At 43.5% G+C, this 461,373-nt stretch carries 390 protein-coding genes, 5 tRNA genes and 1 other RNA gene (1 of these 396 only partly in view); 293 read left to right on the plus strand and 103 right to left on the minus strand.

Annotated elements, in window-relative coordinates:
• From ACN6KS_RS09290 to ACN6KS_RS09310, 5 genes are all read left to right on the plus strand, one after another.
• A protein-coding gene (locus ACN6KS_RS09290) for a citrate/2-methylcitrate synthase (RefSeq protein WP_094878343.1) crosses the window boundary here: on the plus strand, window positions 1–8 show its 3' end. 1,105 nt of this gene lie to the left of the window's left edge; only the last 8 of its 1,113 coding nucleotides appear in the window; its start codon lies beyond the left edge, outside the window; its stop codon occupies window positions 6–8.
• A gap of 151 nt (window positions 9–159) precedes the next feature.
• A complete protein-coding gene (gene icd / locus ACN6KS_RS09295) occupies window positions 160–1,455 on the plus strand; it encodes an NADP-dependent isocitrate dehydrogenase (protein ID WP_094874018.1) in 1,296 nt (431 codons plus the stop codon).
• A gap of 56 nt (window positions 1,456–1,511) precedes the next feature.
• Complete coding sequence (gene mdh / locus ACN6KS_RS09300; RefSeq protein ID WP_094874019.1) at window positions 1,512–2,453, plus strand: malate dehydrogenase; 942 nt, start codon at window positions 1,512–1,514, stop codon at window positions 2,451–2,453.
• A 172-nt stretch (window positions 2,454–2,625) separates the two neighbouring features.
• A complete protein-coding gene (locus ACN6KS_RS09305; protein WP_042125989.1) occupies window positions 2,626–3,054 on the plus strand; it encodes a hypothetical protein in 429 nt (142 codons plus the stop codon).
• A gap of 213 nt (window positions 3,055–3,267) precedes the next feature.
• On the plus strand, window positions 3,268–4,137 hold the full coding sequence (locus ACN6KS_RS09310) for an SDR family oxidoreductase (RefSeq protein ID WP_094874020.1): 870 nt from the start codon (window positions 3,268–3,270) through the stop codon (window positions 4,135–4,137).
• A gap of 89 nt (window positions 4,138–4,226) precedes the next feature.
• Here ACN6KS_RS09310 and yfbR read toward each other — a convergent pair whose 3' ends face one another.
• Window positions 4,227–4,832 (minus strand): 5'-deoxynucleotidase, encoded by a 606-nt coding sequence (yfbR, locus tag ACN6KS_RS09315; protein ID WP_094874021.1) that lies wholly within the window; start codon window positions 4,830–4,832, stop codon window positions 4,227–4,229.
• Window positions 4,833–4,934: 102 nt separating this feature from the next.
• Between yfbR and ACN6KS_RS09320 the strand changes: the two genes are divergently transcribed.
• From ACN6KS_RS09320 to ACN6KS_RS09370, 11 genes are all read left to right on the plus strand, one after another.
• Window positions 4,935–6,497 (plus strand): fumarate hydratase, encoded by a 1,563-nt coding sequence (locus tag ACN6KS_RS09320; RefSeq protein WP_094878347.1) that lies wholly within the window; start codon window positions 4,935–4,937, stop codon window positions 6,495–6,497.
• A 195-nt stretch (window positions 6,498–6,692) separates the two neighbouring features.
• On the plus strand, window positions 6,693–7,079 hold the full coding sequence (locus ACN6KS_RS09325) for a VOC family protein (RefSeq protein WP_094874022.1): 387 nt from the start codon (window positions 6,693–6,695) through the stop codon (window positions 7,077–7,079).
• A 180-nt stretch (window positions 7,080–7,259) separates the two neighbouring features.
• A complete protein-coding gene (gene pnpS / locus ACN6KS_RS09330) occupies window positions 7,260–9,056 on the plus strand; it encodes a two-component system histidine kinase PnpS (RefSeq protein ID WP_094878342.1) in 1,797 nt (598 codons plus the stop codon).
• A 109-nt stretch (window positions 9,057–9,165) separates the two neighbouring features.
• Window positions 9,166–9,894, plus strand: coding sequence for a response regulator transcription factor (locus ACN6KS_RS09335; RefSeq protein WP_042125998.1), 729 nt, complete (start codon window positions 9,166–9,168; stop codon window positions 9,892–9,894).
• A 199-nt stretch (window positions 9,895–10,093) separates the two neighbouring features.
• The gene (pstB, locus tag ACN6KS_RS09340; protein WP_042186541.1) at window positions 10,094–10,849 is read left to right on the plus strand and encodes a phosphate ABC transporter ATP-binding protein PstB; all 756 of its coding nucleotides are present in this window, start codon (window positions 10,094–10,096) and stop codon (window positions 10,847–10,849) included.
• 73 nt (window positions 10,850–10,922) lie between these two features.
• Complete coding sequence (phoU, locus tag ACN6KS_RS09345; protein ID WP_094874024.1) at window positions 10,923–11,582, plus strand: phosphate signaling complex protein PhoU; 660 nt, start codon at window positions 10,923–10,925, stop codon at window positions 11,580–11,582.
• Window positions 11,583–11,819: 237 nt separating this feature from the next.
• The gene (polA, locus tag ACN6KS_RS09350; protein ID WP_094874025.1) at window positions 11,820–14,489 is read left to right on the plus strand and encodes a DNA polymerase I; all 2,670 of its coding nucleotides are present in this window, start codon (window positions 11,820–11,822) and stop codon (window positions 14,487–14,489) included.
• 52 nt (window positions 14,490–14,541) lie between these two features.
• Window positions 14,542–15,378 (plus strand): DNA-formamidopyrimidine glycosylase, encoded by an 837-nt coding sequence (gene mutM, locus ACN6KS_RS09355; protein ID WP_440961853.1) that lies wholly within the window; start codon window positions 14,542–14,544, stop codon window positions 15,376–15,378.
• Window positions 15,379–15,505: 127 nt separating this feature from the next.
• On the plus strand, window positions 15,506–16,252 hold the full coding sequence (locus tag ACN6KS_RS09360) for an MntP/YtaF family protein (protein WP_094874027.1): 747 nt from the start codon (window positions 15,506–15,508) through the stop codon (window positions 16,250–16,252).
• Between the two features lie 9 nt (window positions 16,253–16,261).
• On the plus strand, window positions 16,262–16,858 hold the full coding sequence (gene coaE / locus ACN6KS_RS09365) for a dephospho-CoA kinase (RefSeq protein WP_440961854.1): 597 nt from the start codon (window positions 16,262–16,264) through the stop codon (window positions 16,856–16,858).
• Window positions 16,855–17,418 (plus strand): lytic transglycosylase domain-containing protein, encoded by a 564-nt coding sequence (locus ACN6KS_RS09370; RefSeq protein ID WP_094874029.1) that lies wholly within the window; start codon window positions 16,855–16,857, stop codon window positions 17,416–17,418. Before coaE ends, ACN6KS_RS09370 begins: the two co-directional genes overlap by 4 nt.
• A gap of 78 nt (window positions 17,419–17,496) precedes the next feature.
• Here ACN6KS_RS09370 and ACN6KS_RS09375 read toward each other — a convergent pair whose 3' ends face one another.
• On the minus strand, window positions 17,497–17,715 hold the full coding sequence (locus tag ACN6KS_RS09375) for an alpha/beta-type small acid-soluble spore protein (protein WP_042126012.1): 219 nt from the start codon (window positions 17,713–17,715) through the stop codon (window positions 17,497–17,499).
• Between the two features lie 165 nt (window positions 17,716–17,880).
• Here ACN6KS_RS09375 and nrdR point away from each other — a divergent pair, with 165 nt between their 5' ends.
• The 3 genes from nrdR to ACN6KS_RS09390 all read left to right on the plus strand — a co-directional run bounded on the left by nrdR (window position 17,881) and on the right by ACN6KS_RS09390 (window position 18,676).
• On the plus strand, window positions 17,881–18,357 hold the full coding sequence (gene nrdR / locus ACN6KS_RS09380) for a transcriptional regulator NrdR (protein ID WP_341134224.1): 477 nt from the start codon (window positions 17,881–17,883) through the stop codon (window positions 18,355–18,357).
• Window positions 18,358–18,517: 160 nt separating this feature from the next.
• Window positions 18,518–18,593 (plus strand) — tRNA-Ala (locus tag ACN6KS_RS09385).
• Between the two features lie 10 nt (window positions 18,594–18,603).
• Window positions 18,604–18,676 (plus strand) — tRNA-Lys (locus ACN6KS_RS09390).
• 217 nt (window positions 18,677–18,893) lie between these two features.
• On the opposite strand, the gene ACN6KS_RS09395 is transcribed toward ACN6KS_RS09390, so the two are convergent.
• Window positions 18,894–19,049 (minus strand): putative holin-like toxin, encoded by a 156-nt coding sequence (locus ACN6KS_RS09395; protein WP_419886734.1) that lies wholly within the window; start codon window positions 19,047–19,049, stop codon window positions 18,894–18,896.
• Between the two features lie 183 nt (window positions 19,050–19,232).
• Between ACN6KS_RS09395 and ACN6KS_RS09400 the strand changes: the two genes are divergently transcribed.
• The 14 genes from ACN6KS_RS09400 (at window position 19,233) to ACN6KS_RS09465 (ending at window position 34,191) form a co-directional block, all read left to right on the plus strand.
• Window positions 19,233–19,586, plus strand: a complete 354-nt coding sequence (locus ACN6KS_RS09400; protein ID WP_440962384.1) for a recombinase family protein — start codon at window positions 19,233–19,235, stop codon at window positions 19,584–19,586.
• Complete coding sequence (locus ACN6KS_RS09405; RefSeq protein WP_440961855.1) at window positions 19,544–19,996, plus strand: zinc ribbon domain-containing protein; 453 nt, start codon at window positions 19,544–19,546, stop codon at window positions 19,994–19,996. Before ACN6KS_RS09400 ends, ACN6KS_RS09405 begins: the two co-directional genes overlap by 43 nt.
• 557 nt (window positions 19,997–20,553) lie before the next feature.
• Window positions 20,554–21,243, plus strand: a complete 690-nt coding sequence (locus tag ACN6KS_RS09410) for a restriction endonuclease (RefSeq protein WP_440961856.1) — start codon at window positions 20,554–20,556, stop codon at window positions 21,241–21,243.
• A gap of 409 nt (window positions 21,244–21,652) precedes the next feature.
• Window positions 21,653–22,447: a hypothetical protein gene (locus ACN6KS_RS09415; protein WP_440961857.1), complete on the plus strand. Its 795-nt coding sequence runs from the start codon at window positions 21,653–21,655 to the stop codon at window positions 22,445–22,447.
• The gene (locus ACN6KS_RS09420) at window positions 22,444–23,076 is read left to right on the plus strand and encodes a ribonuclease D (RefSeq protein WP_440961858.1); all 633 of its coding nucleotides are present in this window, start codon (window positions 22,444–22,446) and stop codon (window positions 23,074–23,076) included. The genes ACN6KS_RS09415 and ACN6KS_RS09420 overlap by 4 nt, the downstream gene beginning before the upstream one ends.
• Before the next feature lie 155 nt (window positions 23,077–23,231).
• Window positions 23,232–23,304 (plus strand) — tRNA-Lys (locus tag ACN6KS_RS09425).
• Window positions 23,305–23,627: 323 nt separating this feature from the next.
• A complete protein-coding gene (locus ACN6KS_RS09430; protein ID WP_440961859.1) occupies window positions 23,628–25,409 on the plus strand; it encodes a sensor histidine kinase in 1,782 nt (593 codons plus the stop codon).
• A gap of 36 nt (window positions 25,410–25,445) precedes the next feature.
• Window positions 25,446–26,990, plus strand: coding sequence for a response regulator transcription factor (locus ACN6KS_RS09435; RefSeq protein ID WP_440961860.1), 1,545 nt, complete (start codon window positions 25,446–25,448; stop codon window positions 26,988–26,990).
• Window positions 26,991–27,095: 105 nt separating this feature from the next.
• Window positions 27,096–28,427 (plus strand): extracellular solute-binding protein, encoded by a 1,332-nt coding sequence (locus tag ACN6KS_RS09440; RefSeq protein WP_094876995.1) that lies wholly within the window; start codon window positions 27,096–27,098, stop codon window positions 28,425–28,427.
• Between the two features lie 32 nt (window positions 28,428–28,459).
• On the plus strand, window positions 28,460–29,332 hold the full coding sequence (locus ACN6KS_RS09445) for a carbohydrate ABC transporter permease (protein ID WP_440961861.1): 873 nt from the start codon (window positions 28,460–28,462) through the stop codon (window positions 29,330–29,332).
• Between the two features lie 56 nt (window positions 29,333–29,388).
• On the plus strand, window positions 29,389–30,249 hold the full coding sequence (locus ACN6KS_RS09450) for a carbohydrate ABC transporter permease (protein ID WP_373455888.1): 861 nt from the start codon (window positions 29,389–29,391) through the stop codon (window positions 30,247–30,249).
• 62 nt (window positions 30,250–30,311) lie between these two features.
• Window positions 30,312–32,222, plus strand: coding sequence for a beta-N-acetylhexosaminidase (locus ACN6KS_RS09455; protein WP_440961862.1), 1,911 nt, complete (start codon window positions 30,312–30,314; stop codon window positions 32,220–32,222).
• 404 nt (window positions 32,223–32,626) lie between these two features.
• The gene (locus tag ACN6KS_RS09460) at window positions 32,627–33,316 is read left to right on the plus strand and encodes a helix-turn-helix domain-containing protein (protein ID WP_440960103.1); all 690 of its coding nucleotides are present in this window, start codon (window positions 32,627–32,629) and stop codon (window positions 33,314–33,316) included.
• A gap of 20 nt (window positions 33,317–33,336) precedes the next feature.
• Complete coding sequence (locus ACN6KS_RS09465; RefSeq protein ID WP_440960104.1) at window positions 33,337–34,191, plus strand: IS3 family transposase; 855 nt, start codon at window positions 33,337–33,339, stop codon at window positions 34,189–34,191.
• Between the two features lie 182 nt (window positions 34,192–34,373).
• On the opposite strand, the gene ACN6KS_RS09470 is transcribed toward ACN6KS_RS09465, so the two are convergent.
• The 3 genes from ACN6KS_RS09470 to ACN6KS_RS09480 all read right to left on the minus strand — a co-directional run bounded on the left by ACN6KS_RS09470 (window position 34,374) and on the right by ACN6KS_RS09480 (window position 36,730).
• Entirely contained in the window at window positions 34,374–35,576 is a 1,203-nt protein-coding gene (locus ACN6KS_RS09470) for an MFS transporter (protein WP_341134321.1), read from the minus strand.
• 25 nt (window positions 35,577–35,601) lie between these two features.
• A complete protein-coding gene (locus tag ACN6KS_RS09475) occupies window positions 35,602–36,183 on the minus strand; it encodes a TetR/AcrR family transcriptional regulator (RefSeq protein ID WP_440961863.1) in 582 nt (193 codons plus the stop codon).
• Window positions 36,184–36,280: 97 nt separating this feature from the next.
• Window positions 36,281–36,730: a MarR family winged helix-turn-helix transcriptional regulator gene (locus ACN6KS_RS09480; protein ID WP_094871491.1), complete on the minus strand. Its 450-nt coding sequence runs from the start codon at window positions 36,728–36,730 to the stop codon at window positions 36,281–36,283.
• A gap of 168 nt (window positions 36,731–36,898) precedes the next feature.
• Here ACN6KS_RS09480 and ACN6KS_RS09485 point away from each other — a divergent pair, with 168 nt between their 5' ends.
• The 14 genes from ACN6KS_RS09485 (at window position 36,899) to ACN6KS_RS09550 (ending at window position 69,715) form a co-directional block, all read left to right on the plus strand.
• Window positions 36,899–37,768, plus strand: a complete 870-nt coding sequence (locus ACN6KS_RS09485; protein ID WP_094871490.1) for an SDR family NAD(P)-dependent oxidoreductase — start codon at window positions 36,899–36,901, stop codon at window positions 37,766–37,768.
• Between the two features lie 255 nt (window positions 37,769–38,023).
• Entirely contained in the window at window positions 38,024–39,823 is a 1,800-nt protein-coding gene (locus ACN6KS_RS09490) for a cache domain-containing sensor histidine kinase (protein WP_440961864.1), read from the plus strand.
• A gap of 116 nt (window positions 39,824–39,939) precedes the next feature.
• Window positions 39,940–41,235 (plus strand): ABC transporter substrate-binding protein, encoded by a 1,296-nt coding sequence (locus tag ACN6KS_RS09495; protein ID WP_143812414.1) that lies wholly within the window; start codon window positions 39,940–39,942, stop codon window positions 41,233–41,235.
• 27 nt (window positions 41,236–41,262) lie between these two features.
• Window positions 41,263–42,894, plus strand: coding sequence for a response regulator transcription factor (locus ACN6KS_RS09500; RefSeq protein WP_440961865.1), 1,632 nt, complete (start codon window positions 41,263–41,265; stop codon window positions 42,892–42,894).
• Between the two features lie 99 nt (window positions 42,895–42,993).
• The gene (locus tag ACN6KS_RS09505; protein ID WP_440961866.1) at window positions 42,994–44,007 is read left to right on the plus strand and encodes an S-layer homology domain-containing protein; all 1,014 of its coding nucleotides are present in this window, start codon (window positions 42,994–42,996) and stop codon (window positions 44,005–44,007) included.
• Between the two features lie 142 nt (window positions 44,008–44,149).
• Window positions 44,150–49,306 carry an endo-alpha-N-acetylgalactosaminidase family protein gene (locus ACN6KS_RS09510; protein WP_440961867.1) on the plus strand — a complete coding sequence of 1,719 codons (5,157 nt, stop codon included), beginning with the start codon at window positions 44,150–44,152 and terminating at the stop codon, window positions 49,304–49,306.
• 130 nt (window positions 49,307–49,436) lie between these two features.
• On the plus strand, window positions 49,437–54,317 hold the full coding sequence (locus ACN6KS_RS09515; RefSeq protein WP_440961868.1) for a discoidin domain-containing protein: 4,881 nt from the start codon (window positions 49,437–49,439) through the stop codon (window positions 54,315–54,317).
• 48 nt (window positions 54,318–54,365) lie between these two features.
• On the plus strand, window positions 54,366–55,091 hold the full coding sequence (locus ACN6KS_RS09520) for a cohesin domain-containing protein (protein WP_440961869.1): 726 nt from the start codon (window positions 54,366–54,368) through the stop codon (window positions 55,089–55,091).
• A gap of 49 nt (window positions 55,092–55,140) precedes the next feature.
• Entirely contained in the window at window positions 55,141–58,146 is a 3,006-nt protein-coding gene (locus ACN6KS_RS09525; RefSeq protein ID WP_440961870.1) for a sialidase domain-containing protein, read from the plus strand.
• A 54-nt stretch (window positions 58,147–58,200) separates the two neighbouring features.
• Window positions 58,201–62,112, plus strand: a complete 3,912-nt coding sequence (locus ACN6KS_RS09530; protein ID WP_440961871.1) for a glycosyl hydrolase family 95 catalytic domain-containing protein — start codon at window positions 58,201–58,203, stop codon at window positions 62,110–62,112.
• 212 nt (window positions 62,113–62,324) lie between these two features.
• Window positions 62,325–63,701, plus strand: coding sequence for an extracellular solute-binding protein (locus ACN6KS_RS09535; protein WP_094877011.1), 1,377 nt, complete (start codon window positions 62,325–62,327; stop codon window positions 63,699–63,701).
• Between the two features lie 86 nt (window positions 63,702–63,787).
• Entirely contained in the window at window positions 63,788–64,684 is an 897-nt protein-coding gene (locus tag ACN6KS_RS09540) for a carbohydrate ABC transporter permease (protein WP_042186594.1), read from the plus strand.
• 13 nt (window positions 64,685–64,697) lie between these two features.
• The gene (locus tag ACN6KS_RS09545; protein ID WP_042186596.1) at window positions 64,698–65,564 is read left to right on the plus strand and encodes a carbohydrate ABC transporter permease; all 867 of its coding nucleotides are present in this window, start codon (window positions 64,698–64,700) and stop codon (window positions 65,562–65,564) included.
• Window positions 65,565–65,593: 29 nt separating this feature from the next.
• Entirely contained in the window at window positions 65,594–69,715 is a 4,122-nt protein-coding gene (locus tag ACN6KS_RS09550; RefSeq protein WP_440961872.1) for a beta-N-acetylglucosaminidase domain-containing protein, read from the plus strand.
• A gap of 179 nt (window positions 69,716–69,894) precedes the next feature.
• Here the strand turns inward: ACN6KS_RS09550 and ACN6KS_RS09555 are convergent, their stop codons facing one another.
• The gene (locus ACN6KS_RS09555) at window positions 69,895–70,260 is read right to left on the minus strand and encodes a VOC family protein (RefSeq protein WP_440961873.1); all 366 of its coding nucleotides are present in this window, start codon (window positions 70,258–70,260) and stop codon (window positions 69,895–69,897) included.
• 204 nt (window positions 70,261–70,464) lie between these two features.
• Between ACN6KS_RS09555 and ACN6KS_RS09560 the strand changes: the two genes are divergently transcribed.
• The 9 genes from ACN6KS_RS09560 to ACN6KS_RS09600 all read left to right on the plus strand — a co-directional run bounded on the left by ACN6KS_RS09560 (window position 70,465) and on the right by ACN6KS_RS09600 (window position 85,784).
• Window positions 70,465–72,549 (plus strand): alpha/beta hydrolase fold domain-containing protein, encoded by a 2,085-nt coding sequence (locus ACN6KS_RS09560; protein WP_440961874.1) that lies wholly within the window; start codon window positions 70,465–70,467, stop codon window positions 72,547–72,549.
• A 180-nt stretch (window positions 72,550–72,729) separates the two neighbouring features.
• The gene (locus tag ACN6KS_RS09565; protein ID WP_440961875.1) at window positions 72,730–73,311 is read left to right on the plus strand and encodes a TetR/AcrR family transcriptional regulator; all 582 of its coding nucleotides are present in this window, start codon (window positions 72,730–72,732) and stop codon (window positions 73,309–73,311) included.
• Window positions 73,312–73,429: 118 nt separating this feature from the next.
• Entirely contained in the window at window positions 73,430–73,852 is a 423-nt protein-coding gene (locus ACN6KS_RS09570) for an FMN-binding protein (protein ID WP_440961876.1), read from the plus strand.
• A gap of 20 nt (window positions 73,853–73,872) precedes the next feature.
• A complete protein-coding gene (locus tag ACN6KS_RS09575) occupies window positions 73,873–74,394 on the plus strand; it encodes a flavodoxin family protein (protein ID WP_440961877.1) in 522 nt (173 codons plus the stop codon).
• A 133-nt stretch (window positions 74,395–74,527) separates the two neighbouring features.
• Window positions 74,528–75,175, plus strand: a complete 648-nt coding sequence (locus ACN6KS_RS09580; RefSeq protein WP_094877017.1) for a hypothetical protein — start codon at window positions 74,528–74,530, stop codon at window positions 75,173–75,175.
• A gap of 150 nt (window positions 75,176–75,325) precedes the next feature.
• A complete protein-coding gene (locus tag ACN6KS_RS09585; RefSeq protein WP_440961878.1) occupies window positions 75,326–76,135 on the plus strand; it encodes an acyltransferase domain-containing protein in 810 nt (269 codons plus the stop codon).
• Window positions 76,136–76,399: 264 nt separating this feature from the next.
• Window positions 76,400–77,638 (plus strand): RICIN domain-containing protein, encoded by a 1,239-nt coding sequence (locus ACN6KS_RS09590; protein WP_094871470.1) that lies wholly within the window; start codon window positions 76,400–76,402, stop codon window positions 77,636–77,638.
• Between the two features lie 222 nt (window positions 77,639–77,860).
• Entirely contained in the window at window positions 77,861–80,407 is a 2,547-nt protein-coding gene (locus ACN6KS_RS09595) for a LuxR C-terminal-related transcriptional regulator (RefSeq protein ID WP_440961879.1), read from the plus strand.
• A gap of 232 nt (window positions 80,408–80,639) precedes the next feature.
• Window positions 80,640–85,784: a cadherin-like beta sandwich domain-containing protein gene (locus ACN6KS_RS09600; protein WP_440961880.1), complete on the plus strand. Its 5,145-nt coding sequence runs from the start codon at window positions 80,640–80,642 to the stop codon at window positions 85,782–85,784.
• Window positions 85,785–85,974: 190 nt separating this feature from the next.
• Here ACN6KS_RS09600 and ACN6KS_RS09605 read toward each other — a convergent pair whose 3' ends face one another.
• Both ACN6KS_RS09605 and coaA read right to left on the minus strand, forming a co-directional pair.
• Complete coding sequence (locus tag ACN6KS_RS09605; protein WP_440961881.1) at window positions 85,975–87,000, minus strand: glycosyltransferase family 8 protein; 1,026 nt, start codon at window positions 86,998–87,000, stop codon at window positions 85,975–85,977.
• Between the two features lie 162 nt (window positions 87,001–87,162).
• The gene (coaA, locus tag ACN6KS_RS09610; protein WP_094870969.1) at window positions 87,163–88,098 is read right to left on the minus strand and encodes a type I pantothenate kinase; all 936 of its coding nucleotides are present in this window, start codon (window positions 88,096–88,098) and stop codon (window positions 87,163–87,165) included.
• A 276-nt stretch (window positions 88,099–88,374) separates the two neighbouring features.
• On the opposite strand from coaA, the gene ACN6KS_RS09615 reads away from it, so the two are divergent.
• Both ACN6KS_RS09615 and ACN6KS_RS09620 read left to right on the plus strand, forming a co-directional pair.
• The gene (locus tag ACN6KS_RS09615; protein ID WP_440961882.1) at window positions 88,375–89,460 is read left to right on the plus strand and encodes an alpha/beta hydrolase family protein; all 1,086 of its coding nucleotides are present in this window, start codon (window positions 88,375–88,377) and stop codon (window positions 89,458–89,460) included.
• A gap of 51 nt (window positions 89,461–89,511) precedes the next feature.
• Window positions 89,512–90,162, plus strand: coding sequence for a suppressor of fused domain protein (locus tag ACN6KS_RS09620; RefSeq protein ID WP_094870966.1), 651 nt, complete (start codon window positions 89,512–89,514; stop codon window positions 90,160–90,162).
• Window positions 90,163–90,195: 33 nt separating this feature from the next.
• Here the strand turns inward: ACN6KS_RS09620 and ACN6KS_RS09625 are convergent, their stop codons facing one another.
• Window positions 90,196–90,576 carry a VOC family protein gene (locus ACN6KS_RS09625; protein WP_218832783.1) on the minus strand — a complete coding sequence of 127 codons (381 nt, stop codon included), beginning with the start codon at window positions 90,574–90,576 and terminating at the stop codon, window positions 90,196–90,198.
• A gap of 221 nt (window positions 90,577–90,797) precedes the next feature.
• Here ACN6KS_RS09625 and ACN6KS_RS09630 point away from each other — a divergent pair, with 221 nt between their 5' ends.
• Window positions 90,798–91,835: an NADH:flavin oxidoreductase/NADH oxidase gene (locus ACN6KS_RS09630; RefSeq protein WP_440961883.1), complete on the plus strand. Its 1,038-nt coding sequence runs from the start codon at window positions 90,798–90,800 to the stop codon at window positions 91,833–91,835.
• 164 nt (window positions 91,836–91,999) lie between these two features.
• On the plus strand, window positions 92,000–92,437 hold the full coding sequence (locus tag ACN6KS_RS09635) for a MarR family winged helix-turn-helix transcriptional regulator (protein WP_440961884.1): 438 nt from the start codon (window positions 92,000–92,002) through the stop codon (window positions 92,435–92,437).
• An 89-nt stretch (window positions 92,438–92,526) separates the two neighbouring features.
• Here the strand turns inward: ACN6KS_RS09635 and ACN6KS_RS09640 are convergent, their stop codons facing one another.
• Window positions 92,527–93,684, minus strand: a complete 1,158-nt coding sequence (locus ACN6KS_RS09640; protein ID WP_440961885.1) for a HupE/UreJ family protein — start codon at window positions 93,682–93,684, stop codon at window positions 92,527–92,529.
• A gap of 255 nt (window positions 93,685–93,939) precedes the next feature.
• Between ACN6KS_RS09640 and ACN6KS_RS09645 the strand changes: the two genes are divergently transcribed.
• Window positions 93,940–100,686, plus strand: coding sequence for an S-layer homology domain-containing protein (locus ACN6KS_RS09645; protein WP_440961886.1), 6,747 nt, complete (start codon window positions 93,940–93,942; stop codon window positions 100,684–100,686).
• Between the two features lie 55 nt (window positions 100,687–100,741).
• Here ACN6KS_RS09645 and ACN6KS_RS09650 read toward each other — a convergent pair whose 3' ends face one another.
• The gene (locus tag ACN6KS_RS09650) at window positions 100,742–101,326 is read right to left on the minus strand and encodes a GNAT family N-acetyltransferase (protein ID WP_440961887.1); all 585 of its coding nucleotides are present in this window, start codon (window positions 101,324–101,326) and stop codon (window positions 100,742–100,744) included.
• 257 nt (window positions 101,327–101,583) lie between these two features.
• On the opposite strand from ACN6KS_RS09650, the gene ACN6KS_RS09655 reads away from it, so the two are divergent.
• The 5 genes from ACN6KS_RS09655 (at window position 101,584) to ACN6KS_RS09675 (ending at window position 115,286) form a co-directional block, all read left to right on the plus strand.
• Complete coding sequence (locus ACN6KS_RS09655; protein ID WP_440961888.1) at window positions 101,584–105,342, plus strand: alpha-L-arabinofuranosidase C-terminal domain-containing protein; 3,759 nt, start codon at window positions 101,584–101,586, stop codon at window positions 105,340–105,342.
• Between the two features lie 258 nt (window positions 105,343–105,600).
• Window positions 105,601–106,122: a serine O-acetyltransferase gene (locus tag ACN6KS_RS09660; protein WP_440961889.1), complete on the plus strand. Its 522-nt coding sequence runs from the start codon at window positions 105,601–105,603 to the stop codon at window positions 106,120–106,122.
• A 110-nt stretch (window positions 106,123–106,232) separates the two neighbouring features.
• Complete coding sequence (locus tag ACN6KS_RS09665) at window positions 106,233–108,065, plus strand: UbiD family decarboxylase (protein WP_440961890.1); 1,833 nt, start codon at window positions 106,233–106,235, stop codon at window positions 108,063–108,065.
• Window positions 108,066–108,483: 418 nt separating this feature from the next.
• On the plus strand, window positions 108,484–114,672 hold the full coding sequence (locus tag ACN6KS_RS09670) for an SGNH/GDSL hydrolase family protein (protein ID WP_440961891.1): 6,189 nt from the start codon (window positions 108,484–108,486) through the stop codon (window positions 114,670–114,672).
• A 149-nt stretch (window positions 114,673–114,821) separates the two neighbouring features.
• Window positions 114,822–115,286, plus strand: a complete 465-nt coding sequence (locus ACN6KS_RS09675) for a DUF2269 family protein (RefSeq protein ID WP_179283714.1) — start codon at window positions 114,822–114,824, stop codon at window positions 115,284–115,286.
• Here the strand turns inward: ACN6KS_RS09675 and ACN6KS_RS09680 are convergent.
• The 4 genes from ACN6KS_RS09680 to ACN6KS_RS09695 all read right to left on the minus strand — a co-directional run bounded on the left by ACN6KS_RS09680 (window position 115,258) and on the right by ACN6KS_RS09695 (window position 120,566).
• Window positions 115,258–116,454 carry a glycosyltransferase family 4 protein gene (locus tag ACN6KS_RS09680; protein ID WP_440961892.1) on the minus strand — a complete coding sequence of 399 codons (1,197 nt, stop codon included), beginning with the start codon at window positions 116,452–116,454 and terminating at the stop codon, window positions 115,258–115,260. The two genes, ACN6KS_RS09675 and ACN6KS_RS09680, sit on opposite strands and share 29 nt — an antisense overlap.
• Window positions 116,455–116,563: 109 nt before the next feature.
• On the minus strand, window positions 116,564–117,406 hold the full coding sequence (locus tag ACN6KS_RS09685) for a sugar phosphate isomerase/epimerase family protein (RefSeq protein ID WP_440961893.1): 843 nt from the start codon (window positions 117,404–117,406) through the stop codon (window positions 116,564–116,566).
• Window positions 117,369–118,112 carry a rhamnogalacturonan acetylesterase gene (locus tag ACN6KS_RS09690; RefSeq protein ID WP_094877574.1) on the minus strand — a complete coding sequence of 248 codons (744 nt, stop codon included), beginning with the start codon at window positions 118,110–118,112 and terminating at the stop codon, window positions 117,369–117,371. Before ACN6KS_RS09690 ends, ACN6KS_RS09685 begins: the two co-directional genes overlap by 38 nt.
• Before the next feature lie 108 nt (window positions 118,113–118,220).
• Entirely contained in the window at window positions 118,221–120,566 is a 2,346-nt protein-coding gene (locus ACN6KS_RS09695) for a helix-turn-helix domain-containing protein (RefSeq protein WP_440961894.1), read from the minus strand.
• A gap of 179 nt (window positions 120,567–120,745) precedes the next feature.
• Here ACN6KS_RS09695 and ACN6KS_RS09700 point away from each other — a divergent pair, with 179 nt between their 5' ends.
• From ACN6KS_RS09700 to ACN6KS_RS09745, 10 genes are all read left to right on the plus strand, one after another.
• A complete protein-coding gene (locus tag ACN6KS_RS09700) occupies window positions 120,746–122,263 on the plus strand; it encodes an extracellular solute-binding protein (protein ID WP_440961895.1) in 1,518 nt (505 codons plus the stop codon).
• Window positions 122,264–122,440: 177 nt separating this feature from the next.
• Complete coding sequence (locus ACN6KS_RS09705) at window positions 122,441–124,000, plus strand: extracellular solute-binding protein (protein WP_341134346.1); 1,560 nt, start codon at window positions 122,441–122,443, stop codon at window positions 123,998–124,000.
• Between the two features lie 100 nt (window positions 124,001–124,100).
• On the plus strand, window positions 124,101–125,060 hold the full coding sequence (locus ACN6KS_RS09710) for an ABC transporter permease (RefSeq protein WP_440961896.1): 960 nt from the start codon (window positions 124,101–124,103) through the stop codon (window positions 125,058–125,060).
• 21 nt (window positions 125,061–125,081) lie between these two features.
• A complete protein-coding gene (locus tag ACN6KS_RS09715) occupies window positions 125,082–125,957 on the plus strand; it encodes a carbohydrate ABC transporter permease (RefSeq protein ID WP_094870936.1) in 876 nt (291 codons plus the stop codon).
• A 41-nt stretch (window positions 125,958–125,998) separates the two neighbouring features.
• The gene (locus ACN6KS_RS09720; protein WP_440961897.1) at window positions 125,999–127,102 is read left to right on the plus strand and encodes a glycoside hydrolase family 88/105 protein; all 1,104 of its coding nucleotides are present in this window, start codon (window positions 125,999–126,001) and stop codon (window positions 127,100–127,102) included.
• Between the two features lie 42 nt (window positions 127,103–127,144).
• Window positions 127,145–128,266: a glycoside hydrolase family 88/105 protein gene (locus ACN6KS_RS09725; RefSeq protein ID WP_440961898.1), complete on the plus strand. Its 1,122-nt coding sequence runs from the start codon at window positions 127,145–127,147 to the stop codon at window positions 128,264–128,266.
• Between the two features lie 22 nt (window positions 128,267–128,288).
• Entirely contained in the window at window positions 128,289–129,650 is a 1,362-nt protein-coding gene (locus ACN6KS_RS09730; RefSeq protein WP_440961899.1) for a glycoside hydrolase family 28 protein, read from the plus strand.
• A gap of 11 nt (window positions 129,651–129,661) precedes the next feature.
• Entirely contained in the window at window positions 129,662–130,552 is an 891-nt protein-coding gene (locus ACN6KS_RS09735; protein ID WP_440961900.1) for a dienelactone hydrolase family protein, read from the plus strand.
• A gap of 27 nt (window positions 130,553–130,579) precedes the next feature.
• Window positions 130,580–131,536 carry a pectinesterase family protein gene (locus tag ACN6KS_RS09740; protein ID WP_440961901.1) on the plus strand — a complete coding sequence of 319 codons (957 nt, stop codon included), beginning with the start codon at window positions 130,580–130,582 and terminating at the stop codon, window positions 131,534–131,536.
• A 434-nt stretch (window positions 131,537–131,970) separates the two neighbouring features.
• Window positions 131,971–133,476 carry an alpha/beta hydrolase family protein gene (locus tag ACN6KS_RS09745; protein WP_440961902.1) on the plus strand — a complete coding sequence of 502 codons (1,506 nt, stop codon included), beginning with the start codon at window positions 131,971–131,973 and terminating at the stop codon, window positions 133,474–133,476.
• 133 nt (window positions 133,477–133,609) lie between these two features.
• Here the strand turns inward: ACN6KS_RS09745 and ACN6KS_RS09750 are convergent, their stop codons facing one another.
• Window positions 133,610–134,503, minus strand: a complete 894-nt coding sequence (locus ACN6KS_RS09750) for an AraC family transcriptional regulator (RefSeq protein WP_440961903.1) — start codon at window positions 134,501–134,503, stop codon at window positions 133,610–133,612.
• Between the two features lie 197 nt (window positions 134,504–134,700).
• Here ACN6KS_RS09750 and ACN6KS_RS09755 point away from each other — a divergent pair, with 197 nt between their 5' ends.
• The 3 genes from ACN6KS_RS09755 (at window position 134,701) to ACN6KS_RS09765 (ending at window position 138,898) form a co-directional block, all read left to right on the plus strand.
• Window positions 134,701–135,552, plus strand: a complete 852-nt coding sequence (locus ACN6KS_RS09755) for an aldo/keto reductase (RefSeq protein ID WP_440961904.1) — start codon at window positions 134,701–134,703, stop codon at window positions 135,550–135,552.
• Between the two features lie 91 nt (window positions 135,553–135,643).
• The gene (locus ACN6KS_RS09760) at window positions 135,644–137,623 is read left to right on the plus strand and encodes an ATP-dependent DNA helicase (RefSeq protein ID WP_440961905.1); all 1,980 of its coding nucleotides are present in this window, start codon (window positions 135,644–135,646) and stop codon (window positions 137,621–137,623) included.
• Window positions 137,624–137,854: 231 nt separating this feature from the next.
• On the plus strand, window positions 137,855–138,898 hold the full coding sequence (locus tag ACN6KS_RS09765; RefSeq protein ID WP_440961906.1) for a YeiH family protein: 1,044 nt from the start codon (window positions 137,855–137,857) through the stop codon (window positions 138,896–138,898).
• Window positions 138,899–139,234: 336 nt separating this feature from the next.
• Here the strand turns inward: ACN6KS_RS09765 and ACN6KS_RS09770 are convergent, their stop codons facing one another.
• Entirely contained in the window at window positions 139,235–139,651 is a 417-nt protein-coding gene (locus ACN6KS_RS09770) for a MarR family winged helix-turn-helix transcriptional regulator (protein WP_440961907.1), read from the minus strand.
• Between the two features lie 152 nt (window positions 139,652–139,803).
• On the opposite strand from ACN6KS_RS09770, the gene ACN6KS_RS09775 reads away from it, so the two are divergent.
• Window positions 139,804–140,262 carry a DUF2798 domain-containing protein gene (locus ACN6KS_RS09775; RefSeq protein WP_094870919.1) on the plus strand — a complete coding sequence of 153 codons (459 nt, stop codon included), beginning with the start codon at window positions 139,804–139,806 and terminating at the stop codon, window positions 140,260–140,262.
• 247 nt (window positions 140,263–140,509) lie between these two features.
• On the opposite strand, the gene ACN6KS_RS09780 is transcribed toward ACN6KS_RS09775, so the two are convergent.
• Window positions 140,510–140,683: a hypothetical protein gene (locus ACN6KS_RS09780; protein ID WP_179281627.1), complete on the minus strand. Its 174-nt coding sequence runs from the start codon at window positions 140,681–140,683 to the stop codon at window positions 140,510–140,512.
• Between the two features lie 346 nt (window positions 140,684–141,029).
• Between ACN6KS_RS09780 and ACN6KS_RS09785 the strand changes: the two genes are divergently transcribed.
• The gene (locus ACN6KS_RS09785; protein WP_440961908.1) at window positions 141,030–142,712 is read left to right on the plus strand and encodes a methyl-accepting chemotaxis protein; all 1,683 of its coding nucleotides are present in this window, start codon (window positions 141,030–141,032) and stop codon (window positions 142,710–142,712) included.
• A 424-nt stretch (window positions 142,713–143,136) separates the two neighbouring features.
• Here the strand turns inward: ACN6KS_RS09785 and ACN6KS_RS09790 are convergent, their stop codons facing one another.
• Together ACN6KS_RS09790 and ACN6KS_RS09795 are read right to left on the minus strand one after the other, a co-directional pair.
• Window positions 143,137–144,027, minus strand: coding sequence for an NAD-dependent epimerase/dehydratase family protein (locus ACN6KS_RS09790; RefSeq protein ID WP_440961909.1), 891 nt, complete (start codon window positions 144,025–144,027; stop codon window positions 143,137–143,139).
• A gap of 557 nt (window positions 144,028–144,584) precedes the next feature.
• On the minus strand, window positions 144,585–145,520 hold the full coding sequence (locus ACN6KS_RS09795) for an RNA polymerase sigma factor (protein WP_440961910.1): 936 nt from the start codon (window positions 145,518–145,520) through the stop codon (window positions 144,585–144,587).
• Window positions 145,521–145,619: 99 nt separating this feature from the next.
• Here ACN6KS_RS09795 and clpP point away from each other — a divergent pair, with 99 nt between their 5' ends.
• Together clpP and ACN6KS_RS09805 are read left to right on the plus strand one after the other, a co-directional pair.
• Window positions 145,620–146,201: an ATP-dependent Clp endopeptidase proteolytic subunit ClpP gene (clpP, locus tag ACN6KS_RS09800; RefSeq protein ID WP_094870914.1), complete on the plus strand. Its 582-nt coding sequence runs from the start codon at window positions 145,620–145,622 to the stop codon at window positions 146,199–146,201.
• A gap of 21 nt (window positions 146,202–146,222) precedes the next feature.
• Window positions 146,223–146,429: a hypothetical protein gene (locus ACN6KS_RS09805; protein WP_042193575.1), complete on the plus strand. Its 207-nt coding sequence runs from the start codon at window positions 146,223–146,225 to the stop codon at window positions 146,427–146,429.
• A gap of 39 nt (window positions 146,430–146,468) precedes the next feature.
• Here ACN6KS_RS09805 and ACN6KS_RS09810 read toward each other — a convergent pair whose 3' ends face one another.
• Window positions 146,469–147,464, minus strand: coding sequence for a LacI family DNA-binding transcriptional regulator (locus ACN6KS_RS09810; protein ID WP_440961911.1), 996 nt, complete (start codon window positions 147,462–147,464; stop codon window positions 146,469–146,471).
• Window positions 147,465–147,736: 272 nt separating this feature from the next.
• Here ACN6KS_RS09810 and ACN6KS_RS09815 point away from each other — a divergent pair, with 272 nt between their 5' ends.
• Window positions 147,737–149,458, plus strand: a complete 1,722-nt coding sequence (locus ACN6KS_RS09815; RefSeq protein WP_094870973.1) for a glycoside hydrolase family 13 protein — start codon at window positions 147,737–147,739, stop codon at window positions 149,456–149,458.
• Window positions 149,459–149,524: 66 nt separating this feature from the next.
• On the opposite strand, the gene ACN6KS_RS09820 is transcribed toward ACN6KS_RS09815, so the two are convergent.
• Window positions 149,525–151,411: an LTA synthase family protein gene (locus ACN6KS_RS09820; protein ID WP_440961912.1), complete on the minus strand. Its 1,887-nt coding sequence runs from the start codon at window positions 151,409–151,411 to the stop codon at window positions 149,525–149,527.
• 351 nt (window positions 151,412–151,762) lie between these two features.
• On the opposite strand from ACN6KS_RS09820, the gene ACN6KS_RS09825 reads away from it, so the two are divergent.
• The 5 genes from ACN6KS_RS09825 (at window position 151,763) to nspC (ending at window position 157,744) form a co-directional block, all read left to right on the plus strand.
• A complete protein-coding gene (locus ACN6KS_RS09825; protein WP_440961913.1) occupies window positions 151,763–153,250 on the plus strand; it encodes an RCC1 domain-containing protein in 1,488 nt (495 codons plus the stop codon).
• An 80-nt stretch (window positions 153,251–153,330) separates the two neighbouring features.
• The gene (locus ACN6KS_RS09830) at window positions 153,331–153,726 is read left to right on the plus strand and encodes a GntR family transcriptional regulator (protein WP_440961914.1); all 396 of its coding nucleotides are present in this window, start codon (window positions 153,331–153,333) and stop codon (window positions 153,724–153,726) included.
• Window positions 153,727–153,738: 12 nt separating this feature from the next.
• A complete protein-coding gene (locus tag ACN6KS_RS09835) occupies window positions 153,739–155,115 on the plus strand; it encodes a DUF5808 domain-containing protein (protein WP_440961915.1) in 1,377 nt (458 codons plus the stop codon).
• 283 nt (window positions 155,116–155,398) lie between these two features.
• Window positions 155,399–156,598 carry a saccharopine dehydrogenase family protein gene (locus ACN6KS_RS09840; RefSeq protein ID WP_060624451.1) on the plus strand — a complete coding sequence of 400 codons (1,200 nt, stop codon included), beginning with the start codon at window positions 155,399–155,401 and terminating at the stop codon, window positions 156,596–156,598.
• A 9-nt stretch (window positions 156,599–156,607) separates the two neighbouring features.
• A complete protein-coding gene (gene nspC, locus ACN6KS_RS09845) occupies window positions 156,608–157,744 on the plus strand; it encodes a carboxynorspermidine decarboxylase (RefSeq protein WP_440961916.1) in 1,137 nt (378 codons plus the stop codon).
• A gap of 48 nt (window positions 157,745–157,792) precedes the next feature.
• On the opposite strand, the gene ACN6KS_RS09850 is transcribed toward nspC, so the two are convergent.
• Window positions 157,793–159,310, minus strand: a complete 1,518-nt coding sequence (locus tag ACN6KS_RS09850; protein WP_094878318.1) for a stalk domain-containing protein — start codon at window positions 159,308–159,310, stop codon at window positions 157,793–157,795.
• Window positions 159,311–159,610: 300 nt separating this feature from the next.
• Between ACN6KS_RS09850 and ACN6KS_RS09855 the strand changes: the two genes are divergently transcribed.
• The 27 genes from ACN6KS_RS09855 (at window position 159,611) to ACN6KS_RS09985 (ending at window position 189,154) form a co-directional block, all read left to right on the plus strand.
• Window positions 159,611–160,234 carry a deoxynucleoside kinase gene (locus tag ACN6KS_RS09855; protein ID WP_094870903.1) on the plus strand — a complete coding sequence of 208 codons (624 nt, stop codon included), beginning with the start codon at window positions 159,611–159,613 and terminating at the stop codon, window positions 160,232–160,234.
• Window positions 160,231–160,884, plus strand: a complete 654-nt coding sequence (locus ACN6KS_RS09860; protein WP_094870901.1) for a deoxynucleoside kinase — start codon at window positions 160,231–160,233, stop codon at window positions 160,882–160,884. Before ACN6KS_RS09855 ends, ACN6KS_RS09860 begins: the two co-directional genes overlap by 4 nt.
• 330 nt (window positions 160,885–161,214) lie before the next feature.
• Window positions 161,215–162,219, plus strand: coding sequence for a collagen-like protein (locus ACN6KS_RS09865; protein WP_440962385.1), 1,005 nt, complete (start codon window positions 161,215–161,217; stop codon window positions 162,217–162,219).
• A gap of 253 nt (window positions 162,220–162,472) precedes the next feature.
• Window positions 162,473–163,882, plus strand: a complete 1,410-nt coding sequence (locus ACN6KS_RS09870) for an extracellular solute-binding protein (protein ID WP_094873400.1) — start codon at window positions 162,473–162,475, stop codon at window positions 163,880–163,882.
• A 567-nt stretch (window positions 163,883–164,449) separates the two neighbouring features.
• On the plus strand, window positions 164,450–166,105 hold the full coding sequence (locus ACN6KS_RS09875) for an extracellular solute-binding protein (RefSeq protein WP_440961917.1): 1,656 nt from the start codon (window positions 164,450–164,452) through the stop codon (window positions 166,103–166,105).
• A 108-nt stretch (window positions 166,106–166,213) separates the two neighbouring features.
• Complete coding sequence (locus ACN6KS_RS09880; protein ID WP_094873396.1) at window positions 166,214–167,179, plus strand: ABC transporter permease; 966 nt, start codon at window positions 166,214–166,216, stop codon at window positions 167,177–167,179.
• Between the two features lie 77 nt (window positions 167,180–167,256).
• Complete coding sequence (locus ACN6KS_RS09885; protein WP_094873395.1) at window positions 167,257–168,135, plus strand: carbohydrate ABC transporter permease; 879 nt, start codon at window positions 167,257–167,259, stop codon at window positions 168,133–168,135.
• Window positions 168,136–168,197: 62 nt separating this feature from the next.
• A complete protein-coding gene (locus tag ACN6KS_RS09890) occupies window positions 168,198–169,262 on the plus strand; it encodes a zinc-dependent alcohol dehydrogenase (RefSeq protein ID WP_440961918.1) in 1,065 nt (354 codons plus the stop codon).
• Window positions 169,259–171,124, plus strand: a complete 1,866-nt coding sequence (locus tag ACN6KS_RS09895; RefSeq protein ID WP_094873393.1) for a hypothetical protein — start codon at window positions 169,259–169,261, stop codon at window positions 171,122–171,124. Before ACN6KS_RS09890 ends, ACN6KS_RS09895 begins: the two co-directional genes overlap by 4 nt.
• 34 nt (window positions 171,125–171,158) lie before the next feature.
• Window positions 171,159–172,226: a glycosyltransferase family 4 protein gene (locus tag ACN6KS_RS09900; RefSeq protein ID WP_094873392.1), complete on the plus strand. Its 1,068-nt coding sequence runs from the start codon at window positions 171,159–171,161 to the stop codon at window positions 172,224–172,226.
• Between the two features lie 47 nt (window positions 172,227–172,273).
• Window positions 172,274–173,179: a Gfo/Idh/MocA family protein gene (locus ACN6KS_RS09905; protein WP_094873390.1), complete on the plus strand. Its 906-nt coding sequence runs from the start codon at window positions 172,274–172,276 to the stop codon at window positions 173,177–173,179.
• A gap of 32 nt (window positions 173,180–173,211) precedes the next feature.
• Window positions 173,212–174,213 (plus strand): Gfo/Idh/MocA family protein, encoded by a 1,002-nt coding sequence (locus ACN6KS_RS09910; protein ID WP_440961919.1) that lies wholly within the window; start codon window positions 173,212–173,214, stop codon window positions 174,211–174,213.
• Window positions 174,210–175,214 (plus strand): Gfo/Idh/MocA family protein, encoded by a 1,005-nt coding sequence (locus ACN6KS_RS09915; RefSeq protein WP_440961920.1) that lies wholly within the window; start codon window positions 174,210–174,212, stop codon window positions 175,212–175,214. Before ACN6KS_RS09910 ends, ACN6KS_RS09915 begins: the two co-directional genes overlap by 4 nt.
• A 40-nt stretch (window positions 175,215–175,254) precedes the next feature.
• Complete coding sequence (locus ACN6KS_RS09920; RefSeq protein WP_218832794.1) at window positions 175,255–175,911, plus strand: RraA family protein; 657 nt, start codon at window positions 175,255–175,257, stop codon at window positions 175,909–175,911.
• A gap of 24 nt (window positions 175,912–175,935) precedes the next feature.
• Window positions 175,936–176,697, plus strand: coding sequence for an SDR family NAD(P)-dependent oxidoreductase (locus tag ACN6KS_RS09925; protein WP_440961921.1), 762 nt, complete (start codon window positions 175,936–175,938; stop codon window positions 176,695–176,697).
• A gap of 21 nt (window positions 176,698–176,718) precedes the next feature.
• Window positions 176,719–177,609 (plus strand): SMP-30/gluconolactonase/LRE family protein, encoded by an 891-nt coding sequence (locus tag ACN6KS_RS09930; RefSeq protein ID WP_440961922.1) that lies wholly within the window; start codon window positions 176,719–176,721, stop codon window positions 177,607–177,609.
• Between the two features lie 17 nt (window positions 177,610–177,626).
• Complete coding sequence (locus ACN6KS_RS09935) at window positions 177,627–178,403, plus strand: SDR family NAD(P)-dependent oxidoreductase (RefSeq protein WP_440961923.1); 777 nt, start codon at window positions 177,627–177,629, stop codon at window positions 178,401–178,403.
• A 20-nt stretch (window positions 178,404–178,423) separates the two neighbouring features.
• Window positions 178,424–179,323 (plus strand): fumarylacetoacetate hydrolase family protein, encoded by a 900-nt coding sequence (locus tag ACN6KS_RS09940; protein WP_440961924.1) that lies wholly within the window; start codon window positions 178,424–178,426, stop codon window positions 179,321–179,323.
• A gap of 9 nt (window positions 179,324–179,332) precedes the next feature.
• A complete protein-coding gene (locus ACN6KS_RS09945) occupies window positions 179,333–180,175 on the plus strand; it encodes an amidohydrolase family protein (RefSeq protein WP_440961925.1) in 843 nt (280 codons plus the stop codon).
• A gap of 49 nt (window positions 180,176–180,224) precedes the next feature.
• A complete protein-coding gene (locus tag ACN6KS_RS09950) occupies window positions 180,225–181,994 on the plus strand; it encodes an IlvD/Edd family dehydratase (protein WP_440961926.1) in 1,770 nt (589 codons plus the stop codon).
• Between the two features lie 207 nt (window positions 181,995–182,201).
• Window positions 182,202–182,471, plus strand: coding sequence for a hypothetical protein (locus tag ACN6KS_RS09955; RefSeq protein WP_440961927.1), 270 nt, complete (start codon window positions 182,202–182,204; stop codon window positions 182,469–182,471).
• A gap of 457 nt (window positions 182,472–182,928) precedes the next feature.
• Window positions 182,929–183,945, plus strand: a complete 1,017-nt coding sequence (locus tag ACN6KS_RS09960) for an NAD-dependent epimerase/dehydratase family protein (RefSeq protein ID WP_094873376.1) — start codon at window positions 182,929–182,931, stop codon at window positions 183,943–183,945.
• Complete coding sequence (locus tag ACN6KS_RS09965) at window positions 183,945–185,015, plus strand: dihydrodipicolinate synthase family protein (RefSeq protein WP_094873374.1); 1,071 nt, start codon at window positions 183,945–183,947, stop codon at window positions 185,013–185,015. Before ACN6KS_RS09960 ends, ACN6KS_RS09965 begins: the two co-directional genes overlap by 1 nt.
• Before the next feature lie 126 nt (window positions 185,016–185,141).
• Entirely contained in the window at window positions 185,142–186,323 is a 1,182-nt protein-coding gene (locus ACN6KS_RS09970; protein WP_094873372.1) for a MalY/PatB family protein, read from the plus strand.
• Between the two features lie 117 nt (window positions 186,324–186,440).
• Window positions 186,441–186,749, plus strand: a complete 309-nt coding sequence (locus tag ACN6KS_RS09975) for a hypothetical protein (RefSeq protein WP_094873370.1) — start codon at window positions 186,441–186,443, stop codon at window positions 186,747–186,749.
• Between the two features lie 42 nt (window positions 186,750–186,791).
• Window positions 186,792–187,742, plus strand: coding sequence for a nucleoside hydrolase (locus ACN6KS_RS09980; protein ID WP_440961928.1), 951 nt, complete (start codon window positions 186,792–186,794; stop codon window positions 187,740–187,742).
• A gap of 158 nt (window positions 187,743–187,900) precedes the next feature.
• Window positions 187,901–189,154, plus strand: coding sequence for a stalk domain-containing protein (locus ACN6KS_RS09985; RefSeq protein WP_440961929.1), 1,254 nt, complete (start codon window positions 187,901–187,903; stop codon window positions 189,152–189,154).
• 467 nt (window positions 189,155–189,621) lie between these two features.
• Here ACN6KS_RS09985 and ACN6KS_RS09990 read toward each other — a convergent pair whose 3' ends face one another.
• Window positions 189,622–190,170 carry a hypothetical protein gene (locus ACN6KS_RS09990; RefSeq protein ID WP_280786922.1) on the minus strand — a complete coding sequence of 183 codons (549 nt, stop codon included), beginning with the start codon at window positions 190,168–190,170 and terminating at the stop codon, window positions 189,622–189,624.
• A 725-nt stretch (window positions 190,171–190,895) separates the two neighbouring features.
• Here ACN6KS_RS09990 and ACN6KS_RS09995 point away from each other — a divergent pair.
• The 3 genes from ACN6KS_RS09995 to ACN6KS_RS10005 all read left to right on the plus strand — a co-directional run bounded on the left by ACN6KS_RS09995 (window position 190,896) and on the right by ACN6KS_RS10005 (window position 195,293).
• On the plus strand, window positions 190,896–191,843 hold the full coding sequence (locus ACN6KS_RS09995; protein ID WP_440961930.1) for a radical SAM protein: 948 nt from the start codon (window positions 190,896–190,898) through the stop codon (window positions 191,841–191,843).
• A gap of 175 nt (window positions 191,844–192,018) precedes the next feature.
• The gene (locus ACN6KS_RS10000) at window positions 192,019–193,044 is read left to right on the plus strand and encodes a bile acid:sodium symporter family protein (RefSeq protein WP_440961931.1); all 1,026 of its coding nucleotides are present in this window, start codon (window positions 192,019–192,021) and stop codon (window positions 193,042–193,044) included.
• A gap of 215 nt (window positions 193,045–193,259) precedes the next feature.
• Window positions 193,260–195,293, plus strand: coding sequence for a methyl-accepting chemotaxis protein (locus ACN6KS_RS10005; protein WP_094873359.1), 2,034 nt, complete (start codon window positions 193,260–193,262; stop codon window positions 195,291–195,293).
• 151 nt (window positions 195,294–195,444) lie between these two features.
• On the opposite strand, the gene ACN6KS_RS10010 is transcribed toward ACN6KS_RS10005, so the two are convergent.
• Window positions 195,445–196,725 (minus strand): histidine--tRNA ligase, encoded by a 1,281-nt coding sequence (locus tag ACN6KS_RS10010; protein ID WP_440961932.1) that lies wholly within the window; start codon window positions 196,723–196,725, stop codon window positions 195,445–195,447.
• A 350-nt stretch (window positions 196,726–197,075) separates the two neighbouring features.
• Here ACN6KS_RS10010 and ACN6KS_RS10015 point away from each other — a divergent pair, with 350 nt between their 5' ends.
• Both ACN6KS_RS10015 and ACN6KS_RS10020 read left to right on the plus strand, forming a co-directional pair.
• Complete coding sequence (locus tag ACN6KS_RS10015) at window positions 197,076–197,729, plus strand: HD domain-containing protein (protein ID WP_094878869.1); 654 nt, start codon at window positions 197,076–197,078, stop codon at window positions 197,727–197,729.
• An 85-nt stretch (window positions 197,730–197,814) separates the two neighbouring features.
• Window positions 197,815–199,260, plus strand: a complete 1,446-nt coding sequence (locus ACN6KS_RS10020; protein WP_440961933.1) for a DEAD/DEAH box helicase — start codon at window positions 197,815–197,817, stop codon at window positions 199,258–199,260.
• Window positions 199,261–200,411: 1,151 nt separating this feature from the next.
• Here ACN6KS_RS10020 and ACN6KS_RS10025 read toward each other — a convergent pair.
• Window positions 200,412–202,127 (minus strand): ABC transporter ATP-binding protein, encoded by a 1,716-nt coding sequence (locus ACN6KS_RS10025; RefSeq protein ID WP_440961934.1) that lies wholly within the window; start codon window positions 202,125–202,127, stop codon window positions 200,412–200,414.
• Between the two features lie 267 nt (window positions 202,128–202,394).
• On the opposite strand from ACN6KS_RS10025, the gene ACN6KS_RS10030 reads away from it, so the two are divergent.
• Window positions 202,395–203,618 (plus strand): CynX/NimT family MFS transporter, encoded by a 1,224-nt coding sequence (locus ACN6KS_RS10030; protein WP_094873349.1) that lies wholly within the window; start codon window positions 202,395–202,397, stop codon window positions 203,616–203,618.
• Between the two features lie 90 nt (window positions 203,619–203,708).
• On the opposite strand, the gene ACN6KS_RS10035 is transcribed toward ACN6KS_RS10030, so the two are convergent.
• The gene (locus ACN6KS_RS10035) at window positions 203,709–204,470 is read right to left on the minus strand and encodes a methyltransferase domain-containing protein (protein ID WP_440961935.1); all 762 of its coding nucleotides are present in this window, start codon (window positions 204,468–204,470) and stop codon (window positions 203,709–203,711) included.
• Between the two features lie 270 nt (window positions 204,471–204,740).
• Between ACN6KS_RS10035 and ACN6KS_RS10040 the strand changes: the two genes are divergently transcribed.
• The 5 genes from ACN6KS_RS10040 (at window position 204,741) to ACN6KS_RS10060 (ending at window position 209,735) form a co-directional block, all read left to right on the plus strand.
• Window positions 204,741–204,824 (plus strand) — tRNA-Leu (locus ACN6KS_RS10040).
• A gap of 222 nt (window positions 204,825–205,046) precedes the next feature.
• On the plus strand, window positions 205,047–205,376 hold the full coding sequence (locus tag ACN6KS_RS10045) for a PadR family transcriptional regulator (protein WP_094874645.1): 330 nt from the start codon (window positions 205,047–205,049) through the stop codon (window positions 205,374–205,376).
• Window positions 205,373–205,930, plus strand: a complete 558-nt coding sequence (locus ACN6KS_RS10050) for a DUF2812 domain-containing protein (protein WP_094874646.1) — start codon at window positions 205,373–205,375, stop codon at window positions 205,928–205,930. The genes ACN6KS_RS10045 and ACN6KS_RS10050 overlap by 4 nt, the downstream gene beginning before the upstream one ends.
• A gap of 221 nt (window positions 205,931–206,151) precedes the next feature.
• Complete coding sequence (locus ACN6KS_RS10055; RefSeq protein WP_440961936.1) at window positions 206,152–209,241, plus strand: PAS domain S-box protein; 3,090 nt, start codon at window positions 206,152–206,154, stop codon at window positions 209,239–209,241.
• 101 nt (window positions 209,242–209,342) lie between these two features.
• Window positions 209,343–209,735 carry a NusG domain II-containing protein gene (locus ACN6KS_RS10060; protein ID WP_440962386.1) on the plus strand — a complete coding sequence of 131 codons (393 nt, stop codon included), beginning with the start codon at window positions 209,343–209,345 and terminating at the stop codon, window positions 209,733–209,735.
• Here the strand turns inward: ACN6KS_RS10060 and ACN6KS_RS10065 are convergent.
• The 3 genes from ACN6KS_RS10065 to ACN6KS_RS10075 form a co-directional block, all read right to left on the minus strand.
• Window positions 209,728–210,603: a TIGR03943 family putative permease subunit gene (locus ACN6KS_RS10065; protein ID WP_094874649.1), complete on the minus strand. Its 876-nt coding sequence runs from the start codon at window positions 210,601–210,603 to the stop codon at window positions 209,728–209,730. The two genes, ACN6KS_RS10060 and ACN6KS_RS10065, sit on opposite strands and share 8 nt — an antisense overlap.
• Before the next feature lie 48 nt (window positions 210,604–210,651).
• Window positions 210,652–211,569, minus strand: coding sequence for a permease (locus ACN6KS_RS10070; RefSeq protein ID WP_373455812.1), 918 nt, complete (start codon window positions 211,567–211,569; stop codon window positions 210,652–210,654).
• A gap of 68 nt (window positions 211,570–211,637) precedes the next feature.
• Window positions 211,638–212,666 (minus strand): CobW family GTP-binding protein, encoded by a 1,029-nt coding sequence (locus tag ACN6KS_RS10075; protein WP_440961937.1) that lies wholly within the window; start codon window positions 212,664–212,666, stop codon window positions 211,638–211,640.
• Window positions 212,667–212,869: 203 nt separating this feature from the next.
• Here ACN6KS_RS10075 and rpmG point away from each other — a divergent pair, with 203 nt between their 5' ends.
• The 10 genes from rpmG (at window position 212,870) to ACN6KS_RS10125 (ending at window position 219,287) form a co-directional block, all read left to right on the plus strand.
• On the plus strand, window positions 212,870–213,019 hold the full coding sequence (gene rpmG, locus ACN6KS_RS10080; protein WP_094874652.1) for a 50S ribosomal protein L33: 150 nt from the start codon (window positions 212,870–212,872) through the stop codon (window positions 213,017–213,019).
• A gap of 50 nt (window positions 213,020–213,069) precedes the next feature.
• Window positions 213,070–214,278 carry a GTP-binding protein gene (locus ACN6KS_RS10085; protein WP_094876166.1) on the plus strand — a complete coding sequence of 403 codons (1,209 nt, stop codon included), beginning with the start codon at window positions 213,070–213,072 and terminating at the stop codon, window positions 214,276–214,278.
• A gap of 214 nt (window positions 214,279–214,492) precedes the next feature.
• Entirely contained in the window at window positions 214,493–215,200 is a 708-nt protein-coding gene (locus ACN6KS_RS10090) for a metal ABC transporter ATP-binding protein (protein ID WP_094874654.1), read from the plus strand.
• The gene (locus ACN6KS_RS10095; RefSeq protein ID WP_094874655.1) at window positions 215,146–216,012 is read left to right on the plus strand and encodes a metal ABC transporter permease; all 867 of its coding nucleotides are present in this window, start codon (window positions 215,146–215,148) and stop codon (window positions 216,010–216,012) included. The genes ACN6KS_RS10090 and ACN6KS_RS10095 overlap by 55 nt, the downstream gene beginning before the upstream one ends.
• Window positions 216,002–217,075, plus strand: a complete 1,074-nt coding sequence (locus tag ACN6KS_RS10100; RefSeq protein WP_440961938.1) for a metal ABC transporter substrate-binding protein — start codon at window positions 216,002–216,004, stop codon at window positions 217,073–217,075. The genes ACN6KS_RS10095 and ACN6KS_RS10100 overlap by 11 nt, the downstream gene beginning before the upstream one ends.
• Window positions 217,076–217,103: 28 nt before the next feature.
• Window positions 217,104–217,373, plus strand: a complete 270-nt coding sequence (gene rpsN / locus ACN6KS_RS10105) for a 30S ribosomal protein S14 (RefSeq protein WP_440961939.1) — start codon at window positions 217,104–217,106, stop codon at window positions 217,371–217,373.
• Window positions 217,374–217,559: 186 nt separating this feature from the next.
• Window positions 217,560–217,997, plus strand: a complete 438-nt coding sequence (locus tag ACN6KS_RS10110; protein ID WP_440961940.1) for a DUF6157 family protein — start codon at window positions 217,560–217,562, stop codon at window positions 217,995–217,997.
• Window positions 217,975–218,748 carry a GNAT family N-acetyltransferase gene (locus tag ACN6KS_RS10115; RefSeq protein ID WP_440961941.1) on the plus strand — a complete coding sequence of 258 codons (774 nt, stop codon included), beginning with the start codon at window positions 217,975–217,977 and terminating at the stop codon, window positions 218,746–218,748. Before ACN6KS_RS10110 ends, ACN6KS_RS10115 begins: the two co-directional genes overlap by 23 nt.
• 22 nt (window positions 218,749–218,770) lie before the next feature.
• Complete coding sequence (locus ACN6KS_RS10120; protein WP_440962467.1) at window positions 218,771–219,073, plus strand: hypothetical protein; 303 nt, start codon at window positions 218,771–218,773, stop codon at window positions 219,071–219,073.
• A gap of 1 nt (window position 219,074) precedes the next feature.
• Window positions 219,075–219,287, plus strand: coding sequence for a hypothetical protein (locus tag ACN6KS_RS10125; protein WP_341134378.1), 213 nt, complete (start codon window positions 219,075–219,077; stop codon window positions 219,285–219,287).
• 269 nt (window positions 219,288–219,556) lie between these two features.
• Here ACN6KS_RS10125 and ACN6KS_RS10130 read toward each other — a convergent pair whose 3' ends face one another.
• Window positions 219,557–220,360 (minus strand): MBL fold metallo-hydrolase, encoded by an 804-nt coding sequence (locus ACN6KS_RS10130; protein ID WP_094874386.1) that lies wholly within the window; start codon window positions 220,358–220,360, stop codon window positions 219,557–219,559.
• Between the two features lie 146 nt (window positions 220,361–220,506).
• Window positions 220,507–221,091, minus strand: coding sequence for a helix-turn-helix domain-containing protein (locus tag ACN6KS_RS10135; protein ID WP_094874387.1), 585 nt, complete (start codon window positions 221,089–221,091; stop codon window positions 220,507–220,509).
• A gap of 164 nt (window positions 221,092–221,255) precedes the next feature.
• Here ACN6KS_RS10135 and ACN6KS_RS10140 point away from each other — a divergent pair, with 164 nt between their 5' ends.
• The 9 genes from ACN6KS_RS10140 (at window position 221,256) to ACN6KS_RS10180 (ending at window position 227,020) form a co-directional block, all read left to right on the plus strand.
• Window positions 221,256–221,543: a Dabb family protein gene (locus ACN6KS_RS10140; protein ID WP_042126253.1), complete on the plus strand. Its 288-nt coding sequence runs from the start codon at window positions 221,256–221,258 to the stop codon at window positions 221,541–221,543.
• Window positions 221,544–221,753: 210 nt separating this feature from the next.
• Entirely contained in the window at window positions 221,754–222,194 is a 441-nt protein-coding gene (locus tag ACN6KS_RS10145) for a DUF86 domain-containing protein (RefSeq protein WP_042186787.1), read from the plus strand.
• A 59-nt stretch (window positions 222,195–222,253) separates the two neighbouring features.
• Window positions 222,254–222,919, plus strand: coding sequence for a helix-turn-helix transcriptional regulator (locus tag ACN6KS_RS10150; protein WP_094874388.1), 666 nt, complete (start codon window positions 222,254–222,256; stop codon window positions 222,917–222,919).
• Window positions 222,920–223,019: 100 nt separating this feature from the next.
• Complete coding sequence (locus ACN6KS_RS10155) at window positions 223,020–223,472, plus strand: YtxH domain-containing protein (protein ID WP_440961942.1); 453 nt, start codon at window positions 223,020–223,022, stop codon at window positions 223,470–223,472.
• 254 nt (window positions 223,473–223,726) lie between these two features.
• Window positions 223,727–224,533 carry a glutamate racemase gene (gene racE / locus ACN6KS_RS10160; protein ID WP_042193608.1) on the plus strand — a complete coding sequence of 269 codons (807 nt, stop codon included), beginning with the start codon at window positions 223,727–223,729 and terminating at the stop codon, window positions 224,531–224,533.
• A 207-nt stretch (window positions 224,534–224,740) separates the two neighbouring features.
• The gene (locus ACN6KS_RS10165) at window positions 224,741–225,955 is read left to right on the plus strand and encodes a M14 family zinc carboxypeptidase (protein WP_341134379.1); all 1,215 of its coding nucleotides are present in this window, start codon (window positions 224,741–224,743) and stop codon (window positions 225,953–225,955) included.
• A 104-nt stretch (window positions 225,956–226,059) separates the two neighbouring features.
• Window positions 226,060–226,311 carry a hypothetical protein gene (locus tag ACN6KS_RS10170; protein ID WP_094876156.1) on the plus strand — a complete coding sequence of 84 codons (252 nt, stop codon included), beginning with the start codon at window positions 226,060–226,062 and terminating at the stop codon, window positions 226,309–226,311.
• A 125-nt stretch (window positions 226,312–226,436) separates the two neighbouring features.
• Window positions 226,437–226,739, plus strand: a complete 303-nt coding sequence (locus tag ACN6KS_RS10175; protein ID WP_042126263.1) for a HesB/IscA family protein — start codon at window positions 226,437–226,439, stop codon at window positions 226,737–226,739.
• Between the two features lie 41 nt (window positions 226,740–226,780).
• Window positions 226,781–227,020, plus strand: a complete 240-nt coding sequence (locus ACN6KS_RS10180) for a DUF1450 domain-containing protein (protein WP_042126265.1) — start codon at window positions 226,781–226,783, stop codon at window positions 227,018–227,020.
• Between the two features lie 86 nt (window positions 227,021–227,106).
• Here ACN6KS_RS10180 and ACN6KS_RS10185 read toward each other — a convergent pair whose 3' ends face one another.
• A complete protein-coding gene (locus ACN6KS_RS10185) occupies window positions 227,107–229,077 on the minus strand; it encodes an LTA synthase family protein (RefSeq protein WP_440962387.1) in 1,971 nt (656 codons plus the stop codon).
• Window positions 229,078–229,280: 203 nt separating this feature from the next.
• Window positions 229,281–230,420 carry a THUMP domain-containing class I SAM-dependent RNA methyltransferase gene (locus ACN6KS_RS10190; protein WP_076283187.1) on the minus strand — a complete coding sequence of 380 codons (1,140 nt, stop codon included), beginning with the start codon at window positions 230,418–230,420 and terminating at the stop codon, window positions 229,281–229,283.
• Window positions 230,421–230,618: 198 nt separating this feature from the next.
• Between ACN6KS_RS10190 and ACN6KS_RS10195 the strand changes: the two genes are divergently transcribed.
• The gene (locus ACN6KS_RS10195) at window positions 230,619–231,248 is read left to right on the plus strand and encodes an O-methyltransferase (protein ID WP_440961943.1); all 630 of its coding nucleotides are present in this window, start codon (window positions 230,619–230,621) and stop codon (window positions 231,246–231,248) included.
• 7 nt (window positions 231,249–231,255) lie between these two features.
• On the opposite strand, the gene ACN6KS_RS10200 is transcribed toward ACN6KS_RS10195, so the two are convergent.
• Entirely contained in the window at window positions 231,256–232,476 is a 1,221-nt protein-coding gene (locus ACN6KS_RS10200) for an MFS transporter (protein ID WP_440961944.1), read from the minus strand.
• A gap of 278 nt (window positions 232,477–232,754) precedes the next feature.
• On the opposite strand from ACN6KS_RS10200, the gene hemE reads away from it, so the two are divergent.
• From hemE to ACN6KS_RS10250, 10 genes are all read left to right on the plus strand, one after another.
• A complete protein-coding gene (gene hemE / locus ACN6KS_RS10205; protein ID WP_440961945.1) occupies window positions 232,755–233,816 on the plus strand; it encodes a uroporphyrinogen decarboxylase in 1,062 nt (353 codons plus the stop codon).
• 35 nt (window positions 233,817–233,851) lie between these two features.
• Entirely contained in the window at window positions 233,852–234,808 is a 957-nt protein-coding gene (gene hemH / locus ACN6KS_RS10210) for a ferrochelatase (RefSeq protein WP_440961946.1), read from the plus strand.
• Entirely contained in the window at window positions 234,805–236,226 is a 1,422-nt protein-coding gene (gene hemG / locus ACN6KS_RS10215; protein WP_440961947.1) for a protoporphyrinogen oxidase, read from the plus strand. Before hemH ends, hemG begins: the two co-directional genes overlap by 4 nt.
• 279 nt (window positions 236,227–236,505) lie before the next feature.
• The gene (locus ACN6KS_RS10220) at window positions 236,506–237,894 is read left to right on the plus strand and encodes a CapA family protein (RefSeq protein WP_440961948.1); all 1,389 of its coding nucleotides are present in this window, start codon (window positions 236,506–236,508) and stop codon (window positions 237,892–237,894) included.
• Between the two features lie 21 nt (window positions 237,895–237,915).
• A complete protein-coding gene (locus ACN6KS_RS10225; protein ID WP_094872257.1) occupies window positions 237,916–238,647 on the plus strand; it encodes a glycerophosphodiester phosphodiesterase in 732 nt (243 codons plus the stop codon).
• 36 nt (window positions 238,648–238,683) lie between these two features.
• Window positions 238,684–239,307, plus strand: coding sequence for a fumarylacetoacetate hydrolase family protein (locus tag ACN6KS_RS10230; protein WP_440962388.1), 624 nt, complete (start codon window positions 238,684–238,686; stop codon window positions 239,305–239,307).
• Window positions 239,308–239,330: 23 nt separating this feature from the next.
• Complete coding sequence (locus tag ACN6KS_RS10235; RefSeq protein ID WP_094872260.1) at window positions 239,331–240,134, plus strand: DUF92 domain-containing protein; 804 nt, start codon at window positions 239,331–239,333, stop codon at window positions 240,132–240,134.
• Window positions 240,135–240,145: 11 nt separating this feature from the next.
• Entirely contained in the window at window positions 240,146–240,748 is a 603-nt protein-coding gene (locus tag ACN6KS_RS10240) for a TetR/AcrR family transcriptional regulator (RefSeq protein ID WP_094872262.1), read from the plus strand.
• 54 nt (window positions 240,749–240,802) lie between these two features.
• Window positions 240,803–242,740 (plus strand): ABC-F family ATP-binding cassette domain-containing protein, encoded by a 1,938-nt coding sequence (locus ACN6KS_RS10245; protein WP_094872263.1) that lies wholly within the window; start codon window positions 240,803–240,805, stop codon window positions 242,738–242,740.
• A gap of 54 nt (window positions 242,741–242,794) precedes the next feature.
• A complete protein-coding gene (locus ACN6KS_RS10250; protein WP_094876177.1) occupies window positions 242,795–243,265 on the plus strand; it encodes a tetratricopeptide repeat protein in 471 nt (156 codons plus the stop codon).
• 106 nt (window positions 243,266–243,371) lie between these two features.
• On the opposite strand, the gene ACN6KS_RS10255 is transcribed toward ACN6KS_RS10250, so the two are convergent.
• The 6 genes from ACN6KS_RS10255 to ACN6KS_RS10280 all read right to left on the minus strand — a co-directional run bounded on the left by ACN6KS_RS10255 (window position 243,372) and on the right by ACN6KS_RS10280 (window position 248,049).
• Entirely contained in the window at window positions 243,372–244,202 is an 831-nt protein-coding gene (locus ACN6KS_RS10255; protein ID WP_094872265.1) for a hypothetical protein, read from the minus strand.
• On the minus strand, window positions 244,186–245,226 hold the full coding sequence (locus ACN6KS_RS10260; RefSeq protein ID WP_094876176.1) for a M42 family metallopeptidase: 1,041 nt from the start codon (window positions 245,224–245,226) through the stop codon (window positions 244,186–244,188). The genes ACN6KS_RS10255 and ACN6KS_RS10260 overlap by 17 nt, the downstream gene beginning before the upstream one ends.
• Window positions 245,227–245,228: 2 nt before the next feature.
• Window positions 245,229–245,540 (minus strand): LapA family protein, encoded by a 312-nt coding sequence (locus ACN6KS_RS10265; protein WP_042186819.1) that lies wholly within the window; start codon window positions 245,538–245,540, stop codon window positions 245,229–245,231.
• A gap of 87 nt (window positions 245,541–245,627) precedes the next feature.
• Entirely contained in the window at window positions 245,628–247,418 is a 1,791-nt protein-coding gene (gene pepF, locus ACN6KS_RS10270) for an oligoendopeptidase F (RefSeq protein WP_094872267.1), read from the minus strand.
• A gap of 220 nt (window positions 247,419–247,638) precedes the next feature.
• A complete protein-coding gene (locus tag ACN6KS_RS10275) occupies window positions 247,639–247,809 on the minus strand; it encodes a hypothetical protein (RefSeq protein ID WP_167348490.1) in 171 nt (56 codons plus the stop codon).
• Between the two features lie 6 nt (window positions 247,810–247,815).
• Window positions 247,816–248,049, minus strand: a complete 234-nt coding sequence (locus ACN6KS_RS10280; RefSeq protein WP_036689271.1) for a hypothetical protein — start codon at window positions 248,047–248,049, stop codon at window positions 247,816–247,818.
• 175 nt (window positions 248,050–248,224) lie between these two features.
• Here ACN6KS_RS10280 and ACN6KS_RS10285 point away from each other — a divergent pair, with 175 nt between their 5' ends.
• Window positions 248,225–248,422 carry a cold shock domain-containing protein gene (locus ACN6KS_RS10285; RefSeq protein ID WP_042126303.1) on the plus strand — a complete coding sequence of 66 codons (198 nt, stop codon included), beginning with the start codon at window positions 248,225–248,227 and terminating at the stop codon, window positions 248,420–248,422.
• Between the two features lie 213 nt (window positions 248,423–248,635).
• Here ACN6KS_RS10285 and ACN6KS_RS10290 read toward each other — a convergent pair whose 3' ends face one another.
• Window positions 248,636–249,883, minus strand: coding sequence for an MFS transporter (locus ACN6KS_RS10290; RefSeq protein ID WP_440961949.1), 1,248 nt, complete (start codon window positions 249,881–249,883; stop codon window positions 248,636–248,638).
• Window positions 249,884–250,084: 201 nt separating this feature from the next.
• On the opposite strand from ACN6KS_RS10290, the gene ACN6KS_RS10295 reads away from it, so the two are divergent.
• Both ACN6KS_RS10295 and pfkA read left to right on the plus strand, forming a co-directional pair.
• Entirely contained in the window at window positions 250,085–251,167 is a 1,083-nt protein-coding gene (locus ACN6KS_RS10295; protein ID WP_179281672.1) for a tetraprenyl-beta-curcumene synthase family protein, read from the plus strand.
• 66 nt (window positions 251,168–251,233) lie between these two features.
• Window positions 251,234–252,205: a 6-phosphofructokinase gene (pfkA, locus tag ACN6KS_RS10300; protein WP_094872270.1), complete on the plus strand. Its 972-nt coding sequence runs from the start codon at window positions 251,234–251,236 to the stop codon at window positions 252,203–252,205.
• Window positions 252,206–252,269: 64 nt separating this feature from the next.
• On the opposite strand, the gene ACN6KS_RS10305 is transcribed toward pfkA, so the two are convergent.
• The 4 genes from ACN6KS_RS10305 to ACN6KS_RS10320 all read right to left on the minus strand — a co-directional run bounded on the left by ACN6KS_RS10305 (window position 252,270) and on the right by ACN6KS_RS10320 (window position 256,397).
• Entirely contained in the window at window positions 252,270–253,643 is a 1,374-nt protein-coding gene (locus ACN6KS_RS10305) for an MATE family efflux transporter (protein ID WP_440961950.1), read from the minus strand.
• A gap of 109 nt (window positions 253,644–253,752) precedes the next feature.
• Window positions 253,753–254,961, minus strand: a complete 1,209-nt coding sequence (locus ACN6KS_RS10310) for a putative glycoside hydrolase (RefSeq protein WP_440961951.1) — start codon at window positions 254,959–254,961, stop codon at window positions 253,753–253,755.
• A gap of 233 nt (window positions 254,962–255,194) precedes the next feature.
• Window positions 255,195–255,383 (minus strand): hypothetical protein, encoded by a 189-nt coding sequence (locus tag ACN6KS_RS10315; protein ID WP_036689649.1) that lies wholly within the window; start codon window positions 255,381–255,383, stop codon window positions 255,195–255,197.
• Window positions 255,384–255,575: 192 nt separating this feature from the next.
• Window positions 255,576–256,397, minus strand: a complete 822-nt coding sequence (locus ACN6KS_RS10320; RefSeq protein ID WP_094872274.1) for a YitT family protein — start codon at window positions 256,395–256,397, stop codon at window positions 255,576–255,578.
• A gap of 332 nt (window positions 256,398–256,729) precedes the next feature.
• Between ACN6KS_RS10320 and ACN6KS_RS10325 the strand changes: the two genes are divergently transcribed.
• Window positions 256,730–258,376 carry a DEAD/DEAH box helicase gene (locus ACN6KS_RS10325; RefSeq protein ID WP_094872276.1) on the plus strand — a complete coding sequence of 549 codons (1,647 nt, stop codon included), beginning with the start codon at window positions 256,730–256,732 and terminating at the stop codon, window positions 258,374–258,376.
• A 119-nt stretch (window positions 258,377–258,495) separates the two neighbouring features.
• Here the strand turns inward: ACN6KS_RS10325 and ACN6KS_RS10330 are convergent, their stop codons facing one another.
• A complete protein-coding gene (locus tag ACN6KS_RS10330) occupies window positions 258,496–258,591 on the minus strand; it encodes a hypothetical protein (RefSeq protein ID WP_042186834.1) in 96 nt (31 codons plus the stop codon).
• Window positions 258,592–258,777: 186 nt separating this feature from the next.
• Between ACN6KS_RS10330 and ACN6KS_RS10335 the strand changes: the two genes are divergently transcribed.
• The 3 genes from ACN6KS_RS10335 to ACN6KS_RS10345 all read left to right on the plus strand — a co-directional run bounded on the left by ACN6KS_RS10335 (window position 258,778) and on the right by ACN6KS_RS10345 (window position 260,448).
• Window positions 258,778–259,602 (plus strand): YesL family protein, encoded by an 825-nt coding sequence (locus ACN6KS_RS10335; RefSeq protein ID WP_094872277.1) that lies wholly within the window; start codon window positions 258,778–258,780, stop codon window positions 259,600–259,602.
• Window positions 259,603–259,706: 104 nt separating this feature from the next.
• Window positions 259,707–259,898: non-coding RNA, 6S RNA (gene ssrS, locus ACN6KS_RS10340), on the plus strand.
• Window positions 259,899–260,058: 160 nt separating this feature from the next.
• Window positions 260,059–260,448, plus strand: a complete 390-nt coding sequence (locus ACN6KS_RS10345; protein WP_036689295.1) for a DUF1499 domain-containing protein — start codon at window positions 260,059–260,061, stop codon at window positions 260,446–260,448.
• A gap of 294 nt (window positions 260,449–260,742) precedes the next feature.
• On the opposite strand, the gene tpx is transcribed toward ACN6KS_RS10345, so the two are convergent.
• Window positions 260,743–261,261 (minus strand): thiol peroxidase, encoded by a 519-nt coding sequence (gene tpx, locus ACN6KS_RS10350; RefSeq protein ID WP_042186841.1) that lies wholly within the window; start codon window positions 261,259–261,261, stop codon window positions 260,743–260,745.
• A 116-nt stretch (window positions 261,262–261,377) separates the two neighbouring features.
• Here tpx and ACN6KS_RS10355 point away from each other — a divergent pair, with 116 nt between their 5' ends.
• Together ACN6KS_RS10355 and ACN6KS_RS10360 are read left to right on the plus strand one after the other, a co-directional pair.
• Window positions 261,378–262,001 carry a rhomboid family intramembrane serine protease gene (locus ACN6KS_RS10355; RefSeq protein ID WP_440961952.1) on the plus strand — a complete coding sequence of 208 codons (624 nt, stop codon included), beginning with the start codon at window positions 261,378–261,380 and terminating at the stop codon, window positions 261,999–262,001.
• A gap of 4 nt (window positions 262,002–262,005) precedes the next feature.
• Window positions 262,006–262,920 (plus strand): LysR family transcriptional regulator, encoded by a 915-nt coding sequence (locus tag ACN6KS_RS10360; protein ID WP_042186843.1) that lies wholly within the window; start codon window positions 262,006–262,008, stop codon window positions 262,918–262,920.
• Window positions 262,921–262,954: 34 nt separating this feature from the next.
• Here the strand turns inward: ACN6KS_RS10360 and ACN6KS_RS10365 are convergent, their stop codons facing one another.
• Both ACN6KS_RS10365 and ACN6KS_RS10370 read right to left on the minus strand, forming a co-directional pair.
• Entirely contained in the window at window positions 262,955–263,626 is a 672-nt protein-coding gene (locus ACN6KS_RS10365; protein ID WP_042186846.1) for a zinc metallopeptidase, read from the minus strand.
• Between the two features lie 35 nt (window positions 263,627–263,661).
• On the minus strand, window positions 263,662–264,096 hold the full coding sequence (locus tag ACN6KS_RS10370) for a MerR family transcriptional regulator (RefSeq protein WP_042186848.1): 435 nt from the start codon (window positions 264,094–264,096) through the stop codon (window positions 263,662–263,664).
• 545 nt (window positions 264,097–264,641) lie between these two features.
• Here ACN6KS_RS10370 and ACN6KS_RS10375 point away from each other — a divergent pair.
• The 3 genes from ACN6KS_RS10375 to ACN6KS_RS10385 are packed head-to-tail and all read left to right on the plus strand — an operon-like array spanning window position 264,642 to window position 267,896.
• Window positions 264,642–266,036: an ammonium transporter gene (locus tag ACN6KS_RS10375; protein ID WP_094872280.1), complete on the plus strand. Its 1,395-nt coding sequence runs from the start codon at window positions 264,642–264,644 to the stop codon at window positions 266,034–266,036.
• Between the two features lie 40 nt (window positions 266,037–266,076).
• Window positions 266,077–267,150 (plus strand): DUF294 nucleotidyltransferase-like domain-containing protein, encoded by a 1,074-nt coding sequence (locus ACN6KS_RS10380; RefSeq protein ID WP_440962389.1) that lies wholly within the window; start codon window positions 266,077–266,079, stop codon window positions 267,148–267,150.
• On the plus strand, window positions 267,147–267,896 hold the full coding sequence (locus ACN6KS_RS10385) for an exonuclease domain-containing protein (RefSeq protein WP_440961953.1): 750 nt from the start codon (window positions 267,147–267,149) through the stop codon (window positions 267,894–267,896). The genes ACN6KS_RS10380 and ACN6KS_RS10385 overlap by 4 nt, the downstream gene beginning before the upstream one ends.
• Here the strand turns inward: ACN6KS_RS10385 and ACN6KS_RS10390 are convergent.
• Complete coding sequence (locus ACN6KS_RS10390) at window positions 267,878–268,354, minus strand: Mov34/MPN/PAD-1 family protein (protein ID WP_094872284.1); 477 nt, start codon at window positions 268,352–268,354, stop codon at window positions 267,878–267,880. The genes ACN6KS_RS10385 and ACN6KS_RS10390 overlap by 19 nt on opposite strands.
• Before the next feature lie 159 nt (window positions 268,355–268,513).
• Here ACN6KS_RS10390 and ACN6KS_RS10395 point away from each other — a divergent pair, with 159 nt between their 5' ends.
• Window positions 268,514–269,077, plus strand: coding sequence for a TlpA family protein disulfide reductase (locus ACN6KS_RS10395; RefSeq protein WP_341134389.1), 564 nt, complete (start codon window positions 268,514–268,516; stop codon window positions 269,075–269,077).
• Window positions 269,078–269,490: 413 nt separating this feature from the next.
• On the opposite strand, the gene cimA is transcribed toward ACN6KS_RS10395, so the two are convergent.
• Window positions 269,491–271,110, minus strand: a complete 1,620-nt coding sequence (gene cimA / locus ACN6KS_RS10400; RefSeq protein WP_440961954.1) for a citramalate synthase — start codon at window positions 271,108–271,110, stop codon at window positions 269,491–269,493.
• Window positions 271,111–271,289: 179 nt separating this feature from the next.
• Between cimA and ACN6KS_RS10405 the strand changes: the two genes are divergently transcribed.
• The 3 genes from ACN6KS_RS10405 (at window position 271,290) to ACN6KS_RS10415 (ending at window position 274,581) form a co-directional block, all read left to right on the plus strand.
• Window positions 271,290–272,621 carry a DNA polymerase IV gene (locus ACN6KS_RS10405; RefSeq protein WP_373455811.1) on the plus strand — a complete coding sequence of 444 codons (1,332 nt, stop codon included), beginning with the start codon at window positions 271,290–271,292 and terminating at the stop codon, window positions 272,619–272,621.
• A 149-nt stretch (window positions 272,622–272,770) separates the two neighbouring features.
• On the plus strand, window positions 272,771–273,013 hold the full coding sequence (locus ACN6KS_RS10410) for a ferredoxin (protein WP_042186857.1): 243 nt from the start codon (window positions 272,771–272,773) through the stop codon (window positions 273,011–273,013).
• Window positions 273,014–273,147: 134 nt separating this feature from the next.
• The gene (locus tag ACN6KS_RS10415; protein ID WP_440961955.1) at window positions 273,148–274,581 is read left to right on the plus strand and encodes a L,D-transpeptidase family protein; all 1,434 of its coding nucleotides are present in this window, start codon (window positions 273,148–273,150) and stop codon (window positions 274,579–274,581) included.
• Here ACN6KS_RS10415 and ACN6KS_RS10420 read toward each other — a convergent pair.
• Window positions 274,578–274,715 carry a hypothetical protein gene (locus ACN6KS_RS10420; RefSeq protein ID WP_167348489.1) on the minus strand — a complete coding sequence of 46 codons (138 nt, stop codon included), beginning with the start codon at window positions 274,713–274,715 and terminating at the stop codon, window positions 274,578–274,580. The genes ACN6KS_RS10415 and ACN6KS_RS10420 overlap by 4 nt on opposite strands.
• Before the next feature lie 211 nt (window positions 274,716–274,926).
• On the opposite strand from ACN6KS_RS10420, the gene ACN6KS_RS10425 reads away from it, so the two are divergent.
• From ACN6KS_RS10425 to ACN6KS_RS10480, 12 genes are all read left to right on the plus strand, one after another.
• A complete protein-coding gene (locus ACN6KS_RS10425; protein WP_094872290.1) occupies window positions 274,927–276,021 on the plus strand; it encodes a quinone-dependent dihydroorotate dehydrogenase in 1,095 nt (364 codons plus the stop codon).
• Between the two features lie 30 nt (window positions 276,022–276,051).
• A complete protein-coding gene (locus tag ACN6KS_RS10430; RefSeq protein ID WP_042126350.1) occupies window positions 276,052–276,864 on the plus strand; it encodes a GTP pyrophosphokinase in 813 nt (270 codons plus the stop codon).
• A complete protein-coding gene (locus ACN6KS_RS10435) occupies window positions 276,854–277,306 on the plus strand; it encodes a DUF309 domain-containing protein (protein WP_094872292.1) in 453 nt (150 codons plus the stop codon). The genes ACN6KS_RS10430 and ACN6KS_RS10435 overlap by 11 nt, the downstream gene beginning before the upstream one ends.
• Before the next feature lie 102 nt (window positions 277,307–277,408).
• Window positions 277,409–278,929, plus strand: coding sequence for an RsmB/NOP family class I SAM-dependent RNA methyltransferase (locus ACN6KS_RS10440; protein ID WP_094872294.1), 1,521 nt, complete (start codon window positions 277,409–277,411; stop codon window positions 278,927–278,929).
• A 2-nt stretch (window positions 278,930–278,931) separates the two neighbouring features.
• On the plus strand, window positions 278,932–279,696 hold the full coding sequence (locus tag ACN6KS_RS10445; protein WP_440961956.1) for a pseudouridine synthase: 765 nt from the start codon (window positions 278,932–278,934) through the stop codon (window positions 279,694–279,696).
• A gap of 31 nt (window positions 279,697–279,727) precedes the next feature.
• On the plus strand, window positions 279,728–280,528 hold the full coding sequence (locus tag ACN6KS_RS10450; RefSeq protein WP_440961957.1) for a Cof-type HAD-IIB family hydrolase: 801 nt from the start codon (window positions 279,728–279,730) through the stop codon (window positions 280,526–280,528).
• A 267-nt stretch (window positions 280,529–280,795) separates the two neighbouring features.
• Window positions 280,796–281,269 carry a hypothetical protein gene (locus ACN6KS_RS10455; RefSeq protein WP_440961958.1) on the plus strand — a complete coding sequence of 158 codons (474 nt, stop codon included), beginning with the start codon at window positions 280,796–280,798 and terminating at the stop codon, window positions 281,267–281,269.
• A gap of 154 nt (window positions 281,270–281,423) precedes the next feature.
• The gene (locus ACN6KS_RS10460; protein WP_094876134.1) at window positions 281,424–281,714 is read left to right on the plus strand and encodes a hypothetical protein; all 291 of its coding nucleotides are present in this window, start codon (window positions 281,424–281,426) and stop codon (window positions 281,712–281,714) included.
• 325 nt (window positions 281,715–282,039) lie between these two features.
• Window positions 282,040–283,212 (plus strand): serine hydrolase domain-containing protein, encoded by a 1,173-nt coding sequence (locus ACN6KS_RS10465; RefSeq protein WP_179281673.1) that lies wholly within the window; start codon window positions 282,040–282,042, stop codon window positions 283,210–283,212.
• A gap of 49 nt (window positions 283,213–283,261) precedes the next feature.
• A complete protein-coding gene (locus ACN6KS_RS10470; protein ID WP_094872305.1) occupies window positions 283,262–284,083 on the plus strand; it encodes an ABC transporter permease in 822 nt (273 codons plus the stop codon).
• Entirely contained in the window at window positions 284,080–284,862 is a 783-nt protein-coding gene (locus tag ACN6KS_RS10475) for an ABC transporter permease (protein WP_280786896.1), read from the plus strand. The genes ACN6KS_RS10470 and ACN6KS_RS10475 overlap by 4 nt, the downstream gene beginning before the upstream one ends.
• A 22-nt stretch (window positions 284,863–284,884) precedes the next feature.
• Complete coding sequence (locus ACN6KS_RS10480) at window positions 284,885–285,901, plus strand: ABC transporter ATP-binding protein (protein ID WP_256989927.1); 1,017 nt, start codon at window positions 284,885–284,887, stop codon at window positions 285,899–285,901.
• Here ACN6KS_RS10480 and ACN6KS_RS10485 read toward each other — a convergent pair.
• Window positions 285,870–286,439 (minus strand): TetR/AcrR family transcriptional regulator, encoded by a 570-nt coding sequence (locus tag ACN6KS_RS10485; protein ID WP_440961959.1) that lies wholly within the window; start codon window positions 286,437–286,439, stop codon window positions 285,870–285,872. The two genes, ACN6KS_RS10480 and ACN6KS_RS10485, sit on opposite strands and share 32 nt — an antisense overlap.
• 165 nt (window positions 286,440–286,604) lie before the next feature.
• Between ACN6KS_RS10485 and ACN6KS_RS10490 the strand changes: the two genes are divergently transcribed.
• The 3 genes from ACN6KS_RS10490 (at window position 286,605) to ACN6KS_RS10500 (ending at window position 288,947) form a co-directional block, all read left to right on the plus strand.
• Window positions 286,605–287,537: a ketopantoate reductase family protein gene (locus ACN6KS_RS10490; protein WP_094872309.1), complete on the plus strand. Its 933-nt coding sequence runs from the start codon at window positions 286,605–286,607 to the stop codon at window positions 287,535–287,537.
• 162 nt (window positions 287,538–287,699) lie between these two features.
• On the plus strand, window positions 287,700–288,341 hold the full coding sequence (locus ACN6KS_RS10495; RefSeq protein WP_094872311.1) for a histidine phosphatase family protein: 642 nt from the start codon (window positions 287,700–287,702) through the stop codon (window positions 288,339–288,341).
• A gap of 135 nt (window positions 288,342–288,476) precedes the next feature.
• Complete coding sequence (locus tag ACN6KS_RS10500; protein WP_440962390.1) at window positions 288,477–288,947, plus strand: class I SAM-dependent methyltransferase; 471 nt, start codon at window positions 288,477–288,479, stop codon at window positions 288,945–288,947.
• A 70-nt stretch (window positions 288,948–289,017) separates the two neighbouring features.
• On the opposite strand, the gene ACN6KS_RS10505 is transcribed toward ACN6KS_RS10500, so the two are convergent.
• Window positions 289,018–289,110, minus strand: coding sequence for a YjcZ family sporulation protein (locus tag ACN6KS_RS10505; RefSeq protein WP_218832587.1), 93 nt, complete (start codon window positions 289,108–289,110; stop codon window positions 289,018–289,020).
• Between the two features lie 111 nt (window positions 289,111–289,221).
• On the minus strand, window positions 289,222–290,625 hold the full coding sequence (locus tag ACN6KS_RS10510; RefSeq protein ID WP_440961960.1) for an RsmB/NOP family class I SAM-dependent RNA methyltransferase: 1,404 nt from the start codon (window positions 290,623–290,625) through the stop codon (window positions 289,222–289,224).
• Window positions 290,626–290,782: 157 nt separating this feature from the next.
• Between ACN6KS_RS10510 and ACN6KS_RS10515 the strand changes: the two genes are divergently transcribed.
• Genes ACN6KS_RS10515 through ACN6KS_RS10525 form a run of 3 tightly spaced genes read left to right on the plus strand, consistent with a single transcriptional unit; the run spans window position 290,783 to window position 296,471 of the window.
• On the plus strand, window positions 290,783–291,919 hold the full coding sequence (locus tag ACN6KS_RS10515) for a glycosyltransferase family 4 protein (protein WP_094872315.1): 1,137 nt from the start codon (window positions 290,783–290,785) through the stop codon (window positions 291,917–291,919).
• Window positions 291,920–291,925: 6 nt separating this feature from the next.
• Window positions 291,926–293,236 (plus strand): metallophosphoesterase family protein, encoded by a 1,311-nt coding sequence (locus ACN6KS_RS10520; RefSeq protein WP_094876128.1) that lies wholly within the window; start codon window positions 291,926–291,928, stop codon window positions 293,234–293,236.
• A complete protein-coding gene (locus ACN6KS_RS10525) occupies window positions 293,226–296,471 on the plus strand; it encodes an AAA family ATPase (protein WP_440961961.1) in 3,246 nt (1,081 codons plus the stop codon). The genes ACN6KS_RS10520 and ACN6KS_RS10525 overlap by 11 nt, the downstream gene beginning before the upstream one ends.
• Here ACN6KS_RS10525 and ACN6KS_RS10530 read toward each other — a convergent pair.
• The gene (locus tag ACN6KS_RS10530; protein WP_094874797.1) at window positions 296,458–297,570 is read right to left on the minus strand and encodes a YkvI family membrane protein; all 1,113 of its coding nucleotides are present in this window, start codon (window positions 297,568–297,570) and stop codon (window positions 296,458–296,460) included. The two genes, ACN6KS_RS10525 and ACN6KS_RS10530, sit on opposite strands and share 14 nt — an antisense overlap.
• A 174-nt stretch (window positions 297,571–297,744) precedes the next feature.
• Between ACN6KS_RS10530 and ACN6KS_RS10535 the strand changes: the two genes are divergently transcribed.
• The 3 genes from ACN6KS_RS10535 (at window position 297,745) to ACN6KS_RS10545 (ending at window position 299,082) form a co-directional block, all read left to right on the plus strand.
• Window positions 297,745–298,317: a xanthine phosphoribosyltransferase gene (locus ACN6KS_RS10535; protein WP_076283133.1), complete on the plus strand. Its 573-nt coding sequence runs from the start codon at window positions 297,745–297,747 to the stop codon at window positions 298,315–298,317.
• Window positions 298,318–298,428: 111 nt separating this feature from the next.
• Entirely contained in the window at window positions 298,429–298,746 is a 318-nt protein-coding gene (locus tag ACN6KS_RS10540; protein ID WP_036689410.1) for a hypothetical protein, read from the plus strand.
• Between the two features lie 117 nt (window positions 298,747–298,863).
• Window positions 298,864–299,082 (plus strand): hypothetical protein, encoded by a 219-nt coding sequence (locus tag ACN6KS_RS10545; protein WP_094876126.1) that lies wholly within the window; start codon window positions 298,864–298,866, stop codon window positions 299,080–299,082.
• A 73-nt stretch (window positions 299,083–299,155) separates the two neighbouring features.
• On the opposite strand, the gene ACN6KS_RS10550 is transcribed toward ACN6KS_RS10545, so the two are convergent.
• On the minus strand, window positions 299,156–299,602 hold the full coding sequence (locus ACN6KS_RS10550) for a hypothetical protein (RefSeq protein WP_094874795.1): 447 nt from the start codon (window positions 299,600–299,602) through the stop codon (window positions 299,156–299,158).
• Between the two features lie 187 nt (window positions 299,603–299,789).
• Here ACN6KS_RS10550 and ACN6KS_RS10555 point away from each other — a divergent pair.
• Window positions 299,790–299,873: transfer RNA gene (locus ACN6KS_RS10555), tRNA-Leu, on the plus strand.
• A gap of 772 nt (window positions 299,874–300,645) precedes the next feature.
• Here the strand turns inward: ACN6KS_RS10555 and ACN6KS_RS10560 are convergent.
• From ACN6KS_RS10560 to ACN6KS_RS10575, 4 genes are read right to left on the minus strand one after another with little or no spacing between them, the layout of a single operon-like run.
• Window positions 300,646–301,176, minus strand: a complete 531-nt coding sequence (locus tag ACN6KS_RS10560; RefSeq protein WP_094869450.1) for a hypothetical protein — start codon at window positions 301,174–301,176, stop codon at window positions 300,646–300,648.
• Window positions 301,177–301,216: 40 nt separating this feature from the next.
• Window positions 301,217–301,900: a hypothetical protein gene (locus ACN6KS_RS10565; RefSeq protein WP_440961962.1), complete on the minus strand. Its 684-nt coding sequence runs from the start codon at window positions 301,898–301,900 to the stop codon at window positions 301,217–301,219.
• Window positions 301,897–302,790 (minus strand): ABC transporter ATP-binding protein, encoded by an 894-nt coding sequence (locus ACN6KS_RS10570; protein ID WP_094869448.1) that lies wholly within the window; start codon window positions 302,788–302,790, stop codon window positions 301,897–301,899. The genes ACN6KS_RS10565 and ACN6KS_RS10570 overlap by 4 nt, the downstream gene beginning before the upstream one ends.
• On the minus strand, window positions 302,787–303,158 hold the full coding sequence (locus ACN6KS_RS10575; RefSeq protein ID WP_042186911.1) for a GntR family transcriptional regulator: 372 nt from the start codon (window positions 303,156–303,158) through the stop codon (window positions 302,787–302,789). The genes ACN6KS_RS10570 and ACN6KS_RS10575 overlap by 4 nt, the downstream gene beginning before the upstream one ends.
• A gap of 230 nt (window positions 303,159–303,388) precedes the next feature.
• Here ACN6KS_RS10575 and ACN6KS_RS10580 point away from each other — a divergent pair, with 230 nt between their 5' ends.
• The gene (locus ACN6KS_RS10580) at window positions 303,389–304,198 is read left to right on the plus strand and encodes a class I SAM-dependent methyltransferase (protein WP_094875040.1); all 810 of its coding nucleotides are present in this window, start codon (window positions 303,389–303,391) and stop codon (window positions 304,196–304,198) included.
• Here ACN6KS_RS10580 and ACN6KS_RS10585 read toward each other — a convergent pair.
• Both ACN6KS_RS10585 and ACN6KS_RS10590 read right to left on the minus strand, forming a co-directional pair.
• Window positions 304,190–305,437 carry a S8 family peptidase gene (locus ACN6KS_RS10585; RefSeq protein WP_440961963.1) on the minus strand — a complete coding sequence of 416 codons (1,248 nt, stop codon included), beginning with the start codon at window positions 305,435–305,437 and terminating at the stop codon, window positions 304,190–304,192. The two genes, ACN6KS_RS10580 and ACN6KS_RS10585, sit on opposite strands and share 9 nt — an antisense overlap.
• A gap of 86 nt (window positions 305,438–305,523) precedes the next feature.
• On the minus strand, window positions 305,524–306,168 hold the full coding sequence (locus tag ACN6KS_RS10590; RefSeq protein ID WP_341134406.1) for a MerR family transcriptional regulator: 645 nt from the start codon (window positions 306,166–306,168) through the stop codon (window positions 305,524–305,526).
• Window positions 306,169–306,306: 138 nt separating this feature from the next.
• Here ACN6KS_RS10590 and ACN6KS_RS10595 point away from each other — a divergent pair, with 138 nt between their 5' ends.
• The 12 genes from ACN6KS_RS10595 (at window position 306,307) to ACN6KS_RS10650 (ending at window position 316,260) form a co-directional block, all read left to right on the plus strand.
• The gene (locus ACN6KS_RS10595; protein ID WP_341134407.1) at window positions 306,307–306,621 is read left to right on the plus strand and encodes a hypothetical protein; all 315 of its coding nucleotides are present in this window, start codon (window positions 306,307–306,309) and stop codon (window positions 306,619–306,621) included.
• A 442-nt stretch (window positions 306,622–307,063) separates the two neighbouring features.
• Window positions 307,064–308,101 (plus strand): ABC transporter substrate-binding protein, encoded by a 1,038-nt coding sequence (locus tag ACN6KS_RS10600; protein WP_440961964.1) that lies wholly within the window; start codon window positions 307,064–307,066, stop codon window positions 308,099–308,101.
• A 16-nt stretch (window positions 308,102–308,117) separates the two neighbouring features.
• Window positions 308,118–309,107 (plus strand): FecCD family ABC transporter permease, encoded by a 990-nt coding sequence (locus tag ACN6KS_RS10605; protein WP_052404239.1) that lies wholly within the window; start codon window positions 308,118–308,120, stop codon window positions 309,105–309,107.
• Between the two features lies 1 nt (window position 309,108).
• Window positions 309,109–309,888: an ABC transporter ATP-binding protein gene (locus tag ACN6KS_RS10610; protein WP_094875046.1), complete on the plus strand. Its 780-nt coding sequence runs from the start codon at window positions 309,109–309,111 to the stop codon at window positions 309,886–309,888.
• A gap of 44 nt (window positions 309,889–309,932) precedes the next feature.
• Window positions 309,933–310,460: a HugZ family pyridoxamine 5'-phosphate oxidase gene (locus ACN6KS_RS10615; RefSeq protein ID WP_094869439.1), complete on the plus strand. Its 528-nt coding sequence runs from the start codon at window positions 309,933–309,935 to the stop codon at window positions 310,458–310,460.
• Between the two features lie 3 nt (window positions 310,461–310,463).
• Window positions 310,464–310,892, plus strand: coding sequence for a DinB family protein (locus tag ACN6KS_RS10620; protein WP_094875047.1), 429 nt, complete (start codon window positions 310,464–310,466; stop codon window positions 310,890–310,892).
• Between the two features lie 125 nt (window positions 310,893–311,017).
• Window positions 311,018–311,425, plus strand: coding sequence for a MerR family transcriptional regulator (locus ACN6KS_RS10625; protein ID WP_440961965.1), 408 nt, complete (start codon window positions 311,018–311,020; stop codon window positions 311,423–311,425).
• Window positions 311,426–311,493: 68 nt separating this feature from the next.
• On the plus strand, window positions 311,494–312,405 hold the full coding sequence (locus tag ACN6KS_RS10630) for an alpha/beta hydrolase (RefSeq protein ID WP_440961966.1): 912 nt from the start codon (window positions 311,494–311,496) through the stop codon (window positions 312,403–312,405).
• A gap of 193 nt (window positions 312,406–312,598) precedes the next feature.
• Complete coding sequence (locus ACN6KS_RS10635) at window positions 312,599–313,189, plus strand: TetR family transcriptional regulator (protein WP_440961967.1); 591 nt, start codon at window positions 312,599–312,601, stop codon at window positions 313,187–313,189.
• 188 nt (window positions 313,190–313,377) lie between these two features.
• Window positions 313,378–314,121, plus strand: a complete 744-nt coding sequence (locus tag ACN6KS_RS10640) for an SDR family oxidoreductase (protein ID WP_341134411.1) — start codon at window positions 313,378–313,380, stop codon at window positions 314,119–314,121.
• Between the two features lie 87 nt (window positions 314,122–314,208).
• Entirely contained in the window at window positions 314,209–315,294 is a 1,086-nt protein-coding gene (locus ACN6KS_RS10645) for a glycerol dehydrogenase (RefSeq protein ID WP_440961968.1), read from the plus strand.
• Window positions 315,295–315,399: 105 nt separating this feature from the next.
• A complete protein-coding gene (locus ACN6KS_RS10650; protein WP_094869432.1) occupies window positions 315,400–316,260 on the plus strand; it encodes a divergent polysaccharide deacetylase family protein in 861 nt (286 codons plus the stop codon).
• Here the strand turns inward: ACN6KS_RS10650 and ACN6KS_RS10655 are convergent.
• Entirely contained in the window at window positions 316,247–316,999 is a 753-nt protein-coding gene (locus ACN6KS_RS10655) for an N-acetylmuramoyl-L-alanine amidase (RefSeq protein ID WP_256989766.1), read from the minus strand. The genes ACN6KS_RS10650 and ACN6KS_RS10655 overlap by 14 nt on opposite strands.
• Before the next feature lie 182 nt (window positions 317,000–317,181).
• On the opposite strand from ACN6KS_RS10655, the gene ACN6KS_RS10660 reads away from it, so the two are divergent.
• Window positions 317,182–317,370: a YqzE family protein gene (locus ACN6KS_RS10660; RefSeq protein WP_076283115.1), complete on the plus strand. Its 189-nt coding sequence runs from the start codon at window positions 317,182–317,184 to the stop codon at window positions 317,368–317,370.
• Window positions 317,371–317,542: 172 nt separating this feature from the next.
• Here the strand turns inward: ACN6KS_RS10660 and ACN6KS_RS10665 are convergent, their stop codons facing one another.
• From ACN6KS_RS10665 to ACN6KS_RS10675, 3 genes are all read right to left on the minus strand, one after another.
• Entirely contained in the window at window positions 317,543–318,574 is a 1,032-nt protein-coding gene (locus tag ACN6KS_RS10665; protein ID WP_280786880.1) for a hypothetical protein, read from the minus strand.
• A 155-nt stretch (window positions 318,575–318,729) separates the two neighbouring features.
• Window positions 318,730–319,794 carry a YqhG family protein gene (locus ACN6KS_RS10670; RefSeq protein WP_440961969.1) on the minus strand — a complete coding sequence of 355 codons (1,065 nt, stop codon included), beginning with the start codon at window positions 319,792–319,794 and terminating at the stop codon, window positions 318,730–318,732.
• Window positions 319,791–321,536 (minus strand): DEAD/DEAH box helicase, encoded by a 1,746-nt coding sequence (locus ACN6KS_RS10675; protein ID WP_094869429.1) that lies wholly within the window; start codon window positions 321,534–321,536, stop codon window positions 319,791–319,793. Before ACN6KS_RS10675 ends, ACN6KS_RS10670 begins: the two co-directional genes overlap by 4 nt.
• Window positions 321,537–321,951: 415 nt before the next feature.
• Here ACN6KS_RS10675 and ACN6KS_RS10680 point away from each other — a divergent pair, with 415 nt between their 5' ends.
• Together ACN6KS_RS10680 and ACN6KS_RS10685 are read left to right on the plus strand one after the other, a co-directional pair.
• The gene (locus ACN6KS_RS10680; protein WP_440961970.1) at window positions 321,952–324,588 is read left to right on the plus strand and encodes an adenosylcobalamin-dependent ribonucleoside-diphosphate reductase; all 2,637 of its coding nucleotides are present in this window, start codon (window positions 321,952–321,954) and stop codon (window positions 324,586–324,588) included.
• 160 nt (window positions 324,589–324,748) lie between these two features.
• Complete coding sequence (locus ACN6KS_RS10685) at window positions 324,749–325,123, plus strand: hypothetical protein (protein ID WP_094869401.1); 375 nt, start codon at window positions 324,749–324,751, stop codon at window positions 325,121–325,123.
• A gap of 134 nt (window positions 325,124–325,257) precedes the next feature.
• Here the strand turns inward: ACN6KS_RS10685 and ACN6KS_RS10690 are convergent, their stop codons facing one another.
• Complete coding sequence (locus tag ACN6KS_RS10690) at window positions 325,258–325,656, minus strand: cytidine deaminase (protein ID WP_036689594.1); 399 nt, start codon at window positions 325,654–325,656, stop codon at window positions 325,258–325,260.
• Between the two features lie 267 nt (window positions 325,657–325,923).
• Between ACN6KS_RS10690 and ACN6KS_RS10695 the strand changes: the two genes are divergently transcribed.
• Both ACN6KS_RS10695 and ACN6KS_RS10700 read left to right on the plus strand, forming a co-directional pair.
• The gene (locus ACN6KS_RS10695) at window positions 325,924–326,883 is read left to right on the plus strand and encodes a methylenetetrahydrofolate reductase (RefSeq protein ID WP_440961971.1); all 960 of its coding nucleotides are present in this window, start codon (window positions 325,924–325,926) and stop codon (window positions 326,881–326,883) included.
• A 224-nt stretch (window positions 326,884–327,107) separates the two neighbouring features.
• Window positions 327,108–329,096, plus strand: a complete 1,989-nt coding sequence (locus ACN6KS_RS10700; protein WP_440961972.1) for a GTP-binding protein — start codon at window positions 327,108–327,110, stop codon at window positions 329,094–329,096.
• An 11-nt stretch (window positions 329,097–329,107) separates the two neighbouring features.
• Here ACN6KS_RS10700 and ACN6KS_RS10705 read toward each other — a convergent pair whose 3' ends face one another.
• Entirely contained in the window at window positions 329,108–329,446 is a 339-nt protein-coding gene (locus ACN6KS_RS10705; RefSeq protein ID WP_440961973.1) for a winged helix-turn-helix transcriptional regulator, read from the minus strand.
• Window positions 329,447–329,598: 152 nt separating this feature from the next.
• Between ACN6KS_RS10705 and ACN6KS_RS10710 the strand changes: the two genes are divergently transcribed.
• Window positions 329,599–330,510, plus strand: a complete 912-nt coding sequence (locus ACN6KS_RS10710; RefSeq protein ID WP_440961974.1) for a DsbA family oxidoreductase — start codon at window positions 329,599–329,601, stop codon at window positions 330,508–330,510.
• Between the two features lie 213 nt (window positions 330,511–330,723).
• Here ACN6KS_RS10710 and ACN6KS_RS10715 read toward each other — a convergent pair whose 3' ends face one another.
• Window positions 330,724–331,614 (minus strand): AraC family transcriptional regulator, encoded by an 891-nt coding sequence (locus tag ACN6KS_RS10715; RefSeq protein WP_440961975.1) that lies wholly within the window; start codon window positions 331,612–331,614, stop codon window positions 330,724–330,726.
• A gap of 141 nt (window positions 331,615–331,755) precedes the next feature.
• On the opposite strand from ACN6KS_RS10715, the gene ACN6KS_RS10720 reads away from it, so the two are divergent.
• The 5 genes from ACN6KS_RS10720 (at window position 331,756) to ACN6KS_RS10740 (ending at window position 335,505) form a co-directional block, all read left to right on the plus strand.
• Complete coding sequence (locus tag ACN6KS_RS10720) at window positions 331,756–332,376, plus strand: sugar O-acetyltransferase (protein WP_094869395.1); 621 nt, start codon at window positions 331,756–331,758, stop codon at window positions 332,374–332,376.
• Complete coding sequence (locus ACN6KS_RS10725) at window positions 332,373–333,725, plus strand: MATE family efflux transporter (protein WP_094869394.1); 1,353 nt, start codon at window positions 332,373–332,375, stop codon at window positions 333,723–333,725. Before ACN6KS_RS10720 ends, ACN6KS_RS10725 begins: the two co-directional genes overlap by 4 nt.
• 28 nt (window positions 333,726–333,753) lie before the next feature.
• Entirely contained in the window at window positions 333,754–334,137 is a 384-nt protein-coding gene (locus ACN6KS_RS10730) for a VOC family protein (RefSeq protein ID WP_341134425.1), read from the plus strand.
• A 12-nt stretch (window positions 334,138–334,149) separates the two neighbouring features.
• Window positions 334,150–334,797, plus strand: coding sequence for a sugar O-acetyltransferase (locus tag ACN6KS_RS10735; RefSeq protein WP_440961976.1), 648 nt, complete (start codon window positions 334,150–334,152; stop codon window positions 334,795–334,797).
• A gap of 225 nt (window positions 334,798–335,022) precedes the next feature.
• A complete protein-coding gene (locus ACN6KS_RS10740) occupies window positions 335,023–335,505 on the plus strand; it encodes a DinB family protein (RefSeq protein ID WP_094869392.1) in 483 nt (160 codons plus the stop codon).
• A gap of 168 nt (window positions 335,506–335,673) precedes the next feature.
• Here the strand turns inward: ACN6KS_RS10740 and ACN6KS_RS10745 are convergent, their stop codons facing one another.
• Window positions 335,674–337,287 carry a response regulator gene (locus ACN6KS_RS10745; RefSeq protein ID WP_280786867.1) on the minus strand — a complete coding sequence of 538 codons (1,614 nt, stop codon included), beginning with the start codon at window positions 337,285–337,287 and terminating at the stop codon, window positions 335,674–335,676.
• Window positions 337,288–337,317: 30 nt separating this feature from the next.
• A complete protein-coding gene (locus ACN6KS_RS10750; RefSeq protein WP_440961977.1) occupies window positions 337,318–339,156 on the minus strand; it encodes a sensor histidine kinase in 1,839 nt (612 codons plus the stop codon).
• A 298-nt stretch (window positions 339,157–339,454) separates the two neighbouring features.
• Between ACN6KS_RS10750 and ACN6KS_RS10755 the strand changes: the two genes are divergently transcribed.
• The 4 genes from ACN6KS_RS10755 (at window position 339,455) to ACN6KS_RS10770 (ending at window position 349,479) form a co-directional block, all read left to right on the plus strand.
• Window positions 339,455–340,798, plus strand: coding sequence for an ABC transporter substrate-binding protein (locus ACN6KS_RS10755; protein WP_094875067.1), 1,344 nt, complete (start codon window positions 339,455–339,457; stop codon window positions 340,796–340,798).
• Window positions 340,799–340,869: 71 nt separating this feature from the next.
• Window positions 340,870–341,808, plus strand: coding sequence for a carbohydrate ABC transporter permease (locus ACN6KS_RS10760; RefSeq protein WP_094869388.1), 939 nt, complete (start codon window positions 340,870–340,872; stop codon window positions 341,806–341,808).
• Between the two features lie 15 nt (window positions 341,809–341,823).
• Window positions 341,824–342,663, plus strand: a complete 840-nt coding sequence (locus ACN6KS_RS10765) for a carbohydrate ABC transporter permease (protein ID WP_094869387.1) — start codon at window positions 341,824–341,826, stop codon at window positions 342,661–342,663.
• Window positions 342,664–342,816: 153 nt separating this feature from the next.
• Window positions 342,817–349,479 (plus strand): S-layer homology domain-containing protein, encoded by a 6,663-nt coding sequence (locus tag ACN6KS_RS10770; RefSeq protein ID WP_440961978.1) that lies wholly within the window; start codon window positions 342,817–342,819, stop codon window positions 349,477–349,479.
• Window positions 349,480–349,575: 96 nt separating this feature from the next.
• Here ACN6KS_RS10770 and ACN6KS_RS10775 read toward each other — a convergent pair whose 3' ends face one another.
• Entirely contained in the window at window positions 349,576–350,412 is an 837-nt protein-coding gene (locus ACN6KS_RS10775) for an AraC family transcriptional regulator (protein ID WP_094869386.1), read from the minus strand.
• Between the two features lie 190 nt (window positions 350,413–350,602).
• Here ACN6KS_RS10775 and ACN6KS_RS10780 point away from each other — a divergent pair, with 190 nt between their 5' ends.
• From ACN6KS_RS10780 to cls, 5 genes are all read left to right on the plus strand, one after another.
• Window positions 350,603–351,748, plus strand: coding sequence for a DUF2264 domain-containing protein (locus ACN6KS_RS10780; RefSeq protein WP_094869385.1), 1,146 nt, complete (start codon window positions 350,603–350,605; stop codon window positions 351,746–351,748).
• A gap of 40 nt (window positions 351,749–351,788) precedes the next feature.
• The gene (locus tag ACN6KS_RS10785) at window positions 351,789–353,606 is read left to right on the plus strand and encodes a hypothetical protein (protein ID WP_440961979.1); all 1,818 of its coding nucleotides are present in this window, start codon (window positions 351,789–351,791) and stop codon (window positions 353,604–353,606) included.
• Between the two features lie 45 nt (window positions 353,607–353,651).
• Window positions 353,652–354,788, plus strand: a complete 1,137-nt coding sequence (locus ACN6KS_RS10790) for a glycoside hydrolase family 88 protein (RefSeq protein ID WP_440961980.1) — start codon at window positions 353,652–353,654, stop codon at window positions 354,786–354,788.
• 8 nt (window positions 354,789–354,796) lie between these two features.
• Window positions 354,797–356,680, plus strand: a complete 1,884-nt coding sequence (locus ACN6KS_RS10795) for a DUF2264 domain-containing protein (RefSeq protein ID WP_440961981.1) — start codon at window positions 354,797–354,799, stop codon at window positions 356,678–356,680.
• 274 nt (window positions 356,681–356,954) lie between these two features.
• Complete coding sequence (gene cls / locus ACN6KS_RS10800) at window positions 356,955–358,409, plus strand: cardiolipin synthase (RefSeq protein WP_341134433.1); 1,455 nt, start codon at window positions 356,955–356,957, stop codon at window positions 358,407–358,409.
• A gap of 92 nt (window positions 358,410–358,501) precedes the next feature.
• On the opposite strand, the gene ACN6KS_RS10805 is transcribed toward cls, so the two are convergent.
• A complete protein-coding gene (locus ACN6KS_RS10805; protein ID WP_341134434.1) occupies window positions 358,502–359,290 on the minus strand; it encodes a YheC/YheD family protein in 789 nt (262 codons plus the stop codon).
• 164 nt (window positions 359,291–359,454) lie between these two features.
• Here ACN6KS_RS10805 and sbnA point away from each other — a divergent pair, with 164 nt between their 5' ends.
• Window positions 359,455–361,668 carry a 2,3-diaminopropionate biosynthesis protein SbnA gene (gene sbnA / locus ACN6KS_RS10810; RefSeq protein WP_440961982.1) on the plus strand — a complete coding sequence of 738 codons (2,214 nt, stop codon included), beginning with the start codon at window positions 359,455–359,457 and terminating at the stop codon, window positions 361,666–361,668.
• A gap of 31 nt (window positions 361,669–361,699) precedes the next feature.
• Window positions 361,700–362,665 (plus strand): 2,3-diaminopropionate biosynthesis protein SbnB, encoded by a 966-nt coding sequence (locus ACN6KS_RS10815; protein ID WP_440961983.1) that lies wholly within the window; start codon window positions 361,700–361,702, stop codon window positions 362,663–362,665.
• Between the two features lie 144 nt (window positions 362,666–362,809).
• Here ACN6KS_RS10815 and ACN6KS_RS10820 read toward each other — a convergent pair whose 3' ends face one another.
• Window positions 362,810–364,552, minus strand: a complete 1,743-nt coding sequence (locus ACN6KS_RS10820) for an SGNH/GDSL hydrolase family protein (RefSeq protein ID WP_440961984.1) — start codon at window positions 364,550–364,552, stop codon at window positions 362,810–362,812.
• A 238-nt stretch (window positions 364,553–364,790) separates the two neighbouring features.
• Here ACN6KS_RS10820 and ACN6KS_RS10825 point away from each other — a divergent pair, with 238 nt between their 5' ends.
• On the plus strand, window positions 364,791–367,646 hold the full coding sequence (locus ACN6KS_RS10825; protein WP_440961985.1) for a glycosyl hydrolase 115 family protein: 2,856 nt from the start codon (window positions 364,791–364,793) through the stop codon (window positions 367,644–367,646).
• Window positions 367,647–367,701: 55 nt separating this feature from the next.
• On the opposite strand, the gene ACN6KS_RS10830 is transcribed toward ACN6KS_RS10825, so the two are convergent.
• From ACN6KS_RS10830 to ACN6KS_RS10845, 4 genes are all read right to left on the minus strand, one after another.
• Window positions 367,702–368,481 carry an AraC family transcriptional regulator gene (locus ACN6KS_RS10830; protein ID WP_440961986.1) on the minus strand — a complete coding sequence of 260 codons (780 nt, stop codon included), beginning with the start codon at window positions 368,479–368,481 and terminating at the stop codon, window positions 367,702–367,704.
• Window positions 368,482–368,575: 94 nt separating this feature from the next.
• Window positions 368,576–369,196, minus strand: coding sequence for a TetR/AcrR family transcriptional regulator (locus tag ACN6KS_RS10835; protein WP_094869373.1), 621 nt, complete (start codon window positions 369,194–369,196; stop codon window positions 368,576–368,578).
• Between the two features lie 44 nt (window positions 369,197–369,240).
• Window positions 369,241–370,431: a pectin acetylesterase-family hydrolase gene (locus ACN6KS_RS10840; RefSeq protein ID WP_440961987.1), complete on the minus strand. Its 1,191-nt coding sequence runs from the start codon at window positions 370,429–370,431 to the stop codon at window positions 369,241–369,243.
• A gap of 168 nt (window positions 370,432–370,599) precedes the next feature.
• Window positions 370,600–373,731, minus strand: coding sequence for an alpha-mannosidase (locus tag ACN6KS_RS10845; protein WP_440961988.1), 3,132 nt, complete (start codon window positions 373,729–373,731; stop codon window positions 370,600–370,602).
• A gap of 249 nt (window positions 373,732–373,980) precedes the next feature.
• Between ACN6KS_RS10845 and ACN6KS_RS10850 the strand changes: the two genes are divergently transcribed.
• The 15 genes from ACN6KS_RS10850 (at window position 373,981) to ACN6KS_RS10920 (ending at window position 394,264) form a co-directional block, all read left to right on the plus strand.
• Window positions 373,981–375,795: a sensor histidine kinase gene (locus tag ACN6KS_RS10850; protein WP_094869370.1), complete on the plus strand. Its 1,815-nt coding sequence runs from the start codon at window positions 373,981–373,983 to the stop codon at window positions 375,793–375,795.
• Window positions 375,795–377,363 (plus strand): response regulator, encoded by a 1,569-nt coding sequence (locus ACN6KS_RS10855; protein WP_440961989.1) that lies wholly within the window; start codon window positions 375,795–375,797, stop codon window positions 377,361–377,363. The genes ACN6KS_RS10850 and ACN6KS_RS10855 overlap by 1 nt, the downstream gene beginning before the upstream one ends.
• Window positions 377,364–377,658: 295 nt before the next feature.
• Complete coding sequence (locus ACN6KS_RS10860; protein WP_094869451.1) at window positions 377,659–378,540, plus strand: ABC transporter permease; 882 nt, start codon at window positions 377,659–377,661, stop codon at window positions 378,538–378,540.
• Between the two features lie 19 nt (window positions 378,541–378,559).
• The gene (locus ACN6KS_RS10865) at window positions 378,560–379,483 is read left to right on the plus strand and encodes a carbohydrate ABC transporter permease (RefSeq protein WP_094869368.1); all 924 of its coding nucleotides are present in this window, start codon (window positions 378,560–378,562) and stop codon (window positions 379,481–379,483) included.
• Between the two features lie 86 nt (window positions 379,484–379,569).
• Complete coding sequence (locus ACN6KS_RS10870; RefSeq protein WP_094869367.1) at window positions 379,570–381,087, plus strand: ABC transporter substrate-binding protein; 1,518 nt, start codon at window positions 379,570–379,572, stop codon at window positions 381,085–381,087.
• 123 nt (window positions 381,088–381,210) lie between these two features.
• Window positions 381,211–382,530 (plus strand): glycoside hydrolase family 125 protein, encoded by a 1,320-nt coding sequence (locus ACN6KS_RS10875; protein ID WP_094875083.1) that lies wholly within the window; start codon window positions 381,211–381,213, stop codon window positions 382,528–382,530.
• Complete coding sequence (locus ACN6KS_RS10880) at window positions 382,527–385,685, plus strand: beta-galactosidase (RefSeq protein ID WP_440961990.1); 3,159 nt, start codon at window positions 382,527–382,529, stop codon at window positions 385,683–385,685. The genes ACN6KS_RS10875 and ACN6KS_RS10880 overlap by 4 nt, the downstream gene beginning before the upstream one ends.
• A 45-nt stretch (window positions 385,686–385,730) precedes the next feature.
• Window positions 385,731–388,484, plus strand: coding sequence for an alpha-mannosidase (locus ACN6KS_RS10885; RefSeq protein ID WP_440961991.1), 2,754 nt, complete (start codon window positions 385,731–385,733; stop codon window positions 388,482–388,484).
• A 151-nt stretch (window positions 388,485–388,635) separates the two neighbouring features.
• Window positions 388,636–389,397 carry an IclR family transcriptional regulator gene (locus ACN6KS_RS10890; protein ID WP_094869363.1) on the plus strand — a complete coding sequence of 254 codons (762 nt, stop codon included), beginning with the start codon at window positions 388,636–388,638 and terminating at the stop codon, window positions 389,395–389,397.
• Complete coding sequence (locus ACN6KS_RS10895; protein WP_094875086.1) at window positions 389,397–390,170, plus strand: SDR family NAD(P)-dependent oxidoreductase; 774 nt, start codon at window positions 389,397–389,399, stop codon at window positions 390,168–390,170. Before ACN6KS_RS10890 ends, ACN6KS_RS10895 begins: the two co-directional genes overlap by 1 nt.
• 35 nt (window positions 390,171–390,205) lie before the next feature.
• The gene (locus tag ACN6KS_RS10900) at window positions 390,206–391,117 is read left to right on the plus strand and encodes a fumarylacetoacetate hydrolase family protein (RefSeq protein ID WP_440961992.1); all 912 of its coding nucleotides are present in this window, start codon (window positions 390,206–390,208) and stop codon (window positions 391,115–391,117) included.
• Window positions 391,118–391,145: 28 nt separating this feature from the next.
• Entirely contained in the window at window positions 391,146–392,006 is an 861-nt protein-coding gene (locus ACN6KS_RS10905) for an amidohydrolase family protein (RefSeq protein ID WP_440961993.1), read from the plus strand.
• A 3-nt stretch (window positions 392,007–392,009) separates the two neighbouring features.
• Window positions 392,010–392,780: an SDR family NAD(P)-dependent oxidoreductase gene (locus ACN6KS_RS10910; RefSeq protein ID WP_440961994.1), complete on the plus strand. Its 771-nt coding sequence runs from the start codon at window positions 392,010–392,012 to the stop codon at window positions 392,778–392,780.
• Window positions 392,781–392,806: 26 nt separating this feature from the next.
• Complete coding sequence (locus ACN6KS_RS10915; protein WP_341134448.1) at window positions 392,807–393,130, plus strand: L-rhamnose mutarotase; 324 nt, start codon at window positions 392,807–392,809, stop codon at window positions 393,128–393,130.
• Between the two features lie 36 nt (window positions 393,131–393,166).
• Window positions 393,167–394,264, plus strand: coding sequence for a mandelate racemase/muconate lactonizing enzyme family protein (locus ACN6KS_RS10920; protein ID WP_094869357.1), 1,098 nt, complete (start codon window positions 393,167–393,169; stop codon window positions 394,262–394,264).
• Between the two features lie 115 nt (window positions 394,265–394,379).
• Here ACN6KS_RS10920 and ACN6KS_RS10925 read toward each other — a convergent pair whose 3' ends face one another.
• The 3 genes from ACN6KS_RS10925 to ACN6KS_RS10935 form a co-directional block, all read right to left on the minus strand.
• Entirely contained in the window at window positions 394,380–395,264 is an 885-nt protein-coding gene (locus ACN6KS_RS10925; RefSeq protein ID WP_440961995.1) for an IS3 family transposase, read from the minus strand.
• On the minus strand, window positions 395,219–395,533 hold the full coding sequence (locus ACN6KS_RS10930) for a transposase (protein ID WP_440961996.1): 315 nt from the start codon (window positions 395,531–395,533) through the stop codon (window positions 395,219–395,221). Before ACN6KS_RS10930 ends, ACN6KS_RS10925 begins: the two co-directional genes overlap by 46 nt.
• A gap of 112 nt (window positions 395,534–395,645) precedes the next feature.
• On the minus strand, window positions 395,646–396,083 hold the full coding sequence (locus tag ACN6KS_RS10935; protein ID WP_256989808.1) for a MarR family transcriptional regulator: 438 nt from the start codon (window positions 396,081–396,083) through the stop codon (window positions 395,646–395,648).
• A 334-nt stretch (window positions 396,084–396,417) separates the two neighbouring features.
• Between ACN6KS_RS10935 and ACN6KS_RS10940 the strand changes: the two genes are divergently transcribed.
• On the plus strand, window positions 396,418–396,606 hold the full coding sequence (locus ACN6KS_RS10940) for a hypothetical protein (RefSeq protein ID WP_280786840.1): 189 nt from the start codon (window positions 396,418–396,420) through the stop codon (window positions 396,604–396,606).
• A gap of 137 nt (window positions 396,607–396,743) precedes the next feature.
• On the opposite strand, the gene ACN6KS_RS10945 is transcribed toward ACN6KS_RS10940, so the two are convergent.
• From ACN6KS_RS10945 to ACN6KS_RS10955, 3 genes are all read right to left on the minus strand, one after another.
• Entirely contained in the window at window positions 396,744–397,313 is a 570-nt protein-coding gene (locus ACN6KS_RS10945) for a YdeI/OmpD-associated family protein (RefSeq protein WP_094870187.1), read from the minus strand.
• A 51-nt stretch (window positions 397,314–397,364) separates the two neighbouring features.
• Complete coding sequence (locus tag ACN6KS_RS10950) at window positions 397,365–397,880, minus strand: DinB family protein (RefSeq protein WP_440961997.1); 516 nt, start codon at window positions 397,878–397,880, stop codon at window positions 397,365–397,367.
• Window positions 397,881–397,959: 79 nt separating this feature from the next.
• Window positions 397,960–398,871 carry a helix-turn-helix transcriptional regulator gene (locus ACN6KS_RS10955; protein ID WP_280786839.1) on the minus strand — a complete coding sequence of 304 codons (912 nt, stop codon included), beginning with the start codon at window positions 398,869–398,871 and terminating at the stop codon, window positions 397,960–397,962.
• 215 nt (window positions 398,872–399,086) lie between these two features.
• Here ACN6KS_RS10955 and ACN6KS_RS10960 point away from each other — a divergent pair, with 215 nt between their 5' ends.
• From ACN6KS_RS10960 to ACN6KS_RS10975, 4 genes are read left to right on the plus strand one after another with little or no spacing between them, the layout of a single operon-like run.
• The gene (locus ACN6KS_RS10960; RefSeq protein ID WP_094870178.1) at window positions 399,087–399,713 is read left to right on the plus strand and encodes a TetR/AcrR family transcriptional regulator; all 627 of its coding nucleotides are present in this window, start codon (window positions 399,087–399,089) and stop codon (window positions 399,711–399,713) included.
• Window position 399,714: 1 nt separating this feature from the next.
• Window positions 399,715–400,569, plus strand: a complete 855-nt coding sequence (locus ACN6KS_RS10965; RefSeq protein ID WP_094870177.1) for an ABC transporter ATP-binding protein — start codon at window positions 399,715–399,717, stop codon at window positions 400,567–400,569.
• Window positions 400,566–401,279 carry a fluoroquinolone export ABC transporter permease subunit gene (locus ACN6KS_RS10970; RefSeq protein ID WP_440961998.1) on the plus strand — a complete coding sequence of 238 codons (714 nt, stop codon included), beginning with the start codon at window positions 400,566–400,568 and terminating at the stop codon, window positions 401,277–401,279. The genes ACN6KS_RS10965 and ACN6KS_RS10970 overlap by 4 nt, the downstream gene beginning before the upstream one ends.
• Window positions 401,276–402,001, plus strand: a complete 726-nt coding sequence (locus ACN6KS_RS10975; protein WP_440961999.1) for a hypothetical protein — start codon at window positions 401,276–401,278, stop codon at window positions 401,999–402,001. The genes ACN6KS_RS10970 and ACN6KS_RS10975 overlap by 4 nt, the downstream gene beginning before the upstream one ends.
• Here ACN6KS_RS10975 and ACN6KS_RS10980 read toward each other — a convergent pair whose 3' ends face one another.
• The 3 genes from ACN6KS_RS10980 to ACN6KS_RS10990 all read right to left on the minus strand — a co-directional run bounded on the left by ACN6KS_RS10980 (window position 402,002) and on the right by ACN6KS_RS10990 (window position 408,223).
• Window positions 402,002–403,657 (minus strand): helix-turn-helix domain-containing protein, encoded by a 1,656-nt coding sequence (locus ACN6KS_RS10980; RefSeq protein ID WP_440962000.1) that lies wholly within the window; start codon window positions 403,655–403,657, stop codon window positions 402,002–402,004.
• Between the two features lie 140 nt (window positions 403,658–403,797).
• Entirely contained in the window at window positions 403,798–404,823 is a 1,026-nt protein-coding gene (locus ACN6KS_RS10985) for an ABC transporter substrate-binding protein (protein ID WP_440962001.1), read from the minus strand.
• A 286-nt stretch (window positions 404,824–405,109) separates the two neighbouring features.
• Window positions 405,110–408,223 carry a glycoside hydrolase family 2 TIM barrel-domain containing protein gene (locus ACN6KS_RS10990; RefSeq protein ID WP_440962002.1) on the minus strand — a complete coding sequence of 1,038 codons (3,114 nt, stop codon included), beginning with the start codon at window positions 408,221–408,223 and terminating at the stop codon, window positions 405,110–405,112.
• Between the two features lie 116 nt (window positions 408,224–408,339).
• On the opposite strand from ACN6KS_RS10990, the gene ACN6KS_RS10995 reads away from it, so the two are divergent.
• The 3 genes from ACN6KS_RS10995 to ACN6KS_RS11005 all read left to right on the plus strand — a co-directional run bounded on the left by ACN6KS_RS10995 (window position 408,340) and on the right by ACN6KS_RS11005 (window position 412,854).
• Window positions 408,340–409,161 (plus strand): AraC family transcriptional regulator, encoded by an 822-nt coding sequence (locus ACN6KS_RS10995; RefSeq protein WP_440962003.1) that lies wholly within the window; start codon window positions 408,340–408,342, stop codon window positions 409,159–409,161.
• 209 nt (window positions 409,162–409,370) lie between these two features.
• Window positions 409,371–410,276 carry a hypothetical protein gene (locus tag ACN6KS_RS11000; RefSeq protein WP_094870172.1) on the plus strand — a complete coding sequence of 302 codons (906 nt, stop codon included), beginning with the start codon at window positions 409,371–409,373 and terminating at the stop codon, window positions 410,274–410,276.
• 196 nt (window positions 410,277–410,472) lie between these two features.
• The gene (locus ACN6KS_RS11005) at window positions 410,473–412,854 is read left to right on the plus strand and encodes an alpha-L-arabinofuranosidase C-terminal domain-containing protein (RefSeq protein WP_440962004.1); all 2,382 of its coding nucleotides are present in this window, start codon (window positions 410,473–410,475) and stop codon (window positions 412,852–412,854) included.
• A gap of 31 nt (window positions 412,855–412,885) precedes the next feature.
• Here the strand turns inward: ACN6KS_RS11005 and ACN6KS_RS11010 are convergent, their stop codons facing one another.
• Window positions 412,886–413,020, minus strand: a complete 135-nt coding sequence (locus ACN6KS_RS11010) for an alpha-L-arabinofuranosidase C-terminal domain-containing protein (protein WP_440962005.1) — start codon at window positions 413,018–413,020, stop codon at window positions 412,886–412,888.
• A gap of 215 nt (window positions 413,021–413,235) precedes the next feature.
• On the opposite strand from ACN6KS_RS11010, the gene ACN6KS_RS11015 reads away from it, so the two are divergent.
• The 9 genes from ACN6KS_RS11015 to ACN6KS_RS11055 all read left to right on the plus strand — a co-directional run bounded on the left by ACN6KS_RS11015 (window position 413,236) and on the right by ACN6KS_RS11055 (window position 421,600).
• The gene (locus ACN6KS_RS11015; protein WP_094870170.1) at window positions 413,236–413,523 is read left to right on the plus strand and encodes an ArsR/SmtB family transcription factor; all 288 of its coding nucleotides are present in this window, start codon (window positions 413,236–413,238) and stop codon (window positions 413,521–413,523) included.
• Between the two features lie 127 nt (window positions 413,524–413,650).
• Entirely contained in the window at window positions 413,651–414,661 is a 1,011-nt protein-coding gene (locus ACN6KS_RS11020; protein WP_094870169.1) for a LacI family DNA-binding transcriptional regulator, read from the plus strand.
• A 179-nt stretch (window positions 414,662–414,840) separates the two neighbouring features.
• A complete protein-coding gene (locus tag ACN6KS_RS11025) occupies window positions 414,841–415,782 on the plus strand; it encodes an ABC transporter permease (protein WP_440962391.1) in 942 nt (313 codons plus the stop codon).
• A gap of 14 nt (window positions 415,783–415,796) precedes the next feature.
• Complete coding sequence (locus ACN6KS_RS11030) at window positions 415,797–416,684, plus strand: carbohydrate ABC transporter permease (protein ID WP_094870168.1); 888 nt, start codon at window positions 415,797–415,799, stop codon at window positions 416,682–416,684.
• A gap of 117 nt (window positions 416,685–416,801) precedes the next feature.
• The gene (locus ACN6KS_RS11035) at window positions 416,802–418,439 is read left to right on the plus strand and encodes a sugar ABC transporter substrate-binding protein (protein ID WP_341134456.1); all 1,638 of its coding nucleotides are present in this window, start codon (window positions 416,802–416,804) and stop codon (window positions 418,437–418,439) included.
• Window positions 418,440–418,524: 85 nt separating this feature from the next.
• Window positions 418,525–419,868 carry a glycoside hydrolase family 30 protein gene (locus ACN6KS_RS11040; RefSeq protein WP_440962006.1) on the plus strand — a complete coding sequence of 448 codons (1,344 nt, stop codon included), beginning with the start codon at window positions 418,525–418,527 and terminating at the stop codon, window positions 419,866–419,868.
• Between the two features lie 124 nt (window positions 419,869–419,992).
• On the plus strand, window positions 419,993–420,421 hold the full coding sequence (locus ACN6KS_RS11045) for a hypothetical protein (protein WP_440962007.1): 429 nt from the start codon (window positions 419,993–419,995) through the stop codon (window positions 420,419–420,421).
• A gap of 127 nt (window positions 420,422–420,548) precedes the next feature.
• Complete coding sequence (locus tag ACN6KS_RS11050; protein WP_094870164.1) at window positions 420,549–420,980, plus strand: RrF2 family transcriptional regulator; 432 nt, start codon at window positions 420,549–420,551, stop codon at window positions 420,978–420,980.
• A 245-nt stretch (window positions 420,981–421,225) separates the two neighbouring features.
• Window positions 421,226–421,600: a DoxX family protein gene (locus ACN6KS_RS11055; RefSeq protein WP_280786831.1), complete on the plus strand. Its 375-nt coding sequence runs from the start codon at window positions 421,226–421,228 to the stop codon at window positions 421,598–421,600.
• Between the two features lie 89 nt (window positions 421,601–421,689).
• Here ACN6KS_RS11055 and thiD read toward each other — a convergent pair whose 3' ends face one another.
• Both thiD and ACN6KS_RS11065 read right to left on the minus strand, forming a co-directional pair.
• Window positions 421,690–422,502, minus strand: a complete 813-nt coding sequence (thiD, locus tag ACN6KS_RS11060) for a bifunctional hydroxymethylpyrimidine kinase/phosphomethylpyrimidine kinase (protein ID WP_042126537.1) — start codon at window positions 422,500–422,502, stop codon at window positions 421,690–421,692.
• A 130-nt stretch (window positions 422,503–422,632) separates the two neighbouring features.
• A complete protein-coding gene (locus tag ACN6KS_RS11065) occupies window positions 422,633–423,520 on the minus strand; it encodes a DUF4850 domain-containing protein (protein ID WP_341134459.1) in 888 nt (295 codons plus the stop codon).
• A 220-nt stretch (window positions 423,521–423,740) separates the two neighbouring features.
• On the opposite strand from ACN6KS_RS11065, the gene ACN6KS_RS11070 reads away from it, so the two are divergent.
• Window positions 423,741–424,835 carry a glycosyltransferase family 2 protein gene (locus ACN6KS_RS11070; protein ID WP_094870161.1) on the plus strand — a complete coding sequence of 365 codons (1,095 nt, stop codon included), beginning with the start codon at window positions 423,741–423,743 and terminating at the stop codon, window positions 424,833–424,835.
• Between the two features lie 88 nt (window positions 424,836–424,923).
• Here ACN6KS_RS11070 and ACN6KS_RS11075 read toward each other — a convergent pair whose 3' ends face one another.
• Complete coding sequence (locus tag ACN6KS_RS11075; protein WP_094870160.1) at window positions 424,924–426,534, minus strand: response regulator transcription factor; 1,611 nt, start codon at window positions 426,532–426,534, stop codon at window positions 424,924–424,926.
• Between the two features lie 14 nt (window positions 426,535–426,548).
• Window positions 426,549–428,270, minus strand: coding sequence for a sensor histidine kinase (locus tag ACN6KS_RS11080; protein ID WP_094870159.1), 1,722 nt, complete (start codon window positions 428,268–428,270; stop codon window positions 426,549–426,551).
• A 248-nt stretch (window positions 428,271–428,518) separates the two neighbouring features.
• Here ACN6KS_RS11080 and ACN6KS_RS11085 point away from each other — a divergent pair, with 248 nt between their 5' ends.
• The 4 genes from ACN6KS_RS11085 (at window position 428,519) to ACN6KS_RS11100 (ending at window position 433,719) form a co-directional block, all read left to right on the plus strand.
• Window positions 428,519–430,123: an extracellular solute-binding protein gene (locus tag ACN6KS_RS11085; RefSeq protein WP_280786826.1), complete on the plus strand. Its 1,605-nt coding sequence runs from the start codon at window positions 428,519–428,521 to the stop codon at window positions 430,121–430,123.
• Window positions 430,124–430,204: 81 nt separating this feature from the next.
• Window positions 430,205–431,128 carry an ABC transporter permease gene (locus ACN6KS_RS11090; RefSeq protein ID WP_094870157.1) on the plus strand — a complete coding sequence of 308 codons (924 nt, stop codon included), beginning with the start codon at window positions 430,205–430,207 and terminating at the stop codon, window positions 431,126–431,128.
• 17 nt (window positions 431,129–431,145) lie between these two features.
• Complete coding sequence (locus ACN6KS_RS11095; protein WP_042187073.1) at window positions 431,146–432,069, plus strand: carbohydrate ABC transporter permease; 924 nt, start codon at window positions 431,146–431,148, stop codon at window positions 432,067–432,069.
• A gap of 45 nt (window positions 432,070–432,114) precedes the next feature.
• Window positions 432,115–433,719, plus strand: coding sequence for an extracellular solute-binding protein (locus tag ACN6KS_RS11100; protein ID WP_440962008.1), 1,605 nt, complete (start codon window positions 432,115–432,117; stop codon window positions 433,717–433,719).
• 90 nt (window positions 433,720–433,809) lie between these two features.
• On the opposite strand, the gene ACN6KS_RS11105 is transcribed toward ACN6KS_RS11100, so the two are convergent.
• Window positions 433,810–435,153 (minus strand): glycoside hydrolase family 30 protein, encoded by a 1,344-nt coding sequence (locus ACN6KS_RS11105; protein WP_440962009.1) that lies wholly within the window; start codon window positions 435,151–435,153, stop codon window positions 433,810–433,812.
• A 135-nt stretch (window positions 435,154–435,288) separates the two neighbouring features.
• Between ACN6KS_RS11105 and ACN6KS_RS11110 the strand changes: the two genes are divergently transcribed.
• A complete protein-coding gene (locus ACN6KS_RS11110) occupies window positions 435,289–436,083 on the plus strand; it encodes an AraC family transcriptional regulator (protein ID WP_094870154.1) in 795 nt (264 codons plus the stop codon).
• Window positions 436,084–436,095: 12 nt separating this feature from the next.
• Here ACN6KS_RS11110 and ACN6KS_RS11115 read toward each other — a convergent pair whose 3' ends face one another.
• The 4 genes from ACN6KS_RS11115 to ACN6KS_RS11130 form a co-directional block, all read right to left on the minus strand.
• Window positions 436,096–437,142, minus strand: a complete 1,047-nt coding sequence (locus ACN6KS_RS11115; protein WP_280786824.1) for a glycosyltransferase family 4 protein — start codon at window positions 437,140–437,142, stop codon at window positions 436,096–436,098.
• Between the two features lie 115 nt (window positions 437,143–437,257).
• Window positions 437,258–438,106 carry a sugar phosphate isomerase/epimerase family protein gene (locus ACN6KS_RS11120; protein ID WP_094870152.1) on the minus strand — a complete coding sequence of 283 codons (849 nt, stop codon included), beginning with the start codon at window positions 438,104–438,106 and terminating at the stop codon, window positions 437,258–437,260.
• 50 nt (window positions 438,107–438,156) lie between these two features.
• Window positions 438,157–438,747, minus strand: coding sequence for an alpha/beta fold hydrolase (locus ACN6KS_RS11125; protein ID WP_440962010.1), 591 nt, complete (start codon window positions 438,745–438,747; stop codon window positions 438,157–438,159).
• The gene (locus tag ACN6KS_RS11130; protein ID WP_440962011.1) at window positions 438,748–439,065 is read right to left on the minus strand and encodes an alpha/beta fold hydrolase; all 318 of its coding nucleotides are present in this window, start codon (window positions 439,063–439,065) and stop codon (window positions 438,748–438,750) included. It abuts the gene before it with no gap.
• Between the two features lie 435 nt (window positions 439,066–439,500).
• Between ACN6KS_RS11130 and ACN6KS_RS11135 the strand changes: the two genes are divergently transcribed.
• From ACN6KS_RS11135 to ACN6KS_RS11180, 10 genes are all read left to right on the plus strand, one after another.
• The gene (locus ACN6KS_RS11135; protein WP_440962012.1) at window positions 439,501–440,001 is read left to right on the plus strand and encodes a GNAT family N-acetyltransferase; all 501 of its coding nucleotides are present in this window, start codon (window positions 439,501–439,503) and stop codon (window positions 439,999–440,001) included.
• 232 nt (window positions 440,002–440,233) lie between these two features.
• Window positions 440,234–442,303, plus strand: a complete 2,070-nt coding sequence (locus ACN6KS_RS11140; protein ID WP_341134463.1) for a bifunctional aldolase/short-chain dehydrogenase — start codon at window positions 440,234–440,236, stop codon at window positions 442,301–442,303.
• Window positions 442,304–442,342: 39 nt separating this feature from the next.
• Window positions 442,343–443,101, plus strand: coding sequence for a DeoR/GlpR family DNA-binding transcription regulator (locus tag ACN6KS_RS11145; protein ID WP_440962013.1), 759 nt, complete (start codon window positions 442,343–442,345; stop codon window positions 443,099–443,101).
• A 26-nt stretch (window positions 443,102–443,127) separates the two neighbouring features.
• Window positions 443,128–443,856 carry a (Fe-S)-binding protein gene (locus tag ACN6KS_RS11150; protein WP_440962014.1) on the plus strand — a complete coding sequence of 243 codons (729 nt, stop codon included), beginning with the start codon at window positions 443,128–443,130 and terminating at the stop codon, window positions 443,854–443,856.
• Window positions 443,853–445,406: a LutB/LldF family L-lactate oxidation iron-sulfur protein gene (locus ACN6KS_RS11155; protein WP_440962015.1), complete on the plus strand. Its 1,554-nt coding sequence runs from the start codon at window positions 443,853–443,855 to the stop codon at window positions 445,404–445,406. The genes ACN6KS_RS11150 and ACN6KS_RS11155 overlap by 4 nt, the downstream gene beginning before the upstream one ends.
• A complete protein-coding gene (locus ACN6KS_RS11160) occupies window positions 445,399–446,127 on the plus strand; it encodes a LutC/YkgG family protein (RefSeq protein ID WP_094870145.1) in 729 nt (242 codons plus the stop codon). Before ACN6KS_RS11155 ends, ACN6KS_RS11160 begins: the two co-directional genes overlap by 8 nt.
• 27 nt (window positions 446,128–446,154) lie before the next feature.
• On the plus strand, window positions 446,155–447,642 hold the full coding sequence (gene rhaB, locus ACN6KS_RS11165) for a rhamnulokinase (RefSeq protein WP_440962016.1): 1,488 nt from the start codon (window positions 446,155–446,157) through the stop codon (window positions 447,640–447,642).
• 198 nt (window positions 447,643–447,840) lie between these two features.
• A complete protein-coding gene (gene rhaA, locus ACN6KS_RS11170; protein ID WP_094875118.1) occupies window positions 447,841–449,115 on the plus strand; it encodes an L-rhamnose isomerase in 1,275 nt (424 codons plus the stop codon).
• 119 nt (window positions 449,116–449,234) lie between these two features.
• Window positions 449,235–449,873: a Vat family streptogramin A O-acetyltransferase gene (locus tag ACN6KS_RS11175; protein WP_440962017.1), complete on the plus strand. Its 639-nt coding sequence runs from the start codon at window positions 449,235–449,237 to the stop codon at window positions 449,871–449,873.
• 111 nt (window positions 449,874–449,984) lie between these two features.
• Window positions 449,985–450,356, plus strand: coding sequence for a YkvA family protein (locus ACN6KS_RS11180; RefSeq protein WP_094870141.1), 372 nt, complete (start codon window positions 449,985–449,987; stop codon window positions 450,354–450,356).
• Window positions 450,357–450,372: 16 nt separating this feature from the next.
• Here ACN6KS_RS11180 and ACN6KS_RS11185 read toward each other — a convergent pair whose 3' ends face one another.
• The gene (locus ACN6KS_RS11185; protein ID WP_094870140.1) at window positions 450,373–450,765 is read right to left on the minus strand and encodes a winged helix-turn-helix transcriptional regulator; all 393 of its coding nucleotides are present in this window, start codon (window positions 450,763–450,765) and stop codon (window positions 450,373–450,375) included.
• A 151-nt stretch (window positions 450,766–450,916) separates the two neighbouring features.
• Here ACN6KS_RS11185 and ACN6KS_RS11190 point away from each other — a divergent pair, with 151 nt between their 5' ends.
• From ACN6KS_RS11190 to ACN6KS_RS11245, 12 genes are all read left to right on the plus strand, one after another.
• Window positions 450,917–451,591, plus strand: a complete 675-nt coding sequence (locus ACN6KS_RS11190; protein ID WP_440962018.1) for an NAD(P)H-dependent oxidoreductase — start codon at window positions 450,917–450,919, stop codon at window positions 451,589–451,591.
• Between the two features lie 209 nt (window positions 451,592–451,800).
• A complete protein-coding gene (locus tag ACN6KS_RS11195) occupies window positions 451,801–452,211 on the plus strand; it encodes a CidA/LrgA family holin-like protein (protein ID WP_094870138.1) in 411 nt (136 codons plus the stop codon).
• Window positions 452,211–452,897, plus strand: a complete 687-nt coding sequence (locus ACN6KS_RS11200) for an LrgB family protein (protein WP_094870137.1) — start codon at window positions 452,211–452,213, stop codon at window positions 452,895–452,897. Before ACN6KS_RS11195 ends, ACN6KS_RS11200 begins: the two co-directional genes overlap by 1 nt.
• 91 nt (window positions 452,898–452,988) lie before the next feature.
• Window positions 452,989–453,168: a hypothetical protein gene (locus ACN6KS_RS11205; protein ID WP_042126589.1), complete on the plus strand. Its 180-nt coding sequence runs from the start codon at window positions 452,989–452,991 to the stop codon at window positions 453,166–453,168.
• Window positions 453,169–453,345: 177 nt separating this feature from the next.
• The gene (locus ACN6KS_RS11210; RefSeq protein ID WP_440962019.1) at window positions 453,346–453,534 is read left to right on the plus strand and encodes a hypothetical protein; all 189 of its coding nucleotides are present in this window, start codon (window positions 453,346–453,348) and stop codon (window positions 453,532–453,534) included.
• Between the two features lie 163 nt (window positions 453,535–453,697).
• Window positions 453,698–454,264, plus strand: coding sequence for a putative ABC transporter permease (locus tag ACN6KS_RS11215; protein ID WP_256989807.1), 567 nt, complete (start codon window positions 453,698–453,700; stop codon window positions 454,262–454,264).
• 226 nt (window positions 454,265–454,490) lie between these two features.
• A complete protein-coding gene (locus tag ACN6KS_RS11220) occupies window positions 454,491–454,637 on the plus strand; it encodes a hypothetical protein (RefSeq protein WP_156113097.1) in 147 nt (48 codons plus the stop codon).
• Window positions 454,638–454,846: 209 nt separating this feature from the next.
• Entirely contained in the window at window positions 454,847–455,320 is a 474-nt protein-coding gene (locus tag ACN6KS_RS11225; protein WP_094870182.1) for an NUDIX domain-containing protein, read from the plus strand.
• An 18-nt stretch (window positions 455,321–455,338) separates the two neighbouring features.
• The gene (locus ACN6KS_RS11230; RefSeq protein ID WP_440962020.1) at window positions 455,339–455,926 is read left to right on the plus strand and encodes a histidine phosphatase family protein; all 588 of its coding nucleotides are present in this window, start codon (window positions 455,339–455,341) and stop codon (window positions 455,924–455,926) included.
• A gap of 185 nt (window positions 455,927–456,111) precedes the next feature.
• Entirely contained in the window at window positions 456,112–456,348 is a 237-nt protein-coding gene (locus ACN6KS_RS11235; protein ID WP_440962021.1) for a hypothetical protein, read from the plus strand.
• Window positions 456,349–456,357: 9 nt separating this feature from the next.
• Complete coding sequence (locus ACN6KS_RS11240) at window positions 456,358–456,768, plus strand: DUF2809 domain-containing protein (RefSeq protein WP_440962022.1); 411 nt, start codon at window positions 456,358–456,360, stop codon at window positions 456,766–456,768.
• A 24-nt stretch (window positions 456,769–456,792) separates the two neighbouring features.
• On the plus strand, window positions 456,793–457,584 hold the full coding sequence (locus ACN6KS_RS11245; protein WP_094870132.1) for a lipid II flippase Amj family protein: 792 nt from the start codon (window positions 456,793–456,795) through the stop codon (window positions 457,582–457,584).
• Between the two features lie 18 nt (window positions 457,585–457,602).
• Here ACN6KS_RS11245 and ACN6KS_RS11250 read toward each other — a convergent pair whose 3' ends face one another.
• Window positions 457,603–458,379 carry a hypothetical protein gene (locus ACN6KS_RS11250; protein WP_440962023.1) on the minus strand — a complete coding sequence of 259 codons (777 nt, stop codon included), beginning with the start codon at window positions 458,377–458,379 and terminating at the stop codon, window positions 457,603–457,605.
• 195 nt (window positions 458,380–458,574) lie between these two features.
• Here ACN6KS_RS11250 and ACN6KS_RS11255 point away from each other — a divergent pair, with 195 nt between their 5' ends.
• Window positions 458,575–459,432: an SDR family oxidoreductase gene (locus ACN6KS_RS11255; RefSeq protein WP_440962024.1), complete on the plus strand. Its 858-nt coding sequence runs from the start codon at window positions 458,575–458,577 to the stop codon at window positions 459,430–459,432.
• 368 nt (window positions 459,433–459,800) lie between these two features.
• Entirely contained in the window at window positions 459,801–460,196 is a 396-nt protein-coding gene (locus ACN6KS_RS11260; RefSeq protein ID WP_440962025.1) for a DUF4265 domain-containing protein, read from the plus strand.
• A 139-nt stretch (window positions 460,197–460,335) separates the two neighbouring features.
• On the opposite strand, the gene ACN6KS_RS11265 is transcribed toward ACN6KS_RS11260, so the two are convergent.
• Complete coding sequence (locus ACN6KS_RS11265) at window positions 460,336–461,313, minus strand: alpha/beta hydrolase (RefSeq protein ID WP_440962026.1); 978 nt, start codon at window positions 461,311–461,313, stop codon at window positions 460,336–460,338.
• Between the last annotated feature and the right edge of the window lie 60 nt (window positions 461,314–461,373).

Consider the following 461,373-nt stretch of genomic DNA (forward strand, 5'->3'; position numbering starts at 1 on the left):
AAAGATAGGAGAGCAGCCTTGCAGGCTGCTCCTAAAGTTTAGTAGAATGAACCCTAGCCATAGTATTTTAAATTTATATTTTTAATTTTGACGAGAGTTTTGTTCGATGCTTGTCAATGCTATTTAAATCCCACAAAACTTTAGGAGGAATACACTCAAATGTTGAAACTAGAAAAATTCGATCTACCTACAGAAGGCGAACAAATCACGATTAAAGAAGGAAAACTACAAGTTCCTAATCATCCAATCATTCCTTTTATCGAGGGTGACGGCACAGGCCGTGATATTTGGAAAGCTTCCAAGCGCGTACTTGATGCAGCAGTATCTAAAGCTTATGGTGGCACTAAGCAAATCGCTTGGTACGAAGTATTTGCTGGCGAAAAAGCTTTCAATACATATGGTGAATGGCTGCCAAATGATACGCTCGAAGCTATCCGCGAATATTTTGTGGCGATCAAGGGCCCACTTACTACTCCAATCGGAGGCGGTATTCGTTCATTAAATGTAGCTTTGCGTCAAGAATTGGATTTGTACGTATGTCTGCGTCCAGTTCGTTATTTCCAAGGTGTACCTTCTCCTGTTAAACGTCCTGAGCTGGTGGATATGGTTATTTTCCGTGAGAATACAGAGGATATCTATGCAGGGATTGAATATCAAGAAGGCTCTGCTGAAGTGAAGAAAGTCATCGAATTCCTGCAAAAAGAGATGGGAGTTAACAAAATCCGCTTCCCTGAAACTTCTGGTATTGGTATTAAACCGGTATCCTCCGAAGGTTCGAAGCGCTTGGTGCGCGCTGCCATTGAATATGCGATCAAGCACGGACGTAAGAGCGTAACGCTTGTTCACAAAGGAAACATCATGAAGTTCACTGAAGGTGCCTTCAAAAACTGGGGTTATGAAGTAGCTGAGCAAGAGTTCGGAGATAAGGTCTTCACTTGGAGCCAATATGATGTGATTAAGGAACGTGATGGTGAGGCTGCTGCTAATGCTGCTCAGAAGGATGCTGAAGCTGCTGGCAAAATCATTATCAAGGATGCAATTGCGGATATCGCGCTGCAACAAGTTCTGACTCGTCCAACTGATTTCGATGTTATTGCTACGTTGAACCTGAACGGGGATTACCTGTCCGACGCACTGGCTGCACAAATCGGCGGCATCGGCATCGCTCCTGGAGCGAATATTAATTACATTACTGGCCACGCCATCTTTGAAGCTACCCATGGTACAGCTCCTAAATATGCAGACAAAGACGTTGTGAATCCTGGTTCTGTCATTCTGTCCGGCGTAATGCTCTTGGAGCACTTGGGCTGGCAGGAAGCAGCGGACCTGATTTATAAAGGTATGGAAACTGCTATTAACAATAAGACCGTGACTTATGACTTTGCCCGTCTGATGGAAGGTGCAACTGAGCTGAAATGCTCCGCATTTGCTGACGAAATTATTAACCACCTTTAGGTTAGATTTGCCAGATAACATTAGCCTTACCTTTATCATTTCTAGGAGGCGAATCTGTGGCGATCAAGCGTTATAAAATTACAGTGGTAGGTGCCGGTTTTACCGGCGCTACTACAGCTCTTATGTTAGCTCAAAAGGAACTTGGTGACGTTGTGCTGCTCGATATCCCACAAATGGAGAACCCAACCAAGGGAAAGGCGCTTGACATGCAAGAAGCTGGTCCTGTACAGAGATTCGACAGTCATATTATAGGGACCTCAAGTTATGAAGACGCTGTAGATTCTGATATTGTAATTATCACTGCAGGGATTGCCCGTAAACCTGGGATGAGCCGCGACGATCTTGTGAATATCAATGCAGGGATTGTGAAGTCCGTATGCGAGAACGTAAGGCAAGTAGCTCCTGAATCTATCGTAATCATTTTGAGTAACCCGGTAGATGCGATGACTTATGCTGCGTTTGAAGCGTTAGGCTTTCCGAAGAATCGAGTAATCGGACAATCCGGCGTGCTGGATACAGCCCGTTACTGCACTTTTATTGCGCAAGAACTGAACGTATCCGTTGAAGATGTACGTGGTTTCGTAATCGGCGGACACGGCAATGATATGGTACCGCTCGTTCGTTATTCTAGTGTCGGAGGCATTCCAATTGATACATTGATTTCTGCGGATCGTATCGAGGAGATTGTGAAGCGTACACGTGTGGGTGGCGGGGAAATCGTTGACCTTTTAGGAAATGGTAGTGCGTATTATGCTCCTGCTGCCTCTTTAGTTCAAATGACAGAAGCGATCTTGAAGGATAAGAAACGGATCATTCCGGTTATTGCCTTGCTTGAAGGCGAATATGGTTATGACAATCTATTTCTGGGCGTTCCAGCTCTTCTAGGTGCGAATGGGATTGAGAAGGTTTTTGAACTGGAGCTTACGGCTGAGGAGAAAGTGGCTTTGGATAAGTCCGCGGAGTCCGTACGTAGCGTAACTGCAATATTATCTGTGTAGATTGTGTCAGAAGAAAGGGAGGGTCCCGAACGCCGTGAAAAGGCTTAAGGGTGCTCTCTTTTTTTTTATCAACAACTTCAATAAATGGACACCTAAGTTGCTTTTCTTATTCTAATATTATGGGTATAATTATATGTAACTATTATCACAGTTAAATTGGAGGAGATATGATATGGATTGGAATGTTTTGTTTTTCTTACATATGATCGGGACACTGGCGCTAGGATTTTACCTTGTACTGCCTTTCATCATCGGTCGTGCTGAAAAATTGTCGCCTGCAGCAAAAGAAGGTACATTAAGTGCAGTTACTGGATTTAACCGCTTTGCACAGTACGGTTTGGTGATTCAACTGCTTACAGGTGGTTACATGATGACCAAGGGTGATTATTCTGTAGCCTGGATGATTATTATTGTTGTCCTGCTGCTAGCTATGTTTGCACTTGGTGGTATTATGAGCAAGCCTCTGCGTCTTGCTGCTGCTGGGATTCGTGAGAACCGTGACGTCAAAGCAGAAACAGGCAAATTGCGTACACTTAGTGCGCTGCTGTCCGTGTCATTGCTGCTTATGGTATTCTTCATGGTATTTAACGATATTATTTAATCTGTACGACTATGAGCCCGCTTCCGTAAAGGAGAGCGGGTTTTTTTGTGTTCAAAAAACTTCGGATTGTTTGATTCTATCTGTATTGTGGTAAGTAACTTTCCATACGGCAATTTGAAAAAAATGATAAAGCCAGCGTATAAACATATACGCTTGAGCCATCCTAAGACAATCAGTTAACTATCAATTGCTTCACGAGAGGAGCTAGGGATTATGTCAGACAACAAGCAATCTACAAAAACCTTACCCCCGCAAGAACAACATCATCAACCAGGGATTGAGAGCGAAATGAAGCCGTTGCCGAAATATGAGCCGGCTAATTATAAGGCGGCAGGTAAGTTGCAGGGCAAGGCGGCACTTATTACTGGAGGAGACAGCGGGATCGGACGGGCAGTAGCTGTTCTTTTTGCAAAAGAAGGCGCTGATGTAGTTATTTCATATCTGAATGAACACTCTGATGCAGAGGAAACGAAACGTCAGGTGGAGCAGGAAGGTCGCAAATGCATTCTGATTCCTGGAGATATTGGTGTGGAATCCTTCTGTAAAGATCTCATTAAACAAACGGTAGAGGGCCTTGGGAAACTGGATATTCTCATCAATAACGCGGCGGAGCAACATCCACAAGCTAAAATCGAGGATATTACGTCCGAGCAGCTAGAGCGTACATTTCGTACGAATATATTTGCAATGTTTTATTTGACCAAAGCGGCTATGCCTCATCTAAAAGCAGGATCTGCTATCATTAATACGACTTCTATCACCGCTTATCGTGGTAGTCCACAATTACTGGACTATTCGTCAACGAAAGGAGCCATTCTGAGCTTCACGCGTTCCTTATCTACGAATTTGGCAGAGAAGGGCATTCGGGTAAATGGCGTTGCTCCGGGGCCAATTTGGACACCGCTTATTCCATCTACTTTTGATGCACAGCAGGTTAGTGAGTTCGGCGGTACACAGCCTATGAAGCGACCGGGACAACCGGAGGAGCTGGCTCCAGCTTATGTGTATCTAGCCTCTGACGATTCGAGTTATGTGACCGGACAGGTTATCCATGTAAATGGTGGCGAGGTCGTAAACGGGTAGATGCTCAGCCAACCAAACCTAGATTCTTATACAGAAAGCTCTAATTCAGGGTTAGCCGAATTAGAGCTTTTTGTATTGATCTTGGGATTTTAGTTTCCGTTAGAGAGTTCATCCAGAGACATTTCAAAGCTTGGAGCCATATGAGTTAGGAAATAATCCACTTCCTCTAAGCCAAGCCCGCGCAGCTTTGCTACCGTCTGCTCCTTCGCCGCTGCGAATTCGCGGTTGCCCGCAGCAACCTCCCAGACACATTTTAGGTAAGCATCCAGTCGATCGGCAGCCTTAACGTAGCTGTGGAGCAGAACGTCCTCTGAATCTGGAGAGCTGTCTTCCGGCTGCATGAGCTGCGTGTAAATACCCTGAAGCTCGGGAGGAATCATACCGGTCAAGCGTTCCGCAGCAATTCTTTCCATTTCGCGGAAGCTGGTAAGTAGCCGAGGATTATTGTATTTCACTGGTGTGGCAATGTCACCCGTGAACACTTCGCTGGCATCATGGAACAGGGCCATAGTTGCTGCTCTTTCGGCGTTTAATGAACGTCCATAATGAATATTGCCAATAGAACAGAGCATATGTGTGAGCAGAGCTACATGAAAAGAATGCTCAGCAACGTTCTCAGGTGCGGTGCTGCGCATTAGGCTCCAGCGCTGAATATATTGAAGCCGGTATAAATAGGCGGAAAAATGGTAGTTCAATTTTAAAGTAACCCCTTTCATGAGCTGCTAGGTATGATATTATTATACTAATTGTATCAGACTTTTGATAATCTGGATCTGCTGAGAGGAGCTTGAATGAATATGCAGCATTTTGAAGACAGCATTTATAATCTAATTGTTGAAACGTCCACGAACTTGCCGGGTGATGTACGCCGGGCGGTTGCCAAGGGTCGCGCACTAGAGGACAGAGCTACCCGGTCAGGTCTTGCGTTAACTACGATTGCTCAAAATATCGGAATGGCTGAGCAGCAAGTATCACCGATCTGTCAGGATACGGGAATGCCTACATTTATTATTCACACACCTGTGGGAGTCAATCAGATTGAGATGAAAAAAGATATTCATAACGCCATTGTACGGGCAACTAAGAATGGCAAGCTTCGTCCAAATTCTGTAGATTCACTGACAGGTGAGAACAGCGGAGATAATTTGGGAGCAGGTACACCGGTCATTCATTTTGAACAATGGGAAGAGGAAAAAATAGATGTCAGACTGATTCTGAAGGGTGGCGGCTGCGAGAATAAAAATATTCAATACAGCCTTCCAGCAGAATTAGAAGGATTGGGCAAGGCAGGCCGTGATCTGGACGGAATTCGTAAATGTATTTTACATGCTGTTTATCAGGCACAAGGGCAAGGCTGTAGCGCTGGTTTTATTGGTGTTGGTATCGGCGGTGACCGAACAACTGGCTATGAGCTGGCTAAGAAGCAGTTGTTCCGCAAAGTGGAGGATGTTAATCCAATAGAGGATCTCAACAAGCTGGAAGACTACATCATGGAAAACGCCAATAAGCTGGGTATTGGAACGATGGGCTTTGGTGGGGAAGTTTCGCTGCTTGGTTGTAAGATCGGCGTTATGAATCGTTTACCAGCCAGCTTTTTCGTATCTGTTGCCTACAACTGCTGGGCTTTCCGACGCCAAGGCGTGCTGGTTGATCCGTCAACGGGCAATATAGAGGACTGGCTGTACGAGAGTGGTACAGGGATTTCGGTTGATGATGGACGGGACCAGGCGTCGGAAACGGAGGTTGCAGATGCAAGTGAAGATAATGCAGCTACTGGATCTCGCGAAGTCCGCCTGACTACACCGATTAGTGAAGAAGATATTCGTAGTTTACGAGTTGGGGATGTAGTAATTTTATCCGGCGAAATGCATACGGGCCGCGATGCACTTCATAAATATCTAATGGATCATGAGGCTCCGGTGGATTTGAACGGTGCAGTTATCTATCACTGTGGTCCTGTAATGATGAAGGACGAGGAAGGCTGGCATGTTAAAGCAGCGGGTCCGACTACTAGTATCCGTGAAGAGCCCTATCAAGGCGATATCATCAAAAAATTTGGAATTCGTGCCGTCATCGGAAAAGGTGGAATGGGTCCAAAAACGTTAAAAGCTCTTCAGGAGCACGGGGGCGTATATCTCAATGCAATTGGCGGCGCCGCACAGTATTATGCGGAATGCATCAAGAAGGTAAATGCTGTTGATTTTATGGAATTTGGCATTCCTGAAGCAATGTGGCATTTGGATGTGGATGGTTTTGCTGCTATTGTAACGATGGATGCCCATGGCAACAGTCTGCACGCAGATGTAGAGAAAGATTCCGCAGCAAAATTAACTCAGTTTAAAGAACCTGTATTTAAATAAGTCAGGTACAGTCCGGTGAATTAGTCATAAAGTGGGGACATCCGCTGCTATGGCTTTTTCTCCGGTTTTATCAAAAATATAAGAATTTATATGTTCCACGCTATAATTTATCCTTATATTCCTCGTGTAATCACTTAGTGTCCATATGATAGGTGACGTCGAAGGTGTTTATGCTTGTCTAAAGGAGGTTTACGAATGGTACCACATTATATTAGAAATGGTCTTCTTAACGTTACTCCGTATTTCATTGTGGCTGATGCAGATCAATTGATTGATTTTGTTGTGAACTGCTTTGATGCAAGAATTAATGATATGCTGCGGAATGATGAAGGCAAGATTAGACATGCAGAACTTAGAATAGGAGATTCGATTATTGAGGTTTCCGAAGCGAATGAGAAATATTCACCCGTACAGCTCGCTATTCATCTATACGTAAGAAATGTGGATGAGACCTTTCGTAAGTGCTTGGATGCCGGGGCATCCATCATTGAAGAACCATTAGATAAGCCTTATGGGGAAAGAGGAGCGGGGATTAGGGATACTCAGGGCAATCAGTGGTTTCTTGCAACCTGTATAGAATGAAATCATAATATTTTACAAAAGTAATACAAAGTAACAGTCCAGAGATAATCAACTTGGGCTGTTATTTTTATATAATCTATTATAGTAGGGATTTATGTCACGAAAATAGTTGCACTGGTTTTTTGATGAAAATGAAGTTAGGATAAAAGATACAATGAAAAAGGGAGAGGCACACTTCAGATGAAACCGTTTCGCGCTCGTCTTACGTTTATACTTATGGCCTTAATCGGTATTTCCATGATTGGCACTGGATTTACGATGGCTCATCTGTTTAAGAGCTCCCATATAGCTGCTCTCGAAGAGAACATGTCCCGGGAAATAAATCTACTCGCAGGCACATTGGAATTTGTAGATATGAACGCCACCAATGCCATTCCGTATTACACGGAGCAGGCAGAGCATGTCGCCGAGCTTCTAGATTCCCGGATTACTTTTATCAGTAAGTCAGGTAAAGTTTTAGGGGATTCAGAGAAAAATCCTCTGGAGATGGACAATCACGCTAATCGTGAAGAGGAGATTGTTGCGGCTAAAGAGGGGACTGGCCGAGCCATTCGTTACAGCGAAACTTTAGATCGCGAGATGTTATATGTAGCAGAGCGAGTGACTTCAAATCAAGGTTTTGATGGTTACATTCGGGTCTCGATGGGACTGGATGCAGTAGCGGAAGGACTGAACCGTGCTTGGATGATTATGGCTGGGGGGTTAGTTATTTTGTTCCTGGCAGCAACTATTGTCAGCTACAAAGTGGCATCTAGTATGACTTCACCGCTTGAACAAATCACGAGAGTTGCGCGGCGTATTACAGATCTTGATTATGATGCAAGAGTCCATTTGAAGCGTAAAGATGAGGTCGGGCAACTGGCAACAGCGATAAATGCCATGGCTGACAGTCTTCAAGCTCAGCTTAAGACCATTCGTGATAATGAGGATTTGCTGCAAAGCGTACTGGACAATATGACTGGCGGCATTATAATGATCAATGCGGACGAAGAAATTGCCCTGCTGAACCGAGCCTCAGAGCGGATGCTGGATGTTAGCAACAGTGAAATGGCGGGTCATTCGTACAAGGAGCTAAAGCGTCATTATGAGTTAACGCGGCTGCTTGAAGAAGGGGTATCGAATAAAGAACCGCTCCATGAAGAACGAAGTATTTACAATCCGAGAGAGCGGATTGTACGCATGGACGCAGTGCCTATGATCCAGGATGGGACGTATAGAGGCATGCTCTTCCTGCTGCAGGAAGTAACAGAGATTCGTCGCCTGGAGAGGATGCGAAGTGAATTTGTCGCTAACGTATCCCATGAATTGAAGACGCCGGTTGCCGCTGTTAAAGGATTTGCTGAGACCTTGCTGGGTGGTGGGGTTAAGGATGAGAAGACCGCCCGTTCCTTCTTGCAAATTATTTATGATGAGAACGAACGCTTAAATCGCTTGATTGGAGATATTCTTGAATTATCTAAAATCGAATCTAAACGTGTGCAACTCGATTGCTCTCCTGTTCACATCATTGAATTCTTTGATTCCGTGCTGGGAACCATTAGCAAAGTGGCTGAGAAGAAAAGTATTAGTCTTAACGTAGAGGTTCCTGAGGAGCTGTTCATTGAGGCCGATGAAGATAAACTACGTCAAATTTTTATGAATTTGCTCTCCAATGCGATTAATTACACGCATGAAGGGGGTAGCGTAAAAGTCTATGTTAAGAATATACTGAAGCCAGATGGTTCTGAGAATGTCCAATTTACCGTTACCGATACAGGGATGGGAATTCCCAAAAAGGATCTGCCGCGTATTTTTGAACGTTTTTATCGAGTGGATAAGGCAAGATCCAGAAGCTCCGGTGGAACGGGGCTGGGACTGTCTATTGTGAAGCACTTGATTGATTTGCACCATGGTGTGATTTCGGTTAAAAGTGATCTGGGGATCGGAAGTTCATTTATTATTGAGTTGCCGCTCTTGCAGGAAGAAAAGGTGGATTAGATTTTTGTGAATTCACCTCATCGATTTTACACCGAGTTAACATTGTGGTGATATGATTGTTTTGTTGTTGTTTTGTAAAAATCAAACTAAATGGAAGACGGGGGAACCTATGGCTCAACGATTGCTTGTCATTGAAGACGAACCGACACTGGCCCGGCTGCTGTCCTATAACTTAACGCAGGAAGGTTACGAGGTAACAGTAGAGGATCATGGTACGGCAGGATATGATCGTGCGACGAGGGAACCTTTTGACTTGATCGTATTAGATCTGATGTTGCCAGGTATGAATGGCATAGACATCCTTGATAAATTGCGTGGACAAGGTATCCGTACACCTATTATTGTGTTGACCGCCAAAAATGCGGAAGAAGATGTAGTTAGAGGGCTGAAATCAGGAGCTGATGATTATATAACCAAACCATTCGGCGTCTCTGAACTGCTCGCTAGAGTAAGTGCTGTACTTCGGAGGATTTCTGGACTTGCTGAGGAAGCACCGACAGAAACACCTATCTCTGCTTCTACCATTATTTTAGGTCAATTAGAGATTTACCCTGAGAGATATGAAGTCTCCCTCGGTGGTCATAGTATTAATTTGCGGCCGAAAGAGTTCGAAGTGCTATTATATTTGGCTCGTAAGCCAGGAGTTGTGTTGACGAGAGATGATCTCATGAATGCTGTATGGGGCTTTGATTATATTGGCGGGCAGCGTACGGTGGACGTGCATGTGAGTTCACTTCGTAAAAAGCTTGAGCTGGATCCAGAATCCGTTCATATCGATTCGATTCGAGGCGTAGGCTATAAATTAGTGGTTAATAAAAAAAGAGCTCCGGTCATTTAGAGTGACTGGAGTTCTATTTTTTCTATACTTTTCATAAATAAGAAATGCTCGGAGTACTAGTTGGCTTCTGGGGAAATACTGTGATGTGGACCCATTCATCTCACTGATTTTACATTGCGTTAACATTTCTCTCCAACTGTATTTACACTAAAAGCTTATCATGGAGATCGAAGATGATGAGAAGGAGACGTAAACACTAATGAAATCCATCATTGACATAGAGAATCTTGATCTCTACTATGAGTCGTTCCACGCACTGAAGAATGTGAATCTGCAAATCCCGGAGAAACAAGTTACCGCTTTTATTGGACCTTCCGGTTGTGGGAAATCCACGTTGCTTCGCACATTGAATCGTATGAATGATATGATTCCTGGCACACGTATAGAAGGAACTGTAAACATCGGTGGCAAAAATATTTATAGTGATGAGGTAGAGGTGGAAAGCCTGCGTAAGCAGGTCGGTATGGTGTTTCAACAGCCGAATCCTTTTCCTAAGTCGATTTACGACAATGTAGCTTACGGTCCCCGTTTACACGGCATCCGTTCCAAAAGTGAACTGGATGAGATCGTAGAAAAAAGCTTGCGTCACTCCGCCCTATGGGAGGAAGTGAAAGATTTTCTGAAGAAATCTGCCCTTAGCTTGTCTGGTGGACAGCAGCAGCGGCTTTGTATTGCTAGAGCGTTAGCGGTACAGCCTGATATTCTGCTAATGGATGAGGCAACCTCTGCCCTCGACCCTGTATCCACTCTCAAGATAGAAGAGCTTGTTCAGGAACTAAGAAGTGAGTATACCATTGTTATGGTAACTCATAACATGCATCAGGCCGCACGTGTATCCGGTCGAACCGTGTTTTTCTTAAATGGTGTAATTGTAGAGGCGGCGGACACAGAGGTGCTTTTCTCGAACCCTAAAGATTCCCGCACTGAAGATTATATTTCCGGACGTTTCGGCTGATCAGATTTAAAAGGGTGTTCGTCCCTGGAAATGGCAAGCTGACCATACGTTAATGAGGAGGATCGCTCTTATTATGATTCGCAGAAAAGAATTTGATAAAGACTTGGAAGAACTGCGCAGTCTGCTGCAGCAGATGGGTGAGCATGTTAAGGATGCTCTTGAAGGCGCAATTAAGGCATTACAAAATCTAGATACAACGCTCGCACAAGAAGTTGTTGAAGCGGATCTACAGTTGAATGCCATGGAAGATAAAATCATGGAAATTGGCTCACGCTTAATTATTACTCAGCAGCCTGTAGCTAAGGATTTGCGCCGCATTATCGTTGCCTTTAAAATATCAAGCGATTTGGAACGTATGGGTGATCTGGCGCTTGATGTAGCAAAAGCGACCATGCGTCTTCAAGGACAAACGCTGATTAAGCCGCTTGTTGACATTCCTCGCATGGCTGAAATCGTGACGATTATGATCGATGAGGCCATTCAATCTTACCTGGATGAGAATACTGATCTGGCTTATAAAATGGCTCAGGATGATGATCAGGTCGATCAATTGTATGGTGCGATGATCAATGAGTTGTATTCTTATATGGTAACAAAGCCGGAAACCGTATCCCAAGCTATGTTATTGACGCTGGTAGGCCGTTATATCGAACGGATTGGCGATCACGCCACTAACATTGGCGAAAGCGTAGTTTACCTGGTTACCGGTAGCCGTCCAGATTTGAATGAATAGCTTTGATTCAAAAGATGTTTGGTAATTGTCGTAACTGCGGAGAATGTTTGGACTTTCGGCCGTTGTTGTCTCCAAACTTCTCCTCCATTACTTGCACCTTCACATCTTTTGTTTATTTTTAGGTAAATTGAGTAGCCGTCCTTATATTAGGACGGCTACTTGTTGTATAGCCGTTTCTACTTGGACAGGCCATATGTTAAGATGTAAGAAGTAAGCATGAAAAAGGCGAGGTGCACTATGGACAAGTTGATACTTATAGATGGAAACAATATTATTTACCGCGCATTCTTCGCGATGCCTCCGCTAACGAATACAGCAGGGCAACAGACGAATGCGGTGTACGGTTTTACCACTATGCTGCTCCGTTTAATTGAAGAACACAAGCCGACACATATGATTGTTGCCTTCGATGCAGGGAAAGTCACATTCCGGCATGAAGGCTATGAGGATTATAAAGGCGGTCGGCAAAAGACACCTCCCGAGCTCTCCGAGCAGTTTCCACTATTGAAGGATTTGCTCAGAAATCTAGGTGTACCGCAGTTTGAAATCGGCAATTATGAGGCCGATGATATTATTGGAACCATTTCTCGCCAAGCAGATGAAGCAGGCCGGCAGGTTATGATCGTGTCGGGAGACAAGGATATGCTTCAATTGGCTTCCGAACACACGACCGTTGCGTTGATCCGCAAAGGAGTTACTGAGGTCGAGCTTTATGGACCAGAACAAATTCGTGAGAAATATGACCTGACACCAGAGCAGATCATAGACCTTAAGGGACTGATGGGTGATGCGAGTGATAACATTCCAGGCGTTCCGGGTGTTGGTGAGAAAACAGCGCTCAAGCTGTTGCATCAATTCGGATCCGTTGAAGGTGTATTAGCAGGAACCGGTGAGCTTAAAGGTAAAATGAAAGAAAAGCTCGAAGCACATGCGGAAGACGCTGTCATGAGTAAGAAGTTGGCAACCATCTATCGTGAAGTGCCTCTTGAGCATTCGTGGGAAGATATGATCTTTAACGGGATTTCTGCGGATACAGCAGGACCCGCACTCGCAAAATTAGAATTCAAATCACTTCTGGAAAGGTTATCACTAAGTGCCTATGCTCCAGTAGCTGATGGAGAAGAGGGTGCAACGGAAGTAGAAGCTGCAACACTCGATATTTCGATCGTGAGTGAAGATGAACTTGAGGCGCTAAGTGAAGCGCTGCCTAGTATTTCAGCGCTGCATGTGGAATCCAATGGGGATAATCCGCATCGTGCCGAGGTGATCGGGGTAGGGCTATCTACTTTGGAGCGACATTATTATGTGCCGTTTGAATTACTACAGAAACCAGCGGCCGCGAAGCTACGCGACTGGTTAGGAGATGAGAAGGCTCCGAAGAGCGGATATGATCTTCACCGTGCTGATTTGGCACTGCATTGGCAGGGGATTGCTTTTGCAGGTGCAGCGCATGATGTGCAGCTGGCGGCTTATTTGCTGGATCCGACGGAAGCTAATCAGAACCTGAACGATCTCGCTACGAAATACGGCTTGCCAAGGTTGTCACCTGATGAAGATGTATTTGGTAAAGGGGCCAAATATAAGATTCCTGAGCTTGAGATCTTAGGAAATCACGTCGCACGTAAGAGTGCTGCGGTACTTGGTATCGCCCAGAAACAACAGCAGGAATTGATTGAAACGGCAATGACCGGACTGTTCGAGGATCTCGAAATGCCATTATCACGTATTCTTGCGGATATGGAGAAACAGGGGATTGCAGTCAACGAAGGGGATCTTAAAGAGTTAGGAAAAGAATTCGAAGCTCAGATTTCCAAGCTGGTCACTGAAATATATGAATTAAGTGGCACGGAGTTCAATTTGAATTCACCAAAGCAACTGGGTGAGATTTTATTCGTTAAGCTAGGTTTACCTGTTGTTAAGAAGACGAAGACAGGCTATTCCACCGATGCTGAGGTGCTTGAGAAACTAGCGCCTTATCATGACGTGGTACGTTTGATTTTGCAATATCGCACGATTGCGAAGCTCCAGTCTACATACGTAGAAGGACTTCTTAAAGAAATATCTCCGAAAACAGGAAAGGTGCATACCTTCTATCGGCAGACGATTGCGGCTACCGGACGTCTCAGCAGTCAATATCCGAACCTGCAGAACATTCCTATCCGCCTAGAGGAAGGGCGCAAAATCCGTAAAGTGTTTGTTCCATCCGAACCGGGTTGGTCCATTCTTGCGGCGGATTATTCTCAGATTGAACTTCGGGTGCTAGCGCATATCTCCGGTGATGAGCGGATGAAGGAAGCTTTTCTCCATGATATGGATATTCACACGAAAACAGCGATGGATGTATTTGGAGTTACTAACGATCAGGTTGATAGCAATATGCGTCGTGCTGCTAAAGCCGTTAACTTTGGTATCGTGTACGGCATCAGTGATTATGGTCTGTCGCAGAACTTGAATATTCCTCGTAAAGAAGCCGCTCAATTCATTGAGCAGTATTTTGAGGTATACCAAGGTGTGCGTCGATATATGGATGATATCGTAGTTGATGCAAGGAAACATGGATATGTAACCACGCTGCTGGAACGTCGTCGGTACTTGCCTGAGATTAATGCAAAGAACTTTAATCTACGTTCGTTTGCGGAACGTACGGCAATGAATACACCTATACAAGGAACTGCAGCTGATATTATTAAGCTGGCGATGGTGCATATGGATAAGGCGCTTTTCGAGCGTGGGCTAAAGAGCCGTATGCTGCTTCAGGTGCACGATGAGCTTGTATTCGAGGTGCCAGAGGATGAAATGGAGCTCATGAAGACGCTTTTGCCGGAAGTCATGGGTGGAGCATTGCAGTTATCTGTGCCGCTTAAAGCAGAGGTAAGTTTTGGCAGCAACTGGTACGAAGCGAAATAGGCTCCCTTTAAGGTGTGTATATCAGCTATAATGTAGTTGAGGTGAAGACATCATGCCGGAATTACCGGAAGTAGAGACAGTCAAGAGAACACTGAATGATTTAGTTAATGGAAAGCAGATAGAGAATGTAACCGTCCGGTTGGCCCGGATTATTCAGCGGCCGGATGATATTCAGGCTTTTGCCAACCTGCTCACAGGTCATAGCATTGTTAATGTTGAACGAAGAGGGAAATTTTTGCGTATCGTGTTAGACGGTCTGGTGCTGGTATCTCATTTACGGATGGAGGGCCGTTACGGACTTTTTTCGAACGAAGATCCACTGGACAAGCATACGCATGTGATATTCCATTTTACCGATGGTACTGAGCTGCGTTACACGGATGTTCGTCAGTTTGGTACGATGCATCTTTTTCAGATTGGTGAAGACCTGCAGTTGCCTCCTCTTAATAAGCTAGGACAGGAGCCGCTGGAGCCATCCTTTACGCCGGAGAAGTTTAAGCAGATTGTATCAGGCAAAAGCACAAAAATTAAATCGCTGCTGCTGAATCAGGAATATATCGTGGGCATAGGTAATATTTATGTAGATGAGTCGCTGCATCGTGCAGGGATACATCCTGAAGTCAGCGCTAAAGATCTTTCGGATGAGCAACTTGATCAGCTACATCACGCTATTGTCAGTACGCTGACGGAAGCGGTAAACGCTGGTGGTTCATCTGTAAAATCATATGTGAATGGTCAAGGTGAGAGTGGCACTTATCAGCAGCAGCTGTTGATTTACGGTCGTAAAGATCAGCCGTGTAACCACTGTGGAACGATGATTGAGAAAACCGTTGTAGGTGGCCGCGGCACGCATTATTGTCCAAGCTGTCAGCGTAAGTCAGAAAACTGAAGAATTAATTAGGTTGGCACCCACTACTTGTCCCGCCCATATACTGTGTGAAGAATGCTTAATAGAGAACGGAAGCTGAATGAAATGTAATCTTCAGTGTTCCGGTTCTTCACAGGAGGGATTGCGGGTGCTCAGCCCATTTTTTTCACTAATATTACTAGCTTTTGCTTTGAGTCTGGATGGTTTTGGCGTTGGTATTACATATGGACTGCGTAAAATGAAAATACCATTGCTCTCCATTCTGATTATCTCGCTTTGTTCGGGGGTAGTTATCTGTGTATCTATGCAAGTGGGTGTTCTGCTTGCCAAGGTAGTGTCTCCACATGCAGCTTCTGAGGTTGGCGCTGTTATACTTGTGCTAATGGGGTGCTGGTCGCTCGTCCAGATGCTAATGCAGAAGGAGAAGGAACAGACAGGTGAGCATAAAGTAGATAGTGAAGAAAATGTACTATCCACAGAAGCTCGGGCAGAGGTAGCTGTTGTTACTGAAGATGTTGTAGAACAGGTTGCCATGGCTCCTGAACAGGCAAAGTCGGCTGTCTTTTCCCTTGAGCTACGACGGTTGGGGATTGTTGTACAGATCCTACGTACTCCGTCTTCTGCAGATATGGATGATTCCGGAAGTATTTCTTCGATGGAAGCTATGCTGCTCGGGATTGCCCTCTCTCTAGATGCTTTTGGAGCTGGACTTGGCGCAGCATTGCTGGGGTTCAATCCGATATGGACATCACTTACAATTGCTCTGTTTAGTGGTACATTTCTATTGCTGGGCATGAAGACTGGATTAAGATTCGCCGGGAACTACTGGATGAAGCATGCTGCTGCACTACCCGCGTTATTATTAATTACAATGGGAATACTGAAGCTATTATGAGGTGAGTACATGATTATTGGCTTAACCGGAGGCATTGCATCCGGAAAAAGCACGGTGTCTGCACTGCTTGTGAGCAAGGGAGCGAGGCTGGTTGACGCGGATGTGATCGCCAGAGAAGTTATGCTCCCCGGTCATGAGGTGCTGGCTGCGGCTGTGAAACAATTCGGAAGCGAGATCCTCTCTCCGGATGGCACCCTGAATAGGGGCAAGCTGGGGGACATTGTATTTCAAGACCCAGCGGCCCTGCAAGCCCTGAACAATCTGACGCATCCCGCAATCCGGCGGGAAATTAAAGAACGTATGAACAGCCTGGAGGTAGAAGATCCAAAGAAGTTAACAATTGTGGATATCCCTCTTCTTTTCGAATCAGGACTCGAGAACATGTTCCATGAAATACTGGTGGTCTACGTGCCTCGTGAAGTGCAAATCGCTCGATTAATGGAACGTAACGGACTTTCTTTAGAACAAGCAGAAGCACGCTTAAATGCACAGATGGATATTGAAGCAAAGCGTAACAAAGCGGACTATATCATTGACAACAGTGGCGAACTTGCGCACACTGAGCAACAGGTTGCTGTTCTTTGGGACAGGCTGGGCTTATCATGAAATGGTTACGTAAAAAAAGAGTCCTTCTTCTATTATTTATTGGTTTTACTGCGATATTGTTTCTGAGTACGAACTGGATGTCCTGGTTTTATCCGATCCATTATAAAGATGAGATCCGTAAGCACAGCATTACGTACGATATAGACCCATTTCTAGTGGCTTCGATTATCCGAGTGGAAACGAACTTCAAAACTGGACGAGAATCCAAAAAAGGTGCTATAGGTTTAATGCAGCTTATGCCGGATACCGCCAAATGGGCCCTTGAAAAGGCCAAGCTTCCTGATGTTTCTATGGAGGAGCTTAAGCATGAACCATCAGCAAATATTGAGCTAGGTACCTGGTATCTTTCAACATTATCCCGTCAATTCGAAGGTAAACGTACAGCGGTTATCGCTGCCTATAATGCTGGACCGGGTAAAGTTCAAAAATGGCTGGATGAGGGGATCTGGGATGGGACGGATGCTACGATTAAGGATATTCCGTTTGGTGAGACCCGCCATTATGTTCAGCGCGTCAACTATTACTATGATCAGTACACGGATATTTACAATGAATTTTAAACCGTGTTATGTATAAAAAGAAGCATTAAACGACCTGTGAGTCGTTTAATACTTCTTCAGTAAGCTTATGTGGACAGGTTATTTGTATTGACCTGCCAATTGTTGTTCTGCCAGGGTTACAAGACGTTTAGTGATGTAACCACCGATCGAACCATTTTCATAAGAAGTTTTATTGCCTTGGTAACCATCTGGGGAAAGCGTGATTCCGAGTTCTTGGGCAACTTCATATTTAAGTTGTTCCAAAGCACCACGGGAATTTGGAGCTACAAGGTTATTGGAGCTGTTGTTTTGGCTCATTGCTGTTCACCTCCTCTGTTGGTAACTGTATTATGTGCCGGACTTGCCATAATCATTACAATAAAAAAACGGTGATTTCTGGAAAAAATGAAATAGCCCTTTAAAAGCCGGTTGTTTAACAAACCGGGGACAAAAAACATTATGTAATAGGAAGTGATGAAGCTTATGAAATGCCCTTACTGCGATCACACAAATACTAAAGTTCTTGACTCGCGACCAGCGAATGAGAATAAGTCCATCCGCCGCAGGCGTGAATGCGAGCGTTGCAGCAAACGGTTTACAACCTTTGAAATGATCGAAGAAACACCGTTAATCGTAATCAAAAAAGACGGCAGCCGTGAGGAATTCAGCCGCGATAAAATTCTGCGTGGTTTAATCCGGGCTTGCGAGAAACGACCCGTCTCTGTAGAACGTCTAGAGAAGATCGTCTCTGAGGTGGAGAAATCCCTTCGCGGCATCGCCGTAGCTGAGGTAGAGAGCCAACAGATCGGTGAATTGGTTATGGAACAGCTCTATCCAGTAGATGAGGTCGCCTACGTTCGCTTTGCGTCCGTATACCGCCAGTTCAAGGATATTAACATGTTTATGAAGGAACTGAAGGGTCTGTTATCTAAGAGCACTGGGGATCTGGAAAGATTGTAGGGATGTGGCTTGTCTAATGACCAAAAAAAAGTGTTGACAGCGAAGGCGATTTTTTATATTATATAGGAGTCGCCTACGGCGCTTGGATTTGTCAGAATGACTTAAATACACCGAACTAAATTTTAGAATGTGTGATTTCATACATCTGAAAATTACGTTTGGGGCCATAGCTCAGCTGGGAGAGCGCATCGCTGGCAGCGATGAGGTCAGGGGTTCGATCCCCCTTGGCTCCACCAAACTTCATATGGACTCTTAGCTCAGTTGGTAGAGCAGTAGACTCTTAATCTATTTGTCCAGGGTTCGAGCCCCTGAGAGTCCATCCTAAAAGAAACGGCAGAAATGCCGTTTTTTTGTTATTCAGGAAGCGGAGTGACTTTTTATTTGGTTTTGATCGTGGTATAGTTTGGGTAGATAAATCGTACAATGCAAAGAGAGCCGTGCGGAAACACGGCTCCCAGTGCAATAGCCGCTTTTAAGGGCGGCGGCTTTCAGGTATTACGGGCAGAAATAGACCGCATCCTTTGGACTAGGGCGGTCTATTTCTTTTTGAGGTAATTTAGCAAAGCAATAATGAACATGCCGAACATGAACATCAGTGACAACGCTTGATAAACCTCCATGGCATCACCTCCCTTCGGGGAGATTAGCCGACCGCCCTTGCAAGCCGTTCTATTGCTCGATAAGTATAGCATATTATGGGAATATAGTAAGCACGGATGTTCTTGTTTTTACCTGATTGATTCCATAAAACCTAATATTATGAATATTGACTCTGATCAAAGACAATTCATAGTTAAAGAAACAGACGAGGTGCTGTTTCTTTTTTGTTTTCATTTATTTTAATTTTTATTATAGCAAGAAAATATGATGGGTAGATTCAGGAAGGATACCGACAATATCTGATCGCCAAGATGCTTAATGAAAAAGGGATTAAAACAAACAAAAGTAAAGCTTGGGCATCTAACTCGGTCAGTGTCGATCTACGTAACCCTATGTATAAAGGGTACACAGTTTACGGAAGAGGAACTGATAAAGAAGTTTTTTCTAGGAAACAGAATGCAGAACTGGTTATTATAGATGAGGCTAAATTGGCTCAAGTCCAAGCTATACGCGAAAAGAGAAATCCCGAGAATACAAAGAAGAAGGCATCGAATGTGTACTTAGAAATACGAAGGGGTCATTACTGTTGGTTGGAATGGCGAGATGTGGTCATTACGGAAATCCACTAACAACAACTTGGAACACAAAAAAGTATACTCGTAAAGATGGTACGGAAATAGTGAAGCGTGAGGCTAAGTATCGCTGTTCAGGGAAGGCACTTCAAAAGGTGAAATGTAATGGTAAAACAATCCATTCCCCGATCTGTCTGGAAGGGATTGTGCTAGATGAAATATATGCTTATCTGGATCAACTAGAAACAGTGGACTTGAAAGAGCAAATAGAACAAATAAAAAGTAGAAACTCAGGAGACGAGGAAAAAGCTTTACGAAAGCTTCAAAAGCTGACGCATAAAGCCAAAATGGAGCTAACAAGTCTCAAAGATGAGGTGTTAAATGTCATCATGGGAAAAAGCCCCCTTGATAGAGAGATGGTAAACGAAAGGTTAAGGAGAAAGAGAGTGAGGTATCCTTATTACTAGCAAAGCTAGAGAAGTCCGAACAGGAGCTCAATTCTAAAAAGGTAGAGCATGTTGAAATACAGGCTCTCCAGACCTATATTCCTGTTTGGCGCGAGCTGTTTAAGAAAGCATCTACTGCTAAGAAGAAAATGATGCTTAGTACGATCATCGAGTGCGTTAGGATCTACCGAGACTCAGTAGAACTGACGTTGAAATTGAACATAAGCTTGTTTTTAGCGACTGCTAATGCAAGTAGTCTAAAAGGTAATGATTTGAATGCTTGTGATAATGTTTTAGGTAAGGCACTGTCGCATCATACTAATATAGAACAGAATTAGTTATAGAACATTCACTAAATTCAGAAGTTAATTAAATCTCAGTGAAATAGAGTAGGCCCTCAGTATTATGTGGGGGCTTTTTATCATACCAAATATATACAAACTTATGATATAGTAGAGAAACTTGAACCGAAATATAGCAAATATAGAAGAATGATCAAGTGAAATATCGAATGTTCTAGGTAGATAGTCCTTATTGATTTTGCAACGAATATATTACACCATGAGAGTGGGTTAATAATGGCCAAAACGTATTATGCAGAAGGTAGGCAGGTGGCTTATGTAGTAAGAGGACTGTTTATTCTTGGAGGTTTAGGGATTTACTTTAGTATTCCGGGGTTGCACTGGGGGTTCTTTTTAGGAATTCTACTAGGTTCGGTCATTCTCGGGGAAATCTTCGGAGGCATGTGGACTCGTAAGCGGCGTAAGGATAAGAAAGTAAGAAGAGTATCTGGAACGAATAATGCAAAACAGAGTAGCGTAGGAAGGACCAAGACTAGTGTTCGTAGTACATCGACTAAGGCTTCTACCAAAAAACTGACGGATACACAGATTTTGAAAGCAGACGTAAGGACATTGTCAGGCACAGATTTTGAGAGGTTAATGGAGCTGTATTACATAGATCAAGGTTATACCGTACAACGAGTCGGAGGATCTGGTGATCATGAAGTGGATTTAATCCTCAAAGGCAAAGAGGGGTATAAAATCGCCGTGCAGTGTAAGCGTTGGAAGAAGGATGTTGGAAATGATATTGTATTGCGTCTGAAAGCCGGTAAACAGGTGCATGGCTGTTATGATGCTTGGATTGTAACTACGAGTAATTTTACTAAGCATGCGAAAGAGGCTGCTGATAGACTTAATATTAAGTTGATTAATGGGCTGTCGTTGGATGATAGGTTAAAAAGGTGGAAGAGTAGTATGGTAATATAATTTTCTTAGTTATTAAAGTATTTGATTATTAATCGTTAGTCACTTTTTATATCATATACAATCAGCGTTTAAAGATACTGGGGAGTTTATTTAAGCATTTGCTTAGAAGTAAGCCGAGAAAAAAGTGGGTTGGAGTGTTCTAGGATAGAAAAAGGGACTAAGAGTAACTTGAAATAATTCTCAGCTTCGTAAAGAAAAAGATACCTATATAGTTCGAAATCTTCATTGTGCAATCTAGCATGTCTAAGTCAAAAGTATCCGTTTAACTAATAATTACTGGACGTAACAGAGAACTACTTAAAAGAAACGGCAGAAATTAATTTCGTGAGAGATACTTGATAAGTATGGATATTATCTTTTGTTTAGTATTTTTTTAGATACTTAGCTGTTCAAGGAGATGGAAATAGAAATGATTAGAGATATTTATCGCTCAAGATTTTGGCTTTCTGTTATTGTAACATTCACTGGTGGGATATTACTTTTGTATCTAGCTGAACTAATTGGTGAAGGTATTTGGCAAGGGGTTATCGAAAATTTAGGTACTGCATTTTTCTTTACTGGTGTATTTGGACTTGTTCAAGAATATATTTTAAAAGATAAGTTGGTTGATGTAATACTAAGTAAATTAAACCTAAAAAAAGATATAGATCGAACAGGCATTGAATCAATTTTTTTTGGTATCAGCGATATTGACTATGGGTTTTTTTTGAAAAAAGCTGTAAAAAACATAGATATTGTCCATGTTTATGGTCGAACATGGACAAATAGTAATATAGATGAAATAAAAGATAGATTAATCCGATCAAATTGTAAGATAAGAATTGTACTATTAGATCCCAATTCATTATTTATACCTGCATTAGCTGCTCATTATAATCAAGCACCTGACGAGTTAAAACAATCTATTAAATATGTTTCCAATACATGGAAAGAAGCTTATTTAGCGAAAGAACAAGTTAAGAGAAGGAAAACGCAAAGCAGTATTGATTTGTACTATCATACTGGATTTCCGGCAAACTCTTTGTATCGTATTGATGATCGTCTTATTTTTGTTCAAAACAAAATGACTAAGGGTAAGTCAAAAAAGTTGCCCTCTTTTATCTATAGTAAGCTTGATAAAGGAGATAGTCTTTATAATGACAACTTATTTGAAATTGAAGCTTTGATAAATGAAGCTGTAAAAGTAGATTGGAGTCATTTATGATGATAAGCAAAGAAAATATTTATGTTTGCAAAGGCGATATTTCAGAAGAGGATGTAAAAAGAATAAAATTAGAATGTGAATATATTGGAATTGACACTGAAACAACAGGGCTTAGTTCTCTTACAAACAACTTATCTTTAGTACAAATAGCGGCAGAAGGGAAGTACTATATTGTTCAAATTGATAATCAAATTAGGCCAGAAAACTTAGTGAAAGTTTTTGAAACAAGTGGATTGAGAAAAGTTTTTCATCATGCACCTTTTGATCTTTCATTTATAATGAAACATTTAAAAATTGAAACCATAAATAACGTAATCTGCACAAAAATTGCTTATAAATTAATTAATGGACTAAATGTTAAAAGCTCATTAGAGGATTTAACTAGAGAGTGTTTAAATATTTCACTTGATAAATCTCAACGAATGTCTGATTGGAGTAAATCCACACTGAATAGTAATCAAATTCAATATGCTCTTAATGATGTTCGTTATTTAGTGGTATTGTGGGAAATTTTAGAACAACAGTTAATTAAGTTGAATATGATTGTTACAGCAAAGAAATGCTTTGAATTTTTACCTACCCAAGCATATTTGAAGAATAAAGGAGTAGAAGATATATTTAAATATTAATAATTAGGCTAATCCTTAGATGAAACTAAGTTAGATGATAATAATCATTATATAATAATTATAAGGGCAGTGCCCCTGACCATCACGTCAGAGCGCATCGCTGGCAGCGATGAGGTCAGGGGTTCGATCCCCCTTGGCTCCACCAAACTTCATATGGACTCTTAGCTCAGTTGGTAGAGCAGTAGACTCTTAATCTATTTGTCCAGGGTTCGAGCCCCTGAGAGTCCATCCTAAAAGAAACGGCAGAAATGCCGTTTTTTTTGCTGTTTGCAACGTGGGGAGGCTTTCAGGTATTACGGGCAGAAATAGACCCATCTTTTGCGAGAGGGCGGTCTATTTTTTTTTGTGTTGAGGCAAGATCCAGTTCTCTCTCCCAGACGGAGGTTATGATAATCTGCATCTTAATACGGGCCAATGCTTCATCAAGTCAACAATAGCCTCTAGTCGGGACGTGTGACTTAGGGTATTATGAAAGCGCAAACATATTTTCTGAGAAGTTATGAAAGCTACAATTTGGCTACAGAGCATAAAGGTAATGAACGGAGGATACGATGGAAAACTGGTTGGGTAAATCGTTAAAGCAGAAGCTGAGCTTGTTGATTATTATTTCGGTATTGGTACCGGTGTTGTCTCTGGGACTGTTCTCCTATTATATTGCTGAAAGTTTAACGGAGGAGAAAGCGAAAAGTTCAGGCATGAACACGCTTCGGCAAATTGGGGCCTATTTGGAAAATATGGTGAGCGATGTTGAGAATCTATCACTATTCCTCATCGGCCACCCGGATGTCCAAAGCTATTTGAAAACACCGGAACATGATTTGTTAAAGCAAACCTCGATCGTTAATTTACTTACAACATTATCGATTTCCAAACCATATATCGCCAATGTCATGATCGAATCGAATGAAGATAATAAGCCGTCGGTTTCCTTCAGATCCGTCCTTGAATCAGAATGGGCCGATATTCAGAGCGAATATCCCGGTTATTATGAGGAATATCCCAAGTGGTGGTCTCCGGTGCATCATTTCGTTACGTCGGACGGTAAGGAGGATGTCATTACGATGTCGCGGCCGATTCGCAGCACATCCAAATATTACAGTATCGGCATGCTTAAAATTAGCTTGACGCAATCGGTTATCTCTAACCATTTAAAGCAAGCTGGACTAGAGGGGGAAGGCGTCGCCCTGCTGTTGGACGGACAAAATCAGATATTGGCTGGGCCAGAAGGATATTCGACTAACAAGAACTTAAACGAGTATTTCCCCGGAATAGTTGATTTCAAGGGGAAATCGGGTTCGTTCGATTACCGGGAAGCGGAGGAACGGAGTACAGTACTGTACTATCAGATGCCGAATGTTCACTGGAGGCTCGTAGGGATCATTCCGGCAAAAGCTTACAGAGCGCAGAACCAGTATTTTTTAACGTTAACTGCAATTGCAGTCAGCATTTCCATGCTCTTTGTCATCGCTTTCGTCCTTGTACTTATTCAAAAGGTGACGAAACCGCTGTCTGCATTAACGAAGTTTCTTAGAAATTCCAGCCCGGACGAGCCGCTGCCGACACTGCCCGTCACATCAATCGATGAGGTTGGACAACTGATTATTAGCTATAATCGGATGAGCTCGCGAATTATTAATTTAACCGATGAGGTGAAGCTGAACGAAGCGTTGAAGAAGGAAGCAGATATGTCGGCGCTTCAAGCGCAGATCAATCCGCATTTTCTATATAATACGTTGTCGTCAGTCCACTGGATGGCGCTAATGAAGGGAGAAGAAAGAATCGCGGATATGGTTGGCTCATTGAGTGATTTTCTTCGGTTCAGTTTAAATAAGGGACAGGAATATTGTGCAATCAGCCAAGAAATTCTGCATGTAGATCATTATGTGAAGATTCAGTCCATTCGATATCCAGATAAATTCGATTACGAGGCGGATATTCCGGCGGAGCTGCTGGATCTGAGAATGCTGAAGCTGCTGCTCCAGCCGCTAATTGAAAATGCGATGCTTCATGGCATTTTGAAAAGAGAGGGTAAAGGAAGCATTATTGTTAAAGCGTTGTCTGCGGGAGAGCGTATAACATTTATTGTTCAGGATGATGGTGTCGGCATGAGTAAGGAAAGAGTGGAGCTGCTAAGGGAGAAGATAAGCGCAAATTTGGGCATTGATCCGCTGAAGAATAATGACTCGGCAGGCAGCAGCTACGGATTGCGTAATGTGCATAATCGGCTACAGCTTCATTATGGGCACGAAGCTGGCTTGCGGATTGAAAGTGCAGAAGGTAGCGGCACTAAAGTTAGCTTTACGATTATTCCGCTCCAATCAGAAATCAAATAGATTGCAACCTTTGTGGGGAAGAAGGAGAGTCTGCATATGAAGCTTTTAATTGTAGATGACGAAGTCATTATTAGGACCGGCATTAGCACGGTTATTAAATGGGAAGAGAATGGCATTGAGCTGCTTGTGCCGGCTGCTTCCGCAGAGGAAGCTTTGATGCGCATTCCGGTTGAGTGTCCTGACATCATTCTAACCGATATTCGGATGACGGGAATGACGGGATTGGAATTATCTCGTGAGGTTAAGCGGAATTTTCCTTACATTGAAATTGTTATATTGTCTGGATTCGATGATTTCGCATATGCACAGCAAGCGATGCGGGAAGGCATAAGTGATTATTTGCTTAAAAATAGCCGTCCTGGCGATATCATGACTGCGGTTATGCGCGTGAAGCAGCGTATCGTCAGCAGAAGGGAGGCTGATCATCAAGGCGCCATCCATCAAACGGCATTCCGTTGGAAGCAGCTAGATCGGTTTCTTCGCGGGGACAATCTCCTGACGGAGCGTGAAAGTGAGGAACTGTTGATCTATTATCCTGAGCTGAGGCTCGGATTGGATATGGAGAAGCTAGAGCTATGGCTAGTGACATCAGCGTCTCCACTGACCATGAAGGAGGAGACGGAAAGTGAAATGAATGAGGCGGCTGCGATGATTAGGGATTCACTTGGCTGTGTCATTCTGGATTGGGAATATGGATGGCTGCTTATTTTCCGCAGGGGGCAGCCGGGCGCGAAGCGATTGGTTAAGGCGTCGATGGAGCGGGCGGAGCGCGTTTATCGCCAGCCTTTTTTTGCAGCATGCGGTGTATGGGCCAGCAATGTGGCAGAATTGAGGGAGTCCCTTCGTACCGCCGAACATACCACCTCTTTCCGATGGTTAGCAGAGGAAGCAAGGCTGCTGGTTTATGAGGATATTAAAGACCGGAAAGGAATGCGGACCGTTTGTACGGAAGAAGTGGAGAGTAAGTTAACCGCCGTTCTGAGAAGCGGAAGCCGAGAAGTCGTACAGCAGTGGATTAAAGGTGAACTGGCGGGCATTAGGCAGGATACGGAAGCGACGCCTAGTTCGGTTCAAGCGTATTTGCATTCGTTGATCGTTGGGGGATACCGCTGGTTAGAGCGTGCAGCGGCATCCGTGGGTCAATCGATGCCGAAGCTTCCGCAGCTTGAACAGCTGGATATGAAGCTGCTTTCAACGAATCCAGAAGAAATACTGCAGCAGATGCTGCTTGCAATCCATGCGCAGTATGAACGATTAAATGGGAGCAGAAATGAAGCCATAAACCGAACTGTTGCTTATATACGCGAGCATCTTGCTGACAGCTTGTCTTTGGCACAGGTAGCGGCAAGCGTACATATGAATCCAAACTATTTTAGCAAGCTGTTTAAACAGGAAACAGGTAAAAACTATATTGAGTATGTAACGGAAGCGAGAATGGAATGGGCTAGCCGTTTGTTGAAGGAAACGCCGGCGAAGGTAAGCGAGATCGCTAGGCGGGTAGGTTACGAGGATATGAAGCATTTTAACCAGCTTTTTAAGCGGTACAGTGGCGAAACCCCTTCGCAATATCGATCAAGATGAATGGCCGAAGGTGAAAATATCCCCCGTAAGCGCTTAATTATCCCCCCTACGACTTATCGTCTGTCTTATCTATACTAGGGTTATCACTAAAGGGGGAATATTTGAATGAAGAAGAGATTTGCGTTTGTAACGACAATTATCTTGATGATTGCCCTTTTGGCAACCGCTTGCAACAATGGCGGAAAAACGGAGCAGGGCAATGAAGGTAACAAAGGCTCTGAAGAAAAGACGAAAATTTCAATATGGCATAACTTCGCAGGTGATGACCTTCGTGCCAAAGCGGTTAGAGACCTGATCGACAAGTATAAAGCGGAACATCCAGATGTTGAGGTAGACGCGCAAGCGATCCCGGTTGACGGTTATCGTCAACGCCTAAGCACAGTGGCTGCAGCAAATGAAATGCCAGACGTATTTTTCGTCTATGCGGGCAGCCAATCCCAAGAGTTCTATGATGCCGGGAAGCTTCAACCGATTACAGAGTTGATGGATAAATACCCAGAATGGAAGAACAATTTCTTGGCAGGGGCATTCGACCGCTATGCGTTTGAAAAAGGACAAATTTTCACAGCACCGCTCGGGATGTCAGCAACTTCGTTCATGTATTACAATAAAGATCTTTTCGAGAAGCATAGTGTAAAAGTGCCGACGACTTGGGAAGAGATGATGACTGCGATCAAAACGTTCAACGACAACGGCATTACGCCGATTGCCCTCGGCAATAAAGCGCCATGGGTTGCACAATCGACGATTATCGGTTCGTTGGCTGACCGCGTGACAGGCACGGAATGGTTTTTGAAAGCTGCAGCTCAAGATGGAGCGTCTTTTACAGATTCTGTGTTCATTGATGCATTGGGTAAGTACAAAGAGCTCGTTGACAATAAAGCGTTTCAAGATGGCGCAAACAGCATCGACAACACACAGGCAGAGCAATACTTCATTCAAGGCAAGGCAGCCATGATGATTAACGGTGCATGGTCACTTACGAATCTTGCAGCATCCTCAACACCTGAGCAATTAGCACCTATCGAAGTCACAACTATGCCTGGCATCGAAGGTGGAGCAGGCAAAGCGAATACACTTTCGGGCGGCGCTGGCGCTGGCTTCGCGCTTAACAAAAATACAAAAGGTGCACAAAAGCAGGCAGCACTTGATCTGATCTACGCAGTAAGCGGACCGGACGGCCAAAAGGCGATTGCAGAAAGCAACTCGATGGTTATGTACAAAGTAGAACTGGATAAGTCGAAAGTAAGCCCGCTTTACTTCAAAGCTTACGAATTGGCTGTGAATTCTGAAATTACACCGGTATATGACGCCTATTTATCTGCTGAAGCAGGCGAGGTGATTAACAACGGTCTTCAAGAGCTTATGATGGGTGGTAAGCCGGAGGATGTTGCTAAAAAACTGCAGGATGCGCAAGCGCGTTCGACTAAAAAGTAATCAGACAAAAGCAAGTAAAGGAGGCTGCCGCCATGCCTGCATCATTGCGCAGCAGAAGCTTCGTCATCATGGCGCTGCTTCCTGCACTACTCATTTTTATCATCTTTGCGATCGTCCCGATTTTTTGGTCAGCGTACTACGGGTTCTTTGAGTGGAAGGGACTCGGTACTGCCAAGCTTATCGGGTTGGATAATTATCGAATGATATTAGAGGACCCTGTATTCTGGAGAGCGCTGAAAAACAATCTGATCCTTGTTGTCTCGGCAGTAATAGGTCAAGTATCGGTCGCATTGCTGCTGTCATTGCTCCTGCTTAAGAACACGATGTTCAATCGCTTGATGCGCTCCGCCGTATTTCTCCCGATGGTGCTGTCTACAGTCGTCGTCGGTCTTATCTGGGGTTATATTTATCACCCGCAAATTGGTTTACTGAATCAATTATTGGAGACGCTGGGACTGGAATCTTGGACTCGAACTTGGCTAGACGACCCTAAAATCAATATGTTTGCCGTATCGATTCCGATTAACTGGGCAAATATCGGGCCATATCTTATCATTTTCATCGCTGCACTCCAAAATATTTCTTCAGAAATTAATGATGCTTCGAAGATCGATGGGGCGATTGGTTGGAGGAAGCTATTTTTCGTAACGCTCCCGATGATTTGGGGAACGGTTGTTGTAACCATCGTACTGTGCATATCTGGGAGCTTAAAGGCATTCGACCATGTTATCGTCATGACGCGTGGCGGACCTGCACAATCTACAGAATTGCTCGCCACATATATGTACAATAACACCTTTACGGTATACCGTTACGGCTACGGCTCTGCGGTATCCACAATGATTATTCTGATTAGCGCCGTGCTCATTGGCCTAAATCACATCATCACGAAGAGACGCGGGTAATGGGCGGTCGGCTAATGTTAGCCCGGCCGATGAAGGAGTGAATCGCTATGCAAGTAATGATAAACGCTCGGTCGGAGAAGAGGAGAGGCTCGCTGTTACGTAAGCCGATTTCCGGAATTGCGAAAATCATTCTGTTATTTTATGCCATAATTACATTGTATCCGCTATACTGGTTAGGAATAAGCGCATTCAAGTCGAATCAGGAATTTTTCAATCGTCCTTATTCCTGGCCGCAGCATTGGCAGCTCGACAACATAACCCGGGCATGGGATCTCGGAAATATGGGCCGGGCGGTGCTCAACTCCACAGTAGTTACTATGTCAGCGCTACTGCTAACTATTGTGCTCGGCATGCTTGCTGCTTATGTGCTTGCCCGATTCCCATTCAAGTGGAGTGGAGCTGTAAAAGGATTGTTCTTGCTCGGCATGCTCATTCCAATTCATAGCACACTCGTTCCATTGTTTATTTTCATGAACAAGCTCGGGATGCTGAATACGTACTGGTCACTCATTCTGCCTTATACGGCATTTGAATTACCAATTGCAATCTTCCTCGGAATGGCCTACATCGTATCTATTCCAAGAGAAGTAGAGGAAGCGGCGATGATCGACGGCAATGGCTGGTGGGGAATCTTCGGACGCATCATTTTCCCGCTGTCTCTGCCAATCGTGGCTACGATTACAATTCTTGCATTTTTGAGGTTTTGGAATGACTTCTCCTTCGCGCTCGTCTTTATTAATTCTCAAGCGCTGAAGACGCTGCCCCTCAGCTTGTCGCTCTTCTCCGACGGATTCGGAACGGACTACAGCTTAACAATGGGAGCGATGTTTATTGCTGCAATACCAACCATCGTCATCTTTTTGATCTTTCAAGAGCAAATTATGAAAGGTATGGTAGCAGGCTCGGTCAAAGGTTAACATCCTTGATCGAGTTTTTGGTGTAATTTTATACATATTTCATTCATGTGGAGGGATTGATAGTGAAATTACATTTTATGGGAGAATTGAGCGAGCTTCAATCAGGGCTTCAGTTGCTGCTTGCCGAACTTAAGTCAGAATCGTCGGAGGACGGAATTCCCGTGTGGATAGAATCGTCTTCAGGAAAACTGGAAGTTGGCTATGATGGTAAAAGCGCATATATTCGTTACGGCGCTAAACATCAATTTTTCCGCGGCTTGGGATTGTTGATTCAGAAGTTTAGTAGCGGAGAGAAGTTTCAAATTATAGAGCAACAACAATTCGATGCGATTGGTCCGATGTTTGATTTGTCGCGCAATGGAGTGCTGACCGTTGAAAGCTTCAAGTTTATGCTGCGCAAAATGGCGCTGATGGGCTTGAATAGCGTCATGCTCTATTTGGAAGACACTTACGAGATCGAAGATGAGCCTTATTTCGGCTATATGCGCGGCCGCTACTCTGCTGCGGAGTTGAAGGAAATCGACGATTACGCCGATCAATTCGGCATTGAAGCGTTCCCGAGCATTCAGACACTGGCTCATTTGGAGGAGTTTCTGAAATGGGAGCCGGTAAAGGAATATAAAGATACAAAAGGCGCGTTGCTAGTTGGAGCGGAGAAGACTGATCGTCTGGTCGAAAATATGATTGTCAGCATTAGCGCACCGTTCCGCAGCCGGAAAATCCACATCGGCATGGATGAAGCGGAAGAGCTTGGACGGGGTAAATTTTTGGATCGCAATGGACATATGAGCCGTTTTGATATTATGACAGGCCATCTGGAACGGGTGCTCGCAGTAACTCGACGCTTAGGGCTGAAAGCGATGATGTGGAGCGATATGTTCCTGAAGCTGGCTTCGGCGAACGGTGAAGATTATTACGGCCATGAGACGCAAATATCAGAGGACATGTCGAGCCGCATTCCGAAGGACATAGATATGGTTTACTGGGACTATAACCACGTCGAGGAGAGGGACTACGAAACATTGATCGCTAAACACCGGCCGCTTGGCAATACTCTCATTTTTGCGGGTGCGGTGTGGGTATTCAATACGTTCGGCGTCAATTACGGGCTATCCTTGCCGGCGACGGATGCAGCGCTGACGGTATGCAAGAAGGAAGGTATCCGCGAAGTTTATGCGACGATGTGGGGTGACGACGGAATGGAGAGCAATCCGTACATTGCTTTGCTCGGCTTGCAGTTTTATGCGGAGCATGCCTATTCTTCGTCCACGCCGACTGACGAGGTACTGGCCGAGCGCGTTCGGTTCTGCACCGGCATCGAGGCAGATGCTTACATGGGGCTGAAGTATTTGGACGAGACACCAGGAGCTGCACCAAATAATCAGAAGCAGAGCAATCCGTCTAAGTTTCTGTTGTATCAGGATGTACTGCTGGGGCTGTTCGACAAACAGATTGATGGGTTAGATATGACGGCACATTATGCATGGACAGAAAGTGAAATTGCTAGCCGCAGAAAGCCTGAGGCAGAGCTGGATTACTTGTTCGAGGTGCCGCAAAAGCTGTGTGCGGTGCTGAAGCAGAAGAGTGAAATCGGGCTTGAGCTGAAGCGGGCTTATGACAGTGGCGACAAGGCATTGCTTAGACGGATTGCTGAGGACGTTTTGCCCGAAATCTCGCAGTCAGTACTAAAGCTTCGCGCCGCACACCGGAAGCAATGGCTATCGATGTTCAAGCCGTTTGGCTGGGAGGTGCTCGATATTCGTTACGGGGGCGTCTTAAGCCGGCTGGATACAGCGAGCATGAGGCTGTTAGAATATGCGGACGGAAAGCTCGAGCGGATCGAGGAGCTGGAGCAGGAACGATTGCTGTATAGCACGACAAACCGCTTCACCGACAAAGGTGCAGGCTGGTGCAGCTATTATTACCGCATGGCATCGCCTAACGTCTTTTTCCATGTGATCAATCCATTCTAGGTTGAAGAATTATGAAATCGTATCGAAACTGAATTCGCAATACAGGAACTTTAAGGTATGATTTAAACGTAATACGTAAACCTAACAAACTAAGAATAGGTATAAACAAGTTGCCAGACCACAGTTTTCTGTAGTCTGGCATTTTATTTAATGGGGGCACATCGTATAAAGTTGTTCCCACTGAATACTCCACACATGTGGAGTTCGCGAAACAGGGCTCCCGATGCAATAGGCACTTTTAAGGGCGGTGGCTTTCAGGTATTACAGGCAGCATTATTCTGTTGCGAGGATTATTCGATAGAGATTTGTCAAAATAAAAGACACCCGGTTTTGATATGCTCCCGTCATAGTAGACAGTAGAAAAAACAAAAACTTCTACTGCTACAATGACGGGAGTTTTTCTAATGTCTAAAAGAAGTCCAGCATCTTTAGAAGTAAAATTACATGTCGTACGGCTGTGCCTTGAGCACAAGTCGAATCCAAACTATGAGGCAAAACAGCGAGGTCTTAGTTCGCACACGGTTAGAGAATGGATTAGGAAATATAAAGCAGATGGTTTGGACGGGTTAAAGGAATCGAGAACATGGAAAACATACTCTAAGGAATTCAAACTGGCTGCTGTTAACGAAGTGTTGTCTGGTCGTTTCTCCGTTGAAGAGGCGACAAACAAGCATCATATTTCAAGTAGAAGTGTTTTGATCAAATGGATTACCAAGTATACTAATGAGATAGAATTAAAACCTACACATAAAGGAAAAGGACTATCTCATATGAACAAAGGACGTAAAACAACTTTCGAAGAACGTATTGAAATTGCACAATATACCATCGCTAATGAATTGGATTATCAGAAAGCGATTGAAAAATACGGTGTATCTTATCAGCAAGTTTACGCATGGGTTCGGAAATATCAAGCTGGCCGTGAGGAAGCTCTTCAGGACAATCGAGGTCGTAAAAAGCCTGTAGAAGAACTAGAGGAGCATGAACGTCTTAAGCTACGGATTAAAGAGCTAGAAGCGCGAAATGAATACCTAGAGATGGAGAATGACTTCGCAAAAAAGTTGGCAGAGATCAAGCGACGAAATACACGCTAACCCTCGTTCGACAAGTAAACTTGTATCAAGCGATTCAAGAACTGAACAAAGAAAAAGGTCACGCAATTACGAAGTTGTGTGCGTTAGCTGGGGTTGCTCGATCTGCCTATTACAAGTGGTTAAAATGGAAACCCTCTTGCATAGAACTTGAAACTCGTGCGTTAGCGAAAGAAGTAAAGCTACGATATGACAAGCGAAAAGGGATTCTTGGCTACCGTCAAATGCGCACGCAATTAAACCGAAAGCTCAAAAAGCAGTACAACAAAAAGCGTTATTACCGAATTATGTGTGCTCTTGGGCTTAAAGCAGTCATTCGCAGAAAACGAGCAAGTTATGTGAAAGCTACGGAGATCCATGTAGCTGAAAATGTAATGAACCGTAACTTTGATGCCAATTCCCCTAATTCAAAATGGTGTACAGATGTGACAGAACTGAAGTACGGGAATGGGCGCAAAGCCTATTTGAGTGCCATTATTGATGTATATGATAATTCCATTGTTTCATGGGTATTAAGCCATTCCAACAACAATAAACTCGTGATGGATACGTTGAAAAGGGCTTACGCGAAGAATCCTGGCGTATCTCCTCTTCTACAAAGCGACAGAGGTTTCCAGTACACGTCACATGAGTATAACCGACTTCATGTGAAATACGGATTTAAGAAAAGCATGTCTCGTGTGAGCCGATGTTTGGATAACCAACCTATTGAGCGTTTTTGGGGTACTTACAAGGCAGAAAGCTATTATCTTACAAAATTTGATACCTATGAAGAAGTCCTCACGGAGGTTAGCAAATATATTCACTACTACAATAATTACCGCTATACAGAATGTTTGGATGGCTTGTCACCTAACGAATACCGACGAGCTGCATAACGAAAATACCTCAGCTCTAGTAATACGAGCTGAGGTATCTAAACTAACTATTTTTGTTTTTTACACTGTCCACTTGACAGGGAGCACTTCATTTTGTTTGATCGGGTGTCTTTTTGCTGATTTAAAATATACAAAAAAATATTTTGTCACAAATTTATTTGTTCTTGTGAGTGATCCACCGCTTAGTTTACCAACCCACTAGTAGCTTGTTTTTCTTTCCATACCATTGTGATTAGAAGTCCAATAAACATAATGACAGCCGCAAAGAGATACGGATAGTTGATGTTTACATCAAATAATACTCCGCCTAATGCAGGTCCGATGATATTACCAAGGCTAGTATAGGTTGAGTTCATGCCAGCGACAAAGCCTTGCTCTTTTTCAGCCGTTTTTGATAAATAGGTCGTTAATGCTGGACGGAGTAGGTCAAAAGCGAGAAAGATGAAGCAGGTAACTAGCAGAACAGTTAAATAGTTATTGATCATGGTGGAGGCTACTGCTAAGGCTACGCCAGCAATTAAGCAGATTTGAATGAGTTTTTTTTCACCGAGCTTATCTACCATTTTACCGAATAAAAAGACCTGCACAACCACCCCGAAGATTGAGCTTATTGTAATGATGGTTGCAATATCCCGTGGAGTGAAGCCAAATTTATGATCAGAAAACAGGCTAAACACAGTTTCATATGCCGATAAACCAAAGGCGAGGACAAACACAATAATAAACGCAATAATATATGCTGGGTGAAACGAGCGTTTCAGATCACTGATAAAGTTGGTGTCTTTTTTAAGATTACTGATTTCCAAAAGCTGCTCTTTGGATAGTGGCTCTTTCAGAATAAATATCGACGAAATACAAGTGATTAAGGCGAAGCCAGCAGCAAAATAGAATGGAGCACGTATACCTAGTTCAGTAATAAATCCTCCGATTCCTGGGCCAATAATAAAACCAATACTAATGGCGGCAGAAACATAACCCATTGCCTTAGGTCTTTCCTCTACTGAGGTGATGTCCGCAACATAAGCAGTGACGGCAGGCATAATGAATGCACCAGCAATCCCTCCAAGAATTCTGGCAAAATAAAGAACGGATACATGTGTGCCTAAACCAAAGATTAATTCCGACGTGCTGAAGAGTACTAAGCCGATTACGATCATTTTTTTTCTGCCGTAAGTGTCAATCCATCGCCCAGCCAGAGGAGACATGAGTAATTGCGCGAACGCAAATGCTGCTACAAGATACCCCATCGTTTTACCTGACAAATGCATAATGTTCATAAAGGATGGCATAACAGGGACAATCAGTCCAACACCTAGAAAAACAATGAATATATTACTTAGCAAAATGAGTAAGACTGTTTTTTGTTCTTTCAATGGTTTCTTCATGAAGTAAATACCTCTCTTTGTAGAATCACAGCTGTGAAATACCTCTCCAAAATACGGTCCATGAGGCATTCAGTTTTTCATTTAAACGGATCTCATTATTGCCATATACAAGCTCTAGCATAATCGAATCAACTACACCTAAAAAGGCAAGCGTTGGGATGGAGGCTGCATCTTCCATGATGACTTTGGCATCGATCCAAGCTTGGAATTTACTTTCAAGTACGGGTTGAATCTTTTTCTCTGTGTCGATGACTTCTTCATCAATCGCTTTAGCAAGATGGGGCGGTGGAAAAAAAGAGATACGCAGCCAAAACTTTAACTGCTCGTTCTTTTGAAACATATCAATGACCAACTGCAGATATCCTAATAAATCCGTTTTAGGATTTTGAGTCCCCACCTTACTCAAATATTGTAGTTTGGATGAAATTTCTGTCTCTTTAGCTTCTTGTAAGACTTGTAGAAAGAGATCATCTTTCCCTTTAAAATGGGCATAAAGTGATTGTTTTTTCATCCCGACTTGCTCAGCAATTTGAGACAAAGAAGCACCTTCATACCCATGAGTTGTGAAGCATTTCAAAGCAATGTCTTTAATCTCTTTACTTTTCAAAAAAATTCACCTCAATATTAACGAACGTTCGTCAGTTATACTATCAAATTAAATTATTTTATGCAAATGAAAATTAACTCCACAATGCATAGTATGGCTAAAATCCATTGAATTCCTTAAGCATTTCGGTAAAGGTCTCAAGCTGCTGGTTATCCCATTGAGCAATACGCTCGTAAAATACGAACTCCTTATCCTGCAGCGCAGCAAAGGTTTGTTGTCGTCCAAGCTCTGTGAGCGCAAGAAGTACAGCTCGACGATCATGTGGAGAGTCTTCCCTTTTAACATACCCTAAATTCTCAAGCTGTTTGAGAAGACGACTAACCGAACTACGATCCATAGCTGTTGCTTCCGCCAAAGCAGAGGCGCTAGTCGGACCATAGGAATACAGCCAACGGACGATATGGAAAGCAGCAGGTTGTATAGAAGAATCGAAAGCGGCGGCAGTTCTGACATTCAGTGCATGTGAGGCGCTAATAAGCGCATTAATTTGTTCGCCGAGCTTTAGCTCGAGTTGTCCTCTTAACGTATCTTTGCGTTCGACATTCATTGGTTGAACCACCTAACGTAGATTATTATTCAAAAATTTTATACTTTTAATTAGTTGACATATATCAATCACTTGAATATAGTTGACATATATCAATTATATGTTTTCGATAACATCCTGTCAAAATGAACTTGCAGCTGTTTTAGTCCTATATAAAGGAGAATGAAGATGACGACAAAACCGATTATTGTAATTACTGGAGCTACAAGTGGTTTGGGACAACTCGTTGCCATTGAAATGGCAAAGCGTGGTTCTCATCTTGTTCTGACTGCTAGGAGTGAAAGTCGTGCAGAAGCTACTCAGAAAATGATTACAGAGAGCGTACCTGCTGCCGAAATAAATTTTTTCTATGGGGACTTATCCTTAATGAAGGATGTCAGTCGTTTGGGGCAAGAAATATCTGACGCATATCCGAAGATAGACGTGTTATTAAATAACGCAGGACTTCATGCGTTTGAACAGCGGATCACTTCTGAAGGAATATCAGAAATGATGGCCGTGAACTATTTTGCCCCATGGATATTGACTCATACTTTACAGCTTTCTTTGAAGGCAGCGGGAAGTGCAAGAATTATAAATGTAGCTTCTGAAGCTTCACGCAATCATGGAGAACTTAAGCTTCCGGAGGATTTGATAAATACATCTGATTTTTCGGCTAGAGGTTCGTCAGAGATATATGGAAAAACTAAGCTGCTTAATATCATGTTTACCGCTGAACTTGCTCGCCAATTCAAAGGAACCGGAGTTATTGTTCACGCATTAAATCCTGGTTTTAATGTAACGGGTTTGGGGCGTGAGTTATGGTTTGCACCTATACTTAAACGGGTATTGAAATTTCTTCATATTGGGAATCCACGTAAGGGAGCTGATATCATTATTCGTTTAATGATCGATCCAAAATATCAGGAGACCACAGGGGGATATTTTAATGTTGGAACAGGCAATCCAATAGTGCCCGTACATCCAGGTGGAGATAAGAAAATGGAAAATGAATTATGGAATGATACGCGATTAGTAATACATCAGATAACTCAATGACAAAAGGAGCTGATCCTAAAGTAGAACTTTCTACATTAGTGTCGGCTCTTTTTCGTTTTGAATCAACTCGTAACGTTGTCGAAAACTGGGAAAAAGCTCGGATTTAAAGATTAAGTGAATGGATGTGTGTAATATTCTGAGTACTTTTGTCACCATGCAGGAAGTAGAACAAATTTAAGGGAATATGTTTCTTCAATATTCATGGTGAGGTGGAAGTGAGCGTTTATAAGTTATCTTTTTAAGGGGAGTGAACTTATGAGAAAAAATTGGCGGATGTCTAGCACTTTAAGGCTTTTTTTTATACTTGTAGTCATTCTGCCGATCATCTTATTCTCCATCATTATTCTAAATATTTATAAGCGAGATATTCTTCAGCAAAATACATCACGATCTCTACAAACAGCTCAAGCGATCTCCTATTCCGTTAGTCAGGAAATAAGGAGGTTGACGGGTCTATTTGCTTCCATCGGTATGGACAGGGATGTGATGGCAAAACTTTATGAAATTAATCGTAAGCGTGGAGTCGAGAAACAGCAGGCTTACTATGAACTAAAGGTCTTAATAGAGAAGTACACGGCATCTATCTCAGGACGAGTACTGTCGGTGAACTTCCTATTTAAAGACCATAAATCCTATTCGTACTTAAAGAATTTGAATTTGGATGATTCTTATTTTCGCCAAAAAACGTGGTATGGGCAGGTGCTGAATAATCCCGATAGCGTTCATTTTCTGGGGATGATGCCCAATATTTTATATGGTAACTACAATCCTTACAATATGGTTGCTGCCCTATCTCCAAGTGTAATCAATCCTTTATCCCAGCTAGAAATGATTCTTTTTACGTTTGAGAGTAGTGCCTTTGATCATATTTTGCAGTCACGTGATAATACGGAATCCAGCCTTTTCATCGTCACAGAGGAAGGTCAAATTATCTCATCCAATACCCTTGCCTCTAGAGGGGGGGAATTCCAAATGCACTGGTTCGCAAATCGTGGGCCGGAGGAAAAAGGGTACGTTGTGGATGTTCATGGTGATGATAGAAATCTGATAACCTACGCTAAGATTGATCAGACCGGATGGTGGCTAGTACAGTCTATTCCATATGCTGATCTAACAGCCAATTACCTTAGTGTGAATTATATCGTCTGGGTGTTTGCATTGATGATCATCTTAGCGTTTATTCTTGTTTCATTTTACTTTGTATCTAATGTTACTAAGCCGTTAAATGAGCTTCTCCGGCAAATGGATCTGGTGACTGAAGGTGATTTAAACGCTAAATTTATGAGAACAGGCAGCCTGGAGCTAATTAAGCTTGGGCATTCTTTTAATCATATGACGGAGCGTATTCAGGATTTACTCTATCATCATGAAAGGCAAGAGGTGGAGAAGCGAAAGGCGGAGTTTGCGGCACTTCAGTCGCAGATCAATCCACACTTTTTAATAAATACGCTCAATTCAATCAAGTTTATGGCTTTAATCAGTAAAGCAGATAACATACGGAATATGACACATGCCCTAACTCGCCTGCTGGCTTCTTCTTTTAATCGAGGTGGAATTCTGACTACGATTGATGAGGAAATAGATCATTTAAAGAATTATTTGTATATCATGGAGATTCGTTTTGGTAGACCGATTCAAACGAGATGGGAAGTCGATGAGGATTTAGCAGGTTATTATATTTTGAAATTGCTACTACAACCTATTTTAGAAAATAGTATTATTCATGGACTAAAGAATGTTGACTATCCTGGTATCATCGAAATCATAGTGAGCAAACAAGCGGAAGATCTTCTTATAACCATAGCTGATAATGGTGTAGGTATGTTGGATATGGATGCTCAGGAATATGATAGCGATGGTATTCGCCATCAGCATTCTTTCAGTGGTATGGGAAACAGTAACGTTAATAAGCGAATTCAGCTACATTACGGGAGGCGTTTCGGCTTAAAGTACGAAAAGAATAAACCTCAGGGAACGATAGTATCGATAAGACTACCGTTGATCGACACGCCGGAGGAAGAGATGCAGGATCAGTTGTTAGGGGAGGGAGGATGAAGAACGCTGCGGAGGAGCATAAAAGATCATAGTCCAGAGGGAAAACATCATTCATGTGTAATCTCAGAGGAGGTATGATGGTATAAACTTTTTTTCGAAGGCTGTGATTAATAGAAGTGAAAATAATACTCCGTTTGTCCTTAATAGGGATCATTTCTCTTATTTTTGTAGGTGGCTTCTTCTCTTTAAGTAAGTTCAGTTCCAAAGGAGGGGCAATAGAGCAACAACAGGAAAAGGTGAATCTGGATCAACCGATTAAAATAAAATTTGGCATGTGGGAAGCGAAAACAGATATCAAATTTTGGACGGAAAAGGTAAGAGACTACTCTAAAATTAAGCCTAATGTAACAGTTGAAGTAGAGACGATTCCTGATAATAGCGGTCAGTATTTAAAGGTTCGATTAGCAGCCAATGATTTGCCGGATATTTTTTACCTGAAGCCAGATGACCTAATCACTTACAAAGCAGTACTTCTTCCACTGGATGGATTAGCCGCAGCAAAAAACAATAAATATCCCGCTAGAATAGATCATTCCATTCTTGGTTTGCCGCTTGTATCCTTCTCTGAATATGTCTATTACCATCCAAGTATCTTTCAAGAGGTCGGCGTAGAGATACCGCAAACGATGGATGAATTTATGGATGTGATGATGAAGATCAAAGCGGATGGTAAATATATTCCGATTGCGATTGGCGGGAAAGAGAATTGGACGTTTTATCCTTTCACTGAGTTCGGGCCGCCTCTACTATCCAAGGATGAGAATTATTTATCCTCAATTGCACAAACGAAACGTCCTTTCGGAAAAGGTTCTCCCTTTGAGAAAGCAGCAGTGATGATCAAGAAAATAGCAGAGAATGAACTAGCTGGGCCCGATGCACTCAACATTGGTGTGGATCAGGCAACGCAGCTGTTTCAAAATAATGAAGCGGCCATGCTTGCACTCGGCCAGTGGTACCTTAGAGATCATTTGTCCAAAATGAAGGATGATAAAGATTTAGATGCGTTCACCTTACCCTGGAGAGAGACTGCTTCAGAACGTTTGCAGGCAATCACTATGCCAGATCAATATATGGCGATCAATAAAAATTCCAAAAATACGGAAGAGGTTAAAGCATTTTTGGAATGGGTATTTAGCCGAGACGTTTACCAAGTGTATATTAACTATTCGCAAAATTCATCGACAGTGATCAATATTGAATCATTCCTGCCGTTCTTCAACAATGTTCAAGAAAAGCACCCCTTTGAGCCGTTTATGTACCTGGGAATCGATGAGAAATTTGAAAAAGTAAAAAATGCTATACAGTTCGATGAGAAGAAGGCTGCACAAGAAATTTTTTCAGGTGCTGAGGTGTCCGATATTCAAGAAAAATTGAATGATGATTGGGAGATAGCGGTTGAGGCTTTGAGGTAATCCTATAGATCAATTATGGAGGGATTTATGATGAAATTCAAAGCTCTCATTGTTGATGATGAACCATTAGCTAGATTAGCTCTTCGGGAGTATATATCCATTGCTTCGACCGATTTTGAGATTGCAGGGGAAGCAGGAGATGGTAAGGAGGCATTAAATATGCTGAAAATCCATCAGGATGTGGATCTAGTTCTGGCGGATATTCAAATGCCAAATATGAATGGAGTAGAACTACTCGAAGCACTGAATAACACTACTTTTTCGAATCAACCGTTAACCATCATGCTTAGCGCATACGGAGATTATTCTTTTGTAAGAGATTCCTTTGTGCTCGGTGCCTTTGATTACATTGTTAAAGCCAAGTTAGATGAAACTTATATTGCACCGGTACTGACTAAGACTGTGGATGAATTGAAGCGGCGGCAAAGCTCCTCAAAGTCAGCATCAAACTTAGAGGACGTAGAAGCCTCGATCTGTTCTGTTCTGCATCGACTGTGCCTATCGGATTCTTTAGAAGTGACAGACGATGATATAACGTCTTCGTTGGAGCTTGTTCGAAAGCATATGGGGGAAAAAAATCTGGAGGTTGCACTTCTTAGGCTATCAGATACCGTTCAATTTGAAGATTCACACCGTATGATCATGCAGACGATACGAACAGTAACGAATCGGAGTAGAAGTGAAGGGATCTGCAAAGTATGCAGATATGATGACAGGCATTACGTATTGTTCTTCTCTTTTCCAGAGCAATGCAGCATTATTGCCGTTCGTAGATTGACAGACATCATCTTGTCAGAAGTGAGCATGAGATTAAAGCAATTTATTAATTTGAAGCTGTCTATGGGCATCAGTGACATTGTAGATGGTCTTCACCAGTGGAACCGATTATTCCGCCAAGCGGAACGATTAGCAGGCTTGAGTTTCTACCAAGGGTACAATCGATTATATTATCCGGAAGCTGAAAGGCGTCCATCTATTAAGGAAAGTGACTGGAAAGAAGTATGGTATTTGGCTAGAACCGAAATGCTGAAGTCATTAAGTGATCCGGATTTAATGAAATGGCAGGAGGTCTATGAACACTGCTGTAACTTGTTGATTCAGCGATACCCTTGTTCACCCGAGCTTATTAAATCAGATGTAGTCGATATGACTTGGGAGGCAAGCGCATTAATTTATCAAAAAGGCGTTTCTTGGGAAAAGCTTCATGATAAGCTGCCATATCCCATCACGGATCATATTTATAAGCAGGAAACCTGGGAGACTACGGTGCATTGGTGCCGACTGTTCTTGGAACATCTGCATCAAAAGCTGCATCCGAAAGACCAACCTAAGGAATGCTTTCTCAGCCCTGTTGTTGCTAAAACGAAAGAGCTATTAGAGAAAAACTTTAACGAAGATGTCCATTTGTCAAATATTAGTCAGATCGTCGGTGTAAGCGAGAGCTATTTAAGCAAACAATTCTCCAAAGAAATAGGTGTTAATTTCATTCAATTTCTGACGAATCTGCGAATCGAAAAGGCTAAAAAGGCGCTGGAGAGCGGAATGAAAATATATGAGGTTTCTGAGCAAGTAGGATACGTGAATCCGGAACATTTCAGTCGTATTTTTAAAAAAATCACAGGAATTAGCCCCTTAGCTTATCGCAGAGAGAAAGAATAACAAAAATAATCATTTTTGAACAAAATAAATCATGTGTATCCGGTTTCAAAATCCATATGATAGGGGGGAGTTAAAATTCACGGGTGAAGGGATGTTCTTATGAGACGCAAACGATTCACGTTCGCACTAATCTGTACGTTATGTTCTTCCATGTGGTTAAGTACAGTCCATGCTGAAAAAGTCTCTGACTTCGAGATGCAGACATCAGCTACTGAATCTGCTAATTCTACGTTCACCGTTACATTAAAGGGTAAAGATATTCAAGATTTATACGCATATGAAGCTAAATTTAATTTTGACCCGAAAGTGCTTGAGATTGTAAAAGCAGAAACGAAGATCAAAGGCTTTTCTGTATCTCCAATCGTTAAAAACAATGAAATTACGATTGCCCATACCAAAATTGGAAATGTGAATGGTGATAAGGGTAATTTGGACATTGCCACGATTACCTTTAAAGCTAAAAGGGCTGGTACAACTGCAGTAAAATGGACCGCATTAAAAGTTCTTGATCGTAATTTGAAAGATCAGGAATTCACCCCGAATCAATCCTCAACCTTTACCAAGATTTTCAGGGACATCGTCTCACATTGGGCGAAGCAAGATATCATGGAAATGGTCACTAAAGGAATTGTTGAAGGCATGGATGCCGACAGCTTTGCTCCGAATAATAACATCACTCGTGCACAATTTGCAGCTCTAATAACTAGAGCATTAGATCTTACAGAAGGTTCTGGAAGTAATCCGTTTACGGATGTGAAATCAGGGGTTTGGTACGAAGATACGGTAAAGAAGGCTTATGCGGCCGGAATTATTAGTGGTTTGTCCAAGACGAAATTTGCTCCGGAAAAAAGCATTACTCGTGAAGAAATGACAACGATGCTGATGCGAGCGAAAGCTTATGCTTCCGGCGTAAAGGTCGAAAGTATGGTCTCAGATTCCACTACTACATTTAAAGATGATAGTAAAATAAGCCCGTGGGCTAAAGCGTCGGTGGGGTTTGCCTTGAAATCTGGATTAATGAAAGGTAGGACTCAGACTACATTTGCACCAAAAGAATCTGCTACAAGAGCGGAATCAGCCGCAGTTATCAAGCGATTGTTAAATTCCAAGTAATACAAAAAAACATATAATGACGCACCTTCTTATGGAAGGAGGGCTCATTATGGCCTTTCGATGTTAAAAACATACAATTAAAGGAAATATGTGAATTTATAATGTTCTTCTACTTATATTTAAGTGAAAAGAGGTCGTAGAGATGAGAAAACGTTACAAAGCGTTTAGCTTACTATTGACGTTGTTGCTAGGGGTACAGATTGGCTTGCCATCGGCAGCCGTATTTGCAGCTCAAGAATCGGATGTGTATTTCAGAGATTATAATGATGGCAACATCAGCGGATGGACTCCAGCTAAGGGGACAACTACTTTTTCGGCGGATCAAGGTGCTGTTAAGGCGGTGACAACAGGGGTTGTTATTATAGCAGACCAAGATTCACCTAAGGTAGCTAACGCTGAATATGAGGTGAAGTTAAAGTTTAGCCAGCCTGCCACTCGATTTGGACTGGTCTACCGATTCGTCGATAGCAATAACTACAATGTTATCCAATATGATGCGGGTACTTGGGGCTGGGATGCAATGAAAGGAGGAACGGAATCGTATGGAAATATTACGGCTCCTAGTTTTACTTTTGCTGCGGACCAACAGTATACCCTCAAATTGCGATATGAGAAGGATAGCGTAAGTTTATCAATCGATGGCAACAACGTGCTTACGACGAGTCTTCCCTCTTTATCGACAAGTGCAGGAAAGATTGGACTTCGCAGCTGGTTTAATAACAAGACCCTATGGATTGACGATGTGAAGGTAACTCCAATTGTATCCACGGATCCAGTACCAAGGCCGATTACGATTACAGAAACTTTAAGCTCGGATACGATGAAGGTCGAAATCGATAAAGAATTCCCACGGGTTAAACAATACACATGGTTAGACAGCGGCGCGGAAATGTATGGACAGTTAAATGGATTTAATGAAATAAAAATCAACGAGAAGTCTTATTTCGTTGTCGCTTCTGATTTTAGTAAAAAAGCAGCAGATGCCACACATGGTGAGATTGCAGCCTACACAATTCAGATTCCAGAAATTAAAGTGAACCTCAAAGTTGAAATGGAGGTTCAGGATAACATTCTTCAGTTCAAAGTGGCCAGCATCGAAGAGAATGGTACCGAAAAAGTGAAGACCATTGGCTTCCCGAATCATGACCTTGTTTCTGTCATTGGAACTCAGCCTACAGCGCAGGAAACGGCCGTTCGCATAACTGGTGGCTGGAACATTGTACAGGACGAATTTAACAACATTAAGACGCAAGTAGCAGACGTTAGTGGGAGCCGTACCTATGCATTCGTTAACTCCGACGTCTTAGCTGCGAGTGTAATTACGAATGTAGTAAACGGCTATGATAAGGTGCGTATTAAGGTAGGCGATGATACGGCGCTCCATACGAAAAAAGCAACAATATCGGGAGGATCATGGGTTTATCGTGGAAGTGCAGTGCTCGATCCGGAACCTCTGCCTTGGGCTAAAGTTGTACTGACACCAGATGCGAATGGAGACAACGTTGTGGACTGGCAAGATGGGGCCATTGTATATCGTCAGAATACGGATGCTCCAACCGGCAGTGAAATGATAAGGGACAATATCTCTTATATCAGCATGAATATCGGATCTACTACAACTTCACCGTTCTTGCGTGCTTTTGATAATGCGAAGAAGATCTCTAATCTCACGGATGGCTTTGGACAGCTGATTCTATTCAAAGGATATCAAGCGGAAGGTCATGATGACTCTCACCCGGATTACGGCGGTCATATCGGTATTCGTCAGGGTGGAGAGAAGGATTTTAATTATATTTTGAGTGAAGGAAAGAAATACAATATCCGCGGCGGTGTACACATTAACGCAACAGAATACGCGCTGGATGCTTTCGGCACCAAAATGGAAAATATGAATCAGCCTTTGAGTAAAGGCTGGGGCTGGCTGGATCAAACATTCTATGTTAACAAAACCAAAGATGTGGAATCCGGTGAATTAAAAAGACGTCTGGATATGCTGAAAAGCGACACAGGCGACAACCTTTCCTTTGTATATGTGGATGTATATGACGGTGCCGATTATAATGCGAAGAAACTCGCAGATTATATCAACGGTAACGGCTGGATGCTCGGAACAGAATTTGCAGGACCTCTATTTGAGCAGGCCTCTTGGGTTCACTGGGGAACAGATCCGGGGTACCCGAACCAAGGTGACGATAGTAAAGTTACCCGTTTCCTGCGGAATCAATCGCTGGATGGCTTCTTAACAACCCCTTTACTGAAAGGGAATAAGCAGGTAGGCGTGGGTTACTGGCAAAACAGTGCTCCATTCTACAGCTACCAATCAACAAGTGCGGCATTCTTCAATCACAATCTACCAACAAAATATATGCAGCATTTCCCGATTATCAAGATGACCGATAACCGCATTGACTTTGCAGAGAAGGTTGTAGTTGAACGTAAGCAGGACGGTAAGATTCATTTAAGTAAGGATGGACGTGAAATCGCTATCATGACAGATAGCAGCAACATTAGTGACAGTACGGTCTTTATTCCATGGAGTCCTGAGACAGAGGATAAAATCTATCACTGGAATCCAGCGGGTGGCCAAACGACTTGGAGTCTTCCAGAATCATGGAGTAACGTAACGACGGCACAGTTATATAAGCTAACAGATTTGGGACGTGAGCATGTTGGCAGTGTAGAAGTAACTGGAGGTAAGGTCACACTTACAGCGCAGCCGGGGATTGGTTATGCCCTGTATAAGACAACAGCTGCTGAAGAGCCGGAAATGGTATGGGGCGAAGGGAGTTCGGTTAAAGATCCGGGCTTTGACAGCCAAACGTTCGGAAACTGGAAGAAATCTTCCACAGCTGCAAGTGATGATCACATTAAATTTGTGAAGAACAGTAACGCCGATGACCAGCTTCAAGTGAAGGGTCCTGGTGATGCAGTAATTCAGCAGGAGATGACCGGACTTACACCGGGCAAGACGTATTCTGCATCAGTATGGGTGAAAGTAGATGGAAAACGCACTGTGGAAATCGCTGTGAAGCAAGGGGCTGACAAGGTTGTCAATACACTGGATAACACGGAGCATGGCTTTTTAGCCCAGCAGCATAAATATGTGAGCACGAATTTCCAGCGGATTAAGGTTACCTTTGATGCGGTAAGTGAGACCGCCAATCTCTATTTAAATGTAGAAGATGGAAGTTCGACTGTAACCTTTGACGATGTGAGAGTATGGGAGAATCCAACCAAAACTGACGCAGGTAATTCTGTATTGTTCGAGGATTTCGAGAACGTTGATGAGGGCTGGGGTCCCTTCGTTTATTCTAAAATAGGTCCAGTTCGTACGCATTTAGTTGAAAAAGGCGACAATCAGATCATGACTTATGTTCTGGATGGTAATTGGTCGCTTAAAACGAATGAAGATGCAACAGGTGAATGGCTACGTACATTGCCTCACACGCTCCGAATGAAGGAGGATAACCGCTACCATCTGACGATGGACTACAATTCAGATGAGACGGATATGTACACCGTGGCTGTTCGAGTGAAGGAGAATGGGGTAGTTCGTGATCTGGTTAGTGAGAATTTGAAAGAAGGACGCGACACGCTGGATCTATCTTTTACAACCGAAGGGGTGAAAGATGCCTATCTGGCTATTATCAAAAACAAGCTGAATAGTCAGAAGGAGTTAACCGGTACGCTGGTGGTCGATAACATTCGCGTCGATGATGAGGGTGCGATCGTTCCGGAGGAAGGTGTACTTGTTTCGACTATTACATTAACGCCAAATAAGATGGATCTGAACAAAGGAGAGTCTAGTTCCGTTAGCGCTCTGGTTAAACCAGCAAATGCGCATGACCGGACACTGCTCTGGACTTCTGACCACCCGGAAATTGTATCCGTGGATCAGGCCGGAAAAGTTACTGCACTTCAAGCCGGTACGGCGGTCATTACTGCTACCGCAAAAGATGGAAGTAAAAAAAGTGCAACCTCGACGATTAATGTGTATATGCCTAACACGCAAATTCCACAATCACAAATGACTGCAACGGCGAGTAGCTTCCAGCCTGGAGGTGAAGCGAGTCTTGCACTCGATGGAGATATGTCTACAATCTGGCATACGAAATGGACCCCGGCACACTTACCGGAATCCATTACTTTGGACCTCGGAGGCAAATATAACATTAATCAATTCAATTATTCACCTAGAGTATCTGGAACCAATGGAACGATTACAAGCTATAACCTGTACACGAGTGTTGACGGAACGAATTTCACAAAAATGGCAGAAGGATCATGGTCACTCGATCAGACCACAAAAATGGTTCGCTTTACAGCTGTAGAAGCAACACATTTGAGACTTGAGGCTATAGAAGGCGTGGGTACCTTCGCATCTGCTGCAGAACTGAGTGTGTTCAAGACGGAGGATGAGGCAGAGGCAGTAAAAGTCACAGGCGTCGTTATGGATAAAGAACGGCTGGAGATTAAAGTAGGCAGCACGGGCGAATTGAACGCTGCGATAAAGCCTCTGAATGCTTCGAATAAAAAAGTGCTCTGGAGCAGCAGTGATGAAGCTGTAGCAACCGTTGAACAGCAAGACGATCATGCACTTGTTAGGGGATTGAAAGCAGGCGAAGCCGTAATTACGGCAACAACAATGGATGGGGGCTTCGCTGCAACCAGCCGGGTTATCGTATCTGAAACAGACGGCGAGTTAAAATCTTCCTCCACTTTGACAGCGCCAAGTCAAGTTCAGCCAGGAGAAGTGTTCAAAGTCCAATATGGACTACGGAATCTGTCTGATAAGATTTTTGCGCAGGACATCGCCCTAGAATATGCCGCGGATGTTATGGATTTCGTTGAGGCGCGTTCGTTAATTAGTGGGGTAAGCGTTATTGATTCAATCAACAGCACTCCAGGTAAACTTCGCTTTATTGTAGCAAGTGAAGGTGCGACCCATGGAGTTAGTAACAGTGCAGACGTCCTCGAATTAATCTTTAAAGCGAAGGAAGTTAGCCAAACGGTGAATGGGGCAATTGCTGTTAAGAGTGCAATTATTTCAGATGATCAGGGTAAAGAAATTTCGGCAGCGAACTCTTCCGTAAATATCGAGATTGGTAAGAAAGGAACGCAAGGAGACATCAACGGTGACGGTAAAATAACGATCGGGGATCTGGCAATGGTTGCAGCGCAGTATGGCAAGACTACAGCAAGCCCTGATTGGGAGAAAGCGAAGAAAGCAGATATGGACGGTGACGGCAAAATCGGATTGGAAGATTTGGTTATTGTAGCTCGCAAAATTGTAGAGTAATCAAGATCATAGGCCAGGTACATGTGTGAGTAACTAAACATGATGTACCTGGTTTTTTTCAAAAGGGATGATTTGACTAGTAGCAGGAGCAGTATCCTGTCTTGCCGCTTCATTTGAAGGAGGGAATGGTTTGAGAACAATTTATAATCGCTTTGGTATGTGGAGGCTTGCAATCATGATCCTTGTGATTACAGGGCTCATGATTCGCCCGGAAAGCGCCCATGGGGCTTCCGTTGGCAACATTTCTGACTTCGTAAAGAAAGATAATAAGACTTTTGAAATCACGTCAGGCTCTGACAAGATTAGAGTAATTTTTGAGCGGGAGGATATGTTCCGGATTTGGCTTGGTGTGAATGGGCAATTCAAAGAATTGGCAGGAAAAAGTGCGGAAAAGCCGATTGAGCCAATTGTCATCAAGGATAATTTCGGACCTGTTAATGTAAAGTGGTCTGATGAAGGCATGTATTACAAGATGGAAACAGGGAAATTCGTGCTGAGAGCCTACAAGAATCCGTTAAAGTTCGCCATGTACAAAAGTGACAACCAAACGGTGGTGTGGGAAGAATCTGCTGGATTGAATTATAACGGACAGTCAGCCTCACAACAGCTTATCCGGGGTGAGGATGAATATTTCTACGGCGGCGGTATGCAGAATGGATTCTTCAACCATCGTGATCGCAAAATTACTATCGCTAACAACTATGGGGATTGGGGAAGCGGTACAGTTTCGAATCCTGCACCATTCTATTTGAGTACTGCAGGATACGGAGTGCTTCGTAACACTTATCAAAGCGGTACTTATGATTTTGATTCGACCGTCAAGCTGACGCATAACGAAAATCGGTTTGATGCTTATTATTTCTACGGTGAGACAATGAAAGATATTTTAAACGCTTATACAGATCTTACAGGTAAACCGTCCTTGATTCCTCGTTGGGGTATGGGACTTGGTGATGCGGATTGTTACAACAGAGATCCAGAAAAGACCTCCGATGTCGTTAACCTTATTGCCAAAAAATATCGGGAAAACGATATGCCAGGAGCCTGGATTTTACCGAATGACGGATATGGTTGCGGTTATACGAATCTAGGCAACACCGTTGACGAACTACATAAGGAAGGTTTCTATACCGGATTATGGACTCAAAATGGTGTTGATAAAATCGCACAGGAAGTTGGTGTAGAGGGTACGAGGCTGGCTAAACTCGACGTTGCCTGGGTGGGACCTGGATACGATTTCGCCCTGGGTGCCAGCAAACAGGCGTTTACAGGAATTGAAGATAACTCTGATGACAGAGGTTATGTCTGGTCCGTTGGTGGCTGGGCAGGTACCCAGCGATATTCTACCGTATGGTCCGGAGATCAGTCGGGCAGCTGGGAATACATTCGATTCCATATCCCGTCGATGATCGGGGCAGGGCTATCTGGGATGCCATACTCAACCGGTGATATTGATGGGATATTCGGAGGTAGTGCTAAAACCTACGTACGAGACTTGCAGTGGAAGATTTTTACTCCAATCCTGATGAACATGTCTGGTTGGGCAGCCAAAGATAAGCAGCCTTGGGTATGGGGGGAACCTTATACGAGCTATAACAGAGAGGCATTGAAGCTCAGACAGCAATTGACACCATACTTTTATACCTATCTCAATGAGTCTTACGAATCCGGAGCCCCGATCATGCGGGGAATGATCTATTCTTATCCGAATGATCCGAACTCGAAGGGAACGTTAACACAATATCAATTCATGTCCGGGGAATCGTTCCTGGTTGCACCAGTTTATACCGACACGACAATGCGAAACGGAATATATCTTCCGAAAGGAAAATGGATCGATTACTGGACAGGAGAAGAACATTACGGTTCAAAAATGTTAGACGAATACAATGCTCCACTGAATCGTTTGCCGCTTCTAGTAAAGGGTGGAGCAATCATCCCGATGTATCCTGAATCGTTATACGATGGTCAGGTTCCTCCTGATCCAATTACTTATGATATATATCCTTATAAATCCTCAAGCTTTACGATGTATGAAGATGATGGTACATCGAAGGAGCATCGTACAGGCAAATTTGCAAAAACATTAATAACCTCCACCGCTCCTGAGCAAGGGAGTGGAGACTTGATTATCAAGGTTGGAGCAAGCGTAGGTGACTATAAAGGCAAATTGGAGTCACGTAAGAATCAGTTTACAATCCATATGCCAGATCACCCGGAGGCTGTTTCTGTAGATGGAACATCCTATCCTGAATTGCAGTCCAAAGCAGCATGGGATGGAGCAACAAGTGGCTGGTACTATGCTAAGCAAGACAAAGGCGGCATCCTGTACATTAAAACACCATCCATATCCACTGATAAGGAATTTGTTGTGAAAGTCGCAGGCTTTACAGCAGATACGACTCCACTAGTAGATGCTGTCAAAATTGAGCTGCCTCAGGTGGACACAGACCCAAGTCGTATTCCGCAGGAAGATATGATTGCAACTGCAACGAATGCGGCTTCGGATACGCCAGCAGCTAATGTGCTGGATGGCAGCTATGAATCGATATGGCTTTCTTCAGCAAATGCTGGAAGTAAGCAGAGCATCACTTTAGACCTGGGGATTAAACAGTATGTGAATAAAATAAAATACTTGCCAAGACAGTATGGTGGCAAAGACGGCATAATTACAGGTTACAAGCTGTATACGAGTAAGGATGGAACTAACTATACGCTCGTAAGCAGTGGACAATGGAATGAAGACAAACTAGAGAAGACGGTGAATTTTGATACAGTAGAAGCTATTTTTGTGAAGCTTGAAGCGACAGAAGCTGTTGGGGGTGTCGTATCTGCTGCAGAGATCAATCTGTACCGTGATCTATCACAGCCTTCACCGACAGCGATACCTAAAAATGAGATGACAGCCTCAGCGAAAAGCTTCCAGCCTGGTGCGGAAGCAGCTAAAGCGATTGATGGGGACCGGAATTCTGCATGGCATACGAAATGGGATGGATCCGATAAGCTCCCGCAATCCATCATTCTCGATTTAGGTAAGGTTCGCAATGTTAGCCAATTCCGGTATGCACCACGTCTGGATGCTGGGAACGGAACCATTACCTCATACAACCTTTACGTCAGCACGGATGGAGAATTATATACGAAGGTATCCAGTGGTACATGGCTCAGAAACAACTTGAAAAAATACATCCTTTTCGATAGTGTTTCCGCCCGCTATGTGAAGCTTGAAGCAGCTGTTGCACTTGGAGGATTCGCTTCGGCTTCGGAGGTCGATGTCTACGAGGCGCCGAAGGCAGCACCTGAAGTCCGTTTGATTTCAGAAGGCAAACCTGCTACAGCAGACAGTACGGATCAAGCGCATCCGGCTGGCCTTGCTAATGATGGGGATATGGACACATTCTGGTCAGCGGCGGATACGAACAATGGTACTAGCTGGACGGTTGATCTTGGTATGATGCATTCCATTAAATCCTCCGAGGTTTCTTTTGAGCATAGTAACAAGGCTTATCAGTACAAAATTGAAGTTCGGGAAACCGCGAACTCCAATTGGATTACGGTAACGAATCGAACGAATAATCAGGAAACTGGCACCATTCAGGATACATTTGGAAGCCAGGGTAGATTCGCTAGAATTACGGTCACCGGACGGCCTGATGCTCAATCAAAGGCTGCTGTTCGTGAATTCAAACTGTTCGGCATCCCACTGGAAGACGGACAGAAGGTTACTGGCATAAAGCTTGACCGTGAGGCCCTCTCACTTAAGGCGTTGGATGCCCCGGTTCAATTGAAAGCGGTCATTGAGCCTGAGAATGCTGGTAATAAGACAGTTAAGTGGGTAAGCAGCGATCCTGGTGTTGCCAGCGTGGACAGTAAGGGATTGGTCACACCAAAAGGGCAGGGCACGACATCGATTACCGCGACGACAGAAGAAGGCGGTTTTACAGCAACAAGTGTGGTGACGGTCACTGGACAGAGCAACCTAACCGAAATTCCGCAAAGTCAAATGAGTGCAGAAGCTACGAGCTATGAAGCAGGCGAAAACGATCCGAATTTGGCATTGGATGGCGATCCGGATACACATTGGCATACGAAGTGGTTTAACGTTGATCCACTTCCGCAGTCGATAATGGTGAATCTGGGCGGAAAGTATACCATCAGCAAGCTAGGATACTTACCTCGGCCGGATGAAGGCAATGGCACAATTACTGCTTACAACGTGTACACAAGCACCGATGGTGTGAATTACACGCTCATGACAAGCGGGAACTGGCTGCGAAACAAACAGCTTAAGGAAGTGAATTTCGCTCCGGTGAAAGCGACTCACATTAAGCTGGAAGCTGTAAAAGGCGCGGGTGAATTCGCATCCGCAGCTGAGATTACGGTGTATCAAGTGAAGCAGGAATCGGCTCAAGTCCAAGCCGTATTGAGTGCTGATGCATCCGTTACTGCCGGCAAGCCTTTTGTTGTCCGGTATGATGTGAACAATATCTCCGGGAAGGTATTTGCACAGGACCTCACCATTCAGTACGATGCTGACCGTATGGATTATGTATCTGCTAAATCACTGATCCAAGGTGTTGCGATTGTTGAAGAGACAACTAAAACACCTGGAAAGCTTCGTTTGATTATGGCGAGTGAAGGTGCGGAACACGGATTAAGCGGAAATCAACAAATTGCCGAGCTGACATTCCAGGCAAAAGAAGTATCGGAGACGGTTACCGTTAATATCAGTGTGTCAGAAGTACTGCTAGGTGATGAAGACGGAACAGAAACCACAACTGCACCAGCCACAATCTCTGTAAAAGTGAAACCAGAGCAAACAGGAGTATCAGGCGATCTTAACGGCGACGGAAAAGTCAGTATTGGTGACTTGGGTATCGTTGCTGCACACTACGGCAAAGATTCATCAAGTCCTGATTGGCAGCAAGCGAAGCGTGCGGATATGAATGGTGACGGTAAGATCGATATTACAGATCTTGCTCAATTAGCGAAACAAATCGTAAATCTCTAACAGAGGCTGACATCCTGAACAAAATTATAAAAATGAGGTGAGAAGAATTTGAACAGTAATCGATGGTACAAAAAGGCGGTAATAATGACCATGATCGCCGTGATTTTAAGCTGTGTATCTTTTACGAACCCTGTAGTGAATGCAGATGCATCCAATGCTACGCCTTCAGCTACTTTAGCAGGGAGTAAGAAGGTTGTTGCGCCGGGAGAGTCTTTTACCGTGAAGTATGGCATCACCAGTGTCTCCAGTGATGTGTATGCACAGGATATTACCTTTGAATTTGATACGGCTGTCATGGAATACCTTCCAGATTCAATCCGCTCTCTGCAGAAAGGCGTAATTATTATCAATGAACCAACTACAAGTACTCCCGGTAAGCTACGGGTTCTCTTGGCAAGTTTGGGTAGTCAGTATCCGATTACTAGCGATGCTGAAATTGTTGAACTTGGTTTCAAAGCAGCAGATGTAATACAAGACACAGCGGGAGTTATCCGGCTTACTCAAGCGATAATAAGTGACAGTCAAGGGGAAGAATCCGTGCTCCAACCGGCAACCTTAACCATTCAGATCAGAGTAAATACGGAATTATCTATAGACGTGAATGGTGATGGCAAAGTGAGTATTGGTGACTTAGCGATTATCGCAGCGAAGTATGGCATAGATTCGAGCAGTTCGGAGTGGGATGCTGTGAAACGACTTGACCTCGATAGAAGCGGTACGATTGATGTTGCTGATTTGGCAATAGTAGCGAAGAAAATAGTTGAACAAGAGTAGTCAAGGCGAGTAGATACATGGTTATCCAAACCTAAGGAGGACTAATATTTTGAAGAAATTCGCAATCATTATTCTTTCGATCCTGATGGTGGCCATTATGTTTCCATTCACTGCGCTAGCCAATCCAGCAGAACAAGACAAACAGACCGATCCAAGACTTGTGCTTAGAGTAGAGAATAAACAAATTCACAATGCTAATTTTACGAATCTGGATGATAAGGTAGATGCGCTTAAAGCCTTAGATGAAGGGACTATCATTGTCCGGTTCCGCTACACGGGTTCTACAATTATGTCGTTATTCTCCTTAAGTAATAATACGTTGCCGAATGGTCACTTCCATCTATATATCACACCTTCTGCCATCGGAAGTGAGAACCGGTATGAAGAGCCTGGGAAGACAGCGTCTAATACACATGTTAAAGCTGATGTTACGGTGAAAGAGAATGAAGTGCATACCGTAGCCATGGTTGTAGATAAAGTAGAAGGTTATAAATATTTCCTTGATGGGAAACTCCTCAAGCAAGACACAACTACAGCCAAAAAGTTTCTGAATAATATTTATGCACCAAACCGTGCCGAGTTAGGTAGAACAGAGAGAAAATCCGGTTCTAATAACTATCCGTTTAATGGAGAGATTGACTTTGCTGAAGTGTATAGCGAACCGCTGGCGGATCAAGATTTGATTGCTGTAACGGGTGTAACAAGTAAGACTCCGGTTCAAAATCCGTTGCCTGAGCAGGCTTTAATCACTGATCCGTATAACGTTTATTATCCAGGACTGTACGGATCGGATGCATACCGCATTCCGTCACTTCTGTACACGGAGGATGGAACGCTGATCGCAGGAATTGATAAGCGGATCAATCATGGAGGAGATTCACCAGCTAATATTGACATGATGGTAAGACGAAGTCTGGATAACGGAAAGACTTGGGAAAGTAACGGAATTCTAATTAATAACTATCCCGGCAACGCCTCAAACATAGACCAGTCCTTACTGCAGGATAAGGAAACGAAGAGGATTTTCTCTTTAGTTCTTGGATTTCCCGAGGGTGGAGGATTTCCTACCTCGCAAAGAGGTACCGGATACAAGACGATCAATGGAGAAAAATATTTACTTTTGAAAGATTCGAGCAATCAGGAATTTACCGTTCGGGAAAATGGAGAAGTCTATAACAGCTCAAATGTAAAAACTGCCTACAGCGTGGACGCCTTGAGAAATTTATATAACAACAATACAAATATCGGGAATATCTTTCTTAGCAATTCGCCACTTAAACCGCTTGTTACTTCTTATCTTGAGCTATGGCACAGTGATGATGAAGGAGCGACTTGGGAGGGGCCTGTAACTTTAAACCCTTCGGTGAAAGAAGAATGGATGGTATTTCTGGGGGCAGGTCCGGGCACCGGCATTCAATTGGCGAAAGGTCCTCATGCTGGAAGACTGGTGTTCCCCGTGTACTTTACGAATGAAAATAACAGGCAAGCAAGTGCAACCATCTACAGCGATGATCATGGTGAAACATGGCATCGTGGAGAGTCTCCTAATCATGGGCGGGTCGTAGACGGGGTTACCCTTGATGAGAGAACCTTTAATGGCTCTAATAATGAACTTACAGAAGCGCAAGTAGTGGAGTTGCCAGATGGACAGCTAAAGATGTTCATGCGGAATTATTCAGGGTTTGCCCAAATCGCGACCAGCTTTGATGGTGGAGAGACTTGGGCTGCTGAAGTTGTGACAGAACGTGATTTGATTGCTGCTTACTGCCAAATGACGGCGATTCGATACGACGGCCAGATAGATGGGCAGGAAGCTGTTATCTTCGCAAGCCCTGCTAACTCGACCAGTAGAATTAACGGGACGGTGAAGGTAGGTTTAATTAAGGAAGACGGAACCTACGCAAACGGCAGAACGAAGTATAAGTTTGATTGGAAGTATTCCCAGCTGGTCAAAGAAGGCTATTATGCCTATTCAAGTTTGTCTAATCTGGGCAATGGTGAAATCGGTCTTTTCTATGAAGGAACGGGTAGTGAAGCCATGAGTTTTATTAAATTCAATACGGAATATCTCAAATGGCAGCGTCAAGGAGAAATTCAAGATCCTAAGTTGACCTCTATCAAACTTGAATCTGTACAACCGGCAGGGTATGCAGCTAAGGATAAAGTCCAGATTAAAGCTGTCTTTAATCACTATGTCATGCTTAATGGTGATCAGACTTTGAAAGGTAAGATTGGGGATAGAGATGTTGTATTTAAATTGAAGAGTTCAAGTACAGCGGGCACAGAATATGTCTTTGAAGCGGAGTTCCCGGAGCTTACTTCAGGCGAATATCCGTTGGTAGCGGGCTTCGGGACAAATCTGGACATTAGAAATGCTTATGGAATAGCACTAGACACGCAGTCCAGTGAGAATAAGCTGAATTCGGTTATAAAGTCCAAAGCTTCTGAAGACCAAGGTACCTTAGCAACTCTGACAGGTCCAAATCAAGTGAGCGCTGGTGAAGAGTTTAAAGTTCAACTGAGCTTGAAACAGATCAAGGATCCTGTATATGCACAAGACATTACAGTTCAATTTAATACAGACATTGTGGATTTTATATCTGGAATTTCATTAGTGGATGGTGTGCAGGTAGTGGAAACCGTAACTACAGCTCCTGGACAGAGCCGTTTTCTCCTCGCCAGCGAGGGTGCAGACCACGGGGTATTAGGTAACATTCAGCTAATGGAGCTTAACTTCAAAGCAAAGCCATTACTTGAGGCTAAGTCTGGTGAAATTCGGATATCTGATGTGACGATGGGTGATGTAAATGGTATTGAGACAAAGGTTACGGGCTCCGCTTTGACAGTTGTAGTTGCCCCTGAGGATACTGGTCTCAAGGGAGATCTTAACGGCGATGGCAAAGTGAGTATCGGCGATTTAGGAATCATGGCCGCGCATTACGGTAAGGATTCCTCCAGTCCAGATTGGAGTAAGATTAAGCACGCAGATCTGAACAAGGACGGCAAAATAGATATTTCTGATCTTGCTGCACTTGCGAAAAAGATTGTGGAGTAGTTGGCTGCCTCATTTTTACAATCAGTGGGTGTTATTATGAGAGGGGATCAACGCATGCCAAACGGTAAAAGTAGATTAGTCAGAAGGACTGCAATTCTACTATCTGTATGGATCGCTTGCTCGCAGCTACTTATCAGCATACTTCCGTCTAATGGGGTCTTAGGTCCAAAAGTGTATGCAGATGTTCAGTCGGCAGCTGAAACTGCGGCTGCGGCAGATCAGAATTTGTCATTATGGTATCAAGCGCCGGCCACGAACTGGGAGACGCAGGCGCTCCCTATTGGAAATGGTTATATGGGTGGCATGGTATTTGGTGGTGTTGAGCAGGAGCGAATTCAATTTAATGAAAAAACACTGTGGAGCGGTGGGCCTGGAGCAGATTCAAATTACCAATATGGTATTAAAGACGGTGCTCAGCAACATGTTGAGACCATAAGACAGCTTCTAAAAGAAGGGGAAATTAATGAAGCTAAGGCTCTTGTAGGGAAGATTACTGGTGTTATGGGTGCTGGTGATAGTTCTTTCGGAGCGTATCAAGCATTTGGTGATGTGTTCTTAGATTTTAACCGTCAGTCAGCGTATACGGTAACAGCGAGCTCGGATAATCCACAATACGGCGAGCCTATTTCCAATTTAACCGACGGTTCGGAAAATACGAAATGGTATTCAGGGGATGGAGCACCACCTTTTTGGGTGCAGTGGGCATATGAAGAGGCTAAGGTAATTACCGGCTATTCATTCACTTCAGGGAATGATGTGCCTGATCGGGATCCGAAGAGCTGGACGCTGAAAGGCTCGAATGACGGGCAGCAGTGGTCCCCACTAGATAACAGATCCAATGAAGAGTTTGCGAGCCGCAAGCTGAAGAAATCATATACTTTTTCCAATACTACAGCTTATAAATTCTATAAATTCGATCTTGTAAGCAAGGGCGGAACGAAAATTCAATTGTCCGAGATGGAGATGACAAGCGAAGCAGGTAACAGCGGTGCTCAATCGTACTCTGATTATCGGCGTGAATTGAATCTTAATGATGCCATGGTAAGAGTGTCCTATACTTCGGGCAATGTAAAATACAAGCGTGAGTATTTCATCAGTTATCCGGATAAGGTCATGGTGATGAGACTGACAACGGCTGAGCATCAGCCGATGACCTTCGATGTTCGCCTTACTGGTGCTCAGCCGTCTAATACGGTGAAGGGTGAAGGAAATAAACTGACGCTAAGTGGGAAGGTACCCAGTAATAAGATGGCATATGAAGCGCAGCTTCAAGTACAGCATGAAGGAGGAACTGTAACAGCGAAAGATGGGAAACTTACGGTGAACGGAGCGAGTGTTGTCACGATCCTGATGACCGCTGCAACAGATTATGCTAATAATTATCCTACGTATAAGAGTGACAAGACGCCAAAAGAAATTGTAGAAGCGAACCTAAATGCAGCATACGCTAAATCATTTAATCAGTTGCGCGCAGCTCATTTGGCAGATTACAAAGAACTGTTCGATAGAGTTTCTCTTGATCTTGGTGGGGTTGCTACAAATCTCCCTACGAATGAGCTTTTGAATGGTTATAAAACGAATGCTAGTGACGGAGAGAAAAGAAGCTTGGAGGCATTATTTTTTCAATATGGTCGTTATTTGCTTATTGCATCCTCCCGGGAAGGCTCACTGCCTGCTAACCTACAAGGCGTATGGAATCAAGTAAATAATCCACCCTGGAATAGTGACTATCATACGAATATCAATGTACAGATGAATTATTGGCCATCCGAGGTGGTTAACTTAGCGGAAACCGATATTCCGTACATTGATTATATTGATTCTCTGCGCGAGCCGGGTAGGGAAACAGCCCAAAGACATCATGGAATCGAAGGGGAAGGTTGGGCGATTCATACCGTCAACAACCCATTTGGTTATACTGCGCCAGGCTCTGATTTCTATTGGGGCTGGTCACCGGCTGCCAACGCCTTCATGGTGCAGCAGGTGTGGGATCACTATGCTTTTAGTGGAGATAAAGATCTTTTAAGAGGCCAAGTGTATGACATTATCAAGGAAACAACACAATTCTGGGTTAAATACCTGGTCGAAGATTCAGACGGAAGTCTAGTATCATCTCCTTCCTACTCTCCAGAGCAAGGGGATATATCGATCGGTGTGTCTTATGATCAGGAATTAGTCTGGGAGTTGTTCACACAGTTCATCAAGGCTAGTGAAATCTTGGGTGTGGATGAACAGCTGCGTAACGAGGTCATGGAGAAACGAAGCAGGCTATGGATGCCGCAGGTCGGAAGCTGGGGGCAGGTGCAGGAGTGGAAGAATGATATCGATAGTCCATCAGATCAGCACCGCCATATCTCGCATCTGATTGGCTTGTATCCAGGTACGCTTATTAATGAAGTGAATAATCCGGAGTTATTTGCAGCAGCAAGAGTCACCTTGAATTCTCGTGGCGATGGTGGAACCGGGTGGAGTAAAGCGAATAAGATCAATTTATGGGCACGTCTGCTTGATGGTAACCGTGCACATAAACTGTTAGGTGAGCAGCTTAGAGGCAGCACACTCGACAATTTGTTTGATACACATCCACCATTCCAAATCGACGGTAACTTCGGAGCAACTTCAGGAATTGCAGAAATGCTTCTACAAAGCCAAACTGGAAGTATTGATTTATTAGCTGCTTTACCCGATGCCTGGGCTACAGGAAACGTTAAAGGGCTTGTGGCAAGAGGTGGATTTGAAGTGGATATGCGCTGGGAAGGTACGATCTTGAAAGAAGCCTTGCTTACTTCTAAGCAAGGTAATAAGGCTTCAGTTAAATACCCTGGATTTGTACAATCCAATAAATTCAAGGTCGTTCGTGTAGGAAGCGGGGAATCTATCAACTTCACTGCGAATGGGAACTTGATTGAATTTCCAACGGTGAAAGGACAGCAATATAAGATTGTGTCTAGTGTAAAACCTCCTGTGCTGCCAATAAAAGTAGATGATAAAGATCCTTCGATTATATACACCGGAACGTGGAGTCCTTACAGTGACGCAGGCGATTACAAAGGCACAGAAAGCTATAGTAATCAGAAAGGGGCTTCAGCGTCGCTCACGTTTACAGGAACAGCGATTAAATTCATCAGCGCTTTGCAGGCAAACCACGGATATTTCGATGTGTATCTCGATGGGGAGCTAGTCGCTGAGGGTGTTGATGGATATGGTTCATCGACGATGAAGCAGCAAGTATTATTCCAACAATCCGATCTCTCGAAAGGGGAACATACGATTAAGATTGTCGTGAAAGGAACGAAGAACAATACCTCTTCGAATACTATTGCAATGATTGATGCTTTTGAATATGTTCCTGTTGAACGGAATGAACCTACTGCGATAACTTTAAGTGGACCTAAGTCTATAAATCAAGGTCAGACCTTTACAGTTGACATGGGCGTTAGCAATGTCACGGATGCGACCTATGCGCAAGACATTCGATTGAAGTACGACGAGAATCTTCTAGAGTACATCTCGGGCGAATCGGTGAACGATGGGATACAGGTGTTAGAATCAAAGAATGATCCAAGCGGAACCATTCGCTTAATCACGGCTAATACGGGAACTGGTCTAACCGGTGATGCCAAGTTGCTTGAACTAAGCTTCAAAGCAAAGTCAGTGACAAAGTCCGAGTTAGCGAGCATAGAGGTAAGCAGTGCTGTATTTGGTGATGCGAATGGACTGGAGACTGAAGCCGATCTCTCAAACATTGAGGTCGAGATTAAGGCAGATGAAACGCCACCAGTAAAATCCGGAGACTTAAATGAGGATGGTAAAGTGAGCATCGGTGACTTGGCGATTGCAGCTTCGCACTATGGTAAAGATCAGAATAGTGTAGATTGGCAGACGGCTAAGCGAGCAGATCTTAACAATGACGGAAAGATCGACATTATGGACTTAGCAGCAATTGCTCAAAAAATACTGAATTGAGAGAAGGACACCTGAGTTTTTACTCAGGTGTCCTTTTTTTTGTAATAAAAAAAGGTTCTATAGGACAAAAAGTATCAACTCCACATCAAAAGAGATCATGTGGTTACGTTTTTATAGCCTATATAATGGAAAAGCGTTAATAGAATTACATTCAGAATTACAAAATCAAGTGTTTACAGAAGTCAGGCAAGTTTATTCGAGGGGGATAGCCAATGAAAAGCAAGGGTAAAAAGAAAGCGGCATTAAGTCTAGTTATGATGTCCATTGTATTGTCTCTGGCAGGATGTGGTGGCGGGGGGACAAATGGGGCTGAAGCTCCAGCTCCTGAGAAAACAACAGCTGCGACGCAGACTGAGCCAGCGAAGACAGACGAACCCAAGCCCGAAGAGCCGAAAGTAGCGGGAGACCTCGAAATCCAATATTTTGTCGGTGGTTATGGAGACGGTTGGTGGAAAGAAGTCATTGGTGAATTCAAGAAGAAGTACCCGGATGTCAACATTAAAGAGTCCGCAGGTTCACAAATCAACGAGCAAATGAAGCCCCGCTGGATCCAAGGTAATCCCCCAGATGTTGTATACATCGATGGAGCAGGCTCGAACGAAACGCAAATGGTGCTCGACGATCAATTAATGGATATTACAGATTGGGTTAAAGATGCAAAAAATGTGGACGGAGAGCCGCTTACGAGTAACTTGATCGCACCTCCACAAGACTACAGTGGCAAAAACTATACGATTCCACTCGTATTCGGATCATGGGGAACCTTCTATGATGAAACCCTGTTTACTGAAAAGGGATGGGATGTTCCGAAAGATTGGGATAGCTTCCTCGCCACTAGTGAAAAAATCAAAGCGGATGGCGTATATCCTTACATTCATACCGGTAAATACCCATACTACATCGTGGGAGGTCTCTTAAATACAGGTTTTGTATCTGAGAATGGAGACAATCCGCAGATCTTAAAGGATCAAGAAGCTGCTAAAGAAGGTTCTTTCAAAAATGATGCTGTAGCGAATACCTTGAAAAAGATCGTTGATATGAGAGACAAAGGGTATTTCGATAACGCATCGTTCGGTATGAGTCATACAGACTCCCAAATGCTCTTCTTGCAGCATAAAGATGCAATGATTCCTAATGGCTTGTGGCTCGAAAATGAAATGAAAAAAGATGTTCCAGAAGGCTTCAAATTTGGATTCATTCCTTCCGTTATGCAGAAGCCAGGCGGTAAATTTGTGGCTATTCCTTACACTAGTAACATTGCAATTGCAAAGAAGGCTAAAAATCCAGATGCAGCAAAAGCATTTATTGAATTTATCTTTACGAAACAAGCCGCAGTTCGTTGGGCTGAGCTGACAGGCGCTTTGATGAATGTCAAAGCAGATCTGGAATCTTCAGGCGCAAGTGATGTTGTTAAAACAGCAATGAAATATTTCAACGGTAGTGACACGATTGTTGCTCCTGTATTTAAATTGGCTGCGGACATTGAGCAGGCAGAGAATGATGCAACCATTGCGTTGCTGCAAGGTTCCATTACACCAGAAGAATGGATGGACCGTATGGAGAAGGCGGCAGCCAAAATCCGGAAGTAAGTTCATGACTCTTCTTTCTAAACAATCAGAGGACATAGGTGCCTCTGATTGTTCTTTCAAATTTAAGGGGAGGATGGCTTACGCCCATGAAGAACAATAAATTGTGGAAACGTAATTTGTTTATTGCGAGTTTCTTGCTGCCTACGTTTGCTATCTTTTGTTTATTCACTATTTATCCGCTGTTTCGAGGTTTGTACTTAAGCTTCTTCGATTGGTCAGGTGGGTCCGAATCGATGAATTTTATCGGTATTGATAATTATAGACAATTATTCTCGGATGAGATCATACCAAAAGCCATTTCGAATGATTATTTCTTGATTTTTTGGAAGGTCATCTTAATCATGTTGTTTGCAACGTTTTTCGCAGTATCATTGACCCGTTTAAAATTGAAAGAATACGGTTTTTACCGAGTGGTGTTTTTCTTTCCGAATATCATTTCCGTAGCCGTTATCGGTGTATTGTGGAGTTTTATATACAATCCCCGTCTTGGATTCCTGAATGCGTTCATCTCGTTATTTACAGGAAAACCAGTGGAAACGAACTGGTTAGGTGATTCAAACCTCGCAATGTGGTCACTTCTTCCTCCTAGTGTATGGGCTGGTATCGGATTCTATATGCTGCTTATTATCGCTTCTATTCTAGGTATTCCTTCCTCGCTATATGAAGCAGCCAGTATTGACGGTGCGGGGCAATGGCAACAGTTTACTCGAATTACTTTACCCCTGATCTGGGAGCAATTCAAAACCTCGATCATTCACATCGTAATCACAACACTGAACGGCTCCTTTATTATTGTTAAGCTGATGACGGATGGTGGCCCGGATAATCAGACACAAGTTCTCGGTTATTATTTGTATCAGATGGGCTTCAAACAGTTCCATTTAAGCTACGGGGCAACCATAGGGGTGCTGATATTACTGTTATCTTTAATCACAACTCTAATTTTGCAGCGCATTCTTCACCGGGAGTCCATTGAAATGTAAGGAGGACAATACTTTGAACGATAATCCCGCCAAAAAACCACTTCTGCTGATATCAAAAATTGCAGTTCGATTTTTCCTCATCTTGTGGAGCTTGGTAGTCTTATATCCTGTTCTTTGGACATTCCTGACATCCTTAAAGGATAATCAGCAGGTTATGCTAGGGAAACCGTGGGATTTTCCATCTATTTTTCGTTTTGAAAACTATACAAATGTGTGGAGCAGAGCAAACTTTGGCGATTACTTTCTTAACTCCATTATAGTAACCGTGGCTAGTACACTGTTATCCCTTATTATGGCTGCTACAACAGCGTATATATTAGCCCGGTTTACCTTTAAATCTAGAGGTTTGTTTTATTTTGTATACGTTGCTTCAATGATGATTCCAACCACACTCGGATTGATACCGTTGTTCTTTCTTCTCGGAGATATGAATTTGTCCAACTCCTTAGTAGGGCTCACGCTTGTTTATTCTGTCGGAACTATTGGCATCCTTCCATTCGGTATCTTCTTTCTGGTTGGGTTTTTCAAGGCACTTCCCCGTGAGCTTGAAGAAGCCGCAACAATTGATGGATCTTCACTATATGGCGTTTTCTTCAAGATCATGTTGCCATTATCGAAGCCAGGATTAATCACAGTAGGAATTATGAATGCTTTAACGGTGTGGAATGAGTACATTATGGCCACAGTATTGATCAACGATCCAGCGAAATACACCATTCCTGTAGGAATAGCCATTATGCAAGGGGAAATGCAGTACAGAACAGAATGGGGGCCATTGTTTGCGGGTCTTTCCATTTCTATGATTCCCGTCATTGTGATGTATGTGTTGTATCAACGTCAAATTACGGGTGGGTTAACAGCAGGTGCGTTGAAAGGTTAATTGCTGGTATTTTAGGAGGTGCTAAGGAAATGCCGAAGAAGATTCTCAGTATCTTCATTACACTTATGATGGTGGCCGGCTTGTTCTCCAGTTTTGCAGCTGCAGCGGATGTAGCTTCTGATCTTCCGGAAAAAGATGCAAAATTAACGGAATCCTATGAAATCTATCCATTACCGCAGCAACAAACCGAAGAAGAGACAACCTTAACCATTACACAAAATGTAAACGTTGTTATTGAAGATTCGATTGACCAGCCGACAAGAAAGCTGCTTCAAAAGATACTGGATTCCAAATCACTTCAGGTTACTGAGTCAGGAGCTGTAGTGGCAGGGAAAACAAACATCTTTTTGGGAACTAAAAATTCATCAGGCTATGTAGACAACTACTTCACTCAAAATATTCCCTATGAGGCGGATCACTTCAATGAGCTGGACGCTTATGTTCTTAACGTTAGCACCAAGCAACAGAATAAAGGTGTTATTGCGATATTAGGTAAAAATACGGATGCGGCTTATTATGGCCTGGCAACGCTGAAGATGATTTTTGATCAAATTCCTGATCTGCAGGTTCGTAATCTCACTATCGAAGATTTCTCTGATACCCGCTCGCGGGGATTTATCGAAGGATTTTACGGCACACCCTGGTCACATGAAGATCGAATGAGCTTGATGCGTTTCGGTGGAGAGCTGAAGATGAACACTTATATATTTGCACCTAAAGATGACAAGTACCATAACGCAGAGTGGAGAACACCCTATCCTGCAGCTGAGCATGCCAAGATCAAAGAACTGGTTGATGTCGGACATGAATCCAAGACGCAGTTTGTATGGGCGATTCATCCAGGGTTCAATATGATCAATTGGAACAATTATAATGCAGAACTCCAAACCTTACTTGCAAAGCTTGAACAATTGTATAGTGTGGGCGTACGGCAATTTGGACTATTCATGGATGATATCAGCACCTCACAATCATTAGTAGATAAAGATAAACATGTGAAGCTAATTACAGATGTTGCGAATTGGGTGACGTCCAAGAAAGATGTTAAATCATTAATTTATTGCCCTCCATATTACAATAAAAGCTGGACCGGAACGACTGGCAGACCCTATCTTGAAGCCTTGAGAAATGTGCCAGAGAATGTAGATATAATGTGGACCGGAAACGGTGTTGTTGCGTCTGTTAATGCGGCAGATATGCAGTGGCCGAAAGATGCACATGGAAGAGATCCGTATATGTGGTTAAACTGGCCAGTGAATGACTATAAGGATGCAAGACTGCTGCTAGGTAAAGCAGAAGTGCTCATTCCAGGGACACATAATATTTCTGGTGTGGTGACTAATCCTATGAAGCATGCGGAATTATCTAAGATTGGGATCTTCGCGGTAGCGGATTACACTTGGAATGTAGATGATTTTGATCAAGAGGAGAGCTGGCTAGATTCATTTAAGCATGTTGCCCCTGAAGTTGCCTCTGAGCTGAATACGATTGCCTATCATATGAGTGACCCGTCGCCTAGCGGTCATGGACTTGTGGTAGGTGAATCGGAAAATATCAAAACGGAGCTAACGCAATTCTTAAGTCAATACTCAAGTGGTCAGCCGACAGAAACGACGGGAAATACATTGATTCAAGAATTTGATCTAATATTGGATGCTATCGCGTCATTTAGAGTAAATAACACGAATGAAAATATGGAAGAAGAAATTGATCCATGGCTCAATAGCCTGCAAAATGTCGTTCTTGCCGATAAATCGGCAGTCCTCTCTGCGATCGCGATCCAGAAAGAGAACGTTGATCAAGCATGGGAGGCACTTGCCAAAGCCACAAGCGCATTAAGCTTATCCAAAACATTCAAAATTAGTAAACTTAATTCTCCAGATGTGACGGTTGAAGCAGGAGCAAAGCGGCTGGTTCCTTTTGCTGAGCAGCTCATTAATAAATTAGATGCTCAGATTTACACTTTGGTAGACCCGGAATATGTTAAACCTCTAGCTGTAAGCTCTTACGGTTCTCCTTCCGGATTAAACCTGATGGTAGACGGAGATTTAGCAACGAACGTCTATATTCAGACCCTTCAACAGAATGGAGACTGGTATGGTGTTGATTTTGGCAAAACCATTAAAGTGGAAGAAATAGCGATCACACAAGGTAGAACGGATGATGATCACGATATATTCCAAAGGGGAATTCTTGAGTATTCCGTGAACGGTCAAGAATGGACTGCAATCGGAGAAGAGCGTTCCGGGTATAAAATTTCTGCTTCCGGGCTTAGTGTGAATGTAAGGATGGTTCGATATCGATTGACTCATGCTGGAATACCTGGAGGTAAGCCTGATTTATGGACGGCAGTTCGTGAGTTTTCCGTAAATGCAGGTAAAGATAAGGTAGCCATTTACACCGATGTGACAGAGTTGAAGGATACTCCTGTTATGGTAGCAGATAATTCTGTGCAATTATCGAATATGAACGGAATCACATTAAAGCCATCCCAATATGTTGGGATTAATTTGAAATCCATTGAAGAAATTACACAAGTGGTGTTGGAAGCTTCAAACGGAGAAGTCCGGTTAGAATCCTCAAAGAACGGCGTGGAATGGGAACAAGTTAATAACGGGAATGGGGCGTTTGCTAGTGCTGCCTATTTCCGGATCATAAACAAGGGGAATGAGAACATCACTGTAGATCTGACAAAGCTCATGATCAAGCTGAACAAATTCTCTCCACCTATGATTACTCATAATTACGGAAGCATTTATGAAGGTTCTATCAACAACGTGTACAATGCCTCTTTAGAGAACAAGGTTTGGTTCGGCTCGAATCAATCGAAAGGGAAGTACATTCAGATCGACATGGGCGGTGTGGTGAATGTCCAGAATGTAGCTGTTGTGATTGGAGACGGTGAAGGAGATTTCTTCCGTAAGGGAGATTTACAGCTGTCACTAGACGGACAGACATGGGATACGATCCATACGTTTACTAATCCAAGCGATCGGAGTTTGAATTTCCCAGAGCACGAGGTGCCTTACCGTTATAAGCGAGTTCAAGTTGAAGGTGGCAAGCAAGCCCGATATGTAAGATTGATTTCAACAGAAACACAAGATGCCTGGCTCGCGCTCAATGAAATTTTGGTTAATGAGGGGATTGAAAGACCTGGAACTGCCAATCCGGCTATTCAGGCTGAACCTGCTGGAGTTATAGGGAATGAAGCATCTCTGTCCGTTGACCAAAAGCTATCCACCTTCTATATGCCGGGTACTGGGAATACGGGTTCCTTAAATTATAAGTTGTCGAAGGATACCCGGGTAAAAGAAGTGATAGTTTTGCAAAATCCATCGGATCATTCAAACGCTGCGGTGTCCGTGCGAGATGCGAGTGGATGGCATAAGGTAGGTAACCTGTCCTCCTCTTATAATACATTTGATACCTCCAAGTATAGTCATGTGTTTGAAATGAAGATTCAGTGGGAGGGTTCGACTAAACCCAAGATCCACGAGATCATTACCGTTAAAAAAGACGGGAATGGTGAGGTTGATCCATCGGATAAGATGACTTCTGTTCTGTCTGGGGTAGACACTGTAGCTGGAGGTAAGGACTTTCAACTGGTGTTTGGGGTAAAGAGTGTAACAGATGCTGTATATGCGATGGATGTAACCATGAATTATGATCCTAAACTATTGGAATTCAAATCTGCTACTTCCTTGCGTAGTGGAATCCAGGTGCTTGAAACTGCTAATCACACGCCTGGAAAACTGCGACTGCTGGTAGTGAGTGAAGGTGTGGGAAATGCTGTGACTGGCAATTTGCAGCTGTTATCCTTGGATTTTGGTACAAAGACAGTGGCGGAAGCTACAGAGAGTATTATTCAGATTGAAAAAGTGATCGTAGCAGATGCGGAAGGCAAGGAGAGCGAAATTGTCACGTCGAGCCATAAGCTCAAGATAACTGCAGAAGAGCCGGAGCCTGGCATGACTGGTGACATCAATAAAGATGGCAAAGTGTCCATTGGTGACTTGGCGATTGTCGCTGCTAAATATGGCAAGGATACCAACAGTCCGGATTGGGCTGAGGCCAAACGTGCCGATGTCAATAAAGATGGCGTAATTAATTTGAACGACTTGGCGCTGGTAGCTCGTAAAATAACAGAATGAGCTAGAATCTGCAGTTATTTCTGCTCTAGAAGTAGCAACCCAGCGATAACAATGGAAATGCCTGCACATTTGCAGGATTTCTAACATCAGGTGGGTACATCATATTCAAAGAGAGGGGTGTCACAGCGGCCATTTCATGGCTAATGGGACACTCCTCTTTTGGTTTGAAAAAAGCTAGTCTAGCTATGCTCCGCTAACTGTACCTCAAAGCCGTCTGGATCCAGTATATATAAGAATCGCAGATGAGGATTTGGCGTGATCGGTCCGCGTGCGACGGGGATGCCTTGGTTTTTCAAATACTCTATGGCATCGTCGAGCGATTCCACTTCGAAACCAATAGAAACGCCGCATTCAGGCTTCAGTGCCGGATCGCTACCCTGAATAAGCTCGATCTTGGGCTGATCCATTGTGCCTAACATAACAATTTGTTTTCCTCTACTCTCAAATCTGCGGTCAATGGGAAGCCCCAGAATCCGGTTATAAAAATCAAGGGAAGCCTCCAGATCGCGCACCCTAAGCGTTACCCAATTCATGCTCAACTTCATGATTGTAATGTCCTCCTCTATCTATTTCTAAGACAAAGCCGATTCTACTTAATTATACGCTTTCTTGTTCACTAAAAGTTCGTAATATTAAACCTAATTCACGAAGGAATACATAATTGTTAAACGCTACCTTGAATTCTAGAATGATGATATTGGAAGTATATTACTTTTTCAAATCCAAAATCATTCTGGGAGGTTGTCATAATGAAGCGTAGGCTTGTTTACGTTCTTACGATCCTAGTAATCGTTCTAGGTTCCTGGTTGTTACTGCATAACCGAGAGAATATGAGCGCTTTAGAAAAAGAAGGGAAAGGAGTGGCTAATGTGAATACTACTGACAGTAGCGCAACAGCGACAAAAGTTACTGTCAACAATAAACAAATTCCGGTTCAATACTTGACTCCCGCTTATAAAGTTACAGTGAAGGGAGATATTTTGTATGCGAGTAAGAAAAATGAGACAGATGCTGTAGAACCTCTGAAGCTTGATCTATACGAGCCGTCTGATGATCATAACATGAAGAGACCTGTATTTATTTTCATTCACGGTGGAGGGTACACAGAAGGAGGGAAGTACGATGCAGCGGACTTTTCTACGGGACTGGCCAAGCGTGGATATGCGGTATTGGCCATTGATTATAGGCTAAAAAAAGATCCATTTACTAATTTCACCCGCACGCTTAATGACGCTTATGAAGATGTAAGCGATGTGATCCAATGGATCAATGATAACGCAGAGAATTATGGAATGGATGCAAGCCGTATTGTGATCGGCGGTGATTCAGCAGGGGGGCATCTAGCCATAAACTTTGTTAATCAATATGCATCACAGGAGCCTTCCATCATTAAACCTATATTTTCTATTGTTGATATTTATGGCGGTGATCTGACGAAAAGTGCGGACAGTAAGCTGCCGCCGGTGCTCATCATTCATGGAACGATAGACAAACTGGTGCCGTACCAGCAAAGTGTTGAATTGGCCGAACAGCTGAAAGAGAAGGGGGTGTATCATAACCTGCTCACCATGGAAGGTGTCGGACATGACTACAAGAATGATAAATACATCGATGAAATTATGGAGACGACAACACATTTTCTATGGAATGTCATGAACAGTTCTGATCTTGCAAAGCTACCGGAGAATTCCGGACTTTCGATTGCTTCCGGAGATGCTTTTGATATTAAGCTACCCGAGGTCTATCATACGCCTTCGAAGGAGTCGATCAACATCGATTTGCCCGAGGGATGGCAGCTTCGTGAAGAGGAAGCAGACAGACTTCGGATACAGGTTCCGGAAGGCTTGGTGCGAGGAAATGATACGCTGTTTGTCTCACGAGGCGAAGATCCTAAAACGGAAATGAGCTTCGCTGTCAATGTTAACGTAATCGACCCGTTGACGGTGAAATATGAGACATTTTATGATGAAGCTGCCAAGGAAATAAGAACTCATATGGATGTTACTAATCAGTCTTCGAACAATTTCAATGGTTCAGTGGAAGCGGATTATGAGACAGGACGTTCTACGCAAGGTACCTTTAGTTCTTCTGTGGAGAACCTAGAACCAGGAAAGAGTGTGCGGTTAGAGATTCCTGAACTTACTAGAGGACAACGGACGCTTAAATCTTATAATGACATAGGTAATCTATTGCAGTCGACGTTAGATTCCTTTAACGCACTGTTGTTGCCAAAACTCAGTAAGCCCGTTGAAATCAATGGTAACCTATCAGATTGGAGTGATCAGGCTCGCTTTAATGTGAATGATATCAAAATCAGTGGTTGGAGAGGTGAGCAGGATATCAGTGCGACTGGTTCCTTAGCTTGGGATGAGGATAACCTTTATCTAGGGGTAGAAGTTATAGATGACAAGCATGAACAGTCGGCATCGGGTGATGCCATTTGGAGTGGAGACAGCATCCAGATCGGCATTGGTATTGCAAACACAGATGGAACGGTACCCTCGGAGTATCATGAACTAGGCGTGGCTCGGGGAAATGCAGGGAATCTGCTGAAGTGGCGCTGGTTAACCCCAAGGGGATTCAATATAAATGATGCCCTAGAGCTAAAGTATGCGGTGAGTCGCTCAGATTCAACAACCAGCTACGAATTAGCCATACCCTGGCGTGAACTGAGCCATGACATTAACCATGTGAAGCAAGGAATGAAGCTTAAGTTTTCGCTGCTGGTCAATGATAATGACGGCGAAGGGCGTAGAGGCTGGTTGGAATACAATAGTGGCATAGGTTCTTCAAAGGATGTTAATGCCTTCGGGGACCTGTACCTGATGGATTGAGAGGATCTTATGAAACTATAAGTTTCTTTAACTATCGGGAAAACGGCAGAGATGCCGTTTTTTATTTTATTGTCGCTCAATGAACGAAAAGATAACAAATAAGTTTTGTATTGACACATCCAACTTTTTACATTATGATATGAATGAAAAAATAATTATTCATTCATGGAGATGCGGAAAGTGGAAGATAAAAAAACAAAGATTTATGATTGTGGAAAAGAGATATTTAGCAATAAAGGTTTTAAGGATACGAATGTCTCGGACATTACAAAAAAAGCTGGAATAGCTATAGGAACTTTTTACAATTATTATCCTTCTAAGGAAAAGCTTTTTATGGATATATTTCTTGAAGAAAATGCGAAACTCAAAAAAAACTGTATGGAATCCCTTGACATGACCCAAAGCCCGGTGATTGTAATTCGGCAGATGATGGCACTCAATGTGGAAGGCATAATATCTAGCCCCATTCTAAAGGAATGGTATAACAAAAGTGTTTTTGGGAAAATCGAACAGCTTTATCGAGAAGAAACTGGTATTCAGGTGAACGATTTCTTATATGACAGCTTTCATGAAATTGTGCAGCAATGGCAAACTGAAGGTAAGATGCGAAGTGACATGGACAGCAAAATGATTATGATGGTCTTCGCCGCCATGATCAATGTGGAGACCCACAAGGAAGAAATAGGACTGGAGTTCTTTCCACAACTACTGGATCATATGATGGAACTAATCATGAAGGGTCTTACAGACTGCCCCAAATAGAACGAATGAGGCAGTTTTTTTATCTCTTAAAATGAATGAATATAATAATATTCATTCGGAAACTGAGAAGAGGGGCATGCGAATGAACATTGTTGTAAGAAGTAAAAGGAAGATCTCAATGTGGATGGTTATACTGATCATCTTCGTCGTGATTGTAGTCATCGTATGGGGAGGGATTCTCTTAAGCGCTCCAGGGAGGCGTGAAGTTCAGAAGCTTACTATCGACGTCATTGATTTCCAAAAGCTGCGTGATGGAACCTATGTGGGAGAATATATCGGCACAAAGGATCATTCCAGAGATACACAGGTTCAGGCATCAATATCTGAGGGTCAAATTTTAGATATTAAAATACTCAAAGGCGCTTTAGATAAAAATGGAAATCTGCTGAAAATGAAGGGGGGGATAAGCATTGGTGATTTGTTTAGACATGTGATTGAATCACAATCCCTTCAGGTAGACGTTATTAGTGGGGCAACGCTTACTTCTAAAGCACATCTTAAGGCACTAGAAAATGCACTGGAGCAAGCAAAGACGAAATAATTCGTTTCAGGAGGGCTAAGATGAACATTGCAGTCATATCGTATTCATTCACAGGCAACAATGATGCATTAGCTGGCAGTGTGGCTAAAGAACTGTCGTCTGAATATTTTCAGATTTCTGAATCCAAGCCGCGGACAATGAGTTCCATTACAATGGATATGATTTTCAGCAGGATACCATTGGTACAGCCATCACCTAATGTACTAGTGAAGTATGATTTGATCCTCTTTTTCGGGCCGATCTGGATGGGGCAAGTGGCCACACCACTCCGACCCTATTTAAAGCATTTGAAAACAAATCCGAACAAGTATGGTTTTATTTCAATCAGTGGCGGAGCGGACGGACCCAACACGAAGGTACCAGGCGAACTCAGGAAAAGAACTGGGGCTGATCCCGTTGTATTTATAGATCTGTATATCGCTGACTTAATATCGACAGATCCTAAACCGACACGAAAAGCTACTTCTGCTTACAAGTTAGATCCTGGGGATATCAAACAATTAACCAGTATAGTAGTGAAGAAAATAATGGATGTGATTTAGTAAGAGTTGACCCATAAATAAACGGCAGAGATACCGTTTATTTATTTTCTCCTCAACTGGTAGGAATTTGTCTATTATTAAAGTGTCAGTTCAATTCACTAGATGGTATGATAGGAGCGGGAGGGAATTTAAAATGACCAATGAGATAACAAATGAGAACGAAGAAACATTAAACGAGAACGAGGAAATAACCAATGATCCAGAAATGTCTGAGGAGGATATGAATAAGCTAGTGATGGCTGTTCACCATAACGGTCTCGTAGCTTTGAGAGTGCACTTTCAAGACGTTGAAGGACAAGTGTTGAATATGGAGGCCTATGGCCCGGTTTTTGTTTTTCACGTAAAGTCTGAGTTAGACCATGTCTATTCTTGTGGCTTTTTTCTGCGTGAATTGATTGCAAGATTCCAATCGGGTAAGGACCCTGCAGCATGGATGGCTTCATTCTTTGTTGATCTGATGAAGATTGAGGGAGGCAAAACGCTTCCAAAACCACCATCAAGTGAAGAGGAAGCTAAAGCGATCATAGACAATGAATTAGTTCCGCAATGTATTAAAGAAATCACCGAAGAATTTGCGCCAGAGGATGTACATGTAGGTCTAGCTTGGAACGAAAAACTAGGTCCGGTCTTCGAGGCTGGATTTCCAGCGATAAGCGATGGAAATAACGTTTGTGCGTTCCCACTGCATTTATTGTTAACGCACTTGCAATTGAATCGGGATCCTTCCGAGCTGCTTGTTCAAGGTATGTATAACATCCGTAAGGAACATGGATTGGAGTAAATCAGGCTCTGAGCCCTGGCCATCCATAAAACAAAGAAACGGCGAAAATGCCGTTTCTTTGTTTTATTATGTGAAAAAATGAGTAATAGTGAGATATTCTTTTGTAAAGAGCGGTTACAGGAATTCCATAGGAACTAAGGAGGTTTTCTAGTGAATATCAGAGCATTGTGTGAAGGGATAAAGCTTGATCCAGCGGCTAGACAGCAAGTTTATGAGTTTCAGTTGAAAGAGGATGAATATCTAGTTTATAAACAACATTTTTGCTTTGATAGATTTTCTTTTTTTGAATCGGTGAAACTCTCGGAGGGTTATCGAAAGCTGTTATTATATTTATTTGTGAGATTCGCAGTAGATGCTTATGAAGAGTATCGTATTCGTAACATTGAGGACGAGATCTATTATGATACATTCTCAGATATTCAGATCTGGTGCATGCAATGTATGCGTGATTACGGAGAATATGGTATTGAAGAATATAACTGGCTGCAAGAGCATGTTCAGCTTCGGTTATTTCGTTTGGGAAGAATGCAATTTCAACCTTTTGCGATGGATCGTGATTTAGTTGTTGGTGGTTGTACAATCTTTACCAATCAAATCGTGCTTAATGTGCATATTCCAGCAGGAGAGCCTTTATCAGTTCAAAGTGTGGAGGAATCCTTTCAGTTAGCCAGAGCTTTTTTTAGAGGTATAACTCCAGTGTTTATTTGTCATTCATGGCTGCTTGATCCGGAACTAAGGGAGGTATTGAACCCAGGATCGAACATTATTAAGTTTCAAAGTCGGTTCTACATTTATGAAGTCGACAAAAGTTCCAAGGAAGCAGAAGAAAGAATATTTAGTAAACTAAGTATGACCCCTCAAGAGTACGTAGAGAACACTCAACTGCAACGGAGTGCAAAAGCTTTTTTAATTGCAGGAGGTAAACTAGGAAGTGGCTATGGGATTAAAGTACATAAGTAAGGTTGAAATCTTGGCATATTACGGATAGAGAAGACGTACACTGCAAATGAAGTGATGCGTTAACCTGACGCTGGCTGTAATAGCTGGTTTTGGGGATAGTGTTTTGTTTTTTTCAAAAACGAAACCGGTTTCAAATGTGCGAGCGCGCCGTGCAATGAAATCAATAAGATCAAAGAGGTGATTCTATTGGGCTGACCCTGGGCAGATATCGTCTTAAGCATTCCAGTGTCCTATAATTTTTTTATTTATTAGGAGGAGACGATGATGTTGAGAAAAGGAAAAATGCTAAGTCTATTTCTGCTGTTTACACTCATGATTGCTCTAGTGCCTACTGGTAATTCAAGTGCAGCTTCTAACTGGAATCTGGTATGGAGCGATGAATTTGACGGGAATTCTCTGAATACGAATAATTGGTCGGCTGAAATCGGCACAGGGAGCGGTGGCTGGGGTAACAATGAACTTCAGTACTATACTAGTCGTCCGCAGAACCTGCAAGTTACGGGTGGGAATCTGGTGATTACAGCGCAAAAAGAATCCTACGGTGGAATGAATTACACCTCTGCACGGATTAAAACACAAGGACTCAAAAGTTTTACCTATGGGAAAATCGAAGCTAGAATCAAGGTGCCTTCGGGTCAAGGACTCTGGCCGGCATTTTGGATGCTTGGATCAAATATTGATACAGTAGGTTGGCCTAAATCCGGTGAAACAGACATTATGGAACGTGTGAACAATAATGCTTTTGTTAATGGGACGGTACACTGGGATGCCAATGGGCATGCCGAGTATGGGCAGGTATCCGGAAATCTGGATTTCTCTCAATACCATGTGTACAGCGTTGAATGGGATGCGAATTATATCAAGTGGTTTGTAGATGGCAACCAATTTAATGCTTTTTATATTGAGAATGGAACGGGCAATACAGAGGAGTTCCAAAAACCCTTCTTTATCCTGCTAAACCTTGCTGTTGGTGGGAATTGGCCTGGAAGTCCAAACGCTTCAACTGCTTTCCCGGCGCAAATGCTGGTTGATTATGTACGTGTGTATCAATCCGCGCCTACCTCAAGCATCGTTAGTGGCGGGATTTATACCTTAGCCGACAAGGCTAGTGGCAAGGTTCTGGACGTAGTGGATGTATCCACAGCAAGTGGGGCGAAGATGCAGCAATGGACCAATTACACAGCTAATAACCAGAAATTCAAGGTGGAAAGTACAGGAGACGGCTACTATAAGCTGACAGCAGTGCATAGTGGAAAAGTCTTGGATGTGCCAAACTCATCAACCACCAGCGGTGTACAGTTGCAGCAGTGGGATGACAATGGTAGCAACGCTCAGCGGTGGAGTATTGTAGATGTAGGGGGGGGCTATTACAAACTAATTTCTAAAGTGAGTGGATTAGCTATGGATGTAAACGGAGCCTCGACGGCAGATGGCGCAGCGGTTCAGCAGTGGACAGATAATGGAAGCGATGCTCAGAAATGGTTTTTTACTAAAGTGAACTAAAAGGGTCTTTATACGATCATGTTTAAGACAAACGGCAGAGATGCCGTTTTTTATTTTTTTGTAGAATATAGATACACTTATCAGAAGGCATCATTTCATATTTTAATATTCCTCTATCTGATATACTGTGATTAATAGACTTGAATTCTAAAAAATGCTACTAAAATAGATTGAATTTATTGTATTACCTATAGCATTTATACATATTCGGAGGGGTTATCATTGATTGTTGGAACTAAACTCCATATCCCTCGTGTTCGTAAAACATTGGTCTCTCGCCCAAGGCTGATGCGTAAACTTAATGAAGGAATGGACTACAAGTTGACGCTTATTTCTGCTCAAGCTGGTTATGGCAAAACCACAGCATTAAGTGAATGGATTAGACATTGTGATACGCAAGTAGCTTGGGTTTCATTAGATATGCAGGATAATGATTGGGCTCAGTTTTGGAGCTATGTAACAGCCTCTATCCAAGAGAGTTGCCCTAGGTTTGGATCAACGGTTCAACCCCTTCTGATGAATGGGCCTTCTATGACTTTGGAGCCAGCGATAGTAGCGCTATTGAATGAGTTAAACAACTTAACAAGTGAACTACTTATTATTCTTGATGATTATCATGTCATCGAAACCCCCACAATACATCAGTCTATGGCTTATCTACTTGAGCATTTACCTCCCCATATTCATCTATATATCGTTAGTCGAACCGATTTGACCATACCCACTACCAGGCTTTTGGCAAAAGGTGAGTTACATCGAATCATCATGCAGGATCTGCGTTTTCAATTGGATGAGGGATTTGAATTTTTTCGGGATACAACCGATTTGCGTTTAACCAAAGATCAAATTACCGAGCTTTATGATCAGACCGAAGGCTGGATTAGCGGCTTACAGCTAGCGGCGATTAGTCTGAAACAAAGTGATAATATAAATGCGACGATTCATCAAATTAGAGGTCAACAGCAGCATATATCTGATTATTTGCTAGAAGAAGTATTTCATCATCTATCGGATTCTGTACGCACTTTTTTACTGGAAACCTCTATTTTAGATCGGATGAATCATTCCTTGTGTCAAGCTGTAACCGGTCAAATGAACTGCCAAGAGCAATTGGTAAGGTTAGTCCATTTGAATTTATTCGTTATCCCCTTGGATGATCAAAGGAATTGGTACAGGTATCATCATTTGCTTTCTGACTTTTTGCAACAAATATTGTTCAGAACAGATCCGAATAAGTGGATGCAAGTACATACTCGAGCGGCAAATTGGCTGGAGGAGCAAGGTTTTGATGAAGAAGCGGTGGAACATTATATAGAAGGAAAACGGTTCGCAGATGCTGTTCGTTTGATCGAGAAGAATCTTCATACGTTGGTGCAATCGAAAAGCGTTGTTTTGATTCGATGGGTGTCTGCTTTGCCGGAGAACTCTTTTGCAGAGAAGCCGATGATTGAATTGTTTTATATCTCTGTATTGCTGGGAGTTGGAGAATGGAAGACGGCATTTAAGAGAGTAGAGCAGGCTGAAATTCGGTTTCTAGCGTTGCAGGGGAAAATGGATGATGCCCAGTGGAATCAGATTATGGGTAATATTTACTTTTTCTGTTCAGTTACCACCTATCTGCAAAAGGACCTTGAGCGAACGTCGGCATACTTTGAGCTCGTAGAGCAATTCGTGCCAGAAGGTAGTTTTTTTCAAACGATGGGGCGTAATCGATATCAAGGGAATGATGTGTTTGATGATCACTTGGCGCTTATTAATGATCTTCATGCAGCAGAAGCCTTCCTATTAAAATGGATTACAGTTTGGGAGAACAAACAGGAGTATCCTTTTGTTGGTTATTTGTATGCTTCTTATAGCAAATTGCTCTATGAATGGAATCGATTGGACGAAGCTGAACGGTATGCAAGTAAAGTCCTTGAACGTAAGGACATGCAGCCTTTCGCTCGAATTTTGATTCACAATTACACTAGCGCTTCAAGGATTCAGCAAGCCAAAGGAGATCCAAAGCGAGCATCACAGCTGCTTACACAGTTGAAATTGCAAATTGACTCTCCTGACTATGATTTGTTTATGTTAGGTGTTGAAGCGGAGCACGCATGTTTATCTCTACAGCAGGGTTCGCTTCAAATGGCTGTGGAATGGTTGGGGGAATGCGGTTTGGCACATATGGACGAAATTCCCATGAATCGAATCGCAGAGTACCTAGCTTTGGCAAAAGTGCTGGCTGCATGCGAACGTTCAGGTGAATCCTTACAAGTATTGGATCAACTGAATCTTTTGTTATCCAAGGAAGATCGTCTCCGAGATCAAATTAAGGTATGTATTGCGCAAAGTATGACGTATCAATCCATCGGTCAAACTGAGGCAGCTTATCTACTCTTGGAGACCGCTTTACATCTAGCAGAGCCAGAAGGCTATATCCGCAGCTTTTTGGATGAAGGACCTAAGATGCAGGAACTGCTATCTACTTATCTGAAGGTACAGATAGGCAGTCTAATTCCCGATCCAAAGCTTTCGTTGTCTTATGTGAAGCAGCTGATCCAGGCTTTTAATGTAACCATGGAAGGAAAGCCATCTCTCAAAGAAATATTAACGGAACAGGAAATGAAAGTTCTACATTTAATCGCAAGTGGGCTGTCGAATAAAGAAATCGCTGATAAGCTATTTGTTACAGGTGAAACAGTGAAATTTCATATTAAAAATATGTATAGAAAGCTTGGAGTAAACAATCGTGTGCAAGCGCTCCAATATTTCAATACATTCATATAATAGGTATGAAGCCCCCCTATAAGTAAGACTATCCTCCCCTTTTGGGGAGTTTTTTTTTGGAAAAGTTAGTCTTATAGTTAGGTAATTGCTGAGTATTCGACATACAAAGATATTTTGCAACAAGAAACTTAATTGAAAAGGAAGTGGGGTAATATCAATTAATGCATACAAAAGCACTTTGGAATTATTTTTACCTGTTAGTAAGTTACATTGGAGGAGAGTAAATATAGCTATGTTAATAACAAAAATATCTGGTTCTACACAAAGATGGTTGAGAGGGTTTACGATTCGTTTATTAGTAGGACTGATGATATTTTCATCGTTCTCCTTTATATTTACAGGCATTGTTTCAGCGCAAGATGGAAATACAGGACCTGATGGAAGCCCCGGTTGGACCTATTGTGCTGATGAGGGAGAGGATAGCACTTGCATAGTTCCAGGGAGGAAAGAAGTCCGTTATTGGGCTACTGGGGGGAATTATAAGTATTATTCGAAAATTATTACCGATAGCACGATATGTTCAAATGATGTAATGGGCGGTGACCCAGAAGGCGGAATTAGAAAACAATGCTATTATCGTGACCTTCAGCTTGATAGCGGCGAAATGACTAAAGTTGTTAGCGAGCAGAACAAGACGTTAACGGTTACATTTAATGTGTATGCTAGACAGGCAGGTACAATAGAGGATTTGCGAGAAAAGATTACAGTGAAGAAAACAAGCGGCGGCGCTTATGCACCTCTTGACGTAGAGGACACCGTTACAAACGTAACCTACACAGATACAAGTAGTACGCTAGAAATCCATTTTAAAGACACTTTATTAGGGGATTCAAATGCACTGAAAATCGATGCGGGAGCATTTGTGGATATCTCAGATAACGCATATAGTCAGCCCATTGAGATTACAAATATTCAATTTACCCCGCCTGTTCTAACAGCGGATACGGATAACAACTATACCGATAAAGATATAACGATTACGTTTCCTGACGATTCTCTGTGGCGTGAAGCGATTACGGCGGTGTCAGACGGAGGGACAGTATTAAGTAAAGAGACACAATACGCTGTTGATGCCGGTATGCTCACGATAAAAGCCGGTGTACTGATTACAAAAGGCATTCATGACATTAGAGTGACAGCGCTTGGTTATCCAGATGTGGTGGTAAGTCAACAGATGATTAAAAAGTATGTAGGTAATGGGTCTGGTACAGAAAGTGATCCTTATCTAATCGAGACTTCCGATCAACTGAGTGAAGTTAGAAACCATATGGAAAGTGGTACTTATTTCAAACTTATAGCAGACATCGATCTAGGAAGTTATACAAGCTGGATGCCAATTGGAAATGATAGTGAAAGATTTAAAGGAAATATAGATGGCAACGGATATAAAATTACAAATCTTAGTGTTCAAAGTAATTATACTTATTATACGGGATTATTTGGTTATTTAGATAGTGGAAGTAATGTTACAAATATGAGATTGGAAAACGTCAACATTTCAGGTGGCGGTACTTTTATTGGTGCTATTGCTGGAGGTAGTGAAGGTACCATCAACAATAGCTACGTTACTGGAGTATCTATAAATGGCAGTGGATATATTGGAGGGATGGTAGGATATAGCACAAATGGATCCATTACTAATAGTTATGTGATTGGGTCATTGAATGGAGATTATTATGTAGGTGGCTTGGTGGGATATGCTTATTTAGGAGTGGTGAGTGATAGCTATGTGTCAGGATCGGTAACCGCGACTAGTCTTTATGCAATAAACGGTGTTGGCGGCTTGATTGGAGTTTCTTACTTTGTAGACATTAGAAACAGCTACGCGACTGGAACTGTGAAGCCTGGACCTGGGACTGCAGACGTTGGTGGTTTGATAGGTAGTTATTATTACTATTTTGGATCATTAGCGAATAGCTTCTATGATAAAGATACAGCACAGCAAGAGGATACAGGAAAAGGTGAAGGAAGAACAACTGCAGAGATGCATACTAAGGCTAATTTTAGCGGTTGGAACTTCGATTCCACATGGTATATCACCCCTAATCAGTATCCTAGATTGTGGGCATTTACAGATTTATCTCCAGGGACTAAAGGCTGGACAACAAAGATTAATAATGTATCTAACGGGATGGAATATTCGCTTAACGATAGCGATTATATTCCAATAACAGACATTGATGCAGATAACATTGTTGTAGATACGGGAGATCAAATTAAAGTCCGAGTATCAGGAGATATAACAAGCACCAAAACATTGGCAGTAGGTGTAGCAGATATTAAGGCCGGACCCACTTTAGGTAGCTTAACGGTGGGAACCACCGCGGGAACTACGAAGCTAATCAATGTAAGTGGAGCTATGGAATATAGAGTCAATTCGGGCTTATATGAGGAAATTACCGATACAAGTGAGGATAATATTTCTGTCTATGCGGGCGATACGATTTTTGTTCGTCTTGCGGCAACTTCCTCAGAACCAGCATCCTTCGACCAAAAATTAAAAGTTGGTTTAGCGCATATCAAATCAGCAGCAGCACCAACTGGATTATTAGCGACAGGAACGATTGGTGGCACGACAAAGCTAAGTGATGTTTCGGAAAAGATGGAATATAAAATCAATGAGAATCCGTATAAAGGGATCTCCGGTACGAGTGTTGACAACCTCATTGTTAATGAAAACGATACGATCTCAGTTCGTATAGCGGAAACAGCTAAACTACCTGCGTCTGAGGTACAAGAGCTGACCGTTGAATCAGATGTAATAAACCCAAAAAGTGCAGACGCGACCCTAAGCGGACTGACCTTTACCGATGTGACGCTCAGCCCTACATTTTCTAAGGATACATTGACGTATACTGCAGTTGTTGCTAATAGCGTAACGAATACGACAATCACAGCAACCAAAGGGAATAAAGATTCTGTGATCCTAGTGACAGATTTAGGTTCGAAGTCGCTGTCCGTTGGAGTAAATACCTTTATTGTTCATGTTACAGCTGAGGATGGTGTCACGAAGAAGGAATATACCGTGACGGCAACTCGTGCGACAAGTTCAGACGCCTCTCTGAGTGCGCTGACATTAAGTGATGTGACACTCAGTCCTGTATTTGCTAGTGGCACTTTGTCGTACACTGCTAATGTAGCAAACAATGTGACTAGTACAACTATTGGAGCAAGCACGAATAGTGGGGCTGCTATGGTACCCGTAACAGATCTAGGTTTGAAGCTGCTATCGGTAGGAGCGAATACATTCACTGTCCACGTCACCGCAGAGGATGGTATTACTAAGAAAGATTATACCGTTACGGTAACAAGAGCGAAGAGTTCAGATGCCACATTAAATGCCCTGACGTTAAGCGGAGTAACGCTAAGTCCTGTATTTGCGAGTGGTACACTGACTTACACAGCCAATGTAGCAAATGATGTGACAAGCACGAACGTTGCAGCAATCAAGAGTGACGGTACCGCAACGGTTTCAGCAGGTGATTTAGGCTCGAAGACGTTATCGGTAGGAGCGAATATATTCACCGTTCACGTTACCGCAGAAGATGGAACAAAGAAGGACTATACCGTGACGGTAACCCGAGCGGCAAGTTCAGATGCCACACTCCGTGACTTGACCTTAAGCGGAGTAAGAATAAGTCCAGTATTTGCTAGTGGCACATTGACGTACACAGCCAATGTAGCGAACAACGTGTCAAGCACGACCATTTCAGCAACTAAAAATGATAGCACCGCTACGATTGCCGTAGCAGATCTAGGTTGGAAGTCCCTGACTGTAGGAAAGAACACGTTCACCGTTCACATTACAGCAGAAGATGGAACAACGAAAAAGGACTATACCGTGACGGTAACCCGAGCGGCAAGTTCAGATGCCTCATTAAGTGACCTGACATTGAGTGGAGTGACACTAAGTCCAACCTTTGATGAGGACACTTTAACTTACGTATCCAGCGTAACGAATGATGTGAAGAGCACTATGGTGGAAGCAGCCACGAATGATGAAACTGCTACGATATCAGCAGATGATCTTGGTTCGAAGTCTCTGTCCGTAGGAAAGAACATAATTACGGTAACCGTAACAGCGGAAGATGGTTCTACGAAGAAAGAATACATTGTTGAAGTAACCCGAGCGGCAAGTTCGGATGCCACGTTAAGCGGCTTGTCCTTGAGTGGAGTCACACTGAGTCCAACCTTTGATGAGGACACTTTAACTTACGTATCCAGCGTAACGAATGATGTGAAGAGCACTATCGTGGCAGCAGCCACGAATGATGAAACTGCTACGATATCAGCAGATGATCTTGGCTCGAAGTCTCTGTCCGTAGGAAAGAACATAATTACGGTAACCGTAACAGCGGAAGATGGTTCTACGAAGAAAGAATACATTGTTGAAGTAACCCGAGCGGCAAGTTCGGATGCCACGTTAAGCGACTTGTCCTTAAGCGGAGTCACACTGAGTCCAACCTTTACAAGTGCTACACTGGCTTACACAGCCAATGTAGCTAATGACGTAAAGAGTACTACATTATCAGCAGCCACGAATGTTGGAACAGCTATGATATCAGCAGATGATCTTGGTTCGAAGTCCTTGTCCGTTGGAAAGAATACATTGACGGTAACCGTAACAGCGGAAGATGGGATCACGAAGAAGGAATATACGGTTAATGTAACCCGTGTAGCAGAAGAAGTTATATCTGGTGGGGGTAGTGGAGGCTCCGGTGGTGGGTTGCCCACACCAACATTAGCTCCAGCAGCGACGCCAACGCCAACACCAGTAGCGACGCCAATGCCAGCTGTGGCACCAGCGACGACACCGGGATCTACCTCAACACCAGCGAATAACCTAAGTGATATTTCTGGACATTGGGCGCAGCGCGCCATTCAAGAAGCGTTAAGCCTTGGAATTATCAAAGGTTATTCTGATGGCACATTTAAGCCTAACGGCACCTTAACGCGAGCAGAGTTTGCTCTAATGCTGATGAATGCTTTGAAACCGCAAGAAGCTGGAACTAAGCTGACCTTCACAGATGCAGCGAAGATTGGAGCTTGGGCTCAGGAAGCGGTCGCACAGGTGGTACAAGCAGGTATTATTAACGGCTATGAGGATGGCACATTCCGTCCAAATGCAGAAATTACAAGAGCTGAAATGGCAGTGATCCTTGCCAAGATTCTGGGTAAATCTAACGAAGCAAGTGCCACAACCGGGTTTGCAGACGACAAGGACATTCCAGAATGGGCAAAATCCAGTGTAGCTTACTTGAAGTCAGCAGGTCTTGTAAAAGGGAAGGGCGATAATGAATATGCTCCCCAGGATCACGCCACCAGAGGAGAAGCTATAACTATCTTATTGAACTTATTAAAACAAATTAACAAATAAAGTGAAGATTATTATAAAAGGATGAGTGAAATGCCCAATTACTATTTCAATGAAATCTGGACGCCTCTTAAAATTGTAGGAATCCGTCTGTTTCGGGATGATAATATGGGCGTGTGGATCAAATTCTGGCACAAACGAAGACGCCGTATTCGAGCCTGATAGACATCTAAGTTGATTAGACCTGCAGCCCCTATCTAATAGGGGCTGTTTTTTTACGTTTAATACGTTGTTGATAATGAATTCTTGTATTGATTACAGTCCCTTTTCTTCTTCTAATCGTTCTAATTAATTTCAATTGAAACAGCGAAAGGGGTGAGATGCTTGTGCGAATCATTTTAATTCTACGTCTATAAATGATTCGTCTATTACTTTTTCGTGTGAACCGCCGCTTAATATAGCTGACCTTCCGTTTTCTTCGTTTTAATTTGGCTTTAAAAGCTCTCCAAGGGGTTAGATTCAGGAACTTGCGATACAGCGCAAACCCTGAGGAATCTGTATTCCAGCATTTCTCATCCCCTGCAAAATGGACAATTTTATTATTGTAGTCATGATCTGGGATGGCCATATTAAACGAATTAAAGCGGATATCGAGAGGGAGGTAATTCGCTCCAAAAACTGCATTTAGAGCATCCTGATCAGGCATGGTGACATCAGGGAAAGTGCGCAAGAAGTTCAGCATCTCTTGGTACCAGTTTGTATTCTGGCGGATATTATTTAAAGCAAATACGATCACTCCAGAATTAAAATAAATCTCAGGATTCAGTCCTTTGGCGCTCACAATAGGTGCAACATCCATAATGCCCTGATCCCAAATCGCCCCTAAATATTTTTCATTCAGCTCGACCTGCCACAGCTCCGCGATGTCTATGTTTACCAATACATCACAATCCAGATAAATAATTTTGTCAGCAGGAATTAACGCGGGAAGCAGCAAACGGTACATACTTGCATGTGTCCACATATCGATAGCATTAATATTGGCAAGAACTTGGAGCATATCTTCGGGTAAAGTAATCGGATAAAAGCTAATCGTATGCTGATGTTTAGTGGTTAATCTGGTGAGCTTTCGTTTGTTAACTTCGGTTAAAGAGGCATCATGTAAAATATGAACATGGATTGGGGAACTTGTATGATGAAAAACTGACGCTAAAACGACACCGGCATGCTCTGCATATTTTCCATCCTTATCTTGAAAGGCTAAGGCGATTTCGATCATTTGATTTATCCTCTCTCTACATTAGTGTACGAATGTACCACAGTATACGTTTGCCCTGGCGAGAGGATAATGGCATTACACCTACGATATTCACCCAATTTTTTGTGCACATAAAAAAACCAAGCTCTGCAAATCAGAGACTTGGTTTGTGAGAGCATTAAATTATTTTCGCAGTTTAATGCGATCTATGTGATGATTGTTATTTTTAAATAGAATAAGATCTGCACGATTTCTGGTAGGCAAAATATTGTGTATTAAATTTTCAAAATTGATTTCTTTCCATATTCTTTTCGAGATCTCGATAGATTCTTCTAGTGATAACTGTGCATATTTTTTAAAATAAGATTGCTCATCTTGGAAGGCGGTATCTCTAAGCTTAATAAACCGGTCAATATACCATTTCTCAATATTATTCACATCAGCATCCACATAAATTGAAAAATCAAAGAAATCAGATACAAAATAATTTGGCACACATTGATTAATCGTCAAACTAGTCTGAAGAACATTTAACCCTTCAACAATTAGGATGTCCGGGTTCTCGATCGTAATAAATTCATTTGGCACGATATCATAAGTTAGATGCGAGTATACAGGACTTTGAACACTCGAAACACCAGACTTCACTTTAGTTAAAAATGAAATTAAACTACGTGTGTCGTAGCTTTCAGGAAATCCTTTTTTCTTCATGATTCCACGCTTTTCCAGCTCGGCATTGGGAAGTAAGAACCCGTCCGTCGTAACTAAATCAACTTTTGGATGGGAAGGTAATTGAGAGAGGAGCTTCTGAAGAAGTCTAGCGGTTGTACTCTTGCCAACAGCGACACTTCCGGCGATACCTATGATAAATGGACCTTTTTTAAGATCGTTGTTAAGAAAGTGATTGATAGAATCTTTAAAGGTATGAGAGGCTTGAAGCTGCAAATGTATCAACTGGGACAGAGGAAGATAGACCTCATTTACATCCTCAATCGAAATTTTATCGTTAATACTTTGGATATCGCTAAGCTCTTCTTCTGATAATTGGATAGCGGTGAAATCGCTTAGTTTTTTCCAATCCTCACGTAAATAAAGTGTATATGCTGAATTATTTACCATTAAAGTTTCCACATCCCTGAATTTTTTAAAATATAAGAAAGTATAAGTTATGTACCTATACTTTAAGTCTCATATTTCTCGAATAAACGCTTACCATCCTTATATGGACGCCGAAGGCGTTTACGCTTGAAGATTTACCTTTAGGTATTATAACCGTTCATTCAACTTGATTCCATTCATAGCAATCGACATTAGTATGGACATTATGGAGAATTCATTTCAATAAACAGGAAAATAAATTAAAATATAGTGAACGAGAAAGAATGGAGTGGAACCATGGGAGTTTTTCGAAAAGTTGAAATATTAACGGATTACACGCGAAACGGTACGTTCCAAGAAGAGTCTGAGTTCAGGAAAATCGTGATAAGTATTTATTATCCGGATCCGGATGGATTACTCGAAAACAATGAATCTGAAATGAAATATATGGATCTTTTCCGGCCCTGTGAACAACAAGCAAGAGAAATTCTACAAGATATTGGAATGAATATGGATATCATAGATGGATTATCTACCTCAATCAGCGAGGGAGCATTACAACAAAAATTCAAACGATCCTATCCTGTCATTATCTACTCTCCTGCACTAGGCTTAGATAGAGATATGTATATTTACAATATACAAGCGCTGGTAAAGCAAGAATTCATAGTGGTAACCGTCAGTGCTGCTTATGAAGCGATGTTTACCGTTTGTCCAAGTGGAGAATTTATGAATCAATCAGAGGTGATGAGGACAATACAGGCTACAGATTATACCGAATTACATCACTTCATTTCTATTCGGAAAAAGGACATACAGCATGTATTAGATCACCTATCCAAGCTGAATTCAAGAATGGGAATTTTTGATATGGATAAGGTTGGAATGATTGGACATTCAATTGGCGGTGCTACTGCATTAGATTTAACTATGGAAGATGATAGAATTAAAGCCGCAGTTTTATTAGATGCAAGCATGCATTTATATATAGAGAATGAAGTGAAGAATAATACGGTCCCCTTACTTGTATTAAGGCAAAAGGCTTCTGCTTTAGAAGCCTTAAGCAATATTTTACAGGAGAAAATAGCAAAGGATTTCATCAAAGGACAAGAGAAGCTTTTCCGGAATTGGAATGGATATAAATCTTTTTTGAAAATACGAAACGCGACGCATATGTCCTTTAGTGATATGACTCTTTTTGAGGAGGACGAAACTTTATATCAGAGAACTTGTGGGATTCATAATCAGATAAATGAGCTTGTTGCTAATTTTTTTCAAGAGCATTTATTAGATCAAGGGAAGGACTATTCTACATTCATTAGCCAAAATCATAGTGATTTCTGTAGGATCAATGGCAGTGGAGATGAAATTTCTGTAAATTAGCAATAAAAACCTCTCTTTTATACCGATAAACATATAAGGGAGGGATTATAAATGTATTCTGATCAGTCTAACCAGATGATATGCAATCATATTGAACAATACATAGGGGTAATTGATAATGTTTTTAAAGAGGTTATTTCAGACGTTCTGTCCATTGATATTTTAATTGTTAACCCGACGCCTGAGCGGAATTACTATACTTTAATTACATCAGGTATGAGTGAATTTGCGATGCAGGTTCCGGATGGCGCAGAAGAATATCAATATACTGAATTAATGATTTGCCTTCCTCCTACATGGAAGCTGTCTGATGAGGCTTTTAAGGATGAAAGAAATTATTGGCCTGTACGTGCCCTGAAAACGACGGCTAGGTTTCCACATGAATATAATACATGGCTCTATATGGGGCATACGCTAGTCAACGGTAATCCAGTACAGCCTTATAGTGAGGATACAGGATTTAAAGGGATGTTTGTGTGGGTGCCAGAAGTTGAAGATCAATCCGGATTTTTTAATTTGGAAATGAACAGTGAGAAAGTGGTGCACTTCTATACTTTAATTCCGCTTTTTGGAGAAGAGTTAGATTATAAAGTTAAGCATGGCGAGGAAGAATTACTTAATAAGTTAAATAAAATCGGGGTTACCGATGTTCTGAATCCTTCACGTAAAAATAGCTGCAAGAAGAGATTTGGACTCTTTTGAAAAACAAGAAAAACGGCTGAGGGCCGTTTTTTTTTATCCTTTGATTCCAAAAGCAATCCAGCGTCCATCGACATCTTCAATAACAAATTCCTTGTTATTATAGTCGGTGTTTATTAATGCTCGGACAATATTAACACCAGCGGCTTCGAATTCTTTCTCCAACTGCTCTTGCTGTTCCGTAATAAAATAGGCATCGTACCCATAGCCATACAATTCTCGATTAGGAATAACCCTTTGTCCTTGGGATTGTGTAAGGATAATTTCTGTATCATCACGATACAGGCAAATATGCGGTTCCTCCGTATCTAAATAGGGCACAACTTGAAAGCCTAAGTACTGACTATAATAAGCGGCAGTCTGCTCAATATTCAGAGTAGGAAAGATACTATGTGATTGTAAAAGCTTTTTGTCCACTTGTGAGTTCATCCTTTCTAAGAAAATAGATACCCATATATTACCTTGCGGCAAAGATTTCAACAATACGTGGAGTTATTAAGCCGCAGGAGACATTCATGGTTGACACCATAGATATTCTATAATAATATACATGCATGAGCATACATTAATTAATTTCTGCTAAAACATGTTTTTAATGTTCATAATAAATTTAGTTTTTTATAAAGAGGAGAGATATCATGAAGAACTTGTTCACCCCGTATGAAATGAAGGATTTGAAATTGAAGAACCGCGTGGTTATGCCTCCAATGTGTCAGTATTCAGTGACTAACAAGGACGGAATCGCTACCGATTGGCATTATAATCATTATGTAAGTCGCGCCGTTGGCGGAACTGGATTGATTATTATTGAAATGACAGACGTGGATCCTGATGGACGGATTACTGATTTTGACCTTGGTATTTGGTCTGATGAGCAAATTCCTGCTCTGGCTCGAATTGTTGAAGCTTGTCATGCTTATGGTGCTAAAGTAGGAATTCAAATTGCTCATGCTGGGCGTAAGGCTGAAGATGCAGCAGTTCCTGTATCCTCTTCTGCCGTTCCATTTGACGCTGACTCCAAAACACCACGTGCCCTAACGACTGAAGAAGTGAAGGGTATGGTTGAGAAATTCCGTTTGGGCGTGAAGCGTGCGATTCAAGCGGGGTTTGATGTTATAGAGCTTCATGGTGCGCACGGTTATCTGATTCATCAGTTCCATTCACCATTAACGAATCAAAGAACAGATGAATATGGCCAAGATTTGACCTTGTTTGGTACTGAAATCATTCATGCAGCGAAAAGTGAAATGCCTGAAGGAATGCCACTGATCATGCGCATATCAGCTCAAGAATATGTAGAGGGCGGATACGGCATTATAGAAAGCTTGGCCTTTAGTAAAGCTTATAAAGAAGCTGGCGCAGATATTTTCCATATCAGTGCAGGTGGTGAAGGTCCTATCGCGGCTGCTGGCAAGCCAGGTACACATGCTGCGTATCAAGTTCCTTTGGCAAGAGAGATCAAATATGGTTTGAATGTACCGGTGATTGCTGTAGGCAGATTGGATGAACCCGCTCTTGCTAATGCAGTCATTGGGAATGAGGAAGCAGATCTTGTTGCTGTTGGTCGGGGGATGCTGAGAAATCCATATTGGACCTTAGAGGCTGGGATTGAGCTTCAGCAAGACCCGGGTGTTCCTCAGCAGTATGCCTTTGGATTTCCTAGAATTAAAGGCTAAGGACTTACGAAATTGAATTGTATCATTTGGAAAGACCGACTTCTTGGAGAAACGGTCTTTTCTCTTTTTTGGATTAAGCTTGGCACAATGGATGTGGAGTGTAGTACTATTATATAGAAGAAAAAATTCATGAATAGTCATACGCTCAGGAGATGAAGAGATAGATGGACAAAATTCTTAACAATGACCTTATCGCGAATTGGTTGACGTTAACCCACATACAAATGAATGTGACGAATGAATTAGAAGTTAATTTGCAAGCGAATCATGGCTTATCTTTAAAAGAGTTCTATTTATTATTATTCTTGTCGGAAGCCCCAGAGAAAAAACTGAAATTGCAGAAGCTCGAATCTATGGTTGGTTTAAGCCAAAGTGCCGTTTCACGACTAGTTAGCCGGTTTGAAGCTAAGGGCTGTGGAGCTTTAGAGAGAAGAGCATGCGATAGTGATCGCAGAAGTATTTATACCTCCTTAACCTCCATTGGTGAGGCCAAGCTCATCCGTGCACAAGAAACCTTTAAATACACGCTAATGACGGCATTCCCGGAAAAAGATGTGGAACAGCTTCTAGAGCAAATGCTTCGCTTGAAGCGGCAATCATGAATCAGCTCAAAAAAACCTCTGTTTAGGTGAATGGATCGTATCTCCATTTCCCATGCAGAGGTTTTTTGCATAAGACTAAAGGACTTATTCTAAAAGAACAATCTCTCCACTAGCCAAAAGGCGCCAAGTGCAGTAATTAACCACGAACCATAAGCGATAACCGGTTTGTAGAAATTTCTTTTTTGGAGAAAAATAAGCACCGGAAGCAAAACAATCACAATACATAATTGGATGAATTCAATGCCTACATTAAAGCTCACCAGATCCACAGCCAAATGTGCTTTTGGCAAGTTCATTTCTTGAAGAATATCCGCAAAGCCAATGCCATGAATGAGTCCGAACAGGAAAGTTATGAGCGCGCGGAAACGGATTTTTTTACGGAAAATATTCTCAAGCGCTACATAACAAATACTGAGTGCAATGACAGATTCAACAACTCGTGAAGGTAAGGAAATCCAGCCCAGAACTGCGAGTGTTAACGTAATGCTGTGTGCTAAAGTGAATGCTGTGATAATTGCAGCATATTGTTTGAGCGTTTGTTTTCTTAATAGTAGAGCGAATAAGAATAACAAGTGATCATAACCCGTAAGAATATGGTTCATTCCCAGTTTGAAAAAAGAAAACCAATCGGATGAGGACCCAGAACTACCTGATGAGGACGAATTGGTGGATGATGATAATTGCTGCTCCTGTTGATCCTCTGTTAGCAGCATGCTCCACGTCCGGTCTTTTCCTTGCATTACGGTTTCGCTAGTCTGATTTCCGTTATGTGCAGTAATTAAATTGACATACGGAGAACTTGTAGCTTGTGAATATAGGCCGTCGTTGATTGCGATGGTTTGTCCAGGCTCAAAGGCAGGATAGGTAAAATTCCATGTAAGAACCTCTTTATCCCCTTTTTTATCAAGGAATAAGTCTTGAAGCTCTGGAGCTTGCTGTTGATCATTCATTTCCAAGATGACGCTATCTTCGATCCATTCTTCTAAACGATGCTTATTACTCTCAATCTCATTCTCTTCCAATATCCCATTTCCGTTTATATCCACATTATCCATACTTTCAATAATCGAAATGACGTCCAATGAAAATGAAAAATCGGTCTTGTCCTTATCAAAAGTAACGGTGGTATAACTGGCACTAAGTGGATGTGCGGAAGCCGTTAGTTGAGAAAAAGTCATGGAAATAAGGAAAATTACAATAAAGATTAATGATTTTAATAGATTGGAGCGATTCTTACGAGCTGACAAAGTTGTTCCCCCTTGAAGATAAATATGTATTTAATGATGTTATTACAGTTGATCATAATCTTAAATTGTCATTGGAGTGTTAAATGAAAAGATAATATGGGGGAGTTTTTTAGCGAATTATTTAATAAAAATTAAAAATTCTAATTATTTTTTAATTAAAATTTACAAAACGAAATAAAACGAAAACAACTCGTTTACAAAGGAGGTTTATGATGAAAGTCTAACTGATTAGTAACACGAGGAGGAATTTTGTTCATGAGTTTGAAGTTTGAGAAAGTGAAAAAACGGACAAGTTTAGCATTAGCTGTATTGCTGTTCTTGTCTATGATTCCGCAAGGCTTGCTATTGCCTAAGGCTGCAGGAGCTGCTTCTGCGCATGTAGTAATCAGCCAAGTATTTGGTGGGGGAGGGAATAATGGAGCTCCATATTCCTATGATTTTATAGAGCTCTATAACCCGACTGACTATGATGTAGATTTGAATGATTATGCTGTTCAGTATGCTGCAAAGGCGGGAGTATTTACGGCTGCTACCTCAGGAACCGTAAGTATGACACCACTCACAGGTAAAATGATTAAATCACATGGATTCTTACTGATACAGGGTGCCAAGGGAGCTAATGCTCCGGCAGATCTTCCTGTTCCAGCAGATGTGATTGGAAATATAAATTTATCAGGAACTGATGGTAAGGTTGCACTCACAAGCATACAGGCTGCCATTTCTGGCGTTTCAGATTCTAGTGTGGTTGACTTTCTAGGCTTCGGTGGTGCCAACGAGTCAGAAGGAACGAAATTATCTGCCCTAAGCAATTCAACCAGTGCACAACGGAAATCAGAGGATGGAAGTAATACTGGACCAGGTAAAGGTGCTGGACTAGATACTGATAACAACAGTACGGATTTCGTTGTGGGCCCCGTTCTAGCTCCAAGAAACTCTGCTACACCAGCTATTGTGATTACCAAAAGTTCACAACCGCTTGGACAGAACATTCAATTCACTAATGAAGGTACAGTAGGTACGGTCACAGGAAATATTGCGTCTGTTACAGCAGATACATATGTATCCTTGTATCTAAATGATCCAAGTACAGGTTCAGTTGTGGTTACGAATGCTGTTTATGCAGATGCGTCAGGGGCATTTAACAATTTAACCTTTGATAATATTGGCGGCAGTACACAAGTTTACCTAACGGCTAAAGATCTGGATAAAAGTGCAAGTAGTCCTGTAGTTATTCGTTTGGCTGTGCCTAGTGCAGCTCTTAATCCGGACAAGCTTAACTATTATCTTGATTCCCAAGGCGGAGGTAGAATTGTAGGAGCTGCAGGTGCTGCTGTTCCTAATTCAACAATCTACAGCTACAATAGCTCCACAACTGGAAGCCGTAACTCCAATACAACAGATGGAAAAGACTATGTTGTTGCTGGAGCAGATGGATCGTTCACCTTTACTTTCACAGGTGGTACGGATGATGTTTATGTAGCACAGTTGACCGTCAACTCTAATGGTAGAAATTTGGAGGGTCCTCGAACTGTAGTTACTAAAGAAGACACATCGGTTATTACACCGATCAGTACGATACACACGAATGATAGCAACGGTAAATCGGATAAAATTAATCAAGTGTTTACGATTCAAGGTGTAGTCATTGGTAATAATGAATTGACTGCAAGCAATACATTCTATATGCAAGATGCTACAGGAGGAATCGCGGTCTTTGGAACCCTTCCAACGGGTGTTACAGTAACCCAAGGTGATTTAGTTACAGTCACAGGTGCGATTCAATTTTATAATGGCTTAACAGAAATAACCCCTACGAAAGTTGTAAAGAATGGAAAAGCCGCGCTTCCTATTCCTACAGAATCTACTTTGTTAGATTTAATCAACTACACAAAGGCAGAACCACTGGAAGGAACATTAGTTCAATTCACAGGTAAAATCACTAACATTCCAGCGATGGCTGGTAATGGGTATAACATTACCGTTGCTGAGACTGTAACGAACAAAACGATAACGGTTCGTGTTACTACAGCTAGTGGAATTGATGTTCCGACCAAACTGGAGAAGGATTTAACCTACACATTTACCGGGATATTCAGTCAGTATGTGTCAGGTACTACTTTTAAGAGTGGGTATCAGGTATTTCCTAGATCCACCGATGATGTGAAAGAAGTTAAAGAGCTTGCACTTACACATCAAGCGATTACACAGGCTTATACGAATGCAGATATTCAATTTGCCGCTAAAGCTAAAAACGCTGATTCTGTAATTATTCACTACAGAACCATGGGTGGGGTATATGCTTCATTACCTATGAGTACTACTGATGGCAGCAGCTACACAGCACATTTGAATTCTAGCTTTGTTGCTTCAGGTAATAGTTTTGAGTATTACATAGAAGCTAAGATGGGTGAAGTTACTAAGCAGTCGGGCACACCGGATGCACCCTTTAAGGTTTCTGTAGTTGAGGATACATTTGCACCTGAGTTTTTCGAAGAGACTCCAATGTCAGGTACGAAGATCGAAGATAGACAGCCAGCCATTTCTGTGAAATATGATGAGCCAAGCGGTTTGGATGCATCCTCTTTAGTCGTCAAGCTGGATGGAAAGACTGTTCCGGCTAGCATTAACGGAGATACCATCATGATTACCAATAGCAGCGAACTTGCGATTAGTGATCATACGGTTGTCGTGAATGTTAGTGATAACAAGCATAATGCGGGAACGTATAAATGGACTTTTACAATTACACCTATCTTTACAGGCGGTAATCACTACCGTGGAACGACTCATAACCACACCAATATTTCACATGATGCTGCGGGTACCCCAGAAGATGCTTTGAAGGCAGCCGAAGCACATAACTATGATTTCTTCGCTTTTTCAGACCATTCGCATGATATTGATGCAGCGATGGTAGGCTCGGATACCGTAGATCATAAAGGTCAACCGGAACGTACGGGGGGAGAAGACTGGAAATTAACGAAGGATCTAGCGAAGCAATACACTAAAAATGATAGCTTTGTTGTATTCCCAGCGTTTGAAATGACTTCAACTACTTGGGGTCACTCCAATGTGTTTGGAACCGACAATTTTATTGATCGTAAACAAAACTCAGGTCAATACCAAGATTTGAGTAAGTATTATGCATGGGTATTGACGTATGACGATATCGTGGCCCAGTTCAATCATCCCGATATGTCAGCGAACGCTTTTAATAATTTCGCACCTTATGACAAAAATGTTGATAAATTGTTCACCATGTTTGAGGTGGGTAATGGATCAGGTCATTATGGTTATGCGAATGCAGAAAGTAAATACTTCAAAGCGCTGGATTTGGGATGGCATGTAGCCCCAACTTATGGTGAAGATAATCATGATGGTACATGGGGACAGACCAATGCGAGAACAGTCATCGTATCCGATGATTTGTCGCAGGAATCTTTGCTGCAATCGATGCGCAATATGCGCGTGTACATGAGTGAAGATCCAAACTTTACATTAGATGTTCTTGCGAATGGCAGTTACATGGGAGCAACCGTAAAGGGCAATACCCTTAACTTCTCCATCGCAGGAAAAGATGATGTTGCAGAAGATAAGAGTAAACCTGAATATAGCTATCTTAGCAGTTCCTATAAGTCTGATGATCGAGTGGCTAAGGTAGAGTTGATCACTAATGGCAATAAGATTATTAAAACAGTATCACCAATGACCAAAGACTTCACTTGGAGTCCTTCTGTTGAAGTAACGGGCGGTCAGCAATGGTTCGTGGTTAAGGTAACACAAATGGATGGTGAGCAAACATATTCCGCACCAATTTGGTCACAAGATGTAACTACAGATATTAAGATTAGCGGTATTAATATTGTAGGCAACAGCTTGGTTTCCGGTAGTCCGACTACCTTGGAAGCGGGATTAACTAACCTTGGATCACAGGATCTAAGTAATCTTAAAGTTCACTTCTATTATGATGTTGTGGACTCGGCTCATTTGATTAATGAAGTTGTAGTTCCTTCCGTATTATCAAAAGGTACGGCAACGGCGCAAGTGTTATGGTCCAATCCAGTTCAAGGCAATCATAAATTAATTGCAGTTGTAGATGCGCCGCCTGGCGATTCACCCGATGATAATCAGTTCGAATTGGAAGTGACCATCAAGGCTTCCTTGGGAATTAAAGTATTGATCGATGCCTCGCATAAAAATGAGAATACATCGACCGATGGAAGTACGTATAAAGACAATCTGAAAAGTTTCACCACACAGCTTCGGCAGGAAGGATACACTGTCGTAGAGAACACCGGAGCTATCACAGATGCAACATTGACCGATGTAAGTGTACTAATGTTTACACATCCTTCGGCCGCTGTGACTGATGCTGAAAGCACGGCGATAAAAGATTTTGTAGCGCGCGGAGGTTCATTGTTCTTAACAGAGAAGAGTAATAATGGTAGCTCAAAGCCTACGATTAGTAATGAGCTATTACAGAAGATAGGATCTACGATCCAGGTGAGTAATGACGGTATTTTTGACACAAGTCCTGAGGGTAACTTCTGGTCTCAACCTATAGGAACGAACACGTATACGGTTAGATTACATCCAGGATTAGTGAAAAACTATATTACAGACCGGGCATTGACCGTTGAGTATTACAGTGGGGCCAGCTTGGAAAAAGTCGGACATCAAGCACTAACAGATACGGATAAAGTTACCGTCCTTGTTTCAGGAAATGAAACGACGTTTCAAGATAAGATCGCTGCCGGCGGATACGTTTATGATATCGTCGATGACGGTGTTGGTGGCTCTGCAATTCCTGCAATAGCTTCAGAAGAAGTAGAAAAGGGACGTATTATTGTCTCCGGTATGAACTTTGTGAATGATAAGCAGCTGGATGAATCTTATAATCCTAAGGGCAACAATGAGCTTGGATTGAATTCTATCAATTGGCTGGCTCACAGAGAAACGAAGATCGACACGATCGCTAGTCTTAAAACACAACCAGAAGGAACAGCTGGAGTAGTTGAGGGAACAGTCGTTACGGGCTCGGACATCTTCTTCGATGCGTTCTATGTTCAGGATGCTTCTGGCGGGATTATGGCCTTTAAAGAAGTTCCTGAGAAAAGTTTGGTTGAAGGGGATACCGTACGAATTTACGGAAAAACGAAGCTGTTCGAGAACAACTATGAACTTGAATTTGATTCGTTCGCGATGGACGTAATTAAAACAGGACATACGGATCCGATACAATCACTTACATTAACTACAGCTCAGGCTAGTTTGGATAGTAACCAAGGGCTGTTAGTAAAAGTGACGGGGAAGGTTCGTTCACAATTCGATGAGAACTCCTATGTTATTGATGATGGCTCGGGTCCAATTCTGGTCTTTGCCGATGGGTATATCGTAAAACAGAGTGGTCCTGTTCCGGTATTGGCTATCGGCGATACATTGGTAGCTGTGGGAGTTACCGGCAAGAATACGGAAGGAACTCGCATCCGTGTGCGGAATACGAAGGAACTGGCTAAAGGTACCGATGAACCAATACCTACGGCAACAGTATCGCCAGCGCCAACGGAAACACCAGTTGTGACGCCGACGCCGACAGCAACGCCGACGCCGACGCCAACGCCGACAGCAACGCCGACGCCGACACCGACGGTAGAACCAACAGGAACACCAGTAGTGACACCGTCTCCAGATCCGACGTCACCAGTATCGGTATGGACACCATCACCAATGCCAACTGCAAAACCAACAGCAACACCAGTACCTACAGATCATGCGGCACAGTTGGATAACGTTAAGATTGCAGCGATAACTGAAGTGGGTAAGGATGGTGTGACATACGATAAAGTATCTGTCGATGCCAATGCACTTACCAAAGCACTTCAAGCGCATATGCAAGCGGTTCTAGGAATGGAGCTTTCCACGAATCCTATTAAAATCGAACTGCCATTACAGGCGTTTGCACCAACGGATGGTTCTAGATTGAACTCCAGTCTGAAGATTGAGAGCAGTCAGTTCTTCTATAATCTTCCTTCAAGTGTGATTCCTACGGCAGAGCTATTAAGAAGTCTGGGTGTGGATATTAAAGATATCAACATCACTATAATGATTTCAAAAGTGGATGAGCAACAAACCGGAATTATTAATCAAGCAGCCAACCAAAAGAGTGGCAGCTTGCTAAGTCCAGCATTTAAGTTTGAAATCACTGCTGAAGGCAATGGAAAGACGGTTAAGATTAATAACTTTGGTACGACTTATGTGTCCAGAGGGATAGCGCTGGATACAGCACTTGATCCACGAATTAGTACCGGAGTCCGTTTTGACGAAGCAAGTGGAGAGCTTGTATTCGTGCCTACTTACTTTACAGTGACAGGCAACAAAACTTTGGCAGACATGAAACGAAATGGAAACAGCATCTACACAGTCATTCACTCTGATGTTACGTTTAATGATATTAAAGGACATTGGGCGCAGAGCGATATCGAGCTTCTTGCTTCTAAATTAATTGTTAAGGGTGAAACTTCTACACATTTTGCACCTGAACAGCAAATTACAAGAGCGGAGTTCGCAGCTTTACTAGTACGGTCACTTGGGCTGGATGCTCAAGGGACAACGGTGAAGTTCAAGGATGTGAAGGCGAGTGATTGGTTCTATGGTGCTGTTGCCGCGGCAACAGATGCGAAGATTGTAAATGGGCTTGAAGATAACAGCTTCCACCCATTAACACCGATTAGCCGTGAAGAAATGGCAGTGATGACGCTTCGTGCACTGACCTATGCAGGTTATACTTCATCTGTTGCGACGAATCAGAACACTCTATTAGCTTCTTACAAGGATAATAGTACCATTGGAAGCTGGGCTAAGGAATCGGTCTCCGAATTATTAGCTAGTCAGGTTATGAATGGGATGACAGAGACGACCTTCGCTCCTAAAGCGTTGGCTACTCGTGCGCAAGCGGTTAAGATTCTCAAGCAATCACTGCAATTGATTAAATTTATGAACTAATTGGTACTAAAGAAAGAGCTGCCTGAGATTATTCAGGCAGCTCTTTCTTATTCCATTACCGCTTAGAAAGCTGGTAATAATTATAGCTTTCATTTTCAATCGTAATTTCATTAATTAAGTCAAAGTCACATTTTTGTATGACTCTAATTGAGGGTGTATTATGTACCAGAGCAATAGCGTTTAATACATCGTTAGATGTGTGCTCAAATAAAAACTTAATCAGTCCCTTGGCAGCTTGTGTAGTATACCCTTTGCCGCGATGATCCTTGGATATGGCATACATAATCTCTCTGTTCGGAGCGGGTAATTCATCCTTCATACCTGTACAACACCAACCGATAAACTCATTCGTCTCTTTTAAAATAATGCCTAAGCGAAGACGAAGCTCCCCGATATTTCCATCCGCTGAGACTGCTTGCAGAAACTGTTGGTTTTCTTTTATTTCATAGTTTATTAACCAATCTAGCCGTTGCTCTTTAGGGACATTCCAGTCGGGCAGAAATTCTATGATTTCAGGCTGCGTGGTAAGTGCATGAAACTCATCTAAATCCTCCAAGCTAAACTCTCGTAACAGGATATCTTTACATTCAATGGTAAATAAATCGCGTTTTGTTGATTCATAACCTACATGGGTATTCATATTTCATCTCTCCTTCATGCATTCTAATTCATTTTATCATGAATAAAAGGGTCTATTTGGTAAATTTTAATTATAAAAAAGTTTTCTTTTATTTCATAAAAATATTAATTAGTTAATATATTAATTGATTATAAAGTGTGTTATTATGTTTCGTATAAAGGTTAAATGATTCACGGTTGGAACGGTTCTGTCGTAGTAATCAGTAGATTGGTTAGGCTTTTATGATTTCTAATACAAAAGATGACAGGTGATCTTCTATGAACAATGACAATAGTAACAAATCTATTAATAGTAATTTGATAGCGTATTATAAGTTTGATAACCCCGATCATGTAGGTCAAGATTACTCAGGGAATGGGAACGATGGAACCGCTTCAGGGACTAAGCTGCCCTCCATTCAGACGGTAGCGGGTAGAAGTGCTGTTTCACTAGCGGGTGGAGAACATGGCACATCCTATATTTCTTTGCCGGATGATCTTCTTAAAGAGGTCAGCGACCAAACTGGCCTTACTGTATCGACTTGGATGCATGTAAGTAGTGGTGGGAGCTTATGGGAAAGACTTTTTGATTTCGGCAAAGGCGAGACGGGTCCTTATATTTTTTTAACACGAAATTTCCGGGGAACTTGTTTTGCAGGGGAAGATTTAGTCGCAGATCCTGGGAAATCCTTTACTGCTGGTGAATGGGTACATGTCGCTTTTGCGGTCACTGGAACAAAAGGTGGAACACTAAGCAGTGCAGGACCTGTAGTGTATATAAATGGTGAGGTCGTTGCGGACGGAATGATCAGTCAGACTTCCAGCGGTACATATGCTAAGCTGCGCACATGGTTTGCTACATTTGAGGACCAAGGAAATTATAGTAACAATACGATCGGAAGGTCTCAGTACACTGCAGATGTGGATTTCGGAGGCTCTCTAGCGGACTTCCGTGTATATAAAGCGGGTTTAACGCAGGACGAAGTGATTGAGATTATGTGTGAATCGTTGACTGATGAAGATATCGTTAAGCTTGCAAAAGATAAATATTTAACCTTCACTAGCTCCATCATCACCAAAGATATCGAATTGCCCGCTACGCTCATGGGCGGAAAAGTTAACGTGTCTTGGGTGTCCAGCGATTCAGCAATCCTTTCTAATGAGGGCATTCTGAATAAAACAGTCCAATCTGCGCAAGGTGTAACGCTTACCGCGCTTTTGAAAAAAGGTGACAGTGTAGTAGAAAAGAGCTTCAATGTGTCTGTGCTCCCAGAAGGGTTGCCACCTTACACTTTAACGATCGATGGGAACCTTGAGATTTTGGATGTTAGCGATGTTCTATATGGCCTTTTCTATGAGGATATTAATAATGCAGCAGACGGTGGGATTTATGCAGAGCTAGTGCAGAATCGTTCCTTTGAGTCATTTGCTTTTGACAGCTATTCACATGTATGTGGGGTGCATGGGACTTCAACGGGAAGAAATTATACACCTTTGCATGCATGGTCTGGTGACACGGATAAAGTGACGGTTCATCATACAGGCGGATTAAATGATTTCTTCGGAATCGAAGATAAAGATATGAATGCTCATTATGTGACAGTGGCAGATGGCGCGACGATTAAGAATAGAGGCTTTGCGGATTCCAATCAGCACTGCTCAATGTTTATTCAGAAGGATGCTAAGTATAACTTCACCATTTGGGCGAAGGCAGAGGCAGCGGGAACAATCACCCTGCAATTGCTCGACAAAGACGGTAAAGCCATTAGCGATACGGCGGTGGTTGAGGTGAACGATGACGGTAACTGGAAGAAATATGGCGTGGCTTCTAAGCTTGTATTAACAGGATCTGAAACTGTACTCGGTCAGCTGGCGTTAACCTTTAACGGTGAGATTTCCATTGATATGGTCTCCTTAATGCCGGAAGAGGTTTGGGGCGCTGGGGAAGAAGAACGTTCTGCTACAGCTCATGCGAACTATAAAGGGAATCCGAACTATAGACTTAGAAGAGACTTAGTGAATGCACTCGTTGATCTTCATCCGACGTTCTTGCGTTTCCCTGGAGGCTGTATTTCTGAAGGGTCTCATATTTGGGAGAATGTGTACGATTGGAAAGAATCCGTCAACGACATTGAGCTTCGCAAAGAGAACTATAATGTATGGGGCTACATGATGACGATGGGGCTTGGCTATATGGAGTATTTCCAATTGGCCGAGGATTTGAATGCAACACCACTTCCTGTTATGGCCTGCGGGGTACTCTGTCAAGCACGTTCGGATTATGCGAATCCTGCTGGTGGTGCATTAAGAGACTATTATGTGAAGAACTTTACGGATCTGATTGATTTTGCGATAAGCATGGATTTTGACAATAACGAGTGGGCCGCTTTGCGTAAAAAGATGGGCCATGAAGCAGCGTTTGACCTGCGTTACTTGGGTGTGGGGAATGAAAACTGGGGAACAGAGTTTTTTGCTAACTTCGAATATTTTAAAATAACAATTGATGAATATATGGTGAAGAACTACCCTGATCATGAACTGACCATTCTTTCTACGGTTGGCGCACAAGCAGATGATGATGCCTATCAACAAGGCTGGAAATTCCTAAGCGGAAATCTACAGGGCTCGGAACAGATCAGCTTCACGGATGGAACATCAAGTATTGAAGAGACGGTTACCTGGTATGAGAAACAAAAGAACTACATGGATACCATTGCGGACGAGCATTACTACCGTTCCAACGAGTATTTGTTAGAGAATGCGGATCGCTACAATTATTATTACAGAGCTTATAAAGAAGACGGCAGTTTGGACGAGGCTGAAACTTCGAAGGTTTTTGTGGGTGAATATGCTTCGACAGATAAAAATACATTGGCAGGAGCGATTGCTGAGGCGGCGATCATGTCCAGCTTCGAGAATAACGCTGATGTGATTAGACTAGCTGCAACGGCACCTTTGTTCAATAAGGTATTAACAGATGGCACCTACAGATGGACACCAGATTGCATTTGGTTTGATGATGAAACTGTATGGTACACGCCGAACTACTATGTTCAACAGCTGTACGCTAAATATCTCGGCACCAAAGTGGTTGGCACATCGTTCTCGACCTATCGCAACGGGGAAAAGGTAGACCTCATTCCTCACGGAGGAATTGAAGTGGCTGCCGGAAAAGCATCAGTGGTTGTGAAGCGGTTGGAGGTTACTTCGAATACGGATGGAAGCGTTATGTTTGAGCAAGATTTTACACAACCGCTGCATGAAGCTTGGAAAGTTATTCCTGGCTCTGCCGGATATACGATTGATCCTTCCAAAGGTCTAGTCTTGAAGGCACAGAACAGCGGGCTGAATGGATTGTATATCCTCAATGACACGTGGACTAATTATAAAGTAGAGGTTGTTCTTGAAAGAGCTTCCGGCGAAGATGGCTTCTATGTAGGTGCAGGTCTGACAGACATTTCACCAGAAAATAAAGATGTTATCGAATATGCGATTGGTTATAATGGCGATGCCACAGGAGTCAAGGTGTACAAGCAAGGGATTGAGGCTTATACGCTCGGCGATTATTCCTCTAGTACAGCAGCAGGTAACCTGAGAGCTAGTTGCTATGAAGAGCTGGCGGATCATACGGTATATACCATCACTGTTAATTATGGTGGAGCAGATGGCAAGCATTTGATTTGCTCTTACACAGATGGCAAGACAACAAGTAAAGTGCTTGATTATAAGCTCGAAGCGTATAACAGAGAAGTATACAATTCCGTTACTAAAGATGATAAGCATCTCTATATGAAGCTTGTGAATGCGGATCGTGTAGAGAAAGCAACGAAGCTTGAATTGAAAGGCTTAAACGTAGCTACTACCGGTAAATGGATTACTTTAACAGGCGATGCTTCGCTGATTCACACCCCTAATGTGAACAGAAAAAATGATGAGAAGGTTACTCCGGTTGAAACAGAAATCATGTTTAATAAAGACACTGCAATTGTAAATCTAGCTGCCCATTCTGTGAACGTGATTGTTCTGGACCTTATTTAATAGAATAGATAGCATTGAGCGCGCGCCGATATCACCTCGGCGCGTGTTGTTGTTTAGGAAGGCTTGTAATCGGTTGATGTTTATATAGGGAGAACTGTCCACTTCTTGATGAATCTCTGAATCTAACTTACACTGGTGAAAGCACAATCACCCGAATGACTCTCCATCCTGCGAACCTCCCAGTTAATTTTCACCTCATAGCTGCTTTCATTTCACGAGAATATAGTTCATATCTTGCCCCTATAGGAGGATGATACAATGATGAAATCATTCAAAATGGACTGGAAGGCAAATCTAAAAAATCCACAAACGATTATGGCTTTGTTTACTTATCGTTTTGGAAATTGGGTGTATTATCGGGTGAAAAGTGGCCTGATCCGCAAACCTTTGTGGCTCCTATACCGAATAATGGATGTGCTGTTTGTTCGAATTGTTGCCAGTGGAGAGCTTCATGCAGAGGCTCAAATTGGTGATGCGCTTCATTTACCGCATGGGTTAAATGGCATTATCATTAGTCCTAAAGCGGTGATTGGAAACAACGCTACTATTTTTCACCAAGTGACCATTGGGGGGAGAAATAACTTAGGGGAACCTGTGATTGGTGATAGAGCATTTATCGGAGTAGGTTCTAAGATACTTGGCCCGATTACGCTGGGGAATGATGTTAATATCGGAGCGATGTCAGTTGTGGTTAAGGATGTGCCGGATAATGCTTCGGCCGTAGGGATTCCTGCCAGAAATATTTTGCGAGATGAACCTAAACCTGTACATACAAGATAACGGCGGGATGTTCTAGTACATAGGGTATCGCTTTATTTTAATAAGTTACAGGGTATAATTAAAGCATCCAAGAAATCTTGTAATAACCTTCTAGAGATCGGAGTAATGAAATGAAATATAGCAATTTAGAAGAGTGTGTAAATGATTTAGAGAAACATGGACATTTGGTTCGTATTCGTGAAGAAGTGGATCCCTATCTGGAGATGGCCGCAATTCACTTGAAGGTTTATGAAGCCGGTGGGCCTGCATTATTATTTGAAAATGTAAAAGGCTCGAAGTTTCGTGCGGTGTCTAACCTTTTTGGAACGATTGAGCGCAGTAAGTTTATCTTTCGGCGTACCTGGAACTCCACACATAACGTAATTGCACTTCGTAACGATCCTATGAAAGCACTCAAAAATCCTTTTAAATATGTAGGGACAGGACTATCCGCGAGAAAAGCATTGCCTATCAAAAAGCCAGGGGGTCTGCCAAGTGGTTTTCAGGAAATCAGTATTTCTGATCTTCCGCTGATTACACATTGGCCAGAGGATGGTGGCGCTTTTGTCACATTGCCGCAAGTGTATTCCGAAGATCCAGACAAGCCAGGCATTATGAATTCCAATCTGGGCATGTACCGCGTTCAGTTGAATGGCAATGATTATGAACTCAATAAAGAGGTTGGTATTCATTATCAGATTCATCGCGGTATCGGCGTTCACCAAGAAAGAGCCAATCGAAAAGGAGAACCCCTTAAAGTGAGCTGCTTCATCGGCGGACCTCCAGCGCATACGTTATCGGCTGTAATGCCTTTGCCAGAGGGAATGAGTGAGATGATCGTTGCAGGTTTACTTTCGGGACGTCATTTTAGCTATAGCTATGTAGATGGATATTGCATTAGTAATGATGCAGATTTTGTGATCACAGGGGAAATTCATCCTGGTGAGACGAAGCCGGAAGGGCCTTTTGGTGATCATTTAGGATATTACAGCTTAGTTCATCCTTTTCCAGTTATGAAAGTACATAAAGTGTACGCTAAAAAGAATGCCATCTTTCCATTTACGGTTGTCGGCAGACCACCACAAGAGGATACCGCTTTTGGTGAGTTAATTCACGAGTTGACGGGCGGAGCTATTCGACAAGAAATCCCGGGTGTCAAAGAAGTTCACGCCGTTGATGCTGCGGGAGTTCATCCCCTTTTATTTGCGATTGGCAGTGAACGTTATACGCCTTATCAGCAAGTGAAGCAGCCAGCAGAGATTCTTACCATTGCAAATCGGATTTTGGGTACAGGCCAGCTTAGTTTAGCTAAGTTTTTATTTATTACAGCCGAAGAACAACAGCCTATTAGTACACATGATGTTGAAGATTTCTTGACGTATATTCTGGAGCGAATTAATCTTCGCAGAGATATTCATTTCTATACGAATACAACGATTGATACCCTTGATTATTCCGGCACAGGATTAAACAGCGGGAGTAAGGTGATTTTCGCTGCAGTTGGGGAGAAGAAAAGAGAGCTAAGTACAGAGGTTCCTGGCATTTTTCAAGAACTACAAGGATTTGAACATGCGCGTATGGTAATGCCGGGTCTCGTGGCGCTTCAAGGCTCTAAATTCACTACTTACGCTGAAGCAGCGCAGGAAATGAACAAGCTTAGCGAAGCGATTCAAGAAGAGGGAGCACTCCCATCATGTCCGATGATTATTGTGTGTGATGATAGCGAGTTCTTAAGTGATAGAATTGAGAATTTCCTATGGGCGACGTTCACGCGCAGCAATCCTTCTCATGATATATATGGCGTGAACAGTTCAACGGAGTATAAGCATTGGTCATGTGATAACGTGATTATTGATGCGCGTGTAAAACCTCATCAAGCGCCACCATTAATTCCGGATCAAGCGGTTCAAAAGCATATCGAACGATTATTTGCTCCGGGTGGCAGCTTAAACGGTAAGATCTAACCATAACTCAAAGACCTTCTTGGAAAACCAAGGAGGTCTTTTTGCTGTTTTTTGAAATGATTTTACTCATATGAAATTAAAAATGTATAGGTGTATTCTGGGTTTTATGTCCCAGCTTGTCACGAAATCGTAGGATTTTATAACTAGAGGCGAGTGAATTGAACGGTTTAGTGTACGATAAACTCTGTTTTTTAAATGTTCATAGTGAAACTTAGGTGGTAGTATCGTGTTGGATATGAGTGCATCTGGAAATGATTATCCAGAAAAGTGTCTGAGCAAGGAGGAGGGGATACGCGCACGAAGAGAACTTATATTTGAAGAATGAATGACAATGAAGCTTATTGTAAGCGTTTACTGCAGCAGGGCCAGATGCGTACTAAGTTCTTTCAATCCTAAGAAAGCGGGTGAAGCACGGAAGATGAAGAGAAATAAAATGGGGAATAAAATACTTATTGTGTTATTGTCGTGGGTCTTCATTTGTTCATCTCTATTTCCCTCTACAACCTTTGGAGTGCAACCAGCCAGTGCGGATTCAGGTCCAATAACTTTGCGATATGATTTTGGAACGGCAACAAGTCCTGTAATGAGTAGTTATACAGCTGTGCATGAATCTAAGCTGTATACGAAGGAGCTAGGATATGGTCTAGATCAGGCGGTTGCCTCAAGAAATCGCTCGGGCGGAGATGAACTGACTAATGATTTTATATTGGGATTGTCTTACGCCTTTCTAGTGGATCTTCCTAATGGGGATTACGATGTGACTGTATTCTCAGGAGATTTATTGGCAGGCACAAGTACAACCAAAACTACGATTACCTTAGAAGGTGTTACGGCTGGTTCATTAAGCAGCAAGCAGGCTGTAAATCAAGCCACCTACCGCACGGCTGTCCATGACGGTCAACTGACCGTTGGCATTACGGGTACAGGGGTTGGCGGGTATTTAAATGGACTTACGATTCAGCAAATCGTGCCGGGTCCGCTGCAGGCTCCTGAGAGCTTAGCGGTTACGAATCTCTCGCCCGCTGCGGTCTCCCTCGGGTGGAGCAGCGTGACAGAAGCAGTCTATTACAATATATATCGGACAGAGCTTCCTAGCGGGGCTATTCAATCGATTGGTCAAGTTGCTGCGACCAACTACGTGGATTCAGACGTAAATCAAGGCAGTGGCTACATCTATAATGTGTCTGCTGTTAAAGGCAGCGGTGAGGAGTCTGCTTTGAGTGCATCTGTGACAGTAGATAAAATTCCGGAGGCAGAGGTTCCGGCAGCACCAACGGGCCTTTCGATTGTCAGCGTAGGTGCGAGTTCTGTTCAGCTAAGTTGGAACAACGTGGCGGGAGCTACCCGTTATACAATCTTAAGATCTGATTCAGCAGATGGATCCTTCCAGGAGATTGGGCAGTCGGAAAAGACGACATTTACGGATGTAGCAGTAGATACCTCTAAGCGTCAATATTTTGGGGTAAAAGCTGCTAATGGCCAAGGACAATCCCAGTTATCTAACAAAGTGGAAAGTATGGTATACACGCCACCTGTAACATTGCCAGAAGGAAATGTATATTCCTTTGATTTTGGCCCAGGTGCTGCGGCGGAAGGTTATCTTAAGGTCGATGCGGGGGTATCTTATTCCTCTGCGGTTAAATATGGATTTACGGATATATCAAAGGTAACTGCTGTAGACCGGGGAACCTCTGATCCTTTACGATCGGATTTGGTGGTCCCTAAGGATACTGCCTTTAATGTAGATTTACCGAATGGTGACTATACTGTGTCACTTATCGCTGGAGATAGCGCCGGAGATACGGACATTGGCATCAAAGTAGAATCCATTCAAAAAGTTCAACAGACGAGCAAAACATCAGGTCAGTATTTGGAAATGAGCTTTGACATCGCTTTGGTGGATGGACAAATGAACTTGGCGTTCTCTGGCACTAAGCCTAATATCAATGCACTGGTGATTACTAAGCAGCCAGACCGTCCTGCTAATGAATTGCCTACAGTTTATATTGCGGGTGATTCAACTGTGCAGACTTATGATCCTTACTGGATACCACAGGCTGGCTGGGGACAAATGATTCCTGATTTCTTTAGTGAGGAAGTAACGTTTAAGAATCACGCTATAGGAGGCCGCAGCTCTAAGTCATTTATTGTAGAGGGGCGGCTGGATGAAGTACTGCGAAAGATACAGCCAGGTGATTATTTCCTTATCCAATTTGGTCACAATGACGCAACGATCAGCGTTCCTGATCGGTATGCCTCTCCAGCAGATTATAAAAATTATTTAAAAACGTATGTCGAGGGAGCCAGACAAAGAGGAGCGACTCCGATTCTGGTGACCCCGATGGGACGTAGAGATTATAATGCTGCCACGGAACAATTTAATGTGAGTTTCCCTGAATATGTGCAGGCAATGAAAGAGGTAGCGAATGAGCTGCATGTGGAATTGGTTGATCTTAGCGCGCTAAGTGTCGCTTATTACAACGCGATCGGTTTTGCAGCTACACGATCGGTGTTCCTTCACCTCGATGCAGGGATATATGGTGCTTTCCCGAATGGGTCGACAGACGATACTCACTTTCAAGAGTACGGAGCGATTCAAATGGCTCGTCTGCTGGCCAAAGGAATAGAGCAATTAAACATTCCGCTCTCCAGTTTTGTAGAGGACATTAAGCAGCCAGAAACAGTGCCTGCCAAGCCAAAAGGTCTTGTAGCGGGAAGTATCAGTAATGCAGGTGCAGTACTGAAATGGGATAATGTAGAGGGCGCTGATATTTATAAAATCTATCGTAAGCTGGCGTCAGAAGCTGAAACTGCTTACGTATTGGCGGGAACTGCCACTATTCCAGCTTTAACATTAAGCGGAATGGCGGAAGGTAACAGCTACTCCGTTCGAGTGACTGCAGTAAACGGATTAGGTGAGTCTGAGCCTTCAGATGAAGTTAAGCTGACTACGAAGTCCGCACAATATCGTTATGATTTTGGACCTGTTGGCTCACCCGTTGCCGCCGGTTATACGGAAGTGAACCGTAATGTACTTTATACAGCAGAACGTGGTTATGGCTTGTCCTCAAGTGAAGGTATGAGTGATCGAGATCGCGGTAGTGCGACTGATGCACTTCGTAGAGATTTCGTGATCTATTTTGGAGGCTCGTATGAATTTAAAGTGGATTTACCGAATGGTTATTATTCCGTTAAGACTTATACCGGAGATTGGATTGGTTCTACCAAGACGAACGTAGCGATTGAAGGCAAAGATTATGGAACAGTCTCCTCAGGTAAGGAAAATATTGCTGAGAAGCTGTATAACCAGATCGCTGTCAAAGACGGTCAGATGAATCTTGTTTTTAGCGGCACAACGGCTCATCTCAATGGACTTGAAATCACACCTCTATTATTAGCCCCAACGAATCTGAAACTAGGTAGTCTGGACTTAAACAATGAGCCTATCGCAGCTAATCTATCTTGGGATGGTATGGATAGTGCGCTGAGATACCGAGTTTATCGTCAAGCAACGGTTGCGAACAGTGCAGAGCTGCTGGGCGAGACAACAGAGCCGCTTTACACAGATACCACTGCGGATATCGGTATGGAATACATCTATACGGTAACTTCGGTAGATAGCACGGGACTGGAATCCGTAACATCTAATGCCTTAAAGGTATCTATGATTGATCCATCTGTAGCAAAAGCAACCGTACCTAGTGGTCTAGCAGTACAATCTACGAACAAAAATGATGTGACCTTTACATGGAATGAGGTATCGGATGCAAGGATGTTCAACATTTATCGTGCGAAATCCGCGGATGGTGAGTTCATTCTAATCGGCAAATCATTCGAAGCTTCATACACAGACACCACCATTCTAAGTACAATTCCTTACTATTACAAAGTTGCCTCGGTAAATGCAGGCGGTATCTCTGATCTTTCCGCTACGCTGGAAACCTCAGCGGTGACAACACTATATCGGAAGATGGAGGCGCTGGATCGTGCGCCTGTAGCGGTTAAGACAGATGAGGGCATTTATATCAGCTGGCGGATGTTAGGTCTGGACCCGGAATCGATCGGTTTCAATCTGTATCGCGGGGAAGAGAAGCTAAATGATTCGTTGATTACGCAAAGCACGAACTATCTCGATCCTTCCGGCACAGCTGATGCCAAATATAGAATCACATCGGTATACAATGGAATCGAAAAATCTGTTTCAGAAGAATTCAGCGTATGGCAGAAGCAGTACCTATCAGTTCCCTTGCAAAAACCAGCAGATGATTACACCAAAGACGGTCAGCCTTATACGTATAGTGCAGGGGATGCAAGTCTAGGGGATGTGGATGGTGATGGGGTCTACGAAATCATCATGTTATGGTCGCCTTCGAACAGCAAAGATAACTCCCAGGCAGGTTATACAGGACTAGTCTATATGGATGCTTATAAGCTAGATGGCACACGTTTATGGCGGATTAATTTAGGGCCTAATATTCGTGCTGGTGCGCATTATTCACCGTTCATGGTTTACGATTTGGACAGTGATGGGCGTGCTGAGATTATGATGAAGACAGCAGATGGTACGGTTGATGGTCAAGGTACTTTGATCGGTGATGCTAGTGCAGACTATCGCAACAGCTCGGGTTATGTGCTTCTCGGCAATGAGTATTTAACAGTGTTCGAAGGGGCAACAGGCCGGGCAATGGATACGGTTAGTTATGATCCGCCGCGTGGTGATGTGGGCGCTTGGGGCGATGCCTATGGTAATCGGGTGGACCGCTTTTTGGCAGCTGTAGCTTACTTAGATGGTGAACAGCCAAGCGTGATTTTCAGTCGTGGTTATTACACTAGAACTGTACTTGCAGCGTATAACTATCGCGGAGGTAAGCTAGAGAAGGTATGGCGATTTGATAGTAATGAAGAAGGGTATGGCGATTACGCAGGGCAAGGGAACCATAATCTTTCAGTAGGAGATGTAGATGGTGACGGCAAGGACGAAATAACCTTCGGCGCGATGGCCATTGATGATGATGGATTGCCGCTGTACAATACAAAGCTTGGTCATGGGGATGCGATCCATTTCGGAGATCTTGATCCAACCAGACCGGGGCTGGAGGTCTTTGATGTACATGAGCATACCGATTCCAAGTATGGTATTGAAATGCGTGATGCAGCTACAGGGGAAACCTTATGGGGTGTGTTCACAGGAATTGATACTGGACGCGGAATGTCAGCAGATATTGACCCGCGTTATGCTGGGGAAGAGGTATGGGCTGCAACGATCACCAATGAAGTGCAGATCCCTGTTACAGGCGTATACAGTGCTCAGGGAGAGCTAATTACGAATAAGCTGCCTTCCTCTACGAATTTCGGCATTTGGTGGGATGGTGATCTTTTACGGGAATTGCTGGATTCTAATCGAGTGGATAAGTGGGATTACACCAACCAGACAACAGCTAATTTGTTGACGGCTACTGGAGCTTCTTCTAATAATGGCACTAAGGCGAACCCAAGCTTACAGGCGGATCTGTTCGGGGATTGGCGTGAAGAAGTGATCTGGCGCGCAACGGACAGTTCTGAATTACGAATCTATACAACAACGGATATGACAGATTATCGTATTCGAACTTTGATGCATGATCCGATCTACCGACTGGGAGTGGCTTGGCAGAACGTGGGTTATAATCAACCTCCGCATCCTGGATTCTTTCTTGGCGAAGGCATGGAACAACCTGCGGCGCCAAAAATTCAATATGTTGGTTCTCCGGGGGAAACAGAAGATACTACACCACCTGCAATTACGGGTTTACCTTCTACTCAAATGAGTGAATCGGAGGTTTTGAAAATACAGGTCGTAGCAGAAGATCCTGAATCGGGTGTTCGTAGTTTGGATATCACCTTTGATGGAAAAGAAGTTGCCTATGGTGATGAGATTGCCCTAACAGGACTTACGGGATCACATACGTTCCTCGCAACAGCTGTGAATAACGCTGGACTCTCGACGACAGAACAAGTAATTATAGTCGTAAATGGGTCGCAGAAGGCTACAGGAATTCCGGGGCAGCCGGTCCTATCCAATAACAATGGGCAGGATACAGGACTCTTGGATGGTGATTACAAAATCACAATGAACATGTGGTGGGGCAATAATGGTACGGTCTACAAGCTATATGAGAACGGTACTTTAATAGACACGCAAACCTTACGCGATGACTCCCCAACCGCACAGACCGCAGTGGCTAGTGTTACTGGAAAAGAAAACGGTACCTACACCTACACGGCTGAGCTAACTAATTCATTTGGAACAACGGTATCTACTTCTCATATGGTTATTGTGAAGGATGCTGCACCAGGTAAGCCAGTGTTATCTAATGACAACTGGGATGGTGATGGAGAGTATAAAGTGACCATGAATCTATGGTGGGGGATGAACGGTAAAGTGTATCGCTTGTATGAGAATGGAGTGCTTATCGATACACAAACTTTAACAGCAAATACTCCGAATGCCCAAATGGCTTCTACTTCAATCACGAATCGATCTCCAGGTGTTTATGAATACCGTGTAGAACTGATGAATAATCAAGGCGTAAGTGAAAGTACAATTATGAAAGTCACGGTAAAATAACTAAGCAATAGTTAAAAATGCGCCTACGTCGGTAATATCCGGCTAGGCGCTTTTTCGAGATTATCTAAGAATTAAAGGATTCTGCAAGACTATTTTCACTATCATCGTCATATGAATCTAAACAACGAATGATAGGGAGGATTGTAATCATGGAATTGACGGAGATTATCTCTAAGATTGTGGTAGTCATACATGTTATAGCGGCCATTGTGGGAATTGGACCAGCTTTTGTGCTGCCAATACTGACAAGCTCTGCCAAGACAGGCAGCCAGCTTCGTTTTGTATTTGGCATGATGAAGACAATAAACAGATTCCCTAAAACGGGTGGGATTACCCTGATCGTTACAGGAATTTTGTTAATGATCATTGATAAAATGGGCTTGTCGGTGTTGTGGATCAATCTTTCGTTATTATTTTTTATCGTGATAGAAGTCATTATTATTGGATTTGTTGAGCCTCGATTGAAAAAGCTGACCCAGCTCGTGATGGCGAGTGAAGGCGACGAAATCCCTGTAGGCTACAACGCCGCAATGAACAAGATCGCTCCGTTAGAAGCAGCTGTACATGTGCTCACTATCGTCATTATTATATTAATGGTAGTAAAGCCGGTATAAGATCGAAGCGCCTGTTCTCAATGATCTCTTCATAATCGCGAATGAGTCCATCAAAAATGCTCTCCCACGAGCGGCCGAGCGCCAGCTGTCGCCCCTCATAACCCATAGCAGCCAGCTTTTGGGGTTGCTCTATACAGGCACAAATCTCACGAATAAAAGCAACAGGGGAACGAGGTGGGACGATGATTCCGGTGCGGCCGGGTGTAACCAGATCCTTCACCCCGCCTTCATTTACGGCGAGGACAGGCAGTCCAGAGGCCATGGCTTCAAGGACAACATTACCGAAGGTTTCCGTACTGGAAGGGAAGACGAATAGATTAGCTGAGGCATACAATTGGGCAAGCTCTTCACCGTGTTTGTAGCCCGTAAACGTGACATTTTGCGGCGCCTGTGCCCGCATTTCTGATAATAAGGGACCGTCTCCAACAACTAACCAATGCACCTGAGCTTGCATAGACTCGGGCAATTGCTGCATGGCGAGAGCAAGGGTGTTGATATCTTTTTCAGGAGCAATCCTTCCCACATACAGAAGTAATATCGGCGCGGTAATTCCGTAACGATCACGGACCTGATGGCTGCGTTTTTTCGGAGTGTAGAGATTGCAGTCGATGCCTCTAGACCAAAGCTTCAAACGTTGAAAACCTTGAGCTTGGAGGGAATCAAGTGTCTCGTTGGAGGGCGCGAAGGTAGCATCGCAGGACCGATGAAACCACTTCATGTACTTCCAATAAAGAGGAACAATTTTTTTCATCCGATAATATTCAAGATAGCGGTCAAAATGGGTATGGTAGGAGGCGACATGAGGCAGGCCAAGCTTTCTCGCATAGCGAAGGCCGCATAGACCGATATTGAACGGAGTAGCCAAATGCAGCAGATCGGGTCGAAAAGCTTTTAGCTCTGACTGGATGGAGGACATATTCGGCAGCGCGAGTCTACATTCTGGGTATAAGAAAAAGGGGATACTGGTAATGGGACGTATGGGATCGGCATAACTGTCTTCAGGAGCAGATTTCGGCGAAAATAGCAGATGCTCGATACCCCGCCGGTTCAAATGAGTGGTTAAGCGCTGAAGCGTAAGTGAGACACCATTCGTTTGCGGAAGAAATGTGTCTGTAAATAAAGCAAGACGCATAGAACCCCTCCCAGGTACTCTTGATGTCTTGATCATAACAGCCTATTATTTCATGGAGGTCAAACGGATGTTAAACAGAATATAAAAATCCACTGTACAAGGTAATGAGGTGTACCGTGGATTTTTTTTGTATGAGATCTTATATTTACACGTCTTCATATATCCGGTGTAAAAAAGCGATGCTTTCTCTTAGATGCGATTCAGGAGTGCTCTCTAAAATGCCCTGAATATGCGGACGCTCGTACTTCATATAACGAAGAATCGGCTCAAACTCAAGCCAGCCCTGACCTACAGGAACAATTTTGATGGCTCCATCTTGCACGATAAAATCTTTTAAATGAATGATGGCTATTCGATTTCCTAAGAGCTTCAAAGCCTCCATAATAATAGCTTCCTGATGTAAGTAATTTGTAGGTGACATTAGATTTGCGCAATCCAATATGACCTGAAGATTATTAGAAGGAATCTCATCCAGCAGTCGGCGAGTTAAGGAAGCGGAATACAGCGGATGATGAAGTCCTGCTTCAATACCTACCGTCACACCAAAACGTTCGGCCTCTGCAACCATTACCTTTACCGAAGTAACGACCTCCTGAAAAGCCTCTTCTGTAAAATTAGCTGTGGTATAGCCCCGGCCTACACTTCCGGTCTCTGTTCCTACCAGGCTAGCGCCGAAATCTCTGGCCAAGCGAAGATGCGTATTGAATTCGGCTAACGCTTGTGCCCGTTTGAATGGATCAGTGTCTATAATATTAACGTAACAGCCAAGCACCGCCATCTGAATACCAGCCTGTCTAAAGGCATTTCCGTAATAACTAGCTGTTCCAGGGCTTATAGCAGTCAGACTCGGAGTACTGTCAGGAAAAGACTTTTTAAGTGCAAACTGAATATGAGCGAAATTATAAAACTGAATCTTTTCAATTAAATCCTTCAATGGAACTTGTGTGAAATCATGTGCTCGAACACCCAGATGCAGGGGAATGCCCATGTGATGTGATCACTCCTTTTATTAGTTGTTGTAAGTCAGTTAATGGTAAGGCAGTAGATTGTTCAATAGCCTGAACCACAAGTCTGGCGATGTGCTGAGCACCTTGATCAGAGAAATGAGTATCATCCATAACTCCATTTGGGTAATTCGGATGTGCTTTTTCAGGCAAATGCATGAATAATTTCTTGGATTCTTCTTCGCCTAATGAATGATAGAGCACTTGCGAAGCTGCGAAAATATCAAGCAGCGGTGTATGCGTTTCTTCAGCTACCTGCTTCATAGCCTCGGGATAAGCGCCTACAGCAAGCGGGTCAAGCTCTCCATCGGAGTTGAAGCGGCGGCGACTTACAGAGGTTAGTAGAACCGGAGTCCCACCTAATTGCCGAGCAGCTTCAATATATTGAATTAGGTTGCGGCGATATTCAGTGTCGGGATCAGTGTAACGCAAAGGATCTTCTTTTTTCTCATCGTTGTGTCCAAATTGAATGAAGAGGTAGTCACCGGCTTTGAAGTCTTTAAGGATGGCATCCAGGCGACCATCAGTTATAAAAGATTTGGTACTGCGGCCATTGATGGCGCGATTATCGATTCGAACAGAAGTCCCAAAATAGCCTTGCAGGTATTCTCCCCAGCCAGTCATAGGTTTCTCTCCAGCACCTTTGATAGCCGCAGTGGAATCCCCTGCGATAAATAATGTGGGTGTCATAAGTATACTCCGTGCCTCCTTAAAAGGTTATATGCACACGTTAACATATTTTGAGAAAAAAAGAGAGACTCTTTTTTTTGATTCCACCTGAACCATATTCATCTCTTTTTACATTGATTCGTCGAAGGTGGATTTAAGTTTTGTGCCAGCGTTGTGATCCCGGTATTGTCCGGGTGTCATGCCTTCCTGCTTTCGGAAAGAGCGAATGAAGTTCTGAGAGTTGTTATATCTTAATTTGGCTGCAATATCTTTAATGGGCATATCAGTTTCCTTCAGCCATTTTTTCGCCATTTTAAATCGGTACATCGTTAAATATTCACTGAAATAGTACTGGGTCTCCTTGCGGAAGACACTGCTGATATAGTTGGCATTATAATGCAGACGTGAAGCACATTCTTCTAAAGTAAGATCTGTATCGTAATCATGTTGTATCAAATCAATGATCTTCTCGGAGATGTTGTGATATTGAGCATTTTGTCTGCTGTTAAAAATCTTGATCATCGGATAAATGACCATGCTCCAGAACCAATCTTCAATTTCCGTTACAGTATGAAGGTCATGCAGCTCCTCAAATATGGAACCATTGGCATGATAAATCTGAGTTAAGCTAATACCGGATTCCTGCATCATAATGAGTAAATTATTTAGTAAGCGCGTCAACGGAATCTGGTATTCCTGTGGTGAAAGCTCATGAGCAAAGATAGATTTGAAGAGCAAATGAATGAGTTCCTTTGCTTTATCTGTTTCAGCTAATTTGATAGCGTCCAGTAAGTCATTTTCTTTATGAGTAGGGTAGTTCAAATTCAGATAGTGCTTGCCAGAGTTAATATTTTCATACTGGATAATGACACCTTTACCAAGTTTGATCCGGTGCTTCAGTGCTTCGAGTCCCTCTCTGTAAGCCGTGGATAATTTGTCAAAGGTGTTGAAGGGAAGGCTTAGACCGATGCTCACCTGAAGCTTTAGGTAGTTGTTTATCTCCTGCTGCAGCTTCTCAGTTAACGAATATAATGTCTTGTGAAAAGACTCGGTATCACTGTCTGGACTCCCTAATAAGACGACAACTGCATGATCCATAATTACAGGAGCCAGTCGTTGTTCAGGGCAGACTAACTCTTCAATTATATTGTGGGCAGCGAATAATAAGAGATTAAGATCTTTTTTCTCATAGCTGGAATCATCGGCAAAATCGATCGACAACGTAATCACAGCCATCGTCTTCCATTCTTCAAGCTGCTTATGATAGCCGAATTGTTCCAGTTCTTCAAGCAGATCACGCTTCTTGACGTTGCCATGGAAAGCATTGATTAGGAAGAAGGTACGAACCTGTTGGATATGCTGACGGACTTCTTTTTCCAGCTGTGATTTGGATTGGAATAAAGAATGAACTTGTTCTCCGATAAACTGAAACTCATTCGTATGTCTGGATTTGATGTCGGGTTTGCGTTGGCCCATTTGATTGAGCAGTCTTTCAATGGGGGTGTACATCCGTCTTGATCCGATCCATGCCAAGAGAATAGACAATAGAAGCATAAAGGTACACACGAATATCGTAAACAGGCTAATTTTTTTGGATTCTTTCGTTAAACTTTCCATGGATGTGACCGAAAGATAGACCCAGCCATTCATCTGAGAGCGCATGTAAGTGACAGAGTAATCCTTCTTGTGGATCATGGTCTTAAACTGACCTGAAAGTTTAGATGGATTAGAAATGAAAGAATCTTCAGTGAATCCGCCTTCTTTCATTGGTTTTCCGATCAAGTTGCGGTCCGGATGGAGCAGGAATCGACCTGTCTTATCCAGAACGATAATATCGTCGAGGAGCTGTACATCTGAGTTAATGAAATCCTGAAGACTGCAGACAGGAATATTAGCTAAGGCGAGCCCATATTTTTGCAGCTTATTGGTTGGGAGTTTCTTGATGAGACTAATGCTGTAGTTACAGCCTGTGACGTTAATACTTTCCTCACTGTAAAATATGGAGGATGGGTTCAGGATCCAAGAGGTATCTTCGGCAATATTCATTAAGTTTGTGAGCTGCGCATGGTCCTTGTACTCATTTAAGCGATAAACACCAGAATTTTTGATCATCCAATTTTGCTGCTGATTTAATAAGATGACATCTTCCAGCTTCGTATCGAAGGACTGCATATTGCGAATTTCGTTTCTTAAATCATTGTATAAAATGAAATCGGTTTCATTTAAAGGGTTGTTTAGTGCTTTTTTTAATACACTAGAGTTGATCACTTGGTTTAATGTTTGATTGACAGTTGTTAACTTATGTTCTACATTTGAGGTGATTTGTAAGATTAATTCCATTTTGCTGTTGTTAACGTTTTTTTGAATTTCTTTTGATGATGTGAAGTATGAAAAAGAACCGATGAACAACACAGGCAGTGTGCTAATTACAAAGGCAAACATCGTTAGCTTACTTAGAAAGCTTAATGGTCTCACGGGACTCAGCACCTTTACTTATGAAGAAGTAGACACTTGATCTAAGTGTATGTAACTTGGTAGGAAATAACAATAATCATCTTGTTCTGTGATAATCATTAGCTCTAATTATGCTTATAAATTGTAAAATTTTCAAGATATAGAGTGATAATCCTTACAATACCTAGGAGGCCACAGAAATGTCTAAAGTATCTATGGGTAAAAGGGCAACGCTGTATTTCTGCTTATTTACCATGCTCGTCTTTTCTTTTTTAAGCGCTTGCAACGATAAAGAGTCTACCGGATCCGCTCAAGATGCGGCTCGGCCGAGTATCTCAATTTTGGCACCCCTTCATTTTCCACAACAGCCTTCGAAAGAGATTATGGCGGAGATTGAAAAATTGACAGGCGTGAAGCTCGATATAAGATGGGTTCCAGAGGGGGTCTACACGGATAAGATGAATACTGCTTTGACGACTAATTCCCTCGGAAAGGTCACATTTGTAAAATTTTCAGACTATAATCTGGTGAAAAATGCTATTCGTTCGGATGCCTTTTGGGAGATTGGACCTTATCTTCAGGAGTTCTCCAATCTTAAACAACTGAACCCCGCCATTCTTAAGCAGACTTCTGTAGATAGTAAGATCTATGGCCTATATACGGAACGCCCCTCTTCCAGACAGGGAGTCATTATTCGTAAGGATTGGCTCGACAATCTCCATTTAAATAATCCACAAACACTGGATGAACTGTATGAGGTCATGAGGCAATTTACATACAACGATCCAGATCAGAATGGCAAACAGGATACCCTTGGACTAGTCGATCGAAATGATCTTGTGTATGGGGTATTCAAGACGTTAAGTTCGTATTTTGGTACACCGAATAATTGGAAACTAGAGAACCATCAATTCGTTCCTGAATTTGTGACCGCTCAGTATAAGAACACCATGAATTTCATGAAGAAATTATATGATGAGAAAATCATAAATCAGGATTTTGCCCTAACGAGCAAAGAAGTGCAACGTGATAAGTTCATAAATGGCATTGCTGGCGTATTTATTGGCAGTATGACAGATGTTCAGCGGCTTTCTATTGAAGCTCAGAATTTGAATCCGAAAGCAGAACTTACGTTAATCAATCGGATCAAAGGGCCTGAAGGATATAAAGTGTGGTCGATTCCCAATTATAACGGACTCTATCTCTTTTCCAAAAAAGCCATTGCGACGGAGGATGAACTCCGCCAGGTACTCGAATTCTTTGATCAAACCATGGATAAAGATGTAGCGAATATAATGATGTATGGGTTTGAAGGACGCCATTATAAGCTTGAGGAGGGAAAAATCATTCTTCCCGAGGAGACCTCAGAGCTGCGGGTGAAGGAAGTGAATCCGTTATATTCTTTGATGATTGCAGACATTAGTAATAAGAACATTATGGAGGTGGCTCAGAAGGAGCAATTGACCTCACTTGCGGATCAGCTAAGTAAAGATAATGAATCTTTTTTGGTCGATGATCCGACAGTTTCTCTAAGTTCATCTACCTATGATGAGAAGAATGTAGAATTGTCTACCATTATTGTAGATGCTACGTACAATTACATATTAGGCAATATAACCGCTGAGGGATTTCAGAAGGAAGTTGAGAAGTGGAGAGCTAGCGGAGGAGATCTGATTATTAAGGAATATGGTGAGGCTGAGCTTGGGATAGAAAAATAAATGGGTTAGTTTGATCCACTGCGGATGACGCGGTGGATTTTTTTGTGTTATCACCATAATCATTTGCTCAGATCCCTTTAAGAACAGGGCTTTATGGGGAAATGATTGTTTTCGTAACCTTGCGGGCGATGTAACGTGTAACTCGTAACCAATACAAATTATGGAGGTCAAAATGGTATGAAGAAGAAATCCTTCACCATGTTGTTGACAGCACTGTTAGCGTTCAGCACATTGTTAGCTGGATGTGGTGGTAACAACAATCAAGCAAGTTCTGAAACTGCAAGTGGTGAGAGCACTGCTAAGCCGGTTGAGACAGAAGTACCTAAAGAAGAAGTGAAAGCAGGACCGACAGAAATTAAGATTATGCTTCCATTAAATACTACAGAAACACCACCCGACAGAATAAAAATTGAGCTTGAAAAATTGACTAATACCAAGTTAACTTATCAATTCTATCCGGCAGATACGTATGAAGAAAAGCTGAATTCATCCTTTGCTACGGGTTCACTGCCACAAGTAACCTATTTGAAGAATCAAACCACCTTTATTCAAATGAAAGACGCGATTAAAGACGGTCAGTTCTGGGAAATCGGTCCTCTTTTAAGCGAGTTCCCTAATTTGAGTAAATTGAAACCGGAAATTCTGAATAACACGAAAGTGGATGGCAAGCTGTACACCTTGTATATCGGCCGCCCACTAGCACGCCAAGGGATCATTTACCGTAAGGACTGGGCAGATAAGCTGGGACTTAAAGCACCGGCTAATGTAGATGAATTACTGGCTATGGCTAAAGCATTCACAGAACAAGATCCAGATGGTAATGGCAAGAAGGACACCACTGGTATTATTGACCGGAATGAATTAACCTACGGTGCTTTCAAAACAGTATCCTCCTGGTTTGGTACACCGAACACATGGGGCGAAGTGGATGGCAAATTAGCACCTGACTTTACGTTCCCGCAGTATATCGATACGATGGATTTTTTCAAAAAAGTACGTGATGGCGGCTACATGAACCAAGATTTCGCGGCTACAAGTAAAACAGATGCGGTGAATATGTTCACCAGTGGTAAAGGCGGCCTTTATATCGGGGGCTCCATGCAGGATATCGATTCTCTGAATAAAGATACTATCAAGAATTTCCCGGATGCAGTTCTGGACACACATAGTATGGTTGCAGGACCGGATGGAAAGTTTGCGCAATGGATGATTCCTGGGTATAACAACGTCGTCTTGTTCCCTAAATCTGCTGTAAAAGATGAAGCAGAGCTGAAGAAGATTCTTGCTTTCTTTGATCAGATGATGACCCCTGAAGTTGCAAACTTGATGTATTGGGGCATTGAAGGCGTTCATTATACCGTTGAAGACGGTAAAGCGAAGCCTGGCGATGATAAAGAGCTGATTGAGCGTGAGGTAAAGGGCTTTAAGGATAGTGTTATTGGAGAATATGAAACGAATGGCATGTACCAAAGCTATAACGTGCTGCCAGGTCGAATCCACGCCGAAGAATTAGTTCTTGAGAATGTGAAGGTGGGTGTACCTGACCCAACTGCTGCGATGGACTCTCCTACTTATACAGAAAAAGGTGTTGAACTCCAACAAATCATTACCGATGCGACCTACAAGTATATCTATGGACAGATCGATAAGGCTGGATTTGAGAAAGAAGTGGAGAATTGGAAGAGCCGTGGCGGAGCTAAAATCATTGAAGAGTATAACGCATTGTACAAGAAATAGATTCTCGCAGAAAAAGGTTGTTGATCCTGTTTCAACAACCTTTTTTTAACCACATGGTGAAATGAAAAGTTTGAATAAAGAAGGAGAAAGGAAGAGAACCATGCAGGAACTCACCGCACAGCCAGCCCCACAACCAAAGCGTATATATAAGAGTAACAGTGAACTAAAAAAGCGGCTGTGGAGAAATAAATGGCTCTATGTCATGCTAACGCCGGGTGTACTGTACTTTATTATCTTTAAATATTTACCTATGTATGGATTAATTATCGCCTTTCAAGATTACAAGCCCTACCAAGGAATCACGGGCAGCAATTGGGTAGGGATGAAGCATTTTAGCAGGTTGTTCACAGAACCGGACTTCTTAAATATTTTAGTGAACACACTGATCCTGTTTGGATTGAATATTCTTATTTATTTTCCAATACCGATTATATTAGCCCTGATGCTGAACGAGCTTCGAGGTACATTTTTCAAGAGAACGTTTCAGACCCTATTCTATTTACCCCATTTTATGTCGTGGGTTATCGTCGTCTCCATCTCCTTCGTTATGGTTACGATGGACGGAGGCATTGTCAACGAACTGCTGGCTTATTTTGGCTTTGAAAAAATCAACTTCCTGCTTAACCCAAGCTGGTTCAGACCGATGTACATTATTCAGGTCATTTGGAGAGAAGCGGGCTGGGGAACGATTATTTATTTGGCTGCTATTGCTGCAATTGATCCAGGACTCTATGAAGCAGCACGTATGGATGGAGCTGGCCGGCTCAGACAAGTCTGGCATATTACACTTCCAGCGATTCGAGGCGTAATTATCACCTTGTTTATTTTGAAAATCGGTTCCGTTCTGGATCTTGGATTTGAACATGTCTATCTGCTGCTTAACTCCATGAATCGAGAGGTCGCGGAAATTATTGATACGTATGTATACACCGCAGGGCTAAGACAAGGACAGTTTAGTTACAGCACAGCCATTGGATTCTTTAAATCTATTGTTGGTTTGGTCATGGTCATGACGGTGAATAAAATCTCCAAGAAAATGGGAGAAGAAGGCGTTTATTGATACGTTGTAGGAGGAATCGAAATGGTAGAGGATAAAACAATCGGTGGTAGAATTTTTGCAGCAATAAATTTTACGCTGTTAGCCATTATTGCTTTGGTGACGGTGCTCCCTTTTGTGCATGTTGTAGCAGGATCTTTCACAACTAGTGCCGAGATTGCAGCGAATAAATTTGTGCTAATTCCAAAAGTGTGGAGTCTCGAAGCGTACAAGTTCATTTTTTCTACGAACACATTATTTAAAGCGATGGGAGTTTCCATCGGGGTCACAGTAATCGGAACAATCTTCAGTATGTTTATTACCTCTCTGATGGCTTACGCGCTGGCTAGAAAAGATCTGGATGGACGTAAGGTGGTTAACTTCCTGGTCGTATTCACGATGCTATTTCATGGAGGAATGATTCCAACGTTCTTGGTAGTAAAGGAATTAGGTCTTATCGACTCTTATGCAGCACTCATTCTACCTTCAGCCATTAGTGCTTTTAACATGATTATCTTAAAGAACTTTTTTCAAAATATCCCTGAGGGCTTGGAGGAATCCGCAAAAATCGATGGCTGCAACGACTTCGGCATTTTGTTCCGGATTGTCCTGCCCTTATCCCTGCCAGCCTTAGCGACTATTGGATTGTTCTATTCGGTTACGTATTGGAATACGTACATGAGCGCTATTCTGTATCTGGATGATAGTGCGAAATGGCCAATTCAAGTGCTGCTCAGACAAATCGTTGTCCTTGCAAGTGGTATGGACCATAGCGCTACGCTTGATGCAACCGTTCCACCACCGGATCAAACAATTAAGATGGCTGTCATCGTGGTAGCTACCCTGCCCATTCTCATGGTGTATCCGTTCCTGCAGAAGCATTTTGCCAAAGGTGCCATGTTAGGTTCTATGAAGGGCTAATAAGAGGAAGAGAGAGATTATTCTTTGGAAGGAGCTTGGAGATGACTGGCAGGATACCAACAACACCAATGGATTGGGCAAAAAAGGCATGCGATTCTTTAATGGATACTTACAGAGCGGGAGAGCTTCCTCCAGCACATCGTTGGCATTACCATCAAGGTGTATTTCTGTGTGGTATGGAGCTTATGTGGAATGCTGATCAAGAAGACCGCTATATCAACTATATTCAGGAATACGTGGATGATTTGGTAGATGAATATGGTAACTTTTATTTCGCCCGCGATGAGCTGGATGCTGTTCAAGCTGGACAACTGCTGTTTAATCTTCATAAACGGACAGGTAAACTCAAGTATCGCATTGCTGCCGAGAAGCTGAAGAATTTATTGCTTACGTTAAACAAAACCTCTGAAGGTGGGTATTGGCATAAGGATAAATATGCTAACCAAATGTGGTTAGATGGGCTTTATATGGCAGGCGTATTCTCGTTAAAATATGCGAATGTCTATGGTGATCCTAGCTTGCGTGATACGGTTCTCCATCAAGAGATGTTAATGCGTAAGTATATGAAAGATGAGACAACCGGGTTATTGTATCATGCTTGGGACGAGAGCCGCCGGATGCCATGGTCAAACCCGGAGACAGGGTGCTCACCGGAATTCTGGAGCAGATCGCTGGGCTGGTATGGTCTCGCCTTATCACAATTTCTTGATCTGTTGGCCGTCCAAGATCCAGCACGAGCTGAATTATCTTCTACTTTACGAGAATTCGTAGATGCCCTTATTCGTTATCAAGATCCGGTAAGTGGGCTTTGGTATCAGGTCGTAGATAAGGGGCATGAGCCGGATAATTGGCTGGAGAGCTCAGGTTCATGTTTATTCGTCTACACAATTGCCAAAGCAGTGAAGCATGGCGTTGTAAGCGATGTGGAAGTTGCTACAGCCGCGGCTAGAAAAGGTTATGAAGGGTTAATCCGAACCATTCAGTGGGATGAGCAGGATAGATTAATCTTGCCAGACATTTGTATTGGTACTTCGGCCGGGGATTACGAGAGTTACGTCACGCGGCCTAAAGTTAAAAATGATTTACATGGCGTAGGCGCGTTGGTGATGGCTTGTGTTGAGATGGAGAGCTTAATCCAAGAGTGATTCATGTGTATCCTTAAATTTAATGATATTCAGGGGGTTGGGATGAAGAGATCACATTGGGCAATCCGTACAGCTGACTCTATCATGGCAAGGACACCAAAGCTCTATGAAGATAAAGGCTACAACGGAAGCTGGACCTATGACTATGGTGTCATATTGAATGGATTTGAATGGCTGTGGAAGATAACCGGGGATGCGAAGTATCTGCAATTCATTCAAGGTCAGCTGGATTACTTTATTCAGGAGGATGGCAGCGTTAAGGGCTATCATTTGGATGAGTACAATATCGATCACATCAATAACGGGAAATTATTATTTACGCTATATAAAGAAACCAAGCAGGAAAAATATAAACAAGCGGCTGCTTTATTTAGAAAGCAACTAGAGACACATCCGCGAACCTTGGAAGGTGCTTTTTGGCATAAAAATATTTATCCCTATCAAATTTGGTTAGATGGTCTTTATATGGGTGCGCCTTTCTATTTAGCCTACTTGCAAGCTTTTGAAGAAGGGCAGGGGCTTGAAGACGTGACGAAACAGTTTATCTTGTGTGAGAAGCATACGAAGGATTGGGAAACAGGCCTGCTATACCATGCATGGGATGAACAGCGTATTCAGCCTTGGTGTGACCCCGAAACAGGCTGCTCCCCTAACTTTTGGGCGCGATCACTGGGTTGGTATCTTATGGCTCTAGTAGATGTTCTAGAATTATTGCCGAGTGGGCACTCCGATTATCCAGAGCTGATGCGTATTCTAAACGATACTTTATCTGCTGTGAAGAAATATCAGGATACTGAGTCCGGAGTCTGGTATCAAGTGATGAATCTGGGAGAACGCAAAGGGAACTATCTAGAGGCTTCCGCCTCCAGTATGATAGTGTACGCTATGGCAAAAGGTATTCGATTAGGCGTATTAGAGGCTAGTTGGTACGAACCGTTAGATTGCGCCTTCCAAGGACTTATCGCCGAATTTGTACTCCAAACCAAAGAAGGCTGGGTCAATCTAAATAAGAATTGCCAAGTAGCAGGGTTAGGTGGAGCAGATCAACGCGACGGCACTTTTGCTTATTACATTAGCGAGCCTATTGTCACTAACGACCAAAAGGGTGTCGGTGCTTTCTTGCAAGCTTGTGTGGAGTACGAGCAATTAAGAGGCTGGATCTGATATAGAATAGGAGGGCTATAGAATGTCCGTATATAATATTGAGGATTTTGGAGCGCTTAAGAATAGCGGGATGTTAGCGACAGAAGCAATTACGCGTGCGATTGAAGCGGCAAGTGAGGCTGGTGGAGGAACTGTGTATGTGCCAGCAGGTACTTACTATACGGGTGCGATTGTTATGAAAAGCAATATTGAATTAAATTTAAATCCGGGAGCGATTCTTTCATTCAGTACGAATCCGGTGAATTACCCAGCTGTGGAATGTAGATGGGAAGGAGTGAAGCAGCAGGTTCATACGCCTTGTATTCATGGAAAAGGTTTAGTCAATGTATCGATTACCGGAAGCGGAACTATTAATGGTAATGGCAAAGCATGGTGGGATGTATTTCGGAACCGCCCTGAAGAGCTGAAGTACCCCCGTCCGACTTTGATTGGATTTGATAGCTGTCAGCGGGTAACGATTAAGGATGTCTCGCTAGTGAATTCTCCAAGCTGGACCGTTAATCCTGTGGGCTGCTACAATGTGACGATTGATAATCTGTCCATTAATAACCCGGCTGATTCTCCGAATACAGATGGTATTAATCCAGAATCTTGTACGAATGTTCGGATTAGTAACTGTAATATTGATGTAGGTGATGACTGCATTGCTATCAAAGCGGGAACTGAAGATACGAAAGAGCGCCTTCCATGCGAGAATATTACAATCACCAATTGTACCATGGTTCATGGGCATGGGGGAGTTGTACTCGGAAGTGAAATGAGCGGAGATATTCGTAATGTAACCATTAGTAACTGTGTATTCAAACAAACCGATCGCGGCATACGAATGAAATCAAGACGTGGACGCGGAGGGACGATTGAAGATATTCGGATCAGTAATATTGTAATGGAAGACGTCATTTGTCCGTTCACACTAAATCTATACTATTTCTGTGGACCTCGCGGGAAAGAGAAGTATGTGTGGGACAAAAACCCTTATCCGATTACAGATGAAACGCCATGCTTTAGACGAATTCATTTCGCCAATATTACCGCACGTAATGTACATGCCTCTGCGGGATTCTTATATGGACTTGCAGAGCAGTATGTATCGGAGATTACTTTTACAAATATTGATATCTCCATGGCACGCAATGCAGTTCCCGGGCATCCGGATATGATGACAGGGATCGAGAACATGAACAATCGCGGATTTTTTCTGGGCAATGCAAGGGATGTGCAATTTCATCAGGTGAGCATCGAGAATCATGAAGGGCCTGCTTTTTATATTGAAAATGGCGAAGCGATAGAGATCATGAATTGTCATTCGAAGAACACGAGCAAGCCAGAAAAGCTAGTAGAACAAGTTACAGTTTCTCCTACAGAACAGAATGTGTGTCCGTAAGGGAGGGAACCATGGAGCCTGATAAACTGAAGGAACTGTTGGGCGATCTTCCGTTGGATAAGCCGATTGCCGTAACTGTGATGAACCAAGAGGAGCGGGACGGATATAGTCTGGAATCTCTTTCACTGGATCTTAATGGAATTGAACAGGTGCCGGCTTATGTGGCAATCCCTTTGGATAAGGAAGGGCCGTTTCCACTAGTTGTCTTTAATCATTCTCATGGAGGGAATTACGCGAATGGACGTAACGAGTTTGTTCGGAGTAGTTCCTATTTGCAACAGCCCTCTTTTGCTAAAGTCTTAACAGAGATGGGTTACGCTGCTTGCTGTATCGACATGTGGGGATTTAATGAGCGTGGTGGCAGAACTGAGAGTGAGTTAGTGAAGGAAATGCTGTGGCAGGGGCAGGTCATGTGGGGCATGATGCTATATGACAATATTCGGATGCTAGATTACATGTACCGACGTGAGGATATTGATACGTCACGAATCGCAACAATCGGTATGTCCATGGGTGGTTTGATGGCCTGGTGGCTGGCTGCATTAGACGAACGAGTCGGGGTGATTGTCGATATTTGTGGTCAAGTCGATGCGCATACCCTAATTGCTGTAAGAGGACTAGATCACCATGGTTACTATTCTTATGTGCCCGGGTTATTGAAGCATTTCACAACGCTCGATATTCAAAAGCGGATCGTTCCCCGCCCGCGAATGAGCCTAGTAGGCAGAAATGATCGGCTATGTCCCACTGAAGGAGTAGAACTCTTGGATAGGGGGCTCTCCGAAGCTTATCAAACGGCAGGGAAATCAGAACATTGGCAACCTGTCATTTCTAGTGGTGGGCATATGGAGACCTTGGAAATGCGGACTTTATGGCAGCAATTTTTGGCGAAGTATCTCTAAAATCCATAGAAGGGAACTTAACCAACGATGCTAGTAGTAGGCAAAGAATCCTTTTGTGACTATCACACGATTCAAGAGGCGATAGATTCACTAGAGCGTGAGCCATCGGACCAAGCAGATACGCTTTATATTTTGTCAGGCATCTATAATGAGACAGTTAGGATTTATCGTTCTTATTTAACGATTATAGGGATTGGCCTCGTGGAAATAACCATGAATCATTATGCCAAAGAGCGTGATGAAGCGGGTGAAGAAATCAATACGTTTGCTACACCAACGTTATTTCTGGAAGGTACCGACCTGGTCTTAGAGAACCTGGTGATTTCCAATAGTGCTGGGCAGGGAGAACATATTGGTCAGGCGGTAGCCGTTTATTCGCATTGTGACCAAACCGTGTTCAGACATTGTACCTTTAAAGGGCATCAAGACACGTTGTTCACAGGGCCTTTGCCACCTACTCCACGAGAGCGAGGGGCATTCGGAGGCGTTCCGCTGAGAGAACATCATGCCCATTATCGTCAGTTGTATCAGCATTGCTATATAGAAGGAACGATTGATTTTATTTTTGGCGGTGCAACGGCTTATTTTGATCAATGTGAAATCCGCAGTTTACGTCATTATGAAAACAATACAGGGTATAAAGTAGCTGCCTCCACACCCGAAGGACAGCCACATGGCTTTATTTTTAAAAATTGCTTATTAACAGCCGACTCTGATATTGCTCCAGTGTTTTTAGGACGTCCTTGGCGTGAGTACGCTAAGACTACATTTGTGGGTTGCAAGATGGGTTCGCATATTCATCCTTTGGGCTGGGACAACTGGAATAACTCAGCGAACGAGAAAACTGTAAGATATCAGGAATTTGGCGTGAAGGATGCTGCTAATGTGCGAAAGCAACGTGTTCCCTGGGCGGATTGCTTTGAGGAAGGGGAAGAAGCGCTGGATAAGGCGTTTGTTTTTGCTGGGACGGATTTTTGGAAGTAATACTGTAATTGATTAGTCTATAAAAAAGAGGCAGTCATGGACGAGTGAACCAAAGTCCTAGGCTGCCGTTTTTAATGAATTAGCTCTTTATCGTTTATTCTTTTGTTTTCTTTCGAAATATGTCCAAGAGTAATAGATCAACCAAAATACCATAGGAACTATTAAAACATAAGGTCTTTGGATTGCTGGAAGAATGTAAAACAAAAATAGCCCAATTAATATCGTTGGCAGCAATAGAATAAAATACTTTTTCCAATGCATGATTGTCCCCTCCCTTTTGCCTAATACTAAAAAGTATCTTGCTTTAGTGTTAATGCCCTCGTCACGAAACCTTACAAAAGTGTTAGGTGACTGTCATCTAGATCAATGGCATCAACCTAGCAGCTTCTCTATACTAATCCATTGATAGGATTAATTTAAAGGGGGAGTTGGTCGTGAGGTTTTTTGAAATGCTGTTATTCTTTTCAAATGTTAGTTTTTTGGCACTCCTGTTCATTTTAAATCAAAGTATTCGAAGACCTGCTTTGCTCCTGACAAGCGGAGCAGGCTCCATTTTTTTAGTGATACATTTGCTTGTCGAAGGATACAGGGTTCAGCTTGTATTTTTATACGGATTTACGATCCTGATGCTTATGCTTTCGCTTACAGACGTTTTCATAAAGCGGAAAGTCGCTCGGACTGCCTCGCGAATTCGTAGGGTGTTGGGCCGCTTTTTTATCGTGATTGGGCTAATTGCAACGGGGTGCTTCCTATATGTGTTTCCTCTATTCGACATTCCGGCGCCATCCGGCGAGTTGCAGGTAGGCACGAAAATCTTTCATTTCATAGACCAAAACCGGGAGGAAACATTTAGCAAAACCGCGACAGGCAAGAGAGAATTGATGGTTCAGGTATGGTATCCGGCTCAAGATGGCACAGGCAAGTATGCTCCCTTTATTCCAGATACCCAGATTTTACGTTATATGGCTACGAACTATGGCCTTCCCGGGTTTACTTTACAACACCTAAAGTACGTATCCAGTCATGCTTATTCGGGGGCTGAAGTCTCTTCTGCACAAACTTCATACCCACTGATCCTTGCGAATCCCGGCTTCGGCTCTTCCAGGTTCCTCCACACGGCGCAAGCTGAATATCTCGCAAGTCACGGATATATCGTGGCAGTGATTGACCACACCTACAATACATTTGCAACCGAGTTTCCGGACGGTCGAATCACGACCAGCACAACCAACGAGTTATTCTCGCCTGACCATGATTACCAGACGGAAAGAGGTAATCGCGACAAATTGGGTAAAGTTTTAACCGACGATGTGGCGTTTGTGCTGGATCAATTCGAGCTCATCCAATCGGGGGAAATTCCAAGTCATCTGAAAGGGAGAATAGATCTCGATAATGTCGGTATATTCGGTCATTCCATCGGCGGAGCGACGGCCTATGACGCTTCTTACGATCCGCGAATCGCGGTTGGAATAGACTTTGATGGAGGGCTTTATCGTTTGCGTGACAGAGAGGGTCTGCGTAAGCCGTTTTTGTTCATCAACTCGGAAAGCGAATTTGAAAAATTAAAAATGGTGATGGATAACCGGGTCTACACGGATTCAGAGCTTAACCATATGGGCTCAACAAGAGAGTGGGAGGATAAAGTAACGGAAGATAAAAGGTTGGAGCTTGAACGGATGCGCCAAACAGTCGACGAAGGGGGACAGGTCCTCTATATCGAAAATACGGAGCATCTGAATTTTACCGACATACAGTTCATTTCTCCGATATTCAAAATACTGGGCATTACCGGAAAGATTGCTCCCGAAAGAGCAAACTCCGTTATCAATGCCTATATGCTTGATTTCTTCGATTTGTATCTGAAAAATCAAGGCGGAATCTTAATGAAAGGACCGAATAGCCGCTTTCCGGAGGTGAAGTTCGTAACCTCACTATTATAAATTACGTAACAGGCTGCTGATTTTGATAAGCACCTCTTCAAGTAGACAGGGGTTTAACCGTTACTTGAAGGGGAATTTTTATTTTGTTTAAGATCTTTCAGAAATCTTCCTATTCCTCCAATGAATTTACTATTTATGCTTTCAAACGCTTTACATCCTGTTTAGGCGGAAAACCAAACATGCGGGAATACTCACGGCTAAATTGCGAAGGGCTTTCATAGCCTACTCGAAATGCCACATCGGTGGCATCTTCTGACTCGGTTAGTAATAACCGACGGGCTTCCTGAAGTCTCAGATGTTTTTGGAACTGAATAGGGCTCATTGCAGTTACTTCTTTAAAGTACCGATGAAACGAAGAAAAACTCATATTCGCTATTTCGGCAAGCTCCTCAATCTTAAAAGAACCAGCATAGTTATTCATGATATGTTCAATAACATCTTTGATTAGATGAGTTGAGCTTCCTTCCATTACAATATGCTCCAATGCAATCCCATTCTGCCCTTGTAGCACCCGATAAAGAATCTCTTTTGTAAATAATGGAGCTAACACTGGAATGTCTTTAGGCTGATCTAACAAACGAGCTAACCGTAGGACCGCATCCATTAAGGAAGACTCCATCTGGCTAACAAACATAGCACGCTTAGGATTTTCTTTAGCATAAACACGAACTTCAGATTCCTGTAAAACCTCTAAAATTTGACTTGGTGTAAATTCAAGCTTGAACCCTAAATATGGAACAGCGGATGTGGCTTCAGTGACTTGGGCGGTAACTGGCAGGTGAACGGATGCAATGAGGTAATCGGAAGGGGTGTATCTAAAACGCTCCTGTGCCAGCCATACCTCCTTAGCCCCTTGAACCACCATACAAAAGGAGGGTTTATAAACTCCATGTCTGGGTATGGACGCATTCGAGTCACGTATGAAAAATAAAGAAGGAATAGCAGTTGGGTGAACACCATCTTTTTCAGTGTAATGGTCAATGATTTTTACGAGTTCATTCTGCTGTTTAGTGATTATTTCAGGCATTTGATCCTCTCATTTCCTTATCTCTTTATAGTCTGATTATAGTCTATATTTTTCCCATACATAAGTGTTAATGAGAGGATTAGGCAAACATCTGGCATGAATGGGATAACAGTCGCTTTGTCATCTAGTTCATAATAAGGATGTACAAACAGAAAGAGGATTTACACATAATCAATGAAAACTTGGAGGGTTATATCATGCAAAAAGTAGTTTTGAACAATAATGTTGAAATGCCTATACTCGGTTTTGGTGTGTATCAAATTCAAGATGCAAATGAATGTGAGCAAAGTGTTTATGACGCTATTATGGCAGGTTATCGCCTGATTGATACTGCCGCCTCTTATCTAAACGAAGAAGCCGTTGGCAGGGCGATTAAACGGAGTGGTGTGGCAAGAGAGGAATTATTTATTACTACAAAGCTTTGGGTCCAAGATACGGGTTATGAGCAAACAAAGAAAGCATTTCAACAATCACTGAACCGTTTACAGCTTGATTATTTGGACTTGTATTTAATTCATCAGCCATTTGGCGATGTGTTTGGTTCTTGGCGTGCTATGGAGGAATTGTATCGTGAAGGCAAGGTTCGTGCAATCGGCGTTAGTAATTTTCACCCGGATCGCCTGATTGATTTAATTCTCCATAATGAAGTAGTCCCTGCCGTAAATCAGGTTGAGACACATCCTTTTAACCAGCAAATCGATAATGCCAAATTCATGAAAGAAAACAATGTTCAAATCGAGTCCTGGGCACCTTTTGCTGAAGGGAAAAATAACTTGTTCCAGAATGAGATCTTGGTACCGATTGCTGAAAAGTATAATAAATCCGTTGCCCAGGTGATTTTACGGTGGCTGACACAAAGAGAAATCGTTGTGATTCCAAAGTCAGTTCGTAAAGAAAGAATTATTGAAAACTTCAATATCTTTGATTTTGAATTAAGCCAAGAAGATATGGACTCAATTACTAAGTTAGATACGAATCAAAGTTTGTTCTTTTCACATCGGGATCCTGAAATGGTGAAATGGATTAGTAATCGTAAACTCGATATCTAAGTCTTTTTCGAATGGACACCTTTGTAATTCCTCCAATGTTATGAGATAATAGAGTTTTTCCGTTGATTCTATTTTTCATGGCATACGAGCTATGCCTGATCAAATATTGGAGGTAGGCTTGTTGGCGACACAGTATCCTTTTGAATATGATCGGACCAGATCTTTTATGGAGCAAGTAGGGGAATGGGTCGGCGATGTATTCTATGAAATTCTTCCTGAGGCAGGATTTGAAGTTCGTGACGAACAGATTTACATGGCGTTTCAGGTGGAGCGAGCTTTTGCTGAGAAGAAGACGATTTTTGCTGAGGCAGGGGTCGGTACGGGTAAGACTTTAGTGTATTTGTTATATAGCATTTGCTATGCGCGGTATATGGGTAAACCTGCGATTATCGCCTGTGCGGACGAGTCCTTAATTGAGCAGTTGGTGAAGCCAGAGGGTGATATTGCCAAGCTTGCGAAGCATCTGAATATGAATATCGATGCCAGGCTGGCGAAATCTCCAGATAAATATATGTGTCTGAAAAAGCTGGATCATGCTCGCAACAATGATGATGGGAGCTTGCCGCTGGAGAGTTTGTATGGTACTTTACCTGATTTTGTACATTCTCATGCACCGATGCAGCAGTTCCATGCCTATGGCGACCGTAGGGATTATCCAGATCTGAACGACGAACAATGGAATAAGATTAACTGGGATACGTTTCAGGATTGTTTTACTTGTGATATGCGTCATCGCTGTGGACAAACGTTGTCCCGTGATCATTACCGGAAATCAAGCGACCTGATCATTTGTTCCCACGATTATTACATGGAGCATGTCTGGACTTATGAAGCGCGTAAGCGAGAAGGGCAAATTCCTTTACTTCCAGAGCATTGTGCAGTTGTATTTGATGAAGGGCATTTGTTAGAATCTGCCGCCATGAAGGCGTTAGGCTATAAAATGAAGCATGTCGTCTTTGAAGAATTGATTTCTCGTCTGCTACAGAATGAGATTCGTGAGACGCTCGCGGTACTTATCGATGAAGCGATTATGCAAAGTGAGCAGATGTTTAAATATATTCGTCGTCAATGCCGCACCATTCCTGGATCAGATCGAAAAAGCATTGAGTTAAATGCGTCGCTAATCCGTGAGGTACATCGCATGCGTAGTGTAATTGCTGCTATCGAAGAAGAATTAGTATTCGAAAGTGGACTGTACACGATTGATGAATATCAGTTACGAATAGTCGAAGAACGTTTGGAGACCATAGAAATCGCGTTGAGATTGTTTGAGGATTCAGGTGCGTTAATCTGCTGGGCGACGGAAGATAGCGATGGCTTAACACTGTCGGTCATGCCGCGTAATGTTAAGGAAGTACTCCAAGATAGCTTGTTCACGCAAAAAATGCCGATCGTTTTCTCTTCGGCTACATTATCCGTGGATAAATCATTCCAATACTTGAAGGATAGTCTTGGAATACACGACTTCCTGTCTTTCTCTGTAGACTCACCTTATGATTATGAGCACCAGATGAATATCTATGTACCAGAGCTTCGGAGCGGTGATTTTGCTGAGAAAATGGAGATCTCTATGAAGCTTATCCAGCAGACAGAAGGAAGGGCTCTGCTACTATTCCGTACTCGCGAAGAACTTCTGCAGTTCAAGCAGCTCAACTCGCAGAGTGCAGAATCCAGCAAGTATTCTTTCCTCTATGAAGGGGATCAGGAGATCAGCTATCTGATCTCAGCTTTTCAACGGGATGAGCATAGTGTTCTTTGTGCGGTGACACTGTGGGAAGGATTAGATATTCCAGGACCTTCACTATCTAATGTGATCATTTGGTCGCTACCTTATCCTCCGCTTGACCCTGTATTTATGGCAAAACGTGCGGAGACTTCCAATCCTTTTGAAGATGTGGATTTACCTTACATGCTGCTAAGACTTAAACAAGGAATGGGACGTCTGATCAGAACGGGTACGGACCAAGGAATTGTGACGGTACTTGCGGAAGCTGAAGGGCAACATCCCGTTCACGAGTATATAACTTCTGTACTCCCGAAGGGAACTAAGCTTCAGAAGCTTGAAGTGTAAATTTTAAAATTTAATATAGGAACACAATCGCTCTTTTGGTGAGGTGGATGCTCCGGCATGCTGCTTCTCGAAGGAGTTTTTTTTATGTAAATTCAAGCATAAGGATTCCTAATCTTACGGATAGTATATTGGTATTTAACTTTCGAGCCATGGCGTATTATTGTTGATTCATGGGGGAAGGGAATTACATACCTCCGTCATCTAGAGATTCATACAAGGGGTGTATACGACATGGGGGATTCACAGGGATTATACCAATCAAACAATAAGAAACAAGTTGGTTTTGCACTTGGGATTGGATTAACCTTAATCATTGCATTAGTCGCAAAATATTTAGCAGGCTTTCCATTTCTCTCTATTATGGGCCAATTGGTCATTGCCATCTTAATCGGAATTATTTGGCGGGCAACCGTAGGAGTGTCGGGTACGATCACCCAGGGCACTGATTTTTCCAGCAAAAAGCTGCTACGTCTAGGAATTATCCTACTGGGTATGCGGCTGAATTTAATGGATATGGTTGCTGCAGGTCCGCGGGTATTTCTACTGGCGCTTATTGTAATCGGCTTTACGATCCCAGTTGTATACGGACTTACCCGACTGTTCAAGGTAGATAAACGACTTGGTATCTTAACGGCTTGCGGGACAGCGATCTGCGGTGCGGCGGCGGTGGTGGCGATTGCTCCACAAATCAAAGCCAAAGACGACGAAACTGCTATTGGCGCAGCTATAGTTGCTATTTTAGGTACAATATTCACGTTGCTATACACTTTTTTGTATCCTTTTCTAGGCTTGTCAGATCTAGGCTACGGTGTATTCTCAGGAGCTACCTTACATGAAATTGCTCACGTCATCGCAGCAGCAGATGCTGGTGGGAATGCAGCAGTAGATATGGCGGTTATCGTTAAATTGACTCGGGTAGCCTTACTCGTTCCGGTTGCCATAATAATTGGGATTTGGACGAATCGTGCGGAAAGAAAGGTGCAGGGCGGCCAATCCAAAGCCTCATGGAAAAGCATTCCTATTCCTTGGTTTATCCTCGGTTTCTTATTTGTCAGTGGTGTGAACTCATTAGGGATCGTATCAGCATCAGTGGCAAATGGAATTGTAACGATTGCTTATATGCTAATCGCTATGGCGATGGCTGGACTTGGTTTAAACGTTGATTTGGCGGCATTTAGACGACTGGGGATGAAGTCTTTTGCAGCAGGGCTTATAGGTTCAGTCTTATTGTCTTTCGTTGGATTTACCCTAGTTCACTGGTTTGGACTGGCGTGATTTTTTGCATACTATTGAATTCTCGGTGTAACTGCAGATACACTGAGGTTATACGAGTAACATGATATTGTTAGGCCCACTAAAGATAACAGCAATAATTACAGATATTTTATTGATTTAGATGCAAGAGATTTGCTTATGAGTAGATGGTACAGAAATATAGGGATTCCATTGCCGGAAGTGGCAAACTTGATGAAGGAGTATTCTTTAGTGCAAGTTACGGGTAGGATGCAATCACTGTGCTTTAAAAGCGAATTAACGACAATTTCCCGGAAAATAATTGAATCTTTTTAAAGACGCAGGGTGGGCAACTCTGCGTCTTTTTTTTGCTGGAGATTAAATCCATTCTTCTTTTAGCAAAGATTTGAGAAGCTCTACGTTAGCTGCCCCAAGCTTGTTAGAGATTTTTTGCTCTAATTCGATTTTGGTGACCATCATTCTTTGATTGCATTCAATCCCCTTCTGGGTAAGGATGATGTTTTTATCACGTTGATTTCCTTTGACTTGGGCGGCTTCCACATAGTTACGGGATAACAGTCCTTGAATGCTCTTATGCGTACCCTGTCTTGAAATATGAATAATTCTACTGATTTCCGAGATCGAGAGCATTTGATGTGTTTCAAGAACTGCTAGGATATGGGATTCAGTCTTGTTGATTTGGTCAGGGTCTTGGTCGGTCACTATTTTACGTAAGGCTAGATGCTTCTCGCTGAGTAAATCAATTAGATTCATTTCTTGCAGATGGTTATCCATGTGAACACTCCTAAATCATCGCTCGTTAATCCAAGTATAAGTCATATATATTTATTGTCAACTTGGTTGACTTAGTTTAAGGCGCTGTGATATTGTAATCCGAGTTGACAATATAACAATACTAAGGGAACACTAAGGAGTCTGAGAACAAGATGGGAAGAAACAAAAAAGAAGCATTATTATTTACATTCATCATGTGTGCTTTGATGGTGCTGGGTATGAGTATTTACAATGTAGCTCTGATGGAGGGCTGGTCAGGTACATTAGTTAAAGATGTGATCATCGGCTACATACCTGCGTTTGTAATTGCATTTATTCTGGATGTCTTTGTTGTAGGTAAAGTTGCGAAAGGGATCGCATATAAGCTGGTAAAAGAGAATGATCCGATGATCAAAAAAATCATGTTCATCTCCTTTTTTATGGTAACCGGAATGGTGCTGTTTATGTCCTTCTATGGCGCAGTTCTTCATGTAGGGTTCACCTCAGAACTACCGATGGCTTATCTGTCTGCAATAGGTAAGAATTTCATTGTTGCACTTCCACTGCAAATTCTATTAGTCGGGCCTCTTACACGATTTATATTTGTGAAAATTACTCCAGCTACTGCATAGAGAATGTTTACATCACCATTACGCAAATCTGCAGCGACTCGTAAAGAAATAGCTCGAGTGTTAGCGAAGCTGTTAAAGCTGAGTCAATCATAAGCTATCATCGTATTTCTTGATGAGAATAAAAACGCTCTCCAATGCCATGATGGGCAAAGGAGAGCGTTTTGTTCTATGCTTTCTTTTTTATAGGTTCGAGCAGATTTAATACATACTCATTTCCGCTACCCTTGGGGCTATCGTTACCTCTTTCTTAATAAAGCGGTGATATGAATAGCAAGGATTGCGTGTTCATCATAAATCCGCCAACCCGAGCTAGCTTCACGGTGACTTTCAAATAATCCTTGTGCTTCCCAGTGTGACGCAACGTCCGACTCTTCAGCCCGATTTGTGTAGAAAGCTTATCAATGGTCACAAATCCACTCATAGACAACTTCTGTTCTAAAGATTGATAAGGCGCGCTATGAGAAGTATTTTAGCACTTAACGTTACGTCAATGGCAATAGGATAGTTGTGAACGTGTACTCGACAAAATTTACATTTCTCATACAAAACTGTGTCCGGTATTTAATGTACAGCTTCTACAATTTAGATATTAGTAAAAAGTACCTATTGCCATATGAGGCTTTATACGGAGGATGATATTGTTGAAGGCTAGGTCTATGCATCTATCAATGAAGTGGAAGTTGATCTTGAGTTTTTCTGCCGTGGTACTATTTTTTCTAGGGGTAGCGCTATACCAAAATTATAAAATCAATCAAGTAGAAATCTCTATGGAAACACAAAAAATGGAGATGGAAAAAAGAATTACAGTATCCAGCATTACTCAACTGCTTCAAGAAATGAACGGTGTGGAAACCTCTCTAGCAGGCTCTAGCGATTTAGAGTTTACCCAACCCTTTAAGGACAAACAGACAAAATTAATGGAACAATTGGGTAAAGTGGAATTTGAGGCAGATTCGCCAGCGTCAAAGGAGTTAGAACAGCTACGTAATCAAATTGGAGGGTATACGGGTTATTTTGACGGATTAGTGAATACGATACAGGACGAGCAGCTTGATCCCATGGCCGTTCTGGAACGAATAGATGAATTACATACGAAAGCATTGGCTATGAATAAAGAGATGCTGGAGACTAATGAGAAACTATACATCGCAGCAGCAGAGAACGCAGAAAGAGCCCAGGATTATTCTTTTGATTTGTTAAATCTGACCAGTTCTATGGGGACTTATGCCGCATTATTAGTATTTGTTTTCACACTTGTTATTGCGGTTATGCTAATTCGGTCCTTTCTGAATCCTATAAATAAGTTGCAAGCGGCTCTACGTAAAATTGCTGAGGGTGATTTGCGGCAGCAGATTAATTCGCCATATCATGATGAACTTGGAAGTTTAAGTCATCATTTTGACCATATGGTGTTGCGGGTACGAGAGATGCTTCAGCAGACTCAATCCGTAGCTTCTTCGCTTGCGACTTATTCGCACTCTTTTCAACAATCTTCATCGATTACCGCTCATACGAATCAAGAAATCGTAAGCACAATACAGGAAATCTCTGTAGGCGCTGAGCAGCAAGCCGGACAATCTGAGCAGAGCGCAAGCTTGATTCAGGAACTGGAACGGGAAGTTCATGAAATTACGGAATATACCGAGGTTATGCTCTCGACCAGTCAAACCGCTAATCACAATACTCGAAAAGGTTCAGAATCCGTCATCGCCTTGCGTGTGGTATCAGAGCACTCCCGTGAGTCTGTGAATAAAGTATATCTTGCTTTAACCAAATTGAGCGACCAATCGAAGGACATCTCCAGAATTACCAAATCGATCACAAACATTTCAAACCAGACCAATATTCTCTCACTAAATGCAGCGATTGAAGCAGCGCGGGCGGGAGCTTATGGAAAGGGCTTTGCCGTCATAGCTGATGAAGTGAGACAATTATCTGATCAGACCAAAGAATCCTCCGTACATATCAGTCAGATTATTAACGAACTGCAAGCAGGGATGGATGAATTCCAGCAATATATGCTGGAGACCAAAGGAAACCTTGAAGAGCAGGATCAAAAAGTGGCAGAAACGTTGTCTTCATTTGAAGCGATAGATGAATCGATCGTTGAGATTAGTAAGCAGATTGGGCAAATCCATGACAAGGTAGATATGACACAGACTATGAATCGTAGACTCGCAGAGTCTGTTCACAACGTGGCAGCCATTGCTGAGGAAACTGCGGCAGGGGTTCAGGAAGTGAATGCCTCTAGCGTGCAACAGGACAACGCGATCCACGACATTGCCCGTCAAGCCGTTGAGATTAATGAGATTTCGCAAAAATTATTCAAGGAAATCAACGTCTTCAAGATTAATTCGGACATAGTAGACGAGATTGTCGCTGGGGATGACAGTGACTCACCTGGCGATGAAACGCTTGAGGAGCGCTCTTATTTGACAATCTCCGCGTAGGGGAAGGTTTGATTGACTGCCCGCACATCGGGAGCGACTTGATTCACTAATTCTGTAACGTAAAAGGGTAGCTTAGAGGGGAGATCCTTCTAACTACCTTTTTTTGCGCGTTAAGTGTATTCAATACAGCTATTAAAGGATGTGATCTCCTCTATGTGTGTTTAGTTGTACTTTGTGCAGTTATTTCTCCGAGAAATGGCTGTCAGTGGTGTTTAGCTAGTTTTTAATTGCACTGAATACAACTAAAGTCGAACATAAGCTTGGCCGGCCTGATTTAGTTGTATAGCGTGCAGTTAACTGAACATTTGCAGAGGTTTTGTACAATGTAAAAGCTGCTCCTTCATAGAAAAAATCTACTAAGGGACAGCTTTTTTGTTGCGTAGATGAATGAGTGAGTGAAAGGGGTCTATTAAGGTGCTGACTGTTATTCCTCGTAGGTTTTGTTCAGAGAGCTGACTAGCTCTGGGAACCAGTTCTTTAGATTGAGAAACTTGTACCCCGCCGACTGGGCTTTGGTCGTATCCATAAACCAGGATTGTTCAATTCCGAATGGTGACATATGCTCGTCCGCGGTTTGGCTCTGGATGCTGGCGTGCTTCCCCGTTTCTTCTTCAATCATTGTGAGAATATCCGTAATTCTAATTGTACCGTCTGAGCAAGCGTTGAACGGTCCTGTCATAGTAGAGCTACATCCGAGCCAATATAGGAAATCAGCAGCTTCATCTGAACGGATAAAGGAGATATATGCTCCGGGATTCGGTATACCAATAGGCAACTCATTACGGACATGCTCAATATGAAAATGAAGTCTTCGCGTATAATCATCTATTCCCAGCACAATTGGAAAGCGAACCGCGGCGACTGGGAAGGTGGCCTTCTGCATAAAGACAGCTTCCGCCAGTCTTTTTCCCTCTTGATAGGTAAAATCATTTCGCCCTCCGTGGCGGATAGGGTAAGCATTAGGATCGAAAATGTCCTCGGTCAGCGCTTCTTCGCTGAAATCATAGACGGATAAACTTGAGGTGAGAATATACCGTTTCGTTTTACCATCAAAAATCCGGCATGCCTGATCCGCTTCGTCCGGTGAATAACAAATATTATCGAACACGACATCCCATAGTGTATCTCCTACCGCCTGAGCGAGCTCGTTGGCTTGGAAACGGTCCGCATGGATCCGGTGGATGCGATCTCCAAAGGAATCGCTAGTTTCCCCGCGTGTAAGTATCGTTACGTCGTTTACGGAATCCTGTAGTAATCGTTCAACTAACCTTTTTCCAAAAAAGCGCGTGCCGCCTAAGATAAGAATTTTCCTCATATCATGCCACTCCTCACCAACTAATGTATATTTATAAGTCTAAATGAAGTCTTCCTTTTATAAGCGGGGGTGTGCCTAAAAGAGTGATAGGTGTTAGGTGATGAATGATAAATGATAAATGATAAATAAATGATAAATTATGAATTATGAATTATGAATTATGCATGAAGGTATGTAAGGAGATTTCATTCGTGTGATTGTACTTTGTGCAATAGAATTTAAACTAAATAAGACAGAGTTCAATTCTATTGCACTCTATACAATCACAAGATGAGAAATTGCCTTAAAAGTCACTTATATTAAAAATCTATTGCAGATAGTGCAGTACTTTCATTTTTTAGCGTTGATTTCATGGATTCTGTTGCACATTTTGCAACGTCACTAACTCAAAGCTAAAACATCACCCAACTATACAACTAACTGACCTAACTCACAAAACTTACCTATCTCATCAAACTCACACTTTTCAAAACTAATATTTGTTCGGTTATAACGTAACGTAATGTGCTTCATTTAGCTAAGTGTAGTCCAGTATTACGAAATAGCGTCACGAAAGGCTAAGCCACCATCCGCATTCCTGGCTCGGAATAGTTCCAGCCCATAGAGTTGAATCCGTCAGATTGGAAAGGCTGAACGCTCTGGAAGCTTTGGAAGCTTTGGCTGGACACGGCCATAACAGTTTCTTGACTTTCATCCGCAAGGACAAGCTCAATCAGCTCGGCGATTTGCCCTTGTTCATAGGCGGATGCAAGGCGATTCAAGGCAATCTGTAATTCCGTATCCTGCACAATGGAGGGTCCGTTAGATTGAAGAAGCTCTTGTCTGACTGCAGGGAGGGCTTGCCGGGCGCGATGCAGAGCAGCTTTGATGGCTCCTTCTGTGGTGTCGAGTATTTCCGCAGCTTCGAGTCCGGAGTGCTCGAAGACATCGCGAAGCAGGAAGACTGCTTGCTGTAGTGGAGACAGATGCTTCTGTAAGGCTTGAAAAGCAGCCTCAATCTCAAATAAACCATACCCTGCTGCTTCCTCTGTCCGTGGTTGATCCATTTCCAGCACCCGTGACAACGTGGCTTTTCGCCGCATAATATCTGTCCAGGTATTTCTGGCAATCCTCAGGAGTAGCGCCTCAGGATTTGGATGATTCGTTAGCGAGCTGAAATTCGTACGACTTGTATGATCTGTATTGTTGTTCATTTGACTTGTATCGTTCATATCATCGCTCTTCAGCTTCGAATGTTCGGAAGTCTTCATATAGCCCAGTGCTTTGACCCACGTATCCTGAACCAAATCTTCGGCTTCCCACGGGGATTGTGTCAGTGCAAGGCAATACCGCTTCAGGGTCATTTGCAAACACATGGTATGATTCTCATCCGGTTCATGGCCGGCGTTAAGCTTCTCAAGGCTGATCACTCTGCATAACCCCTTTTCCGGTAAAGTGATTTCGGTTACTTCTAATAATAAACGAATGAGCTCGAAAATAAGATACGCAATCATAAAAATAATATTTTCCCCACATCCCGTATCCTCTCCAAAGACTAATCCGTTTACAGGGTAGATTTCAAAATAATATTAACGGATGGAGGTCAGATACGCATGGCGTACATTCCTTATGTCATTGAACAAACGAATCAAGGAGAGAGATCTTACGATATTTATTCACGGCTGCTAAAGGATCGAATTGTATTTGTGGGGGCGGAGATTGAGGATCAATTAGCGAATAGTGTTGTTGCTCAGTTGTTGTTCTTATCAGCTGAGGATCCAGATAAAGATATACACATGTATATCAATAGTCCAGGGGGGTCCGTAACGGCGGGACTCAGTATTTATGATACGATGCAGCTTATTAAACCACAGGTGAACACGATTTGCACAGGGATGGCGGCTTCCTTTGGTTCACTTCTATTGTTAGCTGGAGCCAAGGGGAAACGTTTTGCATTGCCAAACAGTGAGATCATGATACATCAGCCGCATGGTGGAGCGCAGGGTCAGGCTAGTGATATTGCAATTAGAGCCAAACGTATTTTGAAGCTAAGGGAAGTGCTTGTTCAAATTACAGCGGACCGAACCGGACAAACGGTGGAAAAGGTAATGCAAGATATGGATCGGGATTATTACATGTCAGCTGATGAAGCAGTGGAGTACGGGATTATCGACAAAGTCATCACAAATCTGTAGGACGAAGGAGTGAAGTGAGTGATGCTGGAAGCTTTGCAGGGCAAAGAGGTAACCATTTATTTTGTAGATGGCTCTAACGCTAGAAAAGGCATTTTGGAAACGGTAACTGAGAAGTTCATTAAATATCGGACAGAATTCGAGGAGCTTTATATTCCCATGACTTCCGTCTGTTCCATCACACTAGATACTAAAGGACGGGAACGCGCCCGTGTAGGATTTACACAATAACCAGTCTCAGATTTAAAAATAGGGTTAGGGAAGTTTTCCCTAACCCGTACTTTCGCGAATCGCCAAATAATGAGCTACATTTGCATGATGCTGAATACCAGTCTCCCCTTTAATCAGCTTGATTAAGGTCCGGGTAGCAGTCATTCCAATCTCCGTTCCGGAATATTCCACCGAGGACAGCTTGGGACGAACGACAGAAGCAATAAAGCTATTATCGAATCCGAACACCGCAACATCCTCTGGCACCCGAATGCCGTTATCGATCAGAAAATTCATCGCCCCTACAGCTATCCAATCTGTGGAGCAAAAAACCGCAGTAGGCAACTCCCCGCTATCCTTAATCCGGCGCATCGCGTCGCTTCCATCTTCTACAGCCATTCCACTTTCTACTACCCATTCTTCCCTTAAGGTTATTCCAGCATCCATCAGCGCTTGTTGATATCCGCGATAACGAGCACCACCCACCGCATTCTCTCCAGATACCCGGATCATGCCGATACTTTTATGCCCTTTTTGAACCAGATAAGTAACGGCTTCATAGGAAGCGGTGACATTATCCAGATGGACAGAAGGGATCGAATCAATCTGAGATTGTTCTCCGACTAACACGCAAGGTGACCCGGATTTTTTAATAATCCCCAAATGCTCCTTACTCGGAACCGAGCCTACATATATATAACCCTCAGTCCCCATATGGTGGAATAAGTTCAAATAATGAAGTTCACTATTTACACTTCCGTCTGTTAACCCGACCAAAACATCATAACCATATAGCTCGGCGAGATCACGTATGCCAATATTGAAATCATCAAGCACGGTATTACTGTTCTGCGGAATAATGACACCAATCAGAGGTGTATCCGATCTGCCTGCATCTGAACTGATGACATTAGGACGGTAATTCAATTGTTTCATGGCTTCCAATACACGCTTACGAACTTCCTCGTTTACCGGTTTGCTGTTATTGACAACCCTTGATACGGTAGCTATTGAAACGTCAGCCATTTTGGCTATATCTTTAATTTTTACCTTCAAGAATATCACCATAACTTTCCAATCTTGTATTCGTTCTAGAATATATCGCAAGCATATCACGGATAGCTTCAAGAATCCAAAAGATTGTTATTGACCAGGAAAATAAAAGATCCTATAATGATCGCATAGGAAAATAATTTCCTTAAATAAACCCTAAATAGATAGTTTTTTAGTGGATAATCTTAATTTTTATGATGAAAATCACTAATTCGTGAATTGGATAGGAAAATATTTTCCTGAGAGGGTATATGAATACGAAGGAGCTGCATACATTGAACAGAGCATGGTGGAAAGAAGCCACAGCGTATCAAATTTACCCGCGGAGCTTTATGGACAGCAATGGCGATGGTGTTGGAGATTTACAAGGAGTAATCTCAAAACTTGATTATTTGCAGGACCTTGGCATCAATGTCATTTGGATTTGTCCTATTTATAAATCCCCGAACGATGATAACGGATATGATATTTCAGATTACCAGGATATTATGGCGGAGTTCGGCAGTATGGCTGATTTCGATCAGCTATTAAGCGAGGTTCATGCACGGGGCATGAAGCTGATTCTGGATCTTGTCATTAACCATACTTCAGACGAACACCCTTGGTTTGTTGAAGCACGTTCAAGCAAGGATAATGCTAAACGTGATTATTATATTTGGAGAGATCCTAAGGACGGAAAGGAACCGAATAACTGGGAGAGTATTTTTAGCGGTTCAATCTGGGAGTTTGACCCCGCTACAGAGCAATATTTCATGCATGTATTCTCCAAAAGACAGCCTGACCTCAACTGGGAAAATCCTGAAGTACGTAAGGAATTATACGGTATGGTCAATTGGTGGCTAGATAAAGGGATTGACGGCTTCAGAGTGGATGCTATTTCACATATTAAGAAAATTTCAGGTCTTCCTGATCTGCCAAATCCAGATCATCTTCCGTTCGTTTCCTCCGGTGCGGGTCATATGAATCGGGAAGGCATTCACGATTTATTACAGGAACTGAAACAGGAAACATTTGATCGTTATGACATTATGACCGTTGGTGAAGCCAGTGGTGTCAGTGTCGATCAAGCGGAAATGTGGGTAGGCGAGGAGCAGGGCAAATTCAATATGATTTTTCAATTCGAGCATTTAGCCCTTTGGAATAAGAGTGTTACAGGTGGCTTGGATGTTCTGCAGCTGAAATCAGCACTTTCGCGTTGGCAAAAAGGTCTTGAGGGTAGAGGCTGGAATGCACTCTTTATCGAGAATCACGATCAACCACGTTCAGTTTCCACTTGGGGAAATGATGGGGAGTATTGGAAGGCATCGGCCAAATCGCTGGCTACGATGTATTTCCTAATGCAAGGAACACCATTTATTTATCAAGGTCAAGAAATTGGAATGACCAATGTACGATTTGATTCGATGGATGATTATGATGATGTGGCGATGAAGAACCTGTATCGTTTAGAGACAGATGCCGGAAAATCACATGAAGAAGTCATGGAGGTTATTTGGAAGAACGGTCGCGACAATTCTAGAACGCCAATGCAATGGGATGACTCTGAGAATGCTGGTTTCAGCAGCGGCAAGCCTTGGATGAAGGTTAATCCTAATTTCACGGAGATCAATGTGGAGCGTGCGAAGCAGGACCCTGATTCCATCTATCATCATTATAAAAAACTAATCGCACTTCGGGCTGCTAATCCTATTACCGTTTATGGTACCTATGATTTGATCCTGCCTGAGGATGAACGAATCTACGCTTATACTCGTACACTTGGCAATGAGAAATTACTGGTCATGTCAAACCTGACTTCAGAGGAAGCACTGTTCGATCTTCCGTTTGACTTGGAATTTGACTCCAGTGAGCTGCTGTTGAATAACTATGAAGCTGACCCTGCCGAGAAGATCGAGACAGTGGCATTACGCCCTTACGAATCTCGTGTGTATATGCTGGTTAACGCACCAGTAGAGCAAGAGGCAATTCGTGAAAGTGTACCTGCAACAACGGTTTAATTATTTTAATAAACGCAAGAATGCCCCTCGGCCAATGGCTGAAGGGCATTCTTGCGTTTATATCAATTATTTGCTCTGTCCGCCATCCTCCGTAGAAGATAAATCCGGCCGTTGCAGAATATAACTATTAGACATATTCAACAGCCGCTGAACGGCATCGAATTGTTCTTTTGTCGAACCGCCCTCAGTTTCAGATCCATCGATTAGATTATAGTTATTTCCATCATCATAATCGACACCCGTCAAGTACAAGCTTGTGTCATTAATAAAAGAACCAGTGGGAAGAAAATGTCTAACCGGCAGCAGGTTGGTCTGTTGATTCATCAGATCTTCTCCGAAGTGGAGCTGATCCTTCATAGAAATGCCTAACAGATTAGCTACAGTGGGTAAGATGTCAATCTGACCGCCGGTTTGAGTGTACACAGTAGGCTGATCTAAGCCTGGGGCATGAACAATGAAAGGAACATTGAACATATCGGTATATCCATATTCATGCCCGACCATTTCCTCCATTAAAGATTTCTCGTTGCCATCAAGAGAGTACAGTGATACACCTTGATGATCTCCGTAAAAGACAATCACGCTATCTTCCCATAACCCGCTGGACTTCAGTTCGTCTAGGAATTGTCCCATGGCGTAATCCGCATAATTTTGGGCTAAAATATAGTTGCCGACTAAGGTTCCTTCGTACCGCTTAGGCAGCGTCATCTTATATTTTGATTCAGGCATTTTATAAGGGTGATGAGCACTCATAGAGATGACCATCGCGTAAAAAGGATTGTCTTCAGCATCCATTTTGCTTAATTCAGGAACCGTCTTGGCAAACAGCACTTCATCGGAGGAACCAAATGCGATATGATCATCATCTCCATAGAAGGACTGATCGTAGTATTTGTCAAAGCCCAGCACCTTATATAAAGTTTTGCGATTCCAGAATTCTACGCTGTTGGTGTGAAAGGTGGCCGTATTGTATCCGTTAGCTTTCATCAGCTTAGGCAGGCTGGGAAGTTCTTTAGTCATATAGTTGGAGGAAGTAGCTACTTCGTGATGAGGAACATATAGCGAGGTGTTCACTACAAACTCTGCATCTGATGTTGTACCTTGCCCCGCATTCGTATAGAAGTTATTGAAATAATGTTCGCTTGCTATAAGCTTATTTAGATTGGGAGTCACTTCCTGTCCGTCGATGCTTAAGCCAAGCAGGAAATTCTGAAAAGATTCCATTTGCACTACAATGAGATTCTTACCTTGAGCCGCTGCCCAATACTTCGGAGAGACTGGCTCCGTAATCCCCTTTGTAGCGTCCACAGCCTGCTGCGTAATTTCTTTGCTGTCGATCATTTCTTGCTTTTCTGTGCTGTCAGCAAAGATGGTATATACCTCGTAATTGAGAATCCCCATACTCTCTGCCTTTTTATTCTCGTTCATACTGGCATGATTCGGCCAAACATTAAAGACACAGATCGCCAGGGAAACGCTAATGATCCCAAGCAAGGCGGTTCGGTTCATACGCCGGTTCATGCCTCTTTCTTTCCAGGCCGCAATATATTTGGGACGGAACATAAAGAACATGAAGACTACAATATCCACAAAAATGAACAAATAATAAGGGTCCAGCAAAGAATATGTGCTTTCTCCAACCTTGGTAACTTTATCCGCTTGTTGTAAGGCGTGGTAGGTAGCAATGACACCGTAATACTTGTAATACATAAGGACAGCAAAATAAATTACTGAAATCAATAAGTTCGCAATCATGTAATACAGAAACTTCCGCTTGGAAGCCATCCACTCAATGAGTCCAAATACGATAAAGAAGAACGGAATCTCTGTGAGCAGCATGCTCCAATTAGGTCCGTCACTAAATACCACGAACCAGGCCACTGCGCATTTTAAGAGCAGGACGAAGCTAAAGATTAGAAAGGGCTTATTTTTTATCCGAAAATCTTTTTTCACTCGTTATCATCCTCTCTGGTGCAAAACACACTATCACCCTGCATAACCCTGTATGTTGTGGGAATCCGTTGCAATATGCCGATGCCTATTATGCTCTTGAAGTTTTCGTGTGTCAAAAGACGGACGAGAGACCTAGAGCGCAGCAACAAGCGATTTATGCCATATAAACAGTTAAAACCAGCTTCAATCCTAAACTACAGGCTAAATGCGTATAAATTGATTTAAAAAATTACAGTTTCTCGCAACTTTACATAATATTCCACAGTCTATATAAGGAGAGTGAATACAATGGGTCTCTATTGGTGCAGATCAATAGGTTGACCCTACCGATTCTAAAAGGAGTGATTTTAAGTGGGAAGACAAATTTCAAGCATTAAAATTCAGATAAGACGAATAGGTAGTGTGGTTGTCGGGGCAGCAATTATCCTAGCTGCAGTCTCTCCATTAATAGTTAAGGCGGACAGTGTAGTGAATTTCCCGGATAAAAAGAAGTTATTGTCTGGCATCACAGGGCTGGATGCGGGGGATAGAAGTGCTTATGCCATCACTGCAGATGGAACAGCCTGGGCTTGGGGGGGTGGATACGGCTCTATTGGTAATGGAGCAACTACGCCGGCGTATACTCCCGTCAAAATGCATATTGATCATGTGAAGCAAGTTTCAGGTGGAGATCGGCATAACTTAATGCTGAAAGATGATGAAACCGTGTGGGCAGTGGGTAGGAATGAACATGGACAACTTGGCACTGGCGTACAATCCTTGACGGTCCTTGTAGAGCCGGTTCAAGTGAAGGGATTAACGGACGTGATTTCTGTTTCGGCAGGAGGCTCACATAGCTTGGCTCTTCGAAAAGACGGGACGGTCTGGGCGTGGGGTGGCAATGAGCAAGGAGAACTGGGTGACGATTCAGGGAAAAATGGGCTAACACCGGTGCAGGTGAAAGGACTACCTTCTATTTTAGCTATAGCTGCAGGATCGAATAATTCAGTGGCACTTGGGAACGGCGGAGAGGTGTGGGTGTGGGGTTCATCTAAAACTATAGGTATTAAAAAGGATACGGTCTTAAAGCCTACCCAAATTAAGGGGAACGGGGAATATAAAGCTGTAGATATTAATGGGCAGTATGGAGCAGCTTTGAGATGGGATGGCACCGTTTGGTTATGGGGTAATTACACAGATAGTTATCCGGGTAAAACGTTACAGCCGATTCAGCTCCCAGGACTCACTGATGTCGTATCGATGACAACGGACTCTGCAGTAAAAGCTGATGGGACCGTATGGCAGTGGACCGTTGATGATAAAAATAAAATGAATGTTAAGCAGATTAGTGGTATTCAAAATGCAGCTTCGATTACCAGCGGGAACAGAAATCATTATGTGCTCTTAAAAGACGGTCATGTTCTTGCATGGGGAACGAATGAATTTGGACAGACTGGGTTGGGGGTTAGAGATTTTATGATTGACACACCTCAGCCCGTGAAAAAATCGATACAGGTCCTGTTGAACAATAGTGAAATGGATCTGACCATGCCTCCTTTATTGCTCAACAATTCTACTTACGTTCCTTTAAGAGGAATATTTCAGCAAATGGGAGTGGATGTACGTTGGGACGTTCCATCGAGATCAGTTATTGCTGTGAAGAAATCTACATCTACTACGCTGATTTTAAATTCGGTTAATGGACAAACGACTGTAAATGGAAAAGTAATAGCCACAGATCAAAAGCCAGTCTTTATTAATGATAGTGTATATGTACCTTTAAGACTGGTGAGTGAAATGTTAGGCGCTAAGGTAGAGTGGGATGCAGAAGCTTATGCTGTTCAAATCCATTCGAATTAAATAGGGGTATTTTGACATTAAGTATTATTTGTATTAGTATCACTAATACAAATAATACTTTTTTTGAATGGATGGATAATATGATCATAACGCTTGATTTTAAAAGTGATACACCAATTTATGTACAGCTTCGTAATGAGATCGTGATTGGAATTGGCTCAGGTGAACTGGCGGATGGGGAGAAATTACCAACAGTGCGGCAAATGGCTGAAGATTTAGGGATAAACGCAATGACCGTGAACAAAGCGTACGCGATTTTGAAGAATGAAGGCTTCATAACGATAGATCGCAGGCATGGTGCTACAGTTGCTCCGATAGGGAATGGACAGCCAGAGTTTAAGGAGAAGCTGGAAAATGAACTACGGTTAGTCATCTCGGAGGCAAGTGTAAAAGGGATTGGCCGGGAGGAGTTTATGCAAATGTGTGCTGGAATCTTTTCATCCGTATCGTTTAATTCTACATCCATCACGGAATAGGGGGACACTCAGATGGCTATCGTTTTCTTTTGTATAGCTATAGTTATTTTAGTTATTATGTTTTTTACGTATAGGAGTACTTTGAAGCTGAAGGATAATCTGTGGTTTGGGGTTAGTCTTCCGGCGTTTGCTCTTGAGGATGAACGTCTGCGCGAACTGCAAATTTCAACTGAGAAGAGGTATAAAAAGTATGGACTCCTATCATTTCTGGCTTTGGTTCCTATTTTGTTCTTGAGCGGCTATCTCTCTTTCACACTGATCTTTTTTTATGTTTGGACGAGTGTTATGATGCTTCTGCTTCGAATTCCATTCATTAAGGCACATCATGCAGCGGTAGAACTGAAACGGGAAAATGAGTGGTTCGTGGGAGAGAAGCGAATGGTTCGAATGGATACCAAGCTATCTCTGCTAAAAAAGAAAATGAGTCTTTCTTTATACTGGTACATAATTCCTGCACTAATTGCTACGTTATCTTTTATGATCCCAGTTCCGGAGGAAAATATTGAAATTGTTCGAATGGCTGGTGGTACAGCATTAGGGCTGACCGTGTTTTTCTGTATTATTGTTATCTCCTTTAATCGAACGAAGACTAAAATTTACACGAATAACAGCGAGACTAATATCCTGCTTAACCAGGCTAATCGTAGATATTGGTCCTTGCTATGGTTTGGAATGGCTATCATCAATAGCTGTATCGCCGTAATTTCGGTGTTTGCCTTATCCTTAAATGGAGCGGCTTCAACTATAGTATGGAGTTTGGGTATCTTCTTGTTCTCCGTTATTCCGGTGACAGGTATTTTTTATGTACATCATAAATTGAAGAAACTTGAAGCTGCGCTGCTAAATGGTGATCATGAGATATTGTATACGGATGATGATGAATATTGGATTAATGGGACAACGTATAATAACCCCAATGATCGCTCTGTTATGGTTCCGAAGCGTCTTGGGATCGGCACTACGATTAATATTGGGACAAAAACGGGTAAGAGTATATACTACGGCCTCTTTGTATTCGTTATATTGCTGTTGATCGGGACGGGTTGGATGGGCGTTCAGACTGATTTCTCAACACCTACCTTAACTACAGACACAAAAGGAAGGGTCTCGATTGAATATCCAATGTATAATTACAGCTTCGCCATGAAGGATGTGCAAGAACTGACGCTTGTGGACAGCTTACCAAGAGGCCGAAGAACAAATGGCGTTGCGACGGATACAGTAGCCATTGGAAACTTTAAGTTTGACGGGTTTGGGAAGAGTAAGGTCTATCTTGTGAAAAATTCTCCGCCATATATTGTGATTAAATTGCCGGATGTATATGTGCTCTACAACAATAAGGATGCCACTGAAACTGAACGTCTCTACGCGGAGTTGAAAGGGTGGTGAGGTTTCACATTGAATTTAAAATAAATCGTATGAAGTAGCCCCCTATTGTGATAGAATAATCTAGTTGTCCTAGTTTCCGGAAATTTACTCCATTCCAGCGATTTTCATAAGATATATAGGTGGATAATCGAGGAAATATGAGCATTCAAGAGTATTAACAAGATTCTTTGAAGATTTTACACAATAAACATCATTTTTTGTCGGTTTTTATTGATTTATTCAAAAATATTATGTATAATCAGCCTTGTTGATTTTGCAAATGGAATTTTAGGAGGTTTTTATTTTGGGAAAAGCGTTAATTATTGGCGCTGGCGGTGTTTCCAGTGTTGTTGTTCACAAATGCTGCCAGAACCCGGATGTATTTGAAGAGATCTGCATAGCTAGCAGAACTGTCGCGAAATGTGACGCTCTGAAAGATAAATTAGCCGGAGGCCGCACGAAGATTTCTACTGCTCAGCTCGATGCAGATAATACGGACGAAGTCATTGAACTGATCAAGAGCTTTGAGCCGGATGTCGTTATTAATGTCGCTCTCCCATATCAGGACCTGACAATCATGGATGCGTGCCTGGCAACAGGAGTGCACTATGTGGATACTGCCAATTATGAACCACAAGATACAGCGAAATTTGAATACTCTTGGCAGTGGGCTTACAAAGAAAGATTCGAAAAAGCAGGTCTTACCGCGTTGCTAGGCAGTGGATTTGATCCAGGTGTAACGGGCGTGTTCACAGCTTACGCTCAAAAGCACTATTTTGATGAAATTCATACTATTGATATTGTAGACGCCAATGCTGGTGATCACGGATATCCATTTGCAACAAATTTTAATCCTGAAATCAATATTCGTGAAATTACAGCCAATGGCCGCTATTTCGAGAATGGCGAGTGGATTGAAACAGCACCGCTTTCCGAGAAAAAAGTATATGATCTTCCGGAGATTGGACCAAAGGATATTTATCTTTTGTATCATGAAGAATTAGAGTCTTTGGCCGTTAACATCAAGGGTGTGAAGAAGATCCGTTTCTGGATGACTTTCTCGCAGAATTACCTGACTCACTTGAAAGTGCTTGAGAATGTGGGCATGACTTCTATCGAGCCTATCATGTATGAAGGAAAAGAGATCGTTCCTCTGCAATTTTTGAAGGCGATTTTACCTGACCCGGCTTCCTTGGGACCAAGAACAAAAGGCAAAACGAACATTGGATGTATCATCCAAGGAACTAAAGACGGAAAGCCAAAAACTTATTATGTATACAATGTTTGCGATCATGAAGAGTGCTATGCAGAGGTTGGCTCCCAAGCCATTTCCTACACTACAGGCGTTCCTGCAATGATCGGAGCGATGTTAATTATAAAAGGAATCTGGAAGAAACCGGGCGTATTCAACGTTGAAGAGTTCGATCCAGATCCATTCATGGAAGCTTTAAATAAACATGGTCTGCCTTGGCAAGAAGATTTCTCGCCAACGCTGTTAGACTAAGGCGCGATAATGGATATAGATATCAGCGCGGTCCCGTCACCCTGTTACCTTGTAGATGAAAGATTGCTTACACGTAATCTTGAGATTATGAATTCTGTACAGGAACGTACTGGAGCAAAGATTTTGCTCGCACAAAAAGGCTTCTCCATGCATTCCTTGTATCCGTTAGTTGGAAAGTACTTGCATGGCGTAACCTCAAGCTCTTTGTTTGAAGCCAGACTTGGCTATGAAAAGATGGGCAAAGAGGTTCATGTGTACGCACCAGCTTATATAGATAGTGAGTTCGATGAGCTTCTTGGATATTCCGATCACATTGTGTTCAATTCTTTTGACCAGTGGAATCGATTCAAGGATCGCGTTAAGAATGCACCGAAGCATATCAGCTGCGGCATTCGTGTGAATCCGGAATATTCCGAGATCGAAGTTCCGCTGTATGATCCGTGCTATAATTATTCCAGAATGGGAGTAACTCTCCCTAACTTCAGACCGGAAGAGCTTGAAGGCATTGATGGACTACACTTCCATACAATGTGCGAACAGAATTCGGATACCCTTGAGCGTACGCTCAAGGTAGTTGAAGAGAGGTTCGGACCTTATCTCAAAGGAATGAAATGGCTTAATTTCGGTGGCGGTCATCATATTACACGTCCTGATTATGATCTAGAGACCCTGGTCAAGTGCATTCTACACATGAAAGAGACTTACGGTGTGGAAATCTATCTGGAGCCGGGTGAAGCAGTAGCGCTTAATACCGGATATCTGGTAGCTACCGTTCTCGATGTGATGCATAACGGAATGGATATTGCAATTCTCGATACCTCGGCAGAGTGCCACATGCCGGACGTACTGGCCATGCCGTACCGTCCGAACATTATTGATGCTGGACAACCTGGGGAATTTCCTTATACGTACAGATTAGGTGGAATGACTTGCCTAGCGGGTGACGTTATCGGAGATTATTCCTTTAAGGAGCCTTTGAAATACGGAGATAGACTCGTATTCCTTGATATGGCCCATTATTCCATGGTGAAGAACCATATGTTTAACGGTGTGAACCTGCCTTCTATTGTTAGTTACAATGAAGAAGAGGGAATCAAAGTGATCAAACAGTTCGCTTTCGAAGATTTCAGCGAACGTTTATCTTAAGGTTAATAAAAAGGTGTCCCGTGATGGGACACCTTTTTTGATTACTCCTTATTGCATCGTGATGGCGATGCGCTCCTCCTGTGGGAGCCACTCAACCTTTGCGCCAAGTTGTTCACTGATAAATCGAAGCGGCAGATACATTGATCCATTTACGATGAAGGGAAGTGTAGGGAGATTCACGGATTTATTGTTCACCATTGTCGCTCCAGTTACACCGTTAATACCGATAGCGAGAGCTGGCTTATCTGAAGCTGTACGAGTGATCATGATTTGTTTATCTACCGTTTTGGCTGCAGTTAAGTTCTCTTTAAAGGTAATCGTCGCACCTAATTTCTCGAACAGAGATCGGAGGGGGACGAAATTCTGCCCGTTTCGAGTGATAACACCATTGGAAAGAGGGATGGATTCACCATTTAGGGAGATAGAAATTGGCTTTTGAACTGGGACGGGTGCTTCATGGGTGAATTCATAGTCTCCGTATCCTAGCTGTGCGTTCTTATTGACACCCCAACCCCATAGGGAACCGTCTTTCTTTTGCATGATGATATGTCGTGCACCATTCTTAATGCTGCTTACCTCAGTATCAAGAAGTGTGAATTTTGAATCAGAGGACATACTCTCGTTTTCAATAGAAGTCTGATAGAGATTTCCTTCCCCAGTTAATGCAACAATAGTCCGCTCTACGATGCAAACATCGACTACATTCTTGATTCCTTTAAGGAGAACCGGTGATTGTTCATGGTAAGTTGTTCCGTCAGAGGAACCTGTAATGGTAGCGCCCCAGAACCATAATTGGGAGGCCCCGTCAATGGCTAATAGGCTGTTCTGATTTCCTTTTAAACTTTTAATATTACTGATTCCCTTAATAGGCGTTGCAGATAGATCTATTGGAGCTCCTTGGTTCTTGTAATAATCTTGGACTGGCCAACTCCATATGGAACCGTCCTTCTTGAGTGCTAGGTTGTTTTTGATTTGAATAATATCCGTCAATTTTTGGATGGTTTCGAAGCTTTCGAAGTCATCGCGTGTAGTAGAAACAGTTCCATCTTTCTTTAAGAACACGTAACGTGTCCAGCTCTTATGAAGATCAGACTCATAGTAACCGCCCACAGCTGCCACGTTATCGACGCCGGAAACCGGTGTGAACGCGGAGGAAGTGAGTCCATCGGATGAAAGGGGGGCGCTTAGAATCGTCCCGTCTCCTTTAAGGGCTATCGTTCTATTTCCCGCCATGAACATATCTGCCAGATTGTCTAACTCTTGAACGGGTGTCACTTTAACAGCTTCAGAGTATGCCGATGTTCTCCATTGCCAGACCGAAAGGTCTTTCTTCATTACATATTGAGAACCAAAGTATGCTTGTACCTCATTCAGGTCATGGATTTGAGTGGGGACAGAGCGATTCCCTCCCCATACCCAGAAGGAACCATCTGTTTTGGTCAGATAATCCGCTCCATACGAAGTGAGGTTAGTAGTTGTGACCGACTTCTCTGCTGCAACTGCGCTTACATTAGAGGCGAGGCTTAATACGAGAAGAGCACTAACCATGCTGATCCATTTTTTCATAGGAATACCTCTCTTTTCTTATTAAATATTTTCATTATGTCTACACTATAATCCATTATCTTACATATAGACGCTAGAACTACTGGAAAAGTTTCTTCATATTTACCCACTCACAAGAAAGGTCTCATGTGATACAATAATTTAGTCTGTTTTTTAAAATATAAGAGAGTATAAGTTTCACGCTATACTTTATCCTTATATTTCACGCTTAAACACTTACCGTCCTTATAAGGACGCCGAAGGCGTTTATTCTTGATTTAGCTATTGAAAGGTTTGTATCTGAGGAGGAAGTCAGCGTCAATGAAACAAGCACCGTTTATTGCAGTGGAAGGCCCAATCGGGGCTGGAAAAACAACATTAGCTTCTATGCTAGCAGAAGAATTAAATTTACCGATCATCAAAGAGATTGTCGATGAGAATCCGTTTCTGGCTAAATTTTATGAGAACATGGACGATTGGAGCTTTCAACTGGAGATGTTTTTTCTCTGTAACCGGTATAAACAGCTTGAAGATACCGTTACACAATACATAGATAAAGGGATCCCGGTCATTTCCGATTACCATATTTATAAGAACCTCATCTTTGGAGAACGAACGCTGAATGGAACGAAACGTGAAAAGTATCGGCAAATTTATCATGTGCTTACGGATGACCTGCCAAAGCCAAATATTATTCTCTATATTAAAGCCAATTTAGATACATTATTAAGCAGAATTGAAAAACGTGGGCGGCCCTTTGAAGAGGGAATGGATACTGCGTATTTGGAGCAATTAATTAAAGATTATGATGACGCGATGGCCTCTCTAGCCATTCAGGAGCCTTCGACCGTAATTATTACCATTGATGGAAATGCAGTCGATTTCGTGGAGAATCCGGAACACTTCACTGAAATTGTCTCTTATATAAAGGAGCTAATCAAATGAATTCATATCATATCCCGGAAAATTCCATTATTACCGTGGCTGGAACTGTCGGGGTGGGGAAATCCACTTTAACAGGCGCCTTGGCCAAAAGACTTAATTTTCAAACCTCGCTAGAGCAGGTCGATCACAATCCTTATCTCGAAAAGTTCTATCATGATTTTGAGAGATGGAGCTTTCACTTGCAAATCTATTTTCTTGCTGAACGTTTCAAAGAGCAGAAGAAGATGTTCGAACTCGGCGGTGGTTTTGTTCAGGACCGTTCCATCTATGAGGATACCGGTATTTTTGCGAAAATGCATGCGGATCAAGGTACGATGTCCAAGACGGACTATGAAACCTACACCAGCCTGTATGAAGCTATGGTTATGACGCCGTACTTCCCGCATCCTGATGTACTGATTTATATTGAAGGCAGTCTGCCTTCCATTCTGACGCGAATTAATGAACGTGGCCGTGAGATGGAGATTCAAACGGATGTTTCCTACTGGGAGCATATGCATGGCAGATATTCGAAATGGATCAACGAGTTTACAGCTTGTCCAGTGCTTCGTTTGAACATTGATGATTATGACGTGAATGATGAGACTTCGATGTCTGATATTCTTGTGAAGGTTGGCGAAGCGATTCGTAAGCCTATTGATAAAATATAATTGGTGATTTGAAGCCCCCAGGATTTGGGGGCTGTTTTTTTTATAAAATCAGAAAGCGAACTAAGCGATATAAACTGAGTTTGAGGGATGATTTGTAAAAATAAAAAAAGACCCAATCATAGATATGGGTCAAATAGGGAAGTGTCAGTTGTCCTAGTAATAAAATACGAAAAGCAATCCAAATTGGTGTGGACATTGTAGTATGCTCAAGGGCGACACCCTATAATTATAGCCTTTTTTCTGGATATAGATTCCAGTCTAGTTAAAACTAGTTATTGGTCCATGACTAAAATTAATAAGATGCGTACACTGAACTATCTTAATAGGGAGGTGTACGTATTGAGTTGTCCAGACGATAAAAAATGTCATAAGAAAAAAATCGCCACTGTATATCCTTCGAAAAGAAAAAGAAAAGAACATCGTCGAAAAGTTATTAAGAAAATTGTACAAGTCACATGTCCTCCGCCTGAAGTGAACGTTACCACTCCAACAGTCGTTGGTGCTACAGGACCTCAAGGAGCACAAGGAATCCAAGGAGTACAAGGGACTCAAGGAGTACCGGGACCCCAAGGAGCACGAGGACTCCAAGGAGTAGAAGGACCTCAAGGTCCCGCCGGTGGGCCCCCGGGACCCCAAGGACCTCAAGGTCAACCTGGGCCAGCGGGAGCAATGGGTCCACAAGGTGTAGCGGGACCAGTTGGTCCTCAAGGGGAGCAAGGAGTACCGGGTACACAAGGACTCGTAGGTCCTCAGGGGCCGCAAGGTTTACCTGGTCCTGCTGGAGCAATAGGACCACAAGGTTTTGTAGGTGCAACCGGATCGACAGGAGCGGCCGGAGCAGTAGGAGCAACCGGGGTCGCGGGAGCAACCGGTGCGACAGGAGTCGCAGGAGCAACTGGAGCAGTAGGAGGGGTATTAGGTTTTGCTGATTTTTTTGCCCTGATGCCTCCTGATAATGCAGCAACTGTAGCACCGGGCACAGACGTGAGTTTTCCTCAAGATGGCCCTACCAGCGGGACAACGATTGCACGAACGGGGCCTAGTTCTTTTAACTTAGCAGCAATAGGGACTTATCAGGTATTATTTCAGGTTAGTGTAACCGAAGCAGGCCAACTCATCTTGACTCTTAATGGCGCAGATCTGGCCTATACGGTAGTTGGGCGTGCGACAGGTACATCAGAAATCGTAGAAATGGCTATAGTGCAAACAACAGTCATTAACTCCATACTGACAGTTCGGAATCCTGCTGGTAATTCCACTGCACTTACTATTACTCCTCTCGCTGGAGGAACAAGATCTGTTTCAGCACATCTCGTTATTACACAATTAGCATAGCGAAATCTCTTAAGCATAGATAATTTGGAAGTTTGCCACCTCTAATCAGGTGGCTTTTCTAATTATTGAATTAAAGGGAAGGCGCACACGAACTCCCTGCCCTTCACCCATGGCATCTCTCGGCTGAAGTGGGGGGCTATTTACTTAACTTAAATTATGGGAAAATTCGGAATTTTCATTTGACTTCAAATCGGAGTTGACGCAAAATAAGAGGGAGATGATGTAAACTTGAAATTTTCGGGGAGAATTGTACATGAATAATAAATCAGGTCGCCATTCCTTCCGAGAGCGACTGGATCATATGGTGGGTAAGCTTCGTACGGATATCCTAAGTGGAGTTCTACAGCCTGGCGCTTATCTGCCAGCAGAGAGTATGCTAGCCAAGCAATTTGAGTTAAGTAATAAATCGGTCAGAAGAGGGCTGGATGTGTTAGTCCAAGAAGGCCTTATCGTCAAAATCGACCGTGTCGGAAGCAAGGTTATGGAATCCGTGCAGGAGAGAATCCGTATTCATTTTGGCTGCAGTGCCTCGCTGTCCAAGGACTTTCTGCTGGATGATCTAATTGGTGAATTTCATCGACTGCATCCCGGTATTCATATTCTTCCACTGGCGCTGAATGATTTTGACCATGTGAATTCTGCGGTAGAGATGATCAATAATGGGATGCTTGATGCCGTATCCCTGAATAGCACGCAATTTCAGGAACTGGCCGAAAATGGCTCGGCTGAGCTCTTGGAATCGCTTGACCCTGATCCTGAATTATATCCAATTGCGACGGAAGCATTTTATCATGAAAATCAGTTGTATGCCTATCCAATTTCCTTCTCCCCTGTGGTGCTGTGCTACAATAAGGCTCATTTTCGGGAAGCAGATCTGCCAGAGCCAGATAGCTATTGGACCTGGGATGACTTGATTGAGGCGGCTCGTCAGTTGGCAGAGAAACGTGGACGTCATGCCATTTATTTTGTGCCTGCTTCCGAGAACCGTTATTCTGTATTCCTGCTCCAGAGCGGGATTCAAACCGTGGCAGACGGGACCGAGCGCCGTACACTTAGTCCAGAGACGGCAAATAGTCTCAGTGTGTATAGTCGGCTTGTGAACAACCATCAGATTTTCCCTAAATATCTTGCTGGCAATCATGAAGATGAGACGATTTCTTTGTTTGTCCAAGAACAAGTTTCTATGATTCTGACGACATTTTTTAATTTAAATGAATTCAAGGCCTTAACGCTGGATTATGATCTTGCTCCATTACCTAGGCTGAAAACAAAAGATCCACAGAAGACATTACTGGTCACAATCGGAGCGGCTGTGGTCGGAAATTCGAGACAAAAGGAAGCGGCTCGTCAATTCGTTAACTTTCTTGCTTCCGTAGAAGCACAAAAAATTATACGGGAACGCACCGTAAGTATTCCAGCTCGAAAGCGGATCGCTGAGATGAGCACGGCGGATCATTTGAATCGACCTTCGAGATATCTGATGTACAGAGAGCTATTTCCAACCTTCTCCTACCTTAAAGATTTAGGACTTCCCATAGCCGTTCTAAAAAGCTTTCGTAAATTGCTGAACGCTTATTGGTCAAAGATGATAGATGAGGCTACGCTACAAGAGGAGCTGAGTGTCTTAATTTCGGAACAAGATGATAGGGATCGGAAGGTTTAAAAGTCTTTTTCTACGATTGATGTTGTCTGTGAAAATAAATGAAAAGCGTGATAATGGTGCTGTTCGGCCGTTATTGCGCATTTTTTTCAATAAAAGAATGTAAAGCTGGATGTAATACTTAATCTTTTTAAGTCAAAGTTGGTTTATTTAAAGTATCTAAATACGAGTATTTTTGTAAGCGTTTTCTATTAAATTTGAGAGGTTTCAACATTTTACGACAGGTACATGTTATATAAGATTACACATATTAGAGATATTTCTTATTATTATATTGACATCGTATAGGCTGGAAAATATAATAAAATACATCAGATATATATCAGATTTAGAGGGATTGAAAGTCTGATACGCTGATATATAAATCAAAAAGAAGTCAGAACAGATGTTTTCGTCTAATTTTAGTAGAAAATAGGCTGGAGGAAGGAGGGTTTCCTCTTAAAAAGGTGATTTACAGAAAAAATACTCATTTAAAAATTTATTAATGTATCGTTGATTCCTTCTAGTTGATGTTAGTGAATATATCATAATGATTATCTTATTTTTTAGTTATTAATAGGGGGTTGAATTATGAATGTTGCTAAAAGGAAATTAGTTCTGCTGCCTGTCCTATTGTCACTAGTTACACTCGTATCTGCTTGCGGTGGCTCGAATACAAATGCGGGCAATACTGCAGATCCTACTGAGGAGGTTCAGAAAGCTACGGAAGCCCCCGCTCAGGAAGGTAAATCAGTGGGTGGTCTTCAGCTTCCTATTGTTTCAGATAAGCTTGATCTGTCACTTTGGTCACCAAGCGGCGGCAATTTCAGAGGAACTAATTTTAATGAGAAATTATCCTTTCAGCAAATGGAAAAGAACACTAACATTCATATCGACTTTCAACATAGTACAGAAGCTAGTGCGGAAGCCTTCAGCTTATTGATGTCATCTGGTAAGCTGCCAGACATTATTTACAATGATCTATGGGGTTCGGATTCCGGGAAATATGGTACGCAAGGAGCGTTGCTTCCTCTGGAAGATTTAATTGAGAAAAATGCGCCAAACTTCAAGAAAATCCTCGACGACAACCCGGATATCCGGGGACAAATCACTTCGCCTGAAGGCCACATTTTTTACCTGCCTAATCTCGTTCTTGATTCACAGGATCTCACTCAAATGTTCCCGCAAGTGCGGAAAGATTGGATAGAGAAGTTAGGTCTATCTATGCCGGAAACTACAGAAGATTGGTATAACATGCTCAAGGCATTTAGGGAGCAGGATGCTAACGGAAATGGTAAGAAGGATGAAATTCCACTAGTCACAGTGAACTTGGAAAATATCATGATGTTATTCGCTCCAGCCTTTGGTGTTGACTACGGATTCTTCGTGGATAATGGCCAAGTAAAATATGGACCGAACGATCCAAGATTCAAGGATGTCGTATCCTATCTGCACCGTCTTTACGACGAACAATTGCTCGACCCGAACTATCTGGTAGATACCACATTCCAGACTCTGACTGAGAAGGTGACCACCGATGTGGCAGGGGCATGGTTTGGTTGGTCTGGCTCCTACATGGGGAACTTTACTACTCTAATGGAGGGTAAACATCCAACATTCAAAATTGCACCGGCAATTCCACCTAAAGGGCCAAACGGTGATCAACGTCATGTCTCCTTCCGCTGGCAGGCAGCAGCTCATGGTTTGGCGGTCTCCTCGCGGACTGAGCATCCTGAGGAAGTGATGAAATGGCTGGATTATCAATACTCAGAGGAAGGTATTCTGCTGAACAACTTTGGGGTTGAAGGCAAGTCCTATGATCTGGTAAACGGTGAACCTATTTATAAGAAAGAAGTCACTCACCCGACCAATGGTCTCACGAATACGCAAGAACTCTTGAATCATACGATTGGGGGCGGAAGCTGGGCTACAGTAGCGGATACCAGATATGCTGAACAAATCCGAGAAGCTAACGGGCAGACGGAGAATCCACTTGAGCTATACAGTGACTATATTGATTTCGATAGCAAGCTGCCTCCAGTCCAATTCACAACAGAGGAAAATGATGTAGTTGTTCCGTTGATGGCCGATATTCAGACTTATGTAGCGGAAACCATCAATGCCATGATCATGGGGCGTCAAAAGATTGAAGACTATGACAAAGTAATGAAGCAGCTTGAGAAGATGGGCATTAATGATGTGCTAAAAGAGTATCAGGTTGCATACGAGCGATTTAAAGGGAAATGATTCAGCTAGTGACAAGGTTGTCATAGGTGAGCGGCTTTTAGATTGCTTGGTGACCGCTCGCCTTATGACCGCTATAACTAACGCCAGTGTCCGGGAGAGGAGAACGATATGGCTATACCTGTAAAAGTCGCTAAAGTTGAAAGCAGGAAGCTTCCGGTCAAGAGAAGTCCGATTCCCTGGAAACGGATAGCCTCCAATCGCTATCTGTATCTAATGCTCCTTCCTACGGTTTTGTATTTTCTGATTTTTGAATATAAGCCGATGTATGGGGCGATCATTGCCTTTAAGAATTTCAACCCTTACTTGGGGATCACGGATAGTCCTTGGGTGGGCTTTAAGAATTTTGAGAAGTTTTTCGAAAGCTATTATTTTTTCAGACTGCTTAAAAATACCTTCTTAATGAGTTTCTACTCTCTGATCTTCATTTTTCCTGCTTCACTTGCTTTTGCTCTCTTGCTCAATGAGTTGCGGCTCAAGAAGCTAAAGTCCTTTCTGCAGACCGTGTCTTATTTACCTCATTTTATTTCGCTGATCGTCATTTGCGGGATGATTATTGATTTTACTAAGCCAGGAGGCATTATTAACAGCCTGCTGCTTAGCATCGGCCTAATTTCGGAGCCCATTCAGTTCCTGATTCTGCCGGAATGGTTTCGAACAATCTATGTGGGTTCTGGCATGTGGCAGAGCCTAGGTTGGAATTCAATTATCTACTTAGCAGCGTTATCCGGCATCAATCCGAGCTTGTACGAGGCGGCAGTTGTCGATGGAGCAGGGCGATGGAAACAGTTAACGAATATAACGCTGCCCGGGATTCTGCCTACAGTGTTAATTCTCTTGATTCTGAATGTGGGTACCCTGCTGAATGTGGGCTGGGACAAAATTATATTGCTTTACAATCCTGGAACGTACGTCACTGCGGATGTGATTTCAACATTTGTCTATAGACGAGGGGTGATGGAGGCGAATTACAGTTTTTCTGCGGCAGTAGGATTATTTAATTCCATAATTAACTTCACATTGCTCGTTATAGCGAACCGCATCAGCCGAAAAACAACGGATAGCAGCTTATGGTAAAAAAATGCTTTCGATGCGAGTTTTGTCGAAACAGATTCAAAGTAGTATTGCTAACAAAACTTTTAGGAGGGTAGACAATGGTTGTGAAACGCAGTATAGGCGAAATCATTTTCGACAGCTGCAATGTGCTGTTTCTAATCTTGTGTTCTTTCCTGTTCTTGTACCCGATGTGGTACGTGCTGGTCTCCTCATTCAGCGATGCACATGCAATTGCTGCGGGGAAGGTAAGCTTCTTTCCAATTGGCTTTAATCTGGATGCTTACAAGCTGGTATTTGAGGACACGCGGGTATGGACGGCTTACGGAAATACCTTCTTTTATGTCATTGTCGGTACGTTGATTAATCTGGTGCTAACTACACTTGGTGCTTATCCTCTGTCCAGAAAGAATCTGGAGGGGAGAAATATCATTATGGCTTTCATCGTGTTCACGATGTTTTTCAGTGGGGGTCTAATTCCGGCGTATCTGAATGTCCGTGAGCTTGGCTTGTATGATACACGGTGGGCGCTGCTGTTGCCTGGTGCGGTTAGTGCCTTTAATTTGATCGTAATGCGGACGTTCTTTCAATCTATCCCTGATAGTTTGATAGAGTCTGCCAAAATAGACGGCGCCCATGATTTCAGAATTCTGCTGCGGATCGTGCTTCCGCTCTCCATGCCGGTTCTGGCGGTTATGACCCTCTTCTATGCGGTAGGCCACTGGAATAGCTGGTTCTCGGCCATGATTTATTTACAGGACCGGAATTTGTTCCCGCTTCAATTGATTTTGAGGGAAATTCTGATTCAATCCTCTGCGCAAAATATGCTGGCCGGCGTTACACAAGATGAGGTGTTTCGGATCAGTGAATCTATTAAATTCGCTACGATTATCATTGCTACCGTGCCGATTTTGATGATCTATCCATTTTTGCAAAAATATTTTGTAAAAGGTGTAATGATCGGTGCGCTGAAGGAGTAACAGCCCTAGAGAAGATATTTTATGACAGAAACGTTTCTGAAGCAGTCGGGAGGAGAAGACATATGAAGGCAGTAATATCTCAGGAAGGACAGATTCGCATGTCGGATGTTCTGACACCAGTCATTGAAGATGGATTTGTTCTAGTCCAGACTGAATATTCGGCGATTAGCCCCGGAACGGAAATGATGATGAATGGTCTGCACCGTACGCAACAAATTGTGCTTGGATACAGTGCAGCGGGTGTAATCCGAACGCGTGGAAAAGGAATGGAGCACTGGCCTGAGGGTCTTCGGGTAGCCTGTTACGGCGGACCTTATGCAAAGCATGCAGAATGGCTGCTAATGCCTCAGCATCTGATGGTGTCCATTCCTGACCATGTTAGTTCGGAGGAAGCATCGACAGTAGGGCTTGGAGCCATTGCAGTACATGCGGTAAGGCAGGTAGCTCCGCAGTTTGGGGAGACGCTTGTGTTGATCGGTGCCGGAATTCTTGGGCAGTTGATTGCTCAGATTGCTAAGGCGGCAGGATGCCGTGTGATCGTCTATGATTTGCTTGTAGAGCGCTGTGAGATGGCTGAGCGCCTTGGAATTAGACATATCGCTACCAGTCCAGAGAAGGTTAAGGAACATCTTGCTAACCTGACGGAGGGCATGGGAGCAGATGCAGTCATTGTATGCGCCGGCGGTAAAACCGGAGACCTTATTGATCAATCGTTAGAATGGGTACGGGATCGCGGCAAGGTACTGTTAGTTGGAGATGTTAAGCCGGATTTCTCCCGTGATCTGATGTTCGGAAAGGAAGCCCAAGTGCTGATTTCTAGAGCCGGAGGTCCCGGACGATATGATCCGATCTATGAGCGGAGGGGGATTGACTATCCTTACGGCTACGTGCGGTGGACAGAAGGGCGTAATATGGCTGAATATATTCGCTTAATCTCTGAAGGGGATATTCAGGTGAAGCCGTTGATTAGCGCGATATTCCCGGTCGAGCGTTGTGAAGAAGCCTTTCGGCGTTATGCAGAGGACCCCGTGGATCTGTTGGGAGCGGTCTTAGCTTATCCTGCAGCAGTCTCTGGATGTGAAGCGAAGGTTAAGGAGCAGCTGACGAAAGAAGGCGGGAGCAGATGAAGGCGCTGCGGATCGGTGAGCCACTAAACGGTCTGGCGGTTTGGGCTTCGGCTTATGGAACATGGCAAGGAGCAGACCGGATTTACGCTGTTTCTTCCGGAAGTCCATGTATCTTATTTGTACTGGATCCCAGTGGTGAACAGGCTGCGGAACGATATGCGCTGGAAGGCTCAGATCATTGCTGGGGTGTAGTCTTAACGGTAAGTGGAGTGTATATCGGAGGAAGCGGCATCTTGTATAGATACACCCATGAGGCTGGTGTGGAGAACCTGGGTGAGATGATTTCCGGTGAATTCTATACGTGGCGGTTGGCAACAGATCAGCAAGGTAGGATCTATGGGGGATGTTATCCTGGAGGGAAAGTGTTCCAGTATGACCCAGCGACAGGAGTGTTTAGGGATTACGGTGCTATGGTAGCTGGAGAACAGTATGCACGTTCTATGGAAGCGTGGAACGGTAAGCTCTATGTGGGAGTTGGTACACAAACCCCGCATATTGTTGTACTGGATACGGATACGGGAGGACGCTCGGAAATTGGGTTGCCAGATGAATGTCAAGGTGAGCAGTTAGTTTATGACTTGAATATCATTCATGACAAGCTTTTTGTTCGAATTACACCTTCTGCACGGTTGTACATTTATGATCTGGAACTGCAGGAGTGGGGCGACACTTTGGATCATGTGAGTGGACTTAGTGTTTCGCCGCCGGATGAGCTGGGAAATGTGTATTTCATTAAAGATGACTATTTGCAGCGATATGATATCCAGACTGGAAGTTTATTCGTTACCTCATTAGTCATGCAGGAGCCAGCAGGAGATTATGGCTGGCTGAATAACCATCCTCTAAATCTGAAAGCGCGCTGTTTAACTGGTGTGCATAGGGATGGGAGTTGCTGGATTTACGATCCGGCGACTGATCGACATATGGTTATGGACTTCGAGCTGCAGGGTCAATCGGTCCATTTGCAGTCCATGACCTACGGACCTGATGATGCTCTCTATCTCGGAGGATATTTCGCAGGTGGGCTGGCCAGATTCGATCTGATAGCCGATGAGATCACTTCTTATCGGGGGATAGGTCAGACGGAAGGGATGCTCGCTGGAAGGGGTTGTCTATATCTAGGCGTTTATCCGCGAGCGAATATTTTTAAGTACGATCCGAACAAAGTTTGGAAGCCGGGTGAGAATCCAGAACTACTGTTTTCCCTACAGGAAGAGGAGCAAGACCGGCCTTTTGCTTGGGCTTGGGCAGGTGAAGAGCTGGTCATTGGTACGGTTCCTTCTTATGGCCGGCATGGAGGAGCTCTGACGCTGTACCATCCTGTAAGTGGTGCGCGTGAGGTGTTCAAAAACCTTTTGCCGCAGCAAAGTGTAGTGTCCTTGGCAAGTAGCGATGAGCTGTTGTTCGCTGGAGGGTCTGTGTGGGGTGGGCTCGGGATTGCTCCACAGCGAGCGGATGCATCTCTAATGATTTGGGATATAGAGAAGCGCTGTAAAGTATGGGAAGGTGTACCAGTGCAAGGGGAAAGGGCTATTTCTGCTTTGGTTTTAGATGATGTAGGGCATCTATGGGGGTTGACCGCAGGGCTGTTATTTCGTTTCGATCCACAACAGAAGCAAACTGTAAAGACTTACACATTGTTTCCGATGAACTGGAAGGCAGTGACTCATTTTTGGCGTAGTGGTAATGAACTGCTTTATAAGGAAGGCATGCTTTACGGTGTGTCGATGAATCACTTATTTAAGTTCGATGTGCTGAGTGAGGAACTTGAGGAGCTTAATGACGATGCGCGGCTGCTGACGATGGACCATAAGGGCGGTCTATATTTTGCAAGAACTACAGAATTGTACCGGATGCGCTAGTAAGGTCTGCACGAGCCTTGGCGAAGGGTGAGGGATGATGAGAATCTTATATTTTTATAAATTCTGTATTCTGGGTGGGGTAACTACTCAACTTGCGAATCGACTTAAATTTTTGCGGCATCACTCGGAAGTGCATTTTGCCTTTCTTGAGGATTACGGCGGGGCGAGCGCTTTTGAAGGATATGAGCTTGTCCGAATTCTGGGGACGGTTGAAGAAATTAAGAGCTACATTGAAGCTTATGATTTCGATGTCATAATAACGATTGATACTTACGAACTGTATGAAGCGCTTGGGCCTGTACAAGAGGGAAAGGTGATTATTCATGAGGTACATACCACCTATTCCGAACCCCTGCAGAAGTTGGCCGCAACAAAAGATAGTCTGCCTTTTCACTATGTGATCACTCCCTCTGCTTACATGAAGGATTATTTGGACAATATCGGCATAGCGGGCGCTTATCATATTAATAATTGCCTGGACATCGATTTGTTCCGATATGAAGCGGAGATGGAGCAGGAGCCTGCGAAGATTTTGTGGGTAGGTAAGCTGGATGATCACAAGAATTGGTCGTCCTATTTGAACATTGCTGGCAGGCTGAATGCCAGAATGCCAGAGCTGCAATTTATGCTGGTTGGGGGATATACTGCTGCCGAAGAGATCAAGAAACAGCTAATGGTAAAGGTAGAACTGATGGGGATTAAACATTTTAAGTGGATTCCCAAAGTGAATTACGAAGAGATGCACAGCTATTATTCATCGGTTGCACAAAGTGGCGGGTTATATGTAAGTACGACAATCAATGAGTCTTTTGGGATGACTGTACTGGAGGCGATGGCTTGCAGATGTCCGGTAGTGGTTCCGAGGGTAGGGGCGTTGCCGGAATTATTGGAAGGTCCGTTAAGTGCCTCCCTATACGAATCAGGCAATGAAGCGGAGTGTGTGGACAGATTAAGCGCACTGCTGGAGCAGAACAGCCTGAGGGAAAGCTTGAAGTCATTGGGAGAACAGAAGGCCAGAACCACTTACAGTATAGAGCAAGTAGGGAAAGATTACATGGCATTGCTTGAGCGTTTTAGAGAAGAACGTTTAATTTCTAAATAAGTGGATCACTCCATGGGTCTGTCAACCGAATAAGAGGTGTTGTTGAAATGGAAGAGCTGCAGATCGGTATGGTAGGAATGGACACTTCACATAGCAGGATTTTCGCGGTGCTGCTTAATGATGAATCCAATCCATTGTATATTCCGGGTGGCAGACTACACTACGGTTATCCGGGGGGTTCTCCTGATTTCGAGCTAAGCTATTCACGTGTGAGACCGATTAGCAGTGAATTGCAGGAGCGTTATGGCGTTGAACTGCTCGATTCTATAGAAGAAGTTGCGGAGAGATCCCATGCGATTCTATTGACTTCTGTAGATGGGAGATTGCACAAGGAACAATTTGCGGTACTGGCTCCTTACGGTAAGCCGGTATTCATTGACAAGCCGTTAGCGGTTACTACTGAAGATGCGAGGGTGATTGTGGAGTTAGCGGAGAGGTATGGAACGCCATTTTTCTCCAGCTCTATGCTACGTTTCGGTGGACCGCTAGCATCCCTCTTAGAGGATGAAAGTGCAGGTGCTATCCTTGGAGCGGATTGCACAGGACCGTTAGATTTCCAGCCGACACAACCAGGGTTGTTCTGGTATGGCATTCACACTGCCGAGATGTTATATGCAGCACTTGGAGAAGGCTGTCATTCCGTTCGTGCCGTCAGTAACGATGCGCAAGAATGGGTAGTTGGCCAGTGGAAGGACGGGCGAATGGGGACGATCCGCGGAAACCGTACAGGTGGCTCTGATTTCTATATCGTATTGCACCGAGAACGGAGCAGTATCGGAATTAACGCACTCGGAGCAAATTACAACACAGGACATCAGCAATTACTGAAGAAATTTATAGCTATGACGCGAGGGGAATCTCCACCGGTACGACCTTCTCTAACACTGGAGTTGATTCGTTTCCTTGAAGCGGCCAACGAAAGTCGGGTAAGCGGTGCTGATGTTCTTCTGTAAAGGAAAGCTCAATCTGAGGGGAGTGTAGTGTATTGATTAGGACAGCCGTAATCGGATGTGGTGGCATGGGAACGGTTCATGCGGATCGTTACAAGTCCATGCCCGAAGCTGAGCTTGTCGCTGTTTGTGACATCGTTGAAAAAATCGCTGAGGTGCTAGGGAATTTAGTAGGCGTCAGCTATTTTACATCCGTACAAGAGATGCTGGAGCAAGTGAAGCCAGAGGTGGTTAGTATTGCTGTGCCGACCTATTTACATGTATCACTGGTACGAATTGCAGCTGACCATGGCGCGCATGTAATCTGTGAGAAGCCGCTCGCACTCACTTCGCAGGAAGCGGAAGAAGCGATTCGCTATTGCAACGAGCGTGGAGTGCGTTTATTTGTGGGCCATGTTGTCCGATTCTTTCCTTCTTACAGACAGCTTGCGGAGGGGATACAACAGCTCGGCAGTGAGCAAGGCGGAATATACCATGCTAAACGGGCGGGTTCGCATCCCGGAAACGTGCAAGCATGGTTTCGAGACCCTCTCCTTAGTGGGGGTGTCATTATGGATTTAATGATTCATGATATTGATTACATCCGTGGAACCTTTGGTGAAGCGCGTGAAGTATATGCGTTCCAGCACCAGTCGGAAGATATAAATTATGCCTCAGCCACTTTCCGTTTTAAGAATGGAACCATTGCCCAGCTTGAAGCATTTTGGGGTTATCCCGGTTCGTTCCATTCCTCTTTTGAATATGCGGATGCGGAAGGCATCATCTCAGGCGGGACCGGTGATGGTGAAAGTCTGCATATTCGCAAGTTAATTACGACGGGCACTACATCGGGATTTGTGGAGACGCCTTCGAGTGTGCTGCTGAAGGATCCATATTATGAGGAACTGGAACATTTTCTAGGCTGCCTGACAAGTGGGGGAAAGCCGATAGTAACGGCTCAGGATGCTCTGGAAGCTGTACGCTGGGCTGAAGCTGCTCAGCAATCGGCGATGACCCATCAACCCGTGAAGCTTGAAGTGAAGGGGAATATTTCATGAGCCGTTTGAATATTGGTATGATCAGTTTCGCGCATGCCCATGCTTTTGACTATTTGACAAGTTTATTGTCCATGTCTGAAGTGACGGTCGGTGGAATTGCTGATGAGGTGCCGGAGCGCACACAGGCGCTCGCAGAACGTCATTCGATTCCCTATTATTCTGACTACAAGGAACTTCTGGCTGATGCGAAGATAGATGCCGTAATTATTTGCTCGGAAAATGTCTATCATGCGGAGCTAACCATCGCTTCGGCCCAAGCGGGCAAACATGTACTATGCGAGAAGCCTCTAGGTCTGTCTGTGGAAGAAATGCAACGGATGATTTCAGTCTGCTCTGAAGAGGGAGTACAGCTTATGACAGCCTTTCCTTGCCGCTACCTGACCCCGGTTGTGCGGGCTAAAGAAGCGCTAGATCGTGGTGATATTGGTGAAATCATTGCTTTTAAAGGAACGAATCGGGGTTCTTTTCCGGGACCCAAATGGTTCTCTGAGGAAGCCCTATCGGGGGGCGGTGCTGTGTTTGATCACACCGTACATGTGATGGATCTGATGAACTGGTTCTCTGGTTCTTCTGTAGAACAGGTGTATGCTTATGCGGATACTTTGTTTGATCCAGAGCGCAAGCGGACCATCGATGATGCTGGAATGGTGCATGTAACTTTTGAGAACGGTGTGTTCGGAGTACTTGATCCGAGCTGGTCACGCAATCCTGGCTTCCCGACATGGGGAGATGTAACCTTAGAAATCATCGGCACAAAAGGTGTCATTTCCATTGATGCTTTCAACCAAAAAAACAATGTATACGGAAGAGCATCTGGTAAAGGGAGCTGGTCCTTCTGGGGGGATGACATGAATGAACTGATGCTCAAGGCTTTTGTAGAGGCGCTTCGAGATGGGGTGGAGGTGCCGATCTCGGGATTAGATGGGCTCCGATCTACAGAGGTCGCACTTTCCGCTTATCAATCTGTTCATGCAGGCCAACCGATCCACTTAAATAAATGAGAAACTGTAAGCAGAAAACTTTGATGAGGGTGGTACCGCTATGAAGGATCAGAAATTGTTCGACAGTATGTGTGAGAAGCTCTACGCTGCGGTCATCTCTGATACGTTGGATCAATTGGGCTATCGTAATCAGGTGATGCGTGAAAATATTAACCCGATAGATCCTAAATGGATCGTCGCCGGAAGAGCAAAGACCATTTTGTCTGTGGATATTCATCATTTGCCGGATGATCCTTACACGAAGGAGATTGAGGCGGTAGACAGTGTTAAGCCCGGAGAGATTGTTATCGGTTGTACGAATGAATCGCGGCAGAACGGTCTGTGGGGTGAGTTATTGTCTACGGCTTCCAAAATGAGAGGCGGCCGCGGAGCCATTGTAGATGGACTAATCCGTGATACTGCCAAAATTCTGGAACTTGGTTTTCCTGTCTTTGCTACCGGGACCAAACCTGTTGATTCTCAAGGGCGTGGAATTGTTATCGACTATGATATTCCGGTGCTATGCGGTGGCGTAATGGTCCATCCCGGAGATGTAATTTTTGGTGATCGTGATGGTATTGTCGTGATTCCGGGCGCCATCATCGATGAAGTGTTTCAATTGGCTATGGATAAGGTGACTCGCGAGAATCATACACGGGATGAACTGCTCGAAGGATATACCTTGCGGCAGGTCTACGATAAATACGGGGTGCTCTGATCAAGAATTGAGGGAGTGATAAACATGAGGCTGGCTGGCAAAAGAGCGCTGGTCACAGGTGCAGCAAGAGGAATTGGACTGGGAATTGCCCTTCGATTTCTGGAAGAGGGTGCTCAGGTTGTCTTGTTGGACCGTAGGGAAGAGGAGCTTCTTACTGCGCTGGAAATCTTAAAGGCATATGGGGAAAAAGCTGCAGTGGAGGTGTGTGATCTTCGCGATGTGGCACAGCTGGAACAATCCATTGCCCGAGCCTTCGAAAGGTTTGGTGGTATAGATATTGTTGTGAACAACGCCGGCATCGCCTTTCGTGAACACTTTCTCGATATCTCGGCAGAGCACTGGAATGCAGTATTTGATATCAATGTAAAGGCTGTTTTTTTAATTGGTCAGCTTGCGGCAAGGCAAATGATTTCTCAGGGTGGCGGAGGCGTCATTATTAATATGAGCTCCAAAAATGGTCTGGCGGCAAGCTCTGAGCTCGCGCATTACAATGCTTCTAAGGCTGCTGTTATACTGCTAACCGAATCTATGGCAGTGGAGCTGGCGGCTTATGGAATCCGGGTAAACGCAGTAGCACCGGGATTTGTGGATACACCCCTTGACCGCAAGCTGCGTGAGGCTTCTAAGCTTCCGGCGTGTTCGGAACATACACCGATGAAACGGGTGGGAACCATACGAGAGGCTGCTAATGTATTTCTTTTTCTGGCATCTGATGAAGCCTCCTATGTGACAGGAGAAACCATTCGTGTGGATGGTGGCCATTTGGCTAATGGTAGTGAGCTGTAAATCGAAGAAGGGGTGAATGTTTTGGAAATTACAGAATTTCAGGCAGAATTGATGATTGATGCTCAGGCTGAGCTTGGTGAAGGTCCGCATTGGGATGCTGAATCCAATCAGTTGTATTGGGTCGATATAACGGGTAGGAAGCTTAGAATATACGACCAGAGGACTGGTGGTGAAGTCGTTCGCTCTTTTGAACAAATGGTCAGTGCAGTTATACCTACGACAACAGGAGGAATTCTATTGGCTATGGAAGATGGGGTCTATCTCTCTCAACCTGAAGGATCTCCGGTCCTGCTGACTTCAATAGAAGCGGATCTTCCACATAACAGAGCAAATGATGCGAAATGCGACCGACAAGGCAGACTGTGGGTAGGAACGATGAGTATGGACGATGAGCCGAAAGCTGGTGGCTTCTATGTCGTGGATTCGGGTGGCTTCACTCGCCAAGTGTTATCTGGCATCGGCTGCTCGAACGGAATGGCTTGGGATTATTCACGCAGCAAGATGTATTACATTGATACACCGACAAGGCAGGTGGATATCTTTGATTACGAAGAAGAATCTGGAAGGATAAGTAACCGAAGATTAGCGTTCCGAATCCCTACAACGACTGGCTATCCGGACGGAATGACCATAGATAGTGAAGGCATGCTTTGGGTCGCCCATTGGGGCGGCGGCTGTGTATCACGATGGAATCCGGAGTCGGGCGAGCAGCTTGGACTCATTCGAGTTCCAGCACCGCTGGTGACCTCGTGTACTTTTGGAGGCAGTGATCTAACGGAACTCTATATTACAACTGCAAGAATAGGGATGCACGAGAAAGAGTTACGTGATTATCCGTTTGCAGGCGGTTTGTTTATGGCTAAGCCGGGGGTGACTGGCTTGTTGCCGGGAAACTTTCAGGCTAAGAAGTAGGAAGAGGAGGTTAAGCGATGCGACTTAAAGATAAGATCGTCATAATAACCGGAGCTGGCTCGGGAATTGGAAAAAGCACGGCTGCTTTATTCGCTTCAGAAGGAGCGACAGTAATCATTGCCGATGTCCATAAGGATTCAGGAAAAGCCGCTGTCACTGAAATAGAGGCGACGGGTGGAAATGCGGTGTTCATACCCTGTGATGTAACCGATGCTAGCAGTACTACCGTGATGGCTGATCAAGTCGTTAATACTTTTGGGCGTATCGATGTGCTTTTTAATAATGCAGGAATCAGTGGCGTGGGGTGCGGTACGGTACATGAGGTTTCCGAGGAAGTATGGGAGAGGGTCATGCGGGTTAATGTGACGGGTGTGTTCTTAACCTGCAAGGCTGTCCTCCCTTATATGATGAAGACCAAGAAGGGTTCTATCATTAATATGTCCTCTGGCATCGCCGAAATCGGAGTCGCAGAGCGGGCTTCTTACAGCGCTTCTAAGGGAGCTGTTCTATCTTTAACGAAAGCGATGCAGGTTGATTATGCACCTTACGGCATTCGTGTAAATGCGCTGTTGCCGGGTACGATTATGACACCGTTTGTAGAAGGTTATTTGAAGACTTCTCTGGATCCAGAGGCTTCGGTTGCGGCCATTAAGCGTAGACAGCTTGGCGGTGAGCTTGGTAAACCTGAGGATGTGGCAAGAGCGGCACTTTTTCTCGCTTCCGATGAATCCGAATTTGTAATGGGTTCGCCGCTATATGTGGATGGTGGCCTTGTCTTCGGCAAAAAAACATAGAGTGAAGGAGAGTTGAATAGATGAAGCTAATGACCTTTTTGCAAAAAGAGAATGATCATATGGGCGTTCTAACCGCCCGTGGTGTGGTGGATATTGAGGCGGCACAGGCTGCATTATCCATTCGGGCCGAGGTTCCAGTAACGGTTAGGCAATTACTTGATGGTGGGGAGGATGCATTTCACCAACTGAGAACTTTTGTCGATGAGCTACCTATCCGAGAAGGGAATCCATCCTGGTTGAAGCAGGAAGAGGAATTGACCTTCGGTCCTTGTGTGACTGATCCAGGCAAAATCATCTGTATCGGTCTCAATTACCGCCGACATGCAGAAGAGACGGGAATGGCCATTCCCGAATTTCCCATTCTGTTCAATAAATTTAACAATACACTAACCGGACATGGCTCTGAGGTTCCACTTCCGAAGACCAGCCACAAGGTGGACTACGAGGCAGAGCTTGGTATTGTCATTGGCCGAACCGCGAAATATGTAGCTGAGGAAGAGGCATTGGATTATGTCCTCGGGTATTGTACAGCTAATGATTTGTCGGCGCGAGATTTACAGATGCGGACGAGTCAATGGCTAGCGGGAAAGTCTTGCGATAAATTTTCACCCATTGGCCCTTACTTAGTCACTACGGATGAAGTAGGCGATCCCAATCAGCTCGATATTCAGTGCACAGTGAATGGTGAACTACGTCAGAACTCCAACACTTCGGACATGATTTTTAATTGCAAACAGATTGTCAGCTATGTATCCCAGTGTATGACGCTTTCGCCGGGGGATATTATCTTGACTGGAACACCAGAAGGCGTAGTGATGGGCTACGCTCCAGAGAATCAGTTCTATTTGCAAGCTGGTGATGTGGTCACGGTGCAGATTGAGAAGCTTGGTGCCGTTACAAATACGATGGTTAGCGAATAGGAGGGCGTAATGATGATCTTCGATTGTCATACCCATTTGTTTGGACCGGGAATGGTCTCAGGACCTACGGATGAGGCGATCAAACGGGCTTGGGGAACGGATATGAATATCGAAGCAACCCCCGAGCAGCATCATAATAATTTAGAAGGATTCTCTGGTGCTATTGTACTGGCCATGGCAGCGCATGCAACGGGACTGGTTGTGCCGAATGCTTATGTCGCAGATTACTGTCGCACGGATCCAGATCGGTTATTCGGTTTTGCAAGTGTAGATCCCAATCATCTGGATTGTGTTGCTGAATTTGAGACGGCGATCCGTGAGATGGGATTAAAAGGGTTGAAGCTTGCGCCTATCTATCAGAATTTTTATCCTGATGATCCCAAGCATTATGCCCTCTATGCCAAAGCAGAACAGCTTGATGTACCTATTCTATGGCATCAAGGAACCTCTTTTGTACCGGAGGGTTATCTGGATGCTTCTAGACCAGCGATGCTGGACCCGATTGCTCGAACTTTTCCGAAGCTGAAGATGATTGTAGCGCATATGGGTCATCCCTGGATTGATGAATGTATTTCATTGGTACGCAAGCATCCTAATCTGTATATGGATGTGTCTGCGTTAGGAAGTAGACCTTGGCAATTCTACAATGCACTGGTATCTGCTATGGAATATGGGGTGCAAGACAAACTATTGTTTGGATCAGATTATCCGTTCTTTGGGACGCAGAAGATGCTAGATGCTCTATACCATATCAATGATCTAGTGGAGGGAACGAAGCTTCCGCGAGTATCGGAGGAGTTTATTGAAAACATCATAAATCGTCTAACACCGCAAATTCTTGGTTTTATCTGAAGCATTTATGCTTGTTCTATAAGCGAGGTTGTTAAAAGGAGATGGGGTCATGACGGAGTGCTGGGACAGCGAGGAGAGTGTGGCTGAATCAGGCGGTAAGTTGAAGAGTGAGGCTTATTTTCAGGAAAAAGATCTGTGGGGATTTATCCATCGTTCCTTCACTAAGTCTATGGGCTACACCGAAGAAGATCTCCGCAAGCCCGTAATCGGCATTTGCAACACGTTTAGTGAGCTAAATAAATGCCATTCCCATTTTAATGAACTGGTGGATTATGTGAAGCGTGGTGTTTGGCAGGCAGGAGGCGTACCGATGGAATTCCCGACGATTTCGATCGGTGAACCTTATGTGAAGCCAACAACGATGCTGCTGCGTAATTTGATGGCGATGGATACGGAAGAAATGATGAAGGGGCATCCCATTGACGGGGTAGTACTGCTTGGGGGTTGCGATAAAACAGTACCCGCTCAGCTGATGGCAGCCGCTAGCGCCAATATTCCAGCCATTGTGCTGACAGGTGGCCCTATGCTAAATGGCAGATTGGGCGGGCGTAGTCTTGGAGCGTGCACGGATTGTTACGGCTTTACGCTGGAGCATAAAGCCGGAAATATAGGTGACGAAGAGCTGGCTGTTGCAGAGAATGCAATTTGCCGTAGTGACGGTCACTGCATGGTGATGGGCACAGCCAGCACGATGGCCTCGATCGCTGAAGCGATCGGCATGGCGTTACCGGGCTGTGCGGCTATCCCGGCGCCGGACAGCAGACGCAGGCATATGTCTGAGCGAACGGGCAAGCAGATCGTAGAGCTGGTTCGCCAGGGCATTCGTCCCCGCGACATCATGACTGCAGCGGCGATCGAAAATGCGATCACAGTTACGATGGCGAGCGGCGGATCGACGAACGCTATCATCCATCTTATAGCGATCTCCCAGCGGCTGGGGATGAAGCTGCCTTTAGAGACATTTGACCGGATCAGTAGCCAGACCCCGTTTATCTTGAACCTGCGTCCTTCGGGCAAATATCAGATGGAGGAGTATTTCGAGGCAGGTGGTGTACCCGCGCTGATGAAGGAGCTGGAGCCGCTGCTGCATGGGGATTGTTTGACTGTAACTGGCAGAACGGTTACAGAAAATCTGGTTCAGGCGGCAATACTTGACGGAGATGTGATTCGTACCTTGGAGGAGCCGCTGGACAGCCAAGGTGGAATTGCTGTGTTGCGCGGGAATCTGGCACCGGATGGGGCGCTGATCAAGCAAACTGCTGTATCCGCTTATCTCAAAAAGCATATCGGACGCGCTGTAGTGTTCGAGAGCCCGGCCGATCTAAATGAGCGGATCGATGATCCTAATCTGGTCGTGGATGAGAACAGTGTGCTAGTGCTTAAAAACGCAGGTCCGAAGGGTGCTCCAGCGATGCCGGAGATCGGGCAAATCCCGATTCCACAAAAGCTGCTGAAGCAGGGCATACGCGACATGGTCCGCATCTCTGACGCGCGGATTAGCGGTACTTCCTATGGCGCATTGATTGTACATGCGGCGCCGGAAGCTGCTGTCGGTGGTACGCTGGCGCTTGTACAGGATGGCGACGAAATTGAGCTGGATATTTCCGCGAGGCGCTTGGAGCTGAAGGTGTCGGATGCAGAATTGGCACGACGTAGGGTCTCATGGCAAGCACCCAAGCCGCACTATGACAGAGGGTATGGCTTGCTGTTTCATGAGCGTGTGCTTCAGGCGAATCTTGGTTGTGACTTTGACTTTCTTCTCCCTGTTGAGCTTAGAGAAGAGTTGCTGAGCGCGATAGAATCGGTGCACATCAAATAATAGCCGAGACTGAAATAATCTAATGCTTGTAAGATGAAATAGCTGCACTTTATACAACTACAGTTATATCGTAATCGTCTCATTTGGACTTTAACTGCACTTCATACAGTTAAATCTTATCAAATCGCTGCTTGTAGGCTCATTTTGGATTTTTAATTGCAGATAGTACAACTAAATTGCCATCTACGGGAACAGGAGTTGATATAAGTGTACGAAATACACTTATATCGCACGAATTGTACGAATTGTACGAATTGTACGAATCGCACGTATCGCACGGATCGCAAGTGTCGCGCATGTCGCAAATATCACGAATCGTACGTATTTGCGACTCCGGAAGCGGCTATCGGAGGAATTGCGACCTTGTGCAGGATGGCGATGAAATTGAGTTGGACTTCCGCGAGGCGCTTAGGGCTGAAGGTGTTGGAAGAGAATGAGGCCAAACGTCGGATTACAAGGCAAGCGCCTAAGCTATAAAACGACAAGAGTTAGTATGAGTTTACTAGATTGTCTGACTGAACTGAGCTTGGTTTATTGCTTTGATTGATTTGAATGAGATGATTGCTTTGCTTTGAGTGATTGCATTTTATGCAATAGATTCTGCTCTAGAGAGGCTGGATTTTGATTCTATTGCACTTTGTGCAATGAAATTTCAGATAATCACCACTAAACGAGCTTATAGCAGGAATCTGATGTATGAAGTGCAATAGATTCTTTTTTTAGCAATGAATTTGGAAATTCTATTGTACATTCTGCAACCAGAGAGTTAGTTTTCGATTGTAGTTAGCTTGGTTTCCGATCACAGCAAGCTAGTTTCTAATCTCAGATAGCCCGGCTTTCAATTATAACTAGCAACGTGTCCGATTACACCAAGCTATGAGGTCTTTTGTGGTAAAAGCAACAAACTTGAGTCAATGGAGAGGAGAGTTCAATGATGCGAACCGTTCAAGAGTTGGAGAAGCGCTTGGCAAGTCCATCGGCAGCACTGATTGAGGAACTGAGCCAGCTTGATGGGGATATTATGCTGCTAGGCGTGGGGGGCAAGATGGGCCCCAGTCTCGCAAGGCTAGCGGTGAATGCAATTCGCCAAGCGGGGCTAGACAAGAAAGTTATCGGCGTTTCCCGCTTCTCGAATAAGGAGCTGAGTCGAGAGCTTGAAGAGACCGGGGTCGAGATTATCTCCACCGATTTGTCTGACGATAAGGCGCTGCAGGCACTCCCTGAAACTCAAAATATTCTCTATATGGCCGGGAATAAATTTGGCACGACAGGGAATGAGCATTTTACTTGGATGATGAATGCCTATCTGCCGGGACGCGTAGCGGAAAGATTCCCTAATTCACGAATGGTTGTATTCTCGACAGGCAACGTGTACCCTTTTACTCCGGTCAACCAAGGAGGCGCAACGGAAAGAACTTCTCCGAACGCGAACGGTGAGTATGGGCAATCTTGTCTGGGGCGTGAGCGTATTTTTGAACATTTCTCTCATAAAAATGGAACGCCGATGTTCATTTATCGGCTGAATTACGCCATTGATCTGCGGTATGGTGTGTTGCAGGAGCTGGCTCGGTCGGTGAAGGAAGGTATTCCCATTGATATCACAATGGGTCATGCCAATGTGATCTGGCAAGGGGATGCGAATGAAATCGCATTGCGAGCACTGCTACGTTGCAGTTCGCCGCCTAATGTCATGAACATTACCGGGCCTGAGACATTGTCCCTGCGCTGGGCAGCGAATGAATTCGGTCGAAAGTTGGGGGTTGAGCCGATCTTTACAGGAGAAGAAGCATCAACTGCGCTCCTAAGTAACGCGGCAAAAGCCGCCGCCACCTTCGGCTACCCGAAGGTATCGCTGGCCGAAATGATCGACTGGATTGGCGATTGGGTAGGACAAGGCGGAGAAACCTGGAATAAACCGACGCATTTTCAGGAGCGGGAGGGCAAATATTAATGACACTGACAAGAGTACCTTTGACTTCGGAATTACATGCCGCGCTTCATGATGGGTTGGCTATTCCCGCGCATCCGCTCGCCTTAACTAAAGAACGTAAGTTAGATGAACGACGCCAGCGGGCACTTACACGCTATTATCTTGCTTCCGGAGCTGGAGGGATCGCGGTTGCAGTACATTCCACTCAATTCGAGATCAGGAATCCAGAAGTAGGGCTGCTGGAACCTGTGTTACGTCTAGCTGCGGAAGAGGTGGAACTTGCCCTGCTAAATCGGCCATTCATGAAAGTAGCCGGTATATGCGGTGGGACGGAGCAGGCTGTTCTTGAAGCGCGCCTTGCTGCAAGTTTTGGTTACGAAGCAGGACTGCTTAGCATGGGGGGCCTGCAAGACTTAAACGAGGACGAATTATTGGAACGAACACGCAGAGTGGCGGATTTGATTCCGGTATTTGGTTTCTACCTTCAGCCATCGGTGGGAGGACGGATTTTAAGCTTTGATTTTTGGAAGGCATTCGCTGAAATTGAAGGCGTAATCGCCATCAAAATGGCACCGTTTAATCGTTATCAGACGCTGGATGTAGTCAGAGCCGTGCTTGAATCCAGCCGCCGTGAAGAAATTGCTCTTTACACAGGAAATGACGATAATATTATCAGCGATCTGCTCACGACCTTCCGATTTATGGTGAACGGCAAGCCCGTTGAGAAAAAAATAGTCGGCGGTCTACTCGGTCACTGGGCAGTTTGGACGAGCAAAGCAGTACAGCTGTTTAATGAGATTAAAAAGGTTAGAAGTGAACCCTCGTTGGCAACCAATTGGTTGACGCTTGGGGCTGAAGTGACGGATAGCAATGCGGCGATATTTGATCCCGCGCATCATTTTCATGGCTGTATCCCGGGTATTCATGAGGTGCTTCGCCAACAAGGATTGCTTGAAGGCTTATGGTGTCTAAATTCGGAGGAACGATTATCTCCGGGGCAATTGGAGGAAATCAACAGAGTGCGCAGAGACTATCCCCATCTGGTGGATGATGGATTCGTGGCATCGCATTTGGATGAGTGGCTGCAATAACATGAAGTTGTATAAGAGTTAAAGAGGGCGTACTTTCGACAAGTGCGTTCTTTCTTATCCAGAGTGCGATATCCTCCGCCTCATGATACAATAAGGGACAAGTTTATAAGGATGAGGTGACTTTAATTGAAGTATGATTTCGATCGCGTAATTGACCGCCGTAATACACGTTCTTACAAGTGGGACCAGTCCGAGAAGTTGTTTGGTGAGAAGGATATAATGCCACTTTGGGTGGCAGACATGGATTTTGAAAGTCCTCCTGCAGTGAAGGAAGCGATTCTGCGCCGCGCAGAACAAGGGGTTTACGGATACAGTGTACCTAGTGACTCTTATAAAGAAGCTATCACCTCGTGGTTCAGAAGACGGCATGATTGGGAAATTAAACCGGAATGGATTTCGGATTCTCCAGGAATCGTAACCTCCTTAAGTTTTTCTGTAGAGCTGTTTACTGAGCCAGGGGACGAGGTTATTTTACAGTCGCCAGTCTATTATCCCTTCTATGATGTCATCCAAATGAATGATCGCAAGGTCGCCAAGAATCCGCTTGTTATTCGTAATGGACGCTTCGAGATGGATTATGAGCAATTGGAAGGGCTGATGCAAGGTGGAGCCAAGCTGCTGCTTTTATGCAGTCCGCATAATCCGGGTGGTAGAGTATGGGAAAGAGAAGAGCTGCTGAAGCTTGGTGAGCTCTGTCTGCGTTATGGAGTGACCGTAATCTCTGATGAGATTCATTGTGATTTGGCGCTTCCAGGTTATGAGCATATCCCTTTTGCATCCTTATCTGAGGAAATTGCGAATATTACACTGACCACACTTGCTGCGACCAAAACCTTCAATCTACCGGGGTTACAATCTTCTTTTATCGTGTCTTCCAATCCGGAATTAAAGCTTAAATTTGATCGAAAAATGAAAGCCTTGAGTTTACATATGGCTAGCTTCTTCGCCCAAGGTGCAGTAGAAGCTGCTTATAATGATGGTGAAGAATGGTTGGATGAGCTTTTAGAGTACGTGTCAGGCAATGTGGACTATGCGATTAGCTATCTGTCAGAGCATTTGCCACAGGTCCAAGTGATGCATCCGCAAGGCACATACCTCCTATGGGTTGACTGTCGCGGTCTGAATCTGGATATTGATGGACTTAAACAGCTAATGTACAAAGAGGCTAAAGTTGCTTTTAATGAAGGCTCTGTCTTTGGAACTGAGGGACAAGGTCATCTGCGGATCAATCTAGCTTGTCCTAGATCTACTCTAGTTGAAGCGTTAGAACGCTTTTGCCAGGCAGCTGTAGCTTATACTGCGAAATAAAAGGTATTCCTGAAGCTTGATGATTCCTTCTAAGGGGATCGTCGAGCTTCTTTATTTTGCAAAAAGGTAAAAAGAATAATAAAATGGAGTCCATTACGTCAAGCAGGAGGACTTCAAATGAAATGGGTAGCTCAGCTTCCGTACTATAAGATACAGCGAGAAATTAAGGATGGAGAACAACGAAGTATTACATGCAATCGCTTTATGTATTTGTACAAAGATAGAGTTGTGACTCGTCATCGTGAATTTCCAATAAAAGATATTTTAGATATGTCCTATCGCTCAATGGGAGGTTCAGAGGGGATGTTCTATCTGTACACGAGTAAAGGTGTATATACTTATTTGGTAGAGTGTGATCCTGAAAGCTTTATTCATACTTTTAAAAAACAGCAAAGGAATAAAATTGAGCGTACTGGTAGGCCATGATATGATAATCCATACGACATTACAGGGTGGGAGAGAAAATAAATGAGCAAAACACGAATTATTATTGATGCAGACACAGGTATTGATGACGCACTGGCAATTCTATATGCCTTACGTGCTCCAAATGTCATTGTAGAAGGAATTACAACCGTTTTTGGGAATATTGATGTCGAAAAGGCGGCGGACAATTCTCTGCGACTGATTGAGCTTGCTAAGCCTGGGTATGAGATTCCTGTAGCCATCGGAGCATCCAAGGCACTCGTTCGTGAGCACTCAGGCTACGCCACTCATGTGCATGGTGAGAACGGTATTGGTAATGTGGAAATTGCTCCATCCAGCCAGCGTCCCATTAGCGAGACTGCGTCTGAGTTTATTGTTCGGATGGCTAATGAGAATCCCGGAGAAATTGTATTAGTTACACTGGCACATCTAACCAATCTTTCGATGGCGCTTGATTTGGACCCTGGTATTAGGAATACTTTGAAAAAAGTAGTGGTGATGGGCGGTACGATCTTTAATCCCGGCAATAGAACACCGGTTGCAGAAGCGAATATTGCTGGAGATCCGGAAGCTGCTGATCAAGTATTTACATCTGGACTTCCCGTTCTGATGGTGGGTTTAGACGTTACGCTTAAGACGCGGATTACCCAAGAGCATATCGATTTATTAAACCGTTTTGGACGTGAAGAGAATAAAGCGATCATTTCGTTTATGGAACAATCGCTCACTCATTATTTTAACTTCTATCGTGAAGCGAACTTTTTGATTAACAGTGCACCGCTGCATGATCCACTCGCGCTTATGGTTGCGCTGCAACCAGATCTAGTAACCTATAAAGAAATGAATGTTCGTGTGGAGCACAAGGGTGAGTTTACATCTGGAATGGTCGTAGCGGATTTGCGGGCTCTGCCAAAAGTGGGTAAGCCCATACAAGTTGCTGTGGATGTAGATGTTGAACGAGCGGTGGGTACCTTTTTGAGCGTGTTTATGTAATTTTGTCGACCTCTACTAATATGAAAAATAATTTCGAAGCTCATAAATGACAATCTATTAATTTTACAATTGGATAATCTTTGGTAAAATGGTAGAAGACATATAAAGAGTTAAAGAGATTACACTTCATATTATGGAAGATGGGAGACTTAACAGTCATGAACAAACGGATTGGTAAATTGGTCTTATGTCTGGCGATTTCGCTAGGCGGCACCACGGCATTATTCCAAAACACTACACAAGCAGCACCCGCAGGTGGAGTTAGTATTGTGCTGGATGGTTATGCACTGCCGTTTCCAGTAGAGCCTGTTGTGATGAACGGAACCACGATGGTTCCATTCCGGGCGATATCAGAAGCGCTGGGGATCAACGTAGAGTGGAATCAAGCGCTTAAGAAAATTACCGCGACCAAGACGGATACAGCGGGTACTAAAGTGGTAACGTTGACCCTTGGCAGCAAAAATGCAGGCGTAAATGGCGAAGTGGTGAAGCTAGGGGTTGCCCCGCAAACGATCCGCAATAACACGATGATTCCGCTTAGCTTCTTCGGCCAGCAGTTTGGTGCGGGGGTAGCTTGGGATCAAGCGACGAAGACGGTATCCATCACTTCACCCAAGACGGATATGTACAAGCTGGGCTTCTATGCGCTTAGCTCATACAGCGAAATTTCCTTGCTTCCTAGCTTTGATGCTGTAGCTTTTGGTTGGAGCGGGATTGATAAAAGCGGACAATTCACCACGACAGGCACTGACTTTAGATGGCCTCAAGCGGCTGGGGATGTAACTCCAGAGTCTATTATCTCAAATGCAGCAGCAGGGGGCACAGCGCCTTATCTGATGGTCTTTTCTGGTGATACTGCATCCGAGCTGACGAAGAACCTGGAAGATAAAGTGCTTCAAGAGCAGACGATTACAGGAATCGTTGATCTGGCTACACAAAAGGGATTCCAAGGCATCACGCTGGATCTTGAGGGATTGGGTCTCACAGGAGATAAAGCTAAGGTTCAAGCAGATTATAATGCGTTTGTGAAGAATCTGTCTCAAAAAGCACATGCAGCAGGTCTTAAGCTCACGGTTATCCTTCATCCATTAAACAGCTCTTATAAAGGTTATGATTACAAGACGCTAGGCAGCCTCGCAGACGATTTGGTCATTATGGCTTATGATTATTTGCAGGAGAAAAAAATGCCAGAGCCGATGAGTTTAGTTGATGAAGGTATCCGGCTTGCGCTTCAGCAAGTGAGCAAGGATAAGCTGATTCTCGGTATTTCCGTTTATAGTGAGAATGAAACTTCAGTAAATTCCAAGGTTGGACTTGCCAAACGTTATGGTCTTAAAGGAATTGCAATCTGGCGTGTGGGCTTGATTGGACAGCCTGTCTGGAATGAGATGGGTAAGTCGGTGGAATTGTAGGCGGGATTATGATACGTTATCAAAAGAAAAGGGCTGCCATTTGGCAGCCTTTTTTTCTTAAAAGGAAAAATATTATATGCTTGCGCATTAAATTATCCTTATCTTTCTCACATAAAGCTAGTATGGAATAGATCTATTAAAGTATAGGGAAATCCTCCCTATAAATTCTGCATTTTAGGGTTGTACAGGTGGAGTATAGGGAATTTCTCCCTATATTTCAGCGGATATCATCGTTTTTTAGAAAATTCCCCGTATTATAGGGAGAAATTCCGCATAACTGGGTAATTGTGAAGAAATCATCCTGAAAATAGGGAGTTTTTTCCTATAAATCTCCCTTGCCATCTTCCATCACAATTTCATTGACTGGGTGCAGGAGGTAGGGGAGTTTGGGATATGAAATCTAAAATGGATCGGAATTTATAAATTTTACGGCATAAATGATCTTTCTCTTACGAAGGGGGATATGCCTATTCATACGTACCATTCTCGATGGACTCGATAGTAGTGAATATCCGCGAGTAGGCATCTTTAATGTTGGGGTCATTTATTTTGTCGTTGTAAAGCCCATATTCCCAAGATCTATATTTTTCACCATTATGAAAATATCCTGTGGCATACATATTATTATTAAAGTCTTTTAAAGAAGAGTGCTCATATGATACGTCTTCAAGAACAAATGGCATAAATGACTTGGTAGACTGTATAAAGAAAAAAGGAATCCCTGCATGAGTATATACTTTAACATACTTATTGTCGTCCGCTTCTTGCAGATGCTCCTTCATAATAACTACGGCATCATAATCAGATGCAAGTTCATCGTAATCTTCTAACTCCTCAAAAGAAATACTTGTGAAGTGGATATGTTCTTCTCTTATTTTAGGGACCTCGCCAACAACACCTATAAATAAGCTTTTCCCTGAGTACAGCGGTGTATCAACAGTATCAGCATTAGATGTACAGCCTGTAACAAATATGAATATTAGGATAATGAGTGCGTTTAGGATGATTTTCCTCATCTTTTGGCTCCTTTCAAGAGTTCTGCATGAGTTGTGTTTACTTACAATAAAGTATTATACTGGAAATTAATGGTTCAGACCAGTAAATGAGTCATGGACTTCGAAAGAAGCCTGATTCAGAGGAGGGTTATGTTGCGGTTGTTTTTGTCCTCATTATATTTGGAGTAGCCTTGTTTTTACCCCGTCAGATTAGGAAGTCTGGTTTAATTATAGTATCTTCAATAACTGTACTTCTGCTATTATCCTTCGCTATTCGCCCCTACTGGATTGATTATCAAGTATCCCGAAAAACAGAACAGCTCAATCACTAAATCCTTATCATTTACAAGTTAGATTTAAAAACGAAGAAGGTTGGATTTATGTTTATACAGTCGTAAATGAGAAGAAAATTCACCAGAGTGTGTGGATACCATCAGGTGGCAACTCTTTCGAAGAAGGAAAGCATTACGAAAAATGAGATCAGCTAAGTAGTGATGAAGGGAAGTTTGGAACTGTAGAAGCGATAGCGACCGCCCGAAAGCTTTCCGTAGGAAAGCTCACTTCGTAAGCATGGGCTGTCTCCGGAAGTCTAAACATTCCGGAGTTACGACTGAAGCTGCTGACCTGGATTTCTCAAACACATTTCGACTGTTATAAACCTCACATTAACCTAATCCATAAACCTTTATAATCTCTAAGATTGAGCCCTTGAATCAAATCATTATTTTTCAGGAGGACTTTAAAGTATGAGATATAAAGCATTGGAATTAGACAAACCGCTTACTTATGAGCTGGAAGGCTTAGAAATAGGAGTTACCTCGAACTGTAATTTCCGCTGCGATTATTGTTGTGCGTATAATAGAAATGATGGACAAAGCATCAATTCTAAAGAGGTTATCCGAATTCTTGAAGAGCTTCCTGATCTGAAAAGAGTACGCTTGTCAGGTGGCGAGGTCACATTAAAGTTCGATGACTGTGTGGAGATTGTAAACTACTGCTCATCCAGAGGGATTCAGACACAGCTGAATTCGAACGGCAGTCTTTTAAATGCTGAAAGGATTGATCAATTGGTCGCGGCAGGATTAACGACGATACATATTTCCTTCAATTTTACTACTGCGGACGCCTTCTCTCGTTATTATAATATTCATCCAAGCATCTATGAGAAAATTAGAGAGAACATTACTATGTTCGCGGCATCTAGTGTAGATACGGTGCTGGAGACGCTGTTGTTCAGCGAAACTCAGGATAACATGAAGGAAATCAGCGATCATGTCTACGCGATGGGTGTTAGAACACATGAGATTCAGAACAGTATTATCATGGATCATACAGGCTGGAAGTCTATAGCTGCCCGCGAACAATTAAAGAATGCTGTGAGTGAACTGATCGCTATGAAGAAAGAGGATACGATTTTGTATTTCACTTGCATGGACCGTTTTATGGATATGCTTGGGTTCGAGGAGCAAAAGGGCGTTTATTTTCCACATTGCATAGAGGGCAAGAAACAGCTTCATCTACATGGAAATGGGGACATCCTGATCTCTGAATTATGTCATCCCGTTATTATTGGCAACATTTACCAGGGAACCTCACTGAAGGACTTATACAGTAACATGCCAGCGCCTTTGGCTCAGTTTCTGGATAAACTGCCATGTCCAGCACTGGATGCATTGTTTCCGCAAGGGGTTTAAATCGTTAAGCATTTCTATAAAATTACTACTTGGAGCCAATTTAAAGAATTGGTTCCTTTTTTGTGTAGTAGATTAATGGAAAGTCCTGTATGATTTCTGTAAGCTTATAGAGACTGATACAACATAAATTTGCGGATAAGGAATGTATGACATCCATACATAAGGTGTGCGACACATGCTTACGAATATAAAAAATGGACTCATCAAATCCAATGTTGTACTCGAAAAAATCATGCCATTATTAACCCCTACTGCCATCGTCGTTGGCGTGCTTAATGAAAGCAGACTGCTACCATTCACAGGTCTCGTCCCTTGGATATTCGCTTTTATGACATTAATCGGAAGCTTGAAATCCAATCTCAAAGATCTGCTGGGCGTACTGCTGAAACCACAGAAGCTGATCGTGTTGATGATTATTCTTCATATCGTGATGCCGCTCATTGGCTGGCTCGTTGCAAGTGCTGTTTTTCCGGGAGATCCTTACACAGTGACTGGATTTGTACTGTTGTTTGCGATCCCAACGGGTGTCGTTAGCGTGGTGTGGGTATCCATATACGGCGGGAATATTGCATTAACTTTGGCAATTATTCTGATCGATACGCTCTTGTCACCGATTGTCGTTCCGGGTACCTTGTATTTGCTCATGGGAGCAAGTGTGGAGATTCAACTTGGGGAAATGATGAAAGGGCTCCTATGGATGGTTGTCATTCCTTCAGTGGTCGGGATGCTTCTGAATCAATGGACAAAAGGTAAGGTGAATACGGTATGTGGACCTCCGCTTTCCCCATTTGTAAAGGTTGGGTTGTTCATGGTCGTTTCTATTAATGGTGCCAGCATTGCCCGTTATCTGAAACACCCGGATAGTAAATTGGCAATTATTATTGGCGTAACCTTCTTAACGGTGGTTCTTGGATATGTAATCGGAGCATTAGTATCACGCCGTTTCCGTTTTAGCTATGAAGATTCTGTGGCTGTGCAATTTAATTCCGGCATGCGTAATTTAAGCGCGGGAGCTGTGCTCGCAGTAAAATATTTCCCTCCGGCTGTCGCGCTCCCCGTAATTTCAGGAATGTTATTTCAGCAAATTCTCGCTGCGATGTCTGGTCTATTTTTACGTAGCAAAACTAAACGCCCCTTAACAGATGGTGCAATCACGCAAGTTACCCCGGCGTCCCAGTCAGAACCACCTATTTCATCATAGAGTTAAAACAGGTCTTAATAACTAGTATGAAGAAGGCGAACAAACTAGTAGAACTAGTTTTTCCTGCATTTATATGCAAAAATTCGACATTTTTTGATATTTTCCGTATTTTCGCTTCATCAATATTCACTAATTAATCATCATATCCGATAGTAGTTGTATTATTTACAATTGCATTGTTCTCTAATGAACAGTAGTCGGAAGGATGAGGAAAAATGAAGATTCGTCTTAAACTATCACTTATGATGATAGGTGTGACCCTATTATGTATTGCTGTAATGGGGGTTTTTACATATTTAAGGTCAACTCAGGCAATTGTGAGCCTTACTGAGAATTCTATGAAGCAGGTCAATACGAATAAAGCTCAGACCATATCGTCTATGATTTCGAAGGAGCAGAGAAGTATTGAGCTTATTGCCGGAAGGTCGGAAATTGTCGAATTATTACTCCAAGCAGGGAATGGTGGAGTCGCCAAGGGGAGTGAGCTACAGAATGAGGTGAATATCAGCCTTCAGGGAATTGTGAAGGATGCTGGGAACCTTGAACATGCTTTTGTCAGTGATATGAAAGGCATCGCTGTGGCTGATAGTGACATTAAGCTTATAGGTACGGATTTTAGTGAAAGAAATTATACGAAAAAAGTTATGGATACCGCGGCGCCGGTCATTAGCGAAACGCTAAAATCAAAATCTACTGGGGCTTATGTGGTGGCTTTTGTGCATCCGGTTAAGAGTAACGGGAAGATGATTGGATATGTTGCTTCAGCGGTTTCTGCAGATAGTATGATTAAGTATTTAGCAGATGCAAAAGTAGTAAATACAACGACTTCGTATGCTTATCTTCTCGATGAGAATGGGAATACACTATACCATCCGGATAAGAAGCAAGTAGGACAGCCTGTTGCCAATGATCAGATCATGGCTGTGGTGAAGCGTGTGAAATCTGGTGAAAAAGTAGAAGATAGCCTACTTAGCTATACATATAATGATGTGGATAAAAAATCAGCCTACACCGTTATGCCTGAGACCCACTGGTTGCTTGGGCTAACCGCAAATTTAGATGAAATTGTAAAACCAGTGAACGAGATGAGAAGCTTTAATCTGTTGCTGGGTGCAGGAAGTTTGATTATTGCATTGTTGATTGCTTTATATTTTGCCCAAAAAATCTCTTCACCGATTACTAAACTGACAGATTTGATAAATAGAACGGCAGAGCTGAATTTGACGTATGACTCCCAGTACGAGTATCTGACGAAAAACAAAGATGAAACAGGTACGATAGCCATTGCGATGCTCCGAACACGGGTTATTCTTCGTGATATGGCGAGTAGTCTAATCACGATCTCGACCAAGGTGCTTGATAATGCGGAGACTCTTGAAAAGCTGTCTATAGATGTGCGGGAGAATGCTCATGACAATTCGGCAACAACACAGCAGCTTTCGGCAGGGATGGAAGAGACAGCAGCTTCAACACAAGAGATGACGGCAGCGATTACTGAAATTGATGTTAATGTATCCGAGATCTCCATTAATGTAAAGGAAGGCGCGGAAGTTTCCAAACAGATCAGTGAGCGGGCGATGGAGTTACAAGATGAGGCGTTAGAGTCTACGGATAATGCGAAGCGAGTGTATGAATCTGTTCGTATCGATATGGAAAAAGCAATTGAACAGTCGAATGCGATCTCGGAGATTAATGTACTGGCGGATACGATTCTATCGATTACTAGTCAGACTAATCTGCTTGCTTTGAATGCAGCGATTGAAGCGGCTAGAGCAGGTGAGGCGGGTAGAGGTTTTGCTGTTGTAGCTGGTGAAATCCGCAAGTTGGCTGAGAAATCGTCAGAGACTGCGGCTGGGATTCAAGGGGTCGTTTCAGGTGTATATGCTTCTGTTGAACTAATGAAGGAAAATTCAGAGGCGTTACTTGCTTTTATTGACCAGAATGTTCTTGGAGATTATGAGCGGTTAACGGAGGTAAGTCAGCAATATAACAGAGATGCTACTACAGTGAATTTGCTGATGAATCAATTCGAGACCGCGGCCGATCATCTAAGTATGGCGGTATCTAGTATTTCTATAGCGGTCAATGAAGTGGCTGCTACAGTAAATGAGGGGGCTATTGGGATTCAGGATATTGCGGTGAAGACGGCTGATATCGTTGAGAAGACATTCCATGAAGTTACGGTGGCTGACGAGAATACCCAAAGTGCCAAGGAGCTACAGGCGCTGGTAGATCGGTTTAAGATCTAAGAAGGATTAAGGGAATCTTTATCCGTCATTCATAAAATATTAAGCTTGCAAGGTTATAGTACATATATAACCTCCCTTAAATATAAACTTTACCCCGCCGGCCGTCGGCGGGGTCTTTTTTTTATGAGATCTTTTTAAAGTGAATACCAGCTTAGCCAGTGATGAGGTAAATAGCTTCATCCAGCGGAACGATAACCTCTGTTTGTTCCGCCATATCCTTCAAACGCACCTTATCATCACTTGCTTCGCTTTCGCCGATCAGTATAACGTAACGGATGTTTTTGGATGAGGCTGTGGCGAGTTGCTTTTTTAATTTTCTTTTACCAGATACGAGAGTGGTTCTTATAGAACAAGCACGCAGCTCAGCCGCTGCAATCAAAGCTTGTGGTAGTGTCTCACCAATGGGAATGACCATAACATTAGCTGCACTATTTTCTTGGGTAGGTCGTTCTGCCAGGAGCGCCATGATTGACTCCATACCAAAAGACAACCCAACCGTAGGATATTCAATATCCTCTCTGCCCACTAGCTGTCCGATAATCGCGTCATATCTGCCTCCACCACCCAAGCTTGAGGGAAAGGAACCCGATGCATCAAAGATCTCGTAAACTGTTCCTGTGTAGAATGAAAGACCTCGTGATAAGAAAGGATCGAAGCGGCAAGTATCTTGTAGTCCAATGTTGTGGATTAGATTTTGTAGGACGAGAACCTCTGACGCACCCGGTTGTGTTGTAAGATTGTATTTGTCGCATAACTGCTCAAAGCTTGGATTGTCCATTTCGATAAGCGCAAGAATCGCTGCGATGGTTGCAGATTCTAGCCCCTTGCCAATTAACTCGTTCTCCACTCCATTAATGTTGATTTTCTCAAGTTTATCAAGGGTGAGCATAACGGAAAGTTGCGCTTCTGCAGGTACGCCGATGGATGCTAGAATCTCACCGAGAAAACGTCGATTGTTCCATTTTAGGATGATAGGAATGTCCAGCTTGCGGAAAGCTTCGGTAGCCAGTTGCATTAGCTCAGCTTCAGCCTCAGGGCCGGAAATGCCGACCACATCGACATCACATTGTAGGAATTCACGCAGACGTCCGCGTTTTACGGGTCCATCTCGGAACACTTTTCCGATCTCATACCTTTTGAAGGGGAACTCTATCCCTGGATTTAATGCGATCACTTTAGCAAAAGGAATCGTCAGATCATAGCGTAACCCTAGCTTGCGGTTGCCTTGATCCGAGAGTTGGTACATTTCCTTGAGAATTTCATCTCCACCTGCATATTTCGAGGTTAATAATTCCAGTTCGTTTAATAATGTGGTGTCCATAGATTCAAAATCATAGAGTTCGAACAAATCCTGCAGCGTTTTTTGAATGTTCTTTCTGAGCGCTTGCTCTTTACCGAAGTAGTCATAAGTTCCTTTAATGTTTTGCATCATTAGTAGCTCCTTTGAATTGGCATAGTTTAGAAAATAAAAAACGCGCAGGACCTCTTGGTCCTGCGCGTATCTATGCCGCAGGGAGGCCAACGCGAGTAGCGTTAGCCTCCCTGAAAAAATTCAGGAATGCTAACGCTGTTTGTGATAATAATGAAGTTGATTCAGCATGATTGTATTTGTATTCACCAGAACCAATTCCCTTCGAAAATTTGATACTGCCGATTATAGCGGATCATTCCGAGTCATGCAAGTAAGAATTTATATTAGGTTCAATTTCTAGTGGGCGAATGGATAAGTTATCAGCTATAATAAGGCTTCGATATTCCTTACGGAAAGGGAGTTTTTCTACGATGGATAAATCTTTAATTATAGCTCGGACCGAAGATTTTGTTAAAGAACAACTGGGACAAGATACTACGGGTCATGACTGGTGGCATTCCGACAGAGTGCGCAACACCGCCGCTGAAATTGCCAAGATCGAGAGCGCAGATGTATTTGTCTGCACGATGGCCGCCTTGCTGCATGATGTTGCTGACGAGAAGCTTAATCCGTCTAAAGAAGAAGGTTTGCATAAAGTACGTACTTGGCTTTCTTCATATCTTACAAATGAGGAACAAATTAATCATATTATGATGATTATTGAGACGATGTCCTTTAGCGGTGGCGGGGGAGAACCGATGCAGACTCTTGAAGGCCAAGTCGTCCAAGATGCCGATCGACTTGATGCACTTGGGGCCATTGGGATTGCCAGAACCTTTATTTTCTCAGGGGCGAAAGGTCGTCCGGCTTATGATCCGGAAGTGTCTCCAAGAGATAAATCGCTTCAAAAGGAGTACAGGGATTACAGCAAAGGAACAGCTATCAATCATTTTTATGAAAAGTTATTAAAATTAAAATTCCTGATGAATACAACCTATGGACGCAAGTTAGCAGAAGAACGGCATGATTTTATGCTTAATTATCTGGACCAGTTCTATAAGGAATGGAATCAAGGGAGCCAATAGCTGTTATAATGATAAGTATGCACAAGATGAAGGATCGCGGAGTTTCCGCTTTAACCAGAACAATCGGCATAGAAGAGGTTGAACGATGAGTGAATTGCAATTTAGAGATTATGAGTTAAACGAAGACATTATTAAAGCGCTGGATGTTCTGAAATATGAGACGCCAACAGAAGTTCAAAGTAAAGTGATCCCTGTAGCTCTTCAGCAAAAGGATCTGATCGTTAAATCGCAAACGGGTAGTGGAAAGACGGCAGCTTACGGAATCCCGGTCTGTGATTTGGTGGATTGGGTGGAGAATAAGCCGCAGGCTTTGATTCTAACGCCTACTCGGGAGCTTGCCATGCAAGTGAAAGAGGATATCACCAACATTGGACGATTTAAACGGGTTAAGGCTGTGGCTCTTTTCGGTAAGCAGCCCTTTGCTCCACAAAAAATTGAGCTTACTCAAAAAACACATGTTGTCGTAGGTACGCCTGGACGTGTGTTCGACCATATTGAAAGAGGTACGCTTCCGCTAAATCGGATCAAGTATTTGATCATCGATGAAGCAGACGAAATGCTGAGCATGGGGTTCATTGAGCAGATCGAAAAGATCATTAAGCAGCTGCCAAAAGAACGAGTGACTTGTGTTTTCTCCGCTACATTACCGGAAGTGATTAAGAATTTGTGCCGGAAATATATGAGCGATCCGGTGGAAATTGAGATACAAGCAAGTGGAATTACAACCGCTACAATTGAGCATGCATTGATCGAAGTGAGACAAGCTGCCAAGTTCTCGCTACTGAGCGATATTATTACGGTGGAGAATCCGGACAGCTGTATTATCTTTTGCCGCACACAAGAACAGGTGAATGCGGTATTTAGAGGGCTGGCTGATCTGGAATATCCCTGTGATAAGATCCACGGGGGAATGGAGCAGGACGAGCGCTTTGAGGTCATGAACGCTTTTAAAAGAGGGCAGTTCCGTTATCTAATCGCTACAGATGTGGCGGCTAGAGGAATTGATATCGAGAACATCACCCACGTGATTAATTACGATATTCCGCTGGAAAAAGAAAGCTATGTACATCGTACAGGCAGAACCGCTCGTGCAGGTAAGACGGGTAAAGCGATCACTTTTGTCACTCCAAATGAGCAAAAGTGGGTGAAGGACATTGAAGGTTATATAGGCTTCAGCATCCCAACTATGAAAGCTCCTTCAAATGATGCCGTTGCTTACGCGAAGGAAGCGTTTGAGCAGAAGATTAACAAGCAGCCTGTCCGCAAGAAGGACAAAAGCGAAAGCTTGAACAAAGAGATCATGAAGCTGTACTTCAACGGCGGCAAGAAAAAGAAGCTAAGAGCCGTGGACTTTGTAGGAACTATCGCGAAGCTTGAGGGGATGTCCGCCGAAGATATCGGCATTATCTCGATTCAGGACAATGTGACATATGTGGATATTTTGAACGGTAAGGGTGCTATGGTACTGCAAGCGATGAGAGAGACGACCGTAAAGGGCAAGCAGCTTAAAGTGCATATTGCGAAGAAATAAACGGTGGATTGCGGTCTATCGCTGATCATGTCACATATGCCGCCTTTGATGCGGTTTATACTAAGAGGGAGTCGTGTTTATTACACGGCTCCTTATTTTTTTAAAAGATTTAAAATAGAGGATTAATCTATCGGTAATCAGAACTGTTATTAAATAAAGAGGTGGTAGAGTGAAAGGTGAATTTAAGAACACTAGGAATAAAGCAATTCTGCAAGTTCTATTTGTTGTTTTTTTGCATTTTATAACTATCTATCTTTTGAAGCTGAAAACTGAAGATTGGGATGAAGAAATAGTAAGGCAGATGTTCTTAATGTATTCAGCATCAATATTTCTTACATATATGTCTTGCATGATGGCTTTAAAGACGAGGAAGCTAAGGTACAATATTACATGGTTAGTTATCAGTACTTTACCCAGCTTGAGAATTCTATTTTAATATTTTTAATGTTAATAATGATATTATCGAAGGAAAAACCAGTAATTGATTAACATCTGTACATAAAGAATGGAAATACGAGATTCACTTTTCGTCCTTCAAAACCATTGAAAAGTTTCTATTTATGCTAGGGACGGATGAGTTTGGTCGTTTGATACCCTAAACGCAACGGTGAGGCTCTATCCTAAAAAAACTTAGTTTTGGGAGGATTAATTATCGAATTGGGCGCAGATGAAAATAGTTTGTGTTTGAGCGAGTGTTTAGATTGTGTTGTCTTTGATTTTAGGGAAATCCTCCCTAAAAATTGCGGATTTTCGCTGGATTTTAAGCTTTATAGGGAATTTCTCCCTGAAAATCGCCTGAAATCCACTGTAATGAGCTAATTAGGTGAATTTAAGGGGAGGAATTCCCTAATTGTTGAAATCAGGACCGTAATATCGATGAAATTGGAGAGGAATTCCCTAATTTTCATTCCCACGAATCCAAAAGGCCATAACTCCCTAACTCCCTAACTCCCTATAACTCCCTATTACTCTTAAACTCCAATACTCCTAACTCCAATACTCCCTAACTCACCAATTTAGCCCTCATGCAGGAAATAGATGAGAAGCACGAAAAAGCAAGCCTAGTCGCCAATGACGTGGGACTAGGCTTGCTTTTTTTGAAAATCCCAGCAGCTGAATCAATCATTCTTCAGAAGCTCTAGATAACGTCCTTAGGCGTTATACTGCGCCTGATGCAGCCGGCTGTATATGCCGCCGGCATGGACTAACTCTTCATGGCGGCCTTGCTCGGCAATGCCTTCTTCGTTCACGACCATGATCCGGTCGGCATTCTTAATCGTCGTCAATCGGTGGGCGATGACGAGTGTGGTTCTACCCACGGACAGATCCGCCAGCGATTGCTGAATCGCTGCTTCCGTTTCTGTATCCAGTGCGGAAGTAGCTTCATCCAGAATCAGGATCGGCGGATTCTTCAGGAACATGCGGGCGATCGCTAGGCGTTGCTTCTGTCCACCGGACAGCTTCACACCGCGCTCTCCGATCACTGTATCCATGCCCTCGGGTAGATTCTGAATGAGATCCTCCAGATGGGCACGCCGGGCAGCTTCCCAGATTTCAGGCAGCTTCGCATCCAGCTTTCCGTAGGCGATATTCTCACGAATCGTACCGGAGAACAGGAATACATCCTGCTGCACGATCCCGATCTGCTTACGTAACGACTCTAGCTTCATGTCACGGATATCGATGCCATCTATGGTGATAGCCCCGCCAGTGACATCATAGAAACGAGGAAGCAGGCTACAAATGGTTGTTTTTCCTGCACCAGAAGGCCCGACAAAGGCAATCGTTTCGCCAGCCTTCACTTTCAGGCTGATATTTTGTAGAACCGGACGGTCCTCGTCGTAACCGAAAAAGACATTCTGGAAGGTAATATCACCCTGTAAAGTGCTTACCTCTACGGCATCCGGCTTATCGCTGATATCCGGCTCCGTATCAATAATTTCTAGATAACGTTTAAAGCCGGCAATTCCTTTAGGATAACTCTCGATAACGGCATTGATCTTCTCGATCGGACGGAAAAAGATATTGGACAACAGAATAAATGCCACAAACTCACCGATTTGAAGTTCGCCATTGATGAAGAACCAAGCACCGCTGATCATCACAAGGATCGTAATGAGGCGGGTCATCATATAGCTGACGGATAAGCTTTTGGCCATGGTTTTATAAGCAAGAAGCTTAGTTTTACGGAACATTTGATTATCTACGGCGAATAGCGCTTGTTCATGCTGCTCATTGGCAAAAGATTGCACAACCCGGATTCCGCCCACATTATCTTCGATACGGGCATTGAAACTACCTACATTCCCAAATAGCTGGCGGTAGGTGGAAGTCATGTTGCGTCCGAAGTAGATGATCACCCAAGCCATAATTGGAACGATAATAAAAGTAATAATCGCCAGCTTCAGGTTAATATCAGCCATCAGGATAAAAGCTCCGACGAGTGTCATGATGGCAATGAATACATCCTCAGGACCATGGTGCGCCACCTCGCCGATATCATTTAGGTCGTTGGTGATACGTCCGATTAGGTGACCTGTTTTATTATTATCAAAAAATCGGAAGGATAGTTTCTGGATGTGATTGAACATTTTTTTACGCATATCGGTCTCGATGTTAATACCAAGCATGTGGCCCCAGTAAGTAACGATATATTGCATTACCGTATTCAAGGCGTAAATAGCTAGAAGCGCGACACAAGCAATGAGTATCAGCGGCCAATCTTGACCGGGGAGCAAATCATCAATAAATTTATTGACAGCTACCGGAAAAGCTAGTTCTAGCAGACCTGCAAAAACAGCGCAGGAGAAGTCCAATATAAATAGTTTTTTATACGGACGATAGTAGGAAAAAAACCTTCGAAGCATTCTGTTCACTCTTTTCTATAGGAATATGTAGGGATCGAATGAAATTGATTCTCAATTGTCTTGATTATATGGATACTAAAGATGTCATTCGATTTTGTCAATAATAGGGTTATGAAATTACTTAAGGCTTGTAACTTTTATAATAATAGTGGATGATAGGTCTTAATGCCATGTAATAAACATTTTTATATTTCTGGCGTAATCGCTCACCGTCCTTACAGGGATGTCAAGGGCGTTTATGCTTGTTGTAATTTAGGAGGATACATGATGAAAGCATCGCAACGAGAAGGAAACATTCAGAATAGAGGTTTAACGGACACCAAATATGATCGCTGGCTGCTAGTGTTGGGGATTGTGTTTATCGCAGCGGCACTTAGAGCGCCCTTCACCTCCGTTGGTCCACTGGTACAAATGATTCAGGATGATCTAGGCTTATCGAATACTTTAACAGGAGCTATTACCACTTTACCATTGTTGGCTTTTGCGATCTTGTCCCCGTTTGCTCCAAAGCTAGCCCGCCGTTTCGGGATGGCTAATGTGTTATTGATTGCCATGGTTATGCTTGCTATGGGGATTCTAATTCGGTCTGGATCTGGAACGGGATTGTTGTTCACAGGTACGGCGATACTCGGGCTTTCTATTGCAGTGTGTAATGTACTGCTTCCAGGGCTTATTAAAGGGAAGTTTCCCCACAAAATTGGATTAATGACAGGTGTCTATACGGTCTCTATGAATTTATGTGCAGCCATCGCTTCAGGAATTAGTGTACCGCTAGCCAGTAATGCTGGATTTGGCTGGAGAGGGACTTTGGCAATTTGGTTTATGATCGCTGCACTGGCAACTTTGTTCTGGATTCCGCAAATGCGTAAGCTTGATCAAGGGACTGGGGCTAAGGGCTCGGTCTCCAGTGGGAATATGTGGCGTTCTTCGCTTGCGTGGAAAGTAACGATTTTTATGGGACTACAGTCACTGCTCTATTATGTCTTTATAGCTTGGTTTTCTGTTCTCCTTGGTGAGCGAGGAATGTCATCAAGCCATGCAGGCTGGTTACTATCGCTGATGCAAATGGCGCAGTTGCCGTTTACTTTCTTCGTGCCGTTGTGGGCAGGTCGGATGAAGAACCAACGTATTCTGGTAATCATCACGGCTATTTTGTATTTCATAGGAATAGGTGGAATTTGGCTGGGTAGCAGTGCTTTAATGGCAGTCTGGGCGATATGCTTTGGGATTGCCGGAGGATTCGCCTTCGGCCTTGTGATGATGTTCTTCAGTCTACGGACTAGAAGCACTCAAGAAGCCGCGGAACTGTCGGGTATGGCGCAATCCGTGGGCTATGTGCTTGCTGCAATGGGTCCGGCATTATTTGGATGGCTGCATGATGTTACGAATAGCTGGACAATGCCGCTAGTTTTATTGCTTTGTGCAAGCGTATTGCTGCTGGTTGTCGGACTTGGTGCTGGTAGTGATCGATATATTGGAGATAAAAGGTAACATCTATTGTAATTAATAAAGAGTGTATGGGTGCGACACTGCACCGGTACACTCTTTTTTTTGTAGCATAGGAAGAAACTCCCCTCAGAATTAGACCCGTTTGTAAGCTAACACACGGATTCTTCGATAATCCATCACCCAACGGTTAGCTTGAAATAACGTGGGCTTCAGTTTCTGTTCCATGTAAGTGAGGACTTCCTCTCGTTCAGAGGGGGTGAGGACACTTAAGATTCCATTAGCAAAAGTGTTCAACCAGCGCTGGAACCCTTGCTCTCCAGCCTCTAGCGGGGTTGGACGGTCGAAACAAAGAGCGAGGTCTACTGTCAGTCCATGCTGTTCCAATAGTGATGCATATTGCCCGATGCTTGGGAAGTACCAAGGTAGCTGGAGTTTATCACTACACCCAATAGCGGCAAAAGCATTGGGAACTTCAGTGACGATGGAAGCGATATTGCCAAGCCCACCGAACTCAGCGACAAAACGTCCACCTGTACGCAGGCTAGCTGCGATAGAAGCAGCTGCACCGTTCGCGTCGGTCAACCAGTGTAGGGCAGCGTTGCTGAACACGGCATCGACTGGCTGTTCCGCGACATAGTTTTGCCCATCTGCTAAGATGAAGTTTAGCTGGGGATGTTTTTCACGGGCAGTCTGAATCATTTCGTCCGAGGCATCAATTCCTGTTATAATTGCACCTCTAGCCGCGATGGCTGCTGCCAAATCGCCAGTTCCACAGCCCCAATCCATAATCTGTTCACCAGGCTGGGGGCGAAGCAGCTCAATTAAGGATTCTCCAAACTGAGATACAAAGGCCATATCAGCATCATAGATTCCGGTATTCCACTGGTGGTTCATACGTACTCGTCCTTTCTGGTTTGGAATTACAGTGATATTTCTGATGTAGCACATTCTTTAATTATGTTGTATCATACCAGCCTCTTATAAGTGAAATATATAAACTGAATAACTGTGATTGGTTATGCCTATGGGGATTTGAATATGTTAAATCGGTTATATCGTTGTTGTTGGATTCATCTGTACAACAATTTAAAAATAAGTTGCTATTTATCCGAAAAAAATGTATAGTCTTATGTACAGTGATTATTTCATTGGTGTACATAATGTGCGGTCGTGGCGGAATTGGCAGACGCGCACGGTTCAGGTCCGTGTGGTAGCAATATCGTGGAGGTTCGAGTCCTCTCGACCGCATCATCAAATAGGCTTATACAATTGCTCTTGGGCAGTTGTATAAGCCTATTTTTTATTTCTGAAGAAAGTGATGGTGGTCCAATTCTTACTGTAGCTATGCTTCGGAGCACAATATAGAGAAGATATTATAGGTATTTTGTATTGACAATTATATCGGTTACCGTAATAATGTTATTACGGTAACCGATATATCGCTAACAGTAATAGAATGGAGATGGAATCATGCCTGAAAGCTCAGAAAGAGGAGCCTTAACAGAAGCTGTATTTTACATTTTATTGTCTTTATACACCGCAATGCACGGATACGCAATTATGCAGAATGTGAAGGATTTAAGTCATGGTCGAGTGGATCTTGGAGCGGGCACTTTATATGGAGCTATTAACACCTTGCTTGAGAAAAACTGGATAAGAGCTATAGAAGGGGAAGAAGGCTCCCGAAGAAAGGAATACGAAATTACTGAATTAGGGAAGACAGTGATTCAGGGGGAGCTTATCCGGTTGGAAGAGCTGATTGCTAATGGGAAGAGAATAGCTGGAGGTGAGTCGAAATGAAGCATGTGGTTCGCAAGCTGTTTTGGGATTTTGAGAAGGAAGAACAGTGGCTTAATGAAATGTCTGCCAAAGGGTTTGCCCTTTCAAGCTACTCCTGGTGTAAATATGTGTTTACTGACTCGCCTAAGAATGAGTATACGTATAGAATTGAACTTTTAGATAATGTGCCTACTCATCCGGAAAGCGTAGCATACCTCAAGTTTTTAGAAGAAAATGGAGTAGAGAGTGTTAGCAGCTATGTTCGCTGGATTTATCTTAGGAAGAAGTCATCCGAAGGTTCGTTTGATATTTACACGGATCTGGAATCCAAAATAAAACACTTTAAGCGAATTAACACGCTATGGAATTCTGTTATGTGGTTAGAGTTCATTGTTGGTTTAGCCAACATTCTCATTGGGGTAACGAATTATTTCAATTCATCCAGCAGCATTAGTTTAATAAACGTTGTTCTAGGCGGGCTTTTAATCCTTTTGGGACTTGTTTTTTTAAGAGCCGGTGCACCTATCCGTAAGAAAATTAAGAAGCTTCAACAAGAGAATTTAATAAGAGAATAGTTATTTTAAGTTGTGCTATGTACTAACAGCAAGCTCCCCGAGTGTTGGGGACTTGCTGTTTATTTTTTGTCTGTGAGGATAACACGCAATCTCTTTGATTTATACCAACCTATCATTTAGGACTCAGCTATCAAGCTTAATTACCGAAAAAAAGGTATACTGGAATAGATTACGAGATTGTAATAAAGTTTGTCCCCATCTCAAAAGAGGAGGCTACTCAGGTGTCTGAATTTCTTTTTAAGCAACTATACTTACGGTCTTCTATAGGGGTTGCAGTAGTCTCTCCCAAGGAAGGAACCTTGATTCAATCCAACCCGGCGCTTTGCCATATGCTCGGTTATTCTGAAGAAGAGCTTTTGAATATGCATTATTTAGATCTTATTTATCCAGACGATAAAATCGATGATGATCATTACGTTATCCTGAACAATCTCTTAGCAGATCCTGGGTCCGCGATGGAATTAGAAAGACGGTTCCTGTGTAAGGATGGCGAGATGATCTGGGTAGCACAACATATATTTCTGATTCTTCAGGAGAATTCTAGTGAACCTCTTGTCATGATTTCAGAACTAACGGATATCACAGACCGAAGACTTGCCGAAGATAAGATTCAGGAAGATCAACATTTATATAATTTGATCACAAAAAATACACCGGATATGATTTCTTTTGGCGAACCTGACGGTACGTTGCAATACGTGTCTCCTTCAGTGGAGCTGTTGCTGGGATATCCTGCAGATGAAATGATAGGCACGAAAAGACCTGATTATTATCACGTAGATGATGCCTTAGAGATGACCAAACACGGAAAACTCTATTCGGATACGGATGTGTATACACGTAGAGCCCGGCATAAGGACGGACATTATTTGTGGATCGAGAGCAGTTCACAGGTGGTACGTGATGAGCAGGGGCAAATCAAGCAGATATTAACCATCGGCCGCGATATTACACAGCGTAAGAAATATGAGGATATGCTGGCGAAAGCCCAATATCTTGCGAAAATGGGATCTTGGGAATGGGATGCGACAAAAGCGCGGTTGACGGTTTCTAGAGAAATGCGTAACATTTTCGGCTTTTCGTTAGATGAGAGTATTCATTCCTATTTTGATTACAGGCATGTTCTTTCCTGTATTGATCCAGCTGATTTTACAAGACTTGAAAAGCTAGTGCGTCAATCCTTTGCAAATGTGACGAATGGCGAAGCTATGGTTCGGATTAAAAGTGCGGATGGGATTTTGAAGTTTTTGGATGTACACTGGGAAGTGCTTAAGGATGAAGAAGGAAGAGTGCTACAGATCAGCGGGATTGCCCAGGATGTGACTGAACGTCATCGAATGGAGGAACAGATGCGTGATAGTGAGCAGAATTACCGACTTCTGTCGGAAAATTCAATGGATTTTATTTCACGAAATACAGCAGACGGACACCTCACCTATCTGTATGCATCACCGATTTGCCAGACAATGTTCGGTTATACACCGGAAGAAATGTACGAAACCAGAGGAATAGATTACATACATCCTGAGGACAAGGAGAAGGTAGTAACCTATCTTAGCAATTGTATGGAAGGCAAGAAGCTCGAGCCTGTGACCTTTCGGTTTCTTTGCAAAGATGGAACATATATTTGGACGGAGACAACACTTCGCTACATCTACTCGGAGACATTTGGAGGACAAGAGCTGGTGTGTGTAACCCGGGACATTGCGGAACGGGCGCGGCATTTTGAAGAAATAGAGAAGTTAAGTAACGAGCATGCTCTAATACTGAATTCAGTATCTGAAGGCATATTTGGTATGAATCTCGAAGGGGATACGATGTTCATCAACCCAGCGGCGATTACTATGCTAGGATACGATCCAACGGAATGGTTGAACAGCAAATTCCATACGATTCATCAGACTTGGCTGGATAATGAGCCATTCTTGGGCATCCAGAAGACGCTGATTCCCTCGCACTTCAATAATCGCTCTTTTGATGAGAAAGAGGGCGTGTTTTGGAGGCAAGATGGTTCCAGCTTTTTAGTCAGATATCACATGACTCCTCTTTTTGATGGAGAAGAGCGGATCGGAGCTGTAGTGGTTTTCCGGGATATCACAGAAGAGAAGGAGATTGTGCGAGCGAAGGAGTCTGCAGAGGAAGCGGATCGGGCGAAGTCGGAGTTTCTAGCGATCATGAGCCATGAGCTGCGTACACCTATGAACGGTATTATAGGAATGGCAGACTTGCTCTCAGGTACAGAGCTGGATGAAGAGCAAAGCTACTACACACAAATCATTAACAGTAGTGGAGAAGCATTGCTTCATATTTTGAATGAAGTGCTGGATTTCAGCAAAATTGAAGCAGGTATGATGACACTTGAACTGCAAATGGTGGATTTACGTGAAGTGATTCAGAACGTTAGTGAGCTATTCTATCCGAAGGTCAAAGAGAAAGGGTTGTTACTGACTATCAATATTGCACCTGATCTTCCATTTGTCGTTGTGACGGATGAGGCGAGATTGCGCCAAATTCTCGTGAACTTAGTGGGAAATGCGGTGAAATTTACGGAGACAGGTGAAATTAGTATTTCTGCCAGTCTGGAGGCTTCTCAAAAGTCAGGAAATATTATCGTTAAGTTCATGGTTAAAGATACGGGTTTGGGAATTCCAGTTGCCAGTCAAGGGTTGTTGTTTCAATCGTTCTCGCAATTGCATCCTTCCATTAATCGTAAATATGGCGGAACAGGACTGGGACTGGCCATTAGTAAAAAGCTGGTGGAGCTGCTTGGAGGAGCGATTGGTGTAAGGAGTTGTGAGAAACATGGCTCAGAGTTCTTTTTCACCGTGGAGGTCTCTTTGCCCAAAGAGGAATGGAATCAGAAGGTAATGCTCCACCCTTCAGTGGATGCAGACAAAAGCAATAAACCTAACGCCAAAGCATCTGATACTGGAGAATATGGACCGATGTCTATTCTCATCGCTGAAGATCATCCTGTGAATCAGCAACTGATGCTGGCTTATATGAAAAAGAGGGGATACTTCCCTGACATTGCATCAAATGGCGAGGAAGCAGTTCGAGCTGTGCTGTCCAAGGATTATGATCTCGTCTTTATGGATATTCAGATGCCAGTTATGGATGGGATAGAAGCAACAGGAATCATACGTGAGAAGCTCGGGCTGTCTCCTGTTATTATTGCGGCCACAGCGTTTGCCAGAAATGAAGATAAAGATATGTGTCTGAGTGCAGGAATGCAGGATTTCATCTCCAAGCCTATCTCTATAAAGGAGCTTGATAGGGTATTAAAAGATTGGTCTACTCGGATTCGTTAAGGATGAGGAGTGTCATTGACAAAAGGGCGTAAGATTAATATATTTGTAATCGTAATCATTACGAATATATTGTCGATGAAAGGATCCGTACCTTGTTAAAGATGAAGCGTGGCGATTTTGTAATCATTTTTTTAGCTCTATTCGCAGCAGGTTTGATCTACGGAATCAAGTGGTGGGACACCCGTAATGAACAGTATCAGCAAGGAGATTTGAAAGCTATAATTACGGTCGATGGTAAGGAATACAAGACCGTTTCTTTGACTAAAGAAGAGCAAATTATAGATATTCAATCGGAGTTTGGTCACAATACCTTAAAGGTATTTGATTACGGGATCCAAATGACATATTCTGACGCTCCTTTGCGAATCGCTTTAGAAATGGGGTTTATTTCTAGGCCAAAGCAACAAATCATATGTATACCCGCCCGTATTATGGTTGAAGTATTTAACCCTAACCGAGTGAATGATGAGGATGAGCTGGACGCAATTATTTAGTAGGTTTGGCCGTATTCTGCAAAGCTTTCCATGCCGTTATGGAGTCAGCACTCGTGTAAATGTAGGGTGTTGTTGGTTGCGCAATAGGTGTAATTGCTTCTGCGTGTATTTGCATCATTTCTTGGCCCTTGTATTGCACAACTTGAAGCTTGCCCCGAACCTCTATCCAGGTATCGGTGGGCAAGCTTTTTAATTTGCCGGAATCAACCAGCATCCCAAATGGAGTAGCATCGGCGGTACAGCACTGAACCAGAAATCTGCCAATGGCAAATGCATTCTCTGGCGTTTCACTATCATCGCGATACAGAAAACCGGAAACGGAAATTTCTTTGCCTTCAAATTGTTGTTTATACATGTCAATAGCACCTAGTGTTTCAGAAAAAATATCAGAATACACAGGGATAGTAGGCTGCGCATATAGAATCTTAGCTAGCTCAGTGAGCTCCTCATGATAAGGATCAATCGATTCGAATCTAACAGCATTGGTAGACTCTGATGGTAATGAGGAGAACGAAATCCCCTTTTTACTAGCGGCCATACTTCCCAAGGCACGATCAGGAAGTACAAATCCAAGCAACAGTGGAAAGAGGAATAATCCATAAAGCGCTGTACTTTTAAATATGGAATGAGGGAGGCGGTGCTCGCAGTCACATAGCACACTTCCCTTACCAAATAAGGCTTGAATAGCCAAGCTGAGCGCCATAAGTGTCAGAGGAATCGGACATAACTGAACCCAGCGTGCTAGCTTAGGCGCTACATAATAATGCAAAGCGTCCTGCTGCACTAGTTGCCCAATATAGAGAGCAAAGGCGAGCAGAATGACCGCCCTTAACAAATAGTGAAATCGGATGCTTCGAGAGTCATTCATACGCTTCCTCCTAACAATGCGGTAAGCATCTGCTTGTCACCTTTATGATCACAGCCATAAGGACATGAGTACGGCTCCAATAAATACGCTCGAAAAGATAAGAAAGAACAAATAAAGAGCAAATTTGGTCTTAAACAGCGAAAGTAACATCAATGAATTTTTGAAATCTAGCATTGGCCCAAATACCATAAAAGCGAGCAGTGCTCCTGCTGGAAAAGAATGTACAAAGGTGGAAGCTACAAAGGCATCTGAGGTGGAACAGAGCGAAAGCACAAATGCCAGTCCCATCATGAAAAAATAAGACCCGAGCGGCTTATCTCCGATCGCAGCCAAACTGTCCTGAACCATAAACGTCTGAATGCCAGCGGTCAATAGGCAGCCAATGATTAAGTATTTTCCCATCTCAAAAAACTCATCCGACGTATGCACGAAGACGGCGGCTAACTTTCCTCCACGAGAATTATTATGATGAGTGTTATCGGTTTCGCGCTGAACGCTGAGGCGTATAGGGGACTTTTTCACCGTTGCATAGATAATCAAGCCTATAATACAGGCGACTATAAAAGCTAGACCCATCCGGGCATAGGCCAGTTCTGAGTGGTTGCGAAAGGCAGTCAGTGTTGCTCCATAGACGACTGGGTTTAGGATGGGTCCGGATAAGATGAACACAATCGCGACATAGACAGGCATACCCTTATGGATAAGTCGGCGGACAAGCGGGATCATTCCACATTCGCATACTGGGAATATAATTCCGAGCAGGCAAGCGAATAAAATAGCCAGAAACGCCTGCTTCGGAATCCACCGGGAGATCATTTCATCCGGGATAAAGACACGAAGCAGCGAGGATAATAAAGCTCCTGCTAACACAAACGGCAAGGCTTCTAGCAAAATCCCGATAAAGCCGGTTTTGAACGTGTCAATGTACGCGTTATCTAGTAGCTCCAGTTGATTAGGCACCCATATAAAACCAATGATAATCAGGAATGAGATCGGTAGAAGCAGCGGCAGTATTTTTAAAGGGGAAAGGGTAGTCAAGGCTCGAATAAGGTGGACCACCGATCTGCCAGCAGTTCCTCATCTAAATTTATCCCGATGAATACTACATAAGGCATTCCGGGGTAACGTGACGCCTCCCAGCTTGTACGCATTCCCGCATATTGGACAAGTTGAACCGGTTCCTGTTCGGACAAAAGGATATGTCCTTTGGCACGGAGCAGATTGTCACCCCATTCTTGAAAGAAAGCCTCTAGCCGTTCTTTGGAAGGCATTGTAGTCCCTGCTTGCGGAATGGTTAGCGTGATGGCGGTCACTTGGGAAAAAGAGGCATGGGACTCCTCTTGCCGTTCTTTTACTGCTGTGGCTCCCTGTTCTGAATTCATTTGTTTAAGTGTTGCGCCTTTAAAGGTTTGAGGTGCACGTTGTGGCGCGGGAGCGATGATTTTACGTGGGGTGATTCCTGATAATATCGGTGAAAGGTTGATTTCGCTGTAATGGGTATAAACGATTTCAGCCTCTGAATTTTGTTTTCGGACACCCTTTTCAATTCGCCATAAGGTTTCTGGCTCTACAAGATCGCTCTTATTAACGACAATGAGATCAGCGGAGGACAGCTGCTTGCGAAGGGTACGAACCAGCTGTTTGTCAGAAGAGAGTCTGCTGTTATATTCCAAGGCGTTCTCTGCATCCAATAAGGTGATCGTAAAATGTAATTCGACCCTTTCCTGTAGAGCGGCTTCTTGTAATGTTTTGGAAATTTCTTCAGGGTTCGCGACGCCAGTAAGCTCGATATAAATAGCATCAGGCCGTCCTCTTAACAGTACCAGCAGGCTGTCTGCCAAATCCTCTTTACGGCTACAGCATACACATCCGTCCAGTAGCTTAGTCACGGTTGTACCCGTATGCTCCTGCAGAATATACCCATCAACATCTCTCTTTCCCAGCTCATTCATAACTACGCCAGGGTTCAGACCTCTTACCTTGCTCTCTTTCAGCAGGGACAATAGCAGAGTTGTCTTCCCGCTCCCCAGAAACCCGCTCAAAATAATTACTGGTATCTTCATGATCTCCACTCCTGCCTGATTCTCTTGGAAATACAAGAATCATATTTTTATAATTCCATCTATACGTGAGTTGTCCGCCAGAAAGACCACAAAGTTAAGAGAGTTGAAATATTTACAAGACGATAGTTGACAGAGTGTGAATAAACCGTGTACGATGTGTTAATCGTAATTATTACGATTTAACTAAAAAGGAGATGGAACCCATGAGAGTAACCATTACTTTAGCATGCACCGAGACAGGAGATCGCAACTATACCACTACGAAGAATAAGCGAAATCACCCAGAACGTATGGAAATGAAGAAATATTGCCCACGACTCAAAAGAGTTACATTACACCGCGAAACCCGGTAAGTGCTATAAATGCCAAACATAAATGCTAATCAATGATAGGAGTGTTCTGAATGAAAAAAATCCCGGTTACTGTGCTCAGTGGCTACTTAGGCTCTGGGAAGACAACGCTGCTGAATCATATTTTGCATAACCGTGACGGGCTTAAAGTGGCCGTTATAGTAAATGACATGAGTGAAGTGAATGTGGATGCAAATCTGGTGAAGTCGGGAAATACGCTGTCCAGAACCGAAGAGAAGCTGGTTGAAATGTCTAATGGATGTATTTGCTGTACACTTCGGGATGATTTGATTATTGAAGTGCAAAAGCTAACTGCTGAGGGACGATTTGATTACATCCTGATTGAATCCTCTGGCATTAGTGAGCCGGTACCCGTAGCCCAGACCTTTACCTACGCGAATCCCGAGCTAGATATCGATTTAACTTCACTTGCTCAATTGGATACGCTGGTGACGGTAGTGGATGCTGGGCGTTTCTGGCATGACTTCTCCTCTGGGGATAGTCTAATAGATCGTAATCAAACGGCTGGTGAGGGAGATTTCCGCGATATTGTAGATCTGCTGATTGATCAGATTGAAACCTGTGATGTGCTGCTGCTGAATAAGTGTGATCTGCTGCAAGAAGATGAACTCAACAAGCTTGAAGCTGTGCTCCGTAAACTGCAGCCAATGGCCAAGCTTATCCGCACGGTTAACGGTGTAGTCGATCCGAAGGAGATTCTGAATACTGGATTGTTTGATTTTGACAAAACAAGCTTGTCTTCGGGCTGGGTTGCGGAGCTGAATAAGGAGTCGCATACCCCTGAGACAGAGGAATATGGGATATCCTCTTTTGTCTATCGTCAGAGAACACCTTTCCATCCGCAAAGATTAAGTTTTTTCTTTAGCAACTGGCCGGAAGAGGTTGTTCGATCAAAAGGAGTAGTATGGGTAGCGGCCAAAGGGGATCTTGCAGCTACTTTAAGTCAGGCAGGACCTTCGATTCAGTTCGGACCTGCCGGTTACTGGCTGGCTACAATGCCTAAAGAGCAACAGCTGGAGGTACTGGAAGAGGAACCTGAGCTGCGGGCGAAATGGGACGAGCAGTGGGGTGATAGAATTAATGAAATTGTATTTATCGGTGTAAACATGGATCAAGCTCAGCTCGAAGCCAGATTGGACAGATGTCTGCTGACAGCCGAAGAACTGAAGCTGGATTGGGCCAAGTTTAACAATCCATTACCATGGCCTGTTGAGGAGCTTCTAGCAGCCGCTGAAGAGTAGAACTATAGGGAGTTAGAGATGAAAAACCGGGATCCAGCAGGCTGGAATTCCGGTTTTTGCTATATGCTCAAGTAAATAATAGTTACTATTACGATTAATTTCTGGATTTGGGTTTACAAATCGTAATGATTACGATATTATCAATTTTGTTAATCGTAAAACTTACGATTTGAAAGCAAGGCAGACATAATCAGTCAGAAGGGAGGCGAGGCATATGATCCTATCATCCATGCGAAATGTAGTGTTCGGGTATGGGGATGAACCTGTACTTGATAACATTTCACTAGAGATTCATACCGGACAGTTTATTGGGATAACAGGACCTAATGGGGCTGCCAAGACCACCCTGTTGAAGCTTATGCTCGGCCTGCTCCGTCCATGGAGTGGAACGGTACATTTGAATAAAGCGCTGTCGGATAACGGGAAGCTGGTTATCGGGTACGTACCACAGCAGGTAGCTTCTTTTAACGCGGGGTTCCCAAGCAAGGTGATTGAACTGGTTCGCTCAGGTTGTTACCCAAGGCTGGGGTTATTTAGACGGTTCACACCGGAGCAGGACGAAATCGTTGAGCGAAGTTTAAGGCAGGTGGATATGTGGCATTTGCGAGACCGGAGGATAGGAGAGCTGTCAGGCGGTCAAAAGCAGAGGATCTGTATCGCCCGTGCCTTGGCACAGCAGCCGCAGATATTGGTTCTGGACGAACCCACTACAGGAATGGATCTGGACAGCCGCATAGGGTTCTATAAGCTAATGCGCCACGATGTCAGTGAACACGGTCGAACGGTAATCATGGTGACACATGCTCTGGAAGAGACCAGTTCCTATCTTGATACGGTGATCAGCTTGGAACGAAAGGAGGACGAAGGATGGCAATGTTTAGTTACGAATTCATGCAACGTGCATTTTGGGCCGGTGGGTTAATTGGCATTATCGGTCCACTGCTCGGGGTATATCTCATGCTTCGCCGTCAGGTGCTCATGGCAGATACCCTCTCTCATGTATCACTTGCAGGAGTAGCCCTAGGTTCGATCCTGCAGCTTAATCCAGCATTAAGTGGTTTCATGGTTGCGATTCTTGGCGGTATTGTTATCGAACAGCTTCGACGTTCCTATCGTACATACAGCGAGCTTCCGGTAGCTATTATTATGACCTCTGGACTGGCGTTGGCAGTTGTGCTTATGAGCTTAAAGCAGAATTTGAGTAAAAGCTTCAGCTCCTACCTGTTTGGTTCCATTGTTGCGGTCAGCGATACCCAATTGATGATTATTGCTCTCGTAGCTGTAATCGGCCTGCTCTATTTTATTGTTTTTCGCAGATCTCTGTATAATCTGACCTTTGATGAAGAAACCGCTACTATCAGTGGAGTTCATGTAGGCTGGTTATCCTTTTCGTTTGCGGTACTCACTGGGATGACGGTAGCGGCTGCGATGCCAGTTGTTGGGGTTTTGTTGGTTTCAGCACTTATTGTTTTGCCAGCATCGATCGCTTTGCGTATCGCGTCAGGTTTTGCGACAGCTATATGGATCTCGATTAGCGTAGGACTGCTTGGTGTGTTTAGTGGACTCAGTGCCTCTTATTACATCAATACACCGCCGGGTGGGACAATTGCGCTTATCTTGCTATCTTTTTTGTTAATTGCAATCTTGGTACAGAAGCTGATCAGGCTTAAAAATCGTCGTCACATTCAAAAATCTATTTCCAGAAAAGGAGCTACATCTCTCAATGAAATTTAGAATCCATCATCTAGCTATTTTGTCTCTATCCACCTTACTTTTTGCCGCAGGCTGCGGTAACAATAATGCAGTTAATTCTACTGCTTCGAAAGCCGCGAATGCCTCTGGAGCCGCAGAAGTTACTGCACTTCCAGAAGCCTCGAAATTAAATATTAAAGTCAGTTTTTATCCGATTTACGAGTTTACGAAAAATGTGGCAGGTGATCTGGCAGAAGTAGAAGCACTCATTCCAGCTGGAATTGAGCCGCATGATTGGGAACCAACCGCTCAGGATATGGCTGAAATCTCAGATGCGGATATGCTGATCTATAACGGCGCTGGAATGGAAGGCTGGGTGGATCAAGTACTGGAAAGTGTATCCAGAAAATCATTAATCACGGTAGAGGCCAGCAAGGGCTTGGACATTATGGAAGGGACAGAAGAGGAAGAAGCGGAACATGCTCATGAAGAAGGCGAACATGCTCACGAAGAAGGCGAACATGCTCACGAAGAAGGCGAACATGCCCATGAAGAGCATTCGCATGATCATGACCATGGTGGATTAGACCCTCATGTGTGGCTCAGTCCAGTGCTTGCTATTCAAGAAGTGCGTAACATTGAAGCGGCTTTATCTGCGGCTGCGCCTGATAATGCAAAAGCTTTCAAGGCGAATGCAGATGCTTATGTAGCTAAGCTGGAGCAGCTGGATCAAGCGTTTAAGGATGAACTTAAGGAAACTAAACGTAAGGATTTCATCACCCAGCATGCGGCTTTCGGTTACCTCGCCAAGCAGTATGGATTAACTCAGGTCCCGATTGCCGGATTATCACCGGAGCAGGAACCTTCTGCAGCGAATATGAGCAAAATTGTGGAGTTTGCAAAAGAGCATGAGGTGAAGACGATTTTCTTCGAGACGCTTGTATCCTCAGGTGTGGCTGATACTATCGCTAAGGAGATTGGTGCCAAAACAGCCGTTCTAAACCCGATTGAAGGCTTAACAGAAGAGGATCGTAGTCAGAGCCTGGATTATTTGGGGATCATGCGTCAGAACCTGGAAGCCTTGAAGAGTGCATTAAACGAGTAGAACATTCAGAAGTGGAAGGAGAACCACAATGGCCAAGAAATCAAAAATTGTGAAAGAATTGAAGAGACAGGAGCTAGTGGAAAAATATGCAGCTAAAAGAAAAGAACTAAAAGAAAAAGGAGACTATATGGCCTTGCAAAAGCTGCCGTGTGATTCCTCCCCAACTCGTCAAAAAAATAGATGTCAAGTATCCGGAAGGCCGCGGGGATATTTACGGAAGTTTAATGTTTCCCGGATTGTATTCCGTGAATTGGCGCATAAAGGTCAAATTCCCGGGATCACAAAGTCGAGCTGGTAGAAGTAAGCTTTGCTAATCAGAGAACACTAAGAGAACGGTCAACCCTTCATCATTTAGAAGATTGGCCGTTTTTGTTGTTTTAGTTGCTTCAATTTCATGGACTTCAGAAAATTCGGCTATGCTTAGCATAGGATGATGATTTATCATATAAGGAATATATTTCTATTCCGTATGGAGGCGATGCAAATGAGCTATACCGATACTTTTATTCGTGTAGCAGAGGATTGTCCAGAGGAGACCGGAGTACCTCCGATGTCTTGCCGAACGCTCCCGCCTGCACATGTGATTCAATATGAACTGCTTATGAATGAACCTTACCAATACAACCATGAAGAACTTCTTTATGAGGTTCATGTGCGTCATAAACAAATCCCTCTAGAAGATCGAGTGACTCGTAAGGAGGAAATATGGAACGAGCTATTTTCCAGAAACCACCCTTGCCTGCGGGCGTCATTGCTGGCGAAGCGGTTTGGCTGGGGAGTTCATTTTAACAGTGAAGGAAAGATAGCTCTTTACGGTAAAGAATCGCCCGAATACGACTTCTACACCTCCCAAGGAGAGGTAACTACTGTAAAGCTGTTGCTTGCGATGCGCAACAAACGTGCCTCGAAGGGAGAGGGTTGAACTGTATAAATTCATAGAAGAAATCACACTGAATACTTGGCCGGCAGAGCAGAGCGTGCTTCTGAAGGGATGGATTCTACGTACTGCAGCAGGTTATACAAAACGGGCCAATTCGGTCAATCCGTTATATGGGGCAGGGCACTGCACGGCTGATTTAGGCGATCAGATCAAGCTTGCGGAGCAGTATTATGAACAGGCTGGACTAAAGCCAGTCTTTAAAATAACTCCCTACATCCAGCCTGCAAGCCTTGATGAGAAGCTAGCCGATCGTGGTTACAGCATAGCGGAGCCTTCATCAGTAAGATTGCTTGATCTGGAGGACTTAGCGACCCCTGATTTACGTTATACGGTTCAGGTGCAGGAGAACTTGACTGAAGCGTGGCTAAACGTATTCAGTGAGCTTACCGAGCTGTCCGATAAGAACCGGGGAACCTTAACCAGAATGTTGTCCGCCTCGCATTTGAAGCAGGGTTATGTCATATTGTTCAACAATGATATTCCTACCGCTTGTGGTCTTGGCGTGATTCAGAACGGATACATGGGTCTGTATGATATTGTCACTGCTGCGGAATACCGTAGACAAGGGATGGCAGAGCAATTATTGCTGGCCTTGCTTCACTGGGGGAAGTCACGGGGAGCTAAGACCTCTTTCCTGCAAGTGGTACAAGCTAATGCTGGAGCTTCAGCCTTGTATGACAAACTGGGCTTTAAGGAGATTTATCAGTATTGGTATAGGGTGCTGGGAAGCTAGTGTGAGGAGTGGAAGAAAATCTATGTCCGAATATTGGAGTCGAAGATTTGCGCAAGAAGGCATGATCTGGGGGAGTGAGCCGAGTCCTACAGCTCAGGCAGCAAGGAATATTTTTCGGCAGCATAATGTGAAGTCAGTTCTAGTCCCAGGTTCAGGATATGGACGAAATACGAAGGTATTCTCAGAAGAGTTTAAGACTTTCGGCGTTGAGTTAAGCGTGGAGGCGCTAAAGATGGCGACAGAGTGGGATTCTAGGAGTCATTTTTTTAGGTTCAGTGCTAGACTCTATTTTGGAAGAAAAGGTAGATGCCATCTATTGCTATGACATGCTGCATTTATTTCTCGAAGAGGATCGTAGAAGATTGGTGGCTAATTGTCTGGAACAGTTACAGCCAGATGGATGGCTCTATTTCACCAGCTTTTCCGATGAGGACGCAAATAACGGCTGTGGAGCACTTTTGGAGCCGGGAACCTACGAATATAAAGAAGGAAAATGTGCCCACTTTTTCAGCGATGTGGAATTAAATTTCAATACTTAGAAGTAGAGCAGCTCTTAATTCTCTTCGGAACGTGAGAGGTAGTTGTTTCGCTGATAATGAGGGAAAACCTCCCTGGAATTTAGCAAATATTGCTTGATATCCATGGTTTTAAGGGGAAAACTCCCTAATAATTCGTTGAATATCCTTTGAATTGGCTATTTCAAGTGAATTAAAGGGAGTTTTTCCCGGATTATGCTTTGAGAGGGATGCTCGCCCGGATAAATAGGGACTTTTTCCCTAATTCTAGTTGAATGATAAAAGCACCTTACTTACACAAACTTTCCTTGACCCGGCAGCGCCATTTCTTTGAAATTTTTGCATAAATGAGCAAGCTGAGTAGATAGTTTTTCACCCTCCATCGGTACCCCATGTCCAGAGAGAACGATATGAGGATTGAGCAGTGCAAGGGTGCGGACCGACTTTTCCGCATCTTCCCAGTCTGTCGTGAAATAAGAGGGAGGGCCATGCACCACCTGATGTTGAGTCGCCACAGCGAATACCGATTCTTGTTTGACCGTAAGGAAAGTGTCACCAGCAATTAGCACCTTATCCTCTGGTCTGAACAGGGAAATATGTCCCGGACTATGCCCAGGAGTATGGACCCATTTCCAGCCGTGTGCTCCAGGGACGGTCCTGTCTTCCGGCAACGGATGGATGGCTGATCCAAGGTCGATGCCATGATGGGAGAATAATGAGGACACCATACTCATCAGCCCGCCGCCTACGGCCGGATCGGCTGGCGGATAATCCGCTTTCCCTGTTAAATAAGGAAGCTCTAGTGGATGAGCATACACGGGTACATTCCATTCCTCAATAAGCTTTTTCACACCCCCGATATGATCAAAATGCCCATGCGTCAAGACAATTGCCACCGGAGGCTTCTCAAACTTCTCCTTAGCAAAATCAATAATATGGTCTGTGTATGAGCTTAGCCCCGTATCTACAATGATCCAGTCCGAATGGGGCTGGCCGATGAATGCGCAATTTACGAACATGGTTCGCAGTCCGATGACACCAGGGGCCACGTCCCAAGTATCGGTGTAGCCTTCAGATAGTATTCCGTCAAGTCTCATCTTACGCCTCCTGTTCCGTTCTTAGTTCTGTACGTGGTACCTAAGCAGTAGTATGACCTTTTTTCGAGAAAAAAATATGGCAAAAAACCCTTTTCATGAATTCATGAAAAAGGGTTGGCATTGCACTTATAAACGAAGTGATCACATTAGAGCGTTCCGCAGTCTGCAAATAGAATATGGCGTGGAATCCGGAAGAAGGCTTCGGCTTTTTCCTGCAGAGCAGGGGTAGGCAGATGGCTGCTGTGCAACCATTTTCGAAACGTTCCGGGATGAACGCCTATCCAAATACTTACATCGGTAACGGAAAAATCGTAAACCATACAGAGACCGGTCAGAATCACATTGCTACGTGGAGAACTGGTAATACTTCTTTTCATAAATCGCGAAGGTGTTGGTTGACATACAATTGGACTTTGACGAATCAGTGCTTCATTAAACAAAATGTGGGGCGGGTACCCGAGTAGGCGGCAGGTCTTGTCAATGTTATTGTTGGAAGGGATACGACCTTCGTATACCCAGGCACTTACGCTGCGAGAGGATATACCCAGATCTTCTGCGAGTTTTGAAAGTTTGATATCCTTAGCCATCAATACAGCAAGTAACACACGGTTTCTAATCTGGCTACGCTTTGGACGGCGGAATCTTTTTACACGAACGCCTTGTCCAAGATATTTGCGGTTGATCAGAGACCACGCCTGGATATTATGAGTTTCTTGTTGGTTACTAGGCATAATTCCTCCGATTTTTTAAAAATATACTACAACACTTTCCTGTACATCGGCAATGGTTAATGCTGCTATTTCTGTAATCACCTTTTAAGTTTCTTTCAGAACACGTAAGCTTATGATATATTTTTAATATCTAATTACAATATTACAACAGGGAGCGAGTTAGAATGATTAAGCATATTGTGTTTTTTAAATTGAAGGACCGGTCCGAAGAAAGCGTTGCGGCAACGGTAGCCGTACTGCGAAATATGGAAGGTAAAATTCCGCAGCTCCTTTCGATTGAAGTGGGTGCTGATATCATTCATTCTGATCGATCCTTTGATATTGCTCTAGTTACGGTGGTAGCTTCTCTAGATGATTTACAGGCTTATCAGGTTCATCCGGCGCACAAGGAAGTTATAGCTCATATTAATGAGGTTAAAGAACTTTCAATTGCTGTGGATTACGTAATTTAAGCGGTCTACTGATTAACAAGCATCATCATTTTATACCGGAAGCGGTGACAGGAATGCGTGAGCTCGAGTATCCGATGGAAGCGTTAACTTATTTGGTCGTTTTTCTTGCGGCATGTTTCATTATGTTCTTCTGGCTGAAACGCCGCGGCAAACGCGGTAAGTAGGGATAATGCAGATTTCTCTAACTATTTTTGACATGGGGGTATTGCTGTGTATTATGTCAACCGCAAACAAATCGAAACCATTCTTGCTCAAATCCCAGATATAACGACGGGTCTTCGGACTGTAACAGCTTCATGGGATGGCAATACTTTAACCGGACTAATACAAGAACGTTGCCTTCATCTGGCGATAGAGGTGGTTACGGACGTTGGTAGTTGTCTGATTGACGGTTTTATTATGCGCGATGCTGGAAGTTATGAGGATATCATTTCAATCATACATGAAGAAAAAGTGCTAGGTAAAAGTGAGATCTACGAGCGATTGATAGAGCTTGTCGCACTTCGTAAGCCGCTCGTGCAGGATTATTTTGCCTGGGAAAGAGAAGCGCTGCACCCGCTCACACCAATCCTTTCAGAGGTGCTAGAGAAGTTTGCTGTTGAAGTAGGGAATTATTTGGATCAGGAACTTGGGTCCGGTGTAACGCTATAATAGCATAAGATAGAATCATATAAAATAGGCGGTAGCCGTGAAAGAGAGGGGGTTCCTTTATGATGAAGATGGGGCAGGAAAATGGATCGACAAGGCACTTGATTATGACGCTCCTGAAGACGAAAGGACCACTGACCATCGGCGCGCTGGCAGAAGAATTGGGAATTACAGAGATGGGTGTCCGTCGCCATGTGCTTCAGCTGGAGCAGGAGGGACTTGCTAAGACAAAAGTGGTTCGGCAAGCGATGGGGCGGCCTTTACATATGTATTCTTTAACAGAGAAGTCCGAAGAGTATTTTCCAAAAAGTTATCACAATCTGGCTTTGGAGCTTCTGCGTGAATTGGATTATGGCAGTGGATTGGATGCTGTTAATACATTGTTTGAGGGACGCCGTCGCCGGATGCTCACACAGTATGCACCAATGATGGAACGCCGGAGTTTGGAAGAACGAGTAGCTGAGTTATCGTCGATCCAAAACGCCGGTGGATATATGGCAGAGTGGAACCGTGAAGAGGATGGTTCGTTTGTCATAAGAGAATACAACTGCCCGATTCGCCAGGTGGCTACTCAGTATCGTAAAGCTTGTCAATGCGAGCATAGCCTATTTGAGGAATTGCTGGATGCTAAGGTTACACGAAGTGAATGTATGGCAGAAGGCGGACAATGCTGCCGATACGCAATTGCACCCAAAAATGTAACAGACAAAACTTCTGAAAAGTCGTAATAATTAGTCACAAGACAAACTCCTGCTGCTTATGATATAGCAGATATAGGCATTAGCCCGGTAGAGCGGGGAGCAATGAATTTAAAGGAGAGATGAAACGATGAAAAAGGACACTAAAGGTTTGTTATGGGGAGCTTTAGTCGGAAGTGTGGTTGGATCAGTGACAGCACTTCTGTTCGCGCCTAAGCCAGGTAAAGAGCTGCGCAAGGATATTGCGGAAGGAACAGCTGCCGGCATTGAAAAGGTACAGGGAATTGCCGTGCAGGCTGGAGACAAGAGCGTTGAGCTGTACGACAAAGCTAAGGATTCTATAGGTCATGTAGTCCATGAGGTTCGCGAATGGAGCAAATCATGTTCGAATGCTGTAGAAGAAGATACTGCTACTGTAGCAGTAAGTGGAATTGCTACGGAAGAAACGATTCAAGAGGCTGCGGCTACTTTGGAAGAGGTAACGGAGTTAGAGGTTTTACCTGTTAGTGATGAAGTAAGCAATGAAGAAGCTAGCCTTGAAGAAGCTCAAACAGATGACAAGGACAATAACGAAATCGCATAATGAAACAGTGGATGGAGTGTTTGGTTTTACGGTCAAAAAGTACTTATTCTCTTTTAATAGAGCCGCTTTTTCGCATTGGGCGGAGAGTGGCTTTTTTATTTCATTTTTAAGGACCTGTGAAATAATGTAAAAAGTCTTGTCTTGAACAAAGAGTCCAAAAGGAGTATTATCTGCAATTGGGGCTGAAAGTCAGGTACATTTTGTTTTCGGCTTACATAAGCTACACAAAACAAGTAGAAGGAAGCGGTGTGTTCGTGCAGCAAGCTATTGCAATATTAGACTCAGGTGTGGGAGGGCTAACAGTTGTCAAAGAAGTGATGAGGCAACTCCCGCGGGAGAAGATCATTTATTTCGGAGATACGGCCCGAGCTCCGTACGGACCCCGTTCGACCGAGGAAGTAACATTGTTTACAGAACAAATTGTAGATTATTTGATCCAGTTTAATCCTAAAATGATTGTTATCGCTTGTAATACCGCAACAGCTGCGGCACTCGATTATATCTCAGCCAAGGTCTCTATTCCTGTCATTGGGGTGATTCATCCCGGAGCCCGTGCTGCAATTAGCGCGACCAAAAGCGGACATGTCGGCGTGATCGGTACAATAGGAACCATCGGCAGCGGGGCTTATACTAATGCACTAAAGCAGCTGTCTCCTTTTGTTGAGGTTGTAAGTCAAGCCTGCCCAGCGCTTGTCCCACTCGTTGAGCAAGGTATGTTCCGCTCAGAGAAAAGTTATGAAATTGTAGAGCAGGCATTGGAAGGCATTAAAGATAATAACATCGATACTTTAATTTTAGGATGCACTCATTATCCATTTCTTGTTGAGCCTATTGGTGAGACCATGGGACCGGGAGTCAAACTGATCAGTTCCGCAGATGAGACAGCTCGTGAGATCAGTACGATTTTATACGATAAAGGCAAGCTGTCTATCGGGGATGAAAGTCCAATTCATCAGTTCTTCTGCAGTGGTGATGCTGAAATGTTTCAGCGAATTGCCCGTGACTGGCTTGGAGAACAAATTAAACGCACCCCAGTAGTATGGCAAGTATCCACGTTATAAGCAGAGCAATGTTGAATTGAATAGGGACAAACTCTACGGAGTGTAAGATAAAATAGGCTGGGAAGCATAATTCCCGGCCTATTTTCTTGTGATTCATTTCTCCTTCATGCAGGGTAGTGGCTCTTGCATACAATAGAGTTAAGTGCTGTTTGCTGCTGTTTTTGTATCCGCCGTATCAGCAATTTAAGGCCGAGAGGATGAGACCTAATGCGACAATATATTGCAAGCAGGGGAGATACCGTAAGCCGAATTGCCGCCCTGCATGGATTAACCCCTGAGCATGTCATTCAAGGCAATCCATGGGTTGGGAGACAGTCTTATTTATATCCGGGTCAGGTTTTATTTCTGCCGTCTTCGCCACGTAAAAGATATGCGGTGCAGGAAGGGGACGACCTTGAACGTATAACGTCATTATTCAATGTGAGTTTAGATGATTTGGAGAAGCTTAATCCAGGTGTGTCCTCAGGGCGCTTCTGTACACCGGGAAAAGTGCTCGTCATTCCACCTCCGATTCCAGAGCGAGTGGTATTCTTACGTGGAGAGTACGGTCCGGTTGATGTTGAGAAGGACATCAGCAGTCTGATTGCACAATATCCTTTTATACAAGCACATCCAATTGGCAACAGTGTGCTCGGCAAGCCAATTCATGTGCTTAAAATAGGCAAGGGAACCCGTCATTTGCATGTTAATGCGGCTCTACATGCTAATGAATGGCTGACCTCGCCTTGCCTGATGTCGTTCATAGAAGAGTATGCGGCAGCTTATGTTAAAGGTTTGGCATGGAATGGTCATTGTCCAGAGGAATGGTACAATAATTGGACCCTATGGGCTGTACCCATGGCTAACCCTGACGGTGTGGAGTTAGTGCAGGAGGGCGTTTTACCAGGCCACCCTTATTATGAGGACCTTATGATATGGAACGGGGGACGGCGGAGTTTTCGCCATTGGAAGGCCAATATACGCGGTGTGGATCTCGGGGATCAGTTCCCTGCTCATTGGGAAGAGGAACGGGAACGCCGTGGTGTAATCGGGCCCTCTCCGCGTGATTACAGTGGTCCTGAGGCGTTAAGTGAACCTGAGGCAGCCGCTCTAGCGGTACTTGCTGAGAACGCGCCCGGAGAAGCTGCAGTGTCTTTGCATAGTCAAGGAGGAGAGATCTACTGGAATTACCGGGGATATGAGCCGCCCGAAAGCCGCGAATTAGCAACACGGTTGGCGGCTGCGAGTAGCTATCGTGCAGTCGAATTAACGGGCAGCGATGCCGGATATAAGGATTGGTTTATCCAAACCTTTCGCAAACCAGGATTTACTGTAGAGCTGGGGATCGGCAAAAATCCGTTGCCACTGGCAGATTTTGAGGATATGGCGTTAGAAACAGGTCTGATTTTGGGAACGATACTATCCAATGTGAAAAAATTATGAAACAATTACAGTAAACTTGCGTAACATAAACCATAGGGTATGGCCGCTGTCGTCACTACACGTTATCCGCGGCTGTATCCTTTTTACTTGGGAGGAGAGCCACTATGAAACTGAAAAAACTGCTGTCACTGAAACAATGGTCTACTATCTTCAGTAGTTCCTGGCGATATGTGATCTCCCCAAAAGTCGCAATAGGGGACAAGCTTTTATTCACAATCCCAGTGCTGCTCTATTGGGTGTTGCCGGATTTCATGCCTTTTTTACCGATCGATGATATTGGTGTGACAATGCTCCTTATGGGCTGGTTCGTGTCACGGATGGGACGGAAATACCCGGCACTTCAGGCCGGAAACTAAGGCAGTGAAGTGAGATTTAGCTCGGATTGTGTATCTAATTTGTTAATATAGTTGCTTTTAGATATCATTTACCTTTAAAATAGGTAATTGAGTATTTAATTTAAGTACTAGGAGATGGATGATAGATGAAGGTCAAAATTACCCGCAATGCGGCTAAAGTGATAAAGAAACAAATGGAACTTGAAGGAAACAGCGAGCTGAAGCTTCGCGTAGCGATTACGCATGCTCACGGTGATCATGCTCACTACGGATTGGATTTGGACACGCCTAATGAGAATGATGTTGTAGTCTCGACAGATAAAGAAATCGATGTTATTCTTGATCCGAATCAACCGCTCCTTGATGGTGTGGTCGTTGATTATTTATATCTTCCTGAAGAAGGTTTTGTTATTACTAATCCATCTAAAGGTAATCACGGCGATCACTAAACGTTTCGCCTTAAATTTGGGACATAAAGAAGGGTTGCTCCATGGCTAACGATATACAAGTGTGCGATGAATGTAATTTTATGAAATTGAAAAGTATCATACCCAAACTGCAAAAGATGGCGCCTGATGCAGAGATCAAGGTCGGCTGTAAGTCGTACTGCGGTCCATGTGGCAAACGGGCCTTTGTATATGTTAATGGTCGTTATGTGAGTGCTCCAACAGAGGAAGAAGTGTTGAAGAAGGTAGAAGCTTTTATCAAGCAACCGGCCGTTCAGAAATAATGCAGAGGTCTTATCCATCAACTTAAAAAGCCCTAAACCCGTTCTGATGACGGAGTCTAGGGCTTTTTGTTTATAAAATCAAATATTTATGGTGCGGATTCTTCTTTTCGGAGCATCTTGATGCCATCGTATTTCATGATATCGTCTGAGATTTGCAGTCTTTGCTTGCTTGTCTCGAACCCGGTGCTACAACCCGCAACGTCTATAGCTTCGCGGCTGTCAAGGCTATAACAGGTGCCGTTGTTGAATTGTCCATTTTCACTTGGTAGATAGGATCTCTTCGCATTAGCAAAGGCACCGGTTCGCAGTGTCACAAGTCGCTCTTTGCCGCTGAACAGATTATTACCCATAAGATAATAAGGATCTTGTGAGATCCCCAGCAGATGGAGTAAGGAAGGTGTGAGATCCAATTGACCAGCCGGATTAGAATCAAGCACCGAGGTGTTATTACCCGGCAGATGAATGAGCAATGGAACTTGATGCATAATTTGATGCATGTCGAGTTTGCTTAAGCTTTTACCAAGAAATTGTTCGTAATAAGAGGTGTCTTGGATTGAGTTATCATGATCACCATAAAAGGCAAGGATCGTGTTATCCCACAACTCACGCTGCTTCAAATCACTCACCAATTCACCTAGAGCTTCATCTGTATAATGAACAGCCTGCAAATAATCTCCGAAGATGGTACCTTTAAACTCCCCGGTATCAAGCCCTTGTTTAGCCGCAGGGAGAGAATATGGGTGATGACTAGATAGTGTAGTCAAAAAAGAGTAAAAGGGCTTCTGGATCGATTCTGCAGAATCCATAATATTTAGGGACTGCCGCAGGAATGATTTATCTCCCAATGACCAGCCTAGAGGCTCGTCGATCTTAAAGTCTTTTTTGCTAAAAAAATGGTCATATCCCATCGCCTTATACATAATCTGCCGATTCCAGAAGCTTCCTTCATACGCATGGAAGGCATTGGTGCTATAGCCCATGGACTTCAAAATGGCAGGTAACGTATCGAATTGATGATCCGGGTAACGGACAAATACTGAGCCGGAGACCAGCGGATACATTGAACCATTCGAGGCGAAATCGGCATCGGAGGTTCGTCCTTGTGAGGTCTGATGATAGTAATTACTGAAGTAGGTATTCTCTTTGATTAGAGCGTTCAAATTAGGTGTGACCTCTTGTCCATTGATCGAACGTCCCACTACAAAATTCATAAAAGCTTCGGCCTGAATAACAACGATGTTGCTTCCGCTGTATTTTCCAAAGCTGTCGTTAAGAGCACTTTGCTCAGCATTGTGTTCATTGAACCAGAGCTTCATGGAGCTGGCTTCCTTTTGTGAAAGCTCAGGCTGCGGGCCTAAATGATCTTTGGTATACAAGTAAATATCATAACCATGAAATCCAATGAGTCCAGTAACGTTATACATCGCCAAGCTCCACCAATTACCAGTGAATAAACCCTTGGCCCACGTAGTGGCGTAAGAGTGGATAGGACCAAAGGTCAGAATGCAGCCTAATAGTAATGCAACGACTCCGTTAACGCTCTGTTTTAGTCCTCTTATTAAGCGTGAAGAGGGACGGAAATGACTTGTACGAGCATAATAGGCTGGCTGTTTATTATTATAGGTAGGCGTGTTCCGACGGAATAACACCACGCAAATGGTGTAAACCAGAAATATCAGCCAATCCGCGAACAAGTAGAGATCAGAGGGACGGAGTAGTGCAAAGATACTTCCGCCAAGTGCATCCATCTGTCCGGCTTGAAAAAGAACAGGAACGGTGATGAAATCCTGAAAGTAGCGATAGTAGACAATATCAGAATAAATAAGTAATGTCAGGAGCACGTTTATGATTATCAGGGCTATGGTCTGTCCACGTCGGGGGAGCCATAACACCCAAAATGATAACAGCATAACTGAACCGATAGCAATTAGCTTATCGAGACGGTTCATATCAATATTAGGGGCATGCAGGCCGCTGTGAAGAAACATTAGCTTAGCGAGCATAAGGACAAGAAAAAGGATGTAACCAATATAACGGGAGCGGACAATAGTGATCATTCTATCCGTTATCGATGAGCTGCTCCTACTAAATAGATCTCGTGACACGTTAAAGCCTCCTAGCGCAGAAGTTGAGTATGTAAGAAGAAACGGACACCGTCCTCAATCGAGGGAGATGTCCGTTCTTATATTTCTCGCATAAACGCTTACCATCCTTATAAGGACGCCGAAGGCGTTCATGCTTGGCGTAATTGTCTTCCGAATTATTTCGGATTTCTAGGTGGAAGTGGACCCAAGTATTGATAATATTGACACTCAATACGTCCGTTATACAACTTGCGACGCTTGTCCGCTTTACGGCCGTAATATTGTTCGAATTCCTTATAGGGACTAATCGCGAAGAATGACCAAGTCGGTAGATACAGCATCATTTCACCAAACTGGCGAGTCAGCTTCTCCACCTCTTTATCATTACTGATCCGTTCACCATATGGCGGGTTGGTAATGATACAGCCATATTCGCCTTGGGGTCTTGCTTTGGCGGCAGCCATCACGGTGAAGGTGATTTCTCCGGACAGGCCGGCGCTTTTAGCAGCGGCTTCAGCAATTTCTATAGCAGCAGGATCGATATCCGTGCCGGTTAGCTGCAACGGATAATCATCTCGCACGGCATCGAAAGCTTCTTCGCGAGCTTCTTCCCACAGATACTTAGGAATGACTGGCCAATGCTCTGAAGGGAAGGAACGACGTAGTCCCGGTGCAATGTTCCAAGCGATCATCGCGGCTTCGATCAACAATGTTCCCGAACCACAACATGGATCATATAGCGGCCGGTGGCCATTCCAGCGGCTAAGCTGGATTAAAGCGGCGGCCATCGTTTCCTTCAGTGGCGCTTCTGTAGCTTGTCTGCGGTATCCACGTTTGTGAAGAGCGGGTCCGGTGGTGTCTAGCGTAATAAGCGCGATATCATTTAACAGTATCACTTCGATCACATATCGAGGTCCGTTCTCTGGGAACCAGTCCGTATGATAGGAGAGCTTCAGCTTCTCGACGATAGCTTTTTTGACAATCCCTTGGGAAGCGGGTACACTCGTTAGTTGTGATTTATGGGATCGTCCTTCAACCGGAAATTCTCCATTCTCGGGAATCCAGTCTTCCCAAGGCAGCGCTTTAACACCCTCAAATAACTCATCGAAGGTTTTAGCGGGGAATTGACCCATTTTTACTAATACGCGGTCGGATGTACGCAGCCATAAATTACAGCGACAGATGTCGATATAATCACCACTGAACAATACACGACCGTTCTCGACCGTGGTCTCATAACCCAGTTCGTTTAATTCGCGCGCTACTACAGCTTCTAGTCCCATGGGGGCAGTAGCGATTAATTGTAATTTGCTCAAATACTCTCAACTCCGTTTAACTTGTAGATAAATACAAAAAGCCAGTACAATAAGAAAAGCCAGTACCATAAGAAAAGCATCCATACAAGTATAGGGGAATGCGGGACACTTCACAATGCCCGGCATTCCATAAATCATAAAATCTTCCCCGTCATCCCTTCATTCGAGAAAACGGGGGGTCATCAAAGGAGAAACTTTATGCTTACACAAGAAGAATACAGTGAACAACTTTATACCGAGGATGAAATCCTGCTTCAGGTAAAAGAAGCTATCGTCCAATCGGGTATGCCGGAGGTGTCTGTCGAGCCGGGGTACGGAAGACTGCTCACTATGCTTGTTAGACTGTCCCGCTCCACGCGTATTTTGGAAATTGGTGCACTTGGCGGCTACAGCGGGATTTGCTTATCTCGCGGCTTCACTGAAGGTGGCACGCTGACTTCGCTAGAGCTGAGGGCCGATTATGCCGAGCTTGCTCGCCGTAATTTAGAACTGGCCGGATTCGGGGATTCTACGGAATATAGAATAGGACCCGCTATGGACAGCCTGAAGGCACTGGACAAAGAGGGAGCTAAGTTCGATTTCTTCTTTATCGACGCAGACAAGATTAACTATACCAATTACTTGGAATATGCCATCAAGATGGCTAATCCAGGAGCGATCATTGCTGGTGATAATATCTTTCTCCGCGGACGGACGCTAAATACAGATCGAAATGGACCTGCCATTCTGGCTGTACGGCATTTCAATGAAATGATCGCCACCGATGACCGTCTGATCAGCACTTGTCTGCCAGCCTATGATGGACTGGCGTTGGCAATGGTGAAATAGCAGAAGATTAGCGAAATAGCCGTGGCGGAGTAGGTTTGTATAGCTTAACCCGGACCCATACAGTGTTTAACAGCAACAAGCTTCCGGAGATGATAAACAGTCCCTCAATACCAATATAACCAGATAGAAAGCCGCCTATGATAGCTCCTAGCATATTGCCCAGTGACAATGTGCTGCCGTTGAAGCCGAATGCGCGGCTTTCTTTCCCGTCAGGGGTATAAGACCGGATAAGCGCATTAACGCTGGGCAATAGGCCGCCCATAAAAATCCCCATGAGAAAGCGGACAATGATTAGCTGCCAAACGCTAGTAACGAATGCCTGCGGAATCAGGAATAGTGAAGCCCCGATTAAGGCGTAGGTCAGAATGCGATGTGCGCCGACTTTGTCACTCAGCTTGCCGAGCAAGGGGGAAGCCATCATGTTAGAGATCCCTGTAACTGCGCTGACCATTCCAGCTAAAAAGGCTATATTCTCAGCAGGGCCATTTAACTTTTCAACATAAAGCGGCAACAAGGCCATGGGGCTGATCATTGCAAATTGCAGCAAAAAGGTTACACCAAACAGTGCCGGGAGCTGAGGGATTTTGATCAATTCCTTCAAGCCCTCCATTACTGATACCTGCGGCTCTTGTGCCGCTTCTGCACGATCAAATTTCTCTTTAACGAGAAATAATGCCAGCAGAGAGGCGATAAAGAGCAAGGCGCCAACGACATAAAAGATCGGACGAAATCCGATTAAATCAGCAAGAAAACCACCAATAAGTGGTCCAAGGATGGTACCTGCAACAGAACCCGACTGCATCAGCCCCATCGAAAATCCCATGCGTGCTTTGGGAGTAGTACCCGAAACGAGGGCGATGGAAGCGGGATTGAAGCCGGAGATTGTACCGTTTAGCAGTCGCAGTAAGAGCAGCTGCATAGGGGATTGTGCGAAACCCATTAACACCATAACGATAGCCATGCCAAAGCTGGAGCGCAGGAGCATGATTTTACGCCCATATTTGTCAGCGAGTTTCCCCCATAGTGGCTGGAAAATGAATGAAGTTAAAAAATTTGCGGCAAAAATAAGGCCCGCCCAAATTCCAATTTCATGCTCACCCTGAACTCCAAGATCCTTAGCAAGATACAAGGTCAGGAACGGTGTAATCATCGTCATTCCGGCATTTACCAAGAATTGTCCGAACCAAAGCACTAAGAGGTTGACCTTCCATGTCTCCCATTTCTTCAAAGTGCTTTCACTTCCTTTCAAAGAATTTCAGAAAATACATGATTCACAGAAAAATAGACATTTTATCAGTATATCATTTTTTAAGCTTCAAAAGTGCAATACATGTCATAGTAATGTCATAGGATTGTCATTCCACGATCTTCGTTTTGCTTGTTACAACCTTTTAAAAAGGGCATAATAGTAAGTATGCCGATCAAGCATAAACGCCATCGGCGTTCTTATTAGGACGGTAAGCGTTTATTTTAAAAAATCCTATAAAATATAATGGAGATCTTATCATGACCTACAACGACACTTTTATCCGCGCCTGCAGAAAGCAGGAGACGGAGCACGTTCCCGTATGGTACATGCGGCAGGCCGGCCGTTATGATCCCGAGTACCGTAAAATCAAGGAAAAGTACACATTGCTTGAAATCTGCAAACAGCCTGAGTTGGCGGCTGAAGTAACCTTGATGCCTGTGCGCAAGCTAGGTGTGGACGCGGCTATTTTGTATTCAGACATTATGAATCCGGTCGCTTCTATCGGTGTGAAATTTGATATCGTCAAGGATATTGGCCCTGTGATCGAGAATCCAATTCGCTCTGCAGCAGATGTCGAGAGACTGAAGCCCATTGATGTTGAAGGCGATCTCGGACATATTTTGGAGACAATTGCAATTCTGGATAAGGAGCTGGACGTGCCCTTGATTACTTTCGCAGGCGCACCGTTTACAATTGCCAGCTATCTGATCGAAGGCAGACCTTCCAAAGGATATATTCGTACTAAAGAGCTAATGTACAGTGAACCCCGTGTCTGGGAAATGCTGATGGACAAGCTCGGCGATATGATTATCGCTTACCTCCGCAGTCACGTGCGTAGTGGTGGAAAAGCGTTTCAATTGTTCGACAGCTGGGTCGGTGCCCTTGCGCCACGCGATTTTGAAAAGTATGTGTTACCGACGGTTTCTCGTATTTTTTCCGAATTATCCGATCTTGCTGTACCGAAAATATACTTTCCTGGCGTAAGCTCTGGCGAATTGCTACCGAGTCTTACGAAGCTTCAAGCGGATGTAATCGGGGTGGACTGGCGTGTGAGCTTGTCCGAAGGTCGACGCAGAACAGGTGGGGAATTTGCGATTCAAGGCAACCTGGATCCGTATTTACTTACAGCGCCGATGGACGTCTTGAAGGAGCACGCGAAAGCGTTAATTGATGAAGGGGTACAAGAGCCGGGATATATCTTCAATCTGGGTCATGGCTTATTCCCGGAGGCTTCTTTAGAGAAGCTTAGAGAATTAACGGAATATATTCACGAATATTCACAGGAAGTATTGAAAGAATCAGCCAAACTGCGTTCTTAAAAATAGCCTATTAAATCTATAAGGGGATGGAATCCGTGACAGCAAAAATAGGTGTTCTCGTCATGTCGTATGGCACTCCTAAAAGCTTAGAAGACGTTGAAGCATATTACACTCATATTCGGCGAGGTAATCCGCCGACAGCGGAGCAGCTTAAAGAATTAACAGATCGCTATGAAGCGATCGTCGGGGGTGTATTCCCGCTGCGGGAGAACACAGACCGTCAAGTAGCTGCATTACAGGCAGCACTAAACGCGGATAAAGCTAAGGCGGATGTTGAATTTGTCTGCTATCAGGGTTTGAAGCATGCCTATCCGTTTATTGAGGACGGCGTCGAGGCTATGGCGAAGGATGGCATTACCCAAGCGGTTGGTGTTGTGCTTGCCCCGCACTATTCAAGCATGAGCGTGGGTGGCTACATCAAACGTGCTCAGGAAAAGGCTGATGCATGTAAAATCAACATGGGTTTTGTGGAGAGCTACCATATGCACCCAGTATTGATCGATGTTCTAAGCCGGAAAGTAACTGTGAAAATAGATCAGTATATCGAAGCAGGCGCTACTCGCGATGAAATAAGGGTATTATTTAGCGCGCATAGTCTTCCAGAGCGTATTCTAGCTATGGGGGATCCTTATAAAGATCAACTATTGGAGACCTCAAAGGCTATTGCAGATCAAGCGGGGATAACCAATTGGCAGTTTACGTGGCAAAGTGCAGGTCGGACTGCTGAACCATGGCTTGGACCAGATATTCTGGATACACTTCAGCAGCTTAGCAAGGAACAGGTAGAGTATGTTCTAGTGGCACCGATCGGGTTCGTATCCGATCATTTAGAAGTGCTGTATGACCTTGATATCGAGGCAACAGCCGTAGCTTCAGAGCTGGATATGCGTCTTATGCGGATTGAATCATTAAACAGCGATCCTGCGTACATGTCCGTATTGAGCGATGTTGTTCGTACAAGACTGAATCAAATGCCGGCCGGTCAGTCATGACTGGTCCTTCTAGGCGAATTGTTATCATAGGCGGTGGGCTGAGTGGACTCAGCGCCGCCTTTTACATTCGTAAGTTTTACAAAGAAGCTGGCGTGAAACCTGATATTGTACTGCTAGAGAAAGAAAAGACTCTTGGTGGGAAGATCGAGACATTGCACCGGGATGGATTTGTGATTGAGAAAGGTCCGGATTCTTTTTTAGCTAGCAAAACAGAGATGATTGAACTGGCTAAGGAATTAGAGCTAGATCACGAGCTGGTGAACACAAATCCAAAGGCAGAGAAGACCTATATACTACAGCGTGACAAGCTTCATCCTATGCCTTCCGGTCTGGTGCTTGGAATTCCTACTGAACTAAAGCCATTTCTATCAAGCGCTCTGGTTTCATTCGGTGGCAAAATACGCGCGCTGATGGACCTGGTCCTTCCTCCTAAGCGGAGTAATGTCGATGAATCCCTCGGACAGCTGATTGAGCGACGTTTAGGTACTGAAGTAATGGAGAATTTAACCGAACCGCTATTAGCCGGTATGTATGCTGGGGATTTACACAAAGTCAGCCTACAGGCTACCTTTCCGCAATTTGGAGAAGTAGAGCGGCAGTATGGTGGTCTTATTCGTGGATTCATCAAAGAACGGAATTCCTCCAAGACAAAAACGAGCACAAAGAAGAGCACTTTTCTGACCTTTCGAAAAGGACTACAAAGCCTCGTGCATGGCTTGATTCATGAACTGCACGATGTAGAACAGCGAACTGAAGCTGCGGTGGTCTCTATACATGCTACAGGAACTAAAGCTTCTCGTTATGAGCTAGAACTGGAAAGTGGCGAACGGCTGCTTGCGGATGAAATATATATCACCACACCAAATTCTTTTGCTGCCGAACTTTTGCGTCCACATGTGGATGTTTCAGCACTCGATGCAGTAAATTATGTATCGGTTGCGAACTTAGTTTTGGCCTTCAACAAGAAGGATATCGAAATTGATGATGCAGGAGCAGGTTTTCTTGTGCCACGTAAGGAAGGACGCAATATTACTGCTTGTACATGGACGTCTACGAATTGGCCGCATACGAGCCCGGAAGATAAAGTGCTTATGCGCTGTCATGTAGGCCGCTCCGGAGATGAGCAGAATGTTCAACTTCCAGATGAGGCGCTTACGGAGCTAGTGAGTAAGGATTTACGAGAGATCTTGGGCATTACAGCGAAACCTATATTCACGGAAATTACTCGTTCGGAACATTCGATGCCACAGTATCCTGTTGGACATCTTGACAATCTTTCTAAATTCCATAGGGAGCTTGAGACCACACTTCCTGGGATATATGTATTTGGAGCTGGATATGATGGAGTGGCAATGCCTGATTGTGTTAAGCAGGCTAAGCTTACAGCACAAAGCGCTGCAAAGCGTATATCGAATTAATTGTTCATTTACGGGAGAGTAGAATTATATAATGAACGGTGAAGCGAAGATTTTTTTGCTTCACCGTTTTTGTTTAAAACTAAGAACATACTATTTTAAAATATAAGAAAGTATAAGTTTTACGCTATACTTTATGTCTTATATTTCTCGCTTAAACACTCACCGTCCTTAAAAGGACGCCGAGAGCGTTTATACTTGGCGGACTCTCTTATTTGGAGGGACAGGTGCTAGATATGCTATAATAGAACCAATTTGAGAGTAGAGGAGATCATAGAAACAATGTATCCGCCGCGATCGCGTTCTAGACAGAAGAGCAAACATAAGAGCAAGCGTAAGCGCAGAACGGCCTGGATGTGGGTCAATGCAGGTCTACTTCTGATGATTATTGTGGCGCTCAGCTATAGTTTTATGGATGACAGATTCAAGGGAAGTTCTGAGCCGCCTCCAGTGGCACAAATGACTGCTTCGCCTACGCCGGATAGTACTGCTCAGGAGACAGCACCTGTAGTGACTGCAACGCCTGAAGCCACGGAGTCTCCCATTCCTTCTCCAACGGTAACTCCGGAAGCTACACCTACACCCGAGCCAAAGAGAGAAGAAAATGTTGAAACACAGGCACCTGTACCAACTGAGACCCCTTCGCCAGATGAAGGTAGCTCCCAAGTCGCAGATAGTGGTTCTGTGTCTGGACTTCCATCAGATGACCAGGCTTCTGGCACTACAGTGACCTTGAATTTTGGTGGAGATGTTATTTTTTCGGGGAAAGCCGGGGAATTGCTCGAAAAGAAAGGTTACGACTATTCGTATGCCGCGCTCGATGGAATGTTCAAGAAGGATGACCTAACGGTCGTGAATCTGGAGACTCCTGTGACCACGGGTGGGGTTGGCGCCGCTAATAAGCAATACGTATTCAAAGGCTCGCCTAAAGCACTAGATGCTCTTAAAGCAGCCGGAGTGGATGCAGTAAATATGGCGAACAATCATACGCTGGATCAAGGGGAAGAAGGTCTGCGAGACACGCTTAGTCATCTGTCGGAAAGAGGCATTCCTTATGTTGGTGCTGGACTCAACAGTAAGGAAGCATTCTCAGCACAATATTTTGAGCGTAAAGGGATTAAGATCGCCCTGTTGGGGTTCACACGGGTGATTCCTGCATCGGACTGGATGGCGGGTAAAAATAAACCGGGGCTTGCTTCAGTATATGATAGTAGAGAAGGAATTAAAGCGATTGCTGCAGCTAAACAAAAAGCTGATTTGGTTGTCGTAGTTGTCCATTGGGGCAAAGAACGGGTAGAGCAGTTTGATAATATTCAGCAGACCCTTGGACGTAGTTTTGTCGATGCGGGAGCCGATCTTGTCATTGGTGGTCACCCGCATGTATTGCAAGGTGTGGAGCCATACAAAGGCAAGTGGATCGCCTACAGCACCGGTAATTTTATTTTTACGAGATCAACAGTACCCGCCACTTGGGAAACTGCTGTTTTTCAGGCGGAATGCAGTAAAAAAGGTCAATGTTCATTACAGCTGAAGCCTATGACTGCTGAGCTAGCTCAGCCCGTGCCCATGAATCAGGTGAACGGACAGCTTTTGCTGAAAAAAGTAGAGTCTTTATCTGCTGGTCGAGTTAAGATCGACAGTGACGGTAAAGTCACTCAAGTTACAAAATAGGGTTCCTGGGAGGTCCTTATGATGAACAATTTGTGTGTTGCCCATCGGGGATTTTCCGGTAAAGCTCCGGAGAATACATTAGCAGCAATCCGGATGGCCATTGCCATGCCTTTTGTCCACTGGATGGAATTGGATGTCCAGCTCTCCAAGGACGGTGTTCCTGTTGTCATTCATGACTTCACACTGGACCGTACAACCAATGGTCATGGTAAGGTGAAGAATATGGATTGGGAACATATCCGGCGTCTCGATGCGGGTAGCTGGAAAGGGCGTTCTTTTCGGGGAGAGCGGGTGCCTTCCTTGGAAGAGGTGCTTACCTTAGCCTCTGGTAGACTGCGTCTCAATATTGAACTGAAAACAGTGGGTAATATGTATCCTGGCATCGAGCAGAAGGTGACGGATCTTATTTCCTCTAAAGGCATGCGGGACGACGTGATTTTGACCTCTTTTGACAAAGATGTGTTGAAAAAAATCAAGGAAATAGACCCTCACTTTCGTACAGGCTTAATTTTTGATTCAAGATTTGGTAATCCTGCTCGAAGGCTGCGTGAACTGGAATGTTCTCTTTTGTCGATTAGCTTCTCGCGTCTAAATCCTAGATTGGCTAAGGTTTTGACGGAGCAAGGGGTGAAGATTATGGCCTGGACTGTGAACAAAGAGAAAGAGATGCGTCGCTTAGCAGATATGCATTCTGATATAATGATTTGTACAAACCGTCCGGATATCTGGGGCGACACATTTCTAAAAGTATAAATAATCCAATTCGATGGGAAAGAGAGCTGATTGTCTGTGTGCGCTGCTGTTAATAATTTGTATTGTGTTGGACGGAACTACAAGCTACATGCGGAGGAATTAGGAAATAACGTCTCCGTAGAGCCACTCATTTTTTTGAAGCCCTCACATGCGGCGGTTTCCCTCGATAAAGCAGTCATTCAGCTTCCAAAGGATTCAGGCCAGGTTCATTATGAAGGAGAGCTTGTGCTTCGGATCGCGCGTGATTATGTACCGGGTATGAGCGTGGAGGATCTGGTGGATGTTATGGCACTGGGACTAGATTTCACACTGCGTGATGTGCATAATGATCTGCAGAAGAAAGGTCTGCCTTGGACACCGGCTAAAGGCTTTAAGAACGCTGCTCCACTCACACCTTACATTGCGTTTCCTGACAAGGAAGAGCTAGAAGGAACGGATTTCACGGTTTTAAAAAATGGTGTTGAAGTTCAGCGAGGAAATGTTAAAAACATGATTTTTTCGCTCCAAAAAGTTGTCGATTTTATCGCTGCGCGTTACGGGCTGGGTAAAGACGATGTGATTTTCACAGGAACACCAGAAGGTGTAGGCCCTACCGTATCAGGAGATTCTTTTGAATTGTACTGGGGTGACAAGCTGATGGGGACTTGCCTGATCGGCTAAAAACATCTGTTGGAGTTGAATCTATGTTATGGATTATTGGCGCCCTTGGCGCTTTGTTAGTTGCGGGAGCGGCTTATAGGAAACAATCCTTAAGTCTCTCCGGCATGCTTGCCGCGGTAGCTATGGGGACCATCTATTTTGGTGCTGGAAATGCCTTTTGGTTTGGAATATTGTTAATTTTTTTCATCTCTTCAAGCCTGTTGTCTAAGCTTCATCATGATAATAAGGCAGAGCTTGAGCAGACTTATGCCAAGACGGGTCGCCGAGATGCTGGGCAGGTCTTTGCTAATGGCGGGCTTGGGATGGTTTTCGTTCTACTGAATGCGATGGTTCCGATGGAACATTGGGAATTTTTGTTTATCGGGGTGATGGCAACGGTAACCTCTGATACATGGGCTACGGAGATTGGTACACTCAGCAAGAAGTCACCTCGGTCTGTCCTCACAGGTAAAATACTTCCGGCCGGTGCCTCGGGTGGCGTATCCAGCCTGGGCACGCTGGCCGCTGCCGCAGGAGGTGCACTTATCGGTGCATCTTCATGGCTGCTGCGGATGATATCCGGCATGTCAGATCAATCCTTCTTGTTGCTTACATTGGCTGGACTCACTGGAGGTCTTGCGGGTGCGTTCACGGATTCTATTCTTGGGGCAACCGTTCAGCAGATGAATCGCTGCACCGTATGCGGACGCGAAGTGGAAAGTACACATCACTGCGGTAAAAAGGTTGAAAACGCACGTGGCTGGAAGTGGATGACCAATGATGCAGTTAATGCTATTAGCTCTATCGTCGGAGGGGCTATTGCTTTACTGTGTGGAATGATGTTTTAAAGGAGGAACCGATGAGCAGCACGTCCAATCATAAACATACTGCCATTCTGGATGCCGCATACGAGCTCTTCGGTTCAGGTGGATTTTACGAAACGAAGATGTCGGAAATTGCGGTTCAGGCCGGAATTGCTAAGGGCACCGTTTACTTATATTTTAAGAGTAAAGAAGAATTGTTCATGGCGGTAACGCGCCGGGATTGTGAGGGATTCCTTCAGCAATTACAGGAAAAGCTGAAGGATAGTGATACTTTGGCAGGTAAACTGTCGATCATCGCCAAACATCATCTTTACTATTATTATGAGCGAAAGCGACACACGAAGCTCTTTTTCCGCGCACCTAACAATAACCCAGAGCTTGTGGCGTATATGACGCTTTTTATGGAAGAATATATGCAGGCAGTGGTGAAGGTGTTGCTGGAGGGCGGAGCGTCTGAGCCTGAGCTTATGGCGCAGTCCTACATAGGGATGTTGGATCGGCTGAAGATGGATATTTTGTTCGATCCATCTTTTAAGGAAGAAGATGCGTATAAACGTGCTGGTTTCGCTGCGGGTCTTTTTATTAAAGGGGCAATGGATTACTTGAATTTAGGTCAGGACGATAGATCGGTGGAATAGCAGCACTATGCTGCGACCGGTTTTATGAAAATATAAGGCAAGCGAGGAAATAGCATGAATATTATGACCGTGGAACATCTTTCCAAAAGTTATGGTGAGAAAGTACTTTTTAGTGATGCTTCATTTGGTATGGACGATCGGGATAAAATTGGTTTGATCGGTGTGAATGGAACGGGTAAATCAACGTTTTTACGTATTATTGCCGGTCTGGATACTCCGGATGGTGGGCAAATTGCGATCGGAAATAATGTTAGAGTGCAGTACTTGGCACAGAACCCTCCTTATGAGCCGACAAATACGGTACTGCAACAGGTCTTCGCCGGAGAGGATCCAGATCTTGCTACCATGCGTGAGTATATGGAGACTATGTCTCGCCTTGAAAAAGAACCAGGTAACGCAGAACTGGAAGGCAAACTGGTGCGGATTGGACAGGCTATCGATGCGGCAGGTACTTGGCATTTGGAGAGTGAAGCTAAGAGCGTGCTTACTAAGCTGGGTATAGTGAAATTCGATGCACTGATGGATACACTGTCTGGTGGTCAACGGAAACGTGTAGCACTTGCGGCTGCCCTGATTACGCCATCTGAGCTACTTATTCTGGATGAGCCTACGAACCATATTGATACGGACTCCGTGGCTTGGCTAGAGCAATATTTACAGAAACGGCGTGGCGCCCTCTTAATGGTAACGCATGATCGTTACTTCCTGGAGCGTGTCGCAAGTGTCATGCTAGAGCTGGACGGAGGACAGTTATACCGTTATGAGGCCAACTATTCCCGTTTTCTAGAGCTAAAAGCCGACCGTGAAGAACGTGAAGCTTCTGCGGAGCAAAAGCGTAAGAACCTGCTACGTACGGAGCTTGCTTGGATTCGTCGTGGAGCTAAAGCTCGATCAACGAAACAGAAGGCAAGAATCGACCGTTTTGAGAAGCTGAAAGAAAGTACAGGAAGCAGTTCGAACGGTTCGCTGGATATTTCGGTGGCATCCACACGTTTGGGTCGTAAAATCATTGAAATCAATGAACTGTCGAAATCGCTGGATGGCCGTCAGTTGATTAAAGATCTGACCTATATTGCTGTACCCCAAGACCGCGTAGGTATTGTAGGTCCGAATGGCAGCGGTAAATCAACCCTTCTGAATCTGATTGCAGGTAAGCTGCAGCCGGATAAGGGAGAGGTTCAGCTTGGCGCGACAGTTAAGTTGGGTTATTTTACGCAAGAACATCAGGATATGGATGACAGCATGCGAGCGATTGAATATGTGAAGGAAGAAGCGGAAGTCATACGAACGGCTGATGGTAGCGTCATTACGGCAGGCCAAATGCTTGAACGCTTCTTGTTCCCTCCTGCGATGCAATGGACGCCGATTTCCAAACTGTCAGGTGGCGAAAAAAGGCGCCTGTATCTGCTTCGTGTATTGATGGGAGCTCCAAACGTGTTGCTGTTGGATGAGCCTACGAACGACTTGGATATCGGAACGCTGGCTGTTTTAGAAGACTATCTGGATGAATTCCCGGGCGTCGTCTTCACAGTATCCCATGACCGTTATTTCCTGGATCGTACAATAGATAAGCTGATCGCTTTTGAAAATGGTGATATCCGGATTCATGTTGGCGATTATACGGAATATGAAGAATGGCTGGCCAAAAATGTCTCTTCACGCCATGCAGAATCGAACAAAGATGACGGAAATGCAAAGCGTAAAGAGACTACAGATGCTAGTAATAACACAGCGCCATCCTCAGCGCCTAAGACCAAACTCAAATTCAGCTTTAAGGAACAGCGTGAATATGAGGGAATTGACGAGCAGATCGAGCTTGCAGAGCAGCGCTTGACGGATATTAGTGCCAAGATGGAAGCAGCGTTTGCTGACTCTGGGAGACTGCAGGAGTTAATGGAAGAGCAGCGGCTTGCCGAAGCCGAGCTGGAGCGTCTAATGGAGCGCTGGACCTATCTGAATGAGCTTGCAGAGAAAATCGCTGGTAAAGCATAAAACGGATTGTCTTGGTGTGACGATAAGGGAGGGCTCAGTTTGAAGAATCAACTTATGTTAGCTGTAGCCCTGCGAAACGAAGGTAAAGCTGAAGAAGCCAGAGTGATGCTGTTAGAGCTATATGAGCAGAATAGTGATGATGCAGAACTTCTATATCAATTGGCATGGACGCATGATGTGCTCGGCCTGGAACGCGGGGCAGTACCCTATTATGTGAAAAGCCTAACACTAGGCTTATCTTCGGAGCAGAGAGTCGGCGCTTTATTGGGACTGGGCAGCACCTACCGAACACTCGGAGAATATGAAAACTCCAAATTAATATTGGAGCAGGCCGTTCATGAATACCCAGAGAATAAGGAGTTTCCGGTGTTCCTTGCGATGACCTTGCACAATCTTGGAGATCATAGTCTGGCTATGGGGATTTTGCTTAAATTGCTGGCTGAAACCTCAGCGGATGAAGGAATAAGAAGCTATAGTAAGGCCATTTCATATTACTCAGATAAGCTGGAGCAAGTCTGGGATTGATCCCGGACACAGTTACTGCCAGTCAACAAAAAAACAGAGTAGGGTGCTCCAATTATTGGAGAATTCCTACTCTGTTTTTAATTGCAAGAGACTATTCCAGCATCCTTTATTTCGTTCCGTCCACCGCAATCATTTGCACCACAGCACGAGAGTCGCCAGGTAAGATGATTTCATCAGCATTCATCTGTGAGGAGCCATCTCCATCAAGAAAGATACCTTCGAGACCTTCAGCAGGCACGCTCTGTAGGATGGCTGTGCGGAACTCTGCCGCCGTCGAGAGTGTTGGCGTAACAATCAGCCACAGCTTGCCATTATCATCATACAGCATGCCTGAGCGCATTCGTTGCTCATCAGCATAAGGAAGATGTTCTTTCGCGATCACAGCTTCCCAGACATCTTCATGCTTAAGATTCATACTAATGCCGCCTTGCGCAAAATAATGCTGGCGATCCGTAACGTTCAATTCTTCTCCCGATGAGACGACTTGTACCGAAAAGCTACGACTGGCACCATCCCAGACCAGGGTTCCGCGTGCATATTTAGCGTTAAACCAGCCGGAGCCGTATGCCTTTTTAACCCCGTTAGTGGGGACATCATTCATTATAGCAATAGAGAGGAGTGCGTCTTCATAGAAGAAGCCTCCATTAATCCCATAAGCCATAACTTGCTGAAGAGGTGCACCAGCGGCTCTGAGTTGAACATCATCTGGCGAAAGTGACATCATATAGAGTTGAACATTTTCTGGACTTACAGCCTCTGAATAGGAGTAGGCGTGAGGAAGATCAGCAAAGGGATCTTCCGTGAGATTTCTGGATAACAGGATCATTGAGAGCACTGACGCTGCTACCAAGAGCAGCAGAAGTGAAACGATCAGCCATTGTCTACGTCTCCAGAGCTGCGTTAGCTTGCCAGTGCTTGACTCAGTTAGTGCCCACATAAGCAGCGAGAAGCTTAGCAGTGTTTACTACAGCTTGCTTATGTGTACGTTCCATGGAGTGGGAGGCGTGTACGCCTGGGCCGATCAGTGCGGCACGAATATTATTGCCGCCTCGAAGGGCAGCGGAAGCATCAGAGCCGTACATGGGATAGATATCAACGGCATAAGGAATAGCAAGTGCTTCTGCCAGCTCAATCAAACGGCCAGTCATAACATAATCATAAGGGCCGGAAGAATCCTTTGCACAGATGGACACATCGGTTTCTTTACAGCTAAGATCATCGCCCATAGCACCCATATCGACTGCGATCATTTCATTAATCTCGCCAGGAATCCAAGATGTGCCATGTCCCACTTCCTCATAGTTGGAGATGAGGAAAGAAAGGTTGTGGAGCGGTTTCCAGCCTTCGCGCTTCATGCTTTCCAGCAGGCCAAGAAGGGCAGCCACGCTAGCTTTGTCATCCAGATGCCGGGATTTAATATACCCGCTAGGTGTAATCACCGCACGTGCATCGAAGGAAATGAAATCACCAACAGAGATGCCTAGCTTAAGTACATCTTCTTTGTTAGATACTAGCTCATCAATCCGTACTTCCATGTTCTCTTCTGAACGTTTGAAATCACGAGCATCAGGATATACGTGAACGGATGGATGGCTGGTTAAGATGGTTCCAGTATAGGTTCTGCCGCTGCGGGTATGGATCACACAATATTCATTCTCGATGCTGTGCATTGTGAAGCCACCAACAGAGGTTAGTCGCAGTGTACCATCAGATTTAATAGAGCGAACCATGCCTCCAAGGGTATCCACGTGAGCACTGATGCCGATTGTACGGGAAGGATCTAGGCCTGGGACGGTTAGAATTACGCCGCCTTTTTCATTCCAGCTTAGCGGTACATTTAATGCTGCCGCTTCTTCGGCAACAAGGTTCATTACTTGTGCTGTGAAGCCGCTGGGGCTCGGTGTATCAAGTAATTTTTTTAGGATTGAGAGTATGTAATCTTCGTTTGGTTGAATAGTAATCATTAGTTAAGTCCTCCTGTTAGGCCATCATTGTCTGTGTTAAAAGAATCTAAAGAAGTGTCGGCATCACGAAGTTTGGTTAGCTCAGCATTTAAGCTTTTAATTTGTTTTTGTAGCTTGTACTGGCGAAAAATACCGTAAGAACCCACGATGATTCCACCAATTAACGCGCAGCCCAGAATAACTAGGATCAGCGGTATATTAACTACATCAAAACCGAAATTGACTTGAACGGGATCCACGTTGATGACTGCAAATATGGCTGTTAGCAGCGCGAAGATTAGACCTGCAATTAAAGACCATTGAATTCTCATTGAATTCTTCCTCCTCAGGGGATATAACAGAATAAAATCCCTTGCCCAAATAGGGCAAGGGATTAATGCAATACTAAGCTCTCTGCCTTATTTGGTCAACTGTTCCATTTGAGCGATAACATCTTCGAAGACACTCATTGCTTCGCGAATCGGCTCAGGAGAAGACATATCAACACCAGCTTTAGACAGAATATTAATGGAGTAGTCACTGCCGCCACTCTTCAGGAAGCCGAGGTAACGATCCACCGCAGGTTTGCCTTCTTCAAGAATTTGTTTGGCAAAGCTAGTCGCTGCTGAGAAGCCGGTTGCGTATTTATAAACATAGAAGCTGTTATAGAAATGCGGAATCCGCGCCCATTCCATCTCGATATCTTGATCTACAACCATTTCTTTACCATAGTATTTAACATTCAGGTCATAGTAGATGCTCGAAAGATCTTGTGGAGTAAGCGATTCACCTTCTTCAACACGCTGATGAATGATTTTCTCGAACTCAGCAAACATCGTCTGCCGGAAAATCGTTGTCCGGAACTGATCAGCATAGTAGGTGAGCAAATACATTTTTTCTTTAGGATCTGTAGACTTTTTGAGTAAATAATCCATTAGCAACGCCTCGTTAGTAGTAGAAGCAACCTCTGCTAGGAAAATCGTATATTGCGCATCCCGATAATTCAGAGCGTTATCCGAAAAATACGAGTGTAATGCATGGCCCATCTCATGTGCCAGTGTAAACATACTGTTTAAATTATCATTATGGTTCAGCAGTACGAAAGGATGCGTACCATATGGCCCCCAGCTGTAAGCCCCGGACCGTTTATTCTCGTTCTCATACACATCGATCCAACCGTTGTCGTAGCCTTTTTGCAGCACATTCAGATAATCTTCACCAAGCGGTTTGAGACCCTCTTTAGTGATTTTCTTGGCTTCTTCATAGGTGATATCTAATTTATATTCATCAACAAGCGGTGCAAACAGATCATACATATGTAACTCATCGACACCCAGCAGCTTCTGACGCAGTTTCATATAACGGTGCATCAATGGAAGGCTTTCGTGAATCGTATCAATCAAGTTGGTGTAAACCTCTTTAGGAATGTTATCTCCATAGAGTGACATTTCCATTACAGAAGGATATTTGCGAATCCGTGAGTAAAAGACATTTTTATTCACATTGGCGCTAAGCGTTGCTGCGATCGTGTTCTTCTGCTTCCGGTAGGTATCATAGACTGCCTTAAAAGCATTTCGGCGAACCTCACGGTCGCTACTTTCGAGAAACTTGATATAGTTGCCATGAGTCAGTTCAACTTCTTTGCCATCCTCATCTTTGATCTTAGGGAATTTCAGATCCGCATTGTTCAGCATACTGAAAATATTCTGAGGTGCTTGAGCTAAATTTCCGACCTGAGCGAGCAGTGCTTCTTCAGCCTTAGAAAGCACATGGGCTTTTTCACGTTTCATTTCAGTTAAGGTGAATTTATAAGCGGATAGGTTCGGATCAGCGATGAATTGGTTGAGCTTCTCAATTGGCAACGCCAGAATTTCTGGGGTTACAAAAGATAAGGCTTCACCTGCTTCAATACCAAGCTTTTTCGCTTTGGAGGACAAAGCTTGATATTCAGGATTAGCTGTGTCTTCATCTTGACGCATATGTGCATACACGAAGAGTCGTTCAGTTAAGATGGACAACTTGTCATCCAGCTCAAAACATTTTTTTAGAGCATCTGCGGAATCTAGTGTACCCTGAAAATCCGCAGCTTTTTTGATTAGGGATTTTGCTTCAGCAAATTCTGCATCCCAATCCTTCTGAGAAGCAAACACATCTTCAAGCTTCCAACGATTCTCAGCAGGTACTTCGCTTCTTTTCAATAATTGTTCCATAGAAACCCTCCTAGAATGATGAGATGTAGTAGGCATAATCTCCCTCGGCAATACTGTAGATGATAAATCACCCGGTAGCAAGCTGAGCACAAGTAGAAGAGGGATGGACTTGGGTGAAATAGGCATAACGTCCTCCTCTTGAAAGTAGAGTCGGCTTATTATGCCCTGTTAAGTCCTGATTATTAATATTTAGTGTTCTTTAAATATATGAAAGGATAAGTTATGCCAATAAGCTATAAATAACAAAGATGAAGGCGAACAGAATCATAATGACTGCAGTTAAGGCCATGCCCCGCTTAAACTGCGGCGGGACACGATCCTTGGTCATAATTAGAACTGCGCCTAGACATAAGACTAGGACAACATAAATCGCGATATTTTCTGTGTTCATATTCTGTTATACCTGTTTGAATGCTGCGATGATATTTTTGTACTCTTCTTCATTATCTTTATAAGATTCTTTGTTGAATCGGTTGTTCACCCACTGCATCATAGCTGGACGACTAAGGAAAGTATGTGTTTCTTCTCCCCATTGATCGGAGATTTCGCGAAGTACAATATAACGTCCTTGAACTTCTACCGTCATCATATTCCATTTGTCTGTTTTGTATATTTCATGTTTTTTGATCATTATCAATACCACCCTGGCGATTTTTGGCTTTTGGCTCAATGATAACGCACTGGTGAAGGGAAAAGCAAATTAAATCACATATTTATAGGTTGAGATAGATTGATTTGAGCAGAAGATTGCAGTATAATATAGTTATACGCCATATATGGCGGTTATTTTTTAGGAGGTTGTTCAATTGAAAGGTACAGTAAAATGGTTTAACGCAGAAAAGGGTTATGGCTTTCTTCAAGTAGAAGGCGGCGAAGATGTATTCGTACACTTCTCAGCAATTCAAGGTGAAGGATTCAAAACTTTAGACGAAGGTCAAGAAGTTGAATTCGATATCACTGATGGTAACCGTGGACCGCAAGCTGAAAACGTAGTGAAATTATAAGAAACGGCGAAGGCAGCTAAGCTGTCTGCTATAAATATATAATTTACTTGGCAAGCCCTTGCAAGAGTGGTTACCAACTATAAAACACAGTTCTTTCGGGAACTGTGTTTTTTTACGTCTAATAGACATCAATTTAGATGAAAGGTCTTCGCACTCCCAAGTGAAGGGATAGCAAAGACCTTTTTAATATTTTTGAATATCAGAAGTGTTCTATTATAGAGAAGCTTTTTTGTTTTTTTTCTTAAAATAGCGCATTGAATCTCGATGGGTATCCAATAAATGCTGTCCTAAAAAGCCTGCAAAGGCAAGAAGGCTGAAGCCAACCGCTACCATATAAAAGGTGAAGCGCCCAGCTTCTTGATAGATCATTCCACCAAATGTACCACTTAGAAGTCCAGCTGCACTTGACCAAACAACCGTGTAGATGGCAAGACCGGTTGCTCGGAGACGATCAGGAATAATCCGAGTGATATAACGGACACATGTTACAAAAAAGACGCCAAATGTCAGGCTATGCAAGGCTTGAATCGCGATTATAGAGCCTGGATGCTCGGCGAGCGCCATGAGTAGAAAACGAAGGGCATACATGAGACTGGCTAAAATTAATAAAGGCAGTTCTTTAAATTTGTCGCCGTATTTGCCGAGTATAAATAATACAGGGATTTCACTTAGTGCTGAGGCAAGTAGTGCCCAGCCGATCACTTCCTCACCAGCGCCCAAATTCTTTAAACTGATGGTGAGAAAAGCTTCGTTCATTCTATGGCCCAGTGCGAGTACAAAGACACATCCGAAGAACCACAGCACCTCTTTTTGCAAAAGAATATCTTTAAGCCCATGCTCTTTCTTATCTGGTTTGGTATTAACAGCTTTCTGATTGGAGAGCTCTGGAACAGTTTTTTTGACATCCTTTAGGCCAATTGTAATTAGAAGTGCGATTATAATGATGATAATACATAAGGTAAGACTCCAAGTAGCACCTAAAGCTCTAAGCGCATAACCAACGGTTAAAGCAAAGAAAGAATAGCCTAAGGAGCCAAATACACGAATTGTAATGAAGTTTCGTCCGTGTCGCTCCGCAATTTTGATGGCCATTGTATCAGCAAGCGGAAAAACTGGGTAATAGAAGAAGTAGAAAAAGGACAAAATAAGCATAACGGAAGAAAATTCGGTCGCTCTGGCTAATAAAAGTCCGGTAACTAATTGCCCCGCGAGTAAAATAAACATGATTTTTCGAATGGTACCCAGCTTATCGCTCATCATACTCCAGAAGAGATTGGATAGGATGGAGATGAGGGGACCGAGGGAATACAAGTAGCCCACCTGAGAACTGCTAAACCCTAAATGTGTGTAGAATAAAGGAAAGTAGGATACTACAAGAACGCTAGTGCCATAAATCGTAAAAAGAAAGGAACGAAGCCAATTCTGATCACTGGTTGGGCTTCCGGTCCGATTTGAAAACATGAAAGTGCACTCCTCTGAGATTGAAATATGGCTAGTATAGCATAAAGCAATGGAGGGTTATGTGTTTTATTCTTGAATTGCGTTATTTCTGAATCTTTCATAATTTTACGAAAGTGATTTTGTTGTTTGTACAAATACGTCTGATCATATTATAATAAGTGGTGATTTGGATAAGGAGACAACAATGTGGAGGCACTATCATTGAGTGAATTAGAGCAAGGCCGTTACCTTAGCCCGCGTGGCCCTATTGGGCTTATGAACAGGGTCTATAAGTACGTGCTGCCTGAAGTGAGAGAAAGTCTAAACTTCTGGCGCCAAGATGCGAATGGGATTCCCGATCCCGAGCTCCGGAAGCAAGCACTTGCCAGCATTGAGACGAAAGAGTTTCATTGCATAGGTGGAGGTATTTATGCCGCCGGCAATTTATCGATGAGACATATACTTATTCCGCTTATTGTTGCTTATCAAACTATCAGTGATTATCTAGATAACTTATGTGATCGCAGTACTTCGCTTGATCCTGCAGATTTCAGGCTGCTGCATCAATCTATGCTGGATGCCATTGATCCAAACGCTGAACCTGTCAATTATTATGCGCTTCGCGATGAACAGAATGACGGCGGATACTTGTATAGGCTAGTTCGAAAATGCCAGGAGATGATCTCTTTGCTGCCAGGTTATTCCGCTGCTGCAGCGGAGATTCGTGATTTGGCTGTGCTGTATACAGATTTGCAGGTATATAAGCATATCCGCCCGGAACTCAGGGAAACAGCCCTGAAGGAATGGTGGGAGCAGCAGGGTAGCCGTGCTCCGCATCTGCACTGGAACGAGTTTGCGGCTGCGACAGGCTCTACTTTAGGCGTATTCATGCTTTTTCTATCTGCATGTGATCCGAAGCTAAATAAGTCTTCTTCGGAATCGATTCGAGCTGCATACTTTCCACATGTGTGTGGATTGCACATTATGCTGGATTATTTGATTGATCAGGAAGAGGACCGAGCAGGCGGTGATCTTAATTTCTGCAATTATTATGACGACACGGATACCATGTTAAGTCGGATCGCTTCCATGGTTGAGTGGGCCCGTAAGGATGTACGTGAACTACCGGAATCATCTATGCATCGTATGGTGATTGAGGGATTGCTGGCACTTTATTTATCTGATCCGAAAGTTAGCGAACAGCGGGAAGTTCGTAGTGTGTCTAAAAGCCTAATGAGAGGAAGTCCGCTTACAAGGCTGTTCTTCTTCGCTAATAGCCGCTGGATACGCAATCGTTTTTTGTAACAAGGCTGCGAAGCTTCACCTATACAACGGATGGGGCATTGCATAACTTTAAGGAGGAACAACAGAATGACAAAAATCAAAAAAATTGCAGTACTGACTAGTGGTGGAGATTCACAAGGTATGAACGCCGCTGTTCGTGCGGTTGTAAGAAGCGCACTTTATTACGGCATTGAAGTTTTTGGAGTTCAACGTGGATATCAAGGTCTTCTGAATCGCGATATCTTCCCTATGGATCTTCGCAGCGTAGGTGACATTATTCAACGTGGGGGAACCATTCTGCAATCTGCAAGATGTCTGGAGTTCACAAAACCAGAAGGTCAGCAAAAGGGTGCAGATATTCTTAATGAAATGGGCATCGATGGCCTAGTAGTTATAGGTGGAGATGGTTCATATAAAGGCGCTAATAAACTAAGTAAACTCGGTATCAAGACGATGGCATTACCGGGAACTATTGATAATGATATTTCCTACACGGATTACACCATAGGGTTTGATACAGCCGTTGGTGTCGTTGTAGATGCTATTAACAAACTGCGTGACACAATGTCCTCCCATGAGCGTTCTTCCATTGTAGAAGTTATGGGACGTCATTGTGGAGATATCGCGCTGCATGCAGGTCTGGCTTCTGGAGCAGAAACCATTCTTGTGCCAGAAATGCCATATGACTTGAATGAAGTTGCGGATCGTATGCGTGACAACTTTGTCAGAGGTAAACGTCACAGTATCGTCATCGTTGCAGAAGGTGTGGGTAAAGGCGAAGATGTAGCCCAAGCGTTGAAGGATCGTCATGCTTCTCTGGATGCACGGGTTACTGTACTTGGACATATTCAGCGCGGAGGAACACCAACCCCTGGAGACCGGAATCTTGCTAGCCGTCTTGGTGACTTTGCCGTTCGTAAACTAATTGAAGGCGAGTCTGATAAAGGTTGCGGTATCATCAAGGGAGAACTAACCCTTACAGATATCGATCTTGTAGTGAATACGAAGAAAGACTTTGACGTGGAGTTGTACGAGCTTGCATCCCGTCTTTCTCAATAATTAACACACAAAAAAGGAACAGCTGCGAACTTCGCACTGTTCCTTTTTTGTGTTCTTTAGATTATTAATGATGTGTTTGAGCGTCTGTATATTGTGTGGTATAACGGCGTTGGAGTTTAACAAGCCGAGTTAAGAGCAGTGTGGCCCCAATCGCAAGACCGGTGATCAAGCCGATCCAATAACCATAAGCTCCTAGATCCGTATAAGTAGCAAGTACATAGCCTGTAGGAAGCCCTATAACCCAATAAGCTATAAAGCAAATAATGAAGGCTGGATTAACATCCTTATATCCACGAAGTGCTCCTTGTGTAGGTGTTGCAATCGCATCGGAAATCTGGAAAAAGATCGCATAGATTAAGAAATGCTGAATTAATGAAATGACATCAGGTTCATCAGTGTATAGACCAGCTACATGATGGCCAGCAAATAAGAGCAGGAGTGCAGTTGCCAGGGAGAGGATGGTCGCAAGTCCAATTCCCATAATGGCATATTGACGGGCATCCTTTTGCCTGCCGGATCCAGTCTCGAAGCCGACGAGAATGGTAAGGCTCATACAGATACTGAGCGGAATCATATATAACGTTGTTGCAAAATTAATGGCTGCTTGATGAGCTGCAATCGTTACAGTATCGAACCGACTCATCAACAAGGTTACAGCGGAGAAGACTGCAGTTTCAAAAAAAATCGAGAAGCCAATAGGTACACCGATCTTTAGTAGATCTTTGAAGCTTTTTAGCGATATAAAGTAGAACTTTCGGAAGATTCTAAGGCTTGCAAAGGGTTCTGCCCGATAAATGAACAGCAGGGCAACCGAAAAGATTACCCAGTAGGTGATAGCTGATGCCACTCCAGCTCCAACACCACCAAGTCGAGGAAACCCGAATTTCCCGAAGATTAGCAAGTAGTTTAAACCAACATTCACGGGTAGGGCTATGAGTGTGATCAACATGGACACTCGTGTTTGTCCCAGAGCGTCTATACAACTACGGAGAACTGTATATCCAAACAGCGGGATAATTCCGAAGGAGATCGCACTAAGGAAACGAAATGCAACATCTCTTACAGTAGGCTCCAGATTCATGAAATTAAGGATAGGTGCCAAGGCGAGGCTCCCGATTAATAAGACAATTACAGAGACGATCAGTGATAACCAGATTCCCTGTGTGACTTGATAGGCTACATCCTTTTCTTTTTTGCTTCCGATGAGTTGAGAGACGATGGGGGTAATCCCCATAAGAATTCCACTTAAGCCCGTTTGAATTGGAATCCAGAGACTGGTTCCTATCGCCACACCTGCCAGATCGGCTGTACCAAATTTACCTGACATGTTCGTATCAAAGAAGGTTATCGCTGACAAAGCAATCTGTGTAACCAGAATTGGAAATAAAATATGAAAAAATTGTATTGCTTTTTGTTTTAAAGAGGTGGTTTGTATCATCGTTCAGTAAAATACTCCTTTTTCTCCATTAAAAGACCCGGCAGATGCCGGGTCTTTATCTTTATATATCATACCTGATTTCAATTATAAATAATAAGGGCTATATACATTATTTCTCATAATCGACATCGGAGGTATATCGGTTATTGGCGTTCCAGAGCAGAAACTCCTCTACATTTTCATCTTTTAAAGCGCGGATTTGATCCTCCACCTGTTTTTTACCGTATTTAATATAATGACCTTTTCCGAGCCAGCTTGCTGTAAAATCCTGAATCCAAGGACGAATAACAGGTTTGTAGCTGCCAAGAGGATCGAGCTTTTTATGGGTATCAACCATGGAGCCTTTAATGGTAGCATACGGATCTATGTCAGGCTCTTTCACTCCAAACCATCCCGTTGAATAGTGACTCGGATAAACCATCGGGCTGATAACATCCACATTTTTGGATATTTTAACGAAGTCTTGCCCTATGCCCTCAGCAGGAGCAGATGCGGCATATCCAAAAATATCTACGGATACACGAACACCAAGCGGAGCAAGCTCTGCTTTTGCGTATTTTACAAAATTAGAAATGATATCTACGCGAGAATCACTGGTTTTAGTGTATTTAAGTGTGTCTGCACGTTTTTCGAAACCTTCAGGAAAACGCACATAGTCGAATTGAATTTCTTTAAAGCCGAGTTTGACAGCTTCTTTGGCGATATCGACATTGTACTTCCAGACATCTTCATTATAAGGATTAACAAAGCTATCGCCGCCTTTATTCTTCCATACTGTGCCGTCTGTATTAACAAAGGATAATTGCGGGTTCTTTTTGGCAAGTATAGAGTCTTTAAAGACAACAATGCGAGCGATGGGATAAACATCATGTTTATTCAATCTTTCCATCAGTTTGTTGATGTCGCCAATAAATGGCTGCGGATTACCGAGTTTCTGAAGTTCGGGGTTATCAGTTTTGTACGTGATGTAACCTGCATCATCCTTAATGTCGATGACCATAGAATTTAGTTCCGTCTGATCAAGTAAAGAAAGAAGCTTTTCCATTCGTTCTCCACCGGCACTGTATGCGGTAACATAGATGCCTTTTACTTTTGGAGCATTAGGCTGAGGATCTGCGTGTAGCATACTTTGTGAGTCGCTTGTCTCTGTTGTAGCATTTGGAGCTGGAGTTGCAACATTTGAATTATTATTTTGCGTAGCGATGATGGGGGGATTCATGGCAGACTTCAATGCAATTGCCACTTCAGCGTCATGTTGATTCTGTTGCACGCCTACACTTCCCAAGGCCATCATCAGTAGAGCCCAGGTGATGTTCATTCGTATTCTCTCCCTTTATGTACATTTCCTAAATTATATAGGAACGGTTGCTTCTAAAAAGAACAGTGTTGTAATAATAATGTTGGCTCAGATCGGGTCTGGAATACCATCCTTGTTGTATATAACCGGGACGCACACATTCTAAACCTTTTGTTAAAAAGTAAATGCCGCCTCAACACGGCAACATGGCCGAACTTAAGGCGGCAACTATCAAGACTTCTCTTGCGGCTTACTCATTGAAGATACGCAGAATTCTGATGTTCACAGATACTGTAATGGATGATATCCATGGCATCTGCAGGTTCCAGAATACTAAGCCCGTCACGCAGAACGATTACGGAATTTAATTCGTCCTGCTTGAGAAACGGCATCATATCAGGATACCACCTCATGACGATTGCTGACAGCTTTACCGTTTCCATTTCCACAAAAATCACCCTTTCCTTTTTCGATAGGTCTGAATGGAATTCAGTAATCATCGGAAAACGAAGTGCTTGGAAAAAAGAGGGGTAAATCTCAATCTTTATGAAATTGTTAGGGTTCTGCGTGATTATAATATATCACAATTCTGTGATTGGTGCATTTTCCAAATTAATACTTTTCGCTGCCGGTTTTTATCTTTTTCGGAAGGAGCCCATAACACCAACTGTCTCGACAATATTTACAAATGCCTGAGGATCTGTCGTGCGAATAATACGTTGCAGTTCAGCAAGTTCGTAGCGGGTTGTTACTGTCATTAGCATGTCCTTTTCAACATGAGAATAAGCGCCTTCTGTTTTAATCTTTGTGACACCTCGCTGGAGTCCCATTAGATGCTGAAGGAGCTCATCTGTACGATTCGTTACTATATATACGGTTACCTTTAAATGGCTGATGTGAATCATGTCCAGTACCTTACCCGTTACGTATATAGATACCATTGATGCAAGAGCCAAGTTCCAGTTGTTATCAAAATATGCCGCGGCAAGAATAACGAGTCCGTTTAAGCTCACCACCACGTTTCCAACTGGGAAATCGCGGAATTTAGTGATGATGGATCCCAGGATATCAAAACCTCCGGATGAACCACCTGCACGGAAGCTGAAGCCACAGCCAATACCGACCAACACTCCACCAAATACAGAAGAAAGCAGCATATCAGTAGCTACCAAATATTCGGGGATGACCGTCAAAAACCAGGTTGTTGCCACAACGGATAACATGCTTAGCATAATAAATCTCCGGCCTAACTGGAACCAACCAGCTACAAGCAATGGGATATTAAAGAGCAAGTATAAGAGGCTTATGTTTAGTGGTGTAAAGTAACCCACTAACATCGAAAGCCCGGATACTCCTCCGCTGAGTAAGCGATGAGGGATTAGAAAAAGATTAAATCCACTGGCAATCAACGCTGCTCCGAAAATAACTGCAATACAATTCCAAATCTGTCTTAACAAGCAAATCCACCTCTATAAATAAATTTAAAAATAAACCATGTATGCAATGAAAAGAAAGGAACCCACTGGTATTCCTACTTAGAGTTGTGATATAATGTACAGGATATTCTTGAGTAGGACGTTACAATGGTATTTTTGCATTGCATCGGATGTAAAGCTACAGTTGCTCAGGTACAATGAAGTACCTGATGAAAGGGAGGCTTTTCGTCCCAAAAGCGCTATATCATGCAGAAAAAAGAGCATGATTGGACAGCATATAAATGTGTTTACCGCTACTTAAGAATACAGACAAGCATGTGGAATGTCCACTGTATAGAAGGAGCATGAATAATTTGAAAACATTCGCAGAATTTGGCTTGGAGCCAAAAGTGCTACAAGCAATCACAGAGTTAGGATTTGAGGAGGCAACACCGATACAGGAGCAGTCAATTCCATTGGCATTGACTGGGTCGGATCTGATCGGTCAAGCACAGACTGGTACAGGTAAGACTGCTGCTTTTGGTATCCCCCTCATTTCGAAGATTAATCGCGAAGACGAAAAAATTCTGGCGCTTATTATGGCACCGACACGTGAGTTGGCCATTCAAGTATCAGAAGAAATCGGTAAGCTAAGCCGTTTTAAAGGTCTTCGTTCGTTGGCAATTTATGGCGGACAAGATATTGGTCGCCAAATCCGTGGTCTTAAGAAGAAACCACAAATTATTATTGGTACACCAGGACGTTTGCTTGACCATATCAACCGTAAAACCATCCGTTTGGATGATGTTCAAACTGTTGTATTGGATGAAGCAGATGAAATGCTGGATATGGGCTTTATGGAAGATATTCAGACGATCCTCAAGCTCGTTCCTGAAGAGCGTCAAACGATGTTGTTCTCGGCTACAATGCCTCCAAACATTCAACGTCTTGCACAGCAATTCTTGAACAACCCGCAACACGTCTCCGTTATTCCGAAACAAATCAGTGCTCCGCTGATTGATCAAGCATATGTTGAAGTACCTGAACGTCAAAAGTTCGAAGCGCTTAGCCGTTTGATCGATATGGAATCACCTGAGCTTGCGATTGTGTTCGGACGCACGAAGCGCCGGGTTGATGAGCTTGCAGAAGCTTTGCAGAAACGTGGATACTCTGCTGATGGATTACATGGTGACCTGTCTCAGAATCAACGTGATGCTGTAATGCGTAAATTCCGTGATGGCAGCATTGATGTGCTGGTAGCTACTGACGTAGCAGCTCGTGGTTTGGATGTATCTGGTGTTACTCACGTAATTAACTTTGACTTGCCGCAAGATCCAGAAAGCTATGTACACCGTATCGGTCGTACTGGTCGCGCTGGTAAAGAGGGTACAGCTTGGTCTTTCGTTACCCCACGCGAAATGGATCACCTGCATTTGATCGAACGCGTTACTCGTCACCGTATTACTCGTAAACCATTGCCAACTATGGCTGAGGCTATTGAAGGTAAACAACGCGTAACAGCAGAGCGCTTGCTTGAAATGGTTGAGAGCGGTGAATTGAATGAGTACAAAGGTATTTCTATTCAATTGCTTGAGCAATATGATTCCGTTCAATTGCTGTCAGCTGCAATGAAGCTTCTGACTGGTGATAAGAAGGATTCTGCAATTGAATTGACTCCAGAAGATCCAATTCGTGCTAAACGTCGTGGTGGTAAGAACGACATTCGCAGTGGCCGCAAACCTAATGGCGGTTATGGTGGCAACCGTGGTACTTCCGGTGGCAGCACTGGTGGATACCGTGGAAACCGTGATAACAACGGTGGCGGAAGTCGTGGTGGCTACAGCAGCGGTAGTGGTAACTATGGTAGTGGCAGTGGCGGTTATGGCGGTGGCTATAAAGGCAACCGTGATGGCGCAGCTAGCCGTGATGGTGGAGCGAACCGCAGTGCGGACCGCAAACCATCTACTCGCCCAAGCAGCACAAGCACACGTCCAGCAAAACGCGAAGATTTTGATAATTAATACGTGATCAGAACCCGCGGGGGATGATTTATCAAAATACAAAGAAGACGAGATGCCGAATAGCGGTTCTCGTCTTCTTTTTGCTTAAATATAGGGTATTTATTGAATTAGCAGCTTATTTAAATGAAAGTACGAGTGATGATAACGAGCAGGATAAACAATACGAGGATCGTACCAGTGGAAGTCCAGCCGCCGTAGCCAACAGGTGAGGACATACAATAACCTCCTTTAGAATGTGGTGATTTTGGAAATTCTTATGATTACAATTCCAATATATGGACTTTATAGGCTTGATGTATAGACAATGACCTAGAATTCAGAAAGTTGGGCTATGGAAAAGAGTAGGTCAAATGAGGTATAGTTAAGATAAGCAGTATGCAAGAGACAGAGGAGGAAGGGAATTGGAGTTTAAAGGAGCAATGGGTGGTTTATACCGCATCACAGAATGGATTACACGTATCGCAGCTAGTAATATCTTATGGGCACTATGTTCCGCCCCGTTTTTATTTTTTGGATTGATGAAATTGATGATGCTTGGGACAAGCTCAGGTGGAGTAAATGAGCAGCTCACATTGAACTGGGCTATGGGGATTCTGGCGCCATTTACAGTATTTCCTGCTTCGGCGGCTTTATTTACCGTTGTGCGCAAATGGGTTATGGGGAACACGGATGTGGGAACTTTTCGTACGTTTTTTCAGGGGTATAAAGAGAATTATTTAAAAAGTATGCTCGGTGGAATTATCTACACATTGATGTTCGTTATTATGTACGTCGATGTAACGGTTTACATGACACAAATGCCTAACTTCAGAATTGTTGGTATTTTGATGTTAGTGCTCATGATTATTTTATCGGTGTCTATGTTTAACTTCTTTTCTATTGTCGTTCATTATCAAATGAGCTTTAAACAAGTGATGAGTAACTCAATATTGCTGACTATAGCACGTCCAATTCGCGTGTTCTCAACTTTGATTGCAGCTGCAGTGCTAGCTTATATTGGTCTTAGATATCCAGCACTGTATTTCATCTGTATTCCAACGTTGATTGCGATGGCTGCTTTCTTTAACTTCTATGCTACCTATAATAAACTGCAATTGCAGGTGGAGCAGAAGAAACTGAAAGAGGAAGAAGAGAGAGAAGCTGCTTTGAACAATCAAGAGGATGACGACGATGACGATGATGATTATGAAGATGATGTTGAGGATAAAGATGTAAAACGTATTTAACAAAGACGAGTATTAAGCACTCGGAAATCGTCAGTAATTTAATTCCAGTGTAAAATAAAGCGCATACAGGTTTACTTTTTCGTTAAAACGCAATATAATAATAACAAATCCTGCGATGTTCGTTACGGTTGCTCGTTGTTTTGAACCAATGATAATGTCTTGGGAGATCTACACGAAGCGCAGCTGAACAGCCCTGTCTATATGACTTGGGGAATTCAAAAACGTTTTCTGCGATCACCCACCTGCTCTAGCAGGTTCAGAAGACACTGTAGCCGGACGGCATAAGCGGGTTTTCTATTGTTTAGGCCAAAGCGCCCTGTATCCCGTGAAAGTTGGGAAACGGGCGCTTTTTTGTGTGTCTGGAACAAGGAGAAAGTGAGTAATACCCTTTTGTTCCTGAGACAAGAGTGTTACACTTAGAATAATGAACTTGGGATTTGTAGAGGGGGAAGAATTTTGTCGTTAAAAAGAACCTTGGTCGGTTTATTCCGTAGTCATGATGGAACAAGCGACCGCGCAAAAGATCCGACATTAAAAACGCGTTATTACAATCTTACGAAAGACAAAGCTTGGGAGGAAGTTTCATCAACGCTTAAGAAGGTTCCTGGATTCAAGGTGCTCCATGAAGTGGAGTCAGTAGGTGAGATCACTCTGGAGAAGAGAACGGCATTCGGCCGTACACTGGACATTACTGTCTCTGTGCTCAATACCACACCTGTACGTTGTGGCGTAGATATGTACTCTGCATCTAGAGGTTCGCTAGGTGATTTGGGTGCTAATTACCGTGTCATTCAGCGGTTGTATGCGTCATTGGACAAAAAATTAGGAAAATACAAAGCAGACTAATTTTCAGAGATTCTTACTAAACCTTCTTACTCAGGGATTGTATGAATGCGTTTACGCAAATGTGGCTGCTCTGGACGTTATCGATAAATCTTTCTATTACAAAAAAAGCGGGAGAAGGATGGACCTTCTTCCGCTTTTTTCAAAATATAAGAAAGCAAAGATCTACACCTATACTTTAGGTCTTATATTTCTCGCATAAACGCTTGTCGTCCTTATAAGGACGACAAAGGAATTATGCTTGCAGTGATAAGTAAGTATTGTCGAAAATGGCCGCTGACTTACTGTTCTAGAGAATTAGAGCAAACTCTTCACAGCAGCTATAGCGTCTTCGTAATTAGGGTGCTCAGTCATTTCACTCAAATATTCAACATAGGTGAGTGTGTTGTTCTTGTCTAGTACAAAAATTGAACGCATATCTAACCGGAATTCTTTGATTAGTACGCCATAAGCTTGTCCGAATGAGGCTGCTTTGTGGTCGGATAGTGTGATTACACGATCGATCCCTGCAGCGCCACACCAGCGGGCTTGAGCAAAAGGTAGGTCCATACTTACCGTGAGAATAACTACATCGTCACCTAGCTCTGCAGCTTCGCTATTGAACCGGCGGGTCTGTGCATCACATACACCGGTATCTAGAGAAGGTACAACACTGATCAGCTTGATTTTACCGGCATAATCACTAAGAGAAACTTCTTCCAGTAGATTCTTACTGAGAACAAAATCAGGAGCGGGATCACCAGCTGTAAGCTTGGGTCCTACGAGAGTGATGGGGCTGCTTTTGAAAGTAGCTACGCCTGTTCTTTCTTGCGTCATATCCTTGTTTTCCTCCTCGAATTGTAATATTGGCTCTTACTGCCACAATAAATTATAATCTTATTTACAGGGAGATGTCCAACAGGGCAAGATATAAATGTAAAGGGATGGGTGTAATGATATTTATTCGGTATGAAAATTGGAAAAGTTATCTCAAGTATTATCCGGTAACATGTCTTCTCATTGTGGCTAACGTGATTATGTTTGTGCTCATGGCGTTCAATGGAGGATCCACCAATATACAAACGCTTGTTGATTTTGGGGCTATAGTTGATATTAGTCCATACAAAGAGGAACTCTGGCGCTATGTGGCGGCTATTTTTTTACATAATGGGTTTTCCCATCTATTCTTTAATAGCTTCGCTCTGCTGGTATTTGCACCGCCTCTAGAGCGCCTGCTTGGCTGGTGGAGATATACGATTCTTTATGTATTGGGTGGATTTCTTGCGAATATTCTAACCATTGCATTCAGCAGTCACTCAGGCACGGTCTCGGTAGGTGCTTCTGGAGCGATCTACGCCATCTATGGTGCATTTTTGTACATTGCTGTTATTCAACGGGCGATGATGGACGAAGGCTCACGAAAGACGTTATACGGATTGCTTGTAATCGGGATTATAATGTCGTTTGCAATACCGAATGTGGATTGGGTTGCACATATCGGAGGCTTGGTTTCTGGCTTTTTCCTATATGGACTTATTATTCGTATATTCAATAAAAGCCTAAGACAGGGGCGATGATGGAGTGGAGCTAAGACAGCTGCAATATTTTCTAAAGGTAGCCCAAAAAGAACATGTAACAAGAGCGGCGGAGGAACTTCATGTAGCGCAGTCTGCGGTAAGCCGTCAGATTCATCAATTGGAGCAAGAGCTAGGGGTTGACTTGTTCATGCAAAAAGGGCGTAATTTGCAGCTTACGCCGGTTGGACAGCTCTTTTGCAAGCGGGTGGATAGTATTCTTAAGGAATTGGAACATTCGGTAAATGAAGTGCATGAATTTCTAGATCCAGAACGTGGAGAGATTCGTATAGGGTTTCCTCACAGTCTTGGAACGCATCTTATCCCGACTATCGTTGCAGAATTCCGCCAGCACTATCCCCATGTCAAGTTTCGCTTTAAACAGGGCTCTTACCCTTCGTTGATAAAGGACGTATTATCTGGAGAGGTGGATTTAACATTTATTTCGCCTTTTCCGGAAAACGATGAGCATGTCTCTGGAGATATTGTTATGACTGAAGAGTTATTTGCAATACTTCCTCAGAATCATCAGCTGGCAGGAGAATCTGAGATCCGACTGGAACAGCTTCAAAATGAAAAGTTTGTGCTATTCAGTCAAGGTTATTCTTTGAGACCGATCGTTTGGCAAGCGTGCTTGCAAGCGGGTTTTCAGCCGCAGATTGCATTTGAAGGTGGGGAGACTGATACCATTCGTGGTTTAGTGGCGGCAGGAATGGGTGTAAGCCTTCTTCCGGAGATGGCGTTCTATCAGACGAACCCTCTCCAACCGGCTCAAGTAAGGGTTGTGGAGCCTGCTGTGACGAGGACGGTTGGTTTGATTTACCGAACAGATAGTAAGTTACCGCTGGTTGCACGTTCGTTTCGGACTTTTTTGATATCCTACTTTAAAGCAAGACAAAATAATACCCCGGTTGGCTCTTAGCCTACCGGGGTTTCTTTTTGCGCTGTATTTTGTATTAGTCGCGGTTACCTAAAAAGACGGTAATCAAACGAAGCAGCTCGAGTAAGGAAACTAGCGCGGCGGCAACGTACGTTAATGCAGCTGCGTTTAGGACTTTGGCTACTCCGCGTTCCTCTTCGTTACGAATGTAGCCTTGCTCTACCATGACTTGACGTGCCCGGTTGCTGGCATTGAATTCAACAGGTAGTGTCACAAGCTGGAAGGCAACAGCGGCCGAGAAGAAAATGATTCCAAGGCCTACAAGATTAAAGTAACCGAATATAAATCCTGCCATAAGCATGAATGGTGCTATACCTGATGCGAAATTAACTACTGGGAACATCCGGTGACGTAGTGTTAACATAGGATAACTTACTTTATGCTGAATGGCGTGACCCACTTCGTGACAAGCGACTGAGACTGCTGCGATAGAACTCTCGTAATATACGGGTTCTGATAAGCGTACAACTCTGTGAATCGGATCATAGTGGTCAGAAAGTGTACCTCTTACAGGCTCAATCGGAACATCGTGAAGTCCATTTGCGTCGAGCATACGTCTAGCTGCTTCATATCCTGTCAGACCGTTTAAGTTGGCCACCTTGGACCATTTGCTGAATGTCCCTTTAACTCTGAACTGGGCCCATAATGAAAAAATAAAAGCGATAATTACTAATAGATACATTCCCATAGCTGCATTCCTCCACTGTATTGTAAATATGGTATTTACATTGGCGGTCCTTGCGTAAGCAATAGAAGCCGAATCGCCTCCATGCAGGCCACTCCTTGTGGGAGTAGGTTAGAGAGCGCGCGTCTGGCCTGTCCCGGCTTCAGACCGCTTATAATTGGTTCAAGTGCCTTTACTTCACGTTCTAGTCGCTGCATATGCTGCTCAAGCTCGACTAATTTATCAGATACGTCAGTTTCAGGAGTAGCCTCGCTCCATTTGCTCATCATGGATTTGATTTCTTCCAATGAATACTTGTCATGCTTTAATTGATTAATACGTTCTAAGTCGACCAAGGTTTCATGACTGTAAAGTCGGTAATTCTTGGTGCTTCTTGACTCTGGGGAGATTAATCCCAGCTTCGTGTAATAATCAATAGTACGCTCACTGATATGAGCAGCCTTAGCTAATTCTCCGATTCGATATAGAATCATATCCCCATGTTACCTCGCCTCACTAATCGAATTCGACTGCCCACTGAGGGGAGTCGCTCCTATATTGGTGGTTTCTATTATGCTATCTGTAATGATAACAAACTGGAAACCATACAGTCAAACGTCATACTTTCATAAAGTATATGCATTAATAAGAGGTTAATTCATGAAATGAAAATGCGTTGTTTATATACAATACACTCAAACTCCATATGATATCAAATTTGAACCGATTATGCTCCTTAAAATAGCTCGACTATAAACATTACATTTAATGATATGTTTATAGAATAATCAATAAGAAGAATTCGATAAAAAGTAATTTTAGAGCGGATGTTCACGTAGTTATTTCAATGAATTTCATGTTGTATGGTCCTGATATTCTGATATAGTCCAAGCGTACTGTGGGAAATTTGCGGGTTTGATGAAAATAAAATAAAAACATTCCCAAAAATAGTCTTGTCAATTTACCTGACTTCTGATTATAATGACATTAAGAGTTTCACGCTTTGTTAGAAAATATAACATTGGGGAGTGGGGTAAAAATGAAAAAGAAATGGTTGATGATGTTACTGGCCATGATTACGCTGATGGTGTATCCGGTGAGTGCTTTTGCGGCGGACGGTCCAACAAATGCAGATTTGCAGGTCGGATTGGATACCGCGTTTACCTTCCTGGCATTCATCTTAGTTTTCTTTATGCAAGCAGGGTTCGCAATGCTTGAAGCAGGATCAGTTCGAATGAAGAATGCAGGTCACGTAGCCGGTAAGACAGTACTGACACTAGCCATTGCGAGTGTATGTTTCTGGGCCATTGGCTTTGGACTGGGCTTCGGTAACGGTAACGGCTTCTTCGGTACTACAGGCTTCTTGTATGGCGGAGATTCAACAGCATCTTCATTTGAATCACTTGCATTTTCTGATGTTACTTTAAATGTTAAATTCTTGTTCCAAATGGCATTTGCAGCAGTTTCCTTAGCTATCGTATCTGGAGGCATGGCAGAACGTGCAAAGATAAGTGTGTACATTATATTCGGAATTCTATTCTCAATCGTAATTTATCCTGTCGTAGCACACTGGGTATGGGGCGGCGGCTGGTTGGCTGAGCTGGGAATGCAAGATTATGCAGGTTCCACGGTTGTCCATCTTACAGGTGCCACTGCAGCGGTAGTGGCAACCATATTGCTTAAGCCACGACTTGGTAAGTTTAATAAAGAAGGTAAACCTGTTATTATTCCAGGTCATAATCAAGTATTTACTGTACTCGGTGTGATTATCCTCTGGTTTGGTTGGTTCGGATTCAATCCAGGTAGTGCTTTGTCCCCAATGGGAGGTTTCTTTGGTCACGTAGCATTAACTACGAATATCGCAGCAGCAGCAGGCGGCTTGGCGGCATTAATTGCTTCTTGGTTGTATTTTGGTAAATCTGATATTCCAGCAATGCTGAATGGTGTTTTAGCTGCATTAGTTGCGATCACTGGTGCATGTGCTTACGTTGAACCATGGGCAGCAATCATTATTGGTTTAGTAGCGGGTGCGTTCACATTCATGACTTCCCAATGGCTGGAACGTGCTGGACTTGATGATCCAATTTATGCTTTCTCAGTACATGGTATTGCGGGGATGTGGGGCGCGGTTTCCACGGGTCTGTTCGCTGCACCGGATCTTATCACTAAAGGCGCTTTGGTAGGGGAAGCCGGATTGTTCTACGGTGGAGGTTTCCACCAATTGGGTGTTCAAGTGCTTGGGGTAGTAGGAACATTTGCTTTCGTAGCCGTGCTTTCTTTCATTATTCTATATGTAATGAAGGTAACAACAGGACTTCGTGTTACGGAAGAAGAAGAATTGATGGGTCTGGATATCAGTGAGCATGGTACTTATGGATACCCTGAACAAATGAAATTAATTGCAGAATCGGAATCCAAAACCCTTAAACAATAATATTAATCCTGAGAATAGGGAGGCGGACCGTGTGGCTTCGATGGAGTTAACAGATGGGTATAATGAAGAAAGCTTTAGGACCATCGTTTTAGCCGGTTCGCCACAGGAACTTAGAGAGAGGCGAATTGCCTGCCAAAGTATTCTTCTGGAACAGTTGAATGTAATTCCTATTGAGGAATGGATGTTTCGTGTGAATACAATGCATGATCTTATTGCAAAGACTGCAGTACTAATATGTGAGGCGCAGATGAAAGAGGCGGGCTATGGCCCGCCTCCCTGTGCTTACTCCTTTATTGTGTTTGGTAGTTGTGGAAGGCAAGAAGCCACTCTGTGGAGCGATCAGGATAATGGTTTGATCGTTGAAGGTGAACCGGATGGGGTGAAGAATAGATACTTTGAATCTTTTGGAATGATGTTATCCGATCTGCTTGAAGAAGTTGGATATGAGAAATGTGCAGGAAAGGTAATGTGCTCCCAAGGGATGTGGAGGAAGACGTTATCGGAATGGAAGGAGCAGTTGAAGGAATGGAGAAACCAGTTGGAATGGGAGCCTATTCGGTATCTTATCATTTCTTCGGATATGCGCCATGTTGCGGGAAATAGGGAGTTATCAGCATTGTGGCAAGCGGCTTTCTATGAGGGTTTTATTGATAATGAGGAGTTGTCTGTGGCTGTTCTTCGCAATACAGTCCGCCATAAAGCGACTTTAAATCTTTTGGGGAAGGTGTTGACAGAGCGCTTTGGGGATTATGCAGGTGGATTCGACATTAAGTATGGAGTCTATATCCCGCTAGTGAACATTGTCAGACGCTTGTCGTTATTGCATGGCATTAAAGCTAGCTCGACCTTAGCGCGAATTGAAGCGCTTGACCGGCTTAATGAGTATCAATATTTGAATGCTATTCGGCAAGCTTTCTTGTTGGCTATACGGATGCGAGTGAACACGCCTATTAGTGTGCAGGATGGATTGTTAGTCAGTAGTGATTATGTTACGGAGAGTGAACTGAAGAATAAGCAGCTGTTGTCTGAGCTGCGTGAAAGTCTGCTGCTGGTTAGACGCCTTCATCGGGTGTTGCAGCGTCAGCTCCGCTCAGCGGAAAGGTGGCGAACATGAGGGAGCCGAACAAGAACGGAGGCTTTTGGAATAATCTGAGACAAGGCGGAATGCCTTCGGCAATTGCTTCAATGAAAGGTGGAGAAACGGCTCATCAAACTGCGCAGCAAATGGCCTATATCCGCTCACTTATGCGAGAGAAGCGTCGTCCTGAGGTGCTACGTACTCCGCTGTGTGAACTGGAGACGGTTATCTTTGATTTAGAGACAACTGGATTCTCCCATCAGCATGGGGATGAAATCATGTCGTTTGGTGCAATTAAGGTGGTTGGAGAGGAAATTAAGGAAGAGGAATACTTTTATACCTTGGTGAATTGTCAGACAGCAATTCCGGATGATATTACAAGATTAACAGGAATAACGGAAGAAATGACGGGGTCTGCACCCTCCTTAATAGATGGTCTTCATAATTTCATGTCTTTTGTGGGACAAAATGTGCTGGTAGCACATGCAAGCTCACACGATAAAGCTTTCCTTAATGCGGCGCTATGGAAAACTTCTAAAGTTCAGCTTACACACAGGGTGCTGGACACGATGATGCTTGCACGTTGGCTCGAGCCACAGCGAAGTAACTATTCGCTCGATGAACTGCTATTAGTTCATGGAATTCCAATTCAAGGCCGTCACCATGCGTTAGAAGATGCCAAAATGACAGCCCAGCTGTGGGTAGCTTACCTTCGGGAAATTTCGGAACGGGGCCAAGTAGATACCTTAGGTGATTTATATGCTTATTTAAGTAGAACGTGAAGCGGGGCATGAGATAGTTCAGGGAATGGTATTCCTTGTTCATTTAGCGACCGCTCAATATAAAATCCATTCAGCAATGGAGAACAATCATCTTCAGTTCTCGGAGAACCAATAAGGTAGACCTTAAATTCAGATCCTAGTGCTGCTAGTCCTATATAATCAGCGACCGAAGGGATAGGTTCTGAATTAGGATGGGAATGAAATAAACCGATGAGTGTCGGCTCATTATAAAGCACATGAATCCACTCTTCAGGGTGGGGAATAAATGTGTGCAGCGGGTCTGGCGCTACGTTGCGCATAGGTACGTAAGTATCGATGAGCATGCCACCCGCTGCGGCAGCACCCAGCAGGACTCCACATGCTTCATGTGGATAACTGGACAGCAGGTGCTTCCCCAGTGCTTGCTGTACGGAATATTTCAGTCTTATAGGCTGGACATTTCCCTGTAATGCTGCCATTTGTTCACCCCTCTCTCTTCATTAGGGTTTCGTCGCTGACGAAACTCTCTTTTTTATTATAATCCATATATTTTTCCATAAAAATTGGATGGTTTGAAATTTAACCTGATGAGGGTACAATAGTAGAAAACTATTCCAATTGCAAAGGAACAGAGCGCTATGAAACCAAGCAACAAATTAAATATAACCGTATTACTTTTAGTTGTGTGTATTGCAGGTTTTGCTGTATGGCATAATCGTGAGCCGAAGGCTGAAGCTGTTTTTGGACAACAAGATGAGTCGCCGATGAAAGTAGGACCTAAAGCTGGACTGCTCGCGCCTTCATTTACACTACAAGGTACAGATGGGACTACCTATGTAGTAGATGGGCCAAGAGAGAAAGCGGTCATTGTTAATTTCTGGGCATCTTGGTGTGATCCCTGCAAGCTGGAAGCTCCAGAGCTCAACGCCATGGCTACTAAGTATAAGGATGTTCTAGATATTTACGGTATTAATGTGAGTAGTCAAGATTATAAACCCAATGCAGAACGTTTTATCAAGAAATACGGTCTTGTGTTCCCGGTGATGTTTGATATGAAAGATGAGGTGTATAGCAAATATAACGGAGCTGTATTTCCTACCAACGTACTTATTGACAAGAATGGAGTGATCTCTGAGATCATTCTGGGCGTTCTTAGTCCGGAAGAGCTGGAGGAGAAAATTATCAAGCTTACCGAATCGTAAAATTGATTCACGGCTATCAAAATCGCAAAGGTTAACAAAATGGTTGTGTTGTACAAGGGTAACGGAGGCTAAAAAAAAATAATCAGGGAAATTCTCCCTAAAATACAGAGATTCTTCGTCATCCAACTCATAATTAGGGAAAACATCCCTATAATTTAGTTGTTTTGGTTGGAAATAACGAAATCACCCTGACTTTTAGGGAGGAATTCCCTGTTTCTGTTCAATTAGAGCGAAAATCAGCTATTTTTAGGGAGTTTTTCCCTGATCGCTCTAACGCCCAACGTACATAATCTATGGCTTTAAGTCAGACGTCGTTATACAGCTTATTTGATAAAAAAAGAAGCCACCCCATACGTAGAATACTACTTTTGGGAAGCTTCTTTTTTGTCTTACAAAAGTCTATAAGGGATTAATTAATGATTGACCAGGCCTCTAGGTTCGTTGCTGGTCGTCTTCTCATTCTCCAACGAGAGCTCATTGAGAAGTGCGTAACGCATACTGTCAACAAGCGCTTCCCAGCTGGCTTCAATGACGTTACCGGAGACGCCAACCGTACTCCAAGTGTCTGTGAAGTTCTTGGATTCAATCAATACCCGTACTTTGGCAGCAGTCTGATCCTGTTCGTCTATAACACGGACTTTATAGTCGGACAGATGCATTTCCTTCAGTTGCGGGAAGTAGGTCTGCAGCGCTTTACGCAGCGCATTGTCGAGTGCATTAACCGGACCGTTACCTTCAGCAGCGGTATAAAGGTTCTCATTGCCAACCTTCAGTTTAACGAAGGCTTCAGATACAACTGGATGCTCTGCGGTTTTTTCGACTAACATCTTGAAGGATTCAAAGGTAAAGGTTTCATTCATCTCGCCTGTAGCTTCCCGAAGCAATAGCTCCAGCGAGGCATCGGCACCTTCGAATTGATACCCCTGATGCTCCATCGTTTTGATCTTCTCGATCACCCGGCGAGCTTGCTCGCTGCTTGGATCCAAATTCAAACCCATATCTTGCGCCTTGGAGAGCACATTGCTCTGTCCAGCCAGTTCAGAGACCAGCACACGTTGTTTATTCCCGACAAGCTCAGGAGCAATGTGCTCATAGGTCCGTGAATCACGCATGATAGCGGAGACATGGATTCCACCTTTGTGTGCGAAAGCTGCATTTCCGACATAAGGTTGATTTACCGGCAGATTAACATTGGCAACTTCACTAATATAACGTGCTGTGTTCGTAAGCTGCGGTAAAGAATCATCAGGAATACAGTGGTATCCCATTTTAAGCTGAAGGGTAGGGATGATGGAACATAGGTTGGCATTGCCGCATCGTTCGCCGTAACCATTAATGGTACCTTGAACTTGCCGTGCTCCAGCACCGATGGCGCTAAGGGTATTAGCTACCGCCAGCTCACAGTCATTGTGAGTGTGAATTCCGAGGTTTGCTCCAGGTAGCTGCCCAGCCAGAGCGGTAACAATCTCATGAATTTCAAAAGGCAATGTTCCACCATTGGTGTCGCACATGACAAGCCAATCTGCTCCGGATTCCCGGGCTTTGGACAGGACGGCTGCTGCATACTCAGGATTGTTCTTGTATCCGTCGAAGAAATGCTCGGCATCAAAAATCACTTCAAGGCCTTGGCGTTTCAAGTAGGATATGGAGTCGCCAATCATGGCGAGATTCTCCTCAAGCGTAGTCTGTAATGCAGTGTGTACATGAAAATCCCAAGATTTTCCGACGAGTGTAGCAGCAGGAACCCCTGCATCAATCATACGTTTTAAATTGTCATCGTTTTCGGCCAAGGAATTCTTCCGCCGAGTGCTGCCGAACGCTGTGATTTTGGCGTTCAGATGAAGCTCCTTGACTCTTTTGAAAAATTCAATGTCTTTATTGTTGCTTCCCGGGATGCCACCTTCAATATAGTGCACACCCAGATCATCGAGCTTCTTGGCAATCTTCAGCTTGTCGTCAGCCGACAGACTGATGCCTTCACCTTGGGTGCCGTCGCGTAATGTAGTATCGAAGATGGAGATGGACTTAGACATGAGTGTCCTCCTAAAAGTTTTGTAAGCTTCGTCTTCCGGATTCACTTCGTGCAAAACTCACATCGGAAGCATTGGCAAGGGAAATGAATTTATATATTATAGCATTTTTACGCGGGAATGTAACAAAGAACTTTACAGCCTCTTAAGTTGACCTAACCGCAGCGGAGAGGTATTCTAAATTGGACAATAGAGACCCTGAGGATAAGAAGGTAGATATTGTGCAGAATGTTGATCAGTATTATCCAACGAGTGGCAGGGTCATCCTGCATGTGGATATGAATGCTTTTTATTGCTCGGTACATGAGGCAGAGGATCCTGACCAATTCAGAGGTAAGGCTACTGCGGTTGCGGGTAGCGTTGAATTGCGGAAAGGGATTATTGTTACTTGTTCCTATGTCGCCCGCAGATTGGGGATCTCGACGGGTATGCAGGTTCAGAAGGCGCTTCGTATTTGTCCATCGCTTATCGTTATTAAGCCGGACTTCCATTTATACCGCAAATATTCTAATGCGTTTATGCAGATTGCTTATAGCTATACACCATTATTGGAGGCAGTGTCGATAGATGAATGTTACTTAGATATAACTGGCTCTCGACAATTCGGTACGCCTATGGAAATTGCGGAAACTATTCAGCGCCGTATAATGGAAGAATTGGGCTTGCCATGCTCCATTGGTATTGCTCCAAATAAGCTTCTGGCGAAGATGGCTTCGGATTTAAAAAAGCCAAATGGTATTTCGGTGCTGCGGCTGCGTGATGTACCTAAGATTTTATGGAACAAGCCATGTAATGAAATGTTCGGTATCGGTGGAAAAACGGCAGAGAAGCTCCGTAAGCTGGGAATTTACAGCATTGGTCAATTAGCGGCGTCTGATGAGAAAATGCTGGTTGAGAACTTTGGAGTTATGGGCTCATGGCTAAAGCGTGCAGGGAACGGCATCGATCATGGGATAGTAAATCCTGAGCGAGAACAAAGTAAGTCGATCGGACACACCACTACACTGCCTCGGGATGTTATTGGCCTCGCTGAGGTACGCCCCATTTTGCTGAATCTAAGTGATCAGGTAGCGCGGCGCTTGCGAAAGCAAGGGCTTGTGGCTTCAGGTGTGCAGCTTACCATTCGGACGCCGGATATGAAGACCATTACTCGTTCGCGTCAGCTTGAGGCACCTTCAGAGAGTGGAGAAGATATTTACAAGTCTGTCTGTGATCTTTATGTTCGACATTGGAATGGCGAGAAACCAGTCCGACTGCTTGGTGTGACCTTGCAAGGATTAATCGCAAAAGAGGATTCTGCCATTCAGCTGGATTTGTTCGATTACGAACAGCAGCCTAAGAAAGAGTCACTGACCAAGGCCATGGATATGCTTCGCAATAAGTTTGGTGAAAATGCAGTTTTGACCGCTGGGATGTTAAGTGACACCCATTCTGCAAGACTCCGTAATCATAAGGAACGAGGCACCTCACTGCAAAAGGATAATCTGTTGTCTGTTGAGTCAGATAAAGATTGAAAAAACGTGTCGAAATTGATACTATAGAATGCGTCAGAAATGCAAACGTATTGAAAATCAATTGAAATTGTATTCTTTTTATATTAATATGAGAAAAATAAGACGCTGGTTCAACAGCGCAGCATTGCTTAACGGGAGGCAGAGAAAAAATGGCTAAGTACACTTGGGTCGAAAAAGACACTTGTATCGCTTGTGGTGCATGTGGCGCAACGGCTCCTGATATTTTTGATTACGATGATGAAGGTTTGGCAGAAGTTATTTACGAAAATGACAGAAACTGCGGTGTGACAGCGATTCCGGACGATTTGTTTGATGATCTCCAAGATTCCTGTGATGGTTGCCCAACCGACTCCATTAAAATTGCGGACGAACCTTTTAACAAAGAAGGTTAATTACTCGATAAAGAGTAACGTGCGACACCAGATAAAGACATCTTCTGCGAACATTTTGTTCGGCTAGGGATGTCTTTTTTGCTGTGTCTGACCGATATTAATAAAGTAGGAATTATAAACTCTCGGAGGTTCCGATGAAGAACTCACAGCACCTCAAAGCATATGTACAGATGCACCCAGATAACAAAATGGCATGGTACTTGCTGGGGAAGGAATACTATAAGAACGGTCAACATGGAAAAGCTAATTATTGCTTCAATCAGGCTGGTGAAGTGTATGAGGCTTTCGAGCATAGTAAGGTACCTGCTGAAATGCTGCGCGATTACGAAGATGGATTGCTGCAAGCGAGTCGCCAGCGTGAGCGCGGCCAACAAAGATTGCGATACATATCACTGGCGCTAATGCTTCTTATACTGTTAATGGTACCTTCAGCAGTGGCTCCGGGTATTGGTGTTACAGAAGAGCAAGAAGTCCTTCAAGACACGGCAGCTCCAGAAGTCAAAGATCTGCCAGATCCAAAAGACTCCGTCCAAGAGCCAGTTATTGAGGCGAAAAAAGTGATGTATACAGCGCAGGAAAATGCAACTGAGGCTTCGCAAGGGAAGTTAATGGCGAAAATGCTAATACGTAAAGAACTTTTTGAAGCTGCTGCGTTAGGGATGGAGCGAGAGGGAAAGTGGCTACTCTGGAAAGAAAAGCTTCCGCTAAATTTCACACTGCAAAAGAATGGAAAGGGCCGGATGGTATATCAGTCTTACGATCCTAAGGTATGTGCATGTGAGCCGCCAGAGCAAGGGCAAATTGCCAAGGATGGAGCAGAATGGCAGGGTGAACAAGAGGAGCTTGCCACACTATGGAGTGCAATCCGGGCTTATCAAGATGCTAAAGGGAAGCTTCCAGATACATTAGCGGATTTGACGGGATCTTTTCCTGAGAACTGGATAGGTGGGACGACAACCGTCATGAAGCGGGAATTCAGCCCTCTTAAAGCGGTGGCTAAGAACAAGATGGCACCGGGAACAGAAGACATAGCGCAGCCTTCAAGCTCATCTAACGATGGTGTGAGGATTATACCGACAGCATTAAGTGTGAGTGGAAGTGTTGCGAGTGACGTTCCTTTTTTTGATCAGCCGCTAAGGGTCGTTGTAGATAAACAAAATCACCGATTGGCGGTAGTCAGCGGTTCTATTATTCTACGAAATTATGAGGTAGGACTTGGCGGAGATAAGACACCAGAGGGCAATTTCGTGATTACAGATAAAGTAGTCAATCCAAATGGTCGAGATGATGGGGATTTCGGTAGCAGAGGGCTTCAGCTTTCAGACAGTAATTATGCTATTCATGGCACGAATGAGCCTGACAGTGTGGGTAAGGATGAATCCCTTGGATGTATTCGAATGGGCAGAGGAGATGTGGAGGAGCTCTTCGCGCTGATTCCTAAAGGTACAACAGTAGTGATTAGTAAAGGGGTTCTGCCTGAAAAGCAGCTTGTGCCGGCTAAACGCTTCAGCTCTACTGCTAAGCATGATCAGACCAACCCCCATAAAGTATACCACTGGCTGAATTAGTTTCCTGCAACGATAAACAGAACGATGATTAGAAGAATTAGTAAAGTTAAACTGACGCCGATCCACATTAGCGCTTTACGGTTAACTTCTTCTTTCTTTTGCTGCAAAGTTGGTGGTTTACGTTTAGTAGACATACTGGGCATACCTTCTTTCTCTCTTAATCGCTGATTACACCTATATTGTAATGCGTTTACAAGAAAATTACTATACTCTGCGTTATGTACGCAACATACTCGCACTGTAAAATACTTTTCTTTTGTTCAAGAAAAGGCTAAAATTAAGAAGAAACCTACAGAAACGGGTAGACACGTGGATTAGTGAAGTACCCCTTAAGGAGCGAGAACGGTGTTGTATCGTAATTTTGGTAAACCAATTTTTTTCAAGATTGATCCCGAGAAGGCTCACCATCTCGTCATAGGTGGATTGGATAAATCGTCATCCGTGCCAGGTGGAAGCGCGGCGCTACGTTTAATGTACGGAGTTCCTGAAACGGCGGATTTAGCGGTTGATCTGTTTGGCACGCATTTCCCGACGCCAGTTGGTCTTGCTGCAGGTTTAGATAAAAATGCCGATGCGGTAGTCGGATTCTCTTCGATCGGGTTTGGATTTATGGAAGTGGGCACGGTTACCCCTAAGGGTCAACCGGGTAATGATAGCCCTCGATTGTTCCGTCTTCCTTCGGATGAAGCGCTGATTAATCGAATGGGCTTCAATAATGAAGGGGCTGATGCTATGGCACAGCGTCTGAAGAAATTAAAGAATCGGAGAATTCCTATAGCAGTTAATATTGGCCGGAATAAGATAACTAGTAATGAAGCGGCTCATGAAGACTATCGTCAGTGCATCCGTACGCTTTATCCGTACGGTGATTTTTTTGTGGTCAATATCAGCTCTCCGAATACACCTGGTCTTCGCAATCTCCAGCATGGCAGTGAATTATCGTTCCTGCTGGCGCAAGTGAAGGAAGAAATGGAGATTCAGCGTAAAGCGACCGGGATTACCAAAAGCTTGTTGGTTAAGATAGCACCAGACGTAAGTGATGGAGAGCTGGAGTATATGGTTCAGACGCTGACAGAAGCTGGTATGGATGGTATTATTGCTACGAATACTACATTGAACCGTGATGGACTTAGTCATGAAAAGGCTAATGAGACGGGGGGCTTAAGCGGCAAACCGCTGCGGGACCGCTCAACGGAGATCATTCGCAGTATTTATCGCCAGACGGAAGGGAAGATGCCGATCATAGGATCAGGCGGCATTTTCACCAGTCAGGATGCGTATGACAAGATAAGAGCAGGTGCGAGTCTGGTTGAAATTTATACAGCTCTCATCTACGAAGGACCGGAGGTTAACCGCAAATTGCATGCCGGATTACGGCAGCTATTACGGCGGGATGGATTCAGTCATATCTCTGAAGCAGTGGGTGCTGATCATCACTGAAGGAGACGAAAGGACAGGAGGACGAAGGCGATGGACGGCAGGGACTGGGGAACTTTTTTGCTTCCATATGAACAGACTGTGGAAGAATTGAAAGTTAAATTCAAAACAATGCGTTCGGAGTTGAAGAAAAGAGAGGAATACACGCCGATAGAATTCGTAACGGGGCGTGTAAAGCGGCTGTCAAGCATTCTGGAAAAGGCGAAACGGCTGAATGTGAAGATGGAAGATCTGGAGACGGGGATTGAAGACATTGCAGGAATTCGGATCATGTGCCAATTCGTGGAGGATATCCGCAGAGTGGCCGAATATATCCGGGCCCGTAAGGACCTTGAAGTACTCTATGAGAAGGATTACATCACTAATTATAAAGAGAGCGGCTACCGCAGCTTCCATATGATTATTAAATATCCTGTGCAAACAGCGCTTGGCCAGAAAATTGTGCTCGCGGAGATCCAAATTCGTACGCTAGCTATGAATTTCTGGGCTACCATAGAGCATTCCCTGAACTATAAATATCGTGAGAGTCTGCCCGATGAAATGCGTGTTCGACTAAAGACGGCAGCCGAAGCAGCATCGATCCTCGACAGTGAAATGTCCAGTATTCGGGAAGAGATTCTGGAAGCACAGAAGACATTTGAGGAAAACTCGAATATGACCACTCAGATTCTCAAGGCTATTCATCAATTGTATTTCTATCACTTGGTGAATGAGGCTATAGATACGCAGGCTCGCTTTAACGAAATATGGCAGGTTCAGGATATGGAAGCGATGAAGGAACTTCTAGATCATGTGCGGGGACTTCTTTCCGCAGCTAAAAAGGATAGTTTGCCGGATGGCTTATGAACCATTGTACTTGGAATACCTAGTGTACTTTAATCGTGACAGGGATTATTTCGAATGTCACGAGGTACTCGAAGAACTGTGGCTTGCCCAGGAACGAGATCCTTTGTACAAAGCACTTCTCCAAGTAGCGGTAGGGTTATACCATTTTCGCAATCAGAATGTGCGCGGTGCAGCTATTATGCTGAGTGGTGCTTCTGCCAAACTGGAAGAATATCCAGCAGCGACACTCGGGATTAATCTGGCGAAACTCGTGGAGGAAGTGAAAGATTATGTTCGGCGCTTAGCATCATATGATGAGCGGCCATTTTCTTATTACGATCTAACCATAGAGATTATTGATCCAAGTCTAGCGGACCAAGTGGAGAATGCAGCTGTAGCTATCACACCAAATAACCCTCAACGACGTGGTCCTCAGAGACCGACATCCTTTCATCGTAAGTAAAAGATCCTCTATATATGAGTATTGTATAAGGGACACCCGTAAGGGTGTTCCTTGAATCTTTAAACACCTAAATTTTTGCAATACTATCAGGAGGACGGCATCATGGCGGCACAATTGCCCAGTTCTTTCAGCGAGCGTATGATGGCCATGCTGGGAACAGATTATAATCAATTTGCGGATTCTTATAAGGAAACCCCATACGGAGGCGTCCGTGTTAACACCTTGAAGATTTCCGTGGAGAGCTTAAAGGCTCTTTCTACTTTAGGACTGGAACCCATTCCTTGGTGTCCGACAGGATTTTATACAGAGAACGGGGCTAGACCTGGTAAACATCCTCACTACCACGCAGGTTTGTATTACATTCAAGAGCCGAGTGCGATGGCACCTGTGGAATTGCTTAATATTGAACCAGGTGATCGTGTACTTGATTTATGTGCCGCTCCTGGAGGTAAATCTACGCAGATTTCTGCCAAGCTGTTAGGTGAAGGATTACTGGTTAGTAATGACCTTCATCCAGAACGGACTAAAGCCCTAGCCAAAAATCTGGAGCTTTACGGGGTTCGTAATGGTATTGTACTGAACGAAAGTCCAGATCATATCGCGGCTGCATTCCCGCTTTTTTTTGACAAGATCTTGATTGATGCTCCTTGCTCTGGTGAAGGGATGTTCCGTAAAGATGAAGACATGGTGAAGCAGTGGGATTCAGGTACACCTGCCAAATATGCTTCCATGCAGCGGGATATTTTACGTTCTGCTGCAACAGCATTGGCACCGGGAGGTACACTTGTCTATTCCACCTGTACGTTTGCCACAGAAGAAAATGAAGAAATTATAGCGGAGTTTATTTCTGAACATCCACAATTCTCAGTGGTAACGGTAGGAGGTACAGGCTCATTCGCTCCTGGCTTTGGAGCACTCTCAGGTACAGCAAGACTGTGGCCGCATAAGGTGAAAGGCGAAGGACATTTCATGGCTGTACTGCAACATGGAGGAACAAAGCTTTCAATGGAGGAACGTGATCACTTAGAGGTCAAGTTTAAGGAATCTGCAAGAACTACTACTCCAAAAGGTGTAGCACATGTTAAATCATCCAATAAATCAGAAGGAAGACGGGGGAAAGAAGGGAGACCTTCTCACAAACCTACTGGGGGAGCTGACCGTGGTCGGCAAGGCTCTGTTGAGGAGCAAGCTTTGGCTCTGTATGGGAATTTTGTACGAGATCAGCTTGGGTGGGAACCTAAAGGATATCCGGTTCTGTTCGGTGACCATCTGTACATTTCTCCACTTCCTAAGGAAAGACTAAATGGATTAAAGACGATTCGTCCAGGATGGTATGTAGGACAAATCCGTAACGGAAGATTTATCCCGGGACATCCGATGGCTACAGCTTTGCATCCGGAAGAAAGCTGCCGAAGTGTCTCACTCTCCAGTACGAATCATGAAGCTATTTCCTATCTTAAAGGAGAGACGTTGTCGATTTCTCAAGAACGTCTCTCTATTAGAATAGGAAGTGCACAAAAGGGATATGTTCTGGTCTGCATTGATGGCTACAGCGCAGGCTGGGGTAAGTGGCAGGATGGCATACTCAAGAACGAATATCCCGCAGGCTGGAGGTGGATGTAACAATGAGCCAATCAGGTAAGCCCGCCAAAAAACAACGATTAGATAAAGTGTTGTCCCATATTGGAGTGGGGTCGCGCAGTGATATCCGTAAACAAGCTAAACAAGGCTTAATATTGGTGAACGGGACAGTGGTAAAAGATAGTGGGTTTCATGTGGATCCTTATGCCGATAAAATAGAGGTAGGGGGAGAGGTTGTTACCTACCGTGAATTCGTATATCTTATGATGAACAAACCCCCGGGTGTCCTGTCAGCTACGGAGGACAAGCGGGATCGGACAGTTTTGGATCTATTAAAGCACGAATATGCACAGTTTGAGCCGTTTCCAGTAGGAAGGCTAGATAAGGATACTGTAGGACTGCTGCTGATCACTAATGATGGGAAGCTTGCCCATGAATTGCTGTCGCCACGTAAGCATGTGCCGAAAACGTACGAGGCAACCATCGAGGGCGATGTAGACGCGGATGATGTCGCGGCTTTTGCAGCAGGGGTGGAGCTGGAAGATGGCTACGTTACTTTACCTGCACACTTAACCATTCTTGGTAGAGAGCGCGGCAGCAAAGTGATTTCTCATATTTCACTTATCATCACTGAGGGGAAATTTCATCAGGTGAAGCGTATGTTTCAGGCGGTTGGCAAAAAAGTCACTTTTCTGAAACGTATATCTATGGGAGAATTGAAGCTGGATGAAAGTCTGCCGCTGGGAGCTTGTCGGGAACTGACATTAGAGGAACTGGCACTCTTAGGTACAGAATCATCTCAAGGATAATATAGAAAAAGAAAGACAAGGATGGTGGAGTATGAGATACAAACTGATTGCACTAGATGTGGACGGTACGCTATTAAATGATGATCACCACTTAAGCTCTGAGAATAAGGAAGCTATTGCTGAGGTTACACGTCTTGGCGGTCAAATTGTATTATGTACGGGACGCAGTCCACAGAACTCGATTCCTTTCATGGAGGAAATGGGGCTGACCGGTTACGTGCTTGGTCACAATGGAGCAGCGACGGTACGAGTGGAAGATCGAGAAGTGCTGCATCAATATGGTATGGATGCACGTGGTCTTGACCCCTATATTGACTATTGCCGTAAGCACAATATTCATTATGATGTGAATACTGCTTTTGATATGTATGTTGATAATGTAGAGAATCTGACTAAAGAAGCTAATTATATGTATGAGCACTTCCGCATTGTGCCAGCGACGCTACCAGCCTGGGAAGATTTCCGTGAACCGGTTGTTAAGTTTACTGTATTTACACAGCCAGAAATCCTTGACGAAGCTGAACGTGAATGGCGTACTTGGGCTCCTGATTACAATATTTTGCGGAGTGGTGAATTTTTCGTTGATTTGATGCATCCTGAATCTTCTAAGGGCAACGCATTAAGAAATCTCGCTGTGAAGCTGGGAATTCCTCAGGAAGAAGTCCTCTCTATCGGTAATTATTTTAATGATATTTCTATGCTTACTTATGCGGGAATGGGCGTGGCGATGGATAATTCTCCTGTAGAGGTAAAAGCGGCAGCGAATGCTGTTACGGGTTCGAACAACGAGCATGGTGTGCGTGATGCACTGGTTAAATACTGTTTATCCTAAGTTCTTTTGAATTTGAAGAATAAGTTTAGATGCAAAGCATAAAGCGGGCTTAAATCCGTTTTATGCTTTTTTGTTATTGAAAAAGTCGGTTGTTCCACTACTCTTTGATTTGCAAATTTCATTTTCTCCTTCAATCTCTAATCATATTTGATATAATTGATAGATATTAATTCCAATATTTAGTTGATATGTAATTAGTAACATGATGGGATACGGACTCCGATAAGTTGTTAGCTTTTACTGATATGAATACGAAGGAGGGAAAGGATGAGGCGTACTTCTTATTATGTGTTATTAATTTTGATTATTCTAATAAGTGGATGTAGCGGTGGTAATCCAGATAGAAATTTATCAATGAATTATGATTTCGCTGAACCGTTTAGATTTCCATTTGAAGTGAATGAAGTTCGTACGGAAGTAGAAATGGATGATCCATATGCACTCCAACAATATGTATTTCATTATAAAAATAAGCAGACTACACAGGAAATAAAGTTAATTCTTAGTAAGGTTATTGATGATCCAGAGAATGTATCAGAGGTAGGTAAGTCACCTTTTACACTAAAAAATGGTAAGCAAGCCTATTACGAAGAGGATGAGAATAGTCAATCCATTTGGTGGGAAAGTAAAGATGGTTTCTTGGCCCGCTTTGTTTATTATATCAACGGGTATCTTGATCCGTTAGGTGATTACAAATTGAATGATTCTGATTTAATAGACTTAGCTAATCAGGTTCAGTAATTTTATGAATGCACATCCGTCTAGGATTAAGCTATTGGAACCCATAGTAAAGCTATGATCATTAAAGGGGTGAAATGTTATTCGAAGTTCTTTAATACATGTACTCCCGTTAATTCTCCTTATATTTCTGTTGGGATGTAATAATGACGGATATATGCTAAAAGGGGAAAGTGAAAGTTGGAAAGGTGACTATAGAGTTAGTGTTACAGGAAATAGCAGGAGTGGAAAATATACCTTTAACTATCAGAAAGATGATTGGAAAGATGTTGGTAAATACACTGTAACCGTCGGTAAGAACGAGCTCATTTTAGAAGAAGATGGTTTGTTAAACCGCTCAATAATAATCACGGATGATCAAATTAGTTCAATTCACGATCAAGAAAGTACTAAAGATGTAAGCATTGAATGGGACGGGAAAAAAGAAAAAATTGAATTAAGCAGGTAGGCGTAACATACGCCATTACTATCCCCAGGCACCATAGGATGTCTTATGGATCATAAGGCTTAGCTGATGGAGAGACTGTTCAACCCAAAAGCGTAACATGGAAATTATTCGTTAATACTAAGGTAGAACAGCGTTTTCAGCTCGATTCATGGCAACAGCCAACTGGAAGCGAGGCCGTATAGAATATTTAAATATAAAGTTGACCTTCCAGTTTGGTGGCTTTTGTTGTAAGAATAGTAGTGTAAGGGTATTATTGGTAAGGTGCATATTTACATTTTTGAGAATTGATATTGCAATTCGTAGAATGATAGGGGGAGTGCGAATCATGTTATCATCCACAGAGCTAAGCAAGCTGAATGAGGCGAATTACAGGGAGGATCGTTTAGAGGCACTTAATCATTTTTATGAGGATCTCTGTGATCAGAAAGTGGCTGATGGTTATATTTATTCTCTTAGTCGTTATGGAAAAATATTTGTTAATGGAGCGGGGGGACGCTTCAGTTACGAAGAAGATAGCACCCAAGGAATGAAAACGGATACAATCTTTCGGATCGCTTCAATTACTAAGCTCTTTACGGCAACAGCGATCTGGCAGCTAGCAGATGACGGTAAGATTTTCATGGGGCAGCCAGTTAGTTCTATTCTTCCTGAGTTTGATGCCGATCCTTTTAAGCCGATTACAATTGCTCATTTACTGACGCATACCTCCGGCATCGCACCTGATCATGGCACTATAAGTGATACCTACTATAAAAGTGCATGGTGGTATATTTATGAATCAGAGCTCGGAAAAGAAAACTGGATAAAAGCCGGACTTTCTTATGGTATTCGTTTTCCGGTAGGCACGCAATGGATGTATTCCTCGTTCGGATACGTGGTTCTTGGTGCAATTATCGAGAAAATAACAGGTGTGTTTGCAGAAGATTACATAATGGACAACATTGTAAAACCGTTAGGCATGACAGATACTTTCTTTGATATACCGCCTGAGAAAGCTGGTAGGATCGCCATTCGTTCGGAAGAGGCTAAGGAATATCTTCAGAAACTTCAAGCAGGCGATCTAACCGATGAAGAAAGAAAGTCTGATGAGGAAATCAAGACTCCCGGGACTGGTGGGGGACTGTATTCAACCGTTAATGATCTACAAAAGTTCGGAATCATGCTGCTTAACCAAGGGGAATACGAAGGTGGTCATATCTTAAGTCGGATGGCTGTTCAGAAAATGACCAAGCGGTTTAATTCTGAGAAGCTTCCAAATTACGCATGGGGAGATGGAGGAGCAGATAGACCCTACGGTCTTGGGCCAGACCTTCGATATAATGAAAGTACATCTTATTCTGAAGGCACTTTTTTTCACGAAGGATGGGGGTCTTGTTCTTTGGTCGTTGATCCGGTAGAAAAGCTGATTGCCGTTTGGTATATCCCTTTTCATAAAAATATATGGGACGGTAGAGGGATTTTCGGCTCAAACAATGTGATCTGGTCCGGACTCGAATAAGAAAAAGATTATATGTTGTGAGATATCAAAGATAGGCAGGATGTGACTTATGTTTGAGAAGATAAAGCACCGCTTTCACGTTATGAGAGCGGTTGCTTTTGTTACTTATAAGGAATGGAGTGCGTACAGAACGCATTCGATGGTTTCTATTTTTGTAGGCCCGGTATATTTTCTAGTGCAGTATTATATATGGAGCGCTGTTTATAGCGGAGAATCCTCTATTAATGGGATGTCGCTCTCTCAGATGCTCTCTTATTTTTGCGCCACGATGTTGATCAACTACTTGACCATGGATTTTGCCGATTGGAACTTACAAATGCTCATTCGCACCGGGAAGTTCATTACGTTCTCTTTAAGACCAATGAATCATATGTTCTATGCATTGTCTCAGAAGGCAGGGCATAGGGTACTTGGGCTTCTATTTGAATTTATACCCTGCTTTATGATCTTCTTCTTTATTTTTCATATTGATGTTATACCCGCAAATTTACTATACGCAATTCTTTCTATAGCGATGGCGTTCATGATGAATTTTTTCATTCATTATAGTATTGGAATGGTCGCCTTTTGGATGGTGCAATCCTCCAGTATTCGTAACTTTTTCAGTCTTTGTGAGGGGATATTCTCAGGATCACTGATTCCATTAGTCTTTTTCCCAAAATCCTTACAGATGGCTTCCTTTTTCTTACCGTTTCAATATACGACCTTTCTGCCTGCAATGGTCTATACAGGTAGCTATACTTTAGCTGATATAACCTTACCTATTCCTCAAGTTTTGTTGTTACAGTTCATAGCTGTTATTATTGCCGGAATAGTCTGCCGGGTGCTGTATGCGGTATCGCTTAAGCATTTTACGGGGGTGGGCGCATGAAACGTATGTATCTAATCTACAAAACTTGTATGAAGGCGAATATTGCTTCTGCGATCACCTATCGTGTTAATTTTATTCTTAATAGTTTGATCATGCTCATAGGGAATGTGTTGTTTCCCTTAGTAACGGTGTTCATCTATAATTCGAATGCTTCATTTGAAGGATGGACCTTTAAAGAGGCACTATTAATTCAATCTGTGTTTATTCTGTCTACGGCTTGTGCCGGGATTTTTTTTAACGGAATTATGTGGAATACGATGTCCCATGTAGTCGAGGGTACGCTGGAAGTGGTATTAATTAAACCGACCTCGAGCTTATTTTTACTGTTGGCTAGATCTTTTGAATTCGAAAGTATCGGGCTTTTGGGTGGTGGGGTAATTATGTTCGCGTACGCTCTTAGTGGAATCGAAGGGGTGACTTTCAGCTCTTGGTTATTATTCCTGTTGTTGTTTGGAGCTGGGCTGCTGGTCATGTTCGGCGTGGCGCTTATCGTTGCAGCGATTTCCTTCAAATGGGTGGCGAATTCCCGCTTGCCGGAGATGTTTGAAAGTATTAAGTCTTTTGGGCGGTATCCAGGGACGATTTTCCCTAAAGCAGTCGTAGCCGTAAGTTCTTTTCTATTTCCGGTTTCCATGATTGCTTACTTTCCAGCATCTACTCTGATTGGACGATGGGATGCCTATTTTTTTATAGCGATTATCCCTTGTGTGTTATTTGCTGCCTTCGGAATTTGGCTCTATACGTACATGCTTCGTAGTTACAAAAGTGCCGGAGGATGAATTTGTATGAAGGAGAATTACATTGGACATTATTACCGTCAAAAACTTAACTAAGCAATATGAAACCTATCACCGTGGACAAGATGCAAAAAGCGTATTTAAAAGTCTGTTTCACCGTGAAAAATCGATAATTACCTCTGTAGAGGATCTTTCGTTCAGTGTTGGAAAAGGAGAGATCATTGGCATTCTAGGTCCAAACGGTGCGGGGAAATCAACGACGATTAAAATGCTGACAGGCGTTCTCTATCCCACATCGGGAGAAATAAATGTTCTTGGGTACAACCCTCATAAGCAGAAAAATCAATATGTAAAACAAATCGGGGTATTGTTCGGACAGAAATCGCAGTTAATTTGGGACATTCCTCCTTTGGATAGCTTTTATATGAACAAGGAAATATATGATATTCCCATGAATGATTTTCGTACAAGACTAGACCGGTTTGTAAGTATGTTCGAAATTGGCGATATTATCACTAAACCTACGCGAACCCTCTCTCTGGGGGAACGAATGAAATGTGAGTTTATTATGGCCATGCTTCATTCTCCGCCAGTGGTTTTTTTGGATGAGCCGACGATCGGGCTGGATGTTATAGCTAAACAAAGAATCAGAGAATTCATTAAGCAAATGAATCAGGAAGGCACCACATTTATTCTAACGACACATGATTTGGAAGACGTTGAGCGTTTGGTGCAAAGAGTACTAATTATTCATCAAGGTAAAAAAGTTTATGACGATAAGTTCTCCGAACTTCGACTTCATCTGGGCGCTAAAAAAGTGGTCAGGCTTTCTGCAGCTACAACGATTGGAGATATTGACCTGCCTGGGACTCTGATATCGGATAGAATATCGGATTACGAAGTGGAATTAGAAATCGATACCGAGCAGTGTAAAATGGGTGAGTTTCTTCATATTCTTAGCGAAAAGGTAGAGATTCTTGATATATCCATTAAGGAAATCCCGATTGAAAAGATTATTAGCTCTATTTATGAGATAGACAATGACAGTCTCAAGACTGAGTACGGATCATCTGCAGATTAAGATCAAGCATGGACCATAACTTTTCGGTGATCTCTTTTGCAGAACAAGCATTGTTATGAGTAAACCACCATTCAATTACGCCGACAGTCGCCGAACTCAAAAATTGCACGGATATATCCTTACTTAACTCATCTAGGTTTAAATTGTTTTCTAAGAATTGTAATTTGATCTGATTATTTATCACATCTTGTAATTGGTTTCTAAAGGAGAGCAGCGTTTTGTTTCTTAATAAAGTCTTATAAAAGAGAGCATTCTCCTCCAATTGTTCCAGCGTGCGGAGTAATGATGACTTAGAGGGATTAGGTTCGGTTTCATCCTCCACTGCGGAGCAGCTTTCGATTAGTTGTTGGAGCTGAGCCGCCAGGCATTTATCCATCAGATCGTATTTATCCGCATAATGGGAATAAATCGTTCCGCGGTTTACATCAGCGCGCTCTGCGATTTCGTTAATTGTTATTTTTTCAAAATCTTTTTCAGCCATCAGTTGAATGAATGCATTCATGATGGCTGTTTGGTTTTTTTTAATTCTTCTATCCATGGTAATACTCCCTTTTTATTAAACAATATGTTGTGATCTGTTGAAAAACCAACAAAACCGATAAATCTAGCGATTGATACATACTGGAGATGTGCTAATCTGATTTTATCGAACAGTTGATTGTAAATCAACAAATGTCTAAAAAGGGATAGAGGGGTTACTATTATGAGAGTATTAGTTTTTGGAGCGGGAGTTTTAGGCAGCTATCTTGCGCATGTCCTAGTGCGTGGGGGAAACGATGTTACGGTGCTTGCCAGAGGGAAGCGTGCGGAACAATTGACGAAAGACGGACTTGTACTTCGTCATTATTTTCAATATAAAAACACTGTTGATGCTGTAAAAGTCATCTCTGAGCTTCAAACGGATGATCGCTATGATCTAATTTTTGTTGTTATGAAATACAATGATTTTCCAGCCGTCTTACCTACTTTAGCTAATAATCAGAGTCTGAATATAATTCTTGTGGGGAATAATGGCGATGCCCATGGGATGCAACAAGATTTACAGGAAATGAGCAATGTGAGGAAAAATATAGTCTTCGGATTTCAGCTTAGTGCAGGAATTCGTGAAGCTAGCGGTCGCGTTATCAAAATACACGCAGGAGGGCAAATGGTACTTGGCAGTCTAGACGGTGAGATTCCAATAAAGCCTTTACTGGAAAATGCGTTTAACAATGTTAAGTATAAGCTAACTTATCATGAGGATATGGATGCTTGGCTTAAAAGCCATATCGTGCCGATCGTGGCATTAAACTCTCTTAGTTATCTTCATGACGGGGATTTGAAAAAAGTATCCAAGGACAAAAAGTTATTAAAACAAGCTATTTCAGTCATGGATGAGGGATTTCAGATCATGGAGGCATTAGGGTATACGATCACGCCTGCAGGTCAAGTTAACGTTATTCGAAAACATAAACAGGCTGTATACTATGGCCTAAAAATCATTCATAAATTACCGTTTATGAAATTAGTAGATGGTTCTTTCAGCGAAATTGTTGCGATGTTTGATTCGTTCGATATTTTGAAGCAAAAAGCAAACATTGCGACGCCCCATTGGGATCAACTTCAAAAACAAGCGATCTCGAAGTATAATGGATAGTCTATACGAATTGGCAGTAGGAATAAATACTCAGCTTAAAGGGCTACCGATGAGACGGTGGCTTTTTTAGCTGGGAGGATAGAAATGTTTAGCAAAAATGGAGGATTAATAAAGTGTGTTATGGAAATGTATAACAATCTTTGATCTGGAGGTATACATTCAATGGCTATATATTTTATGAGGCATGGAATAGATGATGAGGGCTTTCGTGGGGGGTGGAGTCAACGCGGACTTGTAGTAGAGGGTTATAGGCAAGCCGAACGTCTTGGTTCTTATCTTAAGGGAAATCAATCTAGCTTTAACATTACCCGTATTCTTTGTAGTGATTTGCAACGTGCATTAGATACAGCAAATGAGATCGCCCGAGAGCTTAGCTTGCCTGTTGAAAGCAGTTCAAATTGGAGAGAAACAAACAATGGTGTAATCGCTGGAATGCCCCATGAAATCGCAAATGAACGATACCCGGGTCTTTATTTCTCGGCTTTAAGAATGGATGAAAGATTTCCAGGAGGAGAAAGTCCTCAGGAGTTTTTTACGCGAATAAGTTCAAGTCTCTCAAATTTATGTATTGAACTGGAGAGTACTGATCCAAATGAAAATGTAATTGTGGTCACTCATGGTGGCGTAATCAATGTTATATACCATATTTTAAAAGGGCTAACATGGACGAATAAGAATGCCCATTTCCCGACTTCATATACTAGTATTCATAAAATAGAGTATCAAGTAGATAAGTGGTTAGTTACAGCTGAAAATCTTACGGAACATATATCAAGTGATCAGGCTGCTGGTATGGGCAATTGATAGGGAGGTACAGATATGGGATTATTGAATACGCTGATCGATCAAGCTAAGAACCCGAGAGGGTTTGTGGGGAATATCATGATCAAGATCATGAACCAGGCGCATACTAGCATAACAGCGTGGGGGCTTTAAAAAATTCAGATTATAAACAACGCACCTATTCTGGACATAGGCTGTGGTGGCGGTCAAACTATACATATGCTTTCAAACCAAAATAAACATCAGGAAATCTACGGAATAGATTATTCACAACAAGCTGTGGAGACATCCATTCAAAAAAACAATAAGGCTGTAGCTGCGGGTAGGGTAAAGATTAGTCGGGGAGACGTATCAGCGTTACCATTCAACGATGGATTTTTCGGGACGATTACGGCTATTCAAACGCATTATTTCTGGCCCGATCTTGAACATGATATAAGTGAAGTGTTTAGGGTGCTGAAGGCAGGCGGAACGTTTGTTATGATTTCCGAAATCTATAAAATCAATTATCACATGAAAAAATATACAAAAAATGATGAGATCGATCAGTTATTTCGGCAATCCGGCTTTCAAACGGTGAATATTCACGAGAACAATAAATGGAGATGCTATATCGGAAAGAAATAAAGCGGCCGCACCGCCCTAAAAAGGACGACACAGCCGCTTTAATTTCACCGTCTATTTAGTCGGGTTGGTATTAAACGAACAACGAACGGGAGATGATTACAAGCAAGATAAAAAGTACCAAGATCGCACCAGTCGAAGTGAAGCCTCCTCCAAATTCACCCATGATATATTCCTCCTTAACGTATGACTTATTCTCATTGCTGCAGCGGGTGTCGCAGCTTTCTGAGATAATGACATCATATGCCAAAGTGGACTAGATGAACTGGTCAATGGCCTATTGCTCGTCAATATGGGCTTTTAAGATGCGGAGTCCTTTAGGAAGATGATTCTTAAGTTGGCCTGCACTCGCTTTGCCCCAACTAATTGGCAAACCATCTAAAGTTACAAGTGTCCAACCATGTAATTCCACGGGCACAGGTAAGCTTTCGCCCCGGAGCCAAGCATGAATTTCCAGCCCCCCACTACTGAGATCAAAACTACGAGTTACTTGTGTGTGTTGAATCGCCATTGCAAGGGCGTGAGCAGGCTCAATCCGATTTTTCTTCAAATGGGCAATATGTAGCCCGGCTCGTGGAATACGCAAACCATCCAGCAGCCCCGTATGGAGGTTGCCTTTAAAGGATTCAGGCAGCAAATAAAGGGATTCTCCGAACAGCAGAGGGACGCCTTGATATGAGAAACCAGGCAGTTCTACCGCTGCCCAGTCTTGGAATAACTGATACGCATCGCGAATGGAAGAATTAATTTTTAGGTTGCTTTTGCCTCGACGTTTATTGGTGCTGCGTTTGGCATCATCATTAACGTCGTTTTCGATGACACTTTGTTTACGTAGGAGTGCAACAAAGTGGCCTTCGCCTTTTTCTAAATGTGGCCAAAGGCGCTTGTGGGCAAGAAGTTCCATATCGGGGTATCGATCCGTCATTCGGGAAATGGTCTCTTCATTCTCTTGGCGGTTAAAGGTACAAGTAGAGTAGGCTAGAGTCCCCCCAGGCTTAAGCATCAGGTAGGCGTCTTGCAGAATGTCCCATTGTCTCGCTGCACACATAACCACATGATCAGGAGACCACTCTTGAACGGCTTTTGGGTCTTTTCGGAACATGCCTTCTCCTGAGCAAGGTGCGTCTAACATAATTCGATCAAAAACTTGCGGGAAGCGCGAAGACAGCTGTTCTGGCGTTGCACAGGTTACGAGGGTATTCATTATGCCTAAACGTTCTACGTTCTCTGCAAGGATTTTTGCGCGCTCTGGATGAATTTCATTAGAGATTAAGAGGCCTTGTCCTTGCATTAAACCAGCGATATGCGTAGTTTTACCCCCAGGGGCTGCTGCAAGGTCGAGAACGGTTTCACCGGGTTTAGGTGCCAGCATTTCAGCTGCGGACATTGCGGAAGGCTCCTGAATATAATATAGTCCAGCAGCATGGTAAGGGTGTCGACCTGGGCGAGCGGGTTCTTCATAATAATAACCATCAGGGCACCATGGGATAGGTTTTAAATCAAATTGTGAGACTGTGCGCTCTACTGCGACTTGACCTGCATCAGAGATACTTTTCAGTGGATTAAAACGAAGTCCCTGCGTTCGTGGTGCTGAATAACTTTCTAGAAAAGCATTTGCCTCTTCCCCCAGCATTTCTTGTATATATGCGGTGTAAGAGGCAGGCAGCTGTTCTTCCTTCATAGTTCATTCTCCTTTTTCTTAGTTGCTGTTTCATGTTTATACCGATAAAATCAAGGTATGGGGAACGTAATCGTACCTGAAATTCTACATATACACAACTATATCATAATTGCCAAGTCTTACTGTACGTAAGGCAATTGTAAAGGGGATGTACCATATGAATTTGCTGCAAGCGCTCTTCTTCCCGCCGGAGCAACCCGGTGGTGTATCATCCATGATCCCTTATCTTCAGGAGAGGTTCCGTTCAAGCCGCTGGGAAATGGATTTGTTTTGGTTACCTAAGCGGATTCGCAACAAGGGACATGAAGAAGTCATATTCGAGACCTTTGATTGGACCCAGTTTGGGGAAAGTCAGATCGTTCAGAAATATATTCAGACCTATCGTGATTATCTATGGTGGACTAAACTGCGAATGAGCAAGGCCTATGATCTAATCCATTCCCATCATCCAATTGCTGGTTTAGCGATGAAAAAAATATTTCCAGATACTCCGTTAATTCAAACCTTACACTCGAGTTATGAGCGAGAGCTGATTCTTAATGGAGCTATTTCTGAGGGTGGGCTTGAGCATCAGTTTCTTGTTTCGCTTTATCGTGAACTTGAGCATGTTAGTGATCGCTTAATGACCGTGTCACAAGCTTTTGCAGAGTATGTGGCACCTTATATTCTAGATCCTTCTAATATAGGAGTAATACCGAATGGTTTTGATGAAAAAAGGTTTAAGCCAGTTCCGCATGACAATGCTGTACCGCAGCTAGTAACTGTGACGCGCCTAGTTCCAGCCAAAGGCATTGATACTTTACTTAAGGCCTGTGCTGAGCTTAAAGATCGCGGCCATGAGTATGTCCTGCATATTATTGGTGATGGGCCTTCCCGTACGGATTTGGAAAATATGGCTAAACAATTAGGGATTTATAATGAAACGATTTTTTATGGATACACCCTTCATCCAGAAGAATTTATGCCATTCTTTGATATTTTCGTGCTGCCTTCTCGGGCCGAAGCCTTCGGATCGGTGTTTGCAGAAGCGGCGCTTAGCTGCCTGGCTTTAGTGGGGACGAATGTCGGCGGGATACCAGAGCAGATTGAAGATGGTGTGAATGGTTTGCTGGTCAGTCCGGATGATGAGATTGCTCTTGCTGACGCTTTAGAGAAGGTGATCTCCGATCCGGCTTATCGTTACGAGCTTTCTCGTTCAGCTTGGGATAAAGCGAAAAGCTTGTATTCGCTGACTCGTGTCGCGAATGAACTTAAAAAAACATACTTACAGTATCCCTCAGGAACGAAAGGGTGAGCAGCTATGATTCCATTTCGATTTCTACATGCTGCTGACTTACATCTGGATAGCCGTTTTGCTGGGCTGGCGCATATTTCGCCAGCCATTCGTTCTTATTTACGTGAGTCAACCTTCGCCGCCCTCGGGCGGCTTGTCCGCGTTGCCATCCAAGAGAACGTTGATTTTATTGTCATCAGTGGAGATGTGTACGATGTTTCTGACGCTTCCTTACAGGGTCAGCTACGATTTCAGGAAGCACTCAAGGAACTGGGTCAGCAAGGAATACACGTGTTTCTGATCCATGGCAACCATGATCCACTTGACGGATTGCGTCTGACTACAGAAATGCCAAAGCATGTTACCGTGTTTGGAGGAGAGAAGCCAGATCTCGCTACGGCTTACCGACGAAAAGATGGACAAGAAGTGGCTATTGTTAGTGGAATCTCCTATCCGACAGCGAAAGTGACGGACAACACTGCAGTGACCTTTTCTCGAAAGCCTGGCAGCCTTCTGTTTCATATTGCTATGCTGCATGGGAATGTAGACGGTGATTTGCTGCACGAGACGTATTCTCCATGCAGTCGTAGGGACCTTATCGAACGGGGGTTTGATTATTGGGCACTTGGACATATCCATAAACGAAGTGTATTGCATGAGAAACCAGCGATTGTGTATCCAGGCAATATACAAGGGCGCAGCATCAAGGAAACCGGAGCAAAAGGTTGTTATGTTGTGGATGTTGATGAAGCTGGAAGTACACTGTTAGAGTTTCATGAGCTTGATTATGTTCGCTGGCAGGTACGGGATCTGTCCATTGAGGGATTGAGTAATGAAGCAGAATGGATACAAAGGGTAGAGCAGGTGATTGACGATATCAGAGAGGAACTCCCGGAGCTGATGTCAGTGGTCAGACTTCGTCTGATCGGACGGGGGGACGTACATAAAGTATTAGCAGAAAAAGGAGCGGCAGAGGATCTGCTGTCTGAACTCCAGCGCCGTGAGACGATTCGGGCGGAACGTAAGGATTATAAGGGACTTGTCTGGGTGGAAGGATTTGCTGTAGAGTCCGGGTTAGCTATTGACCGGGAAAGGTTATTAGAGGAGGATAGCTTTCTTGGAGAAATGCTGCGAATTACAGAGCGTACGGAACATTCAGCAGAAGCGCTTGAAGAATTAATAAACAGTGCGCTTAAGCCGCTCATGGAGAACCAGGAGCTGCGACAGCTGCTCTCGGGGACAAGTCAAGAGGAGAAGTTAAGTTGGCTTCGTAGTGCAGCGGAACAGGGGATTACCCTGCTCGGTGGAATGGAGGGTGCTCCCGAAGATGAGAATTGAACATTTGCAAATCCATGGCTTCGGACGTTTGTATAACCGAGAGATTGATCTATCGGAAGGAGTTACTATACTCTATGGACGGAATGAAGCAGGAAAAAGCACTACGTTACAGTTTATTCGTTCCATGCTGTTCGGAATTCCAAGTCGTGGTAACCCTACGGAGAGGTATGAACCTATGCAAGGCGGATTACATGGGGGAATACTAAAGGCACGTGATAGTAATGGTGCCCTGTGGACCATTCGTCGCCATACAGCTGGTGGTGAGGGCTCAGGAAGAAATGAGAAGCTGAACATCACGGTTAACCATCCGAATGGAACCACGCAAGAGCTAGGGCAAGCTGAAATGGAGCGGCTTCTGCTTGGTGGTATCTCTCGGAGCATGTTCCATCAATTGTTCGCGGTTTCTCTCGATGAGCTGCAGGAGCTTGCTGCGCTTCAATCAGAAGAGATGGGCAGCTTTCTCTTTCACGCGGGTATGGGCGGTGGAGGAACGATCATGCGGGCGGAACGTCGATTGGTACAGGAAGCTGAGAAGCTGTATAAACCTCGGGGCAAGCTGCAGGAAGCTGCTAAAATCGTTCAGGCTATTGAGAAACTAGAGCGCCAGATGGCGGAGAGCCGCTCTTATCTTCCGCGCTATAACGGTAATATAGCTGCCTTAAAGGTTACGGAATCTGAGCTGGATCAACTGGAACAACAACGTAAGCTTACTGGAGACAAGCTTGTGATGCTTCGCAAAGCTCAGGATGTTCGTGAATTGTGGTTAAAATGGAGCGATGCGCAGCTCGAACTGCAGGACCTGCCAGTGATTACAACCTTTCCTGAAGATGGAGCGATTCGCTATCAGGCACTTGAAGGTGAGATTCGGAATGCCCAGGGAGCAGTAACTCGTGATGAACGTCTGCAAAGTGAGCTTACGGCTGAGCTGGCGCAGAATCCGCCGGATTCGTTGTTAACAGCGCAAGGGCCTGCCCTGGAGCGGCTGGACCGTCATCGGAGCAGCTATGAGAACCTGCGAGCGGAAAGACAGCGGCTAGAAGGTGAATTGACCGCGCTGAAAGAGCATTTGCAGCGAATTCTGCGAGGCATTGATGTCAGCTGGAGCGCGGCAGAGCTGACTGCATTTTCGGGTGCAGCGGCGGATCGTGAAGCTGGACGGAGGTTTGCGGCGGCGTTCGCGAGTTATGATCGCCGCATGGAAGCGGAGGGCGCAGCGCGGCAGACGCTTCGATCCCGCTTGGCCGCTGCCTCAGCTTCGCTGCAGGCAGCGGAACGGGCGCTGGCGCGTGAACACGCCACCGGCGCCGAATCCTTTGCGCAGCTGGCTCCGCGCAGCGCTAGAGAATTGCTGCAGCTGTGGGACGAGCTGCAGCAGGCGGCCGAGCGCTGGCGCGAAGCGCAGCTCAGCGCAGGGCCGCAGCGCGGCCCCGGCGCCGGAAGTGACGGCCCTGGCGCACAGCGCATGGCCGCGCTCTACCGGCGTCTGCTGTGGGCTGGGGCAGCACTAACCGTGCTGCTGCCCACAGCGCTGTGGCTGACCGGTGCACCGCCGGTCAGCGCCGTGCTTGCGATCGGCCTGCTTGGCGCGGCCGATCTGGCCCTTTGGGCCGGCCTCAGCGGAGCGCGCCGGCCGGAAGCATCCCCGCCAGGGCATGGCGGGGACGTGGGCACTGCCGCAGCCGAGATGCTGCGGCTGCGGGGGCAGCTGCTCTCCGGTGCGGAGCCGGAGAGCACTATGCCGGGGCGGCGATCGGCCGCCCCGGGGTCCAGCCCTGACGCAGGCGGGCTGGAGGCCTCCATGAGGGAGCTTCGCAGGCTCATGGAGGCTTGGTCAGCTTGGCGGCAGCGCATTGAACGCTATGCCGCCGAGCGGGATGCCTGCCGCACAGAGCTGGAGACGCTGGCAGCGCAAGAGAAGGTGCTCGAGGAAGAAATGAGCCGAGCGGAGCTGGCTTTCACGCAAACCGCTGAGCAATATGAAGAATGGCTGCGTGAGCGCAGATTGCCCGAAGGCTTGTCCCCGGAAGGGCTGACGGATATCTTCGCTATGGTGGAGCAGGGGAACGAACTGCTGCGCCAAGAGCATAAGCTCTCTTTACGACTGAAGGAGCTTGAAGAGGAGTGTACTGTGTTCGAGGAGGAACTGCTTGCTCTTATTCATGACTCAGGTACCGATCCTCTGGACGAGTCTGGCGTGGCGGCAACTAGCTTTGAGATGGATCCGCAGGATGGACAGCGACGATCTGCACTAACTTTACTAAGCTGGCTGGAACTTCGAAAAAGAGCTTGGGATGAGCTGAAAAAGGATCTGATTCGGCGGGAAGGTATTCATTCCCGGTTACAAGAACTACTGGAAGAGCTTAAAGAGAGCCATAGGGTATTAGATGAACTTAGAGAACAGCGTGACCAATTGCTGCATGAAGGCGGAGCAATTGGTGGTGAGGATTTCCTACGCAGATCGGCTGGTGTACAGCGGCGTAGTGAGCTGAATAAATCCATTCGCCAGTGGGAGCTTGCTATGTTTGGAGGCTGGGAGGAAGAGCGAGTTACCGCTCTGCAAGTATTATTAGCTCATCATGATGCCTCAGCACTCCAGAAAGAGCGAACAGCAGCAGAAGAGCTAGCTGAACGGGAGGAAGAAATGTGGAACACCCTGCTGGAGCAACGAGGGAAGCTGCTACAGGAAAGGGAGTATTTGAAAGAACGCTGTATGGAGGACTCTGTTATTCAGCAATTGGAAGAGCAGAGAGCTGCTCTGCGAATCGTGGCTGATAAGTATGCGGTAGCTGCATTAACTGCTGAATTAATTGGAAGAACCCGCCGTATTTATGAACAGGAGAAGCAACCGCAGGTACTTTTGCTTGCATCTGACTATTTCTCCAAGCTGACCGAAGGGGAATACAAGAGAGTAGTTATGACTCTAGGTCATAAAGAACTAAAAGCGGAACACAAAGATGCTGGACTGCTGGACAGCGGTCTGCTCAGCCGTGGGACGGCAGAACAGTTGTACCTTTCCATCCGCTTGGCACTTGCTGAGACGATGTCTCGGCAAGTAACGCTGCCACTGCTGTTCGATGATCTATTCGTCAATTTTGACGAGGCTCGTCTTCATGCTGCGCTTTCACTGCTTGGTGAACTGTCGGTCTCCCGCCAGATTGTGATGATGACCTGTCACAAGCATGTGGCGGAAGCGGCAGCACGAATCATTCCAACAGCAGCAGTTATTTCCGTGTAACTGGTTTTATGGATACAAGGCTGTTCCCTTTTCCGTTCGAACCCGATGAGGAATCGCTACGTGGTGGGGTAGACCATGGCGTACGTAGTAGCATGACAGCCCAGACCATCGACAAAGCTCCGAAGATCGGGTAGAAGATGGAGAGAAGTGAGCTAAAGCCAAACTGGCTCAGTAAATAACAGACCAACATTAGAATCGGCGTAATTAATGTGGGTTTAACAGGAATTCGTTGTTTAAGCTGCATAGTAACACCATAAATGTCGGCTACAAACGTACTGAAGATCTCACAAAAGATCAGAAGCAAATATATAGTTTGTACTACAGTACCCAACCGGATAGCTATGTTGCCCATAGGGATTTCAAATTGGAGAATACCCGGCATCTGTGAGCTCATCGCGAAATGTGCGGCGATCAACATAAAGCCGATTCCGGCACCACCAATAATACCGCCCCAGACAAGCGATTTTTCTTCATCAGTATGTCGCGCCATGGGCACTAATACGGCTTGAGCCATACCTAGATTGAAGGCGGTGTAGAGCAGCGGCGACATCCAAGCGCCAAATATAGTCCGATCTGTTTCTAGGAATAAGAACCGCTGAGCTCCTGGAATTTGAAAGGTATTAAAAATAATGATGAGTGACAGCGTAAGCATTAATGGGACGATCAGACTGTTCATTTGCAGAATACCGGAAATTCCCCGTTTAAGCAGAAAATAAGAACCAACCAGCGTCAGTATTAGCCCTGTTTGATAATGAAGTCCAAGATGCTCTTGAAATATAGCGCCCGCGCCTGCAAGCATAATACTGTTGACACCGATTAAGATGACCATCGTGAACAAACTAATGGTGCTTCCGACTTGGTCGCCGAAGAGGTGTCGGTTAAAGTCTTCATAAGACTCTGCTTCTATGCGCCGAGCGATGACCATCATTTTCGTACCCAGCCATATGAACAGTATAGTAGAGAGCAGGATGGTCAGGACTGCCCAGTGTCCGTAACGAGTGAAGAATTTTAATATTTCTTGTCCGGTGGCGAATCCGGCTCCTACAATGGTGCCAATGTAAGTGAATGCGATCTGTAATGTTCGGACATGTGATTTCATGGCTCCCCTCCTAATAGTTTTAAGAACAAAAGAAAAATCATAATGCGTGCTATGCAGGATTGCCTTGTGTACTCTGTATAGTACAGGTTATGATGAGGATCAGTAGGACATGACTTCCGTGATTCATTTGTACGGAACGTCTGCGATTATAAAGGGTATTGGAGGTTCAAAGTCATGGAAGTGTTGAAACAGCGGATTTTGGAGGAAGGTGTCGTCGTTTCAGATGAAGTGCTGAAGCTGGATGCACTGTTGAATCATCAGGTAGATCCACAGCTTACGATGGAAATGGGACGGGAGTTTGCCGGGAGGTTTGCGGACTGCGGAATTACACGTATTGTGACCGTGGAATCCTCGGGCATTGCCGTGGCATTTGCCACCGCATATGAGTTAAAGGTGCCGTTAGTTTTTGCACGTCGCAAAAAAACACTGTTAGCAGATCCGGACGCACTTTGTGAAAGAGTTCCTTCTTTTACGAAAGGTATTGTCACCGACATTATGTTGTCTCGGCAATTCATCTCTCCAGAGGATAAAATCCTCTTTATCGATGATATCATTGCTAATGGTGATGCTGCACGTGGATTGATTAAGATCATCGAGCGCTCTGGCGCTGAGCTGGTAGGTCTTGGCGTTGTAGTGGAAAAAAGCTTTCAGGCTGGAGCTCGGACAATCAAAGAACAAGGCATCCGACTGGAGTCACTCGTAAGAATTACTTCTCTGAGTGGTGGCACCATTGAATTTGGGGAATAACCCGTTTTAGAGATAAGAACAGGCCTAAACAGGCCTATTTTTCAAACAACTGCTTTTCACCCTATAGATTTTCCTTTATAATAAAATCAGACATAGGGAGGAGGCGTCACAATGGGGAAAGAACCGGTGACTGAGCAATTTTTTATTGATAAATTAACCGAGGCCAAGGATCACTTCGAGCGTGCGCTGGATTGCAAACACACGGAATTCGACGATCTGTATCCCTATATGATTGAACATCCTCAGTTTTTTTGGTACAAACGCTATGTAGCTTGGTCAGAGCTTCTGACAATTAAAGGTTTATGTGAGGAACTTTCCTTCCCTTGGAGGGAGAAATTCACTACAAACCAAGTGGAGTATCTGGAGCAACGTGTGATGTCCGCTAAAGTTCTTGATTTCTGGTTCGAGAAGAATGAAGCGCTGATATAAGAATGCTTTAGTAGACATGCAATTGGTCAATTACTTATACGAGGCCCAGATGATTTTTCATTTGGGTCTTTTTTCTTAATGAAAATAGGATAAGCTATACAGAGGGAGGGATTCATGATGATTAGCGATGAACAATTGGATGCGTACCGAATTTCCGGCGAGAAAATTCGTGTGGTCCGGGATGGCATAGAAAGTAACGATGTAAAAGGGATTGTTCTGGCTTGGGATGATTCGCAGGTAATGATACGTCGTCAGAATAGACGAGTAGTAAAGCTAGATCGGAATTATTTATTCCAACCCTTCAGCGAACCAAGGAAAGAACTTGATAATATATAGTTTCCGCAGCAGAACAGCTCCTTACCCAAATTGGGTGGGGAGCTGTTCTGCTAACATCTATGCCTCTGACGGATTATATACTTAGAGCTAGCTGGGTGTCACTTTCTTCTCTGGAGAGTATAGAGAGCTCTGTGGACAGTCCCAGATATGCACGCATTCGCAGCATCATCTCTCTACGGAATCCTGGCCATAATATATTCAGTTCACCTTGATATCCTCTACAGGAGTACAAGGCCTCAACTCCTCGTTGATCTTGGCGAACGGTTGTGATCTTCAGATCATGCGAACTCAATTCGCGCGTAACCTCTTGGAGCATTAATGAGGTTTTCTTAGTGGCACCAGACACGAGCTCCATATAAAGCTGAGGGGTCTTAAACAGGCCGCTCTTGCTGATTACACGGCAGTCACGCTCGAAAACTTTATGAATAAACGTTAGCAGCAAATAGCTTCTGACAAGGGACAGTTCTTCTTTAGTAATATCTTCATCAACAATGGATGTCTTTAACTTCGTAGTCGCCATTATAAATCACCTCATTTATATTATGCGAACTTTTGTTCTCATTATACCTTATAATCGGAAGTAAAAGCAATAATTATCCATAAAATAATGATCGACAAGAAAATCTATAAAATATATTGACGCTTTAATCTCAGCATGATATGATATTTCTTGTGACCGCAAGATTGATATGTAGTCATTATGATGTGCGGTCGTGGCGGAATTGGCAGACGCGCACGGTTCAGGTCCGTGTGGTAGCAATACTGTGGAGGTTCGAGTCCTCTCGACCGCATCACTAGAAACTCCCTTGAGAAATCAAGGGAGTTTCTTTTTTGTGAATATAAGGTTGACTAACCAGTAACCCTAGATAAGGGAATAACATTTTCATTCTGGATGGAGCCTAGGTTCATAAGAGTTTTGTATAATACAGTGAACATACAGGTATATAAATAGGTATGTATCTGAGGGAAAGTCAGGGAGCATTGGAGTTGGATTTATTAAAGGAGAATTCAAGATTATAGGGAATTTCTCCCTATAATTATTAGAATTCAGTTATTTTCAATGAGTATAAGGAATTACTCCCTATAAATTCGGATAAAACCCCAAATACGATAAAATCCAATGAATTAAAGGGAGGTTTTCCCTATATCCATCGATTTATGGACAAAAGCGTAAATTTAAAGGGAGGAATTCCCTATATCCGTGATTGAGACTGAGAAAAAGTAGAAAGTGAGGCATATATGCACCAGAATTGCCCCCGGAAATTCCCATAGTCGCCTCAGCCTACAAAATTACATTTATAAATAATACGGGGGTGGCTAACACCTTGATTTCTGCAAATTTGCATTAATTCTTACTTCAGAAGAAATCTTCGAGCCATCCGTGAGGATATACCTGTACATTCTCAGTTTTTGAACTTAATGAGGAAGATATCATGTACAAAAAGCTGATCATTTGCAGGCTTTCTCTAGTTCGGTGAAGGGTATGGGTGAATAAAGGTATATCATTTTGATTCTGAGATGTGAGCGGATGGTTCATGAAAGTTCTGATGATCATGGTATGACTTAGCTTAATAAATATCGAATTAACCCTAATAAAGCGAAGGCGAACAAAACTGTCCCAGCACCAATGCCTGTAATTGCACTGTTTGCGACCTTAAGTTTTTTAGATATGAATAGTGATACGATAGAGATTGCAACAAGAAGTGCTGCTAAAAGGTATAAACTGAAATCGTTAAACACACTTTTTAAGCCAATAAAATGAATCCCTACTATAAAAGAAATCCAAGGAGCAACGTAATCATTATACTTACATTTCATCAATATAGAAGCTCCAGCGCCAGCCAAAAATAATTCAACATAGACAGAAATTAGATAATTATCAAAAGAGGTCTTGTCATTTAATACGGAGGGAGCATCCCAGTTCGTCACACTTAAATAGACACCAATCAAGCAGATGAGAAGGGATACACCAGAAGCTATGCCAATATATTTTCGCCAGCTGGATCTGGGATTTTCTTGTGCCCAACCAAACCAACTAAAACTAAACATACCGAATATAGAAGCATACATGGCGTAATCCCTCACATAATCCATACAGTACCTCCTATAATGTTTAGATATTCGAGGCAGTGCCTTATACTGTAGACTTCCGAAGCATCCGAAACGATAAGAGTGCATACAAGACCGTCAAAGGCATGCTCCACAAGGCAATTTCAAATGCGGTATGGCTAACGAACCAATTAAATAGATCTCCCCACCAATGATAATACGTCATTAACAATCCAGCGACGCTGTACACAATAAACATGACTGCTGCGAAAATGAATAGGCCACTTCTGCCGAATCTGCGGAAGATACTGGAGATAACAAATCCCCAATAAAACATATGCAACATGATCACGAAATAGATCCACAGCTGCTCTAGGACAGTACCGTCATTCAAGTATGGCATATGAAAATAATGTAGCTGCACACCCCATCCAGGTGTTAATTTGGTTTCTACAATAGATAGCAGGAACAGAAGAAGTGAGAAGCCGGCACTTGTTATAACGGCCATTAAGGAGGTGCCGAAGAAATAATCTGTCCTCCGTATGCTTAAGCCCAAGGCAAAGGGGAAGGTCTGAACCAAAATGATGATACCTATGACAAACATATAAATAAAGATAGAGACTAGGCCACCGGTATACATTGGTTCTTGCATGAAACAAGCTATGACGAGATTGACGAGAAAACTGGACAATAATATGATCCAAGGCATAAATAACCAAAACCATTTATCCTTGTAGTGCATTTTTAATATCCCTGTCATATGGTTCATTGTGCTGCCACTTCCTTTCCTTGAGATCTTCTATTTGTGAGATGAACAATTAACTGTTGTAAAGAGATAGGGGAGATCTCCAGACCTAGCATCTCAGCGCGTGTTAGATCTGTTGAGTTTAAGCCAATAACAGTGGCAGAAAGTAATCCGCCAAAGGATTCACGAGAGATAACCTCTTTACCGGAGATTAAATCTTCCACCTTCGCAGTCGCACCGATCACCTTAGCGGCTCGCCCGCGAAGCGCTTCAGCGTCCTCATTGATAATCAGCTTACCGTTGTCGATAACAATGACATGCTCTAACAGCTGGCTTACCTCATCAATTAAATGGGTAGACAAGACAACTGTTCGTGGATATTCTGAATAATCCTCAATTAATCGATTGTAAAACAGGCTTCTAGCCACAGCATCCAGACCTAAATAGGGCTCGTCAAATATAGTTAGGGGAGCTCGGCTAGCTAGACCTACTACAATACCCACCGCCGAGAGCATACCTCTGGACAGCTTCTTTATTCTTCTTTTTAAGGGTAGATTGAAGTCTTTGATTAAAGAGTGGGCATAGTCCCGATCAAAGTTAGGGAAAAATAACGCAGAAACCTCTAGAACATCGATAATACGGTACGTATCTGGGTACTTTTGGCTTTCCTTAATGAAGCAAATCTGATTGAGTACGCGGTTATTCTCGTAGGGATGTTCCCCGAACACCTTCAGATCACCACTTGTAGCAAATAACTGTGCTGTAATCATGTGCATGATTGTTGTTTTCCCCGCACCATTTCTGCCAAGCAGACCATAGATTTTGTTCTTTTCTAAAGAAAAATTAATGTCTTGGATGACGGTTACCTTTCCGTACGACTTGGTCAGTCCCTTGATCTCAACGACTTCATTCATGACCGATTATCTCCCCTCTGAATCATCTTCGTTAATTGATCCAACGTAATTCCTAATTTCTCTGCTTCACGGATCATAGTTACAACATATTGCTCATAAAATTGTTCTTTTCTCTTTTCCATCAATACTGTGCGCGCTCCAGAAGCTACAAACATGCCGATACCTCGCTTTTTGTATAAAATTCCTTGGTCGACAAGCAAATTCACACCTTTCGCAGCCGTAGCCGGATTGATCTGGTAAAAAACAGCAAATTGATTTGTAGAAGGAACCTGTGATTCCTCCAGGAGTGTTTCTTCGATGATGTCATTTTCTATGCGTTCGGCGATCTGCATAAATATTGGTCGAGTATCATCCATTAAGCTTCCCATGTATTCACCGCCATGTTCATTGGTTAGTTAGTTATGTAATTAACCATATATGTAATGGACTTATTTGTCAATCATTTCTATGTGGATTTTTTGATCCTTTGAGCCCAAATCCAGCGAATTGCCGTATCAGCATAAATAAAAGGCAGTTCGGTCAAACCGAACTGCCTTTTATTTTAGTTGGATGTCTGCTATGATTTTGTCCTATTAGAAAACAAGAGAAGGGTGAATCTATGAATGGATATGGTCCGGATTTATTTAAAGGTACGGCAGTGTACTATTCAGAATATCGGCCGCAGTATCCTTCATCCCTTATTCGGTACTTAATTCAGAAGTTTTCGCTTAACGGAGAAGGCCGTCTGCTTGATTTAGGGTGTGGTACGGGTCAGCTGGGACTAAGATTTAGTGATTGGTTTGAAGAAATGATAGGTGTAGATACGGAAAGTGAAATGTTGGAAGAGGCTAATCGTCTATCAACACTCCATAGGGTAGATAACGTTAGTTGGATACTTGGTAGAGCAGAAGAGTTGCAGAACGACTGGGGTTCCTTCCGTCTTACCATCCTGGCCAAAGCCTTTCATTGGATGGATAGGACAGCCCTTCTTGAAATTCTACATCATAGTTTGATCGATAATGGTGGATTAGCGATTATTGATACTTTTAATGTAGGGCATGAGCCATTATCTTGGCAGCTTAAGGTAAATGAAGTAGTAAAACGCTGGTTAGGTAACGAAAGAATAGCAGGAGACAGCATCTATACTCATCCTAAAGAAAGACATGAGGATATTGTTGCGCGATCTAGTTTTAAGGATGTGGAAAGATTGATTTTACCGAGTTATTCAGTGACATGGACGGTGGATTCTATTCTTGGAAATTTGTATTCCACATCCTATGCTTCAAAGCGTTTATTTGGAGATCACTTAGAACAATTTGAAGCGGATTTGAAATCTTCTTTATTAGAAATTGAGCCTATGGGTAAATTTACTGAAGTGTTGTCAGTTTCTGTTATCACAGCTTTAAAGAAGGAAGCAAAATCACAATAAGAATCTCGCATTAATCTCACCAGAGCCGGCTGTGTTAGGTTTTAGTTTAAGAGTGAATATGTTCTTTTTCAGTATGCATTTTACTTGCTTAGGGGATAGAGATGGATTTCTCTGCAACAATTGAGCGATCACACCGGAGACTATTGGGGTTGAGACGCTGGTACCGGACAGTACAAAATAATTTTTAGCGATCCGCAAGTAAGGAAGCTCGCGATCTAGCTTGGAGTGAGGCGCACGAAGAGAAATAATGGTCTCGCCAGGAGCTACGAGGTCTGGTTTCTTTCGCCCTCCAGGTGCAGGTCCGCGGCTTGAATATGAAGTAATCCGGTCGTCCTTTTGTGTGAGCGTGCGGCGATCATCCACTGCACCTACGGTAATTGCAGAAGGACTAATACCAGGAGATTCTATCGTCCTGCGTCCAGGGCCGCTATTTCCAGCTGCAATCACAACAGTGAGTCCAGCCTTTATTGCTTTTTCTACGGCTTGGCACAGCGGATCGTCAGAACAAGGTGAATTTACCGTACCCCCTAATGACATCGAAAGGATACGTAGTTTTAGTCGCTTTCGATTCGCAATACACCACTCGATTCCTTTAATAATCGTGGAGTCATATCCGTCACCATTTTTATCGAGTACTTTAACACCGACGACCCCTGCCTCTGGAGCAGGGCTTTTGTATTTTCCTTTGCTCATCCATCCGTTGCCTGCCGCATCGCCTGCGATATGTGTTCCATGACCGTTATCGTCGTAGGGAAGTTTTCTGTGATTGATAAAATCTTTAAAAGCTACGATACGGTTACAGGGCTGAATCAGATCAGGGTGTCTATACACTCCTGTGTCAAGAATGGCAATGTTGATTCCTTTTCCGGTAAGTCCCTGTTTCTTTTGGACGGATGTAGAACCGATGGATGGTGTCGCTATATAAAGTGATGTCTTTTTAATTCCGTCTACATAGATTTTATCGATTCCATGCCAACTGCACATCTGTTTCAGACAGTTCATCGAAACTAGTGATGATACAGAATTTAGTATAGGAAGATGATGTTTGATAGGAAAGTCGTGTGATTCTAGATGTTTTTGTAATGACTTCAGCTGTGCCGGGGTCATTTTTTGTTTGAATTTAATAATGATAGGGATTTTAGCGGATGTACCGCGACGGACTTGGGAGTGTTGAATTCTTTTTCTTAGCGCCCTATGGATTCTTGAATTGTATTGCTCTAGCCACAATTGTCGGCTCATTTATTAATGGATCACCTCACAAGTGCATTATATGCACCACTGATCCAGTGGGTACGAATCTACGAATCTACGAAACTAGGAATAGATCATGCAGATTTTAACAATACTTGAATCTCATAAACCCACTGAAACATTCCGGTGAAAATTACTGACTGGATGACGAATGGAATCTCCGTATATTCGGCTTTAGCATACGCAGTGATATTCTGCATCGTTTCCATTCTCTGCTGCTCTGAGCAATAACCATTGAGATAAGTTCCTTTTGGTAGATCAAAAGCAAATGCATCTTTTGGCTCATCTCCAAGCTGTTGATTCAATGCATTCTGCAGTTGATGGAAACTTTCGAGGCTGGGTTTCTGTAGTGACGGAATTTTGACGATTGCTCTTTGTCCCGAGACTTTGGTTGAAAAATGGGTAGAGGATAGGGGAACATCAGATAAATAAGCATGGTTTTCGTATTGTTCTCGTAAAATTCCAAGTTGTAATTTCGTCTTTTTGAGCTGCTTAATTTCCTGTTCTATTTCCTCTTCCTTTGTTTTTAGAAAACTAATCATATAATCAAGATTATCATTCGTAAAAACATCTTTAATCTTATGAAGTGGCATATTCTTTTTTTTGCAGAAGTTAATGACATCCAGATAAATTAGCTCTTTATCTGAATAATAGCGATAACCAGAGGAGGGATCTACTTTTGCAGGCTTCAGCAGGTCGATTCGGTCATAATGCCGCAAGGTCTCGATAGTTGTGTATCAGAACTGATAGCCGTGGCCATTAGAATAGTTACATTGGTTGGTGTGGTTTGTACTGTAATACTGATTATTTTTTAATCTCCCTTTATTTCTCTTTTTGTAAAAGACAATCTTCAGGTCATGAATACATCCAGTGAGATCATCACATTTTATAGCTTTAATTTTATCTTTGTGGGGGCCAATATTATTATTAACGCTTTGTATACAGCTATTAACAATCCTAGAACATCCGCGATTTTGGCGATTTTACGATATGTCTTGTTGATAGGGAATTTCTTTATCCTTCCTTTAATATTGGGTAATATCGGCTTATGGCTTTCTTTATGTAGTGGCAGAAATAATCTGCGTCGTGGTAAGCTATGTTTGTTTGAACAAGACAAAGCAAAAGTGGAGTATCAACTAGTTATTCAGAGTGAAGAAGAGAGCAATAGATGATCCTTGAATTACCGTATCATGCAGGAGAGCGACTAGTGTTACGTTCCTCCTGCTGCCTCTATTATTGCCGTGAGTATGGCGAGAAGTGTTATGTATGTCCAGGGCTAACGGAAGAAGAACGAGAAGAGAAATAAGTGAAGATTCACTCCATTCTATAATTAAATATTTAGGTTTATTATGCATATTGACCACGTCCTTTAGATGTGGTTTTTTTGTTAATTTAAAAAAAGTGAAAACTTCATTCAATACTGAATTCCTATTTATCTACAAGAAAGGTTGTCCTTTTTAATTGGGATGTTTAAGGCGTTTTTGCTGGCTTAAAATTTAAATAAAATTCTTGACACTTCTCAATGATAACCATTATCATAGGAATGGTAGATGAAAATGAAAATCATTATCACTACATGAAACGTATAATTATACATACTCGGAGGGATAGATTTTGAAGAAATTATTAGTACTTCTGGTGGTTGCAGCGCTTACTGCAATGACTGCATGTTCGTCCACCAATACAGCGGACAATCAAACCAAGAATGAAGCTGTAACGAATACAGCTGCTAATGAAACGAAAGAAGCAAATGCAGCGAATGCAACAGAAGCAGCGAAAACAGCGGATGCTGGAAAGGTGTACAGTCTGGAGAATGATGGTGTAGATGAAGCATTGTTCAATGAAGCATTAAGCCAGTTTCCAGCCACAGCTCCACAGCGAATTGTAACTACATCTGTCCCATTAACAGAAATGCTCTATTTGCTTGGAATCACACCAGTTGGGGTGCCAACCTCCACCAATCCAATCCCTGCTGACTTTGAATCGATAGATAAAATTGGCTCGCCAATGGCACCGGATCTTGAAGTAGTAACAAAGCTTGAGCCAGACTTGCTGCTGGGGGCAGAATCGCTTCGAAGCACGCTGGATAAGACACTGGAAGGCATTGACTTGCAAAAAGCATATCTACGCACAGAATCCTTTGAGGATTTAAAGCTTAGCCTTAAAGTATTAGGCACTTATTTTAATAAAAAAGATGAAATGAATACGGCTTTGAGTAAGATTTTGGATAAAGAGAATGAGCTAAGTAAATTAGCCGAAGGAAAAGAACTGCCGAGCGTGATGCTCGTTATTGGAACCGCTGATTCCTTCATGGTTATGAGTGAGAAATCTTATCTGGGTAGCTTGGTTAAGAAGCTTGGCGCTGATAATATCGCTACTTCTGTACTTAAAGTTACAGATACTTACTCTCCTATAAACATGGAAAACGTCGTAGCCGCTGATCCTGACGTTATTCTCGTATTGGCCTCAGGTGACCACGGAGCGACCAAGGACAAATTTAAAAAAGAAATAGAGAAAAATGAAACTTGGACGAAGCTGTCCGCTTATAAAAACGACAAAATCCAGATTTTAGATTACAGTGTGTTCGGTGTAACTTCGATCATTAACGCAGAAACAGCCCTAACTGAAATCGCAAAATACTTCTATGAATAATTAAAGGAGACAGCAAGTGATAAATACATCTCGTAGCAGAATAGTTGTTATTGTAACGGTTCTATTAGCGCTCGTAGCCGCGATTATTGCCATCGGATTAGGCTCTGTATTCATTCCGGTATCAGACATACTAAGTACGATCTTTGGTTCATCGTCTAAGGCGGTGAATGCCACCATCATTTGGGATATTCGATTGCCGCGTGTGTTACTGGCGATGATCATCGGAGCGAATATAGCGATCTCGGGCGCACTGCTGCAAGCTGTGATGGGTAACCCACTTGCTGATCCTGGATTGACGGGTGTAACTAGTGGCGCGGCTGCATGTGTTCTTGTCATAATGCTTGCTGCACCACAGTATACTGAGTTCATTCCGATTGCCGCTTTTGTTGGAGGGCTGATTGCTGCCGGTATTGTATATGCATTAGCGTGGAGACGAACCGGTATTTCACCGATTACTATTATTTTATCTGGCGTTGCTGTGAATGCACTTTGCGGAGGACTCATTGGGCTATTAACAATCATGTACAGTGATAGACTTCCTGCAGCGGTTCAATGGCTTAACGGCAGTCTTGCGGCAAAAGGGAATAATGCGTTGATGATGGTCTTCCCATATGCGATTGCAGGTTGGATCTTATCGTTCTTTGCCATTCGTAAGGCAAATATCATTCGTCTGGGTGATCAGGTGGCTTCGAATCTGGGGGAAAATGTGAACCGAATTCGTATCTTGCTCTCCTTGCTGGCAGTATTTCTAGCGGCTATTTCTGTAGCAGCCATTGGAATGATCGGATTTGTCGGTCTAGTTGTACCTCATATGGCGAGATTGCTTGTGGGTTCAGATTACAAATATCTTTTGCCGATGAGTATGGCTCTTGGTGCGTTGGTTCTGTTAATTGCGGATACAGGTGGACGTACCCTGTTTGCACCCCTAGATATCCCTGCGGGTATCCTTATGGCTGTGATTGGCGGACCCTATTTTCTATACCTGATGAGAAAGAAGGCGTTCTAACATGTTTACTGTCGATTCCATTTCGATTCGGTATGAGCAGAAAAGCGTGATTAACAACTTCTCTTTTTCCGTAAAAAAAGGTGAGATCGTCTCCATTATAGGACCGAACGGCTCCGGTAAATCCACTTTGCTCAAAGCGGTATCACGGCTAATTCCTTATCACACGGGTACGGTCATACTCGATGGTACGGATCTGAAGACCATGAGCGCCAAACAAGTCGCACGAAAAATGTGCATGCTGAGCCAGAAGAATCAAGCACCGAGTGATATGACTGTGATCGATCTGGTCTCGTATGGCAGATATCCACACAAAAAGTGGTTTGAAAGATTAAACCAAGAGGATATGGACATTGTTCATTGGGCCCTTGAAAAGACACATTTGATAGAGTATAAGGACCGAGCAGTGGCTTCATTGTCAGGTGGAGAATCACAGCGAGCCTGGATTGCAATGGCTTTAGCACAACGCCCTTTGATCATGTTGCTTGATGAACCCACCACGTACTTGGATATCTCGCATCAGCATGAAGTGCTTGAGCTTGTTCGCGAGTTAAATCAAGATATGGGCATGACCGTAGTGATGGTGCTGCATGATCTCAATCAAGCTTCTGCTTATAGCGATAGTATTGTTGTAGTGCAGGCGGGTGAGAAGGCGATGTATGGCACACCCAATGAAGTCATGACAACCGATATGATAAGGGATATATACCGGATGGATGCGGAAGTCCAGTATGTGCCTACAGAGAAGAAACCTCGTATTCATTTGTTGAGTACCGTTCGATAGATTCATAGTGTCATTACACAACCTATCCATGGAGGGATTTTTGTATGAAGAAGCCAGTAGATGTAGAAAAAAATAAAGAAAACTACTTACAATTTATTAATAAACGCAAGAATCTGATTCTGAGTTTAATTGATGATGAAGGAAAGCCCTTTATTAGCTATGCGCCTTTCGTAAAGAAAGACGGCAAGCTGTATATTTATATTAGTAAGATTGCAGAGCACTATGGCTATATGGAAAATAATGATTTTGTGGATGCTTTTCTAATTGCGGATGAGTCTGAAACAAACAATAAATTTGCAACTGAGCGTGTGCGCTGGAGCTGTACCTCAAACAATATCGGCAATGATGGACATGAGGATATCTTTGAATTGTTCAATGCTGATCATGGTGAAGCTATGCTGAAATTGCTGCGCGGACTGGATTTTTCCCTTTTCGAACTGAATCCGTTAAAGGGGCGTTATGTTGTTGGTTTTGGATTGGCCTTCGATATTGATGTAGATGCAAATATATTTAATCACGTTGTTATTGATAAGAAGAAAGATGAAGAAGCAACAGTACAAGGGAGCAAATAGCCGATGACTATAACTTCAATACTGCCCATCTGGCAAGCGGTTCAAGAGCGGTTTCATAAAATGGTGAAGGCATTGCCGGAAGAAGATTTAAATCTTAAATTAGGGAATTCATCCATCGGAGGATTGATTTCTCATAATGCCGAGGTAGAATTTATGTTTGCAGAGTGGTTCTTTGGCAGACCTAAACCTCAAGCCGACGATGCAGCATATACTACATTAAGTGAGCTGGTGGACCTGCTGACGTCTTCTAATGAGAATCTAATTGCAGCGATGCGGGAGCTTCCGGAAGATGCTTGGCATGAAAGCGTAGAGTCGTCTTTTGGCACATCAACTCCGCTTGAAGCAATAGGCAGACTTATGTATCACACAGGTATTCATGCCGGACAGATTTCTATGATTCAGAAAAATGCGGTTCGAAGTGAAGTGCTGTAAGGTAAAAGAGTAGAGTAGACATCGGGAAATGGCAGAAATGCCGTTTTTTTGTGTGTGATACCCTCTGTATGATCTGGATTATCTGGATTTTGGTATAATATAGGGAATCCAAGGGGGCGTAGATCATGACGGAGTACTTGCGAGGCCAAATGGCCAAGATGGCAAATGTGAATATGGAAACACTGAGGTATTATGAGGAACTGGGTCTAATTATTACACCTTTACGATCGGAAGCCGGCTACCGTCTTTATTCTGAAGAGGCGCTAAACCGACTAACGTTTATCCAAAATGCAAAGCTATGCGGGTTCACCCTAAAGGAAATTAAAAAGGCACTGTTAAAATCGGAAAGCAGTGGCATTAGCATAGATGATTTTGTAAACGTTGTAGATAATAAAATAGAGCGAGTCCGTAGTGAAATTGCAAAACAGGAAATAAAGCTCACCGCACTTGCAGATTTGAGGGGAAATTTATTAGCCACGGATAAGCATCCAGGCGTGCAATCGACGCTAGAAATACTAAAAATGGAATCTTAACTTGACCTTGTACTCTCCTACAGGCTTTACAATTCGAGAGGAAGAGATCTGTAGGAGGGATAATGAATATGGACAAAACGAGTATAGAACAGCTTGCAGCGATCAAAGACTATTTAAAACAAACAAACCGCTTTGAAAGTAAATCTGTAGCGCAAATTCGGCAAGAAATGATTGAGGCGGCTGCGAGTCTGCCTAGCCATTCTGATGTTACAGTCGAGCGGGTCAGGATTGGGACATTAAGTGGAGAGTGGATCATTCCTGTGGAATCAGCCCCAACTGATGATAAAGTGATACTTTATTTTCATGGTGGTGGTTTTATTGCAGGCACTTGTGAATTTTATCGGGATCTGGTATCACGAATTGCAAAAGCTAGTGGTATGAAAGTACTAATGATTGAGTATCGTCTTGCACCTGAGTATATCTATCCCGCTGCTAATGAAGATTGTATAGGGGCTTACCGGTGGTTGCTTGCGAATGGAAATTCTGCCCGTGACATCCTGTTTGGGGGAGATTCTGTGGGAGCCAGCCTTGCGCTGATGACTCTGATTTCGTTGAGGGATGAGGGGAGGGAGTTACCAGCGGGTGCTTTTTTAATCTCACCTCATACGGATCTTGTCCATCTAGACGGAGAATCGTATCAGAGTCGTGCATCGCTTGATCCGACAGGTAGCTTAGAGGGAAATAAACGTATACTCGATGCATATGTAGGTAGTCGAACCGAGAGGGCTTCAATATTATCGCCGTTAAGAATGAATTTGCAGGGATTGCCTGATTTACTCGTTCAAGTAGGCGACCATGAGGTGCTTTTAAGTGATTCAACGAGATTGGCTGAACAGGCGAGAGTAGCGGGGGTTTATGTGGAACTGGAAATATGGGAGAAGATGTGGAGTGTTTTTCATTTCTTAGCGTACATGCTCCCAGAAGCAGAGCAGGCGATTTCGAAGATTGGCAAGTTTGTTAGGGCGAAGCTGGACGAGTGAGAAAGTAGATGAAAGTAATGAACCTTCTTGAGAAATCAGGGAGGTTTTTTGTTGTTGGGATACGGTAGGTACTCAGCGGCTGATGAGAATTGGATTGATTCAACAAATGACAAAGTAACGTTATTGTCAGTTCATTTTTGAATATTATATGCTATGATAAGTACCATCAGAAATAGAGCGAGGGGAAATACCAATGTCGAATGATCTTCCATTATCTAAAGAAAACATTTTGGATGCGGCTGAACAAGTGCTCCGGCGTTTTGGCCCGGATAAGACTTCAGTTGTTGATGTAGCGAGGGTACTGAAGGTTAGTCATGGTACGCTATATAGACATTTTTCCAGTAAAGCAGCTTTGCGCGAATCGGTAACCGAAAGATGGTTGCATCAAAATATTTTAGCCCCATTGAAGGACGTTACGGAGCAATTTGATGGGAATGCCAAAGTGCAGCTACGTCTGTGGTTAGATACTCTAGTTCGCAGTAAACGAAGCTATGCTGTAGATGATTCCGAAATGTTTGCTATGTACGCCTCTGTAACTTTAGAAGCCGTAGATATGATTACCCAACACGTAGATCAATTAATTGGGCAACTCGCACGCATTCTTGAAAAGGGTATACAAACCGGGGAGTTTAAAGCATTGGAATCAGAGGTTACGGCAAGAGCTATTTTTAATGCAACATCAAGATTTCATCATCCTGCTCACGCGAAAGAGTGGCAGTTGGGTTCGATTGATCAGGAGTTTGCCTCCGTTTGGGATTTGATGCTTTCCGGAATTTCGTCATAAATTGTTATAGCATATTTCATAATAGAAAAATGATGGACTAAACCTTTTGATGAAGATCGGAAGGTTTTTTTGCGTCTGGAGAACAATTATATTGAATGACAAAAAATAATAATTGTCACTTGTTATTTGCGAGTGTTCGATTTATAATCAGACCAACAAGAAAGACAAACGAATAGGGGGAATAAATGATGGAACAAAATTTGGTTGGAAAAGTTGCATTAGTGACTGGAGCTTCAAGAGGTATGGGACGAGAAATTGCGGAGAACTTGGCGTTGCATGGTGCGAAGGTTGTTGTTAATTATGCAAGCAGTTCAAGTAAGGCAGAGGAAGTTGTGGACGAAATTAAGCAAAAGGGTGGAGAAGCTATCGCTATCCGGGCGGATATCAGCCAAGTGACAGAGCTGGAACAATTATTCCAAGCCACATTGGAAGCTTATGGACAAATCGATATTCTCGTTAACAACGCAGGCATTATGATCACAAAGCCGATTGCGAGTATGACGGAAGAAGACTTCGACAAACAGTTCGCCATCAATGTGAAGGGTACCTTTTTTGCTTGCCAGCAAGCGGCTAAACATATGGGTGAGAACGGACGGATCATTAATTTCTCGACATCAGTGACAGGTCAGATGTTCCCAACCTACAGCGTTTATGCGGGAACAAAGGGAGCTGTGGAACAATTCACTCGTCAGTTAGCTAAAGAATTTGGACGAAAAGGAATTACGATTAATGCGGTCTCTCCGGGTCCAGTGAATACTGAGCTATTTACCGTGGGAAAGTCAGCTGAAGAGATTGCGAATGTTGGGAGTATGAATTCTTTTGGACGGTTGGGTGAGCCTGAGGATATCTCGAGTGTAGTGCTGTTTCTAGCCAGTAAGGAATCACAGTGGGTTACGGGCCAGACGATTCGAGTGAACGGGGGATTTATTTAAGACAAAAGTCGATAGCATCTTTATATATAGCCAGTCTGATGCAACACTCCTTAGAATAAAAGAATATACAAAAAGAGGAGTGAAACCATGACGCAGATCTTATGTTCACCGACTAAATATATTCAGGGGCATGGCGAAATTCGTAAGCTGGCAGATTATTGTTTACAACTAGGCGTGAAAAGAGCTTTTGCGATTATAGATCCTTATATTTTGTCCATGTACAAGGAGGATATCTTACACAGCTTTGAAATGAACGATATTCCCCTTATGATGCGCGAACTCAAGGGTGAGTGCAGCCGGAATCAGGTGGATGAGATAGTGCTGGAACTTGGCCTGGAGGACGTTGAAGTTGTCTTAGGAATCGGTGGAGGCAAGACCCTAGATACGGCAAAAGCAGTAAGCCACATGGAGGATCTCCCGGTAGTTATTGTACCCACAGTGGCCTCGACGGATGCACCTTGCAGCGCTTTATCAGTGTTGTATACGGACGAAGGTGACTTCGACTGTTACCTTCCATTAAAAAGAAATCCTGAGATGGTGATCGCAGATATCGATATCATCGCTAAAGCCCCTGCAAGATTGCTGGTGGCTGGAATGGGTGATGCTTTATCCACCTATTACGAAGCAAGAGCTTGCCGTGAATCTGGAGCGGTTACTCATGCAGGCGGGACTGGCACAATCGCAGCGTTCTCTTTAGCACGTGCTTGTCTGGACACACTTCTTGCTGATGGTGAATCCGCACTCCTGGATGTTAAACAGGGGATCACCTCTTCTGCAGTGGAACATATTGTTGAAGCTAATATTTACTTGAGCGGCGTTGGGTTTGAGAGCGGTGGGCTTGCTGCAGCCCATGCTATTCATAACGGACTGACCCTGCATGAGGGATGCAGGAATGTGCTACATGGTGAGAAGGTTGCCTTTGCTACGATCGTGCAGTTGGTCTTGGAGAAGGCTTCAGAAGATGAGATCGCTCAGGTCATTGCTTTCTGCAAAAAAGTCGGCCTTCCCGTTACACTTAAGGAGCTTGGGATTACCAGTAGTGAGATCGATAAATTAATGGTGGTGGCAGAAGCTAGCTGCTCCCAGGATAGCCCAATGAAGAATATGCCATTTGAAGTTCAATCTGTGGATGTGCTGGAAGCAATCCTTGCCACAGATGAGCGCGGGCATTAGCAACAGCTCGATTGTAAATTATTGCGAACCCTCCTCGTACATATTTAACCTTCGTGAACCAAACAATGAGAACAATTGTTTAAGACGAAGGAGGCGTTCCTCTTGATGAAGGACAGTCGAAAGGTTAAACGTTACTTACTGAATTGGCTTGCTGTTGCTGCAGTATTGATTACCACAATTGTTCCGGCTACGCCGGCTGTCTCTGCTGCCACGTCTAAAGACAACGCTACAACTACGCAGCTTGAAGAGAGTGCACCAAAACGTGATAAGGTCGCTATCATTATTGACGATTTCGGCAATGGCATGAAGGGGACAGATGAAATGTTCTCGTTACCGATAAAGCTTACTGTAGCCGTCATGCCTTTTTTACCTACATCGGTAAAGGATGCGACCCGCGCCCATGAACGCGGAGATGATGTTCTGGTTCATTTGCCGATGGAGCCGCGCCAAGGTAATCCTAAATGGCTTGGACCGGGAGCCATATTGGCCAAAATGTCCGATGAGGAAGTGCGACAAAAGGTTGAGGCAGCACTCGATAATGTTCCTTATGCGATCGGGATAAATAACCATATGGGCTCGAAAATTACCGGGGATGAGCGGATTATGGCGGTGATCTTATCTGTATGCAAAGAACGAGGATTATTTTTTGTAGACAGCAAGACCAACTACCGTTCTGTTGCTGGTAATATGGCTTATCGAATGGGTCTCCCACGCGTAGAGAACCATATCTTTTTAGATGACACACATACAGCAAGTCATGTTCTGAAACAAATGGGTCTCGTCAAAGACATGGCAAAGGATCAACGATTTTGTGTAACGATCGGTCATGTTGGTGTATTTGGGAAAGAGACCGCCGCAGGAATCCGCAGCGGTATTGAACAGATGAAAGACAATGTTGAGTTTATAGGGATCTCTGATCTGGTTAAAAACGAGATGAAATGGAGCTCCCAACTTAAACTTCCATAAGATAAGCTACAATACCATCAGCGATGGCTTCAGCGATTTGTTGCTGCCCTTTAGGGGTGCATAACTTTGCTCGGTCAGTCGGACTGCTTACAAAACCCGCCTCAACGATAACCGTTGTGGCGGTTATTTTGTTGAGTAAATAAAAGGGCTTACCTGGTCGTGGATGAGCTTCGACATCATAAAGATTATTTAGCTGATGCTGAATGGACTTAGCAAGGATGAAGCTACGGCCCTCTTGACGGTACAATACAAGTGGACCATGTTTGGATGGGGAAGGCGCCCAGTTAATATGGATGCTTACCACTACAGTAGCAGGTAATGTCTCAGCAAGTTCTTTACGCTGTGCAAGATCCCGCAGATGTCGAGATTTACTACGCAGCCATCGGTTCTCATCACTTGGGGCATAATCTCCATTGCGGTTTAAAGCAACGTCAAAGCCATCGCTACCCAAAAGTAGAAATAATCGACGTGAGATATCTAACGTGATATCTTTTTCAAGAATATTACCGTAGGAAGTTCCACCATCGATGCCTCCGTGTCCCGCATCAATTAGAATCATACGGTGACCGTGACCTAATAAATGCTGACGGTCATCCTTCATCACGGGTTTCTCTGGTGTCGCAGAGGCTAAGGAGCTGCCCATAAACAACATTAGTAGTCCTAGGGTAGTTAAAGTGATTCGAAAGCCAAATATAGCAGCTGCTGTTCTGGGAAAGGGTTGTTTTCTCCAGTTGTTCAAGTGAAACGCCTCCTTGCAAGTGAATAACGTCTTCTGGATTCTTTGTTAGATTGTGCTTTAATAGGTAAACCTATTCGACAAATCAGAAGTCTGTAGTTTAGATCCAAGTGGAGTGGTGCACACTAAGACCATGGAACGGATGCTGATAATCTGAATTTACGTACATTTTAGGAGGTGTTAAAATGGCTTCCGGTGGCGATGAGCTTGTAAAGTATATAACGGAGAAGGTAGTCGTATATATCGAGGATCCGCGTGCCATTCATGCTCGCAGAGCGGCTACGAAGCAGCCGTGGTCACAGAAATGGTTCGGCATGCTCCCGCTTGGGTGGTCTATCTGGCGAAGCAAGTGGAGTCATGGCAAAAAAGAATAAACGTTTAAATAGCAAATAACCTTCCAGTGCCATTATTCATGGGTGGCAGTGGAAGGTTATTTGCGTTTGTTTAAATATAAGAATTTATATGCTTACGTTATAAATTATCCTTCTATTTCTCGCATAAACACTTACCGTCCTCATAAGGACGCCGAAGGCGTTTATGCTTGTGTTAACGATTATATCCGAGTGCTTTGGTCGTTCTGTTTGGGAGCTTATGCAGTGTTCCATTATTTTGTAGTGAAGCGAGTGGCAAGTATCGTTTTCCTTCAGGGCCTGAGGCCGCATATACGGTAGTTTTATTGTTCTCAGCTTGACCTTGGGAAGACTGCCAGCTCTGATAGCCTGTAATCATAAACGGTCCTCCGACTAGGTCATTTCGTCCGGCAGCCTGATAAGCGATGCTTTCCTTGGGTCTAATCAGAAGCGCGATATTGTCGCCGCTCACTGTAGTTAGTTTAGGAGCCGTCAGCCATAGGATATCTTCGTAAGGATCATCTGACCCTCCACTATTGAAGGCCGATAGCGGTGATACGTCAGGATTAAGATTAGTAATTACATCTGTTGCAGGAGGCTGCTCTTTAAGAACTTCTTCCGCCTTGCTTAGTGTCCAAGGTAAAATTTGCGGCACGGAAGCATTAATGTAAACCGTCTTTTCGTCAATGGTTATTTTCCAGACCGGTAGAAGCGGTGCATATAAAGCAGTAAGTTTTATTTGTCCTGAAAAAGATGATGTAATGAGACCCTTCTGCACCAAAAACTGGCGCAGATCATTTAAACTGTATGGGAGTCCATAAGTGCCGGCTCCATATTCACTTAGCATATATCCGCCTGTATCGGTGGCGGAAATGATCATGTATCCGATCCGCTCTTCGCCCTTCATCACATTTACAAGCCAGCCATGAGTACCTGGACCAAGGGGATAATATTCTATCCCTGCATCCTTCCAGGCTGTAAATGGAGCTTCTGCAGCGAGCTTGTTCAGTGTAGCCTTAGCGAATTCTTGGACCGTACTGGGAGAAGGTAAGGTACTCATCTTCAATACAGGAATTACATCCTGTGTGACTGACTGGATCACACTTACTCTGGCCAGCGCCAGCGCTGAAGGGGAACCAGAACTGGATACAAACAGTCCAAAGCTTAGAAGCAGGAGGAGGCATCCTTGTCCCGCAAGTTTCAGCCTCCGCCGCAAACTTATTTTCATGGCGTCGATCACCTTTCTTTGTTAAGAAATGTCAGGAAAGTTAAGCTTTACTCTATTGTAGTGGACAGGCTATAAAAAGGCTGTTGCTTGCTGTCGCGCCTCAAGGCAAAAGTTCTCTTGTTTTTTTGCCTGCTTTTAGCGAGTAGGGTCGCATTCTATAGGCTTCGCAGATGAAACAGTCCGTAGGTTATCGCAGAAACTGCAATTTGGGGCTCATATTGCCAGATGGTCTCCTGCCGACGACGGTTATACTGCTCCTGAGTGCCTAAACGCTTTTCTTCATCAGGCTCTTTCAGCAGCTCTCCGTAATAAATATCAATGATAGCCAGCTCGATTCTAAGACGCTCACGTGCCTGTTCTGCCCAAGTGTAATCGAGTTCGGCCAGATGTGAGGTAAGATGAGCCTCTAATAAATCTGTAGCGACTGTCACTGTTAATTCATAAGGCTGAATATGGACGTTTTCTGGTAAACGGGGGATCATCTCCAGAGAGGCTATCTTAGCGTTGAAGTCATCAATGATGGTCCCTTTTGTCAGAGAGATTCCAAGATAATGCAGTTCTTCCCGTTTCAAATCGCAGCTCATCTCCACTTTATAGCAGACGCCGAGCCATGGTTCATAGGCTGCAGAGAAGAGTGTATTCCGCTGCCTGTTACCGGGATCTTCAAATAAGTAAAGGCATTTCCCTTCATCTTGGGCCGCACTCCAAATTTGCTGCAGGCGCTTGCTACCATAGATGATATCTTCACGTCTTATCATGCCAGGTCCAATGCGAGGCAGCGCTGGAACAATACCGAAGTAGCGGGCTAGGATGCTATCCTCTGGATTTGAGGAAGGGACATGAACCACATTATTTTCAGGTGTTGCTGAATCTAATAGATCCGCGCTGGCCTCAATATCGGTTGACGCATCTACCACTGGACTTCCGGTAATTGGCGGGTTCAATGCTCCGATGCTGCGATTTACCGCTGGCGGAACTTCTATAGCTGCCTGATTATCGTATTTTTCCGGATCAAAAACAAAGGTGAAAGAGAGTGTCTCCGGATCAACACCAGTACGCTCCACGAATCCCCAATAATAAGGTCGATCTGTAAGCATTTTGTCAGCTCTTGGTGATAGCTTTACAGTTACGTGAATGGGCGATACTTCAATAATGGAACATTCTGTAGCCTCCAGATAATCCATTACATGTTTACGTACTTCCTGTGAGTTGAGGGTCATGTCGCAGTCTCACTTTCCTTTTTGATACCCTGAGTCAACTCACTTAGGGATTCACCGATATGATCAAGCTCATTTCGCAGCTCTTCATCGGAGCGGGATTCGAGCATGATTTTGTATAAACTTTTCTCCAGCGATTCTTTCTTCTCAAAACGCTCCAGAATCACATCCAGCCCGCCAATGACCATTTCGAACATATTGATCTTCTCGTGTAGCAGATGAAGGATATGTTCTTCAATCGTACCTTGTGTGGATAAATTATAGATAACCACGTCATTTTCCTGACCTAACCGGTGCACCCGCCCAATCCGTTGTTCTACTCTCATGGGATTCCAAGGCAGATCGAAGTTGATCATATGGTGACAGAACTGCAGGTTAATGCCCTCACCACCGGCCTCAGTAGCGATCATGACTTGAGCACGACCGCGGAAGAGGTCCATCATCCAGTCCTTTTTACCACGATTCATCCCGCCGGAATAAGAAACACACATTAGCCCATGTTCGCGGAAATACTGAAGCAAATATTCTTGAGTCGCGCGATACTCCGTAAAAACGATGACCTTTTCATTCATTTCTTGAATGAGAGATAGTGTTGTTTCGGCTTTGGTATTGGTCTTAACCGTACGAAGTGTCTGCAATAGCTCCATCATCCGATCGCGTTTCGGCGAATCAGCGGGCAGCTTCTTGATCAGATTAACTAAAGTGATGAAGACGGCATCCCTACTGCTGCACACCTCACGCTGAAGCGTTACCAAGGAAAGCATGCTGCTAAGATTGCCGCCTGATTCCTGATACTGATCTTTAACAAAAGAAGTGACAGCGTCATATAATACTCTCTCTTCCTGTGAAAGAACTAGCGGGATATTACGGACTTTTCGTTTCGTAAAGTTAACTGGACCTTCGCCACGCCGATTACGGATCATCACCTTCGATAGCTCGTCCCTTAGCTGACCTTCATTCTTAGGTTGACGTTTATCAACGACGAAATTCGAAGCAAAATCACCCTGATTTCCTAATTGCCCCGGTTTCAGTAAAGTGATCAAATTAAATAGCTCGCCCAGATCATTCTGAACGGGAGTAGCGGTTAGGAGCAGGCAATATTTTTTACGTAATTGCTGCACAAATAGATAATTGGTTGATTTCTTATTCTTCAGCTTATGGGCCTCATCAATAATCAACATGTCATATTCATTTTCCAGCAGCATTTCTTTATGAGGATCGCGCTTCGCGGTATCCATAGATGCGACGACAATCGCATTCCCCCAGGAATATGCTTTTTTCTGTGCAACAGCAGAGATGCCAAACTTGGCATTCAGCTCGCGGACCCACTGCAATACAAGGGAAGCAGGTACCAGAATAAGTACTTTAGAGACTAGACCGCGGACAAGATATTCCTTGAGTACAAGTCCTGCTTCAATCGTCTTTCCTAGTCCAACCTCGTCTGCAAGAATCGCGCGGCCAGACATCTCAAACAGAACCTTATGCGCGGTATCGAGCTGATGAGGAAGCGGGGATAATCCGGATAAATGCTTCATGCATTGCAGCTCATCGAAGCTTGTTACTAGACCCGTTTGTTCACCCTGCAAGGCAAGCTTGGACAGACGGTAGTCTCCCCACGGACCACCTTTATCTAGTTTAAGTTCTAGATCCTGCAGCCAATTCCGGTCAAAAGAAAGAGGAACAGGCAGTATAGGCGCTGACTTTCCACCTTTGTGAGGTAGAGAATTACGGAATAATTGCGTCATGGTACAGCCTCCTCAGGTGCTAATTTATATCATCATTCGTAGGAGTAGTATGCTCTTAAACAAGAGAATTCATAACCTTCTATTTTTCTTGATAGCCTTTAAAAAAGAGAGTAAAAGCGAGAAAACGCGGCAAGGTTTGCGATATTTCGGCTGCTTGACTCTATTTTCGAAAAAGACCTTCGATACAATATGTGGTATAGTTTAAAAGCTGATGCACACAATATATTGTGACAAAAGCATGAAAATGTTATTTTTTAAAAGTGCATAGCTGCTATTTGTTATTGACAAGATGAACTTCCTACATACACCCGTAAGACGGAAGATAAGTGTAAGGAAGTTTTTGTTGTGGGTCACAAAATGTACGCCCACACCTGAACTGGAACTAATATTTACTACATTGCGGGAGGTTTTTCTATTGGGTAAAGTGGAACGTAAGCAACGCCTTGAAGGGCTAAGTGAAAAAATATTTTTGGATCGTTATGCTTGGAAAGATGCCGACAGCAATAATGCTAAAGTGGGCGATGTTGTACTCGTTCTGACAAAAGATGATCCGAAGTTTCCCACGAAGGAAGTCGGAGAGATCGTAGAACGTAACGGCAGAATCGTAACCGTGAAGACACGGAGCGGCGAACTTGTAAAATCAGATGTTGAAAAGCTGACGCTTAATATAGAAAAAACACCAGAGGAAATGTGGGATCGTCTATCTACAGCTATGGCTTCTGTGGAGAAGACGCCTGAGCTTCAAGAAGAATGGGCGGGTAAATTCCGCTCGATTCTGGATGATTGGAAGCTCGTACCGGGTGGGCGGATTGCGGCTGGTGCAGGCGCTAGTGAAGAATTAACATTGTTCAACTGTTATGTAATCCCTTCTCCAAAAGATAGCCGTGGCGGCATTATGGAGACGTTGGCTGAAATGACGGAGATTATGGCGCGAGGTGGCGGTGTAGGAATTAACCTATCCTCACTTCGTCCACGCCGTGCAATTGTGCGAGGTGTCAATGGCTCTTCTAGTGGTTCTGTATCTTGGGGCGGTCTGTTCAGCTATACCACTGGACTAATTGAACAAGGCGGCAGCCGCCGTGGTGCACTCATGCTAATGATTAATGACTGGCATCCAGATGTAGAGGATTTCATTACCGTGAAGCAAACGATGGGTCAAGTGACGAACGCCAACCTTTCGGTATGTGTGAGTAATAGCTTTATGAAGGCTGTAAAAGAAGATCTAGATTGGGATTTAGTGTTCCCGGATACCACAGACCCAGATTACAACGATGTGTGGGACGGCGATCTAGACAAGTGGAAGGCTGCGGGCAAAAATGTTATTCATTATCGCACCGTTAAAGCGCGTGATGTGTGGCGCACTATTATTGAATCCGCTTGGAAATCCGCTGAGCCAGGCGTTGTGTTCATGGAATACTATAATCAGATGTCCAACAGCTGGTATTTTAATCCGATCATTTGTACGAACCCGTGCGGGGAGCAAGGACTGCCAGGCTGGGGAGTTTGCAATTTGTCCGCTGTGAACCTGTCCAAATTCTACGATGAGAAGAATCATGATGTAGACTGGGAAGATCTCGCGACTACAACGCGTTATTCTGTACGTTTCTTGGACAATGTTATTGATAAGACCCCTTATCATTTCCCGGAAAATGAAGCGAATCAGAAAAACGAACGCCGTGTGGGTCTCGGAACGATGGGTCTTGCTGAGCTGATGATCAAATTGAACATCCGTTACGGTAGTCCGGAATCTTTGGCGTTTCTGGACAAGCTTTACGGCTTTATGGCTCGTGAAGCATACCTTGCTTCTGCAGAGATTGCTGGTGAGAAGGGAGCTTTCCTAGCTTTTGACACACAGAAATATTTAATGAGCGGGTTTATGAAAAATATGCTCGAATCGTATCCAGAGGTTGGTGAAGCGATTCGTAAACATGGCATGCGTAACGTTACAGTGATAACACAAGCACCTACAGGCAGCACAGGTACAATGGTAGGTACTTCGACAGGTATTGAGCCTTATTTCGCCTTCAAATATTTCCGTCAAAGCCGCCTTGGATACGATGAGCAGTTCGTTCCAATCGCTCAAGAATGGCTTGAAGCTCATCCAGGTGAAGAGCTGCCAGATTACTTCGTGACCTCGATGGATTTGTCAGCTAAGGATCATATCCGTGCGCAAGCAGCGATTCAACGCTGGGTGGATAGCTCGATTTCCAAAACTGCAAACTGCCCGTCTGACTTCACAGTAGAAGAGACGGCTGAGCTCTATGAAATGGCCTTCGATCTGGGTTGCAAAGGCGTTACGATCTACCGTGATGGTAGCCGTGATGTGCAAGTTCTGCAAACCTCGAAGAAAGAAGACGCAGCAGAAGAGGTAGCTCCAGCTGTTGAAGTTACAGCTGCTCCTGAAGCAAGTACAAGTGTTGTAGCGGCAAGCCCAGCACCTCAAGCGTCTACTAAAGAGCTGGATAAACAATACAAGAAACGTCCGCAAGTTCTACGCGGTGCAACCTATAAAATCAACACACCTTTCGGCATGGCATATATTACAATCAATGATCTTGATGGGATACCTGCTGAAATCTTCCTGAATGTAGGTAAAGCAGGTTCTGACGTCTTTGCGATGGCAGAAGCATTAGGCCGTGTCTGCTCCTTGTTCCTCCGTTACGGAGATCATGGTGAGAAAGTGGAGCTGTTGATCAAACATCTGAAAGGCATTGGCGGATCAGGAGCTATCGGATTCGGAGCGAACCGAGTTGAATCCATTGCTGACGCTGTAGCTAAGGCACTGGAATCACATGTGCTGAACAATGCTCATGATGATCATGTACCTGCTCCGATTGCAGCAACTTTGGAGCTGGAGGATTTCAATGAAGCGTTAAATGCAGAGTTGAAAGCGAGCGTTCCGTCAGCTACGGAAGATGGACACGGTGGTCATCATGGGCATAACCACGCTACGGCTTCCCGTGATCTTTGCCCCTCCTGCGGCAGCGCCTCGCTAATTAATATTGAGGGCTGTAAGACTTGTGGCAATTGCGGGTATAGTCGCTGCGGGTAAACGGTAGAGCCAATAAATGTTTTATGGGAAAACTAGAAATGTAACTATGCATAGCTACTAAAAGCAAGCGATCATCGAGAGGAAGTGTTAACCTTTTATCTCAATGGATCGCTTGTTTTTTTTCAAAAATTATAGATAATCATTGAGAGGTTTTAACTATATGAGTTTGATAATTAGTGTAATTCAAAAGGGAAGTATAATTGTAGATACTAATTTTTTGGAGGAGCAGGTACCCGCACCACATAATAATTTGTTTGGTTTCGAATCATGCAGAAAAACTCTCTGGGGAAATGATATAATTAGTGAACTCGGATGTGAGTTAATATATTCTTTAAAGAATACGAATATTTTTGCATTTGATGAAGGAATAGAAAAACTGGAAAGTGAATTCCTTATTTTGCTTGATAATTTAGATACTATAGAACTACATACAGACTATGATAAAGAATTTATTGAATTTGGGGTAAGAAATGCTTTGGAAATGATAAAGGTAGTACTTAAAGAAAAAGATAAGGTTGGAATTGCGATTTGGTAAGTCACAACGTATTTACGCGGTGTGTCTGGTCTGTGAATTCTGTGTTCTGACTAAGCTTTTTAACACAAAAACACGCGTACTTGTCTAACACAGGTACGCGTGTTTTTGATATTCCACTATGGTAGGTATTATTTTTACATATCTAAATTTTTGAATGCGTAAGGCAATAAATCCCTTAAACTCAGCTCTAAGATTTCTTTTTTCTCATTGGTTAAATAGACAGGCATGTCGGGCAAACAGAATTCCGATAATACTTGTCTGCAGATACTGCATGGCGGCAGAAAATCCATTGTGTCACCTGCTACAGCTATAGCCTGAAAATCACCTTTAGTATAGCCCTTTGTAATAGCTGTGAAGATTGCTGTTCTCTCTGCACAATTAGTAGCACCAAAAGATACATTTTCTACGTTGACTCCATTAATAACATTTCCATCTTTAAGTAATAAGGCTGCTCCAACTGGGAATTTAGAATAAGGGGCATAAGCAGCTTTCTTTGTGTTACGTGCGCTTTCCATTAATTCTTCTTTATTCATAATACTCACCCTTTTTAAATAAGAATGAACCTTTCGGTCCCCTTATCGCCAACTTTAAGGTTGGCAGGACTTCTAATATTATAGTCAGACCCAATGGTTGTCAACATTAAAATCTAGAAGTTCCGCCTCCATGATGTACTACTCGATAAGTACCAATAGGGAATCATAGCTTTAAAATATAACTAGATATAGTAAATATAAGTTATACATATTAAGCCTGCCATGGTAGCCTTAACTTAAAAGAGACGTGTAGAGGAGTTTTTTAATTTGGGAGCGGCAGGGAGTACATTTAAACAAAAAATATTAAGCAAGAAACCTGGTATTTTAACATATGGGATGACACCACCGAAGGCAAGCCATTCACCAGAAAAGATATCAGAAATTGCACAGAAACAGGTTGAAAGACTTCAAAACGTTGATTTAGATGCTTTAATTCTTTACGACGTCCAGGAGGAAGCAGAAAGAGTTGATCATGAAAGACCTTACCCATATTTACCAACGATTGATCCGGCTATCTATGGTGATAAATATCTAAGACAAGTGGAGGTCCCAAAAATAATTTATCGGTGCGTCGGTAATGATACAAGAGCTTCGTTCGCGGATTGGATTAAGACTGACGAAAGTGAAGACAGATTTTCCGTGTATGTGGGCGCTTCGTCAAGTAAGCAGGAGGTGAAATTGAATTTACCAGATGCTTATAAACTAAGCAAACAGTTAAATAGTAATTTGAATTTTGGAGGAGTTGTCATTCCTGAAAGACATATAAAAAAGAATGATGAGCATATACGGGTTGTCGAAAAGATTAACAATGGATGCAACTTTTTTATCACTCAGGCAACTTATAATGTAGAGGCATCAAAGAATTTATTGTCTGATTTATATTATTACTATACAAATAAGGGTTTTGAAATGGTTCCTATTTTATTTAATCTTGCACCATGTGGCACAGCGAAAACATTACAATTTATGAAATGGTTGGGGATTAGTATCCCGGGATGGTTAGAAAACGAGTTGAAATATTCGAACGACATTTTGGATAAATCCATTCAGCTATCTCAAAAAATATTTGAAGAACTATTTGAGTTCGGGCTGGAGAAGGGAATTCCAATTGGATGCAGCATTGAAAGTGTTTCAACAACTAAGTTGGAAATTGAAGCATCCATTCAGCTTGCTAAAGATGTAAAGGCATTTCTAGATAAAAAGCTGTTGAGTCTAGAGAGTAGATGATTTATTGTTTTAAGAAATAAAATTAACTATTCATTGAGCCGGTAATCCTTTCTGTTAAGGGTTACCGGTTTTTTATAAGTTAATAGGACATAATCATCATCTCAATAGCTAGTCTAGTGCCTTTCTTGCATTATTGTACTGTAGGTGGTGAGAGATTCTGTACAAGCTACTAGATTTCGGCTACGATTCTTATATAACAGACTGACTGAATGGATGGTAGAAATATGTATTATAAACTGTCAGAAGCATCACCAATCACCATCGGACTGCTAGCACATGTTGATGCCGGCAAAACCACCTTCGCAGAGCAGCTCCTATACCATGCTTCCGGAATTAAGACTCGGGGGAGAGTCGATCATCAGGATGCCTTTTTGGATAGTCATGAGATGGAGCGGGCACGGGGCATAACGATTTTTGCTGACCAGGCGGTGATGAAATATAACGAACAATCGTATCAGCTCATTGACACACCGGGGCATGTCGATTTTTCAGCTGAGATGGAGCGCGCTTTACAGGTCATGGATTATGCGGTAGTCATCTTAAGTGCTGTGGAGGGCATTGAAGGGCATACCGAGACGGTCTGGCAATTGCTACAGGAATATGGCATACCCACTTTTATATTTATTAACAAAATAGATCGTACCGGTGCTGACGTCCAGCGTGTACTAAAAGCGTTAAGGCAGCAATTTTCGCCGGATATGTTGTATTTGTCAAAAGGTCTAGAACAGAGCATGCTGCCTGAAGAGGTCATTACCGCCGTTGCTGAGCGAGATGAAGCCTTGATGGAGGCATATCTCGAAGACAACATTTATCCTGAGCAGGTATTGGCTACGCTGAAACAAATGGTTAAAGAACGGGTGGTTTTTCCCGTTATGAGTGGAGCAGCTCTATTGGATCAGGGGATTGCGGAATGGATGCAGACGATGCAACTACTAATGGAACCGACTTATGAAGTTAACGCAGTGTTCGGGGCACGAGTATATAAGGTGCGTCATGAGCTGCAAGGCACGCGACTGACTTTTATGAAGATATTAGCTGGAAAGTTACGGGTACGGGAGGATCTCTGCTATAGCACTTCAGAACATGAGGAGTTAAGCCAGAAAATCACTTCTATTCGTATCTATCATGGGGGGAAATATACTTCATGCGATGAAGCCTCCGCGGGACAGCTTGTTGCCGTTACGGGCCTAACCGATGCAGCCATTGGACTGGGTATAGGTAATCATTCAGATCAAGTAGAATCCCGTCTTGTGTCAGCGTTGAAATCCAAAGTTGTATTCAATTTGGGGATATCATCCAGAGAAGTGCTGCGCTATTTCATGATCCTGCAAGCCGAAGACCCTACGCTGCAAGTGACATGGGAGGACAAGCTGGAGGAGATTCATGTTCATGTGATGGGAATGATCCAGTTAGAGGTACTTCAGCAGGTGGTGTTAGACCGTTTCCAGCTCAAGGTATCGTTCTCCAAGCCAGAGATATTATACAAAGAGACGATCGCAGACATTGTGATTGGTTGTGGGCATTTCGAACCTCTTAAGCATTATGCAGAGGTGCATCTCCGGCTTGCGCCTGCGAAACGTGGTGAGGGAATTACCTATCGCAGTACATGCCATGTTGAGCAGCTCAGCACAGGGTATCAGCATCTCGTCGGTCAGCATTTACTTGAAAAGGACCATCGTGGAGTTCTTACCGGCTCTCCCGTCACCGATCTGTATATAACGCTTTTAACCGGGGCAGCGCATCAGAAGCATACGCATGGCGGTGACTTTCGGGAGGCGACACTGCGGGCACTGCGGCAGGGATTGGAGCAAGCAAACAAGATTCTACTGGAACCCTATTATCAATTCAAAATCAAAGTCGATGCGGAGCTTATCGGACGCGTAATGTCTGATATACAGCTGGCCCATGGTGAATTTGACCCGCCAGAAATGCTAGGTGAATCGATGTTTATTCAGGGACGTGCGCCTATCGCGACGTTCATGCATTATGCAGTAGAGCTTGCTTCATTCACGAAGGGAAAGGGAGCAATCTCGATGAAGTTAGGCGGTTATCAGCCATGTCATAACCCAGAACAGGTCATCGCAAGGATTGGATACGACCGCAGCGCTGATCCTGAGTACACCTCCAGCTCTATGTTCTGTGCAAAGGGAGCGGGATATAGCGTTCCTTGGGATGAAGCGCCTTCGTATATGCATTTGGAGATTCAGGAATAGGAATGAGCAGTCTAGGAATTATCCTTCATCCCAATATTTCTTTGTCCCCATTCAACAACGGATTCAATTAAAGGCACTAATTCTCTTCCAGATGAAGTCAGAGAATACTCAACTCTTGGTGGCACTTCGTTATACTGCTCCCGATGAATGATTCCATATTCTATAAGATCCCTCAGTGCGTTGGTTAAGGTAGTCCCTGTTATTCCATGTAGTCTTCTTTTTAACTCGTTATAGCGTATGTTGTCGTTCTCACTAAGAATGGCTAGGATCGGGAGGTTCCATTTTCCGCTGATTACATGGAATGCGAAGGTTGCAGGACATAATTGATCAAGTCTAAATTCGTATTTCATACATAACTCCTCTCCAATAGTATTATTTAAGATACTTAGTATTAAAAATAAACGTACTTGTTTGAATTTGTATTGGTATTATAATACTCCCATACAAAGAACTTCTACAAGAGGGCACTTTCTTTGATTCTCCAGCGAAAGGTGATTGATATATGAATAATTCAAATATGATGTGTGACCTTAAAACCGGTGTCTGTGGGCCAGGGGATGAAGAGCAAGTGGAAATGATCGACTTTAATCTACAGTCCCCCAAAATCACACTTTACTATGCAACAGATCCGATCTGTTCCCACTGTTGGGCGCTTGAGCCGGTACTCAATCGTTTTATTCTGCAGTATGGTCAATATTTTAACGTGAAGACGATTATGGGTGGTTTGCTTTCTAGCTGGCATGGTTTTACAGATGTCTCCAATGGCATTCAACAGCCTTCAGATGTTGCGGAGCATTGGAGAGAAGTTGGTTTACATTCACGTATGCCTATCGATGGTTCTTTGTGGGAAAACAATCCGATTCTTTCTTCGTATCCGCCATCTAGAGTATACAAGGTTATACAAAATATATATCCGGGTAAAGAAAATGAGTTTTTGCGTCAGGCAAGAGAAGCTGTATTCGCCTTCAATCAGAATATTGGAGAGGAGAAAACATTAGTTGATATAGTCAACAACATTGGGCTAAATGGCGAAGAAATAGTGGCGGATGCTGCTCTTGGATCGGCACAAGATTTGTTAGAGCAGGATTTTGAGTTAGCAGGTAGACTTGGTGTACGTGGATTTCCAACCATTATCATGGTGAATGAAGAAAATAAAGGTGTTAAAATTGTGGGGGCACGATCATTAGAAGCCTATGTCGAAGGACTTCAACAAGTTTACAATGGAGATGTAAAAGCTGAAAATGTTCCATCTCTCTCTGAACTTATCAAAGAAGGAAACATTTTGTTCTATAAGGAAATTGAAGTGTTGTATGATATTGAATCTGGTGATATGGAGTCATTTATAGCCACGGACATGATAGAGGGGTCATACAGTATTAAGCATATTTTAGGTGAATCATACGTTGTATCTTGATTATAATGAAAGAAGCCAGTAAGCCAAAGGTTACTTTGGAATTACTGGCTTCTTTGGCATTCGAGAGGGTGGATTTGAGATTGCGAGTGCCAAACCGAAAAATAAGCTATTACAACATAAAAAATAGAATTTGATAAACCAAATAGGAGGATAAAATAATGAAAAATGATAAATAAAATAACGGAATTATATTGGGAAGCACCCGTCAACAAGCTAATGGGAAGGTATTCGAGATTTCTTCCGGTAATTCTGAGGCGTCAATCCAGTCTCATTACGAAAAACTGATGAAAAATAGCTCGCACTTTGAAATCCGCAGTTCATTGCAATTTCACTAATCGATCGATTAGTTCCCATCAGCATCTCGGAGCTCTTTTGAATACGATATCGCATCAGATAAGTATTAGGCGTTTGGCCAATGTACGTGCCAAACAACTCGCAACATTTGCTCCTGCAAACAGACCCAGCGGTAGCGATGTCATTCAGGGTCACTTTAAGGTCAAAATGATGATGAATAAATCCCGTCATTTTCCAAACAGCAATCCATGACTGGTCATCATTTATCTGCCCAGGAACCCTCTGTATATGATCTCCGACGTCTGCACAAAGTGAAGTAGCCAGTGAAAGAAGACGTAGTGGCTTGCAAGGAGTGCTGTTCATTTCTTCATAAATCCGATGTAAGGAATGCAGGATTTCCTTTCCCCACGTGCTTTGTGGAGTAATCATAATATAGTCTTCAGTATTAGAACCGAATTTCTCATCCCAATATACTTTGCCTACATGTGTGCTTATTCCGAGTAGTGAAGGATGGACAGCAACGACTATGAATGTACAATCCAATTTTTTAGTGGAAAAACCGTAATGCATACGCTTGCTATTAACGAATATTCCGTTACCATGTTCAATCAGCACAATTTCTCCGTTTACAAAATACTCCATTTTCCCATCTAGCACTAAAATAAATTCCAAGTCCGGATGCCAATGGCATGCTGCTGCATATTTATCGAAATGATTCAGTGCTCCTTTTCGTACGTATAGCGGAAAATCAGGAAGATTATAATTTAGTTCTTCCGATAAATCGGAGAATACTTCCAGTTCTACACTCACAATCACATCTCCCTCAAACAAAATACGATTTTAATAGAATTATATTTGATTTCGGTGGATAGGACTATATAGAAAATATACAATTTTGATATTGCTCGACAATAACACAAAATCCAATAGATTTTATAAGGAGCCAGAAACATGACAATGAGAGAACGTATTGCCTCCGGTAAACTATTTACTGATTACTGTGAAGGACTGCCTGAAGACAGAGTACAGGCAAAAAGAAAAATGCATGCCTTTAATTTAACAACGCCAGATGATCTAGATAAGCGAACACAACTCATGCAAGAGATATTTGGAAGAGAAACGAAGGCGTGGATCGAACCACCCTTTTATTTTTGCTATGGTACAAACATTGAGATTGGTGATGGAACGTACATTAATTTTAATTGTAACTTTGTGGACGACACTAAAATTATTATTGGAAAAAATGTTATGTTCGGTCCATCTGTAACCATTGCTACAGTAGGACATCCTATCCATCCAGACTACAGAGGATATATGTATGCTGATCCGGTGAAAATTGAGAATAATTGTTGGATTGGGGCGAATGTTACAATTTGTCCTGGGGTTACGATTGGAGAAAATACTGTTATTGGTGCGGGCAGTGTTGTGACAAAAGATATTCCGGCTAACTCCATTGCAGTGGGCAATCCATGCAGGGTGATGCGTACCATTAATGAACATGACCTAAAATACTATTACAAGGACAAAGAGATCACTAAAGAAGATCTGGATGAAGAAGCACACTTGAGATGAGAGATAAGCAATTCAATCGCCAATTGCTAAATTTGGTCATTCCGATTGCTTTACAAAACCTCATTTCATCGTTAGCCGTGACAATAGATATATTCATGTTAGGTTTTGTAAACCAGTCTACAATGTCTGCCGTATCGCTGGCTGGGCAAATTACATTTGTTTTAACACTGTTTTATATGGGATTGGCTGCAGGAGTGGGGATTTTGACTGCTCAGTATTGGGGAAAGAAAGATTTGATGACCATTGAACGGGTTTTTAATATCGGATGTACGATGTCTATTATTATATCCGCTATCTTTTTTGGGATATCACTGTTGGTGCCGGATCAATTAATGAGTTTTTTCACAAATGACGACATGTTAATTCGATATGGATCGAGTTTCTTGCGAGTGATCTCGTTCTCCTATCTGATAAGCGGAATATCCCAAATGTACTTTAGTGTAATTAGAAGCATGGAAAATGCCCGTGTGAGTGCCTGGATCAGTTCTATGTGCCTTATATTGAACATTCTCTTGAATGTAATAAGTATTTTCATACTTTATCCGGGTAATTCAGAAAAGGCTATAGTGGCAGTTGCTTTCTCTACAGTTTTGGCACGTATCGTTGAATTTGGTTGCTGTATCATCCACTCGATCAAATCAAATATAAAGTTTAGGTTACCTTTACGTGACATGGTTCAGCGTAATTTGATTAAGGATTTTTTGAGGTATACACTACCTGTCCAAGGAAATTATATGGTTTGGGGATGCGCATTAACTGTGACATCTGCAATTATTGGACATGTTAATGCAGATATGGTCGCTGCAAATTCAGTTGCCTCGGTCGTCAAGAATCTGGTTATTGTATTATGTGGAGGTATTGCAAGTGGTGGTTCCGTGCTTGTTGGTAAATATCTAGGCAATGGCGAAATTGAAATGGCTAAAAAAGCTGGGAAAATATTAAATGTATATGCTATCTTGTTTGGTATCGTTGCAGGTATCACTTTGCTAATACTGAAGCCTATAGTGTTTCTGCTTGTCAATTTGGATGATCAAGCACAAATTTATTTGAGTGGAATGCTTCTTGTCTGTGCTTATTGTTGTCTTCCGAAATCGATAAACTCCACGACAATTGGAGGAATATTTGTTGCTGGAGGGGATTCTAGATTTGGCTTTTGGTGTGACACGATTGTAATGTGGGGCATCATATTACCATTAGGATATATGAGTGCGTTTGTGTGGCATCTCTCCCCTATAACGATATTTATTATCCTCAATTTAGACGAGGTTATTAAAGCCCCGATTGCCTTAATGCGTTATTTTAAATTTAAATGGCTTAACGATATTACGAGGGATTATGTTCGAAACTAAAACATATAGTGACGGAAGGGAGATTTATATGAAAATTGAACATATTGCTATGTATGTACAAGATTTAGAGAGCTGTAGACAATTTTATAGTCAATTTTTTAATGCTGAGTCAAATAGACAATATCATAATCCCAAAACGGGATTAAGAACCTATTTCCTCACGTTTGAGGGCGGCGCGAGATTGGAGATTATGAGCAGACCGGATATGGTAGAAGGAGTTCATGATCTCTTGCGGACGGGCTTAACTCATTTAGCTTTCAGCTTAGGCAGTAAGGAACAAGTCGATCTGCTAACCAAGCAATTGGCAGAAGCGGGCTTTAGAACGTTAAGTGGGCCGCGGACCACAGGTGACGGATATTATGAAAGCAGTATTTTAGGGCCGGAAAACATTCAAATTGAACTTACTGTCTAAAAACTAAAAGAGGTGAACCTTTTGACAGAAGAAGAGCGAATATTCAAAGGGATATTATACAATCCAGGTAACACAGAACTAAAGCGTATAAAGCTTCTCGCCCACAATTTGAGTAGCCAATATAGTCGAACATTTGAGGATGAGACAGAGGAGCGGGAAGTGATATTGTCACGGTTACTTGATAGCATAGGTGAGCATAGTTTTATCCAGGGTCCCATTTTTTTTCATTATGGTGTTCATACAAAAATTGGTAATCATTTTTTTGGAAACTATAACCTTACAGTCCAGGATGATGCACAGGTTACGATAGGTGATCATGTGAGTTTTGGACCTAATGTAACCATCGTTACACCTATTCACCCATTCGTTGCCTCCGAGCGCAGGCAAATGCTTGATCAAAATGGTGATGCTGCGTCTTTATGCTATGCTAAGCCTGTTAGCATTGGTAACGATGTTTGGCTCTCAGCAAATGTAACGGTATGTGGAGGTGTTACGATTGGTGATCGATGCGTAATCGGTGCAGGTAGTGTCGTGACCCAGGACATCCCAGAAAATTCTTTTGCTGCAGGTGTACCGTGTAAAGTAATCCGTAAAATAACCAATTTGGATAGCATGCGCCATAAACCGGAAATACTTTCAGATTGCGATATAATCGAGTAGAAATGTAACATCCTGAACCATAGACCAGATTTTTGATTAAATAGAGACCGCTGAAGAGGGATGTATATTATGCGGAAATCATGAATATTACGAAAAGCCCTTTTTCCTCACACTAAAATGAAAAATCACATTTTTAGATTGTTTGTAACAAGACATGTGACAGGTTATAATTTAATTGGTATGACTAAGTAATCGTTGCTTAACGACTAATAAAGGAGTTTTAAAATGTACAGAACAGTTCAAGATTTTCTAGGAGATTGGGCAAGTGCTTCTGCAGGGACAATTCGTGTTCTTGAATCGCTTACCGATGATAAATTAGATCAGGTAATTGTGGAAGGTCACAGCTCATTGGGATGGTTAGGTTGGCATTTGGCAACCTGTCCGATGTTCTTTGGGGGTCAGGTAGGATTAACACTTACTCCAGTAGGCAATCCGAAGGAAGTTCCAGCTCAAGCGAGTGTGATTGTTGAGGCTTATAAGAATATTGCGGCTAATATTGCTTCTGAAGTAGAGAAATTAACGGACGAACAAATGGTTGAGAGTGTGCAGACCTTTGCTGGATTAACGCCTCGTGGTGCTATGCTTAGATCGCTGATTGATCATCAGACACATCATCGTGGTCAAATGACAGTTCTCTTACGTCAAGCAGGTCTTCCTGTACCAGGCGTAATTGGTCCTACTAGAGAAGAACAAGCTCAAATGAAATAATTACGGGTACTTGCCTCTGGTGATAGCTTACCGAATAGGGCTGGTATTACGAACAAAAAATCTCGTTCCCCAGACCTTTGTCTCGGAAACGAGATTTTTTGTTGCCGGATGGAGTCGTATCTATTATTGCGTAGGATTGCAGCTTCCTTTGCTGGGTTCGGTGATCACTTAGTGACCTGTTTCAATTTGTTGCATATATTCTCTGGGAGAACTCCCCGTCACTTTCTTGAAGACCTTACTGAAATAGAAGGCACTTTCATAACCAAGTTTTTGTGAAATTTCGTAAATACGCCCATCTCCTCGTGCCATCATTTCCTTGGCTGCAGTGATTTTGGTTTCCGTGATATATTCCACATAGTTGACCTTAGCGACTTTGGAGAACAGATGGCTCAAATAGTTGGGACTGAAATTAAAGACATCTGCCACTTGGTTCAGTGAAAGCTTAGTGCCGAGATTTCTTTTGATGTATTCCTGGACATTTTTGACGATTTGTTCTTTATAGCTTTGTCTTCGAGTAGAGAGAATTTCCGAGCAGCCGTCACGGAACTTAACCAGCCAGCCGGCGATTTCTTCAATTGTATGCATCTGATAGATGGACCGGTAACCTTCCGGCTCATTTTCGAAGATATGCTCGACAATGTTTTCTCCATCCGCAAGAAGCGAAGTAGCCATATATAGAATATTGCAGGCAGCATCGGTAGCGGGTACCAATAAGTCAGGCCGGTCTTCGAAGATTTCGATCATTTTGGAGATGATGGTGTACAAAGCAAGGGTATCTAGTTCTTCAAAAGCACGGCGGATCTCCGAACGAGATTCGGAGAAATCAAAGAGTGAATGCTCCTGCTCAAGTGATTCACCTTCTGCAAAGAAAACAAAAGACCGTTCTTTCACGGCAATCGGCAATGCCTTTCGGGCTGCTAGATAGCTCTCCCGCAGCAAATAAGGGTCTTCGACTGCAAACCCTATGGCACCAATAATCGTTACATTGAAATAGTTATGTAGTACAGATGCCATGTCTTTAAGTTGCTTCTCAATGTCAGACATCCAGTTACGGGGATCTACTCCGGGGACAGGCAGAGCAACGGCAAAATTGCGCAAGTCCAGACTGGTTACATAGCAGGGCTTTATAGAAGCCAGTGTGTCCTTTGCCATTTGTACTGTACTTGAACATAAGGCGACCAGCTTATCCCCACGGGGTGGGACAGTGTCCGGTCCTAGAATCCGGCAAGTGCATACGAGGTAGGCGGGCTCGGACAAATCTAACGCCAAATCCTCAATCTGCAGAAGGTACTGGTTCTTATTCTCGAACAGGTTGTTGAATAGACGAATGAAGAATTTATCACGTTGCGCCTGAAGATTGCTGCGGTGAACAAGTTTAGGGTAGCTTTCCATCGTCTGGTAGCTTTCAAGAAAGGAGATCGCCTTTCGAATGGATTCGGCCAGTGCTTCCGGTGTGAGTTCCAGCTTTACCAGATAATCGGTGGCCTGTACCTCTATGGCTGCGCGCGCGTATGGAAATTCTTCATAACTGGTCAACATAATGAACAATGGAAGACGACCATATTTTTGGCGTACTGAAGCGGCAACCTCCAAACCGCTTTTTATTGGCATTTTAATATCGCTGATTACAATGTCCGGGCGGAGGGTGTCAATCATTTCTTCTTCTTGGGCACCATTGTGCGCGATGCCTACAATCTCTATATGATATTGCTCCCATTTCAGCATAGACTGCAAGCCGATACAGACTAGAGCTTCGTCGTCGGCGATTAATAATTTGATCAATATGACCACATCCTTGCTAGATTTGCCAATCTACTCTTTTTGCATATAGGGTAGAAGGATTTTCATTCGGGTATATCGGCCCAACGCACTCTCAATCGAAAGACCGTAATTCTCCCCAAAGGCTAGCCGTAAACGCTCATTTACACTACGGAGTCCAACGTTCTCGAACACACCCTTAGCTTCATCCTCCGCATCACACAGAATGGTAGAGATTTGTTCTTCCTTCATGCCAATACCGTTGTCTTCAATTGTGACCAGGATATCGGCAAAACCGCTTTTCTTCACCGTGATCAGTATATCTCCTCTACCTTTGGGCTCGATGCCATGGAAGATAGCATTCTCAACCAGGGGCTGTAGCGTGAAACGGGGAATCAGGCCGGAGAGCAGTCCCTCATTCTCAATTTCCTTCACCATCGAGACCGTACTGCCATACCGGTATTTTTGAATCAGAAAATAGTCATCAAGCAGGCTTAGCTCATCTTTTAACGGCATTAGCCTCCGGTTGTCTTTGGCAATGCTGCGCAGCAATCTGGAGAGTGAGGTAGTCATTTCTGCAATGCCGGTGGCATTCTGAATCGTAGCCATCCATTTGATCGAATTCAGTGTATTGTATAAAAAGTGGGGATTGATCTGACTCTGTAACATCCGGTATTCCAACTCCTGTTTCTGCTTCTCGTCTGCAAGTTGACTATCCATGAGTGCAACAATGTCCTGAGACAGTCGGTTGATCCCCCGTCCGACATCACCGAGCTCACTATTCCATTCAATATTGCGGTCCAGTAGGAAATTGCCCTGGGCAATCTTATCAATTCGCTTCTTTAATTTCTCTACCGGGAGACTGATGGTACGGGTTAAGTACAAGGTAATAATGCCGCTTAAGACGATAACCAATAAACAAACGCCGAGCATGACTAGAATCCATATATTTGTTTTGGGTGCGAACAAGTCATTAGGTAATGTCTGAGACAGAATCACACCGTTGCGTACGGGATAAGAGACCAGGATTTGGCTTTCTTCCTCCTCCAGCTTAATCATGGACAGCTCGGTTTGTGGTCCAACAGGTTTCTCATTGGTATAGGATACCGGTTCATAAGGTTGTGTAATGGAAATTACTTTATCGCCAATGATCTGATAATGATGGTTGCCGAGCGTTAGCAGCATTCGGGAATTCTCTGGCAGGGAATAACCTTTCAGTTTGTCGGTAATTAAGGAAGTATTAGCGAGTAAATAAACCGTTCCAATCCGGGCAGCACCATCTCCGTAAATCGGTAGAATAAATGGGATTCCGTTCGTGGTGGAGAGCGGGTCCTTGATCACTTGTTCCCACTGCTCCACAGCATCTTTGTTAAGACCGGGAATTTGACCGATATTGTGAACAGTAAGTGGAATAGAAGTACTGACGGAATTATCCAACTGGAGGAACTTTCCGTTGTTACCCGTCACAATCAAGCGGCGGACATAGCTATTGGAGCGGTTGATCCGAAAATCCTCCTGCATGGCGTTAAAGACATTAACAGCATCCTTGGCACTTGCCTTTGGAGATACAAAATAATCAGTAAGTAATGTATTGGTGGACGAGTTGGTGCTGCTGGTCATCGCCAAAGAGGACAGATTAATCAAATCTTGTTCAATAATATGGGAAACCAGCTGAAGGTTGAACTCGGTCGCCTGAATGGTTGTTTTACGCTGATAATAGGTGATCAATTCATAGCTGAAAAAAGACAGCAGAGCGGCGATTAGTAGCGCGAATAGAGTCATGATGAGAATAATACGGCTTTTAATAGTGGATTTTCTTACCGTTGTGAACACTCCTCTATGAAATGCGGAAATATATAAAGCGGTTTCAAAAATATCCTTGAATAAATGCATGTGTAAAGTGAATCTTCTATTTATAATTTATAATATACTTAACTAGTTTACCGATATCCATATTAACAACATAGCATATTCCTGCAATTCCATACAGTGGACGGCAGAGGAGCTGAGAAATTTACATGTTTTAAATAGGATTTTACAGGTTTGAAGCAAGGAGGAAAAGAAGAACAAAGAAAAGTGAATGAACTGAGTTTGAAAATACATGCCATTCTAGATGGGAAAGTCTTAAACTTTGAAATAGATCGGATGAGCCGATCAGTGTAAACAATCAGAAGGAAAAGGGGATTTTTATATGAAATTGAAAAGATTCTATGGCATGACTTTCGCCACAATACTCTCCCTAAGTGCGCTGGCCGGATGTTCCGGTAATAACAACAACGAAGGTAGTGCTGCAACAGCTGCTCCACAAAAGAGCAATTCTGCAAACGCTTCCGCTGAACCGAAACAGGATCCTGTGACCTTGAAATGGGCATTGTGGGATTGGGAAGCCACAGCATACTACCAGCCGTTGATCGAAGCCTATAAAGCTGAGCATCCGAATGTAACAATCGAATATGTCGATCTTGGTTCCACGGACTATATGACCATGCTAAGTACACAGTTGTCCGGCGGTGCCGATCTGGATGTTCTTACGATTAAGGATATTCCTGGATACTCAAACCTCGTGAAACAAAATCACTTGGAGCCGCTCAAGGGCTTTATGGGCGACAAAAGCATTGATCCATCCGTTTACGGCGGTACTGTAGAACAGATCGAAGTGAACGACGAAGTGTATGCGCTTCCTTTCCGTAGTGATTTCTGGGTCGTTTACTACAATAAGGATTTGTTCGACAAAGCAGGAGTGGAGTACCCGAGCAACGATATGACATTTGACCAATATGATGAACTAGCTAGAAAAATGACCTCCGGCAGTGGTGCTGAAAAAGTATATGGAGCCCACTACCATACTTGGCGGAGTGCAGTTCAATTGTTCGGTATTCTAGACGGCAAGAACAACGTTGTTGGTGGCAACTATGATTTCCTGAAGCCAACCTATGAACGGATCTTGAAAGAACAGGAAGATGGAATCGTTATGGATTACGCTACACTGAAGACTTCAAGTACGCATTATTCTGGTGTATTCTACAACAATTCCGTTGCCATGATGAATATGGGTAGCTGGTTTATAGCGACACAAATTGAAAAGGTGAAGAGCGGCGAGTCCCAATCAACCCACTGGGGAATTGTGAAATATCCTCACCCGGATGGTGTAGAAGCAGGCACAACCCTAGGTACAATTACTTCCCTGGCTGTAAATCAGAAATCTAAAAATAAAGAAGCTGCCCTTGATTTCATGAACTTTGTGACGGGTGAAGAAGGTGCCAAAGTTATTGCTTCCACCGGAACCATTCCAGCGATTAAGAACGATGAAGTTATCCAATCCATCACATCCATTGACGGTTTCCCTGCGGATGAGAACAGTAAGGCAGCACTGACTACGGTTCAGACGTATCTGGAAATGCCAATGCATGAAAAGAGTGCAGATATTGAAGTCATCCTGAACGAAGCCCACGATAACATTATGACCAAAAACGCTTCGATCGACGAAGGTTTGAAGGATATGAATACGCGCGTACAGCAGCTCTTGAACAATTAACCTGAAGAGAGTTGGTGAATTCTAAGGGCGGGTGTATGCCCGCCTTTTATAGAAGGTTTGGAGGAGAAAGCATGCAGAACGAAACCATATTGGGTACAAAAAAGATCCCTAAACGACATTTGTCTAAAGGTGTCCGGGAAAACCTGGTAGCTTACAGCTTCATTGCGCCAAACTTTATCGGATTTGCCGTGTTTACGCTGGTACCCATGTTCTTTGCCTTTATTCTTGCTTTTGTGAAATGGGACGGGGCCAATCCAATGAAGTATATCGGACTGGACAATTTCACCCGGCTTATCAAAGATACAACATTTCACAAAGCATTATGGAATACCATTGTTTACACTATTGGCGTAGTACCGTTCACTATGATTGTGGCGCTCGCGCTGGCCATTCTGCTTAATCAGAAGATAATGGCCCGCAATTTCATGAGAACCGTATTCTTTTTCCCATATGTAGCTTCATTGGTAGCTGTTGCTGCCGTATGGAACTTTATCTTTAGCCCTACGATGGGTCCGATCAACAATATTCTGCATACCCTTACCGGCATCCCACTGGAGGAGCTTCCCCGCTGGGCAGCGGATAAACACTGGGCGATGTTCACCGTAATACTGTTTACGGTATGGAAAAACATGGGGTATTACATGGTCATTTACTTGGCAGGTCTTCAGGGGATCAACCCTGAATTGTACGAGGCTGCTGAACTTGATGGAGCCAATGCATGGAGAAGATTCCGCAATGTGACGGTCCCTCAGCTGGCGCCTACATCCTTCTTTGTGCTGATGATTCTAGTCATCAATTCATTCAAAGTCTACGATATCTTTATCAACCTATTTGCCGGCGCTGATAACCAGCTGAACGATTCTACAAGGGTTATGGTTTATCAAATCTACAATACGGCGTTCCGTTCGCTTGATTACGGATATGCCAGCGCCATGGCCATTGTATTGTTTCTGCTGGTACTTGGCATCACCATCGTCCAGTTCCGCGGCGAGAAGAAATACGGACAATAGGAGGATTCAAAAGATATGGTGGGTACAAATAAAGGAATTAGAATCGGCACAATGGTGCTAGTGTATATTTTGTTATTTGCGACAGTGCTCTGTATGCTTGTTCCATATATATGGATGTTGTCTTCTTCACTCAAGCTGAACAAGGATGTGTTCTCGTTTCCGATGCAATGGATTCCGGCAAATCCGCGCTGGGAGAATTTCGTGGATATCTGGACCCGAATTCCGCTGGACCGCTTCATTTATAACACAGCGAAATTATCAATTATCGTAACGATATTGCAGCTACTGACTTCAAGCTTTGCTGCTTATGCGTTCTCCAAACTGCAATTCAGAGGGAAAAATGTATTATTCCTTGGATATATCGCTACGATTGCGATTCCTTGGCAGGCATATATGGTGCCGCAATTTATCTTGATGCGTTACATGGGACTTAATAATACCCATCTGGCAATCATTCTATTGCAGGCATTCTCGGCTTTCGGAGTATTTCTGATGCGCCAGTTCTATCAGGGAGTCCCAGATGAATTATGCGAGGCGGCCCGAATCGATGGCTTGAGCGAATATGGGATTTGGGCGAGAATCATGCTGCCGTTATCTAAGCCAGCCTTGTCCACATTGACGATCTTCACCTTTGTTGCCACATGGAATGACTTTTTGGGACCAATGATTTATTTGACGGATACAAAGCTTAAGACCATTCAAATTGGACTCCGAATGTTTATTTCGCAATATTCCGCCGAATACGGTCTAATTATGGCTGCAAGTGTGGTTTCCATTATTCCGGTTGTGATTGTTTTCTTGGCACTTCAGAAGTACTTCGTGCAAGGCGTCGCAGCATCTGGTATTAAAGGCTAGATAGGTTGAACCTGGCAGTTGCAGTCTTCGCATGCTGCCAGTTTTTTTAGCTTACCTATGAAATGAATGCGCTTTCTTGTTGTCTTTGCCGTTGACAAATTCCAGCATGGAGCATACCGAAAAGCTATTTTCAGCAAAAAGGAGGATTAGAGAATGAACAGAAAGTACGCCATTGGAAAAAAGTTAATCTCAATAATGATGACCACTGCGCTCGTAGTAGGAATGTTTCCGGCATTCCATATGCCAACTGTATTTGCGGCTACAATGGATCCGATCTTCGCAGCTGCCCATATGGGCGTGCAGACATCTGCAGAAACTACTTTGCCTGCTAGCATTGATATTGGAGGCCAGTCTGCAACTGTGAAATGGAATATTGGCGAAGATACCTTTGCCGTACCTTATGACACAGTGTCAGTAACTGGTACAGCGAACGGAGAACCGGTTGTTGCCAGCGTAGAAGTTATCCCATCTTCAAACCATCCATTGGTTTACTTTGTGGATAGCGGCAGGGGTGGAGATTCCGTAGGAAATGTCCCTACTGCTTCGCCGTTGTACGAAGCAGTCAAAACGCTGACAGGTAGCTTGCTAATCAACCAGTCACCGGATCAGAAATATGTCAGCGGAACGACAATCTGGGGATTTGATGATTCCATAAACAAAGTGAAAAACTCCAAAGACGGGGGACTTGCCGATCCTGTAACTGATCCATCTATATGGACAGTAGGACTTCGTGCCGACCCTACTAGCAATCATATTGTATATAAATTAATGGCTCCAGAAGCTGGAACCTATACACTCAGTAGTGGTTTCCATGATTGGTATGGCAGCCGCACTCGAGTAATACAGCCTCAGATCGAATATAAGGATACAAATGGGGTAACAAAGACGATATCGTTTGCACCATTCAATACTAATGTCACTCAGCTTATTTCCGGCGAATTCACTATTCCCGGTGATATCGACGCTAGCAGTCCTATGACATTAACCTACGCCTATGTTTCCGGTGAGAAACCTATCTTGAGCTGGTTCGCCATTGCTAAGGGCGGGATTCAGAAAGAGATCGAAGAGGCTCGGCAGACCGCAGCTTCTACGGTCAAGGTTCTGCTCGACGGCAACGATATTAAAGCAGACAATGTCAACGGCCTCACGTTCAAGGGATTTGGCGTACTGAGTGCCAACAGCACCAGTGCCCTATTGATGGACTATAAGGCAGAGCATCCGGATGCATACATGGAGATGCTGCGGATTCTGTTCGGTGGAGATCATCCCATTATGACGCATGTAAAAATCGAGATGGGCAATGACCGCAACAATTCTACCGGTCCGGACCCGGCTACCATGCGTACGGCCGATGAAGAAGCCAATGTCACCCGGCATCCCGGATTCCAGCTTGCGGCAGACGCCAAGGCTACGAATCCGAGTCTCAAGGTCAGCATTCTGCGATGGAGTGCTCCGGCCTGGGCAAGCAACAACGATAAAATCTATACCTGGTATAAAAAGACGATTCTTGCCGCTTACCGAGAGTATGGTTATATGGTCGACTACGTGAATCCTCATATCAACGAGCATTCGCCGGATTTGACATGGACCAAACAGTACGCTGAGCGAGTTAAAACAGATAACGAAGGTTTTGCAAGTCCAGAGGAGCAAGCGCTCTATAACCAGATCAAGGTTGTGATCTCTGATGAAGTAGGGATCGGTTCCTTTGGCGGCAGTATGGTAAGCGACGCTTCACTAAGGGATGCGGCTCCGATCGCCGGATATCACTATAACACTGACGACGACAGCGCAGGAAATTTCAAAAAGCTCGCAGAGCAATATGATATTGAAGTATGGAACAGTGAGGCGCAGTCAACCTTCAGTAACTCTGCTTTCCGTCCCAACAATAATGTGAAAGACCCTACAGTGGAAGGAACCGGCATCGGCGGTGTTGGCAGTCCGCTGGAGATGAGCAATACGATTATTAAAGGATTCGTCAATTCCCGCCGGACGCATTTTATTTATCAGCCAGCCATCGGTTCATTCTACGAGGGTGGACAATATTCATTTAAGGAACTAGTTAGCGCGCGTGATCCGTGGTCGGGCTGGATTCACTATGATGCAGGTCTTGTTACACTGCAGCATTACAGCTGGTTCGCAAATCTGGGCTGGGAGAACGAGAATAATACGGCAGAGATTTGGAGAGCGGTTCCTAAGGCTAGCTCTACGGGGGCAACAGGCACTAACCCTGTCAGCGGCCGCAACGGTTCTCCTAGCTATATGACTCTTGCTGCACCTGACAAGAGTGATTTCTCGACCGTTATCGTAAATGACAGCGAGTATGCTAAAACCTACAAGCTACAGACAGTCAATATGGGTTATACGGACAATCCATCACTGGAAGTGTGGGAGACTCGTGCGGCAGACGAGGGAAAAGCTTTTAACAGCAATTATATGAAATATCTCGGGGATATCGTTGCTGATGGCAGTGGGGTTTATACCATTCATGTCAAACCATATTCGACAGTGACCGTGACCACTTTGGAGAATAAGGATAATGAGGCATTTCAGACGCCGATACCTGTAGAAGGCGACCGCACCGTGCTTGATACCGATGCAACGGGCAGGGTGCAAAATACCACAGACAATATCCTGTATGCGGATGATTTTGACTATTCCAATCAATCCGTTGTGAAAATCGGGGCAGGTGGGCAGAGTGTGGGCACCCAAAGCTATATAGAATCCCGTGGCGGCTCTAAAAGTGTGATACCGCGCTATACGCATGACCGTAACGGCGCATTCGAGGCTTATCTTCCGGACGGGACGGACAACTATGTTCTGCGCCAACAGCTGGATACCGAAATGATGGGGCTAGGTGGCACTTGGAACGGTGGAGACCCCGTAACAGCTATCGGTGATAACCGCTGGACGAATTACAAGGCCAGTGTAGATGTTTCATTCGAGACGAACAATACGCAGGGCGGAGCCAATTATGCTGCGATTGGTGCACGGTATCAAGGAGGTGGCAGCTCTCACACTATAAACGGCACACCTTATGTGCTGAAATTCTGGTTTGACGGAGGCTGGCAGCTACTGGTCAATAATAGTGCAGTAGCGAGTGGGAATGTAGTGAGCGGTTCCGGTGGAGTTAAGCTGGCTGGATTCAACGCCGCACATGATGCCTGGCATAACATTGCCATTCAGGTTGCAGGCGATAAAGTAACTGCTTATCTGGAAGATGTGAAACTGGCTTCTTATACCGATCCCAACCCTGAATTGTCTGGTCGGGTAGATTTAGCCAGCGGATATTATCATGTTCGCTTCGACAATTTGAAAGTTGAGACGGTTGACGGCTATGCGCCGTACTATTCCGAACTACTGGATAATCTTGAAATGTATGACCTGGCAGCTACACCTAACCCTAAATTGCAATACAACGGATTGTGGAGTCATCAAAATGGTGCCGGTATGTATATTTACCAACGTTCCTTATCCACTAGTCAAGGTGCGGATGCAACGATGGAATATTCTTTTGAAGGCACTGGGCTAGATATTCTGGGACCGAATAATGGCTCGGCTAAGTTAGAAGTGACTGTTGATGATGAAATTGTCATGCTGTCAGCCGATACGATGGCCTCTAAAGAACTTTACCAAACGTACACGCTTCGCGGACTTAAATATGGACAGCATAACGTTCAGATAAGGGTATTAAGCGGCACTTTGGTTGTGGACGCGGTGGCAGTTGTTTCCGGTGAAGTAAAAGGTGCTGTGGATACAGCAACGCTGCAAGCCGCAGTAACCGCTGCAAAAGAAATTAACAAGCTGGATGAGTATCCTGAGAGAGATTGGCTGCTTTTTGCCACCGCACAGCGTGCCGCAGAGGAAGCGCTGGAGAATGCGGCTGACTACAGATTGGATCAAGAAGGAGCCATTCATCTTGCGGGACGTCTCACTTCCGCTCAGAACCAGTTGACTACAGGGGATGTAAGGGAGCTTGCGGCTCCTCAGGATACTGCCACTTCTGTCGGTAAACTGCCGACTCTTCCTGATAAGCTGGAGGCTACCCGTGAAGACGGATCTAAATTACTTGTGCCAGTGAAGTGGAATGTAGGTGCAGTTAGCTTCAACACGCCGTATGAAAGGGTAGCTGTAACTGGTACTTATGGCAATCTAAAAACCACTGCTTATGTAGAAGTGGTGCCAGAAGGTCTCGTATACTTTTTGGATGTTGGTGTTTCGGCGGATGGTGTCACACCACCCTATACGGTGATCAAAAATTTCGTGGGCGACAGCCTCCTGAACAGCACTGCGGATCAACTATCAACAGGTGCTATGTGGGGTCATACCAATACAGGAGCAAATTATAATCTCAAGGGGCTCGGAGGTGCCGTGGTTATTACGGATAAAACTCAGACAGGTGTCTACAGCTCGAATACAAAGAATACACCTCTGATCTACACCCTCCCACTAAACGCAGGGAAGTACACGATTACATCATTCCATCGGGACTGGTGGAATATGAGCAACCGTACGATGGATATTACGCTTAGCTATATGGATGCTGAAGGGAAAACGGTGAACGAAACGGTTAAGACCGGTGTACTCGCAGGTCCTAACGGTGTCACGATCAATCATGACTTCACACTACCCGTGAGCGGTGTCGTGAAATATGCGATAAACAACACGAACAGTCAGGCATCTGTGATCAGTTACTTAGCTGTGGCGAAGGACAGGGTCAGCATTGCCAATGAGCAAGCTGTGAACGAGGCCAAGAGTATTATAGAAGGCGCTGCATACAGCGTGCAGAAGACAACAGCTAACAGCGAGGACAAAGTCCGGACTTGGCTGCTCCAAACGATGAACGGCTTGATCGGGTTCAGTGATACAGGGGTTACGATAGGTGACATCACCCTATCTTCGTTCCAGGAAGCCACGGATGACACAGCCGGCAGCTTCAGCTTCACGGTAACGCTGAGCAAGGGCGAGGCGAAGGCGGAAGCTGCAGCCAGCGGATCGATTAAGCTGCCGGAGCCGGATCGTCTTCAACCGGTGATTACCCTGAATGGTGAGGCTACTGTTAATCTGCCGATAGGATCTGAATATACAGATGCCGGAGCCTCAGCGTATGACAACGAAGACGGTGACATCACAGACCGCATCACTACAACGGTCAGCAGTGAAGTGTATGGTCTAACTGAATTAGATACGGCGAAAGCGGATATCTACACTTTCCATTACAATGTCAGCGATGCTGCAGGCAACGCGGCTACTGAAGTTACCCGAAAAGTAATCGTATCGGAAGATCCGGATGTATTGAAGCCGATCATTACCCTGCTTGGTGAACCATCTGTTCAACTGGATAATGGTGCTAGCTATACAGATGCTGGAGCCACAGCAGTAGATGACCGCGATGGCGACATCACAGAACGTATTACAGCTACGATTACGAAGGATGGAAACAGCATCGAAACGCTAGATACTACAGTGGAGGGTACTTACATTTATCATTATAATGTGAGCGATTCCGTAGGCAACGCGGCAGCAGAAGTCACTAGAACAGTTACAATTGCCGAAGCTCAGCAACAGCCGACTTCAACACCAACGGCAGAACCAACACCGACAGTTGAACCCACAGCAAGTCCGGCGCCAACACCTGCACCTGCAGTGACCCCGGGCCCAGTGTCAACAACAGCGCCGACGATATTACCAACATCAACACCGCTGACGCAAACCACACGGATTCTTGACAGAGATGATTTTACCGCTCCGGTTGGAGGGGTTATAACGGTTCAGCTTAACGAAACTACAGATTCTGTACTGCTTCCTGAGGGGTTATCAGAACTCATCGGAGTAAATACGCTACGTCTCGTATGGCCTACGTTAACTATTCAGCTGACTCCGGAAGCGCTGAAGAGCATCCAAGAGAAAGCTGGGGGAGATCAAGCAGATGGGGCACGCCTCAAGCTCTCGGCCGGGAAGGTATCAAGAGCTGTCGTGGAACAGCTTATGAATAACCCGGCTGTCAACCGTTCGGTTCAGTTAACTGCTGCAAGCGATGTAATTAACTTCAGCTTGGAAGGTATAGGTGTGGACGGTACTGCCATTCCGATCCCCCGTTTTGACAAGCCATTGACGATTACCTTCACCGTCGATTCGGATGCCAATACCGATTTGCTCGGCCTCTACTATATCGCCGGGGACGGAGCTCTTGAGTTTATGGGAGGAACGCTAACTACTGGAATATGGAATGCGGAAATACAGCATTTTAGCCAGTTTGCGGTCCTGGAATATGACAAGGTTTTCTCGGATGTCAGTGCAGATAGTTGGGCTAGTAATGTTATTAAGACCATGGCTGCCAAACATATTATGCAAGGCATTTCTAATACCGAATTTAATCCACAGGGGAAAGTGACAAGAGCACAATTCGCGACCATGATTGCAAGAGCGTTAGGGTTAGAGGCAGGAGGTCATTCGACGTTCGTTGACGTGGACTCCAAAGCCTGGTATGCCGAAGCCGTTGCAGCTGTAAGCGAAGCGGGCATTGTATTTGGCCGCAGTTCGGATACTTTCGCACCGGATCACAGCATCACCCGTGAGGAAATGGCTGTGATGATCGTCAGGGCTTATGAATATTTACATGGCAGCAAGGTAGAAGAAGTTTCTGCGGGCTCGTTCAGTGATTATTCCCAGATTCATGACTGGGCACAGAAGTCAGCAAGGATTGCTGAGCAGACGGAGCTCATTAAGGGACGCGGCAATAAGCAATTCGCGCCTCAAGAGCTGATGACCCGTGCCGAAAGTGCACAAGTCATTGCCAATCTGCTGGGGCATTTGTAAGGCCCATACTTCTATGAACCTGGCAGCTGCTGTAGCGGGCTGTCAGGTTCTTTATAGTTTCAGATTACAATTGCGGAGCGTTGATAAGTGGCAAGATCAGCTTTTTTTGCCGTATTTTCCAGGTGGAATGCCCGTGATGTTCTTGAAGGTACGAATGAAATTGGCATAGTCATTGAAGCCGGATAGATAACAGGTATCGGAAACGGAGTTTCCAGCGGTTAAGAGCTGTTTGGATAACGCGATCTTTTTCAGCAGGACGTAACGGTAGATTGTTCCTCCGGTCTGTTGCTTGAACAGGTGACTAAGATAATATTTATCGACGTTCAACTCCCCGGCGATCTGCTCAAGCGATAGATTCAGATGGAGATGGTTATCAATATAGCTCATGGCTGTTTGAATATGTGAGGAAATAATGCTAGGTATAGTGGAAACGGTACGGCTATATAGCTCATTAATGAGGACAAGGATCTGAATCAGATATGTAAGGGCCAAAACCTCGCTGCCGTATTGAGGGTTCTCCAAGGATGCAATCAGGCAGGAAGCAAGCGCCATATACTCTGCAAGCAGCGCTTCATCCATTTGAGCCAGATTATACTCTCCGTTCTGACGGTTCTGGAAGCAGGCGAGCAGATTTGTAGTTGCGGTACAGAAGGGATATACAAGTGGAGCTTTGAAATGAATAGTTAAACGTTCGTAAGGCTCCGGAGATAGATTAATGATTTTATGAATCTCGTGATTGTTGAATAAGAGCACATTGCCCCGCTGAAGCGGATAGCTATATTGATCCACAAATCCGTTCACCGTGCCGCCTAAAAATAGGAAGATTTCAAAGTGATCATGAATATGAAAATCTTTGGTGGGTGAGATCGGTGAATTGCCGATGCCCGCCAGTATGTCGCCTTCGAACGGCTGATAATACTGGGCATGTTTCATCGAGAGAGCCCCTTTCAAATTGATCGCAAGATACGCAATAAATGATCATAAATCGCAAAGACATTGCAATAACATAACACTAAACTATAGAAGAAGATTACGCAATCAACCAAGTATATAGCTGGTCAGAACAAGAGTAACGGGAACCTGCATCTGCTGAATAGACGCAACTGGAAGGGCGGTATTGTGTATGAATGGTACGAAACAGCGTAAATATTGGCTGGACACGATGCTAAAGATCGGGGACCCAGTGCTTGACGCTTTGTCGCAGAGAAAATTAAAGGAACGGCTACCTACGGAGTTTAACAGTGACAGGAGTTCATTTGCGCACTTGGAAGCATTCTCTAGGTTATCCTGTGGAATGGCTCCCTGGCTAGAGCTTAAAGGGCTGGAGGGTGAAGAAGAAGTGCTCAGGGCTCGTTATGTCATATTGATGCTGGAATGCATCGATGCTGCTGTTGATCCATCATCGCCTGACTATATGGATTTTAAGTCCGAAGGCCAACCGTTGGTCGATGCGGCATTCCTCGCTCATGCTTTGGTGCGTGCACCGAAGCGGCTTGCAGGGCAGCTGAATGAGCGGGTGAAAGGTAATTTAATAACAGCTTTGAAGCAAACGCGCCGGACAGCGCCTAGCGGCAGCAACTGGCTGTTATTTAGCGCAATGGTCGAAGCAGCTTTATATATCCTCGGCGATTCAGAATATGACCGGATGCGCGTGGGATATGCGATCCATATGTTTATGGATTGGTACAAAGGGGATGGCATATACGGGGACGGTAAGGATTTCCACTGGGATTATTACAATAGCTTTGTCATTCAGCCGATGCTTGTGGATGTGGTTACACTCTTTGAACGGGAATCGGAGCAATATTCAGAATTGAAGCTCTTGATTGTAGAGCGGGCACAACGATACGCAACGGTTCTGGAACGAATGATTGCGCCAGACGGTACGTATCCGTTCATCGGGCGTTCCATCGTTTACCGTTTTGGTGCATTTCAACTGCTATCCCAAGCGGCGCTGCAGCATTTTCTGGAGGATGCGCTATTCCCCTCACAGGTACGCTGCGCCTTGACTGCTGTAATTACACGGACTATGGGGTTTACGGGGACATTGGATGAGGCCGGATGGCTACGTCCAGGGGTATACGGCTACCAGCCGGAGCTTGCTGAGAGCTACATCAATACGGGAAGTCTTTATTTATGCGCTTCGGTATTCCTTCCACTGGGGCTACTGCCTGCAGATCCTTTCTGGGCAGGGACAGAATTGAAATGGACCGCACAAAGAATTGCAGCCGGTGAGGATGTTATGAGAGATCATGCCTTGAGTAGATAGAGGTGGATCTGATCTAACTGGGCAAAGGGAGGAAGAAAGCATGAACAGACAGGAGCTTTTCGAAATTGTCCAAGTGCTGAAGCCGGCAAATCTGAGCTTGTATTATCCGAATGGAGCTTCGGATGCTTTTTGGCAACAGGCAGCCTCTTCAGAGACGTTAAAGGAAGATATCAGCGAAATCCGTGCAGAGGCTCTAAGAATAGACGGGCAGCCTATAGCGGAGCTGACGGATACGCTATTTTCAATTTTTGCGCGCACGGGTTCGAGGTTGGAGTATGAACGGGTATATTTTGAACGGAGAAGAAGGCTGAACACATATGTGTTTATGAGCTTGCTTGAGCCGGATGATCTCAGACTTCTGGAGAATCTGGAAAACATCCTGTGGTCTATATGCGAAGAGTACACATGGTGCCTGCCAGCCCATCTTCCTTTAGATCATCATTCAGTGAATATCAATCAGTTTATTGATCTGTTCTCCTCAGAGACCGCTTTTACCCTTAGTGAAGTTTTACTTCTACTGGGAGAACGACTTCCGCTGCTTCTTCAATCCCGAATCAGACATGAAGTAGAGCAGAGAATACTTCGACCTTTTATAGTACATGGTCCTTATGAATGGGAGACCGCACGTCATAACTGGGCAGCAGTGTGCGCAGGGTCGATCGGGGCAGCCGCCTTATTGATGTTGGATGATCCTGCTGCGCTGACGAATATCCTGCTGAAGACAGAGCGCAGCATGAGCTACTATCTGGAAGGCTTCGGGGAAGATGGGGCCTGCCTTGAAGGTCTGAGTTACTGGAACTACGGATTTGGCTATTTCACGTATTACAGCGATCTTCTCCGGGGTAGAAGTGAGGGAAGAGTAGACTGGTTTGCAACGGACAAAGTGCGGAGCATTGCTCAATTCCAGCAGAAATGTTTTCTTGGGAGCAGCTTTGTCGCTAATTTCTCTGACTCTGAGCCTCAAATTCACATTCATATGGGACTGTCTCATTATTTAGCTGATATCTATCCAGATGTCGAATGTCCACCTTCTGAGCTGCGTGCTCCTTTCACAGAGGATCACTGTAGTCGCTGGGCCCCGGCCTTTCGAAATCTGATTTGGAGAAAGACCAGTGATCTGGAAGAGAACCAGGATTGGAAAGCGGCCAGCTATTATCTTCCTGATGCGGCATGGCTCGTTTCACGATATATATCCGGAGGAAGCTCGTTCGGCTTCGCGGCGAAGGGAGGGCATAACGCTGAACCTCATAATCATAATGATCTGGGACAGTTCATTCTGTTAGGTGGAGGCGAAATCTATGCAGCTGATCTCGGCAGTGGAGAGTATACGGCTGAATATTTTGGAGCTGGCCGTTATCAATATGATTGCAATGGCTCGCAGGGACATTCGGTTCCTATCATCGGCGGCCAGTATCAACAGGCTGGCAGGAAGCATAGTGCTACAGTTCTGTATGCGTCGGCTGCGGTGGAAAAGGATGAACTGAAGCTGGAGCTGTCTCAGGCATACGAAGTGGAAGAGCTTCAATCCCTGATCCGCTCTATGGTTTGGTATAAGGAGCAGCATCCTCGTTTGGAGTTAGTTGACGAGTACCAGTATAACGGTAAGTCAGTGAGCTGGACAGAGCGGTTCGTAACCTGGCGTCGTCCGAAGATCCTTCGTTCTGGTGTCGTGCTGCTGCCCGGAACTGGAGTAGGCGGAGTGGAAGTGACTTATGATGTCCAGATCGTAGAGCCAGAGATTATCACACGTGAGTACCGCGATCATTTTGGCAGGGATACGGTCTGGCATACGCTCGACTTTCATGCTCTTCAGCCCGGTTCTGAAGGGAAATTAGCATTCACCTTTCAATTTATATAAATGATGAAAGAAATAGAGAACTATTCGAAGAAGGCGGTGTTTGAAATGAATATAGCGGAAAAACAAACTTGGCTGGATGAAGCATGGAACAAGGCACTTGAAAAGACAAGAAGTAACAGTCGGAAAATCGGCGCAGAATTTCCACATGCCAGTCAAGGTGGTAAATACTTGCTTGAAGCGCCGAACTGGTGGACAGCAGGGTTCTGGCCGGGAATGCTCTGGCAGTTTTATTCTGAGAGTGGAGACGAAAGTCTTAAAATGATCGCGGAGCGCTGCGAAGAGAGACTCGACGAGGTACTGGACGGCTACGTTAAGCTGGACCACGATTTAGGCTTCATGTGGATTCTTACCAGTGTGGCGAATTACAAATTGACGGGTAGCGAGGAATCACGAATTCGAGCATTAAAGGCAGCCAACTACCTGGCAGCCCGCTTCAATCTGAAAGGGCATTATATTCGGGCTTGGAATCCATGGAGTGTAGGGGAGGACAATAGTGGAGTTGCTATAATCGACTGCTGCATGAACACCAGCCTGTTGTTCTGGGCTTCCGAGACAACGGGTGATCCCCGCTATCGTCATATCGCAGAGGCGCATATGGATACTGTGCTGGAGCATTTTATCCGACCGGACGGCTCCGTGTACCACATCGTCAAATTCAACCCGGAGACGGGTGAAGTGGTGGAGAAGCTTGGTGGGCAAGGCTTTGCGCCCGAATCGGCTTGGTCACGCGGCACGGCTTGGGCTATTTACGGCCTAGCGCTTGCCTATCATCATACGGGAAAGCAAAGCTACTTGGATGGAGCCAAGCAGGTAGCGCATTTCTTCTTGACCCGACTGCCGGAGGATCACGTTCCACATTGGGATTTCCGTGCTCCCGTTGAAGTAGGCGAGCTGCGTGATAGCTCCGCCGGTTCCTGCGCGGCAAGTGGTTTGCTGCTGCTTGCCGACCAGGTGGATGATTCGGAGTCTCATGTGTACCGGAACGGGGCTATAAGAATAGTGGAATCTCTCTACAAAAATTATGGCAGTTGGGACAATGCGGACGAGGAAGGGTTGCTGCTTCATGGTACAAGTAACTACCCTGAGGACCGGAATATAGATGTTCCGCTTATCTATGGTGATTTTTTCTATGTCGAAGCATTAGCCCGGATTAAATCCGCAGGGCCGTTCTTTTGGGAGTAGGGGTGATTATGATGAACAATGAGAAATCACTTTCTCGGATCGGCGGTAACCCGCTGAAGACCCGTGAGGATCTGGTGATCGCCCTTGAGCAGCTTACGGATCCGCTTCGGCCGCACTACAGCAGAGGCAGCGCACGACTTGAAATCGGTAGAACCGGGGCGAGCTATTCGGCAGCAACTGCTGAAATGGAAGGTTTCTCACGGGTGTTATGGGGGTTGGTACCCCTGCTCATTGGTGGTGGAGACAGCGAACTCTGGGACATCGTGCTGGATGGTATTCGGCATGGCACCGATCCTTCTCATGAAGAATATTGGGGAGAGGTAAAGGATTACGACCAGCGTTTGGTCGAAATGGCGGTCTTCGGCTTCGCATTGGCAGCCATTCCGGAACGGATTTGGTTGCCGCTTGCTCCGAAGGAGCAGGATCAATTATACCGCTGGCTGAATCAAATAAATGCCCATCCTTGCTATGACTGTAATTGGCTGTTCTTCAACGTTCTAGTCAATGTCGGATTCCGTAAAATCGGCCGTTCCTACGACGCAGAGCAACTGGAAAACAATTTGAAGCGCATGGATGATTTCTATCTGGGTGAGGGCTGGTACAGCGACGGAATTAACGGCCACAGTGATTATTACGTACCTTTTGCTATTCATTACTATGCGCTGCTGTATGCAAAGCTGATGGAGCAGGAAGACTCCGAACGTTCCCGTATGTTCAAAGATCGGGCTCGATTGTTTGCTGCTGAATTCATCGGCTGGTTCGCACCCGACGGCTCTGCGCTTCCATATGGGCGCAGTTTGGCTTACCGTTTTGCCCAATCGGCATTCTGGAGCGCCTTGGCTTATGCAGACGTTGAAGGATTTCCCGCTGGTGTGGTAAAAGGTCTGGTGCTGCGAAATCTGCGTTGGTGGTTCAGTCAGCCGATTGTTGACGCTTATGGCGTACTGACCATCGGATATACTTACCCGAATCTGGTCATGGCGGAGAATTACAATGCCCCCGGATCTCCGTATTGGGCGTTAAAGACATTCCTGCCGCTGGCTCTAGGGGCGGATCATCCGTTCTGGAAGGAAGAGGAACTGCCGCTGCCGGCCATTCCGGCGGTCATGGTTCAGAAGCCTGCACATCTTGTCATCGTCCGCGAGCCCGCTTCCGGTCATGTGGCAGCCTTCAACAGCGGACATTTATACACGAATGAACATACCCATACCTCGGCCAAATACGAGAAATTCGTGTATTCAACAGGCTTCGGCTTCAGCGTGCCTCGCTCCGAATGGGGGCTCTCCCAAGGAGCGTTCGACTCTATGCTTGCGCTGAGTGAGCGCGGAGACAACTTATACCGGGTACGACGCCAGAATATAGAGTCAGAGATTATAGACAACGTCCTTCGTTCCGTCTGGAGGCCGTGGGCCAATGTCGAGGTTCAGACTTGGGTTGTCGCCGGACTTCCTTGGCATATTCGGATTCATCGAGTCGAAACTGGACGGTCGCTGGATACCGCAGAGGGTGGATTCGCACTTGGGCAAGAGAATGAAATGTTTTCGAAGATCGATGTGGCTGGTGCGATGGCCTCCACTGCTTGGGGAACCAGTGGAATCAAGGATTTGCTAGGCTGCCGGAAGGGTGAGCTGGTTTGGCCGAATGCCAATACGAATCTCCTTCGCCCTCGGACGGTCCTGCCGATGCTGACGACCACCCTTCTGCCGGGCATTCATTGGCTCGCGTCGGCTATATTTGGTTCACCTTCAGAGGAGGCTTTGGATATTCAGGCTGATCAAGCTGATGACGTCTTCAAGCATTCACCTGAGCAAGATTTGAAAGTTAAGCTCAGCGATGGAGCGTTAACCATTGTCACTCTTTCTGGGAGAGAAATTGTCCTTAATTTACAATAAATTGTTTAAATATTTCTCACATTAATTAAAAAGTCACAACAGCTCTGATGCAGAACTACTGCATTAGGGCTGTTGTTTTTATGTGAATTTTTATGATTTTATCTTTTAATTTTTGAGTTTTTTATCAAATGTTTTCTTAGATGGACAATTATGCTATAGTACTCTATCTAGTCATTTACAGAAGTATTGATTTATCAGACGATGGATAAACTGTCTTTTGGCAAAACTAGAAATACCGGCATCTATAGAAAGATAAGAAAGGCAGGAACTCCTAATGGACAACAGCAGTCTGGTCACGTGGATACTTTCTTTTGTTATGATTATAAATATATTGCTTTCTGCAGGTTTTTTATTTTTCGAGAGGAGAGATATTGGTTATACGTGGGCGTGGCTTATGGTTTTTTATTTCATTCCCATTTTGGGCTTTATTGTTTATCTGTTTCTTGGCCGTAATTTAGCAAAAAAGAATTTCTTTGGCCTTTCAGTGGAAGAAAGGAATTATCTGCAATCAACTGTAGACCATCAATTGGCTACATTAAAGGATCAACGCAAGGATCAGAGCTCTTTGTTAACGAAGTATGCTGATTTAATTCATATGAACCTTGTTTCATCGAATGCGCTAATGACAACAGATAACGAGATAGCTATTTTTAACGATGGTAAACAAAAGTTTGATTCTTTATTTAATGATATTAGAAATGCCAAAAAAGAGGTCAACATTCAATATTACATCATCCAGCCTGACGATTTAGGAACAAAATTAAGAGATGAATTAACTAAAAAAGCCAAAGAAGGCGTAAAAGTGAGGGTTCTCTATGACGAAATCGGCTCCAAGAGACTTTCTCTTAAGTTCTTTAGAGAACTACTTTCTGCGGGTGGAGAAGTAGAGGTGTTTTTTCCATCACTGCTTAGACCGATAAATTTTCGAATGAATAATCGAAATCATAGAAAACTATGTATCATCGATGGAGAAATTGCTTATATTGGTGGATTTAATGTGGGAAATGAGTATTTAGGGATAGTTAAAAAGTTTGGCTATTGGCGGGATACGCATTTTAGAATGAAGGGAAATTCTGTTAATCAAATTCAAGGCAGATTTATTCTGGATTGGAAGCATGCCCGGAAACAGCATCAGGTAAGCTTCGATCAATTTTCCTTTACCACTGAAGGAAGTGTCGGATCAAGTCCTGTTCAAATTGTGTCTAGTGGTCCCAACTCGCTAGTTGAACATCTTAAAAACATGTATATTAAGCTTATTTTGAATGCCAAACGGAGTGTATATATTCAGACGCCATATTTCATTCCGGATAGCAGTTTTATGGATGCATGTAAAATTGCACTCCTATCCGGTGTGGATGTACGGATTATGATTCCAAATAAGCCTGACCACCCTTTTGTTTACTGGGCAACTTGGGCGTATGCAGGTGAATTATTGAATTATGGGGCAAAAATTCTTTTATATGAAAATGGTTTTTTGCATGCTAAGACGATTGTAGTTGATGAAGAAGTAGCATCTGTTGGGACAATGAATATTGATTCCCGGAGCTTTAGACTAAATTTCGAAGTTAATGCGATTGTATATGATGAGCAAGTGGCTAAACAGCTTCAAGAATTGTTTGTTGAAGATAGCCAGTTAAGTACAGAACTTACCCCTGAACGTTATAAAGAAAGATCCTTAATGATCAAATTTAAAGAGGGCGTTTCTCGTCTATTCTCATCTATCTTATAAACTCCCGAAACATACCTCTGTACAAAAAGGCGAATTGTAGTTTTGAGGATTCACAGTTCGCCGCGGCCCATGGATTCTCTAATCTCTATGCTTCACACGACACCCTGTTTTGATTTCATGCACTTAAGATTGTATGTGCGACCGTATACTTTTGCATATCTGACAATTCGGTCAATCATACGGGTGTCTTTCAGCTTAGTAAACGGGCATGGATCAGGAGCGGTATTCACTTCCAAGATCCATGGCTTGAGACGTTGATCTAAGGCAATATCTACACCGATTTCCTGAAGGCCAGGATAGACAGTGCTAAGCTGTCTGGCGGATTTCACTCCAATTTGCTTCAGGGATCGGATCAATATTGTACAATTCTCTGCGCTTGTGTAGGCTTTCAATAATTCCTCAACCGGATAAATCGTTCCTCCTTGACTCCCGTTTGTAACTACTTTGCGAGGATGCGCCACGCGTCCTGCAACCCCTGTTGCTTCCCACCCACCCTTAGAATTTCGTTGCACCATTACCCGGATATCGAAGGGGCGGCCATTGTACACCAACAGCCTGATCCCCTTTTGAACTAAATAGGACTTCCCTTGGGCTTCTCGTAAGATGGCTCTATATGCCGTGTCATAATTAGAATATTTGTGTACGTGGGTACCGGACTGGTAGCTGTATAGTGCACGAGTGAGTTCAACCCGTATTACGCCCTGTCCTAATGATCCGCAGCAAGGCTTAATATACACCATCTTATATTTGTGTAGCATTTCATAGAGAGTGTTCTTATCCATTTTTCTTGTAAGCGGGACATGTTTATTTAACGCTTGATTTCTAACCAGCACCCTTGTCTTCGTCAGCTTATTGGATATTCGACTGATCTGATTCATCATTCTGCCCCTCCGTCTTAAAAGATCCATAGGCTATATTACGGAAATGCCTTAGCTTTTGATTGGGCAACTACCAAATCGTAGAACACACTGAAAGAATTCGACATATGATTATGGTAGGTATTTATCTATGGGCTGCAGCATGCGGTCAACAGGAGGCGGCCATCATGCTGCTCGACAAAGACAAATTGCAGGATAAGTTGCTTGAAGTAATTGAGTTGTTTCCCTGGTATAAGGAGCTGATCAGCGGCGAAAGAACGAATTATAGCTTAGAGACGCTTCCGCTTATGACGTCGACAACGCTAGAAACCTATTATTATAATCAACCCATTGATCCTTCTTTGACCGTATATAGGACGTCGGGTACAAGCACTGGCCGTCGAAAAGCCATTCTTTACTCTAAGGAAGACGATAAGCACTATATAGATATTAAAACGAAGCTGTACGGTGATCTTATTGCGGGAAGTGGATGCGTTAGCGCTTTGGCGGACATGGGCACTGGGCATGCGGCGAACACTGCGTTGTCCATTTTTGAGCGGTTAGGATTGCAACATTGTTCAATTGCCTTTGAATTGCCAATCGAGCAGCATATTAAACAACTTCAAACCTTCAAGCCTGACCTGCTTTACACTATGCCTTCCATCCTTGATCATATCGTTCATGCTACTAAAGATCCGCAGGCTTTTGGAATCCGTAAGATTATTTTGGTTGGGGAGATCGCCTCATTAGGGTGGCAGCGGAATATGGCCCGTCTGTTCGGTCTTGAACCGCGCGACATCATTGATACGTATGGCTCTATTGAAATAGGCACGATTGCTTATTATTCACATGATCTTGGCAGGTATATTTTTGCTGATGGGATTTTTGCAGAAGCGATCGGGGCGCAGGAGATTGGCGAAGAACTAAGTCCGCTTAGTAATGATGAAAGTGTTCTTGTTCTTACCTCCATGGTTCGCACAATGCTGCCAGCGATTCGTTTCGTTACCTATGACGTTGTAAGGGACTTTAGGTCTGTGATGGTAGATGGTGTGGAGAAACAGAGCTTTAGTTCCATCGTCAAACGGGTGGGTCGGGAGCTGAAGCATGGGGAGAAAATCAGCCTGTACGATATCGAACAGGTCGTATACCGACATATCGAAGATGCGATCATTCGGGTCAAAGTGAGGAAGAACGCGCTGAGCGTTTATATCAAAAGTAAATCTGCGGATAACACCATTGTCCCGAAGATCAAAGAGGAAATTAGGGAATGCATTCCGGAAATCGGCATGATGATTCGAAACCATCTGCTGGATGATATTGAGGTCATTATAGTAGGGAAAGACGAGCCGATGGACAGCGGAAAGGTTAAGAACAAAAAGCTATATTACCAGAAAGATAAAGATCGCGCAGAGATGGACGTCACTGACGGTATTTTGTCGACGATCGGAAATACACCCTTAATCAAGCTGAAGAGCTTGTTCTATAAAAGTGAGTTTGACGTCTATGCAAAAATGGAGCTGATGAACCCGGGAGGAAGCGCCAAAGATCGTCCCGCCCTGCGGATGATCCAAGAGGCGTGGAAGGAAGGAACAATAGGTCCGGGAACCACGATCATTGAATCGAGCTCTGGAAATATGGCGATCAGCCTGGCCATGATTTGTAAGTATTTGGGGATGCGTTTTATCAGCGTTATTGATCCTAGAACCACGGAAACGAATCTACAAATTCTGAAGGCGTTGGATGCCAAAATCGACTATGTCACTGATCCCGATCCCGTAACAGGGGAGTTTCTTCCTGCTAGATTGAAACGTGTGCAGCAGTTATTGGCGGAAATACCAGGCAGCTACTGGCCGAATCAGTATGCGAACGCAAATAATTATTTAGCCCACTACCATACGACAATGAAAGAAATCGTGACTGATCTTGAACAACTGGATTATTTATTTTGCAGCGTTAGTACATGCGGAACCATACGGGGTCTTGCGGAATACGCAAGGGATAGCGGACTTCGGACCAAGATCGTGGCTGTCGATGCAGAGGGAAGCGCGATTTTTGGAGGGAATAAGAGTACACGGCGCTTTCCGGGACTAGGTGCCGGCATCGTGCCACCTTTCTGCAGAACAGATCTAATCGACCATATCGTGCATGTCTCGGATTCAGATATCGTAAAAGGTTGCCGGATGTTGGCGCAGAACGAATCCATCTTGGCTGGCGCATCGTCCGGGGGAGTCATTGCCGCCGTTAAGCAAATGGAGCCAGAATTGACTCCGGGAGCTGTCTGCGCAGTCATTCTGCATGATAAGGGAGAGCGTTACCTCGATACCGTATATTCTGACTCATGGATTCTGAACCAATTCGGTCAGGAGCTTTTGGCTGAATGTGGCGATTGCCCAGAGATGTAAGAAAGGATATGTTTCATAAGGAGGTCACGGTATGCTGTACTTAAATGATCGAGATATACGGGCAGTAGGTGTTGATTGGCCTATTCTTGTGGAGTCGATAGAAACTGCTGTGGGTATCATCGATTCAGGTGATTATGTGCAGCCGATAAAGCCTTACCTAAGGTATAAGAGTCCACAAAACCGGATTATTGCAATGCCCGCTTACGTAGGGGGAGAGGTGAACGCAGCAGGGATAAAGTGGATTTCCAGTTTCCCGGATAATATTCAGGCTGATCTTCCTCGTGCGCATAGCATCATTGTTTTGAATGAACCAAGTACAGGCCAGCCTGCAGCCGTCTTGAACTCTCCGCTTCCCAGTATCATTAGGACGGCTTCCATCAGCGGACTGATGATTCGTTCCTTTTTGCTGGCGCGTTCAGTGGAGCGGATTCATCTAGGCATTATCGGCTGGGGACCGGTTGGGCAGTATCATTGTCAAATGGTTACGGCTCTGTATGGGGACCAAGTCGAGCGTATCCGGATTTTCGATATCAAGGGAGTAGACTTATCAGGAATCTCATCTCTCTTTAGAGATAGGATGGAAGTGGCTAAGACGTGGGCGGACGTTTATCAGCATTCGAATATCTTTATTACTTGTACTGTATCCGAACATCGGTATATCGATCTGTATCCTGAAAAAGGTAGTCTTCTGTTAAATGTTTCACTGCGTGATTATAAGCCGGAGGCGTTAGCTTCGTTAAAAGCCATTATCGTCGACGATTGGGATGAAGTGTGCCGTGAGAATACGGATATTGAGCAGCTTCATTTGGAGCAGGGGCTCACTCGTGCTGACACCCAGATGATTACCGATGTCGTCTTACGCCACAGCCTAGCTGAATTGGGCGAAGATGAACCGATCTTCTTTTGCCCGATGGGGATGGCCGTCTTTGATATCGCTACAGCGGTGTATTACGTAAACAAGGCGAGGGAAAAAGGGATAGGGACCGAGCTGGAGTAAGGAGAGCAAGAATGAGAGCAATTCTGTCCATATAACAGCGATAACCCGCATATTGAGCGGGTTTTTCATTATGTTATGCACTAGTATATTGGTTTCATATGGATATGTTTGCAACATGGAATGCAGTCTATTGTGATTGGTTGATTAAAGCGTATAACCGAAGCCTAGAATAGTAAAGCACTTATCCTGATCTTCGGGCACCATTTTTATTTCTATCTGATGCTCACTGCTAGCTTCGTTTTGATATAGAATTACCGGATTGCAATGTGTCCAGTTGTTCACGTGAGGATCAGCAGTAACTGCAAGGCTGCCGTCTACGAAGATATCCGCCTTGCCGAATTCGTTGCTGCCGGAATCCTTGTATACGAGGATGAGATTTTTACTTGTTATTGTCAGCTTGAAGCTTTCTTCTCCAGACGCTCTTGAATGCATCCAATTATGAGGGAATTCCGGAGTACCTTGAGAGTCAGCATCCATTTCTACCCGCTGCAAATCGGTATCGATCCCCGAAAATCCGCCTGCTTCGATCTTACCTGCGTCAATATAGTTTTTTCTATCCAGCAGGAGGGTTCCGGAAAAATCATTCCCGATGACCGGGTGTTGATCCAATAAGATGTCATCTTCATTCATTAGTGATTTATGGGTTTCGGTGAATAAATAAGCGAGACAATCAGCCATTACCCGGTGACCCTCATTTGTCGGATGATAGATATCATAGAAAAATTGCCGTTTAGAGATGATGTTGCCTTCAGCTTTACTCAGGCGGAACTGCTCGGATACGGCATCCTTTACACTAACCATAGGAAGATTATAATGGCGGCCAATGGGGGAGAGTCGATCCTGCAGGTTCCAGTCATTCATAAACACACTGAACAGAAGGATTACGGCAGGCTGATGATCGGCGGAAAGTATTTTTAAGCATAAGCTTTCAAAACAATTGCCCTTCGTTTCATCCCCTTCGTCGTTTACCGCAAATTCCACTACCACGATATCTGGTGTTACGAAACCGTCTCTAAGAATATCTCTTTCATAACGGATGACGCCAAGCTCGGAGGGTGTTCCGCCTACCCCAGTCTTCACAAAGTGGATGTTCTCGCCACCATTTGTGCCGAATAAGTCTTTAAATCTTAAATACGACTGATAGGCATAACATTCCGTGTGTATCGGCTTAGCACCGGCTCCTTGAGTAATGGAACCTCCAATATAAGCGATCGTGACTTCCTCGCCCTTTATAGCCTTATTTATGGCAGCTTTTAATCTTTTATTATTGCCAGCGTGCAGCAAGGATTGTGTAATGATCTTTTGGTACTCATTCGATTCAAAAGCAACTGGTGGTTCAAGGATTAGCTCTGGAACAGAATAACCGTCATGCAAATAAAAAATAACACTCGCAATCGCCAGTTCGCCTGCGTGATTAAATTCAAAAGCAAATTTTCCGAGCACATCATCCTCTTCAGAACCCGGACAATCTGCTAACCTCAAAATAACCTCTGAACCATCGGCGGGGCAGGGTACACGTAAATAACTGCCGGTTTCATATTTACTAGTTTTGCCCCAGTGCTGCAATAAAAAAGTGACTGGATCTTCCTGCGCGTTAGTCCTTCTCACGGATACTCCGATACTATGGACCAATTTGCGAAATCCAGTGCTGCTCCCCAGAAGCTCCAGAATCGCCTCGTCTGTAACACCGCCTATAAATTTGGTCTTGTCGATCAGATAGTTACCTTCCAGATAAACTTCCTGTGACGGTTTGCCTTCGGCTCTTGCTGTTGCTTCAATTGCTGTTTCGTACAGCACAAAAAAGCCGTTTCTACGATCAGCCGGGTCCTTTGGAGCCTTCGGACCTTCAATCTGTTCGCCTGCAATAAATTCGTTATTCTTTTCCATATGGATCATCCTCGCTTTGTAAGGTTCTCTTATTATGGATGCGCTTGCAAATGAAATGATTCTGCTACAGGGGATTACCTGTTAACAGTAACACCAAATATCTAGATTGTTCAACCGTTAAACAAAGTTTCATTTAATAATTACAAAAACTTGCTAGTTTACACATGGAAGTTGAAATCGCTTACTTATATAATGTGCCTAGCCATACGAAAATAGGATGCTTAAGGGGAGAATAATCATGCCTACGCAGGAATTAAACCTTGTGAAGCAGGGCAAAGCTGCTAAGATTTACGTGGATTCCAAAGGGAAGGATTATGCCGGTTTGCGCCGCGTGGCTCAGTCTTTTGCAGCAGATGTTAAACAGGTAACAGAGGTTGAACCTGAAATACATACACAATTGAAGACATTGGATGGAACCGTTGTAATCGCTGGATCGATCGGCAGTAATGAGCTTATTGATCGTTTAATTGCAGAGGGGACAGTGGATGTGTCTGCCATCCAAGGGAAAAGGGAATGTTATAGGATTCAGGTAGTTGAAGAACCGACAGCAGGAGTGGACAAGGCGCTCGTCATTGTGGGAAGCGATAAACGCGGGACGATGTACGGGATTTATTCTATCTCTGAAAAAATTGGTGTTAGTCCGTGGAAATATTGGGCAGATGTTATACCAGAGAAAAAAGCAGATTTGACCTTACCTGATAGCCAGCTACATATGATTTCCAAAGAACCTTCGGTTAAATACAGAGGGATTTTTTTGAATGACGACTGGCCGTCCTTGGGCTCTTGGGTAACTCAAAGATTTGGTGATTTTAATGAAGATTTCTATGACAAGGTGTTTGAACTAATTCTTCGATTAAAGGGGAATTATTTATGGCCAGCGATGTGGAGTGCCGAATTCAGCCTTAACGGTAAAAGCAATCCAATCGCCAACGCCCAGCATGCACAGGAATACGGCATTATAATGGGAACCTCCCATCATGAACCTTTATTTCGGGCAGGCAGTGAATGGCAGAAGGTATACAACCAATATGGAACAAGTAACTTATGGGATTTTGCCCGAAACAAACAAGCTATTACGGATTTCTGGGAAGATGGAATCAAACGGAATCAGGACTTTGACAATTTAATCACACTAGGGATGCGGGGAGAAAGTGATTCTGCGCTGGAGGGCTCCGACCAGGAGAATACTGACCTGCTGAAGGATATCATCCTTACGCAAAAAGAATTATTAAAGAAATATAATCTTGAGCACTCGCCCCAAATTCTAGCCGTATACAAGGAAGTGGAGAAGTATTGGTATGGCACTGCTGAGGTTGAAGGCTTGAAGGACTGGGAAGTCCTGAATGAGGTTACGATCCTGCTGGCAGATGATAACTTTGGCAATCTCCGCAAAATCCCAACGGAACACGAACGCGATCGAAGTGCAGGGTGGGGGATGTACTATCATTTTGACTATCATGGGGGTCCACATTCCTATGAATGGTTAAACACGATTCCGCTGGAGAAGGTTTGGGAGCAAATGTGTATGGCATTCGACTATGGCATCCGTGATGTATGGATTGTGAACGTCGGGGATTTGAAGCCTATGGAATTGCCTATTTCCTACTTTATGGAATTGGCCTATGATTTTGAAGCTTGGGGTACCGGAGCGATTAACCGGACTGAGGAATATACCAAACGATGGGTAGAACAGCAGTTCGGATATGCACTGGAACATGAGACATGCTTGGGCATCGCGCAATTGCTGAGTAAGTATACCCGAATGAACGGCCGCCGCAAGCCGGAGATTATTTATCCGTCAACCTTCAGTCCTATCCATTACAATGAGGCACAGAGAGTGCTGAAGCAGGCGATTAAGATGGAGAATGCCGCTGACCAACACCATGCTCTTATTCCTGAATCATTAAAAGATGCGTACTACCAGCTTGTATATTTCCCTGCTGCTGCCTCAGCCAATGTGCTCAAAATGCAAATATATGCTCGGCTTAACGAGCTATATACTGGACGAGGCAGTATATTAGCCAATACCTACGCTACCCTGACTCATGAAGCCATCGATAGGGATAAACACCTGGAGCAGGTTTATAATAGCGGAATTACAGAAGGAAAATGGCAAGGAATGATGAGTTCCCCTCATGTCGGGTATGTTCACTGGAATGCAGAGGGGTGGAAATATCCAGAGGTGAGCACGTTGATTCCCGCTAAAGGCTCTATATTGATTGTTGATGTTGAAGGTACGGAGCAAGCGTATGTTTCGGGTACGGCAAAGCTTCCTGTATTTACAAATCTGCAAAAAGAAAATTATTGCATTACAATCAGCAACGGTGGAGAAGCGGGTTTTGAATATCAGGCAAAAAGCAGTGTAGCTTGGATCAAGCTTGAGAAAACATCGGGGTGGATCAAGGCTGGGGAGAGCTTACAGGTTTCTGTAGATTGGGAGAAGGTTCGCGAGACATCGGCGGGTGAAATTACGATCTGTGGTGCCGGGGGCACCGTTAAGGTGAATGTAGCTGTGGACTGGACTGACATTCAGGATGTGCCAGCGATGACCTTTATCGAGGCGCATAATAGAGTGGCCATTGAAGCGGAGCATACCTCAAGCCGTGTTGCACAATCAGGGGTGGAATGGAAGACCATTGCTAATTATGGGCGTTCTTTATCCTCGGTTAAAATGTTTCCGGATGCTGTATCGTTTGAACAACCGGAGTGTGCACCTTATCTGGAATATCAGGTTTTAGTACAGCAGGCTGCAGATTACAGCTTAACCGCGTATATTGCTCCAACGAACAACCTGTCACAGTCCAGCGGATTAAAATATGCGATAGGCTTCGATGCGCAGACGCCAGTGATTACGGATGCTCTACCTACGGATTTTGCGGGTGGCAATCATGATAATGAACCGTGGTGCCGCGGGGTTATGAATAATATCCATACCGTGACCACCATTCATGCTTTAACGAAGGGTATCCATACCCTCCGCTTTTACGGATTGGATGCGGGCCTGGTCCTGCAAAAGCTTGTGTTGTCCGCTGCGGAGCTTCCGTATTCCTATTTGGGTCCAGAGGAGAGCTTCTATAGTAGGGGGACGCACTAATTCATAGTTAGAGCTAATTGAAGGGCTGAATCCACGAATGGTTCAGGGTCCTCCGTTATTTCAAGGCAGATGACGGAGGATAACCCTTGATATTTTTGAAAACATTACTGAAGTAGGCGACATCTTGATAACCACAGTGCTCTGCTACTTCGGACACATTGAAGCCACCTGCGGACAGAATCATCTCGGCATTGTTCACCCGTACTTTATTTATGAATTCCTTATAGGTGGAACCGGTGTTTTGCTTGAACAGCTTGCCAAGATATACAGAATTTAAGGCAACCAAATCAGCTAGTTCCTTGATCGTAACTTCCTCCGAATAATGATCCATAATATAGGTCATTACTTTTTGGATTCTCAGATCGATTAGAGGTGTCTCTTGATGGTGGGTTATGCTTAACAGGCGATACACGATCAGTTGAAAAATGGCTCTGGCCTTCATTTTATAAAAAGCCTGTTTGCCCATCCATACATGCGAGAAATCTTTGATGTCTGCTAGGATCTCTTTAGTTCTCAAGTTTTTGGTTACGGTCTCAAAAGGGAGCTGCACATGATTGTCCGCCCCCTCCCAGAAGAAATTAAACGCAAAAGAACGCATGGGTGCCTCCTTAAAGGTCTGCGCTTCCCGAATACTTCCGGAAGGTGCATAGAGCATATCACCAGCTTCAACCGTAAATTTCTCCCCATTAATAAAATAGTTCGATTTCCCTTCCACAATGAAGGTAAGGTCATGGAAATCTATTTTGCTCCTCGTTATCTCCCAATCCGGGAAGGATCTGCGGTCGACGAACAAAAAAACATTCGGAACTAGATTCTCATATTTGCCAATGTCCATTTCAGCCATTGCTCCTTCCATATAACTAGAGCTGCACCAATACCGATTGGTATATTATACCGAAATGAAACCTATAACGAAAAGACTCTTTTAATCATTGGGAATGCCGTACGCCATGCATAATGAAATCCTTGAATTGTCGGTCCGTTGCCCGGTCTTCCTCCGTAACCATACCGCCCCGCTGATGCGTAATAATAACGGCTTTTTGTAAATACATGAAATACAGGTGGGTAGACTTCTGCAGAATGTTCAGCCACTTATTTTTTTCCTCTGGAGCCACTGTTATTGTGTCAAGCAGTATAAGTCGCGAATACCAGCCTTCCATAGCCTTCTTAAAGTCAGGCAGTTCTGCAGGATTCTTAGAAAGCGTGCTGTAGTAAACTCCAAAAATGGCATCATAGTAAATCAGTGACTCCTGATGATCTCTTAGCGCCAAATATTTATCCAGAATGTTCTCTAGTGATTGTACCGGCTGTTCAAAATCAAAATCAAACAGCAGCTGGCCAAACATCCGCTCCAGGTTAAGGACATAGATTTGAGCGGCTAATTCTTCTTTGTCCTTATAATGATGATACAAAGTGCGCCGGGAGACCCCGGCTTGTTCTGCAATTTGAGCCATATCCGTACGTTCAATACCTTGAGCACAGAACAAGCTGAGCGCTGTATCCTTAATGATCTCCCTCGTCATTTGCATCTGCTTTTCACGCAAATTCATTAATTTTCTCTCCTGCCTTGTGCGAATATTTCGCTAATTCTGTGCTATTTCTGAGCTGGCTTCGACGTCATGAGGAACTTGCTGCCCACGGAATAGGGTTTCTGATGGTTGACCGCATCACCTAGCCATTTCAGAAGCTTCACACCATCTTGTTCAGCCTGAAAGAAGGTCTCTCTGGTTGCGAAAGTGTGCGGGGTTGTACCCGTCTTTACATTTAACCCATAGTCGGTCAGATAGTAATAATAATTAGGTAAAGTGGCAGCCAAAGAAGATACCGATTGCCGCATTTCCTGTGACCATTCATTAATAATGCGTTGATCTCTGGGCCCCTTGTAATCGTTGATGTTATTCTGAAAGTGGATCAGAATCTCGTCAAATACCGAGTAGGATTGCAATATTACCGCATTCGCAGGCAGTAGATGACCGTTCGCTTTAAATGCTGCCCCGATGATATCCGCTTCAGGGGTATACCCAAAGTTCTTAACGAAGTCTGCCTGCCATTCCTTATTCACAACATTTGGCCACTTGTCTGATTTCAGGAAGGAACTGTCTGAATATTGGAAGATCTCGGAGTCTTTGTAATGAGAGGCGATCTCCGGAGCCCAGAAGGCGGACCCGAATCCACCAGCACTTTCACCTGCAATTAGCAGTTTTCCGGGCTTTTCCACGTTGGCATATATCCAATCAAGGCTGCTTCGCACATTATTGCTGCCGTTATAACGCATTGTAAAGGTGCTGCCATCCTCTCTTTTATATTCAACCGTACGGTTACCGATATGGAAATCACCCGTCGAATAGGGAAGGTAGACCACATTCCATCCATGAAAAGGATTGCCAGGGTTATCCGTATCCATCATGCCTCTCAGCAATGTCAGCATATAGAAGGGGATATTGGGGAAATAGTTGCCCGTATCTCCACCTTTAATGAAGTTCATGAGCTTGATTGGGTGCGCAGCGCTTTGGGCATCCCAGCTGGCCCCTCCACCGGAAAAGAAGATGATCCAGTTATTAGTCTCACCCTTTTTATTCCACATAAAATACTCTGATCCATCACTTGAAATGACATTTCCGTCCAGCTTGACTTTATTCCACTCATAAGGCTTCACTTCCGTGATTACGGGGGTGGCGGTGGCCGGTCTCTTGATCACAAAAGCGCTAATCGCAAGAATAGCAATCAAAGCAAGGCTCAATAATCCAATGCATGTGAATATCGTAATTTTCCCCATTCTTCTCATATACATCTCTCCCTTAAATGGAGTATACGCTACGTTAACTCATTGCGCAATGTGTATACTTAAATTCAAAATAAACAATCATAATCGAAAAACGGGGTGTCCTCGCAGCCTTTTATAAATGGCTACAGGGACACCCTGATGTTGTATGTTACTTCATTTAATTAGATTCTACACTTCGATTTCAAATGTTCTAATCTCGTAAGGATCAAGTACAAAGGTAATGACAGGTTCAGTGTGAACCTCACCTTCAGGACGTTCCATTAAATTACACTCTTGCCATGAAATAATGTTCAAGTCGCTCATCATATCAATCTGCTGGCGGCTTCCGGAATAGTCGTGAACACGTACGACTAATTTTTGGCCATCTTCAGATTTCTTAAGGGCAGATACCATAACTGTATTCGTAGAAAGACGAATCATGGACTTTGTTTCCACTTCAGCTTGCCCCATGGTGCTCCGCAGTGGATTGTTGATAGACCAGGCTTGACGGACGGTATCACCTTGTAGCCAATCCCCAGTATGAGGCAGGATAGAGTAGGTGAATGAATGTTCGCCTTGATCTGCATCAGGGTCAGGGTGTGTTGCCGATTTGATTAGGGATAAACGCATCACATTATCCTTGATATCGTAGCCATATTTGCAGTCGTTCAGCAAGCTGACGCCATAACCACGATCTGATAAATCTGCCCACTGATGACCCACAGTCTCGAATCTAGCGTAATCCCAGCTAGTGTTCCAATGTGTTGGCCGCTTAACATTACCGAACTGGATATCATAAGTGGCTTCGGTAGCTCGTATCGCAACAGGGAAGGCTACTTTCATTAGCTGTTTTTTCTCATGCCAGTCTACGTTCGTCACGAAGTCGATACGACGATGCCCAGCGTGTAAGATCATTTGCTGTTTAATCGTGGAATCCATATAGCTCCATGTGAATTGCACAATACAACGCAATGAACCATTTTCTATGACTTCAATGCTAGTGCAGTCGATCACTTCGCGCATTTTTTGCTGATAATAGATGTCAATGTCCCAAGCTTCGTGTGCTAATGGTTTATCCTCAAACACTTGGAACACATTACCGTGACTTCCATTAGCTAATACTTGACGCTGTTCGTGTTTATCATAGATGGATGACAATTGACCTTGCTCGTTCCACACTATTTCAAGATGAGGCGTTGAAATTCCTGATTCACTTAGCTTGAATGGAGTGCTTAGTGGCTCAGAATTCACATCTGTCACGAAGGAGATGGTGGTGTATCCGAGAGAAGGAATGTCGGACACTTCAATGATCCAACGGTCACCTTCACGTTGAGCTTGAAGTTGTTTACCTTCTGAATTTACCCAATGTCCTGCTTCCATCCCAGTCTCTACTGCGATTTCTACAAGCTCAGTGACTTCCCAAGAAGCATTGTTCCAGATGGTATATTTACCGGCTTCACTTCCGTTCACTAGTGCCTTTGTAGATTGTTCCCATACAGATTGACCAATGGCTTCGGCTTGAGCATATTCAATCGTACTGTCTTCATACACTTCACGGATCGAAGAGCCAGGGATAATATCATGGAATTGGTTACGCAAAATAATTCTCCAGCCCTCGTCTAAGTCGGTCTGACGATAGTTCGACCAATCTTCAGACACCACACTTTGCAGTGCGTTTAGCCATTCCGCCTCGCGGTATAGCAGTTCAAGCTTGCGGTTCATCCGCTTATTGTAGGCTTGGCTAGTGTACGTGCCGCGGTGATATTCTAAGTAAAGCTCACCATCCCATACATGGACATAACGATCTGTATTAGCAACGGTTTCTTGCAGATTACGGAAGTAATCTCCTGCTGTTCCTGTTTCAATCTTCGGTAGTCCTGGGAGATCGCTCAGTCTACGGCGCATCTCTAGCATTTCACGGTTAACCCCGCCGCCGCCATCACCATATCCGTAAGAAAGTAATAAATTGCGATTCACTTCTTTGTCCCGGTACGTATCCCAAATCCCTTTTACAGTCTTAGGAATGATGCGGCCATTATAGGTGTAGAACCAAGAATCTTCTTCAGACCAAGGCTCAGGTGTTGTAATGAAGTGTGTTAATACTTCAGTGCCGTCAATACCACGCCATTGGAAGGTATCATGTGGCATGCGGTTGTATTGATTCCAGCTAATTTTAGTGGTCATAAACGTATTAATTCCTGATTTTTTTAGAATTTGTGGCAAGGACCAGCTGTAGCCAAATACGTCCGGCAGCCATAAATAATCACATTCAACACCAAATTCATTTCGCAAGAAGCGAGTACCATATAGCAATTGACGGACAAGAGACTCACCTGAGGTTAAGTTACAATCCGCCTCTAGCCACATGCCACCGCCAGCTTCCCAGCGTCCTTCAGCTACACGTTCACGAATCTTCTCGTAGATTTCTGGATAATCGTTTTTGATGTATTCATAGAGCTGAGGTTGAGTCTGTAAAAAAGTATAGTCAGGGAACATTTCCATCAGTCGGAGTACGGTCGAGAAGGAACGCGCACATTTCTCACGGGTATGCTTCAATTGCCATAACCAAGCTACATCAATATGGGAATGACCAATACAGGTAACAGTAACTGGCGAAGACTTTTCCATTTTATTAATTTCATCACGCAAATAATTACGAGCTTCCTCGATCGAAGCGTAGAAGACCTCTGAACCTGGACGAGACCAGTCAATCAGAAGAAACGAGCGGTCTACTGTGCTTAGCAGCTGTGTATATTCTGGTGTTTTTGAATCGAGTACGTTCAGCGTCTCAACTACAGCAAGTGCAGTAAAGTAGAAATCATCCGTTGCATCGTCCAGCCAACAAATTTCTGCCATACGAATGCCATGGGTTTGATCTTTTTTAGGACCGCCACCTTCAAGTCCCGACCATAAACGGAAGGTAAGTGGAAGCTTCGTACCTACCGTTTCATCCGGCAAGAACACTTCTGTATGATTGGAATCTACGCCTTGATAGGGTTTACCATTGTAAAAGAATAAAGATTCAAAGCCGGAGTTGTTTCCGGCACCCGTCTCGCCAAAATCAAATCGACCCAGTACCCTGCGTCCTGCCCAAGAGGCGGGTACGTCTATCTGTGTCGTTAGCCATAAATACAAATCGCGGCCTTTCCAGGTATCGCCAACCTGTAGCTTAGACCATTCTCCATCCACGGGTGGTTCCGCTGCAATTTCACCTTGTTCGTCAATCATAGAATTGAAAAAAGGAATGTGTATTCGATCCCGGTAACGATATTCGGAAATCTCGTTTAGTTGGGAGTTGAGTTTACGTTTGGTTAGAAACATGAGTAATAGCCCTCCATTATCTTGATGGGGGACGAGGATTATAAGACTTATAGGGTAATTACAGGTTTGTTTGGGGGGTAGAAACCAACTATAGACGATTTTAAGCGAGATGTAAACTCATGATAAAGAAAAAGTATGCGGGGAAGAAAGATTTACATCTAAAAATGAATGCGCTCCCATTGCACAAAAAGAAAGGTGGTGTTAAGCTTCTAATCCTAAAGGTCTAGATTTTGAAGGAAGGTGAATTTGTTGAATATAAAGAAATTTTATCAAAATCATTTACGGAAAAAACTGTTTAATAAAATTTTAGCTATATATTCATCCATCATCATTATTACACTCATTGCCTCTTCCATTACCGTTTATAAATACTATGAACAGACGATCACGCGTCAACATGTTGATGCTAATCGAGAGGTATTGGATTACGTGAGTTTATATATGAATCAGCAGTACGAAGGGATCCAATTGGCCATCCAGCAAATTTATAGTGATGCTTCTGTAAGTGAGGATTTGTCCTACTTTTTGCAACATGATTATGGAGATTATCTAAAATATCGTTTAGATCAGTTTGCTGAGATTGGGAGCTTCGTACCCCATACATTCGATACTTACTTCAAAACATATTTGAATCAGAAAAGTGGTATTTCTGACGTTATCTTATACAGCACTGAGAAAGAATTTTATTATTTATATAAAAATAATACACGTCAGCTCTACAAAAGAGATATAGATATTTCAGAGCAAAAATCACCCATACCCAAGAATGGTTGGGTTTCGCATGAGAAAAAATTATTACTTAAGGAAATAAGGGAAGACAATAACAATTTGTATACGATGACTAGGGAGCTTAAAGATCCGATTTCATTGAAAACGATCGGTATGCTCATTATAGATTTTGATGCTGAACTTATTTCAAAATGGCTTGGTACGAAAGGTACAGAGAATAATGGTCAAGTGTTGGTTCTAACACCAAGCGGTGATGTCATATATGATTCCTTAGGAAGGTATATGGGACAGCAGTATCCGCATATCGCTGGTCTTTATTCAGACAACTGGACTGCACTGGATGGATTATCCAAAGTTAACTTAAATACAACGAATAGCTCAGGTCTTATTGTGGCAGGGATCATTCAGAAGTCGCAGGTCAATAAAGAAATGGTGGTAGTACGAAATTGGATTATCGGGATAACGGCAGCACTTATTGTTGCGGCAATGTCCATTACATACGGAATCATTTTACGTTTCTCTAAAAAAGTGAAGATCATTGTCAAATCTATGAAGCGCTTACAGGAAGGCGACTTAAGTACACGCATTCACCTTAACCGAGAGGATGAATTGCAGCTCATTGCCAACAATTTTAACTATATGTGTGAAAGACTAGAGCTGTATATTAATAAAGTTTACATTTCAGAAATTACGCAAAAAAATGCAGAACTCGTTGCTCTTCAATCGCAGATTAATCCGCATTTTTTATATAACACGCTTGAAGCTATAAGGATGCGGGCTATTTCGCAAGGTGCGAAGGATGTAGGTCAGATGATTTACATTTTATCTACGTTATTCCGAACGATGATTAAGAAAAGTATGGTTGTTACCATCGCTGATGAGATTGAATATTGCAATCTATATCTTGAGCTGTTTCAGATTAGGCATAAAGATAAGCTTCAAATCGAGTCGCGAATAAGTCCAGTGGCTATGAATTGTTCTATCGTTAAACTGCTGATTCAGCCGGTCATTGAAAATTATATTGTCCACGGATTCAGGCCCGAACGCTCCGATAACCTAATCCGCATTGAAGTCACTGAATCTGACGGCAGCATTCAAATTGCTATTAGAGATAACGGAAATGGGATTATTCCCAGCAAGCTAACGGAACTTCAAAAAACACTTCAAGTCAGTATGCGAATGGATGCACCACCTTCCTCGCTTGGACTATGTAATGTGAATGAGCGAATTAAGCTTTATTATGGGGTTGAATATGGATTATCGATTGCTAGTGAGATAGGTGTAGGAACATCAGTCATCATGAATATACCAGTGGTAAGGGAGAGTATTAAATAATGCACAACATACTTATTGTGGATGATGAACCTCTTATTCTTGAAGGATTACGTTCAGTGATCGAATGGGAAGATTATGGACTAAGAATCGCTGGGCAAGCGAGTAATGGGGAAGAAGCTTTAGAGTTTTTGCATAGCCATAACGAAGCTATTGACATATTAATTACAGATATTACGATGCCAAAGCTTACGGGACTTGAACTCATTCAACAAATTAAATCTTTTGATTCAAAAATGAGATTTATCATCTTAAGCGGCTATGAACAATTTGAGTATTTAAAAGCTGGAATGAGTCTTGGCATTGAGAATTATATTCTTAAACCCATTAATATAAAAGAATTGGAATCGACCATTGAGCAAATTGTTGAGGTCCTCAATCATGAGGATGTTGAACAATTTCATGCGAAGGAGGATCAGCAAGTTTTACGTAACAATATTTTAAATCGTTGGGTCACTGGAAATATAGATCGACAGGAGCTATTGCATCGTTCAAACGTCTTAAATATTTCTCTGGACTGTTCATGTTTTACGGTGGCTGCGATTCGGCTTATTACGGAACATGAAGAGGACGAGAGTCAACTGCACCCTAATCAACTTATGGAAGAATGTTATCGTATCGCAGTGCAGTCCGTAGCCGAGCGCGGAACAGTTATTGTATTTATAGATATGGAAGGTGATCTTGTTCTTATTGTTGCGGAGTCGGCTGAAGATGAGAACAAAGAAGAAATGTATTGCATGCTGCAACAAGTGCAATGTGAGATTATGCATGAATTAGGAAAGTCTGTCTGGATTACGATAGGAAGTAAGGAATATACTTTTCAAGAAGTACCACAAAGCTATAAAAAAGCGAAAAGTTTATATGTGGATCATCTGATGCTGCCGGGCTACCCGATTATAGATGTGGACCAACTGTCGAAGATGGTGTTACATGAGGAAAAGCTCGAAATTGATTATGAAGCATTTACTAAACTATTATTATCTGGAGAGCGTGAGGCGGCAAATCAATTTATCGCAGAAACATTCCAAAAGCTGTTCGGATGTGGCGTGATTACACGTATTGATAATTACAACGTGGCGATTGAATTAATGTTGATCGCTAAGAATATGGAGAAGAACTGTAATTTCAGTGCGGTGTTTAATCCTTTGCTACGCATCCATACCATTGAGCAGTTGCTTCATCATGTGCAGGAAAGTGTGAATGAAACGCTGGACCAATTATCGCTAGTGAGTGATGAACTCAGTCCGAATATGAGATATATGGTGGATCAAGTGAGCAAACATTATAGAGAAGAACTATCTCTGAAGACGCTCAGTCAGCGAATGAATATGCATCCTACTTACTTGGGACAGCTATTTCAGAAGGAGATGGGGCGAAGCTTCTCTGATTATGTGAATCAATTCCGAATTGAAAAAGCAAGACAATTGCTGCTTCAAACTACGTTATTAACCAATGAAATTGCAGCTGAAGTAGGATATTTAGATCCAGCGTATTTTTATCGCCAGTTCAAAAAATCAGTAGGCATATCTCCAACAGAACTTCGAAAGATGTATAAAAAAGAAAAGGCGTAGGATTTAGGAAATGTTCCCGGGTGTCACGTTCAAGTGGAGGGTTCACGAACGTTGGTCACGAGAATGTTTCCTTTTTTTTGTTCAAATCATAAGTCGATCTTTAATTTTTACATATCATTCTGGAGTTTTTCAACTTTATGAAACCGCTTTTATAGCCCAGAATAAAAGATAGTTAAAGGGGCAAGGAAATAAGATCGAAAGGGTATTACGGGGATTGTTTGGGGATAGAGAAGGGGGATGTAGAATAGTGTCTGCATTTTTCAAAAGCTTAAATAAGGATAAAGTACTGTGGTTTATGGTATTACCAGGGACAATATGGTTCCTAATTTTTTGTTACTTACCAATGTTCGGAACCATTATTGCATTTAAGGATTTCAAGATTCATCGGGACGGTTTCTTTGCAAGCGTTTTAAATAGTAAATGGGTTGGCATTGAAAATTTCAACTTTTTGTTCTCGACGGAAGACGCCTATATTATTACAAGAAACACGATACTGTATAACTTGGCGTTGATCTCTCTCGGTTTAGTTCTTGCGGTGGGCATTGCGATCACCTTGAATGAACTTGTGAACAAACGGACGGCCAAAGTTTATCAAACGGCGATGTTTATGCCTTATTTCCTTTCTTGGGTAATTATTAGTTTCTTTACATTCAGCTTCCTAAGTGTAGATAAAGGGATCTTGAATCAAGTGATTACGTACTTTGGAGGCGATCCTGTTTCCTGGTATGGGGATACACGCTTTTGGCCATATATCCTAATTTTCATGGGGATTTGGAAATCAATTGGTTATTCAAGTGTTGTTTACTTAGCGGCTATTGCGGGTATCGACAAGTCCTATTATGAAGCGGCTATGATTGATGGGGCCAGCAAATGGCAGCAAATTAAGTTTATTACACTTCCCTTGCTTAAACCTTTAATGGTAACGCTAACGATTCTTGCGATTGGTGGTATTTTCAGATCTGACTTCGGTCTATTCTATCAAATTCCTCGGGATTCCGGTGTTCTATATTCCGTAACGAATGTTATCGATACTTATATCTATCGAAGCATGAGTACGACAGGAAACCTAGGGATGAGTACGGCAGCGGGTCTATATCAATCAATCGTCGGATTTATCATGGTAATTGTAACGAATTCTATTGTGAAAAAAATCAGCAAAGAAAACGCGATATTCTAGAAAGGAGTCAATTGACGTTATGGAAGTATTCAAACGTAAGCCGAAAGAAGTCGACAACAACGCCATTACTCCTTTTTGGAATGTGGTACTCAATATTGTGATAGGAATTTTCGCTTTTACCTGTGTGTTTCCGTTCTTGTTTGTCATAGCCATTTCTTTTACAGATGAGAAAGTCCTCGCTTTAAATGGATTTAGCTTAATTCCAGAAAAATTTAGTATGGCGGCATATCAGTTTGTTTTTAACACAGGAGATCAGTTATTTCGTTCCTTTGGAGTCACCTTACTTGTTACTGTACTAGGTACGCTCATTAGCTTATTTCTAATTACAACTTACGCCTATGTTCTTTCTCGAAGATCATTTCGCTATCGTAATTTTTTCAGCTTCTTCGCCTTTTTTACGATGTTATTCTCAGGCGGTATGGTTCCAAACTATATCGTAGCAACGCAGTTTTTACATTTGTACAACACGATCTGGGCTTTGATATTGCCAATAGCGATGAATGCATTCTTTATTCTAGTAATGCGGACCTTCTTCCAGACTTCAGTGCCTGATGCACTTATTGAGGCAGCTAAAATTGACGGTTCAGGGGAGTTTCGGACGTTCCTGCAAATTGTACTTCCGATCTCTTTACCAGGGATTGCAACGATTGGATTGTTCTGTACGCTGGGCTATTGGAATGATTGGTTTAATGCGCTGCTGTATATAGATGATGCGAGTCTTGTACCGCTCCAAGCGATGCTGATGCGAATCCAGAATAATATGGAGTTCGTCATTCAGAACAGTATGCAGATGGGATCAAGCTTTGAGATTGCTGCGACCTTGCCGACAGAAACCGTTCGTATGGCGATGGTTGTACTGGCGACCTTGCCTATAGCACTAGCGTATCCTTTCTTCCAAAAATATTTTGTACAAGGCTTAACCGTAGGCTCTTTAAAAGAGTAACGTTATTATGATGTATTTATTCGAATCGCTAGTACTAGGAAACGATATAAATAAAAAGTTAATTAATCTAAAGGGGGAAAATAGAAATGAAAGCGAAAAAAAGTTTAACGCTGGCTCTTGTAGGAACAATGCTTTTGTCTGGCCTTCTTGCTGGATGTGGTTCGAATAATAATACAAATGCTGCTAAAGAAACAAACAATTCAGCGGCTGCAGGGAATTCAGCAGAGAATACATCGGGATTAAAGCCATATGAGCTGAAGATGTATTTAATTGGTGGACCTCAAAAGGATTTGGATCTTGTACTAAAAGAAGTTAATAAATATACCCAAGAAAAAATTAATGCGACGTTGAACATTACGATGTTCGATTGGGGCGATTACGATAAGAAGATGCAAGTCATCACCGCTTCTGGTGAGCCTTATGACATTGCCTTTACCTCTTCTTGGACAAATGATTTCCGCCGTAACGCAGCTAATGGTACCTTCTTGGGTCTGAACGATTTGCTAGATAAGTATGGAAAGGAAACGAAAGAAGTTTTGGACCCTCGTTTCTTAGAAGGAACTAAGATTAAAGGTGAGATCTACGGTGTTCCTGTAAATAAGGAGCTTGGACAGCAATGGGTATGGCGCTTCAATAAGAAATATGTTGATAAATACAACATGGACATTTCCAATATTCGTACATTGGATGATCTAGAGCCACTTCTTAAAACAATTAAAGAGAATGAGCCTGCGGATATTACACCGCTAGCTGTTCCTAAAGGCTTTAAACCATTCATGCCATTTGACTATGTACTTGGTGATGAGTTACCTATCGGGGTCTATATGGATTCCACAGATGGCAAGGTTGTTAATATTCTGGAGACACCTGAACTTGCAACATCGTTAGATACGATGCGTAGACTTTACACAGCAGGTTACTTACGTCCAGACGTTGCAACCCTTGAAGGTATTGATAACATTAAGACAGGTAAATGGTTTGCCGATCGCGAAATCACACAGCCTTATGCAGAAAAAGGTTGGTCTCGTTCAGCAGGTTATGAAATTGTAACTTCGCCTATGCATGAGCCTTATGTATATACACAATCTGCCGCAGGTTCGATGCACGCTATTTCCGTAACCTCAGGTGATCCTGAACGGGCTATGATGTTCTTGAATCTTTTGAACACAGATAAGTACTTACGCAACTTGCTCAACTATGGTATTGAAGGCACTCATTATAAGAAAATCTCCGAAAATGTCATTGAAGATCTGCCAGCTATGCAAGATAGCTATGCAATGCCAGGCTTCACGCTTGGAAATATGTTACTGACTTATCTGCATGCAGATGACCCTGCTGATAAATGGGATGCTTTCAAGAAGTTTAATGATTCTTCAAAAGAAGCCCCTACCTTCGGTTTTGCATTTGACCCTACACCTGTAAAAACAGAAGTAGCAGCCATCAACAACGTAACTAAAGAATTTATGCCAGCGCTATACACAGGTTCTGTTGATCCTAAAACATATCTGCCAAAAGCAACCAAGAAATTTAAAGAAGCTGGACTGGAAAAAGTCATTGCTGAAGTTCAAAAGCAACTTGATGAGTGGAACCAGACAAAGAAATAAGCTTTGAACGTAACAAAACGCCTACGATTAATCTAAAGGTAACACAAATAGGATTAGTGGAGACGGGCAGCTATGCTGCCCGTCTCTCTATCTATACTCATTTTTATCAAGAGGAGTGGGAATATGGAACAATTTAGACTGCCAACGATCTCAATGCCGAAGCTTCCGCTTCCACAAGCGATTCAAGAGGTATTGAACGAAGCAGAGGAGAAATTAGCTCATCGGCCTAAACTACTGCAGCTCTTCAAGAACTGCTTCCCGAATACACTTGAGACAACGACTAAGCTCATGGATGATGGAACAACATTCATCATTACTGGTGATATCCCTGCTTCCTGGTTGCGGGATTCTGTAGAGCAGGTTATGCACTATGTGCCATTTGCGAAGAATGACCCGGATCTTCAACGTATCATTAGCGGTCTAATTAAACGACATATTCAGTATATACATATTGATCCGTACGCCAATGCGTTTAACGAAACAGCAAATGACTGGCATTGGAGCACTAGCGATATTACGGAAATGTCCCCTTGGGTGTGGGAACGTAAATTCGAGATCGATTCTCTCTGTTTTTCTATGCGTCTGGCTTATGCCTATTGGAAAGAAACGGGGAAGACTGATATATTCGACGCCGGATTTAAGGCAGCAATGGTCAAAATATTCAACTTATTTAAAACTGAACAGCGCCATAACGAATTATCTCCATACCGTTTTACGCGTAATAACGGAATTCCTGAAGATACGCTGCGCAACAACGGCCTTGGTATGCCTGTAAATTACACGGGTATGGTCTGGTCAGGGTTCCGATCAAGCGATGATGCTTGCGACTTCCATTACAATATCCCGGGGAATATGTTCGCCGTTGTTGCCTTACGTCATATGCAGGAATTCGCAGAATGGGTATTCCGTGATCTTGAATTTCTAAAAGAGCTTAAAGCATTAGAAGCGGACATTGATCATGGCATCAAGCTGTATGGGATTTACCGTCATCCTAAGTTTGGTCCAATCTACGCCTACGAGACCGATGGGTATGGCAACTACTGCTTGATGGATGATGCGGGAACACCGGGACTCATGTCGATTCCTTATCTCGGCTATGTTACGGCAGAGGATGAGATTTATCAGAATACACGCCGATTTGCGCTGAGCAAGGAGAATCCTTTTTACTTTGAAGGAACCGCAGCGAAAGGGATTGGCAGTCCACATACTCCGAAAGATTATATCTGGCATATGGCATTGTCTATGCAAGGTTTGACGGCTTCTACGAAGGAAGAGAAGCTGGACATGCTTGCGATGCTAGAGTCAACAGATGCGGGGACTGGTTTTATGCATGAAGGATTTCATGTCGATGACCCGAATATATTCACTAGGAAATGGTTCGCTTGGTCCAATAGTCTGTTCTCCCAACTCGTCTATAAAGCGATGAAGGAAGGACTACTATGAGCAGCCCTAACAGACCTGTAATTATATTCTATGATTCTGATTTTCCGATTTCGAATTCGATTCCTAGCGATGCGATTAAATCCATGCGTGAGTTCGGTACGATTGTGAATGGAGATCAGCTTGCAGCAGCGCTTAGGGAAACCGAAGGCGGCTGTTTCATTAATCTGCATGCACCCTATTTCCCAAAAGCGGCATGGATAGACATTCTTGGATATTTGCAGAGAGGTGGCGGGCTGATCAGCATTGGAGGTGCCCCCTTCAAACAACCCGTTCGCTGGAAAAATGAACAATGGCATGTGGAAGCGGAGCAGACTTCATATCATCAAGAGCTGTATATTCATGAGGCATTACGTGTTGATTGTTCTCGTAATCAATCCTTGCTAGCATCAGATGTCATTCCTTTGCTTAAGGGTCAAGAAGCTCTCTTTTCAGCGAGTGAAGAGACATGGAACCTTGTGCCACATACGACGAAGACGAGTGATTTGCCCCATCAAATGGGGTCGGCAGGTCCGATGAGCACACGCATTTACCCGCTTTTGAAGGGAATTACGCATGAGGGCCGGGAAACTGCCGCTCCAGTAGTTCTTTGGGAGAATACGATTGGTTTATTTGCAGGCTCACGCTGGTTGTTCGTAAATACGGCTGCAACGTCTTCTTTATGGAAGGAAAAAGGGCTGTCCGCGATGTCTGAGTGGGTTCGTTTCTGCAGTAAGGGTGTAACGGAAATGTGGGTTAAGCCAAATTACGCATCATATGAGCCAGGAGAACGCGCTTCTCTGACACTTCAGATTCAGCAGCTTGAGCGGGTAAAACCTTCTTTGCGAAATGAAGACAAATGGAAGTTAACAATGTATGTTGAGCATGAATCCGATCCCTCCTTGCGTTGGTCCCACAGTTTGGAGATGAAGGCTAATGCTGAGCTTAACATCGTTCGGGTGCCTATTCCTCTGGAAATTAGGAGCGGTCTGTTCCAAGTGATCTGCGAAGCGGAAGCCAGTGATGGTGAGGTCCGTATTCTTCGTCAAGGGTTCTGGGGGCATGCCCCTGAACTTCTTGCAGCAGGTCAACCGGTAACGAGTGGAAGAGATTATTTCATAAAAGATGGGCGTCCGCTACCTGTTGTGGGGATGACATATATGACGAGTGATGTGGCACGGAAATTTCTATTTCTGCCGAACGTCGGGGTATGGGATCGCGATATGGATCAAATGCGGAAGGCAGGGATTAACTGGATCCGAACAGGAATCTGGACGGCTTATCGCAATGTGATGCAAGACGATGGTCATGTTTCAGAAGAGGTACTGCGAGCGATTGATGCCTTTATCATGACGGCGAAGAAGCATGATCTTCAGGTGACTTTCACGTTCTTCTCCTTCACACCGGAAACGTGGGGTGGTGTAAATCCTTACTTGGACCCCCAAAGTGTTGAGGCTCAGAAGCGGTTCATTCGTTCTATTGTATCTCGTCATAAAGCGTCTTCGAATGTAGATTGGGATCTTATTAATGAACCGTCGATGTTTGATCCGGCACGGATTTTCTCGGAGGGTCCGAGTTCATGTCATGATCGCTTCGAGCAACAAGCTTTTATAGAATGGCTTCGGCATAGACATGGGGAAATCGAAGTGCTACAGGAACGTTGGAATATGACACCCGCACTGCTTCCAGACTTTGCATCGGCAGGGCTGCCAGAAGCGAAAGAGATGAACTTCGATGTACAGGATATGCACAGCGCTAAAAGAGGGACACGTTGGCTTGATTATTGCTTGTTCTCTATGGATATGCATAACCGGTGGGTGAAGCAGTTATATGACACCATTAAGGAGCAATGTCCAGATCAGATGGTTACGGTTGGGCAGGATGAAGGGCTAGGGGCACAGCGACCTTCGCCGTTCTTCTACGAGGAGGCGGTGGATTACACCACTGTACATTCCTGGTGGTTTAATGATTATCTGGTGTGGGATGGCATCTTTGCCAAGACGCCTAATAAGCCAAACCTGATTCAAGAAACCGGCGTCATGTATGTAGAAACTCCTGATGGACGAGCCAAACGTTCGGAGCTAGAGCTGCGAAATCTGCTCGAACGCAAATATGCCTATGCGTTTGGAACTGCTGGTGCGGGGGCCATACACTGGATTTGGAATACGAACTTCTATATGGATAATGCGAATGAGTCCCATATCGGAGCATTGAGAGCAGATGGAACCGAAAAGCCAGAGGCGGATGTCTCATATGACTTCGGGAATTTTATAACAAGCATTCGTGACGTATTTGGAGATCGGAAACTGGAAGAGATTGCGGTTGTATTTCCGTATTCGAATGATTTCTCTAACCGGAAGCTGGCTTTCGCTGCTACAACAGAGCTTACCCGTATTCTTTCATATGATCTGAAGATGCCTTTCAGAGGGGTTTCTGAATACCACTTGGATGATTTGGAGAAGCACCCTGTGAAGCTTATTATGCTGCCAAGCGCGCATAACTTCGATGATGCAGCGATGGAAAGGCTGTTACGCATCGTTGAAGCAACAGGTGCGGTATTACTTGCTACAGGCCCGCTCGACATTGATGCTTACTGGCGTTCTTCAGAGCGTTTTAGTGATATTCTCGGCAAGCGTGAATTGCGTAATGTGCGCCGTGAAGAAGTGCTTAGCCTTCAAGGTCAAGAACTACCCGTCTCCTTCGGTCACCGGCGGATTGCTGAGGTATCGAAGGAAACGATGATTCACGAATCCGGCGGAAGTGGAAGTTCTGCCATAGATACTGTCGTGAATATTCCACTCGGCAAAGGCCGGCTCCTATGGAGTCCACTGCCCGTTGAATTGAGCGACCGAAGTGACACTACATCTGCACTGTATCGCTACGCGTTGAATGCTGCTCATGTGGAGTGTGACTTGGAGTGGATTAGCGGAGGGGACTTAGCAGGCATCTATGGACGGAAATTGAGCTTTGCTACGGGGGCTCTCTTCACCTTCGTATCGGAATATGCTCAGGATGCGAAGATCGAGGTGAAGGATTCAGCCACTGGCCGAACCTACGCGTTCTTGTTGGAACAGGAACGTTCAGTCCTGTTTGCTACGGACTATAAAGGTGATCTTCTTGGCGTGTATCGCCAGCAGGAAGTCGAAATCCATATAACTTATCCACATCTACTACATTAAGCATCTTAGTAGAGAAAACGTATTGCATATAAGGAGGTCTTCACTTTGGAAAGCTCAGATAAATCTATTAAACCTCAGACTGCTCATATCATTTCTCATACCCACTGGGACCGGGAATGGTATCTTCCATATGAGAAGCATCATGTGCGCCTTATTAAACTGGTCGATGAATTGCTTGATCGATTGGACGCGGATGGTGAATTTAAGAGTTTCTTTCTGGATGGACAGACAATTATTCTGGAGGATTATCTTCAAGTTCGTCCCGAAAATCAAGAGCGTCTACAAAAATATATTACGGAAGGTCGTCTTCTGATCGGACCTTGGTATATTCTGCAGGATGCTTTCCTTACCAGCGGAGAGGCAAACGTACGTAATATGCAGATTGGTCATCAGGATTCGAAGCGTTACGGAGAACCTTCCAAGATCGGTTATTTTCCGGACACCTTTGGACTAGTTGGCCAGACTCCACAATTAATGAAGCAATCGGGCATTAATAATGCCTTTTTTGGAAGAGGTGTAAAGCCGACTGGATTCAACAATACAGTATCGGACGGTGGATATGAATCTTCGTTCTCCGAGCTGGTATGGGAAGGTCCGGATGGATCGAAAGTGCTTGGCATTTTATTTGCAAATTGGTATTCGAACGGAAACGAAGTGCCAGTGAATGAAGCAGAGGCACAAGAGTTCTGGGAGAAGAAGTTAGCAGATGCGCGGAAATTTGCCTCTACAGGCGAGCTACTATTCATGAACGGCTGCGATCATCAGCCGGCTCAGCTGGATTTGCCGGAGGCGATCGAAACTGCGAAGCGGCTATATCCAGATATGGAGTTTGTCCATTCTAACTTCCCTGATTACCTTAAGGCTGTAAAGGATGTAATGGATCACAACAAATTATCGACCGTAAAAGGCGAACTGCGAAGCCAGCACACTGACGGATGGGGGACGCTAGTGAATACCGCATCTGCTCGTGTTTATTTGAAACAGATGAATCAGGAAGGTCAGGTCTTGCTTGAAAAAGTGGCTGAGCCACTTGCTTCGTTCGCACAATTACTGGGCAAAGATTATCCCCATCATCTGTTCACCTATGCCTGGAAGACGCTGATGCAGAATCACCCGCATGACAGCATTTGCGGCTGCAGCGTGGATGAGGTGCATCGAGAAATGGTCACCCGTTTTGATAAAAGCCGCGATGTAGCAGAGACCATTGTTGATGATAGTAAGCGTGTGATCGCAGATGCGGTTGATACGTCTGGTTTTACAGCATATGGTGAAGAAGTGCTTCCACTCGTAGTTATGAATACGACCGGATGGAGTCGCACGGGTACAGTGAGCATAGAAATTGATGCGGCACGTCTATATTTGCGAGAGGGTTTCTCTTTAGAAGAAACAGCCAGCCGTATGAAAGATATTGTTTTAAACGGCCGTGAATTAGTAGACGATCAAGGGAATACCATTACATGCCAGATGGAGGATTTGGGTCTTCAGTTTGGTTATGATTTGCCTGACGATAAATTCCGCCAGCCCTATATGTGCCGCCGAGTAAGACTTACCTTTGAAGCTGTGCAAGTTCCGGCGCTGGGTCTTCGTGCATATGCGTGGGTTCGCCGGTCTAACGCAGGGTTGCCTATAGCTCCTGAATCTTTGCTTCAAGGGGATCGGGTGTTGGAGAATGAGGCCATCAAAGTAGTGATCCATGATAATGGTTCATTTACGCTGAGTGACAAAGCCAGTGGCATGACCTACCGGGATCTTGGTGTGTATGAGAACACAGGTGATATCGGGAATGAATACATGTATAAACAGCCAGAGGGTGAACAAGCTTTAACGACTAAGGGACTACAGGCGAACATTTGTGTTCTGGAAAACACACCTTATCGAGCATCTGTGGAAATTAAGCATGACTGGGAGATTCCAGTCTCAGCAGATGATAAGCTGGACGAGGAACAGCGTGCTCTTGTGTACTACCCAGAGCGGAAAGCACAGCGCAGTAATGACACAGTCATTCTTAAACTTCGTACCGTAATTAGCTTGGAGCGGGGCGGGAAGGGGCTGCATATCGAAACGAAGATAGACAATAAAGCCAAAGATCACCGGATTCGGGCGCTATTTCCGACAGATTTATGCACCGCCACACATCATGTGGATTCGATGTTTGAGGTTGCGGAGCGGAATATTGAGCCAGCTGCAGAATGGATAAATCCGAGTAATACGCAGCATCAGCAAGCCTTTGTTGATATCAGTAATGACACAGCCGGTCTAACCGTCGCTAACTTTGGATTAAATGAATATGAAGTGCTAAGAGACGGTCGTAACACCATTGCGATTACACTACTCCGTAGCGTGGGTGAACTGGGAGACTGGGGGTTGTTCCCGACTCCAGAAGCGCAGTGTCTCGGAGAGCACGTTGTACGTATGGAGCTCATCCCACACACAGGAGATGGTATAGCCTCAGGTGCTTTTGCTGAAGCCTATCAATTCCAGATTCCTTGGATCGTATGTCAGACTGATGTACATGAAGGAGCAATTGCTCCGGTGTATACTCCATTCGAATGGGAGAGTCATGAGCTCGCATTTTCCTCTCTAAAAATGAACGAGCAGACTGGAGACCTACTGCTTCGCTGGTACAACATGAGTCAGCAGAGTACCGACCTGACCATCCGTTCAACGATACCGCAGCAGTATTTCTATAAGACGTCGATCCTGGAAGAGGAGAGCCACCCACTCTCTAGTGAAGAGAAAGGCAGTTCGCTCTTACAGATCGGTCCATGTGAAATTATAACGATTGGTATTCGGAGATAATATGAATATAAAGACGATAGTTAACCTAGGCATCAGCTTGGGAGCTATCGTCTTTTTTTAAAAAAAAAAGATTGCCAAATATAACTAATAAAATTAAAATTAGTTTGTATAGAAAACTTGGTTTTGTATAATGTTCGAAGGAGGTGCTCACATGGAGAAAAAATATTGGGTGCCTGCTTTGGAGAAAGCAGACGGGATTCTACGCCTTGTATCCGAGGAACCCTATAAGCATCGATTAATTGATTTATCCAATCAGCTTGGTATCCATAAGAGTTCTATGTATTCTATTTTGCAGACTATGGAAGTACTTGATTGGGTGAATAGAGATACTAACGATACTTATGCCATTGGCTCCGCTACGGGAAGGTGGGGAGATTCCTACTTGCAAGGTCAGGACTTAATCTCATCATTTCACCGAGAAGCTGCCGCCACAAGAGAACGCCTGCAAGAGACGGTTCAGTTGGCCAGACTTGAAGGTAATGAAGTGTTGTATCTGGCTAAGGAGGAAGCGCCGACTATGGTCAGGCTAGCATCCGGCCCCGGTATGAAGTTCCCGGCTCATGTGACTGCACTTGGGAAATTGCTTCTGTCGTTCATTGATGATAAAGATCTGGATTCATTATACCCGATTCAAGAATTAACGAGCGCTACAGAGTATTCCTTGAAAACTAAGGCGGATCTGGTTAAGCAACTACGAATCATCCGCGATAAGGGGATTGCTTTCGATGAGCAGGAAGTTATCGTTGGGTTCAGCTGTGTTTCAGCCCCGATCCTATCTAAATCAGGTGAGGCTATCGCAGCAGTGAGCTGTACCATGCAGCAGCATATCTGGGAGAAAAAGAAGGATGTTGCGGAGGCTGAAATTCGTCATTTGGCGAATCGGTTATCGCTATACCAAGGAGGCAATCATTAATGAGATTAGCCAATAAAGTCATCTTAATTACGGGATCGGGTTCAGGGATCGGAAGAAGCACGGCATTGCTGTTTGCTCGTGAAGGCGCAACTGTAATTGTGAACGATTTAGATGAAGCAAAAGGTATAGAGACTTTGAAGAATATTCATGCAGATGGAGGAAAAGGTCATTTCATCCATGCGGATGTGACCCATGCTGAATCTGTAGAGCAGATGGTTGATCAAATCATTGAACACTACGGTCATATAGATGTGCTTTTTAACAACGCAGGAATTAGCGGAGTAGGCGCTTTACATGAAGTTGAACCGGATGCATGGGAACGGGTAATTCAGGTCAATATTCGGGGTGTATATTTGCCATCCAAATATGTGCTACCTCATATGATGAAACGAAAATCCGGCAACATCATTAATATGTCCTCTTGCGTCGCAGAAATCGGGCTCGCCAGAAGAGCTTCTTATTCAGCTACCAAAGGAGCGGTATTGGCCCTGACGAAATCCATGCAAGTAGATTACGCAGCATACAATATTCGTGTAAATGCCCTTTTACCAGGCACAATCTTAACACCGTTCGTTGAGAATTACTTAAAAACCTCTTACGATAATCCGGAAATTGCGATTGCGTCAATTAAGAAACGTCAGCTTAGTGAAGAGCTTGGCTTACCTGAGGATGTTGCCCAAGCCGCCTTATTTCTTGCTTCGGATGAATCAAAATTTATGATGGGTTCTCCTCTCTATATTGATGGAGGCGCAACTTTTGGGAAAAATGCCTGAACAGCATGAAACGATAAAAGGAAGGGGAATTAATAATGAAGTTATTAACATTCCTTAACAATGGCGATTACCAATTAGGGGTCGTAACAGAAAAGGGAATACTGGATGTTGCAAGCGCTTTAATAGATTTGCCTACACAGCTTGGGTATTCCGTACCTATGACCGTTCACGAAGTCATTGACGGTGGTGAGGCAGCGGTTTCGAGGCTGGATCAATTCACAACTCAAGCACTGGATATAGCTGGAGAAGACTGTTCATACCTATTAGATGAAGCGAAGTTGACACTCGGTCCATGCGTGACTCATCCAAATAAAATTATCTGTGTCGGTCTTAACTATCGCAAGCATGCGGTTGAAACGAACGCAGCGATCCCTGAGTTCCCGATATTGTTCAATAAATTTAATAACACGTTGGCGGGACATGGCGGCGATATTCCGCTTCCAAGAGTGACAAAAAAAGTTGATTACGAAGCAGAGCTTGTTATCGTTATCGGTAAATCAGCTAAGTACGTTACGAAAGAGGACGCGCTTAACCACGTATTTGGTTATTGCAACGTAAATGATTTGTCCGCACGTGACTTGCAGCTAAGGACTCCGCAATGGCTGTTAGGCAAGTCATGTGATAAATTCTCTCCTCTTGGACCTTATCTAGTTACAACGGATGAAATAGAAAACCCGAATGATTTAGAGATTAAATGTACAGTCAACGGAGAAATCCGCCAGCATTCGAATACGTCAGATATGATTTTCCAATGCGATGAGATTGTAAGTTATATTTCGCAACATATGACGCTTGTGCCTGGAGACATCATTTTGACTGGAACACCAGAAGGCGTCGTCCTCGGTTATCCGGTAGATCAGCAGATTTACCTGAGGGCTGGTGATATCGTCACGATTGAGATTGAGAAGCTCGGCAAGCTGACGAATCGGCTCGTTAAGGAAGACTGAGAATGTACTCATTTTGTGAGGTGAAAGCATGAGAGTTGATGCACATCAGCATTATTGGCGATTAAGTCGAGGCGATTACGGATGGCCTACACCAGAATTTCCATTACTATATAAAGATTTTATGCCTGATGACCTGACAGAATCATTACTACGACATGGAATCACGAAAACTATTGTTGTTCAAGCAGCAGCTACTGTTGAAGAAACTGAATTTTTACTAAGTTTATGCGAGATCCATGATTCAATAGCTGGTGTTGTGGGGTGGCTAGATTTAGAGCAGGACAATTTTACGGAAACCTTTGAACTTTTGCGTAAAAATCCTTATTTTATTGGCCTCCGATTAATGCTTCAAAGTATTGATGCTGATGAATACTTGCAACGTCCTCAAGTTATTCATCATTTAAAATGGTTAGAGACCATGGGATTCCCTGTTGATTTATTGATCCATGCTGCACAATTCCCAGCCGTATTGAAATTGCTCAAGCTTGTGCCAAATCTACATGCGGTCATTGACCATATAGGTAAGCCACAAATTTCCCAGCAAGAATTCTCACCTTGGCAAGAGTGGGTTACGGAGGTCGCGCAATATCCCCGGACGTATTGCAAACTTTCAGGCATGGTTACCGAAGCAAATATGTCCTACTGGGTAGAAGCTGACTTTAACTTTTATATCAGACATGTCATATATGCATTTGGATTAAACCGAGTCATATTCGGCAGTGACTGGCCAGTGTGCCTGCTTGCAGCAAGCTATGATCAAACAGTAAGCATTTTGTTAAACAATTTACCTGAAGCGCTTACAGAGCGAGAATTAGACGATGTTTTTGGCAATAATGCGATCCGCTTTTATCAATTGGAGACATCACATTTTATTGAAACTGGAGTGTAGCCTATGCAATTACAAGGGAAAGTCGTTATTGTTACAGGCGGTGGCTCTGGGATTGGCGAAGCGACTGCCAAATTATTTGTTAGTGAGGGTGCTAAAGTGATCATTGCGGACTGGAATGAGGCTGAAGCTAAACGAGTAGTCGAGGAAATTCATTCAGTTCATTGTGGGGATTCTGTTGCTTACGCTGTGAAAACAGATGTTTCATCGGAGCTAGAGGTTAAACAATTGGTAGAATGGGTCTTAAATAAGATTGGTAAGATTGACATTCTATTCAATAACGCAGCTGTTGTATTGCCTAAGTCCTTGGAGGATATTTCTGAATCAGAATGGACTCGTACCTTAGATATCAATTTGAAGAGTGTCTATTTGATGATTAAATTCTGTATACCTTCGATTAGAGAAAACCGTGGCTGCATCGTGAATATGGCATCATTAAGCGGATTGGTAGGCCAAAAGCAAAATCCGGTATACTCTGCTTCAAAAGGCGCAATTATTGCAATGACTAAAGCATTAGCGTTGGATTATGCGAACGATGGAGTTCGTGTCAATTGCATATGTCCAGCAGGTGTAATGACGCCTTTATTAGAAGAGTGGATCGGTCAACAGCTCTATCCGGCAACTACAGTACAAGATTTGATCGATATGCATCCATTGGGAAGATGTGCCTCAACGGAAGAGATAGCAAGAGCCGCGTTGTATTTAGCTAGTGATTTATCCGGATTTGTTACGGGTGTAGCACTCCCTGTTGATGGTGGAGCAGCCTTAGGCTATTAATGGGTTAGTAGAAAGGGAGGGACGTAATGACTCGCTATGGAAGTGTTATTCATGTCAAGGATGAGAAGCTGGAAGAATACAAAGCATTACACGCATCTGTATGGTCAGAAGTGTTGTCTAGATTAAGGAAGTGTAACATTAAGAACTATTCCATTTTTTATAGAGACGGCTATTTATTCAGTTATTATGAATATACAGGGGATGACTACACGGCTGATATGGCCATCATGACTGCAGATCCTCGTACACAAGAATGGTGGAGCTTAACAGATCCTTGTCAGTATCCAGTGAAGTCTGCATTAGAAGGTGAATGGTGGGCGAGTATGGATGAGGTTTTCCATTTGGATTGAGTAATTATTTCATTTAAAGCTAGGGAGATGAAAAAAATGAAAATTACAAAAGTAGAAAGCTTCGTCTTACACGTTCCGATTACGCCACCAATTACGGATGCAATTAATGTTGCTACGCATTGGGGACTTGCAGGCGTTCGGATTTTTACAGATGAGGGTTTTGTGGGGTATGGGTATACAGGAACTTGTGCACATGGTGATGATATGATCGTTGATACGATTGACCGTTATTACGCTCCTTTATTAATTGGCAAAGATCCGTTTATGGTTAAAGAAATTTGGGATGAGCTGCGTTTTGGAAAAATGCATTGGATTGGTAGAGCGGGAGTTACTCATATGGCATTGGCTGCAGTAGATATTGCACTTTGGGATATTATGGCGAAAGCTTCCAATAAACCGTTGTGGCAATATCTTGGCGGACATAAATCCAAACAAATAAAAGCTTATAATACAAACGGCGGCTGGTTGAACTGGTCTAAAGAACGTTTAATTAAGGACGTTACTGAAATAGTAGAGCAGGGCTTCACTGGAGTCAAAATTAAAGTGGGTAAAGCAGATTCACATGAGGATTATGATCGTTGCAAAGCGGTTCGTAAGGCGATAGGAGATCAAACCATCTTCATGATCGATGTGAACCAACAGTGGAATATCAATACAGCGATGACATGGGGGAAGAAGTTAGAGGAATTTGATTTGTTCTGGTTAGAAGAACCCTTAAATCCAGATGACATCATGGGACATAAGAAGCTGGCCGATGCATTAAATGTACCTATTGCGTTAGGTGAACATGTCTATACGAAATATGCATTCCGGGATTATATCCATCATGGGGCACTCGAATATTGCCAAGTAGATGTAACGCGTGTTGGTGGGATTACGGAATGGCAACAGATTGCAGGTTTAGCCGCTTCATACGATATTCCGATTTGTCCGCATGTTGGTGATATGGGGCAAATTCATCAGCATTTGGTTGCAGCAACACCGGGTGCGATCATGCTGGAATACATTCCTTGGATCCGTCATATTTTTGTGGAGCCGGCCACTGTAGTCAACGGGCACTATATACTTCCTCAAATGCCGGGTGCATCAACAGAGATTATACCAGCGCTGTTTGATCTGTATCGAGTGAGATAATGAAGAAGATGATGCTTTAAGCCTACACTCATAAGTGGAACATGAACAAGAAACCCCGCTTTATGCATGTTATATGTTGGTCAAGACCCCATTTTATAGACACTGAAAAAAGACCCTAGGCTATAAGCTGCTCCCGGTACCGAACCGGAGGAAGCTTATTTAGCTTTCGTTGTGGTCGATGCTTGTTGTAAAAGTGGATATATTCTTTAATTCTCCTTTGTACCTCGTCCATATTTCGGATATCATAAGGGTAGAGTCCTTCCGTTTTGAGATGCGAGAAGAAGCTCTCCATCGAGGCATTGTCATAACAATTTCCTCGACGAGACATGCTGATTTGGGCGCCAACCTTTGGCAGCATGTCGTGGTATGCATGAGACGTGTACTGGAATCCCTGGTCGCTATGAACGATCAGCCCGGTCACGTCTTTTGTCTTGCTAAAGGCTTTCTCAAAGGTCTGTAGAACCAGTGGATTGTCATTTCTCTGACTCATGTGGTAGGCTACAATCTCATTATTAAACAAGTCTTTCACCGCTGAGAGGTAAATCCACGACTCCCCCACCCGGTATGGTGTGACATCTGTGACCCACTTTTGGTTGGGCGTATCCGCCTGAAAATCCCGTTTCAATAGGTTTTTAGCTACACGACCTTCAGTAGAAGAAGCGTAGTTGCAGCGATGTTTCCGCCGAATCCGTGAGCGGATGCCCAGCATCTGCATAAGCCGAAGTACCTTCTTATGATTCATCCAGACCCCATGATCCTGCAGCAAGAACAGTTGAAGCTGACGGTAGCCGTAGACTCCATTGTAGTGCTCATAGACCTTCTTCACGAGTGCCTCATCTTCTCGGTCCCGATGGAATTTTTTGCGCTTTAGAAAAGCGTAGTAACCGCTTCGGGAGACCCCAAAAACTTTACAAAGATGACTAACCGGATATTCGTTTGCGGCTCTCTCAATCGTTACATACCGTTTGGCTTCATCTCCTGCATCCAGATTTCCAAGCACTTTTTTAGCATTTCGTTCTCCCGTTTCAGCTGCTCTACTTGCCTGTCTCGATCGACGTACTCCTCGCGCCTTCCCCGTTGATCCACAAGTCCGAACTCTCCGAGTTCCCGATATTTCCTCATCCATGCTTTCAGTCGATGTCTGTCTGTGATTCCAAACTTCTCCATGATTTTACGATAGGTCCAACCTTCCACGACGTGAAGGCGTATCGCCTCTATCTTGGTCTCATACGAATACTCTTTAAACTTCTGACCTTTTATCGCTGGCATAAAAAATGCACCCCCTAGAATTTCATCGGACAAACCAGGGGTTTTATCCAATGTCTATTCTAAGGGGTGCACTTCATGCAATAAGCGGGGTTTCTTGTTTTTAGCATTTGAGTCAAGAAGAAGACTTACTGCGTGTTCCGGAACTGAGATGATCAATTTGCTCGTCTAAAACGGTGCTGGCTTTGCCTAAAAATTGTGAAATGAGGGCAAGTTCTTCATCGGTATAGGAAGCAGCCAATTTAACCATAGCAGTATGAAGCGGCAGGTAGGTGTCAATAACATCTTCTTTATTTTCATACAACGGGACAATAATTACTTTACGGCGATCATTAGGGTCGTTTTGTCTGCGAACGTATCCATTTTTTTCGAGACGATCTATTAATGCAGTAACGCTGCCAGTGGCAAGTCCAGTTAGTTTGGACAGCTCTCCAGCGGTAATGGGGCCTTTTTCACGCAGGATATCCACAGATAAAAAATCATTATTGTATAACCCAAGAGAGGCGGCTACGTTTTGCTGGTATACCACCGTTCGGGTTCCCAGACCACGCATGAGTAAGGTGAATTGTTCTTGCTCTGGTGTAGGTTGAGCTTGTTCATGGCTTGACAAAGGATAACGCCCCTTTTAAAATCTTTATATCTCGTTAATCAAGATATTTGATTGTGAAGTTATTTTAAAATGTGTTATTTTACAAATCCATTCTATCGAAATAAGCATACTTTTGCAAAAGAAGTAGTATGACAGCATTCGTAATCGGTTATGGATAAGAGATATATCTATGTGTGATTGCTTTAATTGAGAGGGGAATCATGATGAAAGAAGCTATTGTTATTAAAGGCGCACGAGAGAACAATCTGAAGAATGTCTCGCTCACGATTGTACCGTTATGATTGGCAACAATCTTAGCCGTGACATGAAGGGGGCCAATGCGCTAGGCATCACCAGCATTTTTCAGAGCTGGACGCCCCGTTATCCCCATGAGCCGGCAGATGAGTCTGAACGTCCGATGTATACAGTTAGTGAGCCGCTGCAATTGCTAGAGTTGATTGAGAGGCTGAACGCTGAGGTCAAGTAAGCTGGAAGTCGTTCATTATGCTATTTTTCCATAATTAAATACAAAAAAGAGAAACCCGAGGTCATGAGAATGACTGGGTTTCTCACCTTTCTTAATCAATCAGCAAGAGTTACAAAGCAATTTTATGATCCAGCAGCTTAATAATCTAGAAGCCGTCCATGATCATGCCATTGACCGTACATTTTATTTTCTTTAGTGTTTATTATAAATTTATCTAACTTACGCTTAAATAAATCTGGTTGATGTGTATAGCTTTGTATCGTGTCGATCCGGACTCTTGTATAAAGAGCTGGAAAGGTTAAGAGGTTCTCATATACCTGCTGCTCCTCTTTTAACCTTTGTTCTATAACCCTATCGACTTTAAAAGAAGCGAGATTCATATCCGGAAGTACCTTTCTTCCTTCGTCACTCATTAGCCCCAGTTTATCGAGGCGGCGGACACGTTCTTTATTTAATTCTGTCCAAGAGCTTCGTTTGCTTCTGGGAGACAGTCGCTGTGCCAGCTGCGTTTCAGAAACTTTCTTTTTCACTCCATCGATCCATCCAAAGCACAAACATTCCTCAACCACATCCAAATACAGCAATGTTTCTGAATTTGGCGTCATACTTACGAGTACCCAACAAAACTTTTCAGTCGTATGATTCTGCTGCAGCCAAACCCGTAAATCTTCTCTCGATTTTACTGTGATTAGATTTTCTATCTCCATCATTAAATTCCAATTTCCTTTCTAGCTAGGGAAAGCATTGCCCATCATAGATTAAATAGCTTTCGCAGGCATCTGATACCAAAAAAAGGAATAGTCATTCATGGTAGAAGCGTGCCCTAACTGACGTAACATAGTAGATATATTACCTCTATGATAAGTCCCGTGATTGGCGGCATGCAGCACAATTTCTGATAGGCGTGTTTGCAGGATTCCAGCGAATGGGTTATCAAGTAGAATAGTCTGCTCTAAATCGGGTTGGTTTTGTAACCATTCTTTGTATTGTTCAGATAGCTGGGCAAAAAGATTAGCGTATTCATCAACCGAATCTAGAATGCTCATATTTAGCGGGATACTTTTTTGAAAAGCCTCAGGCATACCAGTGCCTGTTAAAACCAGATACCACATCGTATCCACCGCATAGATATGGCTAAGGGCATGAGCGATAGTAGGAAAAGAGCTATTCACTTCTTGATTTAGCACAGAGGGAGAGAGTTCCTTGATTCTTCCCAGGATCGTTTGGTTCGCCCAAATGTGATAATTAAACATTTCTACTGGATGATTGGTCATTGTATGATCTCCTTTTGAGTTGTGATAGATTTTTTTGTAGCTGTTGTTAATATAAAAGAAGAAGTATGACAGCAGACTGTCATACTTCTTCATAAAGATTTAGGGTATTTAGCAGCTGCTTTTTTAAGATACCCCGCAGTGCAAGAGGCTCGAGGACTTCAGCGCCGCTGCCGAAGCTCAGCAGAATTGACCATAGCCAGCGGGCTTCCAGTGGCTTATACACAGGAATTCGCATCGTCATGCTCTCATCGGTATGAAATTCCTTATCCATCTGGTGAAATTGATCCAGCGCTTCTGCCAAAGCCTCAGGTCCTACCCGGATTACGACTTCCTCAACCTGATCGGCCCTATTTGAACAACCGGCCTCTATGGGAACCTCATGTTGGGAATGAAAGATATTCTGTGTCAGAAGCAAATTCATCATCCGGGATAGCCGGAACTCTCGATAATCCTGTCGTTCCCGGCAATAACCATATATGTACCAGTTGCTATATTTAAAATGAAGCTTTACGGGTTCCATATCACGGGTTGTGCGTTCGTTTTTTACATTGATGTAATCAAAACGGACGATATTTCGTTCCGTAATAGCTGTACGTAAAAGAGAAAGTGCATCGGGATCCATACGGCGAGTTTCAAAATTCACCGCTAGACTAGAAGTCTGTTGTTCTGCTCCAATCGTTTGCAGCCGCTCAATGGTTCCTTGCGCCTGCGCGTCTTCAAACACAGAGGAGAGACTGTTCAGCACGGTAATCAAAGAAGTGACATCATAAGAACGGAGCAGGCTTTTATCCATTTTATATCCGTCCATGATGCCATATCCGCCTTTAGTTCCCTGATACGATACAACCGGGATGCCTGCGGCACAAATGACATCGATATCCCTATAGATAGTTCTCTGAGAAACCTGAAACTCTTCAGCCAGCTTGGAGGCAGATAAAACTTCGTGGTTCAACAGCTTGTAGATCATAGAAATCAAACGTTCCAATTTCATTTTGTGTATCCCACCCATTAGTCCATTTCGTGTTACTGCATGATTATAGCATAGATTTTTCAAGCTAATTTTGGGGAGGATTGTGGTGGTGTTGCACAGGAGAATACTAATTGTACCTCACAGAGAAAAAAGATTGACAAAATATGGTTAGTTGGTTTATCTTGTGAATATAAAATAAAAATATTCATAAAACCATAAAAAGCGAGTGAACTTATATGCCTAAAAAATTCTCTGAACAAGAAAAAGAATGGATAAAACATAAATTGTTGACAGAAGGGCGTCGCTGCTTTGAAATACATGGCATTAAAAAAACTAGTGTTGAAGAATTAACAAAAGCCGCCGGGATTGCGCAAGGTTCGTTTTACATGTTCTTTGGGTCGAAAGAGGAATTGTTCTATCACATATTGCTTGAAGAGGAACAACGAATTCGTAGTACAATGTTCAATTCATTTAGCGTAGGCGTGCCTGTAAACAAGGAAGAAATCCAATTATTTTTACTGAAATCTTTCCGCATGATGGAAGAGAGTCCAATCGTACGCCAGATGTTCGTAAGAAGCGAAATGGAGCAGCTATTAAGAAAGTTGCCTAATGAGTTATTGGAACAAAATTTTACAGAGGATAAAGACTTTTTTATTCCTTTCATTCAATCATGGCAAGCTGAAGGTATCATGGTTGGGATTGACCCGGAATTAATCGTAAGCATGATTCGCTCTGTAGTCCTCCTGTCTTTGCATAAGGAAGAGATCGGTGATGAACGCTATCAGGCAACAATAGAGCTTTTGATTGGGGTTCTGGCTGAGGGGATGACTTCTTTGAAAGATAATAAGACTGGGGGAGAATGATATGATCGAAGTGAAGGAACTTCATTTTACCTATCCAAAAATAAAAGAGCCAACCCTTAGTGGACTTAACTTTTCCATACCTCAAGGTGAAGTGTTTGGTTTTCTCGGTCCTTCGGGAGCGGGTAAAAGCACAACACAAAAAATACTAATTGGAGTCTTAAAAAATTATCTCGGCAGCGTTAACGTAATGGGCAAGGAAATAAGAAATACCGGACCGGAGTATTTTGAGGGGATAGGGGTAGCTTTTGAGTTTCCAAATTTCTATTCAAAGTTTACTGCGCTGGAAAATTTGCAGCTATTTAGGACTCTGTATTCAGGGAGAACGGTGGAACCGAGGTTTCTCCTGGAGCAAGTAAATCTCACTGAAGCTGCAAATTTGAAGGTCTCCCAGTTATCGAAGGGGATGAAGATGAGGCTGAATTTCTGCAGAGCACTCTTAAATAACCCACAAATTCTATTTCTGGATGAACCCACTTCCGGGCTCGACCCTGTTAATGCGAAACGAATGAAGGATTTAATCCTGGAAAAAAAGGCGAATGGGACAACTGTAATTATTACAACACATAATATGCAAGCCGCGGAGGAGCTCTGCGACAGGGTCGCCTTTATCGTAGACGGTCAAATTAAGTTGATTGATTCACCTCGGGAGCTTAAGCTTCTTAATGGAAAAAAACGAGTGCGGCTGGAATATCGCCATCATAATGAAGTTAGAAATGAGGAATTCTCACTTGATGATATAGGGGAGAATGAATATTTCTTAAAGCTTGTTCGTGAGCATCCAATAGAAACCATTCATTCGCTGGAGGCGTCTTTGGAACAAATATTTATTGACGTAACTGGGAGGCAGTTAACATGAGATTCAGATCTGCGTTTGCCTTTGACATCCGGTTTCAATGGCGGCATGGGTTTTATTGGGTCTACGTCATTATCTGTGCGTTTTATTTGGTATTGCTGCATCTTATTCCTGATCATTATCGAGAACAAACGATGTTGTTATTGACCTTTAGCGATCCGAGTGCTTTGGGACTTATTCTCGCAGGGGGGATTGTGCTGCTGGAAAGAGACCAGGGGATCCATGATGCTTTATTTGTTACTCCGATTCGTGTTAGGGAATATTTACTTTCAAAAGCTGGCTCATTATCTGTACTCTCCCTGTTTGCCGCTTGGGTTATTCATGTAGCAGCTAGCGGGATTCCGCATTCCCCGTTTGGCTTTTCTACTGGAATCATTCTAACGTCAAGCTTTATGACGCTATTGTCGATTGGAGTTGTGGCTCGTTGCCAGACAATTAATGGTTTCATTCTACTCTCACAAGTATTCGCATTGCCTTTTATCCTTCCATTGCTTGGTTATTTTAAGGTGTGGAACTCCAAACTTTTTTTATGGCTTCCTACGGAAGGAACGCTTCGCTTGTTGAGTTCGGGAACCTCAGCTATGTCACTTGGCAGTTACATGTACTCCATATCGATATTACTCCTATGGAATGTAGTGATATACGTATGGGCAAAAATGTCCTTCGAAAATCATGTAATGATGCGCATAGGTAAGGGAGGAGCAGGAAAATGAAAAAGTATCGTATGCTTTTTATAAGCGATATCCGGCATACTGGTTTGGACCCAGTGCTTATGGTCGGCATCTTTGCTCCATTAGCACTTTTAGTCGTCTCAAGATTTGGATTTCCAATGATAGCCGATTGGCTTACGAATGGTTATGCTTTTGATTTATATCAATATAGCAGCTTTGCTGCGATTTTCTTAGTCATGACCTTTCCCATGCTAACCGGTATGATGACAGGTCTTTTAATGCTTGATGAAAGAGATGAGAATGTCATCTCTTATTACGCGGTTACACCATTAATGCGCAGAGGGTACATGGTGTATCGTCTAGTTCTTCCATCTCTACTCTGTGCATTTCTTTCATCGCTATTTTTTATAGTCTCCGGCTTATCTAGCTTCCAATTAGAGCATATATATATCCTTTTACTATTAGCATTTGAAGCCCCTTGTTTCTCATTATTCCTAGCTTCTTTCGCTGCAAATAAGGTAGAGGGATTAGCTTTAGCAAAGGTCGGTGGTCTGTTTATAGCAGGACCAATCCTAGCTTACTTTGTTCCATCACCCTGGCAATTTATCGGTGCGTGGATTCCTACGTATTGGCCTGCTAAGTTATTTTTTGTTGTAGAAATGGCTAGTGGTTTTAGTGTACTTGCATACTTTATGGTGGGACTTCTATTTCACTTGAGCCTTTTGGGCATCATGATCAGGATTTTTATTAAAAGAGCCGATTGATTAACCTCCTCCAAGCAGCTTAGGCAACAGCCTAAGTAGCTTCTCTCGGGTTAGCGCATCTCCATAGTTCCATTTGCTTCCGTCAAGTAGATAAACTTGCCCCTTACGTACTGCAGATAGATTTTTCCAAAGTGAGCTGTCTAGTAGTTTCTCCATAGCCACTCGAGAGTCTTGACGTTCTGGAATAAGCATAAAAATATAATCTCCGGCGTAAGAAGGCAGCCTTGCTGGATCAACCTCTGCAAACCCTAACTCTTCATCGAGAATCGCTTGGATCTCATCTGTGGGTTGTAAACCGTTAGGGGCATAGAGAGCAGTAGACAAACCTGACATTCCCATTGCATATAGATGATTTCCATGGTCATAAATCAATGCAGAAGCTGTTTCTCCAGGTCGAAGAGTATTCATATAAAGCTGCTGCCACATGGCAGCATTTTTTGCTGCGAACGAATCCAGCCATGCTTCAGCTTCGTGCTGCTTACCCAACCAGCTTCCAAGTGTCCGCATACGGTGTTCAAGTGGAGCAAATGAATCAAAGGTAAGTGTCGGGGCGATGTCGACGACTGCTCGATAAGCCTTATCATCTGAATTAGCTATAATAATTAGGTCAGGATTTAATGAAGAGGTAAGCTTCGGATCCAGAGGAAAGCCAACGTTAGAGAGCTTCTTAAGTCGATGTTTATAGACTCTGTTCCATGCAAAGACTTCATCTCCTCCAATAGGTTTTATACCTAATGCGAGAAGGTCACCAAGCGTCTCACCATGGTAGACAATGCGCCTTGGACGCTCCGGAATATCCACCTCATGGCCAGTCCAGTCTTTCACAGTAAGCTTCCGGCCTTGCTGATGCGCATATTGTCCGGGTGTAATTCCAGTCTTTTGACGAAACCGGCGACTAAAATAATATTCATCGGAGAAGCCAACCAGTCGAGCAATCTCACGTAGCGGTTCAGCGGATTCCAGAAGGAAACGCTTCGAATGGTTAATACGCAGTTCGGTCAGGTAATCGAGCGGTCTTTTGCCGGTAAGCTTTTGAAAGATCGGAGTATATTGCCACAGCGTAATACCCGCGAGCTCAGCCAGTTGCTTCACGGTGATACTCTCCGTATAGTGTTCTTGCATATATTGGATGGTCTTTTCCACGGAATCCGCGGGACTTGGCACCTGCTCGGAAGGATAATTATGCTCAAAAAGTAAGAGCAGCAATTCTTGGAATTTCAATTGCCGCTTAAAAAACTGCACATCATCTGCATTTTTTTTGCTCATAAGCAGATCTTCCGCAAGGCGGATTACCCTAGTGAACGGGTGGACAATTAGCTCCTGCCTACCCGGAAGGAGTTCATCTGAATAATATTCGGGATACTCGGAGTTATTAATTGCTGTAAAAGTGATGAGATAATAATAAAGAGTCGTCTCTGGATTGTCCGTGCTATAGGATGTTCCAGGAGATAGGAGATAACACGTATCTGTAGTCAGTGTTATGGTTTGACCGCTAAGGATCAGCTGTCCACTTCCGCCAGTGAAGATTAGAAGTCTATAAAAGTGAGTGGTAAGAGTCTTAGAGCAAGAGCCTGCCGGTTGAATATGTAGTTCCGCATCAGTCAGCTGAAACAGCAACGAGCGGAGCGGTGCAGCGACGGGTAATGTTTGCAGCAAGAGGAAGCCTCCGTTCATTTGGTGAGAATCATTATCAATTAATTCATTGTATATAAAATAAAGAAGCATATCAACAGCTGTTGACATGCTTCTTGCAGTTTTCTATCAGCTAAGTGCCAAATGCTTCATGAAGGTGAAAATTATTTCATATTCAAAAGCTGTGGGAGTTCACCGAGCAGCCATTCTCTTGTTGTTGCATCACTTGAAGTCTTCATAATATCTTGTGTATAGACATATCCGTTCTTGACGGCAGGGAGACCTTTCCAAATCGGACTCTTTAATAGAGTAGAAGTGGATTGCTTGGCTTCATCGGCCACAGGAGTTAGGATGAAAATCCGATCTCCGGCATATTCTTTTAGCACTTCCATGGATACTTCCTGGAATCCCATACCTTCATCGAGAACCTTCTGAATCGCTGGGGTTGGCTTGAAGCCATTCTCTCCATATAGGACTTGCGAAAGTCCGGTCGTCGCCATAACAAATAGTCTGTCACCAGGATAATAAGTAAAGACTGAAGCTGTTTCTCCTTCTTTTATGCCTGCTGCCTTTAATTGTTCCCACAAGGCATCTTCACTCGTTTTATACTTAGCGAGCCATGCCTCTGCTTCGGTCGTTCTCCCAAGAATTCCGCCAATATCCAGCATTCGTTCTTTTAGCGGGGCAAAGGTATCAAAGATTATTGTTGGTGCAATTTTGGACAGCTGCTCGAAATCAGCTTCATCTGTTCCTGCATAGATAATCAAATCAGGCTGAAGTTCCAGGGTCTTTTCCAGATTGATAGGGAACCCTACATCTTCGACACCTTGAAGCTGATCTTCAAAAACCTGTCCCTCACCCATAGATAGTGGATAGCCTACCGCTTGCACACCAAGTGCGAGCAAATCGCCATAAGTTTCTCCTGAATAAATTACGCGCTTAGGGTTAACAGGAATTTCTACAGTATGGCCTATGTAGTCCGTGTAGGTGCGAGTAGTCGCCGCAGCTTCATTAGTGCCATTATCGGATGTTTCTGGAGAAGGTGCAGGGGTAGCAGAAGTATTATTTCCGGCTGCGTTAGACGCAGTGTTCTTGGCTGGTTGTTCCTCTGAGTTTCCGCACGCGAGTAGTAATGTGGTCATCAGAAAGAGTACACATAACACGGCGAAGGGGTGTCTTACCTTGTTCATATAATATTGCCTCCCTAAAATATGTAACGATCACCAATAATGATAATCATTCTCGACGAAAACTATCATAATTTAAAGTCTCCTTTTACTCAATGGACAAAACACATTATGGCGATTTGATTTGTACAATCTATTGTTAATGGAGTTGGTAGCCAGAGAAAAGATTGATAAGGCTAAGGAGGTATTGAGGAGCACGCAAAACTCTGTCGTGGGATTGAAATAAATAGAACAAGGCCGTCTTGTTTGATAGAAACCAACCAGAGACGGCCTTTTTTAATAGATGAGATTAAAGAAGAGAGAGGGTGAAACGGAATGCATATGGGCGATTAGCTGGTAGAGTAAACTCTTCATGTGTCCGTGCGCCCCAACTGTCGTCACCGCCAACACCCATTTGCTTGTAGTTCACTCTCAGCACGCTTTTGTTCGAGAGAGGCAATTTATACACATGATCACTTGCTTCCAGCTCGTCAGGCATCCAAGGCAGGGCATTAATCTCCATAGGGATGGCGCTATCAAAATAAAGTCCTGAACCATCGTTGGCTTCCGTTATTGAAGCAAATCTCACATCAGTCTTATTACCACACTCCTGCGGTCTGAGGTAAGGGACGAACTGGTCACTGACTTTGCCAGAATAACGGCCCAGTGGTGCTCCAGTCTGTCTATCCCAATAATTCTCATGGGGTCCACGGCCGTACCATGACAAGGTATCAAGTCTTCCAGCAAGCACGAACATCATTCCGAACTCAGGAATTTCTGGCAGATCACTACTACCCGGATTCAGTTCTTGCAGGAACTCTATAGATCCGTCAGGGCGAATCTCATACTGAACCAGAAGGGTGGAATACGGATTCGTTGGCAGAAGGTAAGTGGTGGAAACGAAACAGAGATTTCCTTCGGTACTATAAACCATGCTCAACAGATTCCGCTCATTAGAAGCCTGCTTCCACACTGCACAGCGCTTTGGCAATCCATTGCCAAGATCATTATCCGTGACTGCTCTCCAGAAGTTAGGTCTTACGGGCTCAAGCAGATGTTCTTTACCGGCAGCATGGTATGAGTTTAGCTCACCAGTTGCTTTATTAAAGCTTAGAGTGAAATTCTCACCCTGTACGCTCAATGCATCTTCATGTTCCTGCACATGTAACGTTCCATCCGTTGTTTTTGGAGCCTTTGTCACGATACGCGGGGACAGAATAAACTGTTCCCAAGCGATTTCGTGGTCAGCATCAGACCAAGAAGTTTCTGAACGCTGAATGAAGGAGAGATTTAGAATAGCTTCGTGATCGCCTTTATGTGAAATCAGTTCATAAGGGATGGTGCATTCAACGATTTCTCCTGGTACAGCAGAGATTTGCAGCAAACCCTCTTGCGCAGCTACTCCGTCTAAAGTAACTTCCCATTTAAGTTCGTACTGTTTAATGTCGGTAAATAAAAAGTTATTATGAATCTGAAAGAGACCTTCACGGATATTTAAAGCAGTTACTTTAATATTTTGATAGCATTTTTTGACCTCAAATAGCTTTGGAGTAACCGAACGATCGGCAAAAAGTAATCCGTTTCCGCTAAAGTTTCCATCATGTGGCGACTCACCAAAGTCACCGCCATATGCTAAATAGGGGACACCTTCGGATGTTTTGGTTCGGATAGCCTGATCCACCCAATCCCAAATAAATGCACCTTGAAAAATATCGTACTTGTCAAACAAGTCCGTGTATAGGTGTAGCCCACCGCAGGAATTGCCCATAGCATGACTGTATTCGCAGATGATATAAGGCTTCTGAGGATGACTCAGCGCATATTTTTCAACATCGTGCGGTTTAGCATACATAGTCGACTCTATATCACTAGCTGCTTCCGACTCTCTGCAATGGAAGATCCCTTCATAATGAACAGGCCGTGTTGGGTCCGCTTCTCTCAGATAGTCATGCATGGCGATAAAATTATCACCACCGTAGGACTCATTCCCCAGTGACCAGATGATAACCGAAGGATGGTTCTTATCTCTTTGCATCATGGAGTCGCAACGGTCAATCACATTGGCCCGCCATTCCGGTTTGCTGGCAGGTACATTTCCCTCATGTATTCCTTGTTGCCCGTACTGCCAAGTGCCGTGCGTCTCCAGATTGGTTTCATCGATAACGTAAAGTCCGTATTCATCACAAAGCTCATACCAAATAGACTGATTCGGGTAGTGAGAGGTCCGAACCGCGTTAATATTATGTGTTTTCATCAGTTGGATATCTCGGATCATGTCGTCTTTGGATAGCGCACGTCCTGTGTCACAAGAGAACTCGTGCCGGTTAACGCCTTTAAGTACAATTCTTTTGCCGTTGATCTTCATAAGTCCGTCTTTGATCTCAAAGGTGCGGAATCCGACCTTACAGCTGACCGTTTCAATAGTGTTTCCTTTATCGTCAATAATGGAGAGAACCAATGTATACAGATACGGTGTCTCAGCACTCCACTTATAAGGATCTTTTACATGCTCAGAAAGCTTGAAATGATGAACGCCCTCTTGATCCATGGAAGTAACTGTAGATACTGGTGCCTCCCATACAGGCTGATCCTCTTTATTGTATAGCTGCATTTGGAGTGTATAAGGGCTTAGCTTCTGATCAAAGTATTTCTCCATTTTGATGTCTACGTTTAAATCCGCATGAACGAAATCCTCATCCAGCTCGGTTTTAACGAAAAAATCAGCAACATGGACAGAAGGGGCCGTGTACAGATAGACCTCCCGAAAAATACCGCTAAGCCGCCAAAAATCTTGATCCTCCAGCCAACTGGCATCACACCAGCGATAGACCTCGACAGCTAGTTTATTATCACCAGTAACTAGATAAGGGGTAATATCGAACTCCGAAGGCGTAAAGGTGTCTTCACAGTATCCGACCAGTTCTCCGTTTACCCACACATAGAAAGCGGATTCAACCCCCTGAAAGCTAAGGTATACAGGCTGACCGTTCCAAGATTCTGGTACAGTAAAGGTTCTGATGTACGAGCCCACGGGATTATATTTTGTCGGAGCAAAAGGTGGCTTGAGATCAGGTTCGGATTCCGCCCAAGGATAGCGCACATTCGTATATTGCGGGTAATCATAGCCATGGAACTGCCAGTGAGAAGGTACAGGAATCGTAGCCCAATTGCTGCAATCGAAATGAGCTTTATAGAAATCCACGACTCGTAGATCCGGTGTTTCAGAAAAAGAGAACTTCCAAATACCATTAAGCGTTTTGTAGTATGGAGAGGCTTCTTTATCTCCCACCAGGGCTTGCGTTAGATTGCTATATGGGATCATGGAAGCATGTGCATCCAAGCGATTTAATTCGAAGATCTCCGGATTATTATTCCATTCTGGATAACCGTTTGCAGGAGGCTGGTAAACAAATTTTGCTCGCATGAGTAAATCTCCTTTATAATAGTGATGTTATTATATTCATATTATAGATTGGAGTAATGGTAAGAGATATAAAAGATTTTTCATCAAATATAACAAAATATGAAACGAGTGATCAGATGGAGAGCAAAATAATCTTTTGCCAAACGGAAGAGACGAATATGCTGCCGCTGTATGCTACAACCATTGGATTTTGGGAGCATCAGGCAGAAACCTTACGTCCTACCGGATTTCCGGACTATCAAATGCATCAGATTCATGAAGGCAAAGGCGAGCTTATCATTCAGGAGAAACGATATATTGTCGGCTCAGGGGATGTTTTCTTTTTGTTCCCGAATATTACGCATTCGTATGCGCCAATCAGCAGTAAGTGGAAGCTGTCATGGATTTCATTCAATGGTAGAGAGGCCGGTCAAATGCTGCTGTACGCAGGAATTCGCGAATCAGGCCCTGCTAGGTTGAAGGAGGATAAATGGCTAAATCCTTTAAAAGAAATGCTCAACTTGTCAGATAACAATGATTTGGAAACGAATCTGGAACGATCCAAACAATTATACGCGCTGCTACTGGATTTAAAAAGTAACCTAGTTTCTCCTTTAAATGAAGCTCTTGAATTGGAGCGAATTAATCCGGTGTTGCGTCATATAGAAAGAAATCTTCATAGGTCCCTCCCATTAAAGGAACTTGCGGAGGTTATTGCAGTGTCGCCACAGTATTTATGTAGGCTGTTTCAAAAAACAATTCATGATCGACCTGTAACCTATATCAACAAGCAACGTATAAACTTGGGTAAACAACTAATGTCCAATGAACGAGATAAAAAAATGTATGAGATTGCTCAGTTAGTGGGCTTCGAAAATGCCAGCTACTTTTGTCTAGTGTTTAAGCGGTTGACTGGAATGAGTCCAGAGCAATTTAAACAGCTGCATGGTTTGGACTAAGGGCAATAGAGAATGCCTCTAAGCCCTATGATAAACGCTTACTTGTTAGCATCTAGCACTCCATGATATAGTTTAATTGAGTTCATATGTTGTATTTTTCACGAATTCCGCTCATTTTTTTGCAATATGTGTATGTTCAATCTAATTCAATACATAGAACCAAATTTACGATCAGATATTTAGTTAAGCATCAGGAAGGAGTCATCAATTTGAATGAGAAGTTAAAAGAGGCATATGAACGTTTGGACTTGCCTGTAGACATTAGCCGGGAGGAACTGAATAAAAAGTTTGATTTGCACTTGAAACGCCGTAAATCAAATTCCTCAGAAACTGAGGCTACAGCCTATGAAGAAGAATTTCTTGCTTTCAAAACGATCCTAGACGGCTTGGATCAGCAGGAAATTCAGGAGGCAGAGGACAAGCGGCTAGAGAAATGGGGAGCATTTTCCGGCATAGCGCGTAAATCAGAGAATTTTTTTAGGCTATACAAAGTCCATACTTTTGTATCTATCATTGTGCTGTTAGTGCTAATCTTTGGAGGTAACGCTCTTTATAATCAATATCAAGCCAAAAAATATGAAGCTTCACTCCCGCCAGTGGATGTACATATCATGTTCTTAGGCAATTATGAATCCCAAGATCCATCAGGTAAGGATGAAGAGCTTAAACAAGAGATAGTCAATCGCTATCCGACTTGGAAGCGGGTAAAGACGGATGTAGTGTACCTTCCCTCAACAGGTGGAACGGGTGGAGGAACATTAGACATGACTTATATTCAGCGCGCAATGGCGATGCTGGCAGCGGAAAGACCTGATATCCTCATTTTGGATGATGCTACTTTTGATTGGATTGGACAACAGCAGGGACTTAAGAATCTGGAACCGTTTGTTAAATCAGCGGGACTTCCTTTAGATGATATTCGTTTGAAACGTATAAAAAATACGGAGAACGGTGAAGAATGGATCACTGGCGTAGATATCACAGATACGAAATTTGCTACAGATCTTCCAATTCATTCACGGAAGATGATTATCGGGGTGTTTGGAGAAGGTGGAGATAAGAACAAATCAACTGATTTTGTTGAGTTCTTAGTAGGGCAAATGACTGCCAAATAAATGAGTATTATAAATGGATCTGTGTTATAAAGACCGATGTTGTATGGATTCTCATACGATATCGGTTTTTTTGATGTACATTCAAAGCATCTGAATTGACGAATGTGAAGTGAACTCACTATAATAATTCATATGGATATGAACTAAGTAATATAAATATAAACTAAACTGAATATTACAAGGGAGTGATGAAAGAATGAAGACAGAAGGAACTCTGACAATACATACACAGAAGCGTGGTGCAGCATTAGGTGATTTATTTGGAATCTTCTTTGAGGATTTAAATCATGCGGCAGATGGTGGTCTTTATGCTGAGCTAGTTCAGAATCGATCCTTTGAATTTGATCCGATTGATCGGGCCGATTATCATGCGTTAATGGCTTGGGAGCCTGTAGAACGTGGGGAGGGGAAATCCGTAATCACCGTGGAAGATAGCGAGCCCTTGAATGGTCGTAATCCACATTATGTAGCTATTGATATTGTGGCTGAAGGTGACGGCGTTGGGTTGATGAATCTGGGATTCAATCGTGGTATTCCGGTAAAAGAGGGCGAGAACTATAAGTTCTCCGTTTATGCTCGTCGCGAGACAAGCTTTGATGTCCCCCTTACTGTAACCATCGAAAGTACAAATGGCATCATTCATGGTGAAGCGGAAATAGCTGTGAATCACTCCGAATGGACTCGATACGAAGCAGTTATTAAGTCTAAGGCTACGGATACTAGTTCACGTCTTGTAATCGTTACCAAAGGGAGCGGGAGGGTATATCTGGACATGGTTTCTCTATTTCCGGAGAAGACCTTTATGAACAGACCAGGGGGCATGCGTGAAGATATTTCACTGTTACTCGCCGGCTTAAAGCCTAAATTCATGCGATTTCCGGGTGGTTGTCTGGTACATGACGGTTCCTTAAATCCAGATGACAGAGATTCTATGTACAGATGGAAGAATACAATTGGGGATGTTGCACAAAGACCGGCAAGGCGGAATAACTGGTCCTACAATCAGACGCTTGGGTTAGGTTACTTTGAATATTTTCAGTTCTGTGAGGATATTGGAGCTAAGCCGATTCCCGTTCTTCCGGGCGGCTACGATCCGCATCATAAACGATTGGTCCCATTGGATGAATTAACGCCCTGGGTTGAGGATGCACTGGATTTGATCGAATTTGCTAATGGGGATATTTCTTCGGAGTGGGGAAGTATACGTGCGAAGCTGGGTCATCCAGAGCCTTTTAACCTAGAGTATATCGGTATCGGCAATGAGGAGGTAGGTGCACCTTTTTTCGAGAGATATCCATACTTTCATCAAGCCATAAAAGAGAAATATCCGGATATTAAAGTCATTAATTCGAGCGGTCCATTCTCTGCAGGTAAAGAATATGATCGGGGCTGGACATCGGCAAAAGAGAATAAGTCTGATCTCGTAGATGAGCATTACTACTGTACACCAGAATGGTTCCTGGCGAATCATCATCGTTATGATGACTTTAAGGCTGACGAACCGAAAGTGTTCTTAGGTGAATATGCTTCATGGGGCAATACCTATTATAACGCGTTGGTGGAAGCGGCTTTTATGACGGGACTTCAGAACAACGCTCATGCGGTTGGCTTGGCATGTTATGCGCCTATGCTCTGCAATGTGGATTATATCAACTGGAAGCCGGATCTAATCTGGTTTAATAATCATGAAGTGTACGGAACTGCGAACTACTATGTTCAAAAGCTATTCATGAATCATCAGGGAGATCAGCTCATAGAAATAAAAGCGAACGGCTTCACAGTACCTGAGGAACGCAAAATTGAAGCAATCACAGGAGCCATTAACTTGGGCGTCGATGCATCCGCTGCTCGATATTCAGAAATCACACTGGTCAACAATGTTACGGGAGAATACAAGACATTTTCTGATCTATCGGAAGAAGTATCGAATCTGCTTGACCCCGATCAGAATGGAACGGCTAAACATATATTAGAGCTTGGAGAGACGGAGTGGGAGAGCTATTCCTTGAATTTTAAGGCTACACGAACCGCAGGGAATAAAGGATTTAAGTTCTATTTTGGCAAAGCGGATGATCAGAATCATTTGTACTGGGAGCTGGGTGGCTGGCAGAATCAGGATTCGATTGTCGCCTCCATCATTAACGGAAGAAACTCTGTTCTGACACATTCGATGTTTACTGTTGAAACAGACGTAGAATATGATCTAAAGCTAAAAGTATCCGGCAGACATATTCATACATACATTAACGGAGAGTTGATCAATGAAACAGAGGATAAACTTCCGGTCATCGAACCGCTGTATTACACAGCAAGTGTGGAGGATTGCACAGGGGATATCATACTTAAGACAGTGAATGTACAAGAGAATAGCGTTTCTGCTGAGATTATATTAAAAGAGTTGGCAAAAAAGGACTTGTCCGTCGAAGGATATGAACTGTCGGGATACCAGCTTGAGGATGAAAATAATTTCGAGAATAAAGAGCTTGTCTCCCCGAAGCAAAAAAACTTTACGACAGTGGGCAGTTGCTTTTCTTATGAGTTTCCGAAGCAATCCGTAACGATTTTTAGAATAAAATAAAAACTAAAAGCGCCCCTTTTGAATCTTAGAATTACAGAGATTCAAGGGGGCGTTTATGGTGGTCGGCTACACTAATGACAGGTGCAATATTATTAATAAGCTGGGGAATGCAAACCATCTTTACACGGTCTGCATGTTCTAGTAATGTAGTGAGACAGTAGCCCACGACCAGCGCATCTTCCAATCGTCCAGCGAAAGATAAATTTTCTACTTGCTCTTTTTTTTAGCTTGAATATAATCACAGGTAACAGCTATACTGCTTCAATACATATCTCGCTTGTTAAATTAATAATTAATATTATTGTTAACTAAGAAATAGTTTTGAGATTACATAGTTAGAATTCTTTAAAATACTAATTCAAAGACATAGGAGACCATAAAATGCACTTAAATACAGATACAGAATCGCTTCGGGTCTACGAAGCATTAGCAAGTGAAGTCAGGCTAAGGATTATCGAACTACTGGACCGAAAAGAGATGCATATTAAAGAACTGGCTGCCGAGCTCTATCTAAGTAGTGCTATGGTTAGCACACATGTTGCCAAGCTGCAAAAGGCAGGTCTGATTAGCTCTAAAATGAGACGTGTAGATGGAGGGACTTATAAGTACTGCTCCCTGTCTACGAACTGCCTGCAGATTAAATTATCAGGATCTCGGGGAATCTGCTAATCGGATATTATGAATGATGGGAAATAGATAATTTATAAAAACAAAAAAACATATTGTAATGAAAACGGTTTTATGATAATTTAAATCTATAAAAACGTTTTTATTTGTAAAGGAAGATTGAATCATTATGGAAAAGGTAACCATCAAAGACGTTGCAAGAGAGGCTGGAGTGTCCATTTCTACAGTTTCTAACGCACTAAATGACGTTGATGTATTAAATCCGGAGACCAAATCACATGTGCTTAAGATCGCGAAGCAATTAAATTATGTTCCAAACCTAAATGGCAAGCTCCTAAGGAACGGAAAAACTAAAATGCTAGGTTTTTTCACGACAAGTGTAGCAGGCCCATACTTCTATAAGCTGGTGGAGTCCATGTCTCGTGAATGTGATCGGTTAGGTTATGGATTAAATGTATTTGTTACAAAGGATAAACAAGTCATTATGAGCAATATTCTAGGCCGACGTGTGGATGGTGTCATTATCTACGAAGAGCTGAGAATAGATGAAGAAGAAATTGCTGCAATGGTGAAAGACAAGATCAAGGCTGTGTTTCTGGATCGACCACTTCAGAATGAAACGATGGGAAGTGTGATTTTTAATTCGTTTGAATCTGCTTACGAAGCAACAAAATATTTAATCAGTCTGGGACACAAGAAAATTGCTTACATATCTGGTGTAGATGAGATGTATGACAGTGTTCAGCGGAAAGAAGGATACTTGGCCGCCTTGCGTCAATATCAGCTTCCGACGAACGAAGAGTATATTATACAAGGATATTTTGAGGAAGAGAGCACCTATAACGCTATAAAGTCTCTAGTTCATTTAAGTCCTGAAAAAATGCCTGATGCTTTTTTAGCGGGGAATGATTTGAGTGCCATTGGATGTATTCAAGCTTTGAAATCGCATGGATATGAAGTCCCGTTGGATATAAGTGTAATGGGGTTTGACGATATTGATATCGCGCAGTATTTCTCACCGCCATTAACGACGGTAAGAAATCAAATTGCCAGACAAGGTATTCTATCCATAAATCACCTGGTTCGCATGATTCAGAAGAAGGAACAGGGCGAAATGATGAAATTGCCGGGTGAGCTAATTGTACGTGGTTCTACTCAAGTGAAGATTGATCGGTACTAACGCTTTCAAGAAGGTCAACAAGATAGTATCCGATCATTTTTTTTATAATTTTATTGCTTTTAGGAGGTTTTTTTTAAAAAGAAATAAAAACGTTTTTATTGTTTTGGGGATCATGATTTGGAGGGGAGAAGAAAAACGTGGATAAATTAGCCGTAGTGCCAGTGAACGGGAAGAATCCAATGAACAGTAAGAAGTCTATGGGACAGAGGGTCAAAGAGTTCGTGATTGATTATAAGAGACAATGGGAAATCCAGTCCATGATCATTCCAGGAATTATTTTTATGATTATCTTTTGTTTTATTCCGATTTATGGATTAACAATTGCTTTTAAAAGCTACACCGTAATTGATACGCTCGATTCGGCCCCATGGGTAGGGCTCGATAATTTTAGAATTATTTTATCAGATAAATACTTTTGGGACGCTGTAGTCAATACATTAGGGATCAGCTTTCTGAAATTAGCCATAGGATTTGTTATTCCTATTATTTTATCCGTCATGATTTATGAATTAAGCGGTGGACGTTTCAAAAAAATAGTACAAACGATCTCTTATTTACCTCACTTTTTGTCCTGGATTGTTCTGGGCGGGATGCTGATTGCTTGGTTCTCTTCCTCCGGTATGATTAATGAAATCCTGCTCAATTTGGGGATCATTTCGAAACCGGTAAATATCTTGCTTGATGCGAACAAGTATTGGTGGATTGCAACGTTATCGGATATTTGGAAAGAGGCGGGCTGGGGAACGATTTTATACCTAGCGATCATGTCGAAAATTGACCCTACTTATTATGAAGCTGCAAAAATAGATGGGGCCAGTCGTATGAGACAAATTTGGAATATTACCCTCCCTAACATGAAACCGATTATCAGTTTAAATCTGATTCTGACTGTAAGCGGTTTATTAGGATCAAATTTAGATCAAACCTTGGTCTTGATGAATTCACAGAACCGTGAAAAAGCAGAAGTAATCAATTCTTATGTGTATCGTATGGGGATGACGCAAGGTGACTTCTCTTATGCAACCGCTGTTGGTTTAGGTGTCTCCATCGTATCAGTTATCCTATTGATTAGTGCCAACAAAGTATCCAGCAAATTAAATGATAATCAATCAGTTCTGTAGAAGGAGGCATTTCTGTGAATCGTACGGTAGCTAAAGAAGATCTCGACAGTCGAATCTTTAATACCATAAATATTATTTTACTCTGTATTTGTACTGTAATTATCGTTGTACCTTTATGGAATGTGGTCATCTCATCTTTAAGTTCAGGCAAGGCGCTCGCGGAAGGCGGATTTATATTTTGGTCTCCGGAGTTCTCCTTAGAAAATTATCGGGCTGTATTAAAAGATGAGACGATTGGACTAGCGTTCCTGGTCTCGCTTGCCAAAACTTTCATCGGTGTCATTACCCACGTATTCTTTTGCGCGATGATTGGTTATGGTTTGAGTAAAAAATACATACGTGGCCGCAAGCTGTACGTTGCCATGGGTGTAATCACCATGTTCTTCTCGGGTGGTATGATCCCCACGTATTTATTGATTAAGTCACTGGGTCTATTGAATAGCTTTTGGGTTTATATTATCCCGGCCTTGTTCAGTTACTATGATGTAGTTATTTTAATGAATTTCTTCAGAAACGTTCCGGATTCACTTGAAGAGTCAGCCAAAATCGATGGTGCAGGTGACTGGCGTATTTTCCTGAAAATCTTTATCCCTCTTTCCATGCCAGCTATGGCTACGATTGCGTTATTCAACGGGGTAGGGCAATGGAATGACTTCATGACCACCAAGTTATATATTACCGATCAAGCACTCTATCCGCTGCAAATGAAACTCTATGAAATTATCGTGCAGTCGCAAACGCAATCCATGCAAAATGTCGGTGGATCTGCCATTATCGAAACTACGACTAAAGGGGTTCAACTAGCAACAATTGTCATTACAACTTTGCCGATTGTTGTGATGTATCCAATATTACAGAGGTACTTTATTTCGGGAATGATGATGGGGGCGGTGAAAGAATAGAAAGTTAGGAGGGATTTCATAGAACGTATTGGTGTACGAAGTGTCCATCGGAAGTGTAGCTAGCCCAATCAGATCTGCACTTCCGTTACTTACAAAACTTTTTAGGGGGAAACAAGGATGAATAAAGCATTTGGGAAAAAAGGACTCAAGCTTTGTACAGCGCTTATGGCTGTTGTACTGGTATTTACGGGTTGTGGATCGAAGGGGAGCTCTGATAACTCCAGCAAAGAATTGAGCTCCATTGAAGGTCGCTATACGATAGATCCGGAAACACCGGCATGGAAGTTGGATACAAAAAAAGAGATTACAGATCTTACTTGGTACGTGAATGCAGACTGGTGGAATACTGATTTCGGTAAGGATCTTGTTACAAAGAAAATTAAAGAGGATTTAAACATCAATATTAAATTTATTACTGGGGACGACACGAAGTTAAATACTATTTTTGCCGGTGGCGAAATGCCGGACTTGCTGACTGTATTTGATTCTAACTCTCCGGTGGTACAAAAAGCCTCCACATGGGCGCTGCCTTTGAATGATCTGGCGGATAAATATGATCCTTATTTCAATAAAGTTTCAGAAAAAGATACTATGAATTGGTTCCAGCAAGCAGATGGCAAGACTTATGGCTATCCTAACTATTCAAATACTCAGAACGATTATGACAGCGGTAACATTCCTGCAAAAACGGCATTTATCATCCGTAAGGATGTTTATGAAGCCATTGGAAAACCAACGATGGGTACTCCAGAAGAATTCAAGAGCGTTATGCAACAAATCAAAAAGCAGTTTCCAGCAATGATTCCTTTTGGTTTTAACTCCATTGGTACAGGTACGGGTTCTTTGGGAGATGTACTACAGGACTTTATCGGTGTACCGCTGGAAACTGAAAATGGTGAATTCTACAACCGTAACCTGGATGAGGATTACTTGACTTGGTTGAAAACGTTAAATGAAGTCTACAGAAATGGTGACATCAGTGATGACAGTTTTGCTGATGACGGCACAGGCTTTGAAGAAAAATTAAAATCAGGCAAATACGCTACATTACTACTTGATGGAACGCCTCAACAAAGTGGTAACCTGCAAATCTTCATGACTGGAAATCCAGGCAAAGAATATATCGCTATTGATGGACCGCAAAGCACGGTTGGTCATGAACCAACATTAAATCAATCAGGAATTACAGGCTGGATGATCAGTTTCATTACTAAAAAGGCTAAAGACCCTGCTAAAGCCATTCAAGTCTACACGTATTTGCTAAGTGAAGAAGGACAGAAGCTTATGAACTACGGTATTGAAGGAGAGACCTATAAAGTTAACGATGCTGGTAAAATTGAATTCTTGCCTGAAATCAAAGATCTTCAATTGAATAATGCAGATAAATTTAAAAAAGATTACCGGATGGGCGAATTTATGTTCTTCGGACATGACCGTGATAAAGCATTGAGTAATGATGCATTCGCAGAGTCGATCAAACAAATGCAAGAATGGGGCAAAGGAAAGATGAAACCTCACTTCATTCTAGAAAATATCAACCCTGCTCAAGGAACGCCTGAAGCGCGCAGTCTAACTGCAATTGATGCTACTTGGAATACTACGCTTGTAAGTTTGATTCGTTCAAAGGATGAAGCAACTTTTGAAAGTACTTTGGCTGCTTACAAAACCTTCTTGAACGAAAACAACTGGGATAAGATCGTAGAAGTTCGTTCTGAAAAAATGAAGAACAACAAAGAAAAACTAGGTCTTAAATAAGCAGGATTGTGGAGCATGGCCCTTTAATGGGGCCTCTTCATTACAGAACCCAAATAAGATATATAGAAAAGTGGAGGGAAACAACATGACAAAGCTTAAAATTTACCAATCTACAGGGGAAAATGAATTGTTCATAGAGCAGACGCTAGAGCAATTGACTCCGATCGCTTCAGATGAGTCTGTTACTACTGTAAACCTTGACGAGAATCAAACCTTTCAGGAAATGGATGGCTTTGGGGCATCCTTTACGGATTCATCCGCATATTTGATTAACCAAGTCCTTGACAATGAACAGAAAAAAGAGGTCATGAGCAAGCTTTTTGATTCCCAAGATGGAATTGGCTTGTCTGTATTAAGAAATCCAATGGGTGCATCCGATTATGCTAGAGATATTTATAGCTATGACGATATGCCTGCTCAGGAAACCGACACAGAATTAACTCATTTCTCCATCGCACATGATGAAGCTGATATTATCCCTTTGTTACAACGAGCGCTGGAACTTAATCCTGAGATCAAGCTGATGGCTTCACCTTGGAGTGCACCAGGCTGGATGAAGACCAGCGGATCTATGATCGCCGGTGAACTTAAACATGAACATTACCAGGCTTATGCCGATTATTTTGTACGATACATTCAAGCTTTTGAAGAGCACGGTCTGCCAACTTATGCGGTAACCCCGCAGAACGAGCCTCTTTTTGAACCCAAGCACTATCCAAGTATGTTAATGCTGCCTGAGGCGCAAAGAGATTTCATTAAAAATTATCTGAAGCCTAGCTTTGTGAAACACAACATCCATACAAAAATTCTCTGCTATGATCACAACTGGGATCGTCCGGATTATCCACTCACAGTGCTCGATTATGCGAAAGATGAAGTGGACGGTGTTGCCTGGCACTGGTATGGAGGGAATGCGTCAGCACAGTCAGAGGTTCTGAAAGCTTTCGCGGATAAAGAAGTGCATTTCACAGAAGGTTCCGGTGGGGAATGGATTCCTCCGTTTGAACAAGCTTTCTCGAATGTTATGAGAACAGGAATTGATATTCTCAGAAATCATAGTAAATCCTTCGTCTTGTGGAATATGGCCTTAGATGAGAAGAACGGTCCAACGGTGCCGGGCTTTGGCAAAAGCACTTGTCGGGGTATTGTAACGGTCAACCAAGAGACTAAAGAACTTACGTATACGCTCGACTACTATGCACTTGCACATTTCAGCAAATTTATTCGTCCGAAGGCTATACGTATTGACGCTTCCTCTAATCAAGAAGTGATCCGTTCCGTAGCTTTTAAGAATACAGATGATTCTATAGCGGTTGTTCTGTTCAACGATAGTGAAAAGGACGAGAATGTAGCTGTGAAATTGCAGGGCAAGGATGATCTATCGTTCCGTTTGGCTTCTAAAAGCGCCTTATCTATTTTAATAAAATAATTGAAAAATGTATCTCTAAAGTGCTCGAATCTCGCTTCGGGCGCTTTTTTTTTTGCGAAAATACGCATAAAAAATCAGTGTTCGTGAATCTTAAATGTATCCCTATAGCGAGGAGACATGAGCATTGAATAGAAATTTTGTGCTAACGCTGCTAGTTCTGTGTTTGATGATTACTGGTGGCTCTAGTATTTTTGCTGTTAAAAATGTGTTGCCTGCAAAGCGTGAAACACCCAAATGGGCGATGGAGCTTCATAAAAGTAAACTGCCTTCGCCACAACCGGAAAAATATAAGAGCTACGAGCTATTAGTCACTAACTTAAGTGAAGATGCCATAGATGTAACGTTTGAGTTGTACCGACCAGTGCAGGATCCTAATCAGGAGCAAATCATCTTAATAGATCCATTCAGCGATGATATGAGACCCAATGAGACGGTGAACTTTAGTCATTTTTTTATAAAAAATGGGGCTAAAGAGTTGGAAGTCGTTCTCTCGTGGAATGATCATAATAAACGTAAGCATAAGCAAAGTTTTCGATTTGCGGATTTTGAATAATAAATCATAGAAACGCCAAATATTACAGGGCATATTCCTTCGGGATGTGTCCTTTTTGGTTTGCTCCACCCCTTGTTTTACTCTATAATGTGCTTTATATAATTGCAGTTGAAAGGGGAGATGGGGCATGAGTACAGCTAATCGCGGAGTGAACATCGGACCTCCCCGTTTTAAAATAGCGGTACATTCGATTGTTTGGCTGGCTAAAAGCGGAAGCATTTTATCTAGTGCAATGATTGCAAGCCAAGTCAATTCACACGCGACCTTTATGCGTAGAGTGATGCAGTCATTGGCAACTGCGGGAATCGTAGAGTCCAAAGGTGGACGTGAGGGTGGGTACGTTCTCCGAAAATCTGCGGATGAGGTTACACTGGGCGAAATTTATGAGGCAGTAAGTAGTACGATTGAGGAGCCAGAAGTGGATCTGGCGTGTGGAGCAAGTGCTTTGCTCGATGTCGAACTAGAGAGAATTCTCCAAGAGACCGAACAACGAACCATTGAGTATTTACGTCAATATACGATTACTAATGTGATGGAACGGGTAGATTTCTTTTCTTAAGGATTTAATGCATAAAAAAAGTGCTAGTCAAGGGTTTCTCCGGCTACTATAATGTGCTAGTCAAGTTGCAGTTTCCACTGTAACTTTATTTTTAGAGGTATTGTGCTTGAGGTGAGCACATATAGTAACAAGGGGGAGTGAACGAAGAGGATTATTGAAAGTATCCACTGTCTTTTAGCAAGGAGTTCTTTTACTTTAATATGTGCTTGTCTTAGTTGCAAATAAAGGTATTGGGAGTGATGATCATGAATATTGTATCCATCGTATTGCAAAGCTTGTTGGTACTTGCTTTCGTTATGGCAGGGTTGGGAAAGGTAGCGGGTTCATCGATGCACGTGGATAACTTTAACAAATGGCGGTTACCACAGTGGTTTCGCGTAGTAACAGGACTCGTTGAGCTTGTCGCCGCAGCAGCTTTGGTTGTTGGCTACTGGGAGCCTAGCTGGGCAGCGGCAGGTGCGCTTTTACTTGGTGTTACGGCCATTGGCGGAGTTCTGGTTCATATTCGTGAACAGGATTCGTTTAAACATACGTTTCCAATTATCCTGCTCGGTGTATTAGCTGTTATCGTATTTTTCATTCGCTTCTCTGATTTAGCTGATTTTCCAGGGTTTAATTAATTTATACTCGCAAAATAAAAATGGCAGTTCAGAGCTGAATTTCAGCATCTGGACTGCCATTTATGTTTTTGGATCTTTAGCTTAGGGGTTTAACGTTCTAAACGATAGCCACCATGAAATACAGGACCTACATATTCATTGAACGCAAAGCCATTACGAATGGCTGCGGAGACGAAATCCTTAGCTTTTGCTACAGCTTCATGAACGGATAGACCGTTAGCTAAACCGCCTGTAATGGCAGCGGCAAAGGTACATCCAGCCCCATGATTGTGAGCAGGCTCGATTTTGGCTGTTTGAAATACGGTGTACTCAGAACCGTCGAAGAAGACATCAATTGCTTGATCGCCGCCGAGTGCTTTGCCGCCTTTAACCACGACATTACGTGCACCAAGCTTATGAATCAGACGAGCAGCTTCTTTCATATCCTCTAGAGTAGAAAGTTTGCCAAGACCTGAAAGAACGCCAGCTTCAAACAGATTTGGTGTAACCACGGTGGCTAATGGCAGCAGTAAATCGCGAATAGCTTCTGCGCTGTCTGGGTTCAAGACTTCATCTTCACCCTTGCAGACCATGACCGGATCAATCACTACATTGGTCTGTAGATTTTCTTTGATCGCTTGCTCAGCAACACGCACAATTTCAACACTTCCCAGCATACCCGTCTTCATGGCATTAACTGGACCGCCTGCGAAAATAGTTTTTAGCTGCTCAGCAACAATGGATGCATCAATTGGATACACATTGTGGTGCCATCCATTGTCAGGGTCCATGGTAACGATAGTGGTTAAGGCACTGAAGCCGTAGGTTCCATATTCTTCAAAGGTTTTTAAATCCGCTTGGATCCCTGCACCACCACTGGAGTCGCTGCCTGCAATAGTTAGTGTTTTAATAATTTGAGTCATGGTAACGTCCCCTTTATATAACTGAATTCAAAAACAACGCACTGCAATGATTATAACAAAAATTAGCACATCCGTCTTTTAAAAAGCAAGAGTAGAGGTTGAAAATACCTTCTTCTAAAAATTCCCACGCTTAGTCCGACTTCTCTCTATTGGGGTCAGCAATAAAGAGGGGGCCATGATTATCTGTAAAAAACTTCATGAGGGTTTCCACTACTTCCTGCTGCTGGGTTATTTGTGATAGATGTATTTTAATGCTACGGAATAAATAACCCCATTCTCCTTCATCGTAATAGGCAGCTCCCTCGTCCTGATAGCCATTTGAGTCTGCTGACAGCGTATATCTGACGGTTCTTGCTTCAGCTCCTGCAGCACCTAAAATATGCCGTTCGCTGAACTTAAGGGGATTATAAATTGTGAATCCCATCGCGTCAGCCCATTCGGCTTTGTCCGGGAAATAGGCCCCGATTGAAGTGATAGCACAGCCTGTGCAGCTCCAAGCCGTATCTGAATAGTTCATGTTTTGTTCTGGATTGTTTGGATCTTGAAAGGTAACCCCATACGAACCATTAGCACCAACAACAGCGGTGGCTAGCCATCCAGCAGGTGCAAGTATAACATAACCCCCACCGATATCAGGTCTATAGACAAGCGTTGCTTCAACTTGATTTTTCATTTCTTGAGATAAGGCAAAGGTCATTTCAGGAATGGGAGGAACCACTGTATTTACGGTTTCGTCACCGCTATCGATATTTAACTGTGCCAGCGTGGTGTGCAGTGGAATGAGAACCGGTCCATTGTTGAGATCGCTGTTAGGAAATTCAAGCACTTCTTGAGTGAAAATGGGTTCTGATTCGTTATTTGCTGCATGATTAGTTGGTGCGTTGGTGGATGTAGGTGGAGGGGTGGACTTTCCCCAGTTGAGGCCTTTATAGCCAATCAGCAGTACTAGTGCCATTACGACACATACTATTGAAGTTAAGATCGAGCCGTTTCTAACGCTTCTTCGTTTTGATTTCATATATGCTGTACCTCCTTTGAACTTACTTATATCTTATATAGACATCAGAATGGAGTGGGAAGTTTCTTATGAAAATTAGAAAGTATAAGTCTCATAATATATATAACCTTTATATTTCGGAAGTTCTTCATTATCGGTCGGGTTAGTGAAGGATTCCATTTCACCAACCCTGCATATCAATATAGAAAGTAATTTTAACAAAGCTTATAGGAGGGCGAGTATGGTCACGATTAGTTTATGTATGATTGTACGAAATGAAGAAAAAAGCCTGCATAAATGTTTGTCTAGCATTGCAAGTCTTGTAGATGAAGTGGTTATCGTGGATACCGGCTCAACGGATAAGACGAAAGAGATCGCAATGTCCTTCGGAGCTGTAATTTATGATTTCGAATGGATTGATAATTTTAGTGCCGCACGAAATTTTGCTTTCAGTAAAGCAACTCAGGAGTACATTTTATGGCTCGATGCGGATGATTATATAAAGGAAGCGGATCAGATATTGTTTAAAAAGCTAAAAGAGATTCTGCCAAAACATATCCACAGCGTAAATATGCAGTATAATCTGGCTTTTGACGAGGCGGGAAATGTCACAGCTAGCTTGCGTCGGAACCGGCTTGTTCGCCGCAGCTGTAATTTTCAGTGGATTGGCCCAGTACATGAATATCTAGAGGTAAGTGGTCCTTCATTCAGTAGTGATGTCTGTATTACTCATGAGAAAGATAAGGAATATACGGACCGTAACTTGCGGATTTATCAAAAAAGAGTGGCTGAAGGTGAACTGTTCTCTCCGAGAGACCAGTATTACTATGCAAATGAATTACGAGACCACGCCTTGAATGAAGAGGCTTGTAAATATTATGAGATGTTTTTGGCAGGTGGGCAAGGCTGGATAGAAGATAATTTCCAAGCTTGCCTAAGGCTTGCCGAATGCCGGGAACGGCTGGGGGATAAAGAGGGTTCATTTGAAGCGTTATGCAGAACCTTACAATACGACAAGCCACGTTCAGAGTTCTGCTGCCGAATTGGAGCCCTTCTTCTGGAAAAAAGTCAATTGCAACCCGCGGCATACTGGTATGAGCTTGCGATACAGCTGCCGCGGGATGTTGATTCGATGGGGATGAAGAATGGGATCTTTTATACCTGGCTCCCGCATCTTCAATTGGCTCTCTGTTACGATCGGCTCGGCCAACATGAGTTAGCAAACCAGCATAATGAAACGGCGCTGAGCTTTTACCCATCCCATCCTAGCATGTTATATAATCGCACGTATTTCAAAAATCTGTTGGGTGACAAATATGTAGCGTTTCAAGCTTAACCAAAGAGCCCCCAAAGTCATGATTATGACATTGGGGGTTTTGCTGTTCAGATGTATGCGTACAACGCCGGTGGCATAATCCCTCTTTTTAATATGCTGGATTATATTGTTGTTCTTTTTTGTAATCGTTGGGAGGGAGTCCGACCTCTTGCTTAAACAGCTTAGAGAAGTAGGAGTAGTTGTTATAGCCAACCTTGTTTGCGACTGTATAAACAGACATATTTGTGGATTCCAAAAGATGCTTTGCAGCCGCGATTCTGACTTGGATGACGTAGCTGCCTAATGAAACACCAGTTTCTCGTTTGAATATTCTTGCCAGATAATCAGGATTGAGGTAGACAATTTCGGCCAAATCATTTCGCGATAGATCGTCACCGTAATGCGAATGAATGTATTGTTTGATTTCCTCTGCGACGGATTTGGTCTGTGCGGCAAACTCACGGTATTTCATGGCTGTAGTCACTAGATATTTAAGATATTCTTCCATATCCTCAATCGAGTTCAAAGAGTGCAAGGATAATTTATCGTTAGTTTTGCCGGAGTAAAGTTTGTGTGACCGTATCCCTTTGAGGTTGAGAAATGAATAGACCAGCTGAACAATATCTAAGCGGAACAAGCTAAGGACAGAGGTCTCCAGTGTTCTATTGTTAAGCATAACCCTTAGAGATTTCGTAACTTCCTCAAGAAAAGTAGTGAATTGATTCTGGTTCAGGAGCTCTTCCAAATAGGCAAGATCCGGTGGTGTATAGCCTGTTTTATTTTGATAGAGGTAGGCTTCCACTAAAAAAGTCTGATTTCTGCATCTCGTAATTTCCTCATCCATGCGAAGCGATTGTTTCAGAACATTCCCCACATGAGTCAGTTTATCGGATAAACCAATATTGCAGCAGACGTCGCATTTTAAATATGGAATCGCCTTTTGAATAAAGGAAGAGCATAATTCTTCAAGCAAGGGCGTGTCTGGTGTCTGGTTCCATTTTAATAAAGCGATCCAATTATAATCTTTATATTCCAGAATGCTCTCGATGGTAAAGCAAGGACTCCGTAACAATTCGTATAATACGTTCAGCAGGGCAAAATCAAAAAGATCCTTCTCTTCTTTTCCCATACTACCGTTGTATGGAAATAGGTTGAAGATTAAAGGCTGCAGAGTGTCGCTCATTTGATAAGAAAGGTTCTGTTCCTCAATGGCAAGGGTAATGTCCGCTAATTTAATCGGAAATGATGTGCTTCCACTAACCAGCTTACGCCAAAAATGTTCGAGAATCTTCGCCTGGTTTTTTTGCCAAAAGTAACCGCCTTGAATGGCTTTTTCATTTCTTTGCTGCTCTTTTGCCTGTGTGACAGCCTTGTGGATAATCAGCATCAGCTTATCAAATTCGATGGGCTTTAGAAAATATTCAAAGCTTTGCAATTCAATCGCTTTCTGCGCATAGTTGAAATCGGCATAATTAGTAAGAAGTATAGTCTGAATACTATAATTCCCTTCGCGAATCCATGCCAGTAATTCCAATCCGCTACCCTGAGGCATTTCAATATCCGAAATCAGAATTTGAATAGAATGCTTTTCTATTATTTCACGTGCCTGAGCGACATTATTTGCTGTATAGACCGTATCAATGTGTAACGATTCCCAATCAATTCTCTTTTGCAATGCAGCGATAACATAAAAATCATCATCAACAAGCAGTACATTCATAGTTAGCTCTCCATTCATTTAGATTTTTTAGGAAGCTCCGGAAGAGATAAGATTACACTAGCGCCGCCGCTCCCCAAATTGGAAAAGGTGATAGTTGCTCTTTTTAAATAGAGATATTCCAGTCGTTTAAGCGTATTCATAATGCCGATCTGCATACCGTTGCTTTGATCCAAGGGCTCACCAAGATTAAGCTTCTCTAACACTTGCGGTGGAAAACCGGGACCGGTGTCGGTGAGCTGGATAACGAGCATATCTTCCTCTTCAATCCGTAGTCGCTGGACTGTAAGCCTGATCTCTACTACATGTTCTCGTGAAATCGCATATTTAATAGAATTTTCAATGAAGGTTTGCAGCACTAATGGCGGAATTTCTACACAGCTTGCCTGATCCTCTTGCTCAATAGTGTAAATAAATGCATCCTGATAACGTTGCTTTTGAATCTCCAGATAGGTTCGGACATGCTCGATTTCATCCTCCAGCCGGACAAAATTCTCACCATTTTGAAAAATATAACGGAAATATTTCGACGTAGACAACGTCATATTCTCAATTTCTTTATACATTTCAATTTGGGCCATGCTATAGATGCTAGTCAGGCAATTCAAGAAAAAGTGGGGCTTGATCTGTAGCTTCATATAATCCAGTTGTATCCGCTGCTTCTCCAGTTCCTGCTCGTACATAGTGATTTTGAAGGTTTTGATTTGTTCAACTAAATCTTTGAACTGTGTGTTTGCTTGTTCCAGCTCTATAATCTCACTGCTTTTGAAATCTGCGGGTTGCCCAGCCTCATTAATTGAAGCAAGGTTCTCAGAGAAGCTTTGAATCGGGCCTAGTACTCTTTTCTTGAAAAACAGCAGAACGATGCATAAAGTGGACGTCACAATGAAGAAGAGTAACATTATAAGCAGCTGAGCAATGATGATTTTTTCGAATATGCCATATTTTATGACCATTTTGGTGCTGAAAGTGGTGTCCGAGAAGGCGCTGTTGATGGTTGTACGCGATTGCAAAAGATTAGAGAAGCCTCCCTTTTCCGTTATCAGCTTTCCGCTGTTCGATATGGGACTTGATAAAGGCTGTTCATTCTCATCTACTAGAGAAACATAACCATTAGCACCCAGATTAATTTGGCGTAGAGGGCGGATCAAATTATCGGCGGAGATCAGTCCAATTAAATAACGATTGTAATAGGGAACGATATTAATCACGTAGTAATGGTTGTTAACAAGGATTGGCGTCCATTTGGAATAAAACTTCTCATACATCTCCTTATCATCAATATAAGAAATAATCTTCGTTTTGAGCTGCCTGTAATCTGTATAGGTCACACTGATCGGTGCACAATTTAAAAAGTAGTTCTCATTTTTCAAATAGTAGAAAAAGTTGTACTCATGTCCGTAGTTTTTTTGCAGCTCGGTAAAGCGTTTATGCAGATTATCATTTGCTTTCAAGAACTCGATACTGTTGACCCCGTAAGTATTCATCGCAAGCAAGCTCTCATCGTTCCCAAGCGTCCAGCCCATATAGTGATTAATGTAGGCAAAATCATGATTGATGCGATTAATGTAAAGTGCCGCAGTATCCTGTAAATTTCGAGTGGACTGCTGCTTAACGATAGAAATGGAAGTAATGCTGATCGCTAAATCCAGAATGAGGACTGTGAACGAGACCGCCATCATGACTTTTATATAATGACGAATGGGGTAGGTTTTGTGTTCCGCTGTTTTTTTGTTCATAAAATCATTATAAGACCTCTGCAGGAAAAATACAGGAGAACTCACTAGCGATTTACCGCAAAGTCCGGAAAGCACATACAGAAGTCGGGATACTGTTATTAAGTCTCTTTAAGCGAGGATATTTGATTTTGTAAGCGAATTCAAAGGTCTGGATAACCGTCTTAAAGAGTCCGGAATACGAAAAAATAAGAAGCTATGATTAAGCTATTCCGATGAACTTTGATTAATTGAAATGGGGGATTAAGAGGATGAGCCAAGACAGTAAGCAAAAGACGGCAAAGAAATGGACTGTGGGTCTGCTGGCGGCTGCTATGGTATTTGGTATTGCTGGCTGCGGCGGAAAAGACGGGAATAATGCTGCAACTAGTGAGACGAGCAGTTACAACAAAGAAGGTCTGCCAATTGTTAATGAGCCTGTAACACTTAAGGTGCTGACCGTACGTTGGGGAAGCATGGGAGACACGTTTACGCAGAATCAATGGCTGAAGGATCTTGAAAAAAATACAAATGTCAAAATCGAATGGCAAGTGATGTCCTCCAATGATTGGGCCGAACAGAAGTCCATTCTGCTGGCTAGCGGTACACTTCCAGATATTATCCTCGGAAATCAAACCTTCGGAGATTCCGATATCGTTAATAATCTAAGCTTTTTCCGGCCGTTAGATGATTATATTGAAAAAAATATGCCAAATCTTAAAGCGGCCATGGAAGAAACGCCTGAGTTGAAAAAAATCAGCACTTTTCCTGACGGGAAAATCTATTCACTGCCAACAAGACTTCCATCGCGTCCTAAAAGCTCTCGTCAGCCTGTGATTAACAAAACTTGGCTCGATAAATTGGGTCTGAAGACTCCTGAAACGATTGATGAGTTATACAACGTACTTAAAGCTTTCAAGGAACAAGATCCAAACGGAAATGGCAAAAAAGATGAGATTCCTTTTATTGAAATTGGGAATGACTTGATCAGTCCTTTCGGAATTGCCGACTTGAATAACAACAATATGATTATCAAGGACGGAAAAGCGATCTATTTCCCTGTTTCGGAGGCGTTCAAAGAAGGACTCAAATGGGAAAACAAATTGTATGCGGAAGGTTTGTTAGATAAAGAAGTATTCACTCAGGATGATACGATGAGATCGGCGAAGTTCCAAAATCCGGATGCTCCGATTGTGGGCTTTACTTACCAGTGGACCCCGGACGCTGTGTTTGGTAAATGGAGCGATCAATATGTGACGATTCCACCGATTGCCGGACCGGATGGTAAGCGTTATACCATCGGGAATCCTATTGGGATGAGTCTTAACCGTAATGAACTGCTGATTACTACGTCTAGTAAGTATCCAGAGGTTGCTGCACGTTGGGCAGATCAGTTCTACACGAACGAAGCGAGCATTCAGAATTTTTGGGGTGCGATTGGAACTGTAATTAAAAAGAATGATGACAGCACCTATACATTGATGGATCCACCTGCTGGAACCAGCGCAGATGCCTGGTACTGGGATCAGTCTCTTCGAGATTTCGGACCCAAATATGTGAGCCCATCCTTTGAACAGAAAATTGTCCTTAATCCTGAAAGTGGAGATGGACTGAAGCTTCAGCTGGATAAGCTGGGCAGTGAATATGTAACAGAACCTTTCCCTAACGTTATGTATACCTCCGATGAGTTCGAGGAGCTGCCAACCTTGACCACGGATATAGACGGTTATGTGAATACAATGCGCGCTCAATTTATTAGCAAAGGCGGAATTGACGAAGGCTGGGATGATTATGTCAAACAGCTTAATAAAATGGGGCTTGAAAAATTAGTTAAAATTCGCACAGATGCTTACAGTCGTTATATGAGTGTAAAATAACCTATTCGTCTTTCGAAAAAGGTGCTGCCCTACATAAATCTGTGGGGTAGCATTCTCTATTTTTAATAAGGAGGGGATGTTATGAAATCTAATCCAATTCATTTGAGTAGGAAACTCGGACAAATCAAACAAAACTGGGGTCTGTATACGTTGCTTTTTCCTGCAGTAGTCCTTACGTTATTGTTCGCATATAAACCCATGTATGGGGTGCTCATTGCCTTTAAGGATTATAGCCCGGCATTAGGAATTGGCGGAAGTCCATGGGCCGGATTCAAATACTTCGAGAAGTTTTTTAATTCCTATCAATTTTCAGCAACGATTAAAAATACACTAATCATCAGTGTGTACAGTCTGATTACGTTTCCGATTCCGATTATACTTGCGCTGATGGTTAACCAGATGAGACCAAACCGTTTCAGACGTTTTTTTCAGACGGTGTCCTATATGCCTCACTTTATCTCAACCGTAGTTATGGTGGGCTTAATGATGATTCTGTTCTCACCTAGCACCGGACTACTGGGCAATATATATAGTCTTTTTGGGAAAGAAGCTCCTGATCTGATGGGCTCTGCCGGATTATTCAGCAGTGTGTACGTCTGGTCGGATGTGTGGCAGCATGTCGGCTGGGACAGTATTATCTTTATCGCTGCTCTCTCTGCTGTTGATCCTAGTTTGTACGAGGCTGCAACCGTGGACGGCGCAAGTCGGATGCATAAAATTCGTTACATCGATATTCCGATGCTGATGCCAACAGCGATAACATTGCTTATCCTGCGGGTCGGGGGGCTGCTTGGGGTTGGATTTGAAAAGGTGTATCTGATGCAAAATGACTTGAACATCACTTCAAGTGAAATTCTGTCTACATATGTCTACAAAATTGGTCTGCTCAGCAGTCAGTATAGCTTTTCGTCGGCGATCAACCTGTTCAACACGGTCATTAATTTTATTTTATTGATCATGGTCAATCAGATTTCTAAAAAATTAAGCGAAAATAGCTTGTGGTAGAAGGGAGGAGCATTGAAATGGGAGGTTTAGAGACAGCGACAAAAGGAAATGTAGGAAAAATAAAGAAGAATCGCTCATCAGATACTATAATGGAAATTGTGATGTACGTAATATCGGCAATTTTTCTAATCATCCTGATCTATCCGCTGTATTTTATCGTCATTGCTTCGTTCAGTGATCCTTCCGCGGTGGCAGGAGGTCAAGTTTGGCTATTTCCTAAAGGGTTTACTTTTGATGGTTATAAAGAGCTGCTTCGTCATGAGAATATTTGGATCGGATATTGGAATACCATCCTGTACACGGTGGTTGGGACTGCAATCGGTTTAGTAGTTAATATCTCAGCCGCCTATGCGTTGTCAAGAAAGGACCTTGTGGGGCGGAAATATATTTCACTGTTTTTCATCTTTACAATGTTCTTTAACGGGGGTTTGATTCCTACTTTTTTAACGGTTCGTGATTTCCATCTCTATGATACTTTCTTGGTTATGGTACTGCCTTTCGCAGTTGGAGTTTTTAATATCATAGTGGCACGAACTTTTTTCCAGACTAGTATTCCGGGCGATTTATGGGAAGCAGCGCAAATTGATGGTTGTGGAAATCTCCGTTATTTTGCACAGATCGTTCTACCGTTGTCGAAGGCTATTATTGCAGTGTTAGGTTTATGGATCGCTGTAGGTTATTGGAATTCATATTTTAATGCCTTGATTTATTTGAAGAATCCTAATATGTATCCTTTGCAGCTGATCCTGCGAAATATTCTGATTACCAATCAGATGCAGTCTGGTATGGGGACCGGAGAAGCCGCACAAATCGCGTTACGGCTCGCTAATATGATGCGGTATTCAGTTATTATCGTGGCAACTGTTCCAATTATGTGTGTATACCCATTTGTGCAAAAATACTTTAATCAAGGGGTAATGATCGGCGCAGTGAAGGAATAAGCTCTTCTGCTTTTCTACTAACATTTGTGAGGGAGCAAGACCGTAATGAAAAAGCAACCCAAAAACAGTATCAATAGAACAATCACCGTCATTCTTTTAGTGACAACGTTGCTTGCTGGCCTTACAGCCTGTAATGGGGATAAAGGGGTAAACTCTGTTGAATCTGATCCGGGTCAATTTCATAAAGAAGGTTTGCCAATCGTGGATAAGCCCATGACGCTGAAGGTTCTAACGGTTCGGTGGGGAAGCATGGGAGATAACTTTATACAGAATCAATGGCTGAAGGATTTGGAAAAAAATACGAATGTCAAAATCGAATGGCAGGTGATGTCTGCGAATGATTGGAGTGAACGTAAGTCTATTTTGCTGGCAAGCGGTACACTTCCAGATATCATTTTAGGGAGTGAGACCTTCGGAGATTCAGATATCGTCAATAATTTAAGCTTATTCAGGCCGCTTGATGACTATATCGAAATGTATATGCCTAACCTCAAAGCAGCCATGCAGGAAGAACCTGAATTGAAAAAAATCAGTACTTTTCCGGACGGGGAAATCTACTCTTTGCCTGCAAGATTACCTTTACGCCCTAAAAGCTCGCGCCAACCCGTGATTAACAAAACCTGGCTGGATAAATTGGGATTGAAGGTTCCGGGTACGATTGATGATCTATACAACGTGCTAAAAGCTTTTAAAGAACGTGACCCTAATGGGAATGGAAGACTGGATGAGATACCTGTTATTGAAGTAAGTAATGATCTCATCAGTCCCTTTGGAATTACGGATCTGAACAATAACTTTATGGTTGTCCAAGACGGAAATGCCGTATATTACCCTGTTTCAGAGGCATACAAAGAAGGGCTTAAATGGGAGCATAAATTATTTGTTGACGGGTTGCTTGATAAAGAGTTATTCACCCAAGATGAAACGATGAGATCAGCCAAGTTTCTTAATCCGGATGCTCCTATTGTAGGATTCTCGTATCAGTGGACGCCAGATGCCGTGTTTGGTAAATGGAGTGATCAATATATCACGATTCCCCCGATTGCAGGACCGGAGGGTAAGCGCTACACCATAGGAAATCCGTATGGAATGAATCTGGAGCGCAACGAGCTGCTTATTTCTACTTCTTGTAAATATCCAGAGATTGCTGCCCGCTGGGCTGACCAGTTCTATACCAATGAAGCAAGCATTCAAAATTTCTGGGGAGCGATAGACACCGTTATTGAGAAAAATGTCAATGGTTCCTATACATTAATGGACCCACCGATGGGTACCAGTGCTGATGCCTGGTATTGGGATCAATCACTCCGGGATTTCGGGCCGAAATATGTCAGTCCAGTGTTTGAGAAATCCATCTTGCTTAACCCAAAAACCGGAGATGGACTGAAGCTGCAGCTCGACAAGCTGGGAAGTGATTATACAACGCCGCCTTTCCCTGATGTAATGTACACCGCTGAAGAGTTTCAGATGCTACCGGCTTTGACTACGGGCATCGATAGTTACGTCAATACAATGCGTGCTCAGTTTATAATTACAGGTAAAATTGACGAGGGCTGGGCTGATTATGTGAAACAGCTGCGGGGAATGGGACTGGAGAAGCTGGTTAAAATTCGTACCGATGCTTACAGTCGTTATGTGAATGTAGAATAAGAACCTTTCCAAGGTCTATTTCGACTAAAACAAAACACAGCAAGTCTCCAATCCCTCAGAGACATGCTGTGTTTTTAGCTTTCGAAATTTCTATTTAATGAGCAGGGTTTGAATAGCATGAGCCGGTATCATGTTCTCAGCCAAGCTGTTATGGAAGCGCAGGCTGAAAGGAAGCTCTTGTTCCGTGCGGTTCATAACGATAACAGCAATAGTACCATCTGGATTACGGAAAGCTGTAGTTTCAAGCTTATCTGTATATTTGGAATGTCCAATTCGTTTAGCACCTGGGCGAATATATTTACTGAAATGTCCGATGTAATAGAAGGAGCTCTCAAATATTATTTCATCGTTTTTCGTATCTCCGATAATTGGAGCATCGCAGAAGTTACCCACATGGTTAGGTCCACCTTGCTCGTCCAACACAATATTCCAGTCTGTCCAGCATGACATCCAATTGTTCAGATTGCCAATGATATCATGGCTGTAACGTTCGCCTGTGTTCCATGAGCCGAGATGAACGCCACCTTCTTGGCAGCCTTCGCTGAAGAACAGCTTCTTGTCTGGGAAGCGATCATGAACGGCCGATAGGGCTTCGAAGTGATCGCCGGAGTACCAGTGGAAGCAAATTCCCCAAATGTATTTGGAAGCTTCTTGATCTTCAAAGGCAACCTTGGCACGGTCATACACGCGCTCCTTGTTATGATCCCAGATCATAACCTTTACATGAGCCAAACCGGCTTGTTCCAAGGCTGGTCCCAAGTAATCACGAACAAAATCTTTTTCTTCTTCGGCAGTATAAAGGCAAGAATCCCATATTTGTACAGCCTTTGCTTCGTTCTGAACACTAACGGCCCAAATATCGATGCCTTCCGCAGCGTAAGCCTGAATATATTTTACGAACATGTTGGCCCAAGCCTCACGGTATTCAGGCTTAAGAGCTCCACCACCGTTCATTTGACCGTTCGTTTTCATAAAAGCTGGTGGACTCCAAGGAGAAGAGAACAAACGGAAATCTTCGCCAACAGCTGCTGCAGCATTTTTGATTAGGGGGATAATTGACTCTTGATCTCTGGAAATATCGAACGAACGGAGCTCTGCATCGCCTTCTTCTACATACGCGTAGTTGCCCAGTGAGAAGTCACAGCTTTGGATATGCGAACGGCAAAGGGTAAATCCAATACCATCCTTAGGATCAAAATAAGCGTCGATGATTTCTTTCTGTTTAGCTTCACTTAGTTTAGCGATGGTAACAGCAGAAGCCTCGGTAAGTGCACCACCGAAACCTTCCATTTCCTGATACTCCAAATCATCATAAATATTGATGAGCTCTGATTCGACGCCTGACGTATCGGGGAGGAAGATCAGAGGGTCTTTTTCTGTTAGACGGTCGGTAGTTTCTTTTGCTGTTTGAATGACGCGAACAATTTTACTCATAATGGTTGGTAACCTCCTGTACATATAAATTCTGTCTTTATTATAGAAGGAGATTCACTGTTCTTTGAAGAAACAATATGGCTAAGAACCTCAACAATCTGGTCATCGACTACTTAGGGAGGAGGAGTGAATGCTATGGAAACTAATAGTGTCCAAATAAGCCTATGCGGCTTTATTCGCCATACTCAGCCTTTTCGGCAATTATATCGCAGTGGGCTGGATACCTATATCATAAGGCTGCAAGCAGAAGGAGAGTGTGAAGTACTGATCGATGGAGACATGGTAACCGTGGTGCCTGGTGATCTGTTATTATTTAAGCCTCAAGATATATATGATCTGAGAATCGGCGAAAAGAAGAGTAAGCTGGGACATAGTGTGGACTATTTTGTAATGTGTACAGGGGAATGGGTGGATCAGTGGTGGAACCTGCGCGAAAGACCGAAGAAGGTTAGAATTGCGGATGACGGCAAACTGCAAAGTATATGGCAACAGCTTGATCTGGAGAATAGAAGATTAGATGGGGGGAGCCCTGAAATACTTGAGGCGCTGTTTAAAGCGCTATGCCTGCTGTTAGATCGGGCTATGGAAGAAGCACCTGCATCATCATCAGCCTCACTGCTACACGGGCTTAAGATGAAGAGTTATGTAGAGGAGCATGCTACATCAGAGATCAGATTAAAGGATGTAGCTGCCCATGCAGGAATTAGTGTAACGAGGGCCGTACATGTATTCAAAATTCAATTCGGCTACTCTATTATGCAATATGCTGGGCAAATTCGGCTTGCTATGGCTCTTCGATTAATGGACAACACCAATTATACCTTAGAGCGAATAGCAGAGGAGACGGGGTTTGGAAGCTACACCTATTTCCACAGGGTATTTCGGGAACGTTATGGCGTCTCCCCAGGCAACTATCGTAAGAGAGAGTAGCCTTCACTATTTTTAAGATCGTCTAGTTTTTAACAAGAAGTCCCTAACCGCTTGCTCAAATAACCTGACACTATTTGCCCATGTCCATTTGTGGGAAGATCTTTCACCTTGTGCGGCCAATTTAGTTCTTAAGTTTGGGTCTCGGATTAGGCGGATGACATCTTCACCAAGCCGATTCTCGTACCGATAGGAGAGCAGGCAGTTCTTCTCGTGATTTGCGTATTCCATATTTCCACCTGAATAAACACAGACCAGTGCTGCGCCACACCGCATGGCTTCAAGCCCCGGCAAAGAACCCGTATCAAAAATACTAGAACTAACAAAGATATCTGCACCGTTGTAATGGTAACAGAGCTCTTCATCATTCGCTGGCGTGAAGAATCGATATTTGCCAGTAGCTTTCATTCTTTGGAGAACTTCTGAAGTATTGAACTCGTCGGGCGGACTGATAAAGTTAATATTTACATGGGGACATTGATTTTTCACATGATCCAGTTGCTCTATAAGATAGTCTTGCTCACGGTGCCATGAGAAACCACGTTCTGCTTTTCTTAATATTGCTGTTATGTTTAAAGGCTCCTGAAGACTGTAACGGATATTCATATTCTTGAAGGATGAGCTAATGCCAATGGGCACGATTTTTCCTGTGATCCCATGATTTAAACGAATCAGCTCCTGCTGCCAATGCGATAAAACAATTAGATGCTCTGTGACATGATAAGAAGGGAACGACAGCGAGCTATCTGGTAAAAAGGGGGGTTCATAACATAATGATAATCTTACATGAATTCCTTTTCCTTGATTGCTAGCTGCTTGAGAGGTAGGGACTGTTGTATGGAAATTAGAAACAATAACATCGCCTGGGGGATAGTCCTGTTCTTTAGGCGACATATGTGTGGAGCGGATTAAGGTGGAGCGGACATCATAGGAAACAACACCATCCACAGGCATGAGGATAGTAACCTGATGCCCCATAGCTGTCAGCCCATTGGTGAGTTCTACCAGCATGCGTTGAGCTCCACCATGTGATAAGGTCAGAATAGGGAATGTGAATCTCATCGGTAATCCCGTCCCTTCCAAGTTAGGGCTTAATCGTCAAACGAAGTTACTCAATCGTTCTGTTTCTTATTTTATTCAACTCGCTTAGAAAGGTACCATTTATCTAGTTTAAAAATCATTTTTTTTCCATAAGAGCGATATTCTTTAGTAAAGCAACGGTCTCATTAATCTCGAGGTTCGTTATATCTTCTAAAGATACGTCGATCATGGGCTTAAATTGCTGGAGTTTGCTCAGGAAAGCTTCAGTATGGAAATGCCCTCCACCAGCCTTACCGTGGTAAGTTCTCTCTCCATCTTGATAGATGTCTTTTAAATGCGCCAAAATGATCCGATCCCCGAACAACCTGAAGGCGTCATCAACAATTTGATCCTGCATATCTACAGCGTCACCAATAAAATTGCATGGATCCAAGACTACACCAATATTGCCTGAGGGAATTTCATCTAAGATGCGGCGCATCTTGTCTGGTGTAGAAAGAGTATGTGTGCAGACACCCTCCAATCCCAGAAAAACACCCCATTTTTCAGCTTCCTCCGCAAGCTCTTGTACAGTTTCCCTTAAAATATCCCAGCCGATGTCTTCGTAATGGAGCGGGTCTTGTGCTTGGAAAGTAGTCAGAGCGCCCGTCTCCGTAGCCACCATTGGGGCGCCGAATTGGCGGGCATACCGAAGATGTTCTTTGAAGCGATCTATTTCTAATCTCCGGATAACAGGATCTGGATGAATGGGATTGATGTAACAGCCTAACACGCCGATACGTATACCTGCTCTTTCAAATTGTTCACCAATATAGTTTGCGAGGCCTGGACTTAATTTACCTGTGGAGGTGTTGATGTCCTGAATAGCTTTGGATAAAGCAAGTTGAACAAAATCGATATCATAATTCTGAAGCGTTGCTGTCAACGATTTGAGGGGTAAACAACCAAATGTATGCGCTAATGTTCCGTATCTGATGGTAATCATCTCCTTATCTAAGATAGGTATGTGTAATTACAAACATAATAGTAGCGCTTTCATCTGGATGCAAGTGATTTATCCTTATCGTTTGTCAGGAAATTGATGATCTCAGTGTTTATTCTATCCGGTTGCTCGTGATTAATGCCGTGTCCCGCATGGGGGATGACTTGGTAATAGAACTTTCCAGCTTCTAAAATATTTATGAAATCCTTCGATTGCTTTAGCGCGTGTTCTCCAACTAGAAAATAGAGCTTGTCTCTAACTGCGACTGCGGCGTTTTGATCATACGGATGAAGCTTATGCACAAACATAGCTTGCTGATTATGATTGCGCATTAAAAGGATCAGATGAGCAGCTAATACTGGATGGTTGTCAAATAAAGGGGAGTTAGGGGCGCTTAACTTCTTCAGAACTTTCAGTAAATTGCGATCCGTTGGAATCAGAATCTCCGGGAACATCATCATTAAGGTTTGGATCATGGCTTTAATCGGTGCATTAACCATTCCACCCTCCAAACAAACGACACGGTTCACTTTGTCCGGTTGCTTGGTCGCATAATTAAAAGCAATATAGGCGCCATTGGACACACCCGCGAGATTAAAGACTTCAACCCTCAGATGTGTCGCTATTTCGTTAATCCATGCCACTTACTCAAAATTCTGTTTGTTAAAATGCTCATTAGGTATGCTTTTACCAGGTCCGCCTAAAGTATCAATAGCAATGCAATAAAAATGCTTCGATAATTCCTCGATGTTTAAGATCCACATGACCGCCGAGTTATCGCCAACACCATGGAACAGGAGTAAAGGTGGATTACTCTTTTGACCAGCAAGGATGCAATGTGTCAGTCCATATGAGGTAGGAATATCGATTTCCTCAAGTGGAGTGGGCCACTGCTCAACAAGCTGCTGATAGGATTGCCACACTCGTTCTTGCGCCTTGGTATTCTTAAAGCTATTTACCATTACAGACCTCCATATCCAAAATAAAGAATATACATCTTATTCCAATTAGTATACTACGAGAGTTCGCAAGGGGGAGAAAGAAATAGAAACATTACTGTGAAAAAGAAGGTGGGAGGTGAGGCGGCACACAGAATTTTTGATTTTTGATGCTAACATCCATCCCGAAGCCTGATAAGTGCATTTCGTACAACTAAATAGCCACTTTACGCGCATAAATGCGATATAGATGCACTCTGTACAACTCTATCTCTGGAAATTAGCGGATATCGCTAGATTGGAGGGGATTAGTTGCACAAAGTACACTTACCACTAGGCGCGAACGTTGAAATTAATTTTTAGTTGTAGAATATGCAATTAAATAATGCGGAAGGTTCTGTTTTGCGGTAAATTTTAGGATATGGAAAGTTATTTATGATGTTCGAGGGGGCGCTAAGGATGCTAATTGAACTAAAGGAAGCGAGTTTATCAGATGATCGTGATATTTTTGAGATGATTGCGGAGATCGGTCCGGGAGAGAATGGATTCGTTAACAATGGTTTTGATATGGCTTACAGTGAATTTCCTGATTTCATCAGGGGGCGGATAGCTCTTTCACGAGGTGATAATCTTCTACCAAACTATGTCCCACAAACCAACTATTGGTTAGTGATTGACTCTTATCCTGTTGGTGTTGGCAAACTAAGACATGCCTTAAATGATCAATTAAGAAAGTCAGGTGGACATATCGGGTATAGCATCAGACCGAGTGAACGAGGAAAGGGTTATGGCACAATGATGTTAGCAGAGCTGCTAAAAAGAGCTGCGGATAGGGGGATTAATGAGGTCATGCTGACTTATGAGCCGAACAACGTATCTTCGAGAAAGGTTATTGAAGCGAATAAGGGAATATTAACCGGCATTGAGGATGAAAAATGTAACTACTGGGTTAGTCTATAGCTGGCGTGATGAATAGCGGGATAAGGAGTTGCTGATGGAGTTGCTAATGGGCAGCTCTTTTTTGTCTTTTACAAAAAAACTTGCAGTGCAGGCCATGGAGATTCGTCTAAAAGGTGAAATAAATTTTAAATTTTGTTGAAAACGCTCTATTCAAACACAAACAAATAGATTAAAATCAAAACAAAGAAAAATAAACAAAAAAATAAACATTCAAAAACGGAGGTATTCACAAATGGTACAAAACTTATGGGATTCATCTCGGGAAACGGAAATAAACGGGGGATTGGATGCATTGGTGTTCCGCTCCAATCTGCTGGGCGAAGACCGCAGGGTCTGCAATTTTGGAGGAGGGAATACCTCTAGCAAAACGATAGAAATAGATTTCCGTGGTCGTGAGGTTGAGGTCATGTGGGTAAAAGGTAGCGGATCGGACCTAGCTACAATGAAAGCAGGGAATTTTACAGGATTGCGGCTTCAGGATATTGCTCCTTTGTTCGAGCGGGAGGAAATGCCTGATGAGGAAATGGTGGCCTACCTCGCGAACTGTATGATTGATCCTAAGCATCCACGTGCTTCTATTGAGACGCTGCTTCATGCCTTTTTACCATTCAAACATGTAGATCATACGCATCCAGATGCGATTATCAGCTTATGCTGTGCTCATAACGGTAAGGATATTGCGCGGGAAATTTATGGAGACCGTTTCGTATGGGTGCCTTACATCCGTCCAGGTTTCACTTTATCCAAAATGATTGCTGAGGGCGTACTTGCTAATCCACAAGCAGAATTGGTGTTGATGGAGAAGCATGGTCTGGTAACTTGGGGAGATACGCCGGAAGCTTGTTACGCTAAGACGATCTCTATCATTAATGAAGCTGAGCGTTACATCGATGATAGAATTGAAGATGAGAACCTGTTCGGGGGCCGCAAAGCGGAAGCGCTTCCGGAAAAAGAGCGGCGGGCTGTCGCGGCGGCTGTAATGCCGTTGATCAGAGGCGCAGTTAGTGATGAACGTAAAATGATACTGACCTTCGATGATGCAGAGGATGTCCTGCGTTTTGTAGGTGGAGTTAACTCGGAGAAATTATCCAGTGTAGGTGCAGCCTGTCCGGATCATTTGGTACATACCAAAATGCTGCCACTATTTGTGAATTGGGAACCAAATGCCAGTGATATTGATGGTTTGAAGACGAAGCTGAACGAAGCGATTATCACATACAAAGAGCAGTATAAAGCGTACTTCGATCGCAATAAGCATGAGGGAGATGTAATGTTCGAAGCCGCACCGCGTGTGATTCTGATTCCCGGAGTGGGAATGATTAATACGGGCAAAAGCTGGAGCAACTCCAAAATTAGCGGTGCCTTGTATCACCGGGCGATTGCTGTTATGCGCGGAGCTACCGCACTGGGAGATTTCGTCTCTCTAAGTGAGAACGAATCATACAATGTGGAATATTGGCCTTTGGAATTATATAAATTATCGCTGGCACCAGCAGAAGCAGAATTCTCGCGTAAGGTTGCGTTTATTACTGGTGGAGCTGGAGGAATCGGGAGCGAAACTGCTCGTCGTCTAGTGTCCGAAGGGGCGCATGTTGTGCTGGCAGATCTCAATCTGGAGGGTGCTCAGAAAATTGCCGAGGAGATTAACGATAAATACGGTGAGAATCGTGCGTTCGCTGTTAAAATGGATGTAACGCAGGAGGAGCAAGTTACCGCAGCTTATGCGGAAACAGCACTTATTTATGGCGGAGTAGATATTATTGTTAACAATGCTGGGCTTGCGACTTCCAGTCCTTTTGATGAGACTTCATTAAAAGAGTGGAACTTGAACATTTCCGTGCTAGGAACTGGTTATTTCCTCGTTGCACGCGAAGCCTTCAAGGTGATGAAGGAGCAAAAAATCGGCGGTAGCATGGTATTTATTGGTTCTAAGAACTCCATATTTGCTGGAAAGAGCGTATCGGCTTACAGTTCGGCCAAAGCACTAGAAGCACATTTGGCTCGCTGTATTGCAGCTGAAGGTGGAGAGTTCGGTATTCGCGCCAATACCATTTTGCCGGATGCCATTCTACAAGGCTCAGCGATTTGGAATTCGAACTGGCGGAATGAACGGGCGGCTGCTTACGGGATTGACCCGGATCAACTAGAGGAACATTACCGTAAACGTACAACACTGCTTGTAAATATTTATCCTCGTGATATTGCTGAAGGCGTTGCCTTTTTCGCTTCATCCAAGTCAGAGAAGACGACAGGCTGTATGCTGACGATTGACGGTGGAGTGCCGGCAGCTTTTACTAGATAAGAGGTAAATGGAATATAGATAGGATAACGGAGGGAAGACATGCTGATTGCAGACAGATATGAACGAATCGTAGAACTAGTGAACGAACGTGGCAGCATTCGTGTCTCGGAACTGAGTACATTATGCCAAGTGACGGAGGAGACCATCCGCCGTGATCTTGATCGCTTGGAAAAGGCGGGGAGGCTGCTACGCTCGCACGGCGGTGCAGTCAGTCTGCGTGATCGTCAGCCAGAGACGCCCTATGCTGAACGTGAAATTATGAACGCAGCGGAGAAGCAGCAGATTGCTCGTGAAGCAGTGCTGATGATAAAGCCGGGAGATCGAATTTTGCTGGATGCTAGCACAACTGCATGGTATATGGCCTCACATTTGCCGGATATGCCACTAACTGTACTGACTAATTCTATTAAGGTAGCTGCGGAGTTAAGTGGGAAGGAACGAATAGATGTGTTCTCAACTGGCGGTCAGCTGAGCCGAAGATCGATGTCCTTTGTTGGTCATTTAGCCGAGCGTTCGCTTGAGTTGTATCACGTGGATAAGATGTTTTTTTCCTGCAAAGGATTTCATCTCGAACGCGGCGCCAGTGAATCGAATGAGCTGCAAGCGATGGTAAAGCGAAAAATGATTTCTATTGCGGAGCAGGTGATCCTACTTTGTGACTCCAGCAAATTCGGAATTCAAGCGTTCACACATGTTGCCACGACTAGTGAACTGGATGTTGTAATAACGGATTACAGCCCTGCCACAGAACAGCTAAAGCAGCTACAGGAGCTGAACATCGCAATAACAACCGTGTAGATAATAGTGTTGCAGGAGGTGAAGACATGAAGGTATCGATGTTTATTACTTGCATCAGTGATGCTGTGTACCCAAAGGTCGGAGAAGCAATGGCACGTCTGCTAGCCAGATATGGCGTGCAGCTGGATTTTCCCGAAGTGCAGACCTGCTGCGGACAGCCTGCGTACAATAGTGGCTATTGGAATGAGGCACGTCAAGCTGCGCTTACGATTTTGCAGGCTTTCGAAGACAGTGACTTTGTCATTGCTCCTTCCGGGTCTTGCACCGGGATGCTTCATCATTACCCGAAACTGTTTCAGGATGATCCGGTTAATTTGGTCAAGGCGCAGAATTTGCAGCGTAAATCCTATGAGTTCAGCCAGTTTTTGGTACAGGTGCTTGACGTCACGGATCTAGGGGCAGTATTTCCGCATAAAGTTACCTATCATCCTTCCTGTCATGGCACTCGGATTCTGGGGATTCGTGATGAGCCTATGTTACTTATGCAGAATGTGAAGGCGATGGAGCTAGTACCACTACCTTTTGCTGAGGACTGTTGTGGGTTTGGCGGAACCTTTGCCGTGAAGATGTCTGATATCTCCGGGGCGTTGGTCACCGAGAAGTCAGATCATGTGCTGGAGTCGGAAGCCGAAGTCTTAACAGGTCTGGATATGGGCTGTCTCATGAACATTGCTGGGAATTTGCGTTATCGCCACAAACCGGTCCGAGTCATGCATTTAGCAGAGCTACTGTATGAGGGGGTGAGTGGACAATGAGTCAGAATGCCGCTCAGACTAAATCGGAATCGAATAAGGTGAAGCCAGCTACGGTAAAACAGCGTGCAGATTTGGCGCTGAATAATGATTTTTTACGCAAGGCGGTTCGCTTTACTACGGAAAGACTGCGTGACGGGAAACAGAAAGCGGCGAACGATCATGGGCACTGGGAAGAATGGCGCGAACGTGGGCGACAAATTCGCCTGCATACAATCGCTCATCTGGATTATTACTTAAATCTATTTGCGGACAATGCAAGAGCGAACGGCACGCATATTCATTTTGCGGCAACGGGTGAAGAGGCAGTGAAGATTGCTTTAGAGATTGCGCAGCGGAAACAAGCGGCTTCCGTGGTCAAATCAAAATCGATGGTGACTGAGGAGCTGCATTTGAATACGGCGCTTGAATCCATTGACGTGGAGACGATTGAGACAGATCTTGGCGAATATATTATCCAGCTTGCCGGAGAAACCCCGTCTCATATCATTATCCCAGCCATCCATAAAAACCGCTATCAGATTGCTGAACTGTTGTCCAAGGAGGCAGGGGAGGAGCTTTTGCCTGAGACTACAATCCTTGCAGGATTTGTACGGCGCAAGCTACGGGAGAAGTTCCTCGAAGCGGATATTGGGATGACGGGATGCAATTTTGCGATTGCAGAGACAGGGTCCATGGTGCTATTCGAGAATGAGGGCAATGCTCGTATGGTCACCACCTTGCCGAAGACGCAAATCACTTTGATGGGGATGGAGCGGATTATTCCTTCCTGGAGCGACCTTGAGGTGATGGCTACGTTATTGCCTCGTTCAGCAACTGGCCAGAAGCTAACAGTGTATATGTCCGGTATTTCGGGACCCCGTAGGAGGGATGACGGGGACGGGCCGGAAGAGCAGCATATTATTATCCTTGATAATGGTCGATCTGAGCAGCTAGGCGATCCAGAATTTCAGGAGCTACTGAACTGCATCCGCTGTGGAGCCTGTCTGAATGCCTGCCCTGTCTACCGTCATATTGGCGGTCATGCCTATGGTGGGACTTATAGTGGACCGATCGGAGCGGTGTTGACCCCAGCGCTGAACAAAAATGTAGATCAATGGGATGATATCGCGGGTGCATCAAGTCTGTGCGGTGCGTGTTATGAAGCTTGTCCAGTCAAAATCCCTCTGCATGATATGCTTATCTATTTACGTCGGCGTAAGGTAGAGCGAGGTTACGGAGACAAAGCGGAAGGTCTTGGCATGAAAGGCTTTGGTGCGATTATGGCGAAGTCACAGCGATTCAGTAGTGTGATGAAAGTAGGCAGAATCGGACAAAAGCTGCTTGTGAGAGACGGCGGAATTCCGTCTAAGCTTGGGCCGCTGAAAGGCTGGAATAACTATCGGATCGCTCCGAAGCTGGCGGATGAATCCTTCCGCGAGAGCTGGAAAGGGCTGCAGGAGGAGTTAGACAATAATATTCGCGAGATGGACCCGTCGATACAGAAACGGATGGAAGATTTATTAGCGAAGCGAAAGCGTGAAGAGCTGAAAGGAGAGCCCGGATATGACTGAGGAAACGCACATAGAATGGCTGGAGCGTATGGACCATGATTCTCGTGAGAAACAGCAGGTATTCATGAACGATATCGCTCGTCGCTTGAAGCATCCAAGAACGACTACGGCTCCTGCACATCCTTTTCGCGGCGCTCCAGATTATTGGCAAGAATTCCAGTGGAGTCCAGAAGAACGCATCGATCAATTTACTGCGAATTTTCAAAGTGCAGGTGGACATGTGTTTCGCGTGGCAACGATGGATGAAGCTAAAGCTTTTATCGTCAATAAAGCGAGTGAGATGCTCGCCCGTTATATTCTTCGGCAAAATGTAGCTGAGCTTGCGGCACTTCGATTAGAAGAGGAGCTTGAAAATACTCGGGTATCTGTCTGGAATACGGATATGCAAGAAGCATGGAAAGCTAGGGCGGCGGAAGCTGATATTGGGATTGTGCTCGCGGATTATGCAGTTGCTTATACCGGCTCAATTACAGTGTTATCTTCTGCGGATAAAGGGCGCTCTGTCAGCCTTTTGCCCACCGCATTAATTGCCATCATTCCGCTCGAACGGCTGAAGACTCGTCTGGGTGAGGTGCTTATTGATTTTGATGAAGCGGGACAATCGGGTCTCCCCGCAGGTATCCACTTTATCTCTGGACCCAGCCGTTCAGCGGATATTGAGAATGATCTGACGATAGGTGTGCATGGCCCGGGAATCGTATTCGCCTTGCTGGTAGGTTGATGAGGAGATAAGGAGTGTTGTTTAAGAATGAATGCTGGGGCGCATAAACAGGGTCAGAATCATATTGCTATTGATATTGGAGCCTCTAGTGGGAGAGTCGTTTGCGGAACCTTGCAAGAACCGGAAGGAAACTTATCATTAACAGAAATCCACCGTTTTAGTAATGGGTTCTCTGAGAAGAATGGTAATCTTTATTGGGACGTCGATTATTTATTTGCTGAAATAGTAAAAGGCTTGCAGAAGGCGAAGTCAAAAGGAATTGAGCAGTGTACCGTCGGAATTGACACTTGGGCCGTGGATTACGTACTTCTGGATCAGAAGGGTACACGAATTCATGAAGTTTTTTCTTATCGTGATTCCAGAACAGATAGAGCGGTACAAAGCCTACATCGTAATATATCAACTGTAAGCGTTTACGGTAAGACGGGGATACAAGTTCTCCCGATTAATACGTTGTACCAGCTGTTTGTGCATGATCAGGCAGATCTTGAAGCAGCACATTCAATCCTGCTGGTCCCTGATTATCTCTATTATCGGCTTACGGGACGCAGAATTAGTGAAGTCACGAATGCTTCAACCACGGGTCTGCTGAATCTGCAAACTCGGGATTATGATACTGATTTACTGGCACTGCTTGGTCTTTCAAAAGAGCAATTTCCCCCCTTAACGGAACCTGGGGAACAAATTGGCGGATTGACTGATGACCTGGCGGCACGCGGTGATCTTCCAGATTGTGAGTTCATAGCAGTTGCCACTCATGATACAGCATCAGCTGTACTAGGCGTTCCTGCAAGTAGCGACAAATGGGGATTTCTCAGTAGTGGTACTTGGTCACTCATCGGGGTGGAACGAGCTTCAGCTATCACAAGTCCAGAAGCGATGGAGCGCAATTATACAAATGAATGGGGAGCCTTCGGATCGTTCCGTTTTCTTAAGAACATTATGGGGATGTGGCTGATCCAAAAGGTTCGTGAGGAATATGGTGGTCAATACAGCTTTGGCGAACTGGTGGAGCTGGCAGAGCAAGAGATTCCTTTTAGATCCATCATCTACTGCAATGATGAACGATTCATGAATCCATCCAACATGATCAGCGAGATACAGGGCTATTGTGCGGAAGTCGGACAGTTGGTACCAAAGACACCAGGGGAGATTGCCAGATGTGTGTTTGACAGTCTTGCTCTTTCTTACTATTTCTATGTTCAGGATCTTCAGCTATTAACCGGCGAGAAGTGGGAGCGTCTGCACATTGTAGGCGGAGGGGCGAATAATGGTTTGCTATGCCAAGTTGCGGCGGATTTGCTAGCGATGGAGATTTACGCTGGTCCAACGGAATCCACCGCATTAGGTAATGTAGTTATGCAAATGATCAGTGTGGGTACGGTCGCAAATATTAAAGAAGCAAGAGAAATTATATATCGTTCATTTGATGTAACAATCTACATTCCACATGAGATGGACGCTTCCCTAAAAACCGCGGCATTGGCTGAGTTTGCTCGGCTGCAGGTCGTTTAAGAGTAACTTTGATTTGGTGAAATAGCTGCGGGTGAGCGGAGAAGGGCGAAAATACCCCACATTGGGAGTGAAAAGCGGAAAGTGAGTGAAAAAGGGGTATAAATCCCTCTCATCGGGCGGAAAAAGCGGAAAACGTGCCAAAGTGGAGCAAAAATCCCCCTAAATGAAATCACAAAGACAATAACAGGAGGCTCAAGCATGGAGCAGAATACAGAAAGCTTAAGGAGCATTCAGACGAGCTATAATGAGGCGAAAAAGCTCTACGAACTGCACGGCATTGACGTAGATAAAGTATTAGAGCAGCTTGCAGCAATCAAAATTTCATTACACTGCTGGCAAGGAGACGATGTAAAGGGCTTCCTGAATAAGGAAGAGGAACTAAGTGGCGGGATCGCGGTCACGGGCAGTTACCCGGGGCGAGCTAGAAATCCGGAGGAACTGCGCCGTGATTTGGAGCAAGCACTAGCACTTATCCCAGGACGTCATAAAGTTAATTTACATGCTATTTATGCCGATACGGAAGAAACAGTAGATCTTGATGCGTTAGAGCCTAAGCATTTTGAAAGATGGGTGAAATGGGCTAAGGAGCAGGGACTAGGATTAGATTTCAATCCCACTTGCTTCTCTCATGAAAAAGCTAATGATGGCTTCACACTAAGTCACTCGGATCCTGAAATCCGCAACTTCTGGATTGCTCATTGCAAGGCTTCACGCCGAATCTCCGAATCTTTCGGTCAGGCACTGGGTCAGCCTTGTGTAACCAACTTCTGGGTTCCAGATGGATATAAAGATACACCGATCGACCGTCTGTCACCGAGAGTGCGACTTCAGCAATCACTGGACGAGATCTTCAGCGAGGAGATCGATCAGCAATATAACATTGATGCTGTAGAAAGTAAGCTGTTCGGAATTGGCTCGGAAAGTTATGTGGTAGGTTCGCATGAATTTTATATGGGTTATGCACTAAGCCGGGGCAAAGCGGTATGCTTCGATGCTGGGCATTTCCACCCAACCGAGACTATCTCGAATAAATTATCCTCTTGGCTGATGTTTGGTGATCAATTGTTGCTGCATGTTAGCCGTCCAGTACGCTGGGACAGTGATCATGTGGTGACTATGGATGATGAACTGCTGGAGATTGCTCGTGAACTAGTTAGAGGTCAATTCCTAGAAAGAACTCATATTGGACTTGATTTCTTTGACGGAAGTATTAATCACATTGCCGCTTGGGTGATCGGAACACGTAACACAATCAAAGCCCTGCTACGTGCGATGCTGGAACCGATAGAGCTATTGAAGCAAATTGAACTGGATGGAGATTATACTACTAGACTTGCACTGGTAGAGGAATTGAAATCTTATCCGTTCGGAGCTATTTGGGATTATTATTGTGCGACGAATGGTGTGCCTGTCCGAGAAAGCTGGCTGAGCGATGTGAAGCAATACGAAGTAGATGTTTTATCAAAGCGATAAAGTACTTGTAATGGCGGTTACCACACGGTAGCCGCTTTTTATGTTCATGATTCGTACTTATTTGAAAAGATCTTTGATCTCTGGTATGTTTTATCAAAAAAAGAGAGAGAGGCTTTATTATGGAGAAATATGGACCCAATCCGAATGCGCTCTATCCAAATGAACAGATCAAAAGCATCTGTTATATCAAAAATGTGATTACAAGAAACAATATTACGGTTGGCGATTATACGTATTATGATGATATAGACGGTGCGGAAAAGTTTGAGGAGCATGTGACTCATCACTATGATTTTATTGGGGATAAGCTTATTATTGGGAAATTCTGCGCGATTGCTAAAGGTATTGAATTTATCATGAATGGTGCGAACCATCGAATGAATTCCGTTACGACCTACCCTTTTAATATCATGTCTAATGGCTGGGAGCATGCGGTTCCAGAACTATCAGATCTACCCATAAAGGGAGATACGGTGATCGGCAACGATGTGTGGATTGGACAGAATGTTACGGTTATGCCGGGTATACATATTGGAAATGGAGCCGTCATCGCGGCCAATTCAACAGTTGTGAAAGATATCCCGGCTTATAGTGTCGCTGGAGGAAATCCATGTAAAGTAATTAGACAACGTTTTGATGACGAACTGATCGAATATTTAGAAGCGCTTAAGTGGTGGGATTGGGATGCCGAGCGAATCTTTAAGAATCTTGAAGCGTTATGCAGCAGTGATTTGAATAAAATCAAAGAAATTAAATGATATTGTGTAAGTTTCATAGAACGAGCTATAGTTTATCTTAAAGATATAAATAATAGCTGAGGGTATACTGACTGTATGAACTTCATATGAACCTTGCGGAGGGAAATTCTAATGAAGAAAGATGATGATAAGATCACCACGGAACTCACAGCAGAGAAGTTTCCATACAGTAAAGAGAACGAGGAGATGGTGACGCGGAATTTTTGGACAAAAACTAAAAAATTCGCAGGCAAGATCCCATTTACTAAAGATGCTATTGCGATGTATTATTGCGCAGTCGACGCAAAGACCCCTTTATGGGCAAAAGGAATTGCCTTCGGAGCGTTGGCTTATTTCATCTCCCCGATTGATGCGATACCGGATGCGATTCTCGGACTTGGATTTACGGATGATGCTGCAATTATTGCAGCAGGAATCAAAGCGATCTCAGGTCAGGTTACGGATGAACATAAGGAAAAGGCTGAAGCATTTTTTGAAAAATAGAAGGTGCAGCTTTGAGCTACACCGTAATATCCATACCTTCTGGACAGCTTTCTGCGGAAAGCTGTTTTGTTTTGTAAACCTCTCCCCAGTCTTTCATGAGTTTAATAATAGGGGTCAGCGTCTTGCCAAATTCAGTTAACGAGTATTCGACTTTCGGGGGAACCTGATGGTAGACCTCACGGTGAACAACTCCATCTTCTTCCAGCTCTCTAAGCTGCAAGGTTAACATGCGTTGAGTGATTCCTGGGCATATCCGTCGAAATTCGTTAAAGCGTTTCGTTCCATCCATTAAGTGATAGATGAGGATCCCCTTCCATTTTCCTCCTATAACATCGAGCGTAAATTCCACAGGGCAAGCTTCCTTATTGCTTTCTGGGTGATCTCCGAATCCACCTTTTCGATCACGCATAGCCGTTCAACTCCCATAGTATCATTTTGTATACTACATAACATTAATGTGCGTACTTTTAAAGAAGTGATATATATTCTAATATTATGCATGAGAACGGCAAACAGTCAAATGGGTCGTTGGTTCTAAGCAAACAAAAGGAGTGTTAAATATGGGTACTTTATCATTAAACAAAAATGAAATCCTGTCTGCCTACCAATTCAGACATGCAACTAAAGAATTTGATAGTCATAAGAAAATTAGTGAGTCAAACTTTCAGTTTATTCTGGAAACAGGACGTCTGTCACCAAGTTCATTCGGATTTGAGCCTTGGCGTTTTGTCGTAGTACAAAGTCCGGAAATACGCGAGAAATTACGAACTCATGCCTGGGGAGCACAAAAGCAATTGCCAACTGCAAGTCACTTTGTATTGATTCTCTCCCGTCTTCCTAAAGATATGTCTGCTGATTCAGATTATATTAAAGGGATGATGGAGCATGTCCAGGCGCTGCCTCCAGAAGTGATGGAAGGGAAAGGTAATATGTACGATAAGTTCCTGAAGGTTGATTTCGGATTGATGGAGAATGAGCGGGCAATGTTCGAATGGAGCTGCCGGCAGACTTATATAGCCCTTGGTAATATGATGACATCAGCCGCTTTAATCGGAATAGATTCTTGCCCAATGGAAGGTTTCGATAAGGCGAAGCTAGAGCAGATTCTTACCGAAGAGGGGATTATGGAGGCCGAACATTTTGGAATCTCCTGCATGGTAGCCTTTGGATATCGTTTGAATGAACCGCGTGGAAAAACACGACAAAGCGCAGAGCAAGTCATTCAGTGGGTTTAAATAAGCTGGGATTTCAATTTAGAGCAGCATAACGAAAATAACTAACCTGTAAAGTCTCCGGCGTTCCGGAGATCATACAGGTTATTTTTGTTTAATTCTTACAAGATTCGAAAAGTAATTGAAATTTTCATGAAAACTCTGATACTCTTATTGAGGTGACCCATTTTAAGCTTTATCGAGTTAATTTAATAATGAAGGGATCCTGCATCATGAAAATCATTCGCATAATTATCCAAGTGTTCCTGCTTTATTTGTTCTACTTGGCTGGAGACTTCCTGCAAAAGCAGCTGCATCTTCCTGTTTCTGGGAGTATCGTCGGATTACTTCTGCTCTTTGTTTTATTGCTATTCAAGGTTGTACCAGTGAAGTGGATTGAAGAGGGTGCAACAACAATATTAGCTTATCTTCCGTTATTTTTTATTCCAGCGACGGCTGGGATCGTGAAGCATATGGATATTTTTAGTGGGAGAGGTTTGCTGTTAATCTTGATTCTTATCGTTAGCAGCGTGCTCACTATTGCAGTCGCAGCACATACCAGTCAATGGCTTTCAACCTTGAAAGACAAGAGTAAGGCGGGCTGGAACAGCAAGAGCTTAAGCGAAAAGGGGAAGGAAATATAATGTTTTTTATCGCGACAGGAATTGTCCTGCTTAATGTTGCAATTTATTTATTGATGTCCGTGGTATATAGACGTTTTCGGTTTCCTGTTCTTATTCCCGCACTAACAGCCACAGCCCTTGTTGTAGCACTACTTCTATACTTCCATATTCCGTATGATACATATATGATAGGTGGTCAGTGGATTAATCAGCTACTGGGACCTGCTGTAGTGGCGCTAGCCTATCCATTATATAAACAACGTAATGTGTTAGTTGAGAATTTTCCGGCGATCCTAGGGGGCGCTATTGTAGGTTTGTTAATAGGGATGTTTAGTGGTTTGCTTTTGGCGGCAGGGCTAGGATTCTCTAAAATATATGTTTTGTCCATATTGCCAAAGTCGATCACCACACCTGTAGCGATACAGATCTCGAATGGTTTAGGCGGGGACTCCTCGCTAACCTCCGTATTTGTAATGATTGCCGGATTTACAGGTGCGATTGGCGGTCCTCTCATTATTAAGCTGTTTAAGATTCGAAGCGAAGTTGGGATTGGGATCGGGTTAGGAACGGGTTCTCATGCACTTGGAACTGCAAAGGCACTGGAATATGGAGAACAGTCAGTTTCAATGAGCTCCGTAGCGATGACCGTCTGTGCTATTGTCGGTTCATGTATCGGTCCGGTGGTAGCTTGGATCATGTACCCTTAAATTCAAACATCATAACTATGTTTGCAAAACACTCCATCGGGTAACTATAACTAAGGAACAAATAAAGCAAAGCACCTGAGGAGGATTTCACATGTCAGATTATTCTCAAGATGAAGCGGAAATCCGCAACAAGGAAAATAAAGACGGCGATTCATTAGCTGAAATTAAGAAGATGGAGAATGGCGTGGACATCGAGCCAGAAGCAGACGATTGGGTAGCCAAACCTGCAGAGTCCTCTCATCCTGATCCGCTTCCTAACGATTTAGACTAAATGATTCGGAAGACAGGCTGTCCTTCATCGGACAGTCTGTTTTTTCTTGAGATCGTTTTAGTAATTATTGTATAATGGAATCAAGTACAACCTCATCAGAGTATTTTATCCAAATTCGTCGTTGCTTTTCGCTAATTCCACAGATCTCAGCCATTCTTGTTGCAGGGAGGAAATGAAATGCGTAGTCGGAACGAGAACAGCCGATATCGGCAAAAACGTGGCGAGGCTCTAGCAGGTAACTCTGAGAAAAAATATGGTTCAAACTTTGGCGTACGCAGTGAGCTGACAATGGATACGTTAAAGAAACAATACGGCGATCAGTCGCTGATCCCGGCTCAGAATCCTGAAGAACAACTTAAACCATAAGCGTGGAAGGCTAGAGAATCCACTTCACTCCTTATATTTTGTAATGAAGGCATAACCTATGGGTTATGTCTTTTTTGTTGCGCATATCTCCTGAAGGATTTAGGCATAATAGGGCCGGATGGATATTTAAGAAAATAATGACAACTAGGAGCGGTGTATAAACATGATGACTTCTATATTTTCTTCAAGCGGAGAACCTGCGATGGCAGTGGCGGGCCAATATTTCTTTTATTTTATGATCTACTCTTTTTTAGGCTGGGTATTGGAGGGTACATATAACTTATATAGTAATGGAAGCTTTCGCAAAGAAGGCTTTCTAAAAGGTCCTTTTAAACCAATGTATGGATTTGCACCACTGCTTCTACTGATTGCCAGAGACTTAACCCTGCCTTTCCCAATTTTCCTCCTGCTTGCGTTAGTCGTTCCTTCAGCTGTTGAATATGTAAGTGGTTGGTTGCTGAAGACTGTCTTTCAAAAGCAATGGTGGGATTACTCAGGGATGTCTTATCAACTGCAAGGGCATATTTGCCTTCGATTCTCCCTATATTGGTGGGCGCTATCGGTAGCTTGTGTATTTGGGATTCAGCCGTTCATGGAGCTTTTATATTCACAAGTCCATAACGTTTGGGGAATTATTTATCCTTTCGTGGGACTCTATCTTATGGCTGATTTATTGTGGACTTGCTGGAGTCGGTATAGAAGTGAGAAGACCCCCCAATATCAAGATTAATGATGTCTATATGGGCAGCATAAGCATTCTTTTGTATATGAAGCACAAACATATCAGTTTTGTATAATGGTGATGTGCCGTGTCTGGATGCTCATTTCTTGAAGTGGTATGAGGAAGGACGTCTTGTCCAAAAATGGCTTTAAAGTGTTCGGCGAAGATCAACTAGATGATGTGGAAGTAATAATTGGAACTCATGTTACATAGTGTGTATAAGGGGAACGAAGCAGTGTCCTTGGGAGAGGAAATGCCGTCCGAAGAGCCATCCTTCATTTGGGATTGGAGGCGGACGCAGATGAGTATTGACCAGCTCATTTCATTGCTTGTTCTTGTCATCATGATCGTACAGCTTGCCGGCTACAAAGGGAAACATTAAGCTCAAAGTCTCACCTCATTGTAACTGCTTCCGGACCTCAGAAAGTATTGAGCCGTTCGGAAGCTTTTTTTGTTCTGCGCTAAGCATATTGCCGAATCTAAAGGATTCCATCACAGAGATGTCTAATATATACATAATGTGGATTTTTGGGAAGCCGGAGGAAAATGGATCTAGTTCTATAAAACAGTGTGAGAGGGTGGATGAATAACGTGCCGATGTCTGAGTATTATCAGGAGATCCGAGGAAAAGTGGGTTCAGAGTTATTAATGATGCCTTCCGTAGCTGCAGTAATAAGAAATAAAGAAGATGAAATTCTGTTTATTCGAAAACCTGAAGAGTCCTTGTGGGGATTGCCAGCAGGCGCCATCGAGCCAGGGGAACGACCGGGAAGAACTTTGCGCAGAGAAGTATATGAAGAGACTGGATTAATGGTGCATCCTACTACCATTCTTGGGGTTTTTGGCGGAGGGAAATATAGATACGAATATAACAATGGAGATCAGGTGGAATATACAGTCATCGTATTTGAGTGTTCTATCATCCGTGGAACGCTGAGAGCAATGGATGGAGAAGTCGAAGAATTTAAGTTCTTTAAAGAGAGTGAGCTGCCCGAGATGGCCATTCCCTATCCAGTGGAGATTTTCAAGAAAGACCGCGAAGTGACAAAGACGATATTTGAATGAGCTGGAGAGGAGTAATTCATGAAGACTTTTATTTATATGATTAGACACGCCGTATCACCTTTTGTGCTTGGGGATGAGAGAGAACGAGGATTATCTGATAAAGGTCATGAGGACGCATTTAGAATTAAAGAACTGTTGGCGGAGGAAGAGATCACACATTTTGTCTCCAGTCCTTATAGACGAGCGATAGATACCATTAAATATTTGGCTGAAGCTTCGGAGCATGAAATTGAGTTGTATGAGGAATTTAGAGAAAGAGCCATAGCAAGCATGGAGATCGAGATCAGTGAACAAGAATTTCTTCAGGCGATCCGGACATCATTCACAGACTTACAATATAAAATGCCGAATGGAGAGAGTACTCAGGAAGCGCAAGAGCGTGCGATCCCCATCATGAAGCAATTGATCCAGCGAAATAAAGGCGGCAAAATTGCACTAGGTACCCACGGGAATATCATGACCATTATCCTGAATTACTTCAATAAAGAGTATGGTTATGAGTTCTTTGAGCAGACTTCGAAACCAGATATTTATAGGCTGGAATTTGATGAATTAGAGCTTACTAGTGTGGAACGAATGTGGAACCCCGAAGTACTGAGTAAATGAAATATTTTATTAAGCTTAATTCGTTAAGCGTACTTTATGCCTTTATGTTGTTTGTCGTAATAGAGCTACTAGTGAATATTTATCGTATTAGTAGAATTTCTGGCTTGGAGCTGGATAAAGTAAATAACTTAGAGCTTATCTTCATATTTGTGTTATTTATATTTTGTTCTATTGGGTTTGTTTGGATGACAAAAAAATATTTGAACGGTAAAAAATCCAAGTATTTCACTACGATCCTGTGGTATCCATATTTGATTCTGTTCATTAATTTATTCGCAGCATGGTTCCCGATTACAGAAGCTGCGGATAAACCAGTACCAGTAACAGGGTTAATCATAATAGGGGCCATGATTATTTATCCGTTTTATATTGTGATGATTAATATTATATCAAGCATAAACTTCAAGTCAGACGCAGGATAGAGGATGGAAATGAGAGTCAAGGCTTTAAAAGAAAGAGTTATTTATGGATGCATCTGCTTAATTGTTATTGTACTGGGGTTATGCTCTAGAGCATTCTCGGAACAGCTACCCTTGTTTGTAACGAGACATTTTGGAGACGCGCTGTGGGGCAGTATGGTTTACTTTATGTTTCGTGTATTGCTAGTGAACCGGAAGCTGTGGATCGCTTTTATGTGGAGCCTGATGTTTAGCTTCGGCATAGAATTTAGCCAACTGTATCAAGCAGAGTGGATCAACAGCATCCGTGATACCGTACCCGGAGGGTTGATTCTCGGAAAGGGATTCCTATGGATTGACCTTGTACGATATACCGTTGGAATTACGCTTTCTTACGGACTGGATCAATACTTTCGCTCAAAACTGCACCGAATAGATAAATAGTTCTCAATGGAGATGAACCTACAAATGGTAAATAGCTTGATTGTAGTATGCTTGCTTACAATGATTATTCATACAGCAGAAACGTTATCTTATTCGGTAAGATACGCCGGGGTGAAGCTGAACAAGATAGCTATTGCTTTGTCTCTGACAGGCATTATTGTTCTCGTGTCAAGAACTGCAAACATGATTCAAGCTCCACTGACGGCTAAATTCGTAGATTATGCCAAAATACATTCTGATTTCCCACTACTTAATTACTTGAGAATTATATTATTAGCTTCTTCATTAGGGACATTAATAGCCATTGCTATTTTTCCAACCTTCGTAGGCTTGTTTGGGAGAATCATCTCAAAGCTTGAAATCGAGGGTTCTATTCCCAAGCTGCTTACGAGCGTAACGATCGGGCAGTTAAAAAATACTAGAAAATACATAAGAAAACCAAAAGTGAATCTATATAACTTCAGATACTTGGGGATTCCTAAACGTTTTATTGTTATGAATGTTTTTGTTACAGCCTTTTACACCGTAGGGGTCATATCATCTTTGTATGCTGCTCATCTAATGCCTCAATATAGCACGACTGCTTCTCAAGCCTCTGGATTGATTAACGGAATGGCGACTATACTGCTGACCATATTTATTGACCCACAGCTTGGTCTTATTACCCATAAAGCCACTGAAAATGTAGAATACCGTGATCAGCTAGGAAAAATATATGTGGTATTGATGGGTTCACGATTTCTAGGTACTATATTTGCTCAGCTCCTGATTGTGCCCGCAGCCCAACTAATTAGTATATTAGTGAAGCTGATATGAGCCGGTGGGAGCGAATCATTATGGAAGCTTAGACTCTGCAGATTGTAGAGCTAGGGAAATCTTCTGCTCCCAGCTGTAAATATTTTGATGCATGTCATGAATTCGTTTCATTTGCTCAAAGGATGCTTTCATTTTTATTGCTGCCGTAATCGCATCCCCTTGTTTTACAGCCGATTTATATTGTTTATCTGCTTCTGAACGAACTTTCTGTGCTACAGCGATATTCTTGTTCTCGGCGGTGATTTGCTTCTTCAAAACTGTGATCGGTGCCAGAGCATCTTTGATAGGCTTGATCTTGGCAGCGGTTTGCTTGCGGGCAGTTGCCAATGCGTCTGTCTTCGCCTTAATTTCAGTGCGAGCGAGTGTTACCGCAGCTTTGAGCTTATTGCGTCTTAGATCCAGGAGAGTGGCTGTCTTAAAATCCTTAGCTTTCTTGGCTGCGGTAGACTGCTTACTGAGTGTGCTGTATTGTTCCAGCAGGGGAGCATGTTTCTTCTGAGCTGACGTAGCTTCAGATGATAAACGACTCAGCAGAACCTTATCTGTTGACTCTATGACAGAATGAATAGATTTCAGTGTTTCATTATTCTGCTTACGTAACATTTGAATTTTTGAGCTATAGGACTTGAGGGCTACTTGAAGTGAGGTATAATTACCATGGAGACCGTTAATGTCATCTAAGGCTGACTCCCAATCTGTACCTGCTGAAGCTAATGTAAGGTTGATGTTGAGGAGGGCTACTACTAGGATGAATTGGACAAACCGCTTTAAATAACTAAAATTGTGAATAAACATTCATTTCAGCTCCTTAATTAGTCTATGCGCGCAAAAAAGCACCTCCAAGATAGGCATGAATGCCTAACTTGCGAGGTGCTTCTCTCGCAGAAATATAAATGATACACTTACTATAACTTGAAATTAATGGATAGTCAATCTGAAAAAGAACATTTGTTTGCTTTTTGGAATAATGAAACATAAGGAGAGTCAAAGATGAATTCACATCTAGATCCAATGCATGATCGAGTGGCCTTAATAACCGGAACCTCTAGTGGATTTGGACTGCTCACAGCCTTGAAACTGGCTGGACAGGGATTCAAAGTTGTAGCAACCATGCGCGATTTGAGTCGTAAAGGCGCGCTTGAGCAGCAGGCAGAGCAAGCAGGACTCTTAAAGCAGCTTCATTTTATGACTATGGATGTTACCGATAGTGAGTCTATACAGGCGACTATATCCTCAGTACACGAAACATTCGGAAGAATTGATGTTTTGGTAAATAATGCAGGCTTTGCTATAGGTGGCTTCATAGAAGAGCTAAGTATGGAGGAATGGCGCCAGCAAATGGAGACGAATTTTTTCGGATTAGTCGCGGTGACAAAGGCTGTGCTGCCAGTTATGCGAGAACAGAAAAGTGGTACGATTATTAACGTGGGGAGTATAAGCGGGTTGTCCGGGTTTCCGGGGTATGCTCCATATGCAGCTTCCAAATTTGCAGTAGAAGGATTCAGTGAAAGTCTGCGTCATGAAATGTCTCCTTATGGAGTACGTGTAGTATTAATTGAACCTGGCTCATTCCGTACTCCGATTTGGGGAAAAGGAATGGAACAAATTCGTCCAGCTGAGGATTCTCCTTATAGAGATCGTCTGGATGCTGTGCTACGATATTCCAAGCATACCGCTGAAACTGCACCTGATCCAAAGCAAGTGGCAGATCTCATCGGTCGAATTACTGAAATGAAGTCACCAAGGCTTCGGTATCCTATCGGCAAAGGCACCCGGATCTTGATCTTAGGCAAAACGCTGCTCCCGTGGAAATGGCTGGAGAGAATGATTGCGAAAGAATTGAGGTGATGGAATGGAGCAATCCATAAACTTAACAATCATTAAACTTATTGGATATGTATCCAGTTTGATGACCGTTTTTTTATGGTTTATATTTATATTCATTAATCCGTATGCTGAGGTTACGAATCAATCCAGTATTATAATAAGTATGGTAATGCTGGTGTTGCCTGCCGGATTACTTGCAATAGGTATCTCTTTAAACAGAAGTCCTCTCATGCTTCTCGCCTTTATTTGGAGTTTTCCATACAGTATATATATGTTTTTAACGCCGGGAATCTTCAGGTTGTTCGGGATTACAAGCTTAATGTATTTATTGTGTTTTGTGTTATTTAGAATCATCAAGATCAGATTTTGAATAGAATTGAGGTGTGCTGATGCTAGATTCGTCAGGACTACATATTTGCTTCGATCCAGCAGGCCGTGAAATTGAAATCCTTGATGTTACTCCAGTTGGTAAAGATAAATACCGCATCGAAGAGACACCGATTTTTAATCCAAGTGTTACAATGGGTGATATTATACGGGTGAAAGAAGAGCTAGGGATCTATTACTATCAGGAAACTGTACAGAAATCTCATTTCAAAAGGTACGCTTGGCTCCTCAGTAAAGAGGCTGTTGATTCAGCAGCCATTTCTGCTTTTAAACAACGGATCACAGAGAATGATGGGAAATGTGAACAGATCTTTGGCGGTTTGTTGGTCATTCATATTCCTAAGAATACTTTGATGGACGTAGATGGGGAAATGAATCGCATTATTAAGTGGTTTTAGAAGTGTGGGTACGTAAATATTAACGAGTATGAATAAGAAAAAAATGCTGCGGCATGAAATGCAAGGAAGCTTGCACATGATGCAGCAGCATGGAGAATAGGTGAAACGGTTTAGTCAATCTGAGCGATACAATCTATACTTATTTTATTTCTTTCATAAATGTCTTGAAATTTTCGGCGATTTCTTTTGATTTGGTATGGTGCAGATAATGTCCTGCATCAAGTTTTACCAATTTTCCTTGTACGGAATTTTTGACTTGCTCTTCATGCAATGATATCCAATCTTTTAAGAGAGTATCATCCCCTTGTACAAAGAGCAAAAGGGGAAGATACTTTGGAAAGGTTGAATTTAGAGCCCCTTTATAATTAGAAGACATATGTTCCACTTCATTTAAGTTAGTGTAATTATAAGTGTTTCTAAGCGTAAGCAATCTCAATTGTTCTTTAGTTTCTTCATCAAACGGCAATCCAGCATAGGGATTTCCACTAGATTTAAATACCAATCTGCCCAAGCCCGATGATCTAAGTAGTTTTAATTTTCCTGTTGGTATTTTAACATCTATTCTGTCTTCCGTTGCAATACTGTTATCAATCCCGACAAATGCACTCACTTCGTTTGGATATTTGTTCACATAATTCAAACTGTACATACCGGAAATAGAGTGTGCCATTAGAATATAACGGTCAATATTAAGCTGCTTTACAGCTTCATGAATTTCACTCACAATATTTTCTGTGGTTCGTTCTTTTTCAGTTCTATCACTTAATCCATAACCGAAAGGCTCAATCGCGACAACTTTGTAAAATGGGGATAGTTCATCTATTAACAGCTTAAAATCAAGTCCCGGTGCCACCGTTCCATAACCAGGTAAGAGCACAACTGTCTCTTCGCCATTTCCTTGAATCAAAACATTCATTTTTTTACCATCGACGCTTACAGACTGACCATAGGGTTTTATTTTAGCTTGGTCCGATTTATTTAAGAAAATATTAGCGACAAAAACAGTCACTAGAAAAAGTACTATTGCAGTAGCTAAAGCCCCTATGGAAATAAGTATAATTTTAAGCGGTTTATTCATCCTTTTTTTAATAACCTCTTCTTCTGGTTTCACTTGCATCTTCTCCTGTTCTAATCGGTTTATTCTAGCTATCTTAATGAGTTGCTAAAGGAAGCTTAC

The sequence above is a fragment of the Paenibacillus nitricinens genome, from assembly GCF_052056485.1.
Lineage (GTDB): Bacteria > Bacillota > Bacilli > Paenibacillales > Paenibacillaceae > Paenibacillus_AQ > Paenibacillus_AQ nitricinens.

Excerpts from the sequence above, each read along its gene's own strand:
- ACN6KS_RS10860 (WP_094869451.1), top strand. The coding sequence starts at position 377,659 with ATGGTATTACCAGGGACAATATGGTTCCTAATTTTTTGTTACTTACCA.
- ACN6KS_RS10845 (WP_440961988.1), bottom strand. The coding sequence starts at position 373,731 with ATGTTTCTAACCAAACGTAAACTCAACTCCCAACTAAACGAGATTTCC.
- ACN6KS_RS09630 (WP_440961883.1), top strand. The coding sequence starts at position 90,798 with ATGAAGAACTTGTTCACCCCGTATGAAATGAAGGATTTGAAATTGAAG.
- ACN6KS_RS10455 (WP_440961958.1), top strand. The coding sequence starts at position 280,796 with ATGAGGCGTACTTCTTATTATGTGTTATTAATTTTGATTATTCTAATA.
- ACN6KS_RS11175 (WP_440962017.1), top strand. The coding sequence starts at position 449,235 with ATGGAGAAATATGGACCCAATCCGAATGCGCTCTATCCAAATGAACAG.
- ACN6KS_RS10430 (WP_042126350.1), top strand. The coding sequence starts at position 276,052 with ATGGACGGCAGGGACTGGGGAACTTTTTTGCTTCCATATGAACAGACT.
- ACN6KS_RS09785 (WP_440961908.1), top strand. The coding sequence starts at position 141,030 with ATGGAAACACAAAAAATGGAGATGGAAAAAAGAATTACAGTATCCAGC.
- ACN6KS_RS09860 (WP_094870901.1), top strand. The coding sequence starts at position 160,231 with ATGAATTCATATCATATCCCGGAAAATTCCATTATTACCGTGGCTGGA.
- ACN6KS_RS11180 (WP_094870141.1), top strand. The coding sequence starts at position 449,985 with ATGAAGAAAGATGATGATAAGATCACCACGGAACTCACAGCAGAGAAG.
- ACN6KS_RS10550 (WP_094874795.1), bottom strand. The coding sequence starts at position 299,602 with ATGGCGACTACGAAGTTAAAGACATCCATTGTTGATGAAGATATTACT.
- ACN6KS_RS11095 (WP_042187073.1), top strand. The coding sequence starts at position 431,146 with ATGGGAGGTTTAGAGACAGCGACAAAAGGAAATGTAGGAAAAATAAAG.
- pfkA (WP_094872270.1), top strand. The coding sequence starts at position 251,234 with ATGACAAAAATCAAAAAAATTGCAGTACTGACTAGTGGTGGAGATTCA.
- ACN6KS_RS10995 (WP_440962003.1), top strand. The coding sequence starts at position 408,340 with ATGGAGAGCAAAATAATCTTTTGCCAAACGGAAGAGACGAATATGCTG.
- ACN6KS_RS10725 (WP_094869394.1), top strand. The coding sequence starts at position 332,373 with ATGAGAGATAAGCAATTCAATCGCCAATTGCTAAATTTGGTCATTCCG.
- phoU (WP_094874024.1), top strand. The coding sequence starts at position 10,923 with ATGATTCGCAGAAAAGAATTTGATAAAGACTTGGAAGAACTGCGCAGT.
- ACN6KS_RS10185 (WP_440962387.1), bottom strand. The coding sequence starts at position 229,077 with ATGATCACTATTGTCCGCTCCCGTTATATTGGTTACATCCTTTTTCTT.
- ACN6KS_RS10175 (WP_042126263.1), top strand. The coding sequence starts at position 226,437 with ATGAAGGTCAAAATTACCCGCAATGCGGCTAAAGTGATAAAGAAACAA.
- ACN6KS_RS10775 (WP_094869386.1), bottom strand. The coding sequence starts at position 350,412 with ATGAAACATGCCCAGTATTATCAGCCGTTCGAAGGCGACATACTGGCG.
- rpsN (WP_440961939.1), top strand. The coding sequence starts at position 217,104 with ATGGCCAAGAAATCAAAAATTGTGAAAGAATTGAAGAGACAGGAGCTA.
- ACN6KS_RS10815 (WP_440961983.1), top strand. The coding sequence starts at position 361,700 with ATGCTGTACTTAAATGATCGAGATATACGGGCAGTAGGTGTTGATTGG.
- ACN6KS_RS10085 (WP_094876166.1), top strand. The coding sequence starts at position 213,070 with ATGAAAAAAATCCCGGTTACTGTGCTCAGTGGCTACTTAGGCTCTGGG.
- ACN6KS_RS10135 (WP_094874387.1), bottom strand. The coding sequence starts at position 221,091 with ATGCCTAGTAACCAACAAGAAACTCATAATATCCAGGCGTGGTCTCTG.
- ACN6KS_RS09685 (WP_440961893.1), bottom strand. The coding sequence starts at position 117,406 with ATGGGCATTCCCCTGCATCTGGGTGTTCGAGCACATGATTTCACACAA.
- ACN6KS_RS11260 (WP_440962025.1), top strand. The coding sequence starts at position 459,801 with ATGCTAGATTCGTCAGGACTACATATTTGCTTCGATCCAGCAGGCCGT.
- pepF (WP_094872267.1), bottom strand. The coding sequence starts at position 247,418 with ATGGAACAATTATTGAAAAGAAGCGAAGTACCTGCTGAGAATCGTTGG.
- ACN6KS_RS09725 (WP_440961898.1), top strand. The coding sequence starts at position 127,145 with ATGAAGAGATCACATTGGGCAATCCGTACAGCTGACTCTATCATGGCA.
- ACN6KS_RS09375 (WP_042126012.1), bottom strand. The coding sequence starts at position 17,715 with ATGAGCCAAAACAACAGCTCCAATAACCTTGTAGCTCCAAATTCCCGT.
- ACN6KS_RS10420 (WP_167348489.1), bottom strand. The coding sequence starts at position 274,715 with ATGTCTACTAAACGTAAACCACCAACTTTGCAGCAAAAGAAAGAAGAA.
- ACN6KS_RS10760 (WP_094869388.1), top strand. The coding sequence starts at position 340,870 with ATGCAGAACGAAACCATATTGGGTACAAAAAAGATCCCTAAACGACAT.
- ACN6KS_RS10170 (WP_094876156.1), top strand. The coding sequence starts at position 226,060 with ATGAAACTGAAAAAACTGCTGTCACTGAAACAATGGTCTACTATCTTC.
- ACN6KS_RS10940 (WP_280786840.1), top strand. The coding sequence starts at position 396,418 with ATGATTGGCAACAATCTTAGCCGTGACATGAAGGGGGCCAATGCGCTA.
- ACN6KS_RS10970 (WP_440961998.1), top strand. The coding sequence starts at position 400,566 with ATGAGATTCAGATCTGCGTTTGCCTTTGACATCCGGTTTCAATGGCGG.
- ACN6KS_RS11055 (WP_280786831.1), top strand. The coding sequence starts at position 421,226 with ATGAATATTGTATCCATCGTATTGCAAAGCTTGTTGGTACTTGCTTTC.
- ACN6KS_RS10530 (WP_094874797.1), bottom strand. The coding sequence starts at position 297,570 with ATGAAATCACATGTCCGAACATTACAGATCGCATTCACTTACATTGGC.
- ACN6KS_RS10615 (WP_094869439.1), top strand. The coding sequence starts at position 309,933 with ATGAAGAAGCCAGTAGATGTAGAAAAAAATAAAGAAAACTACTTACAA.
- ACN6KS_RS10870 (WP_094869367.1), top strand. The coding sequence starts at position 379,570 with ATGAAAGCGAAAAAAAGTTTAACGCTGGCTCTTGTAGGAACAATGCTT.
- ACN6KS_RS10485 (WP_440961959.1), bottom strand. The coding sequence starts at position 286,439 with ATGGATAGAAGAATTAAAAAAAACCAAACAGCCATCATGAATGCATTC.
- ACN6KS_RS11240 (WP_440962022.1), top strand. The coding sequence starts at position 456,358 with ATGAGAGTCAAGGCTTTAAAAGAAAGAGTTATTTATGGATGCATCTGC.
- ACN6KS_RS10120 (WP_440962467.1), top strand. The coding sequence starts at position 218,771 with ATGTCCGAATATTGGAGTCGAAGATTTGCGCAAGAAGGCATGATCTGG.
- ACN6KS_RS10905 (WP_440961993.1), top strand. The coding sequence starts at position 391,146 with ATGAGAGTTGATGCACATCAGCATTATTGGCGATTAAGTCGAGGCGAT.
- ACN6KS_RS10505 (WP_218832587.1), bottom strand. The coding sequence starts at position 289,110 with ATGGGTGAATTTGGAGGAGGCTTCACTTCGACTGGTGCGATCTTGGTA.
- ACN6KS_RS10195 (WP_440961943.1), top strand. The coding sequence starts at position 230,619 with ATGCTTACACAAGAAGAATACAGTGAACAACTTTATACCGAGGATGAA.
- ACN6KS_RS09530 (WP_440961871.1), top strand. The coding sequence starts at position 58,201 with ATGCCAAACGGTAAAAGTAGATTAGTCAGAAGGACTGCAATTCTACTA.
- ACN6KS_RS09770 (WP_440961907.1), bottom strand. The coding sequence starts at position 139,651 with ATGGATAACCATCTGCAAGAAATGAATCTAATTGATTTACTCAGCGAG.
- ACN6KS_RS10975 (WP_440961999.1), top strand. The coding sequence starts at position 401,276 with ATGAAAAAGTATCGTATGCTTTTTATAAGCGATATCCGGCATACTGGT.
- ACN6KS_RS11135 (WP_440962012.1), top strand. The coding sequence starts at position 439,501 with ATGCTAATTGAACTAAAGGAAGCGAGTTTATCAGATGATCGTGATATT.
- ACN6KS_RS09470 (WP_341134321.1), bottom strand. The coding sequence starts at position 35,576 with ATGAAGAAACCATTGAAAGAACAAAAAACAGTCTTACTCATTTTGCTA.
- ACN6KS_RS09445 (WP_440961861.1), top strand. The coding sequence starts at position 28,460 with ATGCCTGCATCATTGCGCAGCAGAAGCTTCGTCATCATGGCGCTGCTT.
- polA (WP_094874025.1), top strand. The coding sequence starts at position 11,820 with ATGGACAAGTTGATACTTATAGATGGAAACAATATTATTTACCGCGCA.
- ACN6KS_RS09750 (WP_440961903.1), bottom strand. The coding sequence starts at position 134,503 with ATGCCTGAAATAATCACTAAACAGCAGAATGAACTCGTAAAAATCATT.
- ACN6KS_RS10150 (WP_094874388.1), top strand. The coding sequence starts at position 222,254 with ATGATGAAGATGGGGCAGGAAAATGGATCGACAAGGCACTTGATTATG.
- ACN6KS_RS10075 (WP_440961937.1), bottom strand. The coding sequence starts at position 212,666 with ATGAAGATACCAGTAATTATTTTGAGCGGGTTTCTGGGGAGCGGGAAG.
- ACN6KS_RS10625 (WP_440961965.1), top strand. The coding sequence starts at position 311,018 with ATGACGGAGTACTTGCGAGGCCAAATGGCCAAGATGGCAAATGTGAAT.
- ACN6KS_RS09395 (WP_419886734.1), bottom strand. The coding sequence starts at position 19,049 with ATGCTATACTTATCGAGCAATAGAACGGCTTGCAAGGGCGGTCGGCTA.
- ACN6KS_RS09760 (WP_440961905.1), top strand. The coding sequence starts at position 135,644 with ATGCCTGATCAAATATTGGAGGTAGGCTTGTTGGCGACACAGTATCCT.
- ACN6KS_RS10290 (WP_440961949.1), bottom strand. The coding sequence starts at position 249,883 with ATGTTTTCAAATCGGACCGGAAGCCCAACCAGTGATCAGAATTGGCTT.
- ACN6KS_RS11070 (WP_094870161.1), top strand. The coding sequence starts at position 423,741 with ATGGTCACGATTAGTTTATGTATGATTGTACGAAATGAAGAAAAAAGC.
- ACN6KS_RS10535 (WP_076283133.1), top strand. The coding sequence starts at position 297,745 with ATGGAAGTGTTGAAACAGCGGATTTTGGAGGAAGGTGTCGTCGTTTCA.
- ACN6KS_RS11035 (WP_341134456.1), top strand. The coding sequence starts at position 416,802 with ATGAATAAAGCATTTGGGAAAAAAGGACTCAAGCTTTGTACAGCGCTT.
- ACN6KS_RS10645 (WP_440961968.1), top strand. The coding sequence starts at position 314,209 with ATGACGCAGATCTTATGTTCACCGACTAAATATATTCAGGGGCATGGC.
- ACN6KS_RS10840 (WP_440961987.1), bottom strand. The coding sequence starts at position 370,431 with ATGAGAAGAATGGGGAAAATTACGATATTCACATGCATTGGATTATTG.
- ACN6KS_RS09335 (WP_042125998.1), top strand. The coding sequence starts at position 9,166 with ATGGCTCAACGATTGCTTGTCATTGAAGACGAACCGACACTGGCCCGG.
- ACN6KS_RS10310 (WP_440961951.1), bottom strand. The coding sequence starts at position 254,961 with ATGAACATCACCTGGGCTCTACTGATGATGGCCTTGGGAAGTGTAGGC.
- ACN6KS_RS09540 (WP_042186594.1), top strand. The coding sequence starts at position 63,788 with ATGAAGAACAATAAATTGTGGAAACGTAATTTGTTTATTGCGAGTTTC.
- ACN6KS_RS09950 (WP_440961926.1), top strand. The coding sequence starts at position 180,225 with ATGACGGAGTGCTGGGACAGCGAGGAGAGTGTGGCTGAATCAGGCGGT.
- ACN6KS_RS10665 (WP_280786880.1), bottom strand. The coding sequence starts at position 318,574 with ATGAAAATAAGTTTGCGGCGGAGGCTGAAACTTGCGGGACAAGGATGC.
- ACN6KS_RS09550 (WP_440961872.1), top strand. The coding sequence starts at position 65,594 with ATGCCGAAGAAGATTCTCAGTATCTTCATTACACTTATGATGGTGGCC.
- ACN6KS_RS10065 (WP_094874649.1), bottom strand. The coding sequence starts at position 210,603 with ATGAATGACTCTCGAAGCATCCGATTTCACTATTTGTTAAGGGCGGTC.
- ACN6KS_RS09600 (WP_440961880.1), top strand. The coding sequence starts at position 80,640 with ATGTTAATAACAAAAATATCTGGTTCTACACAAAGATGGTTGAGAGGG.
- ACN6KS_RS10375 (WP_094872280.1), top strand. The coding sequence starts at position 264,642 with ATGAAAAAGAAATGGTTGATGATGTTACTGGCCATGATTACGCTGATG.
- ACN6KS_RS09500 (WP_440961865.1), top strand. The coding sequence starts at position 41,263 with ATGATGAAATTCAAAGCTCTCATTGTTGATGATGAACCATTAGCTAGA.
- ACN6KS_RS09670 (WP_440961891.1), top strand. The coding sequence starts at position 108,484 with ATGAAGAGAAATAAAATGGGGAATAAAATACTTATTGTGTTATTGTCG.
- ACN6KS_RS09730 (WP_440961899.1), top strand. The coding sequence starts at position 128,289 with ATGTCCGTATATAATATTGAGGATTTTGGAGCGCTTAAGAATAGCGGG.
- thiD (WP_042126537.1), bottom strand. The coding sequence starts at position 422,502 with ATGACTCAAATTATTAAAACACTAACTATTGCAGGCAGCGACTCCAGT.
- ACN6KS_RS11155 (WP_440962015.1), top strand. The coding sequence starts at position 443,853 with ATGAGTCAGAATGCCGCTCAGACTAAATCGGAATCGAATAAGGTGAAG.
- ACN6KS_RS10685 (WP_094869401.1), top strand. The coding sequence starts at position 324,749 with ATGAGTTTGATAATTAGTGTAATTCAAAAGGGAAGTATAATTGTAGAT.
- ACN6KS_RS09420 (WP_440961858.1), top strand. The coding sequence starts at position 22,444 with ATGATGATAAGCAAAGAAAATATTTATGTTTGCAAAGGCGATATTTCA.
- ACN6KS_RS11145 (WP_440962013.1), top strand. The coding sequence starts at position 442,343 with ATGCTGATTGCAGACAGATATGAACGAATCGTAGAACTAGTGAACGAA.
- ACN6KS_RS10790 (WP_440961980.1), top strand. The coding sequence starts at position 353,652 with ATGAATATAGCGGAAAAACAAACTTGGCTGGATGAAGCATGGAACAAG.
- ACN6KS_RS11210 (WP_440962019.1), top strand. The coding sequence starts at position 453,346 with ATGCGTAGTCGGAACGAGAACAGCCGATATCGGCAAAAACGTGGCGAG.
- ACN6KS_RS10475 (WP_280786896.1), top strand. The coding sequence starts at position 284,080 with ATGAAACGTATGTATCTAATCTACAAAACTTGTATGAAGGCGAATATT.
- ACN6KS_RS09490 (WP_440961864.1), top strand. The coding sequence starts at position 38,024 with ATGAGAAAAAATTGGCGGATGTCTAGCACTTTAAGGCTTTTTTTTATA.
- ACN6KS_RS10955 (WP_280786839.1), bottom strand. The coding sequence starts at position 398,871 with ATGAAATTGGAACGTTTGATTTCTATGATCTACAAGCTGTTGAACCAC.
- ACN6KS_RS10700 (WP_440961972.1), top strand. The coding sequence starts at position 327,108 with ATGTATTATAAACTGTCAGAAGCATCACCAATCACCATCGGACTGCTA.
- ACN6KS_RS11025 (WP_440962391.1), top strand. The coding sequence starts at position 414,841 with ATGAACAGTAAGAAGTCTATGGGACAGAGGGTCAAAGAGTTCGTGATT.
- ACN6KS_RS09590 (WP_094871470.1), top strand. The coding sequence starts at position 76,400 with ATGTTGAGAAAAGGAAAAATGCTAAGTCTATTTCTGCTGTTTACACTC.
- ACN6KS_RS10865 (WP_094869368.1), top strand. The coding sequence starts at position 378,560 with ATGGAAGTATTCAAACGTAAGCCGAAAGAAGTCGACAACAACGCCATT.
- ACN6KS_RS10395 (WP_341134389.1), top strand. The coding sequence starts at position 268,514 with ATGAAACCAAGCAACAAATTAAATATAACCGTATTACTTTTAGTTGTG.
- ACN6KS_RS09415 (WP_440961857.1), top strand. The coding sequence starts at position 21,653 with ATGATTAGAGATATTTATCGCTCAAGATTTTGGCTTTCTGTTATTGTA.
- ACN6KS_RS09650 (WP_440961887.1), bottom strand. The coding sequence starts at position 101,326 with ATGAATACCCATGTAGGTTATGAATCAACAAAACGCGATTTATTTACC.
- ACN6KS_RS10015 (WP_094878869.1), top strand. The coding sequence starts at position 197,076 with ATGGATAAATCTTTAATTATAGCTCGGACCGAAGATTTTGTTAAAGAA.
- ACN6KS_RS09895 (WP_094873393.1), top strand. The coding sequence starts at position 169,259 with ATGAAGGCGCTGCGGATCGGTGAGCCACTAAACGGTCTGGCGGTTTGG.
- ACN6KS_RS10265 (WP_042186819.1), bottom strand. The coding sequence starts at position 245,540 with ATGAGAATTCAATGGTCTTTAATTGCAGGTCTAATCTTCGCGCTGCTA.
- ACN6KS_RS10025 (WP_440961934.1), bottom strand. The coding sequence starts at position 202,127 with ATGCTTCGAAGGTTTTTTTCCTACTATCGTCCGTATAAAAAACTATTT.
- ACN6KS_RS09790 (WP_440961909.1), bottom strand. The coding sequence starts at position 144,027 with ATGAGGAAAATTCTTATCTTAGGCGGCACGCGCTTTTTTGGAAAAAGG.
- clpP (WP_094870914.1), top strand. The coding sequence starts at position 145,620 with ATGGCGTACATTCCTTATGTCATTGAACAAACGAATCAAGGAGAGAGA.
- ACN6KS_RS11015 (WP_094870170.1), top strand. The coding sequence starts at position 413,236 with ATGCACTTAAATACAGATACAGAATCGCTTCGGGTCTACGAAGCATTA.
- ACN6KS_RS11200 (WP_094870137.1), top strand. The coding sequence starts at position 452,211 with ATGTTTTTTATCGCGACAGGAATTGTCCTGCTTAATGTTGCAATTTAT.
- cimA (WP_440961954.1), bottom strand. The coding sequence starts at position 271,110 with ATGTCTAAGTCCATCTCCATCTTCGATACTACATTACGCGACGGCACC.
- ACN6KS_RS10890 (WP_094869363.1), top strand. The coding sequence starts at position 388,636 with ATGGAGAAAAAATATTGGGTGCCTGCTTTGGAGAAAGCAGACGGGATT.
- ACN6KS_RS09915 (WP_440961920.1), top strand. The coding sequence starts at position 174,210 with ATGAGCCGTTTGAATATTGGTATGATCAGTTTCGCGCATGCCCATGCT.
- pnpS (WP_094878342.1), top strand. The coding sequence starts at position 7,260 with ATGAAACCGTTTCGCGCTCGTCTTACGTTTATACTTATGGCCTTAATC.
- ACN6KS_RS10730 (WP_341134425.1), top strand. The coding sequence starts at position 333,754 with ATGAAAATTGAACATATTGCTATGTATGTACAAGATTTAGAGAGCTGT.
- ACN6KS_RS10220 (WP_440961948.1), top strand. The coding sequence starts at position 236,506 with ATGTATCCGCCGCGATCGCGTTCTAGACAGAAGAGCAAACATAAGAGC.
- ACN6KS_RS10660 (WP_076283115.1), top strand. The coding sequence starts at position 317,182 with ATGGCTTCCGGTGGCGATGAGCTTGTAAAGTATATAACGGAGAAGGTA.
- ACN6KS_RS09675 (WP_179283714.1), top strand. The coding sequence starts at position 114,822 with ATGGAATTGACGGAGATTATCTCTAAGATTGTGGTAGTCATACATGTT.
- ACN6KS_RS10985 (WP_440962001.1), bottom strand. The coding sequence starts at position 404,823 with ATGAACAAGGTAAGACACCCCTTCGCCGTGTTATGTGTACTCTTTCTG.
- ACN6KS_RS11140 (WP_341134463.1), top strand. The coding sequence starts at position 440,234 with ATGGTACAAAACTTATGGGATTCATCTCGGGAAACGGAAATAAACGGG.
- ACN6KS_RS09975 (WP_094873370.1), top strand. The coding sequence starts at position 186,441 with ATGAAATGGGTAGCTCAGCTTCCGTACTATAAGATACAGCGAGAAATT.
- tpx (WP_042186841.1), bottom strand. The coding sequence starts at position 261,261 with ATGACGCAAGAAAGAACAGGCGTAGCTACTTTCAAAAGCAGCCCCATC.
- ACN6KS_RS10000 (WP_440961931.1), top strand. The coding sequence starts at position 192,019 with ATGCTTACGAATATAAAAAATGGACTCATCAAATCCAATGTTGTACTC.
- pstB (WP_042186541.1), top strand. The coding sequence starts at position 10,094 with ATGAAATCCATCATTGACATAGAGAATCTTGATCTCTACTATGAGTCG.
- ACN6KS_RS10595 (WP_341134407.1), top strand. The coding sequence starts at position 306,307 with ATGAATACATCCAGTGAGATCATCACATTTTATAGCTTTAATTTTATC.
- ACN6KS_RS10525 (WP_440961961.1), top strand. The coding sequence starts at position 293,226 with ATGAGAATTGAACATTTGCAAATCCATGGCTTCGGACGTTTGTATAAC.
- ACN6KS_RS10355 (WP_440961952.1), top strand. The coding sequence starts at position 261,378 with ATGATATTTATTCGGTATGAAAATTGGAAAAGTTATCTCAAGTATTAT.
- ACN6KS_RS10545 (WP_094876126.1), top strand. The coding sequence starts at position 298,864 with ATGATTAGCGATGAACAATTGGATGCGTACCGAATTTCCGGCGAGAAA.
- ACN6KS_RS10005 (WP_094873359.1), top strand. The coding sequence starts at position 193,260 with ATGAAGATTCGTCTTAAACTATCACTTATGATGATAGGTGTGACCCTA.
- ACN6KS_RS10380 (WP_440962389.1), top strand. The coding sequence starts at position 266,077 with ATGGAGTTAACAGATGGGTATAATGAAGAAAGCTTTAGGACCATCGTT.
- ACN6KS_RS09795 (WP_440961910.1), bottom strand. The coding sequence starts at position 145,520 with ATGATTGCGTATCTTATTTTCGAGCTCATTCGTTTATTATTAGAAGTA.
- ACN6KS_RS10620 (WP_094875047.1), top strand. The coding sequence starts at position 310,464 with ATGACTATAACTTCAATACTGCCCATCTGGCAAGCGGTTCAAGAGCGG.
- ACN6KS_RS09560 (WP_440961874.1), top strand. The coding sequence starts at position 70,465 with ATGAAGCGTAGGCTTGTTTACGTTCTTACGATCCTAGTAATCGTTCTA.
- ACN6KS_RS10805 (WP_341134434.1), bottom strand. The coding sequence starts at position 359,290 with ATGATGAATCAGATCAGTCGAATATCCAATAAGCTGACGAAGACAAGG.
- ACN6KS_RS10570 (WP_094869448.1), bottom strand. The coding sequence starts at position 302,790 with ATGAATGAAGTCGTTGAGATCAAGGGACTGACCAAGTCGTACGGAAAG.
- ACN6KS_RS11190 (WP_440962018.1), top strand. The coding sequence starts at position 450,917 with ATGGGTACTTTATCATTAAACAAAAATGAAATCCTGTCTGCCTACCAA.
- ACN6KS_RS11160 (WP_094870145.1), top strand. The coding sequence starts at position 445,399 with ATGACTGAGGAAACGCACATAGAATGGCTGGAGCGTATGGACCATGAT.
- ACN6KS_RS10465 (WP_179281673.1), top strand. The coding sequence starts at position 282,040 with ATGTTATCATCCACAGAGCTAAGCAAGCTGAATGAGGCGAATTACAGG.
- ACN6KS_RS09690 (WP_094877574.1), bottom strand. The coding sequence starts at position 118,112 with ATGACACCCACATTATTTATCGCAGGGGATTCCACTGCGGCTATCAAA.
- ACN6KS_RS10225 (WP_094872257.1), top strand. The coding sequence starts at position 237,916 with ATGAACAATTTGTGTGTTGCCCATCGGGGATTTTCCGGTAAAGCTCCG.
- ACN6KS_RS11130 (WP_440962011.1), bottom strand. The coding sequence starts at position 439,065 with ATGGTAAATAGCTTTAAGAATACCAAGGCGCAAGAACGAGTGTGGCAA.
- ACN6KS_RS10315 (WP_036689649.1), bottom strand. The coding sequence starts at position 255,383 with ATGGAAACGGTAAAGCTGTCAGCAATCGTCATGAGGTGGTATCCTGAT.
- ACN6KS_RS10920 (WP_094869357.1), top strand. The coding sequence starts at position 393,167 with ATGAAAATTACAAAAGTAGAAAGCTTCGTCTTACACGTTCCGATTACG.
- ACN6KS_RS09325 (WP_094874022.1), top strand. The coding sequence starts at position 6,693 with ATGGTACCACATTATATTAGAAATGGTCTTCTTAACGTTACTCCGTAT.
- ACN6KS_RS10785 (WP_440961979.1), top strand. The coding sequence starts at position 351,789 with ATGAACAGACAGGAGCTTTTCGAAATTGTCCAAGTGCTGAAGCCGGCA.
- ACN6KS_RS09890 (WP_440961918.1), top strand. The coding sequence starts at position 168,198 with ATGAAGGCAGTAATATCTCAGGAAGGACAGATTCGCATGTCGGATGTT.
- ACN6KS_RS10245 (WP_094872263.1), top strand. The coding sequence starts at position 240,803 with ATGAATATTATGACCGTGGAACATCTTTCCAAAAGTTATGGTGAGAAA.
- ACN6KS_RS09580 (WP_094877017.1), top strand. The coding sequence starts at position 74,528 with ATGACCAATGAGATAACAAATGAGAACGAAGAAACATTAAACGAGAAC.
- ACN6KS_RS10710 (WP_440961974.1), top strand. The coding sequence starts at position 329,599 with ATGAATAATTCAAATATGATGTGTGACCTTAAAACCGGTGTCTGTGGG.
- ACN6KS_RS11235 (WP_440962021.1), top strand. The coding sequence starts at position 456,112 with ATGACAAAAAAATATTTGAACGGTAAAAAATCCAAGTATTTCACTACG.
- ACN6KS_RS09480 (WP_094871491.1), bottom strand. The coding sequence starts at position 36,730 with ATGAATGTCGAACGCAAAGATACGTTAAGAGGACAACTCGAGCTAAAG.
- ACN6KS_RS09510 (WP_440961867.1), top strand. The coding sequence starts at position 44,150 with ATGAGAAAACGTTACAAAGCGTTTAGCTTACTATTGACGTTGTTGCTA.
- ACN6KS_RS09705 (WP_341134346.1), top strand. The coding sequence starts at position 122,441 with ATGAAGAAGAAATCCTTCACCATGTTGTTGACAGCACTGTTAGCGTTC.
- ACN6KS_RS10855 (WP_440961989.1), top strand. The coding sequence starts at position 375,795 with ATGCACAACATACTTATTGTGGATGATGAACCTCTTATTCTTGAAGGA.
- ACN6KS_RS10330 (WP_042186834.1), bottom strand. The coding sequence starts at position 258,591 with ATGTCCTCACCTGTTGGCTACGGCGGCTGGACTTCCACTGGTACGATC.
- ACN6KS_RS10275 (WP_167348490.1), bottom strand. The coding sequence starts at position 247,809 with ATGAACACAGAAAATATCGCGATTTATGTTGTCCTAGTCTTATGTCTA.
- rhaB (WP_440962016.1), top strand. The coding sequence starts at position 446,155 with ATGAATGCTGGGGCGCATAAACAGGGTCAGAATCATATTGCTATTGAT.
- ACN6KS_RS09665 (WP_440961890.1), top strand. The coding sequence starts at position 106,233 with ATGAAATATAGCAATTTAGAAGAGTGTGTAAATGATTTAGAGAAACAT.
- ACN6KS_RS10060 (WP_440962386.1), top strand. The coding sequence starts at position 209,343 with ATGAAGCGTGGCGATTTTGTAATCATTTTTTTAGCTCTATTCGCAGCA.
- ACN6KS_RS10450 (WP_440961957.1), top strand. The coding sequence starts at position 279,728 with ATGAGATACAAACTGATTGCACTAGATGTGGACGGTACGCTATTAAAT.
- ACN6KS_RS09305 (WP_042125989.1), top strand. The coding sequence starts at position 2,626 with ATGGATTGGAATGTTTTGTTTTTCTTACATATGATCGGGACACTGGCG.
- ACN6KS_RS09700 (WP_440961895.1), top strand. The coding sequence starts at position 120,746 with ATGTCTAAAGTATCTATGGGTAAAAGGGCAACGCTGTATTTCTGCTTA.
- ACN6KS_RS11005 (WP_440962004.1), top strand. The coding sequence starts at position 410,473 with ATGAAGACAGAAGGAACTCTGACAATACATACACAGAAGCGTGGTGCA.
- ACN6KS_RS09660 (WP_440961889.1), top strand. The coding sequence starts at position 105,601 with ATGATGAAATCATTCAAAATGGACTGGAAGGCAAATCTAAAAAATCCA.
- ACN6KS_RS11255 (WP_440962024.1), top strand. The coding sequence starts at position 458,575 with ATGAATTCACATCTAGATCCAATGCATGATCGAGTGGCCTTAATAACC.
- ACN6KS_RS10720 (WP_094869395.1), top strand. The coding sequence starts at position 331,756 with ATGACAATGAGAGAACGTATTGCCTCCGGTAAACTATTTACTGATTAC.
- ACN6KS_RS09435 (WP_440961860.1), top strand. The coding sequence starts at position 25,446 with ATGAAGCTTTTAATTGTAGATGACGAAGTCATTATTAGGACCGGCATT.
- ACN6KS_RS09755 (WP_440961904.1), top strand. The coding sequence starts at position 134,701 with ATGCAAAAAGTAGTTTTGAACAATAATGTTGAAATGCCTATACTCGGT.
- ACN6KS_RS09990 (WP_280786922.1), bottom strand. The coding sequence starts at position 190,170 with ATGAGGAAAATCATCCTAAACGCACTCATTATCCTAATATTCATATTT.
- ACN6KS_RS10255 (WP_094872265.1), bottom strand. The coding sequence starts at position 244,202 with ATGTGGGCACTAACTGAGTCAAGCACTGGCAAGCTAACGCAGCTCTGG.
- ACN6KS_RS09710 (WP_440961896.1), top strand. The coding sequence starts at position 124,101 with ATGCAGGAACTCACCGCACAGCCAGCCCCACAACCAAAGCGTATATAT.
- ACN6KS_RS10910 (WP_440961994.1), top strand. The coding sequence starts at position 392,010 with ATGCAATTACAAGGGAAAGTCGTTATTGTTACAGGCGGTGGCTCTGGG.
- ACN6KS_RS09310 (WP_094874020.1), top strand. The coding sequence starts at position 3,268 with ATGTCAGACAACAAGCAATCTACAAAAACCTTACCCCCGCAAGAACAA.
- ACN6KS_RS10675 (WP_094869429.1), bottom strand. The coding sequence starts at position 321,536 with ATGACGCAATTATTCCGTAATTCTCTACCTCACAAAGGTGGAAAGTCA.
- ACN6KS_RS11230 (WP_440962020.1), top strand. The coding sequence starts at position 455,339 with ATGAAGACTTTTATTTATATGATTAGACACGCCGTATCACCTTTTGTG.
- ACN6KS_RS10130 (WP_094874386.1), bottom strand. The coding sequence starts at position 220,360 with ATGAGACTTGACGGAATACTATCTGAAGGCTACACCGATACTTGGGAC.
- ACN6KS_RS09555 (WP_440961873.1), bottom strand. The coding sequence starts at position 70,260 with ATGAAGTTGAGCATGAATTGGGTAACGCTTAGGGTGCGCGATCTGGAG.
- ACN6KS_RS10045 (WP_094874645.1), top strand. The coding sequence starts at position 205,047 with ATGCCTGAAAGCTCAGAAAGAGGAGCCTTAACAGAAGCTGTATTTTAC.
- ACN6KS_RS10305 (WP_440961950.1), bottom strand. The coding sequence starts at position 253,643 with ATGATACAAACCACCTCTTTAAAACAAAAAGCAATACAATTTTTTCAT.
- ACN6KS_RS10875 (WP_094875083.1), top strand. The coding sequence starts at position 381,211 with ATGGAACAATTTAGACTGCCAACGATCTCAATGCCGAAGCTTCCGCTT.
- ACN6KS_RS11105 (WP_440962009.1), bottom strand. The coding sequence starts at position 435,153 with ATGAGTAAAATTGTTCGCGTCATTCAAACAGCAAAAGAAACTACCGAC.
- ACN6KS_RS11050 (WP_094870164.1), top strand. The coding sequence starts at position 420,549 with ATGAGTACAGCTAATCGCGGAGTGAACATCGGACCTCCCCGTTTTAAA.
- ACN6KS_RS10705 (WP_440961973.1), bottom strand. The coding sequence starts at position 329,446 with ATGAAATACGAATTTAGACTTGATCAATTATGTCCTGCAACCTTCGCA.
- sbnA (WP_440961982.1), top strand. The coding sequence starts at position 359,455 with ATGCTGCTCGACAAAGACAAATTGCAGGATAAGTTGCTTGAAGTAATT.
- ACN6KS_RS10960 (WP_094870178.1), top strand. The coding sequence starts at position 399,087 with ATGCCTAAAAAATTCTCTGAACAAGAAAAAGAATGGATAAAACATAAA.
- ACN6KS_RS10565 (WP_440961962.1), bottom strand. The coding sequence starts at position 301,900 with ATGAACCATATGACAGGGATATTAAAAATGCACTACAAGGATAAATGG.
- ACN6KS_RS10900 (WP_440961992.1), top strand. The coding sequence starts at position 390,206 with ATGAAGTTATTAACATTCCTTAACAATGGCGATTACCAATTAGGGGTC.
- ACN6KS_RS10690 (WP_036689594.1), bottom strand. The coding sequence starts at position 325,656 with ATGAATAAAGAAGAATTAATGGAAAGCGCACGTAACACAAAGAAAGCT.
- ACN6KS_RS09615 (WP_440961882.1), top strand. The coding sequence starts at position 88,375 with ATGGGAGTTTTTCGAAAAGTTGAAATATTAACGGATTACACGCGAAAC.
- ACN6KS_RS10750 (WP_440961977.1), bottom strand. The coding sequence starts at position 339,156 with ATGCATTTATTCAAGGATATTTTTGAAACCGCTTTATATATTTCCGCA.
- ACN6KS_RS10560 (WP_094869450.1), bottom strand. The coding sequence starts at position 301,176 with ATGGATTATGTGAGGGATTACGCCATGTATGCTTCTATATTCGGTATG.
- ACN6KS_RS10510 (WP_440961960.1), bottom strand. The coding sequence starts at position 290,625 with ATGAAGGAAGAACAGCTGCCTGCCTCTTACACCGCATATATACAAGAA.
- ACN6KS_RS09900 (WP_094873392.1), top strand. The coding sequence starts at position 171,159 with ATGATGAGAATCTTATATTTTTATAAATTCTGTATTCTGGGTGGGGTA.
- ACN6KS_RS10495 (WP_094872311.1), top strand. The coding sequence starts at position 287,700 with ATGGCTATATATTTTATGAGGCATGGAATAGATGATGAGGGCTTTCGT.
- ACN6KS_RS10990 (WP_440962002.1), bottom strand. The coding sequence starts at position 408,223 with ATGCGAGCAAAATTTGTTTACCAGCCTCCTGCAAACGGTTATCCAGAA.
- ACN6KS_RS11040 (WP_440962006.1), top strand. The coding sequence starts at position 418,525 with ATGACAAAGCTTAAAATTTACCAATCTACAGGGGAAAATGAATTGTTC.
- ACN6KS_RS10140 (WP_042126253.1), top strand. The coding sequence starts at position 221,256 with ATGATTAAGCATATTGTGTTTTTTAAATTGAAGGACCGGTCCGAAGAA.
- ACN6KS_RS09735 (WP_440961900.1), top strand. The coding sequence starts at position 129,662 with ATGGAGCCTGATAAACTGAAGGAACTGTTGGGCGATCTTCCGTTGGAT.
- ACN6KS_RS09320 (WP_094878347.1), top strand. The coding sequence starts at position 4,935 with ATGCAGCATTTTGAAGACAGCATTTATAATCTAATTGTTGAAACGTCC.
- ACN6KS_RS11020 (WP_094870169.1), top strand. The coding sequence starts at position 413,651 with ATGGAAAAGGTAACCATCAAAGACGTTGCAAGAGAGGCTGGAGTGTCC.
- ACN6KS_RS09850 (WP_094878318.1), bottom strand. The coding sequence starts at position 159,310 with ATGAAAAAATGGATCAGCATGGTTAGTGCTCTTCTCGTATTAAGCCTC.
- ACN6KS_RS10610 (WP_094875046.1), top strand. The coding sequence starts at position 309,109 with ATGTTTACTGTCGATTCCATTTCGATTCGGTATGAGCAGAAAAGCGTG.
- ACN6KS_RS09855 (WP_094870903.1), top strand. The coding sequence starts at position 159,611 with ATGAAACAAGCACCGTTTATTGCAGTGGAAGGCCCAATCGGGGCTGGA.
- ACN6KS_RS10100 (WP_440961938.1), top strand. The coding sequence starts at position 216,002 with ATGAAATTTAGAATCCATCATCTAGCTATTTTGTCTCTATCCACCTTA.
- ACN6KS_RS10945 (WP_094870187.1), bottom strand. The coding sequence starts at position 397,313 with ATGGAGATAGAAAATCTAATCACAGTAAAATCGAGAGAAGATTTACGG.
- ACN6KS_RS10110 (WP_440961940.1), top strand. The coding sequence starts at position 217,560 with ATGAGCTATACCGATACTTTTATTCGTGTAGCAGAGGATTGTCCAGAG.
- ACN6KS_RS11085 (WP_280786826.1), top strand. The coding sequence starts at position 428,519 with ATGAGCCAAGACAGTAAGCAAAAGACGGCAAAGAAATGGACTGTGGGT.
- coaA (WP_094870969.1), bottom strand. The coding sequence starts at position 88,098 with ATGGTAAATAATTCAGCATATACACTTTATTTACGTGAGGATTGGAAA.
- ACN6KS_RS09460 (WP_440960103.1), top strand. The coding sequence starts at position 32,627 with ATGTCTAAAAGAAGTCCAGCATCTTTAGAAGTAAAATTACATGTCGTA.
- ACN6KS_RS10580 (WP_094875040.1), top strand. The coding sequence starts at position 303,389 with ATGAATGGATATGGTCCGGATTTATTTAAAGGTACGGCAGTGTACTAT.
- ACN6KS_RS11080 (WP_094870159.1), bottom strand. The coding sequence starts at position 428,270 with ATGAACAAAAAAACAGCGGAACACAAAACCTACCCCATTCGTCATTAT.
- ACN6KS_RS10435 (WP_094872292.1), top strand. The coding sequence starts at position 276,854 with ATGGCTTATGAACCATTGTACTTGGAATACCTAGTGTACTTTAATCGT.
- ACN6KS_RS10765 (WP_094869387.1), top strand. The coding sequence starts at position 341,824 with ATGGTGGGTACAAATAAAGGAATTAGAATCGGCACAATGGTGCTAGTG.
- ACN6KS_RS10795 (WP_440961981.1), top strand. The coding sequence starts at position 354,797 with ATGATGAACAATGAGAAATCACTTTCTCGGATCGGCGGTAACCCGCTG.
- ACN6KS_RS10770 (WP_440961978.1), top strand. The coding sequence starts at position 342,817 with ATGAACAGAAAGTACGCCATTGGAAAAAAGTTAATCTCAATAATGATG.
- ACN6KS_RS09775 (WP_094870919.1), top strand. The coding sequence starts at position 139,804 with ATGGGAAGAAACAAAAAAGAAGCATTATTATTTACATTCATCATGTGT.
- ACN6KS_RS11150 (WP_440962014.1), top strand. The coding sequence starts at position 443,128 with ATGAAGGTATCGATGTTTATTACTTGCATCAGTGATGCTGTGTACCCA.
- nrdR (WP_341134224.1), top strand. The coding sequence starts at position 17,881 with ATGAAATGCCCTTACTGCGATCACACAAATACTAAAGTTCTTGACTCG.
- ACN6KS_RS11075 (WP_094870160.1), bottom strand. The coding sequence starts at position 426,534 with ATGAATGTACTGCTTGTTGATGATGATTTTTATGTTATCGCTGCATTG.
- ACN6KS_RS10880 (WP_440961990.1), top strand. The coding sequence starts at position 382,527 with ATGAGCAGCCCTAACAGACCTGTAATTATATTCTATGATTCTGATTTT.
- ACN6KS_RS10020 (WP_440961933.1), top strand. The coding sequence starts at position 197,815 with ATGAGTGAATTGCAATTTAGAGATTATGAGTTAAACGAAGACATTATT.
- ACN6KS_RS09995 (WP_440961930.1), top strand. The coding sequence starts at position 190,896 with ATGAGATATAAAGCATTGGAATTAGACAAACCGCTTACTTATGAGCTG.
- ACN6KS_RS09980 (WP_440961928.1), top strand. The coding sequence starts at position 186,792 with ATGAGCAAAACACGAATTATTATTGATGCAGACACAGGTATTGATGAC.
- ACN6KS_RS09575 (WP_440961877.1), top strand. The coding sequence starts at position 73,873 with ATGAACATTGCAGTCATATCGTATTCATTCACAGGCAACAATGATGCA.
- cls (WP_341134433.1), top strand. The coding sequence starts at position 356,955 with ATGGACAACAGCAGTCTGGTCACGTGGATACTTTCTTTTGTTATGATT.
- ACN6KS_RS09680 (WP_440961892.1), bottom strand. The coding sequence starts at position 116,454 with ATGATCAAGACATCAAGAGTACCTGGGAGGGGTTCTATGCGTCTTGCT.
- ACN6KS_RS11185 (WP_094870140.1), bottom strand. The coding sequence starts at position 450,765 with ATGCGTGATCGAAAAGGTGGATTCGGAGATCACCCAGAAAGCAATAAG.
- ACN6KS_RS10440 (WP_094872294.1), top strand. The coding sequence starts at position 277,409 with ATGGCGGCACAATTGCCCAGTTCTTTCAGCGAGCGTATGATGGCCATG.
- ACN6KS_RS09635 (WP_440961884.1), top strand. The coding sequence starts at position 92,000 with ATGGACAAAATTCTTAACAATGACCTTATCGCGAATTGGTTGACGTTA.
- ACN6KS_RS11215 (WP_256989807.1), top strand. The coding sequence starts at position 453,698 with ATGATGACTTCTATATTTTCTTCAAGCGGAGAACCTGCGATGGCAGTG.
- ACN6KS_RS10365 (WP_042186846.1), bottom strand. The coding sequence starts at position 263,626 with ATGGGAATGTATCTATTAGTAATTATCGCTTTTATTTTTTCATTATGG.
- ACN6KS_RS10950 (WP_440961997.1), bottom strand. The coding sequence starts at position 397,880 with ATGACCAATCATCCAGTAGAAATGTTTAATTATCACATTTGGGCGAAC.
- ACN6KS_RS10895 (WP_094875086.1), top strand. The coding sequence starts at position 389,397 with ATGAGATTAGCCAATAAAGTCATCTTAATTACGGGATCGGGTTCAGGG.
- ACN6KS_RS09720 (WP_440961897.1), top strand. The coding sequence starts at position 125,999 with ATGACTGGCAGGATACCAACAACACCAATGGATTGGGCAAAAAAGGCA.
- ACN6KS_RS09925 (WP_440961921.1), top strand. The coding sequence starts at position 175,936 with ATGAGGCTGGCTGGCAAAAGAGCGCTGGTCACAGGTGCAGCAAGAGGA.
- ACN6KS_RS09765 (WP_440961906.1), top strand. The coding sequence starts at position 137,855 with ATGGGGGATTCACAGGGATTATACCAATCAAACAATAAGAAACAAGTT.
- ACN6KS_RS11250 (WP_440962023.1), bottom strand. The coding sequence starts at position 458,379 with ATGTTTATTCACAATTTTAGTTATTTAAAGCGGTTTGTCCAATTCATC.
- ACN6KS_RS10470 (WP_094872305.1), top strand. The coding sequence starts at position 283,262 with ATGTTTGAGAAGATAAAGCACCGCTTTCACGTTATGAGAGCGGTTGCT.
- ACN6KS_RS11090 (WP_094870157.1), top strand. The coding sequence starts at position 430,205 with ATGAAATCTAATCCAATTCATTTGAGTAGGAAACTCGGACAAATCAAA.
- ACN6KS_RS10835 (WP_094869373.1), bottom strand. The coding sequence starts at position 369,196 with ATGAATTTGCGTGAAAAGCAGATGCAAATGACGAGGGAGATCATTAAG.
- hemE (WP_440961945.1), top strand. The coding sequence starts at position 232,755 with ATGACCTACAACGACACTTTTATCCGCGCCTGCAGAAAGCAGGAGACG.
- ACN6KS_RS10515 (WP_094872315.1), top strand. The coding sequence starts at position 290,783 with ATGAATTTGCTGCAAGCGCTCTTCTTCCCGCCGGAGCAACCCGGTGGT.
- ACN6KS_RS09485 (WP_094871490.1), top strand. The coding sequence starts at position 36,899 with ATGACGACAAAACCGATTATTGTAATTACTGGAGCTACAAGTGGTTTG.
- ACN6KS_RS11100 (WP_440962008.1), top strand. The coding sequence starts at position 432,115 with ATGAAAAAGCAACCCAAAAACAGTATCAATAGAACAATCACCGTCATT.
- ACN6KS_RS10740 (WP_094869392.1), top strand. The coding sequence starts at position 335,023 with ATGTACAGAACAGTTCAAGATTTTCTAGGAGATTGGGCAAGTGCTTCT.
- ACN6KS_RS10385 (WP_440961953.1), top strand. The coding sequence starts at position 267,147 with ATGAGGGAGCCGAACAAGAACGGAGGCTTTTGGAATAATCTGAGACAA.
- rhaA (WP_094875118.1), top strand. The coding sequence starts at position 447,841 with ATGGAGCAGAATACAGAAAGCTTAAGGAGCATTCAGACGAGCTATAAT.
- ACN6KS_RS10035 (WP_440961935.1), bottom strand. The coding sequence starts at position 204,470 with ATGAACCACCAGTGGAATACCGGAATCTATGATGCTGATATGGCCTTT.
- ACN6KS_RS09835 (WP_440961915.1), top strand. The coding sequence starts at position 153,739 with ATGGCTATCGTTTTCTTTTGTATAGCTATAGTTATTTTAGTTATTATG.
- ACN6KS_RS10280 (WP_036689271.1), bottom strand. The coding sequence starts at position 248,049 with ATGATCAAAAAACATGAAATATACAAAACAGACAAATGGAATATGATG.
- ACN6KS_RS10250 (WP_094876177.1), top strand. The coding sequence starts at position 242,795 with ATGTTAGCTGTAGCCCTGCGAAACGAAGGTAAAGCTGAAGAAGCCAGA.
- ACN6KS_RS10050 (WP_094874646.1), top strand. The coding sequence starts at position 205,373 with ATGAAGCATGTGGTTCGCAAGCTGTTTTGGGATTTTGAGAAGGAAGAA.
- ACN6KS_RS10650 (WP_094869432.1), top strand. The coding sequence starts at position 315,400 with ATGAAGGACAGTCGAAAGGTTAAACGTTACTTACTGAATTGGCTTGCT.
- ACN6KS_RS10520 (WP_094876128.1), top strand. The coding sequence starts at position 291,926 with ATGATTCCATTTCGATTTCTACATGCTGCTGACTTACATCTGGATAGC.
- ACN6KS_RS10825 (WP_440961985.1), top strand. The coding sequence starts at position 364,791 with ATGCCTACGCAGGAATTAAACCTTGTGAAGCAGGGCAAAGCTGCTAAG.
- ACN6KS_RS10915 (WP_341134448.1), top strand. The coding sequence starts at position 392,807 with ATGACTCGCTATGGAAGTGTTATTCATGTCAAGGATGAGAAGCTGGAA.
- ACN6KS_RS10540 (WP_036689410.1), top strand. The coding sequence starts at position 298,429 with ATGGGGAAAGAACCGGTGACTGAGCAATTTTTTATTGATAAATTAACC.
- ACN6KS_RS09880 (WP_094873396.1), top strand. The coding sequence starts at position 166,214 with ATGGCTATACCTGTAAAAGTCGCTAAAGTTGAAAGCAGGAAGCTTCCG.
- icd (WP_094874018.1), top strand. The coding sequence starts at position 160 with ATGTTGAAACTAGAAAAATTCGATCTACCTACAGAAGGCGAACAAATC.
- ACN6KS_RS10630 (WP_440961966.1), top strand. The coding sequence starts at position 311,494 with ATGGACAAAACGAGTATAGAACAGCTTGCAGCGATCAAAGACTATTTA.
- ACN6KS_RS11265 (WP_440962026.1), bottom strand. The coding sequence starts at position 461,313 with ATGCAAGTGAAACCAGAAGAAGAGGTTATTAAAAAAAGGATGAATAAA.
- ACN6KS_RS10390 (WP_094872284.1), bottom strand. The coding sequence starts at position 268,354 with ATGGCAGCATTACAGGGAAATGTCCAGCCTATAAGACTGAAATATTCC.
- ACN6KS_RS09985 (WP_440961929.1), top strand. The coding sequence starts at position 187,901 with ATGAACAAACGGATTGGTAAATTGGTCTTATGTCTGGCGATTTCGCTA.
- ACN6KS_RS10125 (WP_341134378.1), top strand. The coding sequence starts at position 219,075 with ATGCTGCATTTATTTCTCGAAGAGGATCGTAGAAGATTGGTGGCTAAT.
- nspC (WP_440961916.1), top strand. The coding sequence starts at position 156,608 with ATGGATATAGATATCAGCGCGGTCCCGTCACCCTGTTACCTTGTAGAT.
- ACN6KS_RS10635 (WP_440961967.1), top strand. The coding sequence starts at position 312,599 with ATGTCGAATGATCTTCCATTATCTAAAGAAAACATTTTGGATGCGGCT.
- ACN6KS_RS09620 (WP_094870966.1), top strand. The coding sequence starts at position 89,512 with ATGTATTCTGATCAGTCTAACCAGATGATATGCAATCATATTGAACAA.
- ACN6KS_RS09505 (WP_440961866.1), top strand. The coding sequence starts at position 42,994 with ATGAGACGCAAACGATTCACGTTCGCACTAATCTGTACGTTATGTTCT.
- ACN6KS_RS11205 (WP_042126589.1), top strand. The coding sequence starts at position 452,989 with ATGTCAGATTATTCTCAAGATGAAGCGGAAATCCGCAACAAGGAAAAT.
- ACN6KS_RS09740 (WP_440961901.1), top strand. The coding sequence starts at position 130,580 with ATGCTAGTAGTAGGCAAAGAATCCTTTTGTGACTATCACACGATTCAA.
- ACN6KS_RS09780 (WP_179281627.1), bottom strand. The coding sequence starts at position 140,683 with ATGAGTGGATTTGTGACCATTGATAAGCTTTCTACACAAATCGGGCTG.
- mutM (WP_440961853.1), top strand. The coding sequence starts at position 14,542 with ATGCCGGAATTACCGGAAGTAGAGACAGTCAAGAGAACACTGAATGAT.
- ACN6KS_RS09645 (WP_440961886.1), top strand. The coding sequence starts at position 93,940 with ATGAGTTTGAAGTTTGAGAAAGTGAAAAAACGGACAAGTTTAGCATTA.
- ACN6KS_RS10935 (WP_256989808.1), bottom strand. The coding sequence starts at position 396,083 with ATGCGTGGTCTGGGAACCCGAACGGTGGTATACCAGCAAAACGTAGCC.
- ACN6KS_RS11245 (WP_094870132.1), top strand. The coding sequence starts at position 456,793 with ATGGTAAATAGCTTGATTGTAGTATGCTTGCTTACAATGATTATTCAT.
- ACN6KS_RS09885 (WP_094873395.1), top strand. The coding sequence starts at position 167,257 with ATGGTTGTGAAACGCAGTATAGGCGAAATCATTTTCGACAGCTGCAAT.
- ACN6KS_RS09920 (WP_218832794.1), top strand. The coding sequence starts at position 175,255 with ATGAAGGATCAGAAATTGTTCGACAGTATGTGTGAGAAGCTCTACGCT.
- ACN6KS_RS10095 (WP_094874655.1), top strand. The coding sequence starts at position 215,146 with ATGGCAATGTTTAGTTACGAATTCATGCAACGTGCATTTTGGGCCGGT.
- ACN6KS_RS11065 (WP_341134459.1), bottom strand. The coding sequence starts at position 423,520 with ATGAAATCAAAACGAAGAAGCGTTAGAAACGGCTCGATCTTAACTTCA.
- ACN6KS_RS11115 (WP_280786824.1), bottom strand. The coding sequence starts at position 437,142 with ATGAGATTCACATTCCCTATTCTGACCTTATCACATGGTGGAGCTCAA.
- ACN6KS_RS10930 (WP_440961996.1), bottom strand. The coding sequence starts at position 395,533 with ATGCCAGCGATAAAAGGTCAGAAGTTTAAAGAGTATTCGTATGAGACC.
- ACN6KS_RS10165 (WP_341134379.1), top strand. The coding sequence starts at position 224,741 with ATGCGACAATATATTGCAAGCAGGGGAGATACCGTAAGCCGAATTGCC.
- ACN6KS_RS09965 (WP_094873374.1), top strand. The coding sequence starts at position 183,945 with ATGACACTGACAAGAGTACCTTTGACTTCGGAATTACATGCCGCGCTT.
- ACN6KS_RS10965 (WP_094870177.1), top strand. The coding sequence starts at position 399,715 with ATGATCGAAGTGAAGGAACTTCATTTTACCTATCCAAAAATAAAAGAG.
- ACN6KS_RS09940 (WP_440961924.1), top strand. The coding sequence starts at position 178,424 with ATGAAGCTAATGACCTTTTTGCAAAAAGAGAATGATCATATGGGCGTT.
- ACN6KS_RS09440 (WP_094876995.1), top strand. The coding sequence starts at position 27,096 with ATGAAGAAGAGATTTGCGTTTGTAACGACAATTATCTTGATGATTGCC.
- ACN6KS_RS10180 (WP_042126265.1), top strand. The coding sequence starts at position 226,781 with ATGGCTAACGATATACAAGTGTGCGATGAATGTAATTTTATGAAATTG.
- coaE (WP_440961854.1), top strand. The coding sequence starts at position 16,262 with ATGATTATTGGCTTAACCGGAGGCATTGCATCCGGAAAAAGCACGGTG.
- ACN6KS_RS09370 (WP_094874029.1), top strand. The coding sequence starts at position 16,855 with ATGAAATGGTTACGTAAAAAAAGAGTCCTTCTTCTATTATTTATTGGT.
- ACN6KS_RS09905 (WP_094873390.1), top strand. The coding sequence starts at position 172,274 with ATGGAAGAGCTGCAGATCGGTATGGTAGGAATGGACACTTCACATAGC.
- ACN6KS_RS09805 (WP_042193575.1), top strand. The coding sequence starts at position 146,223 with ATGCTGGAAGCTTTGCAGGGCAAAGAGGTAACCATTTATTTTGTAGAT.
- ACN6KS_RS09715 (WP_094870936.1), top strand. The coding sequence starts at position 125,082 with ATGGTAGAGGATAAAACAATCGGTGGTAGAATTTTTGCAGCAATAAAT.
- ACN6KS_RS10575 (WP_042186911.1), bottom strand. The coding sequence starts at position 303,158 with ATGGGAAGCTTAATGGATGATACTCGACCAATATTTATGCAGATCGCC.
- ACN6KS_RS10820 (WP_440961984.1), bottom strand. The coding sequence starts at position 364,552 with ATGGAAAAGAATAACGAATTTATTGCAGGCGAACAGATTGAAGGTCCG.
- ACN6KS_RS10640 (WP_341134411.1), top strand. The coding sequence starts at position 313,378 with ATGGAACAAAATTTGGTTGGAAAAGTTGCATTAGTGACTGGAGCTTCA.
- ACN6KS_RS10410 (WP_042186857.1), top strand. The coding sequence starts at position 272,771 with ATGGCTAAGTACACTTGGGTCGAAAAAGACACTTGTATCGCTTGTGGT.
- ACN6KS_RS09410 (WP_440961856.1), top strand. The coding sequence starts at position 20,554 with ATGGCCAAAACGTATTATGCAGAAGGTAGGCAGGTGGCTTATGTAGTA.
- ACN6KS_RS10235 (WP_094872260.1), top strand. The coding sequence starts at position 239,331 with ATGTTATGGATTATTGGCGCCCTTGGCGCTTTGTTAGTTGCGGGAGCG.
- ACN6KS_RS10490 (WP_094872309.1), top strand. The coding sequence starts at position 286,605 with ATGAGAGTATTAGTTTTTGGAGCGGGAGTTTTAGGCAGCTATCTTGCG.
- ACN6KS_RS10415 (WP_440961955.1), top strand. The coding sequence starts at position 273,148 with ATGAAGAACTCACAGCACCTCAAAGCATATGTACAGATGCACCCAGAT.
- ACN6KS_RS10585 (WP_440961963.1), bottom strand. The coding sequence starts at position 305,437 with ATGAGCCGACAATTGTGGCTAGAGCAATACAATTCAAGAATCCATAGG.
- ACN6KS_RS10755 (WP_094875067.1), top strand. The coding sequence starts at position 339,455 with ATGAAATTGAAAAGATTCTATGGCATGACTTTCGCCACAATACTCTCC.
- ACN6KS_RS09570 (WP_440961876.1), top strand. The coding sequence starts at position 73,430 with ATGTGGATGGTTATACTGATCATCTTCGTCGTGATTGTAGTCATCGTA.
- ACN6KS_RS10010 (WP_440961932.1), bottom strand. The coding sequence starts at position 196,725 with ATGATGCAAAACATTAAAGGAACTTATGACTACTTCGGTAAAGAGCAA.
- ACN6KS_RS09875 (WP_440961917.1), top strand. The coding sequence starts at position 164,450 with ATGAATGTTGCTAAAAGGAAATTAGTTCTGCTGCCTGTCCTATTGTCA.
- ACN6KS_RS09450 (WP_373455888.1), top strand. The coding sequence starts at position 29,389 with ATGATAAACGCTCGGTCGGAGAAGAGGAGAGGCTCGCTGTTACGTAAG.
- ACN6KS_RS10670 (WP_440961969.1), bottom strand. The coding sequence starts at position 319,794 with ATGACCCTCAACTCACAGGAAGTACGTAAACATGTAATGGATTATCTG.
- ACN6KS_RS10780 (WP_094869385.1), top strand. The coding sequence starts at position 350,603 with ATGAATGGTACGAAACAGCGTAAATATTGGCTGGACACGATGCTAAAG.
- ACN6KS_RS11110 (WP_094870154.1), top strand. The coding sequence starts at position 435,289 with ATGGAAACTAATAGTGTCCAAATAAGCCTATGCGGCTTTATTCGCCAT.
- ACN6KS_RS10090 (WP_094874654.1), top strand. The coding sequence starts at position 214,493 with ATGATCCTATCATCCATGCGAAATGTAGTGTTCGGGTATGGGGATGAA.
- ACN6KS_RS10830 (WP_440961986.1), bottom strand. The coding sequence starts at position 368,481 with ATGGACATTGGCAAATATGAGAATCTAGTTCCGAATGTTTTTTTGTTC.
- ACN6KS_RS09945 (WP_440961925.1), top strand. The coding sequence starts at position 179,333 with ATGATGATCTTCGATTGTCATACCCATTTGTTTGGACCGGGAATGGTC.
- rpmG (WP_094874652.1), top strand. The coding sequence starts at position 212,870 with ATGAGAGTAACCATTACTTTAGCATGCACCGAGACAGGAGATCGCAAC.
- hemG (WP_440961947.1), top strand. The coding sequence starts at position 234,805 with ATGACTGGTCCTTCTAGGCGAATTGTTATCATAGGCGGTGGGCTGAGT.
- ACN6KS_RS09960 (WP_094873376.1), top strand. The coding sequence starts at position 182,929 with ATGCGAACCGTTCAAGAGTTGGAGAAGCGCTTGGCAAGTCCATCGGCA.
- ACN6KS_RS09535 (WP_094877011.1), top strand. The coding sequence starts at position 62,325 with ATGAAAAGCAAGGGTAAAAAGAAAGCGGCATTAAGTCTAGTTATGATG.
- ACN6KS_RS09830 (WP_440961914.1), top strand. The coding sequence starts at position 153,331 with ATGATCATAACGCTTGATTTTAAAAGTGATACACCAATTTATGTACAG.
- ACN6KS_RS10030 (WP_094873349.1), top strand. The coding sequence starts at position 202,395 with ATGAAAGCATCGCAACGAGAAGGAAACATTCAGAATAGAGGTTTAACG.
- ACN6KS_RS10155 (WP_440961942.1), top strand. The coding sequence starts at position 223,020 with ATGAAAAAGGACACTAAAGGTTTGTTATGGGGAGCTTTAGTCGGAAGT.
- ACN6KS_RS10460 (WP_094876134.1), top strand. The coding sequence starts at position 281,424 with ATGCTAAAAGGGGAAAGTGAAAGTTGGAAAGGTGACTATAGAGTTAGT.
- ACN6KS_RS09935 (WP_440961923.1), top strand. The coding sequence starts at position 177,627 with ATGCGACTTAAAGATAAGATCGTCATAATAACCGGAGCTGGCTCGGGA.
- ACN6KS_RS11120 (WP_094870152.1), bottom strand. The coding sequence starts at position 438,106 with ATGATTACCATCAGATACGGAACATTAGCGCATACATTTGGTTGTTTA.
- ACN6KS_RS10240 (WP_094872262.1), top strand. The coding sequence starts at position 240,146 with ATGAGCAGCACGTCCAATCATAAACATACTGCCATTCTGGATGCCGCA.
- ACN6KS_RS09870 (WP_094873400.1), top strand. The coding sequence starts at position 162,473 with ATGAATAATAAATCAGGTCGCCATTCCTTCCGAGAGCGACTGGATCAT.
- ACN6KS_RS09430 (WP_440961859.1), top strand. The coding sequence starts at position 23,628 with ATGGAAAACTGGTTGGGTAAATCGTTAAAGCAGAAGCTGAGCTTGTTG.
- ACN6KS_RS10445 (WP_440961956.1), top strand. The coding sequence starts at position 278,932 with ATGAGCCAATCAGGTAAGCCCGCCAAAAAACAACGATTAGATAAAGTG.
- ACN6KS_RS11195 (WP_094870138.1), top strand. The coding sequence starts at position 451,801 with ATGAAAATCATTCGCATAATTATCCAAGTGTTCCTGCTTTATTTGTTC.
- ACN6KS_RS09655 (WP_440961888.1), top strand. The coding sequence starts at position 101,584 with ATGAACAATGACAATAGTAACAAATCTATTAATAGTAATTTGATAGCG.
- ACN6KS_RS10370 (WP_042186848.1), bottom strand. The coding sequence starts at position 264,096 with ATGATTCTATATCGAATCGGAGAATTAGCTAAGGCTGCTCATATCAGT.
- ACN6KS_RS09605 (WP_440961881.1), bottom strand. The coding sequence starts at position 87,000 with ATGATCGAAATCGCCTTAGCCTTTCAAGATAAGGATGGAAAATATGCA.